This window comes from Enterococcus sp. AZ196 (assembly GCF_050498845.1).
GTDB lineage: Bacteria > Bacillota > Bacilli > Lactobacillales > Enterococcaceae > Enterococcus_A > Enterococcus_A murrayae.
In genome coordinates, this window is sequence record NZ_JBIPAM010000001.1 from 603,015 (window position 1) to 1,064,387 (window position 461,373).

At 38.5% G+C, this 461,373-nt stretch carries 460 protein-coding genes, 4 tRNA genes, 1 other RNA gene, 2 pseudogenes, 5 riboswitches and 2 other annotated features (2 of these 474 running past the window's edge); of the genes and pseudogenes, 122 read left to right on the forward strand and 345 right to left on the reverse strand.

The annotated features are described in order from the left end of the window. Positions 1–308: the beginning of an MBL fold metallo-hydrolase gene (locus tag IGI67_RS02855; RefSeq protein WP_429956682.1), read on the reverse strand. 319 nt of this gene lie to the left of the window's left edge; 308 of the gene's 627 nt are visible here — the first part of the coding sequence; its start codon is at positions 306–308; the stop codon falls past the left edge of the window. A 330-nt stretch (positions 309–638) separates the two neighbouring features. On the opposite strand from IGI67_RS02855, the gene IGI67_RS02860 reads away from it, so the two are divergent. Both IGI67_RS02860 and IGI67_RS02865 read left to right on the forward strand, forming a co-directional pair. Beyond that, on the forward strand, positions 639–2,981 hold the full coding sequence (locus tag IGI67_RS02860; protein WP_429956683.1) for a helicase C-terminal domain-containing protein: 2,343 nt from the start codon (positions 639–641) through the stop codon (positions 2,979–2,981). A 64-nt stretch (positions 2,982–3,045) separates the two neighbouring features. Beyond that, complete coding sequence (locus IGI67_RS02865; protein WP_429956684.1) at positions 3,046–3,597, forward strand: DUF1697 domain-containing protein; 552 nt, start codon at positions 3,046–3,048, stop codon at positions 3,595–3,597. Positions 3,598–3,624: 27 nt separating this feature from the next. Here the strand turns inward: IGI67_RS02865 and IGI67_RS02870 are convergent, their stop codons facing one another. Then, the gene (locus IGI67_RS02870) at positions 3,625–4,116 is read right to left on the reverse strand and encodes a YajQ family cyclic di-GMP-binding protein (RefSeq protein WP_429956685.1); all 492 of its coding nucleotides are present in this window, start codon (positions 4,114–4,116) and stop codon (positions 3,625–3,627) included. A gap of 261 nt (positions 4,117–4,377) precedes the next feature. On the opposite strand from IGI67_RS02870, the gene IGI67_RS02875 reads away from it, so the two are divergent. From IGI67_RS02875 to IGI67_RS02900, 6 genes are all read left to right on the forward strand, one after another. Further along, positions 4,378–5,277, forward strand: a complete 900-nt coding sequence (locus tag IGI67_RS02875; RefSeq protein WP_207109617.1) for a YitT family protein — start codon at positions 4,378–4,380, stop codon at positions 5,275–5,277. Between the two features lie 96 nt (positions 5,278–5,373). Continuing rightward, positions 5,374–5,715, forward strand: coding sequence for an iron-sulfur cluster assembly protein (locus tag IGI67_RS02880; RefSeq protein ID WP_207109618.1), 342 nt, complete (start codon positions 5,374–5,376; stop codon positions 5,713–5,715). Positions 5,716–5,791: 76 nt separating this feature from the next. After that, a complete protein-coding gene (locus IGI67_RS02885) occupies positions 5,792–6,001 on the forward strand; it encodes a hypothetical protein (RefSeq protein ID WP_429956686.1) in 210 nt (69 codons plus the stop codon). A gap of 113 nt (positions 6,002–6,114) precedes the next feature. Continuing rightward, positions 6,115–7,020 carry a helix-turn-helix transcriptional regulator gene (locus IGI67_RS02890; protein ID WP_429956687.1) on the forward strand — a complete coding sequence of 302 codons (906 nt, stop codon included), beginning with the start codon at positions 6,115–6,117 and terminating at the stop codon, positions 7,018–7,020. 11 nt (positions 7,021–7,031) lie between these two features. Beyond that, a complete protein-coding gene (locus tag IGI67_RS02895; RefSeq protein ID WP_429956688.1) occupies positions 7,032–7,331 on the forward strand; it encodes a YciI family protein in 300 nt (99 codons plus the stop codon). Positions 7,332–7,345: 14 nt separating this feature from the next. Then, complete coding sequence (locus IGI67_RS02900; protein WP_429956689.1) at positions 7,346–7,645, forward strand: YciI family protein; 300 nt, start codon at positions 7,346–7,348, stop codon at positions 7,643–7,645. Between the two features lie 42 nt (positions 7,646–7,687). Here the strand turns inward: IGI67_RS02900 and IGI67_RS02905 are convergent, their stop codons facing one another. Further along, positions 7,688–8,254 (reverse strand): hypothetical protein, encoded by a 567-nt coding sequence (locus IGI67_RS02905; RefSeq protein WP_429956690.1) that lies wholly within the window; start codon positions 8,252–8,254, stop codon positions 7,688–7,690. 126 nt (positions 8,255–8,380) lie between these two features. Here IGI67_RS02905 and IGI67_RS02910 point away from each other — a divergent pair, with 126 nt between their 5' ends. The 6 genes from IGI67_RS02910 to IGI67_RS02935 all read left to right on the forward strand — a co-directional run bounded on the left by IGI67_RS02910 (position 8,381) and on the right by IGI67_RS02935 (position 14,523). Beyond that, complete coding sequence (locus IGI67_RS02910; protein ID WP_429956691.1) at positions 8,381–9,916, forward strand: ABC transporter permease/substrate-binding protein; 1,536 nt, start codon at positions 8,381–8,383, stop codon at positions 9,914–9,916. Continuing rightward, positions 9,917–10,867, forward strand: coding sequence for an ABC transporter ATP-binding protein (locus IGI67_RS02915; RefSeq protein WP_429956692.1), 951 nt, complete (start codon positions 9,917–9,919; stop codon positions 10,865–10,867). A 2-nt stretch (positions 10,868–10,869) separates the two neighbouring features. After that, complete coding sequence (locus IGI67_RS02920; protein ID WP_429956693.1) at positions 10,870–12,195, forward strand: dihydrolipoyl dehydrogenase family protein; 1,326 nt, start codon at positions 10,870–10,872, stop codon at positions 12,193–12,195. A gap of 74 nt (positions 12,196–12,269) precedes the next feature. Then, the gene (locus IGI67_RS02925; RefSeq protein ID WP_429956694.1) at positions 12,270–12,956 is read left to right on the forward strand and encodes a hypothetical protein; all 687 of its coding nucleotides are present in this window, start codon (positions 12,270–12,272) and stop codon (positions 12,954–12,956) included. 6 nt (positions 12,957–12,962) lie between these two features. Next, positions 12,963–13,862 carry a sce7725 family protein gene (locus tag IGI67_RS02930; RefSeq protein WP_429956695.1) on the forward strand — a complete coding sequence of 300 codons (900 nt, stop codon included), beginning with the start codon at positions 12,963–12,965 and terminating at the stop codon, positions 13,860–13,862. 1 nt (position 13,863) lies between these two features. After that, the gene (locus IGI67_RS02935) at positions 13,864–14,523 is read left to right on the forward strand and encodes a GNAT family N-acetyltransferase (protein WP_429956696.1); all 660 of its coding nucleotides are present in this window, start codon (positions 13,864–13,866) and stop codon (positions 14,521–14,523) included. Here the strand turns inward: IGI67_RS02935 and IGI67_RS02940 are convergent. Further along, positions 14,503–15,045, reverse strand: a complete 543-nt coding sequence (locus IGI67_RS02940; protein WP_429956697.1) for a guanylate kinase — start codon at positions 15,043–15,045, stop codon at positions 14,503–14,505. The two genes, IGI67_RS02935 and IGI67_RS02940, sit on opposite strands and share 21 nt — an antisense overlap. 67 nt (positions 15,046–15,112) lie before the next feature. Here IGI67_RS02940 and IGI67_RS02945 point away from each other — a divergent pair, with 67 nt between their 5' ends. From IGI67_RS02945 to IGI67_RS02975, 7 genes are all read left to right on the forward strand, one after another. Continuing rightward, complete coding sequence (locus IGI67_RS02945; protein ID WP_429956698.1) at positions 15,113–17,137, forward strand: penicillin-binding transpeptidase domain-containing protein; 2,025 nt, start codon at positions 15,113–15,115, stop codon at positions 17,135–17,137. A 55-nt stretch (positions 17,138–17,192) separates the two neighbouring features. Beyond that, on the forward strand, positions 17,193–17,375 hold the full coding sequence (locus IGI67_RS02950; protein ID WP_010744869.1) for a hypothetical protein: 183 nt from the start codon (positions 17,193–17,195) through the stop codon (positions 17,373–17,375). Positions 17,376–17,582: 207 nt separating this feature from the next. Further along, on the forward strand, positions 17,583–18,620 hold the full coding sequence (locus tag IGI67_RS02955; protein ID WP_429956699.1) for a DUF1002 domain-containing protein: 1,038 nt from the start codon (positions 17,583–17,585) through the stop codon (positions 18,618–18,620). A gap of 216 nt (positions 18,621–18,836) precedes the next feature. Next, entirely contained in the window at positions 18,837–19,685 is an 849-nt protein-coding gene (locus tag IGI67_RS02960; protein ID WP_207109633.1) for a hypothetical protein, read from the forward strand. After that, complete coding sequence (locus tag IGI67_RS02965) at positions 19,685–20,716, forward strand: hypothetical protein (protein ID WP_429956700.1); 1,032 nt, start codon at positions 19,685–19,687, stop codon at positions 20,714–20,716. The genes IGI67_RS02960 and IGI67_RS02965 overlap by 1 nt, the downstream gene beginning before the upstream one ends. A 232-nt stretch (positions 20,717–20,948) precedes the next feature. After that, positions 20,949–22,829 (forward strand): asparagine synthase (glutamine-hydrolyzing), encoded by a 1,881-nt coding sequence (gene asnB / locus IGI67_RS02970; protein ID WP_207109635.1) that lies wholly within the window; start codon positions 20,949–20,951, stop codon positions 22,827–22,829. 342 nt (positions 22,830–23,171) lie between these two features. After that, a complete protein-coding gene (locus tag IGI67_RS02975; protein WP_429956701.1) occupies positions 23,172–25,058 on the forward strand; it encodes an endonuclease MutS2 in 1,887 nt (628 codons plus the stop codon). 40 nt (positions 25,059–25,098) lie between these two features. Here IGI67_RS02975 and IGI67_RS02980 read toward each other — a convergent pair whose 3' ends face one another. Then, positions 25,099–27,198: an LTA synthase family protein gene (locus IGI67_RS02980; protein WP_429956702.1), complete on the reverse strand. Its 2,100-nt coding sequence runs from the start codon at positions 27,196–27,198 to the stop codon at positions 25,099–25,101. A 282-nt stretch (positions 27,199–27,480) separates the two neighbouring features. On the opposite strand from IGI67_RS02980, the gene IGI67_RS02985 reads away from it, so the two are divergent. The 12 genes from IGI67_RS02985 to IGI67_RS03040 all read left to right on the forward strand — a co-directional run bounded on the left by IGI67_RS02985 (position 27,481) and on the right by IGI67_RS03040 (position 35,283). Beyond that, on the forward strand, positions 27,481–28,272 hold the full coding sequence (locus tag IGI67_RS02985; RefSeq protein WP_429956703.1) for an ankyrin repeat domain-containing protein: 792 nt from the start codon (positions 27,481–27,483) through the stop codon (positions 28,270–28,272). Between the two features lie 447 nt (positions 28,273–28,719). Next, a complete protein-coding gene (locus IGI67_RS02990; RefSeq protein ID WP_207109638.1) occupies positions 28,720–28,878 on the forward strand; it encodes a type II toxin-antitoxin system CcdA family antitoxin in 159 nt (52 codons plus the stop codon). A gap of 111 nt (positions 28,879–28,989) precedes the next feature. Next, entirely contained in the window at positions 28,990–29,238 is a 249-nt protein-coding gene (locus IGI67_RS02995; protein ID WP_207109639.1) for a hypothetical protein, read from the forward strand. Positions 29,239–29,240: 2 nt separating this feature from the next. Continuing rightward, positions 29,241–29,516 (forward strand): hypothetical protein, encoded by a 276-nt coding sequence (locus IGI67_RS03000; RefSeq protein WP_207109640.1) that lies wholly within the window; start codon positions 29,241–29,243, stop codon positions 29,514–29,516. Then, positions 29,477–30,019 (forward strand): hypothetical protein, encoded by a 543-nt coding sequence (locus IGI67_RS03005; protein WP_207109641.1) that lies wholly within the window; start codon positions 29,477–29,479, stop codon positions 30,017–30,019. Before IGI67_RS03000 ends, IGI67_RS03005 begins: the two co-directional genes overlap by 40 nt. A 20-nt stretch (positions 30,020–30,039) precedes the next feature. Further along, positions 30,040–30,243 carry a hypothetical protein gene (locus IGI67_RS03010; RefSeq protein WP_207109642.1) on the forward strand — a complete coding sequence of 68 codons (204 nt, stop codon included), beginning with the start codon at positions 30,040–30,042 and terminating at the stop codon, positions 30,241–30,243. Positions 30,244–30,300: 57 nt separating this feature from the next. After that, positions 30,301–30,576: a hypothetical protein gene (locus tag IGI67_RS03015; protein ID WP_207109643.1), complete on the forward strand. Its 276-nt coding sequence runs from the start codon at positions 30,301–30,303 to the stop codon at positions 30,574–30,576. A gap of 59 nt (positions 30,577–30,635) precedes the next feature. Further along, complete coding sequence (locus IGI67_RS03020; RefSeq protein WP_429956704.1) at positions 30,636–32,399, forward strand: hypothetical protein; 1,764 nt, start codon at positions 30,636–30,638, stop codon at positions 32,397–32,399. Between the two features lie 347 nt (positions 32,400–32,746). Continuing rightward, positions 32,747–33,463: an ATPase gene (locus IGI67_RS03025; protein ID WP_207109645.1), complete on the forward strand. Its 717-nt coding sequence runs from the start codon at positions 32,747–32,749 to the stop codon at positions 33,461–33,463. Between the two features lie 391 nt (positions 33,464–33,854). After that, positions 33,855–34,037, forward strand: coding sequence for a hypothetical protein (locus tag IGI67_RS03030; protein ID WP_207109646.1), 183 nt, complete (start codon positions 33,855–33,857; stop codon positions 34,035–34,037). After that, complete coding sequence (locus IGI67_RS03035; RefSeq protein WP_207109647.1) at positions 34,037–34,270, forward strand: hypothetical protein; 234 nt, start codon at positions 34,037–34,039, stop codon at positions 34,268–34,270. Before IGI67_RS03030 ends, IGI67_RS03035 begins: the two co-directional genes overlap by 1 nt. Before the next feature lie 77 nt (positions 34,271–34,347). Continuing rightward, a complete protein-coding gene (locus tag IGI67_RS03040) occupies positions 34,348–35,283 on the forward strand; it encodes a rolling circle replication-associated protein (protein WP_429956705.1) in 936 nt (311 codons plus the stop codon). A 523-nt stretch (positions 35,284–35,806) separates the two neighbouring features. On the opposite strand, the gene IGI67_RS03045 is transcribed toward IGI67_RS03040, so the two are convergent. From IGI67_RS03045 to IGI67_RS03065, 5 genes are all read right to left on the reverse strand, one after another. Further along, positions 35,807–36,130 carry a hypothetical protein gene (locus tag IGI67_RS03045; RefSeq protein ID WP_207106448.1) on the reverse strand — a complete coding sequence of 108 codons (324 nt, stop codon included), beginning with the start codon at positions 36,128–36,130 and terminating at the stop codon, positions 35,807–35,809. After that, a complete protein-coding gene (locus tag IGI67_RS03050) occupies positions 36,123–36,332 on the reverse strand; it encodes a helix-turn-helix transcriptional regulator (protein WP_207106449.1) in 210 nt (69 codons plus the stop codon). The genes IGI67_RS03045 and IGI67_RS03050 overlap by 8 nt, the downstream gene beginning before the upstream one ends. Before the next feature lie 247 nt (positions 36,333–36,579). Next, positions 36,580–37,239 (reverse strand): HAD family hydrolase, encoded by a 660-nt coding sequence (locus IGI67_RS03055; protein WP_429956706.1) that lies wholly within the window; start codon positions 37,237–37,239, stop codon positions 36,580–36,582. A gap of 113 nt (positions 37,240–37,352) precedes the next feature. After that, entirely contained in the window at positions 37,353–37,970 is a 618-nt protein-coding gene (locus IGI67_RS03060; protein ID WP_429956707.1) for a hypothetical protein, read from the reverse strand. Positions 37,971–38,129: 159 nt separating this feature from the next. Next, a complete protein-coding gene (locus IGI67_RS03065; RefSeq protein ID WP_429956708.1) occupies positions 38,130–38,753 on the reverse strand; it encodes an NAD(P)H-binding protein in 624 nt (207 codons plus the stop codon). Between the two features lie 197 nt (positions 38,754–38,950). Between IGI67_RS03065 and IGI67_RS03070 the strand changes: the two genes are divergently transcribed. Genes IGI67_RS03070 through IGI67_RS03080 form a run of 3 tightly spaced genes read left to right on the forward strand, consistent with a single transcriptional unit; the run spans position 38,951 to position 40,802 of the window. Next, positions 38,951–39,748: a bifunctional hydroxymethylpyrimidine kinase/phosphomethylpyrimidine kinase gene (locus IGI67_RS03070; protein WP_429956709.1), complete on the forward strand. Its 798-nt coding sequence runs from the start codon at positions 38,951–38,953 to the stop codon at positions 39,746–39,748. Next, positions 39,745–40,239, forward strand: a complete 495-nt coding sequence (locus IGI67_RS03075) for an ECF transporter S component (RefSeq protein ID WP_429956710.1) — start codon at positions 39,745–39,747, stop codon at positions 40,237–40,239. The genes IGI67_RS03070 and IGI67_RS03075 overlap by 4 nt, the downstream gene beginning before the upstream one ends. A gap of 23 nt (positions 40,240–40,262) precedes the next feature. Beyond that, complete coding sequence (locus IGI67_RS03080) at positions 40,263–40,802, forward strand: TIGR01440 family protein (protein ID WP_207106455.1); 540 nt, start codon at positions 40,263–40,265, stop codon at positions 40,800–40,802. A gap of 95 nt (positions 40,803–40,897) precedes the next feature. Here IGI67_RS03080 and IGI67_RS03085 read toward each other — a convergent pair whose 3' ends face one another. The 16 genes from IGI67_RS03085 to IGI67_RS03160 form a co-directional block, all read right to left on the reverse strand. After that, a complete protein-coding gene (locus tag IGI67_RS03085; protein WP_429956711.1) occupies positions 40,898–43,123 on the reverse strand; it encodes an AAA family ATPase in 2,226 nt (741 codons plus the stop codon). A gap of 23 nt (positions 43,124–43,146) precedes the next feature. Further along, positions 43,147–43,626, reverse strand: a complete 480-nt coding sequence (locus IGI67_RS03090) for a DUF6530 family protein (RefSeq protein ID WP_207106457.1) — start codon at positions 43,624–43,626, stop codon at positions 43,147–43,149. Between the two features lie 224 nt (positions 43,627–43,850). Continuing rightward, entirely contained in the window at positions 43,851–44,696 is an 846-nt protein-coding gene (locus IGI67_RS03095) for a DegV family protein (RefSeq protein WP_207106458.1), read from the reverse strand. Between the two features lie 79 nt (positions 44,697–44,775). Further along, positions 44,776–45,954 (reverse strand): LCP family protein, encoded by a 1,179-nt coding sequence (locus tag IGI67_RS03100; RefSeq protein ID WP_429956712.1) that lies wholly within the window; start codon positions 45,952–45,954, stop codon positions 44,776–44,778. Between the two features lie 96 nt (positions 45,955–46,050). Continuing rightward, positions 46,051–46,899: a prephenate dehydratase gene (pheA, locus tag IGI67_RS03105; RefSeq protein WP_429956713.1), complete on the reverse strand. Its 849-nt coding sequence runs from the start codon at positions 46,897–46,899 to the stop codon at positions 46,051–46,053. Next, entirely contained in the window at positions 46,899–47,408 is a 510-nt protein-coding gene (locus IGI67_RS03110; RefSeq protein WP_207106461.1) for a shikimate kinase, read from the reverse strand. Before IGI67_RS03110 ends, pheA begins: the two co-directional genes overlap by 1 nt. Further along, positions 47,408–48,691, reverse strand: a complete 1,284-nt coding sequence (aroA, locus tag IGI67_RS03115) for a 3-phosphoshikimate 1-carboxyvinyltransferase (RefSeq protein WP_429956714.1) — start codon at positions 48,689–48,691, stop codon at positions 47,408–47,410. Before aroA ends, IGI67_RS03110 begins: the two co-directional genes overlap by 1 nt. 4 nt (positions 48,692–48,695) lie before the next feature. Continuing rightward, complete coding sequence (locus IGI67_RS03120) at positions 48,696–49,769, reverse strand: prephenate dehydrogenase (protein ID WP_429956715.1); 1,074 nt, start codon at positions 49,767–49,769, stop codon at positions 48,696–48,698. Positions 49,770–49,785: 16 nt separating this feature from the next. Then, entirely contained in the window at positions 49,786–50,946 is a 1,161-nt protein-coding gene (aroC, locus tag IGI67_RS03125) for a chorismate synthase (protein WP_429956716.1), read from the reverse strand. A gap of 3 nt (positions 50,947–50,949) precedes the next feature. Next, positions 50,950–52,008: a 3-dehydroquinate synthase gene (gene aroB, locus IGI67_RS03130; RefSeq protein WP_429956717.1), complete on the reverse strand. Its 1,059-nt coding sequence runs from the start codon at positions 52,006–52,008 to the stop codon at positions 50,950–50,952. A gap of 34 nt (positions 52,009–52,042) precedes the next feature. Then, positions 52,043–53,083 carry a 3-deoxy-7-phosphoheptulonate synthase gene (gene aroF, locus IGI67_RS03135; RefSeq protein ID WP_429956718.1) on the reverse strand — a complete coding sequence of 347 codons (1,041 nt, stop codon included), beginning with the start codon at positions 53,081–53,083 and terminating at the stop codon, positions 52,043–52,045. Positions 53,084–53,104: 21 nt separating this feature from the next. Further along, a complete protein-coding gene (gene aroE / locus IGI67_RS03140; protein ID WP_429956719.1) occupies positions 53,105–53,983 on the reverse strand; it encodes a shikimate dehydrogenase in 879 nt (292 codons plus the stop codon). 468 nt (positions 53,984–54,451) lie between these two features. Beyond that, positions 54,452–55,234, reverse strand: a complete 783-nt coding sequence (locus tag IGI67_RS03145; protein WP_429956720.1) for an ABC transporter ATP-binding protein — start codon at positions 55,232–55,234, stop codon at positions 54,452–54,454. Positions 55,235–55,238: 4 nt separating this feature from the next. Further along, positions 55,239–56,120 (reverse strand): ABC transporter permease, encoded by an 882-nt coding sequence (locus IGI67_RS03150; protein ID WP_429956721.1) that lies wholly within the window; start codon positions 56,118–56,120, stop codon positions 55,239–55,241. Between the two features lie 4 nt (positions 56,121–56,124). Further along, positions 56,125–57,135 (reverse strand): tryptophan ABC transporter substrate-binding protein, encoded by a 1,011-nt coding sequence (gene trpX / locus IGI67_RS03155; RefSeq protein WP_429956722.1) that lies wholly within the window; start codon positions 57,133–57,135, stop codon positions 56,125–56,127. 424 nt (positions 57,136–57,559) lie between these two features. Further along, positions 57,560–58,120, reverse strand: a complete 561-nt coding sequence (locus IGI67_RS03160; RefSeq protein WP_429956723.1) for a hypothetical protein — start codon at positions 58,118–58,120, stop codon at positions 57,560–57,562. Positions 58,121–58,294: 174 nt separating this feature from the next. Between IGI67_RS03160 and IGI67_RS03165 the strand changes: the two genes are divergently transcribed. Continuing rightward, complete coding sequence (locus IGI67_RS03165; protein WP_429956724.1) at positions 58,295–59,962, forward strand: phosphoenolpyruvate carboxykinase (ATP); 1,668 nt, start codon at positions 58,295–58,297, stop codon at positions 59,960–59,962. A 90-nt stretch (positions 59,963–60,052) separates the two neighbouring features. Beyond that, a complete protein-coding gene (efbA, locus tag IGI67_RS03170; RefSeq protein ID WP_429956725.1) occupies positions 60,053–61,756 on the forward strand; it encodes a fibronectin-binding protein EfbA in 1,704 nt (567 codons plus the stop codon). A 26-nt stretch (positions 61,757–61,782) separates the two neighbouring features. On the opposite strand, the gene IGI67_RS03175 is transcribed toward efbA, so the two are convergent. From IGI67_RS03175 to IGI67_RS03275, 21 genes are all read right to left on the reverse strand, one after another. Continuing rightward, a complete protein-coding gene (locus IGI67_RS03175) occupies positions 61,783–62,799 on the reverse strand; it encodes an AI-2E family transporter (protein WP_429956726.1) in 1,017 nt (338 codons plus the stop codon). A 212-nt stretch (positions 62,800–63,011) separates the two neighbouring features. Then, positions 63,012–63,638, reverse strand: a complete 627-nt coding sequence (pyrE, locus tag IGI67_RS03180; protein WP_429956727.1) for an orotate phosphoribosyltransferase — start codon at positions 63,636–63,638, stop codon at positions 63,012–63,014. Then, positions 63,639–64,355 carry an orotidine-5'-phosphate decarboxylase gene (pyrF, locus tag IGI67_RS03185; protein ID WP_429956728.1) on the reverse strand — a complete coding sequence of 239 codons (717 nt, stop codon included), beginning with the start codon at positions 64,353–64,355 and terminating at the stop codon, positions 63,639–63,641. It lies immediately after the preceding gene. Between the two features lie 50 nt (positions 64,356–64,405). Next, positions 64,406–65,338 carry a dihydroorotate dehydrogenase gene (locus IGI67_RS03190; protein WP_207106475.1) on the reverse strand — a complete coding sequence of 311 codons (933 nt, stop codon included), beginning with the start codon at positions 65,336–65,338 and terminating at the stop codon, positions 64,406–64,408. Continuing rightward, entirely contained in the window at positions 65,338–66,126 is a 789-nt protein-coding gene (locus tag IGI67_RS03195; RefSeq protein ID WP_429958603.1) for a dihydroorotate dehydrogenase electron transfer subunit, read from the reverse strand. Before IGI67_RS03195 ends, IGI67_RS03190 begins: the two co-directional genes overlap by 1 nt. Positions 66,127–66,159: 33 nt before the next feature. Next, positions 66,160–69,342, reverse strand: coding sequence for a carbamoyl-phosphate synthase large subunit (carB, locus tag IGI67_RS03200; protein WP_429956729.1), 3,183 nt, complete (start codon positions 69,340–69,342; stop codon positions 66,160–66,162). After that, positions 69,343–70,422, reverse strand: a complete 1,080-nt coding sequence (locus tag IGI67_RS03205; RefSeq protein WP_207106477.1) for a carbamoyl phosphate synthase small subunit — start codon at positions 70,420–70,422, stop codon at positions 69,343–69,345. Positions 70,423–70,426: 4 nt separating this feature from the next. Then, positions 70,427–71,707 (reverse strand): dihydroorotase, encoded by a 1,281-nt coding sequence (locus IGI67_RS03210; protein WP_429956730.1) that lies wholly within the window; start codon positions 71,705–71,707, stop codon positions 70,427–70,429. 13 nt (positions 71,708–71,720) lie between these two features. Next, entirely contained in the window at positions 71,721–72,647 is a 927-nt protein-coding gene (locus tag IGI67_RS03215; protein ID WP_429956731.1) for an aspartate carbamoyltransferase catalytic subunit, read from the reverse strand. Positions 72,648–72,736: 89 nt separating this feature from the next. Next, positions 72,737–74,008, reverse strand: coding sequence for a solute carrier family 23 protein (locus IGI67_RS03220; RefSeq protein ID WP_429956732.1), 1,272 nt, complete (start codon positions 74,006–74,008; stop codon positions 72,737–72,739). A 35-nt stretch (positions 74,009–74,043) separates the two neighbouring features. Further along, a complete protein-coding gene (gene pyrR / locus IGI67_RS03225; RefSeq protein WP_207106481.1) occupies positions 74,044–74,583 on the reverse strand; it encodes a bifunctional pyr operon transcriptional regulator/uracil phosphoribosyltransferase PyrR in 540 nt (179 codons plus the stop codon). A gap of 218 nt (positions 74,584–74,801) precedes the next feature. After that, the gene (locus tag IGI67_RS03230) at positions 74,802–75,710 is read right to left on the reverse strand and encodes an RluA family pseudouridine synthase (protein WP_429956733.1); all 909 of its coding nucleotides are present in this window, start codon (positions 75,708–75,710) and stop codon (positions 74,802–74,804) included. Then, positions 75,703–76,164, reverse strand: a complete 462-nt coding sequence (gene lspA, locus IGI67_RS03235) for a signal peptidase II (RefSeq protein ID WP_429956734.1) — start codon at positions 76,162–76,164, stop codon at positions 75,703–75,705. The genes IGI67_RS03230 and lspA overlap by 8 nt, the downstream gene beginning before the upstream one ends. Before the next feature lie 2 nt (positions 76,165–76,166). Next, positions 76,167–76,868: a CBS domain-containing protein gene (locus IGI67_RS03240; RefSeq protein ID WP_207106484.1), complete on the reverse strand. Its 702-nt coding sequence runs from the start codon at positions 76,866–76,868 to the stop codon at positions 76,167–76,169. Between the two features lie 366 nt (positions 76,869–77,234). Beyond that, positions 77,235–77,735 (reverse strand): DUF2922 family protein, encoded by a 501-nt coding sequence (locus tag IGI67_RS03245; RefSeq protein WP_429956735.1) that lies wholly within the window; start codon positions 77,733–77,735, stop codon positions 77,235–77,237. A 90-nt stretch (positions 77,736–77,825) separates the two neighbouring features. Continuing rightward, positions 77,826–78,209, reverse strand: coding sequence for a hypothetical protein (locus tag IGI67_RS03250; protein ID WP_429956736.1), 384 nt, complete (start codon positions 78,207–78,209; stop codon positions 77,826–77,828). 401 nt (positions 78,210–78,610) lie between these two features. Beyond that, on the reverse strand, positions 78,611–79,753 hold the full coding sequence (locus tag IGI67_RS03255) for an acetylornithine transaminase (RefSeq protein WP_429956737.1): 1,143 nt from the start codon (positions 79,751–79,753) through the stop codon (positions 78,611–78,613). Beyond that, positions 79,750–80,499, reverse strand: coding sequence for an acetylglutamate kinase (gene argB, locus IGI67_RS03260; protein WP_207106487.1), 750 nt, complete (start codon positions 80,497–80,499; stop codon positions 79,750–79,752). The genes IGI67_RS03255 and argB overlap by 4 nt, the downstream gene beginning before the upstream one ends. Positions 80,500–80,538: 39 nt before the next feature. Beyond that, positions 80,539–81,732, reverse strand: a complete 1,194-nt coding sequence (gene argJ, locus IGI67_RS03265) for a bifunctional glutamate N-acetyltransferase/amino-acid acetyltransferase ArgJ (protein ID WP_429956738.1) — start codon at positions 81,730–81,732, stop codon at positions 80,539–80,541. A 22-nt stretch (positions 81,733–81,754) separates the two neighbouring features. Then, a complete protein-coding gene (gene argC / locus IGI67_RS03270; protein ID WP_429956739.1) occupies positions 81,755–82,786 on the reverse strand; it encodes an N-acetyl-gamma-glutamyl-phosphate reductase in 1,032 nt (343 codons plus the stop codon). 202 nt (positions 82,787–82,988) lie between these two features. Then, positions 82,989–84,662, reverse strand: a complete 1,674-nt coding sequence (locus IGI67_RS03275; RefSeq protein ID WP_429956740.1) for a formate--tetrahydrofolate ligase — start codon at positions 84,660–84,662, stop codon at positions 82,989–82,991. Between the two features lie 174 nt (positions 84,663–84,836). Between IGI67_RS03275 and IGI67_RS03280 the strand changes: the two genes are divergently transcribed. Continuing rightward, positions 84,837–85,046 (forward strand): cold shock domain-containing protein, encoded by a 210-nt coding sequence (locus IGI67_RS03280; RefSeq protein WP_429956741.1) that lies wholly within the window; start codon positions 84,837–84,839, stop codon positions 85,044–85,046. A 104-nt stretch (positions 85,047–85,150) separates the two neighbouring features. Here IGI67_RS03280 and IGI67_RS03285 read toward each other — a convergent pair whose 3' ends face one another. Then, positions 85,151–85,582 carry an EbsA family protein gene (locus tag IGI67_RS03285; RefSeq protein ID WP_429956742.1) on the reverse strand — a complete coding sequence of 144 codons (432 nt, stop codon included), beginning with the start codon at positions 85,580–85,582 and terminating at the stop codon, positions 85,151–85,153. 33 nt (positions 85,583–85,615) lie between these two features. On the opposite strand from IGI67_RS03285, the gene IGI67_RS03290 reads away from it, so the two are divergent. Next, positions 85,616–86,002, forward strand: coding sequence for a ribonuclease HI family protein (locus IGI67_RS03290; protein WP_429956743.1), 387 nt, complete (start codon positions 85,616–85,618; stop codon positions 86,000–86,002). Here the strand turns inward: IGI67_RS03290 and cls are convergent. The 3 genes from cls to IGI67_RS03305 all read right to left on the reverse strand — a co-directional run bounded on the left by cls (position 85,997) and on the right by IGI67_RS03305 (position 91,557). Beyond that, on the reverse strand, positions 85,997–87,457 hold the full coding sequence (gene cls / locus IGI67_RS03295; RefSeq protein WP_429956744.1) for a cardiolipin synthase: 1,461 nt from the start codon (positions 87,455–87,457) through the stop codon (positions 85,997–85,999). The two genes, IGI67_RS03290 and cls, sit on opposite strands and share 6 nt — an antisense overlap. 146 nt (positions 87,458–87,603) lie before the next feature. After that, positions 87,604–90,237, reverse strand: coding sequence for an alanine--tRNA ligase (gene alaS / locus IGI67_RS03300; protein WP_429956745.1), 2,634 nt, complete (start codon positions 90,235–90,237; stop codon positions 87,604–87,606). A 267-nt stretch (positions 90,238–90,504) separates the two neighbouring features. Continuing rightward, positions 90,505–91,557 carry a DUF7278 family profilin-like fold-containing protein gene (locus IGI67_RS03305; protein ID WP_207106496.1) on the reverse strand — a complete coding sequence of 351 codons (1,053 nt, stop codon included), beginning with the start codon at positions 91,555–91,557 and terminating at the stop codon, positions 90,505–90,507. A 70-nt stretch (positions 91,558–91,627) separates the two neighbouring features. On the opposite strand from IGI67_RS03305, the gene IGI67_RS03310 reads away from it, so the two are divergent. Next, positions 91,628–91,954 carry a GNAT family N-acetyltransferase gene (locus IGI67_RS03310; protein ID WP_429956746.1) on the forward strand — a complete coding sequence of 109 codons (327 nt, stop codon included), beginning with the start codon at positions 91,628–91,630 and terminating at the stop codon, positions 91,952–91,954. A gap of 80 nt (positions 91,955–92,034) precedes the next feature. Here IGI67_RS03310 and IGI67_RS03315 read toward each other — a convergent pair whose 3' ends face one another. Further along, positions 92,035–92,916, reverse strand: a complete 882-nt coding sequence (locus IGI67_RS03315) for an IS3 family transposase (protein ID WP_429956747.1) — start codon at positions 92,914–92,916, stop codon at positions 92,035–92,037. A 17-nt stretch (positions 92,917–92,933) separates the two neighbouring features. After that, positions 92,934–93,617, reverse strand: a complete 684-nt coding sequence (locus tag IGI67_RS03320) for a transposase (RefSeq protein ID WP_429956748.1) — start codon at positions 93,615–93,617, stop codon at positions 92,934–92,936. A 77-nt stretch (positions 93,618–93,694) separates the two neighbouring features. Here IGI67_RS03320 and IGI67_RS03325 point away from each other — a divergent pair, with 77 nt between their 5' ends. Next, positions 93,695–93,820, forward strand: a complete 126-nt coding sequence (locus IGI67_RS03325; protein ID WP_429958604.1) for a GNAT family N-acetyltransferase — start codon at positions 93,695–93,697, stop codon at positions 93,818–93,820. 20 nt (positions 93,821–93,840) lie between these two features. Here IGI67_RS03325 and IGI67_RS03330 read toward each other — a convergent pair whose 3' ends face one another. Together IGI67_RS03330 and IGI67_RS03335 are read right to left on the reverse strand one after the other, a co-directional pair. Then, positions 93,841–95,190, reverse strand: a complete 1,350-nt coding sequence (locus IGI67_RS03330) for a DEAD/DEAH box helicase (protein ID WP_207106498.1) — start codon at positions 95,188–95,190, stop codon at positions 93,841–93,843. Position 95,191: 1 nt separating this feature from the next. Then, positions 95,192–96,339, reverse strand: a pseudogene (locus tag IGI67_RS03335) (VanZ family protein). 111 nt (positions 96,340–96,450) lie between these two features. On the opposite strand from IGI67_RS03335, the gene IGI67_RS03340 reads away from it, so the two are divergent. Then, positions 96,451–96,765, forward strand: a complete 315-nt coding sequence (locus IGI67_RS03340; protein WP_207106500.1) for a hypothetical protein — start codon at positions 96,451–96,453, stop codon at positions 96,763–96,765. Positions 96,766–96,777: 12 nt separating this feature from the next. Here the strand turns inward: IGI67_RS03340 and IGI67_RS03345 are convergent, their stop codons facing one another. The 6 genes from IGI67_RS03345 to IGI67_RS03370 all read right to left on the reverse strand — a co-directional run bounded on the left by IGI67_RS03345 (position 96,778) and on the right by IGI67_RS03370 (position 100,641). Next, on the reverse strand, positions 96,778–97,125 hold the full coding sequence (locus IGI67_RS03345) for a hypothetical protein (RefSeq protein ID WP_429956749.1): 348 nt from the start codon (positions 97,123–97,125) through the stop codon (positions 96,778–96,780). Between the two features lie 112 nt (positions 97,126–97,237). Further along, on the reverse strand, positions 97,238–97,885 hold the full coding sequence (locus IGI67_RS03350; RefSeq protein WP_429956750.1) for an HD domain-containing protein: 648 nt from the start codon (positions 97,883–97,885) through the stop codon (positions 97,238–97,240). Then, positions 97,875–99,038, reverse strand: a complete 1,164-nt coding sequence (locus IGI67_RS03355) for a THUMP domain-containing class I SAM-dependent RNA methyltransferase (protein ID WP_429956751.1) — start codon at positions 99,036–99,038, stop codon at positions 97,875–97,877. The genes IGI67_RS03350 and IGI67_RS03355 overlap by 11 nt, the downstream gene beginning before the upstream one ends. A gap of 188 nt (positions 99,039–99,226) precedes the next feature. Continuing rightward, positions 99,227–99,599: RNase P RNA component class B (gene rnpB, locus IGI67_RS03360), an RNA gene on the reverse strand. A 14-nt stretch (positions 99,600–99,613) separates the two neighbouring features. Continuing rightward, positions 99,614–100,015, reverse strand: a complete 402-nt coding sequence (gene gpsB, locus IGI67_RS03365; protein WP_207106504.1) for a cell division regulator GpsB — start codon at positions 100,013–100,015, stop codon at positions 99,614–99,616. Between the two features lie 68 nt (positions 100,016–100,083). Then, positions 100,084–100,641 carry a DUF1273 domain-containing protein gene (locus IGI67_RS03370; RefSeq protein WP_207106505.1) on the reverse strand — a complete coding sequence of 186 codons (558 nt, stop codon included), beginning with the start codon at positions 100,639–100,641 and terminating at the stop codon, positions 100,084–100,086. A gap of 80 nt (positions 100,642–100,721) precedes the next feature. On the opposite strand from IGI67_RS03370, the gene recU reads away from it, so the two are divergent. After that, positions 100,722–101,327, forward strand: coding sequence for a Holliday junction resolvase RecU (gene recU / locus IGI67_RS03375; RefSeq protein ID WP_429956752.1), 606 nt, complete (start codon positions 100,722–100,724; stop codon positions 101,325–101,327). A 4-nt stretch (positions 101,328–101,331) separates the two neighbouring features. Continuing rightward, positions 101,332–103,632 (forward strand): PBP1A family penicillin-binding protein, encoded by a 2,301-nt coding sequence (locus IGI67_RS03380; protein WP_207106507.1) that lies wholly within the window; start codon positions 101,332–101,334, stop codon positions 103,630–103,632. A 17-nt stretch (positions 103,633–103,649) separates the two neighbouring features. Here the strand turns inward: IGI67_RS03380 and nth are convergent, their stop codons facing one another. The 5 genes from nth to IGI67_RS03405 form a co-directional block, all read right to left on the reverse strand. Next, positions 103,650–104,303 carry an endonuclease III gene (nth, locus tag IGI67_RS03385; protein WP_429956753.1) on the reverse strand — a complete coding sequence of 218 codons (654 nt, stop codon included), beginning with the start codon at positions 104,301–104,303 and terminating at the stop codon, positions 103,650–103,652. Then, the gene (locus IGI67_RS03390) at positions 104,296–105,006 is read right to left on the reverse strand and encodes a DnaD domain protein (RefSeq protein ID WP_429956754.1); all 711 of its coding nucleotides are present in this window, start codon (positions 105,004–105,006) and stop codon (positions 104,296–104,298) included. The genes nth and IGI67_RS03390 overlap by 8 nt, the downstream gene beginning before the upstream one ends. Before the next feature lie 107 nt (positions 105,007–105,113). Further along, positions 105,114–106,457, reverse strand: coding sequence for an FAD-dependent oxidoreductase (locus IGI67_RS03395; RefSeq protein ID WP_207106510.1), 1,344 nt, complete (start codon positions 106,455–106,457; stop codon positions 105,114–105,116). Between the two features lie 276 nt (positions 106,458–106,733). Continuing rightward, on the reverse strand, positions 106,734–108,728 hold the full coding sequence (tkt, locus tag IGI67_RS03400) for a transketolase (protein ID WP_429956755.1): 1,995 nt from the start codon (positions 108,726–108,728) through the stop codon (positions 106,734–106,736). A gap of 92 nt (positions 108,729–108,820) precedes the next feature. After that, a complete protein-coding gene (locus IGI67_RS03405) occupies positions 108,821–109,063 on the reverse strand; it encodes a DUF896 family protein (RefSeq protein ID WP_207106512.1) in 243 nt (80 codons plus the stop codon). A gap of 132 nt (positions 109,064–109,195) precedes the next feature. Between IGI67_RS03405 and lexA the strand changes: the two genes are divergently transcribed. From lexA to tnpA (IGI67_RS03420), 3 genes are all read left to right on the forward strand, one after another. Beyond that, entirely contained in the window at positions 109,196–109,819 is a 624-nt protein-coding gene (gene lexA / locus IGI67_RS03410; RefSeq protein WP_429956756.1) for a transcriptional repressor LexA, read from the forward strand. Positions 109,820–110,064: 245 nt separating this feature from the next. Beyond that, a complete protein-coding gene (locus IGI67_RS03415) occupies positions 110,065–110,331 on the forward strand; it encodes a hypothetical protein (protein WP_429956757.1) in 267 nt (88 codons plus the stop codon). 179 nt (positions 110,332–110,510) lie between these two features. After that, a complete protein-coding gene (tnpA, locus tag IGI67_RS03420; RefSeq protein WP_429956563.1) occupies positions 110,511–110,984 on the forward strand; it encodes an IS200/IS605 family transposase in 474 nt (157 codons plus the stop codon). Between the two features lie 193 nt (positions 110,985–111,177). Here the strand turns inward: tnpA (IGI67_RS03420) and IGI67_RS03425 are convergent, their stop codons facing one another. The 8 genes from IGI67_RS03425 to obgE all read right to left on the reverse strand — a co-directional run bounded on the left by IGI67_RS03425 (position 111,178) and on the right by obgE (position 119,787). Next, complete coding sequence (locus IGI67_RS03425; RefSeq protein ID WP_207106515.1) at positions 111,178–111,690, reverse strand: adenine phosphoribosyltransferase; 513 nt, start codon at positions 111,688–111,690, stop codon at positions 111,178–111,180. A 14-nt stretch (positions 111,691–111,704) separates the two neighbouring features. Then, the gene (gene recJ, locus IGI67_RS03430; RefSeq protein ID WP_429956758.1) at positions 111,705–113,984 is read right to left on the reverse strand and encodes a single-stranded-DNA-specific exonuclease RecJ; all 2,280 of its coding nucleotides are present in this window, start codon (positions 113,982–113,984) and stop codon (positions 111,705–111,707) included. Positions 113,985–114,073: 89 nt separating this feature from the next. Then, the gene (locus IGI67_RS03435; protein ID WP_207106517.1) at positions 114,074–114,502 is read right to left on the reverse strand and encodes a LapA family protein; all 429 of its coding nucleotides are present in this window, start codon (positions 114,500–114,502) and stop codon (positions 114,074–114,076) included. 8 nt (positions 114,503–114,510) lie between these two features. After that, entirely contained in the window at positions 114,511–115,299 is a 789-nt protein-coding gene (locus IGI67_RS03440) for an SDR family NAD(P)-dependent oxidoreductase (protein ID WP_429956759.1), read from the reverse strand. A gap of 37 nt (positions 115,300–115,336) precedes the next feature. After that, the gene (gene rnz / locus IGI67_RS03445) at positions 115,337–116,260 is read right to left on the reverse strand and encodes a ribonuclease Z (RefSeq protein WP_429956760.1); all 924 of its coding nucleotides are present in this window, start codon (positions 116,258–116,260) and stop codon (positions 115,337–115,339) included. A gap of 85 nt (positions 116,261–116,345) precedes the next feature. Beyond that, a complete protein-coding gene (locus IGI67_RS03450) occupies positions 116,346–116,891 on the reverse strand; it encodes a DUF1269 domain-containing protein (protein ID WP_429956761.1) in 546 nt (181 codons plus the stop codon). Positions 116,892–117,024: 133 nt separating this feature from the next. Further along, entirely contained in the window at positions 117,025–117,759 is a 735-nt protein-coding gene (locus IGI67_RS03455) for a winged helix-turn-helix domain-containing protein (protein ID WP_207106521.1), read from the reverse strand. A gap of 714 nt (positions 117,760–118,473) precedes the next feature. After that, positions 118,474–119,787 (reverse strand): GTPase ObgE, encoded by a 1,314-nt coding sequence (gene obgE / locus IGI67_RS03460; RefSeq protein WP_429956762.1) that lies wholly within the window; start codon positions 119,785–119,787, stop codon positions 118,474–118,476. A 246-nt stretch (positions 119,788–120,033) separates the two neighbouring features. Here obgE and gap (IGI67_RS03465) point away from each other — a divergent pair, with 246 nt between their 5' ends. After that, on the forward strand, positions 120,034–121,044 hold the full coding sequence (gene gap / locus IGI67_RS03465) for a type I glyceraldehyde-3-phosphate dehydrogenase (RefSeq protein WP_088932521.1): 1,011 nt from the start codon (positions 120,034–120,036) through the stop codon (positions 121,042–121,044). Between the two features lie 156 nt (positions 121,045–121,200). Next, positions 121,201–121,950 (forward strand): peptidylprolyl isomerase, encoded by a 750-nt coding sequence (locus IGI67_RS03470; protein WP_429956763.1) that lies wholly within the window; start codon positions 121,201–121,203, stop codon positions 121,948–121,950. A gap of 59 nt (positions 121,951–122,009) precedes the next feature. Here the strand turns inward: IGI67_RS03470 and fabZ are convergent, their stop codons facing one another. Further along, on the reverse strand, positions 122,010–122,459 hold the full coding sequence (gene fabZ, locus IGI67_RS03475) for a 3-hydroxyacyl-ACP dehydratase FabZ (protein ID WP_207106525.1): 450 nt from the start codon (positions 122,457–122,459) through the stop codon (positions 122,010–122,012). Between the two features lie 162 nt (positions 122,460–122,621). Between fabZ and fabI the strand changes: the two genes are divergently transcribed. Then, positions 122,622–123,377, forward strand: coding sequence for an enoyl-ACP reductase FabI (fabI, locus tag IGI67_RS03480; RefSeq protein ID WP_207106526.1), 756 nt, complete (start codon positions 122,622–122,624; stop codon positions 123,375–123,377). A gap of 121 nt (positions 123,378–123,498) precedes the next feature. Here fabI and IGI67_RS03485 read toward each other — a convergent pair whose 3' ends face one another. Next, positions 123,499–123,654, reverse strand: a complete 156-nt coding sequence (locus IGI67_RS03485; protein WP_207106527.1) for a hypothetical protein — start codon at positions 123,652–123,654, stop codon at positions 123,499–123,501. Positions 123,655–123,683: 29 nt separating this feature from the next. Beyond that, positions 123,684–124,697 (reverse strand): branched-chain amino acid aminotransferase, encoded by a 1,014-nt coding sequence (locus IGI67_RS03490; RefSeq protein ID WP_207106528.1) that lies wholly within the window; start codon positions 124,695–124,697, stop codon positions 123,684–123,686. A gap of 158 nt (positions 124,698–124,855) precedes the next feature. Between IGI67_RS03490 and IGI67_RS03495 the strand changes: the two genes are divergently transcribed. Further along, on the forward strand, positions 124,856–125,770 hold the full coding sequence (locus IGI67_RS03495; protein ID WP_429956764.1) for a mechanosensitive ion channel family protein: 915 nt from the start codon (positions 124,856–124,858) through the stop codon (positions 125,768–125,770). A gap of 126 nt (positions 125,771–125,896) precedes the next feature. On the opposite strand, the gene IGI67_RS03500 is transcribed toward IGI67_RS03495, so the two are convergent. The 8 genes from IGI67_RS03500 to racE form a co-directional block, all read right to left on the reverse strand. Then, the gene (locus IGI67_RS03500) at positions 125,897–126,778 is read right to left on the reverse strand and encodes an IS3 family transposase (RefSeq protein WP_429956747.1); all 882 of its coding nucleotides are present in this window, start codon (positions 126,776–126,778) and stop codon (positions 125,897–125,899) included. 17 nt (positions 126,779–126,795) lie between these two features. Beyond that, positions 126,796–127,479: a transposase gene (locus IGI67_RS03505; protein ID WP_429956748.1), complete on the reverse strand. Its 684-nt coding sequence runs from the start codon at positions 127,477–127,479 to the stop codon at positions 126,796–126,798. Between the two features lie 84 nt (positions 127,480–127,563). Further along, complete coding sequence (locus tag IGI67_RS03510) at positions 127,564–128,151, reverse strand: DJ-1/PfpI family protein (RefSeq protein ID WP_429956765.1); 588 nt, start codon at positions 128,149–128,151, stop codon at positions 127,564–127,566. Between the two features lie 89 nt (positions 128,152–128,240). Then, positions 128,241–128,510 (reverse strand): 30S ribosomal protein S14, encoded by a 270-nt coding sequence (gene rpsN / locus IGI67_RS03515; RefSeq protein ID WP_207106531.1) that lies wholly within the window; start codon positions 128,508–128,510, stop codon positions 128,241–128,243. Positions 128,511–128,834: 324 nt separating this feature from the next. Next, positions 128,835–129,317 carry a cyclic-di-AMP-binding protein CbpB gene (gene cbpB, locus IGI67_RS03520; RefSeq protein ID WP_207106532.1) on the reverse strand — a complete coding sequence of 161 codons (483 nt, stop codon included), beginning with the start codon at positions 129,315–129,317 and terminating at the stop codon, positions 128,835–128,837. A gap of 91 nt (positions 129,318–129,408) precedes the next feature. Continuing rightward, entirely contained in the window at positions 129,409–129,921 is a 513-nt protein-coding gene (locus IGI67_RS03525; protein ID WP_207106533.1) for a metallophosphoesterase, read from the reverse strand. After that, positions 129,918–131,255: a ribonuclease PH gene (rph, locus tag IGI67_RS03530; RefSeq protein WP_429956766.1), complete on the reverse strand. Its 1,338-nt coding sequence runs from the start codon at positions 131,253–131,255 to the stop codon at positions 129,918–129,920. Before rph ends, IGI67_RS03525 begins: the two co-directional genes overlap by 4 nt. Before the next feature lies 1 nt (position 131,256). After that, positions 131,257–132,078 (reverse strand): glutamate racemase, encoded by an 822-nt coding sequence (gene racE, locus IGI67_RS03535; protein ID WP_429956767.1) that lies wholly within the window; start codon positions 132,076–132,078, stop codon positions 131,257–131,259. Positions 132,079–132,218: 140 nt separating this feature from the next. Between racE and IGI67_RS03540 the strand changes: the two genes are divergently transcribed. After that, positions 132,219–132,452 carry a hypothetical protein gene (locus IGI67_RS03540; RefSeq protein ID WP_429956768.1) on the forward strand — a complete coding sequence of 78 codons (234 nt, stop codon included), beginning with the start codon at positions 132,219–132,221 and terminating at the stop codon, positions 132,450–132,452. A 118-nt stretch (positions 132,453–132,570) separates the two neighbouring features. Here IGI67_RS03540 and IGI67_RS03545 read toward each other — a convergent pair whose 3' ends face one another. Genes IGI67_RS03545 through IGI67_RS03560 form a run of 4 tightly spaced genes read right to left on the reverse strand, consistent with a single transcriptional unit; the run spans position 132,571 to position 135,467 of the window. Then, entirely contained in the window at positions 132,571–133,221 is a 651-nt protein-coding gene (locus IGI67_RS03545) for an amino acid ABC transporter permease (protein ID WP_207106537.1), read from the reverse strand. A 19-nt stretch (positions 133,222–133,240) separates the two neighbouring features. Beyond that, positions 133,241–133,885, reverse strand: coding sequence for an amino acid ABC transporter permease (locus IGI67_RS03550; protein WP_207106538.1), 645 nt, complete (start codon positions 133,883–133,885; stop codon positions 133,241–133,243). Beyond that, entirely contained in the window at positions 133,885–134,718 is an 834-nt protein-coding gene (locus IGI67_RS03555) for a transporter substrate-binding domain-containing protein (RefSeq protein WP_207106539.1), read from the reverse strand. The genes IGI67_RS03550 and IGI67_RS03555 overlap by 1 nt, the downstream gene beginning before the upstream one ends. A gap of 11 nt (positions 134,719–134,729) precedes the next feature. Continuing rightward, positions 134,730–135,467: an amino acid ABC transporter ATP-binding protein gene (locus IGI67_RS03560; protein WP_207106540.1), complete on the reverse strand. Its 738-nt coding sequence runs from the start codon at positions 135,465–135,467 to the stop codon at positions 134,730–134,732. Positions 135,468–135,728: 261 nt separating this feature from the next. On the opposite strand from IGI67_RS03560, the gene trpS reads away from it, so the two are divergent. Continuing rightward, positions 135,729–136,739 (forward strand): tryptophan--tRNA ligase, encoded by a 1,011-nt coding sequence (trpS, locus tag IGI67_RS03565; RefSeq protein ID WP_207106541.1) that lies wholly within the window; start codon positions 135,729–135,731, stop codon positions 136,737–136,739. A gap of 111 nt (positions 136,740–136,850) precedes the next feature. Here trpS and IGI67_RS03570 read toward each other — a convergent pair whose 3' ends face one another. Further along, positions 136,851–138,059 carry an NAD(P)/FAD-dependent oxidoreductase gene (locus IGI67_RS03570; protein ID WP_207106542.1) on the reverse strand — a complete coding sequence of 403 codons (1,209 nt, stop codon included), beginning with the start codon at positions 138,057–138,059 and terminating at the stop codon, positions 136,851–136,853. A 14-nt stretch (positions 138,060–138,073) separates the two neighbouring features. Further along, the gene (locus IGI67_RS03575; protein ID WP_207106543.1) at positions 138,074–138,976 is read right to left on the reverse strand and encodes a prenyltransferase; all 903 of its coding nucleotides are present in this window, start codon (positions 138,974–138,976) and stop codon (positions 138,074–138,076) included. Between the two features lie 181 nt (positions 138,977–139,157). Between IGI67_RS03575 and IGI67_RS03580 the strand changes: the two genes are divergently transcribed. The 5 genes from IGI67_RS03580 to IGI67_RS03600 all read left to right on the forward strand — a co-directional run bounded on the left by IGI67_RS03580 (position 139,158) and on the right by IGI67_RS03600 (position 144,104). Further along, positions 139,158–140,132, forward strand: coding sequence for a polyprenyl synthetase family protein (locus IGI67_RS03580; RefSeq protein WP_429956769.1), 975 nt, complete (start codon positions 139,158–139,160; stop codon positions 140,130–140,132). Between the two features lie 157 nt (positions 140,133–140,289). After that, positions 140,290–140,859: a glycerol-3-phosphate responsive antiterminator gene (locus IGI67_RS03585; RefSeq protein ID WP_207106545.1), complete on the forward strand. Its 570-nt coding sequence runs from the start codon at positions 140,290–140,292 to the stop codon at positions 140,857–140,859. A 182-nt stretch (positions 140,860–141,041) separates the two neighbouring features. Then, complete coding sequence (locus tag IGI67_RS03590) at positions 141,042–142,490, forward strand: NAD(P)/FAD-dependent oxidoreductase (RefSeq protein ID WP_429956770.1); 1,449 nt, start codon at positions 141,042–141,044, stop codon at positions 142,488–142,490. Between the two features lies 1 nt (position 142,491). After that, positions 142,492–143,754 (forward strand): NAD(P)/FAD-dependent oxidoreductase, encoded by a 1,263-nt coding sequence (locus tag IGI67_RS03595; RefSeq protein WP_429956771.1) that lies wholly within the window; start codon positions 142,492–142,494, stop codon positions 143,752–143,754. Next, the gene (locus IGI67_RS03600; protein ID WP_429956772.1) at positions 143,751–144,104 is read left to right on the forward strand and encodes a DUF1667 domain-containing protein; all 354 of its coding nucleotides are present in this window, start codon (positions 143,751–143,753) and stop codon (positions 144,102–144,104) included. Before IGI67_RS03595 ends, IGI67_RS03600 begins: the two co-directional genes overlap by 4 nt. Positions 144,105–144,163: 59 nt before the next feature. Here the strand turns inward: IGI67_RS03600 and pheT are convergent, their stop codons facing one another. The 6 genes from pheT to lepB (IGI67_RS03630) form a co-directional block, all read right to left on the reverse strand. Further along, positions 144,164–146,581 (reverse strand): phenylalanine--tRNA ligase subunit beta, encoded by a 2,418-nt coding sequence (gene pheT, locus IGI67_RS03605; protein ID WP_429956773.1) that lies wholly within the window; start codon positions 146,579–146,581, stop codon positions 144,164–144,166. 6 nt (positions 146,582–146,587) lie between these two features. Next, on the reverse strand, positions 146,588–147,631 hold the full coding sequence (gene pheS / locus IGI67_RS03610) for a phenylalanine--tRNA ligase subunit alpha (protein WP_429956774.1): 1,044 nt from the start codon (positions 147,629–147,631) through the stop codon (positions 146,588–146,590). A 328-nt stretch (positions 147,632–147,959) separates the two neighbouring features. Then, positions 147,960–148,159, reverse strand: a binding site (T-box leader). Between the two features lie 47 nt (positions 148,160–148,206). Beyond that, positions 148,207–148,551: a winged helix-turn-helix transcriptional regulator gene (locus tag IGI67_RS03615; protein WP_429956775.1), complete on the reverse strand. Its 345-nt coding sequence runs from the start codon at positions 148,549–148,551 to the stop codon at positions 148,207–148,209. 66 nt (positions 148,552–148,617) lie between these two features. Next, complete coding sequence (addA, locus tag IGI67_RS03620; protein WP_429956776.1) at positions 148,618–152,301, reverse strand: helicase-exonuclease AddAB subunit AddA; 3,684 nt, start codon at positions 152,299–152,301, stop codon at positions 148,618–148,620. Beyond that, positions 152,291–155,773, reverse strand: coding sequence for a PD-(D/E)XK nuclease family protein (locus IGI67_RS03625; protein ID WP_429956777.1), 3,483 nt, complete (start codon positions 155,771–155,773; stop codon positions 152,291–152,293). The genes addA and IGI67_RS03625 overlap by 11 nt, the downstream gene beginning before the upstream one ends. Positions 155,774–155,888: 115 nt before the next feature. Beyond that, the gene (lepB, locus tag IGI67_RS03630; protein WP_207106554.1) at positions 155,889–156,431 is read right to left on the reverse strand and encodes a signal peptidase I; all 543 of its coding nucleotides are present in this window, start codon (positions 156,429–156,431) and stop codon (positions 155,889–155,891) included. Positions 156,432–156,616: 185 nt separating this feature from the next. Here lepB (IGI67_RS03630) and IGI67_RS03635 point away from each other — a divergent pair, with 185 nt between their 5' ends. Continuing rightward, positions 156,617–157,213, forward strand: a complete 597-nt coding sequence (locus tag IGI67_RS03635) for a nitroreductase family protein (protein WP_429956778.1) — start codon at positions 156,617–156,619, stop codon at positions 157,211–157,213. A gap of 100 nt (positions 157,214–157,313) precedes the next feature. Here IGI67_RS03635 and IGI67_RS03640 read toward each other — a convergent pair whose 3' ends face one another. Together IGI67_RS03640 and IGI67_RS03645 are read right to left on the reverse strand one after the other, a co-directional pair. After that, the gene (locus IGI67_RS03640; protein ID WP_429956779.1) at positions 157,314–157,808 is read right to left on the reverse strand and encodes a hypothetical protein; all 495 of its coding nucleotides are present in this window, start codon (positions 157,806–157,808) and stop codon (positions 157,314–157,316) included. Positions 157,809–157,821: 13 nt separating this feature from the next. After that, positions 157,822–158,025 (reverse strand): hypothetical protein, encoded by a 204-nt coding sequence (locus tag IGI67_RS03645; protein ID WP_016180129.1) that lies wholly within the window; start codon positions 158,023–158,025, stop codon positions 157,822–157,824. Positions 158,026–158,186: 161 nt separating this feature from the next. Between IGI67_RS03645 and IGI67_RS03650 the strand changes: the two genes are divergently transcribed. The 3 genes from IGI67_RS03650 (at position 158,187) to IGI67_RS03660 (ending at position 159,301) form a co-directional block, all read left to right on the forward strand. Continuing rightward, positions 158,187–158,714, forward strand: coding sequence for an HdeD family acid-resistance protein (locus tag IGI67_RS03650; protein ID WP_429956780.1), 528 nt, complete (start codon positions 158,187–158,189; stop codon positions 158,712–158,714). Between the two features lie 60 nt (positions 158,715–158,774). Beyond that, on the forward strand, positions 158,775–159,170 hold the full coding sequence (locus tag IGI67_RS03655) for a hypothetical protein (RefSeq protein ID WP_429956781.1): 396 nt from the start codon (positions 158,775–158,777) through the stop codon (positions 159,168–159,170). Positions 159,171–159,228: 58 nt separating this feature from the next. Next, positions 159,229–159,301: transfer RNA gene (locus tag IGI67_RS03660), tRNA-Gln, on the forward strand. A 67-nt stretch (positions 159,302–159,368) separates the two neighbouring features. Here the strand turns inward: IGI67_RS03660 and IGI67_RS03665 are convergent. Continuing rightward, complete coding sequence (locus tag IGI67_RS03665) at positions 159,369–159,800, reverse strand: universal stress protein (protein ID WP_207106602.1); 432 nt, start codon at positions 159,798–159,800, stop codon at positions 159,369–159,371. Positions 159,801–160,082: 282 nt separating this feature from the next. Between IGI67_RS03665 and IGI67_RS03670 the strand changes: the two genes are divergently transcribed. The 3 genes from IGI67_RS03670 (at position 160,083) to IGI67_RS03680 (ending at position 161,412) form a co-directional block, all read left to right on the forward strand. Continuing rightward, positions 160,083–160,793, forward strand: coding sequence for an AzlC family ABC transporter permease (locus tag IGI67_RS03670; RefSeq protein WP_429956782.1), 711 nt, complete (start codon positions 160,083–160,085; stop codon positions 160,791–160,793). After that, entirely contained in the window at positions 160,786–161,106 is a 321-nt protein-coding gene (locus IGI67_RS03675; protein ID WP_207106604.1) for an AzlD domain-containing protein, read from the forward strand. The genes IGI67_RS03670 and IGI67_RS03675 overlap by 8 nt, the downstream gene beginning before the upstream one ends. An 87-nt stretch (positions 161,107–161,193) precedes the next feature. Then, positions 161,194–161,412: a hypothetical protein gene (locus IGI67_RS03680; protein WP_207106605.1), complete on the forward strand. Its 219-nt coding sequence runs from the start codon at positions 161,194–161,196 to the stop codon at positions 161,410–161,412. A gap of 32 nt (positions 161,413–161,444) precedes the next feature. Here IGI67_RS03680 and IGI67_RS03685 read toward each other — a convergent pair whose 3' ends face one another. The 3 genes from IGI67_RS03685 to IGI67_RS03695 all read right to left on the reverse strand — a co-directional run bounded on the left by IGI67_RS03685 (position 161,445) and on the right by IGI67_RS03695 (position 165,246). Beyond that, the gene (locus IGI67_RS03685) at positions 161,445–163,097 is read right to left on the reverse strand and encodes an IS1182 family transposase (RefSeq protein ID WP_429956783.1); all 1,653 of its coding nucleotides are present in this window, start codon (positions 163,095–163,097) and stop codon (positions 161,445–161,447) included. A 202-nt stretch (positions 163,098–163,299) separates the two neighbouring features. Continuing rightward, positions 163,300–163,773, reverse strand: coding sequence for an IS200/IS605 family transposase (tnpA, locus tag IGI67_RS03690; protein WP_429956784.1), 474 nt, complete (start codon positions 163,771–163,773; stop codon positions 163,300–163,302). 219 nt (positions 163,774–163,992) lie between these two features. Further along, a complete protein-coding gene (locus tag IGI67_RS03695; RefSeq protein ID WP_429956785.1) occupies positions 163,993–165,246 on the reverse strand; it encodes a glucosaminidase domain-containing protein in 1,254 nt (417 codons plus the stop codon). A gap of 710 nt (positions 165,247–165,956) precedes the next feature. Here IGI67_RS03695 and IGI67_RS03700 point away from each other — a divergent pair. Next, positions 165,957–166,274 carry a hypothetical protein gene (locus tag IGI67_RS03700; RefSeq protein ID WP_207106607.1) on the forward strand — a complete coding sequence of 106 codons (318 nt, stop codon included), beginning with the start codon at positions 165,957–165,959 and terminating at the stop codon, positions 166,272–166,274. Between the two features lie 387 nt (positions 166,275–166,661). On the opposite strand, the gene IGI67_RS03705 is transcribed toward IGI67_RS03700, so the two are convergent. The 17 genes from IGI67_RS03705 to IGI67_RS03785 form a co-directional block, all read right to left on the reverse strand. Further along, positions 166,662–167,426 (reverse strand): ABC transporter permease subunit, encoded by a 765-nt coding sequence (locus IGI67_RS03705; protein ID WP_207106608.1) that lies wholly within the window; start codon positions 167,424–167,426, stop codon positions 166,662–166,664. Next, on the reverse strand, positions 167,423–168,358 hold the full coding sequence (locus IGI67_RS03710; protein WP_429956786.1) for an ATP-binding cassette domain-containing protein: 936 nt from the start codon (positions 168,356–168,358) through the stop codon (positions 167,423–167,425). Before IGI67_RS03710 ends, IGI67_RS03705 begins: the two co-directional genes overlap by 4 nt. Continuing rightward, positions 168,358–168,567 (reverse strand): PLD nuclease N-terminal domain-containing protein, encoded by a 210-nt coding sequence (locus tag IGI67_RS03715; protein ID WP_207106610.1) that lies wholly within the window; start codon positions 168,565–168,567, stop codon positions 168,358–168,360. The genes IGI67_RS03710 and IGI67_RS03715 overlap by 1 nt, the downstream gene beginning before the upstream one ends. Continuing rightward, on the reverse strand, positions 168,560–169,684 hold the full coding sequence (locus IGI67_RS03720; RefSeq protein ID WP_429956787.1) for a helix-turn-helix domain-containing protein: 1,125 nt from the start codon (positions 169,682–169,684) through the stop codon (positions 168,560–168,562). The genes IGI67_RS03715 and IGI67_RS03720 overlap by 8 nt, the downstream gene beginning before the upstream one ends. Positions 169,685–169,827: 143 nt before the next feature. Beyond that, positions 169,828–170,502 carry a TVP38/TMEM64 family protein gene (locus IGI67_RS03725; protein ID WP_207106612.1) on the reverse strand — a complete coding sequence of 225 codons (675 nt, stop codon included), beginning with the start codon at positions 170,500–170,502 and terminating at the stop codon, positions 169,828–169,830. 34 nt (positions 170,503–170,536) lie between these two features. Further along, entirely contained in the window at positions 170,537–171,409 is an 873-nt protein-coding gene (locus IGI67_RS03730; protein ID WP_429956788.1) for a nucleoside hydrolase, read from the reverse strand. Continuing rightward, positions 171,406–172,071 (reverse strand): TIGR04282 family arsenosugar biosynthesis glycosyltransferase, encoded by a 666-nt coding sequence (locus IGI67_RS03735; RefSeq protein ID WP_207106614.1) that lies wholly within the window; start codon positions 172,069–172,071, stop codon positions 171,406–171,408. Before IGI67_RS03735 ends, IGI67_RS03730 begins: the two co-directional genes overlap by 4 nt. Next, a complete protein-coding gene (locus IGI67_RS03740) occupies positions 172,064–173,059 on the reverse strand; it encodes a phosphotransferase family protein (protein WP_429956789.1) in 996 nt (331 codons plus the stop codon). Before IGI67_RS03740 ends, IGI67_RS03735 begins: the two co-directional genes overlap by 8 nt. Positions 173,060–173,072: 13 nt before the next feature. Beyond that, the gene (locus IGI67_RS03745) at positions 173,073–173,756 is read right to left on the reverse strand and encodes a TIGR04283 family arsenosugar biosynthesis glycosyltransferase (protein ID WP_429956790.1); all 684 of its coding nucleotides are present in this window, start codon (positions 173,754–173,756) and stop codon (positions 173,073–173,075) included. After that, positions 173,753–174,748, reverse strand: a complete 996-nt coding sequence (locus IGI67_RS03750; protein ID WP_429956791.1) for an ABC transporter ATP-binding protein — start codon at positions 174,746–174,748, stop codon at positions 173,753–173,755. The genes IGI67_RS03745 and IGI67_RS03750 overlap by 4 nt, the downstream gene beginning before the upstream one ends. Further along, positions 174,732–175,526 (reverse strand): ABC transporter permease, encoded by a 795-nt coding sequence (locus tag IGI67_RS03755; protein ID WP_429956792.1) that lies wholly within the window; start codon positions 175,524–175,526, stop codon positions 174,732–174,734. The genes IGI67_RS03750 and IGI67_RS03755 overlap by 17 nt, the downstream gene beginning before the upstream one ends. Further along, on the reverse strand, positions 175,523–176,377 hold the full coding sequence (locus tag IGI67_RS03760; protein ID WP_429956793.1) for an ABC transporter permease: 855 nt from the start codon (positions 176,375–176,377) through the stop codon (positions 175,523–175,525). The genes IGI67_RS03755 and IGI67_RS03760 overlap by 4 nt, the downstream gene beginning before the upstream one ends. Beyond that, positions 176,370–177,608 (reverse strand): ABC transporter substrate-binding protein, encoded by a 1,239-nt coding sequence (locus IGI67_RS03765; protein ID WP_429956794.1) that lies wholly within the window; start codon positions 177,606–177,608, stop codon positions 176,370–176,372. The genes IGI67_RS03760 and IGI67_RS03765 overlap by 8 nt, the downstream gene beginning before the upstream one ends. Before the next feature lie 9 nt (positions 177,609–177,617). Continuing rightward, positions 177,618–178,373, reverse strand: a complete 756-nt coding sequence (locus tag IGI67_RS03770) for a heterodisulfide reductase-related iron-sulfur binding cluster (RefSeq protein ID WP_429956795.1) — start codon at positions 178,371–178,373, stop codon at positions 177,618–177,620. After that, the gene (locus IGI67_RS03775) at positions 178,370–178,729 is read right to left on the reverse strand and encodes a 4Fe-4S dicluster domain-containing protein (protein WP_207106622.1); all 360 of its coding nucleotides are present in this window, start codon (positions 178,727–178,729) and stop codon (positions 178,370–178,372) included. Before IGI67_RS03775 ends, IGI67_RS03770 begins: the two co-directional genes overlap by 4 nt. Before the next feature lie 8 nt (positions 178,730–178,737). Then, a complete protein-coding gene (locus IGI67_RS03780; protein ID WP_207106623.1) occupies positions 178,738–179,109 on the reverse strand; it encodes a hypothetical protein in 372 nt (123 codons plus the stop codon). Next, a complete protein-coding gene (locus tag IGI67_RS03785) occupies positions 179,109–180,140 on the reverse strand; it encodes a sulfurtransferase (protein ID WP_207106624.1) in 1,032 nt (343 codons plus the stop codon). Before IGI67_RS03785 ends, IGI67_RS03780 begins: the two co-directional genes overlap by 1 nt. 468 nt (positions 180,141–180,608) lie before the next feature. Between IGI67_RS03785 and IGI67_RS03790 the strand changes: the two genes are divergently transcribed. Continuing rightward, the gene (locus tag IGI67_RS03790; protein ID WP_207106677.1) at positions 180,609–180,989 is read left to right on the forward strand and encodes a PH domain-containing protein; all 381 of its coding nucleotides are present in this window, start codon (positions 180,609–180,611) and stop codon (positions 180,987–180,989) included. 170 nt (positions 180,990–181,159) lie between these two features. On the opposite strand, the gene IGI67_RS03795 is transcribed toward IGI67_RS03790, so the two are convergent. Further along, the gene (locus IGI67_RS03795; protein ID WP_207106625.1) at positions 181,160–181,648 is read right to left on the reverse strand and encodes a TIR domain-containing protein; all 489 of its coding nucleotides are present in this window, start codon (positions 181,646–181,648) and stop codon (positions 181,160–181,162) included. 263 nt (positions 181,649–181,911) lie between these two features. Here IGI67_RS03795 and IGI67_RS03800 point away from each other — a divergent pair, with 263 nt between their 5' ends. Further along, entirely contained in the window at positions 181,912–182,451 is a 540-nt protein-coding gene (locus tag IGI67_RS03800; RefSeq protein WP_429956796.1) for a GNAT family N-acetyltransferase, read from the forward strand. Between the two features lie 47 nt (positions 182,452–182,498). Here IGI67_RS03800 and nox read toward each other — a convergent pair whose 3' ends face one another. Beyond that, complete coding sequence (gene nox / locus IGI67_RS03805; protein ID WP_207106627.1) at positions 182,499–183,830, reverse strand: H2O-forming NADH oxidase; 1,332 nt, start codon at positions 183,828–183,830, stop codon at positions 182,499–182,501. A 418-nt stretch (positions 183,831–184,248) separates the two neighbouring features. On the opposite strand from nox, the gene IGI67_RS03810 reads away from it, so the two are divergent. Continuing rightward, the gene (locus tag IGI67_RS03810; protein ID WP_429956797.1) at positions 184,249–184,920 is read left to right on the forward strand and encodes a Crp/Fnr family transcriptional regulator; all 672 of its coding nucleotides are present in this window, start codon (positions 184,249–184,251) and stop codon (positions 184,918–184,920) included. A gap of 533 nt (positions 184,921–185,453) precedes the next feature. On the opposite strand, the gene msrA is transcribed toward IGI67_RS03810, so the two are convergent. The 10 genes from msrA to IGI67_RS03860 form a co-directional block, all read right to left on the reverse strand. Beyond that, positions 185,454–185,960 (reverse strand): peptide-methionine (S)-S-oxide reductase MsrA, encoded by a 507-nt coding sequence (gene msrA, locus IGI67_RS03815; protein ID WP_429956798.1) that lies wholly within the window; start codon positions 185,958–185,960, stop codon positions 185,454–185,456. Between the two features lie 25 nt (positions 185,961–185,985). Then, complete coding sequence (locus IGI67_RS03820; protein ID WP_429956799.1) at positions 185,986–186,801, reverse strand: MetQ/NlpA family ABC transporter substrate-binding protein; 816 nt, start codon at positions 186,799–186,801, stop codon at positions 185,986–185,988. Positions 186,802–186,874: 73 nt separating this feature from the next. Beyond that, positions 186,875–187,106, reverse strand: a binding site (T-box leader). 99 nt (positions 187,107–187,205) lie between these two features. Continuing rightward, on the reverse strand, positions 187,206–187,838 hold the full coding sequence (locus tag IGI67_RS03825) for an HAD family hydrolase (RefSeq protein ID WP_429956800.1): 633 nt from the start codon (positions 187,836–187,838) through the stop codon (positions 187,206–187,208). A gap of 7 nt (positions 187,839–187,845) precedes the next feature. Then, positions 187,846–190,575, reverse strand: a complete 2,730-nt coding sequence (locus IGI67_RS03830) for a sigma 54-interacting transcriptional regulator (RefSeq protein WP_207106632.1) — start codon at positions 190,573–190,575, stop codon at positions 187,846–187,848. Positions 190,576–190,714: 139 nt separating this feature from the next. After that, positions 190,715–191,692 carry an SIS domain-containing protein gene (locus IGI67_RS03835; RefSeq protein WP_207106633.1) on the reverse strand — a complete coding sequence of 326 codons (978 nt, stop codon included), beginning with the start codon at positions 191,690–191,692 and terminating at the stop codon, positions 190,715–190,717. 92 nt (positions 191,693–191,784) lie between these two features. Next, positions 191,785–192,600, reverse strand: a complete 816-nt coding sequence (locus IGI67_RS03840) for a PTS system mannose/fructose/sorbose family transporter subunit IID (protein WP_207106634.1) — start codon at positions 192,598–192,600, stop codon at positions 191,785–191,787. A 15-nt stretch (positions 192,601–192,615) separates the two neighbouring features. Next, a complete protein-coding gene (locus IGI67_RS03845) occupies positions 192,616–193,404 on the reverse strand; it encodes a PTS mannose/fructose/sorbose/N-acetylgalactosamine transporter subunit IIC (RefSeq protein ID WP_429956801.1) in 789 nt (262 codons plus the stop codon). A 14-nt stretch (positions 193,405–193,418) separates the two neighbouring features. After that, on the reverse strand, positions 193,419–193,889 hold the full coding sequence (locus IGI67_RS03850; RefSeq protein ID WP_429956802.1) for a PTS sugar transporter subunit IIB: 471 nt from the start codon (positions 193,887–193,889) through the stop codon (positions 193,419–193,421). Then, the gene (locus tag IGI67_RS03855) at positions 193,886–194,305 is read right to left on the reverse strand and encodes a PTS sugar transporter subunit IIA (protein WP_207106637.1); all 420 of its coding nucleotides are present in this window, start codon (positions 194,303–194,305) and stop codon (positions 193,886–193,888) included. The genes IGI67_RS03850 and IGI67_RS03855 overlap by 4 nt, the downstream gene beginning before the upstream one ends. Before the next feature lie 275 nt (positions 194,306–194,580). Next, positions 194,581–195,564, reverse strand: coding sequence for a sugar isomerase (locus tag IGI67_RS03860; protein WP_429956803.1), 984 nt, complete (start codon positions 195,562–195,564; stop codon positions 194,581–194,583). A 162-nt stretch (positions 195,565–195,726) separates the two neighbouring features. On the opposite strand from IGI67_RS03860, the gene IGI67_RS03865 reads away from it, so the two are divergent. Beyond that, positions 195,727–196,434 carry a GntR family transcriptional regulator gene (locus IGI67_RS03865; RefSeq protein WP_429956804.1) on the forward strand — a complete coding sequence of 236 codons (708 nt, stop codon included), beginning with the start codon at positions 195,727–195,729 and terminating at the stop codon, positions 196,432–196,434. A 637-nt stretch (positions 196,435–197,071) separates the two neighbouring features. Beyond that, the gene (gene istA / locus IGI67_RS03870) at positions 197,072–198,301 is read left to right on the forward strand and encodes an IS21 family transposase (RefSeq protein ID WP_429956805.1); all 1,230 of its coding nucleotides are present in this window, start codon (positions 197,072–197,074) and stop codon (positions 198,299–198,301) included. Positions 198,302–198,351: 50 nt separating this feature from the next. Here the strand turns inward: istA (IGI67_RS03870) and istB (IGI67_RS03875) are convergent, their stop codons facing one another. Both istB (IGI67_RS03875) and istA (IGI67_RS03880) read right to left on the reverse strand, forming a co-directional pair. Continuing rightward, entirely contained in the window at positions 198,352–199,074 is a 723-nt protein-coding gene (gene istB, locus IGI67_RS03875) for an IS21-like element helper ATPase IstB (RefSeq protein ID WP_429956806.1), read from the reverse strand. Next, positions 199,075–200,490, reverse strand: a complete 1,416-nt coding sequence (gene istA / locus IGI67_RS03880) for an IS21 family transposase (protein ID WP_429956807.1) — start codon at positions 200,488–200,490, stop codon at positions 199,075–199,077. Between the two features lie 167 nt (positions 200,491–200,657). Here istA (IGI67_RS03880) and istB (IGI67_RS03885) point away from each other — a divergent pair, with 167 nt between their 5' ends. Then, positions 200,658–201,452 carry an IS21-like element helper ATPase IstB gene (gene istB, locus IGI67_RS03885; protein WP_429956808.1) on the forward strand — a complete coding sequence of 265 codons (795 nt, stop codon included), beginning with the start codon at positions 200,658–200,660 and terminating at the stop codon, positions 201,450–201,452. A gap of 83 nt (positions 201,453–201,535) precedes the next feature. Here istB (IGI67_RS03885) and IGI67_RS03890 read toward each other — a convergent pair whose 3' ends face one another. From IGI67_RS03890 to IGI67_RS03905, 4 genes are all read right to left on the reverse strand, one after another. Beyond that, positions 201,536–202,876, reverse strand: a complete 1,341-nt coding sequence (locus IGI67_RS03890; protein WP_429956809.1) for an MATE family efflux transporter — start codon at positions 202,874–202,876, stop codon at positions 201,536–201,538. Positions 202,877–203,222: 346 nt separating this feature from the next. Next, a complete protein-coding gene (locus IGI67_RS03895; protein ID WP_429956810.1) occupies positions 203,223–203,603 on the reverse strand; it encodes an FMN-binding protein in 381 nt (126 codons plus the stop codon). A gap of 21 nt (positions 203,604–203,624) precedes the next feature. Further along, on the reverse strand, positions 203,625–204,131 hold the full coding sequence (locus IGI67_RS03900; protein ID WP_429956811.1) for a flavodoxin domain-containing protein: 507 nt from the start codon (positions 204,129–204,131) through the stop codon (positions 203,625–203,627). Next, on the reverse strand, positions 204,128–204,634 hold the full coding sequence (locus tag IGI67_RS03905; protein ID WP_429956812.1) for a MarR family winged helix-turn-helix transcriptional regulator: 507 nt from the start codon (positions 204,632–204,634) through the stop codon (positions 204,128–204,130). Before IGI67_RS03905 ends, IGI67_RS03900 begins: the two co-directional genes overlap by 4 nt. A gap of 253 nt (positions 204,635–204,887) precedes the next feature. Here IGI67_RS03905 and IGI67_RS03910 point away from each other — a divergent pair, with 253 nt between their 5' ends. From IGI67_RS03910 to IGI67_RS03920, 3 genes are all read left to right on the forward strand, one after another. Further along, a complete protein-coding gene (locus IGI67_RS03910; protein WP_429956813.1) occupies positions 204,888–205,652 on the forward strand; it encodes a DeoR/GlpR family DNA-binding transcription regulator in 765 nt (254 codons plus the stop codon). Positions 205,653–205,666: 14 nt separating this feature from the next. Beyond that, positions 205,667–207,010 carry a DUF1576 domain-containing protein gene (locus tag IGI67_RS03915; protein ID WP_429956814.1) on the forward strand — a complete coding sequence of 448 codons (1,344 nt, stop codon included), beginning with the start codon at positions 205,667–205,669 and terminating at the stop codon, positions 207,008–207,010. Positions 207,011–207,238: 228 nt separating this feature from the next. Next, the gene (locus tag IGI67_RS03920) at positions 207,239–207,511 is read left to right on the forward strand and encodes a hypothetical protein (RefSeq protein ID WP_429956815.1); all 273 of its coding nucleotides are present in this window, start codon (positions 207,239–207,241) and stop codon (positions 207,509–207,511) included. A gap of 174 nt (positions 207,512–207,685) precedes the next feature. On the opposite strand, the gene recQ is transcribed toward IGI67_RS03920, so the two are convergent. Both recQ and lepA read right to left on the reverse strand, forming a co-directional pair. Continuing rightward, the gene (gene recQ, locus IGI67_RS03925) at positions 207,686–209,437 is read right to left on the reverse strand and encodes a DNA helicase RecQ (protein WP_429956816.1); all 1,752 of its coding nucleotides are present in this window, start codon (positions 209,435–209,437) and stop codon (positions 207,686–207,688) included. 113 nt (positions 209,438–209,550) lie between these two features. Beyond that, positions 209,551–211,389 (reverse strand): translation elongation factor 4, encoded by a 1,839-nt coding sequence (gene lepA / locus IGI67_RS03930; protein WP_207106645.1) that lies wholly within the window; start codon positions 211,387–211,389, stop codon positions 209,551–209,553. Between the two features lie 345 nt (positions 211,390–211,734). On the opposite strand from lepA, the gene IGI67_RS03935 reads away from it, so the two are divergent. The 3 genes from IGI67_RS03935 to IGI67_RS03945 are packed head-to-tail and all read left to right on the forward strand — an operon-like array spanning position 211,735 to position 214,100. Continuing rightward, positions 211,735–212,952, forward strand: coding sequence for a GNAT family N-acetyltransferase (locus IGI67_RS03935; protein WP_429956817.1), 1,218 nt, complete (start codon positions 211,735–211,737; stop codon positions 212,950–212,952). Then, positions 212,939–213,448 (forward strand): nucleoside 2-deoxyribosyltransferase, encoded by a 510-nt coding sequence (locus tag IGI67_RS03940; RefSeq protein WP_207106647.1) that lies wholly within the window; start codon positions 212,939–212,941, stop codon positions 213,446–213,448. Before IGI67_RS03935 ends, IGI67_RS03940 begins: the two co-directional genes overlap by 14 nt. Next, on the forward strand, positions 213,438–214,100 hold the full coding sequence (locus tag IGI67_RS03945) for a hypothetical protein (protein ID WP_207106648.1): 663 nt from the start codon (positions 213,438–213,440) through the stop codon (positions 214,098–214,100). The genes IGI67_RS03940 and IGI67_RS03945 overlap by 11 nt, the downstream gene beginning before the upstream one ends. A gap of 44 nt (positions 214,101–214,144) precedes the next feature. Here IGI67_RS03945 and IGI67_RS03950 read toward each other — a convergent pair whose 3' ends face one another. After that, entirely contained in the window at positions 214,145–214,636 is a 492-nt protein-coding gene (locus IGI67_RS03950) for a pyridoxamine 5'-phosphate oxidase family protein (protein WP_429956818.1), read from the reverse strand. A gap of 213 nt (positions 214,637–214,849) precedes the next feature. Here IGI67_RS03950 and IGI67_RS03955 point away from each other — a divergent pair, with 213 nt between their 5' ends. Beyond that, complete coding sequence (locus IGI67_RS03955; RefSeq protein ID WP_207106650.1) at positions 214,850–215,581, forward strand: HAD family hydrolase; 732 nt, start codon at positions 214,850–214,852, stop codon at positions 215,579–215,581. Between the two features lie 36 nt (positions 215,582–215,617). Here IGI67_RS03955 and IGI67_RS03960 read toward each other — a convergent pair whose 3' ends face one another. From IGI67_RS03960 to IGI67_RS03980, 5 genes are all read right to left on the reverse strand, one after another. Then, positions 215,618–216,382: a C39 family peptidase gene (locus IGI67_RS03960; protein WP_429956819.1), complete on the reverse strand. Its 765-nt coding sequence runs from the start codon at positions 216,380–216,382 to the stop codon at positions 215,618–215,620. Positions 216,383–216,477: 95 nt separating this feature from the next. Next, entirely contained in the window at positions 216,478–217,164 is a 687-nt protein-coding gene (locus tag IGI67_RS03965) for a hydrolase (RefSeq protein WP_207106651.1), read from the reverse strand. Positions 217,165–217,203: 39 nt separating this feature from the next. Further along, positions 217,204–217,818 (reverse strand): glycoside hydrolase family 73 protein, encoded by a 615-nt coding sequence (locus IGI67_RS03970; protein WP_429956820.1) that lies wholly within the window; start codon positions 217,816–217,818, stop codon positions 217,204–217,206. A gap of 9 nt (positions 217,819–217,827) precedes the next feature. After that, the gene (locus tag IGI67_RS03975; RefSeq protein WP_429958605.1) at positions 217,828–218,577 is read right to left on the reverse strand and encodes a M15 family metallopeptidase; all 750 of its coding nucleotides are present in this window, start codon (positions 218,575–218,577) and stop codon (positions 217,828–217,830) included. Between the two features lie 52 nt (positions 218,578–218,629). Continuing rightward, on the reverse strand, positions 218,630–219,163 hold the full coding sequence (locus tag IGI67_RS03980; protein ID WP_207106654.1) for a hypothetical protein: 534 nt from the start codon (positions 219,161–219,163) through the stop codon (positions 218,630–218,632). A 184-nt stretch (positions 219,164–219,347) separates the two neighbouring features. Between IGI67_RS03980 and IGI67_RS03985 the strand changes: the two genes are divergently transcribed. Together IGI67_RS03985 and IGI67_RS03990 are read left to right on the forward strand one after the other, a co-directional pair. Next, positions 219,348–220,304 carry a Gfo/Idh/MocA family protein gene (locus tag IGI67_RS03985; RefSeq protein WP_429956821.1) on the forward strand — a complete coding sequence of 319 codons (957 nt, stop codon included), beginning with the start codon at positions 219,348–219,350 and terminating at the stop codon, positions 220,302–220,304. A gap of 100 nt (positions 220,305–220,404) precedes the next feature. Beyond that, on the forward strand, positions 220,405–221,001 hold the full coding sequence (locus tag IGI67_RS03990) for an FUSC family protein (RefSeq protein WP_207106656.1): 597 nt from the start codon (positions 220,405–220,407) through the stop codon (positions 220,999–221,001). A 20-nt stretch (positions 221,002–221,021) separates the two neighbouring features. Here the strand turns inward: IGI67_RS03990 and IGI67_RS03995 are convergent, their stop codons facing one another. Both IGI67_RS03995 and IGI67_RS04000 read right to left on the reverse strand, forming a co-directional pair. Continuing rightward, positions 221,022–223,637 (reverse strand): FtsX-like permease family protein, encoded by a 2,616-nt coding sequence (locus IGI67_RS03995; protein ID WP_429956822.1) that lies wholly within the window; start codon positions 223,635–223,637, stop codon positions 221,022–221,024. A 12-nt stretch (positions 223,638–223,649) separates the two neighbouring features. After that, positions 223,650–224,351, reverse strand: a complete 702-nt coding sequence (locus IGI67_RS04000) for an ABC transporter ATP-binding protein (protein WP_207106658.1) — start codon at positions 224,349–224,351, stop codon at positions 223,650–223,652. A 167-nt stretch (positions 224,352–224,518) separates the two neighbouring features. Here IGI67_RS04000 and IGI67_RS04005 point away from each other — a divergent pair, with 167 nt between their 5' ends. Beyond that, the gene (locus IGI67_RS04005; RefSeq protein ID WP_429956823.1) at positions 224,519–224,968 is read left to right on the forward strand and encodes a hypothetical protein; all 450 of its coding nucleotides are present in this window, start codon (positions 224,519–224,521) and stop codon (positions 224,966–224,968) included. A gap of 34 nt (positions 224,969–225,002) precedes the next feature. Here the strand turns inward: IGI67_RS04005 and IGI67_RS04010 are convergent, their stop codons facing one another. From IGI67_RS04010 to glgB, 12 genes are all read right to left on the reverse strand, one after another. After that, the gene (locus tag IGI67_RS04010; RefSeq protein ID WP_429956824.1) at positions 225,003–225,521 is read right to left on the reverse strand and encodes a nucleotidyltransferase domain-containing protein; all 519 of its coding nucleotides are present in this window, start codon (positions 225,519–225,521) and stop codon (positions 225,003–225,005) included. Between the two features lie 102 nt (positions 225,522–225,623). Further along, complete coding sequence (gene nagA, locus IGI67_RS04015) at positions 225,624–226,769, reverse strand: N-acetylglucosamine-6-phosphate deacetylase (RefSeq protein ID WP_207106661.1); 1,146 nt, start codon at positions 226,767–226,769, stop codon at positions 225,624–225,626. A 78-nt stretch (positions 226,770–226,847) separates the two neighbouring features. Beyond that, the gene (locus tag IGI67_RS04020) at positions 226,848–227,672 is read right to left on the reverse strand and encodes a helix-turn-helix domain-containing protein (RefSeq protein WP_429956825.1); all 825 of its coding nucleotides are present in this window, start codon (positions 227,670–227,672) and stop codon (positions 226,848–226,850) included. A gap of 184 nt (positions 227,673–227,856) precedes the next feature. Then, positions 227,857–227,940 (reverse strand) — tRNA-Leu (locus IGI67_RS04025). Between the two features lie 46 nt (positions 227,941–227,986). Then, entirely contained in the window at positions 227,987–228,172 is a 186-nt protein-coding gene (locus IGI67_RS04030) for a hypothetical protein (RefSeq protein WP_207106663.1), read from the reverse strand. Positions 228,173–228,233: 61 nt separating this feature from the next. Continuing rightward, positions 228,234–228,839, reverse strand: a complete 606-nt coding sequence (locus tag IGI67_RS04035; RefSeq protein ID WP_429956826.1) for a hypothetical protein — start codon at positions 228,837–228,839, stop codon at positions 228,234–228,236. A gap of 102 nt (positions 228,840–228,941) precedes the next feature. Further along, complete coding sequence (locus IGI67_RS04040; RefSeq protein WP_429956827.1) at positions 228,942–230,774, reverse strand: glycoside hydrolase family 13 protein; 1,833 nt, start codon at positions 230,772–230,774, stop codon at positions 228,942–228,944. Continuing rightward, on the reverse strand, positions 230,755–233,193 hold the full coding sequence (locus IGI67_RS04045) for a glycogen/starch/alpha-glucan phosphorylase (protein WP_429956828.1): 2,439 nt from the start codon (positions 233,191–233,193) through the stop codon (positions 230,755–230,757). Before IGI67_RS04045 ends, IGI67_RS04040 begins: the two co-directional genes overlap by 20 nt. Positions 233,194–233,311: 118 nt before the next feature. After that, the gene (glgA, locus tag IGI67_RS04050) at positions 233,312–234,739 is read right to left on the reverse strand and encodes a glycogen synthase GlgA (RefSeq protein ID WP_429956829.1); all 1,428 of its coding nucleotides are present in this window, start codon (positions 234,737–234,739) and stop codon (positions 233,312–233,314) included. A 4-nt stretch (positions 234,740–234,743) separates the two neighbouring features. Then, on the reverse strand, positions 234,744–235,892 hold the full coding sequence (glgD, locus tag IGI67_RS04055; RefSeq protein WP_207106668.1) for a glucose-1-phosphate adenylyltransferase subunit GlgD: 1,149 nt from the start codon (positions 235,890–235,892) through the stop codon (positions 234,744–234,746). After that, the gene (locus tag IGI67_RS04060) at positions 235,879–237,024 is read right to left on the reverse strand and encodes a glucose-1-phosphate adenylyltransferase (protein WP_207106669.1); all 1,146 of its coding nucleotides are present in this window, start codon (positions 237,022–237,024) and stop codon (positions 235,879–235,881) included. Before IGI67_RS04060 ends, glgD begins: the two co-directional genes overlap by 14 nt. 39 nt (positions 237,025–237,063) lie before the next feature. Next, on the reverse strand, positions 237,064–238,965 hold the full coding sequence (gene glgB / locus IGI67_RS04065; protein ID WP_429956830.1) for a 1,4-alpha-glucan branching protein GlgB: 1,902 nt from the start codon (positions 238,963–238,965) through the stop codon (positions 237,064–237,066). Between the two features lie 424 nt (positions 238,966–239,389). On the opposite strand from glgB, the gene IGI67_RS04070 reads away from it, so the two are divergent. Beyond that, positions 239,390–239,944 (forward strand): DUF2179 domain-containing protein, encoded by a 555-nt coding sequence (locus IGI67_RS04070; RefSeq protein WP_207107997.1) that lies wholly within the window; start codon positions 239,390–239,392, stop codon positions 239,942–239,944. Position 239,945: 1 nt separating this feature from the next. On the opposite strand, the gene IGI67_RS04075 is transcribed toward IGI67_RS04070, so the two are convergent. The 8 genes from IGI67_RS04075 to IGI67_RS04110 all read right to left on the reverse strand — a co-directional run bounded on the left by IGI67_RS04075 (position 239,946) and on the right by IGI67_RS04110 (position 251,582). Continuing rightward, on the reverse strand, positions 239,946–240,809 hold the full coding sequence (locus IGI67_RS04075; RefSeq protein WP_207107996.1) for an alpha/beta hydrolase: 864 nt from the start codon (positions 240,807–240,809) through the stop codon (positions 239,946–239,948). A 4-nt stretch (positions 240,810–240,813) separates the two neighbouring features. Beyond that, positions 240,814–241,614, reverse strand: a complete 801-nt coding sequence (locus tag IGI67_RS04080; RefSeq protein WP_429956831.1) for a DUF1803 domain-containing protein — start codon at positions 241,612–241,614, stop codon at positions 240,814–240,816. A gap of 187 nt (positions 241,615–241,801) precedes the next feature. Further along, complete coding sequence (locus IGI67_RS04085) at positions 241,802–242,731, reverse strand: manganese-dependent inorganic pyrophosphatase (RefSeq protein ID WP_429956832.1); 930 nt, start codon at positions 242,729–242,731, stop codon at positions 241,802–241,804. A gap of 178 nt (positions 242,732–242,909) precedes the next feature. Continuing rightward, entirely contained in the window at positions 242,910–243,695 is a 786-nt protein-coding gene (pflA, locus tag IGI67_RS04090) for a pyruvate formate-lyase-activating protein (protein WP_429956833.1), read from the reverse strand. Positions 243,696–243,830: 135 nt separating this feature from the next. After that, positions 243,831–246,122: a formate C-acetyltransferase gene (pflB, locus tag IGI67_RS04095; protein ID WP_207107992.1), complete on the reverse strand. Its 2,292-nt coding sequence runs from the start codon at positions 246,120–246,122 to the stop codon at positions 243,831–243,833. 286 nt (positions 246,123–246,408) lie between these two features. Further along, positions 246,409–248,856: a DNA topoisomerase IV subunit A gene (gene parC, locus IGI67_RS04100; RefSeq protein ID WP_429956834.1), complete on the reverse strand. Its 2,448-nt coding sequence runs from the start codon at positions 248,854–248,856 to the stop codon at positions 246,409–246,411. A gap of 14 nt (positions 248,857–248,870) precedes the next feature. Then, positions 248,871–250,898 (reverse strand): DNA topoisomerase IV subunit B, encoded by a 2,028-nt coding sequence (gene parE / locus IGI67_RS04105; protein ID WP_429958606.1) that lies wholly within the window; start codon positions 250,896–250,898, stop codon positions 248,871–248,873. Positions 250,899–251,159: 261 nt separating this feature from the next. Continuing rightward, the gene (locus IGI67_RS04110; RefSeq protein WP_429956835.1) at positions 251,160–251,582 is read right to left on the reverse strand and encodes a CoA-binding protein; all 423 of its coding nucleotides are present in this window, start codon (positions 251,580–251,582) and stop codon (positions 251,160–251,162) included. A gap of 125 nt (positions 251,583–251,707) precedes the next feature. Here IGI67_RS04110 and plsY point away from each other — a divergent pair, with 125 nt between their 5' ends. Then, complete coding sequence (gene plsY, locus IGI67_RS04115) at positions 251,708–252,337, forward strand: glycerol-3-phosphate 1-O-acyltransferase PlsY (protein ID WP_207107989.1); 630 nt, start codon at positions 251,708–251,710, stop codon at positions 252,335–252,337. Next, positions 252,338–252,952 carry an NUDIX hydrolase N-terminal domain-containing protein gene (locus IGI67_RS04120; protein ID WP_429956836.1) on the forward strand — a complete coding sequence of 205 codons (615 nt, stop codon included), beginning with the start codon at positions 252,338–252,340 and terminating at the stop codon, positions 252,950–252,952. Positions 252,953–253,019: 67 nt separating this feature from the next. Here IGI67_RS04120 and IGI67_RS04125 read toward each other — a convergent pair whose 3' ends face one another. The 23 genes from IGI67_RS04125 to IGI67_RS04235 all read right to left on the reverse strand — a co-directional run bounded on the left by IGI67_RS04125 (position 253,020) and on the right by IGI67_RS04235 (position 276,100). Next, the gene (locus tag IGI67_RS04125; protein ID WP_207107987.1) at positions 253,020–253,889 is read right to left on the reverse strand and encodes an aldose 1-epimerase family protein; all 870 of its coding nucleotides are present in this window, start codon (positions 253,887–253,889) and stop codon (positions 253,020–253,022) included. A gap of 137 nt (positions 253,890–254,026) precedes the next feature. Continuing rightward, positions 254,027–254,815 (reverse strand): GTP-sensing pleiotropic transcriptional regulator CodY, encoded by a 789-nt coding sequence (gene codY / locus IGI67_RS04130; protein WP_207107986.1) that lies wholly within the window; start codon positions 254,813–254,815, stop codon positions 254,027–254,029. A gap of 17 nt (positions 254,816–254,832) precedes the next feature. Beyond that, complete coding sequence (hslU, locus tag IGI67_RS04135) at positions 254,833–256,224, reverse strand: ATP-dependent protease ATPase subunit HslU (protein WP_429956837.1); 1,392 nt, start codon at positions 256,222–256,224, stop codon at positions 254,833–254,835. A gap of 60 nt (positions 256,225–256,284) precedes the next feature. Then, positions 256,285–256,830, reverse strand: coding sequence for an ATP-dependent protease subunit HslV (hslV, locus tag IGI67_RS04140; RefSeq protein ID WP_429956838.1), 546 nt, complete (start codon positions 256,828–256,830; stop codon positions 256,285–256,287). Positions 256,831–256,858: 28 nt separating this feature from the next. Beyond that, a complete protein-coding gene (xerC, locus tag IGI67_RS04145; RefSeq protein ID WP_429956839.1) occupies positions 256,859–257,758 on the reverse strand; it encodes a tyrosine recombinase XerC in 900 nt (299 codons plus the stop codon). A 199-nt stretch (positions 257,759–257,957) separates the two neighbouring features. Further along, positions 257,958–259,256, reverse strand: a complete 1,299-nt coding sequence (gene trmFO, locus IGI67_RS04150) for an FADH(2)-oxidizing methylenetetrahydrofolate--tRNA-(uracil(54)-C(5))-methyltransferase TrmFO (RefSeq protein WP_207107983.1) — start codon at positions 259,254–259,256, stop codon at positions 257,958–257,960. 21 nt (positions 259,257–259,277) lie between these two features. Next, positions 259,278–261,356: a type I DNA topoisomerase gene (topA, locus tag IGI67_RS04155; protein WP_207107982.1), complete on the reverse strand. Its 2,079-nt coding sequence runs from the start codon at positions 261,354–261,356 to the stop codon at positions 259,278–259,280. 101 nt (positions 261,357–261,457) lie between these two features. Next, complete coding sequence (dprA, locus tag IGI67_RS04160) at positions 261,458–262,312, reverse strand: DNA-processing protein DprA (protein ID WP_429956840.1); 855 nt, start codon at positions 262,310–262,312, stop codon at positions 261,458–261,460. A gap of 58 nt (positions 262,313–262,370) precedes the next feature. Then, positions 262,371–263,138, reverse strand: a complete 768-nt coding sequence (locus IGI67_RS04165) for a ribonuclease HII (RefSeq protein WP_429956841.1) — start codon at positions 263,136–263,138, stop codon at positions 262,371–262,373. Continuing rightward, on the reverse strand, positions 263,135–263,983 hold the full coding sequence (ylqF, locus tag IGI67_RS04170) for a ribosome biogenesis GTPase YlqF (protein WP_429956842.1): 849 nt from the start codon (positions 263,981–263,983) through the stop codon (positions 263,135–263,137). Before ylqF ends, IGI67_RS04165 begins: the two co-directional genes overlap by 4 nt. Positions 263,984–264,966: 983 nt before the next feature. Then, entirely contained in the window at positions 264,967–265,974 is a 1,008-nt protein-coding gene (locus IGI67_RS04175; protein WP_429956843.1) for a C45 family autoproteolytic acyltransferase/hydolase, read from the reverse strand. A 138-nt stretch (positions 265,975–266,112) separates the two neighbouring features. After that, positions 266,113–266,661 (reverse strand): signal peptidase I, encoded by a 549-nt coding sequence (lepB, locus tag IGI67_RS04180; RefSeq protein ID WP_429956844.1) that lies wholly within the window; start codon positions 266,659–266,661, stop codon positions 266,113–266,115. A gap of 46 nt (positions 266,662–266,707) precedes the next feature. Next, positions 266,708–268,126 carry a S41 family peptidase gene (locus IGI67_RS04185; protein WP_429956845.1) on the reverse strand — a complete coding sequence of 473 codons (1,419 nt, stop codon included), beginning with the start codon at positions 268,124–268,126 and terminating at the stop codon, positions 266,708–266,710. An 82-nt stretch (positions 268,127–268,208) separates the two neighbouring features. Beyond that, positions 268,209–268,430 (reverse strand): YozE family protein, encoded by a 222-nt coding sequence (locus IGI67_RS04190; RefSeq protein ID WP_207107975.1) that lies wholly within the window; start codon positions 268,428–268,430, stop codon positions 268,209–268,211. A gap of 27 nt (positions 268,431–268,457) precedes the next feature. Continuing rightward, positions 268,458–269,072: a YpmS family protein gene (locus IGI67_RS04195; RefSeq protein ID WP_207107974.1), complete on the reverse strand. Its 615-nt coding sequence runs from the start codon at positions 269,070–269,072 to the stop codon at positions 268,458–268,460. Beyond that, positions 269,072–269,923, reverse strand: coding sequence for an SGNH/GDSL hydrolase family protein (locus IGI67_RS04200; RefSeq protein ID WP_429956846.1), 852 nt, complete (start codon positions 269,921–269,923; stop codon positions 269,072–269,074). Before IGI67_RS04200 ends, IGI67_RS04195 begins: the two co-directional genes overlap by 1 nt. Before the next feature lie 51 nt (positions 269,924–269,974). Continuing rightward, complete coding sequence (locus tag IGI67_RS04205) at positions 269,975–270,814, reverse strand: DegV family protein (RefSeq protein WP_207107972.1); 840 nt, start codon at positions 270,812–270,814, stop codon at positions 269,975–269,977. A 106-nt stretch (positions 270,815–270,920) separates the two neighbouring features. Further along, positions 270,921–271,418: a dihydrofolate reductase gene (locus IGI67_RS04210; RefSeq protein ID WP_429956847.1), complete on the reverse strand. Its 498-nt coding sequence runs from the start codon at positions 271,416–271,418 to the stop codon at positions 270,921–270,923. 71 nt (positions 271,419–271,489) lie between these two features. After that, complete coding sequence (locus IGI67_RS04215) at positions 271,490–273,364, reverse strand: ABC-F family ATP-binding cassette domain-containing protein (protein ID WP_429956848.1); 1,875 nt, start codon at positions 273,362–273,364, stop codon at positions 271,490–271,492. A gap of 286 nt (positions 273,365–273,650) precedes the next feature. Next, a complete protein-coding gene (locus IGI67_RS04220) occupies positions 273,651–274,103 on the reverse strand; it encodes a hypothetical protein (protein WP_207107969.1) in 453 nt (150 codons plus the stop codon). Positions 274,104–274,161: 58 nt separating this feature from the next. After that, positions 274,162–274,539 carry a thioesterase family protein gene (locus tag IGI67_RS04225; RefSeq protein ID WP_429956849.1) on the reverse strand — a complete coding sequence of 126 codons (378 nt, stop codon included), beginning with the start codon at positions 274,537–274,539 and terminating at the stop codon, positions 274,162–274,164. Continuing rightward, on the reverse strand, positions 274,536–275,753 hold the full coding sequence (locus IGI67_RS04230; RefSeq protein ID WP_429956850.1) for a CCA tRNA nucleotidyltransferase: 1,218 nt from the start codon (positions 275,751–275,753) through the stop codon (positions 274,536–274,538). The genes IGI67_RS04225 and IGI67_RS04230 overlap by 4 nt, the downstream gene beginning before the upstream one ends. Next, positions 275,750–276,100 carry a nucleotide pyrophosphohydrolase gene (locus IGI67_RS04235; protein WP_207107966.1) on the reverse strand — a complete coding sequence of 117 codons (351 nt, stop codon included), beginning with the start codon at positions 276,098–276,100 and terminating at the stop codon, positions 275,750–275,752. The genes IGI67_RS04230 and IGI67_RS04235 overlap by 4 nt, the downstream gene beginning before the upstream one ends. Positions 276,101–276,270: 170 nt before the next feature. On the opposite strand from IGI67_RS04235, the gene IGI67_RS04240 reads away from it, so the two are divergent. After that, positions 276,271–277,161 carry a YitT family protein gene (locus IGI67_RS04240; protein ID WP_207107965.1) on the forward strand — a complete coding sequence of 297 codons (891 nt, stop codon included), beginning with the start codon at positions 276,271–276,273 and terminating at the stop codon, positions 277,159–277,161. A 43-nt stretch (positions 277,162–277,204) separates the two neighbouring features. Here the strand turns inward: IGI67_RS04240 and IGI67_RS04245 are convergent, their stop codons facing one another. The 11 genes from IGI67_RS04245 to IGI67_RS04295 form a co-directional block, all read right to left on the reverse strand. Beyond that, entirely contained in the window at positions 277,205–277,750 is a 546-nt protein-coding gene (locus IGI67_RS04245; RefSeq protein WP_429956851.1) for a YpiB family protein, read from the reverse strand. A gap of 13 nt (positions 277,751–277,763) precedes the next feature. Further along, on the reverse strand, positions 277,764–279,011 hold the full coding sequence (locus IGI67_RS04250) for a tetratricopeptide repeat protein (protein WP_207107963.1): 1,248 nt from the start codon (positions 279,009–279,011) through the stop codon (positions 277,764–277,766). Then, positions 279,012–280,064, reverse strand: a complete 1,053-nt coding sequence (locus IGI67_RS04255; RefSeq protein WP_429956852.1) for a hypothetical protein — start codon at positions 280,062–280,064, stop codon at positions 279,012–279,014. Positions 280,065–280,228: 164 nt separating this feature from the next. Beyond that, positions 280,229–280,951 (reverse strand): hypothetical protein, encoded by a 723-nt coding sequence (locus tag IGI67_RS04260; protein ID WP_429956853.1) that lies wholly within the window; start codon positions 280,949–280,951, stop codon positions 280,229–280,231. Between the two features lie 264 nt (positions 280,952–281,215). Continuing rightward, positions 281,216–281,491: an HU family DNA-binding protein gene (locus tag IGI67_RS04265; RefSeq protein WP_010744623.1), complete on the reverse strand. Its 276-nt coding sequence runs from the start codon at positions 281,489–281,491 to the stop codon at positions 281,216–281,218. A 228-nt stretch (positions 281,492–281,719) separates the two neighbouring features. Next, the gene (der, locus tag IGI67_RS04270) at positions 281,720–283,030 is read right to left on the reverse strand and encodes a ribosome biogenesis GTPase Der (protein ID WP_429956854.1); all 1,311 of its coding nucleotides are present in this window, start codon (positions 283,028–283,030) and stop codon (positions 281,720–281,722) included. 448 nt (positions 283,031–283,478) lie between these two features. After that, positions 283,479–284,696 (reverse strand): 30S ribosomal protein S1, encoded by a 1,218-nt coding sequence (gene rpsA / locus IGI67_RS04275; RefSeq protein ID WP_429956855.1) that lies wholly within the window; start codon positions 284,694–284,696, stop codon positions 283,479–283,481. Positions 284,697–284,842: 146 nt separating this feature from the next. Beyond that, positions 284,843–285,514 (reverse strand): (d)CMP kinase, encoded by a 672-nt coding sequence (gene cmk, locus IGI67_RS04280; protein ID WP_207107958.1) that lies wholly within the window; start codon positions 285,512–285,514, stop codon positions 284,843–284,845. Positions 285,515–285,574: 60 nt separating this feature from the next. Next, entirely contained in the window at positions 285,575–286,201 is a 627-nt protein-coding gene (locus IGI67_RS04285) for a LysM peptidoglycan-binding domain-containing protein (RefSeq protein WP_429956856.1), read from the reverse strand. A 68-nt stretch (positions 286,202–286,269) separates the two neighbouring features. After that, positions 286,270–287,661 carry a RecQ family ATP-dependent DNA helicase gene (locus IGI67_RS04290; protein ID WP_429956857.1) on the reverse strand — a complete coding sequence of 464 codons (1,392 nt, stop codon included), beginning with the start codon at positions 287,659–287,661 and terminating at the stop codon, positions 286,270–286,272. After that, on the reverse strand, positions 287,652–288,638 hold the full coding sequence (locus tag IGI67_RS04295) for a helix-turn-helix domain-containing protein (RefSeq protein ID WP_429956858.1): 987 nt from the start codon (positions 288,636–288,638) through the stop codon (positions 287,652–287,654). The genes IGI67_RS04290 and IGI67_RS04295 overlap by 10 nt, the downstream gene beginning before the upstream one ends. 28 nt (positions 288,639–288,666) lie before the next feature. Between IGI67_RS04295 and IGI67_RS04300 the strand changes: the two genes are divergently transcribed. Further along, positions 288,667–288,876, forward strand: coding sequence for a ferredoxin (locus tag IGI67_RS04300; RefSeq protein WP_429956859.1), 210 nt, complete (start codon positions 288,667–288,669; stop codon positions 288,874–288,876). Positions 288,877–288,937: 61 nt separating this feature from the next. On the opposite strand, the gene IGI67_RS04305 is transcribed toward IGI67_RS04300, so the two are convergent. The 12 genes from IGI67_RS04305 to IGI67_RS04360 form a co-directional block, all read right to left on the reverse strand. Continuing rightward, complete coding sequence (locus IGI67_RS04305; RefSeq protein WP_429956860.1) at positions 288,938–289,531, reverse strand: ECF transporter S component; 594 nt, start codon at positions 289,529–289,531, stop codon at positions 288,938–288,940. A gap of 119 nt (positions 289,532–289,650) precedes the next feature. Next, positions 289,651–289,769: riboswitch (FMN riboswitch) on the reverse strand. A 69-nt stretch (positions 289,770–289,838) separates the two neighbouring features. Further along, on the reverse strand, positions 289,839–290,555 hold the full coding sequence (locus tag IGI67_RS04310; protein ID WP_207107952.1) for a pseudouridine synthase: 717 nt from the start codon (positions 290,553–290,555) through the stop codon (positions 289,839–289,841). Then, on the reverse strand, positions 290,555–291,136 hold the full coding sequence (gene scpB, locus IGI67_RS04315; RefSeq protein WP_207107951.1) for an SMC-Scp complex subunit ScpB: 582 nt from the start codon (positions 291,134–291,136) through the stop codon (positions 290,555–290,557). Before scpB ends, IGI67_RS04310 begins: the two co-directional genes overlap by 1 nt. Further along, positions 291,133–291,879 carry a segregation/condensation protein A gene (locus IGI67_RS04320; RefSeq protein WP_429956861.1) on the reverse strand — a complete coding sequence of 249 codons (747 nt, stop codon included), beginning with the start codon at positions 291,877–291,879 and terminating at the stop codon, positions 291,133–291,135. Before IGI67_RS04320 ends, scpB begins: the two co-directional genes overlap by 4 nt. 2 nt (positions 291,880–291,881) lie before the next feature. Beyond that, positions 291,882–292,247, reverse strand: coding sequence for a GNAT family N-acetyltransferase (locus IGI67_RS04325; RefSeq protein WP_429956862.1), 366 nt, complete (start codon positions 292,245–292,247; stop codon positions 291,882–291,884). A 14-nt stretch (positions 292,248–292,261) separates the two neighbouring features. Continuing rightward, positions 292,262–293,152, reverse strand: coding sequence for a site-specific tyrosine recombinase XerD (xerD, locus tag IGI67_RS04330; protein ID WP_207107948.1), 891 nt, complete (start codon positions 293,150–293,152; stop codon positions 292,262–292,264). A gap of 102 nt (positions 293,153–293,254) precedes the next feature. Next, positions 293,255–293,710 carry a Fur family transcriptional regulator gene (locus tag IGI67_RS04335; RefSeq protein ID WP_207107947.1) on the reverse strand — a complete coding sequence of 152 codons (456 nt, stop codon included), beginning with the start codon at positions 293,708–293,710 and terminating at the stop codon, positions 293,255–293,257. Between the two features lie 113 nt (positions 293,711–293,823). Then, entirely contained in the window at positions 293,824–294,681 is an 858-nt protein-coding gene (locus IGI67_RS04340; RefSeq protein ID WP_429956863.1) for a CvfB family protein, read from the reverse strand. Between the two features lie 82 nt (positions 294,682–294,763). Continuing rightward, complete coding sequence (locus IGI67_RS04345) at positions 294,764–296,476, reverse strand: cell division site-positioning protein MapZ family protein (protein ID WP_429956864.1); 1,713 nt, start codon at positions 296,474–296,476, stop codon at positions 294,764–294,766. A gap of 265 nt (positions 296,477–296,741) precedes the next feature. Then, positions 296,742–297,851 (reverse strand): RNA polymerase sigma factor RpoD, encoded by a 1,110-nt coding sequence (gene rpoD / locus IGI67_RS04350; RefSeq protein ID WP_207107944.1) that lies wholly within the window; start codon positions 297,849–297,851, stop codon positions 296,742–296,744. A 22-nt stretch (positions 297,852–297,873) separates the two neighbouring features. Further along, complete coding sequence (gene dnaG, locus IGI67_RS04355; protein ID WP_429956865.1) at positions 297,874–299,694, reverse strand: DNA primase; 1,821 nt, start codon at positions 299,692–299,694, stop codon at positions 297,874–297,876. A gap of 147 nt (positions 299,695–299,841) precedes the next feature. Continuing rightward, entirely contained in the window at positions 299,842–300,477 is a 636-nt protein-coding gene (locus IGI67_RS04360) for a lysozyme family protein (RefSeq protein ID WP_429956866.1), read from the reverse strand. A 183-nt stretch (positions 300,478–300,660) separates the two neighbouring features. Here IGI67_RS04360 and IGI67_RS04365 point away from each other — a divergent pair, with 183 nt between their 5' ends. The 3 genes from IGI67_RS04365 to IGI67_RS04375 all read left to right on the forward strand — a co-directional run bounded on the left by IGI67_RS04365 (position 300,661) and on the right by IGI67_RS04375 (position 305,064). Further along, positions 300,661–301,383, forward strand: coding sequence for an alpha/beta fold hydrolase (locus IGI67_RS04365; protein ID WP_429956867.1), 723 nt, complete (start codon positions 300,661–300,663; stop codon positions 301,381–301,383). Between the two features lie 4 nt (positions 301,384–301,387). Next, positions 301,388–303,967 (forward strand): bifunctional lysylphosphatidylglycerol flippase/synthetase MprF, encoded by a 2,580-nt coding sequence (gene mprF / locus IGI67_RS04370; protein WP_429956868.1) that lies wholly within the window; start codon positions 301,388–301,390, stop codon positions 303,965–303,967. Between the two features lie 362 nt (positions 303,968–304,329). Continuing rightward, positions 304,330–305,064 (forward strand): hypothetical protein, encoded by a 735-nt coding sequence (locus tag IGI67_RS04375; protein ID WP_429956869.1) that lies wholly within the window; start codon positions 304,330–304,332, stop codon positions 305,062–305,064. A 68-nt stretch (positions 305,065–305,132) separates the two neighbouring features. On the opposite strand, the gene IGI67_RS04380 is transcribed toward IGI67_RS04375, so the two are convergent. The 6 genes from IGI67_RS04380 to hemW all read right to left on the reverse strand — a co-directional run bounded on the left by IGI67_RS04380 (position 305,133) and on the right by hemW (position 312,401). Beyond that, positions 305,133–306,113, reverse strand: coding sequence for a plasmid pRiA4b ORF-3 family protein (locus IGI67_RS04380; RefSeq protein ID WP_429956870.1), 981 nt, complete (start codon positions 306,111–306,113; stop codon positions 305,133–305,135). Positions 306,114–306,202: 89 nt separating this feature from the next. Then, positions 306,203–307,363 (reverse strand): molecular chaperone DnaJ, encoded by a 1,161-nt coding sequence (dnaJ, locus tag IGI67_RS04385; RefSeq protein WP_207107937.1) that lies wholly within the window; start codon positions 307,361–307,363, stop codon positions 306,203–306,205. A 240-nt stretch (positions 307,364–307,603) separates the two neighbouring features. Further along, positions 307,604–309,433 carry a molecular chaperone DnaK gene (gene dnaK / locus IGI67_RS04390; RefSeq protein WP_429956871.1) on the reverse strand — a complete coding sequence of 610 codons (1,830 nt, stop codon included), beginning with the start codon at positions 309,431–309,433 and terminating at the stop codon, positions 307,604–307,606. Positions 309,434–309,481: 48 nt separating this feature from the next. Beyond that, entirely contained in the window at positions 309,482–310,057 is a 576-nt protein-coding gene (gene grpE, locus IGI67_RS04395; protein ID WP_429956872.1) for a nucleotide exchange factor GrpE, read from the reverse strand. A gap of 33 nt (positions 310,058–310,090) precedes the next feature. Next, entirely contained in the window at positions 310,091–311,131 is a 1,041-nt protein-coding gene (gene hrcA / locus IGI67_RS04400; protein WP_429956873.1) for a heat-inducible transcriptional repressor HrcA, read from the reverse strand. Positions 311,132–311,252: 121 nt separating this feature from the next. Next, positions 311,253–312,401 carry a radical SAM family heme chaperone HemW gene (hemW, locus tag IGI67_RS04405; RefSeq protein ID WP_207107933.1) on the reverse strand — a complete coding sequence of 383 codons (1,149 nt, stop codon included), beginning with the start codon at positions 312,399–312,401 and terminating at the stop codon, positions 311,253–311,255. 147 nt (positions 312,402–312,548) lie between these two features. On the opposite strand from hemW, the gene IGI67_RS04410 reads away from it, so the two are divergent. The 3 genes from IGI67_RS04410 to tnpC all read left to right on the forward strand — a co-directional run bounded on the left by IGI67_RS04410 (position 312,549) and on the right by tnpC (position 314,742). After that, positions 312,549–312,755, forward strand: coding sequence for a hypothetical protein (locus IGI67_RS04410; RefSeq protein WP_216411127.1), 207 nt, complete (start codon positions 312,549–312,551; stop codon positions 312,753–312,755). Further along, on the forward strand, positions 312,727–313,083 hold the full coding sequence (tnpB, locus tag IGI67_RS04415; protein ID WP_216411126.1) for an IS66 family insertion sequence element accessory protein TnpB: 357 nt from the start codon (positions 312,727–312,729) through the stop codon (positions 313,081–313,083). Before IGI67_RS04410 ends, tnpB begins: the two co-directional genes overlap by 29 nt. Positions 313,084–313,182: 99 nt before the next feature. Then, positions 313,183–314,742 (forward strand): IS66 family transposase, encoded by a 1,560-nt coding sequence (gene tnpC, locus IGI67_RS04420; protein WP_429956874.1) that lies wholly within the window; start codon positions 313,183–313,185, stop codon positions 314,740–314,742. 182 nt (positions 314,743–314,924) lie between these two features. Here the strand turns inward: tnpC and IGI67_RS04425 are convergent, their stop codons facing one another. The 28 genes from IGI67_RS04425 to IGI67_RS04560 are packed head-to-tail and all read right to left on the reverse strand — an operon-like array spanning position 314,925 to position 337,768. Further along, a complete protein-coding gene (locus tag IGI67_RS04425; protein WP_429956875.1) occupies positions 314,925–315,497 on the reverse strand; it encodes a histidine phosphatase family protein in 573 nt (190 codons plus the stop codon). Then, positions 315,494–316,255 (reverse strand): adenosylcobinamide-GDP ribazoletransferase, encoded by a 762-nt coding sequence (gene cobS, locus IGI67_RS04430; RefSeq protein ID WP_429956876.1) that lies wholly within the window; start codon positions 316,253–316,255, stop codon positions 315,494–315,496. The genes IGI67_RS04425 and cobS overlap by 4 nt, the downstream gene beginning before the upstream one ends. Continuing rightward, positions 316,252–316,839 carry a bifunctional adenosylcobinamide kinase/adenosylcobinamide-phosphate guanylyltransferase gene (gene cobU / locus IGI67_RS04435; RefSeq protein ID WP_429956877.1) on the reverse strand — a complete coding sequence of 196 codons (588 nt, stop codon included), beginning with the start codon at positions 316,837–316,839 and terminating at the stop codon, positions 316,252–316,254. Before cobU ends, cobS begins: the two co-directional genes overlap by 4 nt. Before the next feature lie 6 nt (positions 316,840–316,845). After that, positions 316,846–317,577, reverse strand: coding sequence for a hypothetical protein (locus tag IGI67_RS04440; RefSeq protein WP_242550273.1), 732 nt, complete (start codon positions 317,575–317,577; stop codon positions 316,846–316,848). A gap of 13 nt (positions 317,578–317,590) precedes the next feature. Then, a complete protein-coding gene (locus IGI67_RS04445; protein ID WP_429956878.1) occupies positions 317,591–318,283 on the reverse strand; it encodes a uroporphyrinogen-III synthase in 693 nt (230 codons plus the stop codon). A gap of 10 nt (positions 318,284–318,293) precedes the next feature. Next, positions 318,294–319,235 (reverse strand): hydroxymethylbilane synthase, encoded by a 942-nt coding sequence (hemC, locus tag IGI67_RS04450; RefSeq protein ID WP_207107927.1) that lies wholly within the window; start codon positions 319,233–319,235, stop codon positions 318,294–318,296. A gap of 16 nt (positions 319,236–319,251) precedes the next feature. Then, positions 319,252–319,839 (reverse strand): cob(I)yrinic acid a,c-diamide adenosyltransferase, encoded by a 588-nt coding sequence (locus IGI67_RS04455; RefSeq protein ID WP_429956879.1) that lies wholly within the window; start codon positions 319,837–319,839, stop codon positions 319,252–319,254. Beyond that, entirely contained in the window at positions 319,836–321,338 is a 1,503-nt protein-coding gene (locus IGI67_RS04460; RefSeq protein ID WP_429956880.1) for a cobyric acid synthase, read from the reverse strand. The genes IGI67_RS04455 and IGI67_RS04460 overlap by 4 nt, the downstream gene beginning before the upstream one ends. A gap of 5 nt (positions 321,339–321,343) precedes the next feature. Next, complete coding sequence (locus IGI67_RS04465) at positions 321,344–322,147, reverse strand: ATP-binding cassette domain-containing protein (RefSeq protein WP_207107924.1); 804 nt, start codon at positions 322,145–322,147, stop codon at positions 321,344–321,346. Between the two features lie 25 nt (positions 322,148–322,172). Continuing rightward, entirely contained in the window at positions 322,173–322,850 is a 678-nt protein-coding gene (gene cbiQ / locus IGI67_RS04470; protein WP_429956881.1) for a cobalt ECF transporter T component CbiQ, read from the reverse strand. After that, positions 322,837–323,136, reverse strand: a complete 300-nt coding sequence (locus tag IGI67_RS04475) for an energy-coupling factor ABC transporter substrate-binding protein (protein WP_207107922.1) — start codon at positions 323,134–323,136, stop codon at positions 322,837–322,839. Before IGI67_RS04475 ends, cbiQ begins: the two co-directional genes overlap by 14 nt. Then, the gene (locus IGI67_RS04480; protein ID WP_207108002.1) at positions 323,123–323,872 is read right to left on the reverse strand and encodes an energy-coupling factor ABC transporter permease; all 750 of its coding nucleotides are present in this window, start codon (positions 323,870–323,872) and stop codon (positions 323,123–323,125) included. Before IGI67_RS04480 ends, IGI67_RS04475 begins: the two co-directional genes overlap by 14 nt. Positions 323,873–323,877: 5 nt before the next feature. Beyond that, a complete protein-coding gene (locus IGI67_RS04485) occupies positions 323,878–324,591 on the reverse strand; it encodes a cobalt-factor II C(20)-methyltransferase (protein WP_429956882.1) in 714 nt (237 codons plus the stop codon). Then, the gene (locus IGI67_RS04490; RefSeq protein WP_429956883.1) at positions 324,584–325,366 is read right to left on the reverse strand and encodes a sirohydrochlorin cobaltochelatase; all 783 of its coding nucleotides are present in this window, start codon (positions 325,364–325,366) and stop codon (positions 324,584–324,586) included. The genes IGI67_RS04485 and IGI67_RS04490 overlap by 8 nt, the downstream gene beginning before the upstream one ends. Beyond that, the gene (gene cobA / locus IGI67_RS04495) at positions 325,366–326,793 is read right to left on the reverse strand and encodes a uroporphyrinogen-III C-methyltransferase (protein ID WP_207107919.1); all 1,428 of its coding nucleotides are present in this window, start codon (positions 326,791–326,793) and stop codon (positions 325,366–325,368) included. The genes IGI67_RS04490 and cobA overlap by 1 nt, the downstream gene beginning before the upstream one ends. A gap of 4 nt (positions 326,794–326,797) precedes the next feature. Beyond that, entirely contained in the window at positions 326,798–327,538 is a 741-nt protein-coding gene (cobK, locus tag IGI67_RS04500) for a precorrin-6A reductase (RefSeq protein ID WP_429956884.1), read from the reverse strand. Beyond that, positions 327,535–328,260: a precorrin-3B C(17)-methyltransferase gene (gene cobJ, locus IGI67_RS04505; RefSeq protein ID WP_429956885.1), complete on the reverse strand. Its 726-nt coding sequence runs from the start codon at positions 328,258–328,260 to the stop codon at positions 327,535–327,537. Before cobJ ends, cobK begins: the two co-directional genes overlap by 4 nt. Beyond that, the gene (locus tag IGI67_RS04510; RefSeq protein WP_429956886.1) at positions 328,239–329,297 is read right to left on the reverse strand and encodes a cobalt-precorrin 5A hydrolase; all 1,059 of its coding nucleotides are present in this window, start codon (positions 329,295–329,297) and stop codon (positions 328,239–328,241) included. Before IGI67_RS04510 ends, cobJ begins: the two co-directional genes overlap by 22 nt. After that, complete coding sequence (locus tag IGI67_RS04515; RefSeq protein WP_429956887.1) at positions 329,290–330,057, reverse strand: cobalt-precorrin-4 methyltransferase; 768 nt, start codon at positions 330,055–330,057, stop codon at positions 329,290–329,292. Before IGI67_RS04515 ends, IGI67_RS04510 begins: the two co-directional genes overlap by 8 nt. Positions 330,058–330,061: 4 nt before the next feature. Then, positions 330,062–330,616 carry a decarboxylating cobalt-precorrin-6B (C(15))-methyltransferase gene (locus tag IGI67_RS04520; protein ID WP_429956888.1) on the reverse strand — a complete coding sequence of 185 codons (555 nt, stop codon included), beginning with the start codon at positions 330,614–330,616 and terminating at the stop codon, positions 330,062–330,064. Further along, a complete protein-coding gene (gene cbiE / locus IGI67_RS04525) occupies positions 330,606–331,217 on the reverse strand; it encodes a precorrin-6y C5,15-methyltransferase (decarboxylating) subunit CbiE (protein WP_429956889.1) in 612 nt (203 codons plus the stop codon). Before cbiE ends, IGI67_RS04520 begins: the two co-directional genes overlap by 11 nt. Beyond that, positions 331,214–332,335, reverse strand: coding sequence for a cobalt-precorrin-5B (C(1))-methyltransferase CbiD (cbiD, locus tag IGI67_RS04530; protein WP_207107912.1), 1,122 nt, complete (start codon positions 332,333–332,335; stop codon positions 331,214–331,216). Before cbiD ends, cbiE begins: the two co-directional genes overlap by 4 nt. After that, the gene (locus tag IGI67_RS04535) at positions 332,335–332,985 is read right to left on the reverse strand and encodes a cobalt-precorrin-8 methylmutase (RefSeq protein ID WP_207107911.1); all 651 of its coding nucleotides are present in this window, start codon (positions 332,983–332,985) and stop codon (positions 332,335–332,337) included. The genes cbiD and IGI67_RS04535 overlap by 1 nt, the downstream gene beginning before the upstream one ends. A gap of 14 nt (positions 332,986–332,999) precedes the next feature. Beyond that, positions 333,000–333,956 carry an adenosylcobinamide-phosphate synthase CbiB gene (gene cbiB / locus IGI67_RS04540; protein ID WP_429956890.1) on the reverse strand — a complete coding sequence of 319 codons (957 nt, stop codon included), beginning with the start codon at positions 333,954–333,956 and terminating at the stop codon, positions 333,000–333,002. Continuing rightward, entirely contained in the window at positions 333,953–335,308 is a 1,356-nt protein-coding gene (locus IGI67_RS04545; RefSeq protein ID WP_429956891.1) for a cobyrinate a,c-diamide synthase, read from the reverse strand. The genes cbiB and IGI67_RS04545 overlap by 4 nt, the downstream gene beginning before the upstream one ends. Beyond that, positions 335,199–336,188, reverse strand: coding sequence for a hypothetical protein (locus IGI67_RS04550; protein WP_429956892.1), 990 nt, complete (start codon positions 336,186–336,188; stop codon positions 335,199–335,201). Before IGI67_RS04550 ends, IGI67_RS04545 begins: the two co-directional genes overlap by 110 nt. Next, complete coding sequence (cobD, locus tag IGI67_RS04555) at positions 336,185–337,249, reverse strand: threonine-phosphate decarboxylase CobD (RefSeq protein ID WP_207107907.1); 1,065 nt, start codon at positions 337,247–337,249, stop codon at positions 336,185–336,187. The genes IGI67_RS04550 and cobD overlap by 4 nt, the downstream gene beginning before the upstream one ends. Positions 337,250–337,270: 21 nt before the next feature. Continuing rightward, on the reverse strand, positions 337,271–337,768 hold the full coding sequence (locus IGI67_RS04560; RefSeq protein ID WP_207107906.1) for an ECF transporter S component: 498 nt from the start codon (positions 337,766–337,768) through the stop codon (positions 337,271–337,273). Between the two features lie 135 nt (positions 337,769–337,903). Beyond that, positions 337,904–338,017: riboswitch (cobalamin riboswitch) on the reverse strand. Between the two features lie 464 nt (positions 338,018–338,481). On the opposite strand from IGI67_RS04560, the gene IGI67_RS04565 reads away from it, so the two are divergent. Continuing rightward, complete coding sequence (locus IGI67_RS04565; protein WP_429956893.1) at positions 338,482–339,999, forward strand: amino acid permease; 1,518 nt, start codon at positions 338,482–338,484, stop codon at positions 339,997–339,999. A 68-nt stretch (positions 340,000–340,067) separates the two neighbouring features. Here IGI67_RS04565 and IGI67_RS04570 read toward each other — a convergent pair whose 3' ends face one another. The 5 genes from IGI67_RS04570 to IGI67_RS04590 all read right to left on the reverse strand — a co-directional run bounded on the left by IGI67_RS04570 (position 340,068) and on the right by IGI67_RS04590 (position 344,836). Further along, positions 340,068–340,640 (reverse strand): TetR/AcrR family transcriptional regulator, encoded by a 573-nt coding sequence (locus IGI67_RS04570; RefSeq protein WP_429956894.1) that lies wholly within the window; start codon positions 340,638–340,640, stop codon positions 340,068–340,070. An 11-nt stretch (positions 340,641–340,651) separates the two neighbouring features. Continuing rightward, positions 340,652–341,155, reverse strand: coding sequence for an acetolactate synthase small subunit (gene ilvN / locus IGI67_RS04575; RefSeq protein ID WP_429956895.1), 504 nt, complete (start codon positions 341,153–341,155; stop codon positions 340,652–340,654). Beyond that, positions 341,148–342,827, reverse strand: a complete 1,680-nt coding sequence (gene ilvB / locus IGI67_RS04580; protein ID WP_429956896.1) for a biosynthetic-type acetolactate synthase large subunit — start codon at positions 342,825–342,827, stop codon at positions 341,148–341,150. Before ilvB ends, ilvN begins: the two co-directional genes overlap by 8 nt. Positions 342,828–342,942: 115 nt before the next feature. After that, positions 342,943–343,599 carry a thiaminase II gene (gene tenA, locus IGI67_RS04585; RefSeq protein ID WP_429956897.1) on the reverse strand — a complete coding sequence of 219 codons (657 nt, stop codon included), beginning with the start codon at positions 343,597–343,599 and terminating at the stop codon, positions 342,943–342,945. A 173-nt stretch (positions 343,600–343,772) separates the two neighbouring features. Next, positions 343,773–343,864: riboswitch (TPP riboswitch) on the reverse strand. 63 nt (positions 343,865–343,927) lie between these two features. Beyond that, positions 343,928–344,836, reverse strand: coding sequence for a DUF2268 domain-containing protein (locus IGI67_RS04590; RefSeq protein WP_429956898.1), 909 nt, complete (start codon positions 344,834–344,836; stop codon positions 343,928–343,930). A 142-nt stretch (positions 344,837–344,978) separates the two neighbouring features. Here IGI67_RS04590 and IGI67_RS04595 point away from each other — a divergent pair, with 142 nt between their 5' ends. The 5 genes and pseudogenes from IGI67_RS04595 to istB (IGI67_RS04615) all read left to right on the forward strand — a co-directional run bounded on the left by IGI67_RS04595 (position 344,979) and on the right by istB (IGI67_RS04615) (position 349,585). Then, the gene (locus IGI67_RS04595; RefSeq protein ID WP_429956899.1) at positions 344,979–345,707 is read left to right on the forward strand and encodes a DUF2087 domain-containing protein; all 729 of its coding nucleotides are present in this window, start codon (positions 344,979–344,981) and stop codon (positions 345,705–345,707) included. A 21-nt stretch (positions 345,708–345,728) separates the two neighbouring features. Then, positions 345,729–346,166 (forward strand): VOC family protein, encoded by a 438-nt coding sequence (locus IGI67_RS04600; RefSeq protein ID WP_429956900.1) that lies wholly within the window; start codon positions 345,729–345,731, stop codon positions 346,164–346,166. Positions 346,167–346,333: 167 nt separating this feature from the next. Next, positions 346,334–347,467, forward strand: a pseudogene (locus IGI67_RS04605) (IS256 family transposase); the annotation flags it as partial. Between the two features lie 103 nt (positions 347,468–347,570). Further along, positions 347,571–348,782, forward strand: a complete 1,212-nt coding sequence (gene istA / locus IGI67_RS04610; RefSeq protein WP_429956901.1) for an IS21 family transposase — start codon at positions 347,571–347,573, stop codon at positions 348,780–348,782. Positions 348,783–348,790: 8 nt separating this feature from the next. Beyond that, complete coding sequence (gene istB / locus IGI67_RS04615) at positions 348,791–349,585, forward strand: IS21-like element helper ATPase IstB (protein ID WP_429956808.1); 795 nt, start codon at positions 348,791–348,793, stop codon at positions 349,583–349,585. Between the two features lie 498 nt (positions 349,586–350,083). Here istB (IGI67_RS04615) and IGI67_RS04620 read toward each other — a convergent pair whose 3' ends face one another. The 9 genes from IGI67_RS04620 to IGI67_RS04660 form a co-directional block, all read right to left on the reverse strand. Continuing rightward, complete coding sequence (locus IGI67_RS04620; RefSeq protein ID WP_429956902.1) at positions 350,084–352,354, reverse strand: ATP-binding cassette domain-containing protein; 2,271 nt, start codon at positions 352,352–352,354, stop codon at positions 350,084–350,086. A 293-nt stretch (positions 352,355–352,647) separates the two neighbouring features. Beyond that, positions 352,648–353,805: a glycine/sarcosine/betaine reductase complex component C subunit alpha gene (grdD, locus tag IGI67_RS04625; protein ID WP_207107897.1), complete on the reverse strand. Its 1,158-nt coding sequence runs from the start codon at positions 353,803–353,805 to the stop codon at positions 352,648–352,650. 11 nt (positions 353,806–353,816) lie between these two features. After that, positions 353,817–355,352 (reverse strand): glycine/sarcosine/betaine reductase complex component C subunit beta, encoded by a 1,536-nt coding sequence (gene grdC, locus IGI67_RS04630; RefSeq protein ID WP_429956903.1) that lies wholly within the window; start codon positions 355,350–355,352, stop codon positions 353,817–353,819. 12 nt (positions 355,353–355,364) lie between these two features. Beyond that, on the reverse strand, positions 355,365–355,688 hold the full coding sequence (gene trxA, locus IGI67_RS04635; RefSeq protein ID WP_429956904.1) for a thioredoxin TrxA: 324 nt from the start codon (positions 355,686–355,688) through the stop codon (positions 355,365–355,367). Beyond that, on the reverse strand, positions 355,685–356,653 hold the full coding sequence (locus tag IGI67_RS04640; protein ID WP_429956905.1) for an NAD(P)/FAD-dependent oxidoreductase: 969 nt from the start codon (positions 356,651–356,653) through the stop codon (positions 355,685–355,687). The genes trxA and IGI67_RS04640 overlap by 4 nt, the downstream gene beginning before the upstream one ends. A 61-nt stretch (positions 356,654–356,714) precedes the next feature. Next, positions 356,715–358,016: a glycine reductase complex selenoprotein B gene (grdB, locus tag IGI67_RS04645; RefSeq protein ID WP_429956906.1), complete on the reverse strand. Its 1,302-nt coding sequence runs from the start codon at positions 358,014–358,016 to the stop codon at positions 356,715–356,717. 18 nt (positions 358,017–358,034) lie between these two features. Further along, positions 358,035–358,508 carry a glycine/sarcosine/betaine reductase complex selenoprotein A gene (gene grdA, locus IGI67_RS04650; RefSeq protein ID WP_242550267.1) on the reverse strand — a complete coding sequence of 158 codons (474 nt, stop codon included), beginning with the start codon at positions 358,506–358,508 and terminating at the stop codon, positions 358,035–358,037. A gap of 23 nt (positions 358,509–358,531) precedes the next feature. Further along, positions 358,532–359,818 (reverse strand): glycine/sarcosine/betaine reductase component B subunit, encoded by a 1,287-nt coding sequence (locus IGI67_RS04655; protein WP_429956907.1) that lies wholly within the window; start codon positions 359,816–359,818, stop codon positions 358,532–358,534. A 40-nt stretch (positions 359,819–359,858) separates the two neighbouring features. Continuing rightward, positions 359,859–360,281, reverse strand: coding sequence for a GrdX family protein (locus IGI67_RS04660; protein ID WP_429956908.1), 423 nt, complete (start codon positions 360,279–360,281; stop codon positions 359,859–359,861). A 57-nt stretch (positions 360,282–360,338) separates the two neighbouring features. Continuing rightward, positions 360,339–360,413, reverse strand: a riboswitch (glycine riboswitch). 1 nt (position 360,414) lies between these two features. Further along, a riboswitch (glycine riboswitch) is annotated at positions 360,415–360,519 on the reverse strand. 366 nt (positions 360,520–360,885) lie between these two features. Between IGI67_RS04660 and IGI67_RS04665 the strand changes: the two genes are divergently transcribed. Beyond that, on the forward strand, positions 360,886–361,581 hold the full coding sequence (locus tag IGI67_RS04665; RefSeq protein WP_429956909.1) for a DUF1003 domain-containing protein: 696 nt from the start codon (positions 360,886–360,888) through the stop codon (positions 361,579–361,581). A 125-nt stretch (positions 361,582–361,706) separates the two neighbouring features. On the opposite strand, the gene IGI67_RS04670 is transcribed toward IGI67_RS04665, so the two are convergent. From IGI67_RS04670 to IGI67_RS04705, 8 genes are all read right to left on the reverse strand, one after another. Further along, on the reverse strand, positions 361,707–362,642 hold the full coding sequence (locus IGI67_RS04670; protein ID WP_429956910.1) for a phosphotransferase family protein: 936 nt from the start codon (positions 362,640–362,642) through the stop codon (positions 361,707–361,709). A gap of 334 nt (positions 362,643–362,976) precedes the next feature. Further along, on the reverse strand, positions 362,977–363,819 hold the full coding sequence (locus tag IGI67_RS04675) for a sialate O-acetylesterase (RefSeq protein ID WP_429956911.1): 843 nt from the start codon (positions 363,817–363,819) through the stop codon (positions 362,977–362,979). A gap of 126 nt (positions 363,820–363,945) precedes the next feature. Continuing rightward, a complete protein-coding gene (locus tag IGI67_RS04680; protein ID WP_429956912.1) occupies positions 363,946–364,968 on the reverse strand; it encodes an ABC transporter permease in 1,023 nt (340 codons plus the stop codon). Between the two features lies 1 nt (position 364,969). Continuing rightward, the gene (locus IGI67_RS04685) at positions 364,970–365,965 is read right to left on the reverse strand and encodes an ABC transporter permease (RefSeq protein ID WP_429956913.1); all 996 of its coding nucleotides are present in this window, start codon (positions 365,963–365,965) and stop codon (positions 364,970–364,972) included. Then, a complete protein-coding gene (locus tag IGI67_RS04690) occupies positions 365,962–366,810 on the reverse strand; it encodes an ABC transporter ATP-binding protein (protein WP_429956914.1) in 849 nt (282 codons plus the stop codon). The genes IGI67_RS04685 and IGI67_RS04690 overlap by 4 nt, the downstream gene beginning before the upstream one ends. A gap of 272 nt (positions 366,811–367,082) precedes the next feature. After that, complete coding sequence (locus tag IGI67_RS04695) at positions 367,083–368,096, reverse strand: HAMP domain-containing sensor histidine kinase (RefSeq protein ID WP_429956915.1); 1,014 nt, start codon at positions 368,094–368,096, stop codon at positions 367,083–367,085. Further along, positions 368,089–368,769, reverse strand: coding sequence for a response regulator transcription factor (locus IGI67_RS04700; RefSeq protein ID WP_429956916.1), 681 nt, complete (start codon positions 368,767–368,769; stop codon positions 368,089–368,091). The genes IGI67_RS04695 and IGI67_RS04700 overlap by 8 nt, the downstream gene beginning before the upstream one ends. A gap of 157 nt (positions 368,770–368,926) precedes the next feature. Continuing rightward, positions 368,927–369,394: a PTS sugar transporter subunit IIA gene (locus IGI67_RS04705; protein WP_429956917.1), complete on the reverse strand. Its 468-nt coding sequence runs from the start codon at positions 369,392–369,394 to the stop codon at positions 368,927–368,929. 123 nt (positions 369,395–369,517) lie between these two features. On the opposite strand from IGI67_RS04705, the gene IGI67_RS04710 reads away from it, so the two are divergent. Then, a complete protein-coding gene (locus IGI67_RS04710; RefSeq protein ID WP_429956918.1) occupies positions 369,518–370,243 on the forward strand; it encodes a MurR/RpiR family transcriptional regulator in 726 nt (241 codons plus the stop codon). Here IGI67_RS04710 and IGI67_RS04715 read toward each other — a convergent pair. The 5 genes from IGI67_RS04715 to IGI67_RS04735 all read right to left on the reverse strand — a co-directional run bounded on the left by IGI67_RS04715 (position 370,240) and on the right by IGI67_RS04735 (position 376,764). Continuing rightward, on the reverse strand, positions 370,240–371,616 hold the full coding sequence (locus tag IGI67_RS04715) for a gluconokinase (RefSeq protein ID WP_429956919.1): 1,377 nt from the start codon (positions 371,614–371,616) through the stop codon (positions 370,240–370,242). The two genes, IGI67_RS04710 and IGI67_RS04715, sit on opposite strands and share 4 nt — an antisense overlap. Beyond that, positions 371,613–372,512 carry a phosphogluconate dehydrogenase (NAD(+)-dependent, decarboxylating) gene (gene gnd, locus IGI67_RS04720; RefSeq protein WP_429956920.1) on the reverse strand — a complete coding sequence of 300 codons (900 nt, stop codon included), beginning with the start codon at positions 372,510–372,512 and terminating at the stop codon, positions 371,613–371,615. The genes IGI67_RS04715 and gnd overlap by 4 nt, the downstream gene beginning before the upstream one ends. Before the next feature lie 81 nt (positions 372,513–372,593). Further along, the gene (locus IGI67_RS04725) at positions 372,594–373,925 is read right to left on the reverse strand and encodes a 6-phospho-alpha-glucosidase (protein WP_429958607.1); all 1,332 of its coding nucleotides are present in this window, start codon (positions 373,923–373,925) and stop codon (positions 372,594–372,596) included. Between the two features lie 2 nt (positions 373,926–373,927). Then, positions 373,928–375,541 (reverse strand): PTS transporter subunit EIIC, encoded by a 1,614-nt coding sequence (locus IGI67_RS04730; protein WP_429956921.1) that lies wholly within the window; start codon positions 375,539–375,541, stop codon positions 373,928–373,930. Between the two features lie 224 nt (positions 375,542–375,765). After that, entirely contained in the window at positions 375,766–376,764 is a 999-nt protein-coding gene (locus tag IGI67_RS04735; protein WP_429956922.1) for a DUF6933 domain-containing protein, read from the reverse strand. Positions 376,765–377,227: 463 nt separating this feature from the next. Here IGI67_RS04735 and IGI67_RS04740 point away from each other — a divergent pair, with 463 nt between their 5' ends. After that, positions 377,228–377,371, forward strand: a complete 144-nt coding sequence (locus tag IGI67_RS04740; RefSeq protein WP_429956923.1) for a type II toxin-antitoxin system HicA family toxin — start codon at positions 377,228–377,230, stop codon at positions 377,369–377,371. An 18-nt stretch (positions 377,372–377,389) separates the two neighbouring features. Continuing rightward, complete coding sequence (locus IGI67_RS04745) at positions 377,390–377,782, forward strand: type II toxin-antitoxin system HicB family antitoxin (protein ID WP_429956924.1); 393 nt, start codon at positions 377,390–377,392, stop codon at positions 377,780–377,782. A 47-nt stretch (positions 377,783–377,829) separates the two neighbouring features. Here the strand turns inward: IGI67_RS04745 and IGI67_RS04750 are convergent. The 3 genes from IGI67_RS04750 to IGI67_RS04760 all read right to left on the reverse strand — a co-directional run bounded on the left by IGI67_RS04750 (position 377,830) and on the right by IGI67_RS04760 (position 380,901). Then, positions 377,830–377,903 (reverse strand) — tRNA-Ile (locus IGI67_RS04750). A 1,301-nt stretch (positions 377,904–379,204) separates the two neighbouring features. After that, positions 379,205–379,474, reverse strand: a complete 270-nt coding sequence (locus tag IGI67_RS04755; protein WP_429956925.1) for a CPBP family glutamic-type intramembrane protease — start codon at positions 379,472–379,474, stop codon at positions 379,205–379,207. A 563-nt stretch (positions 379,475–380,037) separates the two neighbouring features. Next, positions 380,038–380,901: a helix-turn-helix domain-containing protein gene (locus tag IGI67_RS04760; RefSeq protein WP_429956926.1), complete on the reverse strand. Its 864-nt coding sequence runs from the start codon at positions 380,899–380,901 to the stop codon at positions 380,038–380,040. Between the two features lie 188 nt (positions 380,902–381,089). On the opposite strand from IGI67_RS04760, the gene IGI67_RS04765 reads away from it, so the two are divergent. The 5 genes from IGI67_RS04765 to IGI67_RS04785 all read left to right on the forward strand — a co-directional run bounded on the left by IGI67_RS04765 (position 381,090) and on the right by IGI67_RS04785 (position 384,558). Then, positions 381,090–381,428 carry a hypothetical protein gene (locus IGI67_RS04765; RefSeq protein ID WP_429956927.1) on the forward strand — a complete coding sequence of 113 codons (339 nt, stop codon included), beginning with the start codon at positions 381,090–381,092 and terminating at the stop codon, positions 381,426–381,428. Between the two features lie 137 nt (positions 381,429–381,565). Further along, positions 381,566–381,937, forward strand: coding sequence for a hypothetical protein (locus IGI67_RS04770; protein WP_429956928.1), 372 nt, complete (start codon positions 381,566–381,568; stop codon positions 381,935–381,937). A gap of 375 nt (positions 381,938–382,312) precedes the next feature. Then, positions 382,313–382,933: a rolling circle replication-associated protein gene (locus IGI67_RS04775; RefSeq protein WP_429956929.1), complete on the forward strand. Its 621-nt coding sequence runs from the start codon at positions 382,313–382,315 to the stop codon at positions 382,931–382,933. Positions 382,934–382,960: 27 nt separating this feature from the next. Continuing rightward, entirely contained in the window at positions 382,961–383,248 is a 288-nt protein-coding gene (locus IGI67_RS04780; protein ID WP_429956930.1) for a DNA-binding protein, read from the forward strand. Between the two features lie 86 nt (positions 383,249–383,334). Continuing rightward, the gene (locus IGI67_RS04785; RefSeq protein ID WP_429956931.1) at positions 383,335–384,558 is read left to right on the forward strand and encodes a tyrosine-type recombinase/integrase; all 1,224 of its coding nucleotides are present in this window, start codon (positions 383,335–383,337) and stop codon (positions 384,556–384,558) included. 31 nt (positions 384,559–384,589) lie between these two features. Here the strand turns inward: IGI67_RS04785 and IGI67_RS04790 are convergent, their stop codons facing one another. The 6 genes from IGI67_RS04790 to IGI67_RS04815 all read right to left on the reverse strand — a co-directional run bounded on the left by IGI67_RS04790 (position 384,590) and on the right by IGI67_RS04815 (position 391,248). Next, a complete protein-coding gene (locus IGI67_RS04790) occupies positions 384,590–384,853 on the reverse strand; it encodes a type B 50S ribosomal protein L31 (RefSeq protein WP_429956932.1) in 264 nt (87 codons plus the stop codon). A gap of 94 nt (positions 384,854–384,947) precedes the next feature. Beyond that, on the reverse strand, positions 384,948–386,243 hold the full coding sequence (gene rho, locus IGI67_RS04795) for a transcription termination factor Rho (protein ID WP_207107872.1): 1,296 nt from the start codon (positions 386,241–386,243) through the stop codon (positions 384,948–384,950). Next, positions 386,243–387,514: a UDP-N-acetylglucosamine 1-carboxyvinyltransferase gene (locus tag IGI67_RS04800; RefSeq protein WP_429956933.1), complete on the reverse strand. Its 1,272-nt coding sequence runs from the start codon at positions 387,512–387,514 to the stop codon at positions 386,243–386,245. The genes rho and IGI67_RS04800 overlap by 1 nt, the downstream gene beginning before the upstream one ends. A 280-nt stretch (positions 387,515–387,794) precedes the next feature. Further along, entirely contained in the window at positions 387,795–388,664 is an 870-nt protein-coding gene (locus IGI67_RS04805; protein WP_088932264.1) for a class II fructose-bisphosphate aldolase, read from the reverse strand. Positions 388,665–388,929: 265 nt separating this feature from the next. After that, the gene (locus IGI67_RS04810; protein WP_207107870.1) at positions 388,930–390,537 is read right to left on the reverse strand and encodes a CTP synthase; all 1,608 of its coding nucleotides are present in this window, start codon (positions 390,535–390,537) and stop codon (positions 388,930–388,932) included. Between the two features lie 261 nt (positions 390,538–390,798). After that, complete coding sequence (locus IGI67_RS04815; RefSeq protein ID WP_207107869.1) at positions 390,799–391,248, reverse strand: YueI family protein; 450 nt, start codon at positions 391,246–391,248, stop codon at positions 390,799–390,801. Positions 391,249–391,479: 231 nt separating this feature from the next. Between IGI67_RS04815 and IGI67_RS04820 the strand changes: the two genes are divergently transcribed. Beyond that, entirely contained in the window at positions 391,480–393,099 is a 1,620-nt protein-coding gene (locus IGI67_RS04820; protein WP_429956934.1) for a SulP family inorganic anion transporter, read from the forward strand. Between the two features lie 43 nt (positions 393,100–393,142). On the opposite strand, the gene IGI67_RS04825 is transcribed toward IGI67_RS04820, so the two are convergent. The 7 genes from IGI67_RS04825 to rpoN form a co-directional block, all read right to left on the reverse strand. Beyond that, positions 393,143–393,844 carry a hypothetical protein gene (locus tag IGI67_RS04825; protein ID WP_429956935.1) on the reverse strand — a complete coding sequence of 234 codons (702 nt, stop codon included), beginning with the start codon at positions 393,842–393,844 and terminating at the stop codon, positions 393,143–393,145. A gap of 282 nt (positions 393,845–394,126) precedes the next feature. Then, positions 394,127–395,440 (reverse strand): phosphopyruvate hydratase, encoded by a 1,314-nt coding sequence (eno, locus tag IGI67_RS04830; RefSeq protein ID WP_088932259.1) that lies wholly within the window; start codon positions 395,438–395,440, stop codon positions 394,127–394,129. Between the two features lie 115 nt (positions 395,441–395,555). After that, on the reverse strand, positions 395,556–396,311 hold the full coding sequence (gene tpiA, locus IGI67_RS04835; RefSeq protein ID WP_207107866.1) for a triose-phosphate isomerase: 756 nt from the start codon (positions 396,309–396,311) through the stop codon (positions 395,556–395,558). A gap of 142 nt (positions 396,312–396,453) precedes the next feature. After that, positions 396,454–397,644: a phosphoglycerate kinase gene (locus IGI67_RS04840; RefSeq protein ID WP_207107865.1), complete on the reverse strand. Its 1,191-nt coding sequence runs from the start codon at positions 397,642–397,644 to the stop codon at positions 396,454–396,456. 150 nt (positions 397,645–397,794) lie between these two features. Then, positions 397,795–398,796 (reverse strand): type I glyceraldehyde-3-phosphate dehydrogenase, encoded by a 1,002-nt coding sequence (gap, locus tag IGI67_RS04845; protein WP_207107864.1) that lies wholly within the window; start codon positions 398,794–398,796, stop codon positions 397,795–397,797. 35 nt (positions 398,797–398,831) lie between these two features. Then, positions 398,832–399,875, reverse strand: a complete 1,044-nt coding sequence (locus IGI67_RS04850) for a sugar-binding transcriptional regulator (RefSeq protein ID WP_207107863.1) — start codon at positions 399,873–399,875, stop codon at positions 398,832–398,834. Positions 399,876–400,052: 177 nt separating this feature from the next. Then, entirely contained in the window at positions 400,053–401,354 is a 1,302-nt protein-coding gene (gene rpoN / locus IGI67_RS04855; protein ID WP_207107862.1) for an RNA polymerase factor sigma-54, read from the reverse strand. A gap of 52 nt (positions 401,355–401,406) precedes the next feature. Here rpoN and IGI67_RS04860 point away from each other — a divergent pair. Beyond that, positions 401,407–401,478 (forward strand) — tRNA-Arg (locus IGI67_RS04860). Positions 401,479–401,978: 500 nt separating this feature from the next. Next, the gene (locus IGI67_RS04865) at positions 401,979–402,578 is read left to right on the forward strand and encodes a YitT family protein (RefSeq protein WP_429956936.1); all 600 of its coding nucleotides are present in this window, start codon (positions 401,979–401,981) and stop codon (positions 402,576–402,578) included. Positions 402,579–402,997: 419 nt separating this feature from the next. Here IGI67_RS04865 and IGI67_RS04870 read toward each other — a convergent pair whose 3' ends face one another. The 30 genes from IGI67_RS04870 to IGI67_RS05015 form a co-directional block, all read right to left on the reverse strand. Beyond that, positions 402,998–403,945 (reverse strand): IS3 family transposase, encoded by a 948-nt coding sequence (locus tag IGI67_RS04870; protein ID WP_429956937.1) that lies wholly within the window; start codon positions 403,943–403,945, stop codon positions 402,998–403,000. Positions 403,946–403,956: 11 nt separating this feature from the next. Continuing rightward, positions 403,957–404,364, reverse strand: a complete 408-nt coding sequence (locus tag IGI67_RS04875) for an HTH domain-containing protein (protein ID WP_429956938.1) — start codon at positions 404,362–404,364, stop codon at positions 403,957–403,959. 181 nt (positions 404,365–404,545) lie between these two features. Continuing rightward, a protein-coding gene (locus IGI67_RS04880; protein WP_429956939.1) for an IS3 family transposase occupies positions 404,546–405,708 on the reverse strand; the annotation gives its coding sequence in 2 pieces (ribosomal slippage) (positions 404,546–405,432 and positions 405,432–405,708; 1,164 coding nt in all). Positions 405,709–405,880: 172 nt separating this feature from the next. Beyond that, complete coding sequence (locus IGI67_RS04885) at positions 405,881–406,699, reverse strand: Rpn family recombination-promoting nuclease/putative transposase (RefSeq protein ID WP_429956940.1); 819 nt, start codon at positions 406,697–406,699, stop codon at positions 405,881–405,883. A gap of 227 nt (positions 406,700–406,926) precedes the next feature. Next, the gene (locus tag IGI67_RS04890) at positions 406,927–407,769 is read right to left on the reverse strand and encodes a CPBP family intramembrane glutamic endopeptidase (protein ID WP_429956941.1); all 843 of its coding nucleotides are present in this window, start codon (positions 407,767–407,769) and stop codon (positions 406,927–406,929) included. A 13-nt stretch (positions 407,770–407,782) separates the two neighbouring features. Then, positions 407,783–408,991 (reverse strand): ABC transporter permease, encoded by a 1,209-nt coding sequence (locus tag IGI67_RS04895; RefSeq protein ID WP_207106968.1) that lies wholly within the window; start codon positions 408,989–408,991, stop codon positions 407,783–407,785. Then, positions 408,981–409,667 carry an ABC transporter ATP-binding protein gene (locus IGI67_RS04900; RefSeq protein WP_207106969.1) on the reverse strand — a complete coding sequence of 229 codons (687 nt, stop codon included), beginning with the start codon at positions 409,665–409,667 and terminating at the stop codon, positions 408,981–408,983. The genes IGI67_RS04895 and IGI67_RS04900 overlap by 11 nt, the downstream gene beginning before the upstream one ends. Further along, positions 409,664–410,482: an efflux RND transporter periplasmic adaptor subunit gene (locus IGI67_RS04905; RefSeq protein WP_429956942.1), complete on the reverse strand. Its 819-nt coding sequence runs from the start codon at positions 410,480–410,482 to the stop codon at positions 409,664–409,666. The genes IGI67_RS04900 and IGI67_RS04905 overlap by 4 nt, the downstream gene beginning before the upstream one ends. 96 nt (positions 410,483–410,578) lie before the next feature. After that, complete coding sequence (locus IGI67_RS04910; protein ID WP_429956943.1) at positions 410,579–411,187, reverse strand: hypothetical protein; 609 nt, start codon at positions 411,185–411,187, stop codon at positions 410,579–410,581. 20 nt (positions 411,188–411,207) lie between these two features. Continuing rightward, a complete protein-coding gene (locus tag IGI67_RS04915) occupies positions 411,208–411,840 on the reverse strand; it encodes a DUF1444 family protein (protein ID WP_429956944.1) in 633 nt (210 codons plus the stop codon). Between the two features lie 2 nt (positions 411,841–411,842). Beyond that, the gene (locus IGI67_RS04920; RefSeq protein WP_429956945.1) at positions 411,843–412,418 is read right to left on the reverse strand and encodes a hypothetical protein; all 576 of its coding nucleotides are present in this window, start codon (positions 412,416–412,418) and stop codon (positions 411,843–411,845) included. A gap of 74 nt (positions 412,419–412,492) precedes the next feature. Continuing rightward, positions 412,493–413,218, reverse strand: coding sequence for a CPBP family glutamic-type intramembrane protease (locus IGI67_RS04925; RefSeq protein WP_429956946.1), 726 nt, complete (start codon positions 413,216–413,218; stop codon positions 412,493–412,495). Between the two features lie 92 nt (positions 413,219–413,310). Then, the gene (locus IGI67_RS04930; protein ID WP_429956947.1) at positions 413,311–414,405 is read right to left on the reverse strand and encodes a hypothetical protein; all 1,095 of its coding nucleotides are present in this window, start codon (positions 414,403–414,405) and stop codon (positions 413,311–413,313) included. A 13-nt stretch (positions 414,406–414,418) separates the two neighbouring features. Beyond that, positions 414,419–414,832 carry a hypothetical protein gene (locus IGI67_RS04935; RefSeq protein WP_429956948.1) on the reverse strand — a complete coding sequence of 138 codons (414 nt, stop codon included), beginning with the start codon at positions 414,830–414,832 and terminating at the stop codon, positions 414,419–414,421. Positions 414,833–414,847: 15 nt separating this feature from the next. Beyond that, positions 414,848–416,356, reverse strand: a complete 1,509-nt coding sequence (locus tag IGI67_RS04940; RefSeq protein WP_429956949.1) for an immunoglobulin-like domain-containing protein — start codon at positions 416,354–416,356, stop codon at positions 414,848–414,850. Between the two features lie 18 nt (positions 416,357–416,374). Further along, on the reverse strand, positions 416,375–417,496 hold the full coding sequence (locus IGI67_RS04945) for a hypothetical protein (RefSeq protein WP_429956950.1): 1,122 nt from the start codon (positions 417,494–417,496) through the stop codon (positions 416,375–416,377). Between the two features lie 4 nt (positions 417,497–417,500). Continuing rightward, positions 417,501–418,262: a hypothetical protein gene (locus IGI67_RS04950; protein ID WP_429956951.1), complete on the reverse strand. Its 762-nt coding sequence runs from the start codon at positions 418,260–418,262 to the stop codon at positions 417,501–417,503. A gap of 15 nt (positions 418,263–418,277) precedes the next feature. Next, the gene (lepB, locus tag IGI67_RS04955) at positions 418,278–418,781 is read right to left on the reverse strand and encodes a signal peptidase I (RefSeq protein WP_429956952.1); all 504 of its coding nucleotides are present in this window, start codon (positions 418,779–418,781) and stop codon (positions 418,278–418,280) included. 16 nt (positions 418,782–418,797) lie between these two features. Further along, positions 418,798–421,077 (reverse strand): glucosaminidase domain-containing protein, encoded by a 2,280-nt coding sequence (locus IGI67_RS04960; protein WP_429956953.1) that lies wholly within the window; start codon positions 421,075–421,077, stop codon positions 418,798–418,800. 18 nt (positions 421,078–421,095) lie between these two features. Next, positions 421,096–421,815, reverse strand: coding sequence for a winged helix-turn-helix domain-containing protein (locus tag IGI67_RS04965; protein WP_429956954.1), 720 nt, complete (start codon positions 421,813–421,815; stop codon positions 421,096–421,098). Between the two features lie 54 nt (positions 421,816–421,869). Then, positions 421,870–422,589, reverse strand: coding sequence for a winged helix-turn-helix domain-containing protein (locus IGI67_RS04970; protein WP_429956955.1), 720 nt, complete (start codon positions 422,587–422,589; stop codon positions 421,870–421,872). Between the two features lie 84 nt (positions 422,590–422,673). Further along, a complete protein-coding gene (locus IGI67_RS04975; RefSeq protein WP_429956956.1) occupies positions 422,674–423,432 on the reverse strand; it encodes a DUF1266 domain-containing protein in 759 nt (252 codons plus the stop codon). A 66-nt stretch (positions 423,433–423,498) separates the two neighbouring features. Continuing rightward, positions 423,499–423,723, reverse strand: a complete 225-nt coding sequence (locus tag IGI67_RS04980; protein ID WP_429956957.1) for a hypothetical protein — start codon at positions 423,721–423,723, stop codon at positions 423,499–423,501. A 71-nt stretch (positions 423,724–423,794) separates the two neighbouring features. Further along, the gene (locus IGI67_RS04985) at positions 423,795–426,104 is read right to left on the reverse strand and encodes a WxL domain-containing protein (protein WP_429956958.1); all 2,310 of its coding nucleotides are present in this window, start codon (positions 426,102–426,104) and stop codon (positions 423,795–423,797) included. After that, entirely contained in the window at positions 426,091–426,423 is a 333-nt protein-coding gene (locus tag IGI67_RS04990) for an LPXTG cell wall anchor domain-containing protein (RefSeq protein WP_429956959.1), read from the reverse strand. The genes IGI67_RS04985 and IGI67_RS04990 overlap by 14 nt, the downstream gene beginning before the upstream one ends. Positions 426,424–426,428: 5 nt before the next feature. Continuing rightward, on the reverse strand, positions 426,429–427,499 hold the full coding sequence (locus tag IGI67_RS04995) for a DUF916 and DUF3324 domain-containing protein (protein ID WP_429956960.1): 1,071 nt from the start codon (positions 427,497–427,499) through the stop codon (positions 426,429–426,431). A gap of 66 nt (positions 427,500–427,565) precedes the next feature. Then, positions 427,566–428,222, reverse strand: coding sequence for a WxL domain-containing protein (locus IGI67_RS05000; protein WP_429956961.1), 657 nt, complete (start codon positions 428,220–428,222; stop codon positions 427,566–427,568). 225 nt (positions 428,223–428,447) lie between these two features. Then, on the reverse strand, positions 428,448–429,542 hold the full coding sequence (locus tag IGI67_RS05005) for a tyrosine-type recombinase/integrase (RefSeq protein ID WP_429956962.1): 1,095 nt from the start codon (positions 429,540–429,542) through the stop codon (positions 428,448–428,450). Positions 429,543–430,005: 463 nt separating this feature from the next. Further along, positions 430,006–430,755 (reverse strand): LytR/AlgR family response regulator transcription factor, encoded by a 750-nt coding sequence (locus IGI67_RS05010; RefSeq protein WP_429956963.1) that lies wholly within the window; start codon positions 430,753–430,755, stop codon positions 430,006–430,008. A 2-nt stretch (positions 430,756–430,757) separates the two neighbouring features. Beyond that, positions 430,758–432,212 (reverse strand): GHKL domain-containing protein, encoded by a 1,455-nt coding sequence (locus tag IGI67_RS05015; RefSeq protein ID WP_429956964.1) that lies wholly within the window; start codon positions 432,210–432,212, stop codon positions 430,758–430,760. 407 nt (positions 432,213–432,619) lie between these two features. On the opposite strand from IGI67_RS05015, the gene IGI67_RS05020 reads away from it, so the two are divergent. Then, the gene (locus tag IGI67_RS05020; RefSeq protein ID WP_429956965.1) at positions 432,620–433,345 is read left to right on the forward strand and encodes a hypothetical protein; all 726 of its coding nucleotides are present in this window, start codon (positions 432,620–432,622) and stop codon (positions 433,343–433,345) included. Between the two features lie 202 nt (positions 433,346–433,547). On the opposite strand, the gene IGI67_RS05025 is transcribed toward IGI67_RS05020, so the two are convergent. From IGI67_RS05025 to IGI67_RS05065, 9 genes are all read right to left on the reverse strand, one after another. Continuing rightward, entirely contained in the window at positions 433,548–433,763 is a 216-nt protein-coding gene (locus IGI67_RS05025; RefSeq protein ID WP_429956966.1) for a hypothetical protein, read from the reverse strand. A gap of 692 nt (positions 433,764–434,455) precedes the next feature. After that, positions 434,456–436,648 carry an ATP-binding protein gene (locus IGI67_RS05030; RefSeq protein WP_429956967.1) on the reverse strand — a complete coding sequence of 731 codons (2,193 nt, stop codon included), beginning with the start codon at positions 436,646–436,648 and terminating at the stop codon, positions 434,456–434,458. A gap of 2 nt (positions 436,649–436,650) precedes the next feature. Beyond that, complete coding sequence (locus tag IGI67_RS05035; protein WP_429956968.1) at positions 436,651–437,910, reverse strand: methyltransferase; 1,260 nt, start codon at positions 437,908–437,910, stop codon at positions 436,651–436,653. A 375-nt stretch (positions 437,911–438,285) separates the two neighbouring features. Further along, positions 438,286–438,732 carry a hypothetical protein gene (locus tag IGI67_RS05040; RefSeq protein WP_429956969.1) on the reverse strand — a complete coding sequence of 149 codons (447 nt, stop codon included), beginning with the start codon at positions 438,730–438,732 and terminating at the stop codon, positions 438,286–438,288. 111 nt (positions 438,733–438,843) lie between these two features. After that, positions 438,844–439,449, reverse strand: coding sequence for a hypothetical protein (locus tag IGI67_RS05045; protein ID WP_429956970.1), 606 nt, complete (start codon positions 439,447–439,449; stop codon positions 438,844–438,846). After that, entirely contained in the window at positions 439,450–441,189 is a 1,740-nt protein-coding gene (locus IGI67_RS05050; protein ID WP_429956971.1) for a DUF3114 domain-containing protein, read from the reverse strand. Then, positions 441,179–441,538, reverse strand: coding sequence for a DUF3958 family protein (locus IGI67_RS05055; protein ID WP_429956972.1), 360 nt, complete (start codon positions 441,536–441,538; stop codon positions 441,179–441,181). Before IGI67_RS05055 ends, IGI67_RS05050 begins: the two co-directional genes overlap by 11 nt. After that, entirely contained in the window at positions 441,538–441,816 is a 279-nt protein-coding gene (locus IGI67_RS05060; protein WP_429956973.1) for a TIGR04197 family type VII secretion effector, read from the reverse strand. The genes IGI67_RS05055 and IGI67_RS05060 overlap by 1 nt, the downstream gene beginning before the upstream one ends. 63 nt (positions 441,817–441,879) lie before the next feature. Then, positions 441,880–442,176 carry a WXG100 family type VII secretion target gene (locus IGI67_RS05065; protein WP_010742512.1) on the reverse strand — a complete coding sequence of 99 codons (297 nt, stop codon included), beginning with the start codon at positions 442,174–442,176 and terminating at the stop codon, positions 441,880–441,882. 609 nt (positions 442,177–442,785) lie between these two features. On the opposite strand from IGI67_RS05065, the gene relB reads away from it, so the two are divergent. Together relB and IGI67_RS05075 are read left to right on the forward strand one after the other, a co-directional pair. After that, positions 442,786–443,007 (forward strand): type II toxin-antitoxin system RelB family antitoxin, encoded by a 222-nt coding sequence (gene relB / locus IGI67_RS05070; protein WP_207110359.1) that lies wholly within the window; start codon positions 442,786–442,788, stop codon positions 443,005–443,007. Positions 443,008–443,057: 50 nt separating this feature from the next. Then, positions 443,058–443,240, forward strand: a complete 183-nt coding sequence (locus tag IGI67_RS05075; protein WP_429958608.1) for a type II toxin-antitoxin system RelE family toxin — start codon at positions 443,058–443,060, stop codon at positions 443,238–443,240. Between the two features lie 292 nt (positions 443,241–443,532). On the opposite strand, the gene IGI67_RS05080 is transcribed toward IGI67_RS05075, so the two are convergent. The 5 genes from IGI67_RS05080 to IGI67_RS05100 form a co-directional block, all read right to left on the reverse strand. Then, complete coding sequence (locus tag IGI67_RS05080; protein ID WP_429958609.1) at positions 443,533–443,793, reverse strand: type II toxin-antitoxin system PemK/MazF family toxin; 261 nt, start codon at positions 443,791–443,793, stop codon at positions 443,533–443,535. A 253-nt stretch (positions 443,794–444,046) separates the two neighbouring features. Beyond that, positions 444,047–444,841 (reverse strand): IS21-like element helper ATPase IstB, encoded by a 795-nt coding sequence (gene istB, locus IGI67_RS05085; protein ID WP_429956808.1) that lies wholly within the window; start codon positions 444,839–444,841, stop codon positions 444,047–444,049. 8 nt (positions 444,842–444,849) lie between these two features. Further along, entirely contained in the window at positions 444,850–446,061 is a 1,212-nt protein-coding gene (gene istA, locus IGI67_RS05090) for an IS21 family transposase (RefSeq protein WP_429956901.1), read from the reverse strand. A gap of 76 nt (positions 446,062–446,137) precedes the next feature. After that, entirely contained in the window at positions 446,138–446,296 is a 159-nt protein-coding gene (locus IGI67_RS05095) for a hypothetical protein (protein ID WP_429956974.1), read from the reverse strand. 690 nt (positions 446,297–446,986) lie between these two features. Beyond that, positions 446,987–447,334, reverse strand: a complete 348-nt coding sequence (locus tag IGI67_RS05100) for a hypothetical protein (RefSeq protein ID WP_207110357.1) — start codon at positions 447,332–447,334, stop codon at positions 446,987–446,989. A 543-nt stretch (positions 447,335–447,877) separates the two neighbouring features. Between IGI67_RS05100 and tnpA (IGI67_RS05105) the strand changes: the two genes are divergently transcribed. Continuing rightward, positions 447,878–448,351 (forward strand): IS200/IS605 family transposase, encoded by a 474-nt coding sequence (gene tnpA / locus IGI67_RS05105; RefSeq protein WP_429956563.1) that lies wholly within the window; start codon positions 447,878–447,880, stop codon positions 448,349–448,351. A gap of 503 nt (positions 448,352–448,854) precedes the next feature. On the opposite strand, the gene arsC is transcribed toward tnpA (IGI67_RS05105), so the two are convergent. The 7 genes from arsC to IGI67_RS05140 form a co-directional block, all read right to left on the reverse strand. Continuing rightward, positions 448,855–449,259, reverse strand: coding sequence for an arsenate reductase (thioredoxin) (arsC, locus tag IGI67_RS05110; RefSeq protein ID WP_429956975.1), 405 nt, complete (start codon positions 449,257–449,259; stop codon positions 448,855–448,857). 2 nt (positions 449,260–449,261) lie between these two features. Beyond that, complete coding sequence (gene arsB / locus IGI67_RS05115; RefSeq protein ID WP_429956976.1) at positions 449,262–450,344, reverse strand: ACR3 family arsenite efflux transporter; 1,083 nt, start codon at positions 450,342–450,344, stop codon at positions 449,262–449,264. A gap of 60 nt (positions 450,345–450,404) precedes the next feature. Beyond that, complete coding sequence (gene arsA / locus IGI67_RS05120; RefSeq protein WP_429956977.1) at positions 450,405–452,129, reverse strand: arsenical pump-driving ATPase; 1,725 nt, start codon at positions 452,127–452,129, stop codon at positions 450,405–450,407. A 35-nt stretch (positions 452,130–452,164) separates the two neighbouring features. After that, entirely contained in the window at positions 452,165–452,542 is a 378-nt protein-coding gene (arsD, locus tag IGI67_RS05125; protein WP_429956978.1) for an arsenite efflux transporter metallochaperone ArsD, read from the reverse strand. Continuing rightward, complete coding sequence (locus IGI67_RS05130) at positions 452,520–452,867, reverse strand: ArsR/SmtB family transcription factor (RefSeq protein WP_207110352.1); 348 nt, start codon at positions 452,865–452,867, stop codon at positions 452,520–452,522. The genes arsD and IGI67_RS05130 overlap by 23 nt, the downstream gene beginning before the upstream one ends. A 631-nt stretch (positions 452,868–453,498) precedes the next feature. After that, positions 453,499–453,900: a type II toxin-antitoxin system HicB family antitoxin gene (locus IGI67_RS05135; protein WP_207110351.1), complete on the reverse strand. Its 402-nt coding sequence runs from the start codon at positions 453,898–453,900 to the stop codon at positions 453,499–453,501. A 52-nt stretch (positions 453,901–453,952) separates the two neighbouring features. Further along, complete coding sequence (locus IGI67_RS05140) at positions 453,953–454,126, reverse strand: type II toxin-antitoxin system HicA family toxin (RefSeq protein WP_429956979.1); 174 nt, start codon at positions 454,124–454,126, stop codon at positions 453,953–453,955. Positions 454,127–454,624: 498 nt separating this feature from the next. Here IGI67_RS05140 and IGI67_RS05145 point away from each other — a divergent pair, with 498 nt between their 5' ends. The 5 genes from IGI67_RS05145 to IGI67_RS05165 all read left to right on the forward strand — a co-directional run bounded on the left by IGI67_RS05145 (position 454,625) and on the right by IGI67_RS05165 (position 457,682). Beyond that, a complete protein-coding gene (locus IGI67_RS05145; RefSeq protein ID WP_429956980.1) occupies positions 454,625–454,834 on the forward strand; it encodes a hypothetical protein in 210 nt (69 codons plus the stop codon). Positions 454,835–454,852: 18 nt separating this feature from the next. Next, a complete protein-coding gene (locus IGI67_RS05150; RefSeq protein ID WP_207110346.1) occupies positions 454,853–455,065 on the forward strand; it encodes a DUF2922 domain-containing protein in 213 nt (70 codons plus the stop codon). A 64-nt stretch (positions 455,066–455,129) separates the two neighbouring features. Continuing rightward, positions 455,130–455,513 carry a hypothetical protein gene (locus IGI67_RS05155; RefSeq protein WP_429956981.1) on the forward strand — a complete coding sequence of 128 codons (384 nt, stop codon included), beginning with the start codon at positions 455,130–455,132 and terminating at the stop codon, positions 455,511–455,513. Between the two features lie 45 nt (positions 455,514–455,558). Next, a complete protein-coding gene (locus IGI67_RS05160) occupies positions 455,559–456,173 on the forward strand; it encodes a DUF2922 domain-containing protein (protein ID WP_429956982.1) in 615 nt (204 codons plus the stop codon). Positions 456,174–456,782: 609 nt separating this feature from the next. Further along, positions 456,783–457,682: an Rpn family recombination-promoting nuclease/putative transposase gene (locus IGI67_RS05165; RefSeq protein ID WP_429956983.1), complete on the forward strand. Its 900-nt coding sequence runs from the start codon at positions 456,783–456,785 to the stop codon at positions 457,680–457,682. A gap of 371 nt (positions 457,683–458,053) precedes the next feature. On the opposite strand, the gene IGI67_RS05170 is transcribed toward IGI67_RS05165, so the two are convergent. After that, positions 458,054–459,505, reverse strand: a complete 1,452-nt coding sequence (locus IGI67_RS05170; protein ID WP_429956984.1) for a GHKL domain-containing protein — start codon at positions 459,503–459,505, stop codon at positions 458,054–458,056. 264 nt (positions 459,506–459,769) lie between these two features. Beyond that, the gene (locus IGI67_RS05175; protein ID WP_429956985.1) at positions 459,770–460,564 is read right to left on the reverse strand and encodes an EFR1 family ferrodoxin; all 795 of its coding nucleotides are present in this window, start codon (positions 460,562–460,564) and stop codon (positions 459,770–459,772) included. 91 nt (positions 460,565–460,655) lie between these two features. On the opposite strand from IGI67_RS05175, the gene IGI67_RS05180 reads away from it, so the two are divergent. Continuing rightward, positions 460,656–461,075 (forward strand): MerR family transcriptional regulator, encoded by a 420-nt coding sequence (locus IGI67_RS05180; RefSeq protein WP_429956986.1) that lies wholly within the window; start codon positions 460,656–460,658, stop codon positions 461,073–461,075. A gap of 188 nt (positions 461,076–461,263) precedes the next feature. On the opposite strand, the gene IGI67_RS05185 is transcribed toward IGI67_RS05180, so the two are convergent. After that, positions 461,264–461,373 carry the 3' end of a CPBP family glutamic-type intramembrane protease gene (locus IGI67_RS05185; RefSeq protein ID WP_429956987.1) on the reverse strand. 694 nt of this gene lie beyond the right edge of the window, so only the last 110 of its 804 coding nucleotides appear in the window; its start codon lies off the right edge, out of view — the gene reads right to left on this strand; its stop codon occupies positions 461,264–461,266.

A 461,373-nucleotide genomic window follows, 5' to 3' on the forward strand; every position in this document is an offset into this window, starting at 1 on the left:
TCGGGCATATTATCATGGCGACCTAAACCAGAAAGATTTAAGATTGGATCACCTAACCATTTCTGTTCCAGCGGATTCACATAAACAGGAATACCATATTTATTTCGGATCTGTTCCACTGCACCAATGTGGTCATAGTGAGTATGGGTCAAGAGAATCGCCTGTGGTGTTTTTCCAATCTGCTCAATCTCTTGTATCAAGCGATCGCCTTCTGAACCTGGATCAACGACCAATAAATTTTTCTCATTATGAATCAAATAGCAATTTTCTTGCGCGATTCCGGTAACAAAACCCTCGATTTGAATCATTATTTTCCTCCCTGAAACGTAAAGTAATTTTCTTTGGTTTGATTCATTCTACTGGCCGGATAAAATTTTTTTTGCCAGTAACAAAACTCAATATCACAAATACCTTCTTCATTATACCTTAAAAGTAAAAAAATTGTGGCTTCCCTGTACGATTTTGATAAATCAAATGAATGATGACAATGATAAGCCATAAAGAAAGGAAGGAAGTTATTTTTAGTAGAAACTGTCTAAAAGAATAAGACTTGACGAGTACATAAAAATCTTCTATGGTGAAACAGCAAAAAGATTTTAACGAACCATTTAAGATGGGACAAAGAATGAGGTGACAATGTGGCAGTCAAAAAAATTGCGATTCGTGAGCTCGTTGAGTTCATCCTGCGCAGTGGAAGCATTGACGAAGGAAAAAGCAGCAATCATACACCTCAAGAAGGCGCACGGATTCATCGCCAATTGCAAAAAGAGGGCGGCTCAGGATACCAAAAAGAGGTTTGGTTAAAGAAACTCGTTGAGATCGCTGAAACTGCTGTTCAAATCGAAGGCCGAGCAGACGGCATTTATATAGAAGAAGATCGTGTATTTATCGATGAAATAAAAACATCAGAAACACCAATTGAAGAGCTAGAGACTGGCATCATTGATTTGTATTTTTATCAAGCGATGGTTTATGCCTATATCTATAGTGAGCAGGAGGGGTTAGCAGAAATCAGTACACGTTTAACATATTTTCAAACGACAGAAGAAAAGATCACACGCCAGATTCGAACATTTACTTTTGAAGAACTGACTGATTTTTTCAATGACCTGGTCAAGCGTTATGAAAGCTGGCTGGTGTTTCAAATGGAGTGGCGAGAAACTCGCAACAGTTCTTTGAAATCTCTGACCTTTCCGTTTGATACTTATCGTGAAGGTCAAAGAGAACTGGCCGCCGCAGTCTATAAAACGATTCACGCTCAGCAAAAGCTTTTTGTTGAAGCACCTACTGGAACGGGCAAAACAATGTCGACGCTTTTTCCAGCGTTTAAAGCGATGGGTGAAGAGCTGGGAGAACGGATATTTTATCTGACGGCGAAGACAATTACACGACAAGTAGCTGAAGAGACAGTTACTAAAATTACAAAAAAGGATGCACGCGTAAAAAGTGTTACGTTGACCGCCAAAGATAAGATCTGCTTTTTGACTGAGAGAAATTGCACGCCCGAGCATTGCCCTTTTGCCAAGGGCTACTACGATCGCGTGAATGACGGCTTGTGGGATATGCTGAATAACGAGGATCAATACACTCGTCCGGTTATTGAAGACTATGCTAGAAAACATGAGCTTTGTCCTTTTGAACTTTCATTGGATGTCAGTCGCTTTTGTGATTTAGTGGTAGGAGATTACAATTATCTGTTTGATCCAACAGTTTATTTGCGCCGTTTTTTCGAAGAAGAAAATAAAACGAATTTAGTGTTAGTCGATGAAGCCCACAATTTGGTCAATCGCTCAAAAGAAATGTATTCAGCAAGTATTTCTAGAGAAAACATAGCTCAAATACAAAAGGATTTGGATAAATCCTTTAAAAAACTAAACAAAGCCTTTATAAGAGTTGATAATGAGTTCGAATTAATTCATCAATCTTTGGACGGAGAAGCCTATCATCATCAACAAGCCGCGCCGGAAAACTTGATTAACAGCCTATTCAAACTTCAGGAACAAATCAAGGAATGGTTAGCAGAAAATCCTGACCATCCAGTCCAGCAGAAAATGCTGCCGGTTTATTTTGAAATCCTTCGTTTTACCCGCATGAGCGAGTTTTATGACGACCATTATCAGACTACTGTCGAACACAAGAGTTATGATTTGATTGTTAAAGAGTATTGTATTGATCCTTCATGGTTTTTAGAACAAACAATGGAAAAAGTCGGCAGCAGTATTCTATTCTCTGCCAGCTTTTCACCTTTGGATTATTATCAAGAGGTTTTAGGTGGGGGTGAGAACGGATTGACTTATCGCTTACCTAGCCCATTTCCAAGAGAGAATCGTCTAGTTATGGTAGATGCAAGTGTTCAGACTACGTATCAAAAAAGGACTCAAAGTATTCCACAAATTGCGGCAGCAATCGAGCGTTTAGTTAAAACTAAAACTGGAAATTACTTGGTTTTCTTTCCGTCATTTCAATATTTGGATCAAGTCGCAGATTATTTTCATGATGTTTACCCAGAATACATGATCCAAATCCAGGGCTCAAAATTGAACGAAGCTGAGCGGGAGGAATTTTTAGCTGCTTTTGTTGATCGTCCTGAAGAAACATTGATTGGATTTTGTGTGTTAGGAGGAATATTCTCAGAAGGAATTGATTTGGCGGGTGAACGTTTGATTGGAACAGTCGTAGTTGGCGTTGGCTTGCCGCAGGTCAATCATGAACAAGAATTGATCAAGGAATATTATGATGAAAAAAGGAATCAAGGCTTTAGCTATGCTTACCAATTACCTGGAATGAATAAAGTTATCCAAGCAGCTGGTCGAGTCATTCGAACAATGGAAGATCAAGGAATCATCTTACTATTGGATCAACGCTATACTAATCCCCACTATCAAAATTTATTACCAACCAGTTGGTCAGATCGCAGAGTTGTTTGTGGGCCTGCAGAAGTTGAGCGCGCAGCGACTGACTTTTGGCAAAAAATAAAGTAATTAAGTGCCGCTTGAAAGCAACAATAGCCAATAACAGTTCTGTTAAAAAAAGGGGGAGAAGGTGTTGACGACTTATGTTGGGTTTCTTCGAGGATTGAATGTTGGTGGTAAAAATAAAGTAAATATGCTTGATTTACGGACAGCGATTGAGACCTTTGGTTATCAAAAAATCACAACAGTGGGTAATACTGGAATTATTATTTTCAATACTGAACAGCTCATCAAGGATGAGGAATTAGCCAATCAGTTGACAGAAGTAATCGGGATAAGAATTCAGCTTGTCTTGATGCAGCTTAATGAACTAGAAAAGTTAGTAGCTCGATTACCTGATTGGTGGAACCAGAGAGACGATTGGCGGCACAATACGATTTTCTTTTTAGAAGAATACAATGCTAGCCGATTGCAGCCAATCGTTGATCATTTAGATAGAACTATCGAACAAGCGATACTTATTGAAAACACCTTATTCTGGTCTTCAGCTTTTAAGGAACGAAAACTATATTATCGCAGTCAATATGCCAAACTCCTTAAAAATGATGCCTACCCATACATGACAATTAGGAATGCGAATACTTTAAATAAGGTTATAAAAAAGGCGAAAGAAATTAATAACTGAAAGAAAAAAGCCGACAATTGTCGGCTTTTAACGATAATTGATGAATTGGACATCAATCGGTAATTCGATTTCTTTTACTAATGCAATGACTTGTTGCAAATCATCACGATTTTTCCCTGTTACGCGTAAACGGTCATCTTGAATTTGAGCCTTTACTTTCATTTTACTGTTTTTTATTGCTGTCGTGATTTTCTTTGCACTTTCCTTATCGATTCCATTAACGAGCTCAGCCGCTTGTCGTGCATTTCCGCCCAGAGCATGCTCCGAAGCAGAGAATTGGATATTCTTTAGAGGAACACCGCGTTTGATCAGCTTACTGAACAATACGTCTTTGACCTGTTCCACCTTATATTCATCCTCAGCCTTGATAACCAGCTGATTGCCTTCTAGGTTGATGTCGAACAAACTCCCCTTGAAGTCAAACCGATTCTTTAACTCTTTCAAGGCAATTTGGACGCCATTTTTTACCTCCTCTTTGTTCAATTCTGAAACGATATCAAAACTTGCATCTTTAGCCATAGACAGCCTCCTTATTTGGTTAGAGCATCACTAATCATTCAACAAAATTCTCGTATTGAAAAGTCCTTCAAACTTGTTGTATGAGTGATTTTTTTAATAAATTTTGAAGAGTGAAAGTGATATCCTAATTCTTTTCTTTTAGTTTATCAAAAATTGCTAAGAAAGCCATGATTATTCTCCAATAAGTCATTGAAAACGATTGATTAATAATGAGAGAACCTGTTACTCTATTATAGGTTTGAATTGAAGGGGGAATATCGGATGCAGAAGGTTATCAATTATACATCCAAGGATTTAGCAAAAAAAATCCTTGTCATTCTATTTACTGGTTTGACCGGGGCGGTCGGCTTGAATTATTTCTTGATTCCAGCAAATGTTTTCTCAGCTGGTATGACTGGGATTGCTCAGATTGCAGAGCACTTGCTTTCAAATGCAGGACTATCGATTGACACTGGAATTTTGATTTTTCTTTTGAATGTTCCGGTATTCATTTTAGGTTTTATTAAATTAGGAAAGTCTGCGATGATCTTGAGTTTTGCCAACGTGATCTCGATGTCCATCTTCACAACATTCGTACCTGTTGGGCAAGTCACTGATAATGTATTAATGAATGCGATTACTGGTGGTGTATTGCTGGGGATCGGTGCGGGGCTTTCATTGAAATTTGGTTTTACGACTGGCGGTCTAGATATTATTTCGCTTTTGTTATCAAAAACAACTGGACGGACAGTCGGAAACTACATGATGCTATTAAATGGTGTCATCGTCGTTGTTGCAGGTTTTTTCTTTACTTGGGAAAGCGCGCTGTATACGATCATCACAATTTTTACTATGAGTACAGTTGTTGATTATGTCCACACAAGTCACCAGAAGATGACTGCTTTTGTTAACACTAGCAAAAGTTCGGAAATGTGCGCGGCTTTGAGTCGTGAGCTGCTTCGTGGTTTGACCGTTATACCAGCTCGCGGCGGTTTTAGCTCCAGCGAACGAGAAGTAATCATGATTGTTTTTACTCGTTATGAATTATACACACTAAAACAAGTGGTAGCAGATGTTGATCCAAACTCATTTACTAACATCGTCGCAACGGATTCTGTTGTAGGAACATTCTTGACACAAGATGAACAAAATCTGTTAAAAAAATCCCAGGTGAGCAAATAATGATTGTCAATTGAGAATGAACAGGTTTCAATTCTCATTTACAAAAGTCGCTGGATAGAGTAAAATACTCTTGAAACTCGAAAGGGAGTGGAGCAGGTGGAAGAAAACACACAAAAATGGACCGATACAGAAGTTGCTGAAATTAAAGAGACTATTTTGACCGCTTTAGAATCAGTCATTGACCCAGAGTTAGGGATTGATATTGTCAATCTTGGTTTGATTTATGAAGTTGATTTTGAACAAACTGGGAATACTGTGATCAAAATGACTTTGACTACTATGGGATGTCCGTTAGCAGATGTGCTGACCGATAGTATCCAATCAGCTTTAGCTGAAATTCCAGAAGTAACGAATGTAGAAGTGAAGCTTGTTTGGTATCCAGCATGGACCACCGATAAAATGAGCCGTTATGCGCGGATTGCTTTGGGTATTCGCTAATTTATCAAGAAAGTTTGTCTCCTCTTTATTTAAGGGGAGGCTTTTTTGTTATAATTACTTAAAGAGGTGACGTATTTTGAATGACTATGAATTATCAGATTATTTAGCTGCAAAAAAATCATTAACTTCAACGCTGCATAAAATTGAGCAAGCAATTCTATCACTAGAAGAAAAACAGTCAGTTGGCCGAAATATGAAGGCTCAGATTACGTTATCAAGGGAACGCGTCAAAGCATTGAAGCTTTCCCTCGCATTAATCGATCGAGAAATTAATGAACTGTCGTAAGAAAAACAAAGATAGAACATGGTAAAAAATGTTTTATCTTTTTTTCTTTTTCTAATATGACAGCTTGTTGTCGCATTATTGTTGGTATAGTTTTACTGAAAGGACGGAGTTTTATGCAGATCGAACGGTTGGTGAGAATGATTTTTTATATTGTCAGCCATAAACAAGTTACTGCAAAAGAGTTGGGAGAGTACTTCAATGTTTCAACACGAACGATTTATCGCGATATTACAACGTTGACGTTGTCTGGTATTCCAATTTTGTCAAAAAAAGGAGCTGGCGGGGGAATCTCATTGATGGATGGGTATGCCTTGAACAAATCCTTTTTGACGACGGAAGAACAAATTCAGGTGTATCAGGGATTGCAAATCCTACAAGCAGCAAATTATCCAGATGCTGAGCAAGCGCTGAATAAAATCGGTGCGCTGTTTGATCAGCCACTATCAGACGAATGGCTTGAAATTGACTTTAGTTATTGGGGAAGCAGCGATGAAGAGAAAATTACAATCGCAGAACTGCGGAGAGCCATCACCAAAAAGTACGTGTTGACCTTCGAGTATTTTAATTCCGAACTACAGCGCTCTGAAAGAAAAGTTGATCCCCTGCGTTTGATTTTCAAATCGCACGCTTGGTATATCGTCGGCTACTGCCATGATAATCAAGCCTTTCGAGTATTCCGATTATCGCGTATGAAAAGAATCCATGTTACAGTTGAGACTTTTGAACGCGTGTTGCCTGAGGGTTTATCATTAACTAATTCTGCGTATGGCGCGGATTATACATTATTCAAATTACACTTTTCACCTGAAATGGCTTATCGTTTGTTCGATGAGTTTCATGAGGATCAGGTTAAGCGATGCTCAGACGGCAGTTTTTTAGTAACTGTCCAATATCCATTAAATGAGTGGACTTATCATCGGCTGCTTTCATTTGGTCATTATATGGAAATTATCGAACCGGTAGAGGCGCAAAAAGAAGTGAAAAAGCGTGCGATGAAAATCGCAGAAAAATATAACTAGGAGGAAAAAGCATGGAAGAATGGTTGTATGTCATGATGATCAAAAAAACGAAAGAGTATCGTAAATTAAACAAAGCTGGAGTGACCGCTCATGTAGAAAATTTACGCAATTTAGATATTGAGGGGAATATTGAATTGGCGGGGGCCTTCAAAGGGTATCCTGGGATGGCAGGGATGTTCATCCTCAAAACCAAAAGCTACGAGGAGGCAGAGGCCATTTGTCAGCAAGAGCCCTTAGTCGCTGCTGGATATGCTACTTACGAGCTTCATCGCTTACAAGTTGCAAATAAAGAAAACAATTATTTGTTATAGGAAAGGAGAAAAAAATGAAAAAGGAAAGTATGCTATTTGTTAGGACGGATTATAAAATTGGAGAGGACGAGGTTACGGACCAAGTAGCAATGGATTCTGCCCAATATTTGAAACAGCTATCGGAAGAACGATATCTGACAGCAGGAGTATTTGGGGATATGTCCACTGAGATAATCGACGGTGCGATGGTGATTTTTGAAGCGGAGAACCTGACAGAAGCGGTTGCAATTTCTGAGGCAGATCCTGTAATTAAAAGTGGACTTTACCGTTACGAGCTAAAACAGTGGCATGTACTAGTAGCAGCGGATGAGTAGTGAAAAAGGAACGACTCACAAAAATAGTCGTTCCTTTTTTCGTTAGATCGATCGAAAAAGTTCCAACATTTCTTCGGTCCGTATTCTCGTAGGTTCGTTCAGCATACTCAACTCTTCGGAAATCTGATTTGCAGAAGCTTCCCTCAACAGGAGCAGTCGATAAATTAAACGTAGGTCTTGGCGGCGTACTTTTGGCAAATGCTGCATCAAGACTCGATTGAAATCAGCGTTCATTTGATTGATTCCAATTAATGGTTCTTTTTGTATTGTGTAATTTGTTAAGTAATGATCGAAATCCTGCATTGCTCTTATTGAGTTTTCGGGAACGAAACCAGAGGCCCACGCGGCAGTTGCTAAAATGAAGCTGTCTGCATCAGATAATGCTTTCTGAAAACCAATAACCGTCGCATTCAAGACATTCTCTTGCAATGCATCAAAAATGGCGGGCTCATTTTGTTTGATTCGTAAAAAATAGTTAGTGAAGCCATCACTGTTCAATAAATTTAAATCAATAGCTTTGAACCAATTATAATGATGAGAATTCAAATATGAATAGGACTTATCCTGTTTAATTAGTTTGATTTTCTTTAATTCTTCGATTGTTTTCATCTTTTTCCTGCTTTCTTTACTTGGTGTTCATCGCTATTATACTACTTTTTACTCGAGCCAATCTTTTTGCCTCCCTTTTTGATTAAGTTATACTGAAAATAGGTCATAATTTTGAAAGGATATTTTATGAATGAATTAATGAATACTTTTAGTGAAAGAAAGGACGAGCTTTTATCGGCGATCTTTCAACATTTAGCGATTTCTTTGAGTGCCTTATTGATCGCAGTCGTCATTGCAATACCGTTGGCAATCTTACTAAGCCAGCGGAAAAAAATGGCGGAGGTTGTCTTGCAAATAACCAGTATTTTGCAGACGATTCCTTCTTTGGCATTGTTAGGATTACTGATTCCATTTGTTGGTATCGGCACTGTTCCTGCGTTGATTGCGTTAGTTGTCTATGCATTGTTGCCGATTTTCCAAAACACTTATATTGGCTTAGCTGAGATTGATCCGTCAATTGAAGAAGCAGCTGACGCATTTGGGATGTCTCGGATGCGAAAATTGATGCGTGTTGAACTGCCTATGGCGATGCCGGTAATTATTTCCGGCGTTCGTACAGCATTGGTTCTAATTATTGGAACTGCCACATTGGCCGCGTTGATCGGAGCTGGCGGATTAGGGACATTTATTTTACTTGGTATCGACCGAAACGATCCCAACTTAACGTTAATAGGGGCTATCAGTTCAGCTTTACTCGCAATTATTTTTAGTACATTGATTCGCTTTTTACAGAATCGCAGCGGTAAAGCGACTCTCATTGCACTAGGGGTAATCTGTTTAAGTATTGGCGGAATCTTCTTTGCACAAAATAATCCGATTGGAACAGAGACGGTGACGATTGCCGGAAAACTGGGCTCAGAACCAGATATTTTAATCAATATGTACAAAGAAGTGATCAAGGATGAAGATGCTTCAATCAATGTAGAATTGAAGCCGAATTTTGGAAAAACGAGTTTCTTATTCAGCGCGGTAAAAAGTGATCAAATTGATATTTATCCTGAGTTTACTGGAACGGTTCTAGAAAGTTTGGTAAAAGTTCCGAAAAATACACCTGATAATTTATCACCAGAAAAAACGTATCAAGGGGCGAATAAATTATTAGATTCGCAGTTTGACATGCGTTTATTGAAACCGATGGATTACGAAAATACGTACGCCTTGGCCATGAAGAAAGACGAAGCAGAGAAGCGCGGTATCACCAAGATTTCTCAGCTCCAAGCACAACAGGATCAATTAAAAGCAGGCTTCACATTAGAGTTCATTGATCGCCAAGACGGCTATCGTGGAATCCAAGACAAATATGGTGTGAAATTGAGCTCTGTCCAAAGTATGGAGCCTGCACTACGCTATCAAGCGATCAATACTGGTGACGTCGATGTTATCGATGCTTACTCTACTGATAGCGAGATTAAGCAATATGCGTTAATAACTCTCGAAGACGATCAACATCTTTTCCCGCCATATCAAGGCGCACCTTTAATGAAGAAAGAATTTGCGGATAAGCATCCAAAAGTTGTTAAAGCCTTGAACCGATTAGCTGGTAAGATCACAGAAGATCAAATGATCGAAATGAACTACCGGGTCAACGTGAAGAAAGAGCAGCCAGCGAAAGTTGCCCATGACTTCTTAGTGAAAGAAAACATCATTGGGGAGGATAAATAGATGGAATCGATAATTGAATTTAAAGACGTTAGTAAAGAATTTGAAGGGAATGTCGTTTTAAAGGATTTGAATTTCTCAGTTAAAAAAGGAGAAATATTCGTCTTGGTTGGTCCTTCAGGAAGCGGGAAAACAACTTCTTTAAAAATGATCAACGGATTGATCGAACCGACTGACGGCAATCTCTATTTTAAAAATAAACGAATTAAGGATTACAATATTCAGAAGCTTCGTTGGCAGATTGGCTATGTTCTCCAGCAAATCGCTTTATTCCCTACGATGAGTGTGAAAGAAAACATCGAAGTTATTCCAGACATGCTTGGATGGGACAAGGAACGCCGTAATAAGCGGGTAGATGAGTTGCTGAATGAAGTCGATATGGAGCCTGAACAGTTTCGAGATCGGATGCCTAGTGAACTATCTGGCGGACAGCAGCAGCGAATTGGTATTATCCGTGCACTTGCCTCAGAACCAGATATTGTTTTAATGGACGAGCCCTTTAGTGCGCTTGATCCGATTTCACGAGCGAGTTTACAGGACCTTGTATTAGAGCTGCATCAAAAATTAGGCAATACGATTATTTTTGTGACACATAACATGAAGGAAGCAATGAAAATCGGCAGTCGTATTGCTGTAATGCATGAAGGCAAGTTGATTCAATGTGACACGCCTGAAGAAATCCAAAAGAATCCTGCAAATCGGTTTGTTGAAGAATTTTTTGATGAAACGATTGACGAAGTCTACACGCAAACATTGGAAGTCTTGTATAATGGCGGTTTTTACCAAAGAACAGTAACGGATTCTAATTTGCAAAGTTTAACTATGGATACCAGCCTAAGTGAAGTCTTTGATTTATTAGCCGAAAAAGAAGCGTTTATTATCGAACGTGATGGAAAACCAATCGGCTTGATTAATCGTAGCGATGTCTTTCGTTTTTTGAGCCAGGAGGGTTAAGAATGGAAAAATATGATGCAATAGTAATCGGCAGCGGACCAGCTGGAAATTCTGCCGCTTATGCCTTAAAGGAACAAGGAAAATCTGTCGCGATCATTGAGTCAGATTTATGGGGCGGGACTTGCCCAAATCGTGGATGTGACCCAAAAAAAATGCTGATGAGTGGCGTTGAAGCACAAAAGCGGATTGAAACAATGATCGGAAAAGGATTTGAACAGACGCCTAAAATTGTTTGGGAAGACTTGATGGCTTTCAAAAGAAGCTACACAGACGATGTTCCAAAAAATACGATAGCTGGTTTGGATGCTGCGGAGATTGATCGGTATAAAGGACAGGCAAGTTTTATTAATGCTAACCAAATTATCGTTGATGATCAAACACTTGCTGCGGAGCAATTTTTGATCGCAACCGGACAACGGCCAGCGGTATTGCCGATTGAAGGACAAGATTTGCTGCAAAGCAGTACGGATTTCTTAGCTTTGGAGCATTTACCAAATAAAATCGCTTTTATTGGTGCAGGCTATATCGCATTTGAGTTAGCAGTGATTGCTAATGCCGCAGGTGCTGAAGTTCATATTATCCACCACAATGATCGGCCCTTGAAGGAATTCGATCAGGAGATGGTGCTGGGACTAGTAGATCACATGAAGTCAGCGGGTATTCAGTTTCACTTTAGCGTAGACACAAAAGCTGTAAAGTTAATGTATCCAGCTTATCAAATTACTGGCGAAAACTTTGAGTTGACAGCTGATATGGTTATTGGAGCTACCGGCCGAATCCCAAATGTCGAAGGCTTGAATTTAGAAAAAGCTGGGGTCGAATATGATAAAAAGGGGATCAAGGTCGATGATCATTTGCGTACATCTCAACAGAATATTTTTGCCTGTGGAGACGTTGTAGCAAAAAAAGCGCCAAAACTTACCCCCGTCGCTGGTTTCGAAGCAAGCTATGTTGTGAATGCCATGAGTAAGGATGTCGAAGCGATTGAGTACCCATTGATTCCGACAATTGTCTTTGGGGATCAACGCTTGGCTAGAATCGGTTTAAGTGAAAAAGAGCTTGCTGCTCATTCAGAGAAATATCATTCTGAGACAACAGATTTATCTAGTTGGTACACCTATCAACGAATCAATGATCAAGGGGCTAAAATAAAATTTGTCTATGATGAAGAAAATAGAGTGGTCGCGATTACTTGCTTAAGTCAATTGGCGGATGAAATAATCAATTATTTTCTACTGGTTTTGACGAAGAAAATGACTCATGAGGAAATTGAGAAATTAATTTTCGCTTATCCTAGTCCTGCTAGTGATCTTTCATATTTTATTTAAAACAGAGGATATCCTCTGTTTTTTTTAATACAAATATGCTAAAGTTTACGAAAATACGTTCCCATGGTGAGATTATGAAAACGACATTAACACAAGAAATCGAAAAGGCTTTATATTATTATTGCATTGAATTGGGAGGGATCGTTGTCGAGGAGGTAACGATGCCTGACGAGAACGGGATCGTTGATACACTGGCCTGCTTCTTTAAGCCAAATATGACTGAATGGCGCTGCTATGAATTAAAAGTCACCAAGGCTGATTTTTATTCAAAGGCGAAGCTTTCTTTTATTGGACACTACAATTATTTTGTTTTGACAGAGGAACTTTTTAAAAAGGTGCAAGAAGACATTCCAAATGAGATTGGTGTTTTAGTGTATCGTCCATATACAAAGTCAGAGGATTTGCCGGCAAACGGAACCTTTTTCATAGCTAAAAAGCCTTTGAGAAGAGACTTACTGGTGGATGATCTTGCATTGACGCAACGATTTACAGCGTCGCTATTTCGTGAAGTACAAAAAGCTAAACGAATGTCCTACGGCACGAGCTTTTTCTCGACGGAGCAGCTATACAATGAGTTGCGCCGGCGTCTAGATGAAAAAGACAGTTTACAGGAAAATAATTATTATCAGCGGTTTATTGAAGACGTCCAATCTGCTCGCACTGAAAGTTTAGAAGAGGAGCTTCGAGCATTAGAGCAGGATTACGAATTTTTACGTCAACAAAGACAGGTGCGACGCCGGCCGACTGAACCCTTGGAGTGATTTTTAATGTACTATCCATATTTACGAGGTAAACAGTTCGATCTTTTAGCAGTCACCACCTTAATCAAAGAACAACGCTGGTCAGGATCTATTCGTCCTATTATTGAACCCGTTCGTGATTCGGCGACCTTAAAGAAAACGATCGAATTATTTGACGAAAACGATATTATTTGTTATTTAATAATGAATCCGCAAGTCGGAACCGCCAAGCTTTTTGAAGAAAAGCGGTTTGACTGGAATTTAAGTGATTCTACTAGTGTAAAAAAAGCAGAGATCGTAACTAAAGAGAATCCTTTTGACGCGGAGCTGTATTTATTCAATGCTCATTCTCCCCGTAAAACAGGAATGTTTGCTATTGAGAGTAATGAACTTACGGTTATTCCAGATCAAGGAAGATTTAGAATTTTAGATATCCCAAATAAAATTTTACTCAGAGAAGCCTTCCATTCGAGAAAAAATATTGCTGATTACGCTGAAAAAGCAGATGATTTTTTTAGTGATGAGCATCTGTACTTTGCTTCTGATTCAATCGGGTTCAGTGATTACACGATTGAAGGTAGTCGTTATTTTGATAAAGGTGGTCCAAGTCGCGCACTTGCGATTCATATTAGCTATTTTGATGCATATTTTAATATAAGAATCAAGCACTTTGTGTCTGATAGTAATGAGAATGCGCAGAATCAAGTAGGGAAGTTTTTCGAAGCATTAGACAAGCTAACAGAATGGTATTCACGTAATCAAGATCAATTATTATTGACGCTTGGACTAGAGGAACTGTTAAAATATCAAGAAACGAAAAAATTTCCAGGATTAGGGACGATCAAGAAGTGGTCCTTGGCACACCACTTAGAACTGATTGGAGCTTTTCTCGAGCAAGGCGATCATTGGCAGAGAGGATGGAAGTAAAGTGGGATATGAAGATGAAGATTTTATTGTCAGACAGGCGAAACAAATGGGTGAGCTTTTAGGTGGCATACTCGGCAAAAAAGATGCAGAGGCAATCCTTTCATTTGGCGATAAAGCAGCAATAAGCGAATCCAATGAACAAGTAGTTGATTTTCGACCAAGTACTCTGTCAGATTTGCCGGCAATCGGACTTATTATCGATGAAGCCAAGCAATATCTAAAGGAACAAGGCTCTCCTCAGTGGCAAGATGGACATGAACCTCATGAGGCAGTAATTCGGGAGGACATACGTAAAAAAGCGAGTTATGTATTGACTTTAGGGGGCGAGATTGTTGGTACAGCGGCTCTGATCGCTGGAAAAGATCCAGTCTATGAAGCGATTGAGGGTGAGTGGCGAGGCGAAGGGCCTTATGTTTCATTGCATCATGTGGCAGTCAGTCAAAAGCATCGGGGAATTGGTTTGGGGAAGCACTTATTAACCTTAGCAATCAAAAAAGCACAAGCTTTGGGATATGAAGATATCCGAATTGATACGTATCCTGCCAACCAGCCGATGCTGGCTCTAATCGAAAAATGCGGCTTCACCTATTGTGGCATGATTCATTTTCCGTTTGAGCATGGGGAACGCAAGGCTTTCCAATTATTTCAGAGCCTTGCGTAATTGAAGAAGCATTTCATCTAAAGAAGCTTCACCATCGATCTCGATCAGATTTGAATATTTTTTTAAATGAACGAAGCTTTCTTGGTCTTCTTGAAAAATAGCCAAACGCCGGTTTAGATCTTCTGCAGATGCGCGTTTTTCAAGTCTACCAATCATTGTTTCTTTGGAGATGTTGATCCAAATGGGGACCATTTGATCGCCAAAGAGACGCTGCAGGTTAATAAAGCCGGTCGTAGTGATTGGATCATAGCAATCGCCAGCAGCCAATGCTTCGCGCAGAGTTTCTTTAGCAATACCATAAAAGTGTTCATCATAAACATCGTATTCGGCAAATTGATCGTGATTCACCATTTGCTTAAACTCTTTTTTAGAAACAAAATAATAATCACGCCCGTGTATTTCATCTTTACGCGGAGCACGCGTCGTATAGGATACAATCTTTTGTTCAGGAGCGAAGGCTTTTTCAGCCAAGCTGGTTTTTCCTGAGCCGCTTGGTCCAATAAATAGGTAACAGTGATTCATAATTAACACGTCCTTTTTTTACAGTATAAAGAAAGAGGATGAAAGATGCTAGGGAGGGAATCTTATTATGGATAGAACTACACGTAATAAAAAAGAAATGAATAAAGGGCCGATTATTCTTATCGGTATCATTGTAGTGCTCATCGCCGGCTTTTTCGGTGTACGAGCTTACCAAACAAGTCAAGTTAAAAAGCAAGGGGAAGAGACGATCCAAGCCTTTGTGAAGCATTTACAAAAGGGCAACTATCAAGAGCTTCCTAAAAGCTTAAACGCTGACTCCATGAAGAATAGCGGGTATTCAAAAAAACAAGTTGTGGAGAAATACCAATCAATCTTTTCCGGTATCAGCGCTTCAAACATCAAGCTGAAAAATTTGACGGTGGATAAACAGGGAGATGATTTTCATTTTTCTTATGCTCTATCAATAAATACCGGATTTGGACAATTAAAGAACCAAAAATATTCTGGTACGTTGACCGACGGAGGCAAAGAGATTAATTGGAAGCCGAATTTGATTTTTCCAGGTATGTCTGGGAAGGACAAGATTAATTATTCTGTTGATCCAGCGATACGTGGCGAGATAGTAGATCGCAGTGGTCAGGGACTTGCAACAAACGGAACTGTCTATCAATCAGGTATTGTTCCGAAAAATCTTGGCAGCGGAGATGAACGAACGACAAGGATCGAAGCCATTGCAAAAAGCGTAGGCATGACTGTTAAAGACGTTGAAGCCGCATTATCACAGGCTTGGGTACAGGATGATTTTTTTGTTCCTTTAAAAACAACTGCAGAGGCTCCAAAAGAAACACCTGAAGGATTAGAAGTTAAGGAAACAACAGGTCGAACCTATCCGTTAAAAGAAGCTGCTGCGCAACTAATTGGATATGTCGGCAAAGTAACGGCTGAAGATATGAAAAAAAATAATGATCTTGCTAGTGATAGCTTAATCGGACGCAGCGGGCTGGAGAGGGCTTTAGATAAGCAGCTCCGTGGAAAAGATGGCGGTTCATTAGCCATTTTGGATAGTAAAGGCAATGAGAAAAAGGTTTTACAAACAGTTGATAAAAAGGACGGCGAAAATGTTAAGTTAACAATTGATAGCCGCGCTCAGCAAATCGCTTATAATGGATTAAATGGTCAAGCAGGTTCAAGTGTTGTAATGGCTCCAAAAACTGGGGATTTATTAGTTGCAGCTAGTTCACCAAGTTTTGATCCGAATAAAATGACGAACGGTATTAGTCAAACTGAGTATGATGCGTACAGCAACGACAAGAATCAACCATTTATGAGCCGTTTTGCCACTGGCTATGCACCAGGCTCTACCTTTAAGACTATTACCGCAGCCATTGGTTTAGATGCGGGAACTCTGAATCCAAATGAAGAACTTGCGATCAACGGCCTGAAGTGGCAGAAAGATAGTTCATGGGGATCTTATCAGGTAACTCGTGTTTCCGATGTAAGTCCGGTTAATTTAAGAACGGCTCTAGTCTATTCAGACAATATTTATATGGCACAAGAGACACTGAAAATGGGAGAAAAAACTTTCCGAACAGGATTAAATAAATTTGTCTTTGGAAAGGACTTGGATTTACCGATTGCAATGGATAAAGCCCAAATATCCAGCAAAGACAGCTTTGATTCTGAGATATTATTAGCAGATACAGGCTATGGACAAGGACAATTATTGATGAATCCAATTCAACAAATAACTGCTTATTCTGTCTTTCCTAACAAAGGAACAATGGTCTACCCTAAACTAATCGCTGATAAGGACACGACGGACAAAAAAGATGTTATCAAAGCTAGCTCCGCAGACATTATTAATGGTGATATGCAAGCAGTTGTTAGTGATGAAAACGGTACGGCTCATAGTTTAGCAGCACTGAATATTCCGCTGGCTGCTAAAACTGGAACAGCTGAAATCAAGCAGAAGCAGGACGAAAAAGGGCAAGAAAACAGCTTTTTATATGCTTTTGACTCAGAAAAACAAAATTACTCAGTCGTAGAATTTTTAGAGGATAAGGCGGAAGGCACCTCAGCAACGGAGCTTTCAAAAGAGTTGCTGACTTACTTAAACCAGACGTATCAATAAAACACTTGTCTGAAAAGCTGATGCTTGGTAAGATATCCAAGAAGGACGGTGTCTTATGAACAAGCGACAACGAAAAAAGCAGGCTTATAAGCAATATATTCGAGCAATTTTTGAAGGCTACGAAAAAATGCTGGAGGATTCCAGTATCAAGGAATTACATTTTAATTATTTAAAGGAAACGACTTACTTGGAACGTGATGACCAAGATAAGATTCATTTTACAACAAAGGAAAAGTAATTCTTAATAGGCTTCTCAGCGAAATATGCTGGGAGGTCTTTTTTTGTAAAAGGCATAGCATATCAAACTTTGCCACCTACTTAAGACTGAGAAAAAGGTTAAGAGATTCTTAGCTTAGTAAATAATTGTTTAAAGAAGAGGGATCTTAGTAAGCAAAAAAAGATAAATCAGCTAAAATGTATATATCAATGTACAGGAGGCAATAAGATGAAACTTCATAAGTATATATTATTAGCAGGTTTAGGCCTTTCTATAGGTACTGGACTGATTAATCAAACGAAGGTCCATGCAGATTCTGATGATGGAGCAATCAATGAACGTTGGGGGAAGCCTACATTTGTCGCTGGAGCTGGATTGAATCAGCAGCAATTAAATGAAACGATGGATAAATTGGGAATCAACCAGGATAGCGTGAAAATGGAGCAAGCGACTGGGGCTGATCTTGTAAAGTATTTAGGGTATGGCAGTGGAGATGACAGTGTTATGTTGAGCTCGGTCGTCGTGAATCGGGAAGATCAAGGAAAGGGAATCAATGTAAAAATATTGACTCCTCAAAACATCACCCAGATTACCGCAGATCAATACAAGAATCCTTTAGTTACAGCTGGTATCACTGATGCAACGGTTAAGGTTGCTAGTGTGGTGAAAGTAACAGGCGAGAGCGCTTTGACTGGTGTATACAAGGCTTTTGAATCTAATGGTGAAACTGTTGATCCTCAACGGGCGCAATTGGCACAAACAGAACTAGACACTACCTCAGATGTGTCTCAATCGGTCGTAAATAAAGCTAATGAGCAAAGTCAAAACCAAAATCTATCTGACAGTGAAAAAGAAAAGGCAGATGAGGCCTATAAAGCGCAATTGAATCAAACATTGGTTGATATTAAGAAAGAGTTGGCTGAGCTGAAGGAAAAGCAAGGAGAGCTGGCTACTAAAGAAGATGTGGAAAAAATCGTTAATGATGCACTAGAAAAGAATAATTTATCACAATATGTTACGAAAGACGATATCAATAAATTAGTGGCTTTGGGGCAAAAGTATCAAACAACAGATGGTGTGCTGGATAAAGAATCCATTGAGCAGTTAGACAAGATCAGCAACGATTTCAAAGGAACAGTTAATAAAGTTTCTGATCAGCTCGGTAAATTCGGCGATTCTCTCAAAGGAACATTAGAAGACAATCAAGGTTTCTTCGCAAATCTATGGCAGCAAATCAAAGATTTCTTTGGCGGAGCAGCAAAATAATTAAAAAGATTGTGTCATTTTTTAAGTTTGACACAATCTTTTTTTAGTATCCTTAACAGTTTATGCTTATCATTACGAGCCTGCTAGGGTAAAATAGAGAAGTGGGTTCCAATTCTAAAGGATAAAATTAGATTATTTGCTTGTTTGAATTGGTTCAAGAATAATTATGGTAATATTTATTATATAATTAATCAAAAAAATAAAGGAGGGTCTTAGATGGAGACTCCAGAAAAACAGGAAGAACTTCAAACTGAAACATCATTTGATTCAGTGAAAGAATCTGCTTCCGATGTGTTAGGTGGGTTGATGGGGCAGATCAGACGGTTAGAAGAGGCAATGAAAGCAGAGCGAATGGGCGATGTTTACCAAATCTACTGGAATGAATTGCCGGCCTCGATCCAACAATCCAGCAATGCGAATCATGAGATCGATAATTTCTTGACAAGTAAGTTGGATCAAGAAATACAGAGGACGTTCCCATTTATGATCATGCGTGATGTTGTTTCACCAATTTTGATAAATTATCAGATCGGCAGTTATTATAGGGACCGCGCGGTCTTACAGGTTGATGCAACACAACCGACGATAAAAATATTACCTGAAATTCGTGAGCAATGGGAAAAGGCTCTGAAGGATGGGTATAAGGAACAGTTAGCAGAGCTTCAAAATCAACAGGATGACTTTGATGCGAAGACAATTGCTGCTCAGTCTGAATTACGGGAGCTCAATGGAAAAATTGCTCATCAAGAAAAACTTAAAGCTGAGTTGGAAGAAACGAAAAGCTTTATGAACCGTAAAAAAGTCGAAGAAGAGATCGAAGTGATCGATAGTAAGCTAAAAGAGTTGAAGCAGCAGCGGAGTCAGTGGACACCTTTTGTTGGCGATCAATTATCTGGCGAATCGCAAAAAATTGAATTAGCAAATCGAATTGCCAGTCTCTCGTTAGAGCAAGCGATTGCCACAAAAGAGCTTCGATTAATCAACAAGCGTTTTGGCGGTTTGGAAGAAATGGATACCGCGCTTGAGATTTTTATCAAGGATTTTCTAACTAGGGGGGCGGAATAATGACTGAAGAAAAGAATAAGATCAATCAAATTTATGATACTTTGGTCGATTCAGAAGAACCAGGATTGAATATTCGTGAAAAAGAGATTCTTCACCCCGATGAATCAACAGAAGAGTCGAATGAAGCCTTTAAGTCTGTACCTCAAACGAAGCCTGTCAGCGACTCCTCTTTAAATTACTATGATAACCGTGAAGAGAACTATCAAGATTTATTGAGTTTAATTGATGATGCGGAAAAAGAAATCGCTGATCTGAAATTTAGAAAAGTCTTGATGGAATCTGATTTTCCAACATTGTTGGATTACTTCAAGAAGATATTTTTTAAAGAGGAAATGTCGGCCTCAGCGATTGCCAAGGGTGCGCTATTAGAATATTTTACTTTTGAGTTGATCAAACCATTACAAAATCATGATCTGCACCTTTCAACCAATGAATTTTCGACTTGGGAAAGTAAACACTTTAATCTTTCCTATCGATTGACTAGTACAAATGAAATCAATTTCAGCTTTATGATGCCGACCTCTGATGGTAAATTTCGCAGTGAGAAAATCAAACTGATGGAAGTTTATCCTGAAACAATGAAGGTGACGGTCTTAAACGATGCAGTCTTAACCTTATTGAAGGATTGCTACAACAAACACATTTATACGAGCGGACAGAATTCAATGTTTAGCCGTGAAATGAATGACGTCATGGCTCATATGAAGGATTTGGGCTTTGATTTTGATGAAAATCTTTTGGATAATAGTCAACCGCTTGATCTAGCGATAGACCTTCATCACAAAACACCAGTAGAAGTATTAGATAAGATTTTCATCACTGCGATGGATAATGATAATTATGATTTTAAAAAGGTTGATGAAAATAGCTATCTGGTAGCATTAGATGGTAATCAAACGGTAACGATCAATCAAAATCTTAAGGATCAAACGAGCAGCTTGAAATTGAATACAGATCGCAAAAACAAATCATTAATCGAGTTCTTCGGCAGCTATCCTTTCTTAGTTCCGTTGACAATTACTGATGAGTAAGAATGAAACAACAAGCGTTGCATCAATTAAGATGCAACGCTTGTTTTTGTAAATGGTTTTTTCTCCAATTATTTTGCCGATTATTACGAATATCCCTTTGAAAAAAATTAAATTTTTAGGCTTTTTTCATAGGAAATCACGTTCACTCGTGAAAGTCCGCAAATCCTATGATATACTTTGAAAGTTGATATGAAAGAGTATCATTTACCATGTTTGAAAGAGGGTAGATAGTGTGTGTGGAATTGTAGGATTTATTGATCGTTCAAATACAACGCAAAAAGAACAAATTGTTAAAAATATGATGGATACGATTGTTCATCGCGGACCAAACAGTGCGGGACAATTTATTGATGAAGGTGCTGCATTAGGATTTCGCCGATTAAGTATCATTGACCTTGAAGGCGGGACGCAGCCTATCAAAAACGAAGATGGAACAAAAATCATTACCTTTAATGGAGAAATTTATAATTATCAAAGTATTCGTGAAGATTTGATTGCAAAAGGACATATTTTTACGACTCATGCCGATACCGAAGTTTTATTGCATGGCTATGAAGAGTATGGCATTGAGCTATTGCAAAAAATTCGCGGGATGTTTGCCTTTGTGATTTGGGATACGGAAAAACAAGAATTATTCGGTGCACGTGATCATTTTGGGATCAAACCGCTATATTATACGATAATGAATGGTACTTTTATGTACGGTTCAGAGATTAAAAGCTTCCTGCAACATCCTAATTTTGTGAAAGAATTGAACAAGGAAGCCTTGAAGCCTTATATGACTTTCCAATATTCAGCGTTAGATGAAACCTTCTTTAAAAATGTTTACCGAATCAAAGAGGGGCATTATTTCATTTACAAAGATGGGAATTTAGATATCCAGCAATACTGGGATGTCAAAGAACAAGAAACAACGATGACTTTAGAAGAAACGGTTGATTTGATTGATGACACGGTTTTGAAATCTGTAGAAGCTCACCGAATCGCCGATGTTGAAGTTGGTTCATTCTTGTCTTCTGGTGTGGATTCAAGTTATGTAACAGCTGTTTTACGTCCGGAGCATTCTTATTCGATTGGGTTTGGTGACAAGACTTACAATGAATCAATCGAAGCAAAGAAATTAGCCGATTTAATCGATCTTAATAATACCTCTCGTGTGGTTACAGGTGATGAAGCATTCGAATATTTTCCGCTGATTCAATATCATTTAGATGAACCTGATTCTAACCCTTCTTGTGTGCCATTATATTTCTTAACAGAACTTGCTAGCCGTGATGTAAGGGTCGCATTGAGTGGAGAAGGTGCTGACGAATTATTTGCTGGTTACCAAGCATATGGTATGAATACGAAATCAAAAGCCGTCAAAGTTGTAGCGGAAGGCTTGAAGAAATTGCCTAAAAATATGCGTTACTCAATCGCAAAAGGATTGAAGGGAAAATCATTCAAGGGTGCTTTGCATTTGTATACGTCATTAGCTCCGGCTGAAGAATTCTTTATTGGCCAAGCAAAAGTCTTTGAAGAGGATGAAGCTGTCGATTATTTACAGCCTGAATACCAACAAAGTCCAACAATCAAAGATATTGTTGATGTTCATTATGAAAAAGTTCAGGATATGTCTGAAATCAAAAAAATGCAATATTTAGATATGCATCAATGGATGCCTAAAGATATCTTATTGAAAGCCGATAAATTGGCTATGGCTAATTCATTAGAAGTTCGTGTACCATTACTAGACAAAGAGATGATGAAGGTCTCTGAAATCGTACCAACAAAATATTTGATCAACGCAGAAAATACAAAATTCGCGTTCCGCCAAGCAGCGGCTCGTCATTTACCAGAGGAATGGTATAATCGAGAAAAACTTGGTTTCCCAGTGCCGATCAAGGATTGGTTGCGTGAAGAAAAGTACTACCACATCGTTCGCGAAGTGTTCACACAGGAATTTGTTAAAGAATTCTTCGATCAAGAGAAAATCGTGAAGCTACTGGATGATAACTTTGCCGGAACAGCAGATGGTCGTCGGAAAATCTGGACGATTTATACTTTCTTAACTTGGTATCAAGTGTATTTCATCAATGATGGAATCAAACCGGTACCTGCTGCGATTGCATAAGTTGTTTGACAGATTTGACAAACGTTAAATGTCACGTTAGACTAATAACAAGGAAACTTAACAAAATTTATGAGGTGTCTTGGTGAGTGTAGTTATTTAATTTGGAGTAACTTGATAGCGAAAAAAATGACTGTTTGTACAGGTTTATTTCGCATGCCAAATTAGATGCCTATCAAAGCTGATGAAATGATCATTCAAGCTGTGAAGAAGGAATCTTCACAGCTTTTTTTGTCGGTTAAATTTTTCGTAGTCTTAGTATAGTTGAAGCAACTGCGATCACGATATTTTTGTTAAGTTCCCCCGGCCTCGATAGGTATCTTTTCATAACGAAAGGAAGAGACCATGAATAACGAAACATTTACAAAAACACAATTTAATGAAATTAAACAACAACTTAGCAGCTATGCAATCAGCAGTTTTGGTAAAAAGCTTATCGCCAATACTCAGCCGCATTCAAAATTATCAGTAGTAGAAAAAAGACTGACTGAGACGACTGAGGCGAAGCACCTGCTTGATAGCAATCTTCACGTTCCGTTTATGGGGCTGCAAAGTATCGAACATATAACCAATCAATTGGAAAAAGGATTTGTATTGACTCCACAGGAGCTTTTAGAATATGCGGACTTTTTACGCAGCCTACGTCTAATTCGACAATTTTTTGAGAAAAACCAAAGTAATGCTCCTTTATTGAATCGTTATGGACAAGGATTAAACGACTTCAATGAAATTGAAGAGGAAATCTATCAGGTTGTTCGCAATGGAAGAATTATTGATGATGCCAGTCGAGAACTACGACGAGCGCGGCGGGATATCGCAGAAACACAAGACAAGATCCAAGAATTACTGAAAAAATTTATTAGACAAAATAAAGAAAAATTGCAAGAGGCGATCATAACAAAACGCAATGATATTTTTACTGTACCGATTAAATCAGCTTATAAGAAGCAGATTAAAGGGACGATCGTTGAGCTTTCCAGTAAAGGAACGACCGCTTACATTGAACCTAGCAGCGTGAGTCGTTGGAATGAGCAATTGACTTACCACAAAATGGTTGAGGAATCAGAAGTTTATCAAATTTTAGCGACGTTGACAGGACTATTAGCAGAAGCCTTGCCGTTGATCCAACAAAATATTGAGATCATTGCGGAATTTGATCATATCTTTGCACGTGGAAAATTCAGCCGCGAGCTAAAGGGAGTCACGCCGAAAATAAATGCAGATGGCTATATCCATCTGGTATCAGCGACTCATCCACTGATCAACAATGCAGTGCCATTGGATTTAACCGTTGGTGAAGCCTATCGTGGATTAACTATCACTGGACCAAACGCTGGCGGAAAGACCGTTGTATTAAAAACTGTTGCACTTATGAGTTTAATGACAATGATCGGTTTACAGATTCCTGCTAAAGAGGGAACTGAAATTGCGATCTTTGACCAGATTTTTGTGGATATCGGGGATGCTCAAAGTATCGAAAATGCTTTAAGTACTTTTTCTGGTCATATGCAAAATATCTCTGAGATTCTTCGACAAACGCATAAGAACAGTTTGATTTTATTAGATGAATTAGGCAGCGGGACTGAACCAAATGAAGGAGCAGCCTTAGCGATTGCGATTATGGAAGAGTTTTATCAAAAAGGCAGTATTTTGATTACTACGACGCATTATGGCGAAATCAAACGATTTGCAGAACAGCATCCGGATTTCATTACTGCAGCAATGGACTTTGATGCAGAACATCTAACGCCAAAATATCGGTTAATGATCGGGCAAACTGGTGAAAGCAATGCGCTGTGGATTGCGAAGAAAATGGCGATTTCGGATCAAATTATTGCCAAAGCGCAAAATTATTTCACGGATCGCAACTATAGCGTTGAGAAGAAAATTTTTAAGAAGAGAGTACCAAAGCCTACCACAGCAGCTGTTGAAATGACCTATTACAAAGGGGACAAAGTCTTTTTGCTTGAGCAGCAAAAGTCTGCGCTGATCTATCAAGAAATTCCCTTCAGCGACAAGGTGACTGTTTTCCTTGAGGATGCCTTTCTTGAGGTTCCTAAACGTCGAATCAAGCTTGAATATCGAGCAACTGAGCTTTATCCAGCCGATTATGACTTGGACAATCTATTTGAAGACTTCCACACACGTAAAGAACGTAGAGACATTGATCGCGGTTCAAAAAAGGCACAACGTAAGCTAAGAAAAGAAGCAATGCAAAGAAGACAAGATTAAAAAAACTCCTCCAGTCAGAAAAACTGGGGGAGGTTTCGTTTTATTCATATTGCTGATAGGTCTTTGTCTTATATAATCCAACGGTTGATTTTTGATTATTCTCGCTATATAAACTTGAAGACTGTGATCCTTTTTGTCGTTCAATTTCTTCTAGTCGAGCCTTTTGATCACGATAGTCAAAGGAGCTTGGGTTGATCGTGTCTAATCCACTATCCTGATAGTATCTGAGGAGGTCCCCATTCGTAATTTTGTCAGAAGTGATCAATTGCTGGTCGACCTCTTGATTTAATTCAATGAAGAATTGCTCCTGTTCAGGTGTTGGCTCGCTGATAACTTGAGCTGTCAGATTATCATACATTTTACCGCCATAGAAAGTATATTGCGGAGTAACAAAATCGCCATCTCGAAAAGCAACAACCTGTTTATGTTCCGATGAGAACAAATCTTGTCCAAGCTGCAAATATTTCTTTGAATCGATACCTAACAAATGTAATAGAGTAGGAAGGGCGTCGACTTGTCCGCCGTAGGTATGGTTGATTCCGCCGTTTGTTGCACCAGGGACATGAATCATGAAAGGAACCCGCTGTAATTGAGCATTGTCATAATCAGTCCAAGAGTCGGAATCCTTACCCAGCAATGGGGCTAACTCCTTATTACGTGTGTTAGAGATGCCGTAGTGATCGCCGTATAGTACAAAGACGGAGTTGTCATAAAGACCGCTAGCTTTCATATAATCAAAAAATTCTTTTAATGCAGTATCTAAATAATTGGCTGTCGCAAAGTAACCGTTAATTGTTTCATCCTTTGTATTTGCCACTGGGAATCCATCCTCTTCATTTTTAAAACGAGAATAAGGATAATGGTTCGATACAGTAATGAACTTCGCATAAAAAGGCTGCTGCAGATGTTCCAAGTATTGGACAGATTGATTTAGGAATGGTTTGTCATGCATCCCATATTGAAACGAGTTATCATCATTAATGTCATAATAAGACGAATCAAAGAAATATTCAAAACCTAGATGTTTATATGTTTTATCCCGATTCCAGAACGAAGCTGAATGACCATGGAACACGGCGGATGTATAGCCAGCTTTTTGCTTCAAAATATTTGGTGCGGCTTCAAAGGTATTTTTATCGCCCATCTGAGTAAACAGCGCCCCTTGGTTCAAGCCAAACAGGGAATTTTCCATCAATGTTTCAGCATCAGAAGTTTTACCAGCTTTTACCTGATGGAAGAAGTTATCAAAGCTATAGGTACTTTCTCCGTGATACAAGTCATTTAGAAATGGAGTTACGGTATGGTTCACACCATTCTCATCAGTTAATTGGTAATCGATCAAAAATTGCTGGAAGCTTTCTAAATGAATATAGACAACATTTTTTCCTTTGGCAATGCCAAACATGGAATCGTTTGGCTGCGCATAATGATCTTTAACGTAACTTTCCACTTCTTTTAGATCATTCGGACTTGCTTCCGCTCGAATTTGGTTATTTTGATAGGTTTGGTAACTATCATATAATGTAAAGGCGTTTACCCCTAAATATTTCACTAGATACTCACGGGAAAATTGCCGGCTCAATAAGCCGGAACGATCAATCTCCGCCAAAAAAATATTTCCGCTGCCGATCAAAAGTGATAGAGCAGACAAGGCGGCAGCTTGACGAAAGCGGGGATACTTCTTATCAACAGCAATTTTCTTTTTGAATAATAAAGCAGGCAAAAGAAACAGGTCGACAATATAAAAAACATCATACCAGCGAAATAATCTTACTGCGCTTTCGCCTAATCCAGTTGAAACCTGGCCAGCTCCAAGCATCGTGTTGATCGTAATAAAATCAGTAAACTCGCGATAATAGACGGCATTTGAAAAGAGCCAAATCGTCAATAACGCATAAATAATAAATAATGTTCCATAAGCAGCTTTGGAGCGTTTGATGAATAGACCAATGCTAAGCAGCAGCATTGAAACGCTTAAAGGATTAATGATTAAAATAAATAATTGCATAGGACTTTGGATGCCTAAATGAAAGTCAACAATATATGCAAACATATTTTTCAGCCAAAGCAAAGCAATCAGCAGACTGAAAAAACCAATTCGTGTTTTGATAAAACTACTATATTTTTTTAAATGAGACATTTTCATGCTCCTTAGATTTATTTTCCATATCCTTCAATAGTTTATCGGTTTTTTAGATGAAGGTCAAACTGACATAAAGTAAAAATGCTGATATACCAATATCTAGATAAGATTTTAATCCGAATATTAATAATTCTTAATAAACAGACAGCTACGCGTATTTAAATCAGAAGCACTTAAGACAATGAAATCTGTCCTTGATGGTATAATGTGCAGAAATAATACTGAGTACAAGAGATGGTTCTAGTGGAAATCGAGCTATAAATATAGAGGAGGGTAAACATGAAAAAAATAATTGCTGTATTATTTTTCTTATTTATTTTGGGCGGTTGTCAATCAAAGCCGGTGACTAATAAAGCGGCCAATCCGTCAAAAAACTCTGAAAAAAGAACGCTTACTGAAGTTTCAATTGGATCCAGCGCCAGCACAGAAGCGTCTAGCACAAAACAAACACAGGAGAATAAAAATAGAACTATTGCTCCAGGCGCTTTAATCCAAGCAGTTTCATCAAATGATTCAGCAAAAGTAACTGAAATTCTGAAAGCAAAAACATATTCGATCGATGAAGTGAACGAAAAGGGCGAAACACCACTATTGATTGCAGTTCACGATAACCAAATTGAAATAGCTAAGAAATTGATCAACGCTGGAGCAAATGTCAATCAACAAGACAATATCGAGGATAGTCCATATTTATACGCGGGTGCAGAAGGCAGGACAGAAATCTTAACATACATGTTGGCTCATAGCATGCCAGATCAGTCGATAACTAATCGCTTTGGCGGAAATGCATTGATACCAGCAGCTGAAAAAGGCCATCTGGATAATGTAAAGCTGCTATTAAATGATGGACATACAAACATCAATCACCAGAATGATTATGGTTATACAGCGTTGATCGAAGCAGTTGCGTTAAGAGATGGTTCACAAGTTTATCAAAATATTGTCGCAGAACTATTGAAGCATGGCGCTGATCCTAATATTATAGATAATTATGGTAAAACAGCGAAAGATTACGCAGATGAACTTGGATATACAAATATTTCTAAGATGCTGCAAGAAAACCAATCGTAAACGACAAACACTGTAAGTTAAAAAATAAACAACGGAGACCGAAAATCGTCTCCGTTGTTTAAGAGGTTTAAAAACGCTCGGAAGTCATTAATTTTGGGAAAGATGCTCTAATTAAGTAGTATTGCAGTTATTTATGAGACAAAGAATGTCTGAATCTGAGATAGATAAAATGTTTCTAAATGAAAATAAATTTTTTATTTTAGTTTACATAATATACATGCAATCAATGGTTTAGACCTGTCAAGCAACACAAAAAAGGTATTCGAAAATTCTTACGAATCCGAATACCTAGGGAAAATATCCTACAAAGAATATAACCTATCTAGACAATAGGATTATATAAAAATGTTTGGTGTTTGTAAAGTCGACTCGCCCACGACTTTTTAGCCTGTGTTATAATATGTCTTAATCAAAAACGTATTTTATTTTTAAGGGGGCATGTTATTTATGGGTAGAAAAAAACTGGAGATAAAACGTATGAATACAAACGTTACTATTAGACAAGATTTAAAAGAAGAAGCAAAACGGTTCAATATAAACTTAAGTCAACTATTAGAAAAGGCAATCATTCAAAAATTGTCTGAAATCGAAAAAAAAGATTCTTAAATTTAATTATGCGCGTTTTTATAAGCTTGCTACGGCAGGCTTTTTTTGTTATCCTGATTACGAAATAACCATGCGCGTGTTTATTTTCAGATGATCAAAAGGAGATAATCTATGTTTATTTCTGTTTCTGAATTTAAGTTCTTGAGTTTGATTGAAAGAAATATGCATGATCGTATATATCGAATGATTACGGTTCAAGATTGTGAGACAAAGAGAGAACTAACCTTTGTTATTAATCGTTTTATTGAAATTCCTAAATTTAGAAAATATGAAAAAATTATTTTGGAGATTCACCTTACAATGCGTGGCAGAAAAGCAGTTCCGATCATTAAACAAATCAAGAGAAAAGAGGATGAATGAGAATGTTTACAAATGACACAGATTTAATCTATTTAGGAGTTCGTCAAGGAATGAGTAAAGCAGGACACCCCTACCAAGTATTAATTGTTGCTGATCCTGCAAAATATGAGAATTTTGAGTATTTTATTGGTGACGGTATCCAATTACCACCGCTAGAGGTAAATGAAAAAGTAGTAATTACCTTACAAATGACAAAACGTGGTTTTAACAATGTTCCACAGCTCATGGGGGTACACAAATGGACGGAAGCGAAACATCAGCAACCTCAGAAAGCCTAGACAACGAGATTCTAAATGAGCTAAAAACCTTGAACAAAAATGCATATGAATTATTTTCCTTAATTAAAGCTCGTGAAGATGATCGTTTAAAGGATAAAGAAGCACAAGCCACAAAAGATTCCGAGCAAGTCACCTTAGATTCCGAGCAGGCTGTTAAAACGGCTGAGTCCCTAGAAGAAAATCGAGCTCAACAGGAAGCGGATAAGCTTCTTGAGAAGCAAAGACATGAAGAATTGGTCAAAGAGTTGAAAAAGACCAATGAAGCAGTAACGAAGTTAGAAACGTCGGAATCAGAGGAAGATGTTTTAACAGAGATTAAATCTGTAAATGAAAACCTTCAGACTATGATTGGATATCAAGACGATACTGTATTGTTTCAAGAAAACTCTTTTTCGCTTGGAACGCTAGCGTTCGCTGGATTTATCTTGTGCATTGGCGCCTATGCATTGTTAATATTTGGCCGCTTTATAAGTTCCAAGATAACAAATAAAATATTCAGATAAAAAATAGAGGAGGATTTTCAATGAATTATCTCGTTGTTGGTTCTACAATGCCAGCATTTCCAACGATTGATTTGAGTGATCAAATTAATTGGTTTGTTAATGGAGTAACAGGAATTATGTCTAGTAATGCTGGAGCGATTATTGTGGCGGGTGTAGTTATTGCCGCGTTTGGTGGGGCAATTTTCTTCGTTCGAAGATTTGCGAAAAAAGCTGTAAAAGGTTAAATGTTAAAGGCTAGGCTTATCATAGCCTAGTCTTTTTTTATGAAAGGAAGGAAAGATATGACAATAAAAAAAGTCATTAAAGTAATCGGTACAGTTTTTTTATTCTTTATCTTAGCAGTTCTAGTCTACGTGTTTACGCCGATTCTAGCTCTGCTGATGGTATCACTACAATCAATGACAGCGGTTCTGATAGATTTAGCGATTCTATTAGCGTTTCTAGCGATAATCAAGTTGCTAATTCAAGTGATAACAGGGAAAAAGATCAAGATACCAACGATTCAGTTCCTGAAAAACAAGATACCACAAATGAAGAAAAAGACTCAATCGGAATAGTAGCATTTGCTGATACTGTAAACGATCGTTTAACCAATCTGGAATCAAAATTAAATCTATTGAAGTCTGATTTTAATTTACTGATTTTAAAGGTTGATGCTAACAAGAGATCAGCGACAGATGGGATTAACCATGCGAATGATCGAATTGATCGGATTAATTCACGTTTAAGTACCACTGAAATAATTCAGAATTTAGTATTAGAACGGACAAATGAATTATATCGATTGCATAATACACAACAGACTTCTCTTGATAGTCACAGTGCAAATATAAAACAGATATACGGTTTAATAAATGATCAGGGCGCTGTGCTTGGCAGACATACTAATTCAATCAATCAACTGTATCAATTAAGAAATGAACACCAAGCAATTCTGGAACGTCATTCGGAATCATTAAATTCTGCTGGTCTAAAAATTAGTGAATTGTACCGTTTGAATGATGATCAGGGCGTTGTACTTGGCAAACATACTAATTCGATTAATCAACTGTATCAATTAAGAAATGAACACCAAGCAATTCTGGAACGTCATTCGGAATCATTAAATTCTGCTGGTTCAAAAATAAGTGAATTGTATCAACTCCATAATTTGCAACAAGGATCACTTGATTCGCATTCTAAACTTATAAATAGTCACACTGAAAAATTGAATACAAATCAGGCTCAAATTTCCCAGTTATATCAGCTTCACAATACCCAACAGGATTCGCTTGATTCTCATTCTGCATTATTAACAGGTCATTCAGCTAGTATTTTACAGCTATATCAGCTTCATAATGCCCAACAGGAATCTATTGATAAGTTAAAAGCAGAACTTTTAGGAGTGGTCGCTGCGATAGTGAAAGCTAGTAGCGATAATGTCGGCTTATGGGACGCTGAACACTATGACGGTGGTTCAATTAGCGAGAAAGACGGAAAAGCAGTAAGACTGTTTAAAAATCAATTTCAAGAGTCAAGATCGCATTTTGCTTTAATCATGAAACATTATTTTGATATGAACGATAAAGAGAGTGCTATTTATCGTCTCAGATATTCAATTGTGGCTGGGTTTGAAGAAACTAAGGAGTTAATGACTGAATGGTTTGTAATCTTCTTAGAAAGCCAAAATACGACAAATAAGCTATTGAAAGTAGTTTCCGATTGGTTGCAAATGCAACATGGACAATTAGATACTATTCACAATGATCTAGTTTATCTCTTGTCGTCACAAAATGTGATTAATACAAATTTGAGCACAATTATTAGATATCTAGCTTTGCAGGAAGAACATTTTAAAACAGTTGAACTGTATGCCCAATTTATTATCTCATGGTTAGCTGATATCTATGAAAAGATTGGAACTGAAGATAGCAGTGGTTGGATTAGGGAATTAATTCAAACTATTGGCAGCATTCTTGAAACGGCAATTAAAACTTTAGGAAGTGTTTTGGAAACTGCAATCAATGAAGTTACTAGGGCTTTGAAGGAAGTCTTATCTTTCCTTGATAATTTATTAGACAAAATAATTCATTTGATAGTTCCTGAAAATTTAGATTTCATGCAAAAAAAGTTTGATTCAACAGGAGAAACTATAAAATCAAAATTTCCATTTATTTTTGGTTGGATTGATAGTTTTAAGAGTTTGTTTGGTGGTCAAGCAAAAGTTGAAGACCAAAACTTTGATTTAAACGGCATGTTTGAAGGAGAAGTAAAATTGCCTTTTTCAAAGTTAAACGATTTTGCACCTTATATAAGAGGTTTTGTCACTGGATTTGTCTTACTAGGCTTCTTAATTGACATGTATCATTGGTTTCATTCTAGGGGCGAGGTGATCGAATGATAATAGAGTTATTGTTTGATCTACTTTTCGGTGTCATTGATTTCATTATAGGATTGATACCGTCATTCGATTTCGATTTTAATCTTGGTTACATTGGCGAGTTAGGGAAATTTTTCAGATATATAGATATTTTGATCGACGTAAAAGTGATTTTAATGATAATTTCAGTAGTTGTCATTCGAGATAATTTCGTATTCTTAAAAAATATTTTTATGGCGATAGTTAAAAAAATTCCCTTTATAAATTAAGCAGGAGCTGAGGCTCGCGTACGCGCGAGTGTCAGCTCGCTTATTTAAAAGTATATTTAAACTCTGCCAAAAAAAGTTTTTTAAGGGAGGTATTATTCGATGAAATTACTAAAATTCATTAAATGGAAGTTCATTGATCTATATAGATATTATCAATTACTAAAAGAAGGAAAAAAGCCTTTCAACGAGTATGGATTAAGGCTGTATTCTGGCGTACAAGGGTCTGGGAAAACTATGTCAATGGTTAAAGATTTGATTAATTATAGAGAACAATATTCGAAGCTATTGATTGCTACAAATTTTGGATATAAAGACGAAGATTTTGCATTAACTAGCTTAGCTGAATTGCCTACGATCGCCAAAATAGCTCGTGAAAATGGGTATTGTGGTGTAGTGATCGGATGGGATGAAATTCAAAACGATTTTGATAATCAAACGAGATCATTCCCGATCACAATTTTACGAACGATTACGCAACAGCGTAAACAAGGAATAAAAATACTAGCAACTAGCCAAGTTTTCACGAGGGTTGCAAAAGCTATTAGGGAGCAAACGTTTGAAGTTGTATCCTGTAAAACAGTTTGGGGACGTTGGACTTTTGAAAGATACTATGACCCAATTGAGTATGAGTATTTTATTGCTAATCCTGATAAGAAAAATAAAATGATTTGCTGGAGAAAAAAGAATTTTATTCAAACCGATGAAATTCGAGAATCATATGATAGTTATGCTGTGATCGATTCTTTAGATACCCGTGTAGAAGAAGATGAAAAGGTAATACAAGCCTTTTTCAATCGTTCGGAAATTTCACAGTAAACCTTGTGAGATCTTCTTTCTTTCAACTGGTTAAATTATTAATAATACGAACAAAATTTAATCCAGGTAATAGGATTCGTTCGCTTTTAGGAGGGTTAAGTAATGCAATTTTATGAATTTTGTTGCTATTGGACGGTTGTAATGATTATGGTGATCGCAGGCGTAGCAATCTATGAAAAACGATAAATTCATGATTTGTCAAAATAAGGAGGGGCTTATCCTTATTTTTATGAATCATCTACCGGAGACGCCGAGGTGGGGCGTTCAAACCTCGGTTTGAAAATAACCTATATAATCTATAATTAATAAAAATAGTCATTAATGTCTTGTGTTTGATTTTTCTAGGTGCTACACTCTTACCTATAGTGGTGTTGTACTAGGAGGTGAGAAGTTGACTATTGCAAAAGATAAAGTAAGAAAAACTGTAACATTTGATCCTGAAGTCTATGAATATCTTGGAAAGCGTGCAAAAGAACAAGAAAAACAGGTTAACGGTAAAGTATATATTGCCACCATTATTGATGAATTAGTTAGAAATGATATGAAAATTCGGAAAATTTTTGGAGGTCAATAATGACGATTGTGGAAAGTGATTTACTTAAGGTTGGTTTTGCGTTAGAAGCTATTTTATTAATTACACTGATTTTAATTTTACAGTTTATCGTTACAAGTGGCAGGATAAGGAAAGATCCTTTTTCAAAAAAGGGCAAAAGTAAGTTTAGTTTATACCTAGCAGCAATTCTTATTATAGTTGCTATGCTACTTGTTTTCTTAGGTGTTATTAAGGGTGCTACTTGGAGTTTTTAGGATTTTTCTTCTAACTTGATTGTAGCACGGAGTTAGAGTAAAAAAGTGGAATTAGACGCTTGGGAATGGGGTTTTATATGTATTATAAAATTATCCGTTCTGGTGACGTTTTAGAAGTCTATGAAATGGACAACACACCTATTAATCCTTATGAACGTTTGACTGAAAAAAGGCGAGAACTTTTTGATTCGGTCTGCAATTTCATGGCAAATGGACAAAATGAGCTTGCTCAGATGTTTATTGAAGAATTGCTAGACCTTGACCCAGCTCTTAACAAGGAAAAAAGAGAAATTGAAAGATTACAGCAAGGTATATCAGAATACGACAGAAAAGAAGCGCGGTTGGCTCAGACATTAAGAGACGCTAGAAACACGCTCAGAAGGCTTGCAATCAATAACTTCCCGAATAACAAAAGCACGTTTGTTACGTTAACCGTTGCAAAGAATTCGGACGATATTGATTACTATGATGAAAAAGTAAAGCAGTTCATTCGAAAACTTCGAAAGGACTACGGTAAATTGCATTACGTTGGAGTTAGAGAATTTCAAAAACGTGGTGCAATTCATTATCACTTGTTAATAAATTATCCATTTATCAAAGGCTTTTCTGAAACTGAAATCAGAAAAAGTGAAGTATATTTTAAAAATCACTATTGGAAACAAGGTTTTGTTGATCTTAAATCGATTGAGCATGTTGATAATGTCGGTGCGTATATATCTAAGTACATGACTAAAGATATGCAAGATAAACGTTTAATCGGTCGTAAAAGCTATTTATGTTCAAGAGGTTTAAAACGCTCGGAAGTCATTACTTTTGAGAAAGATGCTTTAATAAAGCAACATTACTGTTATTTAAAGGAACAAGGAATGTCTGAACCTGAGATAGATAAATTGTTATTAAATGAAGATAAATTTTTTTATTCTAGTTTACATAATATACATTATACCAAGTTACATTGGAATAATGTCAGTCTAAAACATTCAGTTTTAAACTGGCAATCGTTCGTAACTTAATCCATAGTATTATGTTCTGATTTATCCATATAATAAGACTATTGTTTATTTTATTCTTTTTATCAATATAAGAATCGTTTTAAAAATTTCCAAAAGCTTCTTAGATGAAATTCTTCGTAACATAATTTCACCTAAGAAGCTTTAATGATCATAAATACATGCTTTGTATCAGATTATTCGATTTTAGTTTTGATAAATGCCTTTGAAAATTATTTTCTTAGTAATCCATTGTGAGTTTCATTTCTAATGAAATAAAAAAATTATTTCCATGATCAAATGTGATTATTTTCACATAAATATATCCTACCTAAACATTTGATTGTTGGCATCAAGGTTTCTAGTTAGCTACAAGTTCCTTAACGATAATTGTCCTTGTAATTCGATCCATTCGTCTTAATGGTTGTATTTTATTCTTACTGAGATGGTTACTTTAAATGCAACAAAGGATTTATTAGTAACTCGCAGGCTCTTCTATCTTTACAATTATTCTTAGTTTTTAACTAATCTTCATTTAGATATGTCATCATAACCTTTGATCGTAATATCTTAAAGCAAAATATTCAACGGGATAGCGAACCAACATGATGTAGAATGCGTAAAGAAAAGCTTTTACGAGAGTGATTGAAGCAAAATGATTATTAAACAAATCAGTAAAAAAGAAGGCAAGACAATTTAAAACAATGATCATGTCATAAAATTTCAATACAATGACACTGGATTTCAACTTAATTTGTTGCCACCGTTCATCATTCTTGTACTCAACTTCTCTTTTCTTACTGTACGAATCCTTTAAAAGGATAAAAAGAAATAGAATCAATAATCCTAAGAGAATAAGTAGCTTACTCATTCATATCATCCTCCTGTTTGAATACTTCATTAATATCAACATCAAAAGCTTTGGCAATAGAAAAGGCTAAATCTAATGAAGGTGTATATTTATATTTTTCTATAGAAATTACTGCTTGCCTAGAAATACCGACATAATCCGCTAGATCGGCTTGAGTCCAATCACGTTCCGCTCTTAATACTTTAATTCGATTTTTTATCATGTATGCAACTCTTTCCTAAATGTAATCAATCAGTTACATTCTATATAGTAATCACTTGATTACATTTTATCAACATAAAGATACGCTATGGTTTATTATAGCGGGTAATTTAATTCTTGAAATAACGAAAACACTCAACAGAGAATTGCAGAGTGTTTTACCTATTTCTGATATTCGAAAATTAAATTATGATTTTTAACGGCTAAACTAGATGTCGAGCTAAATTATTTACTACACCCTTTCTCTCCTATTTTAGTGATTGGATGATTTTATAAATCTCAATCATATCTGCAGCTAAATAATCTGCGGAGGTTTGATCGATCGCAGCTCTCGTTTCTTTATAGGCGATCGTTGTAATACCCGCGGTTTTCGCCGCAGTAATTCCATAGTAAGAGTCTTCAATAGCGATTGCCTGCTCAGGTTCGATAGTCAATTGCTGTAACGTATTTAAATAAATTTCGGGATTTGGTTTGCTTTCTTTAACAAACTCTCCGCTATAGATCACGTCAAAGTATTCTTTGATACCGCAAGCTGTCAGGACTTCAAGGATGTGGTCATGTGTGGATGAGGATGCGACTGCCAATAAAATCTCATTTTTCTTTGCCCATTTTAAAATGGAAAGAATGTCTGTTCTAAACAGTTGCAGGTAGTCTATTGTTTCATAAGCGGCTTCATTAAATCTTTCAAAGCGCTCCTTGATTTCATTTAATGAATCATTGCTGCCAATAAATTTTCTTAATGTTTCATAAAGCATGTCATAAGATTGACCAATCAATTCATTGAAATTCGTCTTCTTCTGGTCGATTGTCGGATTTTCTTTTTTAATAAATTCCTGTTGAATTCTAAAATCTTGAAATTCAGTATCGACAATCACGCCGTCCATATCAAAAATAATTGCTCTGAGCATTCACACTGACCTCCTACTCTTTCTAATTCGAATTATTGCAAACCCTTTCGTAAAAAGCAAATCAGATTATTAGACAAAAATAGCCAACCACGTTTTTAACTTAACGTAGTTGGCTATTTTTTGATTTTATCACGCAGCGCTTTTATTTTTTCTAACGTAATGATCTTCTCTTGAGCATCCGGTTGCTTTTCGGCCTCTTCTTTTTGTTCTTCCACTAATTTGATGCCGCGATGCTCTGCACGAAAAATATTCCGCTTGATTTCCTCTACTTGTACTAATTTGTTTAGCGCTTCAGGTTTATGACGTAAGAGCTCTCTAGTCTTTCGTTCGTGGATTCGTTCAGTGACCTTTTCATCGAAATAGCTGGTAACGGCAAAATTAATCACCAAAGCTATCAAAAGAAAATTGTCGGTTACGCTGGAGCCGTTTAGATACCCATTACTAAATAGCCAGGCAACAAAACAAATCAAAGCCAAAAAGCTGAATACTTGATAAACTCTCAACGCTTTTTCTTTCTCGTTGCGATCAGCAAATACCGGCTTCGCCTCATAAAACAAAGCGAGATAAAGGCGGCGTGCTTCCGCAAACTCAGGCTGTGTATTCTTTGCCGTTTCATGGGCCTCTTTCTTAGCAAAGCCCTGGACTTTCATATAGTATTTTGCGATTTTCCTTTTTCGGATCATTTGAACCCCCTCTTCGATTCTAGGATCATGAATATTATGAAGATTCATAAGGTCTCTCCTTGATTACGGAATTCTCTTTTCAGCAATCTCTATTTTATCATTAAGTTAGTCGAAAGACTAAGAAATTATTTAATATTTTTCGGCTTGTCTGAATTCATAAAAGAGAAATCCACTCAGATAAGCTTTTGCACTGAGTGGACCCTTTTTTTATATATTTTTTATTGCTTCTTCGATTGGTATTTCTCCGTCTCCCATTAAAACGACTTTCTTAATGGTGTTATCCTGTTCAAGCATTTCCGCTAAAACAGCTGCAACGTTTTCTATCGAGTTTTCTGATTTCCCAGTAATATCAGTGGTTATTTTTCCACTTCCCGGAGTTTCCATCAAGCTGCCAGGCTGCAAAATCGTATAATCCAAATTCGTCTTATCAATCAACCAGCGATCTGAAAAGAATTTTGAGATATTGTAATCAGTTAAGGTGCTGCTCCACTTTTCTGGTTGAAGAGCAAATAATGAACTTAAATGGATGTAACGTTTGATTCCTTTTTGTTCGGCAGCCTGCATCAATTTCACTGCTCCATACAGGTCTGTTTGCAGCAGATCTTTTCCGCGTGAACCAGCGACAAAATAAACGGCTTCGGCATCTGCTAACGTGTCAGCAATTTCAGCGATAGAGCCGTGCAAATCCAAATGAACGGGTTTCACTGCCTCTTTTGCTTCGATGGTTTCATCGTGACGAGCACCTGCGTAAACATAGTGCCCATTTTCTACTAAATTCTTGATCAATTCTTCGCCTACTCGCCCTGTTGCACCAGCAATAAATAGTTTCATACACATGATCCCCTTTCTCAATCCCTATGCTAACGCAATTTTCCTTTTGGAACAAATATTTTCACCTGGAATTGGATGAGCTGCAAAACAACCAATTGGCTGTTTATTTTTTATTTCAGCACTTTATAATAGGAATCATTAATGTGACCAGTTTAAATGTCTATGAAAAATTGATATAGGATATGAGGAGTTTATCTATGACAAAAACAGTGCTGACAATTGCAGGTTCAGATACTTTAGCTGGAGGCGGACTGCAATCAGATATAAAAGTTTTTGAGAATCATCAGTTATTTGGTTTAACGGCGATTACTTGCGTAGCCGTCGTCAATAATCATCAGTTTGAGATAAATGATCTGTCGCCTAGTCTTTTGCAGGAGCAGCTGACTACGATCAAGGATCATCTGAATGTAGATGGAATAAAGATTGGACTGATACATCAGCTAGAATCTTTGGAAATAGTTAAATCTTTTTTGCGTGGATTTGTTGGACCAATCGTTTTAGATCCGGTAATGGCCTTTAAGGAAACAGATCGTGTCTATGGTGATACCTATCGTGAGAAACTAATTGAACTGTTTCCTTTTGCGACAATTATTACGCCGAACTTAAAAGAGGCTGAGATTCTTGCCCAGCAACCAATCACTAATTTGGATGAGATGGCTCTGGCTGCTCGAAAAATCTTGGCGCTTGGTGCGCGTTCTGTCGTAATAAAAGGCGGTGAACGTCTTTCTGGCGAGTTGGCTTCGGATTTGTTCTATGATGGCGAACAATCAGAATTCTTCTCAAAGCCCAAATTAACTCAAGCGGCAATTAACGGTGCTGGTTGCAGCTTTGCTTCTGCGATCACTTCGAATTTGGTTCTGGGTAAAGAGCTGATTCCAGCGATCAGTAAAAGTAAAGAGTATGTTTATCAAGGAATCAAGAATGGAATCACGTTGAAAAATGGTGAAGGAAATGTTTGGTTCGGTGATAGCGTTCAGACGGAGGTGATGACATGAAAACAAAGGAGTTGACCAAATTGGCGATGATGGTGGCGTTAACCGTTACGCTGTCCATTTTATTTATCATCCCGATTCCTGCGACAAAAGGTTTTGTGACGCTTTGTGAAGTAGGAATTTATGCCTCTGCTCTGCTTTTTGGACCAGGCGGCGGGTTCTTGGTCGGTGCCTTAAGCGGCGGCTTGATTGACATGATTTCCGGTTATCCCGAATGGGCAGTCTTTTCGATTATCATTCATGGTATTCAAGGTTTTATCTTAGGTTATCTCTATCATAAGTTCCCCAATAAAAAAGGTCTTGGCTTAGGCTTTCTGTTTGCAAGCTTATTCATGATCATCGGCTACGCCTTGGCAACAGCCTTATTATTTGGCTGGCCTGCTGGATTGGCTTCGCTGCCCGGCAATTGTATTCAAAATATATTTGGTATCGCGGTGACAGTTCCACTTTTTCATGCATTGCAAAAGGTTCTGCGCCACCCTCAATATAAATAGTTAATAGAAGGAAGTTTGTAAAAATGGAGAAAGAAAAATTACAGCAACAACTAACAACAATCACTAACGATGTCCTAGAGGCAGCTGAGCTCAAGGCAGGAGATACTTTTGTACTAGGGTGTACTACGAGTGAAATCGTTGGCGGCACGATCGGAAAAAATTCTAGTGAAGAGGTTGGCCAATGGGTCATTGAAACATTGAAATCCATTCTTGATCCCAAACAAATCTATTTAGCTGTGCAAGGTTGCGAACACATCAATCGCGCTGTCGTTGTCGAGCGAACACTTGCTGAAAAAAAAGACTGGGAAATTGTCTCGGTTAAACCAGCATTGCATGCTGGCGGTTCCTGCTCGGTCGCAGCTTTTGAACAATTCAGTGATCCGGTTGAGGTTGAACACATTGTCGCTCAAGCCGGAATCGATATCGGCGATACATCGATTGGGATGCATGTAAAATATGTACAGGTGCCTGTTCGTCCATCAATTAAGGAATTAGGCGGTGCTCATGTAACTGCTCTACGCAGCCGTCCAAAATATATCGGCGGTCCTCGAGCAACGTATTAAACAAAAAAATCCCCGCAAATTTTAAACCGGTCTCCAGAAGTTAGATTTTTGATCTAGCTCTTGGGGACCGGTCTTTTTACGCAGAAATTTTTCTTTTAGATAAACCGTGCAATTAATTGTAGAAGCTGCTGCGGCAGTGTTGAAATATCAGAAATATCGACAAAGTTATTTTCACCATATAGTTCCCGCAATTGCTCCTTATCTTCACCGATGGCGCAAGCAATGAACAGGATCCCCTTGCGTTCATAATCAGCGAGAACGGATTGAATATCTTGTTTGGCTTTTTCTCCAGTATAATCTGGGAGTGCTTTCGGCTGACCGTCACTGATAGATAGTAGGACTTTCGTATCGGCGGCCTGCTGACTCAATTTTTCAGCTAGTAATCTCAACGGAACACCATCACGATTGTTTTGTCGTGGCTTCATTGTCGAAATCTTTGCTGCGATATAATCAAAGTTATCGTCAAATTCTTTATACGAATAGATTGACGTTTTTTCTCGTTGGCTAAGATCTGCCGAATCACCATACAGCATCAGCGGAATTTCAGTCTTCTCAGCAAAGAGACTCAATGCGATTGCAGCCAATTTAGCATTTTGAATACGATCGTCTCGCAGCATCGAACCAGATTCATCGACCCTCACTGCCAATGCTAATGAAGGCTGTTCACTTGGTGGATTTTTCTTATCGAAATTTCTTAAATCGCCGTAGGCTACGTGGCTTGGATTAAATCTCGCGCCATAGTATTTCCCGCTTGCGTAATCATTACTAACCTCTTTATTCAACAGGTCATTGATGACGCGACTTAAACTTTCTACCTCTGGTAAGACGCTTTTAGTCAGCTCGTGCCCGTTTTTGATGGCAGTCTCGTTGATAGCTGGTCGATGGAGAATCGTTCCTTCTTTTGCATGGATTGTTTCCTTTAAACTTTCTCGTATCTCACGGTTCCGTTCTTTTCGTTTTGTTTTATCTAGCTCCGCCATTTCATCTAATGACATCGCTGAACCGATTTTATCTTCTTCGTCGATTGAAGCTGAGGAGCTTTCTGCTTCCGCATCCCCTCTTTCTGCATCATCGGCAATCGACGCTTTTTCTGGTTGCTTTTCTTTTTCAGCAATTGTTGGTTCTGCTTCTTCCTTTTCTGTTGAGAGTTCGCCAGTTTCGGCTTCGCCTTTCAGCGTTGCTTCTTCTGCTTCCTCTAAAATATTCCGCTGCTCGGCTTCTGCCTGACTGATTTTTCTGCCCTGCTTCATTTTTTGCTGGTTCTTTACCTGCTGAAGCTCTGTTAGCAATTTACTTTGTTCCAAAGCCTCTTGCAGGATTTTCAATTCTGTTTCGTCCGTAGTCAATTTGTATAAAACCTTGGGAAAAATACTTTCTAGAGGATCTTGTCCCTGCTTCAAGCTGTTGACCCAGAAGAAATAGGAACGCATTCCAGCAACACCTTTGATAGCATTTGCCTTGGCTGTTTCATCCAACAATCGAATGATTTCTGCCATGATTTCTAAATAATCATGGTCCGTAAAATTGGTTTTGGCAATGGCACGATCGATCATGACTTCAATCGATGGCAGATCCATTTTCTCTGCATGCTGTACGCGGTCTCGCAATGATTCGTTTAGCGGACGATTTCCTTGATAATTTCGGTTCGTTGTAATTATAACGACACAATCAGGATGTCTACGAATGATTCCCGTTGGGATATTCAATAAGCCGTTTGGTTCTAGCGCTGAATTCAAAGCGACCAAAACAGAAGCATCTCGAATCACTGTAGGCTCTTGGATTTCCAGCAGATACCCCTTCTGCATGGCGCGAACGATTTCTGAAGGATAGAATTTATATTCGACGCTTGTCGTCATTTCATCTTGATCAATTCGCTCAATTAAGTTACTCAAGCGTTTCTTTGCCTGATCCGCATCAATTTGAAAATGACGCTGGATGATTGCCAGCACCTCTTGAAGAGAATCCGTTTGATAAATTGCTTCCAGTAATTCTTGATCATCTTCATCATCTGAACTGACAACAGGCAATAAGGCGCCAAAAACATCTGTTTTATCCATGTCGGCAAAACAAGTCACCTTTGTATATGGCAGCTGCAGATCGTCAGAAAGAGCACGAGCCAGCTGCGTTTTACCTGAACCAGCGTCTCCTTCTAGCAAAACGTTCATGATTTTCATCTCAGGATCAAGCCAGTTACTCTTGATCTCTGAGGCAATTCTTAGTTCTTCTCTGCTGGTCTTATGACTGGTTGGTTTACGCCAAATCATTTGTTCCTCTACTTTGGTAAACTTTCGCCCTTCAGTCACGACAAAAGATTTTTCCATCCTATTCACCTCGTAATTAATTTCTAATAGCCTAATTCATCTAAAAGACGTTTCAGTGTGCGGTAGCGTTGAGCAATCAAGTCTCCATCCTTATTCATCGTATCGTTGAACAGGATGATGTCTTCGTCGATTTTAGGATTTTCAGTATCTACTTTGACTTCCATGCGTCCGCCTTGCAGGCCGAGAATCTCTACTTTAGGATTTTCAGGATCATAAAACTTTTCGTAGCGATAGGCATCTTGCAAGTAAATACTTGATTGTGCCACTAAGATCGCCAAATCCAAAATTCGAGTGATCGGTAGTTCCTCTGATTGACGTGACCATTTTTCTCCAGTATGGCGCCAAACCTTTCCAGAAATATCTACTCGACCACGGTCATTCCATTGAGCTAAACCTAATGTCAGACCTTTGGCGTCGCTATCCCAAGCATGATGGCCATCGATTTTATCGTAATTTTCCACTAAAAAAACGGGTTTATGTTTTAAGTTTGTTGGTATCTTCATTAGAAATCCTCCTAGCTGCTTCATTTTATTTTAGTCAAGCCTTACCACATAAGCGATAATGTTCTACAAAATAGGTTTAGTAATTTACTAAATTACTAAACTACTAATGAAGTTAGAATACGCAATTCGAATGGATTTTGCAACTAACTCCTATCAGCTGATAGGAAAGGAAGGACTTTTTGAATCCGCAAAAAAACTCACTAAACAAGTTAGTGAGTCAATGCTTATTTCGCGACGCCAAGAGCAATTGCTTTGTCTCCTAAATGAGTACCGATGACTGGCCCGAATGTGCCGATATCAATCGTTGCATCTGGATATTTTTGACGGAGCTTATCATATTCCTGCTGTGCTAGCTCAGGGTTATTTCCATGGATGACGTAAATTCGCAATTCATCGCTATTTTCCTGACGACGTTCTTCGATAATTTCTTCCGTCCGCTGCAAGGCTTTCTTCAATGAACGAATTTTTTCTGCTAAAACGATTTTCCCTTCTTCAAAGGTTAGGATCGGCTTGATTTTCAACAAACCGCCGATGATCGCAGCACTATTGGTCAAACGTCCGCCTCGAACCAAGTTATCCAAATCGTCAACAATAATATAGGCATTGGTAGTATCACGAATCTGGTCGATCGCCTGCAGCACTTCTTCTAACGATTTCCCTTCATCGCTCAATTCCAAGGCTCTTTCCACCATATACCCCATAGGAACACTGGTAATCTTGGAATCATAAGGAATGATGTGCAGCCCATCGATGTCATCTTTGATTGCTGTCAGTGTACGAACAAAACCCGAGATCCCTTCTGATAAGTGGATGCTGATAACTGTGTCATAGCCTTGTTCTTTAATCGAACGATAAAGTTCGTAGACTTCACCTAAAACGGGTTGAGAGGTTTTTGGGAAATCCTTACTGTTCTTCAATTTTTGATAAAATTCTTCGTAACCGATGTCTACCCCTTCTTCGAAAGGATTTCCGTCAATAATGACGGGGATCGGAATGATGAACAAATCTTTATGATTGCGCACGCGTTCATTCAGATAAGCAGTACTATCTGTCACGATCGCTAGTTTCATAGTCGTTTCCTCGTTTCAATCAAAATTTACAATAATTATAATATAGCACACTCATAGAATGATGGGAATCAAAATCCGGTTACTTCCCTAAAAACTCTTGGGCAGCTTGTGCATTTTGATTTGTGTCAACGGCTAACGCACTCCCGGCATTGGCAGTGTCGATATAGGACCATGAGCCATCGACCGGTAATGTCAATCGGTTGAGGCCTCCGACTGCTTTCCCAAAATTGAAGAGATGAGTCAGCACATAACTATTCGGCATATCTGTTGATAGATATCCCCATATTTTTCCGGCAGCATAAGGTCCCCGCAGTAATACTAGCGGATTGATCAATTGACCAAAAACCGACTGCATGACCTGCTGCTGGCGACGTACCCGACCGAAGTCTCCTTCTTCATCCATCCGGAAGCGAGCATAGTTCAACAAGGTGTGACCATTCATTCGCTGTGTTCCTTTTGTGATTGGTTCATCGATATAAGCACTCATATCCTTTTCAGCATCCATCTTGACACCTCGAGGGAACAGCGCGTCTACCCCCTTTTCAAAGGTCTGAAAATCAACCATCGCATAATAGCGGCAGTCGATCCCGAAATTTTCCTTCAGTGTCTGGCGCACAAGATCAGCCCCGCCGTAAGCGTAAGCAGCATTTAATTTATTCTGCCCTACTCCAGGGATATCGACATACATATCTCGCATAAAGGAAACAAGCTTAGGCTTTCCCCATCCATCAACTTGCAGAACCATCATAGAATCAGAGCGGCCGCTGATATTGTCACGTGTGTCGCTGCCTAAAAGCAAAATATTCCTTTTTCCATTTTCTGAGGTCGCCCCATTAAATTCTTGTGTCTCGATCTTAGGCATAGAGGAATCCTGCTTTGCAACAAAATTCCCAATACCGAAGGAAATCACGGAATATCCTAAAATGGCGATTAGGATCATGACTAAAATTCTGCGCCAGCCTCTTTTTTTCTTCGGCTTTTGCACGTAAGGATTTTTCGGTTTTCGCTTAAATGGATTTTTGACTGTTGGCAGTTTGAAGCTGAAACGTTTTTTCTTCGGCTCTTGGTAGTGATCTTCGTAATAAAACTCTTTTTCAGGCTCTCGATAAGTTTCTTGCGGTTCTTCATATCTAGGCTCTTCATACCTAGTATTCTCTGTTCTTCCATCCTTCTTCATTTCACGTCGAAAGCCAAAAGGTTTCTTCTCCTCCTTTTGACTTTCCTCGTGAACCTTCTTATATTTGTCCATTCGGCTCATAGTGCACCTCTTCATCTCAATACTATTATTATTAAAATAGCAAATCATTCGGACTTTGTCTTATTTTTATCAAAAAAAATTAGAAAACCTTAACTACTAAGATTTTCTAACCTGTGGAAGATATGTTGGATAATCACCGATCAATGTGACGGTAAAGTTCTGTTCCTTTAACTGATCGAGTACGCTGCTGAGCGTCCCTTCTTCTGGTGTTTCCAAATCAATAATAAAGAAATATTCACCTAATTTTGTTTTTTGTGTGCGAGATTCGATCTTGGTCAGGTTGATGTTCTCTCCTGCAAAGATCGCTAAGCACTGATAAAGCGCTCCGGGATGGTCAGACGCCAAATCGAATAAAATCGTCGCCTTATTTTTTCCATGTGGCATGTTCCCCGCAACCGGCTGTGCACCCAAGACCCAGAAGCGTGTCTCATTCTCAGTGATTGACTGGATATTTTCCTGTACGATTGTTAACCCAAATTGTTTGGCCGCAGCACGCGAACCGATCGCTGCATACCGCTTATCAGGATTATCAGCGACTTTTTGCGCGCCTTGAGCGGTTGAACCGATCTGCTCGATATCGACTGTCGGAAAATGATTCATCAGAAAGACTTGTGATTGTGCCAGTGCCTGTTGATGGCTGCAGATCAATTCAGTTTCTCTCCACGATTGGGCATGAGCTGGATGGACCATTAATTGCTGCTGGATCGGCAATACAATTTCTGCCTGAATCGTCGGCAATGTTTGAAAAATCAAATCTAGCGTCGGCAGTACAGAGCCCTCGATCGTATTTTCGATAGGAACAACACAATAGTCCAACGCGCCCTTTCGCTGTTCTTCCAGCAATGCGGTTAAGGAATCATAGGGCAAAAGTGACTCTTCTTTAAAAAAGTTCGCTGCAGCACTGTATGTGAATGACCCTCTTGGTCCCAAATAACCAACTTTCATTACGAAGCGACCTCGACTTGTTGAATGATTTCTTCCACGATGTCTTTTGGCAATTTTTCTGAGGTATCTACAGTGATTTTCGCCAATTTTTCATAGAGCTTCTCCCGTGAAAAGAATAAACGTTTTAAGTCGCCATCATCATTTTTGATCGCTAATGGACGAATGTTTACTTTGTCCTCGCGAATTCGTTTTACGAGTACATTAGCATCGGCCTTTAGATAGACCACCAATTTATCTGATAACACCTTTTGATTTTCTTTTTGCAAGATGACTCCCCCGCCGGTTGCGATAACGGATTCTTGATTCAATGCTTCTTTTAACAGATTCGATTCATGCTCACGGAAAGAGGCTTCCCCATGTTCTTCAAAATAATCACTGATCGGCTGGCCGATCCGCTCAACTAATACATCATCCATATCTACTACACGGGCATTCAGTGTAGCGGCAAGTTCTTTACTAATAGTGGTTTTTCCGGCTCCCATAAAGCCGATTAAGACAATTGATTCCATTAGACATTCTCCTTTATTATTGAGCTTAAGTCAGTGAAAAAGTTCGGATAAGAAATATTGATGGCTTCAGGATTATTGAGTTCGACGGCTTCTTCTGTCAGCAAAGCTGCGATCTGCAGCATCATTCCGATTCGATGGTCACCATGGCTGTCAACAATTCCGCCGTGTAACGGGGTTGGACCATGAATGATCATTCCATCATCAGTCGTTTCAATATCTGCGCCTAATTTATTCAACTCTAGGGCTGTTGCGTCGATTCGATTGGTTTCCTTAACTTTTAACTCTTGGGCATCGCGAATGATCGTTGTCCCGTTCGCTTGTGTTGCCGCTAAAGCAATGACGGGAAGCTCATCGATTAAGCGCGGAATGATTTCTCCGCCGATTTCAACAGCTTTTAATGCTGCGGACTTGATCAAAAGATCTGCGGCCTGATTTTGCTGATCAAGAGCCGCTTCTTGGATATTTGCGCCCATTTCTTGCAGTACATCCAAAATACCAGTACGCGTTGGATTCATACCAACATGCTTTAAGCAAAGATTGCTTTCTGGCAGCAAACTAGCTGCTACAAGATAAAAGGCGGCAGAGGAAATATCTCCAGGAACGGTCACTTCTTGTCCAATCAGCTGCTGTCCTCCGACTACAGTAATAGTTTTATCCTCGACGGAAATCTTTCCACCGAATTGTTTGATCATTTCTTCCGTATGATTGCGTGATTTTTCTTTTTCAATAATAGTAGTTAAACCATCTGCCTGTAGTGCGGCAAAAAGAATCGCCGATTTGACTTGAGCACTGGCGATCGGCATTTCATAGGTGATCGCTGATAATTGTTTGCCGTCAATTTTAATAGGAGGAAATTCACTTCCTTCTTTGCCCTGCAGGTCTCCCCCCATTGCTCTTAGTGGTCCCATAACACGTTCCATCGGGCGGCGATTTAATGAAGCATCACCAGCGATTTCTGAGTGGAACGGCCGCCCTGCCAAAATACCTAACACCAAACGCATCGTCGTACCAGAATTTCCGGCATCTAGCAGGTCTTTGGGGGCTTGCAAATGCTCTATCCCTTTTCCTTCAACGGTTATTTCTTTGCCGTCATCATTAATCGTCACACCTAATGCTTTAAAAAGAGCAATAGTGCTCAAACAATCCTCTGCTCTTAAAAAGTTGTGTACGGTCGTCTTCCCATGACTAATCGCACCGAACATGATACTGCGATGTGAAATGGATTTATCTGCTGGTACGGTCAGTTCACCGTTTAGCCCTGTTTTAGTATTTAATAGTTTCATTTGTTCAACTCCTTCTGCGACAACGAAAATCCGCTTCTTCAATTAGTAATTGTCCTTTTTCCAGGTCCGTTTGATTCTTAAATGAAAGTTCTAAAACACCGAAAATATCTTCCCGCGTTTCCTGAATTTTCAAGTTAATAATTGAGATGTCTGCCTCGCTTATAATCGTCATGACTTTGGCGATTGCCCCTGCGATATCCGGAATATCGATATAAAGATCATAAAATGCTGGAATCACTCCACGATCTTTAGTTGGTAGCTGGTCACGTGAATGCTTTGCCTGACTAAAGAAGTCATAGATTGCTGGCTGATCTTCCCTTATTAAGCTTTCACGAATTTTAGTCATTTCATTTTGCCAGCCGCTGATCAAATCTAGTAAAATCGAACGATTAGTCAGCAAGATATCGGTCCACATTTGCGGATCTGATGAAGCAATTCGTGTGATATCGCGAAAACCACCAGCAGCGAGTTGTGTTGCACGAGGATGAGCTTCTGCTAGCTGATCACTCATCCTTACCAAACCTGATGCCACGATGTGAGGCAAGTGGCTCAAGACCCCTACGATCTCATCATGAGATTCAGGTTCAATCACAACAAATTTCGCGCGAGTCGGCTCTAATAATGCCATTAATGGCTCAACATTCGTTCCTTCAGACGGTGTCAAAATGTAGTAGGCCTCTTCAAAAAGATTGGGGTTTCCTGCTTTGACTCCCGATTTGTGAGAGCCTGCCATCGGATGTCCGCCAATAAATGTAAAGGGCAGCGTTTTAGCTAATTTCATGACCTCATTTTTTGTACTGCCGGTGTCCGTAACAATGACAGATTCTTTTAACGGCAGACGTGACAGTTCATGCAAATAATGCAGTGTCGATAAAACGGGTACGGCTAGAATAATGATATCCATCTCAGGTGCTCTTTTAATAGAAGCAATTTGATCAACTAATCCAACTTCCTCAGCGATTTCACGAGTTTCTTGCGAATAATCCCAGCCAAACAGCTCGATTGTTGGATTTTTGATTGCCCTGCAAAGTGAAGCGCCGATTAGACCGAGTCCTAAGACGAACACTTTTTTTCTCATAGACGTACCCTCTCTCCTAAAAGTTTTTAATGGCTTCACGGTATTCAGCAACCGCTTGCTGTAGTTCATCAATTGTATCTGATGAAAATTTCTCTAAAATCTCTTCTGCTAATACTGTAGCAACGACATGCTCTGCTACAACCGAGGCCGCAGGAACTGCCGTGCTGTCTGAGCGTTCAACGCTTGCTTTGTATGGCTCTTTTGTATCGATATCGACACTCATCAGCGGTTTGTACAAAGTCGGGATCGGCTTCATTACTCCGCGAACGATAATCTGTTCACCATTGGTCATTCCGCCTTCGAAGCCGCCAAGGTGATTACTTGTCCGGCTGTAGCCCTGCTGCCAAACGATCTCATCCATTACCTTTGAACCCGGTCGTCGTGCTGCCTCAAAACCAATCCCGAATTCAACTCCTTTGAAGGCATTGATACTCATCATGATTTGAGCGATTTTACCGTCTAACTTGCGATCCCATTGAACATAGCTGCCTAATCCGGCAGGCACGTTGTCTGTTCGTACCTCTACGACACCGCCAATGGTATCTCCTGCCTTTTTAGTTTGGTCGATCAGTTCTTTCACGGCTTCTTCCACTGTTTCGTCGACCATATTGACTTCAGAGACAGCAGTTTTTGCTTTGATATCCTCAACACTTAGCTTTTCTGGGACATTCGCATCGATTCCCCCTAAAACGGCAACGTGACTGGCGATTTCAATATCGACTGCTGCTAAGATTTGTTTAGCAAGAGCCCCGATTGCTACCCGCATCGTAGTTTCACGAGCAGATGAACGCTCAAGCACATTACGAAGATCATTATGATGGTATTTCATACCGCCAACTAAATCAGCGTGCCCTGGTCGCGGTTTTGAAACCCGACGTAATTTCTCATCCTTTTCAGCCACCGCTTCGACTGACATGACCTTCTGCCAATTTTTCCAATCGCGGTTTTCGACGATCATGGTGATTGGAGATCCTAATGTCTTGCCATGACGGACGCCAGAAGTGATCCGTACCTGGTCCTTTTCGATCTTCATTCGACCGCCGCGACCGTAGCCGCCTTGCCTCCTGCTTAATTCTTGATTGATTGCTTCAACGGAAAGTGCTAGTCCTGCTGGAACACCTTCGATAATTGTAGTTAATTCTGGTCCATGAGATTCTCCAGCTGTTAAGTAACGCATAAACTACTTCCCTTCTATTAAAAAGTCTTTTATTTCTGTCAATTTGATTTTTTGAATGTAGGCCTGACCTATTTCTTTTAACAGGACAATATTCAGGCTGTTTCCTCGCGCCTTTTTATCATGAGTGATAGCGTTATAAAATTTTTCAGCTTCCCAAGGTTGGTACCTGGTGGGTAATTGATATTTTTGATTCATGGCACTGATTTTCTCAGTGATCCCTGCTGGAGAAAGCTTTTTTTCTTCAGCTGATTGGGAAATTTTCACCATTCCGATCGCGACTGCTTCGCCGTGACTAATGGTTCCATATCCAGCCGTGTTTTCGATCGCATGACCGATCGTGTGACCGAAATTCAACAATAATCGCGAACCATTATCGAATTCATCTTCTTCTACAACGGTTTTCTTTACTTGCAAGGCTTTTAGAATGATGGCTTCACTATGAGCTAAAAGATCTTGGATTCCTGTTAGTTTCTCAAGGTCCTTCCACAGTGAAGCATCACTGATTGCGCCGCATTTGATAATTTCGGCAATGCCCTCCGGAACGCGAAGTTCTGGTAAAGTAGTCAATGTTTCTGGATCAATCAATACGCCATCTGGCTGGGCAAAGGTACCGATCATATTTTTCGCTTTACTTGAGTTCACTGCTGTTTTTCCGCCGATACTTGAATCGACTTGAGCAAGCAGCGAGGTGGGAATTTGAACAAAAGCGAGGCCCCGCATATATGTTGAAGCAACGAAGCTGGCTAGGTCTCCAACAACGCCTCCGCCTAACGCGATAATTGCGTCGCTGCGGGTAAACTGCTGTTCCGCTAAAAAATCATATAGCCTATTGGCCATCTCTAATGATTTGCTGCTTTCGCCCGCAGGAACGGTATAATGACAAACCTCATAGTCGGTCAGCTGTTGTTGAATCCTATCGCCGTAAAGTGGGAAGACGTGTTCGTCACTGATGATCGCGATTTTCTTATTTTGCCAAAGTGAAGCGATCCATTCACCGACAGAATCAATGGCGTGGCGCTTTACGATAATCTCGTAGCTTTTGTCTGGTAAAACAATTTCCATGAAGCGTTCCTCCTAGTACAGTAAAGAGCGGCCCTTAAATAAGTGAAGGCTCTTTTGTCAGTTCCTTGACCTTTTGCATCGCTTCTACCATGATCTCGACTTCACTCATCATTTGCAGGTAATTCTTCTCATTCAATGATTGTTCGCCGTCAGACCAAGCGTGTAATGGATCAGGATGAATCTCAACGATCATACCGTCTGCCCCGCTAGCGACACCGGCACGAGCCATTGGTGCGACTAAATCCCAAACGCCTGTCCCGTGACTTGGATCAACGATGATCGGGAAGTGGCTCAATTTTTTGATCAGTGGGACAGCACTTAAGTCAAAGGTATTTCGTGTAGCTGTTTCGTAAGTTCGAATGCCTCGCTCAATGAAGATGATTTTTGAGTTGCCTTGAACCGCAATGTATTCAGCAGCATTCAACCACTCTTGGATTGTCCCGGAAATTCCGCGCTTCAAGCCAATCGGTTTGCCTGTCTTTCCGACAGCTTCTAGCAGACGGAAGTTTTGCATGTTCCGCGCACCGATTTGAATAATATCTGTGTATTGACAAACGACATCAATATGAGCTTCATCCATTACTTCAGTGATTACTTTTAATCCATGAGCGTCAGCTGCTTTGTGCATGATCCTCAAGCCTTCTTCACCTAAGCCTTGGAAAGCGTATGGGGAAGTCCGTGGTTTGTAAGCTCCGCCACGTAAGATTTTCGCTCCGCCGGCTTTTGCCATACGAGCGGTTTCCATGATTTGTTCTTCGCCTTCGACTGAACAAGGACCAGCCATTGTTACAAAACTGCCGTCGCCGATTTTTACGCCGTCTACATCCACGACTGTATCCTGCGGATGAAATTCTCTTGAGGTTAGCTTGTAGGTGTTTGAGATAGCTACTGCTCGTTCAACAACACTGTAGGCTTGAAACGGTACATTTTGAATGATTTTCGGATCTCCTAAGAGACCTAAGACTAAGCGATCCTTGCCATGATTGATTTGGACTCCCAATCCCTCTTCTTTAATACGGGATAAAATAGGTGATAATTCAGATTCTTGAATGCCTTTTTTTATAATTAAGATCATAGTAATAACTTCCTTCGCTTTTTATTTTTTGATTGCTTCTTCCAATAACGGTTGGATTTGTTCAACAGGCATTTCCTGGCCTGTCCATAATTTGAAAGCCGCTGCTCCTTGATAAAGCAGCATGCCTAAGCCGTTGACTGTTTTTGCGCCAGCTGCTTTGGCCGCTTTTAATAATTTGGTTTCACCTGGATGATAGATGACATCAAAGACTGGCAGGTCTTTTCTTAATAATGATACATTCGGCAATGGCAGCTGATCTGTGTTGGGTGCCATCCCGATATTTGTCGCGTTGATTAATAGACTGCTTGCTCCTAAAGATTCGGTCAATTGTTTTTCATCTGCTAAGTCATGCAATTGAATTTGACAGTTGGTCTCTTCAGCGATCATCGCAAGTTTTGGCTCGATTTTTTGATAGAAATCATCCTTGATGTTAAATACATCAATCGCCTCTACTCCGTCAATCGCGGCCTGCGTAATAATTGCAGTTGCTGCGCCACCGGCTCCAAGAATCGTCATTCTCTTACCGATGATCGTTATCCCATTTTGCTTTAAGCTTTCCATGCAGCCAATGCCGTCGGTGATATGTCCAATCAATTTTCCATCCTGATTCACGATGGTATTGATTGCTCCGATCAGGCGAGCTGCTTGACTAAGCTCATCGACGTATTTGACTGCTTCCATCTTGTGAGGCATCGATAAATTGATTCCTAACATTTCAAGATCACGAATCGCTTGAATACTTTCACCAAGTCTTTCTGGCTGAACGTCAAAGCTTAAATAGACTGCATCAACCCCCGTCGCTTGGAACGCTGTTGTGTGCATCATGGGTGAAAAGCTGTGCCTTGCCGGCAACGCATATAACCCAGCCAACCGCGTTCTTCCTGAAATTTGATTTTCCATCTTTCCTCACTCCTCTTCATTTTTTATTTGTCCTATAGAAACCAGCTGCTTCGGAATCTTTGGACTCATTTTCCCAAAGCCGGAAAAATGAACTTATTCCCTTTTCGTCAATGTTTGCTGAATTGCAGCGAAACCAGCAAAAAGGCCCACCGTAGAAAATCTACAGTGAGCCTAGTCTCCCATGAAAAGATACCAAAGAAAAAGCCACTATAGATTTTCATCTATGTGGCATTAAGTCAAACTTAAAATCCTTAGCCATCATAGATACAAACTTGTGTCGTTTGCATCCATGAATCATGAATACAAACCTATCTAAAATAGCTAAAGTAATAATTATTCAGTTGTGTGTGCGTACTCTTATTCTTATTCATAAAAATCGCTCCAAACTGATTTAAGATTGAACTTAGTATAGAGTTGTTTTTCTCATAAGTCAACCCATTATTCTAATTTTCTGTAAAAAAACTTTATTTACATTACTTCAGCTACACTCTCGTTCTCTTCAAAAAGCAGGAATAAGTCCGCAAGGGTCATCTGCTTTTTCTCTTCACCACGAATATCTTTGATGATCGCTCCTTTTTCCATCACGATCACGCGATCGCCATAATTTAAAGCATCCTCCATCTTATGGGTGACCATCAAACAGGTTAGATTCTCTTCTTTGATCCGTTGATCCGTTAAAAGCATTAACTGCTTTGCTGTTTTAGGATCGAGTGCAGCTGTGTGTTCATCTAGTAATAATAAATCCGGCTTTGTAATTGTCGCCATCAGCAAGCTCAAGGCCTGACGCTGTCCGCCGGAAAGAAATCCTGTTGGGGTATCGAGATGATTTTCCAAACCATTCCCCACTAGTTTGCAAAGCTCACGATACATTTCTTTCTTTTGGTTCAACTGACGCTGACGCAATCGCCGTTTTTCGCCTCTTTTTTCTGCTAAACCTAAGTTTTCAGCGACAGTCAGTCGTGGAGCTGTTCCCATTTTCGGGTCCTGAAACACACGTGAGATAGCTGTCGCCCGTTGCTCTTCTGATAATTTGGTCAAATCCTTGCCCATTACTGAAACAGTCCCGCTATCTAATTGCAGCGTCCCGGAGATGCTGTTGAAAAGTGTACTTTTTCCTGCGCCGTTGCCGCCTAAGACTGTAACGAACTCGCCAGGGGCAATCGTCAAATCGACATTATTCAGGATTTTACGCTGATCATTCACTCCGTTGCTGATTGTTTTACTTGCTTTTTTAACCTCTAATGCATTCATACGATCACTCCTCCTTTTCCAGTCCAGTCTTTAAGTTTAATGCTTCTTTTAAGCGAGGGATCATCAGGCACAATGCCAAAATGATTGACGAGAAAATCTTCAAATAGGTGGTATCTAAGCCCGCCTTGATGATGATCAAAATCAGCAGCTGATAGATGATGCTGCCCAAAACGATCGCAACCAATCTCTCAACGAAGGTAACTTCGCCATACAATACTTCGCCGATAATAATAGAAGCCAACCCAATAACGATTACGCCCACGCCCTTGCCAATATCTGCATAGCCGTCATTTTGTGCAATCAAAGCTCCAGACAATGCGATCACACCATTTGATAAGGTTAATCCGATTACCTTCATGCGATCGGTATTGATACCGATCGAACGTGCCATGTTTTCATTGTCACCTGTCGCAATATAGGCTTGGCCAAAATCAGTGAAAAAGAAAAACAGTAGTAGAGCTACGATAATGATGATCGCGATCAAACCTAACAAAACGATATCAAAATGGTCTGGCAGGTTTAAATTTGTAAAGAAATCTTGGATTTTAGGTTGCTTTAATAAAGAAAGGTTGGGTGTCTGCATAATGAACAGCATCACCGAGTTCAATCCCGACATAACTAGAATTCCAGCTAAGATGACCGGGATTTTTCCTTTTGTATACAGCATGCCGGTAACGAAGCCTGCACACATCCCTGCAACGATTCCCAAAAGTGTTGCTAAGACTGGAGAAACCCCATTAGTGATCGCCGTCACACAGACTGCCCCGCCCAAGGGAAAGGACCCTTCAGTTGTCATATCAGGAAAATTTAAGATTCGATAAGTCATGAATATTCCCAATCCTAAGATCCCCCATAAAAATCCTTGCCCAATTGCTGAAATTACCATTTGTCTACTCCCCTTTAACTACTTCTGCTTTTTCTTTGATTTTTTCTGGAATCGTGATGCCTAACTCTTTCGCTTTTTCTTCATTGATGATCATGTCGCCATAATCAATGACATTTACTGGTGTATCTGCTGGTTTGGCTTTGCCGCTTAAGACATCTGCCGCCATTTTTCCAGTTTCAACCCCTAAATCAAATTGGTTTTGTCCAACAGTTGCGATGCCGCCTTTTTTGGCCATGTTGTCTACTGAAACAAACACTGGTTTTTTGGCTTTGTCGGATTCATTGATCAACGTTTGGAACGCACTGGCGATCGTGTTGTCTTGCGGAATATATAGGTAGTCTGTTTCCTGACAAGCTTGTTGCGTAATTTGAGCAATGTCATTACTAGAACTGATCGCGTATTTTTTAACGGTTAAGCCGTCTTTTGTGGCACGTTTTTCTGCTCGTTCAATTTGTGACTTAGAATTTTCCTCCGAAGAAGAATAGATCATACCGACTGTTTTTGCATTTGGAAACATTTCTTTTGCCATATCTAACTGCTGATCAACTGGTGTAAGATTATTTACGCCGGTGATGTTGCTCCCTGGCTTTTTCAAATCTTTTACTAAACCGGCACCGATTGGATCGCTGATAGCCCCCATGATGATCGGCTTATCACTTGTTGCGTTGGCTAATGCTTTCGCTGCTGGTGTGGCGATACCCACTAAAACATCAGAATCTTTTTCTAAGAGCTGCTGGCTCATACTGTTTAATTTGCTTTGATCGCCTTGGCCGTTTAAAAATTCAATTTTGATATTTTTGCCATCTTCGTATCCTTCTTTTTTCAATCCTTCGATTACACCGTCTTTGATTTGGTCTAACGATGGATGACTGATGAATTGCAGGATACCCACGGTTTTCATTTCTTCCTTTTTTTCGGTCGCATTTGTTTGACGCGACCCCATTTGATAAGCAAAAACACCAATTAATACGACTGCTAATGCGATGATTGATCCGATAATCCCTTTGTTTTTCATGAATATTTCCCCCGATTTTTAATTTTTGTTTTTTTGAAAATGGCTCATTCTGATGAATTTACTTCCCACTGCGTATACGAAGTGAAATTCGCAAAAAAAGACAACTACCCAAAATGCAACGGTAGTTGTCTCAAAGAAAACAAAAACCGCATAGATGGTCTCTATGCGGGAATAAGCACGAAAAAATATCCAGCATAGATACAAAATTTAGAAGTTGCCTAAATGTTGTATCTATGAGTGAATTCATAAATACAACTTATCTACGCCAGTTTTGCCAGCTATTTAATTGATTAGATAAGTTTGCTTGTTTCATGAATGTCACTCCTTCTTTTTTTTTATGTTGAGGTTAGTTTAGCGGAAAAAAAATCGACTGTCAACTCTTTTTATTAAAAAAAGCTCATTTATTTTATCCGAATTCTCATTTTTATTTTTTTAGGTCCCACATGGGTAAGCGATTCAACTCAGGAATGAACTCATTGTTCAAATCCTTCAAGCCTTCTACAACAAAGCGATTCTTTTCCTTGCCGTTATGGAAGAAAATGAACGTGACCTGGCGAGGATCAAGCTGATAGGTTTGAGCGATCGTCTCGCTGTCATAAACAATCGGATAATAATAAAATTTGCGGTTCAGCATCGTTTGCTGGTTTGGATCGTCTAGAATCGTCATGACATTATCAAAGGACGTCCCGTTTGGTTGGCTGAACATGATCGAAATCGCCTTTGTTTCTTTGATCTTTTGATCAACGGTCCGATAGTTCAGAGGAATCAGATGGTCTGATTTTAAAGAATCAAAGACTAATTCATCTAATTGATCTTGTCGGATCGTCTTTTGAGCAAATGCTGCCGAAGCGGAAAAAAGGATCGCAAAGATAACTAGACTGGCAGCGATCATTAAGGAGCGACGTTCATTTTCCGACACAATAATTATGAATTTTTGCCAAAAATTAAGTGTTTTTTCTTTAACGATTGCTAAATATCTCTCCATAATCATCCCTCCTTGCTTATCATTATATTATTTTTATCTTAAAAGCGCTACCAGCAAGAAGAAATTTCGTTTTATTTGCGTAGCTCATCCAGTCAGCGTGTTTTATATTTGATTGTTAGCGTTTTCTTTTAATGATATTATAATGATGACAACTTATTTTGAGGAGGTTTTATGATGAGCAGTATTGAACATTTTTCACGTAAGGAAATCACTAAAAGTAATCGGCTTTTCTCCAGTATTCGCAGTGTGATCGAAACAGCATTTTATGGAAATAACGTCACGCGTATCCGCCATCTTACGGATGCCTATGCCTTGGCGAAGTCCAGTCCTGGAACGATCACTACCGATCTGGATGTCGCGCATACGAGCAGATTGCAGCTTCCCACCGATGCGAAGGTCCTAGTGACGAATGATGGGAAAATCGTCGGCCGAACAGCGGCAGCGCGGCGTATTATTGGTCAGCAAGGGATCGACAGCGCTTTTTACAGTGAGCTGCTGAGAGAAGCTGTTTTCAATGCTCGGTCGAAAAAGTTTTATTCCGGCGAAGTCATTGTGGGATTAGATGAAGAATTTACTGTCAAATCTCATTTGATGATACCGGCAGACTACAGCCCCAACCTCTACTCTTATTTATTGAACTTTCAAATCGGTGACGCGAAGCACTTGTTTTATCAGCAATCAGATGAGATCCATACTGGCGATATCTTCATTTTTGCTGACCCGGATTGGGAGCATCCTGACTTTCCTGATGGTGTGGTGGTGATTGATCCGCTTCATAATTGTGCCGGGATTTTAGGGCTGCGCTATTTTGGCGAATTGAAGAAGGCTACACTGACCCTAGCTTGGGCCACAGCACATCGTAACGGCTTTATTGCGTGCCATGGCGGGATGAAGCAATATTTGCTGGAGGACAAAAAATACACGATGGCAGCATTTGGTCTGTCAGGCTCTGGAAAATCGACGATCACCCTAGCAAAGCCTAAAAATAAAGGAGAGGTTCACGTTCTCCATGATGATGCGTTTGTTATTTCCAAAAAGAAAGGCTCAACTACAGCATTAGAGCCTGCCTATTTTGATAAAACCCAAGACTACCCTATGAGCAGTGAGGAGATAAAATATATTGTGACTGCACAGAATGTTGGGGTGACCTTGGACGAGGAAAATAAGAAGGTCTTGGTTACAGAGGATATCCGCAACGGGAATGGCCGGAGCATTAAGAGTCGTTACGCTACACCGAATCGCGTCGATCATATTGATGAAAAAGTTGATGGCCTTTTTTGGATCATGAAGGATGACAGCCTGCCGCCATTGATCAAAATTGAGGATCCTTCCCTTGCTGCTGTTTTTGGTGCGACGTTGGCGACGAAGCGATCGACTGCGGAGAATGTTGTTGGTGAGGTGACCGATCAATTAGTTATCGAGCCCTTTGCCAACCCCTTCCGCTGCTATCCGCTGCAGGAGGATTATCAAGACTTCAAAGACTTGTTCCAAAAACAAAAAACAGCCTGCTTCATTTTAAATACCGGTGATTTCAAGGGACGCAAGGTCACACCGGATGAAACCCTCAGCAGTATTGAAAAAATCGTTGACGGAACGGCGAAATTCAAGCCTTTTGGTCCGCTGAAGAAGATTAGCTATCTGCCGGTTAAAAAACACGAGCCGGATTTCAACAGCCATCATTACCTGCTTCACCTGATGACGCGACTTGAGACAAGGCTTGCCTTTGTCCAATCGCGCAAAACCTATCAAGGCGGCTACGATCGATTGCCGAATGAAGCCGAACAGCTGCTGCTTCAGCTGCTTGATGAGCTGCATAGTTTTAAGGAATCGATTAGTGTTTAACAGATGACCTGCTTCTCCAATGACTTATTTGGTCATTGGAGCTTTTTTGTTTATAATAGACGTATTATGAATAGAAATGAGGGATAAAACATGTCCTTTGACGGAGTTTTTACCCATGCAATGGTACGAGAATTGAAGGATCAGCTCGTTTCCGGAAGAATATCTAAGATACATCAGCCTTATGAAAATGAAGTCGTACTGGTTATACGTGCTCGAGGAAAGAATCAACGCCTGCTGCTTTCGGCGCATCCTAGCTATGCTCGTATCCAGCTGACAGAGATTGCTTATACCAATCCTGATAATCCGCCAAATTTCGTGATGATGTTGCGTAAGCATCTTGAAGGCGCGATATTAGAAAATATCCATCAGGTGGAAAACGATCGGGTGGTTCATTTTACCTTCAGCAAGCGGGATGAACTGGGCGATCTGCAAAATATTGTTCTGATCGTGGAGCTGATGGGACGGCATTCAACAATCGTCTTGCTGAATAAGCAAACTGGAAAGATTTTAGATGCCATCAAGCATATCGGCCACTCGCAAAACACTTATCGATCGATCCTGCCAGGCAGCGAATACATCGAGCCGCCAAAGCAAGAGCAGGTGAATCCATTCCATGCGACAAAGGAGCAGGTATTTACGCTTCTTTCCACTGCTGAAACACTTGATGGTCGGTATCTGCAGCAAAATTTCCAAGGCTTGGGACGAGATACGGCAGAGGAACTGGCCTTCCGTTTTTCCAAAAGACCAAATGAGAAAATGGCTGTTTGGGATAGCTTTTGGGCAAGTATTCAGGAAGAGCTGGCCCCCACCTTGGGAACAAAAAATAACAAAGAATTCTTTACTCCGGTTCCTTTCGAGACTCTTGATAAGACCGAAACGTATGATAGCTTAAGTGCGTTACTTGATGCTTTTTATGGTGAAAAAGCCGAAAAGGATCGGGTTAAACAGCTGGGAAATGAATTGATTCGCAAGGTAGAAAATGAAATCAAGCGGAATCAAACCAAGCTTGCGAAGCGACAAAAAACCTTGCAGGATTCTGAAAATGCCGAAGAATATCGACGCGATGGTGAATTGCTGACGACATTTATGGCTCAAGTCCCGCGCGGCGTCGATCGTGTGGAGCTGCAAAATTATTATGAAGACAATGCCCCGATCACAATCAAGTTGAATCCAGCGTTGACACCTAATCAAAATGCACAAAAATACTTTCAAAAGTATCAGAAGCTGAAAAATGCAGTCAAATTGGTCTATGATCAAATCGCAGAAGCAAAGGATGAAATTGCTTATCTCGAATCTGTTCTTGCCCAGTTAGAGATTGCGGGTCCGATGGATATCGAGGTTATCAAGGAAGAGCTGGTCGCCAGCGGCTACTTGAAGAAAAAACGCAGCAAGAAGAATCGAAATCATGCGCCTTCCAAGCCCGAGCGCTTTATCGCCAGTGACGGAACAACGATCCTAGTCGGTAAAAATAACTTGCAAAATGACCAGTTGACCCTGAAGCAAGCACGCAAGACGGACATTTGGCTTCATGCGAAGAATATCCCCGGCTCCCACGTCATTGTAAAAAGCGATGATCCTAGCGAGGAAACGTTATTAGAAGCAGCTGAGCTAGCTGCCTACTTCTCGAAATTTCGACAATCGGCGCAAGTTCCGGTGGATTATGTAGCGGTCAAGCATGTTCATAAGCCTAACGGTGCTAAGCCTGGATTTGTGATTTATGAGAATCAGAAAACATTGTTTGTGACACCAGAAGAATCGGTGATTGAGCAATTACGAAAAAATGGAACAGCCTAGTATGGCTGCTCCATTTTTTCGTTGAATTAGTCTTTCGTCAATTTCGTACGGATTTTAACTCCTAAGATTTCTAAGAAGAAGTTGAAAATGGGAATACCGACGATCAATCCCCAGACACCGAGGAATTTTTCACTAACTAATAAAATAACGAAAGTATAAAAGATCGGCAGCTTGGTCCGGCTCGACATAAACTTTGGATTCAAGATGTAAGCTTCGACACAATGAACGACCACAATCAAAATCAATACGTAAATGACAGTCTGAATCCCTCCTGTTGAATAAGCAATCAGAGTCAACGGGATACAAGAAAAAATCACTCCGGCTACAGGTATTAAACTTAAGAAGAAAATCATAATCGCTAATGTCGGCAATTGCGTGAAGCCAATCAGCCCCAGTCCAACTGTTGTGATCACTGTATTTACGATCGCGATCAACAGCTGTACCTCTACCACCACACCAAAGGTCTCAACGAAAACCTTGGCAAAATAATAGATATCTTGGAAAAACCAAGCATACTCGCTGCTCAGGAAGTTTCTTGAAAAGAGAATGGTCTTCTCTTTTTCCACCATAAAGAAAAAACTCAGAATAAAGGACATGATAAAGGAAATAGCCAAGCGGCCAACATTTTGCAGCTGTTCCAAGAGGATGCCAGCCCCGCTTTCTACCTTGTCCTGCCAATTATGATTTTTAAAATAATTGGAAATGAAATTCGTCACCACGTCTGAACCGAACTTTTTATGCTGATAAAAATGAACGATAGAATTGTACGTTGAAGTCACTTGATCGATCAGAATCGTTGAATATCTGGAGACCAGAAGATACAGCAGCCACAGCTCCAACAGATAAAGAATCGTCGCAATCAAAAAAGTCGGTGCTTTGAGATAACGCTGGATAAATTTGACGATCTTAACTGAGATCAATGTAAAAATAAAGGTCAGTAAGATCGGTGTCATAAAATCTCTCACTAAAAATAGAACAAAGATTACTAATGCAAGGACAGTGAAGCGTCGCAGGCGGGTGTTGTTTAGAAATTTTTCATACATAATGGATACCCTCTTATTCCTATTAATCAATTGTTTTTGCTAGCTATCGGTGAGCGATAAAGCTTGAAATTCATGCAAAAAACTACTGAAAATAATATACCATTAAACTGCTTTTTCAGCTCCTAATATACCTATCGTATTTTTTTAACACAAAAAAATCGCTGAATCGCACGTATGCGACTCAACGATTTAAATAAACACAGAGGTGGGCTTTAGCTTAACCAGTTCTCTGGATCTTTGCGCCATTTTTTTAGCAAATCAAGCTGTTCCTGATTGATGTAGTTTTCCTGCAAGGCACTTTCAATCAGTGTTGAATAATTAGTCAAAGTTGCAAGGGGCATATCGGCTGCTTCAAAATTATTCTTCCCTTTTGCCAATTCATAAGTGAAGATTGCTGCAACGCCTAAAACATCGGCCCCTTCTCTTTTTGCGGCAGCAGCAGCTTCTAACACGCTGCCTCCAGTTGAGATCAAATCTTCAATTACGACCATTTTTTGGCCTTCCTTGATTCGGCCTTCGATTTGGTTGCCGCGACCGTGGTCCTTGGCTTTGCTGCGAATATAAACCATCGGTAAATCTAGAATCTCTGCCACCCAAGCAGCATGTGGAATACCTGCTGTTGCAGTTCCGGCAATGACTTCAACATTTGGGAATGTTTCTTTGATTTTTGCTGCCAAACCTTGTGCGATCGCGCGGCGAACTTCTGGATAGCTCATGGTTACGCGGTTGTCACAATAAATTGGCGATTTTAATCCGCTGGCCCAAGTAAAAGGCGCATCGGGACTTAATGAAACTGCTTCGATTGATAATAAATCTTTGGCGATTTGTTCTGCGATCATTTATACTTCACCGTTCCATTCTTTTTTGATTTGTAAATAGCTTTGATAAGGCTCGTCTGCTTGTGTGATGGGTCTTCCGACAACGATATAATTTGATCCGATCTCACGAGCTTTTGCGGGTGTCATCACACGTTTTTGGTCGCCGACACTGGCGCCCTGCGGACGGATGCCTGGTGTCAGGCAGATAAAGTCTGTACTCGTTGCTTGATGGATTTTTTCCACCTCATGAGCAGAACAGACAACACCGTCTAATCCTGCTTTTTCTGTGCATTGTGCGTAATGCAGCACACTTTCTTGCAGGCTGACCTTGATCAGCTGATCTTCCTGCATTTGTTCTTCGCTAGTCGACGTTAATTGCGTGACGGCGATCAGTTCAGGAACGGCTTGCTTTTCAGGTGTGCCCTCAATCAAGCCCTGCTTAGCTGCTTGCATCATTTCTACTCCACCTGCTGCATGGACGTTTGTGATCTTGACCCCCATTTTGGCGATTCCACGCATTGCTTTTTGAACAGTATTGGGGATATCGTGCAGCTTTAAATCAAGGAAAATATCGTGGCCTTGTGCACGTAAAAAATTGACGATCGCTGGGCCCTCTTGATAAAAGAGCTCCATTCCGATCTTCACAAATAATTTCTCATTGATTGGGAAATGGGTCAAAAATTTTTCGATCTCTTGCTTTGAAGCAAAGTCAAAAGCGATAATTGGTCGTTTTTCCATTCGAACGACTCCTTTTTCGATTTAGTCAGTTTAAGTAAAGGACGAGCATTTTAACCACGGGAAATTGGATTGGCAGCTCTTACTTCTTGGCGTAATTGTTCCAAAGATTCAATGCCTAACTCTGCCATGCGAATTGGCAGCTCTTCAATCAGCTTAGGACAAATATATGGATCGGTGAAATTCGCCGTTCCGACTGCGACTGCACTGGCACCTGCCATAAACATTTCCAGCACGTCATCAACCGTTTGAACTCCGCCCATGCCGATGATCGGTAATTCACTGACAGCAGCGACTTGATTGATTAAACGGATTGCAACTGGCTTGATAGCTGGTCCAGATAATCCACCTGTCCGATTAGCCAAAATCGGCTGACGTGTTTTCAAATCGATGCGCATGCCTAATAAGGTATTGATCATTGTAAAGCCGTCTGCACCACCTTTTTCAATTGCTTTAGCGATGGGCACGATATCTGTGACATTTGGACTTAGCTTGACATATACCGGCACATTTGCAACCTCTTTGACTGCTTTTGTTAGACGATAAGCAACTTCAGGATCTGTTCCAAAAGCGATTCCGCCGTGTTTTACATTAGGACATGAGATATTCAATTCGATGGCTTTGACATTGGGCGCGTCGCCGATTTTGCCGCAGACCTCGACATAGTCTTCCTCGCATGCCCCTGCTACATTAGCGATGATCGGCAGCTCTTGATATTTTTCCAGGCTTGGCAAAATGTCTGTCAATACTACCTCCATGCCGGGATTTTGCAGTCCGATCGCGTTCAGCATGCCGCTGGGTGTTTCTGCTACTCGCGGCGTCGCATTGCCATACCGTTCTTTTGGCGTTGTCGCCTTGATCATAATGGCGCCTAATTGATTCAAATCATAATAATCCGCGTATTCTTTACCGAATCCGAAGCAGCCGCTTGCCGGCATGATCGGATTTTTTAAGTCTAAACCAGGTAATTTGACTGTGATACTCATTAAAAAATGACCTCCCCTGCTTGGAAAACGGGCCCGTCTTCACATACTTTGACACTTTTGTTTTCATCCTCAGGTACATGGCAGACACAGGCATAACAAGCCCCCATCCCGCAAGCCATACGGGATTCCAGCGAAAGCTGAACATTGTCTACTTCAGTGTATAATTGCTCCACGGTTTTTAATAGACCGTTATTTCCGCAGGCAAAGACTGCGTCAGGCTGTTCGGACGCCGCCATCAATAAATTACCGACATTTCCTTGAATTCCGTAGGTTCCGTCATCTGTTGAAAAGCGTGTTTCACCTAATGCCTGAAACTCATCAGCATAATAGACCACTTCCTGTGAACCAAAGCCAAGAAAATGAATCACCTTCACTCCTTTTGCTTTCAACTCTTTGGAAAGCTGATACAAAGGCGGTACACCGATTCCTCCGCCAACGATAAAGGCAGTATCACCGGTGGACAATCCCTCGATCTCAAAACCGTGACCTAATGGCCCCATGACATCTAGCTGATCTCCAGTCGACATTTCCGCAAAATACTTTGTTCCATCTCCTTCGATTCGATAGATGATGGTGCAGGTTCCTTCTGCTGGATCGTATTGATTGATACTGATCGGGCGCCGCAATAATAAGTCACTTCTTGGCACTCGGATATGCAAAAATTGTCCCGGCATCGTCATTTCTTTGACTAATTCGCCAGCTAAAACCAGCTCATAGATTCTCGGTGCTAACTCTCTTTGACGAACGATCGTCATCATTTCCTGCTTCATAACGGCCTCCCTATACATCGACAGAGTGAAGCATGCTCCACTCTGCAAAAATTAAATTTCTTGGATTGAAAATGCCCGTGATTCCATTACTCGTAAGATGGCATCGGCTGTATCTAAAGATGTGAACAACGGCACCCCATGCTCAACTGCTTCCCGGCGGATAATAAAGCCGTCTTCTGACGAGTTTTGTCGATTTTTGTCCATCGTGTTGATTACGACTTGTGCTTCGCCGCTGCGAATTAAATCGATCACGTTATTATCGTCTGACTCGGAAATTTTCGCGATTGTTTTCGCGTTCAAGCCGTTTTCTTCTAAGAATTTAGCTGTTCCGGCGGTTGCGATCAGGCTATAGCCGACATCCTTGAAGCGTTTGGCTAAGGCCAGAGCTTCATCTTTGTTCTCGTCTGCGACAGTGAACAGGACTGCGCCGAAATCAGGCAAATGCAGACCAGATGCCGCGAAAGCCTTATATAGTGCTTTGGCTAGGCTGCGATCGGTTCCCATTACTTCACCAGTCGATTTCATTTCAGGCCCTAAGTAGGTATCGACCTTTTGCAGTTTTGTAAAGCTGAAGACGGGTGCTTTAACATGGACCATGCTGCTTTCAGGATACAGCCCATCTTGGTAGCCCAGCTCTTTCAAGCTTTGACCAAGAATCGCTTTAGTCGCGATCTGTGCCATGGGAATATTGGTGATTTTACTCAAGAATGGAACTGTACGGCTGGCCCGCGGATTCACTTCGATCACGAAGACTTCGTCGTTATGGATGACGAACTGGATGTTCATCATACCAATACAATTCATTCCGTGAGCAAGTCGGCGCGTATACTCCTCGATCGTTGCCTTCAGCTCCTCTGAGAAGGTTTGTGGCGGATAAACCGCCATTGAATCTCCTGAGTGAACCCCGGCGCGTTCGATATGCTCCATGATTCCTGGTATCAGGACTGTTTCGCCATCACAGATTGCATCTACCTCACATTCTTTACCGATCAGGTAGCGATCGACTAGAACAGGATGTTCTGGCGAAGCTTTTACGGCATTTGCCATGTAATCCTCTAAGTCTGATTGGTTCTCAACGATCTCCATTGCTCGGCCGCCTAAAACGTAGCTTGGACGTACCAAGACTGGATAGCCGATTCTTTCAGCGATCTTAACCGCTTCTTCGGCGCTTGTTGCTGTATCACCCGGCGGTTGCGGGATCGACAGGCTTTGGAGTACTTGCTCGAATTGATCACGATCTTCTGCGCGGTCCAAATCTTCGATCGTTGTACCTAAAATTTTCACTCCGTTGTTTACCAGAGGTTCCGCTAAATTAATCGCGGTTTGTCCGCCGAATTGAACGATCACGCCGATTGGTTGCTCTAACTCAACGACATTCATGACATCTTCTAGAGTCAACGGTTCGAAGTACAGCTTATCTGAGACGGAGAAGTCAGTTGAGACCGTTTCTGGATTGCTGTTCATGATGATTGCTTCATAACCGGCCGCTTGGATCGCTTTTACTGAGTGAACTGTCGCGTAATCAAACTCCACACCTTGCCCGATCCGAATTGGTCCTGAACCTAAGACAAGGACAGATTCCTTAGCGGAGCGTACACTCTCGTTTTCAAACTCATAGGTGCTGTAGAAGTAGGGGGTTTGTGATTCAAACTCCGCTGCACAAGTATCCACCATTTTATAAACTGGCACGATCTTTTCAGCCGTACGGAATTCCCGAACCTCATTAGCAGTCATTTCCCACAGCTGCGCGATCTTCACATCGGCGAAGCCGTTTTGCTTCGCCTGTTTCAGTAGATCAATGTCTTTTTTATTCTGTGCCAATGCGTTTTCCAATTCAACGACGTGCAGCAATTTATCTAAGAAAAACAGATCGACTTTTGTCAGTTCATTGATTTCCTCGATCGAATAATCGCGGCGGATCGCTTCAGTTAGATAGAACAAGCGATCATCCTGTGCCTTGACCATTTTTTCTGTAAGTTCATCATCGGTGACTTCGCTTAATTCAGGAAGCTCTGCATGATATGTTCCGATTTCTAAGGAACGAACGGCTTTCAACAAGGATTCTTCAATGTTTCGTCCGATCGCCATGACTTCGCCAGTGGCCTTCATCTGCGTGCCAAGCACCCGTTCGCCGCTTTCAAATTTATCGAACGGCCAGCGTGGAATCTTCGCAACAACATAGTCTAAAGCCGGTTCGAACTCAGCATAAGTCGTTTCAGTTACCGGATTCTTCATTTCATCCAACGTTAGACCCACCGCGATTTTAGCGGCTAATTTAGCGATTGGATAACCGGTCGCTTTACTTGCTAAGGCTGATGAGCGAGAAACTCGCGGATTCACCTCAATCACATAGTAGTTGAAGCTATGTGGGTCAAGAGCCAGCTGAACATTACAGCCGCCTTCGATTTTTAATGCGCGAATAATTGATAAGGATGCATCCCGCAGCATTTGATATTCATAATCAGATAGTGTTTGACTTGGAGCGAAAACGATCGAATCTCCAGTATGGATACCGACTGGATCGAAGTTTTCCATGTTACATACAACGATCGCGTTGTCGGCTGAGTCGCGCATCACTTCGTATTCGATTTCCTTGAAGCCGGCGATTGATTTTTCAATCAAACATTGTGTAGCAGGCGACAGCTTCAGGCCGTTTTCAGCGACTGTGCGAAGCTCTTCTTCGTTGTCGCACATTCCGCCGCCGGTTCCGCCTAAGGTAAAGGCCGGGCGCACAATGATCGGATAACCGATTGTGTTGGCAAAAGCGACAGCCTCTTCCACTGTATTGACGATCTCAGATTCAGGGATCGGCTGGTTCAATTCTTCCATCAGCTGTTTGAACAGATCACGGTCTTCCGCTTGGTCAATCGCTGACAATTTCGTTCCCAGCAATTCAATCTTCAGCTCATCTAAAATGCCTGAATCGGCTAATTCCATCGCCATGTTCAAACCCGTTTGTCCGCCAAGTGTCGGCAGGATCGCATCTGGCAGCTCTTTGCGCAAGATGCGAGAAACAAATTCAAGGGTGATTGGCTCGATATAAACAGTATCCGCGATTTCCTGATCAGTCATGATTGTCGCTGGGTTTGAGTTCACGAGGACAACTTCATACCCTTCTTCTTTCAACGCTAAGCAAGCTTGTGTGCCGGCGTAATCAAATTCCGCGGCTTGTCCGATCACGATTGGTCCAGAACCGATCACCATGATCTTTTTAATATCTGTACGTTTTGGCATTTATGCTTGCTCCTTCCATGCATCCATCATTTCCATAAATTCATCAAACAAATGTACGCCATCATGCGGGCCCGGCGCAGCATCGGGATGATACTGAACGCTGAACGCTGGATAATTACGATGGCGGACGCCTTCGATCGTGCCGTCATTCACCTCTACATGAGTGACCATCAATTGATCTGGGTCGATTGTTTTTTCATCCACTGCAAAGCCATGATTCTGTGATGTGAAGTCGATTCGTCCAGTAGCGATCTCACGTACTGGATGGTTCAATCCGCGATGACCGAATTTCATTTTGTAGGTATCCGCGCCATTAGCTAATGAGAACAATTGGTGTCCAAGGCAGATGCCAAAAATCGGCACTTTTCCTTGAATCTGTTTGATCATTTCGATTGCTTCTGGTACGTCCTTCGGGTCACCAGGGCCATTTGTCAGCATTACTCCGTCGGGACAAAGATCCAGGATCGTTTGAGCGTCGGTGTTATACGGCATCACCGTCAAGTTGCATTCGCGGCGAGACAATTCACGTAAAATACTATGCTTCAAGCCAAAGTCGATGACCACTACATTGCGTCCCACACCAGGACTTGGATAAGGAGTGACTGTAGAAACCTGAGCGACTTGATTGGTTGGTAAGACTGTTGCTTTTAGTTGATCAAACGAGTGTTCAAACTGATCGGCCGGATCAACGATGCTGCCTTTCATAGTTCCAACGCTGCGCAATTTTTTAGTTAATGCTCGTGTATCGATTCCTGCGATGCCGGGAATCCCTTTGCGTTTCAAAAATTCATCTAGTGTCATTTGGTTCCGCCAGTTGCTGGCTAATCGCGCATGCTCTTTTACAATCACGCCCTTGCAGGTTGGTGCGATCGATTCGTAATCATCACGGTTCACGCCGTAATTTCCTACCATTGGATAAGTGAATGTAATGATCTGCCCATTGAAACTTTGGTCGGTGATTGTTTCTTGATAGCCCGTCATACTAGTTGTGAAGACGACCTCACCGACAACAGTTGCTTCTGCGCCGAATCCTTCACCTTCAAATACTGTGCCATCTTCTAAAATTAAAAGTCTTTTCAACGTCTTAGTCCTCCTTGTTGTATACCAACTGACCATCCACGAAGGTCATCAGTGTGCCACCCTTGACTGGCCAGCCAGTAAAAGGTGTGTTCACTCCTAGTGATGCAAATTTTTTGTCATCGATTTTTTCTTCGTGACTTAGATCAAATACCGCGATGTCCGCCGGCTGACCAATGGTTAAGGTTCCAACCGTCAATCCAAAGATTTCCGCTGGCTTAACGGCCATCCAATCGATCACTTGTTCTAATGTAAAGCGTCCTGTTTCAACAAAGTGCGTATAAATCAATTGGAAAGCTGTCTCGCTGCCGACGATCCCGAATGGTGATTTCAAGAAGCTTTGGTTCTTTTCCTCAAAGCCATGCGGTGCATGGTCAGTGGCGATACAATCGATCGTGCCGTCAAGCAGGCCATCAATCAACGCTTCGCGATCTTCTACTCCGCGTAATGGCGGATTCATCTTCCAGTAGCCATGGTCCTCTGGGATATTCTCATCGATCAAGATCAAGTGATGAGGCGAAACCTCCGCCGTAACATGGACTCCGGCTTTCTTTGCATCGCGAATTACTCGAACACTTTCTTTTGTCGATACGTGGCACACATGGTAGTGCACACCAGTTTCCTCAGCTAAGATCAAATCTCTAGCAATTTGTGAGGATTCGGTGGCGCTTAGAATTCCCGGAAGGTCCAATTTTTCACTGATTACTCCTTTGTGCATGACACCGCCGAATAATAAGGATTCATCCTCCGTATGAGCAACTAGCGCCATATTGTTTTCTGCGGCTTCCTTCATTGCTAAGTACATCGTGCCAGCTGTTTGCACCCCTACTCCGTCGTTGGTAAAGGCGAAGGCGCCAGCGGCCTTCAAGCCTTTTTGATCAGTTAAGGTCTCGCTGCGAAGCTCTTCCGTGATCGGCGCGTATTGATGCACCTTGACTACCGCGTCTTTTTCAATGATCGCTTTGACGTCATTGAACTTTTCGACTGTATCTGGGACAGGATCAAGGTTTGGCATGGCACAGACAGTTGTGTAGCCGCCGCGAGCTGCCGCCTTCGATCCATCTTTGATGGTTTCTTTGTAGGTAAAGCCTGGTTCTCGTAAATGAACATGAACATCAACTAAACCTGGTGTGACTAATTGATTGTTTGCGTCGTACTCTTGATCAAACGTAATGTCTGAGAAATCTTTGCCAATACCGGCGATGATGCCCTCTTCCAGCCAAAGGTCGCACGTGATTGTTTGATTGTCTTTTGTTACGATCTTTCCATTTTTAATTAATGTTTTCATTTTATCTGCCCCTTTACGATTTTCCTCTAAGTACTGCTTCCAAAATAGCCATCCGAATATAGACACCATTTGTCATTTGCGGAACGATGCGTGACTGTAAGCTTTCAACTAAACTGTCTGCGATTTCAACATCGCGATTCACCGGTGCCGGATGCATGATGATCGCTCGTTTTTTCAATTGCGTTCCACGTTCGATCGTTAAGCCGTATTTCTGGTGATATTCTTCCTTTGAAAAACTTTCTTGACCATCGTGCCGTTCGTGCTGTACGCGTAAAAGCATCATGACATCAACTTCTGGTACAAGTTCATCCAATGGGCGGTAAGTGCCGTATACATCAAAGCTTTCGTCATACCATTCTTCCGGACCAGAGAAAAACACTTCTGCGCCAAGTCGTTTTAGCATTTGCATGTTGGACTTTGCTACACGGGAATGAGTAATATCCCCGACAATAGCGACCTTTAAACCGGAAAAGCGGCCAAATTCTTGATAAATCGTCATTAGATCCAGCAAACATTGTGTTGGATGCTGACCGCTGCCATCACCGCCGTTGACGATCGAGCATTGGATAGTCTTGCTTTGGATCAATTCATCATAGTAGTTCTCATCCCCGTGGCGGATAACTGCGACATCTACACCTAAGGCCGACATAGTCAGAACAGTGTCGTATAAAGTCTCGCCCTTTTGGACAGAGCTCGTTTTGGCGTCAAAATCAATCACATCTAGTCCAAGTTTTTTTTCAGCGACTTCAAAGCTTTTATGGGTCCGTGTACTATTTTCAAAGAAAAGATTGGAAACAAAGTATTGGTCCTTATGCGGCGTCCATCGCGCACCTTGTTTGAATTGCTGCGCACGGCGAATCAGTCCCATGACTTCTTGATCGGTTAAAGCCTCCACCGTCAACAAATGTTTTAGGCTGATTTCCTCAGACTGGATGATCATGAAAATTCCTCCTCGTTCTTTCAAATGTCGTCATTTTTTGACAAAAATGAGTTTACTTTTCATTTAACTATCATTGCTTACATTCACTTTTATTTTTCGCTGCGTGCTTGATCCGGTAAAATCAGATTTAAAATGATTCCTAAGACGGTTGCTAAAGCCATCGCTGACAAGGTGAAGGTTCCTGCCTCAAAAACTAGGCCGCCGATACCGATAACTAAAATCGTTGACGCGATTAATAAATTCTTTTTGCGGTCAAAGTCAATCTTGTTTTCGATTAAAATCTTCAATCCGCTGGCTGCGATTACTCCGAATAAGATAAAGCTGATTCCTGAGATGACTGGTCCCGGAATACTTAAAATCAATGCGCTCAATTTCCCGACAAAGCCTAGCAAGACTGCAAAGATCGCTGCACCACCGATAACGAATACGCTATGCACACGTGTGATCGCAAGTACGCCGATGTTCTCACCATAACTTGTTACTGGAGGTCCGCCGACGAAACCTGCGACGATTTGAGCGAGACCGTCACCCATCAATGTGCGATCCAGACCTGGATCGTCGAAGAAATTGCGTTTCGTTAATTTATTCAGTACCATCAAGTGTCCAATGTGTTCAGTCATTGTGACAAAAGCAATGGGTGCCATGGTCGTTATTGCATTGATATACAGCTTTGGCTGGTAGCTGACAAAAGGCACACTGAAAGCTGGCATCGCCAACCATTTTGCATCGATGATCGGTTGATAGTCGATGATGCCAAAAATCATTGCTGTGACATACCCGCCCACGATTCCTAATAGGATCGGGATCAGGCCTAAGAAGCCGGTGAAAAACATGTTGAAGAATATCGTCAGACCCAAGGTGATCAGCGCTACTAAAACATATTTGAAGCTGTAAACACCGTTGTTATACATCGCATTTTGAGCTGCATTGCTGGCTAAGCCTAGACCGATGACCATTACGACTGGTCCGACTACGATCGGCGGTAAAATCTTATCCAGCCAGCCGGAGCCGATTTTTCGAATAATGAAGGAAACGATCAGATAGACCAGGCCGCAGGTCAAAGCCCCCTGCGCGACTGCCGGATAGCCGTCACTTTTCATCAGTAATTTCATCGCCGCGATAAACGCGAAGCTGCTGCCAAGGTAAGCAGGAATTTTTCCTTTAGTTACCGTCAGATAGACGATGGTCCCTAGTCCAGAACTGACCAACGCGATACTGGGGTTGATGCCCACTAAGATCGGTACTAAGACTGTCGCGCCAAACATCGTAAATAAATGTTGAATACTTAAGCCTATCCAGTGCCCTGCACTTGGGCGGTCGTGAATATCTAAAACAACGTCATCATTGTGAAACTCTTCCATGGAACTTCCTCTTTCTAGTATCTAAACAGTAATTTTTATTTTTCTTCCTTTTGGATCAAGATGCGATCTTGTCCATCGTTTTCTTCCATTTCAACGACAATTTCTTCAGTTAGGGCAGTTGGAATATTTTTCCCTACATAATCTGCGCGGATTGGTAATTCACGATGCCCGCGGTCGACTAACACTGCTAATGAAATACGATTTGGCCGTCCCAAGTCGATCACAGCATCCAGAGCTGCGCGGATCGTTCTGCCGGTGAACAATACGTCGTCGACTAAGATCACTTCTTTGCCCTCAATCGAGAAAGGAATGTCTGAAGAATGTAGTTCCGGTTCTGCTTCTGATACCTTCACGTCATCGCGGTATAAGGTGATATCCAGCTCTCCAACCGGCACGTCGATGTGCTCCAATTGTTTCAGACGCTCGGCAATTCGTTGAGCGATAAAAATTCCGCGGGTCTTTATCCCAATCAAAACAATGTCCTGAACCCCTTTATTCCGTTCGATGATCTCATACGTAATTCGAGTCAATGCTCGCTTCATTGTTACCTCATCTACAACTTCTTTTTTATACATCCTGTCTCCTCCTTAAATGTTTGCAATAAAAAAACTCCTACCCGCAATCAGGTAGGAGGAATGTTATCGACTTCGTCAAAACGATAGTGTTCACCTAGGCGCACCTAGTCCAAATCACTATCTACTTCCTTCTTAGCCTCACGGGACTACTCTTAAAGGATCACTATTAAGTTATTTATTTCTTACTAAAGACACTATACTATTCCTTATTTAAGAAATCAATCTTTTTCTTTTAACTGCTGCAAAGTTTTTTTGAAAATTTCTGGGAGCGGGGCTTCAAAGACCATCATCTCGCCTGTTGTCGGATGTTCAAAGCCTAATAATTTTGCATGCAGAAACTGACCGTTGCCTTTTAACGTTTTCTTCGGTCCATATAATGGGTCGCCTGCTACTGGGTAGCCAATGTATTGCATGTGGACTCTGATCTGATGCGTCCGCCCGGTTTCCAATTGCAGTTCGATCAAGGTATAGTCTTCAAAGCGCTGCAATACCTCAAAATGAGTCACAGCTTCTTTGCCGCTTTCAATAACTGCCTGCATCTTACGATTGACCTTTGAACGGCCGATCGGTGCTTCGATTCGCCCCTTCTCATGAGGTATCTCACCATGAACCAGCGCTACATATTTTCTCAAAGAGGTCTTGTCTTTGAGCTGTTTAGCTAATGCTTCATGGGCACGGTCATTTTTCGCTACCATCAAAAGGCCGGATGTGTCCTTGTCGATCCGATGCACGATCCCAGGGCGAACCACGTCATTGATCGTGGAAAGATTTTTGATTTGATGCAGCAGACCGTTGACCAAGGTTCCCTTAGGATGCCCAGCGGAAGGATGCACCACCATTCCTTGAGGTTTGTTTACTACAACTACATCCTCATCTTCATAAACAATGTCCAGCTCCAGATTTTCCGGTACAAGATCTAATTCCTCTGGTTCAGGGATCACGATCAGAATCTTGTCCCCAGCACTGACTTTGTAATTCGCTTTAACGACCTTTCCGTCGATTGAAACACATTGTTCTTTGATCCATTGCTGAATTTGTGAACGAGAATAGTCGGCCAAGCGTTCGTTCAAAGCCTTGTCGATCCGTCCTGTTTCAGCTTTTATAATAATTTCAATTTGATTATCCATTTTTCTTGTCTCTCTCATCTAATAGAATGTAAATAAAAATCATGATTACGCCAGCTACCAGCGCCATATCCGCAATATTAAAAATTGGAAAATTGATAAAATCTAATCGAAACATATCCACCACATAGCCTAAGCGAAAACGATCGATAAAGTTGCCGATAGCTCCAGCCAAAAAGAAACTCAGTCCGATGGTCAGCCACTTGCTCTCATGTAAATGTTTGACTAAATAATAGATCACCGCAACGACTGCTACGATTGTAATTACAATAAAAAAGATCTGCTGACCTTCAAACAGACTGAAGGCTCCGCCAGTATTTCGAATATGCGTCAATGATAAAATATTAGGAATGATCGTCTGACTGTCGCCAAAATTGTATTGGCTGACGATCCACCATTTGAACCACTGATCCAGCGCGATGATTCCTGCGCTTAGTAATAAATAAATGACTAACAAGCTTACTGCTCCCCTTCTTGACTATAAATATCCCTCGGCCGGATGATCCCCAGCAGATTACCGTCTGAATTACCCTCTTTGGTGATTAGGATTGCTTCTAGGACAGCTTCTGTCTGGAACATCTTTTCAACTTCAGAAACCTTCGTATCCTTCGAAATAAATTTAAAATTGGCTCGTTTTCCATTTGCCAGCAGTAAATCCTCCGCGATCCGGCCTTTCAGACTCACTGAACCGCTTAGACTAGCCTGGGCAAAATAAAAACCAATCGTGCGTAAAGTGATCAGCCCCATGAACTTTCCCGAGTCATATACCGGAAATTGAGAAAAGCGCTTTTCCGTAATAATCTTCATGAGCTCGACTAATGGCAGATCTCGTTCAAAGCCGGTCACGTTTTTCCCGAAACGCGGCAGAACTTTTTCTGGCCGTAATAAATTTTCTTCAATCTGTTTGATCCGCTCAACCGCCCACTCATTTGGTTCCGCGATCACAAAATCATCGGCCACCTGATCATGAACGATGGCATTTCTCAGCTGTGCCAGCTGCAGCAAATCATTTTCACTCTCACCGATCAAGTTGTCGCGACGCTTTGACAGCCGGCGAACCGCTTCGCTAAAGCTCATATTGACAGGATTGCCCAACTGACGCTTCAATTCCTTTTCGATTCGATTAAATGTGCTTAAAAAAATGTCTGCCCTTTCTCCCATTCAGCTGCTCCTTCTAAAAGATTTCTTTGAAAATCTCCGTTTCGCATAAACAAACAGAAAGATTCCAATGCGATAGCTCCAGTATAAGTGAAAAAAAGCAGCAAGGAAAGTCTTAGCTACAGGAAAAAGCAAAAGTAGGTGTTCGCAGGGAGTCGAATGTAAAAGAATGTCTTATTGAAAAGACCTCATGCCAAATAGCCCGCTGAATCAGCAGGCTTAAAAATTACCACTATTAAAATAATCGCAATAAACTGGCCAGTTATTGCTGAATACCTGCTGACTACCAACATTGGATTTATGAATCAGCAGCTATTCGATTAAATAATTGCTTTTGCTTCTAAAAAAATGTGCGCTGACGATCATTATCTAACGGTCGATTCTTTCAATCAGCGTAAAGACATTATCCTCAAGCCAAGCGTCTTCTATTTGCGGATTCTCAGGCAAGCAAGCGCTCAGCAAAGAAGCTGTTTGCTCATCATCTAAATCTTGCGGATCGATTCCTGCCGGCAGCTCGATTTTCCGAATCAAGATCCCGGGTTCCGGACTTTCTGCTGTAATGATAAGGTCTTCCGGTATTCGAATCAGGACTTCCTTTTTTTCAGCTCCATGATTCAAAGCAGCAGCTCTTTGCAAGGCCGCAGTATTTAGCTCCTCGTCATTTTCATCGTAGAACATAGTATCGGTCGTTTCGATCAGCTTTGCCCCAACTGCTTTCTTGAAGGAACCGACACCGTCTTTTTCAAATAGGTCAACGATCGCTAGCTTTTCCAAGGCTGCTTTGATCGCCTCTGGTGAAAGTTCTTGATTTAGATTTCTTATGCTGAAGCGATGGAGCTTTCCGTTGCTCTTTTCAAATTTTAACGCCAATCTGGTTTTTTTAAGCTTCTTAATAAGCCCTCCTCCTTTCTTCCTGTTTATTGGAAATTTTTAGCTCAAAGATACTGCCGCCAATCAGCTTCATGAGCCCACTAATCCTTCCAAAGATATTCTGCTGAATAGCTTTTGCAGTTTTTTCAGCTTTCCAGCAACAAATGTTTTTATGGTAAATAATTTCAATGACAGTAATTTCCATTCCTTTGAGTCAAAGTATTCCTCAAAGAAAATATAGAAGCGGCGCAAAAGGCGGCTGCTCTTCATCTTCAAGAAAATATGCCGAACAAGACCCTTCAGCATGAGTGAAAAGTCGTCTTCTGTCAGCTCTTCTCGTACCTGCAGCACAAGCAGAATTTCTAGAACTTCCTTGATATCTCCTGTTAATTGAAAGTATTCATTGACCCGTTTTTCGATTGTTTTACGCTTTAGGCAAAACAGCTGGCGTTCATTCAATAAATGCTCGTTCATCATTTTTCCTCCTTTCATAGTTAATAAAATAGGCTATATGTTAAAGTATCCGCTCTTTATCTTCAACTGCTGCGCGCGTTGCCGTTGAAGACAAACAGCATCCCACTGTTGTCGTTGATTTTCTTACTTGATAATGATTCGTACATAATGGTTACGAATAAACCATATCTCTTTTTTGAATCGCTTTCATCCCTAAAAGTTAATTTGTTATTAAATATAATGATCGGTAGTAGGTGAAACGTTGATTTAGCAAGGGGTATTAAGGTTTAAAATAGCAAAATAATTTCTTCTTTTATTTGAACTATTGGGTTTTCTTAATAAAATACGCAAAAAATCCTCACTATTTTTAAAAACAGTAAGAATTTTTTACGTATTTTGATTCGAAATCCTATTAATTTAATCTATGCAAGCAGGACCGATCGAATAATTTCAGCACCAGCTGCTAGTTCTTCTTGGCTGATCGTCAAAGGCGGCAATAACCTGAGGACATTTCTCCCAGCCTTGATCGCTAATAATTTTTCTGCCTTCAAGTCTTGAATCGTTTGCTGCAGAGTCTCAGCCGAATCCAGTTCGATTCCCAGCATAAGCCCCTTGCCGCGAATAGCCACTGCTTTTTCTGAAGCCTCTGTCACCTTTGTTAATTCTTCCATCAAATAATTGCCTTTTTCCGTGACTGCTGCCAAAAATTCCGGCTGATTGATTTCACTCACTACCGTATCAGCTACGCTCATTGCTAGATTGTTTCCTCCGAAGGTCGTGCCGTGGGAACCTGGTCCAAAAGCATCAGCCAATTCCTTTTTTCCCAGCATAGCACCAACTGGAATGCCATTAGCCAGTGCTTTAGCAAGTGTGATGATATCTGGCTCGATTTGATAAGCTTCAAAGGCGAAAAAGGTTCCTGTTCTTCCCATTCCAGTTTGAATCTCATCAATAATCAACAGGCTGCCATTTTCTTTGCATAATTTTGCGACTGCCTGAAGCCATTTTTTGTCTGCCGGGATGATTCCGCCTTCTCCCTGAATCACTTCCAGCATTACTGCCGCGACATTTTCATCCAGCTGCTGCTTTAAAGGCTCAAGCTGATTGTATGGCAGGTACTCAAAGCCCGCGACAATGGGAAAGAATCCGGCTTGCAAGGCTGGCTGTCCTGTCGCGCTCAGCGCGCCATAGGTCCGGCCGTGAAAGGAATGCTCGAAGCTCAATATTTTTGAGCGGCCGGTTGCTTTTCGGGCTAATTTGATGGCCGCTTCATTGGCTTCGGTCCCGCTATTACAGAAAAAGGCCAGATAGTCTTTGCCCATGATCAATTTTTCAGCTACAAGTTCTTGAAGATTGTTCGTATATAAATTAGAGCTGTGCCAAATCTTGCTCGCTTGTTCAGCTAAAGCCTGCATTACTTGAGGATTGTGATGCCCAAGATTGCTGACTGCGATCCCGCTCATAAAATCCAAATACTTTGTTCCATTTTGATCGAAAACATAGCTTCCTGAGCCGTCAACCAAATCGATTTCATCTCGTGCATAATTCGGAAATAAATGGCTCATACAAGGACCCCCTCCTTTGTTATAACGGTACCTGTCTTTTCAATGCAATTTGTGATATGAACCTCTGAGACACCGTTTTCCAAAGCATTGATGGCACTATCTAATTTAGGAAGCATCCCGCCTGTGATCACTTTTTCAGCTTTTAGCTGCGCTACTTCAGCGATTGAGATAGTTTCAAGCCACTCACCAGCTTGCTTCACACCTGGTACATCTGTCAATAGGTACAACGCCTCTGCACCAAGCTCTTCGGCAATCTTGCAGGCTGTGTCATCTGCATTTACGTTTAACCATTGTCCCGAACTAGTCATGCCTAACGGAGCGATGATCGGAATATAGTTTTTATGCAGGACGCTTTCGATAGCTGCAGGATTGATTTCTGTGATTTCGCCGACATAGCCTAATTTCTCCTGATCAATAAATTCTCCTTGAATCATATTGTCGCTGGAAGCGTTGAGTCCAATCGTTGCAAATCCCTGCTGCTGGAATAAGGTGGTAATAGCTGGCTGAACCTGACCGATCAACACCATTTGAGTGATTTTCAACGCCTGTTCGGTCGTTACACGCAAGCCCTCTTTTATTGTCACCGGAATGTTCAACTGCTCCATCATTTCAGTGATATAGTAACCGCCGCCGTGGACGATAATGATCTCATGACCATAGGCTTGCCATGATTCGATCTGTTCAAAAAATTTCTTTGTTAGATTATCACTCGCTACTCCGCCGATTTTTACAACAATTTTCCCCATAATCCATTGCTCCTTCATTTCTGGTTATATTTCTAGTCATCAAGTATGATACAAGGCGTTCACTTCGACGTATTTGTACGTTAGATCGCATCCCCAAGCTTTTCCGCTTTGTGTCCCGATATTCAAATCAACGGTGATACAGATTTTTTCTTTTTCCAGTGTCTGCTTCATCGCGATCTCATCAAATTCCTGCGGCTGACTATGCTTCAGCAATTGCTGATCGCCGATCCACATATCGATTTTTTCTGGATCAGTATGTGAGCCGGCGTAACCTACCGCACAAATAATCCGTCCCCAATTAGGATCTTCACCGAACATCGCCGTTTTCACCAAACTGGAACCAACGACCTTTTTCGCCACCAACCGTGCTTCTGTTTCATTGAGTGCGCCGACAACCTGAACTTCAATTAGCTTAGTCGCGCCTTCGCCATCTTTTGCGATCATTTTTGCCAATGTTTCACTGACTAACTGGAACATTGCAACAAATTTTCCATAAGCCTCTGTATTTTTCTCAATCACCGGATTTTCCGCCAGGCCGTTCGCAAGAACTAAGACCATGTCATTGGTTGAGGTATCTCCATCGACTGTGATTTGATTGTACGTCGTTTCTGTTTTGTCAGCTAAAATCTCCTGCAGCAGTTCCTCTGATATCTGCGCATCGGTCGTGACAAAGGCCAGCATGGTCGCCATGTTGGGATGAATCATACCAGAACCCTTTGCAACACCAGCCATAGTTACTGTTTGTCCGTTAATTTCTTCTGTCACTATGATTTCTTTGGTTGCTGTATCAGTCGTTAAGATCGCTTCATGAAATGCATAGGAGGATTGATTTTGCAGATCAATTTGACTAATCCCAGCCTCGATTGTTTCCATCGGCAGTTGTTTTCCGATGACACCAGTAGAAGCGACCGCTACACTCATTTTATCGATCTTCAAATGTGCCCCTGTGAGAGCCTGCATTTTTTTGGCGTTTTCTAACCCGATTTTTCCAGTACAAGCGTTTGCTACACCAGAATTGACTACTACTGCTTGAAGCTTCTGATCCGTCATCGCTTCTTTCGTGACATAAATCGGTGCTGCCTTTACTTGATTGGTCGTATAAACCGCTGCGGCATTAGCCGGCACCTCTGAATAGATAACTCCTAGATCTTTCTTTTCTTTCTTTAAACCTGCATGTAAGCCAGCGGCGTAAAAGCCTTTGGGACTGGCGATCGTTCCTTCGATGATTTGCATACGTTTCACACTCCGACATTTTTTATGGGTAAATAGGTACAAGGTTCAAGCCAGTCGTTTCCGGCCATCCCGCTAAATGATTCAAATTATGGACCGCTTGCCCGGCTGCCCCCTTCACCAAATTATCTAACACGGTTACCACTGTGATAATATTGGTCACTTCATTGTAAGCCACGCCGATATCACAGTAGTTTGAACCGACGATTTGCCGCAGGTTAGGATACACATGCTGATCCTGAACTCGGACAAAGGGTTTTTCTCGATAAAATTGACTATAGGTATCCCAAATCTGTTTTTGGGTCAGCTTTTCTTTGCTTCTGGCATAAGTTGTGATAAAAATTCCTCGTGTGACCGGAATCAATGAAGTAGAAAATTGAATCGCCGGAATCGTCTTATCCCATTTTTGCAATTGCTGCATAATCTCAGGAATATGCTGGTGACTATTCATCTTGTAAAGCGTCATATTTTCGTTGCAATTCACGAAATGACTAGATTCAGACAAGTTTTTACCTGCTCCCGATAAGCCTGATTTCGCGTCGACAATGATTGAATCTGTCTCAATCAACCCTTCCTCAACTAAAGGTGCCAGCGATAATAGGGTGCCCGTTGCGTAACAGCCGGGATTCGCGATCAGCTTTGAGTCAGGCTTTGAATAAAAATCAGCTAGTCCATAATGAGCATGCTGGAGAAAGTCAAAAGGAGCACTTGAATTTTTATACCATTTTTCGTATTGACCATCCGCTTTTAATCGAAAATCACCTGATAAGTCGATAATTGGAAAATCTGCCTTCACAAAAGCCGTTGCGATCTCCTTAGATATTCCTGAAGGGGTCGCAAAAAAGACTAGCTCTGCTCGCTTCATGATTTCATCTGGGTTGATCGGCTCTAAAGGAAGGTCTAATAATTGCTTTAGATGCGGCAGGTATTCAGCGATCTCCTTGCCGTTTTGAGAATGACTGTGGATTGAGACGATCTCTGTTTTTGGATGCTGCAGTAAGAGTCGAACTAGCTCAATCCCGCTGTATCCCGTCACTCCGATAATCGAAACTTTCATATTAACCCCTCCTTGGATTTGAATAATAATACGATTAGAACGGTACTATTTCTGATGATTATACGTGGAGTGTTTATACAAGTCAATGGTTTTTTATAAATATTTCTGTATATTTTCGATAAAATATGCAGAAATCGGCTTAGAATATTCAAAAAAAAGAGGAAACACTCGATTGAAGGAGTGTTTCCTCTTTTTGCGCATTTTAGAATAAACCGATCGCGTTGCCCTTTTCGTCGACATTCATGTTTAAAGCTGCCGGCTTTTTAGGCAAGCCCGGCATAGTCATTACGTCACCTGTCAGTGCCACGACAAACCCAGCTCCGATTTTTGGTACAAATTCTCGAATCGTTACATCAAAATCAATCGGTGCCCCTAGTTTACTTGGATCATCTGATAAGGAGTACTGGGTTTTCGCCATACAAACAGGCAGGCGGTCCCAACCGTATTTCTTAAAGCTAGCTAGCTGCTGCTGTGCCTTTTTACTATATATGACTTCATTGCCGCCATAAATTTCACGGACAATCGTTTCAACCTTCTCCGTTAGATCGTCATGGTCGCGATTGAAGATCGAATGGAAACTCGCTTCTTCGTCTGCGATCGTCTCAACCAGCGTTTTTGCCAAGTCGATTCCACCGTCTGGTCCTTTTTCCCAAACGCTGGCCAATTCAACCTTTACATCTTCTTGCTGGCAAAGCTCTTTCAACAAGGTAATTTCTTTTTCCGTATCGCTGATAAATTCATTGATAGCGACAACGACTGGCAATCCATACTTACGCATATTTCGAATATGTTTTGCCAAATTACTAAAGCCTTCCTTTAAAGCATCAAGATTTTCAGCGCTCAAATCAGTCTTCGCAACACCGCCATGCATCTTCAACGCGCGAATCGTTGCAACGATCACGACTGCATCTGGTGCTTTTCCTAGACTTGGTACTTTGATATCTAGGAACTTTTCACCGCCAAGATCAGCTCCGAAGCCCGCCTCAGTCACTACGTAATCGCCGCAATGCAAAGCAGCTCGCGTAGCTAAAATACTGTTGCAGCCGTGAGCGATGTTCGCAAACGGTCCACCGTGAACAAAGGCCGGTGTTTGATAAATCGTTTGAACCAGATTCGGCTTAATCGCATCCTTAAGAACAAGCGCTAATGCTCCCTCTACTCTCAAATCACCAACCGTTACCGGCTCGCGATCAAAGGTATAGGCTACAACGATATTCGACAGACGGCGTTTTAAGTCCTCGATGTCTGTCGCCAGACACAAGATTGCCATAATTTCACTAGCGACTGTAATATCAAAGCCGTCTTCACGTGGGACGCCATTGATTGGCCCGCCCAATCCAACGGTAATGTGACGAAGCTCGCGGTCGTTCAAATCCACCACTCGTTTCCAGATAACTCGACGAGCATCGATCTTCAGCTCGTTTCCTTGATGAAGATGATTATCCAGCAGAGCCGATAGCGCATTATTCGCTGTTGTGATCGCATGCATATCTCCAGTAAAATGCAGATTGATGTCCTCCATCGGTAACACTTGTGCGAATCCGCCGCCAGTTGCGCCGCCTTTAATGCCCATCACTGGTCCTAATGAAGGCTCACGCAAAGCGATCACTGTCTTCTTGCCGATTTTATTTAAGGCGTCGCCTAAACCAATCGTTACGGTTGATTTTCCTTCGCCTGCCGGAGTTGGATTGATAGACGTTACCAGAATCAATTTTCCTTCTGGATTCTTTTTCATTTTTTCTAAAGCATCAAATTCGATCTTTGCTTTATATTTCCCATGTAATTCCAGATCGTCAAAAGTTAAGTTGATTTTTTCTGCAACTTCTGTAATTGGTGCTAAAGTCGCCGCTTGAGATATTTCGATATCAGTTTTCATAAAAACTCCCTTTCCCGAACGTTATTCAGAAAAACACACTTTTTTATTCGTTCCTACCTATTATAACGAATTATCTTGAGAAAAACACCACTTAGATTCGGTAATCTTATTGATTCGCAATTTTTGTTTCCTTCACGTATAATAAAACCAGCAATTGCAAAGGGGTGTTGCGTGATGAATAGTGGCATTGTTAAATGGTTTGATGAGAAAAAAGGGTATGGCTTTATTACCTATGAAGAAAATCAAGAGGTTTTTGTACATTTCACCGCTATTGAGAATGATGGATTCAAAACTTTAGATCCTGGTGACGAGGTTGAGTTTGTAATTGTTGAAGGTGCCCGCGGCATGCAGGCAGCTCATGTGAAAAAGCTGGCTGCCAGCTAGAAAAACGTAAAAATAGTTTAGCTTATCGTTAGGCATACGATCCAGCTAAAGCTTTCTTCCTTGGTGAATCCGCTGAGGTGTTGGACTCGTAAAAAACGAAAAGATCAGTCACGGCTGATCTTTTCGTTTTCTTTGATTTCAATTTCAGGATAAAAGGCAGCAAAATCTTTTACAAAGGTTTCTTTTCTTTTTCGCCGCATAGCAAAATGAAAGGTTGCTCCGCTTAGCCCTTTTCGCTGGATAATAACCCCATCTTTGCAAAGGGCCAAATAGTCAATATGCTCGCGAAGAAGCGTCTCACGTCTCGAAAGTCGAGCGTAACGCACCTTTATTCCTGCGTCCTCCAAAATAAGATACCGATGAAGGCCAACGACAGCAAACACGATCGATATTCCGATAATGAGATTCCCTTGAAAATACGGATGCGTTTTTTCCAAGGTCAAAATTAAGCCATAAAAAAGGACAATAAAAGTCAGTGACCAGTAAATAATACTGATCGATAACTCTGGCTGCCAAAAATAGCGTTTTTTCTTCATTCGTATACTCCTACTCTAAAAAGGATGGTCATTATGTTAAAAGTTTATACTGATGCCGCAACAAACCTGGAAAAAAGCGGCGGCGGCATCTTAATTATTTCTGAAGAGCAGCAGCAGCTTTCAATTCCAATAGCAGAAAACAACAATCATCAAGCAGAGCTGGCTGTGATTCTCTATGCTCTGCGCTATTTGATCGATCATAAGCTAAATGATCACACTGTTTTGCTTTATTCCGATAGTAAAACCGCAATAAAAATTTTAGACCAAGGCCAAACAAAAAACAAGCTCTTCCAGCCATATTTATCAGAGTTTAATGAATTAGCTCCGCAGTTTCCGCTTTTAGTGCTGCAATGGATTCCAGAAGCTAAAAATAAAGGAGCGGACAATCTTGCCCGCCAAGGTTTGCGAAAAAATTTATAATACTGGTGATAACAAGCGAGAAAAACGCTGTTTGAAGTTCAACCAGTGTGATTGATTCGCGATCATTTCATCAGTTAATTCAATACATTCCTTCATGTCATCTTCAAAAATCTTACGGAATACTTGTGCGATCTCCGGGTCATAGATGAAGCTGCTGACTTCGAAGTTCAGCTCGTAGCTGCGAATATCCTGATTGGTCGAACCAAAGGTAGCCAGCTCATCATCCACCACGATCGTTTTAGAATGAATAAAGCCGTCGGCATAGTGATAAATTTTTACTCCGCGTTGATGCAAATAATTAGCGTAATATTGCGTTGCCCGATAAATGAATGGATGATCAGGCATATTCGGGATCATAATTCGAACATCGATTCCGGAGCGTACTGCAATCAGGATAGCTGAGATCATCGTTTCATCTGGCACAAGATAAGGGCTTTGAATCCAAACGCTCTTTTCCGCAGCTAAGATCAAACGGACAAAGCCATCCTTGATGATTTGTTCACTGGAGTCTGGTCCGTCTGCCACGATTTGCATCGCGACACCTTTTTCAATTTCTTTCTGCGGCAAAACAAAGTATTCTGGCAAATAGCTCATGCGATCTGCTTTATTGGCTACTGAAGCATTCCAGTCGCGAATAAAAATCTCCTGCAGAGTAAAGCTCGCAGTCCCTTCGATCCGACCGTGAGTATCACGCCATCGGCCGAAACGCTTCGATTCGCCAAGGTATTGATCCCCAACATTGAAGCCGCCAGTCCAGCTGATCTGCCCATCGATTACTACGATTTTACGGTGCAAGTGATAATTCAAGCGGGTTTTCGCCAAAATATTTTTCGATGTAATAAAAGGAGTAACCTTTCCGCCACTTTTGATCAGCGTTTCAAAAAACCTTTTGTTTGTTTTAGGCGAGCCCCATGGATCATAGATCATTTTAACTTCTACATTCTGGGCAGCCTTTTCTTCTAAAATCCGCATAAAACGATTCCCGATGCGATCATTAAAAAACGCATAGTATTCTACATGAATCGTGCTTTGCGCATTCCTGAGATCCTCAAACAAACGCTCAAATTTATCCGTTCCATCTAAGAAAAACGTCAAATCATTGCGAACTGCTACTGGTGATTCATCTAAGTTCTGGAAGTACTTCACCAAGGATTTTGCAGCTGGGTACAGTTGATCCGGCTCATTATGCTCAACATGGCGGTTGTCCTCTTGGATGATTTCATTGATCTCTTTCACTCGCTGCTCATCCTCTTGTTCAAACCGATACATAGTTTCGCCATCGATCCCTCGACCGCAGAAAGCATAGATCAAAAATCCGATCACAGGTAAAAAAATCAGGGTCAATAACCAGGCCCAGATCGTTGTAATATTCCGCGGCTTACGAAAAACAGTAATAATCGCACCTGCGGCATTGACAATAAAAATTAAAAAAATAATTTGTTCAACAATTCCCAAATGGTCCCCTCTTTTCAAAAAAATAAATTCTCTCATTTGAATTATACCGAATTCGCCCTCGTAATAAAAGAAACACGCTGATGAATAGTTGTTTTCTCATAAAAAGACAGCACCTTATAGATGCTGTCTGCCAAACTTATCTTACATTATGCTAACCAGTTAACAGCTTCTGTTAATGCATCGGTTAACCCGGCTGGATTCTTTCCGCCAGCTTGCGCCATGTCGGGACGACCGCCGCCGCCGCCGCCAACTTTTGGTGCAATCGCTTTGATCAGATCGCCCGCCTTCAAGCCTTTTTCATTTGCTGCTGGGCTCATTGCTGCAAGCAGATTTACTTTCTCTCCCTGTACCGTTCCAAGGACTAAAACGTCAGACAAAGCCTTTTGCTTCCATTGATCCGCTAACTGACGCAGCTGATTCATGTCTTTTACATTAACCTGTGCAGTAATCACTGTCGTACCGTTGACCTCTTTCACCTCTTTGAAGACATCGCCCGCCTGTTGATTGGCCAATTTTGTTGCCAATTGCTCATTTTCCTTTTGCAGTTCCCGCAATTGCTGCTGCAGCTGCTCTGTTTTGCTAACCACTTCTTTGATTTGCGGAGATTTCACAATTTGGGCCACTTGCATCAATTGCTCTTCTTCCTCGCGGAATGCTTCATAGGCCTCTTTCCCTGTTAAAGCTTCGATGCGACGAACCCCGGCACCGATACCTGATTCAGAAACGATCTTGAATAAGCCGATATCTTCAGTGTTGATCACATGTGTTCCGCCGCATAGTTCGATCGACCAGTCGCCAATGTTTACGACACGAACATCATGGCCGTATTTTTCGCCGAATAACGCCATCGCACCCATATTTTTCGCGGTATCGATATCTGTTTCGATTGTTACGACTGGAATTGCCTCCCAGATTTTTTGATTGACGATTTTTTCCATGTCCTTCAGCTCATTCGCGGTTACTTGCCCAAAGTGTGTGAAGTCAAATCGTAAATGCGTATCTGTGACTAATGACCCTGCTTGATTTGCATGATCCCCCAGAACTTCCTTCAATGCTTTGTGCAAGACGTGTGTTGCAGTATGGTTCTTGATTACCTTATTACGGAATGCCGCATTTACTTGTAGGAAATAGCTTTCTCCTTCTTTTAACGAAGCGAGAACCTCCACAGTATGAAGAGCCTGTCCATTCGGTGCTTTTTGCACATCGGTTACATTGGCAATAATCTTGCCCTCGTGATCAACAAGGACTCCCTTGTCTGCGATCTGTCCACCCATTTCAGCGTAAAAAGGTGTTTCAGCAAAAATCAATCGAGCCTCGCCGTCATTCACAGCAGAGACCATCACATTGTCTTGTAAGATGACAAGTAATTCACTTTCGGCTTCTAACTGATCATAGCCGACGAATTGGCTTTCGACCTTGATATCACCTAGTAATGCTGTTTGTACACCCATAGATTTTTCTGTCGTACGTGCTGCACGTGCCCGTTCCTTTTGAGCCTGCATCTCTACTTCAAAGCCCTCGTGATCCACCTTCAAGCCTTCATCCTCAGCAACTTCTTCAGTCAGTTCCACTGGGAATCCAAATGTATCATAAAGCTTGAAAATCACTTTACCATCTAAAGTAGTTTCATTTTTGGCTTTTAATTCTGCTAATACACCATTCAGCATCGTCAAGCCGTCATTGATCGTCTCATGGAAACGTTCTTCTTCTGTGCGGACAACTTTTTCGATAAATGCTTCTTGCTGCTTCACTTCGGGATAATAGCTCACCATGATTTCACCGACAACGGGGACAAGCTTGTATAGGAAAGCTTCGTCGATTCCTAATTTCTTGCCGTGCATAACGGCACGACGTAATAAACGACGCAATACATATCCGCGACCTTCATTGGAAGGAAGTGCACCATCACCGATTGCGAACGCTAACGAACGAATATGGTCAGCGATCACCTTGAACGAAATATCCAGCTGCTTATCAGAACCATATGTTTTTCCGCTCAATTCTTCAACCTTACCGATGATCGGCAAGAACAGGTCTGTCTCAAAGTTGGTAGGAGCATCCTGTATGATTGAAACCATCCGTTCCAGTCCCATGCCCGTATCAATGTTTTGATGAGGCAGTGGTTCATACGTATCTTGCGGCGTATGATTGAACTCGGAGAACACTAAGTTCCAGATTTCCAGATAGCGTTCATTTTCGCCACCAGGATAGTTTTCAGGATCATCTTCCGCCAAATCGTTAAACGATTCTCCCCGGTCATAAAAGATTTCTGAATCAGGACCGCTCGGACCAGCACCAAGGTCCCAGAAGTTATCTTCAATTTCAACTACATGATCAGCCGGAATGCCGACTTCTTCTAACCAGATGCGTTTTGCTTCCTTGTCTTCTGGATACACAGTTACATATAATTTATCTGGATCAAAGCCGATCCAATCCGGTGATGTCAAGAATTCCCATGCCCATTCGATCGCCTCCACTTTGAAATAGTCGCCGATCGAGAAATTCCCCAGCATTTCGAACATCGTATGATGGCGAGCTGTCTTCCCAACATTTTCAATATCATTCGTACGGATTGATTTTTGCGCATTAGCGATCCTCGGATTTTCAGGTACAACACTCCCATCAAAATATTTTTTCATCGTTGCTACACCTGAGTTGATCCATAGCAATGTTGGATCGTTAACCGGCACCAAAGATGCACTTGGTTCAATCATATGGTTCTTCGTTTTAAAGAAATCTAAAAACATTTGGCGCACTTCAGCGCTTGATAATTTTTTCATCTGTTCTCCTCTTTTCTCAAAAAAATAAAAAACTACCACTGCAGTCAAGGACGAAAACTCGCGGTACCACCTTGATTGCAATGATAGTTTGATCATTACCTCTTCAGCTCGCTAACGCTGAGCAGCGTTGATTTTTCAATCAAAATTATCGGGAGCAATTTATTCTTCGCAACGTGCAGCTTTCAACAATCGTGCACTTTCTGTAGAAGCGTAAGGAATAAACCATATCCTTTTAAGAGTATAGAAAAAAGTCTGTCAAAAGTCAAACTAGATCTTGATTAAAATCGCCTTGCGGTATAGATACTCGCTAGGTGATAAGACCTCTTCATGGAGCATCGCAGTAGTATTGCTGAAATAACTTGATAACGGTAGAAAATCAACGATTGGAATTCCTACGTGATTTTTCTTATTCGTCAATTTGAGAACACCTGGATCTTCGGTAATTTCGAAGCGTTCCATCGATGTATCAAAAAATAAGCCAAACATATTCGCCTGCTCCATCATTTTACGCACCTTTTTTCCGCGATAGGGATCGGCAACGTTTAGATCATTCCCCCATCGGAACAATCGGCGACTGCCTGCGCCATTCACGTATTCCCACTGATCTTCAGTCAATAGATCAAAATTTTTCTTCCGAATTTTTTTCCGCAGGCTGGTATAGGTATGCTTTTCGTGACTAAAAACATGATAACTGTCCGAATGAGGAACCATCTCGATATACCAGCGATCCTCCTTCAGGACATTTTTTGGAAATGACCAAGTCATGCTTTCTTCCGGTGTTAGATTAGGCGATAACACCTCTTTGATTTCTTCTTCATAAGTTGAAAATTGATCGGCTTCGCCTGAAAAGCTGCCTGTCACAGAGTCATAAATTCCTAAATAATTCGTTCCAGCTGGTAACGCATAACGTTGGACGAACATCGGCGGAATTTTGACTTTCCGCAAGCTGGTCGTTTTATCATTGATCAATTCCCCCAGTGAATCCACGTCAAAAAAGTTATATTGTCCGCGCAAATCCTGAGGAATCGTAATTTCTTGAGAGTTTGGTGCTGTTTCTAATAAAGATAGGCCCTTTGTACCTAAATTCCAGCCTAAAATCGCATCTTTGTTTCCAGGAATAAAAACAAATTCCTCTTCATCGATTAGCAACTGAAAGGTCTGACACTTAATGCCGTATAAATCAAAATCCTTCAATTCAATATCTGAGATTTTCATCAATGGATTTACAAAATGAAGCAACAACTGGCTTAATAATGTACGCTTCTCCTTAGGATTCAGTCGCTTCCAATAGGACCAGTCTAATTGATCTAATAAATTCATAAATCTTTCTGCCTCCTCCAACACTCATATGCTAGAATTATACCATTATCATAAAGAAATGAGGAAAAAGATGAAGGAATATTTTGGCGCTTCGCCAGAACTGCAGGCTGCCGCCTTTTATTTGCGCTATCAAGTTTTTGTTTTAGAACAAAATATTTCACCGGGATTGGAGTTTGATCAGCTGGATACACCAGAGCGGCAATATCTCGTTTTCTTTGATGAAGAGCTGCCTGTTGCGACAGTCCGTTATCAAAAGCTGGATCAGCAGACGTTAAATCCTGATCGCTTGTGTGTGGATTCTGACTATCGCGATCAAGGTCTAGGAACTAAGCTGCTGGATCAAATCGAGAGACGAGCAATCCGCGAAGTGGTGGGCACCCCGTCAATAGGACAATGAAATATTTAAAGAGTTTATGAGCTGCTTTTCGGTTAGCGAAAGGCAGCTTTTTTCTATTTGAAGAAGCGTCTAAACAATCATTAAGCTGCTTCGTAGTATTGGTTGTGGTATTCCATCGGTGTTAAGATGTGTAGTTTTCGTTGATAGCGACCATTGTTATAGTAGTCGATATAAGAATCGATCATTGTCATCAATTCGTCGCGACTGATAAATTTTCTGCCGTAATACTGTTCGCGTTTGAGAATCCCCCAAAAGCCTTCCATTGGTCCGTTATCAATACATTTTCCTACTCGAGACATGCTTTGCGTCATTTCTGCTTTAACGATTTTCTTGTAAAAATTCACATGGGTATATTGAAAGCCGCGATCACTATGAAAGAGCGGATGAGCGTCTGGTTCAAGGGCAACTGCTTGATCGAAGGTATCAAAAACAAGGTTCAAGTCATTCGTATCCCGAATCACGTAAGAGACGATACGACGATCATACAAATCTAAAATGGCGCTTAGATAAAGTTTCTTCACTTCAGGTCCCACATAATATTTGAACTCCGTGACATCGGTCAGCCATTTTTGATTCGGCGCTTCAGCAGTAAACTTCCGATCTAGGATATTCTCGGCAACATGATAGGGTTGGTTCGCACGTTTCGTGATACTGTTGGCTGAATGTTTAATCGTTGACTGAATGCCTTCGTGTCGGCAGATCCGCAAGACGCGTTTGTCATTTACATGGATATCATGTTCTCGATTCAGTGTATTATTTATACTGCGATAGCCTTTTTCTGGATGGTCGTCATGAATCGTTCGGATTACTTTGGCTAATTCCATATTTTCCACTGTTCGTTCGCTATACGGATGTTTGATCCAACGAAGATAAGCAGAACGGGTAACCTGTAAAAGTTTACACATTGGGAGAATGGCATAGCCTTTTTCCTCGTGAAGCTCTTTGATTGCTTCGTAAGACACGATTTTTCGGACTTGTCCTAGTGATCCCTCCTTTCTAATTCCCTGACTTTTTTTAATAAATCAATCTCCATCTGTTGGTCCTTTACTTGTTCTTCCAGTTGGGCGATTTTGATCTGCGCTTCTTCTTCAGGCGTTCGGCTAACTTGCTTGGCTTTGCGTCGCCCTCGCCGATCTTCTAAACCAGCTTTGCCTTTTTCTTCATATCGTTTGACCCATTGGTATAAATTGGCATAGTTCACTTGGTACTTAACAGCTGTCCCGCTATAATCATACTCATTGGCAATACAATAGAGGACCATTTCGATTCGTTCATCTAGACTGAATTTTTTTGTTTGTCTCACTTTACTTCCACCACTTTCTGATTTGAAGTCTCCATGAGTATTATATATCCTAATCCAGTCTCGAAGTTGCCTTTCACTTCTTAAACCATATTTTTGAGCAACTTGATCAAGGCCTCTGTTACCATCTAAGTAATCCCGAACAGCTGTCAATTTTAGATCTTTAGAATAATGCTTATTTTTCTTGGTAGCGAGCAATCCAGTTGGTCCTTCATTTTCATAGAGAATACACCACCTGCGAATCGTTCTAATGCTTACTTGAGCTTTCTGAGCAGCTTGGCTTCTACTAATCTCTCCATTTAAACACTGTTCAACAATAGCCACTCGTTCTACTGGAGTCCCTGACATCTTTCTTTTTCCCATACTAAAAACCCCTAACTAAGATTTAATTGTTTCTTTGTCCTAGTTAGGGGTAGCATATCAAAGGCTGCCGCTTTTCAATTCTTTCAGCCGAGCTTAGTGCGCAATCATTCTACGAAAGACGAGGGTATCAAGTGATTTCAGCTGTTTTCGAAGAAGACGGTATCCCCTGTGTCAAAATGCAAAAAGAACTTGTATCCGATTAATTGGATACAAGTTCTTTTCTTTAAGAATTTGAGCGTTTTTTATTTTTTCGAACGGTCCGTTCATCTTGACGTCGTGCTTGACGACGTTTCTGCTTATTCGACTCTGAAATTGCCCGATCGATTTTTTTCTTGTAGCCTGGTTTGATTTTCTTCTTAGATTTCTTCACTAAACCAATTAATGTCGGGTCTAGCTCATCCTTTGATTTTTCACGTTTTTTTCGGCGATTACGGTCATACGTATCAACGATCTCACCGTTTTTGATTTCCTTCGGTTGGAATGTCACACCGATTTTTTCGATCAAGCTGATATCATTTTCATCACTCGGTCCATACAGTGTAATGGCTGTTCCTGATAACCCATTACGCCCTGTTCTGCCGACACGATGAATAAAGAAGTCTAAGTCTTGCGGAACTTCGGCATTGATGACGTGAGAGACACCTTCGATATCGATACCGCGGGCAGCTAGATCTGTTGCGACTACATATTGATATTCTAGGTTTTGAACCTGACGCATGACGCGCTTTCGTTCACGCGGGGAAATATCACCATGGATCTTCGCAACTTTTAGACCTTGAGATTTCAAATAATCGCTGATTTGATCAACATGCTGCTTCGTATTGGCAAAAACGATCGCTAAATATGGATGTCCGATCGTCAGCAATTGATAGATCAATCGATTTTTATCCTGGCCCTTTGTCGAGATCAGCCAATTTTCAATCGTATCAGAAATCACCGCTTTTGATCGGATTTCTTCGATCACCGGATTTTCCATATATTTTAATAAGAAAGGACGTAGTTTTTCTGGGATTGTTGCAGAAAAGACCAGCATCTGCAAATGCTTTGGTAAACGACCGGCGATTTGATCGACTTCGGTCAGGAAGCCCATATCTAAGGTCATGTCCGCTTCATCAACAACGAAATAGTTTGCTGTATGAACTTTCAAAGCTTGTTCATTCATCATGTCTAGGATTCGACCGGGTGTTCCGATAGCGACATGGGGCTGGTGTGCTCCCAGTTTATCAATTTGACGCTGCTTATCCGTTCCGCCGACAAAATTCGTTACACGAATTTCAGCAGGCGCAAACTGTGCGATTTGAATCGCTGCTTGATAAATCTGAGTTGCCAACTCACGACTAGGTGCTGTAATGACGATCTGTACCTCATCCTTTGCGGCATCAATATTGTTCATTAAAGGGAGTAAGAATGTGTGGGTTTTCCCCGATCCGGTTTGTGATTGTCCGACCACATTTTTCCCTTTTTTGATTAAGGGGATTAATTTTTCTTGAACCGCAGTCGGCTCAGTAAAACCCTTATCCTTGATAGCATCAAGAATAAATGGCTGGAGATTGAATGATTCAAAAGTTCGCATGTTATACCTCTTTCTTTAACGTACTAATCGTATACGTTCGACTCGCTTTATCATGGAATAGGCGGTTTTTTCTTCTTATGAGAGCATACAATAAGTTGAATAGAAATAAAAGTAAAATTCCTAAACTCATAAAACCGAATGTGACATAAGCAATAAAAATCGAGTGATTATTGGTTGGCAAATGGGACATCGTAAAAGTAAAAATCTGCAGCAATCCGTTAAGCAGTAAATAAAATGCACTGTAGCGTTTAACGAGACTCCACAATCGAATACGTGCTCTGTTTTTCTCTACAACCTTGATACGAACGATTTTTTTCCCAAAGGTCTGACCGTTCCACACATACATAAGGAGCATAAAATAAAGCACGACCTCCAAGGTGAAACTGATGGTGGGACACTTAAAAATTCTCGAATACTTGCAGGAAATACCTGGCTGAAAAAACTTAGCAGAGTACTGAAAAAACCGATAGCCAACCAATCGATGATCATGGCCACGAAACGCCTCAACAATGAAACCTGTTGCCCCTTAATTAATGACTCTGAATCAAGCTCGCTTCTCGTTGGCAGGAAGAAGGTAAATAAAGGCGCGCAGGCAAAGCCTACAATACTGCCCAGTGTGTTGTGCAGTAAATCATTCACATCAAACAATCGGTAGGGCCGCGGATAAATGAAATACAGACCGCTTAATTGTGTCAGCTCAAAGAATAAAGATAAGCAAAAGCCTGCCACAATCGTTTTAGCTAGTGTAAATTTGAAATAATAGCGGCAATATAGTCCAAATGGAAATAGTAGAAAAATATTGAAAACAGGCTCAAGAAAGACACTCTGCTTCATTGCAGCTAAATATGTACTGGGATTATTCAGCTGCAAGACAGTTTGATTCGCGAAGTTCTGCCATGATTGAAACAAATGAAGCTCGTATCGCGGACCAGTCATTTGTGACACCGTGGTTATACTGGGCAAAGGCAAGATTACCAAGTAATACGCGCAGAGCAAGTAGAAAACAAAGGAATATAAAATGACACTTCTCAGCTTTCCTAATTGTCCATATTTACGGTAGTAATAGATTAAAAACGGTGCGGTAATAAGCAGCGCTAAAAACGGAAAAGTGATCATCGCCGCTTTGATTGGAAAAATATAGCTGTTCATAAAACTCCCTCATTGATAGAATCTGCTACTGACCATTCGAATCAGCAAGGCTTTTTTTAGTATTGTGGTAAAATAAAAACAAATCCATTTTTTTAAGGAGGTAAATCTCAGATGCTTAATCCGCTTTTTGCATTTGGCGTTCCCGCGGCTTTATTAGTCGCCTATATGATTTTCTATTTTGCGAAACGAATGAAAAATAGTGATTATCGACGTTTTGCTTTGACCTTGATTGCTGTTTTCCTAACAACTTTCAGTTATCAAGTCTATAACTATAGTCGAACAGTCATCTCGCTTACTTCAGCAGAAAGTTTTCAAAAAAACTTTGGCTACAGTCAAGGGCGTTTGATCGTTCCATTTGCTTTAGGAGCAATCCTTACAGTCATCAACGTCTACTATTTATTCCGGCAATTTAGAAAAAAAGAATAACAGGTCAACCTGTTATTCTTCCAAATCAAAGAATTTGATTTCTACATGATTCAATAATTTCAACGTGTTCAAGTCTAAATTGACCCACTCTTTTGAAGCAGGCTGATAATTATTCTCCTCAAACGATATTTCGATCTCATTCAATAGTTGTTCAGGCGTTCCAAAAAAGCTTTGATCTTTTTCAAGCAAAACACTGATCAATGCGGGATTTTCCACTAAGAAATAGTCCTCTTGATATTTATATAAAATTACCTGATAGGTTTTATATTTAAGTTTACAGCGAATAGCAAACAATCCTTCAGACAATCTTGGCATTTTGTCTAAAACTTCTTCGGGACTCAAGAATTCACGATGCAGCATTCAGAGTTCCTCCTAACCATAAGACATTATAGGAGAAAATCAGGTCCACTGGAAATAATATGTCTTGTCCCAAGGATTTTTTTATTTTTAACCGATCATTTTCCCTTCACTTTTATGATAAATTCCATTCAGAATAAAAAGTTTCTAAAAAGTCTTCCATAAATTCCACTCTGCGTTGGGCTTCCTTTTTTCCAGCTTCCGTATTCATCGTTGCTGGCAATTTGAAAAGCTTCTCATAAAAATGATTGATCACGGTACTTTTTTGACGATATTCCTGTTTGCTTTTAAAGTCCTGTGGTAAAATATTTGGATCGTATAAAGGGCTTTGCGTATGTCCGCCGTAATAAGCGGTCCGCAAAATCCCAATGGCACCCAAGGCATCAATCCGATCCGCATCCTGAACGATTTGCCCGGCTGGAGTCAACTCCACCTTCCCTTCTTCAATTTCCCTTGAAAAAGATATATTCTCAATAATATGAAAAACTTCCTTTGTGTTTTCCTTAGAAAAATCAAGTTCTTTTAAAAACTTTTTAAGGCTTTCTCTTTCAGCTTCAACATCTGCAACGACCTTATCATCAATCACATCATGAAGATAACTAGCTGCTTCTATGATTAATGTATCTGCGACGTGCTCTTGCCGGGCTAGTTTCACCGCTATTTTCGCCACCCGTTCCACATGGTAAAAATCATGTCCGCTGCGATCGCTGCTCAGCTTATCTTGCGCATAATTACGGATAGCTGCTATTTTACTATTCTGCATCTGTACGCGGCTTTCTCGGTGGTCGTTCACCCCAATATTGGAATAAATCTGTACGGATGGCTCCATTGTATAACTTTCTCTTCTTAGTTGCTTTAGCTCCATAAAACTCTTCAAAAGCCAAATCGCTCGTCAGGATATATTTGCTCCATGTTTTTAATGGACGGAAAACATCTCCCATCTCACGGTACAGTACCCGAACCTGTTCTTCTTCTCCTAACCGTTCTCCATAAGGCGGGTTCGCTACGATCACCCCATAATCCTTTTGAGTATTAAAATCCTTAACTGCCTGCTGCTTGAATTGAATTGAATCTCCTAAGCCGATTTCTTCTGCATTGGCACGAGCAATTTCGATCATACGACCATTGATATCAGAACCGGCGATATCCAACTCGATATCATAATCCGCTGCTTCATCGGCCGCGGTACGTACTTTATCAAAAGCAGCAGCGTCAAACCAATCCCATGCTTCACAAGCAAACTCGCGGTTAAAGCCCGGCGCGATGTTATGACCGATCAATGCAGCTTCGATACACAAAGTTCCTGAACCGCAAACCGGATCATAGAATGGCCGATCTTTGCGCCAGTTTGTCAACATGACTAATGCAGCAGCCATATTTTCCTTCAAAGGTGCCCCGCCCTTTTCCAAGCGATAACCTCGTTTGAATAGGCTTGGTCCGGTTGTATCTAGAGTCAAGACCACATGATCTTTCAGCAAAGCAACCTCAAGTTGAAATAATGCGCCAGTCTCAGGCAACGGTACTCGCGCTGGACGATGATAGACTTCACGCAGACGTTCAACTATCGCCTTTTTAGTAATGGATTGACAGTCAGGAACGCTATAAAGCTTTGATTTGATCGAACGTCCGGCCACAGGAAACTCAGCATCCAGCGGTAAAAAATCTTCCCAAGGGATCGCCTTGACCTTTTCAAATAGTTCATCAAAGGTAAACGCATCGAACTCATCAACAATGATTTTTATTCGATCTGCCGTACGCAGCCATAGATTTGCTGTAGCAATCGTTTCTAAATCCCCTTTGAACCGCGCACGGCCATTCTCGACCTGACAATCGATTCCTAATTCTCTTAGTTCTTTTCCTACTAATGCCTCAATACCAGCGGCTGCCGTTGCAATTAAATTATATTGTTTTTCCATAAGAACTCCTTTTTATTTCTTTTCCATAATAGTTGATTCTCTGTTAAACAGTAATTAACAATCGACGAGCAAGTTCGTTCATCCTGTTAAACAACAGAATCAGTGATCTATACTTGTTCGTAGAAAGCAGAACTGAAAAAAACCTTCACAACACAAAGTTGGAAGGCACACCCTGAATTGCTGCAATTTTCTGTAAGCCATGTTTTGTACGGCGATCAACTCAGGGAAGTGTGATCGTCGTGGTAATCATCTATCTCCGGCATAAATGCCGTCTCTTCCATCGTTCATTTCCTTAGAAAGAGCGCCCCTACCATCGTTTGGGTTGCTCGCTCGAGGGGTTTACCGCGTTCCACCATTTTGATTTCTCAAAATGCTTCGTCACTGTGGCACTTTCAAGAATACTCAGGCATAGATTACTCCTTAGCCCTTTTTTCTGCCGTTACTCCAAAAGAAGTACCTTAGCTTATGGTTTCGCTAAGCACGAACACTACAGACATCTCAGTCTGTGCGAGCATGGACTTTCCTCAGCCTGCGCAAAGCAGACCGCGATCACCCAAAAATTGCATCATTCAAATTTAAAATTGACGAGTTTTTTCGATATCACTCTCATCTTGAGTATAGCTTTGACCGAAGTCTGAAGAAGTTTGAGCAGATGCTTGCTGATCTAGTTTCTTGCCGAAAACTTCTCTTTCAAGATTTGATAAACGTTTCAAGATATCAAAGTTCGTAACAGCTGAACTCTTAGGCGCCGCTTCTTTCACACGTGAAGGTGCTGGCTGAGCTTTTGACAGTTGTTCGACTTTGGCTTTCAATCGATCGTTTTCTTCTCTCAATGTTAATAATTCTTTGTTATAAGCTTCATAATCTTTAATTACATTGTCCAAAAATTCATCGACTTCGATTGGATCGTAGCCACGCATTTTTGTTTTAAATTCTTGCTCCAAAATATCATTAGGAGTATAGATTACATTCGCCATTTTTCCACCTCATTAGCTCTAATCTTAATTTACTTTCCTATATATTCTAGCTGATATATCAAAGGAAATCAAACACTATCCCCAAAGTCTGAGGAATTTTCTAAATCATCCATAGTGATCGTAAGTAATTCATAAGAATTTCTTTCTTGATATTTTTCCACATCTGCTAAGAAAAATTTGCTTTTACCAGGATACTCAGTATCATAAACGATCAATGCTGCATCTGTATGCTGCAGCAAAAAATTTACATGATTTTTAAACTGTCCAGGATTCTGATAAGGCTGATGGCTGACAGAATCCACATAATCTGCGGTTTGGACCAGCTCACTCAAATATAATTGATTGTGTTCTTTCCAGTTACTTCCGAAACCTTCAAAGGGAAAAATAATGGCTAACTTTATCTCTGGATAGTCCTGTTTCAATTCATTGACTATTTGACCAGTCCAAATTTCCGTTCCAAGACTTCCGCTGATCATAACCCACTCCAATCCATTTTCGATCAGTGCAGTCAATTCTCTTTTTAAAACATTCTTAATGACTTTCACACGAGGATCTTTCTCGTTGAATATTCCCAGCTCATAGCTTTGATATCCGGTTACGTATAATCGCTGTATTGTTTCATTCATTGCATTTTCCTTACTTTCACTTAAAAATAAAATATCTTTCGAAAAAATTTGCTATAATAGCTAGCAGGAGTGTGATGAAAATGACCTTTCACTACCCTAATGGTCAGCTATTTTCACAAAAGAATCCACGAGAACGCTCATTAAAAAAAGAGACGACGTTTGCTAATCGCGGGATGCGCTTTGAAGAAGCAATCAATCAAAGCAACGAATACTACTTAACTCATGATAAGGCAGTTATCCATAAAAAGCCAACGCCGCTTCAGATTGTTAAAGTCGATTACCCCAAACGCAGCGCAGCAGTGATTAAGGAAGCGTATTTTAGACAACCTTCTACTACTGATTATAATGGGGTTTATCGTGGATACTATCTAGATTTTGAAGCAAAGGAAACAAAAAACAAAACTTCTTTCCCATTGAAAAATTTCCATCAGCATCAAATCACTCATATGCAGCAATGCTTGAGACAAGATGCGATTTGTTTTGTTTTACTGTGGTTTTCAAGCTTAAATCGTTGCTTTTTTCTTTCTGCCCAAGAACTGGTAAACTATTGGAATGAACAGGAAAATGGTAAAAAATCAATACCACTTGCATTAATCGAAACTGTTGGTATCGAGATCACACCGCAAATTGCGCCGAGAATCCCTTACTTGGCAGCGGTGGAACAATATCTTGAAAAAAGGAGTTAATCAAATGGCTAATCCCTCACGTTCGCAGAAAAAAATGCGAGCTTCCCAAGGAAAGAAACCTAAACCTGCACAAAAAAAGAAAGGAAATCGCCATATCGGGTTGAAAATAGCGATTGCAATTGTAGGCTTTCTTTGTGCAGTATTACTTACTGGTATAGGAATCTTTTTCTTCTATGTTAAAGATGCACCAGCCTTAAGCGAAAAGAAACTGGATGCGACTGTATCCTCTAAGCTCTATGACAGTGACGGAAATATCTTTGAAGATCTAGGAGCTGAGAAACGCGAAAAGGTCAGCGCTACTAAGATCCCTCAAGAATTAGATGACGCGATCGTCTCTGTGGAAGATCGTCGATTCTTTAAACACAATGGTGTAGATCCGGTTCGAATCATGGGTTCGCTGATCCACAATATTTCAAATAAGGGCGGTCTCCAAGGCGGAAGTACCTTAACGCAGCAGCTGGTTAAGCTATCTTTCTTCTCGACAAAGGCTTCTGATCAAACCTTGCGAAGAAAAGCGCAGGAAGCTTGGTTGGCAATTCAGCTTGAGAAGAAACATTCCAAACAAGAGATTTTAACCTACTATATTAACAAGGTATATATGGCAAATGGACTTTACGGCATGGAAACTGCCGCTGAAACTTACTATGGCAAAGAATTGCAGCACCTGACTATCGCGCAAACCGCGTTATTAGCTGGTATGCCGCAAGCGCCTAATTCCTACGACCCCTATAAGCATCCAGAAGCTGCAAAGGATCGCCGGGATACCGTGCTTTATACAATGTTGAACAATAAAAAAATTACTCAAGACGAGTATGATAAAGCGACAAATGAACCGATCGATCAAGGGCTGTTACCACTAGAAACGGATAACGAAGAAAGAAAAGTTGCTGATAATTACGTAAAAGAAGTAATTGCTCAGGTGGAAGAAAAAACGGGTAAAAATGTCTATACAGATGGATTGGACATCTACACGAATCTGGATACTGATGCCCAAAATCGACTTTATTCGATTGTAAATGGCGATGAATACGTCCAATACCCTGACGAAGAATTACAGATTGCCGCAACATTAGTTGACAGCAAAACAGGGAAAGTCACGGCACAAATCGGCGGTCGGAATATTGCTGATGATGTTTACTTAGGAATGAACCGTGCAGTAAACACCAATCGAGACTTTGGTTCCACTGTTAAACCAATCACTGATTACGGTCCAGCCTTTGAGTATTTGCAAAAATCAACCGCCGATCGAATTGATGATAAACCGTACTATTATGAGGGAACGAAAACAGAAGTTAAAAACTGGGACAACAGCTATCAGGGAAATATTTCCCTTCGCCAGGCTTTGTACGATTCACGGAACGTGCCTGCGGTGAAATTATTTAATGAAGTAGGACCTGAAAATGTATCGAAGTTCTTGAAGAAATTGAATATTCAATACAAAGATATTCTGCAAGCCAACGCTATTTCCAGTAATACAGAAACCCAAGACGGAACGAAATATGGTATTTCTACCGAGAAAATGGCTATCGCTTATGCGGCCTTTGCCAATGGCGGAACCTATAACGAGCCGCTTTACATTAACAAGATTAAATATCAAGACGGCTCTGAACAAACCTTTGAAAATAAAGGCAAGAAAGCCATGGAGCCCTATACCGCCTATATGATAACCGATATCTTAAAAGATGTGATTACAAAAGGAACGGGCTTCAAAGCGCAAATACCTAACCTGTTCCAAGCTGGTAAAACGGGGACCTCTAATTATACAACCGATGAATTGGCCAAAATCCCTCATTATGGGACAATTTCACCGGATGTAATGTTCACTGGCTTTACGCCTCATTTCTCATTGTCCATTTGGGCAGGCTATGATGACCGAATGAAGCCAATTACTAGTCAATCTGAATATATTGCTCAAGATGTTTATCGCGAAATGATGAGCTATGCTTCAGAAAATGTTTCAAACGAAGACTGGGTTATGCCAGATGATGTACTGAGAATCGGAAATGAGCTCTATGTTAAAGGGGCAACATCAGTTCCGATGCAACCAAGTTACTCTGTTCAAAGCTCGTATTACAACAACTACTTCAGTACAACTGGTTCAAGCAGTGGCCTAGGCTCAGAGACAAGTGTATCGGAATCATCGACTGTTGCTCCACCTGTCAGCAGTGAGGCTCCTTCATCGACTCCGACGCCATCGTCATCTGTTGAACCGCAGCCTTCTCAACCATCGTCAAGCGCCAGTCAACCAGACCCTGCGCCGACACCTGCACAGCAAAATATTCAATCTGCTGTAAATAATAATTAGAAAAAGCCGCTCGAAAATTATTTTCGAGCGGCTTTTAAACGATCTTTGCCATCTTGGCACATGTCTAACAATGGGCATATTTCACATTTAGGAGAACGCGCCGTACAGTGATAGCGACCAAAGAAAATTAAGGTGTGATGACTTTTGACCCACAACTCCTTGGGGATTTTACGCATCAAAGTGGCTTCGACCTCAGTTACAGAAGCATTCAATTTACAGATTCGCAAACGTTTAGTAACTCGCTCGACATGAGTATCGACGGCAATTGCCGGCTCTCCGAAGGCATCTCCTAGCACGACATTGGCGGTCTTGCGTCCAACGCCTGGCAGTTTGATTAGCTCCTCGCGGGAGTCTGGAACGATCCCGCCGTAATCGTCTAACAGCATTTGTGCACAAGCCTTGATATTTTTTGCTTTATTGCGATAGAGTCCAATCGTTTTGATCTTGGCGATGATATCATCCATAGGTGCCTGAGCCAATTCTTCTGGAGTCGGATAAGCTGAAAAAAGTGCAGGGGTAGCTTTATTCACTGAAACATCTGTAGCTTGGGCACTCAAAATCACTGCAATCAATAGCTGAAAAGGCGATTCTGAATGCAGCTCTCCCACCGCGTCTGGAAACATTTGGTACATTCGTGACATAGCTTCCATCGTTTTTTCTTTACTAAGCATCTGGATCTTTCCTCTCTAACCAATTATATAAAGAGACCTTCGGAAGTTCTTCAGAGTGATTTTGTTCATCTTTTTGCAATAGAATCTGCTTCCTGCGGCGTTGCTCCTCTTCTACCTGAGCCTTTGAACGGATGTTTTTCTTTTCCCAGCTTTGCAAGACAGTCTCGATATATTTAAAATTGTACGCTTGATTCAGCACAGCTTCTTGTAGCGCCAGTTCAATCAAAGCCGGTGAATATTGGTCATCGTTCAACCAGTAGCCAATTTTCTGATACTCGATTGGTGATAAGGGACGCCCAAACTCCTGCTCAAAAGATCGCAGCATCTTCTTTTGTGCCGCTAAATCATTCTTTTCTTCTGCTTCAAAGCGTTCTTGTTCCTTCAATATGTTCAATTTTTCGAAAGCGGGAAGCAAATTATAGCGGTCACTTTGTCTTCCGTTTTCGTCCGGAGTTGTTTCAAGAGTGACAAACTCTTTTTCAACTAAGGCATTCAGCACACTGTATATGTTTTCTGTTGTGCTCCCCATATTTTTAGCGATAGCTGCCAAATCAGGGAAGTCCTCTCCCCCTTGATGCGCTGCATAAAGCTGCAACCACAGCATAAATTCATTTGTATTCAAGCCAAGCTTTGTATAGTTTTGTAATAACAGATTTGAGATTGTAGTCTCTCCGCCAGTTAGATATTCTTTTAGTGAAATCATTTTGAATCCTCCGTTCCCATTTAGTTTACACTAAAAAAACAGGAAGTCCAATCCTGGAAAATGTTTAAAACAACACAAAAAAAGGAGGGGAGCCCCTCCTTCTTTCTTTATTCAGCTTCTGCCAAGGCAGCTTGAGCTAAAATATTCAGATAGTTCCATGGACGGTCAAAGTGTGGCTGGAAGAAGAAGTCCTGTAAGGCTAAATCCTCTAACGTCATCCCGTTTTGGATTGCTACTGATAATGTATTCGCAGATTGAGTAATATCGTATTTTGAAAGGAACTGTGCACCTAGAATCTTATTCGTTCCCTTTTCCGAAACGATCTCCATCAATACATTTTCTGTTGTCGGCATAAATTCTGGCCGGTAATTGTCTTCAATCACTGTTACATTTACGTCGATACCATTTAGTGCCGCGCTTTCTTTAGTAAGCCCTGTAGAACCGATTGTCCAACCAAATAAGTATAGCCCTGAGGTTCCTTGTGTTCCACGGTATTTCATTTTTTGTTCAACTAAGTTTTGACCAACCAGCATCCCTTGGCGTACGGCATTTGTTGCTAATGGGATGTATTGATCCTGACCTGTTGGGTTGTAATGAACAACTGTGGAATCACCAGCAGAGAAGATATCTGGATTGCTTGATTGCATATATTCGTTCACTTTGATCGCTCCGCTTGGAAGCATATCTACTTTCCCCTTCAACAAATCTGTATTAGGACGGAAACCAACACATAGGATCACCATGTCCGCATCAAACTCTTGGCTGGCTGTTACCACTTTCGTTACAGTACCAGAATCATCCGCCACAAATTCATTCACATTTTCGCCTAAAGCTAATGTTACGCCCCGATCAACTAATTCTTTCTCTAAAAGATTCGTGAAAGGCTCATCTAGGTATTTATTCAAAATTCTTGATAGGCCATCGATCAAAGTCACTTGCTTGCCAGATTCAGCAAACGCTTCAACTAATTCGATCCCAATATATCCGCCACCAACAACAACGACTTTTTTTGCATCTTTGGCTTGTTCAATGATGACATTTGCTTGGTTATAGTTTTTACATAATAAAACATTTTTTGATTCGATTCCCTTAATTGGCGGAATGATTGGCCAAGAACCGGTAGTTACCACTAATTTATCATAATCGACAATTTTTTCTTCATTGGTTTTAAGGTCTTTTGCTGTTACTTTCTTCGCTTCTGTATCAATGTTTGTTACATCGTGTTCCATGTTCACTTTTGCACCTAGAGAAGTAAGTTCCTCAGGATTAGAATAGAATAAACCTGCTGGATCCTTAACAACGCCCCCTACATATAAAGCGATTCCACAAGATAAGAAAGAAATGTTGTCATTTCGCTCAAAGACTGTCACCTCAGCATCTGGGTGGTTTGCTAAAATATTTTTAACGGCTGCGGTACCGGCATGCGTACATCCTACTACTACTACTTTCATTGTCGTCCCTCTTTCGTTTAATCGTTTTTTTGTTTGCAATCTTTTGCACAAGGATAGTATAACAGAATTTAAATTCTGTCTAAATAAATTTGCTCACGAATAAACATTTTTATTTTTTACAAAGAAAATATGTAAGCACAGTTAAAAAGAAGTGTCACAGTAAAATATTATGTAAACTAATGATAGCAAGTCGTAACTATTAATCTCTGTTTCAAATACCTAATATAGGACAAAAAAAGTTGAGAAGACATCTCTCCTCAACTTTACCTATTACAATTATAACTCGTTAAATGTATTTACAACATTGCTTACTGTGAAACCAAATTGTTCTAAAACGTAATCTCCAGGGGCTGAAGCGCCAAAATGATCAATGCCAATCATTTTACCTTCTGATCCGATATAACGTTCCCAACCAAATGGAGATGCGGCTTCGATCGCTATACGTTTTGTTACGGATTTTGGTAAAACAGATTCTTTGTATGCTTCATCCTGTGCTTCAAATAAATCAAAGCTTGGAAGAGAAACAACAGAAACGTCTTTTCCTTGTGCTTTTAATTCTTTTTGTGCTTGAACCGCTAGATTCACTTCAGAACCCGTTGCGATTAAGATGCCATCTGGTGTATCTGATTCTGCTTTAGAGATCACGTACCCGCCTTTAGCTACGCCTTCTTTGGCCATGTCTTTGCTGTTTGGCAGCACTGGCAAGTTTTGGCGACTTAATACTAAAATCGTCGGTTTGTTTTTCGTTTCCAACGCTTGAATCCATGCAGCAGATGTTTCATTGCCATCAGCTGGACGAATCACTTGTACATTCGGCATGCAGCGTACACTAGCTAATTGTTCAATTGGCTCATGAGTTGGTCCATCTTCTCCGACAGCCACTGAATCGTGGGTTAATACATAAACGACTGGCAATCCTTGGATCGCAGACATACGAACAGCTGGACGCAGGTAGTCAGTAAATACGAAGAATGTCCCGCCATAAACACGAGTTCCGCCATGCAGATGGATACCATTCATTGCACTTGCCATCGCGAATTCACGAACACCAAACCAGATGTTGCGGCCTTCATAAGAGCCAGGCTGGAATTCTGGTTCATCAGCGATTGTTGTATTGTTAGAACCAGACAAATCAGCTGAACCGCCCCATACATTAGGAACTGCCTTGGTGATTGCTTGGATCGCATCTTTACTTGATACACGGCTTGCTTGCGCAGTGCCTTCCTCATAAACAGGCAAAGACTCTTCCCAGTTTTCTGGTAACTCGCCAGCGAAGGCCAGCTTGAACTGTTTCGCCAATTCAGGATGCGCCTTTTCGTAGTTAGCGAACATCGCATCCCAGTCAGTTTCTGCTTTTGCCCCTTTATCATTGATTTCTTCTTTAAAACGTTTTGCTACTTCTTCTGGTACTGTAAAGTCAGGATATTCCCAACCATATACAGCTTTAGCAGCATCAATACCGTCTTGACCGATTGGTGCACCGTGAACAGCTGAAGTCCCTTCTTTAGGAGCACCGAAACCAATAACTGTTTTGATCTCGATCAATGAAGGTTTGTCCGTTTCCGCTTTTGCTTCATCAATTGCTTTAGAAATTGCTTCTAAGTCGTTGCCATCTTTGACCAAAATATGCTGCCAGCCATAAGCTTCATAGCGAGCACCAACATCTTCAGTGAAGGCTTTTGAAGTAGGTCCATCTAATGAAATGTCGTTTGAATCGTACAATACGATCAATTTTCCAAGCTTCATATGACCTGCCATAGAGCTAGCTTCCCCGGAAACACCTTCCATTAAGTCGCCATCTCCACATAGTGCATACGTATAGTGATCCATGACATTAAAGCTGTCACGGTTATAAGTCGCCGCTAAATGGGCTTCAGCCATTGCCATCCCAACAGAAGTCGAAATACCTTGACCTAAAGGACCTGAAGTTGCTTCAACACCATCTGTATGTTGGAATTCAGGGTGTCCTGGTGTTTTACTTTCCCATTGACGGAAATTTTTCAAATCATCAATCGTTACTTGATAGCCTGCAAGATGTAATAAGCTGTACAACATTGCAGAACCATGACCTGCAGATAAAATGAAACGGTCGCGGTTTGGCCAGTTTAATGAAGTAGCTGGATTAACATTTAAATGTTTGGTCCATAAAGCATAAGCCATTGGCGCCGCACCCATTGGTAACCCCGGATGACCTGAGTTTGCTTTTTGAATTGCCTCAATACTTAACGTTCTGATTGTGTTTACACCTAGTTGATCGATTTTGTCGAACAAATTACTTCCTCCTTTTTGGTCATAAATACTTTAATTACAGATTCATTGTAACCGATTTATTTTGACTTTTCAATCACTTACCAACAAAAGATTTACTTTCTGTTGTGTAATCCTTTTTTCTTTTGAATCTCTTTTAATTTCTCTGGTGTAACATCGTTGCCTTCTGGATCAACGACCTTCATCCCTTCGATGTGATGGCGCATTCCACTGCGGAAGGAAGCGATATACTCTTCCCGTAAAACCTTCTGTTCATGCGCTTCCGCATCTGTTAAGCCGACTGTCTTTTTTTTCTTAGCTAATTCGTTGATACGTGCAATTGTTTCATCATTAATCATCTTGAGCACCTCTTTTCCCTTTCTAATTATACATAAAAAAAAATAAGTTGAAAGTACAAACAAATGCGAACGCTTGTTTGATTTGTTCAGATAACTATGCTACACTAAAAAAAACGAAAGAAGGTGCGGGCATTGGCAAAAAGAACGGAAACAAAACAATTAGAAGTTCTACGTTTCATTCATGAACGCGTTGAAGATAAAGGTTACCCACCCACTGTAAGAGAAATTGGAGAAGCTGTGAGTCTTTCATCTACTTCCACAGTCCACGGACACTTATCCAGATTAGAGAAAAAAGGTTGGATACTACGCGACCCCACAAAGCCAAGAGCAATTGAATTGACCATTACAGGTTTAGAAAAAATAGGAGCTACTCCGCAAGTGATCCCTATGCTAGGTGTTGTCACAGCCGGTGAACCGATCTTAGCTGTAGAGGAAGCATCGGACTTCTTCCCTGTTCCTCCAGATTTGTCGAGTGAAGAAGGCAGCCTATTCATGTTAACGATTCGCGGCGAAAGTATGATTAACGCTGGTATCTATGATGGTGATCATGTCATCGTTAGAAAGCAATCGACAGCAACAAATGGTGAGATCGTCATTGCTATGACTGACGAGAACGAAGCTACGTGTAAGAGATTTTATCGCGAATCGAATCATATTCGTTTACAACCTGAAAATGATGAGTTGGCACCACTTATTTTCGACAATGTTTCTATTCTTGGGAAGGTCGTTGGATTGTACCGCAACCATATTTATTAATCGGAATTTACTTCCGATTATTTTTTTCTTTACAAAACGAACAAACATTCGTATAATGAATATACAAACACATGTTCGCATGATAGTAGGATGTCTGTTCCGCTTTTCCCGATAAATAATTAAAACTAGATTTACAGTCTAAAAATTAGAACAAGTTTAGCGGAATGATCTACGTGGTGAGAATAAACCTCATTTTTGACTTTAGTAAAAATGAGTTCATTAATACGAATTAGGAGTGATTATTGATGAAAGCAGTAAGAAGATTTGGTTTGATTATCGCTGTATTGTTACTAGGTTTATTGATTGGTAAGTTAGGTTCTTTAGCTACGATCGTCATTTTTTCTGGCTTGTTCCTTGTTTGGTTTATGTTGTGGGATGAACGGAAGTATGCACAGCATTATGCTGAACGTCAATATGATGAAGATGATATCGAAGAAGAACACTATTATAAAGAACCGGCCGAAGATTTTTATTATGTGACTTGTGATCAGCACTATCATAAATCTGCTTAAAAATTAATCCCCAAGCTGTTAGATTTTTTTCTAACAGCTTTTTTTGTATGTTTTGAAAACCATAGGCTATGCCTATGGTTCCGGAGAGCTTCCAGCGTGGTATTAAAAAAGCCTCCCAAAATTGATAAACTGATGATGGTTTCCCGACCGCATCACAATCAAATTTAGGAGGTATCCTTATGATGAAGGATAAAGAAAGTTTAGCACACTCAAAATGGAGATGTAAGTATCATATTGTATTTGCACCAAAATATCGTAGACAAATCATTTATGGGAAATATAGAGAAAGTATCGGAGCAATCATCCGTAAGCTTTGTGAAAGAAAAGGGGTAGAAATTCATGAAGCAAATGCTTGTAAGGACCACGTTCACCTCCTTGTCAGCATTCCACCAAAGCTAAGTGTGGCTCAATTTATGGGATATTTAAAAGGAAAAAGCAGCTTAATGATATTCGATCGACATGCGGAGTTGAAGTATCGATATGGGAATCGTAAATTTTGGTGTCGCGGATACTATGTGGATACGGTTGGTCGAAATAAGGAACAGATAGCAGAATATATTCGTAAACAACTCAAGGAAGATCATGTAGCGGACCAGTTAACATTGTTTGAAGAAGTAGATCCATTTACAGGAGAAAAAAACAAGAAGAGATAAAGAGAGATTCTTTTAGAATCAGTGAGTAGATGTGGTGCGGGAGGAAGCCTTCAGATGGCCTTTCAGGCCAAGGCCGGTAATAGAGGCTTTCAGCCGAAGAGCAAACCACCCGTTTCACGGGTGGTTTTGATTGTCTGTCCTAATCAATTCAAAGGGCAAAATAAAAAAGCTGGAATATCTCTCCAGCTTTCTCTTAGTAGTCCATTAAAGTTAAAATATCGTACCCTTGGATTTTATCACGCCCGTGCAATTCCTCTAACTCAATCAAGAAGGCACAACCTACAACAACGCCACCAAGTTTTTCAACTAATTCGATCGTTGCTTTAATCGTTCCGCCAGTAGCCAATAAATCATCAGTGATCAACACTCGTTGACCAGGTTTGATGGCATCACTGTGGATCGTCAAAGTATCCGTACCATATTCTTTTTCATATTCAACTTCAATTACTTCACGTGGCAATTTACCCGGCTTGCGAACTGGTGCAAAACCTAAGCCCAATTCAAAAGCAACGGGACAGCCCACGATAAAGCCGCGAGCTTCTGGTCCTACGACCATATCAATTTGTTTTTCTTTTGCGTAATTGACAATTTGCTTAGTCGCTTCACGGTAAGCTTCGCCATCAGCCATTAACGGTGAGATATCACGAAATACTATTCCCTCTTTCGGATAGTCTGGGATACTGGCAATATAATCTTTCAAATTCATTTCGGTTGTTCCTCCTAGCCTTTCAGCCAATTTCTAATAGTTTGAATATCATTCATTAATAAAAACTCTTCGCTATCAATCCGAGCTATGCGTTTTTGATAAATCTCGCTCTCTTCAAAAGCTCGAGTTTGAGGAGATTCGACCATTTGTAAAACACCGTCGTCTATTGTAACAAATTTTAACTCAGAAAACACGTGAATCATGAATACTAATAATTTTTCTGGAATTCTTAAATAATTCGAAACATTTTTTAGTTTGAAGCGTATATCAACTCGCGGCTGCTTTACAAAGAATTTATAAAGCGCTTTGAACTGTTCACGATCTGGTAACCCGTTGAGATAAGCCTCATCTGGACTATATAGATAAAGATAAATACGTTCAAACTGTCCCTTGTGTGAGATTTCTTTAAGCAGCTCTTTCTGATCTGGGCAATCCAACACGACTAATTGGTCATACTCAGACCAGTCAATAGTTTTATCATATAAGGTGATCGGCTGTTGCAGCTCGTTCACAAAAAACTTTTGACTATTTGGTTGAAAAGCCAGATACAGCACTTTGCCGTTTTCGATTTTTTCATACCAAGTATATTTGGCTCTGCGGTCAATCACTTGAAGTCCGTTCGAAGAAAAATCAATCAGGCGCAATTGAACTTTCTTTTGTCCGTTCCATTCATTGATCTCTAAATCTCCTACGAATTGTGTATCCGGCTGCTGGATTTTCTCACCGTCTTCACCAAAACCAAAACCAATCGCATCCAACTGGCCGTCTTCACCTTTTAACGAAAATTTGACATGCTGTTGTTCACTGCCGATTCGTTTGAAAAAGCTGATCTCTCCATCCACCAAAAAAAGAGGTGCAGGATTATCTGTTCCAAATGGAGCGAGTTTTTTCAATTCTTCAACGAATTTCAACTTAATTTCAGATAGCTTTAACGACTCATCTATCATCAGGGTCGATCCTTTAGTCAGATCAATCTGTTCTGCCTCGATATAATCATTCATCATCCTTCTCAGATTCTGAATATTCTCCGACGGCATTGTCAATCCGACAGCTGCCGCGTGCCCGCCAAAATGAGTAAACTCAGACCGCATAGTGTTCAGCATTCCGAATAGGTCTAATGCTTCGACACTTCGACCGGACCCCTTTGCTACACCATTTTCATCAATAGACAAAATAATCGTTGGATGTCCTGTTTGTTTAAGAATATTTCCAGCAACGATTCCTAAGACCCCTGGATTCCACCCCTGTGATGCAATCAAATGAACCCCATCTTCAGGATTGATCAACGCTGCTGCCTGAGCAGTGGTTTCTTGAACTATTTGCTTGCGTTCATCATTAATCTTGTTAAGTTTTTCAGCCAAGCCACGTGCAACTTCATCATCAAAAGTCGTCATCAGTTCTACAGCAGGATTCGGATCACCCAAACGTCCAATAGCGTTTAAGCGCGGCCCTAAACTAAACCCAATACTCGTTTCATCAACTTTTTGCAGGTCAACAGAACTGACCTTCAGTAATTCTAACAGACCTAAACGCTGCGTTTGCTTGATTGCTTGCAGCCCCAGCTTAACTAGATTACGGTTTTCACCAGTCATAGAAACTAAATCTGCTACAGTCCCAATGGTTACTAGATCCAACATTTCTAACGGAACTTCTTCTAGTAATGCTGTCGCCAATTTGAAGGCAACGCCGGCCCCAGCCAACTCACCAAAGGGATAATGTCCCTCAGGATGACGAGGATGAATAATACAGTAAGCATCTGGTAAAATAGGCGGCATCTCATGATGATCCGTAACGATCACATCGACACCCTGAGAATTGGCAAAATCAATTGCTTCATTCCCAGCAACTCCATTATCAACAGTAATAATTAATTGAATGCCTTCATTGATTTTCTCGGCAAATAACTCCTTGTTCGGACCATAGCCATGAATAAAACGATTCGGCAGTACATAATGAACATCTGCACCAATCATTTCTAAGGTCTCCAGCATGATCGAAGTACTAGTGATTCCATCTGCATCGTAATCACCATAAACTAGAATTGGCTGCCCTTCCATAATTGCAGCTTGAATTCGTTCTACCGCTTTATCCATATCATGCATTAAAAATGGATCATGTAAATCATCAATGTTCGCCTTCATTAATTGTGAAAACTCTTCTAACGTATGTATATTTCGATTCCAGACAAGCTCAGCAAAAGTTTCACTGTATCCCTGACTCATCAATTCTTCTTTAAATGTCGAATCAATCGGTGCAGCGTCTGCGAACTGCCAATCGAAGGTTGATTTTTTCACTCTATCACTTCCCAACCGTATCAGTATAGCAAAAATAAATCAGACAAGAAAGAGAAGAAGACCTTAGTTTTTCAACTAAAGTCCTCTTTCTAATCATAATAATCAATTGGTTGACTGTCTTTTTTATCTGCCTGCGAATTTTCCTTCGCTGCTAACGCCTGATCCTTATCTTTTAACAGGCTCTCATAATTTGCTTTTAACATAGCAATTTCATTTTCTTGTTCACGCTGAAAAGCTGCTTTTTCTTCTGCCAATTTTTGTTCATTGTTAGTTTCATAGCCTTGAATCGTTTCCTTTAACTGCTTGATCTCTTTGCGCTGTTGTAAAAGCGTTGCTCCAGAAGTTAGAAAAACGACCAATGCTCCTATCAAAGCAGACCCTATGATAACAAGAACAAGCGATAAATAGATTTTTTTGATCAAGAAATTGACTGGAACTTCTTGACTATTGGAAAGCGCAAAAATCACGATCAGCAAAACCAAAATAAATCCTAAAAAAACTTTCCATTGCTTCTTCATTTGCTTTCCTACTTCCTATTGAATAATCCGCCTGCTAAAAAATCTCCAATATGCGGGAATAACCCATAAAAATGACTCGCGCCTTCCATAATGAACGGGCGATTGATTTCGCGTGTTGCTTTCCCCATCTTATTAACAATTGTTTTGGCTAGCTTATGAGGATCTAAAACGATACCGCCTAAGTTTTCCAAATAACTGCCGCTTGGATCGGCCTTATCGAAAAATTCAGTGGCGATCGGTCCTGGATTAATTGTAGTCACATAGACATTAGCAGGACGCAACTCTAGCCGCAGAGCGTTTGAAAAACCTAGTACTGCAAATTTTGTGGCAGAATAAACGGTTGATTTTGGCGTTGCCATTTTACCAGCCATGGATGCTACATTAAATATATGTCCTTTTTTATTGTTGACCATCGAGATCGCGATTTTCTGCGTGAAGTACATCATACCTAAAACGTTGACGTTGAACATATTTTTGGCAGCTTCCAAATCAAAATCGACAAAATTATCAAACAATCCAAAACCAGCATTATTTACTAACACATCCACTGTACCAACTTCGTTTTCGATTCGTTCTATTACTGATTCTACATTATCAGGATCCGCAATATCTAATTGGAAAGCAAACGCTTCTTTGCCGCTTAGTTCGCTGCAACGCTCCTTTACTTGCCCAATCAAATTAATTCGGCGAGCACAAGTTACAACGATTGCTCCTCGTTTCGCAGCCTCATAGCAGATTTGTTCGCCTAAGCCGGCGGATCCGCCCGTCACGACAACGATTTTATCTGTTAAATCCATTGTGTTCCCTTCTTTCTGTAAAGGTTATTTGATTCATTTATGAAAATGGAATATCGATAATATCCAAATCTTTCGCAATTTGAGTATTCGGAAAAATTTCCTTCGCTTCCTCTTCTAATTCTTTTGCTTCTTTCGCAAGATACCTAGCAGAAATATGTGTCAATATTAGTTTTTCTGCTTGAGCCTCTTTCGCAATCATTGCAGCCTGCTGTGTCGTGGAATGGAAGTAGGCCCGTGCGAGTTTTGCTTCATTTTTATTAAAAGTACTTTCATGGACAATCACATCACTATTTCTAGCAAATTGACTGGACCTGTCAGTGAAGCGAGTATCGCCAAAAATCGTCACAATTCGTCCTTTTTTAGCTTCACCAACAAAATCTTTCCCGTCAACCACTTGTCCATCGGCCAATGTGACGGTTTGGCCTTGCTTTAATTTTCCATAAATCGGCCCCGCTGGTATACCTAATTCAGCCAGTTTTTCAACTTGCAGCATCCCCTCATGATTTGCTTCCGTTACTCGAAATCCATAGCTTTCAATACCATGATCTAACAGCATGCACTCAACAGTAAATTGCTTATCTTCAAAGACGATCCCTTCGTTAAGCTCAACAAATTGCAGCGGATAGGCGAGGTGCGTCTTTGTTACTTGCAGCGAAGTCCGAACATAATTTTCCAAACCTATTGGTCCGTAAATAGTAATCGGTTCCTCTCCACCTTGAAAAGACCGACTGCTTAACAGTCCAGGCAGACCGAAAATATGATCTCCATGCAAATGTGAGATAAAAATCTTTTCTATTTTACGTGGTTTTATATTTGTTCGTAAAATTTGCATCTGAGTGCCTTCGCCACAGTCAAACAGCCAAATCGCATTGCGTTCATCTAGTAGCTTCAACGCAAGACCGCTGACGTTTCGATGCTTTGCCGGCACGCCAGCACCTGTTCCTAAAAATTCTAATTCCATAATTCTCCTGACTTTCTATCAAATTACTATCATTCTAGAAGAAAGTCCTGCTTTACGCAATCCAAACAATGTAAAATTTCTCCTGTTACTTCTCTGAATCGCTCTTCTGTTCAGCTTCTTCTTTTGAATGTTTAGCGATTTCTTGTGTCTTCTTCACGTCAGCTTCAACATCTGCATAGTCCAAACGAGTGATTTCTCCACCCAGTTCCATCATGATTAATTGATTTAGCGGACGATTGTCATCTTCTTCGGCAATCAACAGTAATGCAGTATCTCCTTCGCCGATTTTATCAACTAAAAATTCAAAAACACCAGTCGCATCGCGAACTTCTTTCGCATCTTGTGTCGCTCCAATCATTCCACCGGTGAACCAACCCAATAAAATACCGATTGGGCCTCCAAGAATACCGACCATCATACCTATCAGACCGCCTGTAGAGCTTTTATTGCTGCCAGTAAAGTCTAAAAAATCCTCAATTTCAAATTTGTGCTCTCCATCATCAGAATGATGAACAACTGCCATCTGTTCGCCTTTAAATGCTTTATTCATATGAAGACGTTTAGCTTTAGAAAAGGCCTCATACGCTTTGGATTCTACGTCAAAATTCATGATTATCACTCGTTTTTCCATTTAAAATCGCTCCTTTATGCTTATAATGCTAGTTTAGCAATAAATAGAGGTTTTGGAAAATAGAACGAGTTTTTTCGCAAAAACAGACTGTAGTCAAAACCCACTTAGGTTTTGATTACAGTCTGTCTGAGACTTAATTTCCAGTTTTTATCTCTTCCATAATACGATCATCAACAATATAATGATCAAAGAAAACTTTTGATAATTGATAACCTTCGCCCCAATTCGTGCGAATAACGTCGTATTCAACGCCATCGATTTTCAACTTGTTGCGCAGGTGTTTAATAATAGTAGATAACCGAGTCATATGGCTTGCAGAATCACTATCACCCCAAATTTTTACAGCTAAATCACTCCGACTGATCGGTGCGTCTTTAGTTGAAATTAGCGTACTCAACATTTCGCGTTCTGAACGAGTTAGATTCCAAAGTGGGATAGGTCGTTTTTCATATTGATTTTCCTCTTGCTGAGCTCTCATACCAAAACCAATTGAATAAACGGATTCTTTCAACGTCTTCTCAGCAAGCTTCTCTCTTAACCCGCTAAGTGTTTCATCTTCAAGCAGCCATTCATCAACACCTCTTGACTCCCAATCAGCTTTTTCATCTTTTTGAGGTATCCGATCTGTTTCTCTAATGATTGTAAACTTCCCGCCAACCTCATTAAGAATAATCGCTAATTCTTGATCAGAGATCGTTTCGCTAACGATCAAGACATCAAAAAAGTTTAGAACATCTAATGGCACTCGTTTCGCTTGAAGCATCGTTAGTAATTTTGCCGAGCTTAACACTTCAATGTTTAAGCGCTGCAGCTTCTCAACTAAAGGTCTCTCAACTAAGATATTGTGTGTTAAAATTAATACTTGCATCACATTATTCCCCTTTTTTATTATTAAAAATAAGTTTCCGACAAATTGCGTAAGGAAAGTTTTATTAATTAACAATATAATTATTACTTCTTACAAGGTAAGTTTACACCGCCATTCTCTCCAACGCTACCAAAAAGTTTATAATTCATTAATCACAATTAGAATTATTGATAAAATTTTTGGGTTAAAAAAACTTTTCTTAGATAAAATAATTCAATTGTCATTTTTAAACAACACTTTCCTCAATCATTCATAAAAATTTAGAACATATAACAGCCGTATTTTTTTGCGATCCGTCTTATTAACAAAATCCATTCTTTTCTTCCGATATAATCGTTTCTAACACTGTATAAACAGCTTTTGTTTTCTATGTGATTAATTATAGCATTAGATATTTTAATAATTTTTCTCTTATGCAAAAAAAGAATATTGAATTTAAGATACTATTCTAGGCTAAATTAAAAGCGACTATAAATAACGACAAAAATAACACCATTAATTTCTTGTTAAATCGCAATTCTGTTTTTTTAAATAATCAAAATTCTTCAATCAAAAATTTCTCTTTAAAATAAATTAATAATCGACACTATCTTTTGTAGCTATTTCTGAAAAATCCTCAAATTGTTGACCTGTAAAAGTACTTTCAATACACAAAAAAGCACTGCAAAATGATTTGCTGTGCTTTAAAAAATGAATAATACTTATTCTACATACTTAATCAACAAATTCGAACTCAAACTTATCAATGCGAACAAGGTCTCCATCCTTGGCTCCTCTAGCTCGCAAAGCTTCATCTACACCCATTGATCGAAGTTGACGTGCAAAATGCATGACTGTTTCATCGTGATCGAAATTAGTCATTTTAAAGAGTTTTTCTAGTTTTTCACCGCTGAGAACCCAAGTAGCATCAGGTTCACGAGTAATTGTAAACTCTGGTTCATCTGATTGGAATCCGTAATTAACGGTATCTTCTTCCACCTCTTCATCGTACAACAGGAACTCTGGTGTGACTTCAAGTAAGTCAGCCGTTGCATTCAATAAATTATCCAATCCTTGTTTTGTGACCGCTGAGATCGCAAAAACCGGAATATCATCAGCAAACTCGTCTTCCTTATCTTTTCTTAATTGTTCCTTGAATTTTTTCAGGTTCTCTTCTGCGTTTGGCATATCCATTTTATTGGCAACGATGATCTGAGGACGTTCCAATAAACGCAAGTTGTGGGAACCTAATTCGTTGTTAATGGCTTGATAATCTTCATAAGGCTCTCTGCCTTCCATTCCGCTCATATCGATTACGTGCAAAATGACCCGCGTACGTTCAATGTGACGTAAAAATTGCGTACCTAAACCAACGCCTTGCGACGCGCCTTCAATCAAACCAGGCAAGTCAGCTGCCGCAAAACTGCGACCATCACTAGTTGTAACCATACCTAAATTAGGAACTAACGTGGTGAAGTGATAGGCACCGATTTTAGGACAAGCGGATGAAATTACTGAAAGAATGGTTGACTTTCCGACAGATGGAAAACCGACTAAACCGACATCGGCTAAAACTTTCAGTTCTAACTCAATATTCCGTTCTTGTCCCGGCTCACCATTTTCAGCTAACTCAGGAGCAGGATTTCTCGGAGAAGCAAAGCGTGTGTTTCCGCGACCGCCGCGACCGCCGTGAGCGACGATTAATTCTTGACCGTTCTCAATTAAATCCCCGATTAATGCTCCAGAATCGGCATCACGTACTGTCGTACCCGGCGGAACGCTCACGTAAGTATCTTCTGCTCCACGACCGTGCATTCCTTTACTCATTCCGTTTTCTCCTGGTGTAGCTCTAAAATGACGATTGTAACGAAAATCCATCAACGTACGCAATCCTTCATCAACTACTAAAATGACATCGCCTCCGCGACCGCCATCTCCTCCAGCTGGACCACCGTCTGGTACGTACTTTTCCCGACGAAAGGCTACCATCCCATCGCCGCCTTTACCAGCTTTGACATCGATCGTTACTTGATCTAAAAACATGGACATGTTGGTGTCCTCCTTATCTCTTTATATATTGACTACTGAATTTCCACACTAAACAAAGTCTTGTATATTGTAGCTAGATTAAGCGAAAAAGTCCATTCTTATTGGTAGAAGCTTAAAAATTTTGTTGGATTTGCTTAGATATTTTCTCTCAGGTAATATCTTTTGACAAAAAAATTGATGCGTTGCACAATAAAAAATGTAAGGCGTCAAGCTTTGCTTGATATAAAAAAGGAGGAACTTTTGGTTATGACAGTAAAAGTAGGTATTAATGGATTTGGACGTATCGGTCGTTTAGCATTCCGTCGTATCAAAGAAGTATCTGATGATATTGAAGTAGTTGCAATTAACGATCTAACAAGTCCTACAATGTTGGCACAATTATTACAATTTGATTCAACACATGGCACATACCCTGGAACAGTTACTGCTACAGAAGATTCAATCGTTGTTGACGGCGAAAAAACTCGTGTATATGCAGAACCAGATGCTAGCAAAATTCCTTGGGTAAAAGAAAACGGTGTTGACATCGTACTTGAATGTACTGGTTTCTATACATCTGAAGAAAAAGCACAAGCTCATTTAGACGCTGGTGTAAAACGCGTCGTTATCTCAGCTCCTGCTGGTCAAATGAAAACTATTGTTTACAACGTAAATGATGACACTTTAGATTCAAACGACAAGATCATCTCAGCTGGCTCTTGTACGACAAACTGCTTAGCTCCAATGGCCTACTTCTTAAATGAAGAATTCGGCATTGAAGTTGGTACAATGACAACTGTTCATGCTTATACTTCAACACAAATGTTGTTAGATGGACCAGTTAAAGGCGGTAACTTACGTGCTGCACGTTCAGCTGCTGACAATACTATTCCACATTCAACCGGAGCTGCTAAAGCAATTGGCTTAGTTATTCCAGAATTAAACGGAAAATTACAAGGACATGCACAACGTGTTCCCGTAGTTGACGGTTCATTGACTGAATTGGTTTCAGTACTTAAAACTAAAGTAACTGCTGACCAAGTAAACGAAGCAATCAAAAAACATACCGTTGATAACCCATCATTTGGTTATGACGATCGCGAAATCGTTTCTGGCGATGTAATTGGTACAACTCAAGGTTCAATCTTCGACCCAACTCAAACAGAAGTAACTTCAGCTGGGGACTACCAATTAGTTAAAACAGTCGCTTGGTATGATAACGAATACGGTTTTACTTGCCAAATGATTCGTTTACTAGAAAAGTTTGCTAACTTATAAGAGCTAGAATGCGTTTTAAAGGAGGTCACTTTGATCTCCTTTTTTTATTGCACTCATTTAATAAAATTTTTGAAGCAAAAGTCACCGTTTTTTCATAGGAAGTCCATTAAAAGTTTGTTATCATAAGAATGATAATAACTTTAAAAGGAGAATGTTATGCAATTCAAAAAAATGATGATCGGCGCAAGCTTAGTGTTGTCGATCGGTTTATTCGCGGCCTGCGGCAACGATGGCGGAACAAAGGAAACAAAAGAAAGTGCTACGAAATCAACTGAATCTAGTGTGGATTTAAATAAATTGACTCTGCCTCAGCTTAATGACAAAGTTACAGACGACGAATATTTAGTTGAACTTGTAACAACTGAAGGAAATGTTAAAATCAAGCTTTTCCCAGAACAAGCACCTAAAGCAGTAGAGAATTTTGTAAAACATGCTAAGGATGGCTACTACAAAGATACTCCCTTCCATCGTGTGATCAAAGATTTTATGATTCAAGGCGGAGATCCTAAAGGTGATGGCACTGGTGGTGAGAGCATTTGGAAAAAAGGTTTTAAAACTGAAGACTCGAAACAGCTTTATAATATTCGCGGTGCCCTTTCCATGGCTCGATCAGAATCTCGCAGCAGCAATGGCAGCCAATTCTTCATCGTAACAAACAAAGAAGATGTTAGTGATGGTTTGGCGATTCAATATTATCCAGAAAAAATTATCGAACAATATAAAAAAGGCGGCGCCCCTCAACTTGATGGAGAGTATACCGTCTTTGGACAAGTCACTGAAGGCATGGATGTAGTCGACAAAATTGCTGGTGGTGAGGTCAAAGACAGTGGTTCAGGTGAGAAATCAACACCCGTTGAACCCGTGAAAGTCAATGAAGTAAAAGTTCTGCAAGAACCGAAAAAATAGTAAAAGAAAAGAACCAAAATCCTGTGTGAACGGGATTTTGGTTCTTTGTTTGCATAGAATTATTTTTTTTGTTCCTTATCCCCTACGATGAAAGTGAACTCACATTCTGTAACGACCTTCTCTTCTACGGTAGCCCATGCTTTCGCCGTTCCAACTGGACCTTTAACTTTCTGGATATCAAAGTTCAAAAACAGTGTGTCTCCAGGTCGCACAAACTCTAAGAAATTAGCTTTATTGATACCGCCGATATAAGCAGTCTTTCCTTCAAACGCAGCTGATTTCAAAATCAATAATGATCCAGCTTGAGCTAGTGCCTCAACGATTAATGTTCCTGGCATAATTGGTTCCCCAGGAAAATAACCTTGGAAAAAGTCCTCATTCATTGTTAAATTTTTAACTGCGGTAATATGCTTTTCATCCTCGAATTCTGTGACTGCATCTAAATAATAAATGGGAAAGCGATTTGGGATCGCAGCCATTATTTCTTCGACATTCATAATTTTTTCCATTTTGCACCTCTATGAATATTTTATTTGATTATCAAACTATCATATTCTAACGGTTTAATCAAGTTGTATTGGAACAATCAAAAAAATAGTTTGACAATCAAAGCTTTTTCCAACATAATGAGAGCATATTATTTTTTATATTATTTAGGAGTGTGTCATTTAATGTCTATTTTATCTGGAAAGAAAATAATCGTAACTGGCGTAGCCAATAAAAAAAGTATCGCTTGGGGATGTGCCAAAGCAATCGCCGATCAAGGCGCCGAAATCATTTACACCTATCAAAATGACCGAATGAAAAAAAATCTAGTAAAATTAGTTGGTGAGGATGCCAACATGTTTGAGCTTGATGTTGCTAGTGATGAAAAAATCGCAGCGGCATTTGAGTCGATTAGAGAAGCCTTTGGTTCAATTGATGGATTGGTCCATTCTATCGCTTTTGCCAACAAAGAAGAATTGTCTGGCAATGTAACTGAGATCACTCGTGATGGGTTCCAATTGGCGCAAGACATCAGTGCCTACTCTTTGCTAGCAGTTTCAAAATATGCTGCTCCATTGATGACTGATGGCGGCAGCATCGTAACAATGACGTATATGGGCTCTGAGCGTTCGATCCCTAACTACAACATGATGGGAATTGCCAAGGCCGCTCTAGAGGCAGAGGTTCGTTACTTAGCAACTGAGTTGGCTCCAAAAAACATTCGAGTTAACGCGATTTCGGCTGGAGCTATTAAAACGTTAGCGGTAACTGGCGTGAAGGACTATCAATCATTATTGAGTCTTTCGGAGGAGCGTACACCAGATAAAGTTGCTGTAACGATTGAAGAGGTGGGAAATTCTTGCGCCTTCTTACTTAGTCCATTAGCGACAGGAATCATCGGGGACATTATTTATGTCGATAAAGGCGTTCACTTAAGTTAATTATTTTAAAACACGTCATCTTGGCGTGTTTTTTTGTATTGAACTAGTTAACATTTTTCTGGGTAATGATTACTAGCTGCAAATAAAAAGGCCGCTTTCAATAAGCAGCCTTTTTACAAATTCAAAATATTTCTAATATCCCCATCAGCATCGCAAAAAAGAAACGCCTTACTGGTGACTTAATCGTACTTTTCATGTAATGGATATGTGCAAGACAGTACCAAAGAATCAAAAACAGTAAGACTAACACACCTAAAACAACCCAAATTATATCCATCTTTTCCCCTTAATCTCTTCAAAGAGCAACTACACCTCGAAAATCCAACCTTCTGGTGCATCAACATCACCAAATTGAATTCCGACAAGCTCGTCGTATAATTTTCTTGTCATTGGCCCTGTTTCCGTTTCACTATAGAAGACATGGAAATCATCCCCATTTTGGATCCCAGCAATTGGCGAGATAATTGCAGCAGTCCCGCAGGCACCAGCTTCTGCAAATTTATCCAATTCATCCAGATGAACATCGCCTTCTACGGCATCCATACCAAATCGCTCTTTTGCTAAGTGCAGCAATGAATACTTCGTAATACTTGGTAAAATTGAAGGTGATTTAGGAGTAATAAATTGATTCTCATGAGTAATTCCAAAAAAGTTCGCAGAGCCCACTTCTTCAATCTTTGTATGAGTTGCTGGATCTAAATAAATGCAATCAGAAAAATCACGATCATGAGCGATTTTTCCTGGTAATAAACTCGCAGCATAATTTCCACCCACTTTAGCAGCGCCAGTTCCAAACGGGGCTGCTCGATCATACTCCGACACAATAAAATTACTCGGTGTCAATCCGCCTTTGAAGTAAGGACCGACTGGCATACAAAAAACGCCGAATAAGTATTCCGGTGCTGGTACAATTCCGATATTCGGCCCTACTCCAATCAAATAAGGACGGAGATACAAAGTCGCTCCCGTTCCGTAGGGAGGAACATACTCTTCGTTAGCACGCACTACTTGCTTAACAGCATCAATAAATTTATCTTCTGGAACAGCGGGCATCTGTAAACGTTCGGCACTTCTATTCAAGCGTTTCGAATTTTCATCTGGTCGAAACAAATTGATTTTTCCGTCCTTGCGTCGATAAGCCTTTAGTCCTTCAAAACATTCTTGTCCATAGTGGAGACATGTTGAGCCTTCATTGATGGTGATCGTATTATCCTCTGTCAATACGCCTTCATCCCACTGTCCATTTTTCCAATGAGAAATATAGCGGAAAGGTGTTTTAATATAGTCAAACCCTAACTCTTCCCATTTTATATTCACCATTCTATCATCTCCTTCTTATTTAAATGTTAGTCTATCATTTTCTCACACCATTGTCATGATTTTTTTTGATTATAAGAAAATTATGATTGGACAGGTAAGCGGTCGACAGAAATGCGAAAGATTGTTACACTATTTTTATTAATTTATCGAGGTGGCTTATGTTTTTATTTACGACGCAAACAGTGGACTCCAGTAGCACAAATGTCGTTGACCAAGCAACGGAACAATTATCCGCTTGGCAAAAATACTGGCAGGCAATCAATTGGGATCGGGTATTTTCCATTTTGATCCAAAAAGGTTTAACGATTTTAGCCGTATTACTGCTGTTTTATTTAATCAGAAAAATCGGTAGTTTCTTGATTAATCAATCATTTGAACGACAAAAGAAAAAAATGACTGATAATGCTACTAGAATTGAAACAATTCATGCCTTATCAATCAATATTTTTTCCTATACGCTCTTTTTCTTTTTCCTTTATTCCATTTTAGATACACTCGGTATACCTGTCGGTTCTCTTTTAGCCGGTGCTGGAATTGCCGGAATCGCCATTGGTTTAGGCGCGCAGGGTTTTACAAATGACATTATCACTGGTTTTTTCATTATTATGGAGCAGCAGATTGACGTCGGCGACTACATTCGACTAACGGATCTGAGTGTGGAAGGAACTGTCACTTCTGTTGGCATTCGGATGCTGCAAATGAAATCAACGGATGGAACTGTTCACTTTATTCCTAATCGAAACATCACAACAATCAGTAATCTTTCTCGTGCTCATATGCAAGTCAAGGTAGATATTCGTATCCAACCAGACGAAGGCTATGATAAGATTAGTCGGCTAATTGATGAAGCAAATCAAAAGCTTGCAGAAGAATTTAATGACGAAATATTTGATGGACCGACGCTTTTTGGAATGGTTGATCTAGGCAATAGCAACTATGCTATTCGAACAATTCTATACGTCACAAACGGCAAACAATACAAGCTGCAGGAAGAATTTTTATCTGCCTATGTAAAAATCTTAACTAAAAACGGCTTTACGATTCCGAATAATCCAATTTCTATTGGGAAATAAAAAGCGATCCATGAATATGGTGGGCACCCCGTCAATAGGACAATGAAATATTTAAAGAGTTTATGAGCTGCTTTTCGGTTAGCGAAAGGCAGCTTTTTTCTATTTGAAGAAGCGTCTAAACAATCATTAAGCTGCTTCGTAGTATTGGTTGTGGTATTCCATCGGTGTTAAGATGTGCAGTTTTCGTTGATAGCGACCATTGTTATAGTAGTCGATATAAGAATCGATCATTGTCATCAATTCGTCGCGACTGATAAATTTTCTGCCGTAATACTGTTCGCGTTTGAGAATCCCCCAAAAGCCTTCCATTGGTCCGTTATCAATACATTTTCCTACTCGAGACATGCTTTGCGTCATTTCTGCTTTAACGATTTTCTTGTAAAAATTCACATGGGTATATTGAAAGCCGCGATCACTATGAAAGAGCGGATGAGCGTCTGGTTCAAGGGCAACTGCTTGATCGAAGGTATCAAAAACAAGGTTCAAGTCATTCGTATCCCGAATCACGTAAGAGACGATACGACGATCATACAAATCTAAAATGGCGCTTAGATAAAGTTTCTTCACTTCAGGTCCCACATAATATTTGAACTCCGTGACATCGGTCAGCCATTTTTGATTCGGCGCTTCAGCAGTAAACTTCCGATCTAGGATATTCTCGGCAACATGATAGGGTTGGTTCGCACGTTTCGTGATACTGTTGGCTGAATGTTTAATCGTTGACTGAATGCCTTCGTGTCGGCAGATCCGCAAGACGCGTTTGTCATTTACATGGATATCATGTTCTCGATTCAGTGTATTATTTATACTGCGATAGCCTTTTTCTGGATGGTCGTCATGAATCGTTCGGATTACTTTGGCTAATTCCATATTTTCCACTGTTCGTTCGCTATACGGATGTTTGATCCAACGAAGATAAGCAGAACGGGTAACCTGTAAAAGTTTACACATTGGGAGAATGGCATAGCCTTTTTCCTCGTGAAGCTCTTTGATTGCTTCGTAAGACACGATTTTTCGGACTTGTCCTAGTGATCCCTCCTTTCTAATTCCCTGACTTTTTTTAATAAATCAATCTCCATCTGTTGGTCCTTTACTTGTTCTTCCAGTTGGGCGATTTTGATCTGCGCTTCTTCTTCAGGCGTTCGGCTAACTTGCTTGGCTTTGCGTCGCCCTCGCCGATCTTCTAAACCAGCTTTGCCTTTTTCTTCATATCGTTTGACCCATTGGTATAAATTGGCATAGTTCACTTGGTACTTAACAGCTGTCCCGCTATAATCATACTCATTGGCAATACAATAGAGGACCATTTCGATTCGTTCATCTAGACTGAATTTTTTTGTTTGTCTCACTTTACTTCCACCACTTTCTGATTTGAAGTCTCCATGAGTATTATATATCCTAATCCAGTCTCGAAGTTGCCTTTCACTTCTTAAACCATATTTTTGAGCAACTTGATCAAGGCCTCTGTTACCATCTAAGTAATCCCGAACAGCTGTCAATTTTAGATCTTTAGAATAATGCTTATTTTTCTTGGTAGCGAGCAATCCAGTTGGTCCTTCATTTTCATAGAGAATACACCACCTGCGAATCGTTCTAATGCTTACTTGAGCTTTCTGAGCAGCTTGGCTTCTACTAATCTCTCCATTTAAACACTGTTCAACAATAGCCACTCGTTCTACTGGAGTCCCTGACATCTTTCTTTTTCCCATACTAAAAACCCCTAACTAAGATTTAATTGTTTCTTTGTCCTAGTTAGGGGTAGCATATCAATAATTCTCATGGATCGTTTTTTATTAAGAAAATGTATCGCTATATTTTTCACGATACCCATAGTAACCCAATCGATACAAATCAACTTCTTTTTTTGCCTGAATTAAACTATCACCGATTAATTGCAAAGCAAATTCAGTAAATTCTAATGCAGCTGTGCCATTGGCAGTGACGAGGTTTCGATCACTAACAGCCTGTCTTTCATAAAAATTTTCTGGAGTTCGATAGTTTGGAAAAGCTTGCAAAACGGCACGAGCATTTCCAGTATGCTTATACTCTTCTAAAAAACCGTGTTTAGCCAAATAATCCACCGCCCCGCAAATTGCAGCAACAGGCATTTCGTGCAATAGTTGTTTTTCAATTATACGATAAAGTTCTTGGCTATGAATATTCCAAGAATTGCCGCCAATCAAAACCAGCAAATCGATTCTCTGATTGATTTCGGAAAATTTCAAATCAACCACTGTCTGCAATCCGCCGATTGATTCTACCTGCGGTAAATTTGAAGCAGTTTTTATTTGCCAATCGTTTCTCTGATTTAGCAGACTCAACAGGTAAGCACCTTCCCAGTCAGCATATTGATCCAGTAAAACAAATAATGCAGTTTTCATACTATCTCTCCCCTCCGTTTTATTGATTACCCTCAGTTTAACAAAAATGAAAAGGGAAAGCTCATAGATTCCGTTAGTTTATCGTTTTTTTACCAACTCGCTTTTTTAACACCTGGTATTTGACCTTGGTGGGCCAGTTCACGGAATTTTATTCGCGACATACCAAATTTTCTCATATATCCTCTTGGTCTGCCATCAATCAAATCGCGGTGCTTTAAACGGTTAGGATTTGAGTCTCGTGGTAATTTTGCCAGTCCTTCATAATCTCCGGCCGCTTTTAATGCGAAGCGTTGTTCTGCATATTGTTCGATCAAAGCCTGCTGCTTGTACATCTTTACAACTTTAGATTTTTTCGCCATTTATTTACTCTCCTATATTTTAATTAATCGAGCTTAACCGTAATGGTTCCTATTTAAACACTATGAAAAAATAGCATGTCTGCCTTATAAAGTCAATTTATCTGTATTTTAGTTTTACTTTTATATCTGATTCAGAGCCTTTTGACCTTTCGCTCAAAAAAGCAGGCCTAGCTTTGATTGAATTGAGCGGACAAAATGATACGAAAACTAACTAAAAAAGCGAATCCTCACATACTATCGGAATTGATAGAAATATGAGGAGTCACTTTTATATTTGCTGTATATTTTTTTAAAAGACTTTTGCTTCAACCATTTTTCGTCATTTTATAAGTTTGCATGGAGCATTACTTTGGCTTCTGGCTTTTTTCGCTCAAATGCGTGAAAAGTATAGTTTACCGCTTTTAAAATCTCTCTGCGAGTTACAATGCCGCAAAATACCCGGTCATGATCCAAAACAGGCAGGAAAGAAGCATCTACTAATAGGTGTAAAACATCCTCTAATTCCGCATCTGGACGCATAACAGATACATCTGTCTTCATGACATCTGCTACTGTAAGTTCTTCTAAATTGGATGTATCGATACCATCGATACCCAACATTTTTTTAACAATATCATTTAAGCTCAATAAACCGACAAAATGATCCTCTTTATCCAAAACCGGAATCGTAGAATAACCAGCTTGAGATAATAGTAATAAAGCATGCTCTAGTGGATGTTCCTTCATTACATTAGCAACATTTTCTGCTGGAATCACCATGGTTTCTTCATGTTCCTTCATTAGTTGTTCAATCGCAGGACTGATCATGTGACGCCTCCGTTCTAATATCTTCACTTTATTTTACCTTACAGCTAAAAAGAAAGCGTTGTTTATCCAAATATTTAATAAAAATTAGGAACTAATGTTCAAAATCAGCAGCTAATTCCTCTATCGGCTGATGTGCTCGATTGTAAAATTCCACATGATACCCGTCGTTTTCACTATCAATGATTGCGTAACTAGGAATTTGTACAGGTCCTCGAGGTTGAGAGATACTTCCTGGATTGACAAATAAAATATTCTTATCAAACTCCGCAACAGCTTGATGGATGTGTCCAAACAAAGCAATGTTTGCTCCTGCTTCTTGAGCTTGCAGTGAAAGCATCGTAAGACCGAAACGAACATTTGACAAATGACCGTGTGTCATATAGATAACATCATCACCTATAGAAAAAATCTGTTCTTTTTTATAGCCAGGATCATAATCACAATTGCCGGTAACAACCGTAAAATGTTCCCATAATTCGTCATTGGCTTTCAACTCTGAGTCGCCGCAATGGAACATGTGATCCACTAGGCCGATATAGCGATTGACAATTTCCACTAAAATATTGCGGTCCCCATGGTTATCACTAACAACTAAATATTTCATTTATTCTCCTCCAACCAGTTCTTCCATACTCTTTCTAGTTCTTTAACCGCCATCCCTCGATGGCTGATTTCATTTTTCTCTTCACTTGTTAATTCAGCAGAAGTTTTTTCATATCCCGGTACAATAAATAATGGATCATATCCAAAACCGTTGTCTCCTTGAGGAATTCGGCCGATCCGTCCTTCCCAATCTGCTTCAACAACTAAACTATCTTTTTGTGGAGCAGCAAAAACCAGCGTACAATGGAAATGCGCAGTTCTTTTTTCATCGGATACATCCGTCAACTCATGTAGTAATTTAGCGTTATTTGCCGCATCACTTTTACGTTCCCCAGCAAAGCGAGCTGAAAAAATTCCTGGCATTCCGTTCAGTGCATCTACGACTAAACCTGAATCATCAGCTAATACTGGCTGTTGTAATAGTTGAGCAATTGTTTCTGCCTTTAAACGAGCATTTTCCTCAAAAGTCGTGCCTGTTTCTTCCACATCAGGTAAGTCAGGATAATCCAACAGTGTTTTGGTTTGATACCCTTCCTTTGCAAATAATGCCGCAAATTCATTCGCTTTTCCTGGATTGCGAGTTGCAATCACAATAGTTTTCTCTTCCGTCTTCACTTCGTTGAAAAGAGCTTCTTTCTGATAAGCAATCAATTCTTCAATTGCCGCCTTAGCATGTAAAATTAAGGCATTCAGTTCGTTGTCATCAAATGTCGCTTCTTCACCAGTCCCTTGAATTTCTACAAAACGGCCTGCTTCCGTCATTACCAAATTCATATCCACAGATGCCGACGAATCTTCTTGATAGTCCAAATCAGTCACAACAGTGCCATCAGGTAATATGCCGACACTAATAGCAGCTAAATGTTCATTGATTGGATCTTCAGCTAATTCTCCGTTAGCTAACAATTTATTGACTGCTAAACGCAAAGCGACGAACCCGCCAGTGATACTCGCTGTTCTTGTACCACCGTCAGCTTGAATCACATCACAATCTACAATGATGCTGCGTTCGCCTAGCTTTTCTAGATCTACAACAGCTCGCAATGAGCGGCCAATCAATCGCTGAATTTCCATCGTACGTCCGGTTAGCTTTCCTTTGGCACTCTCGCGGCGATTACGGGTATTGGTAGCTCTTGGAAGCATACTGTATTCGGCAGTTACCCATCCGTTTCCACTCCCTCGTAGAAATGGAGGAACAGATTCTTCTAGAGTCGCCGAACAAATCACCTTAGTATTGCCAAAAGTAATAACAACTGACCCTTCCGGATGTTTAAAAACATTCGTTTCAATTTTAATCGGCCGCAATTGCTGGACCGCTCTTCCATCATGTCGCAAATTATTTTCCTCCTAGTTCTATGTGTTCTACATTTAAATTCGTGATATTCAACCATTCACTGGCAATATCCTTAAACATTTTAGGGGAACCAGTGGTATAGAAATTTCTCGCCTTAGTATCAGTCAGTTCATAATTGTTTAGATTGAAATAATCTAATAACGTACTGACATCATTGACTGTCTCAGCTCCTGAATCAATCAATGTTACCTGTTGTCCGATTACATTTTGAATGATTGAACGCAGCAATGGATAATGGGTACATCCCAAAATTAAAGTATCCAGTCTTTCTTTCTTTAATGGTGCTAATGTTTGTGAAACGATTTTTTTCGCCACAGAACTATTGAACTGATTACTTTCAACTATTGGTACAAATTTAGGGCAGGCTAGACTAGATACATGGGTGTCAGGTGCCTTCTCCTGCAGTTCATGCTTATAAGAACCACTTTTGACTGTTCCGATCGTTCCTATGATTCCTACTCGTCCTGTATCACTCGCCTTCAATGCTGCGCGTGAACCTGGTTGGATAACGCCGATCACAGGAATATCAACATTTTTTTTGATTTCATCTAAAGCGACTGCCGTTGCTGTATTACAAGCAATTACAAGCATTTTAATATTTTTCTTCAATAAAAAACGAGTCATCTGCCATGTAAACTCAATGACTTGCTCAGCTGGTCGAGGACCATACGGACAGCGTGCCGTATCCCCGAGATATAAAATTTCTTCATTTGGCAGCTGACGCATCGCTTCTTTGACCACAGTCAAACCGCCTACGCCAGAGTCAATAAATCCAATTGGTCTTTCATTTGACAAAACGCTCATCCTATCTAGTTCCAAGTATCACCTTATTTTCCACTTTTTGTTGAAATATTTCAAGCCCTAGAATCTTACAAGATAAAAAGCGTTTTCTTTTGAATGAATAATGATCAGTGCTAAACTAATTATGAGAGAGGTGGATGAAAATGGATAAAAAAGAACTAACCGAAAACTTAGGGAAAGTTTCTGCTGGCGATCGTAACCAAGACCCTGCAATCAAAGCCACTGAAAAAGAAGCAGAGAAACGAAAGAAGGATCCAAAAGATGAGCCGCTTGAACCAGGGTTGCTAGAAAAGCTTGGCAAAACACAAGCCGGTGCCGTCTATGAAGATCCAGCGATGAAGGAAACTGAACGTAAAACTGAAAAAGATAAAGAATAAGCAACGCAACCGTTATCAACTAAATGGCAAGAACAGCTTTTGATTGTTAGCGATACTTTTTACTGCTATGCAAAAAAGCGAAAATCTCCTCATCACAGAAGAGATTTTCGCTTTTTTTTTAATAGTTGTATTTACTGGTCTCTAATAAATTGGAGATCAGTGACAATACATAACAAACAACAAAATACATGGCAGTCATCGCGATAAACATCGGGATAACGTAATTTGTATTCTGACCATAAATAATCTTTGCGTTGTGAGTCAGTTCGGGTAACGAAATTATTACCGCCAAGGATGTATCCTTAATCAAAGAAATCAATTGGCTCAAAATTGCTGGCAGCATTGATTTAAATGCCTGCGGTAATACAATCATTGTCAGCGTTTGAACATATGTTAAACCAGAAGACATTCCAGCTTCCGTTTGTCCACTTGGTACAGCATTCAATCCGGCTCGGAAAATTTCCGACAACATCGCTGATTCGAAAATCGTTAAGGCGGCAACTGCTGCCCAAAAAATATTCAATTTGATCCCAATTTGCGGCAAAGCAAAATAGGTGAAGAAAATAATCAACAGCAACGGCAGGTTTCGGATAATATCAACGATAATGCCCACAATCCTTGAAAGAACAGGAACGTTACTATAACGAACAGTACCTGCGATACCACCAAGAATCATACTAAAAACAATCGATACAACTGAAACTTGAATCGTTACCCACAGCCCATCTAAAAGGAAACGCAAATTGATCCATGAAAAAGCATCACTCATATTCTTTTACCCTCCCTTTCTAGGCATTTGACCAATGCTTATCTAAGTAGTTCATCAGATAAGACAAAGGCAGCGTTAAAATCAAGTAAAATAATCCGACGATGATATATGTGTCGAAGGTGTTAAACGTAGTACTGGCAATCAAATCTCCTTGGTACATCAAGTCTAATCCAGCAACCATCGCTAAGATCGATGAATTTTTGATCAAGTTGATAAATTGATTTCCTAATGGCGGCACCACGATTTTGAATGCTTGAGGTAATACGATATATCGCATTGTTTCAGCATAAGAAAAACCAGAGGATAGACCTGCCTCCATCTGACCTTTAGGCACTGTTTGAATGCCTGAACGAACAGTTTCCGCTATAAACGCAGAAGTATAAATGGTCAAACCAATCGTCCCTGCTTGAAACCCATCAAAGCTATAGAAATACATCGGAGCTACTACGTAAAAGAACATCACAATAATCAATAACGGGATATTTCTGAAGAACGCCACATAAGCTTTAGCCAAGCTTCGAACTATTCGATTATGAGATAGTTGCAATATTGCCATCAGTGTTCCGATAATCAAACTGAATACTAGTGCCAACAAGCTCGCATAAATCGTAAATTTAAAGCCGCTGACAAAATCAGCAGAAAAAGTCTGAAATAATTGTGCCATTAAAATTGCGCCCCCTTCTTCGCCCGGCCATCTGCATCTTCAGGGAACCATTTTTCAAATATTTTATTATAGGTACCATTGTCATGCATTTTATGCAAAGCGGTGTTAACTTCTTTTAAGAAATCATCTTGACCTTTGTTAATGGCAATCCCATAGGGTTCATTTGTAAAAGTGCCGCCTGTCAATCCATAATTATCGTTTTCTGATGCCATCCCTAATAAAATTGCGTTATCAGTTGTCATCGCTTGTCCCTGTCCGGATTGCAACGCAGTGAACGCCTCAGCATAATTTTCCAATTCGAGGATTTTTGCATCTGGTGCATGTTTGCGAATGTTGATAGTCGAAGTGGAACCTTTAACTGCTAAAACCGTATCAGCAGCAGTCAGATCCTTAATATTTTTGATATGACTTCCCTTTTTCACTAATAAAGATTGTCCAGCATCAAAATAAATATCTGAAAAATCAACTTCCTTCTTACGATCTTCAGTAATCGTCATCGTCGCGATAATTGCATCGATATTACCGTTTTTAAGTAATGGAATTCGTGTCTTTGACGTCACTTCAACAAATTCTGCCTGACCATCCTTACCAAGAATTTCTTTTGTTATGGCCTTAGCAATATCAATATCAAATCCTTCGACCTTACGTGTCTTTATATCCATCATTCCGAATAAGCGTGTATCATACTTTACTCCCCATGTGATGGTTGGTTCCTCTTTGATCCGTTTCGCAATGTTTTTATTTGCGACACTTTCTCCTTTGCATCCTGACAGCACTATTGCAAGCAGCATCGGAAGAAATAAAAAGGAGACTAATTTTTTTATCTTCGACATAAGCCGCCCTCCTAATGATTGATAACTTTGCTGACAAATTGTTGTGCGCGTTCATCCTGCGGTCTTTCGAAGAATCCTTTGACATCGCGTGTGTCTTCTAATACTTCACCATCAGCCATAAAGATGATTCGATCTGCTACTTCTTTCGCAAATCCCATCTCATGTGTCACGACGATCATTGACATACCATCACGAGCAATTTTCTTCATGACATTCAAGACATCCCCGATCATTTCTGGATCAAGCGCTGATGTCGGCTCATCAAAAAGCAGCAAGTCAGGATTCATCGCTAAACCACGAGCGATGGCAATCCGTTGTTGCTGTCCCCCAGATAACATGGAAGGATAGGAGTCCTTCTTATCCAGCATGTCTACTCGATTTAATAATTTTTCAGCAGTCTTGGTCGCTTCTTCAGAAGACTTTTTCAAAACTTTAATTGGAGCAAGAGTGATATTTTCTATCGCAGTCTTATTTGGATAAAGATTAAAATGTTGAAAAACCATTCCAATATTCTTACGAATGTCTTTCAATTTGACTTCTTTACTATGTAAATTCTTTTCATTTACTAGCAACTCTCCGGAAGTGATGTCCTCTAATCCATTAATGCAACGTAACATCGTACTCTTCCCTGAACCAGATGGTCCGATAACAACGACCACCTCACCCTTCTCAAAGGCCAAGTCAATATTTTTCAAGGCATGAAACTTTCCATAGTATTTTTCTACATGCTTAAATTCAACCATTGGCATGCTTAACCACCTCATTTTCCCTTAGCGTTTTCTAATTTTTCCAATGTGAGTCTAATTATAAGCTAAATTTTTTTACTTTGTAAAGAAAAAAACTCATTGGCAGAAAAAAATGTTTCAATAACTCCTATCGCGATGTAACGTTTCTTAACACGAGATATGTTTGGACTTTCGATAAAAATACCGATAAGAGTTGTCATGTTTGAAAAAAAAAGGTAGTATTTGAAGAGACTATTGAAAGAATTTTTATGAAAAGGTGAGTTAATGAAAAATATCATTTTAACTGGAGATCGTCCTACTGGACAGCTACATTTAGGCCACTATGTCGGTTCATTGAGGAATCGCGTGCTTATGCAACAAGATCCTGATAATAATTTATTTATTATGATAGCTGATATGCAGGCCTTAACTGATAATGCAAAGAATCCTGAAAAAGTTTCATCAAATGTTTTGCAAGTTGCTCTAGATTATTTGGCGATTGGTTTGGATCCCAAACGTTCAACACTGTTTATTCAGTCGCAAATCCCTGAACTAGCTGAATTAACAATGTATTATTTGAACTTGGTTAGTGTCGGACGTGTTCGACGCAATCCAACTGTAAAGTCAGAAATTCAACAAAAGAACTTTGGAGAAAGCGTTCCTGCTGGTTTCTTTATCTATCCTGTTTCTCAGGCATCAGATATTACAGCATTTAAAGCCAATCTTGTTCCTGTTGGCGAAGATCAAAAACCGATGCTGGAGCAAACACAGGAAATTGTACAAAGCTTTAATCATACCTATGGTGAAATTCTCGTAGAACCAAAAGGAGTTTTTCCTGAAAAAGGACAAGGTCGTCTGCCTGGCATTGATGGCAACGGGAAAATGAGCAAATCACTAGGCAATGGAATTTATCTCGCTGATTCTGCAGACATTTTAGCTAAAAAAGTTATGAGTATGTACACTGATCCAAATCACATCCACGTGGAAGACCCTGGTCAAGTTGAAGGAAATATGGTGTTCACCTATCTAGACGTTTTTGGCACTGATAAAGAAAAAATCGCTGAGCTAAAAGAACATTATCGCCGCGGCGGACTTGGTGACGTGAAAATCAAACGCTACTTAATCGATGTTTTAGAAGCTGAATTTGGGCCTATTCGCGCTCGCCGTGAGGAGTATGCAAAAGACCCGAATGCGATCATGCAAATGCTGAAAGAAGGCAGTGAACAGGCTCGAGCAGTTGCTGCAGAAACTTTAGCTGAAGTGAAGCAAGCCATGGGAATTAATTATTTCGCATAGCCTGAACATCTCTAAACTATTAAATACAGATAGCAAAAACACTCGAAAAAAATCGAGTGTTTTTGTTTTTTCCTCTATTGAAACTATACTGCCGCAAAAAATAATTTCGGCTTAATGATAAAAGTCGAAACGGCCTTTCGCCATTACTTCTTTTACTCCGCCTGTTTCATACAACGAACGATCCATGATCGCTTTCTTAATAAAGGAGGCTGGATAAGCTGTTACTTCCGTTTTGCCTACAACACCAAAGGCATGAGTATTTCCGATTGATGCCACTGAGCCAAGAGATTTGAACGAGAACGGTTTACTTGGCTGCCCCTTCATTTGATTCAGGATATCTTTCCCTGCATAAGAGCCCATCTTAAGTGCAATTTGTGCGGTTGTTGGATATGGACGATTGCTTGAAGGATCCATGACAGCTGAAACATCACCTAGCAGATAGATATCATCATGATTTGGATCGGTCAAGTTAGGTTTCACCATTACACGACCACGTCGTTCTTCAAAACCAGACTCACCAATTACTTTGCTCCCGCTGACGCCAGTAGTCCAAACGATTGTTTTGGCTTTAAGAGCTACTAGGTCATTTTCATCATCTTTTGAATTTTGATAAATAACAGCACCTGGCTCAACTTTTTTTATCGGTTTTCCAGTCAGAAGCTTAACATCCCATTTGTTCAGGTGATCAATACAATATTGTCCTAATTTATCACTAAACATTGGTAAAATTTTGTCGACAGCTTCTACACAATAAATTTGGATATCTTCAGGTTTTACACCTGCCACTTCAGCAAATGCTTTACTTCCTTCAACCAAAGCACCTACTAGCTCTATTCCGGTAAAGCCAGCACCACAGACAACAATCCGTAAATATTCCTCATTTTTAGTTTCTTTATATTGTTTCATTTGTTCGAGGATATGTTTATGGACTTGATCAGCAGTTCTTACATCGACCATCTCTAAAGAATTTTCTTTCACACCAGGAATGCCAAACGATTCAGATTGAAAACCTAAAGCAACAATCAAATAATCGTATTTCAATGTTTGGTTTTCCAAGTATACTTCCTTTTGATCAGGATCAATTTTTTCAACTGTATCTTTGATAAAAGTAGTTTTTTTAGGATTTACAACATCCTTTATTGCATAACAAATTTTTTCATCTGGCTGTGTGCCGGCTGCCACTTCATGCAAACTAGTCGACTCATAATGGTAGTCATTCCTATCCACTAAACTGATATGAATATCTGCTCCTGATTTTTGCAGTACATGCAAAGCACGCAATCCTGCATAACCTGCACCTAAAATGACAATTTCCTTCATTTCTATTTCCTCCTTTAAAATAAGAACGTCAATGCAAAACTGATAACTTGCGCGACGGCCCCTACCGCTAAAATTCTGACCGCGCAAATGAACGTTTCACGTTTGACCTGTTTGACGCGAAATCGTTGCACTTGCTTGTAAATGAATGGTACGGCTAAGAATGTTCCAAGCACGGACCACGGGGCAATGCCTATGATCACCGAAAGCAAGATAGCAAGAAAAGCAGCGATATTCATTCCTTCAAATAAACGGATTGCTCGCGACTTTCCTAAATAATGAACCAAAGTAAAGCGATTGTTTTTTTCGTCTTCTTCTAAATCACAGATATTGTTTGCTAGCATAAGATTTGCTATCCACAGCGTATTCGGCAACGAAATCAGTAAAATCCCACCAATATTAGTAAAATCCCACTGGAAAACCTCATACGTGTTTAGGTAGACACACAAGAGAGTAATCATAAATCCCATCGTTACTCCTGAAAAGATTTCTCCTAAAGGCAAGCTGGATAGTGGCCTCGGGCCAGAGGAATAAAAAATTCCAACACCATAACAAAATAACCCCATCAATAAAAAAGGCCACCCGACTACGAAGGACAATCCGATCCCAATCAGTGCCGAAACAACAATCATTCCGATCATCATTCGGAAAACCAATTTCAAATCTAAATTCTCTCTCCCGATGATATTGGTTTTTTCTCGATAGTCGTGTATTTCCGTCGCATGGTGATAGTCGTTATAGTTGTCTAATATATCCACGGCCATGTTAAAAATGACCATCGCGACAAAGTATAACAGGACTAGACCTAAATGAAGTTTGTGAAAATTATACAGGCTAAAACAAATCCCAATAAAAAAAGGCAGGACGCTCGCGGTTTTCGCTTTAAATTCCACGAGTTCCAAGAAAACGGTTAAACTCATCTCACCCAACTTTCTCAATTTTCTTTTTCATATTCATTATGCTATTTTTATACTTTTTCTTCAAAGGATTTGCTTGTCTTTCATGTGCCTTCTCTCACGAAACACTAATTAAGCATTCTAGTAGTTTTTCTGGTGAGCATAGGATAGAATGGAGGTGAAAACGTTGTAAGAAGGAGCTCTCATGTTAGACTATTGGAACGAATACCCTAAAATACAGAAAAATCTAATTCAAGTTAAGAAATTGATCTCGCAAAGGCTTGTTATTAATAATAAATCGATTGAAGAGGCCATCACAAAATTTTCTTCTACAGGAGGAAAAATGATTCGTCCGGCACTCTTTTTTCTTTTCGCTGATTTTGGAGAGGAAAAAGAACAGGAACAATTAGTAAAAATAGCAGCTTCCCTTGAGTTATTGCACTCTGCTACGCTTATCCATGATGATATCATTGATGATTCTCCTACTCGACGTGGGTTGCCCTCAATTCAATCTCGGTTTGGCAAGGACATCGCAGTTTACACTGGAGATTTTATGTATACTAGTTATTTTGAATTACTGGCAGAATGTATGAGCGCTACTCCTTTTCTATTAAAAAATGCACAAGCGATGAAAAAAGTATTGCAAGGCGAACTGACACAAATGTCTTGCACTTTTAATCCCGATCAAACAATCTTCGACTATTTACGTAATATTAATGGAAAAACAGCTGAATTAATTCGGCTCAGCTGCCACGAAGGTGCTTATTTTGGGGGCTCAGATGAAAAACTACAGGCTCGTGCCAAGCGAATTGGCTCGGCAATTGGTCTAGCCTTTCAGGTATATGATGATATCTTGAATTTTTCTTTAGAGCTTGGGGATGAACAAAAACCGATTTTAACTGATGTCCAACAAGGAATTTTCACCTTACCTTTATTAATTGCACGCGACAATCAGCCTGAAATCATTCGTCCTTACTTAGAACGACCAGAAACCTTATCAAGACAGGATTTAATTCAATTAGCTTATTATGTTGACCGTTTTGATGGTATCGCTGGTGCTCTTGAGTTTGCAGAAAAATTAACACAAAAGGCTTTAAATGAAATTCAAGAATTACCCGAAGGCAAGAGTAAAGAAATTCTTAATACGGTTGCGATTCAGCTGTTGGAACGTTCTTATTGATATCACTGACATTGATTATACAAAACCCAAAACGTGGCTTTTCTAAAAAATACGCTTGGGTTTTGTTTTTTCTTTTCACAATCATTGTAAACAGTACTTCTTCTTCCATTTTTTACATGGTAAAATAAAACTGAAAACATGTAAGGAGCAATGTTAGATGAATACTCATGAACTATATCAAAAATTAGAGCTCTCTCCTGTAATCGCTGCTACAAAAAACGAGTTCGAGCTGGAGGCCGCGATTCAATCAGAATGTGAAGTCATCTTTGTTCTCCAATCACACTTAATGGAACTGGCGGAGCTGTCCAAAAAAATCAAAACAAATAAGAAAACAGCAATTTTACATGCGGATTTAGTTAAAGGCCTCTCTTCTGATGAGAAGGCCGTTGATTATATCAAACAGTCTACTTGCTTTGATGGAATTATCTCCACCAAACCAGCAATCATCCGTCACGCTAAAAAACATGGACTGCTAGCAATTCAGCGCTTCTTTCTATTAGATTCTTCCGCTTTAGAAAATGTTGTACGTCAACTAAAATATACGGAAGCTGATTTAGTTGAGGTGTTACCTAGTGTTTCACCAAAAATCATTAAGGAACTCGTCAATCATTCTAAAAAACCATTGATTGTTGGCGGTTTGATTCGCGACAAAGAGGACATCATGGGTGCCTTGGGTGCCGGAAGTCTTGCTGTATCAACCACAGAAGGTTTGATTTGGTCAATTTAACGATTGTTGATTTTTTATAAAGGTGTTATAATACAGTTAATTGAATATCGGCTAGAGATAAAAAGAGTATAGCGGCAAACGTCAACAAACATTGACGTTTGTTTACCTATACTCTTTTTTGCTGCATTCCAGGATGCAACTACTGAGTAAGTAGAAACTTAAATAAACGGGAGGAACTATCTATGTATGATGTAATTGTAATCGGTTGCGGAATCGTTGGTGCCGCAACTGCCTATGAACTAAGCAAATTTCAACTGAAGACTCTGGTTTTAGAAGCGGAAAACGATGTTAGCCTTGGAGCTACTAGAGCCAACAGCGCCATTTTGCACGCTGGTTTTGATCCCGAACCTGGCAGTTTAATGGCAAAACTCAACGTTGAAGGCGCAGAGCATGCAAAAGAGCTCTGTCAAAAACTCTCTGTTCACTACGATCAAATTGGCTCTTTGGTAGTTGCTTTTTCAGAAGAAGAGCTTGAATTGATTCAAACGCTTTATGAACGCGGAGTCAAAAACGGTGTGAAGGATTTGGAACTTCTGGATCAAACTAGCCTTCATAAGATGGAGCCCAACCTTTCCGCCGAAAGTTTGGGGGCGCTTTACGCCCCCACCGCAGCGATCGTAAATCCTTGGGAATTCTGCCTTGCTTTGGCGGAAACAGCCGTAAAAAACGATGTAGAAATTGCTTTGAACAATCGAGTAATCGATATCAAGAAAATTGAAGGTGGCTATGAAATTATAACGAATCAGTCTAGCTATCGGACTCACTATATCTTTAATGCAGCAGGCGTTCATTCAGATGATATCCATAACTTGATTGCGGAACCTAATTTTAAGATCACTCCAAAGCGCGGCGAATATTTTTTATTGGATAAATCAGAAGGAAGCGTGGTTAATCATGTGATATTCCAATGCCCTTCTAAAATCGGAAAAGGCGTTTTAGTTAGTCCAACTGTTCACGGAAATTTAATTGTCGGACCAAATTCAGAGGCTGTTCAGAGAAATGACCTAGACAGTGGAAAAGATACAGGAAATACTGCTGCGGGACTTAACACTGTAGCAACTTTAGCAAAGAAATCACTTCCTGAGCTTAACCTGCGAAATTCTATCAGAAATTTTTCTGGCGTGCGTGCAAATAATAGTGCAGGAGATTTTGTTCTTCAAGAGGCTGCTGTCGGTTTTATTGATCTGGCAGGTATTAAATCACCCGGCCTTACTTCTGCTCCTGCAATTGCTTTATATGGTATTGAATTATTAAAGAAATCTACTGGAGAAAATTTTGTTCGAAAAGACGAGTATGTTGATTCACGAGAAAAAATTATCTTTGAGGAACTCAGTATTGAAGAAAAAAATAGAGTTATTTCTACGAATGACACTTATGGCAGAGTTATTTGTCGATGCGAAACAATTACTGAAGGTGAAATTCGCGCAGCAGCACAATCCCCTATTCCACCAGCTTCTGTAGATGCTGTCAAACGAAGATGCAATGCTGGAATGGGTCGTTGCCAAGGAGGATTCTGTGGACCGCGTGTCGTTGAGATCTTAGCTGATGAACTACACAAATCGCCGCTAGATATTCTGCAGGATCGTCAAGACAGCTATATTTTAGTTGATGAAACCAAAGGAGGTCGTTAATATGCATGAGTTAATCGTCATTGGCGGAGGCCCAGCCGGTTTGGCCGCAGCTATAGCAGCTTACGAAAAAGGCGTCAGAGATATCTTGATTATTGAACGTGATCAAAAGCTCGGAGGCATTTTAAATCAATGTATTCATAACGGTTTTGGACTGCACTATTTTAAGGAAGAACTAACAGGTCCTGAATATGCAGCTCGATTCATCGAAATGATTGAAAAAACAACTATTAAGGTGTTATTGGATACCATGGTTTTGGAAGTAACAGAAGATAAGGAAGTGCACATTGTCAATAAAGAGCAAGGGTATCAAATCTTAAAATCTAAGGCCTTAGTTTTTGCTATGGGCTGCCGTGAGCGGACCCGTGGGGCTATCGGTATTGCTGGCAGTCGTCCAGCTGGTGTATTCACCGCGGGTACTGCGCAAAGATATGTCAATATGGAAGGCTATATGGTTGGAAAAAAAGTAATTATTTTAGGATCTGGAGATATTGGTTTAATCATGGCTCGACGTATGACTCTTGAGGGTGCAGAAGTTTTAGCCTGCGTTGAAGTAATGCCTTATTCCGGCGGGTTAACTCGAAATATCGTTCAATGCTTAGATGATTATGAGATCCCCCTGCTCCTTTCCCATACAATTACTGAAATTCGAGGAAAAAGCCGGGTAAATCAAGTAGTCGTTTCAGAGGTGGATGAAAACCGCCAGCCGGTTGCTGGAACAGAACAAATTTTTGATTGCGATACCATTTTACTATCAGTTGGATTGATCCCAGAAAATGAACTGAGTCGTGATGCAAATCTTGACTTAGATTCAAAAACGAACGGACCATTTGTTTTCGAAAATATGGAAACGTCAATTCCGGGTATCTTTGCTTGCGGCAATGTCGTTCACGTCCATGATTTAGTTGACTTTGTAACTGCTGAGAGTATAAAGGCAGGCACTTCTGCCGCTTCATACATTTTAGCCCAAACTAGTGAGCCGACAAATTGTCTTACTATCAAGAATGGCGCCCATGTTACTTATGTTGTTCCACAAAAAATTCGAGATGAAAATATTGATCGTCGGACTGAACTTTTCTTCCGTGTTAATAAAGTTTTTGATGAGAGTCAAATATTGATAAAATCGCAAGGAGAAATCTTAGCCAAACAGAAGAAAGCATACATCGTACCGGGCGAGATGGAAAAAATTAAACTATCTAAAAAGGTTTTGGAAAAAGTCACGAACGGAGAATTGGAAATTTGTGTCGAGGAGGTATCGAAAGGATGAAAAACTTTATCTGTATAATGTGCCCAAAAGGCTGTCACCTATCGGTTGATGAAAATAATGATTATCAAGTAAGTGGTTACAGTTGCAATAAAGGAGTAAAATATGGAAAAGCCGAAGCAACTAATCCTATACGAGTAGTCACGTCCACTGTTAGAGTCAGTGGTGGCAAGACGCACCTCTGTTCTGTTAAAACAGCTGACGGCATTCCTAAAAAGGCAGTACTAGAAGCGATGAAGGAAATAAATAAAGTCGCATTAAAGGCGCCAGTAAAAATCGGCGATATTGCTGTAAAAAATCTTTTAGAGACCGGTGTCGACGTTATCGTGACAAGTGATGTTCAGATTAGCTAAAAATACACTTCCTACTATATAAAACAGCCCTCAAAAAACATTTGAGGGCTGTTTATTACTTAACGGATAACCGCTTCTAATTTTTCTTCTAAATTTTTAGTAACTTTAGCCATGATACGATTAATCTCTTCATCAGTTAACGTCGCATCAGGATTTACAAAGGTCAAATTATAAGCCAATGACTTTTTGCCTTCTTCAATATTTTTACCTTGATAGACATCAAAAAGCTGCAGCTCAGTCAAGAATTTTCCGGCAGCGTCGCTGATAACTTCCGTGATGTCTGAATTAGTACTTGTCTCATTCACTAACATCGCAATATCACGACTTACTGCAGGATATTTTGAAACAGCCTCAAAGACTAATGGTGTTTTTTCTTTACCAATCAATGCGTCTAGATTCATTTCAGCCACATAGGCTGATTTTAGTTCATAACTCACAGCCATTTTAGGATGGACTTGACCGACAAAACCAATCAGCTCTTCTCCCAAATAAATACCAGCTGTTTGTCCAGGATGCATCTCAGACATTTGGGTTGCTTGGTAAGAAATTTCCTCAGTAAGACCTAAACCTTCAATCAATGCTTCGACCATTCCTTTAATTGTGTAATAATCGCAGTCTTCTGCTTTTCCTGTCCAAGATTTGTTAACAACATTACCTGTCACAGCAATTGCGACATGATTTTGTTCGATCGGTAAATCTTTTTTTGGATCATTGTTTTGATAAAAGACATGGCCGATTTCATAAAATGCTACATCATTATTTTTGCGCGCAACATTGTACGACAAGTCCTCCAGCAGACCGCTAATTAAGTTCAATCGCATTGTTGAGCGTTCTTCACTCATTGGCCAAGCTACCCGAGTCACCTTGCTTTCTTTCAACAAGAATTGTTGGGCCTTTTCTTCAGTCGTCAAGGCATAGCTAATCGCTTCTGATAATCCGGCACCTTCTAACAGATTCCGTACTTTTCTGGTCGTCTTTTGTGTTTCAGTCAAGAAGCCTGCAACTGTTTGTCCTTCCGGTAGTGTCGAAGGTAAATTATTGTAGCCATAAATTCGCGCAATTTCTTCCATTAAATCAGCTTCAATCGTGATGTCCCAACGACGCGGAGGTACACTGACGGTTGTTACACCTTCTTTAACTTCGGACGCAAATCCAAGTGCTTTAAAAATATCGTTGACTTGTTCTTGTGACAATTCCGTTCCTAAGAAACGATTGACCTTTTGAAGAGTCGTACTTACATCAACATTTTCAGGATGCACTTCACTTCCCTTGACAGCCCCTTGTAACACTTTACCACCGGCTAGCTCAGCGATCATCGCAGCTGCTACTTCTCCAGCTAAACTGATTTCTCCCTGATTGATCCCTTTTTCAAAGCGCATCGACGCTTCACTGCGCAGGTTATAGCTTTGTGAAGTGCGGCGAACCAATGTATGGTCAAACATAGCCATCTCTAATGCGACAGTCGTTGTCTCATCAGAAATTTCTGAATCTAATCCACCCATCACCCCTGCCAGTGCAACAGGGATTTCACCATTAGTGATTACGATATTTTCTGGATTCAATGTCCGTTCTACACTGTCCAATGTTGTAAATGGTTCATTTTCTTTTGCTCGACGAACCATGATTTCCTTGCTGCCTAATTTATCGTAGTCAAATGCATGCAACGGCTGGCCGAATAATAATAAAATATAATTCGTAACATCTACTACATTGCTGATCGGACGAATCCCTTCATTCATTAACCGATTTTGCAGCCATTGTGGACTAGGTCCGATTTTCACGTCTTTAATGATTCGAATTTCATAATGCGGCGCATCGTTTTTATCAGTCACAGACACTTTGATTTTATCGCTGGCTTTCTCCTCTGACTCCCTTAGTTCGACAGCAGGAAAATGGACTTCTTTTTTATAAATTGCTGCTACTTCATGTGCAACACCGCGAATACTTAGTGCATCCGCACGGTTCGGTGTAATTGATAGGTCAATTATCGTATCATCCATTTCTAAATATGGAAATACAGGATCGCCAACAAGTGCTTCTTCTGGTAAATAATAAATTCCTTCAGAATATTCTTTAGGGATCACGGAATCGCTAAAGCCAAGCTCTTGTAATGAACAGATCATGCCATTTGAAACTTGACCGCGCATTTTCCCTTTTTTGATTTTTACATTGCCAGCAATGCGAGAGCCGGGTAATGCAACAATCACTTTAATTCCAGCTTTGATATTGGGCGCCCCGCAAACAATTTGCGACAATTCTTCCGCGCCTACATCCACTTGACAGATCGATAAGTGATCTGAATCAGGATGCGGGATACATTCTTTTACATCACCAACGACGATTTTCTTCAAACCATCTTCTGGCGATTCCAATCCTTCAACTTCGATCCCTGTCAATGAAAGACGATCTGCTAAGTCCTTCGGTGCGACATCTTTAACGTCGACATATTCATTTAACCATTTATATGAAACTAACATTGCTTCCTACTCCCCCTTGAATTGTTCCAAGAAACGAACATCGTTTAAATAGAAATTTCGAATATCATTGACTCCATAACGCAGCATTGCAATCCGATCCGGTCCCAAGCCAAAAGCAAAGCCAGAATATTCTTTTGGATCAATACCCGACATTTCTAATACATCAGGATGAACCATTCCTGCACCGAGGATTTCGATCCAACCAGTATGCTTGCAAACATTACAGCCTTTACCGCCGCATTTGAAACAGCTGACATCAACTTCTACAGACGGTTCGGTAAATGGAAAATAGCTCGGACGTAAACGAATCTTGCGCTCTGCACCAAATAACTCCTTTAGTAGTACTTCTAACGTTCCCTTTAAGTCACCCATCGTTATTCCTTTATCAACGACTAAGCCTTCAATTTGATGAAATTGATGACTGTGCGTCGCGTCATCTGTATCACGACGAAATACTTTACCTGGTGAAATCATCCGCAACGCACCTTTTGAAAAATCGTGTTTTTCCATAGTACGTGCCTGAACTGGGGATGTATGTGTACGTAATAATAGCTCATCAGAAATGTAAAAAGTATCTTGCATATCTCGTGCAGGGTGATCTTTTGGCAAGTTCATCCGTTCAAAATTGTAATGATCAGATTCGATCTCCGTCCCTTCGACAACTTGGTAGCCCATTCCAACAAAAGTATCTTCAATTTCTTCCATGATTTGAGTCAAAACATGTCGTGTACCATGGGAAACTTGTTTTCCTGGTAAAGTGACGTCTAAAGTTTCTGCTGATAATTGCTTTTCTAAAGCCAACTCCGCTAAGGCTGCTTTGCGCTCTTCGATTGCTTTGGTTAAAAGATCGCGAATCTCATTGGCAAAAGCACCTACTACAGGACGCTCTTCTGCTGAAAGATCCCGCATTCCCCGTAATACTTCAGTGATTGGTCCCTTTTTCCCAAGAGTTTCTACTCGGATCGTTTCAACGGCAGAAAGCTCATCAGCTGCGTCAATCTTTGCTAACGTCTGACTTTTTAACTCTTCTAATTGCTCTTGTAAACTCATTGTTTTCTTCCTTTCCCATTTGCTTTAAAAAGATAGAAACTTCAAATTGAAAATGAAGCCCTATCGAATTTTCGACTGTTGGATGATTGTGAGGAATCGTTTACTACTCTTCAAACTGATCCTCAAAAAACTTGCATAATATTAAGTCAATTCTGATTTTTACTCTGTTTGATAAAGAAAAAAAGCAATAATCTTTCCATTTGTAAAGTGGCCAGCATATTCATATTCTTTAACAAGATGTGTCAAGGCCCTCATTCCATTATCCAACTTCATGTAAAATGAGCAAAAACGCGATTATTTCTAGAAATCGCAAAAAGACCTCGTTCCACAAAGGAACGAGGTCTCGCGTTACCATCCTAATTCGCCAACCGAATAAATTGGCGCTCTTGCTTTTTAACGACTATGCCGGTCTTTCGACAAACTCCAGAAGTGAACTTCATCTTTTCTTCTCTTAGTCTGCTTTCAGTCAGCGACAGACATTCCCTTTTAAGATATAAAAAGATTACTCTTTTCCATCAACGTTTTTTGAACTATTTAATTGACTATCCCAATACTACAAGAAATCAAAAAATTTATCAACTACATTCTTCATCCGTGATCCAAGTATCGCCCCATTGATGAATCTCATTCATTACATTTTTCAATGCTTCGCCCTTATTTGTCAGACAATAATCCATCCGTTTTTGGCTTCCACAAGCAATCACACGACCTACAATACCTTCTACTTCTAATTCTTTTAGTCGTTCGGTTAAAACTCGATCGCTAACATCTGGAATCATCGCAGCAATATCGACAAATCTTTGCGGTCCGCCTTCCAACAATACATCAATAATCAAACCGTTCCATTTTTTGCCTAAAATCTGAAAACCCTTCTCAAATTTTGGACAGAGTGAAAAATCCATTACTTCTACTTGTTCCATAATTCTCACCTCGATAGAGAGAGTATAGCACATCACTTACCTTTTATAAGTACATCTTGCCTGTACCTAAGGAGTTTTTAACAAATCAACTGCATGATTTCCTTGTAAAAAGATTAGATAAGCCGCTTCAACAGGCTTTTGTTTCGCCTTTTCTAAAGCATCCTTATAGAGATGCAATTGTCCGCGATAGCGGTTAATCAGCGTTTGTTCCCTTTCAGGAGTATAATAATCCGTCTTTAAATCGTACAAAATAATTCTATCATCAAACTCTAAATAACCGTCGATTATTCCATGAATTAAAATCTCATCTTGGTTTTGATAATCATTAAATAATTGATCTGCAGGCATCAACATCGCAAATGGTTCTTCACGATACAACCGGTCCGCATGTTGGATTACAAAACGACCAATATTAGTATCGAGGAAATGCATAATACTATCAACAGAAACCTTCTCTGCAATTTCCTGTGTTAATGTTTGTCGTGAAACTAGCTCCTCAATCAAGGCTTCGACCATTTCTCGCTTAGGATCCTTCTGTAATGGTAATAGCTGCATCACTAAGTGAGTAGCCGTCCCGATTTCAGCAGCGGACAGTTCCTTTTTCGTACTTAAAAATTTAGGTTCTCCTAAGTCGCTTTCAGTAAATCGATAGTGTGTTTGTGCACGAGAAGAATCAAGCTCCAGCGCTAATCGATTATCTGGATCATCATAAAGTCGTTTCAGTTCTGATACCGATTGATAGCTCGTTGTTTTCGTCGCTTCCGGATAAGGATATTTAAACAGCAAACTTTTTTTCAACGGTTGGATATTGATCGTTCCTTGGGGGATTTCTAGTGTTTTAATCTCTGGAAGATATCCCTGAACTTTCTCGACAATCATTTGCGGATCCGTAAAATTCAGTTTGAATGTGGCCGGGTGGTGCTTCAAAACAGCAGGCTGATTGACAATATACTCGTTCTGATAATTTTCCATCAGCGGATGTCTAAATAAACTCAAGCCAATCCAATCAAAGAAGCTATCATTTTGACCATTCCTAAGACCTGCATCTAAAACTAAATTTTCGTTCAAAGAGCCTTTGCTCCACGTCTTATATGCTGCAGCTTCATCATCATAAGAACCCACCAAGAATAATTTTTGCTCTGCTCGAGTTAAAGCAACATACAGTTTCCGCATTTCTTCTGATAGCAGCTTATTCAAATTCTTCTGCTTGACGGTTTGAAAGAGTAATGTGTCTTTCCTTACTCGGGTATCCGGCGTCAATAACTTCACGCCAAGTCCTAATCGCTCATCAAATACATAATTTCTTCGTGTATCCTGAACGTTAAAGCTTTTGCTCATATCCATTAAAAAGACTATCGGAAATTCTAACCCTTTACTTCCATGGATCGTCATTACTCTCACAGCGTCTGAAATTTCTTCAGTAGGAGGCTCGCCTAAGTCCTTATCTTTTTCCTGCATTTTTTCAATAAAGCGAATAAACTGGTACAAGCCGCGGAAACTACTGCGTTCATAATCCTTTGCTCGTTCAATTAATGCTAGTAGATTTGCATGGCGCTGCTGTCCAGCAGGCATTCCTAAAACATAATCCAAGTAGGCTGTTTCATTATAGATTTTCACTAATAAGCTGGCCAACGATTCGCGCCGAGCATACTCACGCCAATCACCCAATTGAGATAAGAAGACTGTCAATTTTTGGACAGTGATATCATCATTCATTTGAACATATTTTTTTACTGCCTGGTAATACTCTTTTTGCGGCAATGCTAGGCGGACCTGTGCCAACTCTTCTTCCTGCAAGCCAACTATCGGTGATCGTAAAACTGCGGCCAAAGGAATATCCTGATACGGATTATCAATAATCTGTAAGAGAGAAATCATTACTCGCAGCTCTGTTGATTGAAAATAATTTTGTGTATCATTGATAGATAACGGAATTCCCAATTGTTTAAACACTTCCAGAATCGTTAAATTATTGCTTCTAGTTGGTGTTAAAAGTACGATATCTTCATAACGTATTGACCGCATCGCTTTTTGTTTTTTATCATAGACTTCAAATCCTTGATCAACTAATTCACGAATCTTGACGGCAGTCATAAATATTTCACCCATGGATTTATCTTCTATCCAATCAGGAGTCTCCCCGTTTTTTTGATAGATTAGTAACTCTGGACTAAATGTCTCCGTTTCAGGAAACGCCGTGAAGCCATTAATCAATTCTGCTTGTTTATCATATTCAATCTGTCCAACTGTTTGATCCATTAATTGAGTGAAAATCAAATTGGTGAAGTCTAAAACTTCTTTGCGAGAACGGAAGTTTTCTGCCAAAATGATTCTGCGCCCTCCATTTTCATTAGCAAAATCATGATATTTTTGGATAAACAAAGTTGGGTCGGCTAAACGAAACCCATAAATCGATTGCTTGACATCACCTACCATAAAGAGATTTCCCGGCTCCTCATTACTAAGCTGACGCAAAATAGTTTCCTGTAACTGATTGATATCCTGATACTCATCTACTAAAACCTCGGTAAATCGACTGCGATAATAATCTTCGGCAGGTCTTGTGCCATCAATCTCTGCTTGCAAAATTTGCAAAGTAAAATGTTCCAAATCATTGAAATCCAGCATCCCTTTTTCACGTTTTTTTGCGGAATACTCTTCGATAAATCGTTTTTCAACACGAACCAATTCTTCCACAATCGGTAATGCTTCCTGCAAACGTTCCACTTGCTCCTCTGGTGAAACTAAAAAGTACATTTCTTTGATCTTCGTCAAACTCTGCTTTGCCTGGTCTCGATAATTCTTACATTCCGTGATTATATCGCCATAAAGTTCTTTGACATCTTTTTTTCTTGGAGAAGGATACACTGGAAATTTGAGATTCTCAAAAAAAGTATAGACCGTCGATAAATCGTCCTCTACTAAGGCTTTTTCAATTTGCTGGACAATACTCTGTTCGTTTTGGGCAACATCTGCAATCTTTTGCAAGTCATCAATCCCTTGACTGGCAGAGAGCATCCACTGATAAGTTTGACTGGCCTCTTGTAAATTAGTCAAAACTTGCGGACGGATTAACTCACGATATAAATCTGAATCCACTAAATTTCCTACTCGATAATTCTCGACTAATCCATCTAACCACTTGAACGGTTCAGGATTTGCTCGGGCAAATTCATACATTGAGAGAAGTAAATCTTCCAAACCACTGTCACTGCGATCATTAGAGAAGTTCTCGGTTAAACGATAAAAGATTTCTTGATTTTCTTCATAAAAAGTTTCTCTAAGATCATCCCAAACATCCTCTTTCAATAAAATCGTCTCCGTGTCATCCGTCAACATGCGATAACTTGGATCTAGATCGATCAAGTAGAAAAAGCGTTGAATAACTTTAGAACAAAACGAATGCAGTGTCGATATATTCGCCATTGGCAGCAGTGTCAATTGACGTGTAAAATGATTTTTTAATTTTTGATCCGTTTCTTCATTAATTGCTTCCTGCAGTGCTGATTGAACTCGTTCCTTCATTTCACTAGCTGCCGCCTCAGTAAAAGTCACGACTAATAACTGATCGACCGAGAGCTGCTGTCGCTTAATCTTTTCGATTACACGCCGAACAAGTACCGCTGTTTTTCCTGATCCTGCTGAAGCTGAAACCAAAAGATTAGCCCCTTGATCATAGATTGCCTGCCACTGGGAATCTGTATACATTTCATTCGGCGCTTTTGGAGGGATAGAGAAGTTAGTTGTCATGTAGTTCTTCCTCCATTCGTTTTAAGACTTCTTCCTTAGATAGTTTTTCTAAGCGGTGATAATTATTTTCCTTCAACATCGCATCGAACTTGCAAACACTACGGAAAGGACAGTATTGACAGGCAATCCGTTGATTATCTTTGTAGGTTGGATTCAATTTGATTTCACCAGAAACGATTTGATTGCCTGCCTTTTGAATTTTCTCTCGATTGTATTGTCGCAATAGATCAATCTCTGATAGCTCATAAAATTTATCTTTGGATTGCGGGACGACCACTGTCTGCCCATTTTTATCTTTTTTGATTGGAAATAAAAGCGAGTTTTCCTTTTCATTTAAGCTCTGATCCAATTGATCGTAAAGCTCTGGCTCTTTTGCAAAGAGACCATCATATTGATAAGCCTTCAACATATCCCTTTCAATGCTCTTAGGCTCTTTCAAAACCGGATTATGGACATGCAAATAATAAGCTCCCGCTGGTTTGATCACTTTTCCGCTTCCTTGATTGAAGTCAGTCACTGCAACATCTAAATAAGTGATTAATTGCAATGCAATTCCATAGTACGCGTCCGCCACATTAAAACTATGGGGACTAGATTTATAATCAATTACACTTAACCAATCATTTTCAGCACTCTGTAATTGATCCAAGCGATCAATTTTACCACGAATCGCGACTTCTCCACCGTTCGATAAAGGCAAGTTGATTCCTGGAATCCCTTTTTGTCCGCCGATAGAGCCAAAAATAATTTCGGTTTGCTGCGGCTCCAATTTAGTACGGGCACCCTGCTGTACCAACCCCCAACTGACTCTTTGAATAGTTCGCGACAATTGGTAACGAATATAATTCATTCGCGCTGAACTGGATAGAATAGCAAATTTCAGTTCGCCAAAAATTTCTTTCAATACTTGATCTGCTAATTGATTTCGTTCGGCTTCTTCTAATTCCGCTAAACGCAAACCCTGTTCTTTTAATAAGCGGAAAAAGTAATCTAGCGCTTCATGGTAAAAATCACCAGCCGCCGCAGGTGTTAATCCATATACCGTTCGTTCTTTTAACCCAAGACCAAAATTGGCGAAATATTTATATTGGCAGTTGTAAAAATTCTCGATTCTTGAGACTGAAACATACAGATTCTTCCCATATAATCGTTCTGCTGTCTCAGGCAATAACTCACGAGGGACGTTAAGATCCTGCAAACTTCTGAAAACTCGTTGTGCCATCGAAGCAAATGAACTATTTTGAATGAACTTTTGCAGTTCTCGCCACGCTGGTAGAAACGCTCGGTTTTCATCCTGGGCGAAACGATTTAACGCAATCAAATCAGATAAAAGTGTTCGCATAGTACCTAAATAATCCTCTGGACTGCTCATTAAGTTCAATGATTCATTTTCTTTAATCGGCAATTGCAAACCTTGACTCAATTGTCTCAAAAAGGAAGAAATCTCTAGCTTTTTCTCGCCTTCAACTGTTGTTGCAACGCTCATATAGAGCTTTTCACTAGCAGAAAGAAAAACCGAGTATGCTAAAAATGGTTCACGATTTACTTTTGAACTATTGCTTTCAGGCAAAAATTTTCCATCTGGCAAATTTTGATTGAAGGCCGAACGTTCTTCAACCGATAGTAACCCCTTGTCATCAAAACGAGCTGGGAAATCAATATTGTTCAAACCAATTGCAAAAGTAACTTTCATTTGATCTACGCGCGCTAACTCTAAATCGTTAACCCGCACCTGATCTATCGCTGTTGGTATTTTTCCGTAGTTTAAGTTCATCAAACCAGCTAAAAATATTTCTTGGAAATTCACCCAATCAAAAGTATCATTTCCATAAATCAATACATACTCATCTAAAAGATCAAGCAATGCCTGCCATGTTTGTTCATGATTACGAGCCTTTTCTAAATTCCCCTTTTCGACTTCCTGGTCGCGCCAGAATAGTAGTTGCCGCTTCACACCGCTGTCTTCTAAAAAGTGAAAGAAGAGTGTAGCCGCCTCTAGCCCATTATCTGCCTGTTTCATTTTTTTGAAAAATTCTGGCAGTACTTTTTGGACTGAACGCCGCACGTCATTGGTCGTTGTTTCTAAATCTTTCGCATCATTAAAAACATCTGCTTCAAAATCATAATCTACAAATTCCCAATCCGCTGTTTTTGTCCATGCATTCCCCCTGAAATTATAAGCCAGACAAACATTTTCAGTTTGATCAATTTTTTCTCTATATTGTTGTTGCTGGGCAAACCATGTATCTGCTTTCCACTCAAAAGGAGCAAAAAGTTCCGTTCGAAGCATCCGAAAAACGTCATTGATACGATAATTATAATTATCAACTAGAAACAATGCTTGTAAAAACTCTATCAACGGATGGGCAGCCATTTCTTGCGTTTCATCAAGATAGAATGGAATATCCAGCTTATTGAAAATATCCGGTAACACACTGTTATAAACTTCAGGTTTGCGTAGTAAAACCTGAATATCTTTATATCGATACCCTTCATCTTTTACTAGGCGTCTTATTTCTTCACCGATCTTACGGATCTCCTCCGCTACTGTACCAAATTTTGTAAGCTGAAGCTGATCTGTTTGAGATAAATCAGTCTTTTTTTGATTTGCCCAATATTCTCCTACTTGATTAAAAACTGTTTGCTTAGTATGTGAGAATTGATCAGGACGTACTGGGACCTGTTTCTCATCTGCACTACGCTTTAATTGAAAATAAGTTTTACCTGGATCGGCAAATAAGTTTAAGGGACTAGGTTCCTCCGTTGGATAAGATCGATCTAACTCCAAGGAAACATGTAATTCTCCACAATGCATTAAAGTAGTTAAAACGCTCAACTCCCGAGCGTTAAATCGGGTAAAGCCGCTTACAATAAAAAGGCTATTCGTTAGATTTTTATTGCTGAGATATTCTTGCAGCAACAATAAAGGATCTTCATTGGCCACTTGATAATTCAACAAAGCCTCTTCGTAAGCTGCATATACTCTCCGCAGGTCCTGCAGCTTCAAAACTTGATCTTGGCCAGTGCCGTTTTCTGCTAAATCTTCAACGGTTATATTTCCAATCTGCATTTCTTGGTAAAAACTGACTAATTGTTGAATAAATCCTGTTTTATTGACTTCACCGCGAAAAATCGTTAACTCCTCACGTTGTTCATGCAAAATCTTTCTTAAAATCATTGCATTGCCGGCTTCAGATAAAATATTTCCGGGCACCTGACCATCCCGCTGTAAAAAGTACCAAGCCAATCGCTGAAAACTAAAAACCTGTGTACGAATCGTACTAAATTCTGTCGCTCCCTCATCGTGCCTCATAGCAGATAAAAGGTTAATCTCTTGTTCAAATTTATTGTAATTGGGGACTAAGAAAAAGACACGATTCTCAGGATTTTGCTTTAACCAAGCTTGTGCTGTTTGAATCATTCGCTCTGTCGCATCATTCTGTCCAGTACCTAGCAAAAATTGTAATGACATCGTTTCCCCTCGATTCTTCAAATTATGTTACGTGCTTATTATAGCAGTTCAGCTAAAAAGTCGCATAATGAAAGATAATACAAAAGCATTCCGTAAAAAAAGACTAGCAAAATTGCTAGTCTACTGTACCAAACCGATTTAACGGCCAGAAAACAAATTTCACATCTGCCATGATATCCTTCTCTTTAATCATTCCAATGATTCGACTATCTTTTGAGATTCGACGATTGTCTCCCAAAACAAATAGTTCTCCTTCAGGAACTTTCTCAGAGCCAGATAACTCTTTCAAATTAAAATCATAAGTTAATGGCTGATTGTCAGTTAATTGGCCTTTGAACTCATCCAAATATGGCTCGTCATATTTTTTTCCGTTGATGTAAAGTTCATCATTCTTATATTCAACAGTATCGCCTGGTAATCCAACAACACGTTTGATATAGTTTTTCCCCTCATCATCCGGTGCTGGAAAAGTTACGATGTCAAACCGCTTAATATCAGTGTTTTTCAAAGCAATAACCCGTTCACCATCTATCAATGTTGGGTCCATTGAATCTCCCTTGACCACTACAGGAGTAAAAACAAAATGGCGCAAACCAACCAAGATCACCGCCAAAATTAAAAACCAAATAATTGATTTTCCTATTTCTTTTATATTCATCTAAGAGCCTCCATCTTACAGTTCATACTTCTAGTTTATCATATTCTCAAGTAATTATTAAAAAGGTTTCATCTCCCCTTTAAAAAAAATTACCATTCTGCGAGCATATTTCTTTTCTTACTTTTTGTAAGATGGTAAAGTAAGCTTTGTCAACAAGAACAAAAAAAGAAAAGGTGGAAATTATTATGTCTCAATTTTTAGAATCATTAAAAGATCGCCGTTCATTTTACACACTAGGCCGCGATGTAAAATTATCTGAAGAAGAAATTACTGAATTAATCAAAGACACGGTTAAAAGCAGTCCAACTGCGTTTAACGCACAATCACCTCGTGCAGTTATTCTTTTCGGAGAGGCTCATGAGAAATTATGGAACATCGTTGAAGAAGCTCTAAAACCACTAACTCCAGCAGAAGTCTTTCCAAATACACAGGCTAAAATTGCTAGCTTCCGTAATGCCTATGGTACTGTAATGTTCTTTAAAGAAACGGATACAGTAAAAAATTTACAAGAACAATTTGCATTATACGCTGATAACTTCCCAGACTGGGCTGAACAATCAAATGGTATTGCTACAGCAAATACTTGGACAGCTTTAACAGCCGCTGGTCTTGGAGCAAACCTACAACATTACAACCCAGTGATCGATGATGCTGTTGCTGAAGAATGGAACATTCCTGCTAATTGGCAATTACGCTCTCAATTAGTTTTCGGTTCTAAAGAAGGCGAAGCTAACGAAAAAGAATACTTAGCTGACGACGAACGTTTCCGTGTTTTCCATTAATATAGTTTAAAATCAAAACGAGCGATGCTGATTTTCCAGCACCGCTTGTTTTTTATAAGCAAGTTTATGTTTTGCAAAAAAAGATGACATCCCTGCCATCTTATTTCCCGTCTTTATCTTTATCGTCTTTGGTCAAAATTTCTAAGGTACTCCCTTCACTGAGATGCGTCGAAAGAAAAACAACGAATTCAGTCAAAGAATAATCAAAGGTCAAAATGGGGCCGCGACGCTCTTTCCGGAAATAGTTTAACTTAATCAAGCCGCTTTCTTCTTGAAACAAGACTACTCGTTCAATTTCATTGAGCGGAATCCCCCGGTTATCTAAACTAAAAAGAATCAGACTATCTTCAGTAAATCCCTTTTTATCCAATAAAAAACTCAGCATTACTAAGGCAGCTAAAATCGTCTGTGCTCGCCCGTTGAAATCTTGCCAACTAGTAAAACCAGTCCAAAGAATCAACATTGTTAAAAAAATATAGAATGGGTATTGTTTACGTCGTTTAAAAATCGGAATAACGATGTCTCTTCGTGCCAATAATAAAAAAACGTAAAGAACAATAGTGAAAATTCCCAATAACAGTGTAAATATATTCAAAAAGAACCGCCTTCTAACTTGGAATGAAATTAGAATATTTTACCACGACCATGTTAGATTTATCATCTCGCTGCTCTTGATCAACTTCTTCGCATTGATTAATACGAACAACAGCGCAATTTGTCATCTTCGAAATTACTTCGCCTTCCACGCATTCTTCGAAACCAATCGGATGGCAGCGATAATTTCTACCAAGTTCAATTTCTTCTTCATTCATAAGTAAGCCCTCCAGTATCGACATTCATTTGTTCGTCTAGCTTTTGGATCAATGTTATTCGCAATTATACCTAAGTCTGGAATGGTTTACAATCGAAATTTTCACTTCATTAGCAAAAAGACACCAAATCAGGTAAAATTATTTATGAGGAGTGATATTTTATGTCAAATTTTATCGATTCAATCAAGAAATATGGATATTTAAGAAGTGCTTGCTACCTAATCTTTGGTATCGCTATCCTGTTTTCACCACGAAGTGTTTTTAAAGGGATGGTCTACATCATCTTCTTCTATTTATTAATTTTTGGTATTTTACAAATTATTCGCGGCTTAAGAACAAAAAAATATACAGGGAATGTCGGTTTTGAGACAACTAGTGGAATCATGAGAGTCATCATCGCCTTTGTTGTTCTTTGGTTTTCAAAAGGAATTATTAGTATCTTACCAATGTTCTTAGGTTTTATTATTCTAATTTTTGCAATTGGCCAATTCGTACAAAGCTGGACTGCAAGAAGAAACGGTTTTCCAGTCACGGGACAACTTATTTATAGTGCACTGATGATTCTTGCCAGTTTTTTCCTTTTATTCAATCCATTCAGCAGTTTAATGGTCTTATTCCAAATTTTTGGTTTTCTGTTGGTCACTATGGCTATTTCAGAATTTATTAATACTCGACGCTTTAGTCAATAAAAAAAGCTTCTATATATAAGAAACATTTATGCTGAATATACAGAAAAAAGCGAGGTCATTATGAACACAGCAATCGAACTTTATCATTTTACTCAAAAATACGGCATTAATTATAATACGAATGAAAATAAGGGAGTTCTTTTGTTCAATCGTTTTGTCCAAGTATTTGCCAAAACTAATTTCTCCTTTTCATTCATTGGCTTTCATAAATATGAAGGTTTAAAGAATCAAGAAGGTCTTACGGCATATGGAGTCTCTGGAAACATATTATATGCCTTAAGTAAGCAAAGGTCATACAAGTACAATCTTTATCAATGTAAAGAAATTAGCGGCAAAAAGAAACTAAACGGCATTCGTCTATCTTTAGTTTTTGATACTGAGACCGTCAATATTAACTTAGGTTTTGCTGATGGAAACTTAGTTTTGGCTGCTTTAAAGCAAGCAGGAAAAAAATAATCGAGACATTTTATTTGAAGAATAGAAAAACTAGCGTTATAATTCTTTCTGTTCTTAGTGGGATATGGCCAAACTGGTAAGGCGCCTGACTCTGAATCAGGTAAGTGCAGGTTCGAGCCCTGCTATCCCAATAATAAAAAGGGTTTTGTCCCATTTTGGGGCAAGACCCTTTTTTAGAGATCTACTTGTCATAATGAATTAGGATTTTACTACCATCACATTAGAGTTAGCATGATTTACTACATAAGCTGTCGTTGATCCCACTAACGCCTGCTCTACAGCACCTCTTCCAGTTGCCCCAAGTATGATCAGATCCACTTGATTTTCCAATGCATAATCAATAATCTTGCGCTTAGGATTTCCTGAATCAATTTTAGTTTCATAGTCAAATTGACTCACGTTCGAATTGGCGATCAATTGCTCTAGTTCAATCTCCGCATTATTTAGATGAAATTTTAGTGCATCATTAATAAATGCCGGATCACCGATTGAAAATTTATAGTCGACTACAGTGAGAATAAAGAGTTTAGCCTCGTTACGTTCCGCAATATTTAACGCTTCATAAAATGCATCTGTTGATGTGGGTGAGCCATCCACTGCAACGAGTATTTTTTTATAGCTTTCTTTCATTGAAAACGCCTCCCTTGACTTTATTATACATCAACTACTTCTTTCTTTAAAATTAAAGGCGGCTCTCATTGAATCGGATAATTTCAAATTATTTACCTAACAAAAATATTTTTTTTAGTATTTACCAAAATGTTTTTATGATAAAATAAATTGAGCAACATCTTCCCCGCCAATTGGTATGTTTTGCCATTGGAATTGTTGCTCTTTTTTTAACTACTTATCCGCTTGTTTTTTTATTAGTTTTGGTCTAATATGATTAGAACAAAATGAGAGGGTGGATATATGGATAATCGTTTGATACAGACTGCTAGTTTTTCTGACGGAGTTAAAGCCTGTTTACCTACGATCATGGGGTATTTAGGCATTGGGATCGCAATGGGAATTGTTGGAAAGTCTGCCCACCTCGCGATTTGGCAAATATTTCTAATGTCTACACTGGTATATGCAGGAAGTGCCCAATTTATTTTATGCGGATTACTACTGCTAAGTGCGCCAATTCTGTCAATCATTTTTACAGTTTTTCTCGTTAATTTACGGCATCTGCTCATGAGTCTTTCCGTAGCTCATTATTTCAAAGAGGATTCTTTATTGAACGGTATAGCTATCGGAACATTACTAACAGACGAATCCTATGGTGTCTTGATGACGACGCTTGCTCAAGAAAAGAAAGTAACCAGTAATTGGATGCATGGTTTAAATATAACGGCATACCTTGTATGGATTATTTCAACTGTGCTTGGCGCCTTACTAGGGAATTTTATTCCCGACCCAACTGTATTCGGCTTTGATTTTGCATTAACAGCGATGTTCCTTGGGTTGTTTCTTTTTCAAGTACAGCTACCATTAAAAAAACAGCGCGCAAAAACCATTAAGATTTTGACAGTTACGGTAATTAGTCTTTTTGTGTTGATGCGTTTTACTTCTGCAGAGCTTTCAGTCATTTTAGCAACTTTACTAGGATGCCTAACGGGGGTGTTAAGTAAGGATGAGTAACTACTATTATTTGTTAACCCTTTTTGGTTGTGCATTAGTTACCTGGATTCCTCGTGTATTACCCTTTGTTTTGACAAAGGCTGTAAGCTTGCCGCCGACTTTCGAAAAATTTTTAAGTTACCTGCCAATGACGATTTTGACAGCTTTGTTATTGCAAAGTCTCCTAAATTTTCAAACAGGATATTTTCCAACATTACGTTTACCAGAATTTTTCGCATGCATACCGGCTTTGATCGTTGGAATTCGTACAAACGATCTAATGAAAATCGTTTTAACAGGTGTATTTGGAATTGCTCTCTTACGGCTGTTTTAAATTACATTTGTTATAGAGCTTATTTCTGGTTTTACATACATCTCTGATGTAATATATAACAAAATAATAGAAAAAGGAGTAATTCTCATGAAAAAGATCGCTGGATATTTCTTTCAAAAACCTTTAGTGCTTGAGGAAAAAAAACCTTTCGAAATCCATCTTCCAACGGACACTTTGTATGATGGGAACGAACCTATTTTGGAATCAGATCAAAAGATTCTATCTGAAATAGGGAAAAAATATGAGTACCCGACGGATAGTCTTCATAGTTTTTTTGTTATTTCAGAAATATCTGATGTCAGTTAAAAAAGAGGCTGGGACATAAAGCCTAAGCTCAACTAAAAAACAGGGATCAAAATCGAAAAAGCGATTTTGATCCCTGTTTTTTTATGATTTGATTTCCCCGTATTGTTCTCATGTTGCCTATTAAGCATCAATTTCTTCATATTGACTGCCATTAAGGCGATCCCTACTTCATTTTTTACTTTGTCTTTTCCTCGAACGGAAAATCGCGTCCAATTCAAACAAGCCTTCAGATGACCAAAAGTTGATTCCACGTCAATCTTACGTTGGGCATAGATTGCACTGGTTTCTGGTGCTGAAAGCAAGTCTCGTTGTTGCGCTTTGAAATATTCTAATGACGGATTGACTTTGATTTTTCTTCGATAGCCGCCTGGTGTGAATGCCTCGGGTAGGTTCTTCTGATTCGCATCCTTTGTTTCGGCCACATATTCTTTGAAATCTCGTTCAAATCCGTAGTCGTCTATTTCTGTACGATAAGTGTTGAAGTTGAAGCGAACACCTTTAGGATCAATGTAGTAATCATCCGTTTCAAAATAGTCCCAGTTCATGACTTTCTTTTCGTCGGTTCGCCACTTCTTACTCTGTTCCTTGATCATTGTGCTATAAGGAATCAACGGCGTCTGTTGAGGAAGTTCATCCTCAAAGAAGCGATAATTACTTTCTGAACCATAGCCTGCATCCGCTACAATGTAAGGTGGTAAAGGCAGAAATTGCACCTGCAACGTTTCTAAAAAGGGTTGAAGGGTTCGAGTATCTGTAGGGTTCGCAAAAAGATCATACCCTAGTACATATTGATTGTTCGTAGCGATTTGAAGGTTATAGCCAGCTTTCAATTGCCCATTACGCATGTGGTCCTCTTTCATTCGCATGAATGTCGCATCTGTATCTGTCTTGGAATAGCTTTTGCGGTCACCTAAAATACGATACTGGTGCTCATATTTTTGAACACGCTCTTGATGGGAGCGGAAATGTTTGAGCTGAGCCTTTGGCAGTTTGCGTTTGGAGCGAAGCGACTTACGAACAGAACCGATAGGTTCTTGTTCAATTGCTTCGTCGTATTGCTCGACTGTTTCAGTCAAACGAGTAGCGAGCGCATGAATTTCCTCTTTTGACAATTCACCATCAGATTCCCGTTCAAGTGCTGGGATGATTTCCTGTTCGACGAGCGTTTGATAAGCTTCTAAGGATTTTTTTTCTAAATTTTTGTGGTTTTTCTCTAGGGCAGTTTTCCAAACAAAGGTGTATTTATTGGCCGCAGCTTCAATTTTTGTGCCATCAATAAAAATAGCTTCTTCGGTTATTTGATTCGTTTCTACCAAGTGCGAACGCAGTTGAACAAAACAAGTCTGAATCAGGGGCAACACTCGGGGATCGACTCTGAACCGATTGATTGTGCGATAACTAGGTTCGTGCCCTTGTGCGAGCCACATCATTCGAATACTATCTTTCATCAACTCATCAATCTTACGACCAGAGGTGACGGATTGCGTATAGGCACACAAAATTATCTTCAACATCATGCGCGGGTGAAAAGAGCTCGCCCCGCGATCGTGTTTGAAAGCCTCAAATTCTGAATCTGGGATGCTCTCAATAAAAGAATCGATGAGTCTAGCAATATCATTTTCCGGAATGACAAGTGTAAAATCTAGCGGTAAAACGACCTGATTTGTGTTATAATTTTTAAACATAAGAGAACCCTCCAGACTTTTTGTTTCGACGCTTTAAGTTTATCAGAGAGTTCTCTTTCTTTGTAGGGAAAATCAAAACCACCCGTGAAACGGGTGGTTTGCTCTTCGGCTGAAAGCCTCTATTACCGGCCTTGGCCTGAAAGGCCATCTGAAGGCTTCCTCCCGCACCACATCTACTCGCTGATTCTAAAAGAATCTCTCTTTATTTCTTCTTGTTTTTTTCTCCTGTAAATGGATCTACTTCTTCAAACAACGTTAACTGGTCCGCTACATGATCTTCTTTGAGTTGTTTACGAATGTATTCTGCTATCTGTTCCTTATTTCGACCAACCGTATCCACATAGTATCCGCGACACCAAAATTTACGATTCCCATATCGATATTTCAACTCCGCATGTCGATCGAATATCATTAAGCTGCTTTTTCCTTTTAAATATCCCATAAATTGAGCCACACTTAGCTTTGGTGGAATGCTGACAAGAAGATGAACGTGATCCTTACAAGCATTTGCTTCATGAATTTCTACCCCTTTTCTTTCGCAAAGCTTACGGATGATTGCTCCGATACTTTCTCTATATTTCCCATAAATGATTTGTCTACGATATTTTGGTGCAAATACAATATGATACTTACATCTCCATTTTGAGTGTGCTAAACTTTCTTTATCCTTCATCATAAGGATACCTCCTAAATTTGATTGTGATGCGGTCGGGAAACCATCATCAGTTTATCAATTTTGGGAGGCTTTTTTAATACCACGCTGGAAGCTCTCTGGAACCATAGGCATAGCCTATGGTTTTCAAAACATACAAATAAATAGGCATCAGAGAAAATCATCGATTTTCTCTGATGCCTATTTTTATGGAGCTGGATTTATGTCCCAGCCCCTTTTTTATTATTGCCCGTACCAACCGATACCCTCATTGCGCCAACCGTGCTTGATTAAGTTGTTCCGCTCACTTTGCAATAGTGTATAATGATGGGCTCCTGATTTAGCATTGGGATTATACAAACGATAAAGCGGCTTGCTTCCTCCAGAATACCAGCTAACCCCCTCATAGCGCCAACCAACTTTTACTAGGTGATTTTTTTCTGATACATGCGGTGTATAATGATGGTCTCCTGCGTTTGGATTGTACAGCCGATAGACTGGTGTCCCACTTCTAGGTGCTTGCCAACCAACACCTTCATAGCGCCAGCCAGCCTTCTTAACTTTATCGCGTTCGGCCGCATTTGCTGTGTAAAAGTGTTCTCCGCTATTGGGATTATACAAGCGATACATTGCATTTGTCTGAATCGGCGCCGGGTTTGAACCGCCGCCAGTGGAATCATATTGCGTTAGTTTATATGTCTCAATGACATTGTTTAACGTCGATCCATAGGTTGGTGCTGTTGCATACCTTCCTGTTAAAAAAGCGGTTGCGTCTTTATACGATTTTGTGTTGCTTTTCCATGCACCAGAATAATAATAGTTTCCTGGTGAGAAAGAAGTCTTTTTCAGAACGGTAACATTATCACCTAAGGATTCCTTATAAGAAGGATATTTTCTGAATTTCGCATTGACGTAGTGCCAGCCCTCTTTTTCACTCCACTCTTGTGTTTTCATCGTAACGGATTGTCCGTTATATTCACCTTTAATACCAAATAGGTTATAATTCGGTGCTTTTGATAGTGTGCTTCCGCCCCAACCGCTTTCAACGATTGCTTGGGCAATCATTACTGAAGCATACAAATCATTGGCGCTAGCCAATGTCTTTGCGGAGGGAGCGATTTGATTAATAAATGCTTGTTGTGTAGTCATACTTGCTCGCGCAGCTCTAAAAGCAGGTGGCTCAATCGTAAATTCTTCAAATGGAATCGGATGATGAAAAAGCAGATTTCCCTGCGCATCATATTCTTCTTCATCCACACCTGTCGCTTCTTCAGTCGGTTCACTCGAAGCTGCGGTTGATGCCTGAGTTTCCTCAATTGTTAATTCTGACGTAGCTGGCGCATTGGTTACAGCTTTCACAGAACTAGAAGTTTCTGATATTGCCGTGCTTTCCTCTATACTAGTAGAATCAATTGTCTCTTCTCCAAATGCAACAAGTGTTGAACTTCCCAAACTTCCCAACAACATAGCGCTACATAGCAGTTTTTTATACTTCATGTCATCCCCCTCTAGCAACCATTAAACAACGGTTATAATTAATGCTTTTTATCTTAGCTCTCTCTATATAAAGTAACAAAAATTAATCACAAAGTAAAATTTTTTTCTTTAACTTTGAATATAAGAAAAGCGATGATAGCACCTGTTTCTCAATTATTTCCGATTTTGTTAAATTAAAGAAATTTCGAGTTTTAATAGAAAAATTTAATTATATGTAAGTAAGCGTGTGAGTCGCTCAAAATGTTGATTTATGACTCGCATAGTCAGTAAATTCTCATTCTATTGTTATTTAGTGTATCTTATCGATCTGATATAATGACCTACGAGGGAGGGGTCTTTATGGATATTGGCAATGTTGTTTCATGCGTAATTTACTTAATATTTTTTTTCATGACAATCATTTACTTTTATCTTTTCAAAAAAGATCGTGCTTTGATTCATCTATACTTTTCCTTAATCCCGACTTTTTTGTGCATTTATCTTCTTATGAATTACCCCCATACCCAACCAGTTGAAGGAGCTTGGACATTGGCTCTTTTAATGTTGATTTCACTAGTAAGCTTTATGCTATATTGGATAGTTTACTCCTTCTGGAATCGGAAAAATTGATTCTTCCATTTCAATCTTTCACAAATAATTCGTAATTCTTTTTATTAGTTGTATGCTATAATAAAGCTTGTCTATTCTAACCTATTTGAAGGAGCTTTGTTATGGCGCTTTTATTGACACTATTATTTGATCTTCTGATGATTGTTTTATTCTTATTCAGGATGGTTAGAGGAGATCAAATTACTTTCATCGTTAGCATTGTTTTACAAGGAATGCTTTTTATCGATCTATTGGCTGTGGTACTTTTACGTCCATCCAAACCTGAGATACCAAATATTGCACCAGAAGAAATGACTCGCAGACAATCACGTCGTTCTACCAAACCAGCGCGTGGAGGTTTCTTGGCTAAACTCTCGTGTATTGTTGCATTACTTTTATTGTCTTACTATATCTATTCCGTTATTTACATCTTTATTTAGCTAGCAAAAACATCGACGCTTGTCGATGTTTTTTTACGGTAAAAAAGCTTGCTTAAGAATAGTGGTGTTATCCATGCCTAGCTTAGCGAATTACCCTTGTAAGTTTACGGAGCCTTTTTGCTACTTGTTAAGTCTATAACTCTCTCTCATCTAATCTTTCTGAAGTCATATAATTATCGACATCATCCACTTTCAAACGATTCTCGTTCAACACTTTTTTGTAAAGAATAAACTTCTAAAGGATCGTGAATTGTCAAAATTTGATTATAAGCATTCTCTTTTAAAAGGGTATACGTATATAACTGGTTAGTTTTTAAATCTAGAAAAGCATTCATCATTTATTTTAGAATAGATGAAAAAGAGCCCTGATTAATTTGGGCTCTCCTCTCATAATTTTTTTCTATTAAAAACCAGAACACTCAAAAAAAGACCTACAAAAAAGAGAAGTATGCTGAGTATCATTGCTGGAACATAGCTTTTAAACGTTGAACTATTTTGAAGAATGATCATGTTTTGAGATGTGAGTGATATCGGATTAAACCGTTTTACTTTATCAAACATATTCAACAGTGCTAACAAAGTCACCATGCCGCCACTCATCAATAATCCTTCATAATTATTTCTAGCAATTGTTGAAGTAAATAGAATCACACTCAATAGCAATAGGCCGAAAAGCCACAAAGGAAAAACGGCATGGAATAGATATGGACTTTTATTATCAGGAAAATAGTAAGCCGTGTATCCCCAAGTTACTAAGAAAGTCACTAACAAACAAAAACTCCATTGGAGCATCAAACTGATTGTTTTCCCAATGATGATCGTCCAACGTCGGAGTCCTTTTGTAACCAAGTTGATCAATGTCCCTTTACTGATCTCATTGCTAACAGTTCCGCTAAACATTAAGGCCAAAACGATCAGCCCTATTTGATTGAGATTCTTATAAAATTGCGTCCAAGAATCTAATGAAGTTGGTTTAGGAATTGTTTTTGCCATTTCTTCGCTGATCGCCATTTTGACGATTTCCGGTGTCAGCTTTGCCAACAAAGGGTTCATTAAGCCAAAAATCAAAAATATTATTACTAAAAGTAAAAGGCGGTACGTACGCCAACTTTCAAATAGTTCCTTTTTCGTAAAATAGTATAAATTCCTCACTGAATCACCTCCAAAAAGATGGATTCTAAAGAGGGATCAATTTTTTTGATTGATTTTGGATACAACTCACAGTTCTCGAACAGTTGAAAAAGTCTTAGTGCAACCGCGTCGTACCCTTGCGAATAGTTTAAAATGAATGAATTTTTTTTTGATAGAAATGAATAATCTTTGATTACCTGTTGATCGTTTAATTTGTCTAATTCCCTAGAAAAACGATTAATTCCATCCTTATTAGAGAATTCAATTTCAATTTGATCTTTCGCAAATTGTCTTTTCAGTTCATTTATTTTACCACTCACAACCAGTTCACCTTTATTTAAGATACCTACATAATCACATATTCGTTCCACATCGCTTAAAATGTGTGTAGAAAATAGAATGGTTGTTCTTCCTCGCAACGTTGCTAACATCTCGAGAAAATCGTTGCGTCCGCTAGGATCTAAAGCAGAAGTTGGTTCATCACAGATCAATAGCTCTGGATCATTTAATAAAGCCTGTGCAATTCCTAAGCGCTGCTTCATTCCTCGTGAATATCCTTTAATTTTCTTTTTATCATCAGTTAAACCTACTAATGACATAATCTCAGGGATCTTATTCTTCAGCTGTTCTTTGGAAAGTCCAGTGATTTCACCGCAAAATTTCAAGTACTCTTTAGCAGACATGTAATTATAAAATTCAGGTACATCAGGTAAATAACCCGTTAAATGATTTGTTTGATTGTCTCCAAAGTGAACTGGTATTTTTTTAATTAAGATTTCACCACTATTTTTTTCTTCTAAGCCTAAGATTATCTTCATTGTGGTAGTTTTTCCCGCACCATTTTCTCCAACAAAACCAAAAATCGAGCCAGTTGGCACCGTTAAACTTAAATTATTCAGAATTTTTTTCATTCCAAATTTTTTTGAAACTTGCTTCACCTCCAAAATGTTCATCAGTCTTCTCCTCTTCCAAAAGCAAAGTAAATAACTGGACCAATAATTTGAAGAAGCACAACGACAAACAGCCACATAGACTTATTTCCAAAACGATATTGAGGATGTGTCAGCACATGTCTGACCGCCGTAATCATTAAAATCAGCTCTAAAATAATCAATGGTAAAAAAATTGGCAGATTATCTTTTAAAAATGTAAAATTATTCATTCTTAGACATCTCCCTTTTAAGTATTCGCAGTTCAGTATAAATAGTCTGCAATTGTTCTTGATCTTCGAAATTGTTAAAAGCTGGATTGTCAATCACAAAATTAATCAAGCTTTCTTTAACTTTTATTGAATCTCTAGGCAATTGATGACCAATTTCTAATTGTCCCAACCATTCATCCACTTGATCAAAATAGTCATCCCCATGAAGGTCCACTGGAAAATCTGTTTGCTTTAATACATCAAGAAAATCATTGAGTATTGGAAAAACCGCTGCCTCATTTTGCATTTGAGCATAGCCAGAAATCGCAGACAATTGGAAATTCATTAAGGCAATTGGATGAAGTTGTTTAAAATTAAAAATATTTGTAAATTCGAGTCCTCGAGAGACCGTTTCAGAAAACTTTTTTTGATCATTAAGCAATACTTGTAAGTAATTTCCCAAAAAGCTAAGAAAGACAGTCGTATATTGATATATTGCACTCTGCAAAGTGATGACCGCTTGACTGTTCTCACCTTTTTGTTGCTGGGCCGCTGCGATCAAGCTTTCAATCGGAAATAAAGTAGGCACCTGATCTCCTAAAATAGCCAATACTTGATCAAACTCATTTAAAGTCAATGAAGTATATGCTTCATACTTCAATGCCTGCGTGATCAGCTCAGGACTTTTTGACTGTGTTCTGACATGAACAAATAGCTCTTGAGCTTCTTTTGTATACGTCTGGATGCTTTCCTCACCAGGTAATAAGTCCGCATGATTAAGAAGAAACAAGCCCATTTGCAGCACAAATGGGTAGCATGAGTAGTATCGCCGAACAAAGCTGCGAATCGTCGCTAAAACTTCTTCGGGTGATTGCGTAACTAATGAATTCTTTAACATTCCATAAATCCGTTGAATCTCATGATTGTCTAATTGTGGTTCGTAAGTTAGCAATGAATCAATTGTTATATCAAAATACGCCGCCAATAGCGGCAATAAAGTAATATCTGGATAGGTCTGTCCTGTTTCCCATTTTGATACAGAAGCCTTCGATACTCCAACAAAATTCGCTAGCTCCTGCTGAGTTACTTGCTTTTCTTTGCGCTTTTCCATGATGATTGGTCCTATATTCATTTCCATCTGTATCTCCCCCCTCATATCTATTTTAGAATGTCTACTAAGAGAAAACAATCGAGTAATTGTTAACTTTAACGCACAATAATCAACTAACAAGAAACAAAAAACGACCAGAGGTGTTTACTCTAGTCGTTCTGAAGAATGGATTAATCATTTTTATACTCTGAATTGAGCTGATTGATTTTCTTGCTGATTTTTTTTGGAAGATAAGCTAATAGAGCTAAAAGAAGCCCTGCACCTGCAAATTCCAGCAATAAGGTCATTGAAACTCCTTTGGAAGCTATCTCAGAGGCCATGAACGCATAAATGAAACTAGCAGGCATCATCGTTACAAAAGAAATGATACTAAATTTTTTTATACTCATTGGCGTCATTGCATACGCATAGCTCTGAATTGCATAAGGGAAAATCGGAACCAATCGAGTAAAGATTAAAAAAGAAATGCCATTTTCTCTAACACCCTTTTCAATTTTTTGAAAGGTCAAATCATTACCAAAACGTTGTAAAATATAGTCCCGCGCCACGTACTTCCCAAGAACGAAAGAAATACTTGCCCCAAGAGAAGCACCAATAATTGTCAATGCTCCTCCCACAAATCCACCATAAGCCAAGCCGCCCACAATTGCTAAGAATTGCCCAGGCAATAAAAAGACAGCTACTAACACAGATAATAGAATAAAAATCAAATAGCCCCGCCAACCAAGATTTTCTAAATAAGCTCTTAGTGCGGCAATATCAGTCAAGAAATCAACTAGCCCAAATTGATAGGCTAGAAAAATTACCAATAGCACAAATAAAATAAATGAAATAATTTTTTTCAACCAAATACCTCTCTCATTTCAAAACCAAGATAAATCAGTTACTTTTCAGTCCGGCTGTCATTCGTTTAATAACCAATTGATTAAAAACAGAAATATTCAAAAGTTTTTTAGGCATCTTCACAATATATTTTGATTCATCAGATAGACTCATCTGCCCTTTAGATAGTTCCGGCTGTTCATTTGATAAAAAATAGTATTCATCACTGAATAACTCTGGCCGCTCTAAATACACAGCTGTTGTCACATCCCAATTACAAAAACCACTGAAATTGAAAACTTTTTCGTTCCATTTTATCCAGTTTTCCAAAGTTTCACTAAGCCAGCTTTGAGCTTCTGATGTAATCACATTTGTTGTTGAGAGTAAAAACTCGTGCATTTCCTTTTTCGAAAAGAATGCTTCTGCTGTCATATGACCGTTCATAACAGTTATTCTTGCTTGACTTAGTAAGACAGCTTTAGCCGCAATAGGATCAGACGAAAAGTTCAACTCTGCAACTTTCTGTTGATTTACTAGCAGTGGCTCAATAGTACCGCCCATCAATACAATCTCATGAACTTTTGAAAAAAAAGCTGGATCAATTTCCTGAGCATCAGCCAAATTGGTTAGAGCCCCCGTTGCTAAAATCGTAATTTCATTCGGATAACGATTGACTTGTTCTACCAGAAAATTAGCCGCAGAGCGATCAGACATACCCGCAGGATAAAAGTCAAAAGCTAATTCAAAACGCTTTTTCATTTCCTGAGTTATTTTAGCCACTTCTGTTAAACGTGCATTTCCAAATGTCAAGGTTACACCTAGTAAATCAACTATTGGCGCTCCTAACAAATAGAGTAAGGTTAAGCCATCATCTATATCCCGATTCAATAGACCGAATGTATTGTCACAATCAAAAATAATTTTTCTCATTCTAATAGTCCTCTATTTTCTTGCAGCCAGTGTTTAAAATGATGATTCTCTTCTTTCAATCCATAGCGAATTTTTTTTAAATCTATAGGATAATCAATATCTTGTAGCGGTGATAATAGTGTCACATCAATTCCTGGCAGTCGAGTCAGGGTTTCATTCAGTACTTCACTTTCTCCCCAATCAATATCTGTCTCAAAAATTGGAGTTAAATCAATTTCTTGATAACAGCCGATTAAGTAATAACCGCCATCAGGTGAAGGTCCTAGTACAACTTCTTGCATCTGAGTAAAGGCATCAAAGACTATTTCTGCATTTAAATTGGGAATGTCGCTGCCGGTTAACACCACTTTTTCATACCCCTTACCAAAAAGATGTTTCATTGCATGATTCATTCGTTGACCGATTGTTTCCCCCTTTTGTGGAAAAGCAGTGAAGCTATTTGGCAGAATCGAAAGTAAATCTGATGGATCCCCTTCATTAGAGTATGCAAGGTAAAGATCAATACCAGATTCATTTAAACTTCTAAATTTTGAAAAACTATCCTGTAACAGCTTGAGTTGAACCTGACAAGCCTCCTCGCCGCTTAATAAACTTTGTAGACGAGTTTTAACTTTGTTAGGTACAGGAACTCGTGTAAATAAAATATAAGCGTGTTTATTCAATAATTCGTTCTCCTAAGGCTTGACATAAAAATGTTTCATCTAAATAGCTAGTAACCTTTTCAAAAATTTCTTGATTCCTTAATTCTTTTGTATCACTTTGATAACTGTCGTAAGCCATCGCCGACCAAGATAAAGCACGCAGCATCAAGTAGGGATGATAGATTTTCAAAGCCTCCCAGAAAGCTTTACGTTCAAAGCCGGTTATTTGCAGATAGCTAGTAAGAAAAGTGTGCTTTTCAGCTTGTGATAAGATCACGTTGCTGCGCCAAAGAGTTGTAGTCGAAGCTAAAAACTGCGAAATATCTTGAACAGGGTGGCTAATCACTGGCTTTTCCCAATCAATCAAAAACCCTTTTTTCCCAATAATAAAATTATGAGAGTTCACCTCTGTATTATTGATGCACCATTGATCAAGATCGTTAAAAAAACGTTGCTGGCCTATATTTTTGTCACATCGTTCTAAAGCAGCTGCTAATTGTCGCTGCGCTTGAAGTGGAACGAAACTACTTGTTAAAACTGACTCTAACAAATGCTGGCATTCCAACACACGAGCAGACAAAATTCCTGCTTTTTCTTTTATAAAAAAATTCTCTGCTGATTCATCAATTGGTTGCTGATGGATTTTCCCAAAAATCAACGCAGCCTCTTTCAAATCACTTTGATAATTTAACGGCGACCCAAATAAAAATTCCATAATCAATAGCCCTTGAGGAAAGCTTTGGCAACTATCGTCCACATAATAAACTTTTGGCGTTCTATTTGTTCGTTCCAGCCACTTCAAGGCTTGATACTCATATCGAATTTGATTCTTTAAATGCAATTGGCTGCCATAATTTAAACGAAAAACATATTTCCTTTTGCTGTCTGAAATCAGAAAATTTTGGTTATATTCTCCCTGCGCTAGAAACTCTACTGTAAACGGCTCTTCCAACCGCAACTCATCAATTAGCATTCTCTCTTTCAAATACTCTCGAATCTTTTCTATCATGGATGACTCCTTCTTATTTGTAATATCGGTGCATCAGCTTATCAGGTGACATCCCCATCAAATAAAATAGCTTGATCTTATGCATTTTTAAGTGTGTTCGCAGTTTGCCTTTGTGAAAACGACGACTTGATGTGATGATTCGTACAGGTAATTGATAAAAATTTCCTAGCTGTTTTAATCTTCGACTCAACCGCCAATCCTCCATTAACGGGATAGGCTCAAATCCGCCAATCTTTTCATAACAACTTCGCTTGGTAAACATCCCCTGATCACCAAATATTAAACCAAGATAACGTGCTCGTAAATTTGAAGTGATAGCTAAATAACGGTAGAAAAAATCTGATGAATCAAATGATAATTCAAAAAAGCCGGCACTATAACAACCATCATCTCCCAAAGCCGATTGAATTTGTTCTAATAGATTTCGAGTGCTACCTAGTCGACTATCACCATGCAAAAACCATAAAAATTCACCAGAACTTTTTTCGACCCCATATTTTAGCTGTGCACCGCGATTGGTATCCTTTAATTGATACACTTGAGCTGATTTTCTAGCAATCATTACTGTTTGATCCTGACTTCCTCCGTCGACAACGATTATTTCATAGGAGATACTTGTTTCTAACTCACTTAATTGCTGCAATAAACGTTCAATATGCTTCTCTTCATTTAAAACCGGAATAATAATCGATATCATCGTGGAATCACCTGTAGCTTCTCATTAAATGTTAAAAATATTTGTTCTTCACTAATCATTTTTTGTGTGATATTAGTGAACGTACAATATGTTTCGCCGATTTTTACTTGAACACGTTGCCCCTTTGGCGACCACTCGATACATTCAACCATTGCCGGCAGCCCATCTCCACTAATTTGAATCTCTGTGCCAAAAGGAACAAAGAGCGAGGCTTCGCCACGAATTTTTTCTGGATTTTTCACCACTAATTCAGTACCATTTATTCGAAAAATATTCTCATGAATAATTCCAGGAATTAAATTACTTTCTCCGATAGTTTCGGCTACCTTTTGATTGGCCGGATAGAAATAAATATCCTTTGGTTTGCCGATTTGTTGAATTTTACCATCCAACAAAATAATCATCCGATCAGCCAATTGAAATGCTTCTTCCCTGTCATGGGTAACCAAGATAACACTAAAGCTGTATTCTCTTTGTAAACGGCGGATATAATCTCGCATCGAATCTTTCAAATGACTGTCCAAATTAGCAAAAGGTTCATCAAGTAGCAACAATTTAGGTTCTAGAACAATGGCTCGTGCCAACGCTACTCGCTGTTTTTGTCCCCCTGATAATTGATCTGGAAAATGGTTTTCAAGCCCGTCAAGATTAAAAACATTAATGATTTTATTGATTTTCTGAATAATAGTTTCTTTAGAAAATTTACGTGCTTTCAATCCAAAGGCGATGTTCTCAACTACAGTCATATGAGGAAAGAGCCAAAAATCCTGAAAAACTAATACAGTCGTTTCTTGGGAAAACCCATTAGTAAAAGTAATCGTTCCCTTATCGACTTGCTGAATACCTGCAATCATTTTAAGAAGACTGGTCTTTCCAACACCCGATGGTCCAAAAAGTGCAATGATCTCATCTTCTACCACATTAAAAGAGATGTCCTTTAATATTTTATTTTTACCATAATTTAATTGAAGCTCACTAATGCTTAGACCCACGTTGCGCTCCTCCTATAACTATTTTTAAGATATAACCCCCAAGCATTGTAACTCCTAAAAAGACCAAACTATATGATGAAGCCAATCCGAAGCGACCATTATTTGCATAAGGAAGTAACAATAACGGCAAGGTAATAATCTTTCCGCCTCCAATAAAGAAAGTTGGTAAATACTGACTACAAGAGACAATGAAAACAAAGATCGCAGAGGTCGTTATTCCCGGTCGTAATAACGGCCAAGTAATCTGTCGAAAAATCGTCCATGAGTTAGCGCCCAAAGACTGAGCAGTCAAACTATATCCCTCTCCCAGCTGACGATAACTTTCCAATAAAATTTGCATTGCATAAGGTAAACATAAATATGTATGAAGCAGAATTATTCCTAAAAAAGTCCCCGTCAAACGAAGCTGCAGAAATAAAACTTGACTAGATGTAATAATTGCAATTGCAGGCAAAATCAATGGTAGATATATCACGATCTCGATAAAGCGATGCGCTATTTTTTTTTGAAAAGCAAAGTACCTTGCGGCTGGCAAAGCTATGGCAACGCTTATTCCTGTTGTAGCCAAGGCAATTACTACGCTGTTAATTACTGCTGTCCAAAAATTTGGTTCACTTATCATTTGTTTATAAACTTTTATAGCAAATTCTTGTGGATAAACAGCAGGATACATCCACTTTGTGCTGAATGACCATAAAAATAAAAGAATTAAAGGAAAGAGCACAAGTATCACTGAAAAAAATAAAGAAAAATAGCCCCTTTTAAATAATATCTTCATGCTGCTTTTCTCCCTCCCGGTAAAATCCGGCTAATGATCAAAGCGATTGTTGCAACCACTAAACAAATGCCAGACATCACGAAATTCAATGCAAAAGCTTGAGGTCGAGTTGTTAAATCTGCTTGGGTAAACAAATCATAGGCAGTCAGTGCCACTGTCTGATTACTCGGATTACCCAATAAATAAGGAACTTCAAAGGAGGCAAATGTGAAACAGAATAAAATAATAAATAGGGTCATTAAGGTTTTTTGAATCATTGGTAAGATTATTGAGAAAAAAATACGAATAGTCGAAGCTCCTAAATTTCTAGCTACCTCTACGTAGCCTAACTGCAACTGCCGCAAAATTGCTAAAGTTGTTATTGCAACATAAGGGACCTCTTTATATAAAAACACCAAGATGATTCCAACGCCTCCAGGATCATGAATAAATAAGGGAAACTGGCCGACCTCTTGAATCAAGCCTAACTGAAAAAAAATCCTCGAAATTATCCCCGTCTGTCCAATCAGTTGCATAATCATTAATGCAACAATAATATGTGGTAAGGAAATGGGCAGACCGATAATTTTATGCAGCCAAGGAGTTTTCGCCTTCAATAGTAGAAAAGACAAAACAACTCCTAACAATAATGACAAAAAAGTCGCGGTCAGTGCTAAGTAGCAACTGTAACCTAGCGACTTTCGAAAAAAAGGATCATTCAAGACTTGCTGGTAATTTGTCAAACTAATCTGATTTAGTCCAATCAGAGGATAGTATCCTAAACTAATTTGTATCCCTTTAAACAGCGCTGCAAAAATGACAACACCATTTATTAATAAAAAAGGAAGGATTAATAATTTTTTTTTACTCATGTAAAACATACTCTTTCCATAAGGCTTCGATCATCGGAATTTTTTTCGCTTGAATTTCAGGGATTTGTTTTTCCTGCATTTCTTCTAATGAAAGAACTCCTTGATTTTTATATAGATCTGTCAATTTTTGTTCAGACTCTTTAGTTAATTTTTCTGGATCAAATGGAGGTATGCTATACCCATACTTTGCTTCTGCTTTTTTTAGTTGAGCAGATTCACTAGTCATCTCATTAATTAAGACTAACGCACCTGCTTTAACTTTTGAAGTTCTGGCAATTGCTAAATAGCTTTGATTCGCAATCGTCCCCTTATCAAATAAGAATGATTCAGATGTTTGCTTGAACTCATTATCATTTCTTTTTTTCGCTACATGCATTTGAGAATAGCTGTAGCTCATATCTATTTGTCCGGCTGAAAACATCTCATCTAGCTCTGCTGTTGTTGTCGGATATGTTTTTCCCTCTTGCCATAGGTATGGTTTGATTTCATTTAAGTAGTCTAGCCCGGGTTTGATAACCTTATAAAGCTCTTCTTTATTCGCCTTTGCTGCCTCAACTTTATCATAGCCTACAATATCACAAATAACATTGCGAACAAATGCACTGCCAGTAAACTCTGGTGGTGCAGTATAAGTGATTTTCCCAGGATTTGCTTTAGCATATTCCATTAAAGCCTGTGTATTTTTGGGGAAACCATCCTTAAATTTCTCTCTATTCCCAGCAAAAGTTAATTGTGCACTACCGTATGGTACTTCATAGCCATCAATTTCAACTCCAAAATCATACCTTGAATTATGTCCGTCAACAGCCATTAACTTATCAAAACTTTCAACCTTTTTAGTAATGGGGCCATAAAGCAACTTGGCTTGTTTAGCAGTGTAGAAATTCTCGCCATTAATCCAAATAACATCAATATCTCCTTCTTTAGTTCCCGCTTCCTTTTCGGTTGTCAGTTTATTCAAAATTTGATCGATATCCATTGGAACACGTTTGACTGTAATATCATATTTTTTCTTCATTGCAGGTGTCACGATCTCGTCCACCCACGCATTCGCTTTTTCGTCACCGCCAAACCCGTAAAAAGTCACCGTTTCCCCTTTACTTTTTTTCACAGCATCAGAGAAGCTGCTAATTGACTGTTCTGTTTTACTTTCCTTTGTCTGATTAGTTTTGCAGGCAGTTAATGAGAAAAGCATTCCTACTGCCAACAAACGAATAAACCATTTTTTCATCATACTCTCCTATGCTTTTGTTACTATTCTTTTCGATTGATAACGATTTTTCCATGCTCGTAATGGATTGTCTAATGGGTGCGTTGGAGTTTTATCACTCTTATGTATGACCTCACCAAATATTAAATCCAATAGATGCCAAGCTTGTCCACCACCTAGTATCATCGCCGAAGTACAGCTGGCACAATAAGTAACGATGTGATCTGTTTTAAAATCCTGAACACGCTTCTCAGCAAAATCCTTTGCCAATTCTGGATTTGAAACACCACACATTCCACCCATGCCGCAACACAACGTATTTTTCCCGGTTAACCGATTTTTAGCGACTTGATACCCTAATTGCTCTAATAAATAGCGAACGGCCTGATGAATTTCCGTTATTTCTTTGGTGGGACAAGAATCTTGAACTGAAAAAACAACATCACTTCTCTCTGCTTTGCCAATTAGTTCTTGCGGCAATCCCAGTTCAGCCATCTTCACCCACAATGATGAGGTAGGAAACTGGTCCTGAATTGTCATTGTTTTGATACAACCTTGACATGCTACAATCAATTCGTCGATATTTGCCAACTGAACTTGTTCAGTTAAGCGGCTGAAGCGTTTTTGAAACAATTGCTCTTGTCCGATCATTCGTGTTGGTTTCCCGCAACATCCTTGAATAATCGCTAAATCAGGATAATATTTTTTTAGGTACTCGATAATTAGGCCAATTTGCTTTGGATTGCTTGAACTTAGTGCACATCCTGCCATAAAACCATATTTCATTTCATATCCCCTCGATTCACTGCTGAAAATACTTTGCTCGTTGAAAGTTTCTGATGCATCTCAACACTTTTTAACTGTTTTAAGGGTAGTCCTTCTTTGATTAAATCTTGTCGCATCGCTAAAAAAGCTTCATCTAATTTTAATTTCAACGGACATACTACAGTGCAGCGACCGCATAACATACAAGAATATGGAATAATTGGTTCAAGTCCTTCTTCAAGAAATCGGTGAAACATTTTTTGCGGATCTTCGCAATATGTTTGCAGGAACAAACAATCTTTCATGCACCGTTTACAACTTGTACAATTTTCCGCGATTATTTGTGCCATTTCAATTGTTTTCTCTGAGTAATCCATCGGTTCGATTAGCTCCTTTTCAATGAAACAATCAGTAATTGTAATAGAAATCCTAAACACAAAATACTGCTGACTAAATAGTAAATCGGTGTTGTTTCTAATCTAAAAATTGTTTGCCAAATCAGAAAAATTGCTCCTAAAATAAGCAAAATACTACTTTCAAGTCCTCTTTTTCTAATGGCTAATAGCAATGCAATTAACACCAGCACGAGCGGCAACAAAAACAACTTGCTGCCGAACGCGCTGGAATCTACTTTATGCGAATAAAAAGAAACATTTCGCATAAAACCCAAATGATTTTTATAAAGATCATCCATTAAATAGACAAGGTAAATCAATCCTAGTTGTAATAGGTGAAGCAAATACTTTAAGACTTTCATTAGTTTAATATTTTCACTTTGTCTTTATCTCTTGGGTCGCCAACTTGAACTGGGTACTTACTAGGATCCTTTTGATGAGCGATATCCCAGTCATACCATCCACCATCAAACAATTTAACATCTTTCCAACCTTCTTGCTTAGTAATAAAGAAGGCAGTTGCTGCACGCCAACCCGTTCCACAATAAAAAGCAACTTCTTTATCTGGAGTAATTCCCCATTTTTCCCAAGCAGCAAAAATCTTGGTCGGTTCTTTGACTGTACCATCATTATTCATTAATTGAGCCACGTCCGCGCTACTTTTACTCGATTTCGCGTAAACTGCGCCTTCGGGTTCACCCGCATTTTCAATATAATCATAGCCGCTTGTCTTTCCTGTAAATTCTTTCCATGAACGAATGCTTGCAAGAACTAAATCAGGATTTTTATCTTTAGCTGCTAGCAAATCATCTGATGTTGAGATTAAGCTTTCAGGACGTCCAGGAACATCAGCTCCAAAGTCTTTTGCTGCTTTAGCCTCTTCATTGCCTTTTTCAACCTTATAATCTGCTTTTTCCCAAGCCTTTAAACCGCCGTCTAAAATCTTCACGTCGTCAACACCTAACCAATAAGCTACAAAAGCAATGCGGGCAGCAGCATTAATATCACTGGAATATACTACTACAGGAGTTGTTTTTGTTACGCCGCGTTTTAGGAAAACTTCTTTACACGTTTCAGCATCTAGGATATTCCAAGTGCTTTCTTCGGTTTCAATTTCCATAGTATCCATATGAAACGCTCCTGGAATATGAGCTTTTTTGTAGTCTTTTCCTTCGCCATAGGAAGCTTCGATCACAACCGTTTTATCGTCATCTTTCATTTTATTCTTTAACCATTTAGCATCAACAAAGAAATCATCTGACTTAATATCTTTGCTCTTCACCAAGCGTTGCACTTTTACAGATTTATCTGCTGCATGAACCTCTTCAGTTTTTGAATAAACAACTACTGCTGTTAATAACAAACAGCTAATTACTGCTAAGAATTTTTTCATCTTTCTGCTCCTTTAAAGTTTGTATTTTCACTTGAAACGTTTTCAGTAGCCACAAAGACTTCATTTATACACAACAAAAAAACATACTTATTAAGTATGTTCCTCCATGTTATTATTTTTCTGCACACTGAATAGCCTTTTTAGCTGGTTGCAAAAAAAGTGAGTCGGAGGAAAGTCATTTGTTCTACTTGCTTAGAAACTCTAAGTAATGATTGGTTTCACAGTCACCGTTGATAGTTTTTAAGCATGAGAACACCTCCTACCTCCCAATTTCGAAACCGGGCTCTTTTCCCTTCCGAGTATAACGAAACCCTATTCGATAAGCAAGAACATTTTATTTAAAAAAACAAAAAGTTTCATTGTGAAAACAATGGCTTTTATTTCAAGCTTATTCCATTTGTTAGGAGTGGTTTTTCTATGAATTATCAGCTAGAATTACTTTATCTAATAATAAGAAGAGGTGCCTTTATGAGTATTTTTGATGGATTAATGGGAAATGCCAGTCAGCATAATAATCTGACTGTTGAAAAAAAATTAGAAGATGTACTAATAACAGGTGAAACTGTTTCCTTGGCCTTTAAACTAGTTCGCGATTTGATCGTATTTACTGACTTTCGCTTAATTTTAGTTGATAAGCAGGGCATGACAGGCAAGAAGGTTGAGTATAAATCAATTCCATATCGCTCAATCTCACGCTTTTCAGTAGAGACCAGCGGACATTTCGATTTAGATGCGGAATTAAAAATTTGGATTTCTAGTGCCGAACTACCTGCAGAAACGATTCAATTTAGAAAAGATAAAAATATCGTAGCCGTGCAAAAAGCACTGGCTTTGGCATTATCAAAATAGTTGAAAAGGACAAGAAATGAACTTATTCGTTCAATTGCTTGTCCTTTTTCTCTCTCTCAGAAAGCCTGTATCCTTTTTCCCCTTTATTATCTTCATTCTCTCCTTTAAAAATAGTCAGTAACCTTCTCTAGAAATCCACATAGATAAATAGATAATCGGAAAAGAAATTTTTATTTCTCTTTCACTTTATCAACATTTTCAATCCATTTCTCAAGATTGTTGAATCCATCATTTTTGATGTAATCATATTCTCTGTCTATAATCTCATCAAACCAAAGCAGCTCGCCGTTTTTCTTCTTTCCAATGATCTTTACTACCGACTGACTGATAGATGTTTTCTGACTTAAATTTTTGACTTTTCCGATTTTTAACGCAATAATTGCGTTGCCTCTTTCATGACTTTGCTCAATTTCGTATTGAACATATTTGGAATCTAATGTTTCACTCCCAATTAATACGACTGTTACTGAAGTGCCAGATAATTGCTTATCTATCCATCGTTTAATACTCTCCTCGCCATCACGTTTGATTCGTTCAAACTCAGCCTTGTTAATAAAACCAGACTCTTCATTTTCTTTTAAAGCCCAATTATTTTTAATCACCATTGCTCTTGATAAATCATTCTCATAATAAAAACTAAAAAATACTCTTCTCACCATAAAATTGCCTCCTAAACTTTTTCATTATTCATAAGCTGCAATAAATCTCTGGCTGTAAAATTGCGGAGATCCCTTGACAAGCCCGAACAATTCTGAATTCTCTATCCATTATATAATACCTATCTCACGCAATGGCTCCATTTTTTTAATAATAGATATTTTTCTAGGGAACAAGTATTTTTATTGAAATAATAAGATACTGACTAGCTTTTGTATTTCTAGCGTGATACGATTTTGTTAAGATGAAAAATGGAGGTCTTGTTATGTTGGATAAATCAGTTCCTTTTATTCCATTCACAATGTTCCGCCCGTCAAATGCTCCTTCGTTACCAGAAATTCAACTACCTGAAGGGTATCAGATAGTTTTCTATCAACTAGGTGATGAAAAGGATTGGTGTCGTATCGAAACAGCTGTCTTAGAATTTGATACAGAAAAGGACGCAGCAGATTATTTCAAAAAATCCTTCACCCCTTTTCAAAATGAGTTGAAAAAGAGAATGCTTTTCGTCGAAAATCCTTTAGGCGAAAAAGTTGCTACCTTTACTGCATGGTGGACAAAAGATGATTATCCCCGTCTTCACTGGTTAGGTGTTATTCCGGAAGAGCAAAGGAAAGGATTAGCAAAAGCTCTAGCGATTCGCGTCACTCAAATTCTTCACGAGAATTATCCTGACCAAGATCTTTATCTAAATACGCAAACCTGGAGTCACCATGCTGTTAAATTATATAAAAATTTGAATTATCAAATCTTTCAAGATCAAAACTATCAAAAAATTCTAGATATTTTAACTATAGCCGAGTAAACAGAAAACGGAGTTGTCGCAAAAATGCAACAGCTCCGTTTTACTAATTATTCTGCGCTTAAAGCAGCCATCGTAATATAATTGTATGGCTGATTGAAATGAGGTAAGAAGAAAATATCCAAGAGTTTCAATTTATCGATCGTTACTTGCTCTTCAATTGCTAGTGAGAACATATGAATCACACCAGAAATATCCTCAGTAGATGATAATTGAGCACCGACTACTCGGCGAGTATCCTCTTCGTACACGATTCGGATTTTTACATTGGCATTTTTCTTCATAAATCCTGGTCGCTGTAAATCCTCAAAGTCAGTATACTTGACAGCAACTCCATGTTTTCCTGCTGCTTCTACTGATAAGCCAGTCGAAACCATATGCAGTCCAAAAATTGAGATACCATTTGATCCTTGTACCCCAGTTGACTCTAGCCCTACTCCACCAACATTGTATCCGGCAACGATTCCAGAACGTACCGCGTTAGTTGCTAACGCGATATAAGTCGTATCTTGAAGTGCATTTGAATAAATCGTCGCACAATCTCCTACAGCATAAACGTCTGGATCACTTGTTTGCTGGTGACGATCAACGAGATAGGCACCATTCTTAAATAGTTCCAAATGATCCTTTGCTAAATCATTATTTGGTAAAAATCCAATCGCATTAATAACTAAATCAACTTTATATTCACCTTTATCAGTCACAATTGATTCAACTTTACCGCTTCCTTTATATTCCATAGCTAATTCACCAAAATGTAAGTCGATTTCATGCTCCTTCAAAACAGCATCCATATCATCAGTAAACCATTTATCATAATAGCTTGGTAGAGAACGTTCCATCGCATCGAATAATAGGACGTTTTTGCCACGACGTTTTGCTGCTTCAGCAATTTCGACACCAATGTATCCGGCGCCAATAACTGCAACGTTAGCAACATCATCAGTATTTAAAAGCTCATCAACTGCCTGCCCATCTTGGAATCGCTTCAAAAAATGAATATTTCCCAAATCACGCCCTGGAACTTTTGGTGAAATCGGAACAGAACCAGTAGCTAAAATCAATTTATCATATGTTTCAACAAAGGAATCCCCATTTTTTGATAAACAGCGAACCTCTTTCTGATCATAATCGATGCTCTCAACAGTTGTTTCCATAAAAATTTTAGCACCTTTTGCTTCAAAATCTTCCCGCTTAGTATAAAACAGACCTTCATAAGAGTCGATTTGTCTTCCTACCCATAGTGCAGTTCCACACCCTAAGTAGCTGAGATTGTTATTTCGATCAATCATCACCACTTCTTGATCTTCAAAATTGTCCAAAAGCGTATTGGCTGCAGCAATGCCAGCATGATTTGTACCTACTATTACAGTTTTTGTCATACAATTATCCTCCTTTATTTGCAATCGTTTTCAATACAGAATAATTGTAGCATACTTCACATAAGATTTTTACAAAAATACAAATCATTTAAAATAACTTTGAAAAAAGCATAAACATCTTGCCACAAGAATTACGTTCTAAAAAAACAACACTCTCTTTTAAATATTTGGTTGAAATTATAGGATTATCACATCATTAAAAAGACTGGTAACATAAAAATGACGAATCATTACAACGTAATATTAATTTGAATTTTATTTTGAAAATATTTTGTTTTCATTTTAAATTTCTATTTTTTAAGAACTCGACATAATTGTTTCGATCGATTGTGAGCATTCAAATCAAATTAATAGTAAAATGCATATAAAGACCATTTTCAATATTTAATGAAGTAATAGCAGAAATGAGGGACATCCTATGACAGGTAATTTAGATAAACATCATCTTGATTTGCTCAGTAAGTATGGTTTATTAGACCATCAATTGGTTTGTGAGGTTCGTCGTTTCAAATCGGGAGAAACGATTTTTTCTCAAGGTGTTGAGTATAAATACATTATGATCGTTGTCTCAGGCAAGGCCAAAGTTTGTACAAGTGCCCCTAGTGGTAAGGATTTAGTTCTAGCTTATTATCTATCAAGTGGTTTGATTGGTGACGTTGAATTGATGTCCAATACAGTTTACGCTACAGCTTCGGTCATTACTCTTTCGCCCTTTGAAGTTATCATCGTTCCGTTTCAAGATGATCAAGATACAATTTTCAAAAATCTCACTTTTATGACGACGTTAGCTAAAGGACTTTCGGAGAATCTGATTAATAGCTCCCATAATTACACTTCTAATGCACTATACTCAGGAGAACAACGCTTATGCACCTATATACTTCAAGGTTCTTATAAGTATTATTTTTTTGATAATTTGACTGATGTAGCTGCTACTATTGGAGTTAGTTATCGTCATTTACTGCGTTTATTGAACAAATTATGCGATTCTGGTATTTTGAAACGTGAAAAACGAAGATTTCAGATTATTAATATAGAGCAATTAAAACAACGCTCCTCTGAAGCTGCGTATTTCAAAAAGAATTATTAGAATAGAAACCATCCGCTTCATTTATAAGGAAGCGGATGGTTGTTTTCCATATAATAGTCACTATAAAGTTACTATCCTGAAAAACTAGTCAGATCGTCAACACAGGTTTTCTTCTTTTTTTAAACTTTTGATAAAAGGTCTCATAAAATTTTTTTTACATTCACTTCTTCAGCAAAGACAATTTTTGTCTTTTTCTTGTCCAACGCTAAAATTCACCTAGCCATTCTCCATCCTGAATGAGAATAACTCCAGTAAGTAAAAATCAGTGATCATAAATTTTGTAGAATAATTTTGATTCGTACACTCAATGAAAATCTTCTAATCTTCAATCATTTCAATTTTATTGAGATCACTCCTCCATTTTGCATTTGTCACGATCTGCCAGACCTTTTCTATATTGGTATTGAAAATTGTGTCAATTCGTGAAGTTATCATTAGTTAGTCATCTCCTTTAACTCATGCGTTGCTGAGTCTAATAAACTCCTCTCAGTTTTCATACTTTTTTGAAATAAGAGCATTCACGGTTGCTGAACTTACCAGAATTCACGAATAAATTTTTTTCTTCGCTCTGCATTTTTTTGATAATTTTCTGGATTTCTTTGGTAGTAATCTTGGTGCTCAACTTCGGCAGGATAAAAAGTTCTCGCTGCTTCAATCTGCGTTACGATCGGCTGATTAAATCGCCCACTATTTTGCAGTGCATCTCGACTTTTTTTCGCGATTCTTCTTTGTTGCTCGTTAAAATAATAGATAACCGGACGATAACTGCTCCCACGATCTTCAAACTGACCAAAGTCATCTGTTGGATCGGTTTGCTGCCAATAAATTTCTACCAGTTCTTCATAGGAGATTAATTCAGGATTATAAATGATCTCAACCGCCTCTGTGTGACCCGTCGTGCCGCTCTTCACCTCCAAGTATGTTGGATTTTCTTTCTCACCGCCAGTATAACCAGAAATCACTGATTCGATTCCTGATAGAGTATCAAAGGGTTTTACCATACACCAAAAACAGCCACCTGCAAAAATTGCTCGTTCCATTATATTCACCAACTCTTTCTCTTGATTAATTATTGACGGGCACAATTGAACCGCCCCATTTTTTCTCTATCCATTTTTGGATTTTTGGTTCATGTAAAGCTTCCACGATGATCTTGATTTCTTTACTGCTTTTGTCTTCTGTTCTTGTTGCTACAATATTTACATACGGAGAATCATTTTGTTCGATCATCAATGAATCTTTTACAGGATTCAGCCCCTTTTCATAGGCAAAATTTGAATTAATAGCTACTAAGTCTCCTTCATTATTTTCGTAAGCCGAGGTGAGCAAGGTCGGATCAACACTATGCTCAAATACTAAATTCTTAGGATTCTCTGTTATATCATCAAAAGTTGCCTTATCAATTGCTATGTCTGCTTTTATTTTTATCAAATTGTTTTTTACAAAGACATTTAGTACCCTTCCCCATTCAGAAGGTACATTAGAAACAATGACTTTTGCTCCATTTGGTATTTCATTAACTTTTTTTATCTTTCGAGAGTATATTCCCATCGGTTCAAGATGAATTGCTCCAACATTTGAGAATTTATAGCCGTTCTCTTTCTTCTGCAAATTAAAGTATGGAACTGTTGAAAAATAATTTGCATCTATATCTCCATTTTCCAACGCCTTGTTCGGCAAAACATAATCGTCAAATTTTACAATCTCCAAGTCAATGCCTTTTTCTTTTAGTTCTGGTTTGATATGTTCCAGAATTTCAGCATGAGGAGTTGGCGAGGCCCCGATTTTTATTTTATTTGTTTTCTCAGCTGAACCGGAACCGCAGGCAGCTAAGAGGGGCATACAACTTAAGATCAATAGAACAAACCCAAATTTTTTCATACAAACACTCTCCCAATTTTTTTTTGACAAATAAAAAAATATCCATCCCTTTATCTACCAGATTACTGATAAATAAAGGGACGAATATTTTCGCGTTACCACCCTTATTTGTATTGCCTTCACAGACAATACCTCAACGGTACAGACATACCCGGCGATGTAACGGTCGCTTCCCGTCCAGCTTGCGTGAACAAACTAAAGGCTCAGAGCTCATCTTCATTGATTCTCCACAATCCCTCTTTTCACCTGCCGAGGGTCTCTTTAATCGTTTCCCAGTCAACTACTCTTCTCTTCAATGCATGATTATTGATTGACGTAATTCTAATACAAAAAAAGTAGATTTGCAATAAAGTAATTTATCAAAAAAACTCCTTATCGATTTTGATAAGAAGTTCTCGCTGTTATTAACGTGTTAATTGCGGCAGTGCCAGAATTTCTTTCAGGTCACTAATGATACTATCTGCTGCTTTTTGATCCAACAAAAAATCTTGCTGCAAAGCAACCGTGTAGATTCCAGCCGCTTTCGCAGCAGCAATTCCTAGAGGTGAGTCTTCAATGGCTAGATAGTCGTCGCATTTTAATACTTCTTGGCTAACCAAATAGATTTCAGGATTTGGCTTACTTTCCTTTACCTCTTCACCGCTGATCGTATAAGAAAAGTAGTCCATCAGCTTGCAATCAGATAACATTTGATCGATTTCACTACGGGGGGAAGACGATGCCAAACTCAAAGAAAAACCAGCTTCTAATAATTCATCTAATACCTTAGAAACAGAACTTCTTAATGCTTTTGAAAAATCGATTTGATTTTGCTTTTTATAATGAAGGTAATCCCGTTGAAGTTGTTTCCTTTTAGTTTCATCTTTTGGAACCAGTATCTCCCAAGTCTGTTTTTCAGAATTGCCAACATAATCTTCAAACTTATTTGATCCAGGTCGGATACCTTTTTCTTTAAAATAGTCCATCCGTCTTTCGAAATAGAACGGCTCACTGTCTATCAACACACCATCCATATCAAAAATTACTGCTTTTTTCATTTTTCACCTAGTCCTTTACAATATCGTTTAATAATCGAAGCTCTAGCAAAGGGATCTCGATCGTATATTCCTTTTCGACTTCTTGGAACGCCTGATGGATCAATTCCATATTATGACCTTCCTTTTGTACATATTCTTCGATGTCCTCTTGTTCATCTACACTTTCTTTGCGTAAAATTCGTTCGATCATGGTACAGCAATGCATATATAGTAAGAACAACTGATTATTTGAAAATTCAATTTCCATTAGTTTTTCTAGTTCCTTAACTGCCTTTTGAACCAGCTGGAGAACCTTCGTCGCGTCTAAAATTGTCAAATTTTCTACAATTTTATTAATCGAAAAATTGAAAATTAATTGATTCTTAAAGGCTTCGCTATTAATGTCAACCTGTGCCTGCAGCAATGTCGCAAATTCAGAAACAGCTTCCCCATTGATCAGCTGATCTAATCCAATGTAAGGGACTTGATTGATCTTAGGATTTTCTGTACCCACGATCATGAGAACATCGTACAACTGAAAAGGTGTCTCATACATTTTGTTTTCCGCTAATTTTTTATAATCATAAGGGAGGATTGTCAATTCTTTAGCTGAATCACCTAAGCATTTTTGTAATATCTCCTGAATTTGTGTAGCGCTTCCCATGCCAGTATAGCAACAGGTGATGATTGCCTTTTTCTTATTGATTTCTGGAATAATCAATTGCTTTTGAATTCGATTTTCCACGTTTATTGCCTTATACACTTCGGTCACGCTATCGCCGTTTACAATATGCTGTCCAACCTCTAAGACAAGCGGTGTACTCACGTTATCAATAATAACTAACGGACTCTTGATATGATTTGACAACCGCTCGCCCAATTGGTTGAAAGAGCCCATATCTACTAATAAAATCAAACCAGAATCTGTTCGGTAATCATTAATATAACGAATAATCTGACTTTCTACTTTATCAAGAGTGATGTTGATGGGCATATCATATGCTTGAAAAACATTTTTTTCTAACATACGATTCACCACGTTAGCTAGACTACTGGCTGTCGAGTAGCCATGCGCTAATACGATACATTTCACGTCGTTTCTTAAATCATTGATTTGTAAGCTGTAAAAGTAAAATGTAACAAAAACAATGTCTTCTTCTAAGATTTGCTGGTCTAATTGCTGTGACAAGTAGGTCAATAATTTTTTTGCATACCAAAATGGCGTTTCTAAGAAAGAAGCTAAAAATTCTATCAGCCCATTTTTTAGTTCCTGCCACTCATAATCGCTGCTTAGGATATCAGTATTATCCTTCAGATAAAGATAACTAGCTAAAGAAACTACTCGATTGCCATCTTGCTCGAATCCATAATTTTCATACATCATATCCAAAGTTTGGCGAATATGATAAGTTAAGACCGAATAAAGGGATTCTTCTTTCTCGTAAGTTCCTTGGAAAATAAATTCGTCCATCATTTGCGTAACACGATTGACATTATCTTCAATAAATTTTTGTGCTAAGCTTTCTTTTTGTTGGACCTTTTTGAACTCTGATACCAGTTCGGCAAAAAAACTACGAAGAAGCTGTGTTTCTTTACTCTCCAAATGGATTTGTTGCTTTGTATTCGGTAAATAGGTTCGGTTAGACATCCGCTTTTTCGGCTTGCTAAACTGTTCCTTGAACTTCAGGTTATATTCCAACGGCAAATCTTTTAAACGAACCGCGATAGTCTCCTTATTATTTTGATGAACATAGGCATTACCACAAGCATACTTAATAATATTTTTGATTTTCCCTACATTTCCTTCTAGATCACTATTCAATAGAAAATCAACCATTTGGTAGGAAACTTGCAGCTCTTTGTCTAAAATACTGCTTTCTGCAATAAAAAAGGAATCAATCAATCGTAGACGCTCAGACTGCGGTCGGTTTTGAAATTTAGGCAAGGTAACAATTACCGGCAGCCGTCTTAAAAAAGTGGGCAAGAAAGCCGAATAGACATTTTCAGTGGTAGCAAAAATTAAACGGACGTTAGCCTTTCGTCGAATACTCGTGTCTCCCATCGGTGAAAATTCTCCAGTATCCATAAAGGTAAATAATTTTTCCTGACCTTCTTCTGACAGTCGATGAACCTCATCTAAAAATAAAATACCTCCATCCGCCTTTTCAATCAGTCCGTTATGTTCTTGATCTGCTCCAGTGAAGGCGCCTTTAGTATGTCCGAATAGTGCAGATGATAATAACTCAGGATTATTGAAATATTGAGCGCAATTATAGGCGATAAACGGCGCTTTTTGATCAATTACCTGCTGTTCTTTAGCATATTCATGGATTTTTTCTGCTAAAAAGGTCTTTCCTGAGCCGCTTACGCCCATCAGCAAAATCGGCAAGCCGTTATGCGGATATAAAACAGCTGTTTTGATTTGATCAATCGCTTCTTTTAAGCTACCGTTGGCTCCAATGATTTCTTCGATCGCATTTCCACTATCTTGCGCAAATAATTCTTTTAGCGAATCGTACTCTAATTTACTCACTTCAATCAAAGCATCCTCTAAAGCTTTTTTATGTAAAAATAAAACAGGATAACTCTTGATTTTTACTAGTTCTCCTTCACGAAATGCTTGATTCAAGTAACTGCTAATGGTACTTCGATTTAATTGCAGTGACTCAGCGATCTTATAAGCTGAGAAACGCTCCTCAGATCCTTCTTTCAGATTCATTGTTAATTCATATAAATATTCATCCAATTCCTTTTTCATTTCGTCACCTGCTTTTAATCGATTTGATGTACCTTCACTTCTATTGTATAGCATTTCTTTTCGCCTACGAGACTAAAATTTTTAATAGTGCGAAAAAACCGAGAAGACATATCTCAGTTTTTTCGCCATAATTTTATGATTAGTAAGTAAGTTTCCACATGTAACGACGTTTTGTAAGTGGATGTTCTCTAGCATAAGATAGCTCTTCCGCATATACTCTGAAGACTGCGGTAATAACAAATGGATTGAAGTAGTCTAAAACTTCTTTATCTACGTGAGCAGATAATCCATAATCTAAAGCGTCGACCACTTCGGTTTTTGCATCAAAGCGATCCAAGAAGGCTAACGCTCGTGAGTCAATCGCTCGTGTTTTTCCATCGTTCATCAACAAGATAAATGGTACATCCTTATCGACGATTTCAAATGGTCCATGGAAAAATTCGCCAGCATGGAAAGTTCCCGAATTGATCCATTGCATCTCCATCATCAGGCAAACAGATGATGAGTAGGCTACTTCATGCGTAGCACCGCTACTCATGATATAAATAACTTTTTCGTCTTTAAAACGTTGTGCAAATTGTTTCGCTGCTTTGCGGGCCGATTCTGCACTTTCTTGTGCCAAGTCATAAATTTTAGCAAAAGCATTCATCATCTTATCATAATGCTCATAGCCTTCCACTTGGTTTAGTAGTTCTACTGCTAAAAGCAGACAATAGCCTGTTTTTTCAAGTTTGGTTGCATAGTTTTCAGCAAATCCATGATAAATCACATAATCTGCATCTTTTGTTAACGGCGCGTCGATTATTCGTGTTAAACTTATCACTGTAGCACCTTTATCTTTGGCAACGGCATTGGCTTCTACTGTTTCTGGAGTTGCACCTCCAAGTGAAGCTGAGATCACAACTGTGTTCTCATCGACCGAAGTTGGTGTAGCAAAGTTGAATTCGTTGGCTGTGTAGTGGCTAATGCGTAATTGCTTCGCATTTTGATCTAAAAAGTATTTTGCTGGATACAAATCTGCTTTTGACGCGCCACAGCCAACGAAAACAACGTGTTTCACTTCTTGCTTTCCGACAATCTCTTTAATAATTTCTTTTGGTTCCATCGTTGAATTCATCTTTCTGAATTCCTCCTCAGTTTTCTTTTTTATTTAGAGAAACGAAACAGTGATGTTTGCACCACATCACGAGTCTGCTTCAACTACCAGAATTAAACAAAAATCCCTAGAGCACTCAAAATCAAGCCGCCAATAATACAAATTAAAAGCATGATGCTTGTATTTACTTTCTTTTGCAGCAACCAATACATAAACATCGTTAAGGCAAACGGTAACATTTGAGGCATGATACTATCCAAAACATCTTGCAATACAAATGTTTTACCGAATTTGATGGGTGTCGTAATTCCAATCATGCTGGCGATCATTGCACCAATAACCATCAAACCGATAATCGAGCAGACATACATCACCCGGTCCATCAAACCGCCTTCATAAAGTTTAGCCAAATATTTGTTCCCCATGTTATAACCAAATTTCCCACCATAATAAGTCACTAGATAAGATGGAACAAAGGAAATAATCATGGCTAAAATCGGCCCTAAAATACTTCCCTGCTGTGCTAAATTAATCCCTAATCCAAACGCCAAAACACGAACAGTTCCTTGGAAGAAGGAATCACCGATACCAGACAATGGTCCCATCAATGACGTTTTTACTGAGTTGATTGTATCTGGGTTAAACCCTTCTTGGTCTTCATAATATTGTTCTTCCATCGAAGCTGCTAATCCTAATACAAAAGCACTTGTTTGTGGGGTGCAGTTGTAATAAAGCATATGACGTTGATAGGCTTCTTTTTTCAACTCTTCATCTTTAGGATCCTTGTAAATACGGTCCAATGTTGGAGCGATTCCGTATAAGAAACCCATATTCATAGCACGTTCATAGTTCCAAGAATCCTGAATAGCCCATGAGCGCCAAAAGAATTGCCAGTATTTACGACCATTTTGATCTTTTTCTTTTGCCATTTTGTTAACCTCCTTTTATAGATCATCTAATGCATCAGGCTCTTCTGCTGCACCATTACCACCGTTTCCACCAGATTTATTTGCTTCAATTTGATACATGACAAAAGCGACAATTCCGGCAAATAAAGCGACTCCTGTAATTCCTAATCCTGAATAAGCAGTGATCAAGAAACCTAAAACTAAAAATGGCATCATTTTTTTAGACAGCATCGTTTGCAGCAATAAAGCAAACCCATATGCTGGCAGAAGCTTACTTGCTAAACTCAACCCATCAGTAATCCATTCAGGAATCGCATCAACGATCGTCTTAACTAAGTCTGTACCAAAATAAATAGCTAAGAAGATTGGTACAAAATACATCACTGAATACAAAATCGTTCCCCAGACTATGTGAATGTGCTGTGCGCTTTTAAATTTCCCTTCCTCAATTAAAGAATCGGCTCGATGTGTCAAACTGGCTAAAACAGTCCGCATCAAAATCCCCAAAAGCTGTCCTAAAATCGCGATCGGAATCGCAATTGTTAAAGCTGTTTCGGCGTTTGAACCAGATAAAATTGCAAATGCTGTTGCGATAACTGCGCCTAATGTCATATCCGCTGGTACGGCTGCTCCAACTTGAACAACTCCTAGTGAGATCAATTCAATCGATGCTCCCACCAGCAATCCCTTTTCCAGGTCCCCCAAAGCTAAACCTACAAGGGTCCCAACAATCAGCGGACGTTCAAAATTTAATCGTCCTAACAGCCGAGAGTCTAACATGACAAATACACCAATCAATCCTAAAACTATTGATTGAACCAACATTTAAAGCCCTCCTTTTAAATTAATTTATTTAAATCTTCTGATTTAGAGGTTGGTATCTGCTGCATATATTGCTTTATTCCCATCTCCTTCAATTTTTTTGCTTCTACCTGTTCCTCTTCATTTAAGAAAATCGCACTACCAAATTGCTTCCCGTTGTTCGTCTTTGGTATTCCGCCGTAGTTGATTTCTTTGATTTTTGGATATGCTTCACAAAAAGCTAAAGTTTCTTTTGTATTTCCGAAAATCAACATAATATTTTCTTTTAATGTTTCTACTTTTACCATTTTTGATAATGCCTCTTCGACAGTAAAGATATTCAACTTTACTCCTGTCGGTTTAGCTAGATTCAAAGACATTTTTTTGAATTCATCTGTGGCAGCTTCTTTATTGATTACGATGATGCGATTGATTCCTTGCGACTTAGTCCAGGAAAAAACTACTTGTCCGTGTAACAATCGGTAATCAATTCTTACTAGTTTAATCATAAATCGTCTCCTCCAATATTAATCTCTGTCACTAATAACTGTTTGCAATCAATTATTCCTTGGCGACTCTCTTCAATAATTGTTGTCAACTGATCTGATTTTATTTTTTCAGTCTGGGTGGCAATAGAAATCACCAATGGTAAATTCATCCCGGCGAGTAAATGGACTTCCTGATGTTCCTTTTGAATCATTAACAAATCATTGTTGACGCTCCCGCCAAAAATATCCGTCAAAATGTAAACATCATCGTGACCTATTTCTTCTAGTAGATGTTCCACCTGACTTTTGATAGGCTCATCTTCGTCGCGAAATGCAGATAGCGCGAAAATATTTCCTTCATCGCCAATAATCATTGATGCCGTCTGTTTTAATCCTTGTGAAAATTCTCCATGGCTTGCTAAAATAATCTTGTTCATTCCCTATCCTCCTTATAACTCTTCTCGCTTTTATATTAAGCAACTACCGTGCCAACTTCTGTTAGAAGCTTTAAAACTACTAGTACCAAGGAAAAAAACAAACGCTTTCAACACTTCGAAGAGTGATGGAAAAATTGTGTGGAGAAAGTGTTGAAGGAAAATTGAACGAGGCGATTGCTGTTTTTTAGAAATGTCCAAAATCAAACCTTTTTTCTTTTATACTATCATGCAAAAAATCACTCAGCAGAAACTTAGTTGCTGAGTGATAGGATTGATTAATTATATTGTGCCTTCCACATGTAAGTCCGTGTCATATAATCCTTTTTGATTTGGTAAGCCAGTTCACGCATAAAGACATTGTTTAAAATTGGAGAGAAAATCAAGTGATTGAAGTGTTCACTAACTTTTGGATCAAACTTGTTTATACCAATATCTTGTGCATCCAGCCGAAAAACTTTCTTTCCACCAAACTCCTTCAAAAAGCGATCCGCTCGTTCATCATTTGATCGATTGTTGCCCTCACCAATAAGAAGGAAGACTGAAGTCTCTTCATCGATTACTTCAAAAGGTCCATGAAAGAAATCACAGCAATTAACAGTTGGAGAATCAATTTGCAGCATTTCCATGATATTACAAATCGAGAAAACATAGGCCGCTCCAAATGTTGCCCCACTCGCCATGACATGAATGGATGTTGATTCACGATTTTGAATCGCCCATTTAATCGCTTTGGTTCGAATCTTTGTAACTGCTTGATTATAAATGTTGTTAACCGCTTTAAAATTTTCCAGTGCAAGCTCAATATGCTCGTATCCCTCAACGACATCCATTACTAGCATTGCAATTTTTAATCCGTAAGCAGAGTTGGTTTTAGAAAAATCGCTGCTGTCTACTGCAACAGAATCATAACCAATTTGGTAATCGCAGATTTCCGTTAATTCTGATTCATCTACATATAAGGCAATGGTTGCTGCGCCAAGTTTTTTGGCAAGCTTAGCTGCTTCGATCGTTTCAGGAGTTCCTCGCATTGAACAAATAACTGCCAATGTATTTTTTCCAACAAAAGCCGGTGGTGCTTTAACAAACTCATTACTAGTGATATTTCTAGATCGAATTTCTGACGCCTCTTGATTTAAAAAATAGTCCCCTGAATAAAAACCGCCATAACTTCCACCTGCTGCTAACCACACCACATTTTTAATCCCGCCAACTGCCTGCTGCTCCTTGTTTATTTTCTCGATGATACTTCTTAGTTCCATTGTAACTCCTCACTTTCTTTTTAGTAATTTCTGCCTTTTGCAATACAAGTATAATACATGTTGGAGATTATTTCAATACGAGTTGATGGCAATAAATTAAACTTGTACTATAGTTGAACTATCAGATTACTTTGCTTATAATAAAGAAAAGGCGGTGTGATGATGGTTCAAGAAATTGTTGATAAGAATAAACCTCTCTATTTACAGATCAAAGAAGCCATTCTTCAACAAATCAAACAAGAAGAACTCAAAGCTGGCGACAAACTGCTTTCTGAAGCACAATTTCAAAGAAGCTTTAATGTAAGTAGAATTACTGTTCGCAAGGCAATTGACGAATTAGTGGAAGAAGGCTATTTGTTTCGTCTCCAAGGAAAAGGCACCTTCGTAAAAAAACACAGTAAGACTCAACAAAGAAGCTTGTCATTAACTCAAGTTTGTCAAGATCAGGGAAAAAAACTAACTTCTGAGGTTCGCTCTATTCAGGAGCTTCCTGCTCCCGTTGATTTTGATCGATTATTTAGTTCCGATAACGTTATAACTGTCGAACGTATTCGTAAAATTGATGGCGTACCGATTATGCTTGAAAAAAACTATTTTCCGCTAGAATATACTTTCTTATTTGAAAATGATTTATCAGGCTCACTTTATCAACTCCTAGATACTTTTAATATCGATCCAAAATATAAGGGCATGAATCAAGTATCAATCAATCAATTAACCGATCAGCAGTCTAAGCTATTCAATGTACAAAGCGGACTCTCCGTGATCCACCACTTAGGGACTGTTTATAATTCAAAAAATCAGCTAGTTTTAGCTTCAGAAGAACTTGTTCGTGTTGATCTACCAGATTTATTTAAGTATTATTTATAGTGATAAAAGAGATACTCTTTTTGTTTATGAGCTCCCCCAAAAAAAGTTAGACCAAAAGTCAAACTTCTGGGGGGCATTTTTTATAGCTAAATGTGGTTTTAAACTCAACTAAATGAGCGTTCTAGAGTATCTTGATGGGAAACGAGAAGCGCCTTAGTTATCAATGAATCGCGCAATAAAGTCAGATAGACAAGTGAAAGACTGGATTAATGCTTAGCGAGAATTTAGAGATGACCTGCTCTTACGCAAGCGTCAAAAATAAAGTTATTCTGTTCGATTCAAGATTGAGTCTCTTGAAATCTTAAAAATTCCTAAATTGGCCTTTATGTGTTTGTAAAAACGATTCGATCGAGAAAATTCATAAAGTAAGAGAAAAATATAGGAATTATGGCTAATTACGTATGAAGGGAAAACTAACATAGTTCGGTGTAATTTAGAGAAACGGTTTTGAAAACTGCCTACAATGGAATCTTCAAAAAAAGCAAAGAAAAATGGAGTGGACTTCTCCACTCCGAAAAAATCTAACTCTTTTTAGTTGTGAATCCCGACAGTAGAATGTAAGAAAATGCCGACGAGAAAAATGGTGTTTTTCTTACATTTTTTAGTACACTGGTTTAAAAACAATCAGGAGGATTTTATGCGATCAGATGTACGTGAAGGAGTTCAAATTTATATTATGAGTGATATTAAACCTAATTTTACCCATTTAGCTAGACAGTTCGAATGTGATCCACGCACTGTCAAACGTTATTACGAAAACAATCTATCTAAAAAGAAAGCTGCACCGAAAAAACGGCCAAGCAAATTAGATCCTTTTCGGTCAATTATTCAAGAGAAAGTTGAACTAGGCTGTTCTGCTTCAGCGATTTATCGTTTTATCAAGAAGAAAGGTTACGAAGGGAAGGATTCTATTCTAAGAGATTACTGCAGCCAATTGCGAAAAACACACATTCAGAAAGCGACGATCCGAATTGAAACCCAACCAGGTTTGTCTGCACAAGTTGACTGGAAAGAAGATCTTGTCCTTTACAATCGTTCGGGTCAACGGTTTCAAATCAATTTATTTTTATATGTTCTAGGCTTTTCACGTTGGAAGTATATCGAGTTAACGCTAGACAGAAAACAAGATACATTACTTCGTTGTTTGAACAATGCCTTTCTTTCTTCAGAAGGAATTCCTCATGAAATTTGGTTTGATAATATGCGTACTGTTGTTGATCAAAGTAGAACGCAGTTTAGAAAGGTCACTTGGAACCAAAGGTTCTATGAATACAGTAAAGACGCAGGATTTAAACCAATTGCCTGTCGACCTTATCGTCCGCAAACAAAAGGGAAAGTGGAAGCCTTAGCTCGAACGGTCGAGCAACTAAAAGTATACAATGGCGAATTTGATACATTGGAGGATTTGATTGATCTTGTTTTTGAATTCAATGAAGAGCTTAACAAAGAAACTTCTCAAGCAATTGAGGGTCCACCAATACTGAAATTTACTGCACACGAAAAAGAGCACTTATTGCCCTTTGATTCGAAATTACTAACGACCTACACACAAGATATCCTCTCTCGTAAGGTATCCAAAGAATCGCTCGTGATTTATCAAAAGAATAAGTACTCTGTACCCGTTCGCTATATCGGCAAGACAGTTTCTCTCCAAGCTGTTGCCGGCGAACTTACTATTCATTATAACGGCGAATGTATTCAAAGACACCTTTTAAGTCAAAAAAAATTTAATTATCATTCAGATGATATGCAGGAAATTTTAAAGTCCGACATTTATCGGTCAAAATCGGATGAAGAAATTGCACACTATGTTCAAGAAAATTTGAAACTCTACGACGAGTGTGTTTTGCAAGAACATTCCACATAAGATTGCAAAGAAAATTACATAACTTTGCCACACATAATCTTCGATTATTTTTATGTTTTTGATAATGCATTTTTAAGTCTGTAGCTTTCACCAGTGAAACTTAAAATATGCGCGTGATGAATTAGCCTGTCTACTAAGGCCGCCGTAAGGCGAGGATCAATGAATACCTTGTTCCAACTACTAAATTCAAGGTTAGAGGTAATGATGACACTTTTTGTTTCATACCATTCACTGATCAATTGGAATAATAGTTCAGATCCTTCTTTTGTAAAAGGAACATAGCCCATTTCGTCTAATATGATTAAACGTGCCTTGTCAAATTTCTTTTTTAATGAATGAATCTGTTGCTTCTTCCAAGACTTTTCAAGTTCTGATACAAGTTCAGAAACGCGCCAAAATCTTGTTTCGTAACCTTCTTCGCATGCTTTAATACCAAGAGCAGTAGCCAAATGTGTTTTTCCAGTTCCTGGTGCACCAACAAAGACGGCATTCTCATTGTTTCTTATAAAATCTAGTGAAATCAGTTCTTCTCTTGTCGAGGAACTTGGAAGTTGAATATTTCTATGCCATTCGTATTCTTCTAATCGCTTTTCCGAAGGAAACTTTGCAAGTTTGGTGAATCGCAATTTCTTTGAGAGTTCCCGCTTGTCTAGTTCTTCTTGAAATATTTCAGAAAGCAAATGAACTGTTTGTGGGTCAGCACGGTGCTCTACGATAGATGGAACGTGAGCTAAATGAAGTGTTTTACATATTTCATCAAATCGATCAACCAATTACGCAGCCCCCTTTTTCTTGGAAGTAAGGGAATCATATTCGGACCATTCAACACCGAAATCTGCATTTTCAATAGTCTCTGTGAACTCATAGAAATGTTCATTGATGTAACTCATTTCATGTGTTACTAAAAGCCTAATCATCATGTCTAAACGTTCATAAATCAAGCGTTTATTATCAATATTCAAGAAATATTGGATTCGATGAGGCAAGTATTTCCAGTAACGAGAATAACTAATTTTAGATAAACTTCGTTTCCAATCCACAAAGATATTGGTCCAAGGAATCGGCCGCGACTTGTTCATGTATGGTCGTAACTCTTTACAGAGGATCTCGCCGTTTAAAGATACAATTTTGAAATGGCTCCATGTCAGACGTGCATATAACTCAGTATGGTTTCGGCTTCTTGGAATATGGATTCTTGTATTATCCAGTTTTATTTCATTGTACTTATTTGCCTTGACCGCAATATCTTTAAATACAGGATATTCAACATCTGGTAGAGCGAGTAGTTCCCTTTGTTCTTCAATCCATAATTCTTCGATCAAGCAATTTTTATCATAGTGAAGTCGATCCATATCTTTTCGAAGTTGTTTTGCCAGTTCTTGATTAAGTTGTTCAAATGAAACCATTTTAGGGGCAGCAGGGAAAAAATTGTACCTGACATAACCAACCTTGTTTTCTACGGATCCCTTTTCATTTCCACTACGTGGATTGCATACTTGAACATCAAATCCATAGTGAGTAGCAAACCGGAGAAAGATATCATTCAACTGAGCATCTTCAAATTTTGTCTTAGATTCTTTAACAGCAGTTGTCATATTGTCAATACGAATTGTCCTGGGAATACCGCCCATTTGAGTAAAGAGCATCTTCATTCCTTCAAGTAAACATTCTTGGTTTTCTGCAGGAAGCGCCACAGCAAAACCAGCATTACTGTACGGAGCAGTGAGAACCAATACTTTAATATCTTTGAAAGCTCCTTCATGTTCAACTTCCATAGTGCCAAAATCTAGTTGAGCTTCTCCTGGTGGATGTTCCAAACGTTCAAATCCCAAATCATATTGAAGTTCCGTATGTGTGCTTCTCCAATCTTTAATAAATTGACAGACCGTACGATACGATCCTTTAAAGCCAAGTTCTTGAAGTTCAACGAAATATCGGAGATTTGACCGCCGCTTTTTCTTGGCCAAGCGAGAATCCTCAGACAACCAAAGACAAACGTATTCTCCCCAACCATCTTGATACATCATTCCAGTTCTCTTATAAATTTTTTCAGTTGGAAGTTGATCTTCATCCGCGTATTTTTTGGCTGTTCGCCAGTTAATATTCAATTCTTTACTTATGTGATTGATCGATTTATCGTGATTATTCCGTAAATTTTTGATAGTATTAATATCGGTCATTGTTAGCATACCTTTCTACCTCCTGTTCAAGCTCGAGACTTAAACATTAGAGGTTTTATGGGTGGTTAGCAAGGGCCTTTTTTCTATCTTCAGCTCCTGCGGAGCTATGTACTTTTACGCTGCAATCATCTGTACGACTATTCTGCCACAAACAACGAGTTCTATTAGGAGGCACCATGTCACAATACCAAGAGTTACTAGATAATCTAACAACGTTAAAGCTAGATCAGATCAAAGAATATCTCCCTCATTTTTTAGAATCTGAAAAAACAAAAGAACTGTCCACAATCGATATTCTTTATTCATTAACGGAACGGGAATTAGCGTTTAGGAAACAACGGGCGGAAAAAATGAATATCAAAACGTCCCACTTCCCCTATGAAAAACGGATGTCCGATTTTGACTTTGACTATCAGCCGAGTGTAAACAAACGGCAACTGCTGGACTTATCCAGCCTGCATTTTATGGAACGGCAAGAGAACATTTTATTTATCGGCAGCAGCGGTGTTGGCAAAACACATTTAGCAACGGCGATAGGTATGGAAGCTTGTCGCCAACGAATCAGCACCTATTTTATTACGTGTAATGAGTTGATTCAGCGATTGACAAAAGCCTATCAAGAAAACCGGCATGAAGCATTAATAAAAAATTACTGCCGATATAAACTACTCATTATCGACGAAATTGGTTATTTACCGATTTCAGAGGTTGGTGCAAATCTTTTTTTCCAGTTAATCACCAGGAGATATGAAACGAAATCGACGATTATTACAACGAATATCCCATTATCAAAATGGGGAGCAGTATTCTCAGACCCAACATTAGCAAATGCCATATTGGACCGATTGGTCCATCACTCTCAACTAATCAAAATTACTGGGAGATCTTATCGCATGAAAGACTACTTGCTTGATAAGGATGTTCTTCAGGCACCTACAGATGAGAAAGGGAAGAAAATCGGTAAAAACTAGCATATTTTCACCGGCAAAAAATTACATTTGAAAATCGGGATTGACATTAGTCACTACATTTAAAGAAAAAAGTACTTTTTTTCTTAGATTAACGTTCGCCTTTGCCATCGTTTACTATAGAAATAAATCAGACCAATGCAGGCCGGAATAATCGGCGAAAGTGCTTGCGCCCAATAGATCCCTTCTACCCCAAATTTCAGGAAGGTGGCCAAAAACCAGCATAGTGGTAATCGAATGATCATCGCATCTAAGAATGCATTCACCATTCCTAAATTTGCAAATCCTATGCCGACTGCAAAGGAATCAAAATTGTACATCGTCGCATAAAAAAAACTATTCCAGAAACAACATATCCTCAAATAGCTCATACCTGCTGCTAAAACGGCTTTATTTGATGGATCAAACAACTGAATCAACGGTTCCGCACACAGTTGAATAAAAATGATAGCTACCAATGATACAAGCAGACTTCCAATCAAACCTATTTTAGTAACTTTTTTCGTTCTTTCAATCAGCCCGGCTCCCATGCTCTGTCCGACCATTGTGGTCACGGCCTGGCCGATCGCCCAGCAGGGCATTCCAGCGAAGGTGTTTATTTTTAATCCGATCCCAGCCGCAGCCGTAGCAATGACTCCATACTCATTGATCATCATAGTAATAATCAAGTAGGAAATATTTACTACCGTCATTTGAATCGCTGTAGGAAGGCTAACTTTTAGTATCTTTAGTAAAGTTGCGCCATCAACTTTAAAGCTCGACAATTGACAATTGAAAATTGTATTTTGACCTTTTAAATAGATGACCGAAATCCCAAATGAAATGGCTTGAGCAATAATCGTTGCATAAGCCGCGCCGACTGTCCCCAATTCTAAATGTCCTACTAACAAATAGTCTAAGAAAACATTGATAACAGTCGCGAGCATCACAAAGTACAAGGGACGTTTAGAATCACCAAAACCTCTTAAAATCGAACAGCTCGCATTATAACCAAAAACAAAAATTGTTCCGATAAATATAACTCGCATGTATTCACAGGCTTCTTGGTAAGCTCCTTTAGGAATATTCATCCAGGTGAGGATATTCTTATACATAAAAAAACCAATGATGGTGACTACTATAGCGATGACTGTTGTTAATGTGTAAATTGTACCAACCACCTGGCTTTGTGCCAGTTGATTTTTTGCACCACGATATTGTGCGATTAGGACTGTCCCACCCGTAGCGATGCCCATACAAATTGCATTGATGATAAAGACAATTGTCGAGGCATTGCTGATAGCCGCCACCCCAGTACTTCCAACGATTCTTCCGACTACTAGCATGTCAACAATATTATAAAGAGATTGAAGCAGATTCGCTAAAAATAGCGGAATTGTAAAATAGAGCAGTTGCTTGGTCACACTTCCTGTAGTTAAATTTTCCATGTTCTCATTCCTTTATATCGGTAAAAAAGAGGATTCTGCTGAACTTCTCTTTTACACTTAAAAATATGCAAAAAAAGACCACTGACAATAAACATCGTCAATGGTCACATAAATAGTCAGACATACTGAATAAATCAGAAATTTTGAAGTTTCTGATCAAAACGGTAAAACTGATGATTTATAACGATTGGGCCCCGAACAATGTTTTAGTACATTCAATTGTACGGAGCGAATTCCAATGCATACCTTATTGTAAATGATATAGAACATATCAATCGACTACTTTCCTCTTTGATAGTTTAATTATATCTAGCCATATAGCTAAAGGCAACACATACATGAAATCCTAATTATTCTTTGACAAAGCATCCTCGACCGCTTTCATGATCGTAACACTGCTTTGAGTAGCCCCACTTATAGCATCCACATCTAAACTTTGCTCGCCTATAATCTTATCGACGATTTTCTCGCCATTTTTTCCTAAACCTGTCACATGATCAACCATTCTAATAGTAGCGATTTTGCCGTCTTCTACTAATACATTTACCTTTACAGATACTGGTTTAATCGTTGCAGCTCCTTCATACTCACCATCTGTTACTCGTGATAAATCAATCTCATTGATTTTCACTTTCCTTAAAGTATTTTTTGTTAAAATACTCGCACCGATTTTCACACACAAAATAAGGACCACTATGACCAGAAAAATAGTAATCAGCTTTTTCATTTGTTTGTCCCCCCTTTTTTACTACTTAATGATCTCTAATTCCTCCAAATTGATATAATCTACACTACCGACATCAGCAACTTTTTCAATAGCTTCCTCAATGTTAAGTTTCTCGTGAGCTGCTTTTTTCTTACTAGCTTTACTAATCATTTTAACTATAAGCTTTTCTGGTAATTTCAGTTGTTCTTTTTCAAGTCGTCCCCTTAAATGAAACATCTTCGCTTCTGGAAATATTTTCATAATCCCATTATGGATTTCATCTAGTTTTTCTTGATCATTTTTTGAAGTTAGTCCAACTGAGATAATAGTAATTAGCTGGCTAGTAGAAATTTTTTTCTTCAGTTCATCCAAACCTAGTACATTTCCAGCATAAACACTGCCAAAATAGAAAATCTTTTCCGCACTTGCCAGTTCCTCTGGAGGGGCTTGTGTATATTCAAAAATCTGATAATCTCTTTTTTCAGCAAAGGTTTTTGCATAAAGCTCAGTACTTCCTTTTTTTGTTGCGTAAATCACGATACTGGTCATTCTATTTCCTCCTTGAGTATTTTATTTTCTGTTGCTTCTAGCTTTTCTGTCCCATCATACAATTTCATAAAAATAGAAAAAAATAGTTCTAACTCCTGGTCTGTATATTCTTCAAAAATAATACCGAGCGCCTTACTGTGCAGCTGAGCTACTGATTGGAAATATTCTTCTCCTTTTGCTGTTAGAGCTAAGTTTGTTCTTCTTCGGTCATTACTATTTCGAGAGATCATGATTAACTTTTTCGATTCTAATACTATTGCTAATTTTTTGATATTTTGCCTGGAGCATCCCAATAGCTCGCCACAACTAGTCAAGTCTAGTGTTTTATCAGGAGCTTGCTTGATCATCACTAAAACCATAAATTGCTTCATAGTTATAAATGGATCTACTTTATCGAACGATGTCTGTAATCGATTGCTTAAAATAAATAAACTAGCAAAAATCGCTCGTTGTTGTTTATCTCGACCACTTTTAAATGCTTCTGTTAAATTCTTTACACTCATAATCATATCTCCTAACAGCCAAATTAGGTAACTTGTTACTTATATTTTACATAGCTTCAGCACTAAATGATATAGGGCTAAAGTCTTATTTAAAAAAATCATATAAATAGCTGTTTATACGAATTTTTGATTTTTTTAAGATTTTCTATATAAATTATCTATCTAAAAATGTATAATAAAATCATATAAAACGGTTTCATTTTTTGTACAGACTATATTATTTGTATCACTATTTTATGCAAGGGGAAGAAAATTGAAAAATTCGATCATTAATATTGATAAACGACATAAAGACATTTTAGATATTTTAGAAAAGAATGAACACATGACCACTTTAGAGTTAGCTGAGGCTTTAGATGTATCGCTTAGTACGATTCGTCGTGACCTTCACTTGTTAGAGGAAAAAAATGATATTATTCGTAAATTTGGCTATTGTATTTTTAATTTTGATAACAAGCTTGATAATGATCATTCTGGTCCTGTTCGAATAAAGCAGGCCATTGCTCAAGAAGCAAACAAATATATACATGATGATGACACGATTTTTATTAATTCCAGTTCGACTGCTTTAAAGATCGTCGACTTTATGCATGCTGAGCATTTAACAATCATAACAAATAATTTGAAAATCAATTATTCATTGCAAAATGCCAACTATAATTATGTTTTGACAGGTGGTGAGATGCGCTATCCAAAGGAGTCCTTAGTGGGAGATGTCGCAATCAATACTATATCTGCTGTTAATGCAGATGTATGTATTATTGGCTGTAATGGGGTTGATTTAGAGAATGGGGTCACTACCAAATTCATCAATGAGGCTGCTATTAACGAAATGATGGTTAAAAAAACAACCCGATGTAAAATTTTAGTAGCGGATCACCGAAAAATCGGAATAACATCTAAATTTAAAATAGCTGATGTTTCCTCTTTTGATTACTTAATCACAGATAAATTTAGTTCAGATACAGTTTTAGAGGAGTTTCAAAATATGGGGGTAACTGTCGTTCAAGTCACTTAAAGGAGTGTGGTTCTTTGAAAAGTTCCAATCAAGCGTTGCTTTCTACAAATCTTATATTTGTCTTTTTAATTTCATATGGTTTAACTATTACATTGACTGCCTTTTTCTTAGCCAGTCCTCAAAAGTTAATTATAGGAATGCAGCACATTATCAGTTCACCGAGTAATTTGGTAACGGATTATGTGCATATTGCTGGTGTTGGACCTGCTTTTCTAAATAGCGGGATTCTAACCTTAAGTAGTCTGTTTCTTTTACGTAAACATAAACATCATTTTTGTTCACTTACTGTTTCAGGGATCATGATGCTCTCTGGTTTTTCTTTTTTCGGAAAAAATATTGTAAACTCAGCTCCAATTATTTTTGGATGTTTGCTTTATCTGCGAATTCATCACTCTGGCAGACAAGATCTATTAGTTATGGGATTGTTAAGTACTTGTCTCTCACCAATTGTCAGTACCATTTATAGTGCGCCGGATCATTTCATTATTCCTAATACAATGATTGCTTTAATTGCGGGGCTATTGATTGGATACATGATCTTACCAATCTTTGAGTTTCTAAAAGTTCACACAAAAGAATTAAATTTATATAATATGGGATTTTCTGCTGGTTTTATCGGTGTCATCGGAAATTTGACTACTCGAAATGTCTTAGCTATAAAAATTGTTCCGCATGCTCTTTCTTTTGAGCATCACCGCTCTTTGTTTTATTTTCTTGTTGCTCTTTTCACTGTCCCTCTCCTCGTCTTTCTTTATTTCTATAAAAAAAATATCACTCGTTCAAAGTATCTGCTCTCAGACTTAAAGAAAATTGCTCGTTTTTCCTTATATGGATATCTCGCAGTGATTCTCACGCTCGTATTGAAAGTTCCCTTGAGCGGAATTTTGGTCGGTGCCATTTTAACTTTCGCTGGTTTTAGTATGTATAATTTTAAATTTCGTTACTTCTTTTTCCCAGCGCTTGGAGTATTTCTAACCGCATTGCTTTTCTATCAGGATCTTGCAACAACGAACAATATTGTCATCATCCTTTTTGCCAGCACTCTTGCACCGATGACTCGAAAATATGGTTTAGTTACAGGTACATTTTCTGGCGGCTTTTTTTCATTAGTTACCAGAAATACACAGTATCTGACAGCAGGAATCAACCTGTATAACTGTGGATTTGCTGGAGGGATTACCGTTCTGTTGATGGATCTTGTTCGAATACAATTTTATAAAAATAGTAAAATTAAAAAATATTTTCAAACACTACATCTTTCTATCATCCATAATGAAAAAAAAATTATGACAAAATTTCAAGATTTCTCTCAGGCATTTATCTTCAAAATCACAACTATCAAAGATAATCAGCCATAATTTCTAAATGAACGAGTTGGACCTACTGTTGTTAAATCATGGTCAACCCATTTGGACTCTATATAGACATTCTTCTTTATTTTTAAAGAAAACAAACTTGCTTAGCGTATCTTTGATTAAGTTACACTAATTCATTGCTTCAATTAGTTAACGAACTTCCATAACTCTATTTTTTTAACGAAAATTACTGCTAGAATAGGTTCACTAAAATGACTAAAGGAGATTACTATGCGAGGAACGATTTCAACTGATCAACGTGTTTACCATTATGAGTCCCCCTTCTTAAAACAAGGAGAAAATGGGTTGTCACTTAACCAATTACGCGCGCAGTTTATTAAAAAATTTTTGAATAATCCCCGAGCTAAATATGTTACAGAAAATTATGCACTTGAAAAGGAACAACGTCGATTGAATATTTGGCGTAAAGATGGAAAAATTCTTTCGGAAGATGAATTGCTTAGAATTGATACAGTCGTTCCACAAATATTTGAAATAATTTGATCTTTACCCTCATTCAAAACGATTTTTCTGTTCAAACAGTTTTACCGAGATTTTTTTCCTCAATAAAAAGCTATTGCATTGTGCTCACAGCTCAGTGCAATAGCTTTTTATCTTATTCCTCAACTAAAAAACAGATCGTTTTTCCTCAAGATGAAGAAACTCGATCTGCAATAATTAGTTTTCCTTTTTTAGAAGCGCCAAGAATTGATCGCCATAATTGTCTAGTTTACTTTTTCCTACTCCTTTAATTTGTAAGAATTCTAACGATGTTTGAGGTTGCTTTTCGGCAAATTCTGTTAATGTTTTGTCCGAGAAAATGACATATGGCGGTAAATTTTTTTCTTGAGCGAGCTGAGAGCGCAAAGTTCTCATTTTTTCAAAAAGTTCATTATCTGCCACCAATTGTTTCACTGGTGCCTGTTTGCGATATACTTCTTGTTTGCCCAAAAGAACAGAAATCCCTTGTTCAGAAACTGTCAACACAGGGTATTGACCTTCGGAAGGAATCAAATAGCGTTCTGCTGTAAGATAATCAATCAAGTTAGCAACCTCTTTTTGCGAATGATCTTTCATTAGCCCATATGTAGGCAGCTGTTGGAACTTCCACTGATTTATTTTTTGATCGTTCGATCCCGTCAAGACTTTCGCGACGAGTGCTTTTCCAAATTTTTCTCCCATACGCTTCACACAAGACAATACTTTTTGTGTATCAACTGTAATATCAACTTGTTCTCGCTCATCTAAGCAGTTACTACATCTTCCACAATCTGCCTGATCTTCGCCAAAATATTTCAAGATATAGCGTTGCAAACACATTTGTGTGTGTGCATATTGATTCATTTCTCGTAATTTCGTGTATTCATTTTGTTGATAATTTATTTCCGATTGAGATTGTTCAATGAAAAAGTGTTGAATCTGAATATCATGAGGTGCATAGAGCAATACTGCTTCACTCGGCAATCCATCCCTTCCGGCACGACCGGCCTCTTGGTAATAAGATTCCAGATTTCCTGGAATCTGTGCATGGATCACAAAACGAACATTGCTTTTATTAATTCCCATACCAAAAGCATTCGTTGCAATCATCACCTCAATTCGATCAAAAAGAAAGTCCTCTTGATTTTTCAAGCGATCGTCCGCATTCAAACCTCCATGATACTTCCCTACAGCGAAATCATGATGCTTCAACAAATGATATAAACGATCGACTTCTTTTCGTGTTGAAGCATAAATGATTCCAGACTGCCCTCTATTGAGTTTTAAGTATTCTAGTAAATAAAGATCCTTTTGTTCTTTTACAACTTGAAAAGCTAGATTTTCACGTGCGAAACCTGTCTTCACTTCATTCTCTTTCGAAATATGTAACAAACTAGAAATATCATCTGCTACCTGTGGTGTTGCTGTAGCGGTTAACGCAATAATCGTCGGCTGTTGATCAAAGTTCTCAATTGTTTCTGCCAATTTTAGATAACTCGGTCGAAAGTCATGCCCCCATTGTGAAATACAATGAGCTTCATCAACCGCTAAAAGCTCGATAGGAACATATCGTAATAATTCGCGAAAATCCACTGATTCTAGACGCTCAGGAGCAACATATAGCAGCTTGATCTCTCCTCGAGCCGCTTGCTTCAGCCGTTCGTTCATTTCTAAATTGGATAATGTACTATTGATAAAAGCTGCTGGGATTCCTATCTCATTCAAGCTGTCTACTTGGTCCTTCATTAGGGAGATCAAAGGAGAAATTACCAGCGTCAAGCCATCAAGTACTAGTGCCGGCAATTGATAACAAATCGATTTCCCGCCACCAGTTGGCATGATCCCTAAGACATTTTGATGCTGCAGAACTTTTTGGATAATTTCTTCCTGTCCGCTTCTAAATTGCGTATAGCCAAATTTTTCTGCTAATAATGCTTTTATTCGATCCATAATTAGATCCTTTCTTATTAGTTGGTCCTTAAAAATAAATTTTTGATCATTCAAAAAAATGAGGCGAAGGACATTCTCATCCAACGCCTCAAAACAATAAGCATAATTCGTGCCTATTTCTTCTTAGGTTCGTCCTCGTCCATTTTCAACACGGCCATAAAGGCTTCTTGAGGTACCTCTACTGAACCAATTTGTTTCATTCGTTTCTTACCTTCTTTTTGTTTCTCCAGCAACTTACGCTTACGAGAAACATCCCCGCCGTAACATTTTGCCAACACATTTTTACGTAAAGCTTTGATATCAGTACGAGCAACAATTTTAGTACCGATTGTTGCCTGGATCGGCACTTCGAATTGTTGACGCGGAATCAAGGTTTTCAATTTATCAACGATTGCACGACCGCGCTCTTGAGCAAACTCACGGTGAACAATAAAGCTTAATGCATCGACTTTTTCAGCATTTAACAGAATATCCATTTTAACAAGACGGCTTTCTCGGTAATCAGCCATTTCATAATCCAATGATGCGTAACCCTTTGTGCTAGATTTTAGTTTATCAAAGAAATCAAACACAATTTCTGATAATGGGATATTGTAAACAACATTCACACGGTAATCATCTAAGTAGTCCATCGTGATGAATTCACCACGTTTGCGTTGTGAGAGCTCCATTACGGCACCAACGTAATCATTTGGAACCATAATATTGGCTTTTACAAACGGTTCTTCAACGTTCTGAATTTTTGATGGATCAGGGAAATCAGACGGATTATCAACAATTAATTGCGTTCCATCAGTTAAGTTCACATGATAGATAACTGACGGTGCCGTTGTGATTAACTCCAAATTGAACTCACGTTCTAAACGTTCTTGCACAACATCCATGTGCAGGAGCCCTAAAAATCCGCAACGGAAACCAAAGCCTAAAGCTTGAGAAGTTTCCGGTTCAAACTGTAAAGCCGCATCGTTTAATTGTAATTTTTCCAATGCTTCACGCAAATCATTGTAACGAGAAGTATCAATTGGATACAATCCACAGAACACCATTGGATTCATTTTACGATAGCCGGCCAACGCTTCTTCAGCTGGATTATTGGCAAGAGTTACAGTATCCCCAACACGAGTATCTTGGACAGACTTTATACTAGCCGTTATATATCCAACGTCCCCCACCATCAAGTAATCTCGCTGTACCGCTTTTGGTGAAAAGACTCCAACTTCTGTCACATCGAAGGTTTTACCATTACTCATTAATTGAATCTTGTCACCAGGGCGAACAATACCATCAGTGATACGAACATTCAGTACGACTCCTCGGTAGCTATCATAAACTGAGTCGAAGATCAATGCCTTCAACGGAGCTTCCAATTTTCCACTTGGCGCTGGGACATTTGTTACAATTTGTTCTAAGATTTCGCTGATACCAATACCCGTTTTTGCACTTGCTAGAACAGCATCTTCAGCATCAATACCGATCACGTCTTCAATTTCCTTACGTACTCGCTCTGGATCAGCAGCTGGCAAATCAATTTTATTGATAACCGGCAAAATTTCTAAATCGTTATCTAAAGCTAAATAGACATTTGCTAATGTTTGTGCTTCTATTCCTTGAGCTGCATCAACGACTAATACTGCACCTTCACAGGCAGCTAAGCTTCGTGAAACTTCATAAGTAAAGTCGACATGTCCTGGTGTGTCAATCAAATGAAAAATATAAGTTTGACCATCATTGGCTGTATAATGCAGTTCTACCGCATTTAGCTTAATTGTGATTCCACGTTCACGTTCAAGATCCATTGAATCTAGTAACTGTTCCTGCATTTCACGGGAACTTACAGTATTTGTCTGTTCTAAGATCCGGTCAGCTAGCGTAGATTTTCCGTGATCGATATGTGCAATGATCGAAAAATTTCGAATCATCCCTTGGCGTTTCTTCATTTCTTCTATATTCATCAAAGTTCCTCATTTCTTTTAATCAGCACTGTCAATTATACCAACGTTTCTAATAGAAAAAAAGTCTTTTCCCCTATTTCCCAAAGTCGGTAAGAGAAATATAATCCTGCTTTTGCTATACTTAAGATGTAAACTAAAATCGGGGCTCAATCCGCCAACTTTGCTCTTGCTCAAGCACGTTTGTAAAACGGGGGCGTATTGATGATTAAGTGCATTTCCAAAAAAACTTTCTTAAATGAAGAGTAGTCTTATAAGAATATATTTTGTCGAATGCCCATTAGAATAGAATCCGATTTATTTTTTCTAAGATCAATAATTTCACAGCAAGAATCAGGAGATGAAAGAATGGACAGTGACTTTAAGAAACAATTAGTCTTGAAGCCAGTTGGTGAGGAACATTTAGCGCAATATGACGAATTGCTCAGCTATGTGTTTCAAGTAACAGAAAGTGATATCGAAAACAGCGGATACGAAAGTAAGCGGGAAATGGTTCGAGCGAAGAAACCTGTACTGGAGCAATCTAAGGTTTTTGGTTGGTTCCACGATGAAAATTTGATTTCTCAGATTGCCATTTACCCTTGTGAAGTAAATATTCACGGGAAGCTTTTTCAAATGGGAGGTGTAACTGGGGTTGGGACTTATCCTGAATATGCCAACCATGGACTAATGAAGGACTTGATTGAGAAGGCCTTGATCCAGATGCGTGAAGACCGTCAATGGATTTCCTACTTGTCCCCTTACAACATCCCATATTATCGTCGCAAAGGCTGGGAAATCATGTCGGATAAGCTCAGCTTCAAAATCAAGGATACACAATTGCCTAAGCAAGTTGATCTTCCAGGCGTTGTTGAACGTAAGGAAGTCGATGATCCTGATGTTTACCAAGTGTATCACGAATTTGCTTTAAATAATCATGGAGCAATGATTCGCAAAGAATTGAACTGGGAAGAATACTGGCGTTTCGAAAACGAGGAAGAGCGAATCGCAGCCATTTACTATGATGTCAACAAGAAGCCGACAGGCGTGCTTTTTTACTGGATATCAGATGAAATTTTTCATATTAAGGAAATGTTTTATTTAAATCAAGAGGCACGAAACGGTTTATGGAATTTTATTAGTGCTCACTTCTCAATGGTATATTGGGTCAAAGGAGATATTTTCAAAAACGAACCGCTCTCCTTCTTACTTGATGACAGCGAGATCACAGAAACCATTGCTCCTTTTTTTATGGCACGAATTGTTGATGTGAAAGAGTTCCTATTAGAGTATCCCTTTGAAAAATCTGTAGAACCCTTTTATTTTGAAGTCGATGATCCTATTGCTGAGTGGAATAATGGACTATTCGCACTTAATTGGGATGATACTGGCAAATTGAAGATTAGCGATCAACCTAATGGCAAAAGAATCCGACTGAACATTCAAACATTGACCTGTATGTTGATGAATTACCGTCGTCCTGCTTATCTTGCTCGTATCGAACGGCTGGATGCTGACAAAAAAGCAATTGAATTATTAGAAACAACAATACCAGATATGGAGGCTTATTTTAGTGACTACTTCTAAACATATTTATTTTGCCGCACCGTTATTTGCACAAAGTGACTTATTTTATAATCAATATTTAGTAAAAAAAATCCGTGAACTTGATGCAGACCTGACAATTTACCTACCACAGGAAAATGAAGGCATCAATGATAAAACTGCCTACGCTGACAGTAAGATGATTGCTCTTGCGGATACCGAGGAAGTTTTAAAGAGTGATTTGATGATCGCTCTATTAGATGGTCTGACAATTGATGCAGGTGTTGCATCAGAAATCGGTGTCGCTTATGCAAAAGGAATTCCTATCATTGCTCTGTACACCGATTCCCGTCAACAAGGTGCAGATAATCAGCAAAAGATCGATGCACTTCAGACGCCTGCAGAAAATCAATTTCATTATCTTAATTTGTATACAGTTGGTCTGATCAAATTGAATGGTACTATCGTCAGTAATGAAGAGGCTCTTTTGCAAAAAATCAAATCTTTTTTAGAAGGTAGTGATTTCCGTGACTTATAAAAAATATCGGATTGCGTTGTTGGTGTTTGGGGCCCTTTGCCTGGTCTATAATATTTTTGAATTTTCGATTGGCAAATATTCAACAAAACAAGGGATAATTTTTGTAATCGAATGTTTAGCTGGTATTATGTTGATATTTTTACCAGAACTAATTGAAAAATTGTTCAAGATCATTTTACCCGAAAAAGTGATTTATTTTTATTGGTTCTTTTTAATTATCTCCGTCTTTTTAGGAACTTCCTTGCACATGATCTCGATTATTTCTTTTTGGGACAAAATTTTGCATACTGTTAGCCCAATGGTCCTAACTGCATTAGGTTATGGCTTGATTGGCTTCTTTATGAAAGAGGCAGATATCAGTAAATCATCACCATGGCTGTTTCTACTTTTTGGTTTTGCATTTGCTGGTGTGTGTGGTGTCTTCTGGGAATTTTGGGAGTTTCTCTGCGATTCAGCTGCCGATATGAACCTTCAAAGATATGCTACGTCAGCAGGCAAGTTATTAGTAGGACGGGCTGCTTTGATGGATACGATGGGAGATCTTTTAACCAATACAATCGGCGCGATAGTGATGGGAATTTATGCCAAAATTCAAAGTCACGGCAATGCTGCCTATTTTGAGGAGTATCGACTAAAGAAAAGTAACAAATAAAAAAAGATTCAAAACCGAAATTTTTATCGGTTTTGAATCTTTTTTTATTTGTTTTCTGGGTGAAGGTTTTCTTTCATTGTATACGAAGCTAAAGTTATTTTGATAATACCAGTTCGTTTTAACATTCCTTCAGGTATTTCGTCAAATTGAGCGTCTTCAGCTGCATGTGCCATCAAAAGATGCAAAGCTCGTCTCTTCTCCTCTAACTCATCTACTAATTCGGCTCTTCCAAACCCAATTAAACTTTGATATGCATAGGAATAAGTGGCTGCATTCATCGTGCCTTCTATTAATTTATGATTTCCATCCATCTCAATGGCAACCTTAGGATTTTCTTGGAGCATCGATACTTTTTTTCCATCATTTGCCCCATGAACAAAAAGTATTAGTTTCTCCTCAGCCCATTCATAACCAAAATTTACTGGTACAACATAAGGATACTCCTCACCATTTAATGCAATTCGTACAACTTGTGTCTTTTTCACAAAGTTTTTGATTAAATCTAAATCCGTTACTTGTCTTTTTTTTCTGCGCATTCTTCTTCCCCCATCCTTCCAATCCTTTCTTCTAATCATAATAGATTAGAATTCAAAAAGAAATCTTTTTTTAGTTAAAAAAACTGAAAATTGATAGACTGCGGTTTGTCTTTTTTAGTATTAAAAACCTTTTCTAATCAAGGATTTACCTCTTTTTTTGTGTGATTTTTTGTACTAAAATAGCTACTGTAATTATTTGAAAATTTGCTGAAAATGAAAGGCGTGTCTATTTTGATTGAAACTGTCGTATTTGATATCGATGATACTATTTACGATCAACAAGAACCATTTCGCAAGGCTGTTCAAAATTTATTTCCTTTAGTAAGTGAAGAAGATATGCTTCCGCTTTATACTCGTTTCCGTGTTCATAGTGATGCAAACTTTAACAAGGTCATTACACAAGAATGGACATTAGAATTCATGCGATCCCATCGGATCAGCCAATCTTTGAAGGATTTGGATTATCCCCACATCACCGATAATGAGGCATTAATGTTCCAAGATGTTTATGAGGATGAACTAGATGCTATCACTATGCACCAAGAAGTTGAAAAAACACTAGATTTTTTAAAAGACAAAAAAGTGCCCATCAGCATCATCACAAACGGACCAACCGATCACCAATACAAAAAAATTTTACAATTGGGGTTATTGAATTGGGTCAACGAAGACAATATTATTATTTCACAAGCAACAGGTTATGAAAAACCTGATGTTGAGATTTTTGACCTTGGTAAAAAACAGTTTGATCTAAATCCTGAGTGTTCTTTATACGTTGGTGACAACTTTAATAACGATGTAATCGGTTCAAAACGAGCTGGCTGGCAATCACTTTGGTTGAACCATCGTAATCGGCAATTACCAAAAGGAACATCACAAATTCACGATATTGAATTAACTTCTTTCGATCAATTATTACCAACTTTCCAACATATTTTTGCATAAATAGCGGCACGGAGTAACTCCCGTGCCTTTTTTAACTTATTTTAAATAAAGTGATTGTCTTCCCATTTTATCAAAAACGTTTTCGAAATCTTCTTTATCAACGATTCGATTTTTATAACCATAGGGATCATTTACATAAACATTTTGATCGTCTACTCCAACAATGACGACTGAATGGCAAAGTGGTGAAACAGTTACATCACCGCTAGTTGTTTCCCATGTCCTAAAATCTTTGGCCGTTGGAATTTTAAAGTCTACTGTTGTAATAACCCAGACGGGAGTCCCCTTTCGAATTAAAGTTTCTAAATCAGTAAATTCAGTGTTGCTGCTAGCAACAACACTTTGCTTTTTTGAAACTATTTTTTCTGCAACCTCGGCAATTGGTTCCACAGCTACGCCCATTGCCTCATAGCCCGTGTAAATATTTCCAACAAATCCTTCGTGAGGATTCCCTCGAATTTCTTCCGCTTCATTTTCATAAACAGGTACATAGTTCAACAATTCCGCTAAATCATTTTTATTGGTTCCATAATCATAATAATTTAGCAACATTGATAGCGCGGTGATTTCACAGCCATTTTCTAAAGGGAATATCCCTGAATTTTGATTTTCGATCGGAACATCTATGAGCTTTGTTTTCGTGTTTTCATTATCAACCGTTAAAATTTCTGTCTGCTCCTCCTTATTCACTTCGCTACTATCTGCGTGCAATCGTTTATTTTGAGAAAAAAAGATAATACTGCTACCAAAAAGTATGATAATTGTGAGTATCCATTTTACTAAGCGTTTGATTTTTTTCACCTCATTTACTAGCTTATATTAAGGTGAGTGTCTCAATCCTAACTTAAATGAAGCTAAAAAGACGCTGAAAACCAGAGTAGTTTTCAGCGTCTTTTCTATTGATGTTCCTCATCGTATTCCATTTTACGATATTTTTCCATCTTCTTGCTAAACAATACACCATTTGAGGGCGGTGTATAGGTTATCGCATTAGCCCCTGCTGCAATCGTCGCTTCGATCGTTTCTTCATCTGGACCGCCAGTAGCAATGATCGGAAGTTCTGGATATGCTTCTCTAAAGTATTTCACAGCTTGAACAGTGTCTTTTCCAGCACTTATGTTGATTATATCAACACCAGCGGCCAGCTTTTCTTCAATCTTCGAGTACTTTGATGTAACTGTCGCAATCACAGGCACATCAACCACATCATAAATAGCCTGGATCGTCTCTACTGGAGTTGGTCCGTTTACTACAACACCTAGACTTCCCTGAGATTCTGCAAACATTCCCATATATGCTGAACGTGATCCGTGTGTTAGTCCTCCGGCGACACCTGAAAATACTGGAATGTCAGCTGCTTCAATAATACTTTTAGTAATTGCCGGGTGCGGAGTAAATGGATATACAGCAATCACTGCATCTGCATCTGTATTTCGAATAATTGCGATGTCCGTCGTAAAAATTATCGAACGAATCCTTTTACCAAAAATACTGATTCCTGTTGCGTTTTGGATGACTTTTGGTACACGAACAATATCTTGTCGCAATTCAGTCATAATTTCAGGTACGTAATTATCTGCCATTCAAATTCATCTCCCTATCAACTTCCTATGTTGAGTTTACTATGAATGATCGTACTGTTCCAAATTATATGTTTCAATGACACTTATGATTTTGTTCGCATAATCAGGGTCCGTGGCATATCCCGCTGTTTGCAGAGCTTGTGCTGCCTGGCGATAATCAGTAGCCGTTAAGACCCCTGCATAAAGCTTAGGATCCCAATTCGTCCCATTGACAAAAAGCATCGTATGATCGTCTAAAGATTCATTCCAAGAATTGTATACTTTGAACTCCCCTTGGATAGTAATCCATTGCTCATTCATATACTCCTTTGTCTCGAGGCTGACTTTAGGCTGATTTCCCGAAGCTTTGATGCCAAAAAGGTTTTTATATTGGCTGGCAAGCTGTGATTGTCCCCAATTAGATTCCAAGATGGCTTGTCCGAGAATAATACTAGGTAAAACGCCGTATCCTTGTTGCAATTCCTTCGCGTGTGGAGCAAGTTTGTCAATAAACTCTTGACGGGAAAGTGTTTCCTCTCCTTGTTCATTTTCAACTCCAAAATCAGATAATGTATGTAAAGAAAAAACGAAAGCTAACCCAATCACTAAGATTCCCGCGAAAATAAGCGGGATCGAAATTTTGGTCTTTCGTTTTTTATATGTTTTTTTAGGCATAGTAACTCCTTACTTAGCTGACAACTGTTTCAAAAACTCTTCTAGCGTCAGATCATGTTTGGTAATATATTCAGCATTTTCCTTACCAACGTACCGGATATGCCATGGCTCATAAGTTATACCAGTTATATCCTGCCGATCTTTGGGGTAGCGAATGATAAACCCATATTTTGGCGCATTTTCTTCAATCCAGTTTGCTCCAGGCTGACCACCGTAAGAAGCATCCAATACTTGTGTCGAATAAGTGTTATACCAATCTTGATCCACGATATCAACAGCAAGTCCAGTATGGTGTTCGCTATATCCAGGTTCTGTAATAGTCTCTTTCGTTTTTGAAATCGCATCTTGTTCGGTCATCCCATTTCCGCTGACCAATCCATTCACATTTGTATTAAAAACTTCCTTTTGCGAATCGACCGAGCGGAAAGCTGAAATGATTACTAAAGGGAATCCAGCTTTCGTTGCTGCTTCCGAAAATGCCTCGTAGTCTGCGGCTATTCGACTGTCGACCTGATGGCTGTTATCTGACAGCGTAGTTAACTGGCTTTCAGCAACTTCATTTTCAATTTTATTTTTTGGTCCGACTAAAACAAGATTCCAATCTTTTGCATTAGAATCAGGCAACGCCTTTTGTACAGCATTCTTCTTTTTTGCAGTTGTCTTGTTATTTTCGAATGAATAGGTAGTTGCTGTTGCTTTCTTCGCATCTGATTCTGCAGGTGCACTATAAAAAAGCGAATAGGCGGTCATTCCAAACATGATAATGACTGAAAGTAGTCCTACAGTTTTCTTCAAATTAAAAATCCTCTCATTAATCGTCCAATGACGTATATGTCTCTGTAAGATTTTCGTTTACCCAATCAAGTAACGCGGTCTTTTTATGTGCGCTGGCAATTTGATTTTGGATATGGGCCGGCAAACGAAAACTTAGTATATCACTATATCCCCAATTATTGTAATCAATGGTTACTCGCAGGTCGATATAGTCGTGGTTTTCCTCTTCATTTTTATTCTTAAAAGGAATCATCTCAACTTGAGCTAAGCCGCTGGCGATCCATTTCTGAGCAACGATCGTTTTCATCTCACGATATTCTGCAACCGCTGTTGGACGCTTTTCCGGGAACAAAAAGGTTTGACGAATAACTTTTTGACTCAACATCCATTCATAATCGCTAAATAGATTCTTAATCTTTTGATTGGCTTCAGGAGTTAAATTATTTTGACCGGCCTTCCACTGTTGCCATTGAATTTCATTGACGCCTAAATAATCTTGATAAAAATCTTGTTCTGTATGAAATTGTTCAAAAATTGCGCTCATTACTAAATCTAAATATATTTTATTCACGAAAAAATCCCTCCTCTCTTATTCTACTGAATTTTTAGAAAAAATACAGTCCTTTGGCAAATCGATTGAAATATTTTAATATTTACTGCTATACTTTCAATGAAGCTTCTACTTGATCTCTTATTCATAGTGATTGATTAAGCCGAAAAATAAATGTTTGAACTTCAAATTAAGGAGGAACGTTATGACAGACTTACAATGGGGAATTGTTGGGCTGGGGGGAATCGCTCATGATTTTGCGAAAAATTTTGACCAAACAACAAGCAATTTAACCGCCTGTGCTTCACGCAGCCAACAAAAGGCGGAGGATTTTGCGAAACTATATAATCTACCAAAGGCATATGGCAGCTACGATGAGTTATTGGCTGATGATGATGTTTCAATTATATATATCGCTGTCCCAAATCGCCAGCATCATGAACATATCATGCTAGCGTTACAAGCCGGCAAACATGTTCTGTGCGAAAAAGCAATCACCATGAATTTATCAGAGTTGCAGGAAGTCATCGAACTAGCTGAACAAAAACAATTAGTAGTAGCTGAAGCTATGACGATTTTTAATATGCCTTTATACCAAGAACTCCATGCTTTAATGGATAGCGGTCGACTAGGAAAGTTGAAAATGATCCAAGCCCCCTTTGGTAGCTATAAAGATCCTGATCCAACAAACCGTTTCTTTAATCCTGAACTGGCCGGAGGAGCTTTGCTTGATATCGGAACCTACGCAGTGTCTTTTGCTCGCTGGTTCTTGTCTGAGCAACCAGAAGTTGTTGCTTCAAAAATGGTTCCTTTTGCAACTGGAGTCGATGAGCAATCAGTAACAATTTTACAAAATCAAAGGAATGAACTGGCTGCTGTTAGTCTGACTTTTCAAGCAAAAATGCCGAAAAAAGGTATCGTCGCTTTTGAAAATGGTTATTTAACCATCGATGACTATCCTAGAGCAGATAAAGCCGAATTACTCTTCAATGATGGAACTAAAGAATTGATTGAATCTGGCTTCACAGGAAATGCTATGAATTATGAAATCGAAAATATGGTGAAAATGATTAAGGGGACTCTCCCTAATAAATCGCTCTTCTATACGAAAGACGTGATTGAGATTCTAGATCAAATGCAGAAAATTTGGTACCAACAATAGAAAATTTTTGACAAGAGGTGTTACTTAAGTAATGCCTTTTGTTTTTTTGTCAAACTTCCGCTAAACTATTATATATAAAGAAAAGAAAGAGGGAGAAAAATTGCAAATTGGTCGTTTTCGTCTGGGCATGCGAACGATGAAAACTGCACTGGCCGTGCTGCTGTGCATTTTATTATTCCATGTGACCGACCGTGGATCACCTTTAATCGCTGCATTAGCTGCCGTCTTTTCTTTGCGGCAGGATTTGACGACTAGTATTTCCTTTGGCCGTTCACGAGTATTAGGAAACTCGCTAGGCGGGTTGCTGGCGTTAATTTTTTACTATGTCCAAGCATTTTTCAAAAATGATTTTTTCGTAGAACTATTCGTGTTGCCTTTATTTGTAATTTTAGTAATCGTAATTTCTGATGGACTTAATAATAATTCTGGAATTATTTCAGCAATTGCTACCATGCTTTTGATTGCCTTGAGTATTCCACAAGGCGAATCCTTTCTTTACGCATTGAATCGAGTATTGGATACGTTTATTGGAACAATCATTGGCATCTCGTTGAATGGAGTCATTTCTCCTCAGACAGATGAAAAAGAAAAGCAGATCAAAGAGGATCTAGTTGAGTTGCGCAAAAAAGAAGCAGATTTAAATAAAATGTTATACGATGTACGTAAACAAATAAAGGAGCAGTCTCATCAAAAATGAGATTGCTCCTTTTTGTTCTTTTAATCATTCGCCTTCAATGCTTCAATCATATCTATTTTCTTTAATCGGAAATACATGATGATACCGACAATCAGCGTAAAAAACAAAGTGATCATACTCGCGTAAATATAGCTAAGCGGCTGAATATCTGGTGAAAACATCGTCATATCTAACTCAACCGTCTGTAAAATGTATCTATGTTCGATTTTCCCAAGAAATAGGCCCAAGAGAATTCCCATCAAAGTTAACAAAATATTTTCACGATAAACATAGCGAATCACTTCATTATCATAAAAGCCCAGTACCTTAATCGTAGACAATTCTCTAATTCGTTCTGAAATATTGATATTAGTCAAATTGTACAACACAATAAAAGCCAATAATCCCGCTGATACAATTAGCACCCACATAATGATATTGAGACTCTTGACAGTATCCTTCAATGCATTTTTTGACTTCGACATAAAGCTTACATTAGAAATATCTGGATTCTCCATTAGTTGCTTTGCCATCTGATCTTCAATACGCTTACTCGGTTCATTGCTGAAAAGCAAGAGATCGGTGTTGTATTTTGGTTGGTTATTAAAAATTTTTTGATAATAAGTTGGTGTCATATAAATAAAATGACCTACGTAGTTCTCTGCGATTGAAGCAACTTTTACCGAATACGTATTTCCTGAAACCGATTTGATTTCTAAATTACTTCCTTTTCTTAAATCAAATAGCTTAGCCAATTTTTCGTTTATGATAACGCCTTTATCATCCAACGAATAAATTTTCCCCGTTTTACGATTTCTAAATGATAAGAACGTATCCAGCCGATTAATTTCTTTAGGTACAGAAAGACTAATTTCTTGTTTTGAAACATCTGCTTTTTGGGCGGTAAAAGCTTCTATAGAAACAAACAAGTGATCCTGATAATTCGAAAAAGTGTTTAATTCACTTACGTACGTCTCTTCTTCTTTAGCCGAAGGGACTGCTTTAAAAACAGTTGTGCCTTGATAGTGCCAGAGCTTGTCAAATTGCAGCGTAACAATCTCGCCAATCGAATCGCGCAGACCAAATCCAGTAATAATCATCGACATGCAGCCAGCGATTCCAATCACAGTCATCAACATCCGTTGTTTGTAACGAAATAAATTACGCAATGTAACTTTTTGACTAAAAGAAAGTCGGCCCCATATAAAAGTCAGTCGTTCTAAAAAGATTCGTTTACCATTTTTAGGCGCTCTGGGCTGCATTAAAATAGCCGGTGTTGTTTGTAAGTCGTAACGCAAGACAATCCAAGCCGAACCCACAGAACACACTAATGATACTGCCAAAGCAATTAAAGCATAATTTAAATACCACGGTGTCACAACGTTTTCTATATTATACAACTGTCCGTAAGCATTAAAGATGATTATTGGCAGTAAATAAAAACCGACTGCAAGACCTAGCAATGTTCCAAGTCCACCTGCCAATGTAGCATAGAGTAAAAACTTTTCAGCAATTTCTCCATTGCGATAGCCTAAAGCCTTAAATGTCCCAAGTTCATTTCGTTTTTCCTCGACCATTCTAGTCATCGTGGTCAAGGTCACTAAAGCAGCGATCAAAAAGAATATCCACGGAAAAACCGAGGCTAACGAGGAAATCCGTTTTGCATTATCCTCATATTCGCTATAGCCTGGGTTCTCTGATCTGATAAAAAGATGATACTGAGGAGCAGCTAGAGAATCGATTTTTTCCTGTTGCTTCTCTATAGTCCCCAGCTGTTTTGCTAGTTCAGGATGGCTCACAGCTAGCTCTGAAAATTGCTCTGAGGAAAGTCCACTGAAATTTAGCGCTGTTTGCTTCTGAAATTTTTCTTTCTCCTGATCAAGCAACACTTGCTGCTCTATTTTTCTTTCTGCCAAGCTCTCAGTAGCTTTCTGTTTTAATTGATTTTTCAACTTCATTTTATTTTGCTTTAATTTTCTTTCATACTGATTTGAATAGGCTTCACTGTTTTTCAAATTTCTAAATTCTACTAAAGCCTCTGAATACACTGCCTGAGTGAAATTATCTGGCAGAACAAAAGCAAAGCAATCAATTGAGCCTTTTCCGATCATCGTATTCCCACGAGAGATATTTTCAATAAATTCCGGACTTTTAACAAAACCGACAATTTTAAAATTTTGTCGGTTAAATGCTTTATCAGGATCGTCAGCTGTAAATTCAAAGTTTTGATTCAATTTATAGCCTTTTTTTCTGGCAAACTCATCCAAAACAATCTCGTTCGGTTTTCTAGGTAGTCGTCCTTGCGTAACAACTGCTCGGTTCATTGATTGTTTTGTGTCATAACTGAATATTCGAAAAATCTGATTTTTTTTACTAAGATTAATATCTTTAAAATAGCGGCCTTCCGCCTTTACACCTTCAATTTCTTGGATAATACCAATGTCCTTATCAGAAATTCCTAAGGAAGAAACAACACGCATATCAGCTAAATTCTGCTTTTTGTAATAGCTTGCGGCCGTCTTCAGCATGTCTGGTCCTGTAGCACGTAAGCCAACATAAAAAGCGACACCCAAAAAAATAATGCCTAGAATTGAAAAAAAACGTGTTTTTGATTGCCGAATTTCACGCCAATTGGAACGTCGCATCGCTTTTCTCATTTTAATCACCTCTTACCATTGAATATCTTCAATTGACTGAGGATTTTCATTCAACTCTTCACTACGTACTCGAGCATCATTGATTCGAATCACTCGATCAGCCATGGGCGCAATCGCTGAATTATGTGTGATGATTACAACGGTTGTTCCATTTTTTCTAGCTGTCTCTTGCAATATTTTCAAAATCTGTTTTCCCGTCTCAAAATCCAGAGCACCTGTAGGCTCATCACACAATAACAACTTTGGTCTTTTCGCCAAGGCACGAGCAATCGTAACCCGCTGCTGTTCTCCACCAGATAATTGGGCAGGAAAATTATCCATCCGTTCTCCTAATCCGACAGAATGTAATACTTCTTCGGGTTCCATGGCATCTGTGACGATTTGAGAAGCCAGCTCAACATTCTCCTTCGCAGTTAAGTTAGGAACTAAATTATAAAATTGGAAAACAAAGCCGACGTCATTGCGCCGATATGTAGTTAGTTCCTTGTCATTGAAAGCAGCAATATCTGTGCCATCCACTATTATTTTCCCTTCATCACAACTATCCATTCCACCTAAAATATTTAACACAGTCGATTTTCCTGCTCCGCTTGGTCCAAGGATTACCGCAACTTCACCTTTCTCAATCGAAAAGTTAATCTTTTCATTTGCTTTAATGACCGTTTCACCCATTTTATAATGTTTGCTTTCATCGATCACGTCAATATAAGCCATTCCATATCCCCCATTTTCAAAAACTGTTCATGCTCTTTTTAGTTTAACATAGCTTAAAAAAAAGCCAACGACAGATGTCATCAGCTTAAAAAAATTACGATGATTTTTCTATTAAGTGATTGAAAATACCAGTTTTTGAAATGATAATAGAGATAAGGAGGTGCTTTATGAAAGTATGTATCGAATGCTACGCAGTAAGCAATCGCGCAACCCCACTACTTGGCAAACGAGAGTGTTTAGAAAATCATGACCAGTACATTTGCGGTACTTGTGGCAGATGTATCTGCATCCAAAAAGATAGTAATCGCCAACTGCGCAGAATTGATTTCCCATTTAAAAGTTTAGAAATCGCACAATTATATCTACGAGCCGCCGATTACTTATACCACATGCCCTGCGGAATTTACGAAATCATCAGTGAATCAAATCGAAAATCCTATAAGATTTTTCTTAATGACGATGATTTTACAGAATACTTAGCAAACAACAAGAAAAAATATGCCAAAAAACATTACGCTCTCTATCGCCACGTATACTTTGAAGAGTTTTCTAAAACAGAAGTAAGAAAACTCAGTCATCAAGAAGTACAAGCTTATTTAAATAATAGCGGTGATTAATTACTTTCGATGATAATTTTTTAGATGTCACATGCTAGCATTCAAACTCCTGCGGGAAGGCTCTTTTTAAAGCTTTTAAATCAGCATGGTCTACTGCTCTTAGGTCATAGCCGCTATGAAAAATTCTTTGCCCTTCCACAGAAACACAAGGTATTTGCCGCCCCTCAAATATTCTTTTGGAAAACCACTCCGCATTCAGTTCATAATACCCACCCTCGGGGTTTGCTTGCTGCATTATACCTGCATCACTAATGATAAATGGATGGATATCAATGTATCCATAATTAGGATGATACAGTTCTGCACGTGTTGGCCGTTGATCGGTAATTATTTTGTAGCCCATTTCGATCAACTTATTAAGCAGCAACTGCTCCTCTTCAGCATCAAAATCAATATCGATATCTCGATGAGGTCTCGTTTGTTTTCCGACGAGAACGTCAATACCCCAGCCTCCTTCTATCCAATAACGAATATCGAGCTCGTTCAATAGATCAATAATCCTAAGAAAACTGTCTTTACTTGTTATCGAGTTGTGTTCAGAATTTGACTTCACGTACTTTCTCCTTTCCTTTATACATTTTTCAAAAAAATTTAACCATAATAAACTAGTATAAAACAAAAAACTCGGCCAACTAGACCGAGTTTATTAAAATAATTAAGCGTGATAACGTTCAACACCATCAAGGTACGTGGCAACTAAATCCATATTAGAATCCAAGACGATAAAATCAGCTGCGCGGCCTTCAGCGATCATACCACATTTATCATCAATATTACAGCTGACAGCTGGTACATATGATGCCATCATAATTGCTTGCTCTGGCGTTGCAATCTCCCATTCAACAACATTTTTGATTGCTTCTTTTAGTTTTAAAATACTTCCAGCCAAGTTCCCCGATTCAAGTCGTGCAGTTCCTTCCTTCACAACTACTGGAAATTCCCCTAAATTGTAATTTCCTTCTGGCATACCGCCTGCCATCATGCAATCAGTAATCAACGCAACATGATCATGACCCGCTTTTTCCATCAATACTTCAGCAGCCTGTGGATGTACATGATGACCATCGCAAATCAATTCAGAAAACACATGCTGTAAAGTTAACAAAGCACCAACCATGCCAGGTTCACGATGATTAAATCCGCGCATACCATTATAAGCATGTACAAAGACGCTTGCACCAGCTTCCACCGCCTCTTGGGCTTCTTCTATTGTAGCGTTAGAATGTCCAAGCGAAACAACAACACCTTCATCAGTCACAGTTTTAACAAATTCTCTTACCCCTTTACGTTCAGGAGCCAAAGCAATTTTTTTAATTAAACCACCTGATGCTTCTTGCCATTCATGGAAAGTATCCAAATCTGGATCACCAAAATAACTAGGATTTTGTGCACCTTTATGCTCTTCAGTAAAGAATGGTCCTTCGAAATAAATCCCTTGAATTTTTGCCCCATCAACCTCTTGATAAACCTTACCGATTGTTTCAGCAACATCTTTCAAATGTTCTTTTGAAGATGTCAAAGTTGTGGGTAGAAAACTAGTAACACCACATGACAGCAGACCTTCAGACATAACTTTAATTCCTTCAGCATCATTGTCCATTACATCGTGATTCTTATAGCCATGTATGTGAGTATCAACTAAACCAGGAGCAATCCATTTTCCAGATTGGTCGATTATTTCTGCTCCTTCTGGTTTTTCTTTCGTATATGTCCCAAAAATGCCAGCAGTGACATCTAAATAACCTGCACCTTTAACACCAGAGTTTAAAAAGAATTTGTCAGCATAAATAAATGTTTTCATTGTGAGCTCTCCCTTTTTGTCTTAGTACTTTAAAGTTACTCCTGAATTCATAATAAGTCAAGAATGGTGTAGACCATTCTATAAATCTTTTATTTTTTCAATCGCTCGCAGCATTTTTCGATAGTTGATCACTGTATGAAGCTCATCTCGAGCTTCTAACATCCGTATTTTTAATTCTAAAAGTTCTCTTAATTTATAATAACTGCATTGTTGACGATTCCACTTCAATCCCATATCAACAACTTTCTCAGCCAAATCCAAACGCTCTTGCTTAACCAAAAAAGTACCATAATTTACAAAAAGATTACTCAATTCACTTCGCTCTGAATAATCAGCCATCATCGTTTGAAATAGTTCAAAACTTTGGTTGTAGTAGCTTTGTGCTTCATTCACTCGCCCAAGCACAGAATTCATTTTTCCAGCAAAACTTAAAAGCAAAATTTTACTGTCAAAATAGCCAGTATATTTTTTTGATACACAGATTGAAAGCCCCTGAACAATTTGCTCTAATGCTTTTTCTGGAGCCTCATCGATAAAATAAGCACAAACACCTTTAAAAAAGTAGGCTAACTGGCGATCTTTATCTAAGTGAGTAATTTGTCGTTCATCTAGATAATCCAATGTCGTTCGAATCTCTAGATACTTTCCGATACGCAAATACATAAACATTTTATTGAAATACTTACGCAGGAACAATTCTTCCGGTAAGAAATCCAGCATCAATTGATCAATCGTAATCCCCAGCCGATGACATAATTGCTGAATCACGATAATATTAGGAATCTCTTCATTATTTTCAATTCGACTCAAGACACTTTGAGAACAAATCCCTTCAGAAAGATCCTTTTGTGTCATGCCGTGTTCTTTTCTGAACTCTTTTAAGACTTGACCAATCGCTTCCATTGCCACTTCCTCCAAAATATGCGAATTCACATTTTAATAAGTTAATTTTATCTGATGACTAGTTGACAAGCAACTCTTGCGATCTAAATACACAAAAGGTTTTCAGCCGAAAGATAAAATGCAAACGTATTTCTGCTGTTTTATTCCTCAAAAAAAAAGATGCACCATAATCGGTACATCCAAGTGCGGCGAATGGGACTCGAACCCACACGAGATCGCTCTCACATGATCCTTAGTCATGCTTGTCTGCCAATTCCAACATCACCGCAGAATCTTTTCTCATGATAGCGGGCTAAAATGAAAAAGTCAATAGTTTACACGATCGTTGTATCATAGACGTACGTGATATTTCCCTTTAACCCTGCAATACCACGAAAAAACTTTTTGTCTTCTTGTTTAATCCACGCCTCTCGAAACAAGAAAAATTCATCACGTGTTACTTCTATTTTCTCAATATCTCCCGCCCGTAATTGGCCAATTTTTTCCTCAAATGGATTCATGTTCTTTTTTCTCTCCTATCATCGTAAAACAACAGAAGGATACCTGTCGGCACCTTCTGCTTTACTCATGAAAATATTTACTATTTTCGATACTAGAGCTTTCCTCTTGCATAATCCCTCGTAATGAGCGATCTAAACGTTGACGAGAATTTTTTCTTTCGATCGCCGGTTGCTTCTGCTCATTTTCAGGCGCAAACAAAATATAAGATTGCCGCGATTTTTCCATTCGCTGCATTAGTTCTTTTGGTGAAATAGCATCAGCTGGTTCATCTGGAATCAAAGAAGAAGGAACAAATTTTGGTGAGAAAGGTGTTGCACTGCGACCATTTCGCGTATTAAACGTTGTCTTGGACGTAGTCGCCTCTTTGGGTTTACGCTCCTCAAATAGTTTTACCTTTTTTGATTCTTTTCGCTCTCCCTGATACATTGGTAAGTTTGCTTTATGATGATCTAGCTCTCTACGTGGTTCCTCGTCTAAGCTAACACGACGTGTCCGTTTAGCTTTTGGCATTGGTCGCTCAAAAATATCTTTTGCTTCCAAACGATAACTTGTAATTAAGTCATCTTGTCCATCAAATAAGACACGCTGATTGGTTTGTACTAATTTAACCCCTGCTTCATCATCAAAAGCAGGAAAACGGCTCTTTTTTCTGCTGTAAGTTTGCATAATATCATCCTTATCGTTCTGATATAGCATAGTTTAGCATAAATGCTGAAAAAATGCTTTTAAATTCCTAAGTAACAGGAGAACTAGAGAAAATCATCAGAATTAATCGGCATCATGCACAAATAAGCTACCTCTTGGAGCCAATACTTCACCATCCAAAATACGCGCTAGTACTTCATAATCTCCTTGATAAGCACGCGGGCTTGATAATTCTCCTACATTTAAATTTTGCTCTTCATCTGATAAATTGAGTGCATAGATTACATAGGCTTCTTCGGTATAGCGAATGATTCCGAAAATTTGTTGCTTTTGAGAATAAAAAGGGAAAAAATGTCCATGCTTTAGCACATCGTGTTTTTTTCTCCGGTTAATCCACTTTTGACAATTTTTAAATAAACGATGATCAATGGATTGCCAAGGAAAAAATTTTCGATTATCAGGATCTTTACCACCCGTCAATCCAGCTTCATCTCCATAATACACACAAGGAATCCCAGGCATCATGAACATTAGTCCCCATGCCTGATCCAATGCCTCAACAGAACCATTGAGCATAGTTAAAATGCGCTCAGTGTCATGAGTCCCAATATTATTTAATTGATTATAATAGAAATCTGCTGGATAGTTTTCTTGATATCGAATCATTTCCTCACAGATATTCTTTAATGAGCGTGTTCGTTTTAAGATATCTAAAATTTGTTGACGTAATGGGTAGTTCATTACTCCTTGTAAGTGATCTCCAAAAACATATTTTCGTCGTGTATCGTATGCAATCTTATTTGATGCATCTTCCCATACCTCGCCAATCAAAATTTTTTCTTGATAGGATAAAAGGTTTTTTCGAATACCAGCGATAAAATCATCTGTCAATTCATCAGCAACATCTAAACGCCAGCCATCAACCCCCATCGAGGTCCATTTGGACAAAACACTGTCCAAATCACCATAAATGAATTCCTGATAATTAGGGTTTTCTTTGCGTACTTCTGGTAGATCGGCCACTCCCCACCAAGACTTATAGTCATTAGGATAATGATTAAACGTAAACCAATCGTGATATTTACTTTGCGGATCACGCGCAGCTCCAGTATTTTCGCCGTAAAGACCAGAGATATTAAAATAACGGCTATCTTTACCTACGTGAGAAAACACTCCATCTAACACTACAGCAATCCCAGCTGTATGCAAAGCAGCTATTAAACTACGAAAATCTTCTTCAGTACCTAAAACACCATCTACCTTGAAATAGTCATTCGTATCATAACGATGATTAGAAGTAGCCTCAAAAATCGGATTCAAATATAAAGCAGTAATTCCCAGTTCTTGTAAATAAGGAATTTTCTCTTGAATTCCTTTAAAGTTCCCTCCAAAAAAGTCCCAGCGAGCAATCTCATTCTTCTGATTTTTAATATAAAACGGTTCATCTTCTTCAGTCGCATAAATGAAAGAATTCTTTTTTGGCTGATTGATTGTTCGATCAGGATTTCCATTTGCAAATCGATCAGGGAAAATTTGATAAAAAACAGCATTCCGATACCATTTAGGAGCGATCTCTGGTTTTTGATAGCAGGTTAACTGATAAGGCACCACTTCTTGTTCCGAACTGTAGATTCTTCCTTCGCCGCCTTGATCATTGAAGCCATAGTATTGGATCGTTTCGTAATCTTCCGATTCGTGTACCACTTTAAAATAATAAAAATATAGTCCCCATTCTTGATCCATGATCGTTTGAAAATGAAAGCGATCTTCTGAAGCAGGTTCCATTGGAAATATTTTCTGTCCCACTGAACTTCCTTCTTTTCGTACAATCAAAAAGACTTTTGTTTTTTGCTGCTCAGGAACTGATAGCCAGATTTTGACCATCGTTCCTTCTTGAACAGCTCCAAATGGTTGCTTATAGCGTTCTATCCATGGATTAAAGTAAATATGAGTCATGTTGCGTTACACCTCGATCGTCTTCGTGGGCAAATACAGGCTCTATTTGCCAAATATCGTCTGCATAGCGTTGAACCGTATTGTCTGAAGAAAAGCGTCCTGCATTAGCAATGTTACGTAAGCTTATTTGCAGCCAACGACGTTTCTCTTGATAAGCTTGATTCACTGATTCTTGTGCTGAACAGTAATCTTCAAAATCACGTAAGACAAAAAATTCATCATTATATTTGATCAGCGAATCAAAGATCTCTTGACCTTCCGCAAAAATATTGGGAATAGTTCCGTCGATTAGTGTTTTAACTACTTTGTGTATGACAGCATTCTCTCGATAAATTTCTGCGGAAGAATAATTTTTGTTCTCATAATATTGATAAACTTCAGACTCAGTCAAACCAAAAATAGCAATATTCTCATCACCAACAGCATCTCGAATTTCAACGTTCGCACCATCCAAAGTCGCTATCGTCACCGCTCCATTCAACATTAACTTCATATTAGATGTCCCTGAAGCTTCTTTTGATGCTAAAGAAATTTGTTCACTAACATCTGCTGCTGGAATAATCCGTTCCGCCAAACTTACATTATAATTTTCTAAAAATACAACTTTCAGTTTATCGTTTATCGTCGTGTCTTGATTAATCAAACGTGCAGTCTCATTTATCACTTTGATAATGGATTTTGCGTAATGATAACTTGGCGCAGCCTTTGCTCCAAAAATGAACACTCGCGGTTCAATTGGTAATTCAGGATTTTCTTTTAAATCTAAGTACAATTTGATTATATGCAATAGATTTAATAATTGACGTTTATAGGCATGCAATCGTTTGATTTGAACATCAAAAATAGCATGTGTATTTACTTTGATTCCATAATGCTCTTGAATATAGTTAGCCAGACGTGCTTTATTCTCTAATTTTGCCTGGTCCAACATATCAAGTACTTGATCGTCTTCCTCATAATTCAATAATAAACGTAGATCGCTTGGCTTTTTCCTCCAAGAGTTTCCAATGGTTTTATCAAGTACTTTACTCAATGCAGGATTGGCTAACTGTGTCCAACGGCGCATCGCGATACCATTTGTTTTATTATTGAAACGTGCTGGATAAATCAGGTAAAAATCGTGCAGAACAACTGATTTTAAGAGATCCGAATGTAACTTGGCTACACCATTTGTCGAATGAGAGCCAATAATCGCAAGATGGGCCATATGCACCTGGTTGTTCTGAATAATTCTTGTTCTTTGAATTAAATCAAAATCATGAACACCGGTCATCTCCTCGACAAAACGCCTATCAATTTCTTCTATAATTTGATAGATTCTAGGACAGACACTCTTCATCATGTTAATCGACCATTTTTCTAAGGCCTCAGCCATGATTGTATGGTTGGTATAACTCATCACTTCCTGAGTTAAATTCCAAGCCCGTTCCCATCCTAATTCCTGTTCATCAACTAGAAGACGCATGAATTCGGCAACACACATCGACGGGTGCGTATCGTTGATATGAATTGCGATATATTGATTGATATCATCGATGGGCTTATTGAGTTGCTTATAATAGCGTAATATACTCTGTACACCTGCTGAAACGAAAAAGTATTCTTGTGATAGACGTAGTTTTCTTCCCGCTTCATTAGAATCATCAGGATAAAGTACTGAAGTCAAATCTTCTACTGCTCGTCGATCTTCAATACTACGATAACGCTCTTCTTCCTCTGGTGAGATCTCTACTGACCACAGTCGCATTGTATTAACGGTACCATTCTGATAGCCAACCATCCCTGTATCGTATGGAACAGCTCGTAAGATCATTCCGCCATGATAGTTCGGCTTTAAATTACCAAATTCATCATGGCTCATGTATACATCTCCGCCAATGCGTACGTCCACCGCTTTACTTTCCTTGCGTACCTCCCAAAGATTTCCATTTTGAAGCCATTCATCCGGCAATTCTACCTGATAATTATCAACAAAACGCTGCTTAAAAAGTCCATATTTATATCGGATACCATTACCATTTCCTGGCAATCCCATTGAAGCAATCGAATCCATAAAGCAAGAGGCTAATCGACCTAATCCGCCGTTTCCTAGAGCCATATCAGGTTCAACTTCTGCCAAATCATCTAAATTGATGCCTAACTCTCTTAAGCCCTCTGTTACCATATCTAGCCAGCCCATATTCAATAGATTACTCTTTAACATTTTTCCCGGCAAAAATTCAATAGAAAAATAATAAGCTTGCTTTTGCTCTGCTTCGCGATAGTCTTTCCATGTCTGCTGCCAATTTTGTGAATATGCCGAAGTCATTAATGAACCCAACGTTTGATAAAGTTCGTTTGGCGAAGCATCTGTGACACCCATCGCAAATTTTTCAGCCAAACGGCGACTGAATGATTGCTTAAATTCTGTTTTGTTCATTTTTTTCATCTCCAACCTACACTTTTTATAAATAAGATTTAATTATTGTTATAGCAAAATTTATGATAGAAAAAGCCAAAATCCATAGCTCGAGGCTTAGATTCTGGCTTTTCGAATCCTACATTTGTTTGTATAGTTCTAAATATTGACGACTAGACCCATCCCAACTAAAATCACGCGACATCGCTTCGTTCATCATCTTTTGCCAAATGTTTTGGTGGTCGTGATAAAGCTCGATTGCTTGTTTTAACGTGTTCATTAAATAGAATGGTTCAAAAATATTAAATCCAAAGCCTGTTCCTTCGTTTGTAATCGGATTGTACGGTTGGACAGTATCTCTTAGACCACCAATTTCATGCACAATCGGTAACGTACCATACCGCATAGAAATCATTTGCGATAAACCACAAGGCTCAAAAGCTGAGGGCATCAAAAACATATCCGCCCCTGCGTAAACCTTTTGTGCCAGAGTTACATCGAATGCAATATGAATACTTGTCTTATGCGAGAATTTTTCTCCAAAATATTCGAATTGGTTTTCAAAATTAGGATCACCAGTTCCAATTAAAACCAGTTGTACATCAAATTGCATCAAATTCTCCATCTCTTGCAAGAGCAAATGAAAACCTTTTTGATAAGTTAATCGGCTAACAATCCCAATCAAAGGCACATCCGGACGAACCGGCAAATCTAATAATTTTTGCAGTTGAACCTTGTTTTCCGTTTTTTTATTAAGCTGTTTTGCATCATAATTTGCAAAAATCGCTGGATCTTTTGCTGGATCAAAGGAATCGTAATCAATACCATTTAATATTCCATGCAGCTTCCCGCTTTCCATTCGTAAAATAACATCTAAGCCCGCTCCAAACTCAGCCGTTTTGATTTCTTCAGCATAAGATGGACTCACTGTAGTTACACGATCTGCATAAAGAATACCAGCTTTCATAAAGTTCACACAATCATTAAAGCGAATAGTTCCATCATCATACCGCTCACTCCCTATACCAAATAAATCATGCAGCACTTCTCGATCGTATTGCCCTTGAAATTCAATGTTGTGAATAGTAAGAACGGTACGTATTTGATTGAATTTTTGAATCCACCGATATTTTTCTTTTAGTAAAAACGGTATAAAGGATGTATGATAGTCGTTCAAATGCATCACATCAGGAATAAACTCAATTTTCTCCATCAACTCGATGACTGCTTGCTGATAAAAAGCAAAGCGTTCCCCGTCGTCATAATAACCGTACAATTCCGGCCGATTGAAGTAATAGAGATTATCTAAGAAATAATAGTCAATGTCATTCATTCGCAAGTATTTAACACCGCAATACTGCTTGCGCCAACCAACATAGACATCATAAGAAAATAGATCCTCCAGTTGCTCTTTATAGCGATCCGGCATTTTTGTAAAATATGGTAAAACAACTTTTATATCCGTGCCTTTTTCCTTCAACGCTTTCGGTAAAGCCCCCGCAACATCACCCAATCCTCCTGTTTTAAAAAAGGGTGCACATTCCGCTGCTACAAATAATGTCTTCACGTTTTTACTCGCCTCCGTAAACGTCGCTTAGCACATGTGTATTTTTCTTGATCACAACTGGCTGCTCTGCCGAACCAATAATTTTTATTCCTGGCTCAACGACAACATTTTTATCTAAAATCGCATGTTTAATATACGCATTTTCATGAATACTACAGCTTGCCATTATGATTGAATCTACGACCTCAGCACCTTTTTCGATTACAACACTTCTTGAGAAAAGAGAGCCGTGGGCCTTGCCATCAACAAGGCAACCCGTTGCGAATTGACTATTTTTAACTTCCGAAGTTGGAGAATAATACGTAGCCACTTCATTTTTTAATTTTGTATATATCTTTTGCTTAGAATACAATAAAGATGTGAATTTTTTTGGATCTAACATTGCCATATTCGCATCATAATAAGACTTAATATCAAAAATATTACTCAGAAAACCAGTATACTCATAGGCATTTGTTTTTACTTGATTCATTGCTAAAGTCAAGAAATCAACTAATGCTACGGGACCACCCAAACTCTGCCCTTCGTGTAAAGCATTGATCAGCCAATCTGTACGGCAAATAAAGATTTTCATACTAAGATTGAGTATTTCATCATCGGTTTTATCTTCTAAGAAGTTATGATGTCCGTTTATTATACCGTGTTCATCCACTTCTAAAATTTCATCTTGGCGATAAATTTGTTCCTTCGGCATTTTCTTGTAGACGACAGTCATAACACTATCACTCTGTAGGTGAATTTTTAAAACTGCCTCTAAATCAATATTGCATAGCATGCGGTTCCCCATAAAGACAGTATATTCTGATTTTGATTTATTCAAATAATCGATTATTGATTCAAAATAGGGACGGCCTTCTGCTTTCTTTTTCAAAAAGTCTTGGTAAAAGTGGATAAAGTAACGACTATCGACACTATCTAGATGCCACTCGCGTCCGCCACCGATATGATCAAATACGGATTTTGTCATTCCTTGATTGAAAACCATATAGACAGATTTGATATTGGCATTAATTGCATTCGACAAATTGAAGTCAATCAACCGATATTTACAATCGAAAGGTAATGTAGCCAATGGTCTTTTTTCAGTTAATGGTAATAATTCTGGACATTCATATACATTTCCCAGAATGGCACACATTTTATTCGCTCTCACTTGTCAACACTCCAATCACTTCTGAATATCCAACAACTGCAATTTCGTCCGAACCATCCACAACAGCATCATCACCAATGATTGCATTCTCACCAATAATTGCTTTTGTGATTTGTACATTTTTTCCAATTGTCGCACCTGGCATAACAACACTATCGACTACTTTAGCTCCTTCTTTGACTTGAACATCATCAGATAAAATACTGTGTTCCACATATCCAGCGACATAGCAGCCATCTACTACCAATGAATTCTTTACATCAGCATTTTCAGTCAAGAAGTGAGGTGGCGAAATAGTATTTTTTGCTAAAACACGCCAGTTTTTATCTCGAATATTTAAACTATGATCTGGATCGATGAATTCCATGCTAGCTTCCCAGAGAGAGTCAATCGTACCTACATCTTTCCAGTAGCCGTCAAATCGATAGGCAAAAACATTCTCGCCACTTTCTAAGTATGCTGGTATCACGTGCTTACCAAAGTCTAGCATTTGATCATCTTTTTTATAGCTATTCAATAATACGCTGCGTAAACGACTCCAGTTAAAAATATAAATTCCCATTGAAGCCAAGTTGCTTTTCGGTTCTTCTGGTTTTTCTTCAAATTCAATAATTCGATCATTCTCATCAGTGTTCATGATTCCAAATCGAGAAGCTTCTTCAATTGGCACTTCAATTACCGCAACTGTTAGTGCAGCATTATTCGCCTTATGATCCTCTAACATCGCTTCGTAATCCATTTTATAGATGTGATCACCCGACAATACCAAAACATACTGTGGATCCATCTGATCAATATAATCCATATTTTGATAAATTGCGTGTGCTGTTCCCTCAAACCACTTGCTTCCATCATTACTAGAATACGGCTGTAAGATCGTAACACCTGAGTTTAACCCATCAAAGCCCCAACTGGAACCATTTCCAATATGATTATTTAACGCTAAAGGTTGGTATTGGGTGACCACCCCAACGTTGTTAATTCCTGAATTAATACAATTACTCAAAGTAAAATCAATAATTCGATAACGACCGCCAAAAGGGACAGCAGGTTTTGCAATTTTTTGTGTTAGTTTACCGAGGCGAGATCCCTTCCCGCCGGCTAAAATCATTGCTAAAATTTCTGTTTTCATTTTATTTTGATGAAGGACTTTCCTCCATCGACCTCCCTTCTATTTCTTACGTGTATTGATTGATTCTGGTTTTAAAATGATAGCTCCTAAAGCTGGCACAGTCGTTTTGATCAACTGAGCGTACTCTTTAAAATTAATAGGTTCACTTTGACGATCCTCATTATGCTTCGTCCAAGTTCCACCGAATTCTTTCATTTCAGTGTTCCAAATTTCTTTATACGTTCCTGAATATGGCACACCAATATGGAAATCTTGCCGTTCAATCGGAGTCATATTCAAAACGACAATCAAGAAATCCTTCTTGCGTTTTCCTTTTCTCATAAAGGTTAAGACAGACTCTTCAGTATTATCGGCATCAATAATTTCAATCGTGTCATAAGAATCTTCTAATTCCCATAAAGCAGTTTGATTTCTATAGAAGTCGTTCAGTTTTGCAGTAAAATGCTGCATAGAATGATTCAATGAATCCGACAAATCATTCCATTCAAGTCCTTTATCAAACTTCCACTCTAAAAATTGACCCCATTCACTTCCCATAAATAGTAATTTTTTACCTGGATGAGTCATAAAATAAGTATATAGATTCCGTAACTGTGCAAATTGCTTATAGCGATCACCCCACATTTTGTGCATCAAACTCTTCTTACCATGAACAACTTCATCATGCGACAATGGTAAAATGAAATTCTCTTGCATCATGTACATGAAAGAAAATGTAATCAAGTTAAAATTATCTTTTCGATATATCGGATCCATCTCATAAAAACGTAAAACATCGTTCATCCAACCCATGTTCCATTTAAAATCAAAACCTAACGAACCACTTTCAATCATCCCAGTCACAGGAGTCTCAGAAGAACTTTCCTCCGCAATCATTAAAACATTTGGATGCGCTAATTTGATGACAGCATTTAGCTTTTGTAAAAAGTAATATCCTTCAAAATTACGATTTCCACCTTCATGATTGGGCGTCCATGGGCCATCATCATAGTCACGATAAATTATACTTGAAACAGCATCAACTCTTATGCCATCAATATGGAACATCTCAATCCAATACATCGCACTAGAAATCAGAAAACTTTGAACTTGTGGTTTCCCAAGATCAAAATTAATTGATCCCCAACGATTATTTTTAGCACGATCCGGGTCAGTGTATTCAAATTGTGGCGTACCGTCATAATAAGGTAGCGTGTCTTCATTAATACAGTAATGGCCAGGTACCCAGTCAACTAGCACTCCAATATTATTCAAATGACAAGCCTCAACAAAATCTTGAAATTCTGCTGGTGTACCATAATAAGAACTCAAGGCAAAATAGCCAATCAATTGATATCCCCAAGAACGCCCTAATGGATGCTCCATTAACGGCATAAATTCCACATGAGTATAATTCATTTCAACTAAATAAGGGACCAGCTCCTTCGTTAAATCGGCAAAGCTGTAAGGTGTCCCATCCTCATGATGTCGCCATGAGCTAGCATGCAGTTCATATATATTCAGCGGTCTCTTAAAAGCGTTCATACGTTTATTGCGTCCGCGCCATAATCCATCCTTCCATTTCTTTTCAGGGAAATGATAGATCTCTGCTGCATTTCCAGGTCTTCTCTCAAATCGGACAGCAAAGGGGTCTATTTTTAAAATTTCTCGGCCCTCTGCTTGTTTCACTTTAAATTTGTAGAGATCACCTTCATTTGCTTTATTAGTAAATATCTGCCAGATTCCGCTTGATTCATCCTTTTCCATGGGCAAATCTTGCCAATCATTGAAATCACCAACGAGGGACACAGCTAACGCATTTGGTGCCCACGCTCTAAAGATATACCCATCATTCTCTAGATGAACACCTAATAAATGTTGTGCATAAAAATTTTCTCCCGACAAAAATGTTCTCTTAGCGTCATCCATTTGTTGTTTTTTATTTTGTTTTGTATTTTCCATGAGAACCACCTTTTTGAGTGAACGATAATCCGTTCTTATATTGCATTTTAATGTGCAAAGCTTAATAATAAGAACGCCGAATGTTTTATTATAATGACACAAACCTTAATAAAATAACGTATCAAGCGTTTTACCAATCCCTCTCCGCATTATTAAAAGTCCCTACTAACATTATATTATAATAAGATTTAAAATAGAAGAAAAAATTTTTAAATCTTTAAAATAAATCGAATTTTCTTCAAAAAATAACATTTATTATTTGATAAATCTGTTTTTTTGACAAATAATAGAGACTTTTTTTGCTGGTTATTTCCTTCTATTTGCCTTTTGACAAAATAATCGTTAGGCTAATAGGTATACAGTAAAAAGGGCAAATAAACATACTGCACAGTAAGAAAAATCATGTATAACGGGAGGTTCAATAATGATTGATATAAAAATGCTGGCGATGATCTTTTTTATCAATTTTTTCTATGTAACTCTCAACACACTGCGTTTTATGCTGACGATAAAAGGCTATCGTGTTCTGGCTCCCTTAATGAGTATGGTTGAGATTACCATCTATATTCTCGGACTTTCGATGGTCTTGGATCGTTTAGATAATCCTATCAATCTGCTGACCTATGCATTAGGCTATGCAATTGGCATTAGTGTTGGAATAAAAATTGAAGACAAACTAGCGTTAGGCTATATCATGGTCACTGTCATTTTACCGACAAATACGAATCAAGAAGCAAGCCTTCCTCGTGTTTTAAGGGAAAATGGCTATGGAGTTACACAATCCTACGGAGAGGGACTAGAAGGAGAACGAATGGTTCTAGAAATTTTATCTCCACGTAAAACAGAACGTCTGCTTTATACTTTGATCAAGGAAATAGAAGAGCGCGCTTTTATTATCTCCTATGAACCAAAATATATTTCCGGCGGCTTTTGGACAAAAAAAGTTCGTAAACGCCAAAAAAACAGCTTGAAGCCATAGCTCAAGCTGTTTTTTTCCAGATAAATTGAATCAATTGTTCCTCTAACTCTGGACTTTTAGTTATTGCCGAATGCCCACCAATTTTGCCTGTGATCGTTAATTCTCGGTAGGTTTTCGCATGTTTCTGAAACAATAAACGGAGGGCAAATGCACTATGAGTAGAAACCGAACCGTCACTTTCTGACCCATCCTTTAAGTCCCCAGCTACATCAAGCACATCAATATTCGTCGGCAAACGACTCATCGCTTTGTCAAAATACTGATAAATTGGCGTTTCACCACTTGGACCTTTATCTGTTAACTCATAGGAAAAAATTTCCTCAGTATCTTCAGCAATTTCTAAATCATTAAATGGTGCAGCAATCGCAACGAAATGCTCAGTAACCGGTGTATTCTCTCCCGCATACTCGAGTAAATAGCGCAGTGATGAAACACCTCCCATAGAATGGCTAACTAAATTGACGCGGCGAACCTTTTGCTGATATAAATAGTGCATAACCTTATCGATCCATTTACTTTGAGTAATTTCATCGGTCACATCTTTTGCAAAAAGAACCATAATTGTTGGATTATCATTTCTGTTTCTCAGTTTCCCTTCCACAGATAGCTGACCATTCGCTTGCACTACGATTGTCATTTCACGCTTAGCGATATTCTTCCTTTCAAATCTTCGCAAAAGCGGTCCAAACGAAAAGGAATTTCCTTCATAGCCATGAATAAAAACTGTCGGTACATTTGAATAGTGTATATTCTTTTGCTCCGCCAGCGTCCCTGGACTGAAGTAGCGTACCTTTGCATAATAAATCCCAAAAAAAACTACAAAAAAACTGACAACCAAAACAATTCCCTTTACTATTCGTTGCATTTGCTCATGCCTTCTTTTTTATTAAATAAGAAAAACTTTCTCGTTTCCCTAATAATTCCTTTGCTAATTGACGCACAAAAAAGAATCGTGTTTCATTATTCATTTCTTGAACAACATTGCATGAAATATTTTCAGTATAAATCGGTATAGCCAATTGCCACTCAGGTCGCGACGTGACTATGTGAGTAGCTAATAAACTATCTAAAAAAATAGATTCTCGCTTTGGTTTCTTGCCCAACAGCACTTGGTCAAGGATCAAGCTTAATTGATTACTGAAAAATTCTGGATTAACGTCCCCAATGAGAACCGATAAAGTTGGAAACAAATTTGGTTGTTCACTATTCTCAAAATAGTTAGCTAAAGTTTCCGATAATTTTCCTCCACGATTAATTGTAACCAATTGAAAGTCCTCATTTTCCAATCGACTAATTGTCGGTAAAGCAAAATCTATTGCGATAGTATTATCCAATTTATCACTCCACAATTCATCTGCTAACCATACCAATAGTTCTTCATTTGAATATTGATCATTTACCTGCTGAATAAATGCTTTGACTAATTCACCCGTCGGATATTCCTTCAATACAGATAGTGAGAAATCGTAGCGGCGGTTTTGGCGAGAAATGATTTCATTTTCAATCAAAAGATCCAAATCTCTATCTAAATGACGATAATCCGGAAAATTACTTCGAATTTCACGCAAGATTACTGGCTCTTCTAGTTTAAATAAATAGTTTACTAATTTCCGAATTTCCGGACACATTAAAGATTGCTGAAGTTTTTTGTTGTAAGTGTAAATTTGCATGCAAAATCCCTCTCCTATTAGAGTCATTTATCTACGTAGTTTTAATAGAGATTATTGTTTTATACATCTCTATACAATACTGATTTTAGTAGACTAACAAACTCTATCTCCGTTCGCATTATAATCCTAATAAAAAAAATCCACAAAAAAATGGACTTTTGACAGTCCACTTTTTAAAATAATCAAATTACTTCTCAAATACTTCAGTCAATTGAGGCACAACTTGCTTCTTACGAGATACTACGCCTGGCAAGAAAGCACGATCATTCTCAAGTTGGACTTTGAACGCTTCTGCAACCATTTCACGTGGTTCACCCGCTACTAATAATTCTGAATCAGAATCCAAGACATTTGTAACAAGTAATAAAAATAGGTCGTAACCATTTTTAGCATTTTCAGTTAACATCGCATCACGCAAAGCATCTTGGCGAGCAAAAACTTCATCTAAATCCACTGTATTGACCTGTGCGATTCGAACAGTTTTGTCAGCCATAGGAAATGATTTGGCATCCAAATCTAATAAATCTGCTTCAGATTTGTCTCCTAAGTTTGTTCCAGCCTTCAATAGCTCCAAACCGTAATTTTCTAAGCCAATATCAGCAATCTTGGCTAATTCATTCGCAGCATCAATATCCTCTTGTGTACAAGTTGGTGACTTGAATAATAAGGTATCTGAAATAATCGCTGAGACCATCATACCTGCGATTTTCGCTGGAACAGCTACATTATTTTCTTTATATAGTTTTAATACGATCGTTGATGTGCATCCAACCGGTTCTGCGCGATAGTAAAGCGGGTTTGCTGTTTGGAAGTTCGCGATTCGATGATGATCGACTACTGCTAGGATATTTAAATCTTCAATATCCGCCGCACTTTGTTGAAATTCATTGTGATCAACTAACATTACATCATTCGTTTCAGTCGCCATTTTTTCGAGAGTACGTGGAGCTGTTAACCCAAAATGGTCCAATGCAAATTGTGTCTCTTCATTTGGTGTTCCAAGTGCAACTGCTTCTGCATCAACACCTAATTCCTTTTGCAGGTTAGCAAAGGCAATTGCTGCCCCGATTGCATCTGTATCAGGATTCTGATGTCCAAAAATTAAAACTTTTGCCATAGTTAATTCGCTCCTTTAAATTAGTTCCTCTTTATCATATCAAAAAAAAGTAAAAGAGCAACAATCAGTAGCTTTTTTCAACTATTTTTCTCAATATTTTTTTGTATTAAGGGTGCTATCGTAAAAGGTTACACAAAAAATCGGGTAAAGGATACTCCACCCGATTAAATGTTCTTTTTTAAATTTTACGTTTTAAATAGCCCTTATAATCTTCTGTATGCAATATTTTTTTTGCATTCTCAACTCGATCATCTGTAGGAGGTTCAATTCCTTCTAATGGATATTTCATTCCCATTTCTTCCCATTTATATTTCCCCATCGTATGATAAGGTAAAATCTCAACTTTATCGACATTATTTAGGCTCTTTATAAATTTATCTAATCGAATTAAAAATTCGTCATAGTCACTTCTGAAAGGTACTAACACATGACGCACCCAAACGGGTTTATTAATATCTGAAAGATACTTCGCCATCTCCAAAATATTATCGTTGCTATGTCCAGTTAATTCTTTATGCTTTTGGTTATCAATTTGTTTAATATCAAATAAAATTAAATCGGTATATTGCATCAATTCTTTAAATTTAGAAAAAAATGGTTCTTCAAAAGTAAATGGTTTGCCACAACTGTCTAATGTCGTATTGATTCCCATTGACTTTGCCTTTTTGAATAAATCGATCAAGAAATCGATTTGAAGCAAGGGTTCACCACCACTAACAGTGATTCCTCCTTTTTTACCCCAATAACTTTTATAGTTTAATGCTTCTTTTAAAATATCATCAGCAGTTCGTTTCTTAGCTTTAGGATCGTTTATTTTCCAAGTATCCGGATTATGGCAAAATTGACAACGCATCCGACACCCTTGCATGAAGACGATAAATCGTACGCCGGGCCCGTCAACAGATCCGAAGCTTTCAATTGAATGGACATTTCCGACAATAGGTTGTTCAGTCACAGTAGACATAAACAGTCCCCCTCTTCTATATGTAAAATTTCCTATGAAATTTTTGACACAAATCACTAATAATCACTGTTAAAAAGTAAGGCGAATAGACTACCGTCCATCCGCCCTAGTTCAGTATTCGTTTCTACTCAATGCTTACATTTTAGCATGGAATGTACGGCTGATTACATCCTCTTGTTGTTCACGAGTCAAATCGATAAACTTAACCGCATAACCAGAAACACGAATTGTGAAGTTTGCATACTCTTCTTTTTCTGGATGTTCCATGGCATCAATCAATTTTTCTTTACCAAAAACATTCACATTCAAATGATGTGCTCCTTGATCGAAGTAACCATCTAAAACATTCGTTAAGTTTTCAATACGTTCTTCTTCATCATGACCCAATGCATCTGGATTAATACTTTGAGTATTTGAAATCCCATCCAATGCATATTCATATGGTAATTTTGTCAGCGAGTTAAGCGAAGCCAATAATCCATTTTGCTCAGCTCCATAAGATGGGTTTGCACCTGGAGCTAATGGTTCACCTGCTTTACGTCCGTCAGGTAGTGTACCAGTTGCTTTACCATAAACTACGTTAGAAGTAATCGTTAAGATTGATGTAGTTGGTTCTGAATTACGATAAGTATGATAGTGTTCAAGTTTTTCCATAAATGTTTTCAACAACCATACAGCGATGTCATCTGCACGTTCATCATCATTACCATATTTAGGGAACTCGCCATCTATCTTAAAGTCAGTAACAATACCATCTTCATCACGAATTGGGAAAACTTTTGCATATTTAATGGCTGCTAATGAATCAACTACGTGTGAGAAGCCAGCGATACCTGTCGCGAAAGTACGCTTCAAATCAGTATCCATCAAAGCTAATTCAGCAGCTTCATAGTAATATTTATCATGCATGAAATGAATCGCATTCAAGGTATTTACATACATTCCAGCTAACCATTCCAACATATCGTCATACTTAGCCATGACAGAATCGAAATCTAGAGCATCATCCGATTCAATTGGACGGAAATCAGGTCCTACTTGTGCTTTAGATTTTTCGTCAACTCCACCGTTGATCGCATATAACAAGGCTTTTGCCAAGTTTGCACGAGCGCCAAAGAATTGCATTTCTTTACCTGTTTGTGTAGCAGAAACACAGCAACAGATTGCGTAGTCGTCTAGCCATACCGGACGCATCACGTCGTCATTTTCGTATTGAATCGAAGAAGTATCAATAGAAATTTTCGCTGCATAGTCTTTGAATCCTTCTGGCAAGCGTGAAGAATACAGTACAGTCAAGTTTGGTTCTGGAGATGGTCCCATGTTTTCTAATGTGTGTAAGAAGCGGAAGTCGTTTTTAGTGACTAATGTACGTCCATCCATACCCATCCCAGCAATTGATAAAGTTGCCCAAACTGGATCGCCTGAGAATAATTCATTATAAGAAGGAATACGAGCAAATTTGACCATACGTAATTTCATTACTAAGTGGTCAATCAATTCTTGTGCTTGTTCTTCAGTTAAAATACCCTTTTCAATGTCTCTTTGAATATAGATATCTAAGAAAGTAGATACACGGCCGATTGACATAGCTGCACCATTTTGCTCTTTAATTGCTGCTAAGTAACCAAAGTATGTCCATTGAACTGCTTCTTTAGCATTTTCAGCTGGACGAGAAATATCAAAGCCGTATGCTTCGGCCATTTCTTTAATACGTTTCAATGCTTTGTATTGATCACTGATTTCTTCACGTAAGCGAATATCTTCTTCAGTGAATTGTCCGTGTCCACAGTTTGCATGGTCCTTTAATTTCTCTTGCATCAAATAATCGATTCCGTATAAAGCTACACGGCGATAATCACCAACAATACGTCCACGTCCGTAAGTATCTGGAAGACCAGTGATGATCTTTGCACGACGAGCCGCACGAATTTCAGGTGTGTATACATCGAAAACTGCTTGGTTATGAGTTTTATGATAATCATTAAAGATTTCAGTATATTTAGGATTTGGTGTATAGCCGTAGCGCTCAAGAGATTCTTCTGCCATACGAATACCTCCGTAAGGCATGAAAGCACGTTTTAACGGCTTGTCTGTTTGAATACCAACGATAGTTTCTTTATCTTTCATGTTTTCATCGATATAGCCGGCACCGTAAGCATTAGCCGCAGATACAATATCTGCTTCCATATCTAATACGCCGCCATTTTCACGTTCTTGTTTTTGAAGTTCTTGCAGTTTCGCCCATAATGAATTTGTTGCCCCTGTTGGTTCAGCTAAAAAATCAGCAGTGCCTTCATACGGAGTGTAGTTGGCTTGAATAAAATCACGTGTGTTGATTTCGCTTTTCCATAAATGCCCCTTGAAACCTTCCCATGCAGACTTCTCAGTGTTTTTCTTTTTTTCCAGTTCATTTGTTGCAGTTCCCATTCAAAAGGACCCCCTTAGAATAATAAAAACTTAATTACTACAGCTTTACGAACAAAGTATAACACATAAATTCTTTTATGCAAGCCTTTCCTTGTGAAAGATTAATTAGAAAATGAAATAAGAATGTAATCGGTAGCAAAGCTTTATTTTTATAGGTTTATAAGACATTTTATAGTTTGATTTTTCTTGCTGAATACTGTGTCTCACTGATACTTTGTGATAAAAAAAACGGGCATCTGTTTTAATACAGATGCCCAACTGTAACATTATTATATAATACAGAAGGTCAGTCAGTAACTAATTCCTGTGTATGAACAACTGAAAAAAGTTCTCCTTCTTTCTTCTCATCAACTGCAAATGTTCCGTTTGAAATTCGATCACTAATAGCAACATCAGAAATTTCAAGTTCCTTCACGATTCCTTTGCTAGTTGTTAAAACAAGTTTCCCTTCTGTTTCCGTTGTCATATAAGAAAGTCGGTGTGGATTCTTTTTCAGTTCGCGGAAAATTAGCAAACCACGTTTTGCTCGACCTAACTGTGGTAACTCTTGTACTAGCATTCGCTTAGCGGCACCACGTTGACTTAGCAACAGAATTGGCGAATCTCCCTCAGAAGGTACTAAAGCACCTGCTACTACAAAATCGCCATCCTTAAGATTAATAGCTTTAACACCAGCCGCTTTTGATCCTACTACCGGAACTTCATCTAATGGATATCGCAAGCCAAAAGCACGATGTGAAGCAATAAACACATCTACATTGCGAATTTCATCGGTCAAAAAGACCGATACAATTTGATCCGTGTCACTTTTCATTTTCATAGCAGTCGTTGGCCGGCTGCGATACGTACGCCAAGGAGAAAACTCTGTCATACGCGTTTGTTTGATCATGCCTTCTTTACTCATGAAGATAAAGAGTTTATTGGCATCAATTTCTTTATATGGAAAAGCCGCAATTATTTCTTCACTCATAGATAAATTAGTAATCGTCTGAGAAATATGCTCACCGACATCCTTCCACTTCAACTCAGTAATTTCATGAACTGGTCGATAAATCATATTTCCATGATTTGTCAGAATCAGCAAGTGATCGAGTGTATTCAGCTTATCGATAAAAATGATTGAATCTCCATCTTTCATGCCGTGCTCATCTGGACGTGAAGCATTATACGAACGCAAGCTGCTGCGCTTTAGATATCCTTCTTTTGTTAATGTGACAATAACGTCCTCTTGAGCAATAAGCACCTCTGTTTCAATCTTGATTTCACTAATCTCATCCTCAATCTTTGTCAAACGATCATTTCCATAATTCTTTTTGATTTGACGCAGCTCTTGTTTCATGACTTTATGCAATTCTTTTTCGCTATTTAAAATCAAATGTAATTCTTTGATTTCTCCGGCTAGCTCAGCTGCTTCTTTTTCCAATTGAGTGATATCTGTATTGGTTAAACGATATAACTGCAAAGTCACAATCGCTTCTGCTTGCTCTTCACTGAACTCGAAACGCTCGACTAGATTATTCTTAGCATCTTTTTTATCTTTACTGCCACGAATTGTTTCAATCACTTCGTCAAGAATCGATAAAGCTTTCATCAATCCCTCAACAATATGTTGGCGCTTCTCTGCTTTAGTAAGTTCGTATTGACTGCGTTTAGTTATTACAGATTTGCGATGATCAATGTAACTTTCTAAAATGTGCTTCAAACCAACTTGCTGTGGTGTCATATTATCGATAGCAACCATATTAAAATTGTAGTTGATCTGCAGATCAGTATTTTTAAACAAGTAATTTAAAATGCCTTCTGCATTCGCATCTTTTTTAAGCTCTACTACTACTTGTAATCCAGTTCGATCTGATTCATCTCGAACTTCAGCAATGCCATCGATTTTTTTATTTAGACGAATCTCATCCATTTTTTTGACTAAAACAGCTTTGTTCACTTCATAAGGAATCTCATGAATAACGATTTGCTGCTTACCGCCTTTTAGAGGTTCAATCGATGTTTTTGATCGAAGAATTACTTTACCTTTACCAGTTTCATAAGCCTTTTTGATCTCGGCCTTTCCTTGTAGGATGCCACCTGTTGGAAAATCAGGACCTGGAATATACTCCATAATTTTTTCTAATGAAGCATTCGGGTGATCAATTAGATAAATTGCTCCATCAATTACTTCAGTCAAATTATGCGTTGGAATCTCCGTCGCATACCCAGCAGAAATACCAGTTGAGCCATTGACTAGTAGGTTAGGGTAAGCAGCAGGCAATACAGTTGGCTCTTTTTCCGTGTCGTCAAAGTTCCATACAAAATCGACCGTTTCTTTTTCTATGTCTTTCAGCATCTCGCCACTTAATTGAGATAACCGAGCCTCAGTATAACGCATTGCTGCAGGCGGATCACCATCCATTGATCCATTGTTCCCGTGCATTTCGATCAAGACTTGACGCAATTTCCAGTCTTGACTCATTCTAACCATCGCTTCATAGATTGAACTATCTCCGTGAGGATGGTAATTACCCATAATATTTCCGACTGATTTAGCTGACTTTCGAAACCCCTTATCATAGGTATTTCCATCTTTATTCATAGCAAATAGAATTCGACGTTGAACTGGTTTTAAACCATCACGAATATCTGGTAATGCACGTTCTTGAATAATATATTTTGAATAGCGGCCAAAACGGTCACCCATTACTTCTTCCAATGTTAATTCTTGAATTGAATGTTTCGTTTCCATTAGCTGACCACCTCCTACTCATCAAACAGACTGATTATTTTAACTTCATCAGTTGTTTCTTCCGTTTCTTGTTGTTCGGATACTGGAACTACAGATGTTTCTTCTTTGTTATCCAGTAAACTACCTTCTTCTTCTAAAGTAAATTGCACATGTTTTTCGATCCATTTACGACGAGGTTCTACTTTATCTCCCATTAAAGTCGTAACACGCCGCTCAGCTTGAGCAGCATCATCAATTCGGACACGGACAAGGGTACGATGCTCGGGATCCATCGTTGTCTCCCACAATTGATCTGCGTTCATCTCACCAAGACCCTTGTAGCGTTGAAGCATATAACCCTTACCAATTTTTTTCGTTGCATCTTGCAGCTCGTCATCTGTCCAAGCGTATTCAATGACTTGTTTGCGTCCAGCACCTTTTGAAACTTTGTATAACGGTGGTAAAGCGATATACACTTTTCCAGCCTCAATTAACGGTTTCATGTAGCGATAGAAAAATGTTAATAGTAAGACTTGAATATGCGCACCATCGGTATCCGCATCGGTCATAATAATCACCTTATCATAGTTACAGTCCTCAATTGAAAATTCTGGACCAACTCCAGAGCCTATTGTATAGATCATCGTATTAATCTCTTCGTTTTTAAGGATATCTTGCATCTTAGCTTTCTCGGTATTGATAACTTTACCTCTTAATGGCAAAATTGCTTGAAATTTCCGATCACGACCTTGTTTGGCTGAACCACCAGCAGAATCTCCTTCGACTAAAAATAGTTCGTTTTTAGCAGCATTTCGAGACTGTGCTGGAGTAAGTTTACCTGAAAGCAATGATTCGCCTTTTTTGCGCTTCTTGCCATTTCGACTTTCTTCACGGGCTTTACGGGCAGCTTCACGAGCTTCACGAGCTTTGATTGCTTTACGAACAAGCATTTGGCTGTTTTCACTATTCTCTTGCAAATAGAAGCCCATTTGTTCACCAATGACACTGTCCACCGCTCCACGAGCAGCAGGGGTACCTAATTTTTCTTTTGTTTGTCCTTCAAACTGCAAAAGATTTTCTGGAATTCGAACAGACAAAACTGCTGAAAGACCTTCACGGAAATCTGATCCTTCTAAATTTTTATCTTTTTCCTTTAATAAACCTGACTTACGAGCATATTCATTAAATGCCTTAGTCATAGAAGTTTTCATTCCAGACTCATGGGTACCGCCATCTTTGGTTCGCACATTGTTAACGAAGGAAAGAAGGTTTTCCGAATAGCCGTCATTATATTGATAAGAAAATTCAACTTCAATCCCTTCACGTTCACCAGAAAAATAAACGACAGGAGTGAGTGTGTCCTTATCTTCATTCAAGTATTCTACGAACTCTTTGATTCCTTCTTCAAAATGAAAAACTTCCGTAACTTTTTCTTCACCACGCATATCTGTCAACGTGATCTTCACTCCACGCAACAAGAAAGCTGATTCTCGCAAACGCTCTGATAAAGTTTCATAAGAAAAACTCAACGTTGAAAAAATTTGAGCATCCGGCAAAAAATGTACAGTAGTCCCATTTGGTTTGCGGGTTTTACCAATTTTCTTAAGGGTTCCCTGAGGTTTTCCACCATCCTTGAACTCTTCAAGATATTCAACGCCATCTCGAACAATCGTTACATTTAACCATTCTGATAAAGCATTTACAACACTTGCACCAACTCCGTGCAAGCCGCCAGAAGTCTTATAGCCGCCCTGCCCAAATTTTCCGCCAGCATGAAGGATCGTGAAGATTACTTCTACGGTTGGGATACCGGATGCATGCATCCCTACTGGCATCCCCCTTCCTTTATCGCTTACTTCTACACTATTATCTGGATGAAGCGTTATTTCGATCTCGTTACCATAGCCTGACAAGGCTTCATCGACCGCATTGTCAACAATCTCATAAACCAAATGATGCAAGCCGCGACTATCAGTCGAACCAATATACATCCCTGGTCTTTTTCTAACCGCTTCTAATCCCTCTAATACCTGGATCGAAGCGTCATTATACTCGTTGTTCATCTTAACCAAGCCTACAACTCCTTACTTCTACTTTAACGTAATGATTTTCTCAAAAGAAAAATAATTTGTTTGTTCGTACTGGATACCACCGCACTGTTTGAAAAAAGGTTTCATTGTGATTCATCAAACGATAAAAATGGGTTGGTTTCCTTTTCTAAAGTACATCATTTGTATGATACGCTAAAAAAGCTCAAAAAAAAAGCCTATCCTGTTTCTGAAAAGGCATTTTAAGCTTTTTTTTTAATAAAATCAACTCACGCATTACGCTTTTTTGTTTAGCTCAATCTTCACGCAGCGATCCATGACAATATCGTTGCGTCCTTGATCCTGCAATATTTTGGCCGCTTCTTCACTACTTAGTCCAAGCTGTGCCCAGAACACCTTTGCATCTGTCTTTAAAAATTCTTTGGCTACAGATGGTAAAAATTCACTGCGTCTAAAAATATCAACAATATCAATTGTTTCCGGTATTGTAGTCAGTTCATCCACTACTGGAATCTCATTGATCGTTTGTCCAGCTAGTTTTGGGTTCACGCCGTATAGTTTGTAGCCATAGGATTTTAAAATGTCAGCAATTTGATAGCTCGTTTTTTCTGGTTTGTCGCTCAACCCAACAACAGCTATTACCTTTGCATCCTCTAAATACTGATAAATTTTTTCTTGACTAGGATTTTGAAAGCCCATCCGAATCCCCTCACTCAGTTTAATTTTTAATTATTCACAACGTTTAGTATATCATGAGATTAGAATTTGTTCACTCTTTTGAAATCTGATAAAATAGCCTTACTAATAAAGAAATGAGGATTCATATGAAAACCGCCATACTTTTAGTCCTTGCTTATCTTCTGGGCTCTATTCCATCTGGTATCTGGATTGGAAAACTTTTTTTTAAAAAAGACATTCGTGAATATGGTAGTGGTAATTCAGGAACTACTAATACCTTTCGTGTGCTAGGAAGAACTGCAGGGTTTGTTGTTTTTGCTATGGATTTATTAAAAGGTTCTCTAGCGACTGCTCTGCCAATTTTTTTCCATGTAGACATTAATCCTTTGTTGTTTGGTTTAATTGCAGTCATTGGGCATACATTACCTATTTTTGCTGGTTTCAAAGGCGGTAAAGCAGTTGCAACTAGCGCCGGGATGCTATTAGCATTTGCGCCTTTATTCTTTTTTTATTCTTTGGTTTTCTTTCTGGTCGTTCTTTATATCACTAGCATGGTTAGTGCGGCGAGTATTGCTTCGGCTATTTTCGTCACCTTGTCTTCAATTATTTTACCTTATGTTTGGCCGACGATCTTGCCGACGTATAATTGGTTATTGACATTGATCTGCTTTCTTCTAACTTGCTATATTATCTACCGCCATAGAGAAAATATTCAGCGAATTAAAGCTGGGACTGAAAATCGCGTTTCTTTTGGCCTGAATAAAAAGGAGAAATAGATGGAGGAGCAACTTTTAGATTGGGCAATCGAGCTTCAGGCTTTAGCCCAGACTGGACTAACCTATACTCAGGATCCTTTCGATCACGAACGATTCGAACGTATTCGCACCATTGCTACAGAGATACTAGCGGTACAGTCACCAGTTCCAGTTCCAAAGCTACGGAAACTATTTGCTGACGAATCGGGATATCCTACTCCAAAATTAGATACACGAGCAGCGATATTTGAAAACGAAAAAATTTTATTGGTACAAGAAAAGGATAAGCGTTGGTCCTTGCCTGGCGGTTGGGTCGAGTTCAATCAATCCATCAAAGAGAATACTATTAAGGAAACACTAGAGGAAACAGGTTTAACCGTCGAACCTCTAAAAATTGTCACTATTCAAGATCGCAATAAGCATAATCTTCCTCGCTACGCCTATAGCGTTTGTAAAATTTTTGTTGAGTGCCGCCTATTAAGTGGCAAATTTATCGAAAACATTGAAACAATCCAGTATGATTGGTTTGATAAGGACTCTTTGCCTCAGTTGTCTGAAGCGAAAAATACGAAAAATCAAATTGATCTATGTTTTAAAGCTCATAAAGATACACAATGGAATGTACCATTCGATTAAAATTGTCTATGCAATTAAAAAGCCAATCCTAAAAAATTTAGGATTGGCTTTTTAATTGGCAACATTCTTAGCTAACAGTAATAGAAAATTCAGTTTTAAAGGTATCATTTACAGCTAATCGATTCATGCCTTCTTTATCTTCGAGTCGTCCATTACTATCTACAGTATCTGCGAATCCCCACCAAGGTTCGATACAAACAAATGGTGCCGCAGTCGGATATGGAGACCACAGTCCTACATAAGGAATATTGTTATAGGCTAATGTGACACTGTGCGGAGACTCTTCACTACCTAAAGTATAGGCGTTTAACCCGCGTGTTTCATAAATTAAAGCATCTTCTTTGAATAACTCATGACTCAACTGAATATTCGTATTGGTTTGTCCAATTGTTTTTTGATCCAAATTTGCGTAAGGTCCCTCCAAAGGTATTTTCACTCGTGATTTTTGTGGAGAAAAAGCAATGAAGTAATCCTCAAATTTTAAATCATTGGTTAGTGGAATATTGAAAGCAGGATGACCTCCAAGAGCAAAAATCATTTCCTCTGTTCCCGTATTTTCAACATTAAAACGAATCCGAACACCCTCACCCCATATTTCATAACTGATCATTAAAGTAAAATCAAACGGATAAATCTTTCTTGTTTCATCATTACTTTCTAGCAAAAAAGTTGCTTTATCCTTTGTTTGCTCTACGATTCTAAATTCCTTGTCTCGAGCAAAGCCGTGTTGGCCCATCGCATAAGTTTTACCTTTATACGTATATTGATTATCTTTTAGACGGCCCACAAATGGAAATAGAAACGGTGCATGTCGGTTCCAGTATTTTGGATCTGCTTGCCAAATATATTCGATCTCATTAGCACGTAAGCTAATAAGCTCTGCGCCTTTTTCGTCTATCGTTGCTTGCAAAAAATCATTGCTGATCGTCACTGCCATGGGTACCCACTCCTTGCTTCTGCTAATTATAATTACTCATATCGTATTTTTAACTATCTAGATATTTTCAAGTTCATTGATTAAAGTGATAAAATTTTTCAGAAATCATGTGACATAAAGAAGTTAGACTAATGTCTTTACTTATGACGTACTAACTCATCCTTAAATAATGGATTCAGAACTTTTAAATATGTTCCTTTCATCCCTAGAGAACGAGATTCAATAATCCCAGCAGATTCGAGCTTTCGCAAAGCATTCACAATGACTGAACGCGTGATACCAATCTTATCTGCAATATTCGAAGCGGTTAGGCGTCCCTCATCTCCTTCTAATGCATCAAAAATTGCCTTTACAGCTTTTAACTCACTGTAAGAAAGCGTACTGATTGCCATCTGTACAGCTGTTTGACTTCGGATTTTTTCTTCAACATTCAAAAACTGCTGATATAAAACTTCCATCCCAATAACTGTTGCTCCATATTCTGCTAAAACTAAGTCATCATCATTAAAGGCCCCTTCTGTTCGAGCCAATACGATTGTGCCTAAACGTTCTCCTGATCCAAAGATTGGAATAACTGTTGTCAATCCATTCGGGTAAAGCTCTGCCCGTTCAGTAGGGAAGGCAGTCAACTCATTGGCTACTGGTATGTTGGCCTCCGTTTTGAAGACTTCCTTCATTTCCGATACATAACTGTCTGGAAACTGGCGATCAACAAGAAAGGAACGAACACGATCCGTATTGATATCAATTTTTTCGTTAAGTCCCAACAATTTCCCTTCAGCTCCAATGATGTAGGTCAATGAGCCTAGAATGTCCCCCAAAATCCGCGCCATATTGTTATAAGGTAATTCTGCAGTTGGTTCAAAGGCATTTTTCTGTTGCATTAACTTATTAATTTGGCGTGTTTTTTCTAATAATGTTTCCACTTTTTCCCCTCCATTTATTAAAGAATATAACGACTTAAATCTTTATTTTGAGCGATGGATACTAATTTCTCGTCCACATATGCTTCAGTAATCTTAATCTCACCCATTTGCATATCTGGCGCTTCAAACAATAAGTCTTCCAATAATTTTTCTAAAATCGTGTGTAAACGACGTGCTCCAATATTGTCAGTCTCCCGATTTACATCAAAGGCGATTTGTGCAATGCGTTCGATCGCTTCTTGCGTAAAGATAACTTCGACATTTTCAGTACCAACAAGAGCGATATATTGTTTAATCAACGCATTGTTTGGCTCTGTTAAAATTCTAACAAAATCTTCTGCTGATAGATCACTTAACTCAACTCGGATAGGAAAACGTCCTTGCAATTCAGGAATCAAATCGCTAGGTTTTGAAAAGCTGAACGCTCCACTGGCAATAAATAGAATATGATCTGTTTGAATTGCACCATATTTAGTGTTCACTTGGGAACCTTCAACAATCGGCAGAATATCACGCTGCACTCCTTCACGAGATACTTCTCCGGAATTTTGTTGTGATTTAGAGGTAATTTTATCGATTTCGTCGATAAAGATAATTCCAGAGCTTTCTGCTAGCTTGATCGCTGCCGTAGAAATATCTCCTTCATTGACCAGTTGAGCCTGTTCCTCTTTCACTAAAAGCTCTTGGGCATCTTTAACCGTAACTGTACGCTGAACTTTTTTCTCTGGTGTTAGTGCGCCAAGGGTATCAGAAAGATCAATTCCCATTTGCTCTAATCCATTATTCATCGGCATAGCCTTTTTGGGTTCCGCTAACTCGATCGTTACTTCTCTTTGATCTAATAATCCTTTTTCTAACTGTTCAAGTACAGTTTGACGATTGACTTTGATATCCTCAGTTACTTCTTCTTTTGGCTCAGTCTGCCCTTGACTGAAAATATTCATCATTTGTTCGTATGGATTATTACTTTGTTTCTGCTCTTTTTTTATACCTGGAACTAGTACTTTGACTAAGCGCTTGTTGGCTCTTTTTAACGCTTGAGAATAAACCTTTGAATATTGCTCTTTTTCAACAATTGTGATTGCGTTCTCAACCAAATCACGAACCATTGATTCTACATCACGACCAACATAACCAACTTCTGTAAATTTAGTGGCTTCAACTTTAACAAATGGTGCTTTAACGATCCTCGCTAGGCGCCGAGCAATTTCCGTTTTCCCAACACCAGTTGGTCCAATCATTAAAATATTCTTAGGTGTAACTTCCTGTTGCATCGACTCTTCTAACTGCATCCGACGATAACGATTCCGTAAAGCGATCGCTACTGAACGCTTTGCTTCATCTTGCCCAATGATGTATTGATCTAAATCGCTAACGATTTCTTTTGGTGTTTTATTAATTTCAGTCATTTTGATTCTCCTCACCGATACAAATATACAATTTTTTCTAACAAACCGAATTCTATTAAACTACATTTCTTCAACGACAATATTATGATTTGTGAAGACACAAATATCTGCAGCAATATTTAAGGCGCTTTCTGCCATTTCTTTTGCACTCATTTCAGAGTTATGCTTTTTCATGGCCCGAGCTGCTGCTAACGCATAATTCCCACCTGAACCGATCGCTAAAATGCCATCGTCTGGTGCGATTACTTCGCCATTACCAGAGACTAACAGCATCTCGTCTTCGTTCATCACAATCAATAAAGCCTCCAAATTTTTCATAGCCTGTTGTGTCCGCCATTCTTGAGCTAGCTCCACGGCCGCTCTTTGAAGATTTCCGTTGTACTCGTTCAGTTTGCCTTCAAATTTTTCTTCTAGAGTGAACGCGTCTGCTACACTTCCCGCAAAGCCTACAACAACTTTTCCATTATAGATACGACGAACTTTACGGGCGGTCCCTTTCATAATAACTTGTTCTCCCATTGTTACTTGACCATCACCAGCCATCGCTAATTTCCCATCTTTTTCGATCGCGCAAATTGTGGTTGAATGAAATTGTGATTCTGACATTTTGTTCTCTCCTTTGTTTAAATAAACTTTAGGCTCTTGGATGAAATGAGCGATAATTTTTTTGTAAACTTTCCTTTGTTACATGAGTATAAATTTGAGTAGTAGATAAATTAGCATGTCCTAACAATTCCTGCACAGTACGTAAGTCAGCACCATTATTTAATAAATGTGTAGCAAACGTATGACGTAACATATGAGGATGAATATCACTAGCTAAGCTGCTTTTTTTTATGATTTGATTAAGCACGTATTCAATTCCAGCTGATGTGATTTTTTCTCCACGATGATTGATAAACAGATAGTCATGGTCTTTACCAAAATGATCCATCAACCTCTTGCGCCCATCACGAATAAATTCTAGAATTGCATCTGCTGCATAAGAGCCTAATGGAACATATCGATCTTTGTTTCCTTTTCCATGAATCAACAGGACGTTATTATCAAAATCAATAATAGATAATTTAAGATTGGCACACTCGCTGACACGCAGGCCTGAACCATAAAGTACTTCTAATAATGCACGATTTCTTTGATCTAAAGGCTTCACGCCATTTACACTATCAAATAAGGATTCGATTTCTTTTTCATAAAAGAAACGCGGTAATCGTGCCTGTTTCTTTTTTAGATGAACGTAAGAAAAAGGATTTTCTTTAATTTTTTCATGCTTTAAGAGATATTGATAAAATGAACGTAAACTAGCGATTTTCCGACTAATCGTATTCCGACTATATTTTCGATCATTTAAAAAGGCTAGATAGACACGGACATCCAGATGATTTACTGAAATCAACAAGGGTTCACCTGAGTCTCTCAAAAAATCACAAAAGTTATCCAAGTCACGCTGATACGCCTCTTTTGTTTTATTAGAATAGCCACGTTCAGTTATTAAATAGCTCATAAACTCTTCCATTATCTCTTCATTCTGCAAACTTTTTCTCACCTCACAAACATATCACAAATGTAGCATAAGAGCTTTTTAAATACAATTGAATTGTCAGAATTTATTGACTTTTCACGAATATACTAACAATTCTTTACAGATATTTCATAATTGCTTTCAAATCAAAAATGAAATCGATTTATTTTGTCCAAATAAAAAAATTTCATTGCCTAAGCAATGAAATTTTTTAACCATTCATTTCAGCTAACGCATTTAACGCTCTAGTTGCCAATGTTTCGTAGCGTAGCTTCTTATCACGTATTCGTTCTGGCAAATCAGGAAATAAGCCGAAATTTGCATTCATCGGTTGAAAATGTTTACCTTCCGCATGGGTGATGTAGTAAGCCATCGAACCAAGCGCAGTTTCACGAGGAAACTCGATCAGTGCTTCATCTTTCGCTAATCTAGCAGCATTCAATCCAGCCACCAATCCACTACCAGCACTTTCTACATATCCTTCAACACCAGTCATTTGTCCAGCAAAAAATAAATTTTCTCGCTTTTTACTTTGATAGGTAGGCTTAAGAAGTTCTGGTGAGTTCATGAAGCTATTGCGATGCATAACCCCATAGCGTAAAAACTCGACATTTTCTAATCCAGGAATCAGACGGAAGACACGTTTCTGTTCTCCCCATTTTAAATGAGTTTGAAAGCCCACAATGTTGTACATAGAGGCTGCTGCATTATCTTGTCTCAACTGAATGACCGCATACGGGCGTTTACCAGTCTTTGGATCTTCTAAACCAACCGGCTTCATTGGTCCAAACAGCATTGTTTTGATACCTCGTTTTGCTAGAACCTCAATTGGCATGCAGCCCTCAAAAAATTTTTCTTTCTCAAACTCCTTTTGCGGAGCTACTTCTGCTCCAATCAAGGCTTCATAAAAAACCATGAATTCTTCTTCAGTCATTGGACAGTTCAGATATGCAGCTTCCCCTTTATCATACCGAGATTTCAAATAAACTTTCTCGCGATCTATAGTAGCTCCATCAAGAATCGGTGCTGCCGCATCGTAGAAGTAAAATCCATGTGAACCATTATATTCCGCAATCTCCTCTGCAAGGGCTTCAGAAGTTAACGGTCCTGTAGCAATAATAGTAATGCCTTCAGGGATATTAGTTACTTCTTCAGAGATGACTGTAATCATTGGATGTTCTTTAATTTTTTTTGTAATTAATGCGGAGAAATCATTACGATCAACGGCAAGAGCACCACCTGCAGGTACTGCTGTCTCATCTGCAGAGGTAATCACCACAGAATTTAACCGCCGCATTTCTTCTTTTAACACGCCGACTGCATTCGTCAGGCCATTGCCGCGTAAGGAATTGCTGCACACAAGCTCCGCGAAATTTTCAGTATGATGTGCGGGGGTAGATTTTACTGGCCGCATTTCATATAAATTAACAGGTACACCTGCTTCTGCTAACTGCCATGCAGCTTCGCTCCCCGCTAAACCAGCACCGATAACATTAACTGTTTTTACCATCTATTCCTCACTTATTCAAAATTATTTTTGTACTGCTTCTTCATAATCACCGTTAATACAAACAACTTGTTTGCCACCTTTGACTTTTTTTTCAACTAAGTATCCATCACATTTTGGACAGCTACGGCCGACTGGTTTATCCCAAGAAGTAAAGTCACAATCTGGATAGCGAGAACATCCATAAAACAAACGATTTTTCTTTGATTTTCGTTCTACCACTTGTCCTTTATGACAAACTGGACATTCAACACCAATTTCCTTAATGATTGGTTTGGTGTTCCGACAGTCTGGAAAATTGCTGCATGCATAAAATTTCCCATAACGTCCCAACTTAATCACCATTGGATGACCACAAACGTCGCAATCAAAACCAGCTGGTTCATCTTTAATTTGTATTTTTTCAATACCTTCTTCGGCCTTTTCAAGCTCTACTGCGAACGGTTTGTAAAAACGGTCCACCACTCTTGTCCATTCTTCCTTACCTTCTTCAACCTTATCCAGATCATTTTCCATCTCAGCAGTAAAGTTGACATCTACTATTTGTGGGAAGAAATCAACAATTAAAGTATTGACGATTTCACCAAGCTCTGTTGGCTCAAAACGTCTTTGTGTCAATTTCACATAATAGCGACGTTGGATCGTGTCTAGCGTCGGTGCATAAGTTGAAGGTCGACCAACGCCATTTTCTTCAAGCGTTTTGATCAATGTGGCTTCACTAAAGCGAGCCGGCGGTTGAGTAAAATGTTGCTTCGGTTCAATATTGACAGATTGAACAACATCGCCTGTCTCAAGTTCAGGCAAGATATTTTCTTTATCCTCTTTGCCATCATCACGCCCCTCGATATAGACCTGCATAAATCCTTTGAATTTGATTTTAGAACCATTGGCAATAAAAATCACACCGTTTTGTTCTAATGTCACTTTCATCGTATCAAGAATTGCCGCGGTCATTTGACTAGCGACAAAACGTGACCAAATCAATGTGTAAAGTTTTAACTGATCTTTATCTAAATATTGCTTCATCTCATCAGGTGTTCGTTGAACACTAGTAGGCCTAATCGCTTCGTGAGCATCTTGAGAGCCTTGTGGATTTTTTGCTTTACGAGCATGATGCTGTGAATATTCTTTGCCATAGGTCTTTTCAATGAATTCTGCTGCCTCGGTCTTTGCTGTATCTGAGATACGAGTCGAGTCCGTACGCATATACGTGATTAAACCAACAGTCCCTTGTTTTCCTAAAGCGATTCCTTCATACAATTGTTGAGCAACCATCATAGTTTTTCTAGTACGGAAATTTAGTTTGCGTGCAGATTCCTGCTGCATGTTACTTGTGGTAAAAGGCAATGCCGGATTCCGTTTTCGTTCCTTTTTCTCAACTTTGGTAACTTCATAGTCCTTGCCATCAATTCTTGAGGTAATTTCTTTCACAGCTTCAGCGTTAGGAAGTTTTTTCTTTTTCCCATCAACGCCCCAGAAATTAGCCTTAAATTTTTTTGCTTTTTTCTTGAAGTTTCCATCAATACTCCAATATTCTTCTGGTACAAAATCACGGATTTCTTGTTCCCGATCAATGATCATCTTCAGCGCAATCGATTGAACACGTCCAGCACTTAACCCTTTTTTGATTTTTTTCCAAAGAATTGGTGAAATAGAATAACCAACTAGCCGATCCAATGCTCGACGTGCCTGCTGCGCATCTACTAAAGAGACATCAATTGAACGAGGTTCCTTAAAAGCTGCTTTTACTGCATCTTTTGTAATTTCATTAAATACTACACGATTTTTATCTTTTAAGTCTAATCCTAATAAATAAGCGAGATGCCAGGCAATAGCTTCCCCTTCTCTATCCGGGTCACTTGCGAGATAAACTTTTTGTGCTTTTTTAGCTGCCTGCTTCAAACTTTTGATAACATCGCCTTTGCCGCGAATAGAGATATAATGAGGTTCATAATTATTTTCAACATCGATCCCCATTTTACTTTTTGGCAAGTCGCGAACATGTCCAACACTTGCTACCACTTTGTAATTTCTTCCTAAATATTTTTCAATGGTTTTTGCTTTTGCTGGTGATTCCACGATAACTAGGTATTTATAGGCCAAATGCTTTTGCCTCCTCAATTTTTTCTACTATTATATATCGGTAACTACTGACAAATCGTAGCCTATAATACGCTATTCAAATTTTGTTTGTCAAGTCAGGTCTAGTGAATTTTATTCCACAAATCATAAGAATCAAAAATATCTTGTGTTTTTTCTACACAAATGGCCCCATCCTGAATCAACTGATGACAACCGCTAGATCGCCCATCTAATATTGAACCTGGTACTACAAATACATCCTTGCCATAATCTAAAGCTTGTTGTGCTGTGATCAACGAGCCGCTTCTTCTTTTTGCTTCTATTACCAAAACACCACTGCTTAATCCAGCGATGATTCGATTGCGCATAGGAAAGTGAAATTTTGCCGGCATTGTCCCATTAGGATATTCACTTAAAACTAAATGATTCTGACTCATTTCAATTTGTAAGTTTCCGCTAGTTTTAGGATAACAAATATCTAAGCCAGTTCCAACCACGCCAATTGTTTTTCCTTGATTACTAATAGCGAATTGATGAGCAAAACTATCAATCCCTTTAGCCAATCCGCTGACTATCGAAAATCCCCGTTTAGTAATGTCTGGCATCAATTCTTTTAAAACCTGATAACCATAATTCGTGGCTTTACGAGCACCTACGATTGCCAGCATATCTCTTTTTAATAAGTTCAAATTGCCTTTATAAAATAATACCAGCGGTGGAGTTGGAACCTGCCGTAATGACTCTGGATATGCTTCATCTTCGATAGTAATAAACTGGTGTGTACTTTCGATTTCTTTTAATCGGTCTTCAGTCCATTCGTTCCAATTGTTTGGCTTAGTAGTTTGTGCTAATAAACGTATTTCTAGCTCATCAAACTGCCACCATTGATGTCTCTTAGCAAATCTGTAAATTTGCTGTTTCCCGAATGTACCGATTCCTTTAGTTAAACTTAAACGTAACAAAAACTTATTTTTCAAAAAAATCCCTCTTTTCAGCTCTTTAACAAAAAGATACTAAAAAAAGAAGGATTTCATTTTATAAATTTTTAATTGGTGCAAAAGTTTTTCGATGAATTGGTAAAATCCCTTCATTTTCAATGGCTTTTAAATGCTCTTTCGTTCCATATCCAGCATTTTTTGCAAATCCATACGCTGGAAAATCTTTTCCATAATTTGCCATCCACTCATCTCGATAAACTTTTGCGATGATACTTGCAGCAGCGATGGATACGGAACGCGCATCACCCTTAATAATTTTTTCTTGTGGCAACCCATTATCCAAAACCATCGCATCTATCAATAAACAATCTGGAGCAAGCTCCAACTGATCGATTGCTCGCTGCATAGCAACTTTAGTCGCTTGATAAATATTTAGTTGATCGATTTCATCAGCTGTTGCTTCACTAATACCAATAGCTCGTGCATTCCTTTTAATTTCAGCAACAAGCTCTTCACGTTTGTGTGCTGAAAGCTGTTTTGAATCGTTTAACCCTAAGATTTCATGCTCATCATTCAAGATAACCGCTGCTGCAACTACAGGACCAGCTAGTGGTCCACGGCCAACCTCATCAATACCGCAAATCGCTTGAAAACCCAGGGCTTTTTTTTCATCCTCAAAAACTGACATATCCTGATATTTTTGAACTAAAGCAGCTTTTTTTTCTTGCCGTCTTTGCCATTGAGCTAGAGCTTGCTGCACACCTTTGCGTGAATCCTGCTGAAATTCCGCCAAACGAGGGTCATCTGTCGAAATAATTTTATTGATTTCAGTCTTTATTGCACTGATTGATAATTTTTCTATCATTCACTCAGCTCCTCAAATCGATCTAATGTATAACGTCCTAGCTTACCCTGGCGCAGCTCAAGGATTAGCATCTCGCTTGCTCGTTCATAGTCATCCTTAAACCCACGTTTCTCAGAAATTAATAATAATAATTCTGGTAACGACATAAATAAATCATCGTCTGTTAATTTATAGCGTATCTTTAATTGCTCTGGATAGAAGCGGCAAAAAATCTCTAATTCATAAAGTGCTAAATCATCCAGATGCAAAAGATCATCCTTAATTGCTCCCGTCAATGCTAATTTTTTTCCAACAGCAGGATCTTCAAATTTAGGCCACAAAATTCCAGGTGTATCCAGTAACTCTAGTTGAGAGCCAAAACGCAACCACTGTTGTCCTTTAGTGACGCCTGGACGGTTACCCGTGCTAGCGATTTTCTTTCCTGCTAAATGGTTTAATAAGGTGGATTTTCCTACATTAGGAATACCTAAAACCATTGCACGAATAGCACGAGGTTTCAATCCTCTTCCTTTATCACGGGCCATTTTTTCTGCCAAAACTTTTTTACTAGCGGGTACAATTTGTTTGACACTTCTGTCATCTTTAGCGGTCAGTGCAAGTATGTGATGTCCTTGATCTCGAAAATAGTTTAACCATAAATTTGTTTGATTAGGATCTGCTAAATCAGATTTATTTAACAAAATCAATCGCGGCTTTTGCTGTACAATTTGGTCTAACATCGGATTGCGTGAAGATAATGGTAAACGAGCATCGATTAATTCATACACGATATCGACAAATTTTAGCTTTTCAGCAACTTCCCGTCTGGCTTTAGCCATATGTCCAGGAAACCATTGAATAGTCATAGTAAATTCCTCCTTGAAATAGTAATATTAGCCTTAGTTTTCTGTTTCATTAAAGTATACATCCCGTAAGCATTTTAAATTTTGTAAAATCCATTAGATTCAATGAACTCTCATGCCACCTTTAAGTTGACTCGCTTTTCAATTATAGTTTGAGAGCTTTTATTTCCACACGCTATTGTATCATAACTATCTTTTTTTGCGCTCTCTCTCCTCCATTTTTTTACTTGAACATACTTTTCAACTATTTTTATTCAGTTTGCTCAAATGTCAATACAATTTTTGGAATACTCAATTATAATAGGGTAGAGGGAAAATAAATTCCGCCCCTCCCATTGCACCGTACGTACGGATCTCGTATACGGCGCTACATCTGTATGGTTCACGATTGCGCATTCGCTGTTCCTCTTCTATTCGTAGATGATCCCAGAAGCATCCCCGCTACTTTTCCCATCAATCGTTACGTTGCATTGGGCTGGGGTATCCTCATTTTCGGATTCTCTGGGCATTTTCACATAGCGAGTCACACTATACAGTCATTAAGTCCTTCATTGCCTTCGGTTTAGCAACTACTATGACCTCAGCTGACTTCTTGTGGTGAACCTTTTTCGACCGTCATTAACGATTACTGATTTTAAAGCCTCTCGTGCTTAGGCGTCCACAAGATCTCCCAGGGTAAGACACTTATCTTTCTCTCCACAACCTCTTGATTTACCGTCTTGGTTTTACGTTTACCTTTTAGACTTTGGTTTGCATTGCAACCTTATCCACCATTTGGCCTCATCAAGTTTCTGTTCGTAGGCTCGTAAGATTTGCTACACCACTTCCTTCACCCCATCATCACTGATTTCGGCTTGTGGTTCACTACGCTTGGCGGTAACTACCCGCGACTGGACTTTCACCAGCTAGATAATTGCCATGCCTGGCACACAATAGAAAAAGAGTGACAAATTTTTATCACTCCTTCTTTGCATTCATTAATTTGTTTAGAAAATAAATCGTGAATCTTCTTTAAATTGTTTTCGTGATGGATTGCCCTCACATCGAAAAAATTGATTATTTTTTAAATCATAGATAGAAGACCAAACCGTATCCTTTCCCGTTTTACGATCATATTGACAGAGAAAACCAAAATCCCCACCCAATAATTTTTTTGCTTCAGGTATACTCATGGTTTGACCATGTTCGGCTAAATATTGTTCCAATGTTCGGTAGCGTTTTTCTGCAAACCAATCATCGTCCAATGATATTTTAAATGCTTGCATTTCTGGCAAGTGAAAACTATTCGTAGCACAAAGAAAGCCTTTTTCATTTAAAGAACAATGAACCAATCGATCATTTGTAAATTCAACCAAACAAGCTTCACCAGATAAGTCTGCCATTACTAATGTTCCAGCGGTACATCGCGGAATTCTCTTCAGTAATTCCAATGCTTGTTCAACATTCTGACACTTTTCCAGAATCATCCGCAAAATCATTCCAACATTCATTCCTGGTTTGATACTATCAGGAAAAACTGATGTAAGAGCAATTGCCAATCCACACTGATTTATCCCATCCTCCATTTCTACAAATGCTGTCGTATTTCCCGAAAATGAATAGGAATCAGGTCCTTTAAATGTGTATAAACAGTTCATATACATTTTTTCTATAGCCGTCAAAAAATCGCTGTTTCTACCAAGCAAGTAGGTTCGTTCATTTTTTACAATAAAGCTTGAACAGTTTGTTGCCCGAACAAGTCCATACATTGAAAAAAGTATAGCATACAACAAATTTGGATCTATTAGCTGACCTTTAGCTATTCCATTAATTTCTTCAATGACTCCTGGAAAAAAATCTTTATAATAGGGCAAACATTCTTTTGAGAATGCTTCCATCTCTTTAGTGATTTCAAAAGGAATATTATCCAGCAAGTATTTATTATTCTTTCTCAGCAACTCTCCCCATTTTCTTCCTATTTCATAGTGAGTTCCTTTGAATCGTGCATGATACATGACATTATCTCCTTCTCAGTTAATTAGGAGTCGACTTCCTACATCAAGAGTAACGTAATAAAAATTTAACTTCAATTAAAAAAAATGAGAACTTTTTTCAATTTTTATACAAACAAAAAAGATGGGGGCACCCATCTTTTACGAAATAAATTTTATATGTGTCAATGGATAATATACAGCCTGGGCTTTACCTAAAATATCTTTGCTTCGAACTGTACCAAATGAGCGACTATCTTTAGAGATTCTCCGATTATCTCCTAATACAAAATACTCATTTTTGGGCAACTGATGCTCTCCTAAAAGTTCATCCAATTGAAAATCCGTCGTATAAGGAGAAACTTGATGATCATGATTTCGATTGTTAGTTAAAAAAGACTCTGAAACCTTTTCGCCATTAATATAAAGTTGATCTTTTTCATATCGAATTTCGTCACCTGGCAAACCAATTGCGCGTTTTATATAAATTGTCCCATCTGGTTGTTGAAAAACAATTACATCAAAACGCTGAACTTTGCTGAACTTCTCCATTAAGACCATATCTCCCTGTTTCAGGGTCTGATCCATCGAATTTCCCGTTACGGGAACAGGAATCAATAAGAACCCGCGAACTACTACTCCAATAAAGAGAGAGATTAAGAAATATTTGACACCCAACCATAAATGGTTTCTTGTAAAGAAATTTTTCAATTAGTCCCCTCCCTGTAACTAAAAGCAGTTAATTAAGCTCCATTGCTTACTTTTTCAGAGTTTCTACAGCTTTAGCATAGGCGACATCATTAGATTTAACAAGTTCAAATACTTTTTCTTGTAAAACATCGATTGTCTTATCATCCAATGCCCCCGTAGCAGACAAGTTATTCTCCGTCTGGATTTCTGCTACAGCATCTCTTGTAGCTTCGTTGAATAAATTACCTTCTGTCGGATAGCCTAACGCTTTAAGCATAGTATTAATATTTTTTACTGCATCACCAGAATCTCCAATACGCCAATTTGATTGCTTCGAAATAGGAGGAAGCTTGGCATATTCTGGATAGTCAGCTTCGATAGTCGGCGCAACACCTTTTCCTTCCACTGAGGTCCCATCTGGAGCAAACCATTTCATGATCGTTAACTGAACATAATTATTCTTTCCAATCTGAGTGAGACTCTGTACGCTGCCTTTTCCAAAGGTATTTACGCCAATTATCGGATAATTTTTATTTTTGACTGCCGCAGCTAATAACTCAGCTCCATAAGAACTTTCTTGATCAACTAAAAAAACAGTAGGCTCTTTAACCTTGAATCCTTGATCAATCTTTTTACCAGCTTTGTCGATTGAAATAACTTTCTTGTTATTTGAAAATTGAGCAATAGTGTCCCCATTGTCCAAAAAATAACTCGCAATACGTTCAGCTTCTGCCATTAATCCGCCAGAATTCTGTCGTAAATCGATAACAAATGACTTAGCACCTTCTTTACGCAAGCGTTCGATAATTGTACGAAATTCTAGCGCTGTTGTTTCGCGAAAGTTATCGATTTGAATTGATCCAATCGTTGGGTCTTTCTTATCAAGTTCTCCTTTAACTGTATCTTCAGGTACAACATCTCTCTCGAGCGACACTTCAAACTCCTCGTTGCCCCGTTGGATCAACAATTTGACTTGCGTGCCCTTTTTCCCGCGAATCATGCTAGATACTTGATCCAGAGATTTATCCTGAGTCTTTTTTCCGTCTACTTCAAGAATGATATCTTTAGCTTTTAATTTTGCCTTTTCAGCTGGAGAGTTTTTAACAGGTACTCGGTCAATTACAGGCAATCGATTTTCAAGTTGTAAGTTTGCTCCAATTCCTTCAAAGCTTCCTGCTACTTTTGCATTTAATTCTTGGGTTTCCTTTGCTGTTAAGAATTCAGATTCGGGATCTTGCAAGGACTCAGTCATTCCGTTCAGGGCTCCCTGAATTAGCCGTTCCTTATCAACTTTATCAACATAATTCGTACTGATTAAATCATACAAATCTTGCACATCATCTAAATCGCTTCGTTTAATTTTAACAACTGAATCATTATCCATTGCTTGTTTCTGTTCAATAAAATGAGTTACTATTGCCGTTATAACAATAGTACATACGATCGATATTAAAAAAATCGATACAGGTAGCGTTTTTTTCTGCAAGGCGCATTTTCCTTTCACCCTTTTTTTCATGATAGCATGCTAGAAAAAAAAGGAAAAGCCTTCTACAACTTTTCCTTCTTAATTATTTATTGTTTTCTAGATATTTATCCCAAACTTGATCAAAAAGATCCATCGAGTCTAAATAATCGACACTTAATTCTAAATAGTCTGTAATCTCATGATAATCCTCGGAGTGTTTTGGAAATGTGATATCTTTTGCTACTGCTCCGGCAAAAGCTTCGACAGGATCATGGAGATTGTGGCCCCGTTGAGTCAGAATATAGTGATAAAAGCTTCTTCTCATTTTTTTCACCTCGATGATTACTAATGATCAATTGTTTGTTTTCTTTTGTTTTGGTAAATATAAACTGAATTGAATATCATCACCTACAAGATCAATATGGTTTGCTCTGATAAACAAACCGTTATTTAATTTGAACTCATTCAATTTCAAAACAATCGTTTGTTCTTCAGGATCAATGGATACCCATTTAGGAAATTTGTATCCGCGTTTGACTGTCGCCATCACTTGACTCACCGGCAAATTTAAAGAGCCAATCGACAAATCCCGTGCCTTCAGTTGAACATTGCCATTATCCATAACATATGGATCAAAATAAAGATAAAAGTCAACTTTTGCACCTAAAATTTTAAACTCGCCTTTTAACATAGCTTGATTTTCTAAGTAAAATTCATACTTAACATCTGAACCTTTTTGTAAATCGTTTAAAAAGTATTCCATCACGGTATTTAGCTTTTTCTTATTGGTATTCATTGATAAAACAGGTGATCCTTTAGGTACAGTCGTTTCACTGCTTGGCGGTAGGTTCGTTTCCCTTGCGGTAAATATTCTTACAGTAGAAAAAATGATCCCACCCAAAATGATACCAATTAAAACAAGAAAAGCAATTTTCCAACCGTTGATTTTTTTCTTCGTATCTTCCATTAATTGCTCTCCTTTATTAGCCATAAATCTTTCGTGTCCACTATTTTATCTCGAATAGCCGTCGCCATCAATTGATAACCCAAATTATTCGGATGAAAATTATCCTCATCATAAAGTGCATTATTCTTAACCTCAGAACTTGAACTTTCACTCGTCGACTTTGTATCCTTGTTTGCGATTCCTTTATATAATAGATCATTTACTGGAATAAAGAAGCAATTTGTTGTTTCTTTTGTCAATTTTTCAGTTTCATCATTCCAATTATCTACAACTGTCTGCATCGCTTTGATCTCTGGAAAATTTAAATAGTAAGGATTATAAATACCCACAACATAAATTGGTGCTTTTGGATTTAGCTCTCGCATTTCGGCTAAAATTTCACTAACCTGCTTGCCATATTTTTTTATTGACCGATCAAATTGCTTAGCAGTTTTTGCGTTAAGATTTTTTTGAAATGCCTGAAAGAGATCATTTCCTCCAACTGTCATAGTAATAATATCTGCACTAGCTAGACTATTCTGTAAATCAGAATCTTTTTTCACCCGTTTTAAGATTTGATCGCTACGTTCACCAGAAACACCATAGTTGTCTTTTTCAACAGAAGATAGTTCATATTTCTGCTGTAAAGCATCTGCGACCAATGGGACATATCCTCCACGCTTTGTTTCATCACCGACACCTTCAGTCAATGAGTCCCCAACTGCAACCAGATGGACAGACTTCTTATAATTTTGATTTTCATTTCTTACCACGTGAATTCGAGGCTCAGCTTTAGGTATAGTTAAAAAGAGAACAAGTAAAGTAACCACAGCAGCCGCTAGTGGAATTAGTAATGTTGCAAAACGTTTCATTCATCCTGCTCCTTCGTAAAAAAACGCCTCTATTGCTAGAGGCAGGTTCAACTAATCTGTATAATACATGATAGCAAAAGCACCTGGTCCCGTATGTGTAGCAACAATCGGATTCGTGTGCAAAACTGGAATGTGCATATCTGGGAACATTTCCTGCAATGCTTGCTTAGCTTCATCAATAAAGTCTAGCTTACCGGCATAAGAAATACCAATTTGTTTCACATTTACTTTTGTTAACTCATCCATAAATGTTCCAAACCACTTACTGAATGTCTTCTTACCTCGGCCTTTTGTTATTGGCAACAATTCACCATCTTCAAGCTCCATGACTACACGCATATTAAGTACACTTGATATTACCCCGGCTACTCGGCTGATACGACCACCTTTTACAAGGTTGTCAAGCGAAGATATTCCAATGAATAGTTTGCTATGGTCCTTCACCCGCTCTACTCCCGATAATACTTCATCAAGGCTTGCTCCCGATTGAGCCAATTTAGCTGCTTCTATTACTTGAAACGCTTGAGACTGGTCGATAAAACCACAATCAATTACAGTTACATTACTGCTGCTTAAAAAGGTCGCTTGACGTGCCGCTTCTGCAGTGCCACTCAATGTATGAGACATATGAATGGAGACAATAGAACTCCCATCTTTTCCTAGTTCATCATACAATTCCGCAAAATAGCCGATCGGTGGTTGACTAGTTTTCGGTAGATTTTTGGCCCGTGCCATCATTTCCATAAAGCGCTCTCCAGTTAAATCATCATCATCTGGATAAACTACATCATCCATCATCACTGATAATGGGATTACAGTAATATTTAATTCATCTCGAACTGCTTTTTCAATCGTACAAGATGAGTCGGTTACAATTTTAACATTTGGCATTATGATCCTTCTTTCCATACCTAGTTTCAAATTAATTTCAGTATATCAAACCTCATGAAATAAATCATTCTTGAAACTATTTCTTTACAAATCCTGAAAAAACATGTTAAAAAGCTCCGGTTCTTCCATATGTCTCGAAATAATAACGATAAGGATTTTTTTCATCTCTTTTACCTTGTTTTCGTTCTAATAGCTGCCATTTATTCCAAAGTACCGTTGGAAAATAGGCATCACCCTCAAAGCTAGCTTCAATAAAAGTTCGGTAGACTTTTTCACAATAAGGTAAGAATTCTGTATAGATGGCAGAGCCTCCCGCAATAAAAGTTTTTCCTTTATTGTCTCTATCATAGGCAAGAACTTCACCTAATGAATGCATAACTATTACATTTTCGGCATGATAATCCATATCTCGAGTTAATACGATCGTTTTTCGGTCAGGCAATGGTCGCCCTCCCATTCCTTCAAATGTTTTACGTCCCATCACCAAAGTGTGACTGAGCGTGGTTTCTTTAAAAAAGCGTAGATCATTTGGCAGATGCCATGGTAAGTGATTATTCTTACCAATCAAACCATTCTTATCTTGTGCCCAAATAGCGATCAGCATAATACTCCTCCATTTACATAGTCATGAACTCAGTTTTTAAATTTTAACCAATGGTTACCTTATAAATCCAATTAGCTGTCTTCAACAATTTCACTTAGATACTCCCAACGCATCATCTTTTCTTCTAATAGCTGTTCACTCTGATCTATTTCTTTTTGAAGAGCTTGCAATTTAGTAAAGTCATCCCCTTGATGATTCATCGCTTCTGTTAATTCAACTATTTTGTCTTCTAAAAAAGCAATGTCATCTTCTATTGTCTCCCATTCTTTTTGTTCATTATAGGAAAGCTTTTTCTTCCGTTCTTTTGGTTGAGGTTTTGTCTTAATAATTTTGTCATCCTTAACTAACGTTTGTTGGTCCAAGTAATCAACAACAGAACCAAAATAAGAAATAATTAAACCGTTACCTTCAAAGATTAACAATTTTTCAGCAACTTTGTCTAAAAAATAGCGATCATGTGAAACTGTAATTACTGCTCCAGAAAAGTCGCGCAGATAATCTTCCAAAACTGTTAAAGTAGCGATATCTAAATCGTTGGTCGGTTCATCTAACAATAAAACATTCGGCTGTTGAATCAACAGCTTCAGCAAATAAAGACGCCTTTTTTCTCCGCCAGATAATTTACCAATCAACGTTCCATGCATAAACCGTGGGAACAGAAAACGTTCTAATATTTCTGCTACACTAATATGTGAACCATCTCGCTGCGTCACTTCTTCGGCAGCTTCTTGTAAATAGGCAATCATTCGCTTGTTAGGATCCAATGTTTCGTTTTGCTGAGTATAGTATGCTAGGCGAACAGTCTCTCCAATCTCAATCAAACCGTCATTTAATGGGACTCGTTCAGCCAAAATATTTAACAAAGTAGATTTCCCAGCTCCATTTTTTCCGGTTATTCCCAAGCGCTCTTTTGTTTGGATCAAAAGATCAAAATGATCTAGAATCGTTTTTCCGTTAATAGAATAAGAAGCTTGTTTTAATTCCAGAACTTTTTTTCCTAAACGTGTCGTGGCGATATTCATCTCAAGTTGATCATCATTATTCACTTGATGCAAGTTGTCTTTTAAATCCTCAAATCGATTAATCCGCGCCTGCTGTTTAGTTGTCCGCGCTTTTGCACCTGCACGCATCCAAGCCAACTCTTGCTTATATAATTGTTTTCTTTTGCCCTCTTGCTCAATTGCGATCCGATCACGTTCTGCCTTCTCTACTAAATAAGCTTCATAATTTCCTTGATATTCATAGAGGTTACCAAAAGACAACTCAAAAATTCGATTTGTTACGCGGTCTAAAAAATAACGATCGTGGGTAACCATCAAAAGTGCGCCAGTATAATTTTTCAAATAGTTTTCTAACCATTGGATCGCATCATAATCCAAATGATTTGTGGGCTCATCTAATAACAATAAGTCTGGTGCATCAATTAAAACTTGCGCTAATGCCACCCGTTTTATTTGCCCTCCTGAAAGCTCTCCAATTTTTTTATCCAAGGTATCTATGCCTAATTTATTCAGTATCGCTTTCGCTTCACTATCTGCTGTCCAAGCGTCTTGCTTGTTCATCGCTTCTTCAGCCAACGTAAACTTTCGTTGTGTTTCACTATTATTAGCGTTCGACAATTCCAACAAAGCCTTCTCGTATTCACGTACCGTTTGCATCAATGGATTATTACCTTGAAAAACAGCGTCTAAAACTAATAAATCATTGGAAAAATTTTGACCTTGTGCTAAGTAACCGATTCGATAATCACTGGCCTTATCAATCGCCGAAATATCCCCATCGCCACTATCCTTACCGGCTAAAATGGTTAATAAACTTGATTTACCTGTACCATTAACTCCGATCAATCCGATTCGATCCTTTTCATGAATTAAAAAGGAAATACGGTCAAATAAAGTTTTATCACCAAATGTTTTGTATAATTCTACAACTTTCAATTCTTTCATCTCGAACCATCCTCAAATTTCTCTTCGTTATTGTAACAAAAAACGCAAGAGAAGTGAAACTTCGCCGCTATAATATGCAAATAGTTTTTTTGTTTTATAGTTGTCTAATGTGCCGTATATTTGTAATTCATAGTTATTAGATCAATCATTCACTTTGCTACAACAACGAGATAATTTTTAATCACTCATTCGATTTTTTTCTGCAGACAGTTAAATAATTTACTTGCTACCTCATTTAATGGATAAAAAAGACAAGCTTCCTTATCGGAAACTTGTCGCTTCTTTTTTAGAATTGCTCACCATAAACTTCATCAACAGTTTTTGTTGGATCAATAACAATATATAGACTTTTTGTTTTTTCAGAAACTTTTGTTGACTGGTAAACGTTATCGAGACCTTCATTGTCTTTGTCCTTATAAGGAAAATAAACTGAATCAGGGTGACCTGCACGATAAATGATTTCCATTCGTTCAATATCTTCGAACTTGCGAGCACGTTCAAACATTCCTAATTCTAAACCACCCAAATTAATGTCTGTTGTCTGAACATGGTCCCCTTCTTGATAAATTTCAATCTTAAATCCGGCACAAGGATGAATTTCTACGAACTCGCTACCATGAATTCTTCCAAAACTAGTCGTAATTTGTTTGATCCATAAATCACCAATGTAACGACGATCAATCGTCCATGTTTCACCATTACGGAAATAGAATTTTAACGCTGTCATTTCTCTTGCCATTTCTACATTCTCCTCACTACTAATCTAAAACCAAGTTTAGCACACCTTGAGTAAACGGTCACATGTTGTGCTTAGACTTCATTTTTTTTAGGAAAGTTGAAGTTTCAACAATCACTCTTTGATGCTTTGCTTCCCCGACTAATTGTTCCCCATCAAAGGCTTTTATAGAAAAAGAAATTTTACTAGTATTAGATTCATGCATTTCTGCTTCAACTTCCACATTCGCACCTACAGCTGTTGGAGCCAGATGTTTTAATTCCACCTTGACCCCAACACTTGTTTGAAAATCTGAAAGTTGAGGAGACAGTAATTCCTTTGCGCAATTTTCCATCAATGCTACTAATGCCGGTGTAGCCAAAACTTCAAGATCTCCCGATCCCATTGCTAAGGCTGTCTGATTTTCTAATACTCGATACTGTTTAGTTAGTTTTTTCATGACATCTCCTTTTTTAAATATCCTTCCGCATAATTCAGTAAATCTTCCTTTTGATTTTTTAGATTTCCTTCGATTACTTCTTGCTCTAAAACATTCAAGATCATACTGATCCATGGACCGCGCGGATAATCAAAATATTCCATTACTTCATTTCCCTTTAATGCTAAATCTTTTAGTGAATAAATAGGCAAATATTGATAAAGCAAGCGAATTTTTTCTAAATTGGGTTCGCGTTCGAAATAGTATAGAAGGTATTCTACTGATAACGCCAGTTCTCTACCTAATTGATACAGTGTCCAATTATCCCACTCATATTTCAATCGAAACTGCAGTGCAGGGACCATTTGAGTCACTTCTCGAATCAATTGATTCGAACATTTCCATTCTTTCATAAAGTGACGAATATCCGTGATATTCATATCAAGCATCGCCATCAATAATGTCCAAGCTTGACGCTCCGTCGGGATCGCTGGACCCCGAAGTTCAGAAAAATTTAAGAGTGCCTCGCCATAAGAACGTAACCCGGGACAATAGATGTAACATTCCGATTCTACAAAAGAACGCAAGCCTGCTTCTCGAAAGGAGCCCATCATCAGTTTTACAAATTCAACATTGATTCGTTCAGTCGAAATTTTAGCTAATAAAGAGTGATATTCTTGGATGGCTTCAAATGTGTTGGGCTCTAAAGTAAATCCCAAATGACTGACAAAACGTAATGCACGCATCATTCGTAAAGCATCTTCGTGAAAACGTTCATAAGGATTTCCTACTGCACGTAAAACTTTGTTTCTTAAATCATCTAATCCGTCAAAAAGATCGATTATGGTCCCGTCGATACCCACAGCTAAAGCATTAATCGTAAAATCTCGTCGTTTCAAGTCTTCCTTCAATGACCGAACAAACTCCACATGATCCGGACGACGGTAGTCTTGATAAGTTGACTCTGTCCGAAAAGTTGTGACTTCATATGTTGTTTCTTTTGTAATTACCATTACAGTGCCATGATCAATCCCCACATCGATTGTCCGGTGGAACAACTCCTTCACTTCTGCCGGAAAAGCACTAGTTGCGATATCTACATCATGAATCGGCTTATTTAGAAGAATGTCACGAACACTGCCACCAACGTAATAAGCTTCATAGCCGGCACTTTGTAATTTGCGTAAAATCGGCATTGCTCCTTGAAATTCTAAAGGAAAGGCTTCGAGTCTCATTCAATATCACCTTCAGTCAGACCATCCTTCCGTTCAAAACGAAAGCGGTCACGTTGATTGAATTTTTCCATATTCCGTTCAAAAGCTTCTGTTAAATCGATGCCCATAGAATTTGCCATAATAATTGTAACAAATAGTACATCGCCAAGCTCTTCTTCAACTGTTTTTGGTTTCTCAGAATCTTTCTTCTTCTTTTCGCCATAATGATGATTTACTTCACGAGCCAGTTCTCCTACTTCCTCGGTTAATCGAGCCATTTGACCCAATGGAGAAAAATAACCGGTTTTGAATTGTTGTATATAATCATCAACTTCTTTTTGCATGATTTTCATTGTCTTTTCATTCATCAAACCACCTCAAACCTATCTTATCAAAAAACAGATTTGTTTCCTATCATGTTGTTGTAACTATCTTAAATTCATGCTATGTTGATTGAGGATTAAATTTGATTGTGATGAAGGTCTGATCAGTTTCTTGACTAAGTTTGTTTTATCCAATAAATCTCAGGAGGTGTCGTATGGAAACGACTATGTCTACACGGATCAAGGAAATTCTTTTTATTGTGGTAGGAACAGCCATTTATGCATTTGGTCTTGTTTATTTGAATATTGCGAATCACTTAGCTGAAGGTGGGGTCACTGGTATTACCTTGATCATTCGAGCTCTTTTTGGCATTGATCCTGCTTATACAACATTGATTATTAATATTCCATTGATTTTAATTGGTGGAAAAATTTTGGGTAAACGATCATTCTACTACACAATTTTAGGAACCGTTTGCTTATCTGTCTTTTTATGGATCTGGCAGAGAATTCCTCTACAAATCAACCTTGATCATGATTTGTTTATCGTGTCTATTCTAGCTGGTTTATTTGCTGGATTTGGAAGCGGTTTGGTTTATCGGAATGGCGGAACGACAGGTGGAGCAGATGTTATCGCTCGAATTTTAGAGCAAAAGATAGGTTTTACAATGGGAAAATCATTACTGGTTTTTGATATTATCGTTTTGATTTGCTCGCTGACCTATTTAGATTTGAAACGAATGATGTATACGTTGATCGTATCTTTTGTATTTAGTAAAGTAGTTGATATGCTTTCATCTGGAGGATATGCAGCTAAGGGTGTGATGATCATCTCTAATGAGAGCAATGTAATCGCAGAGTTATTGATGGCACATTTAGAACGTGGAGTTACCTATCTTCATGGAGAGGGAGGCTTCTCTTCAGAGCTAAAACGCATTGTATATATCGTAGTTTCTCAACAGGAAATTAATGAAGTTAAAAAAATCATCCACTCTGTGGACGAAAAAGCCTTCATATTAATCAGTAATGTACATGACGTTGAAGGTGAAGGTTTTACCTATTTGAGGCCGCAACGTCGTAGGTTTACTTTAAAGCGAAGCAATTAAAAAAATACCGCAGACAAAAATAAACCATTGTCTGCGGTATTTTTTATTCATGTAACGTTAATTTTAGCCTGTTTAATTCATCTGACAAAATTAGAAATGCTTCTTTGTCGCCGTCTTCTAAAGCCATATCAATTTGTTTTTTCAATAAATCAACTTGTGCTTCTTGTTCCTGAAACTTCAAATAGTTTTCAACCTCTGTCACAATCTCTTCACTGACGTTATCATTCCAAGAGAGTGCAGGATTGTCTTCGAGTACCGATAAATATTGAGCGTTTTGCCAAGAGTTCGGAAAAATACATTCCAAATATAAGGGTTGTTGCCAATGCAGACGAATTTCATGAAAAATTTGGTCACTGTTGGAAAATTGATGCCCTTCGATTGAGAACATCATCGGCTCTTCACGCTGAGTAATATCCCGAAAAACCAATCCTCTCTTTGTTTCCAAGGCTTGCTCTACAATATGGACATTTCGTAAAATTGCTTCATGATTAATTAAGTAATTCAAAATCCAAATCACTTCGCGGCGTTGAAAGCTTACATTATTGATCAACCATACGAGAAATTCACGTTTTTCACCTACATCGATCATTTTTCTCACCTCTCTATTCTTCTAATAATGACTGTACTTCTAAATCACTAGGTTCTAGTTGTAAATAACTCGTAAGAATAGCTCTTGCAGACTCTAATTGACCATCCTCGCGCAAAAATAGACCATAAGACTTTAAAAAATCCGGTTCATGAGCCAAATCTTCGTAGGCCTGCTTATAAAAAGTACGGGCAGCATTGAAATCTTCTAATTCATTATAGGCTTGTGCCAAATTCCATGAAGCATAAGGATTATCTTCTTCATCCATCTGACTAATCATTTCGATAGCTTTGTCTGGCTGCTCTTCATTGAGGTAGAGATTGCTTAACGTCAACAAAGTTTCATCAGTTTTATCCCCGGAATCAAGTGCTTGTACTAACAGTTCCTCTGCCTTTTTGCTATCACGAAGTCGATACGCAATTTCGGAGGCTAAGTGCAACAATTCCACTTGATAGGGATTCTCTTTGATTCCTTCCTCAGCAGCAACCAATGCCTCCTCAAGTAGCTCCTCTTCTTTCAAACTATCGGCAAGATAGTAATAGCCACTTTGATATTGCGGGTCAAGAGTAATCAATTCTTGTAAATAATTGATGGCTTTCTGATGATCGTGTAATTGGTAATAAATAAAACCTATTTGGAATAAACGATCAGCGGTACGTTCCTTTTCTAACGCCCGTTCCAAGAATGGGATTGCTTCTTCAAAGCCCCCCATCATGCTATAGGCCGCTCCGATTCTTTCATCGATGGAAATATTGGCGATTTCCTCTAGCCCTTGCTTCTGAAGCAGACTGTAATCGTTGATTGCTTCCCCTAACTGGTTAGCAGAAAAATGTAATTCCGCCAAAGCAAAAGTAATCAGCGGCTCCTCCGGGGCAATGGTTTTTGCTTGTAACAGTTTTGCTTCACTGACTTCTGGAATCCCTAAAACTTGATACAGATCAGCTATTACTAATAGACTCTCTAAATAATTTTCACTTTCAGGCTGGATTCTTTCTAAGTACTCAAAGGCACCATCAATATCGTCATTTTCAATAGCAATTTCGGCTAATGAAAGATAAAAGATATCTTCTTCAGGAAAATCTTTCAATAGTTTTTCCAAAATACGCTTTGCTTCTTCTAGAAACCCTAAGCTTTGCAACTCTTCAGCCAAACTAGCTAAGATTTCCGGTTCATCCTTCCTTAATGCCTCTTCCAACATCCGATTTGCTTCTGTTAAATTCTCGTTCCTCAATGCTGAAAGCATTTTTTCACTATAACTTGACATCTATTCTCCCCTGATCTCTGTTACTATTTTTTGATACATTTCAAACGTTCGAAGTAACTCTTTTTGAGTCGGTATTTTACTTGTACCAACCACGCCGATTTGGATTAGCCCATCTAAAGGTTTTTCCTTTGCTAAAGCAATCACTTGCTGACCATAATCAGCTAATGAGATTCCTTCAGGCATCGTAATAGGAAACCCTAATCGCACCAACCATATCATAAAATTTTTGAAATTGAAATGAAGATCGCTTGCTATTACATTCCAAGCTAGTTCAAAAAGCAGGCCAAACATCGTCTTCATACTGCTTGACAATAGTGAACCATTCTCTGTTTGAAAGAAAGCTTTCTCAAAGGTTTTTCCAAAGCGACGAAGCTGTCTACTATTTTCCTGATAAAAATTAATAAGTGTTTCACTAAAAGCCGAAAAAGAATGTTGCAATAAAGCATCACGCGTTGGAAAATTCACATACAAATTTTGCAGAAATGTATAGTCACAAACGATCCCACAATTAATCAATGTTAAAAGATCAACCATTTTCCCAGTTTTTTGCTGATCCGCCAAAGTATGATCAAACAAAATATTTCGTGGTACTTCTTCAATTTCCATTACTGTCATTAAATTTTTATCTGAGACAATCTGATCAACAAATGATAAACTCTGGGCGAATGATCGTAATGAAACGGGCAAAAAACACAATTCTGCTTGAAAATTCGATACATGATGAGTGAATCCTAGCAGTTCAAGAGCCCCCTCATTTCCAATTCCAAGAAAAATCGTTTCTTTTTGTCGACTGAACCGATCAAGAAAGCGAATCAATTCTTGAAAATTTTCCATCGTATTGCAGTAGCGATTATTAGGTGTAATAAACCAATCATGAGAACTAGTTTTCGGAATAAATTGACGCAGTTTTTCTGCGAATAAATCATAATAACGCTGATTTCCACAAAAAAGAATTTGTTTATTTTGCAAATTCTTTTTGCGCATCATTGAAGCGACAGTTTCCCCATAAATAATCAAGGTCTCATTTTGCTTATTTCGATACACTACTTCCATCACAGTCACCCCGTTTTCTTTATTTTATACTACAAAAAAACCTCTCGCAACAAATCTGCGAAAGGCTGTAAGACATTTCTCTTTCATTATTATAAGAATAAAAAAAGAATCCGGATTTTAAAATTAATTAGTTGCAAATTCAATACTAATTTAGTTCTGTTCATTTAGTGGCTTTGCGGAGCATTTTGTTGATTATGAGTTGATTCTCCATCATGATTTGAAGGAGCTTGCTGCAAATTAGATTGATTTGGCACACCCTGCTGTTGATTTTCCTGAGGTGTCTGTTGTTGATTATTTTGGCTCTGCTGTGGTGTTTGTTGTTGATTATATTGTTCTTGCTGATAGTTCTGACCTTGCTGCGGCGTTTGTTGTTGATATTGTTGTTGATTTCCTTGGTTCGCCTGCTCTTCTACTTTTGATAACTCTTCAAAAGTCAGTAAACCGTCACCATTCAAATCTGAAGGCGAATATCCTTCTTTAATAACCCGTTCTCCGTTTGACAAGACTCGCAAAACAGTCACCTGCTCTCCCCACGGCGTTGTCAATACCTGCCCAACACTTGATGTATCAATTGTTTCGGAGGCATCTGTTATCGTAGAAGAGATTGAAGTAGAGTTATTCAAACTTACTTCTCGCTTTGGAATAATCTCTTCATCTGAAGATCCATAAAAATACAACCCAACCAATACGATGATCAATAACAACGGAACTGATACCAGTAATATTATAAAGTTGCGACGTTTCCTTTTTTTATCTTCCTGCTCTAGCAATGCATCTGCTTCTAAAAAGGCCTGTCGCCACTTAGGATCATTTTGTCTTTGCCTAAGAAAATCATATGAATGCCAAGAATCATTTTTCTTTGCGTAGAAAAGTCGTTCCTTTGACATCGCTTCACCTTCCTTCTTCTTTCTAAAAATTTTTATATTAATCAGTATACCATTTTCTATAAGTTCACTATGCAGATAAAACAAAAAAGTAAAATGCTCTACTCCATTTTATCGTATGTAAAGCCTTTCGTAAAATAAAAATTAAGTTATAATTTAGATGAAATAGCCAACGAACGTAGAAATAAACATCAGAAATATCTATTTCTATTTTTCAGACAAAAAACCGTTATGACTATAAAGTCATAACGGTTTTAGCAGCAAAAATTATTTAACTGCGTCTTTTAGCGCTTTACCTGGTTTAAATGCAGGTACTTTGCTTGCTGGAATTTCGATTTCTTCACCAGTTTGTGGGTTACGTCCTTTACGGGCCGCACGTTCACGTACTTCAAAGTTACCGAAGCCGATCAACTGAACTTTTTCACCTTCAGCTAATGCGTCTTGGATAGTTGAAAATACAGCATCGACAGCAGCTGTAGCGTCTTTCTTAGTTAAGTCAGTAGCTGCTGCAACTTTTTCGATCAATTCTGCTTTGTTTGCCATGAATGAATTCACCTCCTGAGAAATGAGTAATGATGTGTAAACATCGACTGATAACTGAGTGGTCCAGTCATCAGCTAAGAAATATTGATTTGGTCAATATTCTGTTATAACGATAGCATAAGAACCTTGTGTTAGCAAGGTTTTTAGCAATTAATGGCATAAAATTCATGGTTGTTTTATCATTCAGAGAAATCTGTTGTCACCAAAATAAAAGTATGATAAAATACCTTATTTTCTCCTACGGGCGATTATTTTTATCGGCGTACCTTCAAACTCAAAAGCTTTGCGAATTTGATTTTCTAAAAATCGTGCATAAGAAAAATGCATTAGCTCTTCTTCGTTAACAAATACTACAAATGTCGGTGGTTTTACAGCAACTTGAGTCGCATAAAAAATCTTCAGCCTTTTTCCTTTATCAGTAGGTGTTGGATTAATCGCAACTGCATCCATGATAATATCGTTCAAAACAGAAGAAGGGATTCTTAAATTTTGATTCATGCTGACTTCTTCAATCATTATTGGAATTTTATTCAACCGTTGTTTAGTCATTGCCGAGACAAATACGATTGGTGCGTAATCTAAATAAGAAAATTCATCGCGAATTTCTTCTTCAAATTCTTTCATTGTATTGGTATCTTTTTTGACTAAATCCCATTTGTTGACCACTATGATTACGCCTCGTCCAGCCTCATGAGCATAACCAGCAATTCGCTTGTCTTGTTCACGAATCCCTTCCTCGCCGTTTAACACGACCAAAACAACGTCAGATCGATCAATTGCACGCATAGCACGCATTACAGAATATTTCTCTGTATTTTCATAAACCTTACCGCGTTTTCGCATTCCAGCCGTATCAATCATCGTAAATTCTTGGCCATTATCACCAACAAACTTTGTATCAATCGCATCCCGTGTAGTTCCTTCGATATCTGATACAATTACCCGATCTTCCCCTAAAATTGCATTTATCAATGATGATTTTCCCACATTCGGACGACCAATCAAACTAAACTTGATTGATTCATCTTCATCTTCCCCATTATCTGTAGGAAAATGTTTGACTGCTTCGTCTAGAACATCCCCCAGACCTAATCCATGACTGCCTGAAACAGGATATGGTTCTCCTAATCCTAAAGAATAAAACTCATAAATATCATTGCGCATTTCGGGATTATCTACTTTATTCACCATTAAGATTATTGGTTTTTTACTTCTGTATAAAATCTTAGCAACTGCTTCATCTGCGTCAGTTACACCTTCTTTTCCACTTGCAACAAGCAAAATAACATCTGCTTCATCAATCGCAATTTGAGCTTGTTGTTTGATTTGTTCCATAAAAGGCTCGTCACCAACATCAATTCCACCAGTATCAATGATTGAAAATTCATGGTCCAACCATTCACCCTTTGCATAGATCCGATCGCGAGTTACCCCTGGTGTATCTTCTACGATCGATATACGTTCGCCAGCAATTCGGTTAAACAATGTTGATTTTCCGACATTTGGTCGACCAACAATCGCAATTGTAGGATTTGACATAACTTAACTCCCCGTTTCTAATTAATGTATTAAATTTTTTCAAAAAAATTGAGCCCGATGCTCACAGTATCTATCCTAATATTTAGTACGTTCCTTAGAAGATCAGTAACAAAACTCCCGTCATCTGTTAAAACAAACTGTAAAACCAGGATAATTTCAAATTATTTTAATAAATCTCCACAAAATCTATTTAGATTCAATTACATACTCTTCTACTATTTTTTTCAAAAGCAGAAGGTAGAACTAACGGCTGCATTCTTTTTTCAAATTCTCCTTAGTTTAACTAAGAAAACTTCTTCTTGCAAGAGAAGGAGCCATTTTCATCTAGTAAATAATAATAAAATTACACTTTGTGGCTTTAGTCAGTTCACCGTTCCAGTAAATAACGCAAATTTCTCCTTCGATTTAGGCAAAAAAAGACGTGCTCACGCACGTCTTTAATGGAAAATTACTCTTCTTCTGATTCATCACTTAAAGCGTCACCCAAGATGTCGCCCATAGTAAAACCAGTATTTTCTTCAGGCAATTCATAGGATTCTTCTTCCACAGGTTCTGATTTAGTTTCCTCAGGTTTCTCTTCCAACACCTTGATTGAAAGTGCCACACGATGATCTTCAGGATGAACTTCTAATACTTTTACTTTTACTTGATCCCCTTCATGCAAAACTTCGTGTGGTGTAGCAATATGTTTATGAGAAATTTGAGAAATGTGAACTAAACCTTCTACTCCAGGAAAAATCTCAACGAAAGCACCAAAACTAGTCAATCGCTTCACAGTTCCTTCGAGTATAGAACCTGGTGCTGCTTTTTCCTCGATATCTGTCCAAGGTCCAGGGAGATTCGCCTTGATTGATAATGAGATACGTTCCTTTTCCGGATCAACAGAAAGGACTTGAACTTCTACTTCATCGCCAACAGTCAAAACATCTGATGGTTTCGCCACATGACTATGAGAAATTTCTGATACGTGAACCAAACCGTCAATACCACCAAGATCAATAAAGGCACCGAAGTCTGTTAAACGAGCAACTTGGCCTTTAATTACTTGGCCTTCGTATAAATCTGCTAAAATTTCTTTTTTCTTCTCTGCTTTTTCAGCTTCAACAACTGCTTTATGGGATAGAATCAAACGATTCTCAGAAGGTTCGATTTCAATAATTTTGAATTTCAATGTCTTTCCAGTATAAGCTGAAAAATCATCAACAAAATGATCATCAATCATTGATGCTGGCACAAAACCACGTACCCCCACGTCAACGACTAAACCACCTTTAACACTGCTAGTTACCGGTGCTTCGATAATTTTTCCATCTTGGAAATCCTTTTCGATGTCCTCCCAAACTTTCTTCGCATCCAAGCGACGTTTAGAAAGGAGATAACTACCATTTTCTTTGTCTTTTCCGATAGAAGAGATAACGACTAAATCAAGAATATCGCCAACCTTGACTTCTTCATTGATATCTTCAACAGGTAATGTTGAAAGCTCTTTAGCAGGAACTACACCTTCTACCCCTGCACCTTCAATACCAACGATAACTTGTTTATCTTCTAAGGCGAGCACCTCACCTTTAACAATATCGCCAACTTGAACTTCATGCACACTTTCCATTGCTGCTTCCATGGAAACATTTTCGTTGTCCATCGAATTTTGTTCTAATTCTGTCATGTCGTTTGTCCTCCTTACCAACAATTCTACGTAAAATACACTACATATTCTATTTTAGAGTAATCCACATGAAAAATAAAGCGATTTCTTCTTTTTTTCTAAAAAATCGAAAGAAATTCGCTTTATTTATCGATTTTATCCAAAATTTAGAAACCTTTTGAACATATAACCTCTTTAATCTTCGTTACTACCTGATCGATCGACATTCCCGTCGTATCCACCAATTGAGCATCTGCAGCCTGTACAAGCGGAGAAACACTGCGATGCGAATCTAAATAATCACGCTTTGCAATAGCTTCTTTAATTGCTTCAAAGTCCATATCGATTCCCTTTTCTTGATTTTCTTTGTATCGGCGTTGTGCTCGTTCTTCGACACTTGCTACTAAGAAAATTTTTACTTCCGCTTCTGGTAAGACTGTTGTACCAATATCTCGTCCGTCCATTACAATTCCGCCTGCTTCAGCCAACTGCCGCTGTGCTTCCACCAATTCGTTTCTAACTTTAGCATGAGCGGAAACTTCTGATACAGCTGCAGTTACATCGGGCTGACGAATCGCCTGAGTAATCTCTTCACCATTCGCAAATACTAACTGTCCATGAACAGATTGTTTGAAAGTAATTGGATATTTTTTTGTCAGTTCAGCTAAAGCTGACTCGTCTGAAAATGCGACCTGATATTTGATTGCTAAGAAAGTAATAGCACGATACATCGCACCAGTATCAACATAAATAAAATCAAAGTCTCTTGCTAGAATCTTAGCTACTGTACTCTTTCCTGAAGATGCCGGACCATCAATTGCAATTGAAATTTTTTCCATGTTCTGCCTCTTTTCAATAAATAAACCGTAATCGCTAACGATTACGGCAAGATATTCAAATTATTTAACACGCACTTGTTGGCCTGGATCAAAGTAAAAACTATCCAAAGTCATACCATTAAGTTTCAAAAATTCATCAACACTCAACCCATAACGTCCAGCAATTTGTTTTGGACCTTCGCCTGCCTGAACTGTTCCATACTGAGCATTTGCATCATTTTGTGTATTGTCTTGATTTTGCTGAGTTTGTTGTTGTTGCTGTGCCTGTTGTTGCGCTTGTTGCTGTGCTGCTGCTTGTTGTTCTGCCGCTTGCTGTTCAGCCGCTTGTTGTTGTGACTGCTGATTTGCTTCAGACTCTGTTGTTGAACTACTTTCTTCGGCGCTACTTTCTTCAGTACTGGATTTCTCTGTTGAAGATACCTTTGATACCTGCGTTGTGCTCTCAGGAGAGGCCGCTGGTTTATCATCTCCACGAGTAATCCAGAAAAAGGCACCCGCGGGAATCAAAATAAGGGCTAACAATAATGCGACCAGAATTGTCAAGAATTTCGTATTTCCGCCACCTTTGTTACCACCACTACGACGAGACTGGCTACGTGAATATGTTTCTTCTTCACTATCAGATTCGTAAATATGTTGATCCCACGGTTCATTGTTCGTATCGTTATAGCGATCTTTTCTACTCAATTTCTCTAACCTCCTAAATGCTATCGCCATGTATTATACCATAGCTCTTGAAAAAGTGGCGTTACTTTTCAATCTTTCTTAGCATTTTTAAAAATTTTTTGAACTATTTTTTGCCAAGTAAATGGTGTTTCGGACGGTATTTCTTTACTTATTTTTATTGCTAAAGTGGCCCCATCGTTATCACAGCAATTTGAATTTTTCTTATGAAGCGTCTCGTCAAAATAGGATACTAAAAATTTGCGACGACAGTTTGCAGTTGAAATATAATCTAACATTTTTTTTAATTGTACTTTTTTTGTTACTCCTCTCTTACTTAATAAATCTAGCAAGCGTGATTCTTGATTAGGAAAAAATTGCTCCCATTTTTTAATCAGAGGATCTTCAAAAACGAGATCTGTTATTTTTTGTTTGATTTCAAATAATTTTTTTGATTGATTCGTTTGTTCTTGTAGAAAATGATGAATATGTTCATCGCCTTCTTCATAAAGTAGAATGGCTTGACTAGGTTGGCCATCTCTACCAGCTCGACCTACTTCTTGCAAATAATTCTCAGGTGAATCCGGTAAATCATAGTGAATAACAAACCGAATATTGTCTTTGTTAATCCCCATTCCAAAAGCATTTGTTGCAATTAACAACTGTAAATCTCCAGCTAGAAATTGCTGTTGCAACATTCGCCGTTCTTGACCGCTGAGTCCTCCATGATAGTAAGCAACAGCATGAGTTTGCTTAAGTAACTTATACAGTTCCTCCACTTTTTTTCGTGTGGCACAATAAACAATTCCTGAACCCGCTAATGACTCAACTAACTCTTGTAATTTCTTCAATTTATCCCCTTGATAAACAAAAAAACTAATATTCGGTCGATCAACTGAATATATAAACTCCTGTGCTTCGTCATTAAATAGTAAGCGCTGGATATCCTGGCGTACAGATCTGGTGGCTGTAGCTGTCAGCGCCAGAACTAATGATACGTTAATCTTCTTTATACCATCTGCTAGTTTTAGATATTCTGGTCGAAAATCAATTCCCCACTGTGAAATACAATGAGCCTCATCAACCACAACCAAGGACAATTTCATCGCTTGTAAAGTTTTTTGAACGTTAGCTGTCAAAAACATTTCCGGGCTCATAAAAATAAACTTATACTTCTGCGCTTCACTTAAGACCAATTGTTTTTCCCAAGATGATAGTACGCTATTCAAAGCGACCGCACGCTTTTCCCCAAGCCTTTGCAATTGAGTTACCTGGTCTTCCATTAAAGATATCAAAGGCGAAATAATGATTACAGTACCCTCAAGTAAATATCCCGGTAATTGATAACATAAGGACTTCCCCGTTCCTGTTGGTAGCATTCCAAGGACAGAATTACCAGATAGAAGAGACTCAATGATCTCCTGCTGCCCCGGTCGAAAATGATCATAATTAAATTTTGTCTTTAGTAACTCTATCAGCTCCATTGTTTTCTCCTCAAATAATAGAGTTGCGACAAGCGGAAAGTTAAGTAAGGCACCTCATAATCTTGATAATGAGCATGGATTACTTGTTCCTCGTTAAGAGCGCTAAAATCGACTCTCTCAAATCGTTCATATGGAAAATCTTTATCCATTAAACCCCATTCGATAAAATGGTCATTGATAGTCCCTTGTTTCAAATGACGCAACTCCAAAATTTCATTCATTGTTTTCCCTGCTAGAAAGAACTCTTTTGTCTTTAACATGCTTTGATTGATATTTTGCTGGTCTAACCGTAACAATAATCTTGATATTTCACCGTCTTCGATCTGTGCAAAAAAAAGATCAATCGCACGCTGGCGATAAAGGATATTCCAAGGAAACTCTTGCCATTTATCAGGAAACAATTGAAAAGCAGTTTTACCTTGAAACCCATAGCCTGAAAATTGATTGGCTAAAAAATCCGCCTCTACCTGTGGCAATTCTTTTAAAATACTTGTTAATTCCTGATAGAATTTTCTTATTAAATTAGGTTGTGAAGTTGCCAACCATTTTTTTATTTGCTGCAAGTAATACGGTCTATTTTCAATCGGAAGGTAATCATTTTCATTAAAGGATAAATTACTGACAACTTGTACCGCGAAGAGAATCATTTGCCACGAATTCTCTCGCATTCGACCATAGCGTAAATTATTCAGTCCGCTCAAATCAAAAAAATCACTTGTTAATAGCTTTTCTCCTTCTTTTGTCATCCTTCCAAAACCGTCATCAACTACAATCAACTTCTGATTTATCAATTGTTGAAGTTCTTTTTGAAATGTTTCTTCTTTTAAATTTGGCAGTGCCCCTAAATAAGCCAAATTCTTATAAAAAAAACCATGGAGCAATACTGAGCTAGTTCTTTTTCCCACTAATAAATGATATAAAGTGGAGGTTCTTAACTTGTAGCCAGTCTGAAATAACGTTAAAATAAAAAAAGTCATAGTAAAATCTCCTCTGGAAGGTGAAAAAATGAAATGCGAAATCATTCCCGAACGTTGTATTGCTTGTGGTTTATGCCAAACAATCGCTTCAGAAATTTTTGATTACACAGATGATGGTCTCGTTCTTTTTGTCGGCGAGCCTGGAGCAACTCATGAATTTATCCCTAAAGACCAGCAGGCTACAGTCATTGAAGCTGCCAAGCGCTGCCCGTCGCATGCTATACTATATCAGAAATAATAATAACACATATCATCAAAAAAAATCTCAGACGCTTGGTCTGAGATTTTTTTAAGCACATTTATGCTGAATGATGTTGTGAAGTTAATGTTTTTTTCGATAGCCAAGGCAATAATTTTGCATGTAATACTAAGAAGGCCACACTGACGATTATTCCCTTCAAAATGTTAAATGGAACGATACCTACTAAAATATAGCGACCTAATCCCATCCCTAGCATTTGACCTGCAGAAAGTCCAAAGGCCTTTAAATAGAGTGGCGTGATCACAAAATAATTTGCAATGCTCATAAAAATCGTCATTGCTAAAATCCCTAATCCAAGACCCAATACTCGTTTCGAAGATGTTTTTTTTCTGAACATTAAGAATATCGGTAATGTATACAACGTTGATGCAAAGAAGCTGGCGAAATCTCCAATCATATTATCAATGGAAAAACCGCTCATAGTTAAATGTAGTAATGACCGAATAAACGCAGTAACGACTCCTGTTAATGGTCCAAAGATAAACATATTAATTAGGACTGGAATGTCACTAAAGTCTAACTTTAGAAAGGGAAACATTGGAACAATTGGAAATGCGATAAACTGTAAAATTAGTCCCATTGCTGCTGCTACTGCCACTGCTGTCATTTTTTGTAACCTTAAGTTCTTCATCTGAAATCCTCCGTTTCGGAATCATCTTCATCGAACTATTTGAGCGTTATTTTCCACAAAAAAACTCTATGCTTCAGAAAAAGCATAGAGTTACTTGAATTCAGACTCACTCAAATAAGCTCTATCTTCTTTATCCAGACTGTACTGTCGGTATCGGAATCAAACCGATTCGGCTGCTTACGCAGTTCGCGGACTATTACCGCCGGTCGGGATTTTCACCCTGCCCCTGAAGACGAACCTTAAATTATTTTTTTATTGTAAATTCACTATAACAATTTTACTATCAAAAAACAAGTAATTGACTTGGTTACCTTGCCTGGTTCATCAAAGTATTGATTTCCTTACTATTTAATCTGCGATACTCTCCTGGACGCAAGCCTTGCAAAGTTAAATCACCATAACGTTCACGCTTTAGCTTTTGAACAGGTAAACCAACTGCTGCTAACATATTTTTGACTTGGTGATTTCTACCTTCATGAATCGTTAACTCCACAATACTCGTCTCAGCTTTTTTATCCGTTGACAGAATTTCAAAACGAGCTGGTGCTGTTTTCTTGCCTTCAATTCGTATTCCCTTTGTTAAAGGTAATAAAGTTCTTTTCTCTGCATAACCCTTTACCTTCGCTACATAAACCTTATCAATTTGATGTTTGGGATGAGCTAATTTTTGTGAAAAATCTCCATCATTGGTTAAAAGTAAAATGCCAGATGTATCGTAATCTAATCGTCCTACTGGATAAATTCTTTCAGATACAGCAGAAAAATAATCCGTTACAACTTTTCGATTTTTATCATCAGCAACAGCAGAGATAACCCCACGAGGTTTGTAAAATAAATAGTAGACATGGTCCTCTTGATAGATTGGTACACCATCAACTTCCACAATATCTTTCTTACCAACCTTTGTTCCCAGTTCCTTGACAACTTCGCCATTTACCTTAACCCGCCCAACGGTGATATAATCCTCAGCTTTACGTCGTGACGCAATTCCCGCGTGCGCGATAACTTTTTGCAATCTCTCCATTATTGTTCATCCTCTTCTTTAAAGCGGTCATAGAATAGATCCAAAGGTTCATCCTCATCCGCTAAATCTTCTTCCATTTTTTGAACATCTGGTAATTCTTCCATATCTTTTAAACCAAAATAGTCCATGAAATAGGCACTTGTTCCATATAAGATCGCCCGACCTGGGCCATCCACACGTCCCTTTTCCTCAATCAATTGCCGTGCTACTAGCGTTTGGACAGCTCCACTTGATTGAACACCTCTAAGCTCGTCAATTTCTGAACGTGTTACAGGCTGTTTATAGGCAATAATCGAAAGTGTCTCTAAGGCTGCCTGACTTAAACGATTAGCTATTGGAGATCGAGCGAATTCTTTTAGCAACGGAGCAAATTCTTTTTTTGTACTTAAAACAAAATGATTCCCCACCTCTAAAAGAGTAAGCGCGGAAGTTTCATTGCTCTCATAAGAATCCTTTAAATCAGTAATATTTTGATATATTTCTGGCATTGGCCTTTTCAAAGTAAAGGCCATTTCTTCTAGGCTTATTCCTTCTTCACCCACTACGAAAAGCATCGCTTCAACTTGACTTAATTGGTTCATACGACAGCTCCTTTAAATATTAAGATTGGTGCATAAGTTTCCTCTTGAGTCGCCGAAGCCTGTCCCTTTTTCATTAACTCTAAGAGAGCCATGAAAGTCGTAATCATTTCGTCTTTTGTATACTTAATAAAAAAAGACTCTAATGGTAATCCTTCAGACTCAGATAATTCTGCCAATCGTTGACCAATTTCACTTACCTTTTGATCAACAGTGATTGTTTCAGTAGTAACTGTCGTTTCTATCGGCTTATTCCGTTTCTTTCGTTGTAAAACATCATGCAGTGCTAAAAAAAGATCAATCGTATTTAATTGATTTTTTGGTAAAGGCAGAAGCTCATCTTCATATTCAGAAAGATCCATGGGCGCCTTAGTATAAAACAAACTTCTTTCTTCCTCTTTCTCCGACAAGACAGATGCCGCATATTTATACTTACGATATTCTAGTAATTGTTGGACTAAGGCTTCTCGGGGATCCTCCCCTTCTTCATCGTCATAGTCAAATTCTAGTTCTGGTTTTGGCAGTAGCATTTGACTTTTAATCGACATAAGTGTTGCGGCCATAACTAAGTACTCACCAGCCACTTCCAATTCTAAAGTTTTCATAGCATGAATAAAGTTCATATACTGCTCAGTTACCGCTGCTATGGGAATATCATATATATCAATTTCCAGCTGTTGGATCAAATGAAGCAGCAAATCCAACGGTCCTTCAAATACATCTAACTTTAAACTAATTGCTTCCATTTTTACCCTCGCTTATGCTCTTGCCATTTTGCTAAAAAAGCAGAGGTTGCTGGCGTTCCTATAATTTTTTGATTAGGATAGATTGCTTGTAATTCATCCATCATAGCATAGCTGATCCCTTCGCCTCGGTAAGAAGGATTCAAGCTGATATCATGAAGGACAATTTCTTGATCTTCCAACTGGCTTACACCAATTACTCCTTGTACGTTATCAGATTTTTCATTGTAATAACAATAAAGTTGATAACGATCGTCTCCTTCATATGTATCAATCTCTTTTAGCAAATGCTGTTGATCCTTCAAACTTTCGTGAAAGCTTAAAAGCCCCATTGCAATTTTTCGTTGGTTTTTTCGATATTGAGTAAGCATTCTTTCTCCTCCTGTTAAGCACGCGGGAAAAACTCTTTATACACTTCTGTCATTCTTCGTTTAGTGATGTGAGTATAAATTTGTGTTGTAGATATATCGGCATGACCTAAAAGTTCTTGGACAGTTCGTAAATCTGCCCCATTTTCAAGTAAATGCGTCGCAAAACTATGTCTTAAAGTGTGAGGGGTAACATCTTTCATGATTTCTGCCTTGATAACATATTGCTTTAGATTCTTCCATATACCTTGGCGGCTCATTCCATGACCATGATTATTAACGAATAAGAAAATGTCATTCGGTGTTTTCTTAGTCAATAAAGGTCTAACCTCTGCAAGATAACGTTCTAACCAATGGATTGCGTAATCTCCCAACGGAACAATTCGCTCTTTATCCCCTTTACCGACAGTTTGCAAGAGACCCATTTCTAAATGGATATCGCCAAGCTTTAATCCAATCAGCTCACTTACCCTCAACCCCGTCGCATACATCACTTCTAATATTGCCCGGTCACGAATTCCTAAATCAGTAGTGGTATCTGGTGCCGCAATTAAACGTTCTACTTCCGATAAAGAAAGTGTTTGGGGAAGCTTTTGAGCCTTTTTGGGGCTATCAATATGCTGCATTGGGTCGTGATCCGTATAACGTTCTTGACGCAAGAATTGATGAAAACGACGTAGGCTAGAAATCATTCGTGTAATTGTAGTAGACGCTTTACCAGCTTCAGTCAGACTTGTCAAAAAGGCCACGACTATGTATCGATCAACTGCTTGCCATTCAGCCACATTTTGATCATTCAAAAAAGACAAGTATTGTTGCAGGTCTCTTTGATAGCTGATCCGTGTATTTTCCGAAAGGCCGCGTTCAATCGATAAATAATGCAAATATTCTGTTATCTGTTCATCCATGTCCTCACCACTTTCGCTTTATCATAACAAAAAGTCCCTTGAAATGATAGCACGTATCTTTGCAAGGGACTATATAAATTAATACATTTTTAACTAGAAAACTCACGCATTCTTTTTTTCTTGACATGTTTGACAAATACCGTGGAATGTCAAACGATGATCCTTCACTAAAAAATGGTAGCGAGACTCTACCACTCGTTCCACATCTCCTAAAAGATCTTCTTCAATTTCCTCAATATTTCCACATTCAAGACACAAAAGGTGATGATGAAAATGCTCTGCACCTTCTTTGCGCAGATCGTATCGAGCCAATCCATCATCAAAACTGATTTTGTTTACAATATGCAGCTCAGTCAATATTTCTAAGGTACGATATACCGTCGCTAGGCCAATCTCAGGACTTTTCTTTTTCACTAGAAAATAAATTTCTTCAGCTGATAAATGATCTTTTTCATTTTCCAATAAAACGAGAACGGTTGCTTCACGCTGAGGTGTCAACTTGAATCCAGAATCATGAAGTTGCTTTTTAGTTTTTTGTAAGGCTAGGATTGCGTTCAAGAGAACCCTCCTCTATCTATTTTAGAATAATTGTAATTAACGGACAAAAACACTGCCGTTTTTCTTAGAATTATTATAGTTTATCACCTTTATTTATGCAAGAACATTCTCAATTAGCTCTTCAAATGAATCTCACCTTCAATTTGTTCGATCAATTTTTCCTTCAATAAATGGCCAATTGCACGCTTGAACTGCCCCTTGCTTATGCCAAAAGCTTCTTTGATTTCATCAGGTGCAGATTTATCCCAATATGGCAACTTATGCTCGTCACTTCTCTGCAGCATTGTTAAAATCATTGCGGCGTCATCGTTAATCATTTCATGGCTTCGAGGTTTTAATGACATATTTAAGACCCCGTCTGGTCGGACTCCAATAACACGTGCTTCTACAATTTCGCCTAGTCTAGGCTCTTGGTACCGTTCTGAAGGATGAATAAAACCAATATAAAAATCGTCTGTAATTAAATAAGAACCTACAACTTTCAATCGATAAATTGTTCCTTTTTTGTTTTCATTTTGCATTTCCGCATTTCCAATACGACTCAATGAATGAAAGATAGCTTCATCTGCTAATACGCCCCACATTCTATCTTTTTCATCAACGCGTAAACTAATCATTAATTGATCGCCTTTTTTTGGCCATAGCTCCTTCATACTAGGCATCTCGTCTAACGAAACTACCATATCCTTATCAGCTAATCCAATATTCACGAACACACCTAAATCGCGACGAACATCCGTAACTTCGCCAAAAGCATAGTGCCCGATTCGAACTTGTGGGATTTTTGTCGTGAAAATAGCGTCTCTTTTTTGATTCACATAGGCAAATCCTTCAACTGATTCACCTACTTCATGTGTTTCGCCTTCATCTTTTAATAATTGAAACGTAACACCATTCTTTTGTACCAAATACATTTTTTCGTTTTCATCGATAATTAGTCCGGTAAAAACTTGTCCTAATAGTTCATTCATAATCATTACTCCTTATAAAAAATTGTCTTACATCATTATTAAAGCTGGGAAGACAGTATCTCCCCAGCCTCTATATGTTAATTTAATTTGGTCCATCACCTTTAAACCAACCTGTTTTACAGTTGATTGTTACCAAGTACATCGGCAAGTCTGAGTCTGAATATCCTTTTGTTAAGGAAGCTTGATTTGAAGTAGCATACAGATTATAGTATCCTTCACCATTTTCAACTTTTACTGGTTCTAAACTATAACCACCTTCAACAATATAACCACGCGAAATACAGGTTTGAATAACCTTTTCCTTAACTCCTGGAGCCCAAGCATACGCACTGCTGCTTGTGTCACCGACTTGATTATTATTACCAGTCGAAGAAGCCTTATTTTGCGCTTCCTGTGCAGCTCTTTCTTGCTCTTCTTTCTCTCGAGCAGCCTTCTCTGCAGCTGCCTTTTCCTCGGCAGCTTTTTTCTCTTTGTCCTTCAGCGTTTGATCAACTTTGCTTAAATCATCTCTTTGTGACTGAACCAATGTTTGATTTGCAACTGCCTTAACAGCATTATTCGCTGTATTGTATTGGTCACGATTTACTGAATCAACTACATTTCCATCTTTCAATAAACCTTCAACAGCCTTTTTAGCAGTTTCAATCTTCGTATATTGTTCCTTGGCATTGTTAACAGCCTGATTCATCAAATCATCAAACTCTTTATCACCAGTATTAATTGATAGTTCCACTGGTTCAGCAGTGCTTAATAGTGGCTTTTCTGTGATTTTATCTCCATTAATCGCAACGCTTGTAAATAATTGATTGACTGACTGCTCAGCCTTTTGTTTTTCTACTAGCTCATTATATTCTTTTTTCAACTCATCATAACGTTTGTTGTCTTTATATCGAGACAATTCTTCATCAATTTTGCTAGTGTTGAGAGCGACTTTATCACTGGCAAGAAAAATTTGCTTATCATCCGTGTAATAGCTCGCAATACTATCTTCAATTGAGTCAAGCGCTTCATTTTCTTTCTTCACAGTTGCTATACGTTGAGCTTCAACTTCCTTTTCATGATGATAATAATAACCACCGCCTAAACCTAAAACCGCAATTGCTGTCAAAGTAATGTAAAGTTTCTTGCGATTTTTTTTGCGCGGCTCTTGAGGCTTATCAGAATCATCTAGCGAAATATTTTCCTCACCAGAATGCTCGACTGTTTCTTCTACATCCGTATTCGCAGCCTCACTCTCTTTTGAAAGTTCAGGTGACACTGGTTCGGTAGTTTCTGATAAAGTCTCTTCTTCAGCTGCTACTGATTCTTCTGCTTCAGGGATATTTTTATCTGCAGGATCCTCTAGCTCTTCTTCTGGAACTGTTGAATCTTCAACACGATTTTGATCTTTTGCTTCTGAAAGATTATCTGCCTTTGTTTCCTCAATCTCATCGTTAACAGAGTCTGCTTCACTTGCATTCTCAGATTCATTTTTAGTTTCATCTTCATCATTAACTGATTTTTCCTGATCATCTTTATGCTCGCGAATATATTGTGCCAAAATCGGATTCATCTCAGGAGTTTCTTCAGTAGTTTCTTTTGAATTTTCTTCTTTCATCTTATCTTCATTATCCTTAAACATTTTTTGCACAGATTCAATAGGCATATCAGCTAATTCTGACCATTCTATCGTATCATTTTTTTCATTATTCTTTTCAATGTGTTCTCGATCGTTTAACTGTAATGAAAAGCCACACTTCGGACAAGTCGTGCATCCTTTGACTGGTTCAAAACCACAGTTAGGGCATTTTTGCAATGAAATCGGCTCCTTTTTTCAATCATATGCTTTAATCTATCATATGTTTAGGGATGTTCCAAGCAATTTTCGAGTGAATTAATCAAAAATAATAAATTCTATTTGGCTTTTGAGACATAAAAATCCCTTAGATTTTCAAATGCTTTCATTAGTTAGTACTTCTTTCAACTAAAAAATACCTGCTCTCTACCTACATAAACATTATTCTACTTACTCTAGAAATAGAGAAAAAATCCCCGAGAAATATCTCGAGGATTGCAAAAAACTATTCTAGAAAATCTTTTAATTGTTTTGAACGTGATGGGTGACGTAATTTGCGCAATGCTTTCGCTTCTATCTGACGAATTCGTTCACGGGTAACTCCGAAGACTCGTCCGACCTCTTCCAAAGTACGTGTTCTGCCGTCATCTAACCCAAAACGTAAACGCAACACATTTTCTTCCCGATCAGTCAATGTATCTAAAACATCTTCTAATTGTTCTTTCAACATTTCAGAAGCCGCATGCTCAGCAGGACTGGTTGCTTCTTGATCTTCGATAAAATCACCTAAATGTGAATCATCTTCTTCACCAATCGGCGTCTCCAAAGAAACAGGTTCTTGAGCGATTTTCAAAATCTCACGAACTTTTTCTGTAGGTAAGTCCATTTCAGCACCAATTTCTTCTGGTGTTGGTTCGCGCCCTAAGTCTTGCAATAACTGACGTTGTACACGAATTAATTTATTGATCGTTTCCACCATATGGACAGGAATCCGAATTGTCCGAGCTTGGTCAGCAATCGCACGTGTGATTGCTTGGCGAATCCACCAAGTCGCGTACGTTGAAAATTTAAATCCTTTGCGGTAATCAAATTTTTCAACAGCCTTCATCAATCCCATGTTTCCTTCTTGGATCAAATCTAAAAATTGCATTCCACGCCCAACATAACGTTTCGCAATACTTACAACTAAACGTAAGTTTGCTTCTGCTAAACGTTGCTTAGCTTCTTGATCTCCTTGTTCGATCAGCAAAGCAAGTTCAACTTCTTCTTCAGCAGTCAGTAATGAAACGCGTCCAATTTCTTTTAAATACATACGAACCGGGTCATTGATCTTGACACCAGTTGGGGCCGATAAATCTTCCTTTTGCGCGGCTTTTGCAGTTTCTTCATTCTGTTTCAAACTAGCTTTAGAAGGTTCACCATTTTCATCTACAACACTGACACCAGCATCCTCGACTTTTTGGATCAACTCATCCATTGCTTCTGCACCTAATTCATAAGGAGTGGCCAATCGATTCGTTAGCTCGTCATACACCGCTTGTCCCATTGGTTTCTTTTCCTTAATGAAGGCCGCTACAGCTTTTTCATACTCTTTTTTATTTTTTACATCTGCCATAAAATAAATGCCCCTTTCACTTCTAGGCTTGTTTTAACCGTTTCGTCAATTCGATAATCTGAACGGTCAATTCTAATTCCCTTTGCTGGTTTCCACTTTTTCTGGCCTCAAGCTGCTCTTTTTGTCGTTGTTTTATTTCTTCAGCAATGCCAGATTGGGAGATTACCCGCATCAAATCATAGATTTCTCGTTCATTACTATCTTCTGACATGGATATCATAGAGATGTCGATGGCTAACTGTTTCATCTCATTCTCTTTTAAATAGTTCAGGAAGTCGGCTAAAACAAAATTTCCATGAACCATCATATAACTATCTAAGTAAAGAAGCAATTCTTGATACTGATCATGAATAAATTGAAAATCTGTTTGAACTAATTGTTCACGAATCGAGGCTTCATTCATGCTGCGATACAATAACATACGTTCAGCCTTCTCTTCTTTGGTCAGTACTTTTTTTACTGGTTGCATCGGTATTTGAGAAACTGACGATTGCTTTTGCCGTCTCTCAGTGCGAAGCGTTTGACGAACCATCTGCAGCTGTTGCTTTAAGCTTTCTCTTGTTAAATGAAAATCGTTTGCTAACTGACCTAAATACATGTCTTGTTCAACGGGGGACTGGACCTTTGCCAAATCCTGCATCACAACATCTAAATAGTTCAACCGATCGGCTTCATTCTCTAAGTTCAATCCTTCTTTGCGATACTGCATCTTAAAAGCAAAAGGTGTTTGACGACCATGCTGCAATAAATTTTGTAGTTCAGCGACGCCATATTTCCGCAAATACTCATCCGGATCAAGCTTCTCTGGTACAGTAACAGTTACAAGATTTAAACGACTATGCGCATCTAAGATCGTTAATGCTCGATCTGTCGCAGCTTGTCCAGGGTCATCTCCATCGTATGCAATCACCACTTGACCAGTGACACGTTCAATCGCAGCAATCTGTTGTTCGGTCAAACTAGTTCCCATTGAAGCTAACCCAATCTTGATGTCCGCTTGCCAAGCAGCCAGTACATCCATAAACCCTTCAAATAGGATCGCTTCGCCTTGCTTACGGATTTCATTTCGCGCTTTGTCAAAATTGAATAGAACCTGCCGCTTGTTAAATAGCTCTGTTTCTGGAGAATTCAGATATTTTGGCTGGTCATCTCCAGGAAAATCTTTTGTTTTTAATAAACGGCCCGAAAAACCAATTGGCTTTCCCCGAAAATCATTTAAAGGAAACATGACTCGATGATAAAAGCGATCACTAAAACTGCCATCCTCACGGCGAATAAACAATCCGCTACGTTCCATCAAATCACTGCTCACCTTATCTTGCTGTGCAACTTGAACTAAAAAGTCTCTTTGACTTGGTGCAAAACCAATTTTGAACTCATTGATTAATTCATCGCTCAATCCACGTTCATGAAGATACTCCAACGCAGTTTCACCTACTTTGGTATTCATCAACAGATGATGGTACAAATCACGTGTACGTTCATGCAAAGCAATTAATTGCTGTTGTCCCGTAGTTGCCTGACTAGCAGGTTCACTAGAAAATTCGATACTTAAAGGAATTTGCTCTATATCAGCAACTTTTTTTACTGCTTCTGGAAAACTGATTCCTTCCAGCTCTTGTAAAAAGGTGTATACATTGCCTCCTTTGCCACAACCAAAACAATGGAATATCTGCTTATCTTCAGCGACCGAAAATGACGGAGTTTTCTCTTCGTGAAATGGACATAGTCCTAAATAATTTTTACCAGACTTTTTTAATTGAACGTATTGTCCGATAACTTCTACAATATTGGTTTTTTCACGAACCTCATCAATAACTTGTTGGGGAATTCTTTGCGCCAAAAACTTCACCCCAGTTCCTAAAAATATGATAACAGCCTTAAAAAATCGCCCTAATTCATCTTTCGATCAGCGCGATTTTTTTGACAAACTTATACAAGTATCATTTTAGCATATTTCTTTATTATTACAAGCTTTCTGCTCATTAAATTAACTATTTTGAAACCTTTGGAATAATGTAATATAGCGTTTATTCATTTGGACAATTTCAGCATAAAACATATTCCCCCCATTTTGATACAAATACCCGCCGTTATAAAATACTGATTGCATCTGCATGTAACGATACGTACGTTGTTGATCATTGCCGTATCCTGGCGACAATATATCTCGAGAATATTCCTCAGCTAGCTCTACATTGTTTTGACCACCGTGATCGTGGACATATTGAATATACTTCGTCCCAAAATTATACGCCTGAATGGCTGTATTAAGATCGCATCCGGCAGCTTTAGCCTGTCTGTAGCTTTCTGCAAAGTGTTTAACCCCGTTTTCAAGGCTTTCTTTTTGACTAATAATTTTTCCGCGGCTACCGTAAACACTCTCGGAACTTTGCATTAAGTCAGTCCCCTTGCCTTTTGATTCAGTATACATAATGGCTAAAATAACATCTGTATGATCCCCGACACCTGCTTGATCTGCTAAAGTCTGTACTTCGCCGCGGTAACTATTTACTGTTTTTGTATATTTATATGTTCGAACTGCAAAAATTCCTCCTGCTAAGAGAAATGCAAGAATTACAAATGTAATAATTATTTTAAAAAATTTCCCGATCATTTTCAACATAAAATCTGCCCATCTATCTTCTTTTTTCTTTATCCATACTACAAGAATCTACTAAACTTTTAAAAGCATAAATCGATAGCTTTATATTTAATTAATCATTCTAAAGTTTTCATTTCATCGTATAATTAAATTAATGTGCAAGACTTAAAAAAATCGTTATACTTATGTCTGGTAGGTGATGTTGTGAAAAATGAAAAGAAAATTGCTCAAATGAGTGATGGTTCAGAAATTTATTATGAGAAATACGGACAAGGTCCCGCACTTTTTTTACTTCACGGTAACGGCGGCAGCGGAAGATACTTTTCGAAACAGCTAAATAGTTTCAGTAAACATTTTAGTGTTTATGTCGTGGATAGTCGCGGACATGGACGTTCGACCAATACGCAAAAAGAAACAAGTTTTCAATTGATGGCTAACGACCTTGCTGCAATTATGGTGTTGGAAAACATCGACCATGCCGACCTTCTGGGCTTTAGCGACGGTGCCAACTTAGCAATGGTTTTTGCACGTCTTTACCCTGAGAAAGTTGTACATTTGATTTTAAATGCTGGAAATACGGTGCCTAGCGGAGTGCGAACCATTCCGCATCTTTTAAGCTATGTGCAATACGCCATCGTGTGGATAGGAGCGTTTGTCGATACAGGTATGCGCAATTTTCTGCCGATTCTACGTTTGCTGTTCCGAGATATTGGTCTTTCAACGGAAGATTTAAATCAAATTCAAGCACCCACTCTGGTTATTGTCGGAAAACACGATTCTATTAAAACGCAACATTCCATGTATCTTGCCCGCTCGATTCCAAATGCAAGTTTTGCAATTGTTTCAGGGCAAGGTCATATGTTTGCACGAAGAAATCCAAAACGCTTCAACCAAGAGGTGCTACAATTTCTAATCAACGAGGAGTGATTTGATGGTTAAGCTAGCAGCATGGTTTAAAGCACACATAAATAAGTTCAAAACAATTTTTTTAATTTCAGTTATTATTATCGTCATATTTGAACTATCAAGTATTGCAAAAACAATCTCTTTCGATCAGCTATCAACCATTTTTAGCAAGATCAATAGTTGGAATATCCTATTGATGGCATTGATTGGACTGATTTCGGTTACACCAATGATTGGCTATGATTTTACTTTAAATCGTATCTTGGAACAAAAACCCAAAAAAAGATATATTTTTGAGACTAGCTGGTTAGTTAACACATTGAATAATATTGCTGGTTTTGGTGGTTTTATTAGCGCAGGATTGCGTTCTGAATTCTATGGAAAACAGTCTTCTGGAAAAAAAGTCGTCCAAGCCTTGTCAAAAATTTTAGTGTTTACTATGTCCGGCTTATCTATTTATGCATTGATTTCTTTTCTCTTAGTAATGTTTGATGACCATAATCAGTATTTGCGTCAATATTGGATTTGGTTAATCGGAGGCGGCTTGTACTTTCCAATCGTTTTTTGCCTTAGCTTGTTTGGCAAAGGTGAATACCTTGGTGATTTAAAGGGATCACATCGCCTAGAATTGATTGGAACATCCTTGCTAGAATGGACAGGAGTACTGATAAGCTTCCTCTCTACTGGTCTTTTAATGGGAATCGATGTCAATATCCGCGAAGTTGTTCCGTTATTTATTGCAGCTACAGTTATTGGAATAGCCTCAATGATCCCAGGAGAACTTGGCAGTTTTGACCTAATGATGATCATTGGTTTGTCCGCATTAGGCACTCCAAGAGAAACGGTAGTCGCATGGTTGTTATTATTTAGGCTTTTTTATTATGTAATTCCCTTTGCTATTGGTTTGATTTTATTTTTCAAAAACCTTGGTACAACGATCAACACACGCTACAAAGGTATTCCAGTCAGCCTTTTGAAGGAGCTGGCTCATAAACTTGAAGGTCTTCTGCTCTATTTTACGGGCATCATGTTAGTATTGTCCGCGACTATTCCTGAAGCATTTATACGCCTGCCATTCCTGCAGCGTTTGAATCCGATTCATTCCCGTGTAATCGTTGTTTTTCCAGCAATCTTATTAGGTTTTTTATTGATTGTTTCTGGCAGAGGAATCTCAGCACGAGTTAAGCGAGCGTATATTCCTACGATCATTATCGTAACGTTTACCTTCCTCTATTCTTTACTAGCTGGCTTCCGTATTTCCACTGGGATTTTCCTTGCTCTATTATTGCTATTTGTTATTTTTTCAAAAAACGAACTATTTAGAGAGCAACTTGTTTATTCTGCAGAATGGTTGACAATTGATGGAATTATTATGGGCGGTTTAGCAGTTTTATACATTATTATTGGTGTATATAATAGTCCAAAAATCCATCATCGCCATCGTTTACCTGAGTTTTTCTTGTTTCCCAGTGAACAAATTTGGATTGTTGGTTTTGTGGCGATTTTGATTGTTTCTTTCATCATCCTCTTATTGATCCGTTTCTTGAAAAATAGACGGGTCCAAGTTGGCGATGACTTGGATGAGCAACGGATTCAACACATATTAGAGACTTATGGTGGTAATTCTGATAGTCAACTAGTTTTTCTCAAGGATAAGAAGGTCTTCTATTATAATAGCGGAGAGGAAGATACGGTCTTCTTCCAATTATCCACCTTCAACAATAAGATTTTGATAATGGGAGATCCTTCTGGGAAAAAGGATGATTTTGAAGCTGCTACAGAAGCATTGATTAATGAGGTTGATCGATACAATTATTTACCAGTCTTTTATGAAAACAGCGAAGAAATGGTCATGATTCTTCATGAGTTCGGTTATGACTTTATTAAATTCGGCGAACGAGCACACGTTCATTTACCGGATTTTACGTTAAGTGGAAAGAGGATGAAGGGGCAACGAGCAAGTTTCAATAAGGTGATTAAAGAAGGCTATCAATTCGATGTTATCAAGCCGCCATTTTCTTTCAATACCATGAAAGCGTTGAAGGCCGTATCTGATGAGTGGTTAAACGGACGTAAAGAAAAAGGCTTTTCTCTTGTTTTTTTCTCAGAAGAGTATCTGCAACGTGCACCAATCGCAATTATTAAAAATCAACAGCAAGAAATCGTAGCATTCGCCAATTTTATGCCAACTTATACTGATAATGTTGGAACGATCGATTTGATGCGTCATAGTCCTGAAAAAGCCCCCAGTGGAACGATGGATTTTCTTTTTATCAACCTTTTTCAATATATGCGTGATGAAATGGGAATTGAATACTTTGATCTAGGAATGGCTCCCTTAGCCAACGTTGGAACCTCTCGTAAAAGTTTTACCCAAGAACGAATCGCATACTTAGTTTATAATTTTGGTTCACGCTTTTATTCATTTGGGGGACTAAAAGAATATAAGGATAAATATGCGAATGAATGGGTTCCTGAATATGTTTTATACTCGCGTGACAGCTGGATCGGCTATGTTATGATTGCTTTACTAATTACTGATAATGCACCAATCCAAGGTGAAAAAAAATATCAAGGTTTTCGTCGTTTTATTTTCAGGGACTAGAAAATCTCCAATTATGAACCAATTTATTCTTGACAAGACCAAACAATCCCTCTAAAATAAACCACAATATAAAACTAATCAGTTTGGAGCGTTTTTATTATGAATCAATTAATCTCTGGACAACTGAATAATTTTTACTTTAGCTATTTTAGATAAGTTTGTATTCATATTTCGTGGATACAAACACTTGAGTTTGTATCTATGATGGCTAAAGCGATTAAAGCTGACTTTTTGCCACGTAGATGAGAATCTATTGTGGCTTTTTATTTTCGTATCACGGAGCCCATTGTAGATTTTCAAATCTATAATGGGCTTTTTCTATTATCTCGGTTAGCAAATACAAAAAAATTGGAGGAATTTTTATGAATACTGTACCAAAAATTATGATTCAATCAGATGGTCTTAAAGCAATCGGCAGTTACGCTGCGTCACTGTGGAAAAAGAAAAAAATTGTCTTGATCAGCGATAAAGAATCCTTCGATACTTACGGCACACAAATACTTCAATACCTAACAATCTTTGATTTCGAAGTACATTCATTGATTTTAAATGAGGTTCTCTATACAACAAATACCGCAAATCTAGTTTACAGTTTCTTAACCAATCAAAAGATGACCAAAGCAGATGGAATAATTGGTTTGGGTAATGAAGCAGTTTGCCAATTAAGCGGCTATGTTTCTGCGACCTACCACGGGGGGGTCTCGTTAATTCAGATACCAACTACTTTGTTCAGTCAGCTTACAATCGCTAAACAAAAACAAGCCTGCTTATTAAACGTAGCAGCAAGACACTTGCAACTGGTAACGACTCAACTTGATGGTGTTATAATCGACACGAATATAAGTGCTATAGTATCTCAAGAAGAACTAATTTCCATACAGACTTTTTTACTTAATTTAGGACTTTCACAAGATAGTAAATGTCGGTGCGAGTTAAGAAAAAAAGCTCGTATTTATGATCACCAATTGAATTACAAAGAAATACTTGATTCATTGCCCTCTAATCTTCCTATAGGAAAAAAGATGTGTTTACGATCCGAAAAACAAGTAATAAACAGTCGAGCACTCTCACTCTTCAAGTCCCATTCAATTTCCTAAAAAATAAAGAGTCTAGGATAAAAAATCCTAGACTCCCTTTCAAAGCGTGTATAACAAAACAAAAGGTATCACTCTTGTTGCAATAGTTCGTTCGTTTCAGATAAGATAAATTCTTTCCAGACTTCCTCTCCTCGGGAGTCTTCAAGCGGAGTATCCCCTTTTGCCTTGACACAGACAGCATATCCAAGTCGTACTAAATCATCCAAAACGACTTTTTCAACGACAATCCGATGGGTCCAATCACAACCGAAATCGTAAATGTATTCAATTTTTACACCTTTTTGGAAATCTTCATCAATCAATCGCTGCTCTTCTGAAAATTGCGGCATTTCTAAATCATCCGGACCAATCATTTTCGTACGATCTACAAAGAAACTATGAAGATGCCTGTCTTCCCACCCAAATGCAATTTGCAAAATCCTGTGTAAACGTTCATACGTTATACCTGAAGGAATCTGCAGTCTTCGCCAAATTGGGGGTTTGTATCCTTTTAAATCTACTCGAACAAAGTAGCTTGTTACTTCGTTTTTATTTTTTTGCCCAGGAAACTTTAAAATATTATTAGGGATATTCTTTTGTGGTGGCTCTTCAAGATTGTAGTGTTCAACATTATAAGGATCTTCTACTTCGAAATTCCCCTCACGCCACTCATCCATAATGGCCAACTTCGTCTTCGACCAATAATTGGGATTACTCATACGAGTAAGAAAAGCTGTCTTATTGAGGTAAATAAAATATTGCATGTCTTTGCATTGTTCTTCAGTTATTATTTTTTCGTGATATAGAGCACTATAAAGATCAAGTAAAATTTGATAAGCATAAAAACTCTCATCAATAAATAGCGGCATATGCTTTGGTATATGATGAATCAAAGCATCCTTAACAACTGCTTCATCCAATAATTTGTTGCTCAGCTTTCCCTTATCGATAAAGCTCAAGAAAAATTCTACTGTGCGAACAAGGCCATCTGGTTCAGCGAGTCCTCCAGCAATAAAGTAATGCATCATATCTCTGGTCATCCGATCAAACAATTTGTCCAACTTATCCATGCGAACCTCCTTCAACACAAATTCTCTTCTTAATAATAGTAAAAGAAAAAAGGGATTCAATCAATACTGAATTGACTGAACCCCTGAGTTTATTTTTTTCCACCGAAGGCATCTTTTACTTTACCAAAAAAACCTTCTTCCTTTTGTTCACTAACAACTTGTCCGCCAGCTTCCGCAAATGCGCGCAAAGCTTCACGTTGCTTATCATTTAAGTTTTTAGGTGTAATAATTTTCACTGTTACTTGTTGATCGCCATTCGTATTTCCACGAAGTCTCGGAGCACCTTTGCCGCGAAGTCTAAATTTAGCTCCCGTTTGTGTTCCAGCTGGGACTTTTAGTTTCACATCTCCATGAACGGTCGGTACATTGATCTCATCGCCTAAAGCCGCTTGCACAAAGCTCAACGGCAATGTGTAATAAATCTCCGCGCCATCACGATCAAAGATATCGCTCTGTTTCACCTTGAAGACCACATAAAGATCACCATAAGGTCCACCGTTAATTCCCGCTTCCCCTTGATCTGCTAGACGCATTTGTTGTCCGTCTTCAACGCCAGCAGGCACCTTTACTTTAACTGTGTGTGGTCGTTTTTCGTGTCCAGAACCATGACATGTTGGACAAGGGTCTTTGATTTCTTTCCCAGTACCATGACAAACATCACATGTTTGGCGGCTCATTACACGGCCAAGCGGTGTTTGATGCTCTACATTGATTGATCCAGAGCCATGACATTTATGACAAACTTCTGGTTGCGTGCCAGGTTTTGCTCCGTTTCCGTTACATGTATGACATGTTTCTTCACGATTATATTTGATGTCCTTCTCCACACCAAAAATAGCTTCTTCGAATTCCAGATTGATTGAATATTGTAGATCAGAACCTTGTCTAGGTGCCTTAGGGTCCGCTTGACGCGCACCTCCGCCTCCAAAAAACGATTCAAAGATATCTTCAAATCCAAAACCGCCTGCTCCGCCAAAGCCACCAGCGCCTCCGAAACCGCCTGCGCCACCAGCACCAAAATTCGGATCCGTGCCAGCATGTCCATACTGATCATAAGCTGCTCGTTTCTGTGGATCGCTTAAAATTTCATAAGCCTCCGAAATTTCTTTAAACTTCTCTTCAGCATCGGCTTCTTTATTAATATCCGGATGGTACTGTTTGGAAAGCTTGCGGTATGCTTTTTTAATTTCATCATCCGAAGCGCCTTTTTGTACCCCAAGGACTTCGTAATAATCCCGTTTTGTAGCCATTGGCTTCCCTCCATAATTTCATAGAATCGTTAGTATTGTATCACAATCGTATTAGATACGATACTTTTCTTAGATTTTTTCTGTGATGCCGGCCTCACAAACAAGTTTTTTAGTGATAATCAGAAGTTTCCCTTTTTCACTCAAAAGCTAAACAAGTTCGAAAAGCATTTATAAAGTTAGCAATCATTTTCGAAAGAAAAAAGGCCAAAGTGATGACTTTGGCCTTTATCAACGAATCAATTATTTGTCGTCATCGTTAACTTCTTCAAAATCAGCATCCACGACATCATCCGCGCCGCCTTGAGCTGCGTTTGGATCAGCCTCTGCTTGTTGTTGTGCTGCTTGTTCATAAAGTTTAACCGTTAAGTTTTGTACGATTTCATTCAAAGCATCACGTTTTTCTTTCATTTGTTCAATATCGTTTGCTTCAACCGCTGTTTTTAGTTCATCTCTAGCATCTTCAGCCTTCTTAACTTCATCAGCGTCAACTTTTCCTTCTAATTCTTTCAATGTTTTATCAACAGAGAACAATAGAGCGTCAACGTCATTACGTAGGTCTACTTCTTCTTTACGAGCTTTATCAGCATCCGCATTTGCTTCAGCATCTTTCACCATACGTTCGATTTCATCGTCTGATAAACCAGATGAAGACTTGATCGTGATTTTTTGCTCTTTCTGTGTTCCTAGGTCTTTCGCAGATACATTTACGATACCGTTTTTGTCGATATCAAATGTAACTTCGATTTGAGGGATTCCACGAGGTGCAGCTGGAATATCGGTTAATTGGAAACGACCTAATGTTTTATTGTCAGCAGCCATTGGACGTTCACCTTGTAACACGTGAATGTCTACAGCAGGTTGGTTATCAGCAGCTGTTGAGAATACTTGTGATTTGCTTGTAGGGATCGTTGTGTTGCGATCAATCAGTTTAGTGAACACGCCACCCATTGTTTCAATACCTAATGATAATGGAGTTACGTCTAGTAAGACAACATCTTTAACATCCCCAGTGATAACGCCACCCTGAATTGCAGCTCCCATAGCAACTACTTCATCTGGGTTAACCGATTTGTTAGGTTCTTTGCCAGTTTCTTTACGTACAGCTTCAACAACTGCCGGAATACGAGTAGAACCACCGACTAAAATAACTTCGTCGATATCAGATTGAGATAAGCCGGCATCTTTCAACGCTTGACGGACCGGAGCTTTAGTACGTTCAACTAAGTCAGCAGTGATCTCATCGAATTTCGCACGAGAAAGTGTTGTTTCTAAATGCAATGGACCAGCATCGCCTGCAGTGATAAATGGCAAGCTAATTTGAGTTGAGCTAACACCGGATAAGTCCTTTTTCGCTTTTTCAGCAGCGTCTTTCAAACGTTGCATAGCCATTTTATCTTTAGATAAATCAATGCCGTTTGCTTGTTTGAAATCAGCAACTAAGTAATCAATGATCTTATTATCAAAGTCATCTCCACCTAGGCTGTTATCTCCTGCAGTCGATAATACATCGAAGACCCCGTCTCCTAATTCAAGAATAGAAACGTCGAAAGTACCACCACCAAGGTCAAATACTAAGATTTTTTCATCTTTATCTGTTTTATCTAAGCCGTAAGCTAAAGCTGCAGCAGTTGGTTCATTGACGATCCGTTCAACTTCTAAACCAGCGATTTTACCAGCGTCTTTTGTTGCTTGACGTTGTGAGTCATTGAAGTAAGCAGGCACAGTGATAACTGCTTTTTCAACTTTTTCCCCTAAGTAATCTTCAGCGAAACCTTTGATGTATTGTAATACCATCGCAGAAATTTCTTGCGGTGTATAGTTTTTGCCGTCTGCTTCTACTTTATATCCAGCTTCACCCATGTGACGTTTGATTGATGAAATCGTATGTGGGTTTGTAACTGCTTGACGTTTTGCTACTTCACCGACTTGGATTTCGCCATTTTTAAATGAAACAACAGATGGTGTTGTACGATTTCCTTCTGGATTTGTAATAATTTTAGCTTCTCCGCCTTCTAAGACAGCGACTGCTGAGTTAGTTGTACCTAAGTCAATACCGATAATTTTACTCATAGTTGAAAATCTCCTTTTTCATATATGTTTAGTTTAATTAGATGTTTATTATTGAGCTACGATCACCATTGCTGGACGCAACACGCGATCGTGAAGTTGGTACCCTTTTTGTAATACATTGACGATTGTATCAGCTTTATGATCATTATCTGCTGGTACAGTTTGAACTGCTTGATGCAGATTAGGATCAAAGCTTTCGCCTTCAGCCTTGATTTCTGTAATTCCTTCTTCTTTCAAGGCAACCGTCAAACTCTCAAGAACCATTTCAACACCTTTTTTCAGGCTGGCACCTTGATCGTCTGTTACTTCGGTCGCCAAGGCTCTTTCTAAGTTGTCGATCGAGGTCAATAATTTCTTTCCAAGATCTTGTGAACGGTAACGAACTAATTGTTCTCGTTCATTTTTGTTGCGGTTAGACATATTCGCGATCTCAGCACGAGCTCGCAAGAACTTATCTTCCATTTCATTGAACTTTTTGGTCAATTCTTCTACCTCTGAAATTTCTGGGATGTCGATTTCTTCCGCTTCAATTTCTGCTGATTCGTTTTCTACAACTTTATCTGTTGTTTCATTGTCCTCAGCTTTAGTTTTTTCTACTTCTTCTTGCTTCTTCTCTTCTGCCACTACGCGTACTTCCTTTCTTTTTAGGAATCGTTTCTAGTGATACAAATCCAAAGAACGATAATAATCATCCAATGCATTTGTTAACTCATATCGAAAAACTTCCAATAGGCCAAAAATTTTTGAATACGGCATTGATGTTGGACCCAGTAATGCAATGGTGCCTCGTCCGTGTCCACGAATTTCATAATTCGCCTGAATCATACTTAATTGATCAAACAAATCATTCCCCATCTCCGTTCCAATTCTAACGTGAATGCTATTATCAGATGGCAACAGCAACTGCGTCAGTTCACCGGAATTTTGCATCAATGAGTACATAGATTTGACATGATTAACATCTTGATCCGGATTGAAATTCAATATATTCATTCGTCCGCTTACAAAAACCTTGTCCTCAAAGGCGTCATTCAAAATGACATCAAACAAATGACTAATTCCTTCGGTCGTTTGAAAATAGCGATGTAAGATCATTGGAATTTCCGTTCTCAATTTTTGGTAGACATTAATTAACGGCTGCCCTACCAAACGATCATTGATGATACGAACCATTTTTTCCAAATCCTGACTGTCAACATTTTCAGGTATACGAAAAACTTGGCTCTCAACGTTTCCCTTGTCTGTAACAATGATCGCCAAAATTTGACGATCGTTTAATGGAACAATCCGAAAACCAGTCAATGTCCGATCTTTCATTTCAGGACCTAGCGAAAACGCCGTATAGCTAGTAACTTGTGAAAGTATTTTTGCAGATTGCTGAATGATATCATCAATTTCATGGATATCTTTCTTTAACGATCTGCGTATCTGATCTACTTCTTGATTACTCACCTTTGCTGGCGTTAATAGGTGGTCCACAAAATAACGATAACCTAAAGCCGAAGGAATCCTTCCTGATGAAGAATGGGTCTTCTCTAGCAGACCTACCTCTTCTAAAGCTTTCATGTCATTACGAATAGTTGCGGAACTTGCTTTTACGCCTTCTTCCATTAAACTTTTTGATCCAACTGGCTGTCCTGTGTTGGTAAAGTCTTGGATGATTAAGCTGAGAATCAGTTTTTGTCTTTCCGTTAACATTCTTCTCATCCTTTAGTTAGCACTCTTTCTTTTTAAGTGCTAACTCGATTATTAATATACCACATCTGTCTTATAAGTCAAGGGAAAAATACAAAAAATTAGCACTCTCGTACCAAGAGTGCTAATCGTTCTTCTGCAATAAAAATTTTTCGAAAACATCATTTCCTCGAAATAATCCATCTTTTGTTAAAAAGACTCGCGAATCTGTCTCTGCTAAAAGGTTTTGCTCTTTCAAGTCAGTAATAACTTCTCCATAGACATCCGTTAAGCTTCGACCAAATCGTTTCATGAATTTCGCCTTTTCTACTCCTAAAATTTTTCTTAAGCCTAAAAACATCTCTTCCTCAATTTGTTCTTTTTGAGTTAATAATTCTTCTTCGAGCGTTGGTAAATTTCCTTCACTCAATGCTTTTAAATAATGCTGAATAGGACCACGATTTTTATACCGCCGATTTCCAATATAACCGCTCGCTCCCGCACCAAGTCCAAAATAATTCCGATTGTCCCAATAAACGAGGTTATGTTGACTTTCAAAACCAGGTTTGGCAAAATTACTAATTTCATATTGCATACGTCCATTTTTTTCCATCGTTTCAATCGTTTCTGCATACATCTGCGCTTCTAAGTCCTGCTCTGGCAACTGCATCTTACCTCGACGAACCCAATTCATGAACATCGTTTGATTTTCCAATATTAATGAATATAGCGCATAGTGGGGTAAATCTAATGTCAACGCTCGCGTCACGGTATCTCGGAAACTCTCCAAAGTCTGCCCTGGCAAAGCATAAATCAAGTCAATCGTTACATTCTGAAAATCTTTTTCCTCTAATAAACGAATCGTTTCGTAAACATCTTTTGCAGTATGTTTACGACCAATTTTTTTCAATAATCGATCATCAAACGTTTGAACACCCATCGATAGACGATTGACACCATAGTTTTTCATAACATTCAATTTATCTCCCGTGAGATCGCCTGGATTTGCCTCAACCGTGAACTCGCCCTCTTTATAAGGTAAAATTTCACGCAGGCCGCTTAGCAAGCTGTCAAGTTGTCTTGCATTCAACGATGTTGGTGTGCCTCCTCCAATATAGAGCGTCTCCATTTTATTAACTGGATTTTGAATTAAAGCCAATCGTGCTTCTTTAAGCACCGCTTCAATATATTCATCTACGGGTTGACCCTCAAGAAAAACTTTATTGAAGTCGCAGTAGTAACAGATGTGCTCACAAAACGGTATATGGATGTACGCTGAAGTTGATTCTGCCATGTTGTTCCTCTTTCTTCTATATAAATAGTAATAACAGGTATTCTACCACAATAATCATTATTTACGTAAGCGTCAGATAATAAGGCGTCTCGTTTTCTCCTTCGCCGACTGCTAAACTTACTATATCAACTACAGGAGGTGTTCCAAATGGAGAAAAAAGAGATTGTGCCCATTCAGATCGTGGATCGAAATCCACCAATGGCACCCACTGCTCCCGCAAAATCGAAACTCGCTGCTCGTGTAAAATTAGGCCAAGCCGAAGCCTATATTTACAATGGAACGGATAAATATATTTTAGCTACAATCATGAAGGAGCTGAGCATCCATGCTTCTCGACTTCACTCACGTACCTAATATCTTTATCGTTTGTGGGAAAACCGATCTTCGAAAAGGAATCGATGGACTTGCGGCCTTTGTCACAGAAACATATCAACTCGATGTTTTCGATCACTCGCTCTTTCTGTTTTGTGGCTCAAAACCAGACCGCTTCAAGGCACTTTACTGGGAAGGTGATGGCTTTTTATTATTGTACAAACGATTTGAAAATGGTCGGCTTCAATGGCCGAAAAACTCTTCAGAAATGAAGAAATTAGATGTTCGGCAATTGAAGCGACTGCTTATAGGCTTTTCGATCGAAGAGAAGAAAACCATTCATTCCAGCACCAAGGGTGCCTTCTATTGAAGTAGTAGAAACGTTGGTTTTATGCGATTTCTACTACTTTTTTGTCGTCAGAAATGGTATAATAATAACAGGTGATATCAAGCGTGGAGGTGTAAATGATTGACTAAAAAGGGAAATCAGCTTCTTTTGGATAACAAGAAACTGGAGAAGCGTCTCCAAGAAATGACTGAACAATTTGAACTCGTCCTTGAACAAAATCAGTACCTTCAAGAACAGCTATTCGCGATGCAGCGTCAGATGTATGGACGAAAAAAAGAAGATACGCCATCTGTCGATGGGCAAACAAATTTATTTGATACAGACCCTTTTAAGGAACCAGAGCAGACTGGTCAGGAAAGCCAGGAATTGATTGAGGTAAAGAGCTTTAGACGGAAAAAGACAAAAGGAAAAAAAGCCTTGTCGCTTGCCCACTTACCCGCAAACCATCTTCACTATTATTTGGAGGGTGAAGACTGTCTTTGTGATGCCTGTGGTACTCACATGACTGAAATTGGCTCCACCGTCGTCCGTGAAGAACCTCTATTTATTCCTGCTCATATTGAAAAAAATTTATTTCACCAGCATGCGTACAAGTGTTGCACATGTGAAAAAGACAATGGAACAACATCAATTAAGAAAGCTCGTGTACCAAAACCTCTGATCAATAATAGTTTTGGCAGTCCTACGATGGTAGCTCAGACAATCGTTGAAAAATATATCAAGAAAGTGCCTGCCTATCGGCAAGAGAACGAATGGAAAACCTTTGGCTTTCCATTGGATCGCCAGAAAATTACACATTGGCATCTTCTGGCGACAGACTACGTCTTGTCGCCGCTGTATCAACTATTAAAAGATACCTTACAGAACCAAGAAGTCATTCATGCGGATGAGACGCACTACAATGTCTTAGACGTTCCAAAAGCCACGACCTATTATTGGCTGTATACTTCTGGAAAAGCAGAAAGCTATCCCATTGTTCTTTACCAACATGAATTATCGCGCAAATATGAAATCCCTCAGAATTTTCTTACACACTTTACTGGCTATCTACATAGTGATGCTTACGCAGCTTATGGAAAAATGGCTGGCATCAAGAATGTTTACTGCTGGGCACATGTTCGTCGGAAATTTCATGAAGCGATCGGCTCACAGCCCAAAAAATATAGCACCGCCTTATTAGGCGAGCGCTATTGCGACCTTCTTTTCAAAGAAGAGAAGAAACTACGCCATCTAGATCCAACGGATCGTCAAAAACAGCGCAGTCAATGGATCAAACCCATCGTGGATGAATTCTTTTCTTGGGCATCTAATCTATGTGTTCTCCCAAGATCAAAACTGGGAGAAGCCGTTGCATATCTGCTAAAGTACAAGGAAGGATTGTGTACTTTCTTAGAGGATGGACGGTTAGAAACCACGAACAATCGCGCGGAACGAGCCATCAAAGAATTGGTGATCGGTCGAAAAAACTGGTTGTTCTCAAAAAGCGAAAAAGGGGCGCAAGCAACAGGAATCATTCTGAGCATTCTACGGACAGCTGTAGAAAATGGCTTAGATCCAAGAAAATATCTGATCTATTTATTTGAAAATATCCCCAACCTGCCAAGTTTAACAAAACCTGCGCTGGCAGCTTATTTGCCTTGGAATCAGGAAGTTCAAAGAAAGTGCCAAGCTAACTATTAATAAAAAAAGCACGCCCATCAATCATCCTTAAGTATACAGGAGGATTGATGGGCTTTTAATACACCTTACTATCTGACGCTTACTTATTTACGGCAATTAGTAGATTGATTAAAGATATATATAAGAAAAAAGCCGGCTGCTAAGAGACGGCTCGTAATCAATACAATAAATCATAATAGATTTTAACTATTCCACTTGATAATTTTAAATCTCGAATTCTCTGATTCCATCACTGTATAGTTTCCTTGTTCTAGATCAATCTCCCAAAAATTGAGCTCAGAAAAATAGGTCTTTAAGATAGTACGCAATACACCTAGATGACCTACAAGCACAAAATCTTCTTTCTTTTGGAGCAAATCGTTAAAACAGCTTAATACACGATTTTGAAAAACTGAAAACTTTTCTGCATTTTTGGGAGTATATTCAAAGGGAGATAGCAGCCATTTTTCCCATTCCACCGGATACTTTGTATTAATCTGATCTGCGCTCATTCCTTCCCACAAACCAAAATCTTTTTCATCTAAATCTTCCAGTGAAATTATTGGTTGGTTTGGAAAGATTAACTTCGCTGTTTCAATCGTACGCCTTAATGAACTGGTATAAATAACCGTATCAATCTTTCCTTCTTTAAACTTTTCTGCCAACCAATTCGCTTGCTCAATTCCTGTTTCATTTAACGAAATATCACTTTTTCCATAGAATAAGCGGCGGCGATTATATTCTGTTTCACCATGACGAATCAAATATATTTTCATAAGAATCCCCGCATAATAACTAGTGTCAGTAAAAAAACCGCCTGTGAAATTGGTGAACAGGCTCCCAATGTATCCCCATTAAAACCGCCTACTTTATTTATAACCATTTTACGATAAATCATTATGACAAGATCACTTATAATAAAGCACACAATCCCCGCCTTTCCTAAAAAAAGAAACATTGTTAAAAAGGACAGGAGCTGACAGAATCCTATATCATATTTTTTTACATCTAAAAAAGTTGTACCTAATCCTTCTGCATTATTTCCAGCATATTTCATTTGATAAAACAGTAGACTGATTCCATTTTTCCCAATAAGATTTAACAGCAAAACAATAATAACTTGTAATTTACTAGTTATTTGAGGCAGTAATGAAAAAAAGCTAAATGTTATGAGAAGATAATAAAAAACGATAGCTAACACCCCATTGCTACCTACTCTGCTATCTTTCATGATTTCAAGCATCCGTTCTCTTTTACGCGACGAAAAAAGCCCATCAGCCATATCGGATAAAGCATCTAAATGAAACCCGCCTGTCAATAGGACATCAAAAAATAATACAAGTATCCACGCAATACTCGGAGTAAATAAAACTTGTAGAAACCAATACACAATAGCTTCTATGAATCCTATCATCAGACCAAATAATGAAAAGAAACGAACGCCAGAACGCATTTTCTTTTCTGGTTCAGTGATTGCTACGGGAATCGGTATTCGAGTAAAAAATTGAAAATACAGAATTATACTATCAATCATTTTATTTTCATAGGAATACCGGCTATCACTAAAAATGCGGTATTCGCTTCCTTTCCTAGCGCTTGATTTACACGTCCCAAGACATCTCTAAACCAACGAGAAAAAGGATTTTCTGGGACAATCCCCAATCCAACTTCATTTGAGACAACAACTAATTTCACAGAACTCTTTTGAGTTACCATAAAAATTTTATGCCATTCCGCAAGAATTTTATCTTCAATCTCTGCTTTTTCTTCTTCAGACAGCTCCGCGATTTTTTTATCGATTAGTTGAAAATCGTCTCCGAATCGTTTTTTCATTAAATAAAAAAAATAATTTGTTGTTAACATGGTCGCACAATCCAATAAGTGTGCAGAAGCATGAGATTGGTCAATCAAATCTGCTACATTTAAAAAAGTTTCATTGGTTTGCCAATAGTTGGATCGTCTTTTTTGATGGAGAAATACACGATTTTTCATTTCCTCATCTTGAGCTGTACAATTCGTTGCAATATAACTAATTTTTGCTTTTCGATCAAGAAGTCCTTCTGCAAAAGCAGATTTTCCGCTGCGCGCACCACCAGTAACTAAGATGATTTCTCCCAAATTTAATCACTCCTTTTTAAACTCACCAATTTTTTTTATTTCAGCATAGCGAGCTAAAATATCCGCTTCTGCTTTCTTTTTTACTGCTAAAAGAATGACTGTGGCAGGTCCGGCAGAACAATCGATGCCATCCTCTTCACTAAAAATCACATGGTATTCAGAATTTTTTGCCATTAATTGTGCCTCATAACGAATTCCTTTCGAGCCAACAGGAAGCATATCTAAAACACCTGACTCTTTTTTTATATCCTTTACTAAAGAATAGGAAAAAATATTTTTTTGATTCTTAACAACCATTTCTCCAACATAAGGGTGCCCTAATTGTAAGAGACTACAGTCTTCTTGCATTTTAAAGCTTTCTTTTTTTGCTGAAGCCTGAGCAATCACTGTGATTCCTAAACTGGTTGTCTTTGTCAGCATGTTTTCTTCCGTACTGCCATTTAATGGTAGATGAGATAGTCCTGCTTTAGCCAACTCTGCTTTTATTCCATCTAACATTTGCTTTCCAGTCGGATTATATTCATTACCTATTAAATCAACAACCGCAATTGGAACTGCTCCATAACAAAATAATTCCATTAAAGGAACACGTAAGCAAAATGCAGCTGTTATTGCTGGATCAATAGTAACAACGTCTTGTTCCTTCTTACCAATTCCAGCACTTGAATCGCATGCAATCACTAAAGAACTTTCATTAGAAAAAGGTAAGATAGAAAGATCACGATATTCTTTTGTCATAGGCACGGCATACTCACTCCTCTTGTTCTATATCCTGTAACAAACATTCATATAAATGCGGCATATCATAAATTTTTGGCTGAATCACAACCGATTGTTTCTTTTTAATCGCTTTCGCCGTAACAGGTCCAATTGCGGCTATTTTCAGTCGAGACCAAAAATCAGCAGGCAGTTGTTGGAGAGGCTCCGTTACTTTGGAAAAGGACATCCAAGCAGAAGGGCTTGCAAAAAGCACATAATCCAGAACTTCATTAAGCAAAAAATGTCTCAATTTTTCTTGGTCCTCAAGATAAAACTCATTTCTGTATATCACCTGTTCCAACACATCATGCCCTTGATTTGTTAACGCATTATATATCACACGTCTAGCTTGAAATGAATGCGGCCAAAAAACCCGTTGCTTTCCATCTGCAAAAGTTAACCATTCTTTCACTAATCCTTCTGAAAAAGCTTCTTTTGGCTGGAAATCAACATCAAAACCTAGATTTTTCAATACTTTTACTGTTTGATTACCGATAGCAAGTATTTTGGCTTGCTTGTTTAAAAAGTTAAAATCAAAATACTTTACAGCATTTGCACTAGTAAAAAAAATCCAATCATAGTCCTGCTCCATTTTCTGATATGGTTGAATCACTGTTCGATTCAAAGGAATTGTAATTACTTCAATATTTTTTTCCGCAAAGGTATAATAAATATTCTCTGGCATGGCTATTTCTCTAGTGTATAAAAGTTTCTTTTTGATCGTTTCTGCACTCCTCAATCAACATAATTGCTCCTTGCTGGATCATTTTAGCAGCTACAGATTTTCCTAAAATCACTGGATCATTACCTTGCATTGTTTCCTTTAAAATAATTTGTCCGTTTTCACTACCAATCATTCCGGTCAGTTCATAAGTCCCATCCTTGGGGAAACAATACGCCCCTACAGGAAACGTACAACTACCATCCAAACTATTTAAAAAGGCACGCTCAGCATTTACAGCAATTGCTGTTGGCAGATGCTCCATTTTTTTTAACATGTGCAACACTTCTTTATTATCTTTTCGACACTCTAAAGCCAGTGCGCCTTGTCCTATGGCAGGCAACATGATTTCTGGTGAAAGCTCTTGATGATAAACCGTTTGATCAAGACTCAAGCGTTCCAGTCCTGCTAAAGCTAAAACAATTGCATCATACTGACCTTCATTCATTTTCCTGATTCTAGTATCAATGTTTCCTCTGATCGGCTGAATATCAAAATCAGGCCGAGCATTCAAAAGCTGTGCTTTTCTACGGAGACTGCTGGTTCCAACGACAGCATTTTTAGGTAAATTTGCCAAACTTCTATGTTCCCTAATGACCAGGGCATCCGTTGGTGAATGACGCTCCATAACACAAGCAAGCGTCAAGTCCTCATGGATATCAGTAGGGATATCTTTCAAACTGTGTATTGCGAAATCAATATTACCCGCGCGAAGTTGATACTCTAGTTCTCTAACAAAACAGCCTTGTCCACCAATCGACTGTAAGTTATGTGTAGCCAAGTGATCTCCTTTGGTCTTGATTTTTATAAGTTCAACTTCTACATCTGGAAAATAGCTTTGAAAAACTGCTAAAGCTTGCTTTGTTTGTGTAGTAGCGAGCTTGCTGCCTCGTGTACCAACTTTCAGTTTTTTCATTTTCTTCCTTCTTTCACTAGAAAAGCTCTTTTTTATTCTTTTTTCTATTAAAAACTGAAATACTGTTTTCATAAAAAATCTCTGGTTGTCCGGCCTGACTATTAACCCAACGTGCCAAAACAAAAAAATAGTCAGATAAACGATTTAAAAACCTCAATGCTTCTTCATTGACTGCTTCATCGTACTCCAGTAAGCTTACAGCGTTTCGCTCAGCTTCGCGTGTAAAACATCTACAAAGATGTAAATTTGCAGAGCTGACAGTTCCTGCTGGCAAAACAAAACGATCAATCGTTGGAGATTTAGACCAATAAAAATCAATTTTTTCTTCAAGCCACACAATCATTTGCGGCTCAACTTTATATGGACGCTTTTCATCAGGGGTTGCGAAATCGCTGCCGCAGTCAAATATCCATTGCTGTAATTGAACTAGTTCCGCATACAAATAATTCTCTTGTTCCTTTAATGAAGCCACAGTTAAACCCAACTGGGCATTTAATGTATCAATAGATCCATACGCCTGGACCCGGGGAGCGCTCTTTTTAGCCCTTCCGCCCCCAACTAATTTAGTGTATCCTTGATCACCATAGCGCGTATAGATACTCATACGTTTATCTCCTCCTGATTCATAATTTGATAAATTTTTTCTAAATCAACATTTTTGCGGATCAAATCTGCTAATTTGTCATATTGTTGATTTTTATATTCTGTATAAGGTATAGCTACCTCTTTAATTAAAGAGAGCCCTTTTGCTTCTCGAACCTGATTCAATAGTTTTCTTCGCCAATCACTATTATCAAAAACACCATGAAGGTAAGTCCCAATTACCAGTTTATCTGAACTTACAGCACCATCTTTTCTCGAAATTTTTTTACCGTTAGCAGTAACGAGCTCTGCAAAGTATTGCTTCTCATAGTTTTCTGATCTTCCCATATGGATTTCATAGCCGTGAATTGTTTCTTCACCAATTTTTGCTTCAACTCTAGTAGTTGTTTTTTCGGCTTCAAAATAAGTTTCTATGTTCAATAGAGCTAATCCTTTGAGACTACCATGGGTAGATTCGACTTGGTGAGGATCATGCAGCATTTTTCCAAGCAACTGAAATCCACCACAAATTCCAAAAATCATTTTTCCTTCATTCCGAACTCTTTGAATCTCTTTAGCCATCCCCGAATCTTTCAAGTACAGGCAATCCTCTAAAGTATTTTTACTGCCAGGTAAAATAAGAATGTCAGGACTTCCTAACTGATCATCAGGAAATACATATCGAATAGATACATCCGGTTCACTCTCCAAACTTTTAAAATCAGTAAAGTTGGATATTTTGGATAATCCAATCACTGCAATATCCAAATCTTTTTGCGGATTATACGATCGATTCACCTTTGTTAAAGCCACACTATCCTCATCTTCGATATTTAATTGAGCATATGGTATCACCCCAATTACGGGAACCTCCGTCAAATCCTCAATCATCTTCAATCCGGGATCTAACAAGGCAATATCACCACGAAATTTATTAATAATAATTCCCTTGATCCGTGCTCTTTCAGCCGGTTCAAGTAAATGAATTGTTCCATAAATTGAGGCAAAGACACCTCCCTTGTCAATGTCCGCTACTAAAATTACCGGAGCATCAGCAATTTTAGCCATCCCCATATTAGCGATATCTCGACTATTTAAGTTTATTTCCGCCGGGCTTCCCGCACCTTCAAGTACAATCACATCATTTTCCTGCACCAGTTCTTGATATAAGCCAGTTATTTTCTCAATCAATTGCGGCTTGAACTCATGATATTCTACCGCATCCATGTCACAGAGAACCTCACCGTTAAATATAACCTGTGATTTTCTGTCAGAAGTTGGTTTTAATAGAACAGGATTCATGCGTACATCTGGTTCGATCCCGGCAGCTTCTGCTTGGAAAACTTGGGCACGTCCCATCTCTTGACCTTTCATAGTAATGTAAGAATTAAGAGCCATATTTTGCGATTTGAAAGGTAACGCTTTCAAACCATCCTGATAAAAAATTCTACATAAACCAGCGACTAGGATACTCTTGCCTGAATCCGATGCAGTTCCTTGAATCATCAAACTTTTCCCCATTTGTTTCACCTCACGTTTAACTTTGTTCGCATAAATTCCTGTTGATTTTTGACAAGCGGGAATCCTAATTGCTGATGTATCTTAACTAACCAAGGTTGCTCTAAGCCCGCTGATTCTAATACTTTTTTGTCTAGAAACACCTCGTCAGAACTTCCCTCCTTAATGATTGTTCCTTTGTCTAGTACATATAAGTACTCACAGATTTCATACATTAGATCCATATCGTGACTTGATAATATAATTTTAGTCCCCTGTTGGATTAGTTGAGAAATAATCTCTATCATTTGTTGTTTTCCAGAAGGGTCCAATCCCGCAGTCGGTTCATCCAAAAGCAGCCATTTAGTCTTGAGCATTAGAACACTCGCGATCGCTACTTTCTTTTTTTGTCCGTAACTCAAATATTGTACTGGTTTTTTCTTCAAATCATCAATTTTAAGTAAAGAAAACACTTCATTCATTCGGAGTTTAATCTGAGAAGAGTCAATCCCAAGATTTTTTAGAGCAAACGCAACATCGTCTTCAACAATTGAATAGAATATTTGGTGTTCCGGCTCCTGAAAAACAATGCCCACTTCTTGTCTATATCTATAGAGTGCTGCCTTTTTATACTCTAGTGGTTGATTTTCATAGATAATCTTGCCCTGATTAGGGCGCAGTAACCCCACGATTGCCGCAAACAGAGTGGACTTTCCTGAACCATTTGCTCCTAAAATACCGACAGCCTTATGATCACTAAAATCCAAAGACAGATGATGCAGCACATCTGCTTGATTTTCGTAACTAATACATAAATCTGCTACTTTAAACATTTTGATTCCTTCCTTCATTTAATTGTTACAGTGGAAAATCACCATCAAAAAATTTTATTTCAAGAGAAAGAATCATCTTATTAAATCGATCAAATGATTGGAAAAACAGTATTTTGATCATTAAACCTAAAGAATGATAACTATTTTTCAATCCTCTGTATCCAAAACGCATTTCTTGTGCTCTTTTAATTATCAAAAATTCATCTGCAAAAATGAATATGAAACGATACATTAGCATTGTCAGTTCAATTAATAATATTGGGAAACGAGCTTGTTTCATCACTACTAATATTTGATGAAAAGGCACCGTTAAAATAAAGAAATACGTACAGATCAAACAACTAAAAGAGCGGAAAAATAACTTTGTACCTATTGTTAGCGAAGTACTTGTTATTCCTAAATAATTGTTAAATACGGGGATCTTAAAAATAAACGCACTTGATTGCGAACTTATTGAAAACAAAATAGTTAAAATACTTATTGCTAAAAAAGGGGCAGGGATCAAGAGCCATTTGAAGTATCTCGTAACTTTCACTTTAGTAACATAAATTGTTGCAAAACCTATGATTAAGCTTATTATCCCTTGAATCATTGGTGTAGTTAAAAAACATATTATTAATAGAAAAAGATAAAAAGCACTTTTTATTTTGGGAGAAAGTTCAATCAATCGATTCTCATAGGCAATCTTATCAATGAGCAGCATTTTTCTTCTTCCCTCTATAATATCCTAAAATATAGGTAATGATCCCAACCCCTAGACTTCCTTGAAGAGTGAATAATAAACTTTCAATTTCTCCACTTTTAGGTTCTAGCAATGAATCAAACCAAGGTTGATAGTTTGGTGCAATCTCAGTAATAACTTTCTCTGCTTCACCGTCCGAACCGCTGAATTCCCCATTTTGATTAACCAATAGGGCACCAGCTATCAATCCTATTACTGCTAATAAAAGAATAATGTTTAACGTCGTTTTTGATTTATTTCTTTCCATTATTCAAAATGCCTCCTTCCTTAAAAGGAAAATTCGCAGAAATTAAATTATAAGCAACAACCGTTAATAGTCCTTCTGCAATGGCAATTGGAATTTGAGTTAGCATAAAGACTCCAACAAATTTCGCAATTGCTCCCATGATCCCTGTTGAAGAGTCTGGAAAAACAAGACCTAATTGAAGTGCGGTTGTAAAATATGTTGCTAGATCTGCTATGAATGCGCATAGGAATAAACAAACGGAGGTTGGTGCATTTGTCTTTTTCAAAAGAAAATACACACCATATCCGATGAAAGGTCCAACTACAGCCATTGAAAAAGCATTAGCACCTAAGGTTGTAATCCCCCCATGAGCTAGCAGTAGAGCCTGGAAAAGCAAACAAATCGTTCCTAGCACACTGATGACTCCCGGTCCAAAGAGAACAGTACCAATCCCGACACCTGTTGGATGAGAAGTAGAACCAGTAACCGACGGGATTTTTAACGCCGACAAAATGAAGATAAAGGCTCCGCTGAATGCTAAAAGAATCTTATTGTGGGGATTGTCTGCAACAGCTCTTCTAATACTTATCAGACCATAAATAAAGAATGGAATAAATGCTGCATACCAAAACAAACACCAGCCTAATGGTAAAAAGCCTTCCATGATGTGCATAGCATGGGCTTTTTGTGGTACAACTAGAACCAAAAGAAGTAATACTAAAAAGATTTTTCGTATTGTTTTCACTTTAGGCTTCATCATTTTTAACTTCCTTTCAACTCTCTATTCTTGTAGACAATCATGGTACTGAAATACGATAGTTGATCCGCCTCATTTAACTCATTTAAACCAATCATTACTTTCTCAGAATCCATTGAAGAATCACTGACTAATATCGTATGGTCCAATAATTCTAACTCTGTTAAAATTTTTAGAATCTTAGGCAATGCGGTTGAAACCTTCATCAAAATTATCGTTGATATTTGTTCCAATGCAGTACGGATAGTTGATTCATCAGCTGTTGCTGGCAAAACAGCATAGCTCTCTTCATCGATGACCAAAGGAATCTGTAAATTATTAGAAATCTGGCAGAAAGAGGATATTCCGGACACTGTTTCAGTCTCAATCTTGTTTGATAATCGTTCTAATAAGTAACTGTAAGTGCTATAAACCATCGGGTCGCCTAATGTGATAAAGGCAACATTCAACCCATTTTTTACATCAGCAACAATTTCCTCTGCAATTTCGTTCCAAGCACTTCGCTTCTGTTCCCAATCATTTACCATCGGGAAATGCCGTTGTTTTATTGTTAAATCCGTACGTAAATAAGGATCAACAATCTGCAATGCAAGACTTTTTCCACCCTTTTTAGATTCAGGTGTATAGAGACAATCAACCATTTCTATGATTTCTTTCCCACGAATTGTTAGTAAATCTGATGCACCTGGTCCAGTACCTACTCCATAAAATTTAGCCATTCGTCATCCCTTCTATCATCGCTCCTACATGGTCAATAAATTGCTGTTGAATTTCCGGAGCCTCTCCCATTCCCTTAAGAATGGTTTCCACGTAAAACCCAGCTTTTTCTAATTGAGATTTCCAAGAATCTTCTTCATCTGATGCCATATCATTTACCGCATGATCTCCCGCCACTAGCATCAATGGATATAATTTTATTTTCTTGTAGTGGCTCTTTTGAAGTCGACTGATTAGTAAAGAAATTTCTGGATAACTTTCAACCGCACAAACAAAAATTGGTTTTTCCATTAACATGTGATCTAAACACGCATAAACTGTAAATGCTGAATGTTGACTGCCGTGCCCCATTAACACTAGAGCTTCATCTTCGGCAAATCCTTCTGACAGCAATTCTAACCATCCAACGATCTTCTGATAATCTCCCACATCACTTAACAAAGGTTTTCCGATTTTTACCAGTTTTAATTGATCCTTGTATCTCATCGCCTGATGTAATGCTTTTGAGTACTCACTTCCAGGAATAATATGCAGCGGTTGAACATAGATTTCTTCATAACCATCAGCAACTAGTTTTTTCATTTGCTGATCTACTGTCAAAACTGTCATTTTTTCCTGTTCTTTGATTTTCTTTATGACTTTATTGGAAGTAAAAGCACGAAAAGTATCAAATTCGGGATACGCTTGAGCTATTTTTTTCTCTACGACGTCAATCGTTTTTTTTCTCGTTTCAACATAACTTGTACCGAAGCTGACTACTATTAATGCAGGCTTCATCACTCCATCTCCTCTTTGATTTTTTCTACAACACTTTCATAGCTAGGTTCATCTGTCAGAATCACAGGAATTTTATAGTAATTAAAAACATCCTTTGTTTTTTGTCCCATAACTATAATTTTTTTCTGCTTAACAATCTCTAACTCTTTATTATTTAGAGCCGTCAAGAATAACCGGGCTGATTTTGAATTGGGGAAGTACATGAGATCCGTTTTTTGCCATAATCTAGGAATCTCAACAACAATTTTTTCTTCATGACTAATTAACTTGGTACCTGCAATTTTTTCTTCTTTTAAAATATCAATTGTTGAAGAATCACCTAAAAATAGGGTAGTTGAAGTAATCTCCAACTCCTGTAAGCAAACAGTTAAATCTAAATAGTTATGATCTGCTAGAATACCTTTCTTTTCCAAAGTAGAACCTGTATGATGTCCCACTGTAATAAATCGCCAATCACTTAAGTTTCGCCAATCGATTTTATTTTGTTTCATCAAGCGTACAAACATTTCAATGCTTAGTTGATCAGTGAAAACTACCTGTTGAGCCTTACTAAAATCAATTATTCCCTCAGAAATTTGTTTACAGCTAGGTGGTAGTTCAATAATTTCTGCTCCTAAATCTGTTAAGCGACTAGCTATACCTTTCTTTTTCGTAAATGGAATTGTAATACTCGTTGAAAAAAAAGGTCGTTCTTCAAAAAAATTTAACTCTTCTCTGCACTTTACAACCTGCCCAATCACAATCAGACTGGGTGGTTCTAGTTCAGCAGCCTGTGCCTGTTTGAAAATTGTTTCCAACGTTCCTACGACTGTTTTTTGCTGTTTACGACTGGCCCATTGAATTATTGCCACTGGAGTATTCTTGTCTTTCCCATTACTCATTAGTTTTTTTGTAATTTCCTGTAAGCCGGACATTCCCATCAAAAATACTAAAGTTCCCTCTGTTCTAGCAGCAATTGACCAATCTATAGCTTGACTAGAATCATTTAAATGTCCTGTGTAGACATGAAAACTGGCAGACAAGTTCCTATGTGTAATAGGTATTCCAGCATAGGTCAATCCCCCGATGGACGAAGTGATTCCAGGAATGACTTCAAAAGCTATCCCTGCTTCTTTTAAAGCCGATCCTTCCTCTCCACCTCGGCCAAAAACATAAGGATCTCCACTTTTAAGACGGACTATATTAAGTCCTTGGCGCGCTTTTTCAATCATAATTTCTTCGATTTTATCTTGCGGAACTGGATGGTAATTAGGTTTTTTACCCACATAAATTTTTTCACAGTCTGCTTTACAGGCATTTAAAATAGCCGGATTAATCAAGCGATCGTAAACAACCACGTCTGCTTGTTCAATTTTTCTTAGTCCTTTAATTGTCAATAATTCTGGATCACCCAGTCCTGCACCAACTAATGCAATTTTTCCAATCATTCCATCACCCCTTTATTCGATCAATCAGCTCTTCAATAGATGAGAACTTATTCGGATATTCGATCTGCTCACGTTCTAATACAATACAGGGAATGTTTAATTCATTACAGGCCTGAACTTTTTCTAAAAATCCGCCTTCTTGACCACTTTCTTTTGTAATCATTACGCCTGCCCGGTTATGGATCAGTAGTTCTCGATTTAATGATTTAGAAAACGGTCCTTTTATTGCCTCAATTTGCGCAGTTGATAATCCAAATTTTTCTATTGTCATTAACACCTCAGCCGTTGGCAATACCCGAGCAATAATACGTTCTTTAGGTAAGTATTTTAGAAACTCCCCTAAAGTTTTGCTACCGGTGGTTAAATAGATATTCCCAGAGTTTTCAAGTGCCTTTTGACAAGCTGCCTTTATTGAGTCAACTGAAACCATCTCCTCAGCATGATATGATGGTCTTTCAAAACGATAATAGTTAATTTCTGTATCAAAACAAGCGGCTATTGCATTTTTTGATACCTCAACTGCATACGGATGTGTTGCATCAATTACTAAATCAATTTTATGATTCAAAATGAATGAAATCATTTCCGTTCTAGTCAGCCGCCCCTTTATAATATGCTCAGCTACAGATCTTGCTAAATTCTCTCCATAGTCTGTAACCACTGATAAATAGAATCTGATGTCACACTCATTGAGTGCTTCAGCGATTTTCAAACTTTCAGAGGTGCCTCCAAGTAGTAAAATCATAGCTTGTAGCCTCTTGGAGTAATCATCCAATTATCAGAAATATAGGTTTCTTTATTACCGACTAATACAATCGTGGTCATATCTACCACCGTCTCATCTAAATCAGCGATCGAAGTAAGAATTACTTTTTCCTCTTTTCTTCCAACATCCTTAGCTATTCCAACGATAGTGTCTTCTGATTTATACTGTTGAATAATCTCTAGCGCTCTAGCTAAGTGATTAGGTCTGCCTTTACTTCTGGGATTATATAGACAAATCACAAAATCAGCACTGGCAGCTGCAGTGAGTCGCTTTTCAATCATTTCCCAAGGTGTCATCAGATCACTCAAACTGATGTGACAAAAATCATTCATTAATGGAGCTCCTAGTAATGCGGCCCCAGCAATACTGGCTGTAATGCCAGGAATAACTTGAACAGCAATTTCCTCAGCCATTTGACTTGTAAGCTCTAGAATCAATCCTGCCATCCCATAGACCCCAGCATCTCCACTCGAAATAACAGCGACATCTTTCCCATCCTTTGCTATATCGATGGCCTTTTTACACCTATCAATTTCTTTTTTCATTCCTGTACTTATCAGTTCTTTCCCATCAACTAATTCTTTAATCAAACGGATATAAGTCGTATATCCAACGATCACATCGACCTTTTTTATAACCTCAATAGCTTCAAGCGACATCTTTTTCTTTTCGCCCGGTCCTAATCCCACAACATACAACATGCGTCGTCTTCATCCTTTCCCAATGCAAAGGTGACTCCATGACTTGCATAACGACCTGTCACCACTTGCCCATTACTTGCTAAATCTGCGGCTGATAAACTTACATTCCCAACGCCGGTTACTTGCTTTACAAAAGAGGACTCTGGATATTTACCCGATACAGTTGATAATTCCTCAGCTGAATATGTCTCGAACGAAACATCGAGCCATTCAGAAAATCGGACAATCCCAGGCTCTTCTTTTTTTAAATCTATACTGACCATTTTTTTAATACTTCGATAATGAACATTTACTGATTTACAAAAACTCAAGTATTCCTTTTGGATAATCGAAAAATCACAATCTTTTTTTGCTCCAATTCCCAACACATATCTCCTAGGAACAACCTGAATAATTTTTTTAGATAGCTTTTCTTCATATTTATCAGAAATAAGTAAGACAGCATCAAATAAATCGATAGCATCATTTTCTTTGATGACGGTTAATCCTCTAGTATCCTTTACCCACTGTTCATGTTGAATCAGCCCAACTTTTTTATGGTTAGCTAAAAGACTATTTACTTTTTTTGTTGTTTCTTTAAAATCGGAATACCATCCATCTATTGTTTTACTCAATATATCTAGTGCTGTAACTTCCTGAATATCTGTTGCAGTAGTTATTACGGGACAACTATTCAATTTTGCTGCAATTTCCAGCGTTAACTGATTTCCTCCGCCAATATGCCCTGATAACAGACTGATCGTATGCCGTCCCTTTTCATCTAGTACAATTACTGCCGGATCCTTTTGTTTATCTTCCAACACATCTGCAATACTACGGACTACAATTCCAGTTGCCATAATGCAAACCAGTGTATCATATTGTTTGAACAACAACTGAATGCTCGTTGTAAATTTTCCAGTCGGAAAAATGCTTAATCCCTCTTCTACTTTGTCTTTAGAAACAAAAATTTGAGCATCCTTATTCCAAATTTGCCGAATTTCCTTAGCAAGTTTTATTCCTGTAGAAGTTAAAGCTAAAATCGCGACCTTACTCATTACTTATCACATCTCGATATTCGTGTTTAAAGTTGGCATCATAAAGCTTAGAGTAATTAAATTCATCCCCTAGAAACTCCCCAACCATAATCAAAGCTGTTTTAGTAATGTCTGCTTCTGCAATTTTTTCAGTAATATTTTCTAATGTACTAATAATTTTCTTTTCCTCTGGCCAAGTAGCCTTATAGATGACTGCTACCGGTGTTGTTAATTGGTACCCTCCAGCAACCAACTCTTCCACAACTTGTCCTATTCCTTGAATTGATAGAAAAATCACCATTGACGTTTGATGCTGAGCAAAAGAGCGTAAACTTTCTTTTTCTGGAACTGGGGTTCGCCCAGCCATCCGTGTAATGATCACGCTTTGTGATATCTCTGGAACGGTGTACTCTACCCCTAAACTAGAAGCAGCACCTAAAAAGGAGCTGACACCAGGTGTGCAAGTAAAATCAATTGAACGCTTTTTTAATTCTTCAATTTGCTCCCGAATCGAACCATAGATAGAAAAATCACCTGTTTGCAATCGAACCACTTCTTTATTAGCTCGAACCCCCTGTTCCATTTCATCAATAATCTCTGTTAGATTCATTGATGCACTGTTAAGTATCTTACAGTCCTTTGAACAATAGCTTAGAAGCTCTGGATTGACGAGCGAGCCTGCATAAATGACAATATCAGCAGCTTGCAACAGTTGATAACCCTTAAACGTAATAAGCTCCGGATCTCCCGGACCTGCACCAACAAAATGTACCTTTGTCATAGAATTACTCCTCTTTTCTCATTTCAATAATCATTACTGGATTTTGCGGTTTAAAATAATGCCCTTGCCCTAATTTTGTATAGTGCCCTACTTGTAACTGAATTGCCTGAAAAGAATAACATTCAGTTTTTAACCATTCGATGGCCTCAATGGCATTTTCTAGGAGAATGAAATTTAGAACTAAGCAGCCCCCGGGTTTTAACAATTGAAAGCTCCACTCTAATATTTCTGACAAATTCCCACCTGATCCACCTACAAAAATGGCATCAAAATTATCACTCAATATGATAGGCGCTTTCCCTAAGATACTTTTTATATTGGTCAATTGGAATTTAGTTTGATTTTTCTCTAAAACATTAAGTGCTTCTTGATTCGAATCAATCGTTGTCACCATTAAATTAGGGTACATATATGCCGCTTCAATCGCCATACTTCCCGTTCCTGTTCCTATATCTAAAAAGTTCTCAGCTTCACGCAGCTGCAGCTTAGCCAAACTGAGTGTTCGGATTTCTTCCTTTGTCATTGGAACATTACCGCGAATAAAACAATTATCCTTCATTAATTATCACCACTGCATTCATTTGATAGTTTTCATCGGGAACTTCCGATGCTCTATAACATCTGATCCTTTCATCAGAATAACTAAGATTCTCCCCAATATAGAAAGTTGCAACACTACCTTGACGTAATGCTTCCTGAGCTAATTGATAAGGTCCATTCGCTTTATCTGTAACAATTCCTACTTTCGGCAATTTAAATAATAAAGAAAAATCAGGTTTTCTGCCGTGGCTGCTTGTAATAAAACAGTCTTCTATAGGAATATTTAAACGATTGAACAGATAATGCAGCGAACTAATTCCAGGCAAGATGGTCAATTTTTCTGGTGGAAACTGTCTAATTAGCCATTTCCCAATGCCATAAGTTAATGGATCACCAGAAGCTAAAAGAACGATGTCAGCTTCTTGATGTTCTGTTAAAAACATAGTCAGATCATCTAATTTATGCGGCAAACGATGACAACTTCCTTTCTTGCTCAAAGGAACTATCTTTAATTGACGCTCACTTCCAATAATTAAGTCAGCACTATCAATTACCTCTTTAGCTTTATCAAACAAATAATCCTGTGTTCCTCCAGGTCCAATTCCAACAATGGTGATCATTTCCATTCCTCCTTCAGTACTTCAATCGGTTTAGTTGAAGCCAAGTAACCTCTTTGAGAGGAGAATAAAACTACCTCAATAATTGGTTGATGCTTACGATATTTTAGAAGACTTTCAGAGCGATACTTTATTTTTTTAGCTATAATTGGATAGACTTTCTCATATCCTGCATCCGCAATAATATCCCCTGCTGCTTCAGTTGTCAGGCATCCTTGAATTTTCTTTAATTGCTCCACAGACATACCAAGTAAAGCTAAATTGGCAATTAAAATTTCTGCTCGCGCATCAGCATCTTTACTATGTGTAGAAAAAATACCAGCAGATACTTTGATTAGCTTACCTAAATGGCCGACCATCAGAACTTTTTCAAATTCCAAGCGCTGAACCTCTTTTAAAACATACCCGACAAAATTACTCATAGAAACAATCTTATCCTCACCGAATTTCAATGTTTTTAGAACAAAATCTTCTCCATAATTTCCTGGACATAGAATCACTGATCGATATCCTTGACTCTTTTTCATTTCCAATTCTAAGGAGATAGACTTTTTCCACCCTTCTTCAGACATTGGAGTAACAATACCCGTTGTTCCTAAAATTGATATTCCGCCAATAATTCCTAAGCGGCGATTCATCGTTTGGTTTGCAATACTTGCTCCTTCTGGCGCGAATATCACGACTTTTGCTCCTTGTTCAGGACCAATAATTTTCCGAACAGCCTCTTCAATCATACCTCTTGGAACTGGGTTGATTGCCGCCTCTCCTACAGGAATCTGTAAGCCGACCTCTGTCACCCGCCCAATTCCAGTACCACCATCAATAATAATTTGTTTTGTTGCGTTTTTACTAAGCTTTGCTCCAATCAGCATACCATCTGTTGCATCAACGTCATCACCACCGTCTTTCACAACAAAGGCTTCGCATGTATCTTCCTTCATTTCCAACGAAGCAATAGGAATGGTTAGCTTTTCAGTATTTGGTAACTCAATTTGAATATTTTCATGCGCTTCATTGTTGAAAAGCAGACCTGCTGCTGCAGTTGCTGCTGCGGTTGCACAAGAACCGGTTGTATATCCCTTACGCAACTTTTTACCATTGAAAAAAATGAATTCTTCCATCAGTTTTCCCTTTCTACTAACTGATATAGCAATGCATTGATTATTGCAGCCGCAACATTACTTCCCCCTTTACGTCCCCTAGCAACAATAGCTGGAACATCACTCTCAAATAAGGCTTCTTTTGATTCTTCTGCACCTACAAAGCCAACAGGTGCGCCAATTACGGCTATTGTCTCCAAGTCCTTTCTTTCAACAAGCTCTAACAGTTTGAAAATCGCAGTTGGTGCATTTCCAATAACAAAAAGCTTTGGCCCATCAATTGTTGCTGCTCGCTCTATCCCCGCCATCGAGCGCGTCATTCCTTTAGCTTTTGCTTGTTCCGCAACTTCTGGAACAGCAATATAGCATTCATAGCGAATAGTCAATTTATCTAAAATTCTTTTATTAATCCCACTAAGGGCCATAGTAGTGTCCGTAAAAATAGTGCCGTTGCCGGCTAAGAAAAAATCCTCCAACGTCGCAATTACATCGTTGGTGAATACGAGATTTTTAAGATAATCAAAATCAGCACTTGTATGAATTACTCTTTTGATAATTTTTTCTTCTTTCGGACATGAAAAAAAATAATTAGGAAATTCTTGTTCAATAATTCCTTGAATAATATTAAAGCTTTCTGTTTCAATCATTTGAGGATTTTTTATATAGTCCACGTTATTCCCTCTTTTCACAAAAGATAATTATTAATTACAATTGATAGAACACTGAATACAATCAGACTTAAAACGGCCGTTGTATACAACAACGCATTCGTAGTTAGAATGTCTTTGGGCTGGGGTGAGCGAAGTGGTACGCCGATAGTCGGCTTATAGATTTCAACACCATGATAGAGATGGGTCCCACCTAGTTGAATTCCTAATGCTCCTGCAACTACCGCTTCAGGATAGCCGCTATTAGGACTTTTATGATTACGACAATCTCTTTTTCCAACACGCAAAGCATTAGATGTATTAAGTTGCAAGAATTTAGTAGCAACTAATAAGTATAGCCAAGTCATACGAGCAGGCAGGAAATTCCAAAGATCATCCATTTTTGCCGAGAACCAGCCAATTGCTCGGTATTTTGGCGTCACATAACCTACCATTGAGTCAAGCGTGTTAACAGCTTTGTACATCATTGCCAAAGTGGGTCCGCCAATGAATAAGCATAATAGTGGTGCAATCACTCCATCACTGGTGTTTTCGGCAATAGTTTCGATCGTTGCTTTGGTGATCTCTTCCTTTGTTAACTCATTCGTATCTCTGCCTACAATCATTGCGACTTGCTGACGAGCACTCTTCAAACTTTCATTTACTAATTTCTGATAAACTTTTTGCCCTTCTGACGACAAACTTTTAATAGCCAGAGTAGTATAAGCCAAATAGATATAACACAAGTTTCCTAAAAACGGATGTACTAAAAATCCCAATCTTAGAATAAGGTAAGTAACTGCACCCGATCCTAAAACTGTTACAAACCATAAAACAATGCCCCAACGATATCTTTCTTTCTCATTTTTTGTTTGAGTAAAACTCTTTCGAAACCAGTCGATAAAATTTCCAATTATTTTAATGGGATGCGGCCAGCTGTATGGATCACCGACAAGCAAATCCAGCAAAAATGCTATAATAACCAACCCTGTCATAGTCCAGACCTCACTTGCTCCAATAATGTCTGTAAGAAGTTCTCACTTTGATAGAAATGAAGATGAAGATAACTTCCAAATGTATTCTTCTTTTGATAACCGCCAGTCCAACGCTTTACCACCTCTTCATCTCTTTTCTTGGTCATTTTCAACACTGTCTTTTCTTGAGTATTGAAAATTGAATGATGAAATTCATGTCCAACGAGAGTTGAGCCTTTTTTTCCAATTAATGTATCTCGTTCAATTTCTCCATAACAGTAGCCAAACTTTCTCAAACCAGAGGTCATTTCACTGATTCCATCAAAAATCCCTACCATTGGATAACGTTGATCGTCTTCTTTGAAAAATGATCCTAAATACATCAGGCCCCCACATTCTGCCAATATAAAAGCTCCTTGCTCATGCTTGTCTTTGATACTTTTACGCATCGAGTGATTTTCAGCGAGTTGTTGGGCAAATTCTTCAGGATACCCTCCCCCGAAGTAATACAAATCAGCTTCAGGAAGTTGTTGATCCTTCATTGGACTAAAAGTACTAAGTTCCACCCCATATGAGGTTAATAACTCGAGATTATCTTGATAATAAAAGTGGAATGCCTCATCGAGTGCATAAGCCACTTTAAGCTCTGAGTATTGAGGATAATTTGGTGCCCTATACGATATTTTCTCTTCTGGCAGCTTTTCTAATAAACCATTGAAATCAAAGGTCTTTTCTAACGAAGCTGCTACTTGTTCTATTTTTTCATCTACATCATTAATTTCTCTATCTGGTACTAAACCGAGTTGTCTAGAAGGGAGTGCCACTCCCTCTTCACGCTTCAGATAGCCAAAAACAGGAACTTTTGTATAGGTTTCTACTGCTTTTTTTATTAATTGGTAATGCGTATCAGACGCAACCTTATTAATAATTACGCCACAAATCATGACCGCAGGATCAAAATCAGAAAAGCCCTTTACAACAGCTGCAACAGATGTTGAAGCTGATTGTCCATTGACTACTAACAGCACTGGACAATTCAATTGTTTGGCCACACCCGCACTAGAACAAAAATCCTTGTTCACTCCCAATCCATCAAAAAGCCCCATTACTCCTTCAATCACACAAATATCTACTTGCTGGGCCTCTTTCTCAAATAGAGTTTGCAATCTCTCGTCATCTTGTACTAAAAACATATCTAAGTTTCGTGAAGGTTTTCCAGTAATTCGTGTATGGTATTGCGTATCAACATAATCTGGTCCAACCTTATAAGGCTGAATTCGATATCCGTGATTTTGTAAAAGCTTCATTAAACCAAGCGTAATTGTCGTTTTGCCTGAACCGCTGGATACTGCTGCGATCATCAACTTTTTCATCATTTCTCCTCACTTCTATCAGTTGTACGCCACGATAGCAGCTTTGATGTACACTTACTTTTGAATAATAGCTGCTAAGTTTCGATCGTTGAATGACGTTCAAAACTTGATCGATTTCTTTTACTGATTCGATCATTATTCCTACTACTGATCCACTATGTGCAACGTTAACACCAAGCCAGTCATACTGCTTTTGAAGTTTTAATAGCTCAGAAAAATATGGTTTGGGTAAAATCTTTTGATTTAATAAAGCACTTTGAATGGCTACTTCTCCAAGCCGCTTTATTGAACGCTCCGATACGGCAGTTTGATAACGATGGTAGATCTTAGAAAATTGCTCACGTTGCTGATAAAAAAGCCGATCTGTTTCAATTGTATGAAATCCTTCAGTTGTGAGTGTCTCCTCTGGTTCTAGAACAATTACATAAAAATGAGGAGCCCACCCACTTTCTTTTCTAACCGTGCCATTCTTTTGTTCAAAGAAGGTGAGTGTTGGGAAAAGTATGCTGTCAGTTCGTTCGATCGTTAAGCAGATGTCTATAATCTCATTTGTCGATATTGTTTTCCCAAGATAAGCCGCGGCAGCCCGACAGGTGGCGGCTATATCTGCAGTGCTGCTGGCCATTCCTTTGGCTAAAGGTAAATCTGAAACAATCGATAGCTCAAAATTTTTACTATCCTCGTTTCGAAGATTGAAGTGATCAAAAGTCCTTTTTAAGGCCTCTTTAGATTTAGAGTGTGTAGATTCAAAGGAATGCCCAGCTTGAATGGTGACTCTAGAAAAGCGATCAATACCATAACTGACTAGTTTTTGTGAATCTCCATACCACCCCTGAATCAGCTCTCCACAGGAACCTGGGCAGGATGCTGTCACCCTCATAGTATTGCCTCCAATGCCTCAAGTAATTTTTGATTTTCGACTCTTGATTTAACAGCTATTCGATAATACCTTTTAGTCAATCCATTAAAGCTATTACAATTTCGAATCAAAATATTTTTATGGATCATTTTTTCTTGTAAGCAACCGCTCCCTGAATAGCGAAAAAAAAGAAAATTGGTTTGGCTGGGGAATAACTCCAGCTCCTTGTATTTTGATAATTCTGCTTCTAAAAAAAGTCGTTCGCTTATAATGTACTGCTTACTTTCCTCAATAAACTGAGTTTCTTTCAATGCTTGTTGCCCCGCTAATTCAGCAAATGTATTGATATGCCAAGGAATAGTTTTCTCATTAATTTCTGCTAAGATTGATAAATTACTTGTTAGTAAATAGCCTAATCGTAATCCTGGAATCGCAAACATTTTCGTTAATGAACGGAAAATGAATAAATTTGAATAATCCTTAATCGACGGGATAAGCGAATGCTCTTCTTCTGTGAAATCGACAAATGCTTCATCTACGATTAGCACCATTTTATTTTCGCGACAAAAAGCTAACAGATCGTCGAGTTCTGACTGATTTAATAACTGTCCTGTTGGGTTATTTGGATTACAAAGACAAATTCCTGTAACCTTTTGCTTTTTCGCAGCCTGTTTTAACTGTGAAATCGACCATTGAAAATTCGACTGCTCTAAGTAGAAATAACAAAATTCTGTATCTTGCTGACCAAAGGCCTCCTCATATTCCATAAAAGTTGGTGCAAGCAACATCAATTTCTTTACACTTAGTGTACGTCCCAACATGAAGATTGCCTCGGCTGCACCGTTTGAAGGGTATACATATCTCTGTGGAATTTTATGGAAATTTGCGATAGCTTGAATCAGTGAATGGTAACGAATATCCGGATAATGAATCAACATCTCGATATTGTCTGTTAGAATTTTCTTGATTTCCTCTGGAATACCTAGAGGATTGATATTTGCGCTAAAATCAATTAACTGACGCTTATTCTTTTGATATATTTCACTAATTTCTTGAATGTTTCCTCCATGCTTAGCTGTCATAGCAACGACTCCGATTTTTGATTATTTTAAAAAGACTGCTTCTTTATATTTTTGAGGAATACCTAAAATTACAACCTCGGACAAACATAAATTGACTACAGTTGCGAGTGTCAAAGGTACAAAAAGCATAAAAACAACTGGTCCCATCACTGGGTAGAGTAAAAGTAAATCAAGCGGTACATTGATTGTGTAGGCAACTAACATTGAGACAACAGAAGCAGCAATCTTATTTTTTGAAAACTTTCTGCGTGTCCAACTATAAAAGAACATGCAAGCAGCCATCAAAACTGCAATAACCAAGTGGATCGGTAAAGTATTAGGAAAGCCAGACAGTAATGCAGAGATCATATGTCCAAAAAACCCTAAAAATGCACCTGCGGCAGGTCCGAGTATGATTGCACCAATGAACGCTGGAAAAGAATCTAGTGCGATTGAACCCAAGATTTTGATATTCGCACCTATCACGCAAAGAGCCAATAAAATTGCCAGTGTTGCTAATTTTTTTGTTGAATATTTCATAATAATTCCCTCCTTAAAAATAAATACGACGAGTCCAAATAAGATGGGCTCGCCGTATTTTAATTTGTCTAAACTCATGAATAGACACTCAGCAAAATAATCTTCCCAATCCAATTATTTTTTAATCCCTACACAAGGTATCCTGACTTCGCATCATTTTACTTTCTCGCCTTCCCGAAAAGTGGCTGTTGAGATTTCATCCGCATATACAGTAGAAAGGGGCTGTTGAGGATTCTCACCTCATTCCCTTGTTTAGTTATTAAATATTCAATTTTCATTCTCATTATAGCAAACGTTTACACTACGACTGATCTTTTTCCTATAACTCAGCCACATTATGCTATTTTTCAAACGAGAGGACAAAATATTACTATGCTGACCAATAACAATCTAGATTCCAGCTATTTGTACAGCAAAGTTAAGCTATTATAGATGCTCGCTAACTGTAATTTTATTGAATCCGCTTTCTTAAATGGTAATTTACAAATCACTAAAAGACTATTCAATCCGAACAGTTCAGCCAAAATTTGTTATTTCTTGCGAAAACAAAGCAATATATTGTTATTGCTCCTACTTGCGTACTTAGAAGTGTTGATTTACCAATCATCTACTTCGCTTTTGCAAAACTATTTTATTCTTTTGGGATAATAATCTATCTTGTCTTTTTTTTTGAAAGAAAATAAGATATAGAAAAAGACTACCGGGAGCAAACGATGGATAAAATGAAATCTTCTCAAAATTTGATCTTGATTATCACTACCACAGTGTATTCATTTTCTAGCATGGTTTCAGCTTTCTTTATGCTAGGAAGTCAATCACTTATTTGGTTTTTTATCAGTGCTTTTTTTTACTTCATTCCTTATGCGTTGATCGTCGCTCAATATACCAAAAAATATGCCCATCGCTCAGGAGCGATCTATGATTGGTTAAAGGAGTCTCTTTCACCCAAAGCCGCCTTCACTACTGTTTTCCTTTGGTATAGCAGTTATTTTATTTGGATGATCAGTCTATTTATGAAAATCCTAATCCCTCTATCTGTTCTTATTTTCGGCAAGGATATCACTGCTTCAATTGATTGGTTTGGACTTTCTCCACAGATTTGGCTAGCTCTTTTTTCAATTTTGGCGGTTTTGTTTATCACTTGGATGAATAAACGTGGTTTTCAAGTTATTTTTAGGTTTCTGCATATTAGCGGGTATGCGATGGTCGGCTTGCTAATTATTTCAATTATTGGAAATTTATTGCTGATCATAAAAAATCCAGATCAGGTAGCAGAAAACATCACTCATAGCATTACAGTATCAAGTTTTTTTCAAGAATCATCTAATCGTTTACTTTCCCAATTACCTTTTTTTATTTTCTCAATCACAGCATTTGGGGGATTGGACACCATTGCAAGCCTTGCAGATAAAACAAAGAATAGTCGAACGAGGTTTCCTCGATCAGTGATCATCAGTTCATTTGTTGTGTTGCTGCTATATATCAGTGGGATCATTCTTTGGAGTTGCGCCAACAATATTGAGGAGCTGAGAAATGCGACCTCTCTTCATCTCGGCAATTTAATGTATGGTGTAATGGAACAATTAGCTAAGAATTTAGCTGTTTGCTTCAACTTATCTGCTTCACATAGTTATTTATTAACTCAGCTTTTTATCCGCTATACTGCTTTGACTATGGGGCTTGCTTACTTAAGTCTACTTAGTTCTATTAGTTATGGACCTTTAAAAAGTTTGATTAAAAGTACCCCGAAAATATTTTGGCCGAAGTTTTCAACGCTTAATAAGAATCAAATGCCAGAGAATGCACTTTGGATCCAATCATTCCTTATCTCGTTATTTATTGGGCTGCTCGCTTTCAGTAACACCTTCCTATCCGAACTGTTTAACCAGTTGACTTATATGACAAATGTTTCTAGAGCGATTCCTTACTTCATCGTTGCTGCTAGCTTCCCATTTTCTTTGAGGAAAAGGATCATTTTAAAAGACTCATTGATTATTAAAAATAATTTCTTAAATTACTTTTTATCTCTCAGTGTATGTATTTGTATTTTTATCGCAATTGCTTTTCAAATCTATGAACCACTGAAATTAGGAAATTACTTGAACTTTTCTACACTACTTTTAGGCCCAGTATTTTTTGGTGTCCTTTCACACTTCATTTATTTTCGCTTGGAACAAAAGAAAGCTTTATTACGTCCTTCTAAGCAAAATGAAGACAATCGGTTGATGTAAATTAGAAACCTCTTGAATAAAAAAAACTTGGAGACACTTTCTGTAAATCGAAAAGTGTCTCCAAGTTTTTAGTTTAATCCCTTCACAAAACAGTTGATTGCATGAGATACAAAAGCGTCTTTATCTATTTTGTACTGATCCTCACTAGAATATGCGTGTAAAAAAGCAAAACCGATCATACTAGAAAAGATGACTTCCGCCGATTCTTTCGGATTTCCAATTTTCAGCTCTCCTCTTTCCTTCATTTTATTTAAATAATCTTGTATCAGCTCTGTAAAGGCGCTTGGAATTTTTTGGATATATGGCAGTGTTTCTTGATAAATTTCTTGTGACCTAAGTCCCAATGAAAAACGCACAATTTCTGGTGTTACTTGCTCAAAATAATTTTCCATGATCAGGCGCAAATCCTTCGTAATGTTCCATTGAAACTGTTTGAAACTATCATTGTTCACTGAGGGAATCCAATCCGCTTCTTCCAATGTTGCAAACAACAACTTTTTTTTAGTACCAAATTGACGAAATACTGTCGCCTCATTCACTTGCGCTTCTCTTGCAATATCTTTCGTAGTCATATCACTGTAGCCCTTTTTAATGATCAGTTGTTTTGTTGCCGCCATAATATTGGCTCGAGTTTTTTTCATTTTACTTTCCTTTACTCCTTTGAAAGACTTGAGATGGCTACGCTTCCTCCGCGAATTACTTCCATTTCCTCTATAACAACGGATTGACGTAGAGAGTCAACAAGCTCATTATTTTTCTTCTCACAGTTGATGCTTTCAATCAGCAGCTCATTTTCTGTCCGATCAATCACTTCGAACACTAGCCGCTCCTTCAGATTTACTAATAACTGATCCATCTCTTTATTATACTTCAGTTTTACATACATGACTTCTTTTGCATGAATCGAAATATTGCTGTAGTCAATCACTTGAATCACTTCAACCATATTGCTTAATTGATGTTTTATCTGTTCAAAAGTACGATCATCACTGTAGAGACTGATTGTCATTCGTGAAGTGTCCACAGTCTCGGTTTCTCCGACCGTCAAACTATTTAAATTATATAATTTTCCTGAAAATAAGCCAGATACCTTCGCCAATACCCCTGCTTCATTCTCAACATAAACACTTAGCCATTTTTGCTCTGTTTTATTCATAAACGATCATTTCCTTTAAACTTTGACCTGGTGCAACAATCGGCATAACTTTTTGCTCTGCTTCTAGTATAAATTCGAGTACAAATGTCTCGTTGGGAAGTTGTCTCACATGTTTAAATGCTTCATCTATTTCTTCCTCAGTCGTTATTCTCATACCGTCAATCCCATAACTGCGTGCCAATGCTAAAAAATCAGGAATGTATGGTGTGTTTTTTTCTTTTAGAATCGTATGAGAATAGCGCTCTTCATAAAACATTTCCTGCCACTGCCGGACGTTACCTAGGCAGCCATTATTGAAAATGCAAATGATGATCGGAATTTTTTCTAGCATTACTGTAGCGAGTTCCTGCAGATTCATTTGAAACCCGCCATCTCCGGTGATTGTTAAAACATCCTTATCTGGGTTTCCCAATTTTGCACCGATTGAGGCAGGAAAACCAAAGCCCATTGTGCCCAAACCACCTGATGTCAGTAATTGCCTTTCCTTTGTAACTTCAAGAAATTGAGTCGTCCAAAGTTGATTTTGTCCCACATCAGTAACGACAATTGCGTTGGTAAAATGTTTATTGATTTTTTTTATGATAGCTTCTGGAGTTAATCCAACTTCTGTCATATGAATTGGGAAAGCAGTATCCATTTTTTTTATTGCTTGAAGCCGTTCACACTGGAGCTTCGGACTAACTAAACTTGTAACCTTAGGCAAAATTTCTTTAACCTCTCCAATAAGTCCTAAATAAGTATCAATATTTTTATTGATTATTGCAGGATCAATATCTAAATGAATCAACTTAGCAAGTGGGCAGAACGCTGTTGCATTTCCTGTTACTCGATCATTCAAACGTGTCCCTATTGCAAAAATCACATCGCTGTTTATGAGCGTTTGATTCGCCGCATAGCTGCCATGAATGCCTACATTGCCAATATAGTTCCTGTGATTACTTGGCAACGCACCTTTTCCCATAATAGTTGAAACAACAGGAATATTTGTTTTTTCAACAAAATCAAGTAATTCTTTATGCGCGTTCCCTCGATGAACGCCTCCACCAATTAATAAAATTGGTTTTTCTGCATTGTTCAAAGCCTTAGCTGTTTCATTTATTTTTTTAATTGGTGGAACTTGTCTTTTTTCTCCGCCACGAATCGATACAGTTTCTGGATAATTATCAGAACCAAGTTCTTGTTGAATGTTTTTAGGAATGTCTACTACTACAACACCTGGCTTTCCTGTTTGCGCGATCATAAATGCCTTCTTCATGATCGTTCCCAGTTCTTCTCTTTTTTTGACTGTTACCGCATATTTTGCTATTGACCGACTAATTCCTACCATATCAACTTCTTGAAAAGCGTCCTTTCCAATCAAATGTGTTGAAACTTGTCCTGTAATACACACTAATGGAGAAGAATCATAACCTGCTGTAGCGATACCAGTAATTAAATTAGTTGCCCCTGGACCGCTAGTAACCAAACAAACACCGACTTTCCCTGTAGAACGAGCATAGCCGTCTGCCGCATGAATCAATCCTTGTTCATGGCGTGGCAGGACAATTCGAAATCCCTCTTTCTGATAAAGAGCATCAAACAAATCAATCGCTTGACCTCCCGGATAAGCAAAACAAACTTCAACTTTCTCTTTAACTAATGCTTTTACAACCAATTCAGCTCCCGAAATCATTTTAACCGCCTCCTAATTATGCAAGTGTTAACTTGCATTTTAACACAAGTATGATGTTCGCTGTCAACCGTTTTCAAAAGAAAAGGATCGTCCACAAGTGAACGGTCCTTTTGAATTACCATTTTTCTAAATTTGTAGCCATGTCCCAAAATGCATACTCCATTTTACTGCTGATTACGAAAGCCTCAATCATTTGATGTCGCTCTTCCTCTGTACTATCTTCGTAAAGACGATCTAAAAGTGCACGCTCTTTTTTTATTTCTTTGGCCGCGTCTTCACCCGCATAGGTTTCAATCCAACGTTGGTATAAAGGATGGGGAGAGCCACTCTCAATCAGACGAACACCAATTTCTTGATACAGCCACGCACATGGCAGCATTCCTGCATAGGCCGTCTTTGGTGTCCCATCAATTAGTTGACGATACATATGAGAAACATAATTGTAAGCAGTCGGTGCAATCGGCGTCTCTACTATCTCTTCCTCAGTAATAGCTAATTCAGTAAAAAATTCTTCACGTATAGCCAACTCGCCTAGTTTAAGATTTTCAGCATTTTCTTTTAGCTGAGCCTGTACCTCTTCATCATCTGTTTGCTCGGCAATATAATCATATAATTTGCTAAAATGTTCAAGATAATAGCGATCTTGCAGCAAATAGTAGCGAAAAACTTCTGGAGCTAAATCTCCTGATGCTAGTGATTGAATAAACGGATGCTCAAAACTTCCTTGCCAAAATGAGGCAGCCTCTTTTCTTGCTAACTCTGTAAAAGTCATTCGTTTCTCCTTTTCTGTAAATAATGGTGTACATTTGATCAAAAATACAAACTGCAATACTTCCTTAATTCGACATAAAAAACCTCCTTTATTCACGTAAGAATGAAAAGGAGGCTTCTATGCTTGAAAGGTACACTCAAGAAAACCCGACCAAAAAAAGGTCGGGTACAAATTTCCAAAATATCGCACATTCCCTGCGCCAGTCCTAACTGTTTCAGGTTCAATGGGTATAATCTCAGCTGTAAAAGCACCCCTAGTGTCATTCGATTGTTAAAAGTATAGCATACCTTTTTGAGAAAAACGATTACAATTTTACTCTATTCAATAATTAATCAAATATTCTCGATTCTTCTACGATCGTCGAGCTAGGGGTCAGAGTAGCCTCTGCGATTGTCTTTCCAGTATTTTTTAGATAATCTTTTATTAAATGATAGCCAATTGTATAACCGGCATTTCTTGAAAGCCCTATAGGTTGATATCCCTGCTCTCTTGCAACTTCATCACCGTACATGTAAGCGCAGACTTGATCAAATCCGCGAACATCACGACCATCCTTCATCACTTCAATCGTATATTCCAATTCTTCTTTATCATACTCCTTCACCCATGGGCCGCGATACTCGACACCGTAAAGCTTTTCAGCGAAAACCTCTGCTAAACCTTCAATCACCAAATAATCCTCAACACTCACATCGCCATGATTAAATGGTTCATAAGTGAAACGAATATTGTGATTAAACTCATGCGCCAAAGCCGACTTCAGTCGTACCTGATTAAAGTCGTTTGGCACGACAATCAAAAAAATATATCCCGGTATTCCACCGAATCCACTGTAACCCTCACTAGCCATCAATATACCATTCTCCGGATCGCCCAGTAGAATATTCACGATCAATTCTTCGAATGGAATCTGGTAGCCAATTTCATTGAAAAGTTGAGTACTTTCCGCAATGACTTGAGTACACTCATTAAAAATATTGGATTCCTTCAGCTGCTCTAACCTTGATTTAATTAAATCGACACTTTTTCGCGGCGTCCAAATACCTAACATTTCTGAAGCCATCAGCACATCATAGTCCCCGGGCTTTTTAGAAACAAGTGGTACATTCAGATAGTGCCACATTCCTTCGAATGGCTTCATTATTTCATAGCGAAATGCCTGTTCATCAACAGTCTCCTGCAGACATTTATCATAAAAAGACAATGAATCAATAATCGTAACTTTAAACTCACTCATTTAGATCCCTCCTTACTTCTTATCATAATGCTTGACGTTGCGTGAAGGTCAATAAAAATGGATATCCTCTGAAAAACCATTCATGCAATCGTATTTGCAAACGATTTTATTTTATGTTAGCATTATCGCAAGAGGTGATATTATGGAACACGAATTGACTATTGAAGAAATAAGAAAGGGATATTCAAAAAATGGAGAATTTCTCTTTCACTGCTTGTATTGTGATCAAACGTTTGATGATCGTTTCGTTTATCCGATCAGTGACTCAAACAATCAGTTCGCTCGAGCAGAAGGAGCTATGATCTACCATATGAAACATGAGCACAATGGCTCTTTTAACGCTTTGTTAAATCTCGATAAAAATCAAACTGGTTTGAGTGATACACAAAAAAAATTTTTATTGCTATTTTCTACAGGAATTAACGATCAAGAAATAGCAAATCAGCTAGGTATCACGACTTCCGCAGTGAGAAATCATCGCTTCAAATTTAAAGAAAAGAAACGTCAGGCGAAAATCCTTCTGGCATTGTTAGAGTCGATTGATGAAAAGGAGCATAGTGAACTTATCGCAAACTCATTAATTGATTCAGATGAACGGTTTGTCTCTACTAAAAAAGAGCGCGAGAAAGTCTTTGATGTCTTCCTTGATAAAAACGGAAAAGCGAACCAAATTCCGACAAAGGAAAAAAAGCGAATCATTCTGCTCCAAAAGTTAGCTGAAAACTTTACATCTGAAAAACAATATACGGAAAAAGAAGTCAACACGATTATTTCGAAGATGTTCGAAGATTATGTGACGATCAGGCGCTACCTCATTGAGTATGGCATTTTGGGTCGTACGGTGGATGGAACAATGTATTGGAAGATATAGTTTTTTGAAAGGAGCGATTGAATGGGATTGCCAATGAAAATAGATCATTTGCAAGTTACGGTGAAGGATATCAATGAAGTGGAATCTTTTTATGATGGGCTGATGGAAGCTCTAGGTTTTGATTTAAATAAGAAAATCAAAGTCTATTTGGAAGAGATGGATATGGATGTCATCGAATATCTCGATAAATCTTATGATTTTGGCATCTGTTCCGCATTAAAACAATATGAAGAAGAAACAATCCATCGAAGAAAGCCTGGTGCTGTTCACCATATTGCATTTAGAGCTTCATCTAGAAATGAAGTAGATCGAATCTATAAAACAGTGATGGAACTTGGAGCCAAAATTTTGGATGAACCAAAAATCTTTCCACAGCATGGGCCAAATTATTATGCGCTTTTCTTTAATGATCCAGATGGAATCAAATATGAGATCGTGAGTAATGATGATCATTTTTAAAAGTCGATTAGTCGTCCAAAAAGACTAACTACTTTTTTGGATGAAGCTTTAAAAATAAAAAGTCGAAGAGAGTGTAATATTAACTGTGTAAGTAACCACTAATCCTAGGCAGGTGGTTGCTTCACAGTTTTTATTTTTCTAAAATGAAGCTAAGAGGTGATTTTATTATGGCTAGAAAGAAAAGAAATCCTGATGCTGAAAAGCTAGCTGAAACCATTCTAAACGCTTATCAACCTGAATCTGTAGAGGACATGCAAGAAGCCTTAAAAGATGTGTTTGGTCCCTTATTTGAAAAAATGTTGCAGGGAGAATTGAATAACCATTTAGGTTATGACCCTCATTCGAAAGAACCAAAAGAACATAAGAATCGACGAAATGGCTACGGAAACAAAACGCTTAAAACAAGTTTTGGGGAAGTAGATATTGACGTTCCTAGAGATAGAGATGCCTCTTTTGATCCTGAATTGATTCCTAAGAGAAAGCGAGATGTCTCCGACATCGAAGGCAAAGTTCTTTCGATGTATGCTCGTGGAATGAGCCAGCGAGATATTGCCGCAACGATCGAAGATATCTATGGCTTTGATATCTCTCATGAAATGATTTCAGATATCACAGACGCTGTACTTCCCGAATTAGAAGAATGGCAAGCACGCCCATTAGCGAAATGCTATGCCTTCTTATTTGTTGACTGTATGTATGTTACTTTACGCGAAAACTACGAAGCCAAAGAATATGCAGTGTATACGATTCTTGGATATGACCTTAAAGGAAACAAAGAAATCTTAGGGTTATGGCTCAACCAAACGGAATCCAAAAATCGCTGGATGCAAGTATTTGATGAATTGAAATCACGTGGTGTAGAAGATGTTTTTTTTATTTCCATGGATGGTGTCTCTGGTCTCGAAGAAGGGGCTAAAGCGATCTTCCCGTCGGTCATTGTTCAACGTTGTATTGTTCACCTTGTTCGAAATGCGCTGCGATACATTCCGAGTAAAGATTACAAGGAAGTCTGCAGAGATATGAAAAAGTTTTATGGGGCATCTTCTCTCAATGCCTCACATGCCGCCTTCGACAGCTTTCAAAATCGATGGTCTCACTATTCTGGAGCAGTAGACGTATGGAAACGGAACTTCTCCCACGTTGAACAATTGTTTGATTACGGCAGTGCCATTCGAAAAATCATGTACACGACGAACGCCGTGGAGAGTGTCCATTCCAGCTTTAGAAAAGTCACCAAAAAAGGAGCGTTCTCCAATGAGAATGCGCTCCTTAAGTTACTTTATTTACGTACAAAAGAGTTACATGTGAATCCCGACAGTAGAATGTAAGAAAATGCCGACGAGAAAAATGGTGTTTTTCTTACATTTTTTAGTACACTGGTTTAAAAACAATCAGGAGGATTTTATGCGATCAGATGTACGTGAAGGAGTTCAAATTTATATTATGAGTGATATTAAACCTAATTTTACCCATTTAGCTAGACAGTTCGAATGTGATCCACGCACTGTCAAACGTTATTACGAAAACAATCTATCTAAAAAGAAAGCTGCACCGAAAAAACGGCCAAGCAAATTAGATCCTTTTCGGTCAATTATTCAAGAGAAAGTTGAACTAGGCTGTTCTGCTTCAGCGATTTATCGTTTTATCAAGAAGAAAGGTTACGAAGGGAAGGATTCTATTCTAAGAGATTACTGCAGCCAATTGCGAAAAACACACATTCAGAAAGCGACGATCCGAATTGAAACCCAACCAGGTTTGTCTGCACAAGTTGACTGGAAAGAAGATCTTGTCCTTTACAATCGTTCGGGTCAACGGTTTCAAATCAATTTATTTTTATATGTTCTAGGCTTTTCACGTTGGAAGTATATCGAGTTAACGCTAGACAGAAAACAAGATACATTACTTCGTTGTTTGAACAATGCCTTTCTTTCTTCAGAAGGAATTCCTCATGAAATTTGGTTTGATAATATGCGTACTGTTGTTGATCAAAGTAGAACGCAGTTTAGAAAGGTCACTTGGAACCAAAGGTTCTATGAATACAGTAAAGACGCAGGATTTAAACCAATTGCCTGTCGACCTTATCGTCCGCAAACAAAAGGGAAAGTGGAAGCCTTAGCTCGAACGGTCGAGCAACTAAAAGTATACAATGGCGAATTTGATACATTGGAGGATTTGATTGATCTTGTTTTTGAATTCAATGAAGAGCTTAACAAAGAAACTTCTCAAGCAATTGAGGGTCCACCAATACTGAAATTTACTGCACACGAAAAAGAGCACTTATTGCCCTTTGATTCGAAATTACTAACGACCTACACACAAGATATCCTCTCTCGTAAGGTATCCAAAGAATCGCTCGTGATTTATCAAAAGAATAAGTACTCTGTACCCGTTCGCTATATCGGCAAGACAGTTTCTCTCCAAGCTGTTGCCGGCGAACTTACTATTCATTATAACGGCGAATGTATTCAAAGACACCTTTTAAGTCAAAAAAAATTTAATTATCATTCAGATGATATGCAGGAAATTTTAAAGTCCGACATTTATCGGTCAAAATCGGATGAAGAAATTGCACACTATGTTCAAGAAAATTTGAAACTCTACGACGAGTTCTATTAGGAGGCACCATGTCACAATACCAAGAGTTACTAGATAATCTAACAACGTTAAAGCTAGATCAGATCAAAGAATATCTCCCTCATTTTTTAGAATCTGAAAAAACAAAAGAACTGTCCACAATCGATATTCTTTATTCATTAACGGAACGGGAATTAGCGTTTAGGAAACAACGGGCGGAAAAAATGAATATCAAAACGTCCCACTTCCCCTATGAAAAACGGATGTCCGATTTTGACTTTGACTATCAGCCGAGTGTAAACAAACGGCAACTGCTGGACTTATCCAGCCTGCATTTTATGGAACGGCAAGAGAACATTTTATTTATCGGCAGCAGCGGTGTTGGCAAAACACATTTAGCAACGGCGATAGGTATGGAAGCTTGTCGCCAACGAATCAGCACCTATTTTATTACGTGTAATGAGTTGATTCAGCGATTGACAAAAGCCTATCAAGAAAACCGGCATGAAGCATTAATAAAAAATTACTGCCGATATAAACTACTCATTATCGACGAAATTGGTTATTTACCGATTTCAGAGGTTGGTGCAAATCTTTTTTTCCAGTTAATCACCAGGAGATATGAAACGAAATCGACGATTATTACAACGAATATCCCATTATCAAAATGGGGAGCAGTATTCTCAGACCCAACATTAGCAAATGCCATATTGGACCGATTGGTCCATCACTCTCAACTAATCAAAATTACTGGGAGATCTTATCGCATGAAAGACTACTTGCTTGATAAGGATGTTCTTCAGGCACCTACAGATGAGAAAGGGAAGAAAATCGGTAAAAACTAGCATATTTTCACCGGCAAAAAATTACATTTGAAAATCGGGATTGACATTACACACGAAGTGGGCTGGCGGTCGTATCTAAAACTGGGCTATGGTGCTCAATCAGTTAATGGTCAACGAAACCTTCTCTTCTAGAATTGAAAAATATGCGATCTACCTTCCGTAAGGCTAGGTCTATTTAACTGTGCGTTCAAATTATTTTCTCCTAGCTGCTTAAAAATACTGTGAAAGTTTATTCGCTAGAAAACTTAACTAATTAATTTCCACAGTTTAGTTGACAAACCCAAGTCGAACGTTCATATACTATCGTAATCGAAAGAAATATGAACGTTCGCTTTACTCTTGTTAAGTGTTTCTCGAAAAAGTCTTTTGTTTAATTATAGTACTCTCCGTTAAGTCTCTAATCCCTCGCTAAACCATTTTTTTGGAGACAAATCAAGTCTGCCTTATTTCCATTTTTGGATATTTGTCACATGAGCAATGTGAAAAGCGACTGCTGAATCAATTGTAGATCGAGTTTTCGAGTACTTGACTACTTTTCTTTAAATACTCTCCAGTAATCGTGCCGCTTTCTAATAAGTCTTCAGGTATACCTTTGAACACAACGGTGCCGCCCTTCACGCCGCCGTCCGGTCCGATATCAATTATCCAATCAGCTTGTTTGATGATTTCGCTGTGGTGTTCGATGATTATTAAAGTATTTCCTTTATCTACCATCCGTTGAAATAGCTCATTCAGTTTTTTAATATCTGATAGATGTAATCCTGTCGTTGGTTCATCAAGCACAAAGACAGATTCCTTTTGTGTGATAGCTTTAGTCAGTTTTAACCGCTGACGTTCACCTCCTGAAAGTGTAGCCAAGTTTCGTCCAACCGGTAGATAAGTCAATCCTGTATCAATCATCGCTTGCAGTTTCTCATTCATTTTTTTGCTGCCGATATTTTGATAAAAGTGCTGCAGCTCTTTCGGCGTCATATTTAATACATCCAGAATCGTACATCCCTTCAATCGATAACTCAACGCTTCAGCTGAAAAACGATGTCCTCCGCAATCCTCACATTCATTTACGATCGGATCCATAAAAACTAACTCGACAGTTGTTTCTCCTTTCCCATGACAAGTTGGACAGGCTCCCGTTGAGTTGAAGCTGAACATCCCCACTGGGACGTTATTCGCCTTAGAAAAACTGCGGCGAATCTCATCATAGATCCCGAGGTACGTTGCTGGAGTCGCACGATTGGTTGCTTTGATCGGAGATTGGTTGATGATCGATAGTTCATTTGGAAATTGTTCCGGTAGAACTTTAGTAATCAAAGTTGATTTACCTGAACCTGCTACACCAGTAACGACAGTTAGAATATGTTTAGGTATTTCCACCGTCACATTTTTTAGATTATGCAAGCTTGCATTCTTAATTGTCATCTTTTCATGCCACCTGCGCGGTTGTGTATTGATCGGCAGCGTCTGACAAATTTCCTTTCCTGTAATACTATCTGATTGAAGAAGTTCTGGATAAGTTCCACGAAAAATAATTTCACCGCCTTGTTTCCCTGCTAGCGGTCCAATATCGATCACTTCATCAGCGATCGCAATCACATCTGGGTCATGTTCCACAACAAAGACCGTATTTTCTTTATCTCGTAAATCTTGCAGAAGTTGATTGATTCGCGAAACATCACGCGCGTGCATGCCCGTACTTGGTTCATCAAAAATATAAAACATGCCATTCAATGCACTTCCCATATGCTTTACCAACTTTACACGTTGTGCCTCTCCACCCGATAAGGTTGGTGTCTTTCGGTCCAACTGTAAATAATCTAACCCAATATCAATTAGATGTTGAACCTGGTCCTTGATTTCATAGATGACTTCATGTACTTCGGGATAAGCTAATCGATTCAAGAACTCAAGTAGCTCATTCATATCCAGCGCTACACAATCAGCAATAGAATGATTATTGATTTTTACTGATAACGTTTGTTGGTTTAATCGACGACCTTCACAATCAGGACACGGCGCTTCATACAATAGTTCTTTTAATTTTTCCTCGTACATTTTACTATGTCCAGATAAGTCCCGTTTTAAAATGATTCGTTCATAATTTCGACAAATTCCTTCTAGTTTCGGATTGATAGGTGTTACCTCTTTTTCAGGATGCCCATAAATCAATTGATTCCACTGGGCAGTGGTCAATTCCTTCAATGGCTTATCATTATCAAAGAAATCTGCTGCAGCATATTGCTTCCAATACCAATTACCAACCGCATATCTAGTATCCAAGACGGCTCCCTGATTCCATGATTTCTCCTGATCAATCAATTTATCAATGTTGATCTGATTAACACGTCCTAGTCCGGAGCACTTCTGACACATTCCCTGAGGATGATTGAAGGAAAATTGACTAGCAGAACCAATATGTGGTTTTCCTATCCTTGAATATAATAGGCGCAACAATGAATAAATCTCAGTGATGGTTCCAACCGTAGACCGTTGATTCCCACCGAGTGGTGTTTGATCAATGACGATTGCTGGGTTAAGATTTTCAATTCGTTCCGCTTTAGGCTGGAGGAATTTAGGCATCCGATTTCTTACGAATGCAGAGTAGTTCGCATTCATTTGTCGCTGTGCTTCCGCAGCGATCGTATCAAAAACCAAGCTGGACTTTCCTGAACCTGACACCCCCGTGAATACAATGATCTGGTTCTTCTGAATCTCTAGTGAGAGATGCTGTAAATTATTTTGTGTGAGACCAATTAATCTTAATGGTTTCATCGTATATCCCCCCTTATCTATCCAGTCTAAAGTCTGCCGCAACTGGAGAGTCAAGGAAGAGATGAAACTTTTCTTTTCACCTCTTCCTCTTCTTTAAAAAATGTTGCATTCTTAAGGGATTGTACTGAACGATAGGACATTTCCTTGTTCTTTTTTTGAAAATGACAGAATTATTTTACGTGCTCTCGTCTCATTTCTACTGCTTTTTCCGCAACCCATGTCTTGATTACAAACAATGTTATTCTATATTGATAATTTGAAAAAACCAGCCCATTTGATGAGCTGGTTTTGCCTTACAAATAATTAGCTTTCTTTAATTCCTCTTGTGCAGCTGATTCATTTTTTTCATTAATTAAAATAATCGGTCCGGTACATCCCATTCCGCTTTCAGCATAAATATCTACTGCCCACAAAGCTTTCACCGCATCCTCTAATTCCATGATCTCGATTCCTGCAATTTCACTCGTAACGATTTCCTTAACGGGCGGTTCAATTTCCTTCGTCTTCACTGATGGTGCTGAAACTAGTTCACCGCAAATTTGTTTCAAGCCAGCTTGATCTGCTTTTTGATACTCAGTTTGACTAATTTTCGCTAACTTCCCCTTCGCCAGTTCATACGCGTATTCCAATGCCTTTACGACCACTGGTGCACCACTAGCCCGAGAAATAATACAAATATTGCGAGCATAATTACGACCGATCCCTGGACCATAACCAGCTCCCAAGGTCTCATAGGTGCCTCCACTGGAATAGGCTGAAAAAAGCTTCATCAAAATATTGCCAGTCAAACTATCACATACCACGACATCAGCACTGCCTAGCAATAGATCGTTTCCTCGTAAAACCTTCCCACCATCTTCTCGTTTACTTTCACCGAAAGCAAGCTCATAACCATTTTCCTGCAAAGCAAGTAATGATCGTTCAACTATTTTTGCTCCTTCAACATTTAAAATACCAACGGTTGGCTGTTTTATCCCACAGGACTTCGCGGCTATGATCCCATTGATAGTGTTTAAAACCATCGCTTCATTGCGAACACCGCTGGCTGTACCAGTTGTAGTCGCAATATACATTTCACGTCCCAACGCAGGTGTTATGACTTTACCAACAGTAGAAACTCCGATAGGAAAATTATAATGCAACGTCACACAGCCTTGAATTTTACCACTGTCTAACAGCTCTTCCATCAACTCAGCTGCTTCTTTTTGACAATCTGTGGTTGAGAAATGTTCAAAGTCTGCCGCCCACTCAACATCACTGCCGATCAAAACTAAATCAAAAAGATTCTTTTGCTTAATAGCAAGTGCAGCCTGCTTCATTACATCAAGGCCTAATTCACTACCATCAATGGTCAATCCGATCTTGATTTTTGCTTCCATTCGTCCAGTTTCCAAACTAGTGGCTAAATCCTCAAAAACTTTTTTGACCGTTTGCTTCACTTGATCAGACATAGCCCTCACCTCTACTCTATTGAAAGATTGGCCGCAAAGCTTCTTAGGGCCTGCGTAACTTCACGTTTCACCAGTTCTTCTAAATCTTGCTGATTCCCTTCAGCAGTTTTGCCGCTGTTTCGTTCAATTAAAATTGACACACCATCAAATAGATTAGTCATCCGGCCCAGAAATAGAGAGCCCTTTCCAACAATCATAGCACGCTTTTTATCACCCGCTATTAAATCTTCTGTTGCAAAACCTAAATATGGGATTCCACTTGGAATGTGTCCTTGTGTCGGTGCCCATCCTACAAGAGCCTTCTCCTCAACAAAGTCTTTCAGCTCTTTCTTCTCGATGTCTTTGCGTAATACACCAATGGCTCCAATCATTTTCAGATTAGCTAACGGTACATCCCCTGCTCCTGCTGGTTTTGTGATATCCGGATTTTGCATTTCGACAGAATACACATCGATATCTTTGATGGATAGTTGCGCTTTCTCTAAAATGCTAGCGATTAAAGCCGTCGTCACCGCTTGTGGACTTGATCCGCTGCCGACCTCGTGCTTGCCAGTCAAATCGTGTCGCAAAATTGGATGAACACCATCATTTTCACCGATCAAGGCCGCAAAACCACCTAAAACATCTTCTAAAATTGGGAAATCTTTGCCAATATGTGACTTCCCATTCATTCCTAATTTGGCAGTGGCACCGCCTGCAACAATTACTACATTTTTGTGAGTGCCTGCCGCCACCAAAGATGCTGCTGTGATCAATGCATGAGTTGGTCCTGCACAAAAACTACGCATATCTGCTCCCGTTGCATGATCGCATCCGCAAAGTTCAGCGATTGATTTTGCAAAGTTGCCTCCGCCACGCTGATTCATATCTCCACATGCCTCTTCACTACATTCAATTACATAATCAATTTCTTTAGGATCAATCCGATGCTTATCGATCAATTGACGCAAAGCCAGCACTCCGCTGGCTTTCACTACCAAATTTTCTAACATCACATGAGCGTTCAAATTTGTATCAATCTGGTGAGCCGGACTTACACAACCAACTAATTTACGCTCATAATACAATCCTTCTGCATGATTTTCTGCTATATCCTTCTCAATCCAATCAATTTTTTTACCATCTTTGATTTTTTCCACATCGGCTTTAAACAAGGGATGACTGTTCAAAGCCTCACGAACGGTTAATGCAAAATTTTCTTCCAAATGAACCAATTCAAACACATCAGCGATTTGAAGCAACCCATAAAACTCTAACTCCGGCATAATTTCACCAAATTTACCTTCGCGTTTCCCTTCAAATGGTTGATTGACCCATGGCTGAGGAATTTGCTTCAGCTCCTGATAGCTTAGGTTTCCGATAAACGTTTGATTTGGCGCATAGTTTACTACTTCATCGTAGCGACGAATGTTGTCATAAAGATTCGCTAAATATGGACTGTCTGGTGTCGTAATCTTTTCAATTGTTTGAGTAGTTCCGTTATGTTCGATCATATCAGGCGTGTGGATCAGTACATAACTTGCCCCTCGTAAAGTCGAATAGTTCATAAACATCCCACCTTAAACATATTTCTGAATCATTTCTTCAATTGCTTCTTTGGTACAATCATCCTTAGCTACTTCATCGACTTTTTCGCCATTTTGATAAATCGAAATAACTGGTAAGCCTAGAATTTTATGTTGAATACAAAAGCGGCGAACTTTCTTCTGTGAAGTATTAAATTTCGTAAAACGGATTCTGTCTCCGTACTGAGTATATAAAACTTCTATATCTGGCATCAGAGCTAGACAGTTTTCACAGGTTTCTCCCCACCAATCTACTAAGACTGGGGTATCTTGCGTCAATACTTCTGTGTCAAAATTATCTATAGTTAATTCAATCATGTTACTGCTGCCTCCCTTTTGATCTTCTCGACATATTTTTGGGCTGAAAATGCTGCTATCGCACCATCACCAGTTGCCGTCACGACTTGACGCAGAACTTTCGGCCGCATATCTCCAGCTGCGAAAACACCTGGTACTCGTGTACTCATCGCTTCATCCGTGATCATATAACCGTAATCATTTAATGGGATTTTCCCTTCATAAAGTTTCGTGCTTGGCACATTGCCGATAAAGACAAAGATACCAAATAGCCCATCATCTTCGTCCGCTTCAAAGCGAGTCAATTCACCAGTTTTCGTATTTCGGATCGTCATTGCTTCCACGATGCCCTCACCCTCAATACTTTCCACAATTGAGTCGAAAATATACTTGATTTTTTCGTTGTCTTTCGCCTGTTCGACAGCTATCGCATCAGCGGTGAGATTACTCAAGTTTTGAATAATAGTCACTTTACGAGCAAACGTTGTGATAAACATTGCTTCCTCTACTGCTGAATTTCCGCCGCCAATCACAAATACTTCCATATCTTCAAAAAAGGCCCCGTCACAGGTAGCACAGTATGAAACACCCTTCCCAGCCAACTCACGTTCGCCAGTACAACCGATTTCCCTTGGAAAAGCGCCATTTGCACAAATAACTGCGTGAGTTTTATAAATACTGCCATCTTTGCACGTAATTTTCTTAATGCTTTCTTCAAAATCCAAATCAGTCACTTCTTTACGCAATTGAATTTCTGCACCAAACTGCTGTGCCTGTTCTGTCATGCGTTTAATCAGCTCAGGTCCTGAAGTTTCTTCTCCAGTCGATTTGATTGAACCAGGAAAATTTGCAATTTCATGTGTCGATACAATTTGTCCGCCTAACTTTGTTTTTTCTAATAGTAAGACTTTAAGACGGGCTCTCGCATTATATAAAGCTGCTGTGAGTCCTGCAGGACCGCCACCAATAATGATCACATCATACATTTAGCAAGCTCCTTTCATCTCAATCGGCTGCCTGAGGGATGCTCCCTCAGGCAGCTAACAATTATTCGAATACTGTTTGTTCCTCCACAGGTATTGTCATCGCCTTCAAAGCTTTTTTAACGATTTCTCGGCGAAGCTTTTGCTCTTCCATCTGGCTTGTATTTGGATTTCCTAATGGATGAGGAATAGCGATAGCTGGTACAATTCTATTCGCTCCTACTGTTTGCGAGATTGGAACTACCGTACAAATGTGAACCACAGGCAAACCTGTTTTTTCAATTTCTTTGACCATCGTTGCCCCGCAACGTGTGCAGGTGCCTCAGGTGGACGTCAAAATAACGGCGTCAACACCATCTGCTAATAATTTCTGTGCAATCTCAGCTGCATATTTTTTCGCGTTCGCAACAGCTGTTCCATTTCCTACTGTCGTATAAAAATAATTATGCAGACTGCCAATCATACCTTCTTTTTCTAGTTCTCTTACTATATCTAATGGCAATACTCGGTTTGGGTCTTGGTTTGCATAAACAGGGTCATACCCACCGTGAGCCGTTTCGTAAAAATCTGCAGTCAAAGTATCAACGTTCTCAATGGAATACGTTCCGTACTTCGAGGCACTGCTCGATTCTATTCGATCTGGATTACCTTTAGGAACAATCCCACCAGAAGTCACAAGCGCAATCTTCGCTTTTCTCAAGTCACTTATCGCGGTGGCTGGCGCGACGTTATCAAATTCTGGCATCGGATACTCAGTCGTAAATTCTTGATCCTGCAACTTGCGGATCAGCATATCTACTGCTCTAGCAGAACCGCGTTTTTCATCCTGAAAATTCTTTCGATAACGAACAAAGTAACTGTCTTCTTCTGGTGAAACTTGTTCCTTTCTCAACAATTTCAACGCCAGACTCGCAATAACAGGTACTGCTTTTCTCATACCTGCCGCACTATTTCTAGTTGGCACGATATAAGCACCCTTTTTATACATTTCAACTCCAGGGTTTTCTTCATACATTCCGGTCACAGCTGGAATGTCCAGCTCAGTCATAACTGATTGAGCAACTTCTCCACAAGCAATTCCATAGCGACCGGCATTAAAGGCTGGTCCGGCAATAACGATATCTGGTTCAAATTGTTTGATGCGTTCTAATACATCCTTTTTAGCACTATCCAAATTCTCATTAAAGAAACTGTCGCCGCACACAACCGTGCCGACGATTTCTGCTTCATCGCCAAATGAATTCATAAAAGCAAGTCCTGGTCCGACTACTTTCGCTTCTGAGAATGGTTGGATATCCGCCTTTTCTTCACCACCAATCCCAGCATAAAACTGGTTGATGTAGTGAACAACTTTAAACTTAGTCATAAGACGCTCCTTTACTGATTAGTATTTAGCGTATTGATTCCTCATTTCCGACACTTCTTCAATGATGTCATCAACATCTAAAACCATTTCCATCATACCGATTTGCTCTTCAAAAACATTTGGGTCAACAACTTCTTTAAATTCTGGCTCTACAGCGTGATATACAGCTAAGCCTAGCTGTTCATTGGTTAATGGACCGGCATACGTAGGGTCACCATTTGTTACAGTTTCAGCAGCTAATCCAGCCGCCTCTCCTTCAGCAGCTCCGATCAAAACGATTACGTTCTCTGCTCCGAAGTTTTCTGCTGCCTCTTTTACTCTACGTTGGTTTTCTAAGTCCATTGCCCCAGCGGCCGTTCAGACGAAACATTCTGTTGATGAGAATATTACGTCAGCTCCGGTACCTTCAATACAAGCCTCGATTGCTTGCCCTGGAATACCGTCACGGTCGCCAATCACTAAGACTTTTTTATTCTTTAAATTTAAAGTCATTAGTATTTCCTCCCTATTATTATTTAAATGCCCTTTGCAGACATTTTGTTAAAACCTAGTTCATTAGTCGCACCGGTAATTGCCTGGATTTCAACTTCAATCGTGCCGTCGTCTTTCAAGCTGCCATCAAAGCCGCCTGCGATTACATCGATATAATCGAATTGACCGATCAATCGATCCATTTTAGGTAATTGGATCGTTTCATTTGCATTTCCACCAGTTACAACTGCAGTTGCTAATTTATCTGCATCTGCCAACGACTGGCTAGCACCGTCTCTTCCAGCATACTCATCTGTTACAATTACTGTTTTGATTCCTTTTTCTTCGACTTTCTTACAGTTCATGATCAAATCTGTATCAGGATTTCCAAAGCCTTCCTGAGAAATAATAACCCCATCCAGTCCAAGATATTCACACAATTTCGCGACAAAATCACTGGAACGATGCTTATCCTTGAGATAAACTGTTTCATTGGTTATTACTACACCTAAGAAGTTGATTTCTTTTCCATGCTTCTTATACAAATCTGAAATCACCGGATTATTTAAATGATGATAGGTTGTATTCTTGTCGCAAGCAGATACACAGTTTCCACTGATTATGGCACCGTCCATAACTTCTGTTGGATAAAGAATCGTTGGCACTATATGCTTTGCGTCTGTTCCATAAACATACGTATCGTGCAGTAATCCTTGTGTTTGCAGCATGTAAACATAACCAACTTTTGGCAAATCAGGATATTGTTGAATTTGTTGCAGCAACGGTAATGTCTCAAACGTTTCGATTGTATCAGGTTTAACTTTTTCACCTAGCTTGCCAATGTAATCCGCAGTTTTTAGTCCTGCGAAACGAGCCGCCTCTTCATACAAATGAGGATCTAACCCTTTTTGTGGTTTTAGGACTAAACAAATTTCGATCAATTGGGAAAATGGTGTCAGCTCAGATCCAGGTCCCTGCATGTCCACAATTCCCTCTTGAAAACCGACGATTTTCCCAACGGTCATGATACCGCACCCTTTCAAAACATGAGTACGTCCATTGCCGACCACATCAACTTTATTGATAACTCCTGGGAAAATGCCTGCTGTGGACTCAACCTTGCATCTCGGCTCAATCACATCTTTAACAGGCGTAATGCGAACACTATCCCCTGGTTTGGCGATTTCAATCTGACAATCAGCTAACCGATCATCCGCTAAAACCAACTTCTTGATTTTTTTCGGATCGAGATATAGTATGCCGTTGTCAATTCCCTCTTCTTCGCCTAGGACAACTTCTTTGATTTCAATGTTTCCAATTTCGAGTTTCATTTATTCACCTCAGTTCTGATTATTTGTAAGTCGCTGGATATTATTGACCCACCCCCATTCTCTCCAACGTACTTTGCGCGATATAAAAATCTACAAAAGAAAAATCTTCGAGCACTGCTAAGGACCAATTAGGGCGCTGCTTATTCTTGATAAATTTTTTGTAGACAGCTATCGCTGATTCAATATATTCTAAACTCTCAATATCGATATATTGAGAATTGGTCTCTGAAGCAAAGATCGTTTTATAATACGTCTCATTTGGTTTAATACTGCCGCTCAATGGATGTGACAACAGACAAATATGATCATCGATAATTTGCTTCTTAACTACATTTAACACATCTCCATATTCCGCATCTTCTAAAAAAAGCATGACACCAATTTGTCCTAGTTTTTCCTTCACCATTGGATTGTTTGTTATAACGATCATTTCACCAACCGCCTTTTTCAATTGTGCTTTCATTCACATGATTGCCTTTAGAAACCATAAAAAAGAAGACAACAACACACTGTGCCATTGTCCTCTGTTACTAGCCTGAGAGATTCTCCCCTTGAAGGGGATTGCTCCTTCGGCGCATTTCTGCTCTCCAGAGTATCATCCAATTACGGTCCGGTTACCTGAGATGTTCATTGTAAAATCAGCAAAGTTTACAATTTATACCTTCGGTGGCAATAAAATTGCACTCTCCCGCAATTTTCTTTTGATTTATTTGGAAACGCTTTCTTTCAATTAGATAGTAACAAGCCAACTAAAAAAATACAACCCAACCTTTAAATATTTCTAGGTTAAATGGCAAACTTCTCACAAAGTAAAAAAAAGCTGCTTCCTCTATTTATCATATTGCTCTAATAGCTCAATTTTTTTGAGCTTACGTCCACAAATTATTTATAAGCCTAAAAAACTATCAATTAAATAAACATTGATTTTGGCTGCTTCAAGTAATCAAAAAAGAAAAAATCTTTTTCAAAGAGGTTTTGATCGAGTTTTTCTTTTCTTCGTTTTGTAAGCATTTCTCAATCAGAAGATCCAGCAACGTGCTATGATTAAAAGAAAAGCAGGTGATTTTTTGATAAACGAGCGATCAGAGCAAGTTTTCAACATTTCTGAGCTAGATCAGGAGCTTCAGAAATTTATTTTGAGAATGGACACAAACCTGACAATAAAATCCACTATTTCCTATATGATGTTGTTAGATTTTCGTTCTCAACATATCAACGAATTGCTAAAAAATGAGATCGTCACCTCAAAGCAATTCGATCATGAATTGAAGGTTAAGATTCGTACACAACAAGTTCACATAAAGAATGTCAATGATTCATTAAAAACGAAAGAAACTTTTGGTCAGAAAGTAGCAGATGGTATCGCAAAGTTTGGCGGAAGCTGGACTTTTATAATTATCTTTATCCTCGTCTTGGCAGCTTGGATTACATTAAATACCTTTCCCTTATTTTTCGGACCATTTGATAAGTTTCCTTATATATTGTTGAACTTGGCCTTATCATGTTTGGCTGCCATTCAAGCGCCAATCATACTAATGAGTCAAAATCGCCAGACTGAGCGTGATCGCGTCGAGGCGGATAATGACTATGAGGTAAATATAAAATCAGAAGTCGAAATTCATCTGCTTCATGAAAAAATAGATTATTTGATGGATTTAAAATGGCAGCATCTGATTGAACTGCAACAATTACAAATTGATCTTTTGCAGGAATTAACTCGACAGAACCAAATGATTCTACAAAAAGATAAAAGCAATACTTAGTCAGTCAAATAGCCCGATAAATTCTTATGTCACAGAAATTTATCGGGCATTTAGAAAAAAGCAACCTGTCAATTGATTTTTTTTAGCAATGATATAAGTCACATTATAGTGACTGCGAGTTCTTTTTAAAGATAATACATTGTTTTATCTTCCAATAAAATATTCTCTTTAAATCCCTTCAACCCAGTCTTAATTTCAGCAACGCTATCTTCAAAAAGATCAGTCATTCCAAATTCTTTACCTAAATAAACATTTTCCAGTTGATTGTAAAATTCAGTGAAAGCTAATTTATTTTCTATATCCTTTGAATCCATACCATAATAATCCAGTATTCTTCCAACAAACTCTTGGTCAAAACCTTCCTCATAATCATACATCAAACAGACAAACTCCATATCACGATCATAAAGCGCGATATCACCAAAATCGATCAGACCACAAATTTTATCAGAAACTGGATCATAGTAAACATTACTCGCTCCAAAATCATTATGGATCAGGCATTTGTTGTAGTGAAACTCTTGCTTTAACAATTTGTCATAAACTTCGTCTATTTCTTGTTTAACAGACTCATTTAAAAGTGGATACGCGGCTTCTTTGATGACCTCATACTCATAGGCAGCTTTCGTATTTTTGTTTACTTCAAGATTATTGACTTGTGTCTTCCATTCAATCCTGTGCAATGCTTTAAAAAATGCTGCCAGCTCTTTAGCCATTTCCTCTTTCCGATCATCCGTGAGAGTTGCCAAAATCTCAGCATCTAAAGGGACCCCTTCGATTTTTTCTTGAGCTATAAATTTCAGTTGATTTGGCTGCTCAGACTTTCCAACATAACAAATCTCAGGAACCTTTAACGGGACTTGATCTTTTATTTCTCTCAATACGAGAGCTTCCTTATAAAGATTCTTTGCTGCTCTAATGTGGCGAGGAAACTTAAAAACATAAGCGTCATTAAGCAAAAAAGCCTCGCTGTCAAAACCAGTTCCTAAATATCTCAAGTCTTCGATGATTAATCCAGGATATTCTTGTTTGATCTGTTTCATCGCTTCTACTTTATTCATTGGTCACCTCTTATTTTTTGGTCGAGTCCTAAATGGCAAATATAATAATCTTCTAAACTGAAAAACTCGATAATCATTCTTTTAATGCCAGTATTCATTAACCAATCATACATGGAAAATTTTATGGCGGCTACCTTGAGTTAAGCAGAACTCATAAAAAAAGCTCACAAAAATGTTCTTGTGAGCTGCACCCAATATTCAGCTAATCGTTCTTGGAACCATCTTAAGTTGACTTTATGATGACGTTTTGTATATCTCATCATTCACATGCTTAGGCGATTGTCATACACGACCAATGAAGAGGTTTTTCCTCAATATTTGGCTGTTTTTTCTTTTACTTAGTTATTTCAGCAAATTTTTTCATGAACGTTTGATAATCCAGCTTGCCCAGAGCAAAATTGCGACTTAATAAATAGATTTTTTCATTTGTTGTTGTTTCTCGACCATAAATCCTGCTAAGCTGTTCATCTTCATTTCCTAAAGCATGAGCAACATTAATCCTTTTTTTAAATGCTTCATAGTATCGAATCCCAAACTGTCTCTGTGATTCAGCATTAATATGGATACCGTCTGGATTCGAAGCCAGATTTTCAGCGCTTACCAAATAAGAATTTTTGGTTTCCTTCACAACCGTCTGGATCTCACGATTGATCTCTTTAAACTCTATTGCACTTAATCCAAAGCCGCTTTTTCCAAGAAAGTCTGGCAGTTCACCAACAATGATCGGCAATTCTGGTAAGCTAAGGGCTTGTCGAAAATGACCAAAAACTGCTTTCAGTTTTTCTGCGTAACCCTTATATTGCCCGTTTAAACTGTCATTTTCTCCTTGATGCCATAATATTCCAATTAATTCGCTAGTTTCCATCGCAAATTTTGCCTCACTAAGTGCATGTCTGGCCAACACCTGGCCCTCTGCCCACTCATCAATCGAGCTGCCACCTTCAGCACAAGGGATCAAACCCAGCTTTTCAGCTTGATGATCCTGTGCCCAGGCTGCCGCAAAAGAGGCTGCTGGGCCGATGCCTGCTACTTCGCGGTCATTATGAAGTGGTTCTGCCATCATCTGCCACCGGCCATTACGCAAAACCTCAATATTTTCATTATAAATTGCTGGAACATCATTTAAATAACCACGTCCAGCCATATTCGACTGACCAATCAATAAAAAAGACTTCATTATTCTTCTCCTTAATTTCAATACTTCGCATACTATAGTCTAATTAGCCTATAGCGTCAATAATTAGTTCTTCCAATAGAGATTGAAATTAATCGGAGAAGTCCAACCAGTCATGATTTTAGATTTTCAGAGATTCGTTCCTTCTTCATCTTTTTTCCGTTCGCTGATTCTCAAATAGAGCGCTAGCCCAAATAGACAATGTAAGAACAAAACCACGACATATATGCTCATCGATTTTGTTTCCCCATTTATCAAATCTGTTAGCCCATAAAATGTCGCACTCGAAGGTATAAGATACGAAACAGTTCTAAAACTACTTTTTTCTGACGTCATTAGATAGAAGAGGATCGGAGGAGCAATAAACAAAATCATTACTATCTTAATATAGGCAATGCCAGCCATCATATTAGTTGAAAACTGGCCGATAAATAATCCTAATAAGGCAGCGACAAAAGCGGATAGAACGATTAGCACGAATAGCGGTAAAATATTTTTAACCTCACCTCGAATGCAAATAAACGCTGTGATAATCGTAGAGACTGTTGCACCGCAGAAACCTATGAAAATTTTTTGTTTGAGATATTCAGTTTTGCTTATTGGTAGTATTTTGTTAATCTGTGAGATACCGTCCTCTTTTTCTCCAATGATACTCATCGCATTGAAGGTACAGCCCATGAACATAGCAGTCACCATCGTAATTACGATCAATAATGATTTTATCCATTCCGTGTCTCCCGATGCTGGACGAATAGTGACAGTCGAGATAGCAGGATTCTTACTCTCAGAATACATTTGTGATAAATGAGCCGCTAGATCCTTATACAATGTCCATTCATCTCCAGAAAGGATTGTCTTGATTTCATCTTCTTCAAGTGTAACCCCAATTAGTTGAGTTGCCGGATCCTTCACTGCTTTATCTAAAGCAGTGCGATCCTTATATATAGTGACAGTACCAATTTTATCTAACCATTCTGCCATTTCCTTAGTTAAACTCCCTTCAACAATTCCGAATGAAGTCTCCCCAACAGTAGAGAAATTAACGTCTGAAAAGCGGTTCACAGCAAATCCGAAAATTATGGGCAGCAGAAAGGTCAAGAGACACAGTTTATCCCTCCGAATATTTTTTAACTGATAAATCATCCCTTTCATTCTACCCCTCCTTAACCATTTCCTGTGATAGTACTTTTCTAGCCAACAGAAACAGCAAAATTATAATAAGCAAACAAACGCCATAATAGATATTACTTGCTGCAGTCACTTGAAAATAGGCATTCTTCATAGCCATAAATAAGTGATACAGCGGATGGTAATGAATCCAATTCCATGTCATTCCTGTTTGTCCGGCTAAAAAAACAGGTGTCGTAACAAAAACAGCAAGGACTAAATACAATAAAGAAAATTGCTTGAAGTCTGGTAAGCGAATCGCACAAATAATTCCAATGAGAGTCATAATTAGCGACATAATCGTTGTTTGGAGTAAAACGGCTGGAATTACTCCAAAGCCCTCCAAATGACCAAGATTGATCACTGTCAGCAAATAAGCAAACAGATTGTCAGCTGCAAGGAACAGGAACAATTTAGATAAAATAAACAAGCTTTTTGAGATTGGCATCACGCCATGGATTCGAATGACCCCCATATGCTTTTCCTTAAAGATGATCGAAGCAATTCCTAAAAAACCGACTGCAGCTAACTCAAAAAATAGAAACTCGCTGGTTATTTCTCGCCGATTTTTCATGTCTTTATTGTTACGCCCAATTTCTTGTACTGCAGGAGGCTTTTCATCAGTCAGCAGTGCTAAAGCATACGCCGCTCGAATAGTATCAATGCGAGCTCTGCCTGATGAATCCATTATTAGCCGAGGCTTCGAACCTGCAGCATTCACTCCTATTGCCTCTCCCTCAGTTGTTTGCTTCTTCAACTCCTCTAAACTTTTGACCTCCGTCACTTTTTTAGAGGGCGCAGAAATTTTGTTATTTGGATCATAAAGAAAAACAGGATAGGCTTTTTGATCAAGGTTGACATATACAAATTGAATATAGCAGGAATACAACAGTAAGGACCCCAAAGCTAATAGAAAAAATTTGCCAGATAGCATCATTTTGAAATCTTTTTTCAGCAGTGTGAAAAGAGAACTGATCATCATGATAACCGCCTTCCTGTATACTGGATAAAGATTTCTTCCATCGTCGGTTCTTGGGAATGAATACTCAGGATTTGATCATGAGGAAAATTCAGACTCTGATCTAATGTATTTATTTTGAGCGTTTTACTCTTTCTTTTCTTGTCCAATGTATACTCTATCGTTACCTGATGTTTACTGTTATGCTCTTTCAAATGCTTTGGCGCATCTATCACCGCGATACTCCCCTCCACAACGAAAGCCACTCGGTCACAGAGAAGCTCAGCATCCATCATATTATGGGTAGTAAGAAAAACGGTTGTTCCTTTTTTCCGCTCCTCCTCTATAATATTTCGAAATAGTACTGCACCAGATGGATCCAAGCCGCTCGTTGGTTCATCTAAAAACAAAAGGTCCGGACTAGTCATCAACGCTCTGGCCATACTTACCCGTTGCCGCATTCCTTTAGAGTACGAGGAGACAGGCTTGTGCAGATAGTCTTTTTTGAATTCTAAACGTTCTAGCAATGCCGATATATCTTGTATTTGATCCTTTGGATAAAATGAAGAAAAATAGTTTAGATTATCTAACGCACTTAAGTTAGCGTATAAATAGGGAAATTCGAAAAGCACTCCGATTCGTTGGAAAAATTTCTTGTTTGTTCGGTAGGCCATATCTTGACTAAATAGAGACACCTCTCCGCCATAATTTTTCAAAATACCGCTAAGTATCTTTTGAGTCGTTGATTTTCCTGAACCATTCGGGCCTAAAAAACCAAAAATTTCTCCTTCACCTACTTTAAAATCCAAGCCATGAAGCGTTTGTTTATTTTTTCCATACGAAAAAGTCAGCTCCTTTACTTCAATCATTATTCGTCTCCCCACCTATCATTCTGATTACCCTTTTTTTGTCTTCCTGACCACCAATTTATGAACTTGATCTTTAAGGGCAGTGAAAGCAAAAAGATGACGGCAAAAATTATCCACCAATACCAAGCTAATCCTAGAAACATCGTAATTCCTCCAGTCTGATTGATCGCTTTTATAGTCCTAACTGTACGACTCTCTTGTAAAGCTGCTGTAAAGATGGGATGAAGGCAATGTAAAAAGCCGTACCTGATTAAAGTACGACTTTCCTTAAATTATTGATTATTATCTATAGGAAGTGAAAAATAAAATTCCACACCAGCAGTCCGATTATTGAAACCAAAATCAGCTTGATGCATGGTAAGTATTTGCGCAGCAATAGTCAGTCCCAATCCTGATCCGCTCTTATTTTCCTCGCCTTTGCTGCGCTGAAATTTATTCCAACTGTCACTAGAAACATTCGGGCCATCATTATAAATTAAAAAATGGGCATTGCCTTTTAAGGTTGTCAGTTCAATGTGGATTTTGCCGGAATCTGTCACAAATTTTTTAGCATTACTCATAAAATTGTGGAGAACTTGTCTCATTCGTTTTTGATCAGCGATGATAAAAATTGGCTGCTCCGGAAGCGAGTAGCTTAGTTCAAAATAGGTTGTCCTACTATCGATAAATTCTCGACCAGCAATCGCTTCTACTAATTCTACTAAATCAAACGATTCAACAGATAGACTCGTAGATCCTGCTTCTAATGCAGATAAATCTAACAAGTCATTTATCATTTCTGCCATTTTCTCTGTTTCTTCAATGATTGTTTGCCGGTAGCTTTCCTCTTGCTCTGGCGTGGCCTCGCCTAATCCTTCAGAATAGGCACGGATCACTCCGAGTGGTGTCTTTAGCTCATGTGACAATGTGTCTGCTAAATCTTTACGCTGTTCAAGCGCGTGCGTTAGATTACGAGCAGTTTTATTCAAATTATTCGCTAATGTTCCCAGTTCATCATTCGTGTGGATTTTACATGGCTGTGAAAAATCTAAGTCCGCCATTCGCTGAGCTGCTTCACTTATTTCATGGACTGGGCGCGAAACGACTTTACGTAATATCGCGTCCCAGCTTACTATCAAAACAATTAGTAATACAACAAAAATAATATCTCTCATCCACCCGCCAAAAGCAGAGGAAATAATATACGACAAAAGACAACCGCCAATCACTAGTTTTGATAAAAAGAATACCTTTTTATTTATTAAATAGATAGAATACCATTTATTTCCTCTAGTTTGTTCAGCCATCACTATTCACCTCGAATTTGTAGCCAGATCGAATCAATGTCACAATAGCTTGTCCCTGTGTACCAAGCTTTTGCCGAAGATTCTTAACGTGGACATCTACAGTCCGGGTGGTCCCCTCGAAATCATATCCCCAAACTCGATTAAGCAGTTGTTCCCTAGAGAAAACCTGTTTAGGATTTTGCATGAATAACAATAAAAGCTCATATTCAGTATGGGTCAATTCAATCGATCGCCCTGCAACCCTTACCTCGCGAGCCAAAGGATCAAGGATGATTTGCCCTGCCTCAAATAAACTTCCCGTCTCTTCTCCACGTCCAGTTCTATTTAATAGCGCTCTTACCTTTGCCATCAGAACGTTTGGACTAAATGGTTTCGTCACATAATCATCCGCCCCTAATTGATAACCGTATAGCTTATCTGATTCATCAACCTTTGCAGTTAGAAAAATAATCGGCAGATCACTGATCTCGCGAGCTTGTTTACATACGAGGTAGCCATCCACTGTTGGCATCATGATATCCAAAATCATTAGATCAACCACATTATTTTTTAGTGCCATCAATGCCTCTACTCCGTCATCAGCTAAAAGAACCGAATGATCGTTCTTTCTAGCATAATCAGCAAGAATTGTTTGGATTTGTTTTTCATCTTCTGCGATCAATATCGTTGCCATTGGCAATCACTCCTCCGAAACCTGCGATTTTAAGTAACCGTATCTTCAATTTATTTTATCACAAAGAAATTCTAAGTAAGAAGGTCTTTTCACTTAACAGAAACCAACGACGAAAAATTATAAAAAAAACTCCTTATGAAAAGGAGTTCTAAAAAAATCACTCAAGGGTGGCAGCAACTTCTCCAACTTGTCTAGTTCCCAAATTGATCGCTAACTTTTTGTCTTTCATTTCTGGTAAAACCACGATCACAATATCATCTTTGTCATTTTTTGCTAAAAATGCTAAATCTACTTGAACTAATGGATCACCTGCTTTTACTTTCTGCCCTTCTTGAATGATTGAACTGAAGCCACCGCCATTCAATTCTACAGTATCCAATCCAATATGGATCAATACATCTAATCCATCTTCGGTTTCCATCGTCAGTGCATGCAGCGTTGGAAAAATAGATTTGATCCTTCCTTTTACTGGGGCACAGATTTTTCCATCGGACGGTTTGACTGCGAAGCCTTCACCCATCATTTTTCCACTAAAAACGGGATCGTTCACTTCTTTCAAGCCAACTACCATTCCATTTACCGGTGTCATGATTTCGTTAATTTTGCTTTTGAATAATCCAAACATTTGTTGCGCTCCTCTCTGTATTGTCTTAAAATTTTTCTTCATCCTACGAATGAGCTTATTTCTTTTACTGTTAGTGTATAATACGAAAGTAAGGATTTCATTATTTTATTAGGAGGTGTGGGAATGGATCTCGAATTGGTTACTAAAGGAAAACAATTATCCGACAATGACCTTACGATCTTGACTTACTTAGCCGCTCATGTAAACGAATTGGAGGGCGTTTCACTTAGAAAAATCGCCGCCACACTCTATACTTCTCCAGCGACAATCGTGCGCTTGGCCCAAAAAATGGATTTTTCTGGATATTTAGAGCTATTTTACTTTTTAAAAAATCAATACCGACCACAAAATCAATTCGTCGAGGCAACAGTCGATATTTCAATTCCTACAGATAAAATCGCGCCTTCTATTCAAGCTATGAAACAAATCTATCAGAAAAACCAAGAAAAGTTTATCACGATTTACGCAACCGGGTTTTCGAGCATGATTGCAGAATACCTCTATAAGAAACTATTAGTCAATGGTATCAAAACGTTATTTGTCAATGCGGCCGATTCATCAGGGATTATCAATAATAATATTGATAATATCAGTATGCTGATTGTCATTTCTAAATCTGGCGAGACCCAAAAGGTCGTCGAAAAAATGCATTTTTCGAAGGACCATGGGATACCAACTATTCTATTTACTGGAAATAGTCAATCACGTGCAACAGAAGCCGCGTCAATCATTTTTGAAGTCACTGATGAGCGGCCATTAGACAGTCAAAATATCAAATACAATAGCTTTTTTGGTAAATTATTACTACTGATGGAATACATCGTCCAAGAGTTCACTAAGACGAACTAGTTAAAATAGTCTTGTGCAATCTGTTTATAGGCAGCATGCTTGATTGGATCGGGAATAAAGACTTGCTGACTCTCTTCTATCGTTAATTTCGGCTGCTCCAATAAATAGTACAAACCAAAAATTGGTTCGTTTTGCTGAGCATAGTAACATTTCACACCAAAAACATCTGCAGCGAGTTGTCCTAACGCCGCTGTTTGGAAAAAGCCCCCGCTAACTGAAAGCTCTTGATCTTTAGCAACCAGCTCTACTAATTGACGAATATTCAGCAACACCCCTTCAATCACACTTCGCAGCATATCATTTTTGGTATGCTGCAGTGTCAAATCATAAAATCCCCCTTTTAGATCATTATTCCAATAAGGTGCTCGTTCTCCATTTAAATAAGGCCAAAAGCGTAATCCATTGGCTCCCACTTCAGTTTCTGCCAGTAGCTCTGGTATTCGTTCATAAAATTTCGCTGGATTTCCGGCGAAATGGTTCGCTGCCCAAGCTAAAATGACTCCCCCATTATTTGAAGGTGCGCCGCTTATCAGCAGATCTTCCTTTAAATAGTAACAAAAATTTTGTTTCTTCTGATCCAATTGAATAGTTTTGGTCGTTTGACGAACTGCGGCACTTGTTCCAATCGTCAAACTTGCGGTTCTGCCGGTCGAATAATAGCTGGCATAGGCAGCCAAAGTTCCATCGCTGGCACCAATAACGACATGAGGATTATTGGAAAATCCAAACAAATCACATCTATTAGGCAGCATTCTATACTCTTGATTGGTATCAGCCAGCTCCGCTAATTGCTCTTCCTTGATGCCTAAAAAATCAAGAATTTCTCCACTCCACTGTTTTTCTCGCAAATCAAAAAGTCCAGTGGCAGAAGCTGTAGCATAATCAATGATCGGTTTTCCAGTAAAGTACTCCATCAGCAATTCTTTGATTCCATACCAATGAATGTCTTTTGGATAGCTTGTTGATTCTTGAAAATACAATAGCTTCGCAAATGTCGACATCGCATGAATCGGTGTACCCGAAATTTCATAGAAATGCGAGGCTAAATCCGTTTGCTTAAATCCTTCAATACTTTCCGCGGCTTGAAGATCCGACCATAAAAAGAGTTGATTTCTGCCATCAGCAGGCATTATGCTGTGCATCGCCGTACTGAAGCTAATCAATGTGACTTGCTGACGTATTTTTTCAGGTATCGCTAGAATCCCTGCTTGCAAAATCGTTAAAAGCTCAGTCCCATTTTGATACTTAATCTGATCATCTCCGTAAGTTTGCAGCGGCAACTCACCCGAATAAAGCAGCTCGTTCTTTTGGATCACTCCTAATTTAATCGCTGTTGTACCAACATCTATTCCTAAAAATACTGACAAAATCATTCATCCTTTACAATGGCATGTCCGCCGAACTGATTGCGCAATAATGCGACAAGTTTCTCACTTATCTTATCACAATCCTCTGAAGCAAAGCGCGTCATAAGCGATTGAGTAATCACCGGTAGGTTCACTCTTAATCGCAACGCTTCCTCAACTGTCCATTTTCCTTCACCTGAAGAAGGGATAATCCCTGCTACTTCAGCCATTTCGCCATGTTCTTGATAGATTTTTTCCACTAGTGCCATCAGCCAAGAACGAATCACTGACCCATGATTAAAAACGTGAGCCACTTCAGCCATTTTGTAGTCGTAAGGACTATGATGCAATAAATTAAAACCTTCACCAATCGATTGCATCATCCCGTATTCAATACCATTATGAACCATCTTAAGGTAATGGCCGCTGCCTGCCGGTCCAGTATGAATGAACCCATTTTCAACACACAAATCAGTAAACAACGATCTTAAATTATTAAAAATCGACTGCTCACCTCCTATCATCATACAAGCACCATGCCTAGCTCCCTCCACACCACCTGATGTTCCCACATCAATGAAATGAATTCCCTTTGCCTGACAATATTCGTAGTTGTTTAGACTATCTTGATAATGAGAGTTTCCAGCTTCAATCAGAATATCGCCTTCACTTAACTTATTAGCTGTATCCATGACCGTATTATTAGTTAAATCTCCTGCTGGAAGCATCAGCCAGACGATCTGTCTGTCCATTTTGTTTGCTAACAGGCTATCGATATCAGGATAAAAGTCCCCGCCCATTTCTAATAAAGCGTTACCAACGTTAGGATCAATATCAAAGCCCTTTACCTGATACCGATGCCTTAATAAATTCTCAGCAATCCCCATGCCCATTTTTCCTAAACCGATCATTGCGATCTCCATCATCATTCCTCCTACTATTTTTGAAAAAAGGAACATAACAACACCTATTCATTGAATCGCTGCTGTTATGTCCTTTAAAATTTAATGTAATTCTGGCCAAGTATCTCCATTTTCGATAATTAAGTCATCCAATAGTTCCTTAGCGACCTGTGCACTTGGCACTGTTTTAGATAAGGTCAAAGCCTGCCACATTTTTTGATAACTTTTTTCCACATATGCTTCGACAACTAATTTTTCAACAGTAACTTGCTGGAACATCAGCGCTTGCTGAAAAGCTGGAATTTTTCCTTGAGCTAAAGCTTCGGGGCCATCTGTTCCAACAATACATGGAACCTCCACCATTGCATCGTCAGGAAAATTAGCGATTGCACCATTGTTTTCGACGATCATCACCATGCGTTCATGCGTATTAAAAGTGATCGCCCGCGCTAAATCAACAATAAATGTAGCATGCGCGTCTATTTCAAAAGCAATGCCCTCTGCAGAACCATTCGCAATAATTTGACGCGCGTGATCAAAAACGTTCTTTTCCCGCCCCTGCATTACTTCATTTGCCCGTGTAAATTCTGGATGATCCTTCATGTGTTCAAAAACATAATCCGGATACAAGTAATATTTCAAGTACGTATTTGGCAAGTATTCCGGCGTTACCGCTAAAATATCTTTTGCTTTCTTATGTGTTTCCTGCCAGCTTGGATCTGTATGCTGAGTATCGACTTCGATTTGAGTCAAATAGCCATGTTCAGAGACATAGTTACGAATTTGATCAATGTATTCATGACCTGCTTTATCTTTGACACTAGTCCACCAACCAAAATGATTTAAGCCAAAATAGCGAACCTCTAATTCTTCCGGTGTTTTTCCTACAATCTGCGACATGCGGCGTAAGGTTCCTACAGGCATATCACAAATATTCAAAACTTTTGAATCTGGCCGCAATACTCGACAAGCCTCTGCCACGATCGCTGCAGGATTAGAATAATTCAACATCCAGCATTCAGGGGAATATTTTTCCATGTAATCGATAATCTCCAGCATTCCCGTAATACTACGCATACCATAGGCGATCCCGCCAGGACCACAAGTCTCTTGACCAAAGACTCCGTGGCGCAAAGGAACCTTTTCATCCTTCTCACGCATCGCATATTTTCCTACACGAATATGCGCCATACAAAAATCAACATCCGTAAAGGCCGTTTCCGGGTCTGTCGTATAGATAAAATCAATCTCAGGGGCTTGTTCCTTCAACAAAATCTCTAGGGCCTCGCCTAAAATTCCTTGTCGATCCCCATCATTGTCGTATAGCTTTAACGTTCTTAATGGAAAACGATCCAAATTATCCAACATCATCATAACGATCCCAGGAGTAAAGGTACTCCCTCCACCGGCAATTACTACTGAAAATTTCTTCATCACTATTCGTCTCCTCCACTGTCTCTACCTAAATATTTTTCGAGCTTTTCTCGAACTTGGGGTACGGTCAGTCCGTAAACTACATGCACATTTTCTCCATTACTGATAACACCTTTTGCTTGTGTCTGATCTTTGAGCAACCCCTCATTCACCAAAGCTGGATTTGCCAACTTCAAGCGTAAACGCGTATAACAATTATCGATTGTCTTGATATTTTCAGCACCGCCTAACCCCTCAACGATTTGTTTTGAGAATTCATCATCAGTGATTGGCGTTGCCATGACACCAGCATCTGGTACGCCTGATTTCTTCTCATTGTATTCTTTTTTCGAATAAAGCTTCGTTTCTTGATCATTATCTTCACGACCAACCGTTTTAAAATTGAACTTGACGATCAAGAAGCGGAAAATGAAATAGTAAATAAAGAAGAATGCGATGCCCACTAAGAGATAAATCGGCCAACGAGTCTTTTCCGTTCCCAGAGGAATATTATATAGCAGAAAGTCGATAAACCCATTCGGACCAATCGCTCGCGACCCCAAAATATTCAGTGCAACCATACTCAACCCGCTTAATGCTGAATGGATGACGAATAATGCCGGCGCCACAAACATAAATGAAAATTCAATTGGTTCAGTTACACCAGCGATAAATGATGTGACTACTGCTGGAATCAAGATGGCTTTTACCTTAAATTTATTTTCTGGCTTAGCCGTTTGATACATCGCTAAACAGGCACCGATCAAACCAAACATTTTTGATATTCCCCTTGCATCCCAAATCACACTTTGTGAAAGTACTTTGACCGCAGGATCAGCAATTTCGGCAAAATAAATATTCCTTGCACCTTCAAAGACTTGCCCACCGACATCTGCCACGCCACCAAGAGAGGTATATAAGAATGGTGTATAGATCAGATGATGCAACCCAGTCGGAATCAATAGACGCTCCAACGAGCCGTAGAGGAATATTCCAAAATTACCCGTCTTTTGAATAACGCCGCCTAGTCCATCAATGCCCTGCTGAATAACAGGCCAAATAAAGGAAAGGCCAATCGCTGCCAGTGCTAAGACTGGAATCAAAACGATAAAAACAAAACGTGCACCACCATATACTTGGAAAGCATTGTTAAAGGTGGTATCGATAAAACGATTGTGGATCACTGCTACAACAATTCCAAGAATGATTCCAAGAAAAACACCCATATCCAATACTTGGACACCTAAAACTAAGGTTTGACCAGACCCCTGGAGTTGTTCAGGTGCCACCAACATATCTCTTAGCTCCATAAATTTGTTCATTGCGTATAGGAAAACTAAATACCCGAGTAAAGCAGTGAAGGCCGCTTCCGCTTTTTTCTTATTCGCTAACCCTAAAGCAATTCCAACACAGAAAATAACTCCTAAATTCGTTAAGACTGGTAGTAATGCCGCAGACAAAATACTACCAAAGCCCATCGTGATTGGATTGTCCAAGAAGCCAAACGTTTCAATCAGCCGCGGATTAGTAAAAACGTTACCAATTGCGATCAAGATACCCGCTATCGGCAAGATTAGTACAGGAACAAACATTGCCTTCGAAAATTTTTGCATGCTATCCATGATTTTCGCTTTCATCTTTTTATCTCCTTTGTTTATGATGTGATTAGTATACGTGCCACAATTACAAAAATAAATAGATACCGCTTACAACTAAACTCGTTTCATGATTTGGAATATGTTTCATAGACGGAAGAACTGTTTCAACTATCTAAAAGAAATACTCTTAAATCACTTAGTATAAAGCAAAACAAATAAGCATAAGAAGAAATTTTATTTTCTCCTTATGCTTCGTTTATACATTAATACCAATCATCCATCATCATCAGTGTCATGCTGCCATCATCGACACCCATTTCAATTTGCTCTCGAATCTCTGGCATATCCGATTCCTTCACTTCGCCGGCTGCTATCAAAAATTGATAGAATTTTTTCATTGAAGAGCCCGCCTTCTTTACTGCACTTTCACTGATCCACAGATTTTTACGAGCTCCCCAGCTGAAAAAATCACTAATAATTTCAAAAGTGGATATTGCCTGATTAAAACCATAGAAAATTAGATAGCCACTTAAATAATATTCAATAGTTGATAGGTGTCTATTTACCGTTTTCTTAGTCACTTTTTCATGCTGTTCGAGATACTGCTGAAAAGCTTTTAAAATCCGTTGATTATTTGCCAATGCTTCCTCTATTTCTTTCTCCGATAAATCACCGGATTTACAATCAGCTAAAGATTTCCAGTCTCTTTTTACGACATATTCTTCTAAATCCTCCTGCGAGATATCATGGAGAACTAGAGGCTCTTTAAAAACTTTTCTTAATTCATCTAAAGGAAAGGTTTCTTTAAACACACTATCCGCTAAATCAATACTGAGCTTAACATCAATAAGTACATCCAAATTGAACCTTTCATGGTACTCCAGTGAAGTAATCATATTATTGATGATCCCAGTAATGACGCGATTATATCCAGCGCTTACCTCTATTTCGCCAGCCAAATCAAGATAGTCAATTATTTTTTCCTGAGGAATTTTCGCGGCCTGGAATACTTCTTTTATTGCAGTCCGAATAATCTCATTCAGCTGCTTTTTGTTTTTAGCATCGATTCCTACCAAAACAATCGGAAAATACGTCAAATCATTAACCAATAACAAAATTTTTTTTCTTTTTACATTGAAGTAATTCGCATGCCAAGAAAAAAGTGGGTTGCTATCTGAAAAGCTTCTTGCCAACTTTTTATCAGCTACTTTAGGTAGATAATTAAATAAAGGTAATGCTTTTTTCGATGGATTGATGATCATTTTCTATCCCTCACTCAATCGTTTTTATTTTTCTCAAGACAATAATAGTATAGCAAAGAAACATACATAGAGGTAACTCGACCATTCGAAATTTCTGAACAAAAAAACGAGCTTCCAATAAAGGAAACTCGTTAAAGTCTGTTTGAACAGAATTTTGATTATTCCGCAGCGTTGTCGTCTTTGAGACCGTATTGTGTATTTCGTGAAAACCTGATGATACTCAGATGGAACGAAACCTTATGAAATCAACATTTTTAGCATTATTCAAATTCTGATAAAAACTAATAAAACTCTGTCTAGAAGGTCAAAAGTATGGTCAAAAAAATACTCGCCAGTATTTCAACTATATTTCAAAAATATTTTCCCATCTTCCCCCCAAAAATAAAATAACAATATTTAAAACAGCCCTACAAAAGAATATTTTTTCAACTGATCCGAAAATAGATTATCTAGGTAATTAATAATGAAGGTTGACCAAAGTGGTAGCCATATGAAACTCTACAATTCGAAGACCAAAACAACCACAATAGTACCTAACCACAAAGGAGACATTCCAATAGGATTAAATAGCCCTTGCCTCCCCATAGGCATATTGCTAACCCAATAAACGAAGGAGATGTTTATTATGTCCAACAAACATTTAGTTATTTATCCAGCAATTTTCAGACCTGAAGGTGAGAACTATAATGTTACTTTTCCAGATGTGCCTGAAGCAATCACTTTTGGTAAAGGAATTGATGAAGCAGTTGAAATGGCCCAATCTGCATTGGGGCTAGCAATATACGATCAGGAGCTACCGCCAAAAACAACTAATCCAAAAGACATTACATTGGATAATGACAGCGACTTTATTCTAGCGATCACATTAGATCTAGCAGAATATCGACGTGAAAATCATACGAAGACAATTCGAAAAAATACGTCTATCCCCGAGTGGTTGAACGTAATTGCCGAAAAAGAGAATATTAACTTTTCTCAAACTTTGACCGAAGCTTTGAAAGAAAAACTAGGTGTATAACCAAAAAGAGACCTCTCAATAGATTTGATGGTTGAGAGGCCTTAATATGTACCTTGTAGGACTCGAACCTACGACCGGACGGTTATGAGCCGTCTGCTCTAACCAGCTGAGCTAAAGGTACAAAAAGACTGGCGAAACGTTTGGGAGGTTACCGCCAGTCATGAAACCAGAATTGTTAGCAATGACACTAACATTTTTTATTATATCAAACAAATATTTTGTGTCAAATTGCAAAAAAAAGAGCAGACCGACTCATCTCTGAATCAATCTGCTAGATAATTTTGAGGTCAACAACGAGCAAGCTGTCGACAAGTTAATTATAACTTACAAAGAATTTGTGTCAATTTAAAAAGGCTCGGCACGCCTTCTGGGGAAAGCTGACCGAACCTCTGGAATACATTGCTTATTTTAATAAGCTATTTTTGATTATATCACAACATTTTTTTTCGTCAATTTGACAAAAACGGTTGAAAAGTAGGGACTCAACCGTGTAGACAACTTAAAAATACTGAAGTAAGCGATTAAGGTTATTATGGTCAAAAATGATCTTGTGACAAAAAGTCCCTACTATTTTTGTCTGAGAGGTGGATCATTCTTATATTTTCAGAATAGCTCTTTACTGATTTTTAATCAAAAATATTGCTCACAATATAAAAATAGACTGACCGGAAGCTAGATCGATCAGTCTACGGGATAAATAAGCCTATCGAAGTAAGCTTGATTTAATTGTAACAAATTATAAACTTTTCCTCAATCGACTAATTCTAATAAAACATTGTGTATTAATACTTCAAGTAATACAATAAAAAAGAGAGAGACCGATATTTCCCCACAGCCCCTCCGTCAAAGGTTGCTGTATCTGGTCTCTCTCTTTTTCTATATAGTAGCTATTTGTTACTTGTAGAGCAAGAAATTAGCCTACTACATACATCAAAACGGCAGCTTATTCGCATTTAAAGCTTGCTGCATTGCCTTCACAAGATCACTTTGGGGACTAATGAATCCATCCACAGTGGTTTTGAATGCTCACTGTAGCGCTTTGATTGTTTCAGTCCCACAGAGACCGTCAATGGGTCACGTGCAGAATCCTTTTGCTTTTAATCGCTTCTTCATTTCTCGAATCAATTGTGACCCGATAAGTGTACGATCAAACTGAGCTATGATAAATTGATTCAGTTCTCCTTGTATTGATGACTGGCCACACCATCTCTAGCCGACATTTTAAAATACTCTTGTAGTCACCTTATTACTGTCGGTCCACAAGAACCATTGGTTGCTAATTTATTATTGTTTGGTGTTCCCGCAGATCGTAAGCCAGTCCAACGTAAATAACAATTCCACGGATAGTTGTAGTATGGACTGACGTTCGTTTCACGTCCTCTCTGGTCGCCACCTTACCTGTCACTGATCCGTTCACGCTCATCAATAGATGACTGGGCGAGTTTCCCGCCACCAAATATATACAGACATTCCTATTTCCCACATAACATATTCCAAAATCCTCCAAAGGACAGTGACATAAATAATCTGGCTTATATTTCCTTGAAATAATTCAAACGCCACACTGCTTAACACGATATAGCGAATACTTCCCATTGGAGCTAACAATTTATATAAAAATCCTCTAAAAAAGAACTTTTCAAGCACCGAGCTCAAGATCACGATAAGTAAAATATTTTGAATTAAATTCAATTGAGTAATTACTGCTCCACAGCATTCCCGCCATTAGCCCCTAGTAAAATCAACAGATAGTTAAATGATAATGTTACAAAACTTGATACTTCATGTGAAAACACGATTAATAATGGAAGTTCCTTTATTCCTAGCTTTTCCTCTCAACGACTCTTTCCTTCGGTAAACTTCTTGTTAAAACTAAAAATATTCCAGCCCCTAACACATAGATGACTATATAACTAGCCATCATAGATTCAATCTGGTCCGAAAAATTTATGGAAAATTAACTGTAAGCACTGGTCCCACTATTTGTGCTGCCAGCATTATAGTTGTTAAACCAAATCCAACAATACTAAATTGCTTTTTCACCATAAAAAACACCTTCAAACCTTTAAATTTTTAGTAAAAGATTAATAATCATCTTATGAACTCACCCAGTCCAACTCGACAAAAAAATGAAATCATACCACAATAAGACAATGATCAAGTTAAAAACTAACTTTAGTTTCTAACATCAAGAACAAAGTACCTCAGTTGATACTTAACAAAGAAAAATTAGTATTTTATAGAAAGCTTTCTCCTTATTTGTCAAACCACTCTATAAAGTCTTCATTCGTCTTGCTGGTATATAAATGAATTAGTTCTGGTCGCATCAATTTGAATATTTCTATCAGTTCTTGCCCACCAAAAAAAGAAGAAAAATCTTTCCCAGTATATATTTCTGACAACAATGAAATTAATTTTTCTGTTGCTCGATCATCATCTAAAATATTTATTAGGCAACCAACCAAAAACTGATCTGAAAAAGTTACAGCTCCCTCTTCTTCAAAATCCTGCAATAGCTCTTTAGCTATCTTCGTGACTTTCTGCTTTTCACCATATTGGATATCTCCTGTGACCTCGTTGTAGTCCAATATTTTTGCTAAAATTGATCTAGAAATATCGTTTTGATTTTCTATCGATGAATCTTTAAATTTATTTGACTGATTTATTTCATCAATAATAATCTGAAGAATATAATTTTTTAACAGCTCATACTTCACATCTGCAAAACAATCATCAATAAATCCCTCTGCTGGATAGCCTACTTCATTTTCCCACATAGGATTTTCCGACTCCCCCTTATAAAAATCCTCTTTAATCATCTGTATCACTTGGGGATTTTCTTCCACTAATTTACTGTTACCAGTAATATTTAAGTAGTCTGAAATATAAGTGTCTAAACTACCAAAATAGAACCATCCTGCAGGCTTACTGGTAATGGATGCTAATTGTTCAATAACTGAAATTGGTGCTAACGCATAACCTTGTACATAAGAATTAATCGTAGGCTTCTTTAACCCCAAACGATTTCCTAATTCCGTGAAGGATAGATCCAAACGCTCCTTGACCATTTTTATTCGTTGCCCAACTTTTTCTTTATCTGGCTGTAAGATTCCAAACACTTTAAATTCCTCCTGCTACTATTCTATGATATAAGGTAGTATAACATGTATATAAATTTTCGTATATATTTTTCCGTTTTTTCGTTGACATCGTATAACAAAACGGATATAATGTAAATCGTAGTTGATCAGCTATTTTTTTAAACCTATCGTATAATTTATCGTATATCAAAAAAAGGAGAAGCAGCATGTTAAAAATTTCGGATTTGGAATTACCTAAAGAAAATATCGAAAAGGTTTTCAATGTAGTTCAAGTCACTCGGTGGCATAAAGATGGAGAAATACTAGGATGGAGCTATGAATGCATTTTACCCAAAGTACGCTTTGAAAAAATAAATGTAAAGGTGAAAAGCTCAAATGAGCAACCCGTTATCTCAAATGAAGAGCTAAAAAAAAGAGGATTAGCCTCTCTAAGTTTCACTGGACTCACAATTACCCCTTGGGGACGTGCAAACGGGGACTTCGTTAATTATGGTCTTACAGCAACAGCAGATGATGTGGCTCTTGTGGAAATCTCTAACAAATGAGCCCAACCAAGACTTACACTGCACCTGAAGTCCTCCCTCAGGTTCAGGGGCTCCAATCTGTTTCGACACTTAACAAGTGGGCTAATTTTATTCAGAGAGAGTGTCACTATCATTTCCAGTATGAGCAGCTTCCTTTCATGACTTATAATCGGCACGGCCGTTCCGTCAAGCATAGAAAAACGCGAGTCTATTCAAAAGAGGATATCCAACGTTTTAATCAAGCTGCAAGTTATATCCCAAAAATTGGCAGAGATCGAGCCTTGAAGCAATCATTTGACAAAGAGGAGTATTACAACCACCTGACCACTTATGAATTGTTAACAATGGTATCAGAGTCATTTCTGATAGAGAGGAAAGTTCTTGAGAAGAGGATCATACAGTCATTAATCAAAATGAGACAATTGGAGCAAACGATAGAAGTACTGCGTGAGGAGATCGAAAAGTTGAAGCAAGAAAATGAACGAAATAAAGGTGGAACTTTCAGCGGCTGGTTTCGTTCACAGCGGTAGGGCACAAAAGCCCGGCGCCGCTGCGAACGAAAAAAGCAGACGATGGAGTCCACCAAAGAAATGCGAAGCATTTCTTCCTACTTAACTTGATTTATAGACCAACATCTAGAGAAATTTAACAAATTAGCATTAGAGACTACAGACCTTTGAAAACAGAATAGCCAAAAAAAGGAACGATAACTTTTGAAACCATATAATCAAAAAATTATTGAAACTCCCTCGTATATTGAGATCTATGAATACACGGAACCAATCCTCCCAAAGAAAAATAAGTCGGATGATCCTTTGAAGAAACAAAAATTTCCATGAATATACGAGCAAGAAGCTTCAAAAAGAATTTATGATGAACTTCCTTCAGAAGATCAGTACAACAGTTTGAAAAGAAAGAATCAATACTATAAAAATATGCGCTTTGAAATCGCTCGGTTAGTGGATACAAATTTTGGAGAACAAACCAAATTCTTAACTCTCACTTTTAAAGAAGCTGTTGAAGATATTGACTATGCAAATTACGAGTTCAACAAATTCATCAAACGACTCAATTACGACCTATACAAGACAAAGAAAGCACAATTGAAATATATAGCCACATGGGAGTTACAAAAGCGCGGAGCCATCCATTACCACCTTATTCTATTTGACTTTCCCTATATCCCTTTCAAACGTTTAGAATCGATTTGGGGACATGGATATATTAAGATTAACAAGATCGATGTGGACAGTATTGAAAATCGCGGACGTTATATTAGCAAATACTTTGATAAAGACTTGGAAATAAAAAACCATAAGAAGAAGGCATTCTTTAAATCACAAAATCTTATCTCACCCACTCTTATAAAGAAACTATCAAACAGCCCTTATAACATAAATAATAGAAAAGTCATTTACAGCAGTGATTACATAGTACGACGTCCCATTTTCCATCATGGAGATACTAATGAGCGAGAACTCGATTTTATTGAGGTTCCTGTTCATTATACAAAAATAAAAAAATAGAAAAATCATTTCATCAGGAGGACCTTTATGAAAATAGAAATACCTATTGAAGTGGATGATGAAATTATCCACGCTATAGCACAACAAATAATTGAAACCGCACTCATTGAATCAAATGGATTGGCACAACAAGGGACAATTGATTTACCACCCTATCCGACACGAAAGGAGATGAAGAAAATATTGCACATTGGAGATGAGCGACTAAATTCATGGATAATCCACGGACTGAGCACGATCTCCTTTGGAAAGGAAACAAGATTTGATCGAGAAGACGTAAAGGAGTTTCTAAATAAGTTGAAATCATCATGTTGACTTTAAGAAAGAATCTACCTATGCTATTCGATAGAAAGGAGAAAATTGACCTTCGATATACTGGCGAGTAATCAAAGGAGAATAACATGATAAAAAAATATCAAAAGAAGAATGGCAATACTGCCTATATGTTTAAAGCTTACCTTGGAATCGACGAAAATACCGGTAAAAAGAAGTATACCACGAAACGTGGCTTCAAAAGTTTACGTGCTGCTAAACAAGCGTATACTCGATTGCAGCTTCAAGTTCAAGAAGGTGATGTGTTAGTTGATTCAAATAAATTATTTTCAGAGTTGGCAAAAGATTGGTTGGATCAATATAAAAATACCGTAAAAGAAAGTACCTATGTTGCTCAAAGACTTGCTCTTAAAAAACATGTACTCCCCTTATTTGGCAATATGCGGATATCAAAAATTTCAATTCCTTATTGTCAGAGACAAGTGAACCATTGGTACTCCTACTATAAAAAATTTTCTAATCTGATCGGAATGACTACATCCATCTTTAAATACGCGATAAGTTTACGTTTAATTCGTAGTAATCCGATGGACGGTGTCATAAGACCTAAACGGAAAAAGAGGATTGACGAAGAACGTTACGTAGCTCCTTACTACGACAAAGAAGAGTTACTCTTGTTTCTTGATGTCGTAAAAAAATACCCAGATCCACTTTACCCTATGTTTCATATTCTTGCATTTACCGGACTGAGAAAAGGAGAGTTATTAGGGCTTCGTTGGAAAGATATTGATTTTGAAAATGAGACACTTTCCGTTAAGCAAACCTTAGCTACGGTAGAAAATTGGCGGCTCGAATTTCAAGTTCCTAAAACAGAAAAGAGTCTGCGAACGATTTCTCTCGATGTGGACACGTTATCTATCATCAAGCGTTGGCAATTGAAACAAAAAGAATTATTTCTGAAATTTGGAATAAAAAGAATCCCTAACGGAAATCAATTGTTGTTTGCTACAGAAAAAAATGCTCCCTATTATTTAGATTTCATCAATCACAACCTCAAAATGATTGTAACTGAAAATGATCTAAAATATATTACACCTCACGGCTTCCGACATACCCATTGTAGCTTATTGTTTGAATCAGGAGCTTCAATTAAAGAGGTACAAGCAAGATTGGGACATACAGATATAAAAACAACAATGGACATCTATGCTCATGTAAGTAAGAGACAGACGGAACAAACAGCCAATCGCTTCGCGGAATTTATGAAGAATACTGAGCAATATGAGGGCGATTCTGGTATGGTCAAAAGTATGGTCAAAACGCAAAAAAGGCAGACTACACCCGTAATGTAGTCTGCCAAAAGCTGATATATCAACGTTTCTATTACTCTGCAACGTTCGAATCTTTGAGACCGTATTTTTTGTTGAAACGATCGACACGTCCGTCTGCTTGTGTGAATTTTTGACGTCCAGTATAGAAAGGATGAGAGTCTGAAGTAACTTCGACACGGATTACTGGGTAAGTATTTCCGTCTTCCCATTCAACTGTTTCTTGTGAAGATTTAGTAGAACCTGACAAGAATTTGAAACCTGTAGTTGAGTCCATAAATACAACTGGATGATATTCTGGATGAATTCCTTGTTTCATAGTTTTTTTCGCTCCTTTGCCCTGAATCATTTGCTGGTTCAGAGTTATTTATTTACAACATGAATATACTATCATGAATGATTCGACAATGCAATTATCTTTTTTGATTTCTTCGTGGCGTTTTTCCACCGAAGGAAACATCTTTAAAAGCTTTGAAAACGCCGTCGTTATTCTTTGTCTTCCTCAAAAAATTGATGAATTGTGATGTATATTCTAGAGAGTCGCCAGTCATATTATTGCGAAGTTTGAAGATTTCCTCAAGACGATCTGGGCTCATCAGTAATTCTTCTTTACGCGTGCCAGATTTCTTGATATCGATCGCTGGGAAGATCCGACGTTCGGATAATTCACGAGATAATTGTAATTCTAAGTTCCCAGTTCCCTTGAATTCTTCATAGATGACATCATCCATCCGGCTGCCAGTATCAACTAAAGCTGTGGCTAAAATCGTCAAGCTGCCGCCTTCTTCGATATTTCGAGCCGCACCAAAGAACTTCTTAGGCTTGTAAAGAGCGGCTGGGTCAATACCACCACTTAATGTCCGACCACTTGGTGGAACGACTAGGTTATAGGCACGAGCCAAACGAGTGATACTATCCATTAGAATCACGACATCCCGCTTATCTTCGACTAGGCGCATCGCACGTTCAAGTACCAGCTCAGACACCCGCGTATGGTTTTGCGGCTGTTGATCAAATGTCGAATAAACCACATCGCCCTTGACGCTGCGTTCTAAGTCTGTCACTTCTTCTGGTCGTTCATCGATCAGAAGAACAATCAATTCAACATCGGGATGATTATCAGTAATGCCATTAGCGATCTCTTTCAGAATCGTTGTTTTACCGGCTTTTGGCGGTGCAACAATCAACCCACGTTGACCAAAACCAACAGGTGAGAAAATATCGATCATTCGTGTAGATAATCTTCCAGGCGTTGTTTCTAAAATTAATTGTTTATCAGGATAAAGAGCAGTCAGTGCTGGAAAATGGGGGCGTTCTTTGGCTTCCTCTGGGTCTTTACCATTCACACTCTCCACATGCATCAAGCCATAGTAACGCTCAGATTCTTTTGGAGGTCTAGCCTTTCCAGCGACCTTATCCCCATTTCTAAGTCCAAAACGGCGGATTTGTGAAGAAGAAATATAAATATCCTCTGCACTTGACCCATAATTGATTGGTCGTAAAAAACCGTAGCCGTCTTGTCCAACGATATCCAAGACCCCTTCCATATAAAAGAAGCCTTGCTTTTCTGCCTGTGCCCGAATAACAGCTAATGACAGTTCCTTTTTATTCATTTGACTGTAATAAGGTATTTTAAAATCCTTTGCATAAGCATAAATCTCTTTTAGCGTCTTGTTCTCAAGCTCCGCCATTGTTAAATAATCGCTCATTATTCCGCCTCTTCCTCATCAATCATTTCGATAGTAGCACCAAGAGTCGTCAGTTTTTCAATAATATGATCATATCCGCGTAAAATGTATTCCACGTTAAAAATCGTTGTTTTCCCTTCAGCCATCAATCCAGCGATAACTAAACAAGCCCCAGCCCGTAAATCAGAAGCGACTACTTCAGCACCATGCAGTTTGCTTTGGCCATTTAGGACAATTAAATTTCCTTCTACGCGAGCATCCGCGCCCATACGTACCAACTCTGGGATATGATTGACTCGTTTTGAATAGATTGTGTCAATAATCTCAGCAGTTCCTTGTGCCTTTAATAATAATGGTGTTAATGGTTGTTGTAAATCCGTCGCGAATCCAGGATATGGTGAAGTCGTCACATCGACAGCCTTCAAATTCTTTGACGGCAAGACTTCGATACTATCTTCCGAGATATTCATCTCTACACCGATTTCCTCTAACTTTGCGATAAAGCTTTCGATATGTTCATAAATGACATTATGAACAGTCACACCTTCCCCCATCGCCGCAGCCAATGCTAAATAAGTCCCTGCTTCAATCCGATCAGGAATGATTGAATGAACACAGCCGTGTAATTCTTCAACTCCTTCGATCCGAATTTCATCAGTACCTGCACCGCGAATCTTCGCGCCCATATTATTCAATAAGGTTGCTACATCAATGATTTCTGGTTCTTTAGCCGCATTTTCAATAATCGTTTTGCCTTTTGCTTTAACTGCTGCCAGCATCACGTTGATTGTCGCACCAATAGAAACCACATCCATGAAAATGCGATCACCGGTTAAACCTTCTTCTTCTGTACGTAAATAAATTACGCCATGTTCATTCGAAACATCAGCACCTAAGCTCTCAAATCCCTTGATATGCAAATCGATGGGACGTGGACCTAAGAAACAACCGCCAGGCAAACCAACGACTGCTTCACCGAACTTACCTAATAAAGCGCCCATAAAATAGTAAGAAGCGCGCAATGAATTTATTTTTCCACTTGGCATTGGGATTGATACAACCTTACTCGGATCAATCACCATTCGATTATCTTCAAAAGACACTTCTGCACCCATGATCTCCAAAATCTCGATCAAGGAGTGAACATCTTGAATATCGGGAACACCTTCTAAAATTACTGGCGAATCCGCCATGATTGCTGCTGGGATCAATGCGACTGCACTGTTTTTCGCGCCGCTGATTGTAATATTACCTGATAATGGCTTTCCGCCATGGATTTCAATTTTTCTCATTTATTTTCACCTAATTAATTATTTTGAAGTTTATAGACCATTATCCATTCTAGCATATTATTGCTTGTATAAAAAGGAAGCATTCTCAAATCATTGCAGAAAATAATCAGGTTTTTCATGCTAGAAGTTTTTTTGGTTAGTAGGTGAAAAAATCCAAAGTTTTATGCGCTTAAACAGTAAAAATTATTCATTTTTTTGTAATATTTATGGATTTTTTAAAGATCTTAAATTTGAGTCAAAAAAAAGCTCGGAGCATACGCTCCGAGACTTAAAAAATCAATTATGCTTTGTTTGCTGAACCGAACCAGTCAATGTGTTCTTCAGCATCTTTAACGATTGCAGCAACACCTGGTGCTAACAATTTACGAGGGTCAAAGCCTTTTCCTTCTTTATCTTTGCCAGCTTCGATATATTCACGAGTTGCTTTAGCAAATGATAATTGGAATTCAGTGTTAACGTTAACTTTAGAAACGCCCATTGAGATTGCTTTTTGGATTTGTTCTTGAGGAATACCTGAACCACCGTGTAATACTAAAGGAACATCAGAACCTACAGCATCAGCGATTGCTTGTAAGTGGTCAAATGCTAAACCTTTCCAGTTTTCAGGGTATACACCGTGAATGTTACCAATTCCGCATGCTAGGTAGTCGATACCTGTAGCAACCATTTGAACACATTCGTCGATGTCAGCTAATTCACCAGCACCGATGATTCCGTCTTCTTCACCACCGATAGAACCAACTTCACATTCTACAGAGATACCTTTAGCGTGAGCTTTTTCAACAACGTCTTTAGCAAGTTTCAAGTTTTCTTCAAAAGGAAGATGAGAACCATCAAACATGATTGAAGTGTAGCCAACTTCGATACATTCTAAAGCAGCTTCATAGTCACCATGGTCTAAGTGGATTGCAACTGGTACAGTGATACCCATTGAATCAACTAAGTTACAGACGATATCTTTAGCAACTTTATATCCACCCATGTATTTTGCAGCGCCCATTGAAGTTTGGATAAGAACGGGTGCTTTTTTAGCTTCTGCAGCTTTTAGAATTGCTTGCGTCCATTCTAAGTTGTTTGTGTTGAAACCACCAACTGCATATCCGCCTTTACGTGCTGCTTTCAAGAATTCTGCTCCTGATACTACTGGCATAAAAAATTCCTCCTAGTGTTTTACTATTTGGTTAAGCCATGCTTAACTAACGTGTTAATTCTATCAAAGTTTTCCCATCTTTGCTACTGCTAACCTTTCGATAAAACCTTTACATTCCAACTTTTTTGGTTTTTTTTACTACTAGTGCAGAAAGCGAAACATTTTTCACAAAAAACGAAGAAAAAATCAACAGAGCGTTCGATCTTTTATTCATACCAGAGCACAAAAGCTGGAAGATGCTCGCATCTTCCAGTAGTTTAAATTATTATGCTTCTTTATTTTCCAATGCCGCTCCAACAAAACCTTTGATCAATGGTTGCGGACGGTTGGGACGTGAAATCAATTCTGGATGGAACTGACATCCTACAAAGAATTTGTTTTCAGGAATCTCAACGATTTCTACTAAACGATTATCTGGAGAAACACCTGAGAAGACCAGTCCTTTTTCTTCAAACAATTGACGGTATTGATTGTTGAATTCATAACGATGACGGTGACGTTCTTGGATCACTTCTTCGTTATTGTAAGCAGCCGCTGTTTTGCTGCCTTTTTTCAATTTGCATGGATATAAACCAAGACGCAAAGTACCACCTAAATTTTCCACGTTCTCTTGGTCGGCCATCAAGTCAATGATGTTATTCGCTGTATCTGGTACCGTTTCAGCTGAATTCGCGTCTTCAAGTCCAGCAACGTTGCGGGCAAACTCCACGCAGGCCATCTGCATTCCTAAACAAATACCTAAGAATGGCACATCGTTTTCACGAGCATAGCGGATCGCTTCGATCTTCCCTTCGATCCCGCGATCACCAAAACCGCCAGGAACTAGGATGCCGTCAGCATCGCCTAGTACTTCCGCAACATTCTCGCGAGTGACTTCCTGTGATTGAATCCACTCAATTTCGATATCTGAATCAAATGCAAACCCAGAATGTTTCAACGCTTCAACTACAGAAATGTAAGCATCTGGCAATTCCACATATTTCCCTACTAACGCAATCTTGACTTTCTTTTTAAGATTCAACACTTTTTCTTCAAGTGCACGCCACTCGGTCATGTCTGCACTTGGTACATCTAATTTCAAATGATCACAAACAATTTGGTCCATTCCCTGTGCTTGTAATGCTAGTGGAATAGAGTAAAGAGTTTCAACATCACGAGATTCAATCACTGCTTCTGGTTCTACATCACAAAATTGTGCCAATTTATTTTTGGTTCCTTGAGAAACTGGCTGCTCTGTACGAACCACCAAGATATTTGGCTGAATACCCAAACCACGTAATTCCTTCACGCTATGCTGTGTTGGTTTGGTTTTCATTTCACCAGCAGCTTTCAAGTAAGGAATCAACGTTGTATGGATATACATCACATTGTCCGCACCAACCTCTGCTTTCATTTGGCGTAAAGCTTCCAAAAATGGTAGAGATTCAATATCCCCTACAGTTCCGCCGACTTCTGTGATAATGACATCAGAATCAGTCATCTTAGCAGCACGCATGATTTTTGATTTGATTTCATTTGTGATGTGGGGAATCACTTGAACGGTCGCGCCTAAGTATTCACCTTTACGTTCTTTACGAATAACCTCTGAATAGATTTTTCCTGTCGTTACGTTGGAGTATTGATTCAAGTTGATGTCGATAAAACGTTCATAATGACCCAAGTCCAAGTCCGTTTCAGCACCATCATCCGTTACAAAAACTTCTCCGTGTTGGTAAGGACTCATCGTACCTGGATCGACATTAATGTATGGATCGAATTTTTGGATAGTAACTTTCAATCCCCGATTTTTAAGCAAACGACCCAATGATGCTGCCACGATCCCTTTGCCAATTGATGAAACTACGCCGCCAGTTACAAAAATATACTTTGTCATAAATGAAAAAACTCCTTCATACTAGTTTGCAGGAAACGTTTAGAAAATACACTTTGAAAGGCAAAACGAACTCTCTCAGCTTTTTTGATAATAAGCGAAAAAAATCATCCGTAGAACCAAACAAAGAAAGCTCCCTATCCAACTTGAATAGGGAGCTGTGAATTCACTAAACACTTGACCCTTACTAAAAGGGTGCCCAAGCAGTATAATACTCACACTTTGGAAAAATGTCAACTGTAATTAATAGTTGCTTAATTTTCCTTAATCAAATAATTTGCTAAAAAAGCTTCTCTTCTTCTTTGGCTCTGTATTGTCCTCCGCTTGATTTGATGAATATTTTTCTTCAATATCAATGATTTCTTCATTTACCGCATGATCTGTTACTAATAATACGCCAATGCTGTCCTCTGATTCTACTTTTGCATCATTTACGATAGTAAAATCCGTTGCATTTTTTGAAGCCAGACCAATGAAGTCCTTTTGTAGACTTTCGCTCACTTCCCCATTAATCAACAGCTTGCCTTCAGGATGCTTTTTGATTTCTTCAATCAAATGTTCGCGGTCTTGTTTACTGCTCATCTCTCGCACTGTCATACTTACAAAGCAGCGTTCTCGAAAAGTCCCTAAATATTTCCGTTGCTCATCTGGATTGATCCGCGGCGAACCGTACCTTCCTTTATCTAAATGCTGCTGCAATTCGTCGTTTGCCATATTTTCACTTCCTTATAAGTATGTTTCATTCAAATATAGTATATCAAAAGAGTGAAAAAAATGCTGAAACTCTGCAAAAAAATAGCGATAAATCACTTGTTTCATGAAAATCATTAGAAAACCATTGTACTTTTATTCGTTCTATTCTATAGTAAAAGATGATTTTAATTATTATTCAAAAGTCCGTTTACTTGCGGACTTTTGTCGTATTTTTTTATAAAGGAGTGTTTTATGATCAAGCATTACATGGGTTTATTACAACAGGAGTTTAGACATTACTCCAAAGGAAAACTTCAAAAGGATTTATTGGCAGGGCTAACTGTTGCTGCAGTCGCATTGCCTTTAGCCTTAGCTTTTGGCGTCTCTAGTGGAGCCGATGCAGCAGCCGGAATGATCACAGCTATCATTGCAGGTGTCGTTATTGGCAGTCTTTCAGGTGGTTTCTATCAGATTTCGGGGCCTACTGGTGCAATGGCAGCTATTCTAACTGGTATTATCGCCAGTCAGGGGTTGGCTGGTGTCTTAGTCGCTACATTCATCGCAGGGATCATTTTATTGATTGCCGGATTATTTAAACTTGGAGGTCTTACCTCATTTATCCCATCACCTGTTATTACAGGCTTTACTTCCGGTATCGCTATTATTATCGCTCTAGGTCAAATCGACAACTTTTTCGGTACGACTTCTGCTGGAGAAAGTGCGTTAGCAAAGCTAATGAGTTACCGCCATGCTTTCACGCCTGATTTTCCAACACTTTTATTAGGCCTATTCGTTTTATTCCTATTGATTTTCTATCCAAAAAAATGGAGTCAAATTTTACCCCCTTCATTAGTTGCAATTATTCTAGCCACGTTAGTCACCATTGTCTTCAATCTGCCTGTTGCGAAAGTTGGGAAAATTCCAACCTCCTTATTAACCAGTGAACGACTACACTTAGCAACGCTTAATCTTCCATTAATTAAGCAATTATTGTTCCCTGCTGTTAGCATTGCCATGCTAGGAATGATTGAAAGCCTGCTTTGCGGTGCCGCTGCAGGAAGAATGACTGGTAAAGAACTTGACAGCAATCAAGAATTAATTGCTCAAGGAATAGGCAATATGATCCTCCCTTTTTTTGGAGGGATTCCAGCAACCGCTGCAATTGCTAGAACCAGTGTAGCAATAAAATCCGGTGCCCAAACACGACTGGCCGGGATTTTTCACGCTCTCTTTTTATTTTTATCCATGATTATTTTTGCACCAATCATGTCCCAGATTCCTATGACTGCATTGGCTGGTGTGTTGCTTGTAACAAGCTGGCGTATGCATGAATGGACAACGATAAAAACCATGATTCAGCAAAAAAACCTAACAGCAATTCTTTTGTTTTTCGTGACCATGCTCAGTACGATTATTTTTGATTTGAGTATCGCAATTGTCATTGGAGTCCTCTTCGGCTGTGTTTTCTTCATCAGCAAGAGTGCGAAAATTTCCATTATTACGGAAAGCATTGACTGGCAGAGAATGGGAATGTCACATTCTGATGTAGGTTCTAATTGGGTCGTCATTTATATTACTGGACCACTATTCTTTATGTCTTCTAATCAGCTGAAAAGAGAACTGGATAAGGCTGTAGATAAAGAAGGGATCATCTTTTCTCTGCGTGGTGTTCCAAGTATTGATTTAACTGCAAGGGATATCTTTGCTGACTATTTCTCAACCGCTGTAATCAATAATCAAAAATTGATTTTTACCTCCATGCAGCCAGAGGTAGAAAAGCAGTTCAATCAACTTTGGGATGAACAGACAGATTGTCCCGATCAACACCCTACTGTCGCACACGCTCTTCAAGCATTGCATCAAGACTATTAGCTTAAAAAAAGCTGTGAGAATGCTCTCACAGCTTTTTTTAATACTATTGTTCTCGTTCCTCAAGTTGTCTACGTCTTATTTCCTCTGTTTGCTTGTTTAAATCATTCTCTGCTTGAACGAGTTCTTCATAGGTCAGGATACCATCATTATTCAGATCCGCTTGAGACGTTTCCTCACTAACGACTCTCTCTCCATTTGGCAGGACACGCAATACCGTGACTGCTTCACCATTTGGCGTAACTAAAACCTGTCCGACCTGATCGTCCTTCTTCGGCTGCTCAGCTGATGTCGATGGGGTTGTTTGTGCTTGAGTAGTTTCGCTAGACGGCTGTGTTTCTGCTACAGCAACCGTTGAGGAACTCTCTTTAGATCGCTGATAGCTTACTGACGGCTCAATTTGAATCTTTTTCTCAGTCTCTTCATTCTTTATTTTAGCAGTCAATGTCAATTCTTTAGTCTTTGGTTCGGATAATTGATACTCTATGCGAAACAAGCCATGTTCATCTGCGGTTTCCTTTTGATTTTCAATAGAAACGATCGCATCCGGCTCGGTTGTTCCAGTAATGATTGCTTTACCCAACTCATCTGTTTCAAACGTTTTGAAGCAGATAATCTCAAGTTTCTTTTTTTCCTCTGAAGACGACTGTGAGATAGTCGCTTCCCTTTTTTGTTCCTTCTCTGTGCTGCAACCAGCTAACATAAATACACTTGCAGATACCACTGCTATTCCAACAATCTTTTTCATAAATTCCTCCAAAAATATAACGTAAAAATAGATTCCCAATCTCTTTACGACGGATAATTGTTCCTTACTTCTATTATAAACACATAACAGGACACATCGTCTAGCCCCCAAAGTAACTTATTTTACTACGCGACATTTGAAGTTTTAGCAATAATGACTAAGCTAGGCTAAATCGGTTCTTTTCCTTTTCCATAAAAAATACCCCTGAACAGGATAAGGAAAGTCCTTAAATCCTAGTCAGGGGTAACATATCAGAAGAGTAGACAACTAAGTCTGTCTCTATTATTTACCGATAAATGGGTTGTTTTTTAAGTTGTAGAAAGATTTGATTCCTTTGTATTCTGCAACATCACCCAATTGGTCTTCGATACGTAATAATTGATTGTATTTAGCAATACGGTCAGTACGTGAAAGAGAACCAGTTTTGATTTGGCCAGCGTTAGTTGCAACAGCAATATCAGAGATTGTAGAATCTTCTGTTTCACCTGAACGGTGAGAAACAACTGCAGTGTAACCAGCTTCTTTAGCCATTTCGATAGCGTTGAATGTTTCAGTTAAAGTACCGATTTGGTTAACTTTGATAAGGATAGAGTTAGCAACACCTAGATCAATAGCTTTCGCTAATTTTTCAGTGTTTGTAACGAACAAGTCGTCACCAACTAATTGAACTTTATCGCCTAAAGCTTCAGTTAATTTCTTAGTACCTTCCCAATCGTTTTCGTCTAAGCCATCTTCAATAGAGATGATTGGGTATTTCGCGCATAATTCTTCGTAGAATGCGATCATTTCTTCAGTTGTTTTTTCGCCTTCGCCTGAGTCAGCTAAAACGTAAACACCTTTTTCTTTGTCGTAGAATTCTGAAGAAGCAGCGTCCATAGCAAGAACGATGTCTTTACCAGGTACATAGCCAGCTTTTTCGATAGCTTCGATGATAACTTCGAAACCTTCTTCGTTAGAACCAAGGTTAGGAGCGAATCCGCCTTCGTCACCAACTGAAGTAGCTAAGCCTTTAGCTTTTAAGATAGAAGCCAAAGCGTGGAATACTTCTGCACCATAACGTAAAGCTTCTTTGAAAGTAGGAGCGCCAACAGGCATGATCATAAATTCTTGGAAGTCAATAGAGTTATCAGCATGTGATCCACCGTTGATGATATTCATCATAGGAGTAGGCAAAACTTTTGTGTTGAATCCGCCAAGGTAGTTGTACAATGGGATTTCTAAGAAGTCAGCAGCTGCACGAGCAACAGCGATAGAAACACCAAGAATAGCGTTCGCACCTAATTTACCTTTGTTAGGAGTGCCATCTAATTCGATCATTGCAGCATCGATAGCAGCTTGGTCGCGTACGTCGTAGCCGATGATTGCTTCAGCAATAATGTTGTTTACATTATCAACTGCTTTAGTAACACCTTTACCGCCGTAACGAGCTTTGTCGCCATCACGTAATTCAACGGCTTCGTATTCACCTGTTGAAGCACCTGAAGGAACCATACCGCGGCCGAATGCGCCGTCTTCTGTATAAACTTCTACTTCGATTGTTGGGTTACCACGTGAGTCTAGGACTTCGCGTGCGTATACGTCTGAGATAATTGACATGTTTTGTCTCTCCTTTAAATTTGTTTTTGTAAATAGGGGTTATTAAAAACCCTTATAACCAATAGTAGTGAAAATCGTCGGTAGTTGCAAACAAAAACCGTAATTTTCTAAAAAATTATTTTGCGCCTTCTAATAAAGCTAAGAATGAATCAGCTTTTAAGCTAGCTCCGCCGACTAAAGCACCATCAACGTTTTCTTTAGCCATATATTCAGCAATGTTTTCAGGCTTCACTGAACCGCCGTATTGGATACGAACAGCTTCAGAAACTTCTTTGCCGTAGATACCTTCGACTGTTGAACGAACAACGCCACAGATTTCGTCAGCGATTTGCGCGTCAGCAGATTTACCAGTACCGATAGCCCAGATTGGTTCATAAGCAATAACCATGCTTGATACTTGCTCAGCAGAAAGATCAGCTAAACCAGCTTTGATTTGTCCTTCGATCCACTCAGCAGTTTTGCCTGCTTCATAAGTTTCTAAAGACTCACCACAGCAAAGGATTGGCAACATACCGTTAGCAAAGATTGCTTTGGCTTTTTTGTTGATTTCTTCGTCTGTTTCGTGGAAGTATTCACGGCGTTCTGAATGGCCGATGATTACATAGTCTACACCAAGATCAGCTAAAGCAGCAGGTGAAGTTTCACCAGTGAAGGCTCCAGCATTTTCCCAGTAGCAGTTTTGAGCAGAGATTTTTAATTCAGTGCCTTTTGCTGCTTCAACTAATTCTTGTAAGAATAAAGCAGGTGATCCGATCACTGAATCTACTTTATCATTTGCAGGAATTTTTGTTTTTACTGCTTCTGCAAAGTCTTTTGCTTCTGAAGCAGTTAAGTTCATTTTCCAGTTACCAGCAATAATTGGTTTACGCATTTAAATAAACTCCTTTTTAATTGTCTAGTTTTTTGAGCTAGCTCCCTACGACAATGAGCAAGAATTTCAAGAAACTTGAGAAACAGTTTATTAAAATTCTGGACTTATTGCTTGGGTACTGAACGAGCTAAAAAAACTTTTCTTATTTGTCGTTGATTGCTGCTAGTCCAGGTAATTCTTTACCTTCTAATAATTCAAGACTTGCGCCGCCACCAGTTGAAATGTGAGTGAATTTGTCAGCAAAGCCAAGTTGTTCAGCTGCTGCTGCAGAATCCCCACCACCGATGATTGTCGTAGCGTCTTTAAGATTTGCGATAGCTTCACAAACACCGATTGTACCATTTGCAAAGTTGCTCATTTCGAACACACCCATAGGTCCGTTCCATACAACTGTTTTCGCACCTTCTAATGTTTGAGCGAATAAAGCGATTGATTCTGGTCCAATATCAAGTCCCATTTGTCCTGCAGGAACATCACCAGTATGTTCTTCAGTTGGAACATCATTTGAGAATTCAGCCGCTGTGATTGAATCAACTGGTAAAACTAATTTGTCGCCAGCTGCTTCGATCAATTCTTTTGCTAAGTCAACTTTATCAGCTTCTACCAATGAGTTGCCGATTTCCATGCCTTTAGCTTTGTAGAATGTATAAGTCATTCCGCCGCCGATCAAGATTTTGTCAGCTTTAGGAATCAAGTTTTTGATTACGCCGATTTTGTCAGAAACTTTTGCGCCGCCTAAGATTGCGATCATCGGACGTTTAGGTTCTTCAACAGCTTCGCCGATGAATTTGATTTCTTTTTCCATTAAGAATCCAGCAACAGTCGGAATTCCAGTAGAAGCGATCCCTACGTTTGAAGCGTGAGCACGGTGAGCAGTACCGAATGCATCATTAACGAAAACGTCGCCTAATGAAGCCCAGTATTTACCAAGTTCAGCGTCATTGCCGCTTTCTTTTTTGCCGTCGATATCTTCATAACGAGTGTTTTCAAAAACAACTACGTCGCCGTCTTTCATGTCTGCGATTGCTGCCTCTAATTCAGAACCACGAGTTTCAGGTACAAATGTTACATCTTTACCTAATAATTCGCTCAAGCGAACAGCTACAGGTTTTAATGATTTGCCTGCTTTATCTTCTTCTGTTTTCACACGACCTAAGTGAGAGAACAAAATTGCTTTTCCGCCTTGTTCTAAAATGTAGTTGATTGTTGGTAACGCCGCTTTGATACGAGTGTCATCAGTAATCACGCCATCTTTAACAGGAACGTTGAAGTCCACACGAACTAAAACTTTCTTGTCTTTCAAGTCAAGATCTTTAACTGTCATTTTTGCCATGAAAGAAAACCTCCAAATAATTTTTTTAAATCTTTTCTATTATACAACTCTTTCCAATAAAAGAGCCAATGATAAACTTACGAAAAAAACGGAGAAGCGCGTTGCTTCCCCGCCTTTTTTCAGACAATTTGTTTTCGTTTAGAATAAATCTTAAAGTTTAGCGAAGTATTCTAAAGTACGAACTAATTGTGCAGTGTAAGACATTTCGTTGTCGTACCAAGCAACAGTTTTAACTAATTGTTGTTCGCCAACAGTCATAACTTTAGTTTGAGTTTCGTCAAATAATGAACCGTAAGTCATACCTACGATATCTGAAGAAACGATTTCGTCAGTGTTGTAACCGAATGATTCAGTTTCAGCTGCTTTCATAGCTGCATTTACTTCATCAACAGTAACTTTTTTGTTAAGAACAGTAACTAATTCAGTTAATGAACCAGTTGCAACAGGAACACGTTGAGCAGCTCCGTCTAATTTACCGTTCAATTCAGGGATAACTAAACCGATTGCTTTAGCAGCACCAGTTGAGTTAGGCACGATGTTTGCTGCAGCAGCACGTGCACGACGGAAGTCACCTTTAGGATGAGGTCCATCAAGAGTCATTTGGTCACCAGTGTAAGCGTGGATAGTTGTCATTAATCCTTCAACAACGCCAAATGAATCATTTAAAGTTTTAGCCATAGGAGCTAAACAGTTAGTAGTACATGAAGCACCAGAGATAACTGTTTCGTCACCAGTTAAAGTTTCGTGGTTAGTGTTGTAAACGATTGTTGGAACATCGTTACCACCAGGAGCTGAGATAACAACACGTTTAGCACCAGCAGTTAAATGTTTTTCAGCAGCTGCTTTAGAAGTGAAGAATCCAGTACATTCTAATACGATATCTACTCCTAGGTCTCCCCATGGTAATTCTTCAGGGTTGCGGTTAGCAAGAACTTTTACTTCTTTGCCGTTCACGTTGAATGAACCTTCATGAACTTCAACAGTTCCGTTAAAGCGACCTTGAGTTGTATCATATTTTAACAAGTGAGCCAACATTTTAGCGTCTGTTAAGTCGTTGATAGCTACAACTTCCAATCCTTCTACATCTTGGATACGGCGGAATGCTAAGCGTCCGATACGTCCAAATCCGTTAATTCCAACTTTTACTGTCATTTAAGATTTCCTCCTTATGGAATCAAAAAATATATTTATTTTAAAGGGGATTTCCCTTTTAAAATCTCATTTGCAGCAGCTTCATCTGTGATGAGCCACGTTTGCTTTGGAGCATTTTTCATATACGCTGTAATGGCTTTGACTTTACTCTTGCCACCAGCGACTGCTAAAACCGTCGGCATTTTTTGGATATCTTCTAATGATAATCCAATACGCGGTACTTTATGAACGATCGCTCCGAATTCGTCAAAAAAGTAACCAAACGATTCAGCAACAGCATTTTTCTGTTTTAGACGAACAATCTCTTCTTCCGACATTTTCCGTCTAGCTGCCATGTGCACAGCTCTACCGATACTGTGAACCACACAATTTGCCTCTTTGATCATCGCCAAAACACTTCTGATCGAAGGTTCTTTCAACAGTGTGTGATACGCTTCTTCGCTCAGCTGTTCCGGTACATATAGGGCACGATGCTCACCGTGAGCATTTGCAGCCATTAATGCACTGACTGAGTTGGCTTGGATCGATACTGCTTCTCCGATACCGCCTCTAGCTGGAACAAAAAGATTATGACGTTTCACTGTCTCTAACGGGCTGACATGTCTGGCAACTTCGGCCATTGTCGTCCCGCCCATCACTGCGATAATGTTTCGGCCATCTGGTAGTTGACGCTGCAATGCTTCATCAACCAACTCGCCAAATTCACCGATTACCTTCTCCTGCTCATCACTGTTACCAGAGACGATCAAGCAACGTTCAATATTAAAAAGTGAGGCAAGCTGTTTTTCTAACTGATCCATGCCGGTGAATTGCTCCATCAATAATTCGAGATGCTGCAATAGCCCTTCGCCTTTTTCAGTTAACAACATACCGCTCTTTGTTACATCTATCAAACGCTGATCTCTAAGATAATCTGTCTCGCTGCGTAACACACGTTCAGTGAGACCCAATGAATCAGCTAAGTTTCTTCGACCGATCGGCTGCATCCAAAAAATATTCTGCATAATGCGGTATCTTTTTTTTACAACCTCTAACACATCAGGGGCGATTGCTTCAAGTACTCTTAATTCACTTAACAAAGGAATTCCTCCGTTGGACTTAAGTAGTCCCTCATAGACTTTTAGCGACCCATGAATTTTAAAAAAAATGCAAGAAAGCCAAATCATTCATTTGAAATTTGCTAATTTCTTACATGACAAAGTGTAACAGTTTTGAGTCTTCTACGCAAGGAAAAAGCCAAGTTTTTTCAACTCAGCTTAATCAAAACGTTTTCTTTTAGAAGAGCTGGGAATATTTAGTGCATCTCGATACTTCGCTACTGTTCGTCGAGAGATTTTCTGGTCCTTTTCAGCGAGCAGCTCGACAATTTTTTGGTCGGATAATGGCTTGCGTTTATCTTCTTGCTCTACTAATGAAGCAATCAGTTGTTTCACTTCGTCAGCAGAGGTATCTTCATCATTCACCTTATTAACGAAAAAGCCGCGTAATTCGAAGACTCCGAAATCAGTCTCGATGTACTTGCCGTTCACTGCTCGACTGATTGTTGACTCATGAACCTCTAATTGCTTCGCAACATCTTTTAACATCAACGGTTTTAACGCCCCTTGTTTGTCTTCAAAGAAATGCGCTTGATGTTGAACGATGATTTTTCCAACCTCTAAAATCGTATCTTTTCTTTGACCGAGGGTCTTATTCAACCACTCAAATTGCTGAAGCTTTTCCTTTAAGTAAATTTTCGTCTCTTCATCGGCCTGTTGCTTCAGCCGATTAAAATAATTTTCTTGAAAATTCAAACGCAATTGTCCGCGTTTGTTTGATAAAACAACCAATTCCCCATCTCTTCTCACTAATGTCAGATCAGGAATGATGAAATTCGAGTCTTGGCCTCCAAAACTTGCTCCTGGGAAGGGGTTCAACGTTCGGATGTAATCTAATATTTGCTGAACTTGCGCCAAACTGATTTGATATTCCTTGGCGATTTGTTCAAACTTCCTCTTTGCAATGGCATCAAATGATTCTTCTAATAGAAGATAAGCCAACTCCGGCGCATAATCATCCTGCTCCGTTTGCAGCATCAGGCACTCCTGTAAATTTCTTGCACCTACACCCGGTGGATCGAGCTGCTGCAACAGTGTCAACGCATCCAGATATTGAATATCCGTAGCATTTAGCTCTTCTTTGATCTTTTCTTCTTCAACCTTCAAATACCCATTTACATCGACATACTCAACTAGAACCAGCATGATTTCTCGAATAAAGGTATCTCTATAATTCAGATGAACCTGATTAATCAAATGTTCAAACAAAGAGACTGGATGATCAGCAATTTGGATAAATGACTCTTCCTTGACTGCTCCACTGTGCATCTGCATCAGGTCACTTTGAATTTTTGGCGCGACAACTTCAAATAGCGGATTCTCTAAAGAGACCGTTTCAACGTAATCCTGCAGCTCTTCAGTATTAAATTGTAAAATTTGAATCGATTGCTGCAATTCCTGCGTCATCGCTAATTTTTGGGTTTGCTGCTGCTTTTGCGAATAACCTTGTTGAAACTTCATATACTTTCCCCTTGTTTTTTTAAAATTATATGCTAAACTAATAAACGTGCTTGCGCCCTTAGTGTAGTGGATATCACGTAAGATTCCGGTTCTTGAGACGGGGGTTCGATTCCCTCAGGGCGCATTATTATTATAGTAGCGTTTATGACACTTTTCATCTATGGATGGAAGGTGTTTTTTAGTCCCTACTACGTTTAGTTTTTAAAACGAGAATGATTCCATCCCTCATTTAATTGCATGTCAAGACTGACATAAATTCATTATACTCGCACTTCTAACCATTTATCAATCGCAAGCCAATCAAATCTTATAATCCAATTAATTCCTAACAATAGATAATGATACCTTCGATGCTGTAAGTAACAGGAAGTTTCAACAAATTATTAGATTTTACTATCGAAAAATCTGATCTATTAAACATAAAGCAAAAATTGAAAAATCATTTGATATGCACTTTTGAAAAATGAAATCACTCTTTTTTGCATTTTCATCCACATTAAAATATTTCGTATTATTTTATCACTAAAAATATGATAAACTAATGATGAAATCTTTGTCCTATCATAATCAGATAGTGATTCTCTATGTATTCTACTATTATGAAAGTTCACAGGTGTTAGACTGATGGAAATAAATTCTCGAAAACATATTCATGACGTGGGGATGATTTCTCTTGGAAATTTTGTCATGAGTTTTGCTTATGCAAAATTCATGGTACCTCATAAGATTATTAACGGTGGTGTAACCAGTCTTTCTATGATTGTCACCAAGTTTATCCTCGTTCGAATTGATCTTATCAATACTCTTTTACTGCTTGGTCTCTTAGTTTTGACCACCCTTTTTCTAGGAAGAGAGCTACTGATTAAATCGATTGTCAGCAGTATCACCTATTCTATATTTTTCACTTTTTTTATCAATCTACCACTTATTATTCATTTATCGGCGGTACCTTCGTTACTGATCGCTAGCTTGCTAATCGCCTTTGGCTATTTTTGCTGTTTGTCCTCCAATGCGTCAACTGTAGGTATGGATGTAATAGCTCTTATTATCTTCAAATATAACCAAAAAATCTCATTAGCTAAATTAATCAGATTCCTGAACTTCTTTATTCTTGGATTTGGACTGTTTATTTATGGCATTCAATCAGTCATTCTAGGGCTCATATTCACCTACATTTATTCTTTTGAGCTAAACTTATTATTCGGCTATTTTAAAGAAAAATAATGAACCAGTAAAAAGGTCCTTATACACCCCATCAAGAGTTGTATAAGGACCTTTTTAAATAATTGATTTATCTCTAGTTACGTCTGCTTTAATATAATCAGGAGCTTCCTGTTCAACTTTTCCGTTTTTTTGAAAATTGCCAGTGATAGGCGGCCTTATTCAAACGCTCCATTAGGTCCTTGACGGAATCCACTTTTTACAACTAGAACAGTTTATGGAAAATCAGCTATGCTCCTGCTTCAATTTTTCAATCTCTTCGGTGGTTAATTTAGTGGCTTTTGCTACTTGCTCTATGCTAACTCCGATTTTTAAGAATTCGATTGCTAATGCTTGTTTCGTCTTTTCTGAAACGTACCCTATGTCAAGGACACTTTAAGAAAAAGGGAGATAACTTTTCAGGTAGATATTGCTATAGCTACTTAACTATTTTTAGGTGGTGTGATTCCTTTTAATGGATACTTTCCCGTTGTTATGTATTGATAGTATTCATTAGGGGATAACTTAGCTAATTGCCATTGATAGCGTTCATTATTATAATAGGTCATCCAATTATCTATAATTGCTTTTACTTCATCAAACCCTGTATATTGACTAATATCTATTTCGTCTTTCATATGACCATAGAAACTCTCTTGAGGAGCATTATCCCAACAATTCCCTCGACGCGACATTGATTGTCTCATGTTTTTGTCTTTTACTAGTTGAATAAAGCTACAGCTCGTATAGTGAAACCCCTGATCACTGTGAATTAAAGTTTCCATCGTCAAAGTTTCACCGTGATTTTCCATCATTTGATCAATTGTTTCTAAAACAAAATCCACTTCCAGCGATTTACTGAGAACATATGCTAGTACTTGCTTGGTATAAGCATCCAGGATCGTTGATAGATAACAGAATCCCTCATTATACGGAATATATGTAATATCTGTTAGAAGCACAGCTCTTGCACCGTGCGCTGTGAATTCCCGGTTTAATAGATTTTCTGCTACATTGCTTGTTTTTAATGCCTTAGCCATTCTTCGATATGGATTTGCCTTGCGTACAGGGCAAATTAATCCATACTTTTTCATTAAGCGCCTTATTTTTTTAACATTCATCACTATTGGCGGTGTTTGATGTAATAAATTCATATGTATACTACGTGCACCTTTGGCATACCCTCGGCAATTATAGGCTTTTAAAATTTTTTCAAAATCGGCTTTATCATTATCCTCTTTTTCTTTGCGCTTAGGTGCATTTTCTACCCAGCGATAATAACCAGAGCGTGATACCCCTGCAATTTCGCAAAGCATAACGACGGACAATACATTGTCTTCTTGAGTCAACATCTCATGGATAACCTCAAACTTACGGCTAGATTCACTCATGTTTTGTCGATTCATTTTGAATTGTTGATTTTTGTAATTTTTTTTAGAAATTCGACTTCTTGGCGCAAGTATAAAAGTTCGTGTTGTATTTGTTTTAATGATTGTGGTGAAAGATCTTCTTGTAATTGAATTTTTTTAATAGCTACTCGTTTACTGTGATCTTCACCTTCTTTAAAACCTTCTCCTGACATTGCTTGATGTTTTATTCTTTGAACAAGACTATCAATTCGTTTTTGAGGAAACATGGATACATCGTATCCAAAATCGCTAATAATTTTTCTCGGTGCATTTCCAGCTTGATAACTAATCCAGAAATCTTTTTTAAATTTTGCAGTAAAGTACATTTTTTTTGAGGTGACCTTTAAAGTGTATTCATTAGACTCTAGTTCTTTTATTTGCTTCTTGGTATACTCTCTCATTTCTTCTCTCCTACTAGATGCTTTGTTATATATTAACATCTTCCCGAAGATATGGAATGGCAACACTTTTTTTGACAAAAATTATAAGGTGTTGTGAATGCCGGGATGTTATGGCTCCGATTGCCCTTGACAATGAGCCTCCTCGGATCTGATTCTCTCCGGCAGAAGCACAATCATTCAATTACGCTGCCTCTCCAGAGGTATCAGATCCAAGCTCATTATCAAGGGTTCGCTTCGCCAATCTCTGTTGTCGAAATTGGATCGGTGTTTCATACCCCAATGTGCCATGCAATCGCAGGTAGTTCCACCAATGCACATAATCAAACAATTCTAGGCGTAGCTGTGCCAGTGTCTCAAATTGGTATTGATGCACGAACTCTACTTTGACAGATTTATAGGTTGATTCCGCAACGGCGTTATCATATGGACAGCCCTTCTTACTCAACGAACGAGTGATCCCAAAACCATTCAGAATCTCATTAATGGTTTGGTTATCAAATTCCTTTCCACGATCTGTATGAAAAAGTTTGACGTCTGTTAAAGGATAGGGAATCTGGCCAAAAGCCTCTTTTACCAATGCGGCATCTTTTTTCTCACCACAGGAATAACCAATAATTTCTCGATTAAATAAATCAAGAATCAAGCAGATATAATGCCACTTTTTCCCTACGCGAACATAAGTAAGATCCGTGACGATGGCTTCCAATGGTTGCTCTTGGGTAAAGGTTCGATTCAATACATTCGCTGTTTTTGCTTCATTACAAGCTGTTCGGTGGCCTTTAAAATGAGCGATCGTATAGGTAGATGTCAACCCGCGACGTTTCATGATCCGACCGATTCGGCGCCGACTGAGTTGAAGGTCACGCTTTACTAAACATTTCTTCAATTTTCGGGTACCGTAAGCTTTTCGGTTTCGGATGAACTCGTCCTGGACGATCTCTTCTAATTCGGATTCATTTTGGATCGGCTGGGGTTGGTAATAATAGGTTTGACGAGAAATATTTAGAATTTTACACATCGCTGATATCGAGTATTTTTGCTTGTTGTCATCAATTACTTGTCTTTTCGTCCGAATATCAGCGCCGCTTGCTTTAAAATATCGTTCTCCATTTCAAGCTGCTTGTTTCTCTTCCGTAGTGCGATCAGTTCAGCTTGTTCTGGCGTCAAGTTGTCTTTTTCCTTGAACGACCCTGTCGCTTGAGCCTGCTTCACCCATTTATCAAAGGTAGAAGGCGTGAGCTCATACTCTCGAATGATTTCGGCGCGTGACTTGCCTGCAAGGTAGAGATCGACTACTTGTTGTTTGAATTCTTTTGAATAGGTTCTTCGTTGACGTCTTGACATGAAAAATCCTCCAGTGTGTTTTTTTCTATTCTACACACCTTATTTTTTCTGTCTAGTCTAGTGTAGCCGATTCAATATTTTCTGTGTCCACTTTAGTGGGAACACCCCTTTGTCTAAGTGTCTACTTTAAGGGAACCCTCTTTCTAAATCTGTCTACTTTATAGGGTATATTTTACTGTTTCTCTTCCTGTCGCCCTTTTTCGAGCCCCTTTTCAAGCCCTTTTTTATGCCCTTCTTTATGTCCTTCTTCCATAGCAGTCACAAATACAGCGTCAGAAATAGCTTTGGATTTTTCGATGTTCATGATCATTTCTTTTTCCTCGCTTTCCAATGTTAAGAAATCAATTTTTCTTTTTGCTTCTTTGATATAGTCGGGAGCTTCCGACTCAACTTCTCCGGTTTTTAGAAAATATTGCCAATGATAGGCGGCCTTTTGTTTTTCAATCGTTTGATTTTTTAGACTGAGGAAACAGAGAATCAATAATTCCTTGTTCTCTTCATTGAAAAAAGGCTGATGTGTTTCTTCATTTAATAAGCGGAACAGCTGTAAGGCATTGTCTTTTCGATCAAATAAATGGAAATCCACAATATTGATTCCATAAGCAGGTCGCAAACTAGAAAAGTTGTTCTTTTTCCCTGCTTCTTTTTTGTCGCTAGACCCAAAAGGTGAGCGGAAGGCCTCGGCCAGATAAAAGAGTGAACGCTCATGGAAATAGCTATGCGGCTGGATTTGGCATTCGATAGTGGCATGGCTGCCATCTTCTCCAATGGCTAAGATATCCACTTCTGTTCGCAGGATCTCCGTTTGCATGTGATCGATTTCGTTGAACTTTTTCTTATAGCTGTCGATATGATAGGTTTCTTTTGGCATAAGGGACTGGAATTCGATGCCTAGCAGGTCTTTGACAAAGGCTTTCAGGATATACAGGGAGTCTTCAGAGGTTAGCAGTTTGCGAAATAACAGGTCATTCGTTGGTAAATACTTTTGCATTTTTTCCACACCTTTCAGCTGGTAGACGCCATGCTGAGAGGCATTTCTCGCCCCAATTATAGCATGGTTTCTCAGCAGCCTTCAAAATTTATTTACTTTAAAATACGCAAAGAGTGAAGAAATGCTTGTATTATTTTAGAAGAAAAGAGTAATAATGCACCGATCACTTTTTTTCATGACCACGCCTCTTTTCTGTTGCTGCTGAATTTCTTTTAATAATAAATGACCTACTTATCCCACTTCTCAGCAAACTTCCCCCAGTTTCGATTTTTAAGCGCAATAATCAAAAAATTGACAGTCAAAAGAAACGTGATGATTGTGCATGCGACCGACCCTTCTGCACCAAAATTACCACCAGTGAACAGCTGGTTATTACTCAAAATAGTGGTGGAAAAATAACCTGACGGCGTTGTCCCACTCACTGGAATTCCGAAAATCGCTCCTTGAATCCAATTCCATGTAATATGAACACCTACCGCCGCATGAATACTGTTTAAGGCGTACATGACACTGCCCATCAATGTTCCAGCTAGGGCAATATTAATCAGTGCTAATGGCGTGATTCCAGGATTTCCAAGATGCATCAAACTGAAAAGAATAGAAGTAAGCATTAATGCCGTGTAAGGACCAAATCGTAGAAGATGATGCTGGATGAACCCACGACATAAATACTCTTCTAGGAAACCAACCGCGATGAATAAGAATAATTGATTAACGATTTTCTCCCACGAATGATGACTTGTATTTAATTCATAAACCTTCAGTAAATATAGTGGAATGACCACCATAAGAAATGCGCCAATCCCAATCAGCAAGCCAATAAGCAGTTTTTTCGGTTCTCTTTTGCTCCAAGAAATGCCGTAATCAGCCAAGGTCTTTCCTTCTATTTTTGCGCTTAGTAATAAGCCGGCAAGAATAAGCACGATACTAAGGACAGCTCCTAGCATACTAGCAACCGTTGAATTTACATTTCCCAATGTGCTTGGTAAGATCTCGTATGCAGACATCGCAGCAGTAGCGAAAATGATTACACAAACAAAAGCCGCCATTCCCTTTCCAATCTTTTTCATTCCATCACCCCTATTATCGCAACAACGTTACAATATCCTTCTTCGCCGCACTTTTAGCTGGCAGCCAGCTAAAAACGATCCCGATGACAACGGACAAACCAAAAGCCAAGCCGATCGTAAACGAATCGGGACGGACAGTTAATGGTGTAAAGCTTGATGCGACGTATCCTAACAAGATCGAGACCAAAAAGCCGATCATTCCACCAAAGAGGGTTAAGGTGATTCCTTCTAATAAAAACTGCATCATGATGTTCCCTTTGGTCCCACCCATCGCACGACGAACACCGATTTCCTTTGTTCGTTCAGAGACAGAAATATAGATCATGTTCATCACACCAATTCCTGAGATAAATAGAGAGATTCCGCCAATGACTGAGACGAGTAACGTAATCCCCGTCAGGATCATTCGTAATTGATCCACCATTTTTTTCATCGCAGAATTCTGATTCTTATAACTGCCAAGCTTTTTCCAGGTGCCATATTTTTTAAGGTTATTTTCAATTGATTGCGACACACGTTTCACTTTGACCCCTGAACGTAGCTTCACATCAATCGAATTATAATCTGTTCCCTTGAAGTAATGCTCATAGGCTTTCTTAGGTATCTCCGCAATTACATTGTTTTCCGGAGTAGAAAGAATCGTTCCATGCTCACGATTCTTCATGATACCAACCACCTCAAACAGATGACCGCCAAGTCGGATACTTTGGCCAATGATCGACTCTGGAACCTCTTTATTGATCGCTTTTGCCGTTTTTTGATTAATAACGACCACCGGATTCTCATTGTAGTAATCACTTTCTTGGATCGAACGACCATAAATAGTCTTCGTCCCCGTCTTTTTTAATAACTTAAAAAATGCCGACTGTTCACTACTCTCAATGTCACTAAAATTAGGCGCAGCATATTTTTGATCGATATAATAATTTGCAGATTGGACACCTGGCAGACTTTCAATTCGATTGATATCTTCCTCTGTAAACCCGTTCAGTCCGTTTTCAGTGAAGTTTTCACTTTTAGGACTGAAATCAAAGGATAGTTTATTTTCCACTTGATTTAATCCCATAAATTCTGAAACATACTCTTCAAACGCACGACCGATGGAAAAGACTGTGATCACCGCAGACACTCCTATGATCAATCCAATCATGGTTAAAAAGCTTCGGCGTTTATTCTTCCCAATGGCTTTAAAAGCGGTTTTCCAGACTTCACTAATTCGCATAAGGGACACCTTCTTCCAGTAGTTCGCCATCTTTTACCGTAATGATTCGCCGACAATAAGCCGCCGCTTCTGGATCGTGCGTCACCATTAAGATCGTGACCTTTTCTTCCTCATTCAGATGCTTAAACAGCTCCATGATTTCCTCTGAAGTATGGCTATCCAAGGCCCCTGTGGGTTCGTCCGCCACAATAAATTTGGGATTGCCGACAATCGCACGTGCAATCGCCACCCGCTGCTGCTGACCACCAGAAAGTTGTTTTGGTAATTTGTTGTATTTATCAGCAATCCCAACTTTTCGTAATGCTTCCATGACGAGCGGTTTGGTTTGGCGTTGCTTCTTTCCTCCATACAATAGAGGCAAAGCAACATTTTCTAGAACAGTGTTGTTTTCAATGAGCTGAAACGATTGAAAGACAAAGCCAACAGCTCTATTCCGTAAGGCGGACAGTTTTTCATCTTTATAACGATAGGCATCGTTCCCCTCAAAAAGATACGTTCCTTCAAAATCCCCATCCAAGAAGCTAATCGTATTGATTAATGTTGATTTGCCCGAACCGGAAGGCCCCATCACCGCCACAAATTCATGTTCATCGATGGTTAAGCGGATATCCTTCAACACATGGATGCGTTCTTGATCCGCCGTATAGTATTTATTGATGTTCTCCATCACAATCATTTTACGTTCACATCCATTCCATCTTTTATCGATGATGCGTCCTTAATGATTTTCTGTGATTCATTGAGCCCTTCATGTAAGAGGTAGTAGCCATTCCCCTTTTCAATGGTTACAGGTTGTTTTTTTGCTTTTTTATTTGAAACAGTATAAACAAACGTTTGCCCATCCTTTTCTACGACACTCTTCAATGGCAAATGGATCTCATTACGTGGAATCAAAAGTTCAACCGAATAGCCCACGGGAATCGCTTCGTCAGGAACTGCGGTAAAGTTATAGGTCACTAAGCTGTCCTTGTCTTCTTTCTCCGCTTCATTATTCATCTCAGCCAAAGAAATGATTTTTCCACTAACCGTCTTCTCGCTATTGGCGTACTTAATCTCAATCGGTTCATTTAACACAATTTTCGATCGATCGTATTCGGTAACGGTTCCTTTTATAGAGGATTCCTCACTTTTTAACACCATTAGCTGCTGCTGGGAATCATTCTTCGCATCTTCATTTAGCATGGTCACTAACGAATCATTATCCGCCCGAACAACTTCTCCCCAGCGATAAGTAAGCAAGATGGTATTCTTTGCGACATGATCCCCTTCATTCACATGAATCGTCCGGATCGGTCCTTTATCAGAATCTATTAGAACCGTTTGCTTCTTCGTCGACTTCACCTGTCCCTTCAGATGGAGCGGCGTTTGCTGCTTCACCTCAAACATTTCCACTGAGGTTCCTTCTGCTTCCTCTGGTGGCGGACCTTGTAATAGAAAATACCCCACTCCCAAAATAACTACTACCCCGATACCAATAATAAATTTCTTCATTTGTTTTCTTTCCTTCCTTCTATATCATTTAATATCTATCTAAAAAAAGTGCTTAATCCGCTTAATAGCGCCGTTCTCCATTGCGAAGTGCACTCTTTACATTTCATCAAAACTACTCATGATGTTCCTCAACCGATCCCGAGAAGTTTCGAACAACCGCGTAAAGGTCCAACCATATAATTGAACATAATGATTCTTTGTTTCGATAATCTGATAAATATAGCTTAGTTTTAGTCCTTGAACATCTGAAACAAACTCACACACTTTTATTTTTTCCCCATTCATCAGCTCATCATTGAACTGAATTTGCGTGTTGTTCGTACGAGTCAATCTTTGCGAGACCAGTTCTGCATACGCATCCAGCGTAGTAAAATCTTCCTTATTCTCTGAAATACATGCGACAAACTCTCTTTCCTGTTTGTCATAGATCATAAATTCCAAATCCTTGTTTTGACTGAGTGGATCAACTTCTTCTATCCAATCAGAAGGAAAAGTGAGCTGATACACACTGCCGCTGATGCCCGTAATATTTTTCTTCAAGAAAATAGCCTCTGAACTGGCAGAACTGCTAAAGATGTTCTGACGACTCGTAGCTGTTGTTTGCTCACTCTGACTATTACTTGACGTAGTAGGAATCTGACTGCATCCAGACAGTAACAGACAAAAGAGTGTAAAAAAGGTCGTAGTAACGATACTTTTCTTCATTTCTTTTCCTCTTTCATTAATCAGTAGGAATGTTGTTGCTCATTCAATAGTGAAAATTGATGAGTTTCTCTACTAAATTGATAAATCAAGCGGCTTACAGGTTTTTCGTTTTCTTGATAAATAGTTTCAGTCAACTGTTTGAGCTCTTGAACTTCTGCTTTTTTACTTGCCTCCACTATTAGCACGCTGTCCCTTGCTGGAAAAGAAACGACTAAATCATCCTCTAATCGATTCGAAAGATTTCCCCAAAGATTAGGTAATAACAAGGAGCATGCTGTCATTTCCTCGCTGGAGTAGATTTCATAACCAAGAAAGCGGGAAGATAGGATGATTTCGCATCGAAAATTGTTCGTAAGATTTTGATAGGCTAAGTGATCGATTTCCTCCAAAGAAATCGTCGGCGGGAGATTTTCTTTCAACAATACTTCCCAAAAGGTCCCACGATCCACTTGATAAAAGATTGTGATATCCCCTATATAATGCTTATGAACTTTCGACATTTCTTTCCCTTCATCATTGAACTGAACAGTAACAACGTCACTAGAGCGCGGCATTGGAAAAATTGCTGAACGGATTTGATCAAATGCTTCAAGCTGGTTTTTTAACTGGTGATCAGCTATTTTCTTCGACTGATTTTTGTTAAATAATTTCATTTTTATTGCTCCTTTTCAGTATTCTTCAAAGAGAGTGGTGTAACCTCCGAAAAACTGTTCATGATTGTCTCTAATGGTGGTTTCAAATCATCAAATCGACTGATTGATGTCCATGCGACTAATTGAACATATTGTGTTTCACTTTCTTTTACTTGATACAAAATATGATGATTCATTCCTCCAAATGTTGTTGTATAGTCTACTTCCCAGAATCTCTCGTTACTCCGTTCGACAGATTCAAAATAAATTTCTTTTTGTTCATCTTCCCATAGCGAACGTTCTGTTATTTCCTTATAAACGTCCAGACTGACAAAATCACGTTTGTCTTCAACAATGCATCCGATATATGCTGTTCCGTTGGCATTCTCCACCATAAAATCATAGGAGGTGTTTGAAACATAAGTCGGTTCTGAGATTTCCCATTGCTTAGGAAGAAAAAGGTTATATTTTCTACCACTAAGTCCGGTTATTATTTTTTGCGCCCAACTGTTTCCTTCATCCTTCCTTCCATCTTTTACCATCAAATAAATCAGCAGACACAATGTCATAAAACCAACGACAGCCCATAAAACTAGCATTCCCTTTCCCCCATATCACTGATTAATTTTTTTTAAATCAATAGTAGATTTTTAAGTCATTAATTATGAATTAGTCAGTGTAATTTGCTAATATCCATATAGGAAATGCCAAACGAAATCCAATTATTGATCGTATGCACCCAAAAACCTGCCCACAAACTATCAGATTTTCGCCAAGCATAATTGAAAAAAATTCTTCCTAAACCAGTCACAACTAGACATTGAAACCAATCCCAATCATAAACCTGTAAATGAGCCAACCCAAAAATCAAACTGCTAAACACACTGGAAAGGAAAAAGGCACTTTTTTTCAAAGACGACAACTGATTCAAATAACCAAACACAGGGAAGGCTAAGATTGCTACAAGTACCTCTTCTCCAATGAGACTAAATGTCATGCCTCCCATCACCAACAAAAAGTCGAGAAAAGGAAGCTTGTTTATCGCATCCATTGATGTATGGGAAGAAACAGACGGCATAAATACGAATACGATGACTAGTGAAAAGACAAAACTCAATACCAGATATCCTCCTATCCAACGCTTAGTCCCTGATTTCATGGGTCCGAAAAATTTTCGTAATGAAGAGAAACCGTATTGATACCCTAAAATCCCTACCATTCCGACAGTAAAAATAACAGGGCCTAATAGCCAATGAGTAATTTGCAGGTAAAGGAAAAATACTGCAAGCATCCCTATCCAAGAAAGCAACACCTTCCAAATGGGAAGTACTTGGGATGTGATTCGGATAATATTTGAATCTTCAAAATTTTGTGCCCGCTTAAATCGTTCTCGTTTCATAACAACACTCCTCTTTTTTGATAAAAAAATGCATGAAACTAAGATTTTTTTAGTTTCATGCATTCAAAATACAGTAGTTCTTCAGTCAAATTCTATACCTGACTATTCTCAGCAACGATTTCATCCAAGACCTTACTAAGCTCCTTAAATTGCTCGTCACTCAAAAGATGTTTATAGGTTTCTTTAAATCTTTCTGCTGTCTCTGCATCGACAGACTCGCTATTTTGACGTATCTTCTCAAGTAATGTCTGCATGTCTTCTTCACTGACTTCAACATTAGTGAGATTGGCTGCTTCTCTTGCGAACTCCGTAAGAGATAGGCTTTCTTCGTTGCTTGGCAGCTTGACACGCTTCTCACTGTCTTGGGCACGTTGGTCGATACTTAGCTTTATGGTGTAGCTCGTCCCGTCTATCGGTTTTGAAGTCACGACAATCTTCGCTTTTTTGGTTTTCTTCTTAGTATCTACGGTTAAATCTATGGTTAATTTTTTTAATTCTTCTAAACGTTCCTCAATCGATGTTCGTAATTCTTTGTCCTTTTTCTCAGAAAGACTGTCTACGAAAGATTCCAGTTCCTTCTTGGTGAATTGATGCGTGATTTTATCCCCCTCCTTTTTGAATGAATCCTTGTCCAAGGAATCATAGAAGTCTGAGTATTGCTTACTAGAAATGCTTCTCACTTCATTGGCTTCATCCAGTGACTCATCAAGTTCCTCTTTGGTCAATAAAATATATTTTCCTTGAATCACTTTGGAATCAATCACATCCACTGGCAATTCCGTGGTGAACTGTTTGATGAACTCAATGGTTTGATTATAGGCATCAGCCTTAATGTAGGAATCCTTGGTTTTGTTGCTGGCGAAAACTTCATAATCCAAGTCTTGACCAAAAAGATTCGTCGATAGTGTAGTCACCACATCTTTGGTTTTCTTATCCTTTAAAATAGTGCCCTTCAGCGATAATCCCTTTAGCTGCTTTTCAACGACATCATAGGTCATTTTATCTTCGGCATTCTGCTCTTCACTCGAGTTGATCGAAAGACTGTCAATCGTAATCTTGAACGTTTGATCGTTCATCTTCGCCTGACTCTTCAGCTCTTCTTTATATTGTTCCTGCGGACTTGGCCCGCAGCCGCCAAGAATACCTAACACCAAAACAAGACTAACACTCGCAAAAAACTTTTTCATTTTGCTTTTCCCCCTACTCATTTGAATGAAACTCTGCCAACAATACTCTCCGTTTCCGAATCATCGAAACTATGGTGATAAGAATCACCAAAATGGAAAGGACCACTTGGACAATCGCCCCTGTAGAAATACCAAATACATCATAAAAAAAACTTAGAACTCGGGGAATCTTGAATGTCTGATCTAAGAACTCCATTTCGTAAAGACTAAAGACCAACATCCCACTGGCTAACCATAGAATCGCGAAAAAGAGGATCACTCCACGTCGACCCATTTCTTGACTGATTCGTTGCTGCAGCTGTCGTTCTTCCGGGCTGAGTCGTTTTTGCTTTTTGGCGGAGCGAATCGCCATGATGCCACAAAAGAGGATAAATACTCCTAAAGCACTTAGGAAAAGAATCGTTCCCCTGTCATATTCCCAACTCATACTCTGCCCCTCCGTTTATTTTTTCTTCGTAAGCGGTGAAAGCAAGCGTTCTCTTTTTAGAAAGGCTACGAATGCCACCAGTGAGATACCTGTTAACAGTGTCAACCAGTTAGTAGATGTATCGCCAGTTTTTGGTAATTGCTTCGCTGTATTTACGCTGCCTAATTGCGGCGAAGTCCGAAGTGTACGAGTCTGGATCGTTGGATTCGAATAAACGGGTCGTTCTCGAACGGTTAACGTGATTTCTTTGCTTACTGCAACATCAGTCGAAGGAACGCCTTCAAGTGAAGCGGTGTAACGAATGCGGTACGTTCCAGCAGTCGTTAAGCGCTGAGCGCTATCCACTGGAATGGTTCGATCCAGTACTTCAAAGGAAACGAGACAATCCTCCGATACCTTTACCCAATCTAAAATCATCTCACTTGTTAATACATCACCAACCGTCATCACCTGATCACTAACCTCAATGTCAAGCAATTGAGAAAAAAGTGTCTTCACCACAGTGACAGTCACACGCTTATCGACGATTTCACCCAGACTGCTGTGAACACGATAAACAAGCTCATACTCCCCTGGCGTCTTCATATCAATCATGTTTTTGATCACTTCAATCCCTGTTTCGGTTGTCGGATCATAACTACCTAATTCGACTTCACTACCATCCGCCAGCGTTTCAAACGCTTGAATGCCCTCGAACAAATCAATCATATCGCCTCGATTACTGAAATTTTTCGTTTCGATGCGTAAACCGTTAACGACTGTCACCGTGATCATCTTCTCACTGACCGTCCCATCACTGGCGGTGACACTCAGTTTGACAGTCTTCTTACCCACAGTATCAGTCGCTTTGGGCTGATCAATCGTAAAGACGTCCACATCGTCCAATGAAGCGACCTCCCCATTGGCATCCTTTAGCACGAGGCGCTCAATGATTTGAGCGTTGAGATCGCTGCCTCGCCAAGTTGCGAAGTCCGCGATTTCCAAGGTATATTCTCTCCGCCGAACACTCGTCCGATCGGTTTGCTCCGTTTTTTCTACTTGAATCGTTACGGTTTCTGAAGTTGTTTCACCAAAACTGTTTTTCACGGTATAGGTCAATGAATAGGTACCCGCCTGATGACTATCGACAGAACCAATCACCTGAATCTGTTTGGTCAGATCACCATCGATCACGTCACTAGCCGTCACCCCGGCTTTGGGATCAAAGGAAGTGCCTGCTTTAATCGTCTGATTTTTGACGCCTTTGAGAGTGGGAACAGCTACTTTAACTTTTTCGTTCCTTTGGCTTTGTTCCTTGGCATTTTCTACTTCAGTTGTCGCTTTCGTAGCGGCAGGAGCTGCTTCGACTTGTTCATTGGTTTCCTTTGATTGTTCCGTTGCAGCCGTTGGTTCTTCGATTGCCACGGCTTGTTCTTCTGTCGGTAAAGTGTCACTTAATTCTTCCGCCTGTACGACTGGCATCCCAGATAATACCAATCCACAAGAAGAAACCACCATCAATCGACTCCACACTTTTTTATTCATATTCTTCTCCCTTTTTGCTTAATTGACGTCGTTCACGCCGTCTGCCATCTTACGAATCCGTGTTTGTAATTCCGAATAGATCCCTACCACACTCTGTTTGGATTCTTCCACCTCTAAGGCGATATCCTTCACCTGCATCTTGATCGTCTGTAGTTCTTCGTTGGCTGATTTGAGGATTTCATCCGCATCGAATTTCGCTCGTTCAATCGTGCGACTCCCTTGTTTTTGCGCATTCAAGAGGACTTCACCGATTTCCTGTTGGGACTTGAAGATTTCTGCTTCAAAGGCTTCCCGTTCCTGCTTCAAGGCCATTTCCTGTTCATGGAGCTCGAGTTTGCTTGAGGTGGATTCTTCTAAGCCTTTGATGCGAACCTTCAGTCGATTATTTTCCTGTTTTAGCTGGTTGTTCTCACTATGGATGATCTCGACCTCTTCATCGGTTCGTTCTTCTTCCAACTGGTCGTTGCGCAGCTTCAATTCTTCGTTCTCGTTATACAAGGCTTCTACTTGCCTTTTCAATTCAGCAATGGCTTCTTTTTCCGCCTGCATCTCATGTTTGGCTGTTTCATTTTCTTGTCGGATCTCCTCATTCAAGGCGATCACCTTTTGATTTTCTTCCTTCAATCGTTCTGTCGCTTCTATCATGGCCTGCCGCTCGCTTTCTACTTGCTCAAGTTTTTTTTTTAATTCCAGCACTTCTGGTTCGAGCTGCAGGACGTCGACCTCCAGTTCGTCGTTCTCTATTTCTAGTTTTCCCAGCCGATCCATCAGCTGTTTGTTTTCTCGTTTTAAGGCATCGACGGTTTCTAAGTGTTCCGCTGAAGGCTGATTCGAGTGATCCGCCGCCTTTCGCAAGGTTTGTTTCTCCATTTCCAACGTCTCAACTCGTAATGCCATTTCTCGATTTTGCTTTTTCAGTGCATCCAAGGTGTTCTTCATTTCTGAATCCTTCGTATCCTGAACAATTTCAAGCGCTGCTTTTTCTTCACGAGCGACCTTTAATTGTTTTTCCAGCTCTTCGATCCGTTTCTTATCTTCATCATTTTTCTCACCGAGATCCACTAGCGCATCAGGGACATCATTGATATCTCCGATAATATTCTTGCTAAAAAATCCTTCGCGTTTTTTCTTTTTCTCCATTGAACTACTCACCGTTCCCTTCATTTTCTTTTGAAATTAATTGAAATTGCGCGTCCCCATTTTCTCGCTGGTACGAGCATTGATAATCTTCCTTTTCCTCGCCCTCTTTAAAGGCTGCTTGAAAATTGATTTGGGTCAATTGATTGATTCCTTCTGCTTCCTTGACCAAAGCAGTGATATTGTCCAGAACCAATTTCTTATTGTGCTTCGCTCCTGGGTTGCTGGCAAAGGCGATCGTTAGCTTCTGAGAAGAAACCTCCACCATTGTCAACGCCGTTGTTGAGCCGAAATAAGGAGCCATCGACTGGGAAAGCTCGCCTTCTATGGAAGCTTGCTGCTCCTTGCCTTTCTCGCCGAAGACCTCTTCCCAGTTATAATCAGCAATCCCGATCCCCTTTTGCGGATAGGATTGAATGACTGACTGATTGATAATATCTTCCTGCTGCTGCGTCAGCTTGACCGTCTCTTCTTCGGCTTTTGCTAGTCGCTTCATGGCTGCCTGATTATCACTCGACAGCTGAAAAATGACAAAGACCATCAAGATCAGACACACGGTCAGACTCGCACTTATAATAAGCAGCCAAGTAGAATGCTTGGCTACGATTTTTTGTTGAATATAGGAAAATTTTCGTTGAAACGAAATCGACTCTGGATTGGTCTTTTTGGCATAATTCAATTGATCCTGCAGATAGATTCTCGACAGGATGATGGCGATATTAATCACTAATAGCACCAGAATAATCCCTATGAAATAAATAATTGCCACGGCATTCTTCCTCTCTTAACTGATCGTGTCGATTCGTTGCAGCGGGTATAAGCGAAGCTGGATCTTTCCTTCGATCAACGAACGGGAAACAAAACCAAAGCTGCGACTATCATTGGAGACATCCAAATGATCCCCTAATAAAAAATAATTATCCTTAGGGATTTCTTTCAGCTGCCTCAATTTGTCAGCGGTCTGTTTACTCAGCTTCACCTGATAGGTCGTTGTTAAGTCTCCTGCTTCATTTAGGTTAAGAATCATTGTTTGGTTCGCCACGATGATCCGGTCTCCCGGCATTCCGATGACCCGCTTCACATAAAGATCGGACTCCCCACCTAAGGAGAATCCCACCACATCATAACGTTCGATTGTACTCTGTGTATTGACCACGACATGATCCCCGTCGTGAAGCTTTTCTTCCATTGATGTCCCGCTGACTGGATGAATCTTGAAATGACCGATCATCCATACAGCCAGCAGGACGAACAAAACGGGGATACTACATACGACAATTTTTTTCATTCCTGCTCATTCTCTTCTATTTCGGTGTCACATAAGCCACCGAATTGGATAAGGCTAAGTCATTCGGAATCACTCGATAAGATATCGTCGTTCCGCCATAGACATTGCCTTCTGAAATCAAAATTCCGTTCGGTCCGACGGCTTCGACAAAAGCGACATGCCCGTATCGTGGATCAGAACCGGCGACGCCCGGTCTAAAGGAGATCAGACGACCGACCTTTGGCTTCTGACTGACTTCATAGCCGAGGGCTTTTCCTTTGATTGCCCATTCACCGCCATTGCCCATAAAGTCATCGACCTGTTTGCCTAGCTGAGCCACACGATTGAAGGCATACCACGTACATTGACCGACTGGATATGAACCCGAGGTATTGTAGTTCACACCGTTGTAGTCCTCGTATTTCATAAGTTTGGCGTATTCCTCTGGGATCTCCCCCTTGCCTTTAATGAAGATGCCTGTTTCATTGCCGCCATTCAGCGGTGTTTCTGCCTGCACCTGCTGCTTATCGTATTGGGTCAAGTGATAGACTGAGATCAAGGAAGTCAGCTTGCGGTGATAGCTCGTATCCGTCGCATATTTTCCTGTTAATTTCTCTGAGGCTCGCAGGTAATTCTTCGCCTTTGATCGCCAGACATCTTGGTAATAATTCTCAGAACCACTGATCCCTCCACGAATCAGCTCGACATAATCCCCTAACGAAGCCGCATAATTTGGATACGCGCGGAAGGCAGATTGGATCGTGTACATATTGCCGCTGCCGCCATCTTCTTGCGTCGACATATTTACGGCATTGCCCTTGTAGCTGCCTTTGATCCCGAACAGATTGTAATAAGGCGCAACCGAGAGTCCACTCGTTCCTGAGCCGCTTTCCAAAATGGCTTGAGCGATCATGACTGAAGCGAAGACATCATACTCCTGCCCCAGCTTTTGCGCATCCTCCCCGATTGTTTCGACAAACTTCTGGGTCTGGGCACTTGCGGTGAAGTCCATAGAAGCCGGATATTCCTTCAATAGTCCTTGTCCATAGTCGGTCAGCTCCTTCGTCTCTTCCCGCAGCACTAGCCATTTTCCTTTGGCATCGCGATCAGAGGTTTGTTGGACGATCAGTCGTTCTTCGACTTCCTCCTCATCCTCACTCTCGTCCTCAGCAGCTGCTACTTTCTCGTCTGAGGAATCTTTTGTGGTTACTTCGGAAGCTTTCTCCTTAGACTCTGTGGTCTTTTTAGTTGCTTTCTTTGCTGCTTTCTTTTCTTTTGTACTGCTTGTCGTTTCTGTTTTCTCACTGGACTTGTGGGTTTCTTCGTCTTCTTCCTGCTCCTCGTCTGCTGTTTCCTTCACTGCCAAGAGGTAGCCGTCGCCAAGATAGATGCCCGCACAGATTTTTTCTTTGTCCTTTTCGAAATAAAGCACATCGCCTGCAACGAGCTGGTCGTCACCTTGTTCCAGTTCCGTCAGATTCGTCAAATCCTGTTGCAGGACACGCTGATAGATAGCCGAAGTAAAGCCTTCATTCGTTAAAGTTTCTTCTTGTTCTGTACTTAATTGCTTGATCGCTTCATAGATCAAGGCCGCTTGACGCTGATCCTTAAAGGAAGACAATAACGGCAATTCGAAGCCCTTCAGCTCAGAATCCGCAAAGTCAGTGGTTTGATACGCCTTGTCCAGTCCCAATGTTGCTGTACTAGACAGCCCACTGATGCCGGAATAGGCTGAACCTGTTGGCACCACCACCGTTGGCTCCGTTTCTGGAATGGATGGATCGGTACTGCTGGTCGGAGGTTCCGCCGTTGAGCTTTGGGTACTGCTGGAATGTGTCTGCGATGTATCCGTAGATAGATCACAGGTCACTTTTGTCGGCACGGTCGAGGAGCTGCTCTTCGTTGTTGACGTACTAGTGCTTGATGAAGAGCTGACGCTCGTCGTTGACGTCTTACTCGTTGTACTGGTTGAGCTGCTGCTCGAACTGCTCGTACTGGATTCCACTGATTCCTCAGAAGAAGAATCGGTGGTGTTTTCTGAAGAGCTGGACACTTCAGAAACAGACTCTTCCATCGAAACACTCGTTGAATTCTCAGGAATCACCGGAATCTCCTCAGAGTCATCTACCGCAGGAGTGGATTCTTGTGGCTCCTCGGCTGGTGCTGGTTCACTTGATGCCAGTGAGTCGACGCTGGTGACGGAAGTGTCGGTGGTTTGCTGCGGCGCATCGTCGGCTCTTAATTGTTGACCGGTCACTAATCGCAGGGTTATTCCCAGTAGCAGAATAACCGCTGCACTACCTAAGGCTTTCTTCATAAGTCTCTCCTTTTGTCTTTACATCTCCACGACCACTTCATCTGAGATCACTTGATCATAGAAATCATCCATTAATTTGTAGCCGACACCCCAGACGGTTTGGATAATATCTCCATAGATACCTTGTTCCGCCAGTTTGATTTTCATTTTATTGGTTAAGGTCGATAATTGTGTCAAGGTGGAATTACAAGGAGCTTTCCCCCATAACTTATAGCTCAGCTCTTCACGAGAAACCGTTGACCCATTGGCTTGGAAGAGGAGTGTCATTAATCGGCGCTCCTTATGCGTAAGGGTCAGGGTGCTGAATCGTTTTTGTTCATTGGAACGTCTAAGAGCGACGATGTTTGACGTGAGGGTTTTCTTATTCTTGCGACTCATCACATCATCGATAGATTCTCTTAATTCCTCTAGCGTATTGTGTGTCTTGATCCAGCTAAAGACGCCCTGCTTTTTCCAGTCCCGTTTCTCTTCTCCAGACAGGTCACTGTCTGTTTTTCGGATGATAAAGGCATGTGCTTCCTTGATCGCTGGCAGGAGCCAACTGAGTTCATTGTTACTGATGGTCTCGCTGACAAGAATAATTTCAAAGCTGCGTAATAAATTCAGATTCACTTCATCATAGAGACACTGCTCCAACACTCGTTTACTCACATACACTTCACAGTCCAGCTGCTGCAGCTGTTGTTCTAGCTCCTGTTCACTGATTAATGATTTGGTTAATATAAGAATATTTTTCATCTTTCCATTCCCCCTATTTGACTGCTTACTTTCCTATGAGCAGCCTCACTATGATTACATCTCGTCCAGTACCGGCTCGCGATAACTGACTTGATCATAAAATCCATCGGTTAGCTTATAGCCAAATCCCCAGACCGTGACGATCGTATCGCCGATAACGCCTTGATTCGCCAGCTTCAGACGCAGCCGATTGGTGATCGTCGACAACTGTGCCATAGTCGAGTTTGATTTTGGCTGGTTCCAGAGCGCGAGGCTTAAATGCTCTCTGGATAGGACGGTCCCATTGGCTTGATAGAGCAGGATCAGCAGCTTCCGTTCATTGGTGCTTAGGACAAATTTACTGAGCTCCTTTTCCTGCTTCCAATTCAGCGGCACGATATTGGTACCCGAGCTCAAGCGATGTCCTCGCACGCCCGTCTGATCGATCAACTCCCGCAGTTCCTCCAGCGAGTTCTCCTGATTGATCCAGTAGAAATTACTGTACTTCGACCAGCTCCTCTTCTCTTCTTCAGACAATGAAGCATCTGCCCGCCGGAAGATGAACGCATGAGAATCATTCAGCTCAGGAAGCAGCAGCGCCATTTCATTTTTACTAATGGTGTCACTCAATAGCACGATGTCGAAATGATTGACGAACCGTGAATGACCGTCACCGCTTAAGTATCTATCGAGAATATTTCGTGACGTGTATACTTCACAATCCAAGCATTGTAATTGCTGTTCCAGTGCCTGTTCACTCATGGGTGATTTGGTTAGCAGTAAGACACTTTTCATGAACGGCTCCCTCCTCCTTTTCTAAAAACTCTGACTATTATGAAAACGAGTAATCCCTGTCTGATCGCCTAATAGTCTATGTACTTATTCCATCTGCATCCCTCTGATTTCCTGAAGTGACAGCCATTGCCAAGGACTACCTGATTTGGTTAAAAGATAACTCGTATACTTTTTCAAGGCTTTCTGACTGATTCCCTTATTCAGGTGCGTCTGCTGATTACCAGCTAGAAAATGATTGCGATAATCTGCCCAATCAGTAAAAATAATCGGAAAATCCTTGAGCAGCTCTTCCATGGCTTGCAACGCTTCCGATTCTGATAGAAAACCAACATCCACCGAAGCCGTCAGCATATACCCTGAAACTGCAATTAATACGGCATAGAGCGCTCCCACTTCCGGCTGTTGAAAATAATCGACTCTTGTCAATTGCGCATCATCCATTAATTCATCAAAATAGTTCCAATTGGTCTCCGTCATTTCTTCCAATGAACGAAGGGCGGAATCACGATCCACCACCTGAAAATCCTTGTTCAAGGATTCCAACAACCGCTTCTTCTGTTCCTCACTCAACACCAAGCCCTCACCAAAGGTATGAAGATGAATCGGCAGATACTCGTCCTTCTCTTCAGTTTCCTTAAACAAGGTAAACCAATCACCAAAAGTAACGACACGAAAAGGCGCTGCGACTGAAATGAGCAATCGTTTCTCTAATGGAATAGACGATACATTTTCCTTAAACTTCTCTTGTTCTGATAAAGACTGTGCATCCTTTTCTTCTTGTTCTGCTTTGGCTTCGTTGTAGCCTTCCATATAGGTGTCTTTGATCCACTGTAAAAGTCCCATGCTCTTTTGTTCCTCTCATAAAAGTAAAGAGGTGAGTACATCTGCATGTAGTCACCTCTTAGCGACTTATTTGAAATAGTTCAATTGCTCCTGCCAATTTAGATACAACAGGATTGCGCAGACGATTGCTACGATAGCGATAAAGAGCAATCCACAATCTGCCAGCAGAACCGTTGATTTTGCCTCAACAACGAGACGAAGCCGACTGTCTTTAATGAAAAAGAGCAGAAAGCAAACCAAACTAACGACTGCAATAGCGATAAATACGCCTAACCATATTGGAATTGTCATGTGCCTTCCCTCCAACTTCTTCAACATTTTTACTACAGGTAATTTTGAAACTCGTCACTTATTATTTGTACCTAAGGTGTATCGTTCAGAGACCAAGTTAGTTTCGCTTGGAAGTTCGAACGTTCTTTCCCTGCATTCGCTGGTAAATCTAAGAACACCTTGTTAAATGGAATTCGTAATTGCCACGTTCCCTGTCCCGTATATGGCTGAGCGGAGACTAAGGTCTTGGCAGACTGTCCAGCGACGATCGTTTCACTACTCTTCACCGTACCCGGCGGATTCGCTGGCGCTGGATCAACCGCCTCATCTGGAGTATCCCGATCCTTGATCGCTTCGATCGACATATCCTCTAATCGCAAGGCTGTTCCATGACTATCCGGCATCCCTCGAGAATTATCATTCACATCGACAAAGCTAGACAACTGAGCCGTTAGACTCCAACCCGTACTCGTCGAACGATCATCTTTCACTCGTGTATAGAACCCATTCGTAACCACATTGGTATTGGTCTGATACAAATCAGGAGATAAACCAAATGATTGGGTCGTATTCGACATATCCTTGATTCCATAATCAAACCGAACCGGAACAGATAAGATACCCATTTCTTCGGAAGGTTTAGGTGTATAGGTTTGCTCACCGTCTTTTATCTGTATAGAATCCTTACTTTCATTGTCATGGGGACTACTCATGGTAGTATCTTCCCAATCTAGTTTTCCAGTAGCTTCAAGCCATTGTTCAACATTACCAGTCGCTGTTGTCTCAAAAGTGATTTCTTTTTTATCACCTGTTGCAAGATTTCCTAAACTAGTTGCCCCGTCAAGAGCAGTGTCACTTACTGATACTCCACCAACTTTTATACTTCCCGGTACTAAAGCTAATCTGGTAGGCAAACTCAATGTTGGCTTAACAGATTTTGCAGTTTCTTCAGTTAAGCTTTCTATATTCCATGTCCATGAAGTCTTTTTCCCAGACTCTATTTTCTTCTTATCTACTTTTAATTCATTTTTCAAATCACTAATAATATAAAACTCTATTTTCCCACTAAATCTTTTTCCACTTACTAAAGTCCCACCTTCTACAAGTTGATTCTGATCATAAGTGAAATTTAAATAGCGCTGATTCAGATCAACCCTTGATACATTTTTAATGAGAATCTTGTCTCCATCAATTGTAAATGTAGGTCCACCAGTAATGTTTCCATTTGTTGCAGATAAGCCTTTTTGAGCAGTGGTTTTCAGTATATCTATTACAGCCTCTCCATTTTTAATTTCTGGAACGGGAACTAAAATAGTCTGCGATGAAAAACCTAAACCCTTTATTGTGGAAATTCCGTTTGCACTTGTGATATCAACAATCCTATTTCCATCTGCAGCTAGATTATTCAAGTTGACACAATCAGAAACATCTATTGATTTAAGGTTCTGATTATAAACCATTAAATAATCTAATGAAATACAATTTTCAAGTAGTAACTCTTCCAATATTCCAACACCATATGTTCGATCAGTGTATAAAGTACACTGTTTTAATTTTGTACAATTACTTAGATCTAAATGTTTTAATTTTTGATTTCTCATAAGTAGAATTTCTATATTTGGTGGTGCTCTAAATTCTTGTAATGGCTGAAATTCAGTTGATACAAATTGAAGATTTATATTTTTACTCAAATCTAATCCTTCACCAGAAAAGGTTGGGCCTCCAATCATTGCAGGGGCGGGGATCATTAAGTGAAATAGATTAGTTGCGAACTCAATCCCCTTAAAAGCAGGTTGAAAATAATTCTTGTGAACTATATAGGTCAGCGTTTCCATATCTTCAAAACTTAATTCTCCTTCACTCTTCCCTCGCCCACTAAAATCTGGATTTGTAAAAAATTGTGTAGTCAATGAAGCTCCGCCTGGTGGATTAACTCCTCCATTTACGCTAGTTCTTAACTTTTGAGAAAAAGTCTTGTCTATTTCATAGGTATTTGGATCATCTGATCCATAGGCTCCTTCTATTAAAAAAGTAGCTCTTGGCTGTTTCTTCTTCTCTTTTTCTTTACTTGAATCCGTTGTTTCTATTGAAGAATCAGTACTTGATTCCTTTGTACTTCCATTAGTTGATTCTTTTTCTTTCTCTTCACTGCTTTCGGTGGTCTCTGTTTCTTTTATTAACTCTTCGGTGGTTTCTTCGGTTTTCTCTTCACTGTCTTCTGTTTCTGCTTGTTTTAATCGTTCTTGTGAGACTCGGATTGGATCGGCGGTTCGGGAAAGTATCGATGATTCTGCTGTTGGTACGTCTTCATACGTCTTCGCTTGAACCAATGAAGCAGGTGCTGTTAGACTTCCCAGCAAGAGAAGGAGAGCGGTTGTTTTACCTATTCTATTGATATTCATACCCCTCATCCTCCTCGTCTTCATCTTTAAATCTAATAAATAGAAACATCCAGAACACTCCGACTAAACAGAGCACACCAATCAGCTGCATAAACTTCGATTGGCCTTTCTCCCCTGTTTGCGGCAATCTTCCTGTAGGTTCGTAGCTTTTTGTACTTGTTAAAGGAAGAACATTGTCCGGTTCAGGGCGCGGCTTTACGGGTTCTGTCGGACTACTGCCGAAGCTGATACCAACATCTGTTTCTTCACTCGCCATAGCAACGGAAGAAAAACAAAGGCTTAATAAAACCACGATCACCACCCCTTTTATTCGGTTCACATCCCTCACTTCCTTTCTGGTTGCTGCCAACGGCGCTGACGATAGACAAGATACCCAACCAGAGCAATCAGTGCCGCTATTAAAGCTAACGCTGCCCATAGTACCCATTCAGGAACACGGATCTTATACACTGACTTATCATTGATCTTATCGACCGTTTCTCTTCCGATCGTAAATTCTTCATCCCATCGCCATGTTTTCCCATCGCCCTTCGCTACTCCATGAAAGACGTAGGTACCCGCTTTAAAATTCTCCATTCCTAGTGGAATATTAAAATCAAAATTCGAATTCGGTGCCACAGAGAAATTTTCCTGTTTGTGTTCATCAAGAACTGTCGTCTCACCTTTTCGAGTGATGTGTCCTTTGATCACCATTTCCTGAAGCACTTTTGGTTGATCGTTCTGAATCCGAGCCGCAATCACCTTGCGTCCATTGGATAAGTCTAGACGAACTTTTTTCAAGTGAAGATCCGCTCCGTGATTGAACTCTTCCTCGTCATCTTCGGTTAACATCAATGCAATCACGTACGCATATTCAGAAACCAAGCCCTCTTTCTTCTTATCTGCTTTGTCTTCTTTTTTGACAAAGCGGACAGAGCCAAGCTTTACACCGGTAAAAGGATCATTCGGCGGAGTGATTTCAAACTCCACGATTTTTTCCTCTTTATTGGCGACAGTAATCTCTTTCATATCATCCTTCACTTTTACAAAACTCGTGATGGGATTTTTGAGACTCTTATCCAGCTTTGGTTCACTTTGCGCATAGTCAATCGCTCCAACAGAGCTGCTGACGGCATCATGGACGGCGATCTTAACAGTGACAGGATCTTTCTGTATACTTCGAACCTTGACTTGAATCGTTTGCGGTTTGTTTGGCTCAATATTTAAGTAGAAGTAAGTCTTGGTCGTATCCACCTGATTGTCTGGTCGAACACTTTCCACCGTAAAACCAGCAGGACTTTGACCATTTTCCTTTTCCTTAGAATCCGCCGCAAAGCTGTATTGTGGGAATAAGAAACATCCAATGATGGTCAGTAGCATAATTTTTCTGATGAGTTTGTCATATCGTTTTGCCATGGCGTCCTCCTACTATAAAGGGAGCGAGGAGACTCACTCCCGCTCCCTTTAAATGATTTCTATTGATTAAAGTGTGTCATCTAATGACCAAGTAACAGTACCTGTGTAAGTCTTATTATCCAAGGCTTTTCCACCTAAAACATTCAGCTTAATATCTGACATTTCAACAGCTGATTTTCCTTTGAAAGAAGTAGTTCCCGCACCATCATCATTCATTACTGTTGTTGCTGCTGCTCCAGGAGTCAATGAAGCTGTTGCTGGTACAACCGCTGTACGAGTACCAGCTGGAATAACCGAAGTAGGGTCTTCAGGAGCTTTATCTCCAGAATATCCCATTAAAGTAGTATTGAATTTCAGTGTTGCACCTGATAAAGTATTTGCTCCATCTTTCAGATCACTTAATTTTGCAGTAAGTATCCATTTGTCTGCGTTACTCTCTGCACGGGCGTCACTAACAACAACATATTTTTTTGCAGCACCTTTTGCAGTATAATCAACTGCATTTACAGCATCTGGCGTGTGTCCACTACCAAAATCAAATGATTTAGGCAACCATGCAATTTGTAATTCCCCACCAGGAGGGTTCACGTGTTCACCAAATCCAATCCCTACTGTTGTATCTTCCTTTTGAACTTCTGCTGCTAACGCTGTTCCTCCAGATAAACAAATGCCTAATACACTTGCACTAGCCAATAAGCCAGCAACCAATTTCTTTTTACTCATTTCTTTCTCTCTCCTTTTTTGTTTGTTTTTATTTATATCTAACCTGATTACTCAGGGTGATACCTTGGTAAAATAATATGTCTGTGTTATAGTTTTTTATTGTAAATAAGTCTATTTTTTCCTATTCCTTTATAGAATAGGAAACCTCCTCACTGCCTTGGTATTGAGGCTTTTTTGCTTCAATTGACGATTCATCGACTAGTCTCAGAAAAAATGGGATTTTATTTACCCTATTTTTGAGATCGCTTCTCGCTTGTCTCGAATGAAACTATCTGTATAGATATCTAAGGTCATCTTTACTGATTTATGACCTAACAATGAACTGACTGTCGTTACAGGAACATCTTTTTCAATGCAACGAGTCGCAAAAGTATGACGTAAAGCATGGAATGGTAAATCAGAAACCTGTGCTATCCTTTTTATTCGTTTAAAATGATTTCTAATGGTTCGTGGATCAGCTGGTCCTTCTTTACTCGAAAAGACGAATTCAGAGCAGCTTTTTGTCTGTAATTCTAATAATTGCTCCACCAGCTCCTCACTCAATGGAACTACTCGATGGGAGAGGTCTGTTTTTGGTGGTACGATAACGATTCTGGATTGCTTTTCTTGATTCTTCATTTTTATCCTTTGCGCATTGTGTCTCACGTATAAGATCTTCCTGTTCCAGTCAATGTCTGACCATTGGAGACCTGCTATTTCTCCGATCCTTAGTCCTGTTCGAAGGGCGAATAGAATTGGCAGGTCTTTTTCGTCATTGACTGCCTGAATGATTCGTTCTTGCTCTTCGGCAGTAAACGCCTTTAATTGGGGTTTATTTTCGGATGGAAATATGACCAGTCTTAATGGATTACTTATAATAATTTCCTTATTCACCGCATCATTCAAACAAGTTCTTAGCACTCGAAATACTGCTTTTAAAGAAGATGGGCTTAATTTATTCGCTAACTCGTTAACGGCTTGTTGTAGTTCTTTGGTCGTTAGTTCTTTTAGAGGAATGTCTCCTATTATGGGTAATAGATGATTCTTCATTTTGCTTTCATAACTAATATAGGTGTTGGGTTTTACTCTTTTTTCTTGTAATGATAGCCACCCTAATGCCCAACCTTCTAAGGTAATCGATTGGCTATTGCTCTTTCGACGATTTAGATAATTTTCTTTATAGTGCATTTTGTATAGAAAGAGTTTTTCTTTTACTTCATGAAAGCTTTTACTATATATGTATCCATAGTGAAGCTTTCCGTTACTCTGACGCCCTTTTATATAGCGACCTTCCCATCGACCATCTTTTCGTCGATAAATATTTTCTCCCGTTCGGCTCATATACATCCTCCTACTGCTTACAAATTGACGGCTTTTCTGACGTTTTTCAGAAAAGAGGGATTTGAGACGAAAATTTGATATTTTCGAATGAAATCGTACAAATTTATTTTTCTGTTAAGGAGAACTATCCTTTATGATTAAAAAAATAAAAGTTTTTGATTAAAGGATTGACAATTATAGTCGCTCTAAACTAAAATAAACATGTAATCGTCAATTTGTATTTTTATTTTGTAAATAATTGATTACTGTTTCCTATTCTATAAAGGAATAGGAACTTTTTTTGTCTTTCCTTAACTAGAATATACAGTTATTTTTATCTCAATTTTTGGTTTTTTCCCCAATGTATGAAATGTTTTCCTGAAGTCATTTTTTTTAATAATGTTTAACGTTCAGGATTCCTGAGCGTACAAAAAAGATCGCTCTCAAGTTGAACTTAAGAGCGATCTTTTGATTTGTTGCTAATTTAGGCTGTTCCTTTTTTCTCGCGTAAGACTTTTCGCTTTCGATGGGCAACAGGTATGGCTAATTGATTCTGCATATAAACTGTTGAAAAATTCGTTTCGATCCTATCGATTCTATCGCAATTGATAAGAAAGCTTCGATGGGGGCGAAAGAATGCTTGGGGTAGTTCTCGTTCTAATTGATCCAATGTCTTTTGTAAAATCGTCGTTTTTTCATTATGGGAATAAAGAATCAGCTTATGATCCGGTATTGCTTCAAAGGCAATCAGTTCATCCACAAAGAAATTCGTGAGTCCAGAGAAGGTAAATAATTCAATGACCTGCTTCTCTCGATTATTTTGATCAGTGGTTAGCTGCTTCTCGACTGCCTTTAAGCAATCCGTTAAACGCGTACGCCAATCCCCTGGACCATTCTTCTCAATATAGTCGATCGCTTTCACATGGTATTGAAAGGATAAATAGGATAGTTCAAGATGACTGGTTAAATAAATCAAATAACCGTTCGGGTCTTTCTCCCGAACCTTCTGCCCCAATTGAAAGCCATTCATAGGGCTCGTATCTTTTAAATCAACATCAAATAAATAGATATTCGGTTCCTCATCTACCACCAGCTGATTCAAGATATCCTCAGGAAATACTGATGCCGCTGCTAGCTGCATATGCCATTTAGAAAAAGACATGAAGTAACTCACATGACGTTTGATCTCTGTTAAATGCTGCTGATTATCTTCACAAATATAGATTCGTACCAAGTTTATCCTCCTTCTCCCATCGATGAAAAACTAAATAAAACCGTGTTCTCTGTTTGTTTACAGTCTAAATTAAACCCTCGATTTTCCTTGATTAATGATTTGACGATATTCAGTCCATTGCCATGCCCTGCTCCTTTATCACTTTTGAGTGATCCAGCATGATAGTGTTCTAGAAATTGCGTATTTTGTGTCTCAATTTCAATTAAGCTCAAAATCTGATGATCGCCAACCTGAATGAATGCTAAGCGAACCTTCGATTGAGGATACTTTTTACTTTCTTCTAAGGCATTGTCCAATAGTATTCCTAAAATTCTGATGATCGAAATCAATCGTTTCTTTGGATAATCAATGGATTCATTGATTTCTAAATGAAATCGAACATCAAATTCCTTCGCTCGCATGATCTTGTCCAACACTAATCCTAAAATCTCTGGATTCTTTAGATGTGTCAATTTACCATTCGGAATATTGGTGATTTGGCGCATATCAAACTCTTTGCTGATTTCCTGATAGTATTTTTGAAGTGATTGCTGATCAATGTCCTCTTGATAGATATAGATCCCTAAAGAAGTCAGTACATTTCCGATATCGTGCCTTAGTTGCCGTGTTTCCTTATTGACGGATTCAATCGTCTCCACATACTTTTTCATCTCTGCTTCACGACTGTTTTGTAATCGAATAATTTCATGGTCTTGATGCTTCTTGACAATCAGCTGTATGACAATGAACATGGGAATAAAGGTAATCAAAACGAATAAAACTATGTACATTACCTTATAATCCATATTCCAATATAGTAAATGCACTTTGCTCGATAGACTGTCCATAAAGTTTGTGGCAAGATGTCCTTTGGCTAGAACAATTTTTAATCCTTCAGGTTTAAAAGAGAAGATCAAAATATCTTTCACATTCAAGAAAAGATGATATGAAAGATACACACCGCCTATTAGATAGAATAGTCTCCAGCTTTGCGGAATTCTATCTCTAAAAAATGGATAGATCATTTTAAACAACAGGATACCCAAAAGTAAAAATCCATAGAATAAAATGAATGAGCCAACAGAGAACCATTCATATACGAGAAAAGACATATATTGAACGAATTCAAACCAGACCATCATGAAGAAACCTAAAAAAAGCAGAAAGAATTGAAACGCCATTTCTCTGCCATTGGTATAGTAATCAAAGATGGCATGGACGCATATGGTCATAAACAGGATCAGCACGCAATTCACAATCCTCATCGAACTAAACAAACGATCTAGAAAATCCATATACAAAAGGAAATAGATTAAGAAAAAGGCAAACATGCTGGCGATAAATTTCCAATTGAGCTTTTCTTTATAAAAATACGCCATTGGAAGATAAATCATTAGCTGTAATACAAGAAGATTAACGACTAAAAAAATAAAATTAGTCAGATGATAAACAAAATTATTTCCACTAATAAATATCAAAGATTTTTCTCCTAACACCATTTATCTCTATCAATTCTATAACATCTGAAGATAAATGATTAGAGTTATTTTATATTTATTTTATTTTCATATAATTTAAACGTTAAAAATCTACTTTAAGCACCAGAAAAACTTATGAAAATCCTATATACCTCAACATATAGTAAAAAACGGAACGAAATTAATGCCGTCGTTTCCACGTTAATTATTTTTCGATCAAAATAAAAAAATAATTGTTTTTCTATCGATCCCATATCATAGTTCCACTCAGTTATAGGACATTTCCGTTATGTTTTTTATTATTTATAACACTCACACTCATATTTTCTTATGCTATACTAGTTTTTACAATCATTCTATTTTTAAATTGATTCTATTTTTTTTGACAATTGAGGAGGAGTTTTTTTATGGAGAAGCAAACGCCAACTGAGTATCTAGATGATAAACAATGGTCACCTTTATGGGAACACTTTTTAAGCCGAGCGACACTTTTCGAACCATCGACGATTCACGAAATCAGCTGCATCCTGCCGCTGCCTGGACGAACGGGTGTCTTAGTCTTTGCAGAAAGTAACATCTATTTTAGTCCTACCACTGCTCTAAAAACCCTGTATCATTTCTCTTCTTTCCATTCATTTTCCGATTATCACGTACTAGCCAGCTCGCTAAAGCAGCTCGGTCAGTTCGGCAAGTATAAAATGCCATGGGTCTGCCCATTCTTTACCCTCTTTCCCCTTACCAAAAAAGATAAATCGATCTGGATCAATCCGCTCAAAATTTCTAAACTCGTAGATGATAGTGAAAATACCTATGCCCAAATGAGTAATGGGCTATGCCTGCTGATGCCGATCGGTCGCCGTCCTGTGCTGAAGCGAGCGGAGATGGCTTGTTTGATCTTAGCCACCATTCGTCGCGGTGTGTTTCATTATGTTCTTCAAGGAGAAACGCCAGTCGATTTCTTATACCTTCCTGCCACACCTTTCGCGAAAACCCTGAGTAATCGAACCTGTCTACAATCGTTCCGAACAGCCATTGGTCAAATCAATCGGCTTTATCAAATCACGTACTCCCTCCACCACTGCGAACCGTTGATTTATGATGCGCAGGAGATTCATCGGATTGATTGGATATGAGGTTGGGGTATAGCGCCTTAATTGAGTACGCGTGATCCATGACGACTGAAAGATAAAAACACCTGCGATTTTCGATCGCAGGTGTTGGTTTATGCTATTTCTACAATTAGGACTTATTAAAACCAGTTTCTGATTTTAACATTTTTCTTTTAGATTAGAGATCAAAATATATTTTGATAGGTTAAGTGTAATTAAGTATGGATCAAGCATTTTTCAAACTCATTGCACGATATTTTTCAATAACCGTTTCTAAAGCATCTGCAATTTCCATGTTCCCTGCCACGTATTCTTCAACTAACTTCATCGTATCATTCGAAGGTTCTGCAGCATCTAAAGTTGAATAACTCAAAGCAACATTACGAAGCTTTTCACGCTCGATTTTCGTTGTATTTTTCACCGAGTATTTATAATCAGACATTTATTGTCAACTCCTTTTAGAATGCTTAATGGGACAATTATATCACGCTTTTAGACTTTCTACTCGCGGTTAAAATTGATGTAGAGAAAAGTTAAAATCATCATACATGATTAATATAAAGATTCTTGTTAATATTTTATCCATCAACGCATTGATTGGATATAAGGTTGGGGGCGCTTAGTAATGAGGGTTTTTGAGGTTTGAGTGTAGCAAAAAAGCAAGCTTTTTGGGCTTGCTTTTTTTAATGAAACAAACAACAGAAAAAGCAAAAAAAAACCTTACCTGTATTATAATTCAGAAATGATTTTCTGCCGATAGTTTTGTATAAAAAGACTCGGCATTTCCTGCTGAGCCTAATGTAGGGCGAACGATGGGAATCCCCCCCCGAGCGCCGGAGCCACAATCCGGTGAATCAACCACCTTCCCACGATCGCCATGGTGCTATTTAATTTCAAACAAAAAACTAAGATGAAATAACATCTTAGTTTTTTATGTCGGCGGTCGAGATCGAATCGGCACAACCGTGAGGGCACTTGATTTTGAGTTGGACTAAACCAGTTCATTTTAACTTAAAATAGCATTAAATCAACGTTTTCGAGCTGCTAAAAATGATTAAATACGCTAAAAATTGATAGATTGATCCCTGAATAGTCCACTATATGAGGCTTTCAGAATTTGGTATATTCGAAACGTTAATTATTTTTATTTGTTTTATTAACTAAAGACATAGCTCGTTGTGATATAACTATCAAAGGTAAAATTTTATCATTTGTTATATCCAAAGCTTCCTCCTTAGGAATTCTCCTAGGGCTATGCGTGAAGGTATTCAGTTTAGTAGCAAGAACCTGTTGCTTGGCACCGTCGTGGAATTCACTTTTTATTACATCGAGCTGGCTATTGAAAGATTTGGCTCCCCCTAAAAGGGACTCTAATTCATTTTTCTCATTAAGAGAAAGAGTAGTGTCTTTTCGATTAATTAATTTTTTTAAATCATCAATCATAATCTTAACATTTTCACCAAGTCCTCCACCTAATAAAAGCTTTCTACTTACTATATAACATTTAGTTTGATCTTCTAGAATTGTCCGTAAAGCCATTACATAAATCAAATAATGATTTTCATACTTTAGGCTAGTTACTTGCTTAATTAATTCATTATAATTAATGGTGATTTTTTCGTTAGCTGACAAATTGAGAATGCTAGAATGTCTAAAGAATTCTGTTTTTCCAGATGTCATATCAATATAAGCATCCGCTATTTCTTTCTTTTGCTTTTCCAGTCTTTTTTCTTCCTTGCTAATCTCATTTTCTCTAGATTTTAAATCTTCTTCCTTCTTTTTTATCTCTTCCATTCTTTTCTTTTCTATCAATGCTCTTTTTTCATTTTCAGCGTTTAGTCTTTTTTCTTCTTCCTGTTCCTTTTTTCTCCTCTCAATTTCTCTCAATCTCTTTTCTTCTTCTTCTTCTTTTCTTCTCTTTATCTCTTCCTCTCTTGCTTTTTTCTCACTCTCGTTTTTAAGGTTTTCTAATATACAATCATAAATATTGTTTTTTAAATAATTCAGAAAACTTTGAAATAAAGCAACAAATTCAAAGGTCGCCTCTCCGTCCTCAATCAAGCCCTCTCTGTTAGTTTTATCTCTCAAATGAGGGTTTTTATCGTGAGTAATTGAAATGAACCCAACAGTTTGATCATTAGAAAGAAACTCACCTATACGATTTACCCCTCTTAATGCATCAATTCCTAACCAATCATTTTTAGGTTCTCCATAAGGATAAACCCTCGCATTATCTCTATACAGATATATTCTATGTTTATCAACCAAGTTTTTTTCTTCAGTTGTCAAACGAAATTCTTCCAGATATGGTCTTTTATAAAAAGTGAAGATATAAAATTCATACTCAAACGGTCCACATGTTAAGTCTTCTACCTCAAATCCCTCGATTTCTTCTTTGAAATACCTTCTATATGTTTTTGAATTAAACTCTTTACTTTCAATATTCACTGTATGCGATAAACCGTTTACATAAAAATTGAAAGTTCCAGTTTTATCGTTGAATGTACCATTGGTAACAGATAATAGGCACTTTTTATCACATAAATCTAAGAATTTTTCTAAATCATCTTTGAATATATTTTGATGATTCGTCTCTTTTCCATTGAGATAGAATGAAACTCCGAACTTCTCAAAATAGTGTGAAACATCCCTACTTGCCTTCCAATCATGAATAATACTAGAAATTGGTTCTAATCTCGCAAGGTCATCATATATATCGTTTACTTTCCTTGTTCCCCATTTCCCATTCAAATTGGAAAGCTTTAAGATGGTTCCATTTTTATTGTTCAAATACTGTTGAATATTTTCAGTATCACAGGATTTCTCTTCGTATACAATTTGTAAATCAGAAAGCAAGTTGGATCCAGTGTCAGTATTCAGATAATCATCATCATATTTAGATAAGTCCAAATTAGCATAATTCCAGTTATCTTCTGATTCAGTTTTTGTAAAAAGTTCAACAGAACGTGCTAACTTAAGCATAGCATACCTGCCGATTCCTTTTTCTCCTTGGTAAACTCTCCCCAATTTAGTTTTATTTCCAGAAATTTTTTTTCTTTTCTTATTTGCAGTTCCTGGGCTCAACCAATTATTAATTATTTCATCTTTAGTCATTCCTTCTCCGTTATCAATTATATAAATTTCAGATTTTTCATCAAATTCATACTTATTTCCGAAATTCTCAAAGAAAACTTTCACTGTGGTGGCATCAGCATCATAAGAATTTTTTACTAATTCAATAAGTGCAGTTTTCTCATCTTTTATTAAATCTTCACCTAACATCTTTAGTAATCTTAATTCTGGAGCTATATTCAAAGTTTCCGTCATTCCTATTTCCTCCCAACAACAATAAACTCCTCAGAGTAAACTTTTTTCCCATTTTTATCCTTACTAAATTTCCCGTTCTTATCACGATATGGCGTCAAAATTTTATTAGAAATTTTCCTTCTTGTTACATTTATCTCTCTAAATCCGTTCTCCTGCATTGCTAGAGCAAGATGTTCAGCGTTTTTAATCCTAACCCCTCTATATTCAGTGTTGCCAATAACAAAAAGAGCCATTCCATCATTTTTAATCAGATTAAAAGCCTTCTCTACTATTTTCTCCATATCAGAATAATATTTTTTTATTGCTTTAGTTCTAGATTTGGAATCTTTATTGTATTTCAGTTGGCTCAGTATCTCTTCGCCTATTATATTTAAACTGCCTTTTTCATCAATTTTTTTCTCATAAACACTTCCAATTGTATCTTTTCTATAAACACGATAGTCATCCGTAAATTTCAGCCATAATAATGATAATTGATGAAGATCTGCATATTCATATGATGTTACATATGGAGGACTTGTTACTAATAAATCGACTTTTTCTACTTGATCAATCTTTAATGAGTCCAATACTTCAATTTTTACACTAGCTCTGGCGTTAATTTTAGAATCATGATTTGCACTATACATCTTAGTAAATTGTTTTTTAAAATAGTACAATACGCTTTTGGTAATCTTGCTCTTGTCGATAGTTGGTTTTATAGATTTAGTTAACCACCTAGATGTAGCCTTTAAGATATTAGAAAAGGCGCATAAGAAAAAATCTTCATAGTCTTTATCATTTTTACATACTTTCTCAATAGCTGATAGCATTCTATACAACTCACAAACTCTCTCAGGTTCAAACCAATACATTATTCTGTCGTTAACACTATTTTCATTAAGTGAACAATTTGAACTATCTTCATATAGAACAAGTATCCTTTCGTAATACTTAATAAGTTTTTCTGAACTCAATTTCTTACTTTTCACTCGAGCGATTAAAGCTGCAACAGGGTTCACATCACATCCCCAGAAATCAAACCCATATTTAGCAGATTCATAGGCTACAGTCCCACAACCACAGAAAAGATCGCCTACAGTTTCAATATGGATATTTTTTTCCTGAGCATATTCAATTGCTTTAGTCGTTATGAATGAAGGAAATTTTGCAGGATAGGTGTGAATTTGATGCATTTTATCTTCTTTCTTTTCACCAAAATTCCAATACTCATCAACTCGAACATTATCAAAACTTCTTGTTCCCAAACTTATACTTTCCATTCTTTTCTCCTATTTTAATAAATTTTGTTATTTACTAATTATTATACAATTGACATATTTCAAGTACAACTTATATTTTCATGCTATCTTAAAATCGGATCTAATATACTCGAAGTCAGTATTATTAAAAATATTCATACATGAATAAAAATATTAATTTAACTATAACTCCTCAACTCTATATTCCATATACCTTTCATAAAAATCTCTTGATCATCCACTTTAACAGTTAATGCGTCTTTTAATAAATATCGAATCTCAAGATCGTTCACCAGACTACATTTCATTGCAGAAAGATAGGTTGTGATTTCAATCGATAATAAGGATTTAAGTAGCATTAGTTCATTAACGTACATCTTTGAATATTCCAAAGAATTATGGGAAAAACATGCCTATAATCTTTCCGTCATAAAAATACAAATGCCAGATACGTTGCTTTTTAGAATTGTTATCCCTTTGATAATAATAGACATAGCAATCAATACCTGTTCCTTTTTCTAATAATTTGAATGAATCTTCCATCACCTTTTCCGATCCATAAAAATTCTCATATAAGTTAGGAAATTCAATATCCCATCGATCCGTTGAAGTATCCGCATCGCATTGTTGAGCCTCTATAACTTCTTCTGAGTCTCTGATTACCTTATCCGGTTTTCCAAGCCTCATTTCTACTTCCTGTTTTTCCATTCCATATTTAACAATGCGAAAATCGTCTTCCCTCAATTGTTCTTTTGAGCTATAGCACCCTACTAAGGATAACAATATAACGAGGAGTATGATATGAATATAACTTTTTCTACTTACCTTTTTCTGAGTAGTCATCGCCTTCAATATCCACCTTATCCCGATTCTCATATGATCTGGTTTTTAGAATCCTTCTGAGCTTTTGCTGTTGAACATTTTTGCTTGTAATACTCCCAAGCTATATCCACATTACTCACTTAATGAACTAGCTTTATCTACCGGCTTATACTTCTTCAAGAATTCCTCTGTAGAATTTGGAATATCCTTTTTTGATCGTACTAGTGGATATTCAACATATCCATTACTTGAATTACGGCGATAAATCCATTGTTTCTCTTTTTTCTCAATGCTGCCTGTTTCAAAATCAATCAAATTTGGTTTCGTAATAGTATATATTTCATCATATCTATTTTTTTTCAACCCTTCCTCATCTTCAAAAAATATTCTTGTATCTATAACTGACTTACCTAGATAAAACTTTTCATTATTTTTTGAGTACTTACCTTCGATGAAAATGATATCGTAAGTTTCCCCATCACCAAAACTGTCTTCAGGTGATTTTGTACTAGGCATTGCTAAATAATTCTCTCCATCAATGAACTTAATATATCCTGATTTGTTTCCTTCTTCTGAGAAAGTATAAACTTCCCCATATACAATTTCAGTAATTTCTCTGTTCATAATTTCATTTTTTTTATTTTCTTTTTTTGTCACTAAGAAATACCAAAAAGTAATAGAAGCCAGTGCTACGATAGTTATTAGCAAAATTGGAAACATCCCGCTTTTTCTCTTCAATTATTTCCCTCCAGAATACTGTTCCCTCTTCAATATTCTAATTTCATCTTCAAATTTTTTCTTCCTATCATTACTGAGTTCTTCAACTGATTTTTTATCTGTTGAAGAATCATCATTTGAGGAATCTTTGAATTGATTTTTATCTGGTGCTAAATATTTGAGTCCTCCATTTTCAACAGTTTGCTTCCTCCAGTCAGGGTCTACTTTTCCAATATTTACATCAAGTCTACCATGGACCGATTTTGGATCATTCTTGTTCTTAGAATCATAATCATTTCTATTTGCATAATTAAAACTCGCGCCATTCACAATGCCGTTTTGGCTAGATCCTTCTGGATCAATGATATTTTGAAATCTACCTTTTCCATTCAATATGAACTCAGTGTTAAAATCAACCACAACTTTTATGTTTCCTTCTTCATATCCATCAGGCCAATCACCTTGACCTTCATTAGCTTTTTTGTGATGTAGCCTATCCGACTCCCATAAATTATAGTCTTTACATCCACTTAAAAATTGAGCTAGTTTCTCTTGATCGGTAGCCCCTTTAAAGTTATCACGCACATATTGTGCTTGTTGAGCGGAAACAACATATCGCAGATTATTGATTTGTTTTCCGAAATCTCCTGTCAATAAACTAGGCTCTGGGAAAGCTTTTTGTACTTCATTTGCCAAATCTCGCCAGAAAGCATTATCGGGGGCTAAGTTTTTATCAAATCGACTTAACAAATCTGCTACTGCCTTTGGATCATTCGGTAAAGTAGTAGTTACTTGTACTATTTTCAAAAGTACGTTTAATTTTCGCTCGGCATCAATTTGACTTGTTCCACTATCCCAAGCATTCCACATCTTGATAAATAGATCAGAACCCGCAAGTCGTGTCTGACCATACAACTCCACTACCTTTTTCATTGCTTCTGCTGCGGTTAGGTTTCTTGTTTGTTGATTTGCTGCCTTGAAGTACTCCTTGATCGCTGACTTATCCCAACCGTCTTCTACTCGTAAATCTTTTTCTTGAGCGCGTAGTTTCGTTAGATAGACTTGATATTCTTTATCTGACATTTCCTTCGGGCGTTCTATTGCGTATTTTTTTTCGAATGCCTTATTCTCAATCGTTTCAGTCCATGACATATCCTTAGGCATACTAAACGTTCCGCTACTCCCATTCCAACAAGTAGCTGCTTGGGCTGCTCCCGTATTCACTGCTGATTCTAGTGCAGAGATCTCTGAAAAGATTGATGGTGAAGAAGCATGAAATGCTTTCAGTTTTTTCAATTTCTTGTCTAATTTCTTCTTTGCTTTTTCTTGCCCATCTTTGACGTTCTTGATTGACTTCAATACTATTTTTTTCGCGGGCTCTGGCAAAGAACTGCTTGAAATATCTCTCATAATGGAATTCGCTGTATCAATCCCTTTTTGATACTGTTGAATCTGTTCTTCTAACTCGGATGATTTCAAGTCCCCACTATCGACTTGCGATTGGTAGTCATCTGGAAACTTCTGACACGCTTTTGCGGTTGCCTCCGCTAAAAGCATCCCGCCTTTGGCTAATGGGGATAAGACAGCTGAGAAATATTGCTTCGCTGAATCATATGTTTTCCCCTGCAATTCACCACTGCTCATGACAAATTGATTAATCGCCTGTTGCAGCTGTCGGTAGCCTTGGATTTGTTTTTGACACATCGCTTTTACACTGCTCGCCTGTGCTCGCGAACTGCTGACATACATATCAATGCTCATTGGGTTTCTCCTTGCTATGGATCATCTTTTTCTCTTTGATTAATGTTTGTTCTTGCTCTTCCAGCAATTGTTGCGTCCGTTTGATTTCTCGTTTTTCTTCTCCTAGTGCTTCCATTGTTTTTCCAGCATCACGGGAAAAGAAGGAATACAATTCATCGAAATCACGACCGCCATCGTTCTTTCGAAACGTTTCTCTTGTCTTTTGTAATAGCTGTTGGGTTTGCCGAAAATAGCTGCCAATCCCGTCGTTCAAGCGATCTACTGACCGTTGGCGTTCATACAGCTCTTCTTGCTTTTTTGTGAGGCTTTTTTGTTCACGTTTAATTTCGTCTAAGCGTTGTTCACTCATTAGATTTTCTTCCTTGTAAATAGTTCTTTTCCTGCTTGGTCGATCGCTTCAAAGTTCTTCGCCACGCTGTTAATATTGCTTGAAGCGCTGTTGACCGCTGCCATCACCTTTTTTACGCCATTGATGGTTGACTTCACCGCATTTTGGGCCGATGTATTTCCTGCGACGGTTGTTTGCGAATCACTTGTCGGTACACCGCCAGAGGTCAGGCTGTCTGCCGCACTTTTTAGCGCGCTCGCTCGTTGTTGCGCCACGCCTAGATTACTTTTTACTGCCATTTCCTTATTTTCTCATTTTGAAAAAAGCACCAGCACACGATGTACTGATGCTCTGTTTTTCTATTAGTTTAAGCCGAATGATCCAGCATCTTGGCGGTCACGTTCTGCCACAGTGTCCGCATATTTGTTCAATTGTCCGTGGATGCTTTCCAGCAATTCTTCCATTTGTTTCACGTTGCCTTCTAACTGGTTATATTGTTCCAAGTAGGCACGGAATGCTTCCCCTTGCCACTGTTGTGAGATCGTTTGGTTCATGGAATTGACCTTGCGGATCGCATCCTCAATTTGCGCGGAGGCCTGTTGGTAAACCTTCGCCTGTGATTTCAGCTGTTCGGGTGTGACGGTAATTGCTCCTGCCATATAATGTTCCTCCTTGTAATCATTGTTATTAGTTAACTAAGGATATCATATTGGAAAATAAAATAACATCAAATACCCTAAAAGGTTGATTTTAGACCCTGTACGGTAATTTTTTATGCGAATTTTCGTAATTAGTTCTTTTTATAACGATAAATAAGAAAGACTCATCATAGCGCTGGTCTTCGTATGAATGAGTAATTCTCTAAAATTGAAAACAGCTATTTTAGAGAATTGTATTCTGTTTAAAAACGGAATCAATCACGATACTTTGTCAAACCATAAAATATCTTCTCTGAAACCTTTGTCTATATACCAAAACACAGAAGTTCGCCACTTTATAAGATGTTTAGCTTCTTTTTACGCGCTACGAAACCTTTTTCAGGAAGACTTTCATTATAAAATGATACACGTTATATCATGGGTTTAGAAATTCTCGGTGCTATTAAAGTCATTATGTCGAGACGATAAATAATAATTTTCAATAAAGAAAACAGCTCAAATTGTGAGTATTATAGATCAAACATTTGCTCTCACAACACTCATTGTTGACTTTTTTTTAAGAGGATATCATTATAGAACAAAGGTATTACAAAAGGAGAGGTGGTTTACATGGCTGTAATTACTATAAGGATTCCTAATGAAGATAAAGCATTTCTACAAGCAATGGCAAAATTTGAAAATGTTTCCTTATCTGAACTAATTCGTACACAGACCCTCGCCAGTCTTGAAGAAAAGTATGATGCCCGCGTAGCTGACGCAGCGTTAGAAGAATATGAAGCTTATTTGGCCACTGGTGGAGAACAATTGTCATGGGATTCGTTAATTTCCTAGATTGGATTAAATGACTTAAAAGCAAAAATACACTTTGCAACTCATACCACATTTTACAATTTAAAGAATTGATTCTTTTGCTCAGAAACAAATCAAAAAGTAAAGGTTTGTCTGCCAATAGAACAGGACAATGGCGCTACCGTATTGGTAATTATCGTGTAATTGTCAATATCAACGACAACGAACTCATCGTTCTAACACTAGAAGTTGGACATCGGCGGGAAATTTACTAACCTCTCACCTATTGAAATGCGTCTTATATTCTAGCAAATGAATTAGAAATGATTTCAAAATAAAACAAAGGGCGGAGTCTCTTCTTTTGAATAGAATCCGCCTTTTGTTCTGATATACTTGTTTTATTGACCAAAGTTGTTTTACCGCCTAGTGTAGATCGCACTGGTTTCTAGAGCTAGAAATAAGTCCATTTTTCGGTTTTGTATAATAGTCCAAATTGCAAAAAAAGGGATAGCAAGCTTTTTTACCTGCTATCCTGAAGTTGATAATAATACTCATATTGCCGATTTTTCAAAGCTGAAAGTTGAAATTCATCTGGACGTGCTGAGCAATGTTCAAAAAGTCCTTTTTAGAGACCTCACCAATGATCTCCACGTTCCTTCCACCTCTAGCTGTAAAATCCATCGTGTATACTTGTTTTGTATTCACCTTGCTTCCTGATTTTAGAGCATTATTAACGATTTCAACAAAATAAGGCCGGTTCTTATTCGAACTAGTTATTGGACATACGATAATTAAATTAGAGGATAAGCTGTATTCGTCTCTACTTATGACTACAGCAGTCTTCTCTTATTAATCTCACTACCCTTTGATGGTTCAGAATCAATGTAAATAAGCCTCCCTTGTTTGATACTATTCATCGAGCAACCTGCTCTCTACCTCAAAGCCCCTCACTTGTTCATCTTCTTTATCTATAAACTCATTTTCCTTTGCATTAACAAAATAATCCTCAATCTTGGGAATCAATGTGATCGTTCCTGTCAATCCCGATTTTCAAATGTAATTTTTTGCCGGTGAAAATATGCTAGTTTTTACCGATTTTCTTCCCTTTCTCATCTGTAGGTGCCTGAAGAACATCCTTATCAAGCAAGTAGTCTTTCATGCGATAAGATCTCCCAGTAATTTTGATTAGTTGAGAGTGATGGACCAATCGGTCCAATATGGCATTTGCTAATGTTGGGTCTGAGAATACTGCTCCCCATTTTGATAATGGGATATTCGTTGTAATAATCGTCGATTTCGTTTCATATCTCCTGGTGATTAACTGGAAAAAAAGATTTGCACCAACCTCTGAAATCGGTAAATAACCAATTTCGTCGATAATGAGTAGTTTATATCGGCAGTAATTTTTTATTAATGCTTCATGCCGGTTTTCTTGATAGGCTTTTGTCAATCGCTGAATCAACTCATTACACGTAATAAAATAGGTGCTGATTCGTTGGCGACAAGCTTCCATACCTATCGCCGTTGCTAAATGTGTTTTGCCAACACCGCTGCTGCCGATAAATAAAATGTTCTCTTGCCGTTCCATAAAATGCAGGCTGGATAAGTCCAGCAGTTGCCGTTTGTTTACACTCGGCTGATAGTCAAAGTCAAAATCGGACATCCGTTTTTCATAGGGGAAGTGGGACGTTTTGATATTCATTTTTTCCGCCCGTTGTTTCCTAAACGCTAATTCCCGTTCCGTTAATGAATAAAGAATATCGATTGTGGACAGTTCTTTTGTTTTTTCAGATTCTAAAAAATGAGGGAGATATTCTTTGATCTGATCTAGCTTTAACGTTGTTAGATTATCTAGTAACTCTTGGTATTGTGACATGGTGCCTCCTAATAGAACTCGTCGTAGAGTTTCAAATTTTCTTGAACATAGTGTGCAATTTCTTCATCCGATTTTGACCGATAAATGTCGGACTTTAAAATTTCCTGCATATCATCTGAATGATAATTAAATTTTTTTTGACTTAAAAGGTGTCTTTGAATACATTCGCCGTTATAATGAATAGTAAGTTCGCCGGCAACAGCTTGGAGAGAAACTGTCTTGCCGATATAGCGAACGGGTACAGAGTACTTATTCTTTTGATAAATCACGAGCGATTCTTTGGATACCTTACGAGAGAGGATATCTTGTGTGTAGGTCGTTAGTAATTTCGAATCAAAGGGCAATAAGTGCTCTTTTTCGTGTGCAGTAAATTTCAGTATTGGTGGACCCTCAATTGCTTGAGAAGTTTCTTTGTTAAGCTCTTCATTGAATTCAAAAACAAGATCAATCAAATCCTCCAATGTATCAAATTCGCCATTGTATACTTTTAGTTGCTCGACCGTTCGAGCTAAGGCTTCCACTTTCCCTTTTGTTTGCGGACGATAAGGTCGACAGGCAATTGGTTTAAATCCTGCGTCTTTACTGTATTCATAGAACCTTTGGTTCCAAGTGACCTTTCTAAACTGCGTTCTACTTTGATCAACAACAGTACGCATATTATCAAACCAAATTTCATGAGGAATTCCTTCTGAAGAAAGAAAGGCATTGTTCAAACAACGAAGTAATGTATCTTGTTTTCTGTCTAGCGTTAACTCGATATACTTCCAACGTGAAAAGCCTAGAACATATAAAAATAAATTGATTTGAAACCGTTGACCCGAACGATTGTAAAGGACAAGATCTTCTTTCCAGTCAACTTGTGCAGACAAACCTGGTTGGGTTTCAATTCGGATCGTCGCTTTCTGAATGTGTGTTTTTCGCAATTGGCTGCAGTAATCTCTTAGAATAGAATCCTTCCCTTCGTAACCTTTCTTCTTGATAAAACGATAAATCGCTGAAGCAGAACAGCCTAGTTCAACTTTCTCTTGAATAATTGACCGAAAAGGATCTAATTTGCTTGGCCGTTTTTTCGGTGCAGCTTTCTTTTTAGATAGATTGTTTTCGTAATAACGTTTGACAGTGCGTGGATCACATTCGAACTGTCTAGCTAAATGGGTAAAATTAGGTTTAATATCACTCATAATATAAATTTGAACTCCTTCACGTACATCTGATCGCATAAAATCCTCCTGATTGTTTTTAAACCAGTGTACTAAAAAATGTAAGAAAAACACCATTTTTCTCGTCGGCATTTTCTTACATTCTACTGTCGGGATTCACAGTTCCATCAGACTCTTTGCTAATGTAGTACGTCTTACCTTCTGGAACCTCAAATTTACTGGCTAATGTCACCATCACAGCATTTCCCTGTTTGCGTGTTTTTACTGTATCCATTTTATTCGCCACTCCCTTCATCGTTTCCACTCCCAAATTGCACCATGTAATTACGGTAATTACAACAATTACCGGACATACTATTATTAAAAAAATATTCCTTTCAGCGGTGGTAACGGACACACAGGCAGGCTGCTAAATATTTTCTTAGCGATGTCCTACGGCTATCCAACGATCATCATTGAGAAAAGACAACGAGGGCAATATATCCGATTGCTTTCGAAGGAAAATTCTACAGAGCTGGCAAAAATATTTAAACAATCCATGCTCTTTGAAATGGGACAAATGAGATTTTCTGGATATGGTATTATTATTGACATAACTGTTAGACTTACAAACTTAAATTCATTATTATAGGGCTCTATACCAAAAAAGCCAGTCGTAATGACGGACTTCAGTAGTAGTCAATACATCTCAAGTAACTGAGGAACAATAACAACATCCAGCTTTAATAGCTCATCCTCTATAAGGTACTTGTCATCTTTCCTAAAAATGCTGATGCGTCATTGGTCTTTTTTAAGCGAATAGTTTTCTGAAACATACCTAGCTAGCTGATTATTCAAAAAATTTTTTATAAACGTCGATCGTAATTGACTGATTGCCAAGCCAGGTTCTCTTTGTTTAAAAGATATGAACTCGTAAAAATACATACGTCCATCACTTAAAGGTGCTCCTCATATTGCATTCTCCTTTGGTTCATTTAAACGAATATTAAACGATGTTTTCACCCAATATTATCTTCGGCATTGTTATCAAGCAGCGAGTCCAACGTTTGTAAAATTTTTCAATTCCGATTTTAGAAACTCTTGCATGTGTTTCTTCATTATCTACTACCCAATAGAGAACATAGGTAACCTTGCCGATGTTTCTAGTTAGCCTAATAGGATTTTCGCCTTTCTTAACAGCATTAAAATCTTTCTGTCTATGTGTTCTTTTTATATACCGTACATCAATTACGCCCTCTTGCTTTTTATAAAATTCTGCTACTTCTTTCATTAGCTCTTCGATTTCACTCTGCTTATCAATTTTCGCTTCATATAAGCATATTTCATTAAACATAACCTTCCCACCTCTTTTAATGACGAATTTATTAAACTATAGCATCGCCTAAATGAAATGAATAGTCTTGAAAATAATTACAATCGTGTCTTCAACATGTTTTCATATCGTGATTGCTTCCGGATCTCAAATACCACTAACTATTTTTTTGCAAAAATAATTCTTCTCACAAATCATATTGATTTAAAAATGATGGAATGTTACAATATTTATGAAAGAATCTTTTAAATGTTTGTTATTTCCATCTGACCACTTACTCCAGTAGTGGTCTTTTTTATATCTGTTAATGAAGTACATTATTTTTTCTTTGTTTTAGACATGTTTTTATAGTATATTTTATCAAGCAAATCTTTTGAAACTTTTTCATCAAACTCCTGACCACTGTTAACCCGACAGTGGTCTATTTTTTGTATGTTTTGAAAACCATAGGCTATGCCTATGGTTCCAGAGAGCTTCCAGCGTGGTATTAAAAAAGCCTCCCAAAATTGATAAACTGATGATGGTTTCCCGACCGCATCACAATCAAATTTAGGAGGTATCCTTATGATGAAGGATAAAGAAAGTTTAGCACACTCAAAATGGAGATGTAAGTATCATATTGTATTTGCACCAAAATATCGTAGACAAATCATTTATGGGAAATATAGAGAAAGTATCGGAGCAATCATCCGTAAGCTTTGCGAAAGAAAAGGGGTAGAAATTCATGAAGCAAATGCTTGTAAGGACCACGTTCATCTCCTTGTCAGCATTCCACCAAAGCTAAGTGTGGCTCAATTTATGGGATATTTAAAAGGAAAAAGCAGCTTAATGATATTCGATCGACATGCGGAGTTGAAATATCGATATGGGAATCGTAAATTTTGGTGTCGCGGATACTATGTGGATACGGTTGGTCGAAATAAGGAACAGATAGCAGAATACATTCGTAAACAACTCAAAGAAGATCATGTAGCGGACCAGTTAACATTGTTTGAAGAAGTAGATCCATTTACAGGAGAAAAAAACAAGAAGAGATAAAGTGAGATTCTTTTAGAATCAGCGAGTAGATGTGGTGCGGGAGGAAGCCTTCAGATGGCCTTTCAGGCCAAGGCCGGTAATAGAGGCTTTCAGCCGAAGAGCAAACCACCCGTTTCACGGGTGGTTTTGATTTTGAGATAACTGAATTTTCTACTATCTATATCAAACTGCGTACAATTAGCATCGACTGCTCCATAATCATACTATTCGATACCCTGCTATCCACTGTTCATTATTGAGAGAGAGAAACAAGGGCAATATATCCGAATGCTTACGGAGGAAAATTCTACGAAGCTGGAAAACTAATTTAAACAATTAATGCTCTTTGAAGAAGAAAGAATGGCATAATTTTAAACGAGTCACAAACCACCTCTCTTTTGCTTTTTGTGTCATTCACTCTAGTCTCACTTTATCTGGATGGATTGTTGGAGCATCAATTTTGATGCAAGTTTATGAACACGAAAAAGCGTACAGAAAAGTGGCTTTCTGTACACTTAGAATATTTAAACTATTTCATGAACTTTATCTTTGATCAAATCTCTAGTGTTTCGAAATTCTGATAATATCTCTTCTTCAGATCCTGTAGCTTGAGCAGGATCTTTTAATTCCCAATGTATATGAGTAATTCCTATGGGAATGGTAGGACATTTATCCTTGGCGTCTCCACAAAGAGTAATGATCAAGTCAGCATTTTTAAAATACTCCATATCAATTAAGTCAGATGTTTGATTAGAAATATCAATGCCATCTTCAGCCATGACCTTTACTGCTCTAGGATTCAACCCATGTGTTTCAATGCCTGCACTTCTAATTTCAAAATCTGCTTTTGGTAGGAGGCTATGAGCATAGCCTTCAGCCATTTGACTACGGCAAGAATTACCGGTACATAGAAAATATATTTTTTTCATTACTACTTACCTCCAAAATGAAGCAATTCAGTCGGATTTGGCTCAAACCATCCTCTTGTATTATTAGATACTTTAACTAATAGCAGCATTACAGGAACTTCGACTAAAACACCAACAACAGTAGCTAATGTGGCTCCTGATTGCAAGCCAAATAAAGAAATCGCAACAGCGACGGCTAATTCAAAAAAGTTACTAGCGCCGATCATCCCTGCTGGTGAAGCAATATTATGAGGCAATTTCCAAAGTCTTGCCCATGTATAAGCTATTGTAAAGATTAGTATGGTTTGTAGCGTTAATGGTACTGCTATCAATAGGATATGCAGAGGGTTAGCAAGAATTCTTTCTCCCTGGAAAGAAAAAATGATGATCAGTGTTAGTAGTAATCCTACGATTGTTACAGAATCGAACTTCTTTAAGAAGATATTTTCAAAGTAGTCTAACCCTTTGTTTTTAATAATTAGTACACGAGTAATCACTCCTAAGAGTAAAGGTACAACTACAAAAAGAACAGTTGAGAGTATCAAAGTAGCCATCGGTACAACCACGTTATCTACTCCTAAGAGAAGCGCTACGATTGGCGCAAATAATAGTAGGATAATTAGATCGTTTACCGCGACTTGAACCAGTGTGTATGCAGCATCTCCTTTCGTTAGATGACTCCAGACAAATACCATAGCTGTACATGGAGCTGCACCAAGTATTACGGCACCAGCTACATATTCTTTGGCCAAATCTAATGGTATCCAGCTCTTAAACACAACATAAAAGAAGAAGGCTGCGATAGCATACATTGTAAAAGGCTTAATCAGCCAATTTGTGACGCATGTGACAATTAGACCTTTCGGTTTTTTTGACACATTCATGATACTTCCAAAATCAATTTTAAGCATCATCGGAAAGATCATTAACCAAATTAAAATGGCCGTCGGTATAGAAACATTGTAATACTCAAATTGACTCAAAGTGTCAGGTACTGTCGGTAGAAATTTTCCAATAAAAATGCCTAGTGCCATACAAATAATTACCCATAGAGTTAGATATTTTTCAAAGATTCCTAACCCTTGTTGGCTTTCTTTCTTCTCCATTTGAATCCTCCATCATTGAGAAATCAATACATAGATATACATCTATGTATTGAAAAAAAATTATACCCCTAAAGGGCTAAAGTTCGGCTGCCATTCTTCAACAGCAAATTTACCATTTGAAAGTTCAGATACTTTTTCAATCCATTCTAATTCATTGAAGGAGCGCGCTTTTAATACCTTATTCTGAGTATCAGCCGCTAACATACTTTGATTTACCAACCACCAGGTATGGGCGATTTTTGCACGATCTAAGTCTTCATCTAATCTCATTGATTCATAGACTGGAGTTGTCTCTGGTAATGTAACCATCAACACTTCTGTTTCTTGTTCATTCTGAAGCCGAGGTAATAATTTCTGAATGGAAACAGGAACTTCACCAGAACTTCTCTCTACTTCTTTGGCATAGCTTTGAGTAGACTCTAGAAGGAGTAATGTATGGCCTGTTGGGGCTGTATCAATCACAACAATTTCATTTTCTGATTTGTCTACAATTTCCGCAAATGCCCGAAAGACTGCTATTTCTTGGGTACAAGGAGAGCGAAGATCCTCTTCAACATAAGCAACATCATCAGCATTCATCGTTTCTCGAGCTTTTGAAAGAACTTCTTCTTTGTATGCTTCTAATTCCTTTTCTTCATCAATATGACTCATTGAAATTGGCAAGTCTTTTGAAAGAAACAGATTTAAATGATCAGCAGGATCGGTCGTGGCCAAATGGACTTTTTTACCAGATTGTGCAAGTTTTTCAGCAATTTTGATAGCAACAGTTGTTTTACCAACTCCGCCTTTACCCATTGTAAAAATGATTTTCTTATTTGTACGAATAAACTCACTGACGATTGAATCTAAATTTGGAAAATCAACACTTTCTTGTTCCTGTTCTTCAATCACAGGCTGTTGATCGTTTAGTAGAATCTGAAGCTTATCTATCCCTGTAACATTGTAAGGTCGTAGGGGAATATAGTATGTTTCAAATTTAGCTAATGATTCTGGCATTTGGTTTAAGTCATTTTGCTGCTCGTTATAGATTTCTTCTGAAATGGTATCATCATAAGTTTCAAGTAAACCATTCACGACTAATTTCTGATTTTCGATCCCTATTTTTATCAATTCCTCAGAGGCTCTCTCTGCTTCAATTAAGGGAGCTTTTTGTGCTCGTGTAACTAAAATCAACGTTGTCTGTTGCTTATCAGCTAATGTTGCAACTGCTTTTTCATACATATCCTTTTTATCGCCTAATCCTGAGAGTTGGCCTAAACAAGAAACACCTGTCGTATTCTCGTCTAGAAAGTTATTCCAGGCAGAAGGCAGCTGCAGCATTCTTAATGTATGGCCTGTCGGAGCCGTATCAAAGATCACATAATCAAATTCTTCTGCAACTTCTGGATCGGTTAGAAAATTTGCAAATTCATTGAACGCGGCAATCTCCACTGTACACGATCCAGATAGCTGTTCTTCCATATTTATTAATGCACTATCGGGAAGAACCCCGCGATAAGGTCCAACAATACTTTCCTTGTATTCTTCAGCAGCCGTGATAGGATCAAAATTTGCGACCATTAAGTGATCGATCCCCTCTATGGGAGTCGGCTTATTAGTTAACGTTATTTGAAAAACATCTTGTAGATTTGATGCGGGATCTGTACTAACAAGCATGACTTTTTTTCCATCTTGTGTCAAAGAAGCAGCGGTTGCACAAGCAGTGGTTGTCTTTCCGACACCGCCTTTACCAGTGAAAAATAGATATTTCGTTAAACTCATCTTCTGGGGTATATATTGAAGCATGTATTTCCCTCCTCATTTTACTAGGAAGAAGGCTGTTAGCAACAACCTTCGCTTCCACTATTTCCACCACAACAGCCCTCAGAACTATTCGCTGACTGCATAACAAAGTGAATGTCACTATATTTTCCAAATTCTTCCAATGTAGGATATGACCCTTCTTTAACAACTTCGCCATCAACCAAAGTAATTGGTAAAATATCATTTCCTTTTTCTTGTAATAGCTTTAAAATTGTTGGATGGTTCACAAAAGCATCTGGATCACTCGTCAAATTATGACGTGATGCCTCAACTGATTCTATCCCTTCAAAGGTCTCAAAAACAGAAGTCACCATAAGCAATTCTTCATCAACAGATGGTCCACATACTCCAGTCGAGCAACACATAGCTGGTTCAAATAGTTCTAATTTTTTCATCTTCCTTTTCTCCTTTACATGTACAGTTTAGTGTATTACAAATGCAATTTTCATCATTAGAAAATAGCTGCATCATTGAACCCATGAATTGATCAATAAAGCTTTCTGTTAATTGATATCTATGCCAAGTACCATCTTTAGTAACCAGCACAATGCCAACCTTTTCCAACACTTTCATATGATGGGACAGCGTTGGCTGGGTAAAATCGAAATGGTCCAAAATATCACATGCACACAGACTGCCGCAAGATAGCAAATCAATGATTTTTAATCGTTTAGGATCAGCGAGAGCTTTGAGCATTACTGACATCTCTTCATAATTCATATTCGTTCCCCCTTTACATAGATGTTTATCTATGTATAAATATAGATGAACGTCTATGTATTGTCAATTGTTTCTGTCCTTTTTTCTAACTCAGCTTTATATCTGTTGGATTGGCGCCGATCAGAATTTCTTAGAAATACTAGGTCTTGATTTTACAACAGCGATTAACCTATATTTTAGACAAGTTGTACGCAAACAAAAAATTCCTTTTGAAATTTCAACTCAAAAATAGCTTACTCCGGAAGAAGTTATGGGGGAAAAAGATTAAACACAAAAAAATGGGTTTACGAGTAATATTTAAACAATTCGCTTCTAGAGAAAATGAATAGGCGGTAGAGAAGATCATGGATTTTCTCTACCGCCTAGTTTTTTATGGAGCTACATTTATGTTCCAGCTGATTATTGGGCGATTTCTTCGTTATACTATTTAGATAAAGGCACATAGTTTTACCTACTATCGCTGTCCTCTTCACAGACAAAATTTTTTATAAAGATCGATCGTAACTGACTGATCGACAAGTCATTTTCTCCTTGTTCAAAAAATGTGGATTCGTAAACACACACACATCCATCACCTGAAAGCATTCCTCGTATTACGTTCTATGTGCTAGTTTAAACGATTGTGTGCAGGTTACACGCCTAGTTTTTCTCTTAATGCTTCAGTTAGAGTTTGCGAAAAGTTTATGCCCGCCTCATTTCCTAATTCATTTAAATATTTAGGAATGGATAGGGTTTTCTTCACCACAACATTTCTTGTTTGAGCTTTGAATCGAATCAAATCAATATCTACTAACGTTTCTATGTCGTTTTCTGACACATCATATTTAGTTGAATTTGATTGAGGGAAAGCTTTGCCTTCTTTTTCATATTCCATCAACATATTCCCGATGTAATCTCTAGCCATAGCGATGGCATCGGACACGTCTTTGCCTTGCGTAAATCCTTCAAAATCAGGGATTGATACAAAATAGTCATAACCAGAATCATCCTTCTCATAACTCAAGATGGCGGGATATACAAATTTATTTTCCATAATACATTTTCCTTTCATTAATCTATTCTATGCTGACAGTGAAGCAGGAAGATTATTTCAGCCCGTGTTTCCTAATAATTGCTTTTGCTAGCCTTTCGTTTGTTTCACGATGTCTAACGATTTCTTCCGTTTCCTTACCATCGGTGTAAATATCGTGATTACTTCCATGTTTCAAGAACCACCATCCATTTTTCTTGAATAGTTTTACTAGGTCTCTTGTTTTCATTCCTGACCTCTCGCATATTCATTATACGTGATAAACACGTATTCATCAATGCCACTGTTAATATGTAACGGTCTATTCTCAAAACATACAAAAAAAGGAATCGAAAAATTTCAATTCCTAAACATTTATCTAGATTTTCTAAAGACCTCATTCTTTTTTTCTGTCGAAGCAAATAGAACTTTAGTTTCCTACTAATTATTTTATCTACAAATAGCCAATCTTATTCTATATGTATCTCTCTGGGGCCTTTTTCATCCTGAACCCTTTTTTAATTGAATCTTTTAGTATAATACGAATCGATTTTTGAATCAAATCGCAAAATGACCACTATCCCCCCTAAAATAACCCCTTTCAAACCAAGGAATGCGGGTTCTAGCCTTCGAATTGGTTAAATTGAGGGGTGAAGTGGCTATTTTGCGATTTGTCAGATTTTTTGAAATCAGCTATCTTTTAGTCACCGGCCGGTACAAAAAATTCAAACACACGGAGGAACCCAAAATGATTCAGAAACTGAGTACTAAATTACAAGTGCAGCTCGCTGTACCTGGTGTAGAGAAACTAAAGAAAGTCACGTTCCCAAATGTCGTAGATGATCCTGCTGAAGCAGATATCCTTGAGCTGGGTGAAATCATGAAGACCCTCGATCAAGAAGATACACTACTGGATGGCGTAATCATCACTAGTCAATCACGTGTAACAAAGAAGTAGAGAAGGAGGATATAAAAATTGAAAAAATTAGTAGCGATTTTTAAAACTAGCGGCGGACGTTCGCAGACCTGGAGCTTCCCAACGCCCGGCGAAGGAAAAGCGCCCGAGGAAATTCGAGGACTCTTGGAAAGAATCACCCTGTTATCCCTATTCAAGAAGGATGACGAAAAGCTTTACAACCAAGTGGTCAGCGCAAAGTATGTTGAAACCGTTGAAACGATTATTTTCTAACCATAAAAATTTGAGGAGCAGCGGTGATTTCGCCGCTCTCCTCCATTAAAGGAGGACACGATCCATGAATGAACAAACATTATCTTGCCGACAGTTGTTCAATTTAACGCCAAAAACATTAGAAAAACGAATTACCGAGTTTTATTACCAAACTCAAAATAGCAGCTTAACAATCAAATATATTTTGACGTTACGCGTACGTTTCCAACTCGGTGCGGAGGAGTTTGCCTTCATTCTGAAGGATCTTGTCCGTGAGATTTTTATGAATACCAAAGCCACTCGCACCATGAAGCGCTTCTTTTATTACTTTCAAGATTACTTCATGGCTCCCGAATGGCGCTCATTAGCTGCAAAAGTATTTCCTGTCCGTAACTTTGGCGAAAAGGCCATCTCACTTGTCCGTTCCTTAATTGCAAAAGTCCGTCCTAACGAAACCAACGAACCTTGATAGATTTTTACCTACGCAGAGAAAAAATGAAAGGATAGCAGAACAATGACCCATGATTTAGTCACGACCTTTACCAATAGTCTAGGCAAAGAACACGACTGGACCTATAAAAATGTGAATGCGGACTTACCTGTGGAACAGATCAAAGATGCCTGTGAGCTCCTCACTCAACTAGACATCTTTGAAAAAAGCGGCGTAAAACTCTTTGATACAGTGGTCACGGCAAAGATCGTGACTACGTACGAAACAGAGATTTTTGATGAGACGAGCGAACCAACCGCTCCCTCTGATCAAATGGATGAAGAAGCGCAGGTTGAAAATGAGGAGACGGAGAATTCAACAGCAGCTCTCCCGATCAAATCAGTAAGAAGCTATGACTTTTTGTACAACTCTTCAAAGAATGCGATTGAAAATACGTTAGAGCAACCAGCAGAAACGAGAAGTAATCACCCTTCATTAATACTAAAAAAACAAACAAGTGGATTAAAGCACACAATCGATGAGAATGAACCTTCTGCTAGTTCCCTCACGACTTCGATACGATCGCAGCCTGAAGAAAAAGAACGACTGAGTACACGAAAAAGTTTCCTTGCCTTGCTTCGACGAAAGAAAAATCGGAATAAAGATGATCCGGACAGCCATCCGCATAAACTAGAATAACCGAATCAACTTCTGCCCTTTCACAATTGAATACCTTTTGCGTAGGTATGGTGCTCACGTCGTCAGCCTCCCACATGAGAGGAGGTGATGCTTTGAGTGAGCTGATACGATATGTCCTCGCTCCACTCTTTGTGGGGCTGACCATCGCCCTCGTCAACCACTGGTTGAGCGGGCGTGATCCATGACGACTGGAAGATAAATACACCTGCGATCAAAAATCGCAGGTGTTGGTTAATACTATTTAACTCCGGTAGAAGCTATTCATCTTGTTTTTCATACAATTTCTTAACAAACTCAAGTCTCACTCCTGTAGCTTTCGATTTTTCAATAATCATGATGATTTCCTTTTCATCACTTTCTATGGTTGAGAAGTCCGTCTTTTTCTTCGCTTTTTAATAAACTCAAGTCTATTGCCAATAGCTTCTCCATATTTAGAAAATATAATTAGTGATCATTAAATAATTCATTTCTTCTCTCTGATAAGAGCATTTCTTCACTCTTTGCGTATCTTAAAGTAAATAAATTTTGAAGGCTGCTGATGAACCATGCTATAATTGGGGCGAGAAAAGCCTCTCAGCATGGCGTCTACCAGCTGAAAGGTGTGAAGAAATGCAAAAGTATTTACCAACGAACGACCTGTTATTTCGTAAACTGCTAACCTCTGAAGATTCCCTGTATATTCTAAAAGCCTTTGTCAAAGACCTGCTAGGTATCGAATTCCAGTCACTTATGCCAAAAGAAACCTATCATATCGACAGCTATAAGAAAAAATTCAACGAAATCGATCATGTACAAACAGAGATCCTGCGAACAGAAGTAGATATCTTAGCCATTGGAGAAGATGGCAGCCATGCCACTATCGAATGCCAAATCCAGCCGCATAGCTATTTCCATGAGCGTTCACTCTTTTATCTGGCTGAAGCCTTCCGCTCACCTTTTGGGTCTAGCGACAAAAAAGAAGCAGGGAAAAAGAACAACTTTTCTAGCTTGCGACCTGCTTATGGAATCAATATTGTGGATTTCCATTTGTTCGATCGAAAAGACAATGCCTTACAGCTGTTCCGCTTATTAAATGAAGAAACACATCAGCCTTTTTTCAATGAAGAGAACAAGGAATTATTGATTCTCTGTTTCCTCAGTCTAAAAAATCAAACGATTGAAAAACAAAAGGCCGCCTATCATTGGCAATATTTTCTAAAAACCGGAGAAGTTGAGCCGGAAGCTCCCGACTACATCAAAGAAGCAAAAAGAAAAATTGATTTCTTAACATTAGAAAGCGAGGAGAAAGAAATGATCATGAACATCGAAAAATCCAAAGCTATTTCTGACGCTGTATTTGTGACTGCTATGGAAGAAGGGCATAAAAAAGGGCTCGAAAAGGGACGACTGGAAGAGAAACAAGCATTAGCAATCGAATTCTTAAAAATCGGAGTTAGCATAGAGCAAGTAGCAAAAGCTACTAAATTGTCAACGGAAGAAGTTGAAAAATTATGGCGGGAACAAAACTGATTTTGTGTCCAGAAGTATTCCAGATGAAACTACTCAGCTAGATTTTTCTTCCACGTATAAAGTTAAAAGCTGCTCCTCAAGGTTGTATAACTTGAGAAGCAGCTTTTTAATAACGTTCCCATAAACAGATACACTTTCGATAAGCGCCTGAAATATTTCACTGATTCACCATTCTTACCTCAGAGTCATCAGCTTCTATTTGTAGAATCTTCTTTTGTTTGATGACATAGATTCGTTGGCAGCGAAAATACTCCTTTTGAAACACCGAAGCTACTGCGATTTGCCTATTTCAGTCAGAAAAGAAGCACAAAATGTCCTACATAGCATTTGGTTTCCGTCAGATACTTCTGATTATCTTTATAGCCCCGATCCTACCTTTTCCCCTCCACTAAGAATGAAAACAAGACCGTTTGATCGTCTTGTTTACAATCCAAATGCAGCTGTCTATTTTCCTTTACTAATTTAGTCATTATTTCTAAGCCCTGTCCTCGCCCAACACCTTTATCACTCTTAATGGTGCTAGATAAATATTGCTCCATAAACTTCTGGTTATATGTATGATTTTCAATCATTGTCAAGATTTGTTCCTCATTGATAGCTACAAAGGCAAGTCGCACAACGGAACCTGGAAGCTTGTGACTCTCCTCCAAGGCATTATCTACTAATATTGCCAGAATCCTAACGATTGGGACTAATCCTTTTGCAGGAAATTGAATCGGCTCATCTATTTCTAGATTCAAATGAATATCGAACTCTTTCGCCTTCATCAGCCTCTCCAAGACTAGACCAAGAATTTCAGGATTTTTTAGATGAGTTAATTTACCATTTGGGATTTTGGTGATTCTTCGTAACCCAAAATCCTGATTGACTTGCTTGTAATATTCTCTCAAAGCCAAAATATCAGGCTTCTCCTGATAAACATGCATTCCTAATGAACTAAGAACATTCCCAATATCATGCTGCAGCTGCCTTGTCTCTTGGTTGATTGACTCGATCATTTGGATATATTTTTTAAGCTCCTCTTCACGTTTTGTTTGAAGCTGGATAAGATCTTGGTCTAATTGCTTCTTTATGACTAACTGAAAAATGCTGATGATTGGTGCACTAGCTATAATACCAAAGAAAAAAATCTTAGACAGTTGATTATCTAAATCTAAAAAGGAAAGCTTTACGTGTTGACCAAACGAATCAAAAAGGGATTTTCCAATGAACTCGTTGGAAATAATAATTCGCATTCTTGGTCCGCGAAATGTAAAAAGCATAATGTTGATACTATTTAAGAAAAGATGGATTCCTAAAAATAACACTCCCAAAACATTTCTTATTGATGAATGTCGCGTCAAACGATATTCGACAAGCGAATAAAATTTAATAAAGACTGGAATCCCAGCCAACAGCATCCCAAAAAAAGAAACAAAGGAACCAAAATGGTAACGTTCAAACAGATGAACGGTCAAAAATTGACAACAAAAAAACCAGCAAAACATGAAAAGCCCTTCTAGAAATAGAAAGCCCTGAAACCGACTGTCTTTTCCATAAATAAAGAAATTGAAGAGAGTAAAGACTAAAACAATGCCAAAAATGACCAAATAGCCATCGACGATGATCATTCCATAAAAAAGTCGCTCTAAAAAATCAGCAAACATTAAAAAATAAATGAAAAAGAAGACCGAAGAAATGAGAACAAAGTGCAGAGTAATTCTTTCCTTAAAGAATTTTCTTAGAGGAATATACATCATTAATTGAAATACAATTAAATTAATTATAAAGAACAGAAAGTTCTCAACATGATATAAGTGAGCAGTTTCATAAATATATATCATTTCTTTTTCCTCCAAAAAATAAACTGTACATTTATTCTATATTATTTCACAATAAATTATTAGAGTTATTTAAAATTATTTTTATTTTAAATGAATTTCTATTAACTCGATCTGAAAATAAATAATTTGGAGGAATGGAAGTACTTTACTTTCAAACGAAAAATAAATCGATTCCCTGAAAAGGAATCGATTATCGAAAAAAGTTATCGAAGCTAGAACGCTTCAATGATATGCCCCAGTTCTTACCTACCTTTAGTCTATCTCTCAACGATAAGTGTCTGCTATTTTCCTATTATGTCTTATTAGCGTTTTTGATGATATCTCAGGATGATTATACCGCCTTCTTTGTTGTGTTTTTGACTTAAAGTTAATTGCTTTTTTCGGACAATATTGCACGCAGGCAACACATTGCTCACAATGATTTAAGAATGTTGGCTGTCCCTCAACCATCTCGATATTATTGACTGGACAAACTTTCTGACAGAGATTACAGGAAATACAGTCATCACTCACCTGATAATGTTGATCCAATGTTTTTGCCTGCTCCACTCGCCAACGATAGTAATAATCTAAGAATGGTACTGGTCTTCTAGCTGCGCGTACCTTTTTTTCAGTTAAATCCACTATAACCCTGTCTATTGCTTGCTCAGCTTTTTCTGTTTTCTGGCCCACCTTTTTGCTTAGTTCATACATAACAACATAGTTCGAATACATTTTTATTGCCCCACCGTAATGCAGCTTTTCTCCCTTTCCCCGCAATAGACGATCTAATTGTGGCAAAGCATTCCCCTGTAGTGCACCATAAGTCGTCAAACCATAAAAATAATCGCATTCAACAGATGAAAAATCCAACTTCTGAATAAAGGTTTCTACTGCAATGGGCACTCCTTGAAAGTACGTAGGATAAATAAAGCCGATACTTTCATAATGTCCCTGAAGCTGCGGCGATACTATGCTGGTCATCGACTGAATCGAACAAGCTGTTAGAGATTTTCCTATCTTCCTTGCTGCATGAAGACTATTTCCTGTTCCCGAAAAATAAAAGATCATATTTTTCATTTCCTCACCTCACATTTTTTTCAGCTTAACACTCAACCCAAGTTGAGAGTCAATATGATAAAATGAAGAAAAATAGGGAGGGATCTCCAGCATGTATAAAGTCAAAGAAGCCGCAAAACTTTTAAATACGTCAATTTCAACATTACACTACTATGAAAAACGTCGTCTCATTCATCCTCACAGAGGAGAAAATGGCTACCGCTACTATTCAGATGAAGACATTCTTTCCATGAAACTGATTCTCTTAATGCGCCACTATCACTTTTCAATCGATGAGATCAAGCTCATTTCAACGAACTTTACAGACAATCTGCAATGTCAGGAAGCTGCTGACAAATCAAGACAATTCTTTCAGCACAAAATCTTTGAGTTCCAAGAAATAATCAAAGGTTACAGAGATCTGATCACTATTATTGAAGGCCTGCCATTGATGAACACGTTTGATGATTTATCCGTTAAGAAGGATGAGACTATTGGGCTAGTGGAAGAGTTGTATGGGAGATTAGATTAGTTTATATTCCAATGTTTAGAGTTGATGACTCATAGAAAATCAGCTCTTTCATTTTTGTTAAACCCTGTTAATCTCAAAAAACAAAAAAGTAGCCCAGCTCTATTATGCTAAGCTACCTTGTTAATTATTAAGCCTTCTTTCCCCTTCTGATATTCTTCATCGTCCATTCATAATCGCTAGAAGTTACATCATCGAGGTACGGAACTAAGCTGTCTTTTTCTCATAAACTGTATGATTATATAAAGAGTAGGAATAGCAAAAAATACTGAATAGATACCATATAGCAATGTATTCATTT

Coding starts and splice junctions, on each gene's coding strand:
- IGI67_RS03995 (WP_429956822.1), bottom strand. CDS start 223,637: ATGAGAAAAGCGATGCGACGTTCCAATTGGCGTGAAATTCGGCAATCA.
- rpoD (WP_207107944.1), bottom strand. CDS start 297,851: ATGGCAGATGTAAAAAATAAAAAAGAGTATGAAAAAGCTGTAGCGGCC.
- cbiB (WP_429956890.1), bottom strand. CDS start 333,956: ATGACAGGGTTGGTTATTATAGCATTTTTGCTGGATTTGCTTGTCGGT.
- IGI67_RS04790 (WP_429956932.1), bottom strand. CDS start 384,853: ATGAAACAAGGAATTCATCCAGAATATCATCCAGTTGTATTTATGGAC.
- IGI67_RS02890 (WP_429956687.1), top strand. CDS start 6,115: ATGCAGATCGAACGGTTGGTGAGAATGATTTTTTATATTGTCAGCCAT.
- IGI67_RS02870 (WP_429956685.1), bottom strand. CDS start 4,116: ATGGCTAAAGATGCAAGTTTTGATATCGTTTCAGAATTGAACAAAGAG.
- pyrE (WP_429956727.1), bottom strand. CDS start 63,638: ATGATCGCAGAACAAATCGCCAAAGATTTATTATCAATCGAAGCAGTT.
- IGI67_RS05050 (WP_429956971.1), bottom strand. CDS start 441,189: ATGAGCATTGATATGTATGTCAGCAGTTCGCGAGCACAGGCGAGCAGT.
- pheT (WP_429956773.1), bottom strand. CDS start 146,581: ATGTTAGTTTCATATAAATGGTTAAATGAATATGTCGACGTTAAAGAT.
- IGI67_RS04375 (WP_429956869.1), top strand. CDS start 304,330: ATGAATACTGTACCAAAAATTATGATTCAATCAGATGGTCTTAAAGCA.
- IGI67_RS05145 (WP_429956980.1), top strand. CDS start 454,625: ATGATTCAGAAACTGAGTACTAAATTACAAGTGCAGCTCGCTGTACCT.
- IGI67_RS03285 (WP_429956742.1), bottom strand. CDS start 85,582: ATGAAGAAAAAACGCTATTTTTGGCAGCCAGAGTTATCGATCAGTATT.
- trpS (WP_207106541.1), top strand. CDS start 135,729: ATGAAAAATATCATTTTAACTGGAGATCGTCCTACTGGACAGCTACAT.
- IGI67_RS02915 (WP_429956692.1), top strand. CDS start 9,917: ATGGAATCGATAATTGAATTTAAAGACGTTAGTAAAGAATTTGAAGGG.
- IGI67_RS04945 (WP_429956950.1), bottom strand. CDS start 417,496: ATGGAGAAAAAGAAAAAACGCGAAGGATTTTTTAGCAAGAATATTATC.
- IGI67_RS04380 (WP_429956870.1), bottom strand. CDS start 306,113: ATGGATAAGTTGGACAAATTGTTTGATCGGATGACCAGAGATATGATG.
- IGI67_RS03810 (WP_429956797.1), top strand. CDS start 184,249: ATGACAGGTAATTTAGATAAACATCATCTTGATTTGCTCAGTAAGTAT.
- IGI67_RS04485 (WP_429956882.1), bottom strand. CDS start 324,591: ATGGCTAAATTTTATGGAGTAGGTACTGGACCAGGTGCATCAGATTTA.
- IGI67_RS03010 (WP_207109642.1), top strand. CDS start 30,040: ATGAATTATCTCGTTGTTGGTTCTACAATGCCAGCATTTCCAACGATT.
- IGI67_RS04520 (WP_429956888.1), bottom strand. CDS start 330,616: ATGAAGGATAATTGTTTTATTCGCGGTAATGTTCCAATGACAAAGGAA.
- dnaJ (WP_207107937.1), bottom strand. CDS start 307,363: ATGGCTACAAAACGGGATTATTACGAAGTCCTTGGGGTACAAAAAGGC.
- IGI67_RS03305 (WP_207106496.1), bottom strand. CDS start 91,557: ATGAATTTATTAGATCAATTAGACTGGTCCTATTGGAAGCGACTGAAT.
- IGI67_RS04545 (WP_429956891.1), bottom strand. CDS start 335,308: ATGAAAAAGTTGATGATCGCAGCAGTATCCAGCGGTTCAGGCAAAACG.
- gap (WP_207107864.1), bottom strand. CDS start 398,796: ATGACAGTAAAAGTTGGAATTAACGGATTTGGACGTATCGGACGCTTA.
- IGI67_RS03715 (WP_207106610.1), bottom strand. CDS start 168,567: ATGAATAATTTTACATTTTTAAAAGATAATCTGCCAATTTTTTTACCA.
- arsB (WP_429956976.1), bottom strand. CDS start 450,344: ATGGAGAAGAAAGAAAGCCAACAAGGGTTAGGAATCTTTGAAAAATAT.
- IGI67_RS04035 (WP_429956826.1), bottom strand. CDS start 228,839: ATGCAAACTTACAGCAGAAAAAAGAGCCGTTTTCCTGCTTTTGATGAT.
- IGI67_RS03065 (WP_429956708.1), bottom strand. CDS start 38,753: ATGAAACTATTTATTGCTGGTGCAACAGGGCGAGTAGGCGAAGAATTG.
- IGI67_RS03890 (WP_429956809.1), bottom strand. CDS start 202,876: ATGGAAAATTTAACTACAGGAAGTGTGACCAAGCAACTGCTCTATTTT.
- IGI67_RS04735 (WP_429956922.1), bottom strand. CDS start 376,764: ATGATCATCAATCCATCGAAAAAAGCATTACCTTTATTTAATTATCTA.
- IGI67_RS04915 (WP_429956944.1), bottom strand. CDS start 411,840: ATGAAATTATTTAACAAAAATCAGTCGAAGAAAATAGCTGATCACCAG.
- IGI67_RS04265 (WP_010744623.1), bottom strand. CDS start 281,491: ATGGCAAACAAAGCAGAATTGATCGAAAAAGTTGCAGCAGCTACTGAC.
- IGI67_RS03040 (WP_429956705.1), top strand. CDS start 34,348: ATGTATTATAAAATTATCCGTTCTGGTGACGTTTTAGAAGTCTATGAA.
- obgE (WP_429956762.1), bottom strand. CDS start 119,787: ATGTCCATGTTTTTAGATCAAGTAACGATCGATGTCAAAGCTGGTAAA.
- IGI67_RS02985 (WP_429956703.1), top strand. CDS start 27,481: ATGAAAAAAATAATTGCTGTATTATTTTTCTTATTTATTTTGGGCGGT.
- IGI67_RS04260 (WP_429956853.1), bottom strand. CDS start 280,951: ATGTCAAAGGAACGACTTTTCTACGCAAAGAAAAATGATTCTTGGCAT.
- IGI67_RS04255 (WP_429956852.1), bottom strand. CDS start 280,064: ATGGAAGTAGTGTATCGAAATAAGCAAAATGAGACCTTGATTATTTAT.
- IGI67_RS02990 (WP_207109638.1), top strand. CDS start 28,720: ATGGGTAGAAAAAAACTGGAGATAAAACGTATGAATACAAACGTTACT.
- IGI67_RS03900 (WP_429956811.1), bottom strand. CDS start 204,131: ATGACCAGTATCGTGATTTACGCAACAAAAAAAGGAAGTACTGAGCTT.
- IGI67_RS05130 (WP_207110352.1), bottom strand. CDS start 452,867: ATGAATTATGAAGAGATGTCAGTAATGCTCAAAGCTCTCGCTGATCCT.
- IGI67_RS03230 (WP_429956733.1), bottom strand. CDS start 75,710: ATGGATAATCAAATTGAAATTATTATAAAAGCTGAAACAGGACGGATC.
- IGI67_RS04215 (WP_429956848.1), bottom strand. CDS start 273,364: ATGAAAGAATTGAAAGTTGTAGAATTATACAAAACATTTGGTGATAAA.
- IGI67_RS03035 (WP_207109647.1), top strand. CDS start 34,037: ATGACGATTGTGGAAAGTGATTTACTTAAGGTTGGTTTTGCGTTAGAA.
- IGI67_RS03575 (WP_207106543.1), bottom strand. CDS start 138,976: ATGAGTTTAACCGTTTTCTTGGAACTCGTGGAATTTAAAGCGAAAACC.
- IGI67_RS03765 (WP_429956794.1), bottom strand. CDS start 177,608: ATGAAAAAATGGTTTATTCGTTTGTTGGCAGTAGGAATGCTTTTCTCA.
- IGI67_RS04785 (WP_429956931.1), top strand. CDS start 383,335: ATGATAAAAAAATATCAAAAGAAGAATGGCAATACTGCCTATATGTTT.
- IGI67_RS05065 (WP_010742512.1), bottom strand. CDS start 442,176: ATGGCAGGAGCAATTACCGTCACACCCGAACAGCTGAAATCACAGGCG.
- IGI67_RS03700 (WP_207106607.1), top strand. CDS start 165,957: ATGGCGCTTTTATTGACACTATTATTTGATCTTCTGATGATTGTTTTA.
- IGI67_RS04715 (WP_429956919.1), bottom strand. CDS start 371,616: ATGATTTTGTCAGTATTTTTAGGAATAGATGTTGGTACAACAGCGATT.
- IGI67_RS04900 (WP_207106969.1), bottom strand. CDS start 409,667: ATGATTGTGATGGAGAACATCAATAAATACTATACGGCGGATCAAGAA.
- cbiE (WP_429956889.1), bottom strand. CDS start 331,217: ATGATCACCATTGTTGGAATTGGACCTGGAGGAACACAGGATTATTTG.
- IGI67_RS04885 (WP_429956940.1), bottom strand. CDS start 406,699: ATGCAAAAGTATTTACCAACGAATGACCTGTTATTTCGCAAACTGCTA.
- gnd (WP_429956920.1), bottom strand. CDS start 372,512: ATGGAGATCGCAATGATCGGTTTAGGAAAAATGGGCATGGGGATTGCT.
- IGI67_RS03310 (WP_429956746.1), top strand. CDS start 91,628: ATGAAGGAATATTTTGGCGCTTCGCCAGAACTGCAGGCTGCCGCCTTT.
- IGI67_RS03710 (WP_429956786.1), bottom strand. CDS start 168,358: ATGAACATTTTGGAGGTGAAGCAAGTTTCAAAAAAATTTGGAATGAAA.
- tenA (WP_429956897.1), bottom strand. CDS start 343,599: ATGACTTTTACAGAGTTAGCAAGAAAAGAGGCTGCCTCATTTTGGCAA.
- IGI67_RS03865 (WP_429956804.1), top strand. CDS start 195,727: ATGGTTCAAGAAATTGTTGATAAGAATAAACCTCTCTATTTACAGATC.
- IGI67_RS04925 (WP_429956946.1), bottom strand. CDS start 413,218: ATGAAACGAGAACGATTTAAGCGGGCACAAAATTTTGAAGATTCAAAT.
- IGI67_RS04125 (WP_207107987.1), bottom strand. CDS start 253,889: ATGGCAGTGACGATCAGCAATGATTTTTTGCAAGCAACGATAGACGAA.
- IGI67_RS03955 (WP_207106650.1), top strand. CDS start 214,850: ATGAAAGGCGTGTCTATTTTGATTGAAACTGTCGTATTTGATATCGAT.
- IGI67_RS03120 (WP_429956715.1), bottom strand. CDS start 49,769: ATGAGAAAAAAAGTGTTCGTCTTAGGACTCGGTCTAATCGGCGCTTCA.
- IGI67_RS04690 (WP_429956914.1), bottom strand. CDS start 366,810: ATGATTGAAGTAAAGGAGCTGACTTTTTCGTATGGAAAAAATAAACAA.
- IGI67_RS03975 (WP_429958605.1), bottom strand. CDS start 218,577: ATGTTTGGAATGACCGCCTATTCGCTTTTTTATAGTGCACCTGCAGAA.
- IGI67_RS05060 (WP_429956973.1), bottom strand. CDS start 441,816: ATGGCAGTAAAAAGTAATCTAGGCGTGGCGCAACAACGAGCGAGCGCG.
- IGI67_RS04175 (WP_429956843.1), bottom strand. CDS start 265,974: ATGTATCATGCACGATTCAAAGGAACTCACTATGAAATAGGAAGAAAA.
- IGI67_RS03590 (WP_429956770.1), top strand. CDS start 141,042: ATGTATGATGTAATTGTAATCGGTTGCGGAATCGTTGGTGCCGCAACT.
- grdD (WP_207107897.1), bottom strand. CDS start 353,805: ATGTCTGATCAAGTGAAGCAAACGGTCAAAAAAGTTTTTGAGGATTTA.
- IGI67_RS03145 (WP_429956720.1), bottom strand. CDS start 55,234: ATGAATGCATTAGAGGTTAAAAAAGCAAGTAAAACAATCAGCAACGGA.
- IGI67_RS04985 (WP_429956958.1), bottom strand. CDS start 426,104: ATGAATATCAATAGAATAGGTAAAACAACCGCTCTCCTTCTCTTGCTG.
- IGI67_RS04805 (WP_088932264.1), bottom strand. CDS start 388,664: ATGCCAGTAGTATCAGGAGCAGAATTCTTGAAAGCAGCACGTAAAGGC.
- IGI67_RS05020 (WP_429956965.1), top strand. CDS start 432,620: ATGGAGAAGCAAACGCCAACTGAGTATCTAGATGATAAACAATGGTCA.
- IGI67_RS04510 (WP_429956886.1), bottom strand. CDS start 329,297: ATGAGTAAGGTCGCGATTTTAGCTTTAACTTCTACAGGAATAAAACTT.
- IGI67_RS03560 (WP_207106540.1), bottom strand. CDS start 135,467: ATGCCAATGGTTGAATTTAAGCATGTAGAAAAATACTATGGAAAGTTT.
- IGI67_RS04205 (WP_207107972.1), bottom strand. CDS start 270,814: ATGCCAAATGTTAAAATTGTAACCGACTCATCTTGTACGATTGAAAAA.
- IGI67_RS03280 (WP_429956741.1), top strand. CDS start 84,837: ATGAATAGTGGCATTGTTAAATGGTTTGATGAGAAAAAAGGGTATGGC.
- IGI67_RS04230 (WP_429956850.1), bottom strand. CDS start 275,753: ATGAGACTCGAAGCCTTTCCTTTAGAATTTCAAGGAGCAATGCCGATT.
- IGI67_RS03495 (WP_429956764.1), top strand. CDS start 124,856: ATGTTTTTATTTACGACGCAAACAGTGGACTCCAGTAGCACAAATGTC.
- IGI67_RS04240 (WP_207107965.1), top strand. CDS start 276,271: ATGGAAACGACTATGTCTACACGGATCAAGGAAATTCTTTTTATTGTG.
- IGI67_RS04590 (WP_429956898.1), bottom strand. CDS start 344,836: ATGAGTGAGTTTAAAGTTACGATTATTGATTCATTGTCTTTTTATGAT.
- IGI67_RS04800 (WP_429956933.1), bottom strand. CDS start 387,514: ATGAGAAAAATTGAAATCCATGGCGGAAAGCCATTATCAGGTAATATT.
- IGI67_RS04780 (WP_429956930.1), top strand. CDS start 382,961: ATGAAAATAGAAATACCTATTGAAGTGGATGATGAAATTATCCACGCT.
- IGI67_RS04940 (WP_429956949.1), bottom strand. CDS start 416,356: ATGAATAAAAAAGTGTGGAGTCGATTGATGGTGGTTTCTTCTTGTGGA.
- IGI67_RS04730 (WP_429956921.1), bottom strand. CDS start 375,541: ATGAAAGCGAAAATCATGGATAGCATGCAAAAATTTTCGAAGGCAATG.
- IGI67_RS04890 (WP_429956941.1), bottom strand. CDS start 407,769: ATGAAAAAGATTGGAAAGGGAATGGCGGCTTTTGTTTGTGTAATCATT.
- IGI67_RS03850 (WP_429956802.1), bottom strand. CDS start 193,889: ATGATTAAACTAGTAAGAATTGATTACCGATTGTTACACGGACAAGTA.
- IGI67_RS03965 (WP_207106651.1), bottom strand. CDS start 217,164: ATGGCAGATAATTACGTACCTGAAATTATGACTGAATTGCGACAAGAT.
- IGI67_RS04445 (WP_429956878.1), bottom strand. CDS start 318,283: ATGCCAGAGAATATTTATTATACCTTTGCGGAAAAAAATATTGAAGTA.
- IGI67_RS03215 (WP_429956731.1), bottom strand. CDS start 72,647: ATGATCATCCAGTCTGAGGAAATCAGCCTAAAACATTTGTTGACGGTG.
- IGI67_RS04745 (WP_429956924.1), top strand. CDS start 377,390: ATGTCCAACAAACATTTAGTTATTTATCCAGCAATTTTCAGACCTGAA.
- istA (WP_429956805.1), top strand. CDS start 197,072: ATGCGATCAGATGTACGTGAAGGAGTTCAAATTTATATTATGAGTGAT.
- IGI67_RS04290 (WP_429956857.1), bottom strand. CDS start 287,661: ATGGAGCTGATAGAGTTACTAAAGACAAAATTTAATTATGATCATTTT.
- istA (WP_429956901.1), top strand. CDS start 347,571: ATGCGATCAGATGTACGTGAAGGAGTTCAAATTTATATTATGAGTGAT.
- IGI67_RS04815 (WP_207107869.1), bottom strand. CDS start 391,248: ATGGCAAACGACGAATTGCAGCAGCATTTAGATAAAGGAAGGTACGGT.
- IGI67_RS02900 (WP_429956689.1), top strand. CDS start 7,346: ATGAAAAAGGAAAGTATGCTATTTGTTAGGACGGATTATAAAATTGGA.
- IGI67_RS03845 (WP_429956801.1), bottom strand. CDS start 193,404: ATGTTGGTTCAATCAATAGTTTTAGGATTGATTGGTGTATTTGTCATG.
- IGI67_RS04340 (WP_429956863.1), bottom strand. CDS start 294,681: ATGAATGAACTATTAGGACAAGTTTTTACCGGACTAATTATCGATGAA.
- IGI67_RS03665 (WP_207106602.1), bottom strand. CDS start 159,800: ATGAAAGAAAGCTATAAAAAAATACTCGTTGCAGTGGATGGCTCACCC.
- IGI67_RS02930 (WP_429956695.1), top strand. CDS start 12,963: ATGTACTATCCATATTTACGAGGTAAACAGTTCGATCTTTTAGCAGTC.
- rho (WP_207107872.1), bottom strand. CDS start 386,243: ATGAGCGATTATTTAACAATGGCGGAGCTTGAGAACAAGACGCTAAAA.
- IGI67_RS04360 (WP_429956866.1), bottom strand. CDS start 300,477: ATGTTGAAAATGATCGGGAAATTTTTTAAAATAATTATTACATTTGTA.
- IGI67_RS05000 (WP_429956961.1), bottom strand. CDS start 428,222: ATGAGTAAAAAGAAATTGGTTGCTGGCTTATTGGCTAGTGCAAGTGTA.
- mprF (WP_429956868.1), top strand. CDS start 301,388: ATGGTTAAGCTAGCAGCATGGTTTAAAGCACACATAAATAAGTTCAAA.
- IGI67_RS04875 (WP_429956938.1), bottom strand. CDS start 404,364: ATGAGAGAGTATACCAAGAAGCAAATAAAAGAACTAGAGTCTAATGAA.
- IGI67_RS03405 (WP_207106512.1), bottom strand. CDS start 109,063: ATGATTAATGATGAAACAATTGCACGTATCAACGAATTAGCTAAGAAA.
- IGI67_RS03920 (WP_429956815.1), top strand. CDS start 207,239: ATGCGAGGAACGATTTCAACTGATCAACGTGTTTACCATTATGAGTCC.
- IGI67_RS04600 (WP_429956900.1), top strand. CDS start 345,729: ATGGGATTGCCAATGAAAATAGATCATTTGCAAGTTACGGTGAAGGAT.
- IGI67_RS03835 (WP_207106633.1), bottom strand. CDS start 191,692: ATGAATTCAACGATGGAACCAAAAGAAATTATTAAAGAGATTGTCGGA.
- arsD (WP_429956978.1), bottom strand. CDS start 452,542: ATGAAAAAATTAGAACTATTTGAACCAGCTATGTGTTGCTCGACTGGA.
- IGI67_RS04190 (WP_207107975.1), bottom strand. CDS start 268,430: ATGAGAAGAAGCTTTTATCACTATATTCTGACTCAACGGGGCCACAAT.
- IGI67_RS05055 (WP_429956972.1), bottom strand. CDS start 441,538: ATGAGTGAACAACGCTTAGACGAAATTAAACGTGAACAAAAAAGCCTC.
- IGI67_RS03895 (WP_429956810.1), bottom strand. CDS start 203,603: ATGAAAAAGCTGATTACTATTTTTCTGGTCATAGTGGTCCTTATTTTG.
- IGI67_RS02975 (WP_429956701.1), top strand. CDS start 23,172: ATGAATAACGAAACATTTACAAAAACACAATTTAATGAAATTAAACAA.
- hemW (WP_207107933.1), bottom strand. CDS start 312,401: ATGGCAGAATCAACTTCAGCGTACATCCATATACCGTTTTGTGAGCAC.
- IGI67_RS04705 (WP_429956917.1), bottom strand. CDS start 369,394: ATGTTTGGATTATTCAAAAGCAAAATTAACGAAATCATGACACCGGTA.
- grdC (WP_429956903.1), bottom strand. CDS start 355,352: ATGAACTATTCGACTTTACGAGGGGCAAGTTATGTACTGATCCACACG.
- glgB (WP_429956830.1), bottom strand. CDS start 238,965: ATGGAAAATACAAAACAAAATAAAAAACAACAAATGGATGACGCTAAG.
- pheS (WP_429956774.1), bottom strand. CDS start 147,631: ATGAGTTTACAAGAGCAATTAGAAGAGTTAAAAAGTCAGACGTTAGCA.
- IGI67_RS04820 (WP_429956934.1), top strand. CDS start 391,480: ATGATCAAGCATTACATGGGTTTATTACAACAGGAGTTTAGACATTAC.
- IGI67_RS04245 (WP_429956851.1), bottom strand. CDS start 277,750: ATGATCGATGTAGGTGAAAAACGTGAATTTCTCGTATGGTTGATCAAT.
- IGI67_RS04045 (WP_429956828.1), bottom strand. CDS start 233,193: ATGAACAAAACAGAATTTAAGCAATCATTCAGTCGCCGTTTGGCTGAA.
- IGI67_RS04725 (WP_429958607.1), bottom strand. CDS start 373,925: ATGAAGAAATTTTCAGTAGTAATTGCCGGTGGAGGGAGTACCTTTACT.
- IGI67_RS02955 (WP_429956699.1), top strand. CDS start 17,583: ATGAAACTTCATAAGTATATATTATTAGCAGGTTTAGGCCTTTCTATA.
- gap (WP_088932521.1), top strand. CDS start 120,034: ATGACAGTAAAAGTAGGTATTAATGGATTTGGACGTATCGGTCGTTTA.
- cobK (WP_429956884.1), bottom strand. CDS start 327,538: ATGATTTTACTACTTGGAGGCACCTCTGAAAGTTTGAAAATCGCTGAA.
- trmFO (WP_207107983.1), bottom strand. CDS start 259,256: ATGGTAAAAACAGTTAATGTTATCGGTGCTGGTTTAGCGGGGAGCGAA.
- dnaK (WP_429956871.1), bottom strand. CDS start 309,433: ATGAGTAAAATTATCGGTATTGACTTAGGTACAACTAACTCAGCAGTC.
- der (WP_429956854.1), bottom strand. CDS start 283,030: ATGTCAAATCCTACAATTGCGATTGTTGGTCGACCAAATGTCGGAAAA.
- IGI67_RS02945 (WP_429956698.1), top strand. CDS start 15,113: ATGGATAGAACTACACGTAATAAAAAAGAAATGAATAAAGGGCCGATT.
- IGI67_RS03860 (WP_429956803.1), bottom strand. CDS start 195,564: ATGGAACTAAGAAGTATCATCGAGAAAATAAACAAGGAGCAGCAGGCA.
- rpsN (WP_207106531.1), bottom strand. CDS start 128,510: ATGGCGAAAAAATCTAAAGTTGTAAAGATGTACAAGCAGCAGGCTTTG.
- IGI67_RS03595 (WP_429956771.1), top strand. CDS start 142,492: ATGCATGAGTTAATCGTCATTGGCGGAGGCCCAGCCGGTTTGGCCGCA.
- IGI67_RS03505 (WP_429956748.1), bottom strand. CDS start 127,479: ATGGGAAAAAGAAAGATGTCAGGGACTCCAGTAGAACGAGTGGCTATT.
- IGI67_RS03760 (WP_429956793.1), bottom strand. CDS start 176,377: ATGAGTAAAAAAAAATTATTAATCCTTCCTTTTTTATTAATAAATGGT.
- IGI67_RS04000 (WP_207106658.1), bottom strand. CDS start 224,351: ATGGCTTATATTGACGTGATCGATGAAAGCAAACATTATAAAATGGGT.
- IGI67_RS03025 (WP_207109645.1), top strand. CDS start 32,747: ATGAAATTACTAAAATTCATTAAATGGAAGTTCATTGATCTATATAGA.
- IGI67_RS04695 (WP_429956915.1), bottom strand. CDS start 368,096: ATGGCTGAACAAACTAGAGGAAATAAATGGTATTCTATCTATTTAATA.
- IGI67_RS04825 (WP_429956935.1), bottom strand. CDS start 393,844: ATGAAAAAGATTGTTGGAATAGCAGTGGTATCTGCAAGTGTATTTATG.
- IGI67_RS04310 (WP_207107952.1), bottom strand. CDS start 290,555: ATGGAGAGATTGCAAAAAGTTATCGCGCACGCGGGAATTGCGTCACGA.
- parE (WP_429958606.1), bottom strand. CDS start 250,898: ATGAACAACGAGTATAATGACGCTTCGATCCAGGTATTAGAGGGATTA.
- IGI67_RS03070 (WP_429956709.1), top strand. CDS start 38,951: ATGACAAAAACAGTGCTGACAATTGCAGGTTCAGATACTTTAGCTGGA.
- IGI67_RS04710 (WP_429956918.1), top strand. CDS start 369,518: ATGGATCTCGAATTGGTTACTAAAGGAAAACAATTATCCGACAATGAC.
- IGI67_RS05095 (WP_429956974.1), bottom strand. CDS start 446,296: ATGAAGGGAGTGGCGAATAAAATGGATACAGTAAAAACACGCAAACAG.
- IGI67_RS05040 (WP_429956969.1), bottom strand. CDS start 438,732: ATGACTACTCAGAAAAAGGTAAGTAGAAAAAGTTATATTCATATCATA.
- IGI67_RS03000 (WP_207109640.1), top strand. CDS start 29,241: ATGTTTACAAATGACACAGATTTAATCTATTTAGGAGTTCGTCAAGGA.
- istA (WP_429956901.1), bottom strand. CDS start 446,061: ATGCGATCAGATGTACGTGAAGGAGTTCAAATTTATATTATGAGTGAT.
- IGI67_RS03755 (WP_429956792.1), bottom strand. CDS start 175,526: ATGAAGATATTATTTAAAAGGGGCTATTTTTCTTTATTTTTTTCAGTG.
- IGI67_RS04250 (WP_207107963.1), bottom strand. CDS start 279,011: ATGTCAAGTTATAGTGAAAAAATGCTTTCAGCATTGAGGAACGAGAAT.
- IGI67_RS03675 (WP_207106604.1), top strand. CDS start 160,786: ATGAGTAACTACTATTATTTGTTAACCCTTTTTGGTTGTGCATTAGTT.
- IGI67_RS02895 (WP_429956688.1), top strand. CDS start 7,032: ATGGAAGAATGGTTGTATGTCATGATGATCAAAAAAACGAAAGAGTAT.
- IGI67_RS04935 (WP_429956948.1), bottom strand. CDS start 414,832: ATGAGTTGGGAATATGACAGGGGAACGATTCTTTTCCTAAGTGCTTTA.
- IGI67_RS04905 (WP_429956942.1), bottom strand. CDS start 410,482: ATGAAGAAATTTATTATTGGTATCGGGGTAGTAGTTATTTTGGGAGTG.
- IGI67_RS03670 (WP_429956782.1), top strand. CDS start 160,083: ATGGATAATCGTTTGATACAGACTGCTAGTTTTTCTGACGGAGTTAAA.
- IGI67_RS04300 (WP_429956859.1), top strand. CDS start 288,667: ATGAAATGCGAAATCATTCCCGAACGTTGTATTGCTTGTGGTTTATGC.
- IGI67_RS03775 (WP_207106622.1), bottom strand. CDS start 178,729: ATGGATTACTCAGAGAAAACAATTGAAATGGCACAAATAATCGCGGAA.
- IGI67_RS03730 (WP_429956788.1), bottom strand. CDS start 171,409: ATGAGAAAAATTATTTTTGATTGTGACAATACATTCGGTCTATTGAAT.
- IGI67_RS05175 (WP_429956985.1), bottom strand. CDS start 460,564: ATGAAAAATATGATCTTTTATTTTTCGGGAACAGGAAATAGTCTTCAT.
- lepA (WP_207106645.1), bottom strand. CDS start 211,389: ATGAATATAGAAGAAATGAAGAAACGCCAAGGGATGATTCGAAATTTT.
- IGI67_RS05160 (WP_429956982.1), top strand. CDS start 455,559: ATGACCCATGATTTAGTCACGACCTTTACCAATAGTCTAGGCAAAGAA.
- IGI67_RS04655 (WP_429956907.1), bottom strand. CDS start 359,818: ATGAAACTCGAAATTGGAAACATTGAAATCAAAGAAGTTGTCCTAGGC.
- IGI67_RS03770 (WP_429956795.1), bottom strand. CDS start 178,373: ATGAAATATGGTTTTATGGCAGGATGTGCACTAAGTTCAAGCAATCCA.
- IGI67_RS03790 (WP_207106677.1), top strand. CDS start 180,609: ATGAGTATTTTTGATGGATTAATGGGAAATGCCAGTCAGCATAATAAT.
- IGI67_RS03830 (WP_207106632.1), bottom strand. CDS start 190,575: ATGAAAAAGGAATTGGATGAATATTTATATGAATTAACAATGAATCTG.
- nth (WP_429956753.1), bottom strand. CDS start 104,303: ATGCTTAGTAAAGAAAAAACGATGGAAGCTATGTCACGAATGTACCAA.
- IGI67_RS03060 (WP_429956707.1), bottom strand. CDS start 37,970: ATGAATCTTCATAATATTCATGATCCTAGAATCGAAGAGGGGGTTCAA.
- IGI67_RS05005 (WP_429956962.1), bottom strand. CDS start 429,542: ATGAGCCGAACGGGAGAAAATATTTATCGACGAAAAGATGGTCGATGG.
- istA (WP_429956807.1), bottom strand. CDS start 200,490: ATGCTAACAATGACCGATATTAATACTATCAAAAATTTACGGAATAAT.
- IGI67_RS04680 (WP_429956912.1), bottom strand. CDS start 364,968: ATGAAAGGGATGATTTATCAGTTAAAAAATATTCGGAGGGATAAACTG.
- recQ (WP_429956816.1), bottom strand. CDS start 209,437: ATGGATCGAATAAAAGCATTATTAGCAGAAAAATTTGGCTATACGCAA.
- aroC (WP_429956716.1), bottom strand. CDS start 50,946: ATGCGTTACTTAACAGCTGGAGAATCTCATGGACCAGAATTAACTACA.
- IGI67_RS04440 (WP_242550273.1), bottom strand. CDS start 317,577: ATGACAAAAGAATATCGTGATCTTTCTATCTTACCTTTTTCTAATGAA.
- tnpA (WP_429956563.1), top strand. CDS start 447,878: ATGATGAAGGATAAAGAAAGTTTAGCACACTCAAAATGGAGATGTAAG.
- IGI67_RS04210 (WP_429956847.1), bottom strand. CDS start 271,418: ATGCTGATCGCTATTTGGGCACAAGATAAGAATGGTTTGATTGGTAAG.
- IGI67_RS03435 (WP_207106517.1), bottom strand. CDS start 114,502: ATGAAGAAGCAATGGAAAGTTTTTTTAGGATTTATTTTGGTTTTGCTG.
- IGI67_RS02980 (WP_429956702.1), bottom strand. CDS start 27,198: ATGTCTCATTTAAAAAAATATAGTAGTTTTATCAAAACACGAATTGGT.
- IGI67_RS03680 (WP_207106605.1), top strand. CDS start 161,194: ATGAAAAAGATCGCTGGATATTTCTTTCAAAAACCTTTAGTGCTTGAG.
- pyrF (WP_429956728.1), bottom strand. CDS start 64,355: ATGGAAAAACGACCAATTATCGCTTTTGACTTTGCTTCAAAGCAAGAG.
- IGI67_RS04895 (WP_207106968.1), bottom strand. CDS start 408,991: ATGCGAATTAGTGAAGTCTGGAAAACCGCTTTTAAAGCCATTGGGAAG.
- IGI67_RS03740 (WP_429956789.1), bottom strand. CDS start 173,059: ATGATAGAAAAGATTCGAGAGTATTTGAAAGAGAGAATGCTAATTGAT.
- IGI67_RS02940 (WP_429956697.1), bottom strand. CDS start 15,045: ATGAATCACTGTTACCTATTTATTGGACCAAGCGGCTCAGGAAAAACC.
- IGI67_RS04670 (WP_429956910.1), bottom strand. CDS start 362,642: ATGAATAAAGTAGAAGCGATGAAACAGATCAAACAAGAATATCCTGGA.
- IGI67_RS03800 (WP_429956796.1), top strand. CDS start 181,912: ATGTTGGATAAATCAGTTCCTTTTATTCCATTCACAATGTTCCGCCCG.
- arsC (WP_429956975.1), bottom strand. CDS start 449,259: ATGAAAAAAATATATTTTCTATGTACCGGTAATTCTTGCCGTAGTCAA.
- IGI67_RS05170 (WP_429956984.1), bottom strand. CDS start 459,505: ATGATATATATTTATGAAACTGCTCACTTATATCATGTTGAGAACTTT.
- IGI67_RS03785 (WP_207106624.1), bottom strand. CDS start 180,140: ATGAAAAAATTCTTAGCAGTAATTAGCTGTTTGTTATTAACAGCAGTA.
- scpB (WP_207107951.1), bottom strand. CDS start 291,136: ATGAACCAATTAAGTCAAGTTGAAGCGATGCTTTTCGTAGTGGGTGAA.
- IGI67_RS03100 (WP_429956712.1), bottom strand. CDS start 45,954: ATGAGCCGAATGGACAAATATAAGAAGGTTCACGAGGAAAGTCAAAAG.
- IGI67_RS03210 (WP_429956730.1), bottom strand. CDS start 71,707: ATGAAAACATTAATTAAAAATGGAAAGATCGTAACAAAAGACAATCAA.
- IGI67_RS02875 (WP_207109617.1), top strand. CDS start 4,378: ATGCAGAAGGTTATCAATTATACATCCAAGGATTTAGCAAAAAAAATC.
- IGI67_RS03255 (WP_429956737.1), bottom strand. CDS start 79,753: ATGAGCCATTTATTTCCGAATTATGCACGAGATGAAATCGATTTGGTT.
- IGI67_RS04765 (WP_429956927.1), top strand. CDS start 381,090: ATGTTAAAAATTTCGGATTTGGAATTACCTAAAGAAAATATCGAAAAG.
- aroF (WP_429956718.1), bottom strand. CDS start 53,083: ATGATCTTAATTATAAAAAAAGGCATTCAAGAATCTGAATTATCACCT.
- IGI67_RS03780 (WP_207106623.1), bottom strand. CDS start 179,109: ATGAAAGTCTTAAAGTATTTGCTTCACCTATTACAACTAGGATTGATT.
- IGI67_RS04465 (WP_207107924.1), bottom strand. CDS start 322,147: ATGTTTAAAGTAGCAGATTTATGTATTAGTTACGAAAATCAAGCAGAT.
- hemC (WP_207107927.1), bottom strand. CDS start 319,235: ATGAAAAAACTGAAAGTTGGTACACGAGGCAGCAAGCTCGCTACTACA.
- IGI67_RS03320 (WP_429956748.1), bottom strand. CDS start 93,617: ATGGGAAAAAGAAAGATGTCAGGGACTCCAGTAGAACGAGTGGCTATT.
- fabZ (WP_207106525.1), bottom strand. CDS start 122,459: ATGGAAAAAATTATGAATGTCGAAGAAATAATGGCTGCGATCCCAAAT.
- IGI67_RS03655 (WP_429956781.1), top strand. CDS start 158,775: ATGAACACAGCAATCGAACTTTATCATTTTACTCAAAAATACGGCATT.
- IGI67_RS03165 (WP_429956724.1), top strand. CDS start 58,295: ATGAGCAGTATTGAACATTTTTCACGTAAGGAAATCACTAAAAGTAAT.
- IGI67_RS04085 (WP_429956832.1), bottom strand. CDS start 242,731: ATGGCAAAAGTTTTAATTTTTGGACATCAGAATCCTGATACAGATGCA.
- ilvN (WP_429956895.1), bottom strand. CDS start 341,155: ATGAATAAAACAGAGCAAAAATGGCTAAGTGTTTATGTTGAGAATGAA.
- IGI67_RS03820 (WP_429956799.1), bottom strand. CDS start 186,801: ATGAAAAAATTTGGGTTTGTTCTATTGATCTTAAGTTGTATGCCCCTC.
- IGI67_RS03345 (WP_429956749.1), bottom strand. CDS start 97,125: ATGCTGCATCGTGAATTCTTGAGTCCCGAAGAAGTTTTAGACAAAATG.
- IGI67_RS04325 (WP_429956862.1), bottom strand. CDS start 292,247: ATGCTTACTCAATATCGAAAAAACCAACGAAAAATTGCAATGGGGCTT.
- carB (WP_429956729.1), bottom strand. CDS start 69,342: ATGCCAAAACGTACAGATATTAAAAAGATCATGGTGATCGGTTCTGGA.
- IGI67_RS02910 (WP_429956691.1), top strand. CDS start 8,381: ATGAATGAATTAATGAATACTTTTAGTGAAAGAAAGGACGAGCTTTTA.
- IGI67_RS03580 (WP_429956769.1), top strand. CDS start 139,158: ATGTTAGACTATTGGAACGAATACCCTAAAATACAGAAAAATCTAATT.
- IGI67_RS02905 (WP_429956690.1), bottom strand. CDS start 8,254: ATGAAAACAATCGAAGAATTAAAGAAAATCAAACTAATTAAACAGGAT.
- IGI67_RS04320 (WP_429956861.1), bottom strand. CDS start 291,879: ATGGAAGCAATTAGTTTAAAGTTAGATGTATTTGAAGGACCGTTGGAT.
- IGI67_RS03450 (WP_429956761.1), bottom strand. CDS start 116,891: ATGGAAAAACGAGTGATAATCATGAATTTTGACGTAGAATCCAAAGCG.
- IGI67_RS04425 (WP_429956875.1), bottom strand. CDS start 315,497: ATGAAAATATATTTGATTCGTCATGGTGAAACAGAATATAATCGCCGC.
- nagA (WP_207106661.1), bottom strand. CDS start 226,769: ATGAAAACATTTATTTATGCTGACAAATTCTTTTTAAACTCTGGTGTT.
- IGI67_RS03350 (WP_429956750.1), bottom strand. CDS start 97,885: ATGCAGAATAGTAAAATAGCAGCTATCCGTAATTATGCGCAAGATAAG.
- IGI67_RS05155 (WP_429956981.1), top strand. CDS start 455,130: ATGAATGAACAAACATTATCTTGCCGACAGTTGTTCAATTTAACGCCA.
- IGI67_RS04560 (WP_207107906.1), bottom strand. CDS start 337,768: ATGAAATATTCAACAAAAAAATTAGCAACACTGGCAATTTTATTGGCT.
- IGI67_RS03745 (WP_429956790.1), bottom strand. CDS start 173,756: ATGATATCGATTATTATTCCGGTTTTAAATGAAGAGAAGCATATTGAA.
- IGI67_RS03370 (WP_207106505.1), bottom strand. CDS start 100,641: ATGAATGAAACAATACAGCGATTATACGTAACCGGATATCAAAGCTAT.
- IGI67_RS04910 (WP_429956943.1), bottom strand. CDS start 411,187: ATGAAGAAAAGTATCGTTACTACGACCTTTTTTACACTCTTTTGTCTG.
- argB (WP_207106487.1), bottom strand. CDS start 80,499: ATGGGGAAAATTGTTGTAAAAATCGGCGGAGTAGCGAGTGATAATCTA.
- IGI67_RS04080 (WP_429956831.1), bottom strand. CDS start 241,614: ATGCAAATTTACACTTACAACAAAAAACTTCAGCAATCTTTAATGTGT.
- IGI67_RS03340 (WP_207106500.1), top strand. CDS start 96,451: ATGCTTAATCCGCTTTTTGCATTTGGCGTTCCCGCGGCTTTATTAGTC.
- IGI67_RS04235 (WP_207107966.1), bottom strand. CDS start 276,100: ATGAATGAAAAGACAATGAAAATCATGCAAAAAGAAGTTGATGATTAT.
- IGI67_RS02995 (WP_207109639.1), top strand. CDS start 28,990: ATGTTTATTTCTGTTTCTGAATTTAAGTTCTTGAGTTTGATTGAAAGA.
- IGI67_RS04455 (WP_429956879.1), bottom strand. CDS start 319,839: ATGAGTATCTATACGCGCTATGGTGATCAAGGATACACTAAATTAGTT.
- arsA (WP_429956977.1), bottom strand. CDS start 452,129: ATGCTTCAATATATACCCCAGAAGATGAGTTTAACGAAATATCTATTT.
- IGI67_RS03485 (WP_207106527.1), bottom strand. CDS start 123,654: ATGGATATAATTTGGGTTGTTTTAGGTGTGTTAGTCTTACTGTTTTTG.
- lepB (WP_207106554.1), bottom strand. CDS start 156,431: ATGAATATAAAAGAAATAGGAAAATCAATTATTTGGTTTTTAATTTTG.
- IGI67_RS04640 (WP_429956905.1), bottom strand. CDS start 356,653: ATGTATGATGTGATCATTATTGGTGGCGGTCCTGCAGGACTCACAGCA.
- hslU (WP_429956837.1), bottom strand. CDS start 256,224: ATGACTGAAATTAATAAAACACCAAAAGAAATCGTTAGCGATTTAGAT.
- IGI67_RS02960 (WP_207109633.1), top strand. CDS start 18,837: ATGGAGACTCCAGAAAAACAGGAAGAACTTCAAACTGAAACATCATTT.
- IGI67_RS05035 (WP_429956968.1), bottom strand. CDS start 437,910: ATGGAAAGTATAAGTTTGGGAACAAGAAGTTTTGATAATGTTCGAGTT.
- fabI (WP_207106526.1), top strand. CDS start 122,622: ATGTCTATTTTATCTGGAAAGAAAATAATCGTAACTGGCGTAGCCAAT.
- alaS (WP_429956745.1), bottom strand. CDS start 90,237: ATGAAAAAATTATCAAGCGCTGAAGTGCGCCAAATGTTTTTAGATTTC.
- IGI67_RS05025 (WP_429956966.1), bottom strand. CDS start 433,763: ATGTCTGATTATAAATACTCGGTGAAAAATACAACGAAAATCGAGCGT.
- IGI67_RS04165 (WP_429956841.1), bottom strand. CDS start 263,138: ATGATAGAAAAATTATCAATCAGTGCAATAAAGACTGAAATCAATAAA.
- IGI67_RS04740 (WP_429956923.1), top strand. CDS start 377,228: ATGAAGGTTGACCAAAGTGGTAGCCATATGAAACTCTACAATTCGAAG.
- efbA (WP_429956725.1), top strand. CDS start 60,053: ATGTCCTTTGACGGAGTTTTTACCCATGCAATGGTACGAGAATTGAAG.
- cobJ (WP_429956885.1), bottom strand. CDS start 328,260: ATGTTGTATGTTGTGGGATTAGGACCGGGCGAAAAGAAAAAGATGTCG.
- rpoN (WP_207107862.1), bottom strand. CDS start 401,354: ATGAAGTTTCAACAAGGTTATTCGCAAAAGCAGCAGCAAACCCAAAAA.
- IGI67_RS04565 (WP_429956893.1), top strand. CDS start 338,482: ATGGATAAAATGAAATCTTCTCAAAATTTGATCTTGATTATCACTACC.
- IGI67_RS03015 (WP_207109643.1), top strand. CDS start 30,301: ATGACAATAAAAAAAGTCATTAAAGTAATCGGTACAGTTTTTTTATTC.
- IGI67_RS03190 (WP_207106475.1), bottom strand. CDS start 65,338: ATGAGTATCACAGTCAAATTACCTGGTTTAGACTTAAAAAATCCGATC.
- IGI67_RS04515 (WP_429956887.1), bottom strand. CDS start 330,057: ATGACAAAGGTACATTTTGTTGGTGCAGGTCCGGGAGATCCGGAGCTT.
- IGI67_RS03085 (WP_429956711.1), bottom strand. CDS start 43,123: ATGGAAAAATCTTTTGTCGTGACTGAAGGGCGAAAGTTTACCAAAGTA.
- cobD (WP_207107907.1), bottom strand. CDS start 337,249: ATGACAGCTAAGCATGGAGGAAACATTCAAGAAATTAGTGAAATATAT.
- IGI67_RS04975 (WP_429956956.1), bottom strand. CDS start 423,432: ATGGGACTTTTACAGTGGATCAAAGACACCTATATGGAAGGCTACAAC.
- pyrR (WP_207106481.1), bottom strand. CDS start 74,583: ATGTATAAAAAAGAAGTTGTAGATGAGGTAACAATGAAGCGAGCATTG.
- IGI67_RS03275 (WP_429956740.1), bottom strand. CDS start 84,662: ATGAAAACTGATATCGAAATATCTCAAGCGGCGACTTTAGCACCAATT.
- IGI67_RS04480 (WP_207108002.1), bottom strand. CDS start 323,872: ATGAAGCCTAAAGTGAAAACAATACGAAAAATCTTTTTAGTATTACTT.
- IGI67_RS02920 (WP_429956693.1), top strand. CDS start 10,870: ATGGAAAAATATGATGCAATAGTAATCGGCAGCGGACCAGCTGGAAAT.
- IGI67_RS04410 (WP_216411127.1), top strand. CDS start 312,549: ATGGAGAAAAAAGAGATTGTGCCCATTCAGATCGTGGATCGAAATCCA.
- IGI67_RS04995 (WP_429956960.1), bottom strand. CDS start 427,499: ATGGCAAAACGATATGACAAACTCATCAGAAAAATTATGCTACTGACC.
- trxA (WP_429956904.1), bottom strand. CDS start 355,688: ATGATTGAATTAACTATAGATAATTTTGACACAGAAGTATTGACGCAA.
- IGI67_RS04570 (WP_429956894.1), bottom strand. CDS start 340,640: ATGAAAAAAACTCGAGCCAATATTATGGCGGCAACAAAACAACTGATC.
- IGI67_RS04550 (WP_429956892.1), bottom strand. CDS start 336,188: ATGAGGGTGACAGCATCCTGCCCAGGTTCCTGTGGAGAGCTGATTCAG.
- relB (WP_207110359.1), top strand. CDS start 442,786: ATGGCTGTAATTACTATAAGGATTCCTAATGAAGATAAAGCATTTCTA.
- IGI67_RS03090 (WP_207106457.1), bottom strand. CDS start 43,626: ATGAAGATACCAACAAACTTAAAACATAAACCCGTTTTTTTAGTGGAA.
- IGI67_RS04965 (WP_429956954.1), bottom strand. CDS start 421,815: ATGAAAAATATTCTTATATTAACCAAATCATTAATCAGTGAACAGGAG.
- hslV (WP_429956838.1), bottom strand. CDS start 256,830: ATGTCAGAATCACAATTTCATTCAACCACAATTTGCGCGATCGAAAAA.
- IGI67_RS03985 (WP_429956821.1), top strand. CDS start 219,348: ATGACAGACTTACAATGGGGAATTGTTGGGCTGGGGGGAATCGCTCAT.
- IGI67_RS03330 (WP_207106498.1), bottom strand. CDS start 95,190: ATGCGAACTTTTGAATCATTCAATCTCCAGCCATTTATTCTTGATGCT.
- IGI67_RS03425 (WP_207106515.1), bottom strand. CDS start 111,690: ATGAATTTGAAAGATTATATTGCCAGTATCCCAGACTATCCGAAAGAG.
- hrcA (WP_429956873.1), bottom strand. CDS start 311,131: ATGTTAACGGAAAGACAAAAACTGATTCTCAGCTTAATCATCCAAGAC.
- IGI67_RS03440 (WP_429956759.1), bottom strand. CDS start 115,299: ATGGATTTAACAGATAAAATCGTTGTCGTGACGGGCGGATCCGCCGGC.
- IGI67_RS03045 (WP_207106448.1), bottom strand. CDS start 36,130: ATGAGTAAGCTACTTATTCTCTTAGGATTATTGATTCTATTTCTTTTT.
- IGI67_RS04960 (WP_429956953.1), bottom strand. CDS start 421,077: ATGAAGAAAGCCTTAGGTAGTGCAGCGGTTATTCTGCTACTGGGAATA.
- argC (WP_429956739.1), bottom strand. CDS start 82,786: ATGAAAGTTTCGATTATCGGAGTGACGGGATACAGCGGGATTGAGCTA.
- IGI67_RS04195 (WP_207107974.1), bottom strand. CDS start 269,072: ATGGAAGATACGAAGAAAAAAATCAACGGTTGGAAAATTGCTTTTCTT.
- IGI67_RS04020 (WP_429956825.1), bottom strand. CDS start 227,672: ATGGAAGCGATTGGTCAAGTCTTAAAAGAGTTCAGAAAAGAACACGGC.
- IGI67_RS03555 (WP_207106539.1), bottom strand. CDS start 134,718: ATGTCGAAGATAAAAAAATTAGTCTCCTTTTTATTTCTTCCGATGCTG.
- msrA (WP_429956798.1), bottom strand. CDS start 185,960: ATGGAACGAGCAATTTTTGCAGGTGGCTGTTTTTGGTGTATGGTAAAA.
- IGI67_RS04930 (WP_429956947.1), bottom strand. CDS start 414,405: ATGAAAAAGTTTTTTGCGAGTGTTAGTCTTGTTTTGGTGTTAGGTATT.
- IGI67_RS04700 (WP_429956916.1), bottom strand. CDS start 368,769: ATGGCAACGATATTGATCGCAGAAGATGAAAAACAAATCCAAACAATT.
- IGI67_RS03175 (WP_429956726.1), bottom strand. CDS start 62,799: ATGTATGAAAAATTTCTAAACAACACCCGCCTGCGACGCTTCACTGTC.
- IGI67_RS03545 (WP_207106537.1), bottom strand. CDS start 133,221: ATGAGTGATGCTTTTTCATGGATCAATTTGCGTTTCCTTTTAGATGGG.
- IGI67_RS03840 (WP_207106634.1), bottom strand. CDS start 192,600: ATGGCAAAAGAAAAAGATCAAAATGGTCGTAAATACTGGCAATTCTTT.
- IGI67_RS02950 (WP_010744869.1), top strand. CDS start 17,193: ATGAACAAGCGACAACGAAAAAAGCAGGCTTATAAGCAATATATTCGA.
- IGI67_RS04920 (WP_429956945.1), bottom strand. CDS start 412,418: ATGCTAGTTTTATGGGCTGTCGTTGGTTTTATGACATTGTGTCTGCTG.
- xerD (WP_207107948.1), bottom strand. CDS start 293,152: ATGGATGAACAGATAACAGAATATTTGCATTATTTATCGATTGAACGC.
- istB (WP_429956808.1), top strand. CDS start 200,658: ATGTCACAATACCAAGAGTTACTAGATAATCTAACAACGTTAAAGCTA.
- IGI67_RS03720 (WP_429956787.1), bottom strand. CDS start 169,684: ATGGAAATGAATATAGGACCAATCATCATGGAAAAGCGCAAAGAAAAG.
- recU (WP_429956752.1), top strand. CDS start 100,722: ATGACCTTTCACTACCCTAATGGTCAGCTATTTTCACAAAAGAATCCA.
- IGI67_RS03645 (WP_016180129.1), bottom strand. CDS start 158,025: ATGAATGAAGAAGAAATTGAACTTGGTAGAAATTATCGCTGCCATCCG.
- IGI67_RS03685 (WP_429956783.1), bottom strand. CDS start 163,097: ATGTTTAAAAATTATAACACAAATCAGGTCGTTTTACCGCTAGATTTT.
- lepB (WP_429956952.1), bottom strand. CDS start 418,781: ATGAAAAAAATTGTCGTATGTAGTATCCCCGTTTTGTTCGTCCTGCTG.
- gpsB (WP_207106504.1), bottom strand. CDS start 100,015: ATGGCGAATGTAATCTATACTCCTAATGATATTTTGGAGCAAGAATTT.
- pflA (WP_429956833.1), bottom strand. CDS start 243,695: ATGTCTACTGTGACTGAACAACCTATTGTCGGAAATGTCCATTCAATT.
- IGI67_RS03650 (WP_429956780.1), top strand. CDS start 158,187: ATGTCAAATTTTATCGATTCAATCAAGAAATATGGATATTTAAGAAGT.
- IGI67_RS04040 (WP_429956827.1), bottom strand. CDS start 230,774: ATGACTCATATTTACTTTAATCCATGGATAGAACGCTATAAGCAACCA.
- IGI67_RS04060 (WP_207106669.1), bottom strand. CDS start 237,024: ATGAAAACAGAAATTTTAGCAATGATTTTAGCCGGCGGGAAGGGATCT.
- IGI67_RS03970 (WP_429956820.1), bottom strand. CDS start 217,818: ATGCCTAAAAAAACATATAAAAAACGAAAGACCAAAATTTCGATCCCG.
- trpX (WP_429956722.1), bottom strand. CDS start 57,135: ATGAAAAACAAAGGGATTATCGGATCAATCATCGCATTAGCAGTCGTA.
- IGI67_RS03005 (WP_207109641.1), top strand. CDS start 29,477: ATGGACGGAAGCGAAACATCAGCAACCTCAGAAAGCCTAGACAACGAG.
- IGI67_RS03160 (WP_429956723.1), bottom strand. CDS start 58,120: ATGGAGAGATATTTAGCAATCGTTAAAGAAAAAACACTTAATTTTTGG.
- pflB (WP_207107992.1), bottom strand. CDS start 246,122: ATGGGAACTGCAACAAATGAACTGGAAAAAAAGAAAAACACTGAGAAG.
- IGI67_RS04685 (WP_429956913.1), bottom strand. CDS start 365,965: ATGATGATCAGTTCTCTTTTCACACTGCTGAAAAAAGATTTCAAAATG.
- IGI67_RS04220 (WP_207107969.1), bottom strand. CDS start 274,103: ATGGCAAGAGAAATGACAGCGTTAAAATTCTATTTCCGTAATGGTGAA.
- racE (WP_429956767.1), bottom strand. CDS start 132,078: ATGAGCGTTTTGTCAAATGAAAGACCAATTGGATTTATTGACTCTGGC.
- IGI67_RS04030 (WP_207106663.1), bottom strand. CDS start 228,172: ATGAATCCATTTGAGGAAAAAATTGGCCAATTACGGGCGGGAGATATT.
- IGI67_RS03600 (WP_429956772.1), top strand. CDS start 143,751: ATGAAAAACTTTATCTGTATAATGTGCCCAAAAGGCTGTCACCTATCG.
- IGI67_RS04865 (WP_429956936.1), top strand. CDS start 401,979: ATGGAAATAAATTCTCGAAAACATATTCATGACGTGGGGATGATTTCT.
- IGI67_RS04870 (WP_429956937.1), bottom strand. CDS start 403,945: ATGAGTGAATCTAGCCGTAAGTTTGAGGTTATCCATGAGATGTTGACT.
- cbiD (WP_207107912.1), bottom strand. CDS start 332,335: ATGGAAGAATTCATTTTTTTCAATGGTAAAAAGTTGCGTAAGGGATAT.
- IGI67_RS03110 (WP_207106461.1), bottom strand. CDS start 47,408: ATGGAATCAATTGTCTTAATCGGCTTTATGGGAGCCGGAAAAACCACT.
- cobA (WP_207107919.1), bottom strand. CDS start 326,793: ATGATTGGAAAAATTGCATTAGTTGGTGCAGGACTGGGTGATCCAGAA.
- aroE (WP_429956719.1), bottom strand. CDS start 53,983: ATGGAAAATCAAATTTCAGGAAGAACGCGGTTGGCTGGGTTATATGCG.
- IGI67_RS03825 (WP_429956800.1), bottom strand. CDS start 187,838: ATGAAAAAAGCAGTAATTTTTGATATGGATGGTGTGTTGATAGACAGT.
- IGI67_RS04620 (WP_429956902.1), bottom strand. CDS start 352,354: ATGAAACCATTAAGATTAATTGGTCTCACACAAAATAATTTACAGCAT.
- IGI67_RS03635 (WP_429956778.1), top strand. CDS start 156,617: ATGTCTCAATTTTTAGAATCATTAAAAGATCGCCGTTCATTTTACACA.
- aroA (WP_429956714.1), bottom strand. CDS start 48,691: ATGAAACTATTAAATACTAAAACAGGGCTAAACGGTGAACTGACCGTA.
- IGI67_RS04075 (WP_207107996.1), bottom strand. CDS start 240,809: ATGCAACGAATAGTAAAGGGAATTGTTTTGGTTGTCAGTTTTTTTGTA.
- IGI67_RS03950 (WP_429956818.1), bottom strand. CDS start 214,636: ATGCGCAGAAAAAAAAGACAAGTAACGGATTTAGATTTAATCAAAAAC.
- tnpA (WP_429956784.1), bottom strand. CDS start 163,773: ATGATGAAGGATAAAGAAAGTTTAGCACACTCAAAATGGAGATGTAAG.
- istB (WP_429956808.1), bottom strand. CDS start 444,841: ATGTCACAATACCAAGAGTTACTAGATAATCTAACAACGTTAAAGCTA.
- IGI67_RS03855 (WP_207106637.1), bottom strand. CDS start 194,305: ATGAACAAGATTATTTTAGCAAGCCATGGAGAATTTTCACAAGGATTA.
- IGI67_RS04225 (WP_429956849.1), bottom strand. CDS start 274,539: ATGAAAAAACTAACTAAACAGTATCGAGTATTAGAAAATCAGACAGCC.
- IGI67_RS05030 (WP_429956967.1), bottom strand. CDS start 436,648: ATGACGGAAACTTTGAATATAGCTCCAGAATTAAGATTACTAAAGATG.
- IGI67_RS03570 (WP_207106542.1), bottom strand. CDS start 138,059: ATGAAGGAAATTGTCATTTTAGGTGCAGGTTATGCAGGATTGCGTGCT.
- IGI67_RS04675 (WP_429956911.1), bottom strand. CDS start 363,819: ATGAAGTCTTTTTTATTGATTGGTCAGTCGAATATGGCTGGACGTGGT.
- IGI67_RS04200 (WP_429956846.1), bottom strand. CDS start 269,923: ATGAAACGTTTTGCAACATTACTAATTCCACTAGCGGCTGCTGTGGTT.
- eno (WP_088932259.1), bottom strand. CDS start 395,440: ATGTCAATTATCTCAGACGTATACGCACGCGAAGTCCTAGACTCACGT.
- IGI67_RS03380 (WP_207106507.1), top strand. CDS start 101,332: ATGGCTAATCCCTCACGTTCGCAGAAAAAAATGCGAGCTTCCCAAGGA.
- IGI67_RS03050 (WP_207106449.1), bottom strand. CDS start 36,332: ATGATAAAAAATCGAATTAAAGTATTAAGAGCGGAACGTGATTGGACT.
- addA (WP_429956776.1), bottom strand. CDS start 152,301: ATGACAACTAACTTCTCTATCCCTCCAAAAGCGCCGAATGAAATGTAT.
- IGI67_RS04980 (WP_429956957.1), bottom strand. CDS start 423,723: ATGACAATTCCAATATGGTTAGGCGTATTTATCGCTATTGCAGTCGTT.
- IGI67_RS03795 (WP_207106625.1), bottom strand. CDS start 181,648: ATGGTGAGAAGAGTATTTTTTAGTTTTTATTATGAGAATGATTTATCA.
- IGI67_RS03095 (WP_207106458.1), bottom strand. CDS start 44,696: ATGAAACTAGCGATCGTGACAGATAGTACTGCTTATCTGAATGAACGC.
- IGI67_RS03695 (WP_429956785.1), bottom strand. CDS start 165,246: ATGAAGTATAAAAAACTGCTATGTAGCGCTATGTTGTTGGGAAGTTTG.
- IGI67_RS04840 (WP_207107865.1), bottom strand. CDS start 397,644: ATGGCAAAAATGACAGTTAAAGATCTTGACTTGAAAGACAAGAAAGTT.
- IGI67_RS04110 (WP_429956835.1), bottom strand. CDS start 251,582: ATGGGCTTTCAAAATCCTAGTCAAGAAAAAATTTATCAGTATTTAGAG.
- parC (WP_429956834.1), bottom strand. CDS start 248,856: ATGGAAACGAAACATTCAATTCAAGAATTAACATTGGAAGAAGTAATG.
- IGI67_RS03390 (WP_429956754.1), bottom strand. CDS start 105,006: ATGATTTCACTAAAAGAATATCTAACTGGCGGAGAGACTACAATCTCA.
- IGI67_RS03935 (WP_429956817.1), top strand. CDS start 211,735: ATGGACAGTGACTTTAAGAAACAATTAGTCTTGAAGCCAGTTGGTGAG.
- IGI67_RS04305 (WP_429956860.1), bottom strand. CDS start 289,531: ATGAAGAACTTAAGGTTACAAAAAATGACAGCAGTGGCAGTAGCAGCA.
- IGI67_RS05135 (WP_207110351.1), bottom strand. CDS start 453,900: ATGGAAAATAAATTTGTATATCCCGCCATCTTGAGTTATGAGAAGGAT.
- cobS (WP_429956876.1), bottom strand. CDS start 316,255: ATGATTGATAGTATAATTCTGTATTTTCAATTTTTTACTCGAATACCG.
- IGI67_RS03455 (WP_207106521.1), bottom strand. CDS start 117,759: ATGCAAGTATTAATTTTAACACACAATATCTTAGTTGAGAGACCTTTA.
- IGI67_RS03625 (WP_429956777.1), bottom strand. CDS start 155,773: ATGTCATTACAATTTTTGCTAGGTACTGGACAGAATGATGCGACAGAG.
- rnz (WP_429956760.1), bottom strand. CDS start 116,260: ATGGAATTAGAATTTTTAGGAACAGGTGCTGGCGTGCCGGCAAAGCAT.
- IGI67_RS04810 (WP_207107870.1), bottom strand. CDS start 390,537: ATGACAAAGTATATTTTTGTAACTGGCGGCGTAGTTTCATCAATTGGC.
- IGI67_RS04660 (WP_429956908.1), bottom strand. CDS start 360,281: ATGAAAGCACAATTGAAAAAGGCGGTTGGTGAAATGATCGTTATAACA.
- IGI67_RS04120 (WP_429956836.1), top strand. CDS start 252,338: ATGGAGGAGCAACTTTTAGATTGGGCAATCGAGCTTCAGGCTTTAGCC.
- IGI67_RS05140 (WP_429956979.1), bottom strand. CDS start 454,126: ATGAAAACAAGAGACCTAGTAAAACTATTCAAGAAAAATGGATGGTGG.
- IGI67_RS03470 (WP_429956763.1), top strand. CDS start 121,201: ATGCAATTCAAAAAAATGATGATCGGCGCAAGCTTAGTGTTGTCGATC.
- IGI67_RS04005 (WP_429956823.1), top strand. CDS start 224,519: ATGAAAGTATGTATCGAATGCTACGCAGTAAGCAATCGCGCAACCCCA.
- nox (WP_207106627.1), bottom strand. CDS start 183,830: ATGACAAAAACTGTAATAGTAGGTACAAATCATGCTGGCATTGCTGCA.
- IGI67_RS03195 (WP_429958603.1), bottom strand. CDS start 66,126: ATGTATAGGGAGGCCGTTATGAAGCAGGAAATGATGACGATCGTTCGT.
- tpiA (WP_207107866.1), bottom strand. CDS start 396,311: ATGCGTAAACCAATTATTGCTGGTAACTGGAAAATGAACTTAACTGCT.
- IGI67_RS04070 (WP_207107997.1), top strand. CDS start 239,390: ATGATTGATATAAAAATGCTGGCGATGATCTTTTTTATCAATTTTTTC.
- aroB (WP_429956717.1), bottom strand. CDS start 52,008: ATGGAAATTGTTTTACCAGACAAAAGCTACGAGATTATCGTAAAGCGC.
- IGI67_RS04295 (WP_429956858.1), bottom strand. CDS start 288,638: ATGACTTTTTTTATTTTAACGTTATTTCAGACTGGCTACAAGTTAAGA.
- IGI67_RS03395 (WP_207106510.1), bottom strand. CDS start 106,457: ATGAAAGTAGTAGTAGTAGGATGTACGCATGCCGGTACCGCAGCCGTT.
- IGI67_RS04475 (WP_207107922.1), bottom strand. CDS start 323,136: ATGGAAAGAAATAAATCAAAAACGACGTTAAACATTATTCTTTTATTA.
- IGI67_RS03905 (WP_429956812.1), bottom strand. CDS start 204,634: ATGAGTGTAAAGAATTTAACAGAAGCATTTAAAAGTGGTCGAGATAAA.
- pheA (WP_429956713.1), bottom strand. CDS start 46,899: ATGAAAGTTGGTTATTTGGGACCAAGAGGGTCATTCACATACAGTGCT.
- IGI67_RS03250 (WP_429956736.1), bottom strand. CDS start 78,209: ATGAACGAGCATTTATTGAATGAACGCCAGCTGTTTTGCCTAAAGCGT.
- tnpA (WP_429956563.1), top strand. CDS start 110,511: ATGATGAAGGATAAAGAAAGTTTAGCACACTCAAAATGGAGATGTAAG.
- IGI67_RS02925 (WP_429956694.1), top strand. CDS start 12,270: ATGAAAACGACATTAACACAAGAAATCGAAAAGGCTTTATATTATTAT.
- IGI67_RS03510 (WP_429956765.1), bottom strand. CDS start 128,151: ATGAAAACTGCATTATTTGTTTTACTGGATCAATATGCTGACTGGGAA.
- plsY (WP_207107989.1), top strand. CDS start 251,708: ATGAAAACCGCCATACTTTTAGTCCTTGCTTATCTTCTGGGCTCTATT.
- IGI67_RS03290 (WP_429956743.1), top strand. CDS start 85,616: ATGTTAAAAGTTTATACTGATGCCGCAACAAACCTGGAAAAAAGCGGC.
- IGI67_RS03540 (WP_429956768.1), top strand. CDS start 132,219: ATGGATAAAAAAGAACTAACCGAAAACTTAGGGAAAGTTTCTGCTGGC.
- IGI67_RS04970 (WP_429956955.1), bottom strand. CDS start 422,589: ATGAAAAGTGTCTTACTGCTAACCAAATCACCCATGAGTGAACAGGCA.
- IGI67_RS05180 (WP_429956986.1), top strand. CDS start 460,656: ATGTATAAAGTCAAAGAAGCCGCAAAACTTTTAAATACGTCAATTTCA.
- IGI67_RS03075 (WP_429956710.1), top strand. CDS start 39,745: ATGAAAACAAAGGAGTTGACCAAATTGGCGATGATGGTGGCGTTAACC.
- cbiQ (WP_429956881.1), bottom strand. CDS start 322,850: ATGCTGCTCATTGATAAGATTGCCTATGAGAATCGATTGATTGAACTT.
- IGI67_RS02965 (WP_429956700.1), top strand. CDS start 19,685: ATGACTGAAGAAAAGAATAAGATCAATCAAATTTATGATACTTTGGTC.
- IGI67_RS03150 (WP_429956721.1), bottom strand. CDS start 56,120: ATGGTAATTTCAGCAATTGGGCAAGGATTTTTATGGGGGATCTTAGGA.
- IGI67_RS04770 (WP_429956928.1), top strand. CDS start 381,566: ATGACTTATAATCGGCACGGCCGTTCCGTCAAGCATAGAAAAACGCGA.
- IGI67_RS03080 (WP_207106455.1), top strand. CDS start 40,263: ATGGAGAAAGAAAAATTACAGCAACAACTAACAACAATCACTAACGAT.
- IGI67_RS05165 (WP_429956983.1), top strand. CDS start 456,783: ATGCAAAAGTATTTACCAACGAACGACCTGTTATTTCGTAAACTGCTA.
- IGI67_RS03415 (WP_429956757.1), top strand. CDS start 110,065: ATGAAAGCAGTAAGAAGATTTGGTTTGATTATCGCTGTATTGTTACTA.
- IGI67_RS03525 (WP_207106533.1), bottom strand. CDS start 129,921: ATGAAATATTTAGTTGTTAGTGATAACCATGGGGACCGCAATATTTTA.
- IGI67_RS04490 (WP_429956883.1), bottom strand. CDS start 325,366: ATGAAGCCTGCATTAATAGTAGTCAGCTTCGGTACAAGTTATGTTGAA.
- cbpB (WP_207106532.1), bottom strand. CDS start 129,317: ATGATCAGTCCTGCGATTGAACAACTAATGAAGGAACATGAAGAAACC.
- IGI67_RS03615 (WP_429956775.1), bottom strand. CDS start 148,551: ATGGAACAAGTAGAAGTAATGGATTTTTCACTCTGTCCAAAATTTGAG.
- IGI67_RS04460 (WP_429956880.1), bottom strand. CDS start 321,338: ATGGGGAAAAGTTTGATGATTCAAGGAACTGCATCGGATTCAGGCAAG.
- IGI67_RS05100 (WP_207110357.1), bottom strand. CDS start 447,334: ATGTTTAATGAAATATGCTTATATGAAGCGAAAATTGATAAGCAGAGT.
- tnpB (WP_216411126.1), top strand. CDS start 312,727: ATGCTTCTCGACTTCACTCACGTACCTAATATCTTTATCGTTTGTGGG.
- ylqF (WP_429956842.1), bottom strand. CDS start 263,983: ATGACTATTCAATGGTTTCCTGGACATATGGCTAAAGCCAGACGGGAA.
- IGI67_RS03055 (WP_429956706.1), bottom strand. CDS start 37,239: ATGCTCAGAGCAATTATTTTTGATATGGACGGCGTGATTGTCGATACT.
- ilvB (WP_429956896.1), bottom strand. CDS start 342,827: ATGATTTCGGGAGCTGAATTGGTTGTAAAAGCATTAGTTAAAGAGAAA.
- IGI67_RS03355 (WP_429956751.1), bottom strand. CDS start 99,038: ATGGAAAAACAATATAATTTAATTGCAACGGCAGCCGCTGGTATTGAG.
- IGI67_RS03220 (WP_429956732.1), bottom strand. CDS start 74,008: ATGGAAGAGTTTCACAATGATGACGTTGTTTTAGATATTCACGACCGC.
- cmk (WP_207107958.1), bottom strand. CDS start 285,514: ATGGAAAAAATTTCAATTGCAATTGATGGTCCGGCATCTTCAGGAAAG.
- IGI67_RS04595 (WP_429956899.1), top strand. CDS start 344,979: ATGGAACACGAATTGACTATTGAAGAAATAAGAAAGGGATATTCAAAA.
- argJ (WP_429956738.1), bottom strand. CDS start 81,732: ATGCAAATCATCGAAGGAACGATCGCCAGTCCCAAAGGCTTTTACGCC.
- IGI67_RS03550 (WP_207106538.1), bottom strand. CDS start 133,885: ATGGCACAATTATTTCAGACTTTTTCTGCTGATTTTGTCAGCGGCTTT.
- rpsA (WP_429956855.1), bottom strand. CDS start 284,696: ATGACAGAATTAGAACAAAATTCGATGGACAACGAAAATGTTTCCATG.
- istB (WP_429956808.1), top strand. CDS start 348,791: ATGTCACAATACCAAGAGTTACTAGATAATCTAACAACGTTAAAGCTA.
- IGI67_RS03240 (WP_207106484.1), bottom strand. CDS start 76,868: ATGGGAGAAAGGGCAGACATTTTTTTAAGCACATTTAATCGAATCGAA.
- IGI67_RS03585 (WP_207106545.1), top strand. CDS start 140,290: ATGAATACTCATGAACTATATCAAAAATTAGAGCTCTCTCCTGTAATC.
- IGI67_RS03490 (WP_207106528.1), bottom strand. CDS start 124,697: ATGGTGAATATAAAATGGGAAGAGTTAGGGTTTGACTATATTAAAACA.